This is a genomic window from Gillisella terrae, assembly GCF_004801395.1.
In the GTDB taxonomy this organism is placed as follows: Bacteria; Pseudomonadota; Alphaproteobacteria; order Rhizobiales; family Rhizobiaceae; genus Allorhizobium; species Allorhizobium terrae.
This window is the reverse complement of record NZ_SSOA01000004.1, coordinates 1-453,058: the sequence shown is the minus strand read 5'-3', so window position 1 is coordinate 453,058 and position 453,058 is coordinate 1. Positions and strand designations below refer to the sequence as shown.

Sequence of the window (453,058 nt, the reverse complement as noted above, 5' to 3'; positions counted from 1 at the left end):
AGTTCAATCTGGTGTTCTCATATCAAAACGTGACCGTCATTGTCTTCTATCAGCGAAAGCATCTCTGCTCCCACCAACGCAAAACCGCCGTCCACGTTTCTCTTTCTTCTCATCTTCAATTGTCAAAAAACAGACGGTAAAAAACCGTCAAAAAACCACCTCAACCAAACCGCAAAGCCCGGTCGTCTAACTCTAAAAGCTATCCAGATGATTTCAATTGAGCGAAATCAACACTTCCTCAGAAGCGCCGCCTCGTTCGGTGAGGCGGGTTCTAGGACCAACAAACCAATATGTCAAACGGATTTTTTCCCAAAATCCCACTTTCTCGCCAATTAATTGATCGTACACGATATTTGTTGATTTCGTTATCTTTAATCAGCACAAGCCCCGCGTCGAGCGCCGCGAAACGCATCTTTGGTGCGGCCCTCTCGCCGAACACATGTGAACTTGATAGGCTCCAACGCGCTATAGAGGGAGATTCTGATGCTCGTCCTGAATGAACACGAAACCGAGCGCGCGCTGGCGTGGCCCGCTCTTATACAAGCGCTCAAGGTGATGTTCTCATCCCCATGCGAAATGCCTGTGCGCCACCACCATAATATGAACGTGCCCGGACGGGCCGATGCCACCTTGCTGTTGATGCCAGCCTGGCTGCCGGGGCAATATTGCGGCGTGAAACTGGTTTCTGTTTATCCTGACAATCATCTCTCTGGCTTGCCCGCAGTTCAGGGTGGTTATCTGCTGACCTCTGGCAAAACCGGGGAAATGTTGGCCCTGGTGGATGGTGGGGTTTTAACAGCGCGGCGCACTGCTGCTGCGTCGGCCTTGGCATCCAGCTATCTGTCGCGGGATGATGCCAGCCACATGCTGATGGTGGGAACAGGACGCCTTTCTCTTCATCTTATAGAGGCGCATTCCACTGTTCGTCCGCTAAGACAGATATCCATATGGGGGCGGAACGCAGCCAATGCCGAAGCGACGGCTGCGCAAGCCCGTGCCAAGGGCTTCAATGCCGAGGCTATATCCTCTCTGGAAGACGCAGCGCGGCAGGCTGATATTATATCCTGTGCGACACTGGCAACTGACCCGCTCATTTCTGGCGATTGGCTGAAGCCCGGTGCCCATCTCGATCTTGTGGGTGGCTTCAAACCCTCCATGCGGGAGGCGGATGATGCGGCCATTCGACGTGCAAAGGTTTATGTTGATACCCGCGCCGGTGCGATGGCTGAGGCAGGTGATATTGTGCAGCCGTTGGCCAATGGCAGTTTAAGCGCGGAAAAGATTTGTGGTGAGCTGTCTGAACTGGTGCGCGGCGCGGCAAAAGGCCGTAACAGTGCGGATGACATTACCCTTTTCAAATCAGTGGGTGCGGCGCTGGAAGATCTGGCCGGAGCAATTCTGGCCTATGAAACGGTGCGCAACACTTAAGAGACCCGAACTGCCATTATGCCCATAACGCTTCCTGTCTATCCGGTTTCCGAAATCCTGCCGCCTTTAGCCGCCGCTTTGGCGGCTGGAAACCGGGCCGTTGTCTCTGCCCCGCCGGGAGCAGGTAAAACCACGCTGATCCCACTCTCTCTATTGGATCAGCCGTGGCGGGGCGATGGCCGAATTATTCTGCTGGAACCACGCCGTTTGGCCGCGCGCGCAGCGGCGAGCCGCATGGCGAGCCTTTTGGGCGAACAGGTGGGGCAAACTGTGGGTTATAGAATGCGGCTGGACAACCGCATTTCCGCCAGCACCCGGATTGAAGTGGTGACCGAAGGTGTCTTCGCCCGGATGATTTTGGAGGACCCGGAACTATCGGGCATTAGTGCCGTGCTGTTTGATGAATTTCATGAGCGCTCACTGGATGCGGATTTTGGTTTGGCGCTGGCACTCGATTGCCAATCGGCCTTGCGCGATGATTTGCGGCTGATTGTCATGTCGGCGACGCTGGATGTCGAGCGGGTGGCAGTTCTGATGGACAATCCGCCTGTTCTGGAAAGTGCGGGACGCGGCTTTCCCATTGATATTCGCCATCGTGATCGCCCCGGCACCGAGCGGATTGAAGACAGCATGGTGAGCGCCATTTTGGATGCCCACACCAATGAAACAGGCTCGATTCTGGCCTTTTTGCCGGGACAGGCCGAAATTCGGCGGGTGGCCGAACGGCTGGAGGGACGGCTCCCAGCCTCCACGCTGATTGCGCCACTCTATGGCAATTTGACCCAAGGCGAGCAGGATCAGGCAATCAAACCCGCACCCGCTGGCACACGCAAACTGGTGTTGGCCACATCGATTGCCGAAACCTCGATTACCATTGACGGGGTGCGGATTGTCATCGACAGCGGTTTGCAGCGCTTGCCGGTCTATGAAGCATCCACCGGCATGACCCGGCTGGAAACAGTCAAGGTATCGCGCGCCTCTGCTGATCAGCGGACGGGTCGCGCCGGGCGCACTGAGCCTGGCATTGCCATTCGGCTTTGGCATGTGGGACAAACGGCAGCACTGCCCGCCTTTACCCCGCCGGAAATTCTCTCCAGTGATCTTTCCAGCCTGGTGCTGGATATGGCCCATTGGGGCGTCACCGACCCCGCTGCCCTTTGCTTTATTGATCAACCGCCGAAAGCACCGCTGCAAGAGGCGCGCAATCTGCTCATCGCTCTTGGCGCGCTGGATGAGCAAGGGCGGTTGACGACAAAGGGTAAAACCATGCGCGGCCTTGGCCTGCCGCCACGACTGGCGGCCATGGTGATTGCCGCCGCCGAGGACGGTCATGGCAAGACAGCCAGCGAACTCTCGGTTTTGATCACCGAACAGGGATTGGGCGGCAATGATCTTGATCTGGACGAGCGGTTGCGGCGTTTTCAAAAGGATCGCGGTGAGCGGGCCAATGCGGCGCGAAAACTGGCGGAACGGCTTATAAAAGACTTTCCTCGTGGCCAAAATTCTCCCTCGCCTGCCTCTGCCGGGCAATTGCTGCTACACGCCTATCCAGACAGGATTGCGTTCAAGCGCGGCGGGCGTGGACGTTATGTGATGGCCAATGGCCGGGGGGCTGAAATTGCCGAGACCGAGCGACTGGCCGCCAGCGACATGTTGGTGATTGCCGACCTGACCGGACGGGCGGCGCAAGCCCGTATTTTGAGTGCTGCGGAAATCCGGCTTGCGGATGTGGAGGCCTATCTGCCGGAGGCGATAACCCAAGGCGATGAGAGCTTTTTTGATCTCAACGCCAAGGAAGTGCGAGCGCGGCGGGTCAAACGCATTGGCGCGATTATTCTCGAAGAAACGCCACTGGCAAAACCAACCGGCGAAGCGGCAACCAAAGCGTTGGCGGATGGGTTGCGCCAGATCGGGCTGGACCGTTTGGAATTTAGCAAATCCGCCGAGCAATTGCGCCAGCGGATCGGCTTTTTGCATCGCTCGATTGGCGCACCTTGGCCCGACATGAACGACGAGGCTCTGCTGGAACGGCTAGACGAGTGGTTCATTCCTTTCCAAACCGGGGTGCGCAGTTTCTCCGCCATTTCCGCCAGTGGGTTGATGGATGGGTTGAAATCACTTGTTCCTTATGAGGTGCAACGCGACCTGGAGCGGCTGGCACCGACCCATTTCACCGCCCCCACCGGCATGAACCACGCCATTCATTATGAAGGGGACGAGCCGAAACTGGTTATTCGGGTGCAGGAGCTTTATGGCTTGAAGCAACACCCGACCATTGGCGGTGGAAAATTGCCGCTGTTACTGGAACTCACCTCACCCGCGCATCGACCGATTCAGACCACCCGTGATCTGCCCGGTTTCTGGGCCGGATCGTGGAGTGATGTGCGCGCCGAGATGCGCGGGCGCTATCCGCGCCATCCATGGCCGGAAGATCCGGCCAATGCTGCCCCCACGACACGGGTAAAACCGCGTGGTACATAATACTTATATGTCAGCTTGGGAGGGCTGATCCGTGTGCCAACCGGGGGGAACGGCATGAACGCAAATGTGGATACGCAGATGAATTTTGGCACTTCCAGCCGTCGCCTCCGGCTTGAAACACTGGTTCGCCTTCGCTGGCTGGCCGTTGCAGGGCAAACAATGACCTTGATCATTGTTTCTCTGGTCTTGCAATTTCCCATGCCGGTTCTGGCCGTCGCTATTCTGATTGGCACGCTGGCAATAGTGAATTTCATTTTGCAGGTCGCCTTTCCTTCCACGCAACGGCTGGAGCCGATCTGGACCTTTGCCATTCTGGCGCTGGATCTTTTGCAAATGACTGGATTGCTGTTCATTACCGGCGGGCTGTCCAATCCATTTGCGCCTTTGATCTGTGTGCCGGTGATTATCACCTTTGCATCTCAGCCCTTGCGCCATGCCATGGCGCTAATGGTGCTGGCGTTGATTTGCATTTCCAGCCTCGCCTTCACCCCCTACCCCCTGCCCTGGTATGCCGATTATATTGATCGTGGCGGGCCGGTGATGCTGGTGGCCATCTGGTGTTCCATTGTCTCGATGAGCACCTTTGCCGCATTCTATGCTTATCGGGTTTCAAAGGAGGCCAATCTTTTGGCCGATGCGCTGACGGCAACAGAACTGGTGTTGCAAAAGGAAAAGCACCTGTCGCAGCTCGATGGTCTGGCCGCCGCCGCCGCCCATGAGCTGGGCACGCCTTTGGCCACCATCAGTGTTGTGGCAAAAGAGATGGAGCGGGAATTTGGTAAAGACCCACGCCTGAGCGAGGATTTGCAACTGTTGCGCAGCCAGAGTGAGCGGTGTCGCGATATTCTCAAACAGCTGACCACGATGTCATCTGAGGGGGATGAGCATATGCGCACCCTGCCTTTGTCATCCCTGATTGAAGAGGTGATTGCGCCGCATCGGGAATTTGGCATCAAGCTGACCGTGCTGGAGCCAGCCGGGCGCGACGGCGAGCCGGTGGGCAGCCGCAATCCCGGCATTCTTTACGGGCTTGGCAATCTGATTGAGAATGCCCTGGACTATGCCAAGGAGCAAGTGACCGTGACCGTTGAGCATGACAACCGGCACGTGACCATCACCATTGATGATGATGGCGAAGGGTTCACACCCGACATCCTGCTGCGGATTGGCGAACCCTATGTGACCAGCCGCAAGAGTGATGCCCGCGCTGGCGGACTTGGGCTTGGATTGTTTATTGCCAAAACCTTGCTGGAGCGCTCAGGCGCGCATCTGAAATTTGAAAACAGAGCTGGGCCAACGCCGGGCGCGCCTGTGCTGGGGGCCTCAGTTGTTGTGCGCTGGCCACGTAAGGCCATGGAAACCCCAATAAAGTGACTTTACCATTAGGGCTTCACGGGCGATAAACCTTTGGAATGAGAGTTTGTTCGGCAAAAATATTCGCTTCTTTTCCAAAAAGCAGGCTCAAACAAGAGAACCGAGAGTCAGTCTGGTTCGTATAAAGCTAGAGTGATTCTGAAGGACTGAAAATATGACCCAGGATAGTTTGCACCAAGAGCAGCAGGCAAAGGACGTCGCCTCCAGCGAAGACCTCAACGACACCATTGATCTCGGTGTGGACCCGACCCTTTTGATTGTTGATGACGATTTGCCTTTCTTGCGGCGCTTGGGACGAGCCATGGAATCGCGAGGTTTCAAGGTGGATATGGCAAGCTCGGTGGCCGAAGGCATTGCCAAATCCACTGAAGCCGCCCCCAAATATGCGGTGGTGGATCTGCGGCTTGGCGATGGCAATGGACTGGATGTGATTGCCGCAATCCGTGAACGCCGCGACGACACACGAATCATCGTTTTGACAGGCTACGGCAATATCGCCACCGCCGTGACCGCTGTGAAGCTGGGTGCTGTCGATTACCTGTCCAAGCCTGCCGATGCCGATGACGTTTTCAACGCCCTCACCCAGCGGGCTGGTGAAAAGGCAGATGTGCCGGAAAACCCGATGTCGGCAGACCGGGTGCGTTGGGAGCATATTCAGCGGGTTTATGAAGCCTGTGAGCGCAATGTTTCCGAGACGGCTCGGCGCCTCAACATGCATCGCCGCACCTTGCAGCGCATTTTGGCAAAGCGCGCGCCGAAATAATCAATCAACTTAAAGGGTTTTGGCCGGGGGGATGGCGTCCCACTCGGCTTTCATCAACCGGTGCGCAGCATTGGTTGCGAAATTTAAGGTCACGGCCTTGCGGGTGGCGGGTGCCAGCTTATGTTCCGGTGCCTCGCGCAGGATGTGGGCCGCATAGCCATCCGAGAGGATAAAGCCGCAGTCTTGCGGAAAAATCTCCTGCGGCACATCGGGTAAGGTGGCGAAAAACAATCGGTCGCAGTGCTTGCGATAATCGGGCCATTTGCGATCCACCCGAAAATCTTCAATCGACGATTTGATCTCGATAATCCAGATCTCTCCCTTGTCTGAGAGACTGATGAGATCGGCCCGTCGGCCACTGGCCAGGGCAAGCTCCGGCAAGCAGGCTTGACGCATCTGGCGAAGCAGAACCTGCACGCCGCGGCGAATCATTAACGCGCGCTCCGATTGTCGCCCATCGATTAAGGGGTCTTTAACGGAAACGTTAAGAATCGTCATTTTTCATCCCCCTTGCGTTATCGATATGTTGCAAAAAAGCCATCCTTCAGCAATTTGCGAGGCGCGAGCGCGCCAGACCAGCCAGAGCGCTTGCAAACTTTCCAGTAATAAAAAATATACCTCTATCAAAGCTGTAAACCCAGTTAAACGTCCTGCCCGAAAGTCGATGAGCCTCCCATGCGAATCCGCACTGCACTGACCGTGCTCGGTCTCCTGTCCACCATTGCCATCACCGGCTGCACCACAACCTCTCAGGCTGATACAAAAAAGACGGCTGCTGCAAAAACTGTTGCGGCACCTGAACCAGCCAAGGTTGAACCAGCCAAAGTTGAAACCGCCAAAATCTTTGACGACGCCTACGGTCCCGTCACTGATGCCGGTTATGCGCTGCCAGCCATTCCAATTCAGAAGGTCAACCCAAAGTTCCGCCGTCAGGTGGTTTCTTATCAGACCAATGAAAAGCCCGGCACGATCATCGTCAACACCAAGGAACGTTTCCTTTATTACGTTCTCGGCAATGGTCAGGCGATGCGCTACGGCATTGGCGTCGGCAAGGACGGTTTTGCATGGCAGGGCGAGGCCTATGTGGCCTGGAAGCAGGAATGGCCAACCTGGCATCCGCCAAAGGAAATGGCAGCCCGCAAGCCTGAAGTTGCCAAATATGTTGAAAACGGCATGGGCCCAAGCATCAGCAATCCGCTGGGTGCACGCGCCATGTATCTGTTCAACGACAAGGGTCAGGACACATTGTTCCGCATCCATGGTTCGCCTGAATGGGCCTCGATCGGCACCGCCGCATCGTCTGGCTGCATTCGTATGATCAATCAGGATGTGATTGACCTTTACAGCCATGTGCGTCCGGGCAAGGAAACCAAGGTTATCGTTCAGCAGAGTTGATCGTAAATCTCTTCCATTGAAAAAGCCGCCGAATGGATCATTCGGCGGCTTTTCTGTTTCACGTGAAATCATCAGCCGTGGCTTATGCGGCTTTCGCCTCCAGCCGACGGCGGTGCAGAACTGGCTCGGTGTAGCCATTGGGCTGTTCGCGGCCCTTCAACACCAGATCAAGGGCTGCCTGAAAGGCGATGGAGCCGTCAAAATCCTTGGCCATTGGCTGATAAGCCGCATCGCCGGCATTTTGCTGATCCACCACGGCGGCCATGCGCTTGAGCGTCTCAACCACCTGCTCCTTTGTCACAACGCCATGATGCAGCCAATTGGCCATGTGCTGGGCAGAAATGCGCAGCGTCGCGCGGTCTTCCATCAGGCCGACATTGTTGATGTCTGGTACCTTTGAGCAGCCAATGCCCTGATCCACCCAGCGCACCACATAGCCCAGAATGCCCTGCGCATTGTTATCAAGCTCCCGCTGGATTTCTTCCGCTGTCCAATTGGGGCGGGTTGCCACCGGTACCGAGAGAATGTCGGACAATTTCGCCCGCGCCCGGCTTTTCAGGCTGGCCTGCACACCGGCAACGTTGACCGTGTGGTAATGGGTGGCATGCAGGGTTGCTGCCGTGGGGGATGGCACCCAGGCGGTGTTGGCACCGGCCTTCGGATGGGCAATCTTTTGCTCCAGCATCGCCGCCATCAGATCGGGCATGGCCCACATGCCCTTGCCAATCTGGGCATGGCCGGAAAGGCCGCATTGCAGCCCAATATCGACATTCCAGTTTTCATAGGCCGCAATCCAGGCCGCCTGCTTCATATCACCCTTGCGGATCATTGGACCCGCTTCCATCGAGGTATGAATTTCATCGCCGGTGCGATCGAGGAAGCCGGTGTTGATAAACACCACCCGGTCTTTGGCGGCACGAATGCACTCCTTGAGGTTCACCGTGGTGCGGCGCTCCTCGTCCATAATGCCCATCTTGATGGTGTTGGGTGCCATGCCCAGCGCCTGCTCGACTTTTGAGAAGATTTCAACGGCGAAAGCCACCTCCTCCGGCCCATGCATCTTCGGCTTGACCACATACATCGAGCCAAGCTGCGAATTTTGACGGCGACCATTGGGGCCAATATCGTGCAAGGCAATCAGCGCGGTGATCATCGCATCCATAATGCCTTCTGGCACTTCATGACTGTTGCGATCCAGAATAGCTGGATTGGTCATCAAATGCCCGACATTGCGCACCAACATCAACGAGCGGCAATGAATGTCGAAAGCCTTGCCCTGCGGATCGATAAACTGGCGATCCGGGTTGAGCTTGCGGGTGAAGCTGGTGCCGCCCTTGGCAACCACTTCTTCTAGATCACCTTTCATCAGGCCGAGCCAGTTGGAATAGGCCAAAATCTTGTCTTCGGCGTCCACGGCGGCGACTGAGTCTTCACAATCCATGATCGTGGTGATGGCGGATTCCAACCGAACATCATTGATGCTGGCTGGATCGTTTGCTCCAATTGCACCCGTTGCATCAATGCAGATTTCGATATGCAAGCCGTTGCGCTGCAAGAGGTAAGAGGTGATCGCACCATCTTTGGCGTTTGATCCGGCAAACTGGCTGGGATCGGTCAGGCCCGTCTTGTCGCCATTGGCAAGTGTGACATCCAGATAACCGCCGCTGAGGCCAAGGGCTGCGACATCGGCCCAACTGCCGCCAGTGAGCGGCACCGACTGATCGAGAAAATTGCGCGCCCAGGCAATCACCTTGGTACCACGAACAGGATTATAGCCCCTGCCCTTTTCAGCGCCGTCATTCTCAGAAATCGCATCGGTGCCATAGAGCGCGTCATAAAGCGAGCCCCAGCGGGCGTTGGCAGCGTTCAAGGCGTAACGCGCATTCATCACCGGCACGACCAGCTGCGGCCCGGCAATGGTGGCAATCTCGGCATCGACATTTTGGGTGTTGACCGTAAAATCCGGGCCTTCTGGCAGGATATAGCCAATCTCGCGCAGGAAAGCTTCATAGGCAGCCAAATCGCTTGGCGCACCATTTTTGCGATACCAGTCATCAAGCTTTGCCTGAAAATCATCGCGAACGGCCAGAAGAGCACGGTTTTTCGGTCCAAGAGTGTGAACCAGATCGGCAAAAGCTTTGAAAAATGCCTCAGCATCCACTCCTGTGCCGGGCAGCGCCTTGTGCACGAGGAAATCATAAAGCCCCTGATCAATCGCCAGACCAGAGTGTTCAACACGCGCCATTTCAGCCTCCTGCTGTCATTTTATGCCATTCTACAGCCTGCGCCCGGATCATCAATGGATGGTCACGCCCGCGCAAGGCAGTTTGTGCATTCCAGCGCACACAGTGAGGCGAGGAGCAACCTTCTGTCAATCAGACACAAGTGCGAAAGATTTATGCCTTTTTAGAAACAATCGTAAGCGATAAAACAGGATCGGCGTTTACAGCAAGCCCTTGAGCTGCTTCAGCCGATCGTTGATCAGCCAGCCATAGTAATTTTCCTCAGGCCAGACTGTCGCGCCACCCGCATTGCGTCGCGCCAGCGCCTTGGCCCGCGCCGCCGAATCACCAAGGTTGTAGAGTGTTGCCGTCAAACCCGGATTATCGGAAATATCAAAGCCTGCTATATTTTTATAATCATCAATGGATTTGCGGATAATGGCGGCCATATAGGCCAGCGAAATATCAGGATCCATAATCGCTTTATAAACACCGGCAGCGTCATTTTCATCCAGCTTGGGATAGCCGGAAACACGATGCACCATGTCGGTCAGCATCAGGGCCGTCAGAGGGTTGATCTGGCCAAGACCAAAGGTTTGTCCAGCATAGAAGGGCTGGAAGAAAACAGCACTGAAGCGATTGTTGGGAAAACGTTTGCCATCAACCTTCTTGCCTTGAAACTTGTCTTGCCAAACATCGTTGCGGCAGGTCCACAGGCGATCGGAATCCTTGAATGCGCTGCACTGGGCAAATTCGGGACGGGATACGAATTGATCAACCGTCTCACCCTCATAGGCAAAACGGAAGGAATTGCCAGCATAGGAGGCTGCTTTCACATAATAGCTCTGCAACGTATCATAGGCGTCGACATTGTAGGTGTGTTCGCCAACCAATGCGCCAATCATATGAATGGGATCAATGCCGTAGGCCGCAGAGACTTTCTTGATTTTGGAAACCAGATCGCGGTCGCGCGTCAGCAGATCAATGATCTTGTCGTATTTCAGATCAAATGTGGTCTTGGTCTCTTTGGTGCGCTGCTTCGATGCGCCCGGAATGGGCGGTTGCTCTGCATTGCGGTTGCCTTCCGGCACCATCTTCGCTTCAGCGAAAGAGGCCGCAGATGAAAAACAAGCGAAAGAGAGGAGCAAAATAACAGCAAAGCGACGCAGCATGTCTTATCCCGTGCAGAGGGGTCGGTTTGGCGGCGTGCGCATAGGCCACCCCAAACATGGGTTAGTCGCAGCAACGGCCAGCCGCCTCATACAAGGTGCAGACCGCTGCTGTCGACTTAATAGATCATCTCAAGGCGAAATTAGGGCGCATGCCAGCCGATTTCAGCATGAGACGATGCATAAACATCACAGAATGTAGCGCGAAAGATCCGCATCCGCTGCGATTTCACCCACATGCTCGTTCACATAGGCCGAATCAATGCTCACCTTTGCACCACTGCGATCAGGCGCATTGAAGGAAATCTCATCCAGCACCCGCTCCATCACCGTTTGCAGACGACGCGCACCGATATTTTCAACAGACGTATTCAACGCAACGGTCACATCCGCCAAAGCATCAATGGCATCTTCCGTGAACTCCAGATCGAGACCTTCCGTGGCCATCAGCGCAATATACTGGCGAATGAGGCTGGCTTCTGTTTCGGTCAGGATGCGGCGAAAATCTTCCTTGGTCAAAGGTTTCAGTTCAACGCGGATTGGCAGACGGCCCTGCAACTCCGGCAGAAGGTCCGACGGCTTGGACACATGGAATGCGCCCGAAGCGATAAACAGAATATGATCGGTTTTCACCGGACCATATTTTGTGGCAACCGTTGTGCCCTCCACCAGCGGCAGCAAATCGCGCTGCACGCCTTCGCGCGAAACGCCTGCACCCATGGCCCCTTCGCGGTTGGCGATCTTGTCGATTTCATCCAAAAAGACAATGCCGTCATTTTCAACCGATTTCACCGCTTCACGCTGGATCAGCTCATTGTCGATCAGCTTCTCCGATTCATCGCGGATCAGATCGGCGTAAGAGGCCTTCACCGTGGTACGCAGCTTTTTGGTGCGGCCACCCATGGCTTTGCCAAACATATCCGACAGATTGATAATGCCGACATTGCCACCCGGCATGCCGGGAATGTCAAAGCCAGGCATGCCAGAGCCACCCGTCTCGGCGACTTCAATGTCGATCTCCTTGTCATCCAGCTCGCCAGCCCGCAGCTTTTTGCGGAAACTGTCACGGGTGGCAGGCGATGCGGTCGCTCCCACCAGGGCATCCAGCACCCGTTCTTCGGCACCGGCGTGGGCCTTGGCTTCGACCTCCTGCCGCTTCTTTTCCTTGATCAGGCCAATGCCAACCTCAACCAGATCACGAATGATCTGCTCCACATCACGGCCAACATAGCCCACTTCGGTAAACTTCGTCGCTTCAACCTTGATGAAGGGTGCACCGGCCAGCTTGGCCAGACGGCGCGAGATTTCGGTTTTACCCACGCCGGTTGGACCGATCATCAGAATGTTTTTCGGCATCACTTCATCGCGCAGGCTCTCATCCAGTTGCTGGCGGCGCCAGCGATTGCGCAGCGCAATGGCAACGGCGCGCTTGGCATCATTTTGGCCAATGATATAGCGGTCGAGTTCCGAGACGATTTCGCGGGGGGAGAAATTGGTCATATTCAAAGATCCGTAAAAAGAGAACGGGAAAGGCGGTTTAAGCGTCTGCATCCAGTGACAGCGTTTCAACCCGCACGTTTTCATTGGTGTAGACACAAATATCGGCGGCGATCTTCATGGCTTTGCGCGCCACGTCCTCAGCCGTCTTATCGCTATCCATCAAGGCAAGGGCCGCCGCCAGCGCATAATTGCCACCGGAGCCAATGGCTATTGTGCCGTGCTCGGGCTCCAGCACATCACCATTGCCGGTAATTGCCAGTGTGATGGTTTTATCAGCCACCAGCATCATGGCTTCGAGATTGCGCAGATATTTATCGGTGCGCCAATCCTTGGCAAGTTCAACGGAAGCCCGCATCAACTGGCCGGGATATTGCTCCAGCTTCTTTTCCAGCCGCTCAAGAAGCGTAAAAGCGTCGGCTGTGGCACCGGCGAAACCGGCAATCACCTCGCCACCCTTGCCAATGCGGCGCACTTTGCGCGCATTGCCCTTCATCACGGTCTGGCCAAGGCTGACCTGCCCATCGCCGGCCATTGCCACCATATTGCCTTTGCGCACCGAGATGATTGTGGTGCCGTGCATGGTTCCATAGGGGTTATGTTCGCTCATATCCAATCCATTTCAAACGAAAGGCCGTTCACATATCGGCCCATGATGTTGGATCCTATGTAAGCAGCCATGTCACAATTGCAAATAACTGTCACAAAGCATTGATTGTGTAGAGTGCGGCGCGTCAAAATCGCTGTCATCCTTCTGGATATTTCCCCCCTGCCCTGATAAACAACCTCATCTTTGCAGGGAGAAACCTATGAGTGAGAGCCGCAGCGCCGCTATTGTGCGCAAAACCAACGAGACTTCGGTATCCGTCTCCGTCAATATTGACGGCACCGGCACCTCGAAAATCTCCACGGGCGTCGGCTTTTTCGATCATATGCTCGACCAGCTCAGCCGCCATTCGCTGATCGATATGGAGATCGACGTGAAGGGTGACCTGCATATTGATGACCATCACACCGTTGAAGACACCGGCATTGCCATTGGCCAGGCCATCGCCAAAGCGCTGGGTGATCGTCGTGGAATTGTGCGCTATGCCTCGATTGATCTGGCCATGGACGAAACCATGACCAAGGCCGCCATTGATGTCTCAGGCCGCCCGTTTCTGGTGTGGAATGTGGCGTTTAGCGCGCCCAAGATTGGCACGTTTGATACCGAACTGGTGCGTGAATTCTTTCAGGCGCTGGCGCAAAATGCGGGCATTACCCTGCATATCCTCAATCATTATGGGGCCAACAACCATCATATCTCTGAAACCTGTTTCAAGGCCGTGGCCCGCGCTCTTCGCGCCGCCACAGAGATTGATCCACGCCAGGCGGGTCGCATTCCTTCCACCAAGGGAACACTGGCCTGACCCCCTCGGCAACGAGGCCTATTGAGGTATCGACATGCGTGTTGTGATTATTGACTATGGTTCGGGCAATTTGCGCTCCGCCACCAAGGCGTTTGAGCGGGCCGCCCGTGAAGCCGGGCTAAATGCCGAAATTGAACTGACCGACAAGGCCGAGCGCGTCGCGACCGCCGACCGCATCGTGCTGCCGGGCGTGGGTGCTTATGCCGATTGCAAGCGCGGCCTTGATGCCGTGCCGGGTATGCTTGAAGCGCTGGTGGATGCGGTGGAGCACAAGGCGCGTCCGTTTATGGGCATTTGCGTCGGCATGCAGCTGATGTCGTCACGCGGTTTGGAAAAGACCGTCACCAACGGCCTTGGATGGATCAAGGGCGATGTGGTGGAAATGACCCCATCCGACCCCGCTTTGAAAATCCCGCAAATCGGCTGGAACACCCTGACGCTCAACCGCCCTCACCCGCTGTTTGATGGCATTGCCACCGGCGAGCAAGGCTTGCACGCCTATTTCGTGCATTCCTATTATCTGGCGGCTGAAAAGCCCGAAGACGTGATTGCCACTACCAACTACGGCGGCGCAATGACCGCCTTCGTTGGCCGCGACAACATGGTCGGCGCACAATTCCATCCGGAAAAGAGCCAGACGCTGGGTCTGGCTCTCATTTCTAATTTTCTCAGGTGGAATGTATAGTTCAGCTTTGGAACATTTCGATCTGCCCACCTTCGAAAGTTCGCCTATGGATAACTTTTCGTTTTGGAACATGACAAACTGGGTTGGTATTTGCCGCCAGCAAGGGGTTCTCCCTTTTCAACTGCTCGTATGCCTCCAAGCGTGTTCCAACGTTCTTTTTTTCTTCCCAAACTTCATAAAACCTGAAGGGGTTTTCTCTATATTTCGCGACAAGATCTTGGACGGGAATACCATACCACCTTGCTTTCCATATCTCTATCGCGACTTTGTCTGTGAAATAACTCATGGATGATACTTTCGATATGAGAATCGGAGAGGTACCAACCATCAAAGGATTTGAATTGACCACACAATATCATTGTGCAATGTGCAGTTTGTTGGAGAAATCCTATCACCCGTAGCACCTCATTTGTTTCGGGTTCAAAAAGCCGGGCCGGAATCCCGGCTTTTTGTGTTAGCGAGTCGACTCATAAGCCTTTGCCAGCAGAGAGTCCTGAGGGATAGAGTCTAATCCACAACGAAAAATGTTCCGCGTTTGTTTCCATCAAGAGCTATACAAATGATTCTCTTTCCCGCGATTGACCTCAAAGACGGCCAGTGCGTACGCCTGAAACTGGGCGATATGGATCAGGCCACGGTTTATAATCCAGACCCTGCCGCGCAGGCCAAAGCCTTTGAAGATCAGGGGTTTGAATGGCTGCATGTGGTGGATCTCAACGGCGCTTTTGCGGGCGAGAGCGTCAATGGCGCAGCCGTGGATGCGATTTTGAAGGCCACGAAAAACCCGGTGCAGCTGGGCGGTGGTATTCGTACACTGGCCCATATTGAGAGCTGGCTGTCGCGCGGTCTTTCACGGGTTATTCTTGGCACTGTTGCCGTGCGCGATCCGGCGCTGGTGATTGAGGCCTGCAAGAATTTTCCCGGCAAGGTTGCGGTGGGCATTGATGCCAAGGGCGGCAAAGTGGCGGTGGAAGGCTGGGCGGAAGCCTCTGAGCTGGGCGTAATTGAGCTTGCCAAAAAGTTTGAAGGCGCTGGTGTGTCGGCAATTATCTACACCGATATTGACCGGGATGGCATCCTGACTGGCATTAATTGGCCCTCGACGCTGGAATTGGCGAATGCCATATCTATTCCGGTGATTGCCTCTGGCGGCTTGGCTTCTATGGATGATATTCGCCGCATGGTCGAGCCGGATGCGCAAAAACTCGAAGGTGCCATTTCTGGCCGTGCCCTATACGATGGGCGGATTGATCCGGCGGAAGCTTTGGCGCTGCTAAAAGTCACATGAAATGAATCGTTTAGCTTCACAAAACTAAATCATTGAATCTAAACGGAATATATATTGACGATGGTGCAAATTGCACCTATATTATAGCCAAGTGGATTGGGGGTTCCCGGTCGGCGTTTGGCCTCGGAGTATTCCGAGGCTTTTCGCTTTTATGACGTGGAACCTCCAGGGAAAACTCCACGATGAAATCTTCTTGTATTCTTACATCTATATATTTTTTCATTAATTACATCATATGAGCGATTGGATTGCGACGATCGAAAATACCGCAATCCTATTGGTCGCGCTGTAAGATCCGAAATCTGCATCCCAGTTGAATTTGATTTTTTGTCAGCAAAAACAATATTAAATCCCGCAAACAGTTCACGGTAAATATTTTCACCACTTACGATTCTTCTGAACTCAAGCTCCAAATCTTTATCTTCCTTTAGACCTCTTTTCTCAAATACAAAATAATATCTTCTATCATGTATTTTTCTAATTTTCAAAAATCTATATATTTCTTCGAGAGAATGCTTGAGTGCAATAGCATATGGATTATCTGGAAATAAATCATATTTCAATTTTTGCTTATCAATAACAACACTAAATATCTTAAATTTCGATGTTCTAATTACATCTGTCAAATCGAGAAGGAATTTTTCTCTAAAAACCATGTCTGTTAATTTTGAAAAGCTGCCCTCCTGCTTCCTAATTTCCCGCTCATGCAAAATGATCATGTCGTGCCCGAAATATCTAAATTTCAAACTTTGAAATTTGGGCACTATGCGTTTGCAGTAGTCGTTTATCTTGAAGCCACAGATCGATAAAACGAATACAGGGAAGTCGCGATCTACATTAACAAGAGAATGATCTCCACTCTCATCGCCATAAAAAATGTACTCGCCATCTAGCATGCTAATCTCTATGAAGGTTTCAAGTTTCGTGCGACATTACGAGGTTGTATATTGACACTCAAGGCCCGTGTTATCCCCTGTCTCGACGTGAAGGACGGCCGCGTTGTTAAAGGCGTCAACTTTGTCGATCTGATTGATGCCGGTGATCCGGTGGAAGCCGCCAAGGCCTATGATGCCGCTGGCGCTGATGAGCTTTGCTTTCTCGACATCACCGCTTCATCGGACAATCGCGAGACGATTTTTGATGTGGTGGCCCGCACGGCGGATCATTGCTTTATGCCTGTGACCGTCGGTGGCGGCGTGCGGGCGGTTGGCGATATTCGCAAACTGCTGTTGGCCGGCGCGGATAAGGTGTCGATCAATTCCGCTGCCGTCAACAACCCGGATTTTGTCGCGGAAGCGGCGGATAAATTTGGCAATCAATGCATTGTGGTGTCGATTGATGCCAAGAAAACCTCAAGTGCTGGTGAAGCGGATCGCTGGGAGATTTTCACCCATGGCGGGCGCAAGGCCACCGGCATTGATGCCGTAGACTTTGCCATCAAAATGGTGGAGCGCGGCGCTGGTGAATTGCTGATCACCTCCATGGACCGTGACGGCACCAAGATTGGCTATGATCTGGAACTGACCCGCACCATTGCCGATGCCGTGCGTGTGCCGGTGATTGCTTCGGGCGGCGTTGGCACGCTGGATGATCTGGTGGCAGGTGTCAAAGAAGGCCATGCCACCGCCGTGCTGGCAGCGTCCATCTTCCATTTTGGCACCTATTCCATCGCTGAAGCCAAAGCCTATATGGCCAAGGCCGGTATCGCCATGCGGCTTGATCAAGTGTGAGAGAATTTTAATGAGCACATTCACGCTAACCGATCTGGAAGCCATTGTCGCCAACCGCGCCAAAGCATCGCCGAATGAAAGCTGGACCGCGAAACTGGTCAGCGCCGGGCAGGACAAAGCCGCCAAGAAGCTGGGCGAAGAAGCCATCGAAGCCGTGATGGCGGCAGTCAAAGATGATCGCGCCAATCTGATTTATGAAAGTGCCGATCTGCTCTATCACCTTTTAGTGGTATTGAAAATCGCCGATATCCCGGTAGAAACGGTGATGGAAGAACTTCAACGACGCACCGCCCAATCCGGTTTGAGCGAGAAAGCCAGTCGGCAAAGCCCATGATAACAGCGGTCAAGGAGATGAAGGGTGGGGAGCCTGAGGTGGAGGAATCCCTTGATCACTTTCAAGTCGGCAGTTATTCGCCCTATCTGTTCTTCTCAACCGATGAATGGGCGCAATTTCGCGCCGACACACCCCTAACATTGACATTGGACGAAGTGCATCGCCTGCGATCAATTGACGATCCGATTGATCTGGCTGAGGTGCGCCGCATCTATCTGGCGCTGTCGCGGCTTTTGTCGTCCCATGTAGAATCGTCGCAATTGCTGTTTCAGCAGCGCAATCGCTTTCTCAGCACCAATGTCACCAAAACGCCGTTTATCATCGGTGTCGCCGGATCGGTCGCGGTGGGCAAATCCACCACAGCCCGTGTGTTGAAGGAGTTGTTGGCGCGCTGGCCGTCCAGCCCCAAGGTTGATCTGGTCACCACAGACGGTTTTCTCTATCCCAATGCCACGCTGGTGCGTGAAAACCGCCTCAACCGCAAGGGTTTTCCCGAGAGCTACGATACGGCAGCACTTTTGCGGTTTTTGTCCGCCATCAAGGCGGGCCAACAAAATGTGAAAGCACCGCGCTATTCCCATCTGACGTATGATGTGCTTCCCGATGAGCACACGATCATTGATCGACCCGACATTCTGATTTTCGAAGGGATCAATGTTTTGCAATCGCGTGATCTGCCGCGCGACGGCAAGATCGTGCCGATGGTGTCGGACTTCTTTGACTTCTCGATTTACATCGATGCCGATGAAAGCCTGATCCACCGCTGGTATGTGAAGCGCTTCATGAAATTGCGCCAGACCGCGTTTCGTGATCCCAACTCCTATTTTCACCGCTATGCGACGATTGGTGAAGAGGAGGCCTTGGCCATTGCCGAGAGCCTTTGGGCCAATATCAACCTGATCAACCTGCGCGAAAACATTCTTCCCACCCGACCGCGCGCTGATCTGATTTTGCGAAAAGGCGAAAACCATCTGGTAGAACAGGTTGCGCTCCGCAAGCTTTGATGACACCCTCCCAGATAGTAAGTAGTCAATACTTTACTGTCTCTGGGAGGAGAATCAGAATGTCAGACGTTTCATCAACCAACCCTATTGATCGGCAAAGACGATTGTTTTTTGGCGTCGCCACCACTGCCCTCGCCGCTGGCGTCGGCGCTCTTGAGGCGCAAGCAGCGGACACTGCTGCACCAGCGGGCGGTCCACTTTCCGATGTGCCCATCGTTTTGCCCAAAACAGAATTTGTCTATGAGGCGATTGTCACGCTTCAGGATACCATTGAAATGGGTCAGTCCCCACTTGGCGATCGGCGGATCATCAACATCACTGGTGGCGAATTTGCAGGCCCCCGCATCAAGGGCAAGGTCATGCCGGGCGGGGCAGACCGCCAATTGCTGCGCAAGGATGGTGTGCGGCTTCTGAATGCACTTTATGAAATGCAGACCGATGATGGCGCGATTATCACCGTCAACAACAGGGTTCTTATCGACACACCCAAAGACGGGCCGCGCTATGCGTTTTCACATATTGATATTACCGCACCTGAGGGTCCGCATGAGTGGCTGAACCGCCGCATGTTTGTCGGCACCCTGCATAGTCTGCGGCCAAAGCCAATGGTGCTGATTCGGGTTTTCAGCCTGATTTGAAATGATCAATGTTTCAAATGATCAATCCTGAGTGGGCTTGACGCGCATTTTCTTGATCTCGCCCCGCCCTGTCTTTGCTTTCAAACGGCGCTCAACCGAGCCTTTGGTGGGCTTGGTTTTGCGTCGTGGCGGCGGCGGCGGTTTGGCGGCTTCCAAAACCAATTCTTTCAAACGCTCGCGCGCATCTTCGCGGTTGCGATCCTGACTGCGAAACCGGCTGGCCTCGATCATCAGCACGCCTTCTTTCGAGAGCCTGCGGCCTGCCAGCTTGATGGCATTGGTTTTCACACGTTCCGGCAGGGACGGTGAGCCGACCAGATTGAAGAACAGTTGAACGGCGGTTGACACCTTGTTGACGTTCTGCCCACCCGGACCACCGGCCAGCACGAATTGCTCGGTCAGTTCCCAACCGGCAATCGTGATTCTGTCGTTGATATAGAGCGGATCGCTCGCCATGGGTTTTGTCCAGCCTTGCTATTCTTTGGCTGTAGCGGAAAAGTGACGCCTGATCAAACCCGGATTCCAATCTGCATAAAGCCGGATTCAAAATGCAAAAACCCGGCGATGCTATCGCCGGGTTTTAAAATAAGGTTCCACGTGAAACCTTTTATTCAGCTGCAACCGCCAAAACCGGAGCAGCTTCGCGCACATTGCTGTCCACATGCGCTTCGAATTTCTCGAAGTTGGTAATGAACATGCCCACCAGCTTCTTGGCCTGTGCGTCATAGTCTGCGCCATTGGCCCAGGTTGAGCGCGGATCAAGGATCTTGGTGTCCACGCCATCCACAGCCACAGGAACCGCAAAGCCGAAGTTCGCATCGGTGCGGAACTCGGACTTTTTCAACTCACCCGACAGGGCGGCGGTGAGAAGCGCGCGGGTCGCCTTGATCGGCATACGGCTGCCAACGCCATAAGCGCCACCGGTCCAGCCAGTGTTGACCAACCAGCAATCCACCTGATGGGTTGCAATCAATTCTTTCAGCAGATTGCCGTATTCAGCCGGATGACGCGGCATGAAAGGTGCACCGAAGCAGGTCGAGAAGGTTGCTTCCGGCTCGGTCACACCACGCTCCGTGCCAGCCACCTTGGCGGTGTAGCCGGACAGGAAGTGATACATGGCCTGCTCAGGCGTCAGCTTGGCAATCGGCGGCATCACGCCAAAGGCATCAGCGGTCAGCATGATGATGGTCTTGGGATGACCAGCGCGGCCAGTATCCGATGCATTCGGAATGAAATCCAGCGGATAGGCGCAACGGGTGTTTTCGGTCTTGGAACCATCATTGAAATCCGGCACGCGGTTTTCATCCAGCACCACATTTTCCAGCACTGTGCCGAAACGCTTGGTGGTGGCGAAAATTTCCGGCTCGGCTTCCGCCGACAAACGAATGGTCTTGGCGTAGCAGCCACCTTCAAAGTTGAAGATGCCGTCTTCACCCCAGCCGTGCTCGTCATCGCCAATCAGCGTGCGCGATGGATCGGCAGACAGGGTGGTTTTGCCGGTGCCCGACAGGCCGAAGAACACCGCCGAATCACCCGCCGGGCCAACATTGGCCGAGCAGTGCATGGGCATGACCTTTTTGGCGGGCAGCATGTAGTTGAGCGCGGTGAACACCGACTTCTTCATTTCACCGGCATAATAGGTGCCAGCAATCAGCACGATATTGTTGGTGAAATCGCAAGCGATCACCGTTTCAGTGCGGCAGCCATGGCGCTCAGGATCAGCCTTGAAGCTTGGCAGGTCAATGATGGTGAACTTGGCTTCGAACGTCTCCAGCGTTGCACGATCCGGGCGAATCAGCAGGTTACGGATAAACAGCGAATGCCACGCCAATTCCGTTACCACACGGGTTGGAAGCGCGTTGGCCGCATCGGCACCGCCAATCAGATCCTGCACAAACAGATCCTTGCCTGCCACATGAGCCAGCATATCCTTGTGCAGAATGTCGAAATGCTCTTTCGACATCGGCTTGTTGTTATCCCACCAGATCTTGCCATCGGTGTTTTCATCGCGAACGATGAATTTGTCCTTCGGAGAGCGGCCGGTGTGCTGGCCGGTTTCTGCCAACAATGCGCCGTCGGCGGTCAGGGTGGCTTCGCCATTGCGAATGGCGTGCTCATAGAGAGCAGCCGGAAGAAGGTTATAGTGGACGCGAGCGGCCTTGCCCAAACCCATCGTCTCAACACCTGTCTTGGTATTGTTCACTCCAAGCTCCTCCATGAGATATTTCCTTTTTTGGCAGGATTGGCGGTATGAATATGACTTAACGCTAGAGCTTAGATTTTAAATTTGCAAGGGTGAAATTTCAATAAAATCCAATAAAATCATATATTTAATCGGTTTAAACTGATATGCCAGTTTTTAAATCGGTTCAATTTCAAGCGGGCGATGTCTGACGATTTTTTCATCTCTCATGCTGATGGCGAGATCATCCGCATCTGCCCCTTTATCTTTGCCACAATTTGTTCCACCTTTACCCTCATGAAGCTTTTCAGCAGGGACCATTGATCACGAGATGGCTGGAAAGCCGGAGACGCATAAAGATGACGGAGATAAGCCGAATGCAAACAATCGCGCTGGTTGACGACGACCGGAATATCCTGACGTCCGTATCCATTGCTCTGGAGGCGGAAGGCTATAAGGTGGAAACCTATACCGATGGCGCATCAGCGCTCGATGGACTTTTGGCGCGCCCCCCGCACCTTGGAATTTTTGACATCAAGATGCCACGCATGGACGGCATGGAGCTTTTGCGCCGTCTGCGGCAGAAATCCGATATGCCGGTGATCTTCCTCACCTCCAAGGATGAAGAGATTGACGAGTTGTTTGGCCTGAAAATGGGTGCCGATGACTTTATCACCAAGCCTTTCTCCCAGCGCCTGCTGGTCGAGCGCGTCAAGGCGATTTTGCGCCGCGCCGCCAACCGCGAAAGTGCTGCCGCCGGTGGCAATGTGAAAACAGCCGCCGAACAGCAGGCCCGCAATCTGGAGCGGGGGCAATTGGTGATGGATCAGGAGCGTCACACCTGCACCTGGAAGGGTGAACCTGTCACCTTGACCGTCACAGAATTTCTGATTCTGCATTCGCTGGCCCAGCGCCCCGGCGTGGTCAAGAGCCGCGACGCCTTGATGGATGCCGCCTATGATGAGCAGGTCTATGTTGATGACCGCACCATTGACAGCCACATCAAGCGATTGCGAAAAAAGTTTAAAATGGCCGACAATGATTTCGACATGATTGAAACGCTCTATGGCGTAGGATACCGCTTCCGCGAAAGTGCGTAAGCGTTGCTCTACACCAGAGCTGACATGACGGTTGAAAGGCTACTCTCTTGATGAGACGAACTGCGGATAAGGATAATGAACTGGGCGAAGGTCGCCCAGCCTCACGGCGCTTGTCCTTTTCCCACCCTTTCACGCTGATCAGGCGGATTTTCGGCAATGCCGTTTTTTCCAGCCTGACCCGGCGCATCGTGTTTTTCAATCTTGCCGCACTCATCGTGCTGGTGGGCGGCATCATGTATCTCAACCAGTTCCGCGAGGGGCTGATTGATGCGCGGGTGGAAAGCCTGCTGACGCAGGGCGAAATCATTGCCGGGGCCATTGCGGCGTCTGCGTCTGTGGATACCAATTCCATCACCATTGATCCGCAAAAGCTGCTGGAATTGCAGGCTGGGCAAAGCATTACGCCTGTGCCCAATGATGAGGATCTGGAGTTTCCAATCAACCCGGAGCGGGTGGCACCAGTGTTGCGGCGCCTGATTTCGCCAACCCGCACTCGCGCCCGCCTGTTTGATGCCGATGCCAATCTGCTGCTGGATTCGCGCCATCTTTATTCACGCGGACAGGTTTTGCGCTATGATCTGCAACCCGTTGAAGGCGATACCGAAAGCTGGAGCGATTGGGTTGGCAAAATGTTTAACCGCATGCTCCAGCCCGGCAATGTTCCGCTCTATAAAGAAGCGCCCGGCGGTGATGGCTCGATCTATCCGGAAGTGATGAACGCCCTGACCGGCGTGCGCGGCGCAGTCGTTCGGGTGACCGAACAGGGCGAATTGATTGTGTCGGTGGCCGTTCCCGTGCAGCGTTTTCGTGCCGTTCTTGGTGTGCTGCTGCTGTCAACGCAGGCCGGTGATATTGACAAGATCGTTCATGCCGAGCGTCTTGCCATCCTGCGGGTGTTTGGTGTTGCCACACTGGTGAACATCGTTTTGTCGCTGTTGTTGTCGTCCACGATTGCCAATCCGCTGCGCCGTCTCTCGGCTGCGGCCATTCGGGTGCGGCGCGGAGCCAGAGAGCGCGAGGAAATTCCGGATTTCTCCATCCGCCAGGATGAAATCGGCAATCTGTCCGTCGCCATTCGCGAGATGACCACAGCGCTCTATGACCGGATTGATGCCATTGAGAGTTTTGCCGCCGACGTCAGCCACGAGCTGAAAAATCCCCTCACCTCGCTTCGAAGTGCGGTGGAAACCCTACCCGTGGCCAAGACCGATGCCTCGAAAGCACGGCTGCATGAAATTATCCAGCATGACGTTCGCCGCCTTGATCGCTTGATCAGCGATATTTCCGATGCATCGCGCCTGGATGCCGAGCTTGCCCGTTCCGATGCGTCACCTGTTGATATGGAGGTGGTGCTTGGCAATATGGTCGAGATCTCGCGCCAGATCCGCAGCAACAAGAAGCCGGTGAAAATCGAATATGTGCTGGAGCATAAACAGAATCAGAAAGCACGCTATATTGTTGAAGGTCATGACCTTCGTATCGGTCAGATTATCACCAATCTGATCGAGAATGCCCGCTCCTTCGTGCCGGAAAAAGAAGGCCTGATTTCGGTGCGGCTCTCGCGCACCCGCAGCCGCTGCATCGTCACGGTGGAGGATAATGGTCCGGGCATTCAGGCCGAGGACATCGACCGGATTTTTGAGCGCTTCTACACCGACCGGCCCGATGGCGAAAGCTTTGGCCAAAACTCTGGCCTCGGCCTGTCCATCAGCCGCCAGATTGCCGAAGCCCATGGCGGATCGCTGCGGGCAGAGAATATTATTGAAGAAAACACCGGCAAAGTTCTGGGTGCGCGCTTCATTCTGACCCTGCCTGCCGATCCAGGCACCCATGAAAAATAGCGGGATCAACATCCATGCCACGGGAATTGTGCTGGGACGGCAAGGGTTTTTGATTGTCGGACCAAGCGGGTCTGGAAAATCCCGCCTGGCAAGGACATTGTTGGCAAATGCCACTCAAACCGGGATTTTTGCAGCCTTGATCAGCGATGACCAGATCTGGATCGAGCCAAAAACTGGGACAGTGCTTGCCCATCGCGCCGAGACCATCCGGGATTTGATCGAGGTCCGCTTCAGCGGCATTGTTCAAATGCCCAGCATCCGTTCTGCGGTGATCGATGCCGTGCTGATGCCGGTCTCAGCAGGGAGTGATACGGAGCGTCTGCCAAACCTTTATGAAACCATGGAAATCCTGCCGCAGATGTCTCTTCCGGTTTTGCGACTGTGCGCCGACTTCAACCCCGATGTGGCCATGGTTAAAAACCTCATGCAAAGCCGTATGGGCGGTCAGCACGCCCCTTTTTGAAGGCAACATCAATCATGTTCGCCATTTCGGCGAGCGGCACAGGCTCCCTGTTTCCCCCCTCAGATTTGCCCCTCACATGTACCCACTTCGATGATCCCCGATTTTGACCGTTTTATCAAAACCTGCCCAATTTTTTTTGACAAATGCAAAACATGGGCAGCATGCAAATATTTTATGCTTGCACTTCACGTTTTCATCGCCAAGATAGCCATCCAGTTGAGAGGAATTCCAAATCATGAACGGTGTGTCTACGCTGTTGGATGCTGGAATGAAGTGGCTTTTGAGATTGTGGCGGGCAAGGCGATTGATCTTCGATCAACAGACGGGTAAACGGGCCTTTTGCAGTGCGATAACTGGCCGTCAGCAGTTGAGCAGGGAGCTATAAGCGAATGATCGGACTTGTGCTTGTCACCCATGGCAAGCTGGCTGAAGAGTTTCATTATGCCGTGGAACACGTTGTTGGTCCGCAGAAATTCATTGAAACAATCTGTATTGGTGCAGAAGATGATATGGATCAGCGCCGCCAGGATATTCTGGATGCTGTGCTGCGTGCCGATGATGGCCATGGCGTCATTATCCTCACCGACATGTTTGGTGGCACACCATCCAATATGGCCATTTCGGTGATGAATACCGGCCGGATTGAAGTGATTGCCGGTGTTAATCTGCCGATGCTGATCAAGCTGGCCGGTGTGCGTGGCGAAAATGATATGGAAAAGGCGCTGATTGATGCATCAGAGGCCGGGCGAAAATATATCAACGTGGCCAGCCGCGTTTTGAGCGGCAAATAGGAACCACTTCCAGCATGACGTCCTTTACACGAGACCTGCTCATCATCAACAAGCGCGGCCTCCATGCCCGCGCTTCGGCCAAATTTGTACAGACGGTACAAGCATTTGAGGCCACGGTTCACGTCTCCAAGGACGGAACCACGGTGGGCGGCACCTCCATCATGGGCCTGATGATGCTGGCGGCCAGCCCTGGCTGCACCATTACCGTGACAACATCGGGCGTAGATGCCGAAAAGGCGCTTGACACTTTGGATGCGCTGGTTGCCGACAAGTTTGGCGAGGAAATGTAAACCAAGAACAACATAAAGATATAAAGACCTCTTTATGTGATTATTGCCATCATCGGCTTTCCCTGATACACCGGTTGCAATGGCCTGCCTTGAATGGTGGGCGTCGCTTGCCTGCCTCCTGTTTGAAACCAGTTGGCAGGCCTGCGGTTCAATCCCGGTCTGGAGAACGCCATGAGCAATGCACAGGATTACATCGTCGCCGATATCACTCTTGCCGATTACGGTCGCAAGGAGCTTGATATTGCTGAAACGGAAATGCCGGGCCTGATGGCCTGCCGCCGCGAACTGGGCGAAACCAAGCCTTTGAAGGGCGCACGCATCAGCGGCTCCCTGCACATGACCATTCAGACAGCCGTGCTGATTGAAACCCTCACCGCGCTGGGTGCAGAGGTTCGCTGGGCATCATGCAACATCTTCTCGACGCAGGACCATGCTGCTGCTGCCATTGCAGCCTCTGGCGTTCCAGTGTTTGCCATCAAGGGTGAAAGCCTCACCGAATACTGGGAATACACCGACAAGATCTTCCAGTGGGCCGATGGTCAGCCTTCCAACATGATCCTCGACGATGGCGGCGATGCCACCATGTACATCCTGCTCGGTGCCCGCGCCGAGGCGGGCGAGAATGTTCTGGTGAACCCGTCTTCGGAAGAAGAAGAAATCCTGTTTGCTCAGATCAAGAAGCGCCTGGCTGCAACACCGGGCTTCTTCACCAAGCAGCGCGATGCCATCAAGGGCGTGACCGAAGAAACCACCACAGGTGTGAACCGTCTGTACCAGTTGAGCCAGAAGGGCCTGCTGCCTTTCCCGGCCATCAACGTCAATGACTCGGTCACCAAGTCCAAGTTCGACAACAAATACGGCTGCAAGGAATCGCTGGTCGACGGCATTCGCCGTGCAACCGACGTGATGATGGCTGGCAAGGTTGCCGTGGTCTGCGGCTATGGCGACGTTGGCAAGGGCTGCGCTGCATCCCTGATCGGCGCGGGTGCCCGCGTGAAGGTCACGGAAGTTGACCCGATCTGCGCGCTTCAGGCCGCCATGGATGGCTTTGAAGTGGTGACATTGGAAGATGTTGCCAAGACGGCTGACATTTTCATCACCACCACCGGCAACAAGGACGTGATCCGCATCGAGCACATGCGCGAGATGAAGGATATGGCGATTGTTGGCAACATCGGCCACTTCGACAATGAAATTCAGGTCACCGCTCTCAAGAACATGACCTGGACCAACATCAAGCCACAGGTGGACATGATCACCTTCCCGGCTGGCAACCGCATGATCCTGCTCTCCGAGGGCCGTTTGCTCAACCTTGGCAATGCCACAGGCCACCCATCGTTTGTGATGAGCGCTTCCTTCACCAATCAGGTTCTGGCCCAGATCGAGCTGTTCACCAAGCCAGATGCCTACGAGAATCGGGTTTACGTTTTGCCCAAGCACCTCGATGAAAAGGTAGCCCGCCTGCATCTCGAAAAGCTCGGCGTGAAGCTCTCGGTTCTTTCTGAAGAACAGGCTGCCTATATTGGCGTCACTCCGGCTGGCCCATTCAAGGCTGACCACTACAGATACTAATTATTAACCATATACCCACAAGATATAGAGGTCGCGGTCTTGACAAAGGCCGCGATTTCTTTTTTCGCCCTACCCCTTCCCGCCAAATCTTATCCACAGTATTGTTTTAACACTTGATTCGCGTGCCAACGTGAGTGCGCGGAGGTGGACAGACAATTGGTTTCTGTTCGGCTTCTTCCCCAAAAGGGATGCACTTGTGCGGTTCTAATTTTCAAACGCAGTTGATGCCTGCGTTTTTTAAAACTGGAGTTGCGCTAAATTGGCACATGAAATGGGGATGTCTTGTCAAAGATGCGGCAATAGGACGGAGACAGACCGGAAATGACGGTTCATACGAAATACCCGTTCCTGCGGGGAAGGACGGGTAACATTCTGCGTGCCGGAATGACGCCTGTGTTGAGGTTGACACATCACGGTGCGAATGGCGGGCGCGTGATCGGTCAAAAAGCCATGCGTTGGCTGCGGTGCGGCACAATGCTTCGCGGCAGTGCTTTAGGCATCACGGGTGGCGTGTTTGGCACGGAACCTGTGTTTGCGCACAGCTTGATCGGCACCGACACATTTTCATCCGCAGAAATGATCGGCTTCTCACTGGTCATTGGTGCGATTTCAGCAACGCTTTTGTCCACGCTCTGGCTGGTGCGTCAGCGCAACACCGTTTGGGCCGAAAGCCAGGAAGCGCGCACGGCCCTTTCTGAGGCCAACCAGCGCATTTCCCGCTATCAGGCGCTGATTGCCGATAAAAACCGCCGGATCGTGATCTGGGATGGCGAGGCTGAGAAACCCGAACAGCTCGGCCACCTGCCGGTTGAAACCGGCGCACCGCAGCAGGAAGCCGACTTTCTGGCCTTTGGCCGCTGGCTTAAACCGGCATCGGCCGCCGATCTCGATCAGGCCATTGAAAAATTGCGCTTCAACGCCCAAAGCTTTGATCTGATTGTTGAAACCCACCGAGATGAAGTGCTGGAAGTTCAAGGTCGCGTCTCCGGTGGCCGCGCCTTTGCCCGCTTTGTGGCACTCAACAATCTGCGTGCCGAACTGGCCGAGCTGAAAATTGAAAAGGCCCGCCTGACATCGACCATTGAATCCTTTGAGGGTCTTCTGGAATCGGTGGAGCAGCCGGTTTGGCAGCGCGACAACAATGGCAAGCTGATCTGGGTCAATCAGGCCTATAGCGATGCCGTGGAAACGCTCACGCCAGATCAGGCGGTGCTTGAGGGTCGCGAAATTCTCAACACCATCACCCGCGAGAAAATTCGCGCCACCATGACCCCGGTTTCGCCGTTTATCGATACGGTATCCACCGTCGTGCATGGCAACCGCACCTTCTTTGACGTGGTTGATACAAAAACGCCCAACGGCTCTTGCGGCATGGCGATCAATGTTTCGCGCGAAGAGGCTTTGCGCGAAGAGCTGAACCGCACCTTGAAAAGCCACGCCGAAACGCTGGATCATCTGGCCACGCCGGTGGCGATTTTCGATGGCGAACGGAAATTGCAGTTTTACAATCAGGCCTTCCAGCAGCTTTGGGATCTCGATCTCGCCTTTCTGGAATCGCGTCCTGACCATAGTGAATTGCTGGACCGACTGCGCAGCGCTGGCAAATTGCCGGAACAATTGAGCTGGAAAGCCTGGAAAGAGAACACCCTTTCGGTCTATCGCTCCATCGATACCCAAACCGTGCTGTGGCATCTGCCCAATGGCCAGACCTTGCGCGTCATTGCCTCTGCCCATCCGCAAGGCGGCGCAACCTGGGTGTTCGAAAACCTCACCGAGCAGGTCGATCTGGAAACCCGCTACAACACGCTGGTGCAGGTGCAGGGCGAAACCATTGATCACCTGTCCGAGGGTGTGGCGGTCTTTGGTCCCGATGGCCGGATCCGGCTGTCCAACCCTGCATTTCGGGCACTCTGGGGCATTACCGAGGCGGAAGCAGCGCCCGGCACCCATATTCGCGGCATTGAGACGGCCTGCCTTCCTTCCTATGACAAGCCGGATGGCTGGCGCGCCTTTGGCAAGATGATCACCAGCTTTGAAGATGAGCGCCCGTCCAGCCAGGGCACCATCGAGCTGCTGTCCGGCTTGGTGCTGGACTATGGTGTGACGCCTCTGCCCAATGCCCAGACCATGCTGACCTTTGTCAACATCACCGACAGTGTGCGGGCAGAACGCGCGTTGCTGGAAAAGAACGAAGCATTGCGCAAGGCCGATGAGCTGAAGAATGACTTCGTTCAGCATGTGTCTTATGAGCTGCGCTCACCGCTGACCAATATCATTGGCTTTACCGACCTTTTGAAAACCTCGGCGATTGGCCCGTTGAACGAGCGACAGGCGGAATATGTTGATCATATTTCCACCTCGTCTTCGGTGCTGCTCACCATCGTCAACGACATTCTCGATCTGGCAACGGTGGACGCCGGCATCATGCGGCTGAACTATTCCGAGATTGATCTGACCGATCTGCTGGATGATGTGTCGATGCAGATGACCGACCGCTTGCAGGAAGGTGGCGTGACACTGGAGATCATGGTACCGCCGCAGCTTGGCGAGATCGTTGCCGATCAGCAGCGCTTGAAGCAGATTTTGATCAAAATCGTCACCAATGCCGTGAATTTCTCGCGCGAAGGCGAAACCGTGGTGCTGAAATGCTGGCGCGAAGGTGCGGATTTCGTGTTTTCCGTCACCGACACCGGCTGCGGCATTCCTGAAGACATGCTGCCATCGGTGTTCAAACGCTTCTCCTCCAATGCCAAGAGCGGCAAGCGTTCAGGTGCTGGCCTTGGGCTGTCGATTGTTGAAAGCTTTGTGTCTCTGCACAATGGCTCCGTCTCCATCAACAGCGCCCCCAATCAGGGCACGACGGTTGTTTGCCGGATTCCATCCGGCACAATCTCTCATACGGTTGCCGCGGCAGAATGACGGCGGCACCGGCTCCTTTTCAGCTCACTCTTGCCGATGAAGCTGCGACACAGCAGCTTGGGCAGGATCTGGCGCTTGCGCTCAAACCCGGCGATTGCCTTGCCCTCATTGGCGATCTGGGGGCTGGAAAATCCACCCTCGCGCGGGCCTTGCTGCGGGCCCTTGCTGAAGACGATACACTGGAAGTGCCAAGCCCGACGTTTACGCTGGTGCAAAGCTATGAGCTGCGCATACCAGCCGCGCATTTCGATCTTTACCGCTTGGGCGATTCCTCTGAGCTGGACGAGCTTGGTTTTGATGAAGCGCTGGAAAGCGGCATTTGTCTGGTGGAATGGCCAGAGCGGGCGCAAGATCGTCTGCCCAAAGATACGATCTCCATGGCCTACAGCTTTACCGCTGATGGCGGACGGACTGTCACCATCACCGCGCCAGAGGTGAAACTGAGCCGGATTCAGCGCAGCCTGAGCATTCGGCAATTTCTCGATCAAAACGGTCTGAAAAACGCCGTCCGTCTGCATCTGACCGGCGATGCCTCGACCCGTGCTTATGAAGTGATCACGGCACCGGGCCGCCCGCAGATGATTTTGATGGATGCCGCCAAACGGCCCAACGGCCCACCGATTCGCGATGGCAAACCCTATTCGCAAATTGTGCATCTGGCCGAAGATGTCTATCCCTTTGTCGCCATTGGCGAGATGTTGAAGGCCAAGGGCCTTGCGGCACCGGCGATTTTCGAGCGCGATCTTGATCAGGGCATTTTGCTGATTGAAGATCTGGGCCGCGATGGCGTGCTGGATGACGACAAAAAGCCGATGGCAGAACGCTATATCGCAGCCGCGTCCTGCCTTGCCCATATCCACACGCTGGATATTCCGCGCGAGATCAAAGTCACGGAGCGCCACATTCACCGCATTCCTGATTTTGATCGGGTGGCGATGAAAATGGAAGCGGAATTGCTGATCGATTGGCATATTCCGTGGAAGCTGGGGCGCGAGGCAACAGCCTCCGAGCGGGCCGAATATTCGAGCCTGTGGGACGGCTTGATTGACCAGCTTGAAAGTGCAGAAAAATCACTGGTGCTGCGTGATTTTCATTCGCCCAATATTATCTGGCAGAGCGACAAAACCGGCACGGATCGGGTCGGGTTGATCGATTTTCAAGACGCGATGATCGGGCCTGCGGCCTATGATCTGGCTTCGATTGCCCAGGACGCCCGCGTCACCATCGAGCGTCCGCTGATGGTGGCTTTGATAGAGCGCTATTGTGCAGATCGCCACAGCCATGGTGCTTTTGACGAAGCCAGTTTCCGGCGCGATTTTGCCATCATGGCCGCCCAGCGCAATTGCAAGCTGGCAGGCCTGTGGTTTCGGCTGCTGAAACGCGATGGCAAACCGGGCTATATGCAGCATATGCCCCGCACGCTCGACTATCTTTCCAGTGCTTTCGAACATCCAGCCCTTGCACCGCTGAGGGATTGGTGTGCAAAACTCGGTCTGTTGAATTAGAGTATGTGAGGAAAAGCGGAATCCGGTTTTCCTGATCAGACAAACTCAAACAAAAGAACAGATTAGAGCTCCATGATGATCAAAAACGCCATGGTGCTGGCCGCAGGGCTTGGCACACGGATGCGTCCCATCACCAATACAATGCCAAAGCCGCTGGTGAAGGTGGCGGGTAAAACCCTGCTGGATTACGCGCTCGATCATTTGCAACAGGCGGGCATCGAGATGGCGGTGGTGAATGTGCATCACTTTGCTGATCAGATGCTGACGCATATTGCACAACGGCAAGAACCGCGCATTGTGATCTCAGACGAGCAGGAACGACTGCTCAACAATGGTGGTGGGTTGGTTCAAGGTCTTACACTTTTGCCGCCCGGCCCACTTCTGGTGATGAATGCCGATCTGTTCTGGATTGGTGAGGAGCCAGATCAGCTTACCAATTTGCAGCGTCTCAGCGCCTTTTTCGATCCCACCCTTATGGATATCGCCATGCTGTGTGTCCAGATGGAAAACACAACGGGGCATAACGGCAAGAATGATTTCAACCTCGCACCCGATGGCCGCTTGAAACGTTATCAAGAGGGTGATCCAAACCCGTTTGTCTATTGTGGGGCGCTGGCCATGCACTCTTCCCTGTTGGATGATGCGCCAGAAGAGCCTTTCAACATTAATATCTATTTTGACCGTGCTATTGCCAAAGGCCGTCTCTATGGCCTCGAGCTGCAAGGCCATTGGCTCACCGTGGGCACGCCTGAAGCGATTGGCGAGGCCGAAGCTGTCATCCACCAGCACGGCGGATAATCATGGCTGCACACACACCCCGGATTCTCACCATTCCCGCCGCCCAACCGTTTTTGCGGTTGATTGCCCAATCGCTGTGCGATGGACGCCTCGTGCCGGGCTTTGCCCATAATCCAGACGATCCGCTTTCGCTGGCCAATGTCACCATTCTGGTGCCCACCCAGCGCTCGGCCCGTGTGCTGCGGGCTGAATTTGTTGAGCTTCTGGGTGGAAAAGCGGCGATTTTGCCAATCATCAAGCCACTAGGTGAAGCCGAAGAGGATGCCAGCTATTTTGATGCTGACACCCCTGCCCTTTTGGCGCTGAACCCGCCGATCAGCAACACCGTGCGGCTTTTGGAATTGGCGCAGCTGATTTTGCTATGGCGCAACAAGCTGCCCGATATTGTCCTGAGCATTCATGCCGACACACCGCTGGTGGCCCCGGCCAGCCCCGCCGATGCCGTCTGGCTGGCGCGGGCGCTGGTGGAGCTGATTGATTCGGTGGAAACCGAAGAGCGAGACTGGGCGGATCTGGATAAGCTGGATGCCCGCGACTTTGCCTCTTGGTGGCAATTGACGCTGGAGTTTTTGCTGATTGCCAGTGCCTATTGGCCCGCACGGCTAGAGGAATTGCGGCGCTCATCGCCCGTTCTTCATCGCAACAGCCTGCTCAAAGCAGAGCGCGAACGGCTGGAACAAAACCCACCCCCCGGTCCGGTGATTGTGGCGGGCTCCACCGGCTCCATTCCGGCAGCCTCCGAGCTGGTGGCCACCGTCTCACGTCTGCCGCAAGGGATTATTGTTCTGCCGGGGCTGGACAAAACCATGCCGATTGAGCAATGGGCCGTGGTGGGTGGCGAACAGCCAGCCGGCATGCCGCCGGAACCAACCGCCCGTGCGCATCCGCAATATGGTCTGCATCGTTTGCTGGGTAAGCTTGGCATCACCCGCGATGATGTTGATGTGCTCGCGGAAGCCGAGCCTGATCTGGCAGACCGCTCTGAGATTCTCTCCCGCGCCCTCTCGCCCGCCAAGGCCACCGATGGCTGGACGGCGTGGCGCGAAAGCTTTGGCGATGCCCGCTTTAAAGCGGCTTTTGCCGATGTTTCCCTGATTGAAGCCGCCAATGAGCGCGAAGAGGCGATTGCCATTGCGGTTGCGCTGCGGCTGGCTTTGGAACAGCCGGGCCGTGACGGTGGTGAAAGCCGGGCCGCGCTGATCACCCCGGATCGAAACCTCGCCCGCCGGGTGGCGTCTGAGCTCGCCCGCTTTGGCATTATCGCTGACGATTCGGCTGGCACACCCTTTTCATCCACGCCGCAGGGCACCCTCACATCGCTGGTACTGGAGGCCATTTTGCGCCCCGGCGATCCGGTGGCCATTGTCTCGCTGCTCAAACACCCGCTAGCACGCTTTGGACAGGATGACGACGGCTTGCAAGAGGCTTTTGATGCGCTGGAAGTGATTGCCCTTCGCGGTGGCAGAGGTCCGGTGGATATCTCCGATCTTGCCACTCTGTTTGACCGGCAATTGGTGGAGCAATTTGACGATCGTCATCCGCCATCATGGCGGCAGACGGTACGCGAGGATGCCAAGGAGCGCGCCCGCACACTGGCTTTGGCCATTGCTGAGGCGGTTGAGCCGCTGGCCGGGCATGTTGTGTCCAAGCCGGATGGGCGCTCATTTACCACCCGCCTGTCGTTAAAAGAATGGGCAGAGCGCACCGGCCGAGTGTTGGAAGCGGTGGCGAAGCGCAAAAACGGCGACCTTGCACCCCTCTGGGGCGATGAGGCCGGGGCGGTGCTGGTACGGCTGCTGAGTGAAATCATGGAAACCGACGGCCAGTTGATGGCCGACGGCCCGCAATGGATTGATATTCTGGCCGCTTTGACGGCATCCGAATCAGTCAAGCCCAAGGCGCTGCGCCATCCGCGGGTGTTTATCTTCGGGGCCTTGGAAGCGCGCCTGCAAAGCGTGGACACCATGATTTTGGGCGGCCTGAACGAGGGATCATGGCCCGGCACCACCACCAACAATCCGTTTTTGTCGCGCACCATGAAAACCCAGATGGGGCTGGAGCCGCCAGAGCGGCAGATTGGCCAGCTGGCTCATGACTTTGAAATGGCCAATGGCACGCGCCACATGATCTATAGCCGCGCGCTGCGTCAGGGCTCGGCCCCCACAGTTGCCTCACGCTGGCTGCAACGTTTGACAGCTTTGGGCGGCAAGGATTTTGCCGCCGAGATGAAGGAACGCGGCGAGCGCTATCGCCATTTCTCCGATCTTTTGGATCAAGGCGGAGATCAGCCACCTGCCCAGCGCCCGGCTCCCAAACCGCCAGAGGATTTGCATCCGAAAACCTATTCGTTCAGCGAGGTCGGGCGGCTGCGGCGGGATCCTTACGCGATCTATGCGCGGCGGATTTTGAAGCTCGATCCGGTTGATCCGTTTAACAGCGATCCCGGCGCGTCTGAGCGCGGCACGCTTTATCACGCCATTGTCGAGCGCTTCATTGCAAATATGCCGGAAAAGCTGGGGCCGGATGCGGAACGCCTGATGCAGCGGATTACCGATGAGCTGTTTGATGCCGAAAATTTGCCGACCCATATTGATGTGGTCTGGCGCAAGCGCTTTGGCGATGTTGGCCGCGCCTTTATTGAGTGGCAGCGCCAGCGCGACCCGGCCAAGATGGTGACGGAAGCGAGAGCCGGTGTTGAGCTTGACGCCATCAATATCCGGCTAACCGGTGTGGCTGACCGCATCGATATTCGTGCAGGCCATGCCGATATTATTGATTATAAAACCGGCTCCAACCCCAGCACCTCGCAGGCGCGTGCGCTGCTGGATCCGCAATTGGCACTGGAAGCCGCCGCTTTGAAAATGGGGGCCTTCAAGGATGTTGGCAGGCTAACCCCGGAAAACCTCACCTATGTGCGGCTGCGTCCCGGCGGGCGCTTCAAGGCGGAAAATGTCAACAATGAGCTGACCGGCAGGGGCGACAAGGCCAAATCGGCGCTCGATCTGGCCTCCGAATCCATTGAGCAGCTCACCCGTTTTGTCACCCTGTTGCAATCGGGCGAGCGCGGCTATGTCTCGCGGCTCATGCCAGCGCAGATGAATGATTACAGCGGCGATTATGATCATTTAGCCAGAGTCGCCGAATGGTCGACCGCAGAAAACACCGAGGAGAGCGCTGGCGATGAATGATCTTGATGCGCTTCCGACATCGGATGATCCCAAGGTCTGGATTGACTGGACCACGGCCAAGCAGGCAACCGCCTCCGACCCCACCCGCTCGGCCTGGGTGTCGGCCAATGCGGGGTCTGGCAAAACCCATGTGCTGACCCAGCGGGTTATTCGCCTGCTGCTGGCGGGGGCACGGCCATCCAGCATTCTTTGCCTGACCTACACCAAAGCGGCAGCCTCGGAAATGTCCAACCGCGTGTTTGACCGGTTGGCGGAATGGGCCACCCTGCCCGACGCTGTCCTTTCCAAACGCATTGAAGATATTGAAAAGACCCCGCCGGATGCGCTGAAGATTGCCGAGGCCCGCCGTCTGTTTGCCCGCGCACTGGAAACGCCGGGTGGTTTGAAAATCCAGACCATTCACGCATTTTGCGAATCACTGCTGCATCAGTTTCCGCTGGAGGCCAATGTCGCCGGGCATTTCTCGGTGCTGGATGACCGTGCAGCCTCCGTGCTGCTCGCAGACGCGCGCCGCTCTCTGCTCACGGCGACCGCAACCGAAAATGATGCGGAACTAGCAGAAGCCTTTGCCGAAGTGCTGAGCCTTGGCGATGAATTTGGGCTCGAAAGCCTGCTGTCGGACATTGTTGCCAATCGCCATGCGGTGCGCGACTTTCTTGTCGAGGCGGGGCAAAAAGGCGGTGTCGAGCGCGTTTTGCGCACCAAGCTTGGCCTTGGGCTTGATGAAACCGAGCAATCCTTGGCAGAAGCCTATTGGCCGCTGGCTGATTTAAGCGGCGCAACGCTGTCCACCTATATTGATCTTGCCTTCAGCAAGGGCGGGGTGAAAGTGCAGGAGACCGCCTATCTTCTGGAGCGGGCCGTGCGCCAGAGCGATCCGTTTTTGCGCGCCAAGCTGCTGGATGATGCTTTCCACACCGCTGCCGACAAGCCAAAAGCCGATGTGTCGCTGATTGCGGCTGCGATGAAAAAGGCGGCCCCGGAACTGGCCGATATGGTTGCCAATGCGCGTGAGCATGTGGTGACCTGTCGCGAGCGGTTGCGGCTCTATCAATTGTTCAAAGCCACCAAGGCGGCGCTGGCTTTGGCCGAACGGTTGAGCCAGGACTATGAAGAGCTGAAAAAGCGCAGCAGCCAGCTGGATTTTGAAGACCTGATTGCCCGCACCGCCGAGCTTTTGACCCGCAGCGCCGTTGGCCCCTGGGTACACTATAAGCTGGATCAGGGCATTGATCATATTCTGGTGGATGAGGCGCAAGACACCAGCCCGGTGCAATGGTCGGTGATCCGCTCTCTTCGGGAAGACTTTTTCTCAGGCCACAGTGCGCGGCCAGTGCGCCGCACCTTTTTTGCCGTGGGCGATGAAAAGCAATCGATCTATTCGTTCCAAGGGGCCCGCCCGGAGCGCTTTTCGCAAGAAGCGCGCGAAACCGAGCGCGAAGTGGCCAGAGGCGGCGAAAAGTTTAGCACTGTGCGCCTGCCGCTGTCGTTTCGCTCCACCAATGCGGTGCTCTCGGCGGTGGATCAGGTGTTTGCCCAAGGCCCCAATGCCCGTGGCCTGTCTGCTGTGAACGAGCCCGTGGTGCATATGTCCAGCCGCACCGGCCATCCCGGCACCGTCGAGGTCTGGAATATGGTGGCCCCGGAAGGCATGGACAATGATGAGGATTGGACTGCGCCCTTTGACGCCACACCGGAAAGCGCACCTTCCGCCATTCTGGCCCGGCGCATAGCCCAGCGCATTGAGGCGATGATCGGCCGGGAAACCATTGTTGAAAAGGGCGTTGAGCGCGCCATCGAAGCGGGCGATATTCTGATTTTAGTGCGAAAGCGCGGCGCTTTTGTCAATGCGCTCACCCGCGCGCTGAAAAGGCGCAACAATATCCCGGTTGCGGGGGCGGACCGCTTGCGCCTCACCGGCCATATCGCCATTCAGGATTTGATGGCCCTTGGCCGCTTTTCGCTGCTGAGCGGAGACGATCTTTCACTGGCTGCCCTTTTGAAAAGCCCGTTGTTTAATCTCACGGAAGAACATGTGTTTGCGGTCTCGGCGCGGCGCGGCGGTAAGAGCGTCTTTGCCGAGATCCAGCGTCTGGCCAAGGACGGGGTTGAGACGTGGGTGGAGGTGGAAGCACGGCTGAAGACCTATCGGGCTTTGGCGCGCGACATGCCGCCGCATGATTTTTATGCCCGTGTGCTTGGCCCGCTGGGTGGACGACGCGCCTTTTTGGGGCGCTTGGGCAGCGAAGTCAGCGATATTCTCGACGAATTCCTCACCTTTGCCCTGGCCCATGAGCAATCCGGCCTGCCGGGTCTGCAATCCTTCATCACCATGCTGGAGCTGGAAGGCCCGGAGGTGAAGCGTGAGCAGGACAAGGAACGCAGCGAAGTGCGCGTCATGACCGTGCACGCCTCCAAGGGTCTGGAAGCGCCGATTGTGTTTCTGGTCGATGACGGCTCCAAGGCGTTTAACCACAGCCATCTGCCCAAATTCCGCATGATCCCATCGGAAGACGGCGCGACGGAATTTCCCATCTGGGCACCGGTGAAGGCGGTGGACAATGCCATCCTTGCCGCTGATGTGGCGCGTCGCAAACAGGCGACCGAAGAGGAATATCGCCGCTTGCTCTATGTGGGCATGACGCGGGCTGCCGACCGGCTGGTGGTCTGCGGCTATCGCGGCAAAATTCAGCAAAACGAGGTCTGGCATGAGATGATCATGTCGTCGCTGGCACTGGATGAGACCCATTGCCGTGAGGAGCGGTTCTCTGGCCCCGAAGGCGATTGGGATGGCTTGCTGTGGCAGCGTCCCGATGCCAAAGCCCGGTTTGACCGGGTGGACGCCCACAAGACCATCAAAACGCCCGAGCCTTTGCCCGACGCCCTTCTGCGGCCGGCTCCGCCATCGCCGCAGCTGCCAAGACCGCTCAGCCCATCGGGGGCAAGCCTTGCTGTGGATGAGGACGACGGCGGGTTGATGCTCTATTCCCCCTTGTTCGATAAGGGGCAGGATGCGGGCCTTGCGCTGCAACGCGGGCGCATTGCCCACCGCATGTTGCAAATGCTGCCGGGCTTGCCAGCATCGGAGCGGGCCGATGCGGCCCATCGCTATGCGGAAAGAGCTGCACGGTTTTGGCCCCATGCTGAGCGTGAACAGATGGTCAGCGCGGTTTTGGACATTCTGGCCCATCCCGCACTCAAAGACGTCTTTTCCGGCACCGGACAGGCCGAGCTTTCCATCATGGGCACAATTCGGCTTGGCCGCACGCTTCGCGCCGTATCTGGCCGGATCGACCGTCTGGTGGTGACAGATGAAAAAGTGATCCTGCTGGATTATAAAACCAACCGCCAACCGCCCAAACAGGCGGAGGATGTGCCCTTTTCCCACACCGCCCAGCTGGCTATCTATCGGGAATTGCTCACGCCTCTCTATCCGGGAAAGCCAGTGGAGTGCATTTTGGTCTACACCGAAGGACCAAACGTCATCACGTTGACAGAGGATGGAATGAGCCATGCGCTGGAAGCACTTCAGCCGTTACCGCAGGACCGCATTGAAATCTGAGTGATTATCATCATATATGTGACAACAGCATTTCTCCAAGGAGCAGAAAATGGCGACCGTAAAAGTTGACATGAACAATTTCGAAGCAGAAGTCCTGCAATCCGCAGAACCTGTTGTTGTGGACTTCTGGGCAGAATGGTGCGGCCCATGCAAAATGATCGCTCCAAGCCTGGACGAAATCTCGGTTGAGATGGCTGGCAAGGTGAAGATTGCCAAGCTCAACATTGATGAAAATCCGGAACTGGCAGCCAAATTTGGTGTACGCTCCATTCCAACGCTCGCCATGTTCAAGGGCGGCGAAGTGGCCGACATCAAGGTTGGCGCATCGCCAAAGACCGCTTTGGCCAGCTGGATTTCCAGCGCGGCCTAAGGCGTGAAAACAATAGAATGCAAAAAGCCCGGTCAATGCCGGGCTTTTTTGTGTGGTTTTTTTGGAAATATCTCACGCCGGTGGCGTGCCATTATCCGCCAGCACATTGCCCACCAGATAAAGTGATCCGCCAATCAGAATGCGCGGTGACTCACCCGCCTCTTCTGATATGGCAGAAATCGCTGTCAGCGCATCTGCCACAGACGACACCGGCGTCGCCGGGATGCCCGCATCATAAGCCGTTGCGGCCAAGGCGACAGGATCAAGGGCAGCATCCGTTCCGCGAATGGGCACGGTGAAGACATGCACCGCCAGACCCTCAAAGGCCTTGAAATAGCCGTGCGGCTCTTTGGTGTTGAGCATGCCGATGATCAGATAAAGCGGACGCGACTGGCGCTCTTCAAAGCCGGCCATCGCCTCGGCAATCACTTCGCCCGCACCGGGATTGTGACCGCCATCCACCCAGATTTCCGCAGCTTTGGGTGCATGGCTGACCAAGGCACCTTCTGTCAGCTTTTGCAGACGTCCCGCCCATTCGACGGTGCCCATCGCGGCATCAACTATTGCCTCAGTCACGTTGAAGCCAGCAGCGCGCACAGCGCGGATGGCTGCTGCGGCATTGGCATATTGGTGGCGGCCCGGCAATTTTGGCAGGGACAAATCCATCAGGCCATCCTCATCCTGATAGACAAGGCGCCCGTGCTCTTCAAAGGCCAGAAAATCCTGCCCGAACACCGATTGTGGGCACTGCAATCGATCCGCGGTCTCCACCAGCGTTTCTTTTGCGGCTTCAAACTCCTGATGGCCAATCACCACCGGACAGTGTTTTTTCATGATCCCGGCTTTTTCAGCGGCAATCAATTCCACCCGATCGCCAAGATAGGCCTGATGATCAAAGGAAATTGGCATGATCACCGAGACAGCGGGCCTGTCGATCACATTGGTGCAATCCAGCCGTCCGCCCATGCCCACTTCCATGATCACCACATCGGCGGGGATTTCGGAAAACAGCAAAAAGGCCGTAGCCGTGAGGATTTCAAACACGGTGATGGCTTGGCCATCATTGGCTTTGGCCACCCGGCGCAGCGCATCGGCCAGCACCAGATCATCCACAAGCGCGCCACGCCCGCCTTTGACACCAATGCGATAGCGCTCGTGCCAATTGACCAGATGTGGCGATGTGTGGACATGCACGGCAAGACCCGCCTGCTCCAAAAGCGCGCGGGTAAAGGCCGTGAATGAGCCTTTGCCATTGGTGCCCGCCACATGGATCACCGGCGGCAATTTGTCTTGCGGATTGCCCAAAACCTCAAGCAAACGCCGCATGCGCCCAAGGGTCATATCAAAACCCTTGGGATGCAGGCTCATCAATTCATCAATAACCTGTTCGGCTTGGCTGGCGGCGATATCGGTCATGTCTCTATCCAAGTCTTACAGGCTTACAAGGTGTCGGATCAGGCCGAAGCAGCACGTGCGGCATCAACCACCGCCACAGCGCCATGATCGGTATTCGCAGGCTTCTTTGTCATGATTTTCAGCACACGTGCCAAGGTTTCAGGAATATCGTGGCGCTTGACCACCATATCGACCATGCCATGCTCCAGCAGATATTCCGAAGTCTGGAAACCTTCCGGCAGCTTTTCGCGGATGGTCTGCTCAATCACCCGCTTGCCTGCAAAGCAGATTTCTGCGCCCGGCTCTGCCATATGCAGATCACCCAACATGGCATAGGACGCGGTCACACCGCCCGTTGTCGGATTGGTCAGCACCACAATATAAGGCAGGCCTGCTTCTTTCAGCATGTTCACCACAACCGTTGTGCGCGGCAACTGCATCAAGGACAAAATGCCTTCCTGCATGCGCGCCCCACCAGAAGCTGGGAACATCACCAAGGGGCATTTCTCGGCAATGGCGCGCTCAAAAGCCTTGATGATAGCTTCGCCAGCCGCAATGCCGAGCGATCCGCCCATGAAGTTGAATTCATGCACCACCGCCACCAGCTTGAGGCCCTGAACGGTGCCAACGCCAGCGACAATTGTGTCTTCCTGCTCAGTCTTGGTGCGGCTGTCTTTCAGGCGATCGGCATATTTTTTGGAATCGCGAAATTTCAGCGGGTCCTGCGCCACCTTTGGCTGCGGCAGGGCTTCATACTCACCCTCGTCAAACAGATCAGCCAGACGCGCCTTGGCTGGCATTTTCATATGATAGCCCGAGGCCGGGATCACCCACTTGTTTTGCTCGAGATCTTTATGAAAGACCATTTCCCCGGTTTCGGGGCATTTGATCCAGAGATTTTCGGGCACATCGCGGCGACCCAACATGGAATTGATGCGCGGACGAACGTAATTTGTGAGCCAATTCACTGAAAACACTCCTGGCTGGCGCAATTCCTTGAGAGAAGCTAGGTGGCTTTCCGACAGTGAATTGCTTTAAATCTACAATGTGGGGAGCGGTATCCTGCAATACCCTCCCCAACCGAGCCTCATGACGAGGGACTATTCTGCGGCCGCAAGGCGGGCCGTATGCACACCGCTGGCCAGACCACGCACCAGCGTGACGACCGATTGCACCGTATCGGCCGTTGCCTTGCCATCCTTGGTCAGGCTGAGCGCGACCTGATTGACGATCGCCGTGCCCACCACAACGCCATCGGCATTGGCCCCAATCAAGCGCGCATGTTCCGCCGTCTTCACGCCAAAGCCCACGCAGATCGGCAGATCGGTATGGGCCTTGATCCGCTGGACAGCGCCAGCCACCTTGGATGGGTCTGGCAAAGCTGAGCCGGTAATGCCGTTCATCGATACATAGTAGACGAAGCCGGAGGTGTTTTGCAGCACCTTTGGCAAGCGCTTTTCATCGGTGGTTGGCGTGGCCAGACGAATGAAGTTGATGTCGCGCGCGCGCGCAGGCAGGCAAAGCTCGTCATCCATTTCTGGCGGCAGATCAACAACGATCAAGCCATCAATGCCCGCTTCCAGCGCGTCATCGAGAAATTTTTCAACGCCGTAAATGTAGATGGGGTTATAATAGCCCATCAGCACAATCGGGGTTGCCTGATCATGCTCACGGAATTTTCGCGCCATATCCAAGGTCTTGATCAGCGTCTGACCGGCTTTCAGTGAGCGCTGGCCCGCCATTTGAATGGCCGGGCCATCGGCCATCGGATCAGAAAAGGGCATTCCCAGCTCAATCACATCAGAGCCTGCGGCAGGAAGCGCCTTCATGATCTCAAGCGATGTGTCGAAATCCGGGTCGCCGCCCATGAAATAGGTGACGAGAGCGGGACGGCCCTCAGCCTTCAGGTCGGCAAACCGTTTGTCCATACGCTCAGTCATATCACAACCCCATTCCCAGAATTTTGCCGACGGTGAAAATGTCCTTGTCACCGCGACCGCAGAGGTTCATCAGGATGATCTCATCCTTGCCCATCTTGGGCGCGCGCTTCACCACTTCGGCCAAGGCATGGCTTGGCTCAAGGGCTGGAATAATGCCCTCGGTGCGGGTCAAAAGCTGGAAGGCTTCCAAGGCTTCCGTATCCATGATCGGCACATATTCCACCCGGCCCATATCTTTCAGCCAGGAATGCTCAGGTCCAATGCCGGGATAATCCAGACCCGCCGAGATGGAGTGACCATCCTTGATCTGGCCGTCCGCATCTTGCAGCAGATAGGTGCGGTTGCCATGCAGAACACCCGGAGAGCCAGCGGTGAGCGACGCGCAATGCTCATTGCCCTCAAGCCCCTTGCCGCCCGCTTCAACACCGACGATGCGAACGCTCTTGTCATCAAGGAAGGGATGGAACAGACCAATGGCGTTGGAGCCACCGCCCACAGCCGCTATCAGCATATCAGGCAAACGGCCCTCGGCTTTCAGCATCTGTTCTTTCGCTTCTGCACCAATCACCGACTGGAAATCGCGCACCATTTCCGGATAGGGATGCGGACCGGCAGCGGTACCGATCATATAATAGGTGTCATCTACATTGGTGACCCAGTCGCGCAGAGCTTCGTTCATGGCATCTTTCAAAGTGCCATGACCGGACGATACAGGGCGCACTTCGGCACCCAGAAGCTTCATGCGGAACACATTGGGAGCCTGCCGCTCAACGTCTGTGGCACCCATATAAACAATGCAGGGCAGACCAAAGCGGGCCGCAACGGTGGCCGAGGCCACGCCATGCTGACCAGCACCGGTTTCCGCAATAATGCGGGTCTTGCCCATGCGCTTGGCCAAAAGAATCTGGCCAAGGCAATTGTTGATCTTGTGCGAGCCGGTGTGGTTCAGCTCATCACGCTTGAAATAAATCTTGGCCCCGCCCAGCTCGGCGGTGAGGCGTTCGGCAAAATACAGCGGACTTGGGCGCCCGGTATAATGGGTGTTGAGGTGATCCAGTTCCGCCTTGAAGGTTGGATCGGTCTTGGCCTTATCCCACTCTGCCTGAAGATCAAGGATCAGCGGCATCAAGGTTTCGGCCACGAAGCGGCCGCCAAAAATGCCGAAACGGCCATCTTCATCCGGGCCTTCCCGGAAAGAATTGGGAATTGGGTTCTGATTCACTTTGCACTCCCTGTCGTCTGCCCTGAAGCCAGCTGGACGCTTTTAAAGAATTCTTCCATACGGGCGAGATCTTTGACGCCCGGAGCGCTCTCGACGCCGGACGAAACATCCAGACCGCGCGCGCCGGTTTCCTTCAAAGCCTGCGCCACATTGTCTTTATGCAGCCCACCCGAAAGCATGTAATCCACGTCTGCGTCAAGATTTTGCAGCAGACGCCAATCAAATGTGACGCCATTGCCGCCCGGCAGTTCTGATCCTTGCGGGGCTTTGGCATCAAACAAAAATCGATCAACAATCCCTATATAGGGATCAATGCGCTCCAGATCACCCGGCTCGCGGATAGAAAACGCCTTGATCACAGGAAGACCATACAGCGCCTTCACAGTCAGCACCTGCTCTGGCGTCTCGTGACCGTGCAATTGCAACATATCGGGTTTGAGCAGATAGACGATGTCATCAAGGTCGTCGGTATCGGCATCCACGGTCACAGCGACAATCTTGGCGCGGCCACGGGCCTTTTCAGCAATGCGGCCTGCGACGTCTGGCTCGATATTGCGTGGGCTTTTTTCAAAGAAGATGAAGCCAATATGGGTGGCTCCAAGGCTGACAGCCTTTTCCACGGCCTCGCTGGTCTTCAATCCGCAAATTTTGACATCTGGTTTCATGCAGCCGAAGTGACACGAAATGCGGTCCGAGTCGAGCCAAATTGCAAATTGGAGCACATCAGCAGGCCGAAAAAATCAATCGAAATCGATGGCGTGCAATTCTGAGCCATGGCGCTTCAACCAGGACTTGGCCTCGTCCATGCCGGGACATAGGCTTTTGCACAGCGCCCAAAATTGCGGACCGTGGTTCATTTCTTTCAAATGGGCCACCTCATGGGCGGCCAGATAATCAATCACCTCCGGCGGCGCCATGACAATGCGCCAGGAGAAACTCAAATTCCCCTCCCACGAACACGAACCCCAGCGGCTGCGGGTGTCTTTCATGGTCAGGCTTTTGGCACGCTTGCCCAGACGTCCGGTGTGAATGGCCACCAGCCGATCCAGATCAAGACGCGCTTCTTTTTTCAAAAAGGTAGACAGCCTGCGGCCCAGATGCTCTTCATGCCCGCTGACCCGGATCACCGGCTCGCCATCCAGCATCACCGCTTCGGTAATGCCACGCAACTGGCCGGTGTGATGAATACGGTGCTCAACCCCGCGCAGCGCAAGCCTACCACCTGCCCTCACCTTGGCATCGCCCGAATATTTAGAGAGCTTCACTTCCAGCCAACCGCGATGGCGATCGAGAAAATCCGCCACATCGGCCTCACGCACCCCTTTGGGGATGGTCATTTTCAGCGCACGACCACCCGGCTCAATTCTGAGGGTAATGCGTGTGGCGCGCAGATTTTCGCGAATGGCAAGCGGCACCATACGCCCGGCCACCTGCAATTCGCGGCTTTCAGGCACTTTCGGCTTTCTCAAAGCCCGTGTCGGTTTTCGCAAAAACTGAGGAAACATGCGGGCCTTTTACCTGATTCGCGCCGATTTGCGTTTTAACAAAAGATTTGTGCTTTAACAAAAGAAGGCCGACATTGCTCATGTCGGCCTTACTGCATAATTCCTTAAATCGGAATCGATTTAAGGTGAAAATTATGCAGCAGATTAAAAGTATTACAGCGCCGTGCGCCATATTTGGCGCACGGCGCTGTAATACCAAACTTTATGCCATCAGGATCGGCGCTTTGCGCGAAGCCCTCTGGTCATTGAGACGCGGAGGTTTTTCGCTCCCGCATGAAGCGGTCAAACTCGTCCTGATCCTTTGCCCGACGCAACTCGCGAACGTAGTTTTCAAAATCACTGCGCATCTCATCAAGCCTGCGCCGTTCGGCTTCAAGCCGGTCCAGTTCTGCCCGGCGCCACTCATCAAAGGCGATATTGCCGCTGTCGCGCATGGGTGATGCAGTGAAACTTTTCCAGTCACGGCATTTCGAAACCACGTCATCAACAGAGGCGTTGGCGGCGTCCTTGAAACTATTGAAGCGGTCACCGAAGAGAATATAGGCAAGCATGGCCAGGCCAAGCGGCCAAAAAACCACAAAACCGAGCACCATCAACGCAACTGTCGCAGGCGTCCAAGCGGGCCGCAGCAATGCTGACTGATTCATGTTCATCATCCTCATATTCACCGGCAGCACCACGCTGCCGATACAATTGAGATGGGAATGATGTCCATCGCCTTCAAGCCGGTGGATATGTCAATCGGCTAACATACTCAAAAGAGGCGGTTAAATCGCCTCCCCGATCAGGCGGATTTCCCGCCCTTGATCACCCGCTTGACCGGGCTGGACTGCGGTTTTGCAGCAAGCCTGGAATGCTCTTTGGCAAAGGCCACAATGCGCGGCGCGATTTCCTTGCGGAAGCGCGAGCCGTTGAAAACGCCGTAATGGCCAACATCAGGCTGCATGTAATGCATGCGCTTATCATCTGGCAAATTGCTGCACAGGGTTTGCGCCGCCTTGGTCTGGCCAACGCCAGAAATGTCGTCATTTTCACCTTCTACCGTCAGCAGCGCCACATTGCGGATGGCCGAGCAATCCACCGGCTGGTCGCGATGCATCATCTCGCCCTTCGGCAGCGCATGCTGCATAAACACGGTTTCAACAGTTTGCAGGTAGAATTCTGCTGTCAGGTCCATGACGGCGAGATATTCATCATAGAATTCACGATGCTTCTCGGCTGGATCGCCATCGTTCTTGATGAGGTTCATGTAGAAATCTTTTTGGGCGGTCATGTGCCGATCCAGATTCATCGACATGAAGCCCGACAGTTGCAGGAAGCCGGGATAGACGGGACGCATAAAGCCCGGCTGCGGCCATGGTACGTCCATGATGACGTTTTCCTTGAACCACTCGATCGGTTTGTTCTTGGCCAGTTCATTCACGGCCGTCGGGTTGATACGGGTATCAATCGGGCCACCCATAAGGGTCATGGAAGACGGAGCCAGCGGGTCCTGGTCTGCCTCCATCCGCGCAACCGCGGCCAGCACCGGAACAGACGGCTGACAGACGGCAACCACATTGGTGCGCGGTCCGAGGTGATGCACCATCTCGATCACGTAATCGATGTAATCGTCAAGATCAAACAACCCTTCGGTCAGCGGCACCATGCGGGCATCCATCCAGTCGGTGATGTAAACCTCAGCATGGGGCAAAAGCGCTTCGACCGTGCCACGCAACAGCGTGGCATAGTGGCCGGACATTGGGGCTGTGATCAGAATTTTGGGATCATCGGGACGTGCCGAGGAAAGCGCTCTCTTGAAGTGAATGAGGTTGCAAAACGGCTTGGACCAGGTGATTTCCTCTGTCACCTTCACGGGAGAGCCATCAATCATCGTGGTCGCAAGGCCGAATTGCGGTTTACCGTAGCGGCGCGTGCTGCGCTCGAACACTTCGAAACTGGCCGCGACGGTGCGGCCGATGACGGTGTGAGACAAAGGATTGAGAGGGTTTCCGAATGCCAGCCGCATGGCGTCTGCCGTTGCCCGCAAAGGAGCCATGGCCGCATGATTCATTTCATAAAGCTGATAGAACATAGACTTGATTGCCTTTTTGGTTTGCTTCTATCCATCCCACCGATAACCAACAGTGGGCCCGTAACGTTCCACAAAGAGTTCATGCCAGACAATCAACACACATAAAGCCTGACGTTCAACCAGCCTTTCGGCTCTTGTTCATGGGCAGCATGGCATGAAAGCGTTTATTTTTTCTACAAAATATGCGGGAAAAGCCAAGCCGGATCACACGGCAAAACGCCTCCTGAAAAACTTTCAATCCTCGCGGTTATAAATTGTGCCTCGTAATGCAATCTTGCCCGATAATTCAAAATGCCTGACAATTCAAAAAAGATTGTCGCTCATTCGTTGACAAGATGTAGCGCGAGTAGTGACTTGTCTACATCCGACCTTCGTCCTATCTGGTGGAGAGAACAAATTTCCATTCACTCAACCATTTTGACGAAAGGCAGGTCGAAAAATGACAAGCAGCAATAATCGTACAGCCAGCAAGGATATCCATCCTATTTTTCTTGATCGCTGGTCTCCCCGCGCCTTTACCGGCGAAACCATGACCGAGGATGCACTCCATACCATTCTTGAGGCTGGTCACTGGGCACCATCTGCTTTCAATTATCAACCTTGGCGCTTTATTTATGCTCTCAAAGGCACCCCAAATTTCGATGCACTGCTGGGCACATTGATTGAGTTCAACCAAAGCTGGGCCAAAAACGCCTCGGCTCTGGTGTTTGTGGTATCAGACACGCTGAGCCGCCCTGCTGACGGTGGTGAAGCCAAGCCATCGCGCAGCCATAGCTTTGATGCTGGTGCTGCCTGGGGTTATATGGCGCTTCAGGCCATTCATCTCGGTTATCATGCCCATGGCATGACAGGCGTTGATTTCGACAAGGCCGCCAGCACTATCAACCTGCCAGAGGGTTTCCACATTGAAGCCGCTGTCGCCATTGGCAAGATGGGTGACAAGTCGATTCTGCCAGAAGGCTTGCAGGCGAAAGAAGAGCCGAACAGCCGCAAGCCGCTGAGTGAAGTCGCCTTTGAAGGACGCTTCGCTTAAGCACCTTGCTTGATAATGTTTCACGTGAATCATGTTAATCCAACAGTAACGATGTTTCACGTGAAAACATGGAGTTTGTCAGGTAAAAGTGGTCACCGGTTTTCCCGAAAAGACAAACTCAAAAAAGGAACGAAGAGTCAGCCAGGTGCCTTTGGTACCTGGCTGACTCTTCGGATAACAAAAAGGGCCGCATTCGGAGATCGAATGCGGCCCTTTTTTGTTACAGCGTCTTTTGTGCGCCAAATATGGCGCACAAAAGACGCTGTAACACTCTAAATTTGCTGCATAATTTTCACCTTAAATCCAATCCGATTTAAGGAATTATGCAGTAGAATGAAACCCGATCAAATATCGAGGTTGGCAACGCTCAATGCATTTTCCTGAATGAAGTCACGCCGTGGCTCAACCTCATCGCCCATCAGGCGCGAGAACAGACTGTCGGCATCGGTCGCATCAGGAACACGCACCTGCAACAGCGAACGCACATTCGGATCCAGCGTGGTTTCCCACAGCTGCTCGGCGTTCATCTCGCCCAAGCCTTTATAGCGCTGCATCGACAGGCCTTTCCGGCCAAAGGTGAAGACAGCATCCAAAAGGCTGCGCGGACCGGAAATCGACTGCTGACCATCCTTGCGGCTCAACACCGGCGGCTGACCATAAATATCCTTGAGACGGCTTGAGAGCTGATCGATGTGACGGGCATCTGCCGAGCCAATCAGCGCAACGTCCAAAGTTGCCACTTCCTTGACGCCGCGCACCATGCGCTCAAAGCGCAAGCCGCCCTCGTCGTTGACGTGGCCCGTCCAGCCCCGCTCAGTCTCATCGGCAATCAGATCCAACCGGCGGGCGACTTCGGCGGCCGTCTGTTCGGCCAATGCCCGGTTTGCGGTCAACTCATGGTTCAGAGCGCCAACAATAGCCGCCTGCTCAACAACGCTGCGGCTGTAGCGCGAATGCAGACCATCAATCAGGCTGCGCAAGCGGAGCGCATCCTGCACCACTTCGCGCAAATCCTGCCCGGTGCGCACTTCGCCGCTGCCAAGCTTAAGAGCGGCATCTTCAAGGCCCATGCCAATCAAATATTCTTCAAAGGCTTTTTCATCCTTCAAATATTGCACGGACTTGCCGCGCGTCACTTTATACAATGGTGGCTGGGCGATGTAGACATGGCCGCGCTCAATCAGCTCCGGCATCTGGCGGAAGAAGAATGTCAGCAGCAAGGTTCTGATATGCGCACCGTCCACGTCAGCATCGGTCATGATGATGATCTTGTGGTAGCGCAGCTTGTCGGCGTTAAACTCGTCCTTGCCGATCGACGTGCCAAGGGCGGTGATCAGCGTGCCGATTTCCTGACTGGAGAGCATTTTGTCAAAGCGGGCGCGTTCCACATTGAGGATCTTACCACGAAGCGGCAAAATTGCCTGTGTCTCACGCGAACGGCCCTGCTTTGCGGAACCACCAGCTGAGTCACCCTCGACGAGGAAGACTTCGGATTTGGCCGGATCACGTTCAGAGCAGTCTGCCAGCTTGCCCGGCAATGATGCAATATCAAGAGCGCCTTTGCGGCGGGTCAGTTCGCGGGCCTTGCGGGCCGCTTCACGCGCGGCGGCAGCTTCCACCACCTTGCCAACCAGAATCTTGGCTTCCGTCGGATGTTCTTCAAACCAGGTGCTCAACGCTTCATTGACGAGGCTTTCAACAACCGGGCGCACTTCCGACGATACCAGCTTGTCCTTGGTCTGCGACGAAAACTTTGGATCAGGCACTTTCACCGACAAAACAGCCGTCAGGCCTTCGCGGCAATCTTCGCCCTGAAGCGTCACCTTTTCCTTTTTGGTGATGCCGGAGCTTTCACCGTAGGAAATGATCTGCCGGGTCAAAGCGCCACGGAAACCAGCCATATGGGTGCCGCCATCGCGCTGGGGAATGTTGTTGGTAAAGCACAGCACATTTTCATGGTAGCTGTCGTTCCACCACATGGCCACTTCAACGGTGATGCCGTCTTTTTCACCCTTGATGGCCACCGGCTTGGTCACCAGCGGCTTCTTGGCGCGGTCCAGATACTGCACAAAGGCTTCCAGACCGCCATCGTAGACCATTTCTTCGACACGAATGTCAGACTTGCGCTTGTCGGTCAAAACAATGTGGACACCGGAATTGAGGAACGCGAGTTCGCGCAGGCGATGCTCCAGCGTTCCAAAATCAAACTCGGTTTTGGTGAAGGTCTCGGCGCTGGGCAGGAAGGTCAGCTCTGTGCCGGAGCGTCCTTCATAGGTGCCCGTCACCGTCAGCGGTCCATCGGACACGCCATGGGTGAAGGAGATTTCATGCACCTTGCCGCTGCGGCGAATTTTAAGTGACAGCTTCACAGAAAGGGCGTTCACAACAGAAACACCCACGCCATGCAGACCGCCAGATACCTTATAGGAGTTCTGGTCGAATTTGCCGCCCGCATGCAGCTGGGTCATGATCACTTCGGCTGCCGAAATGCCCTCGCCCGAGTGAATGTCGGTGGGAATGCCACGACCATTGTCTGTCACTGTCACCGAGCCATCGGCATTCAACGTAACGGTCACAATATCAGCATGACCGGCCAGCGCTTCGTCGATGGCGTTATCGACCACTTCGTAGACCATGTGATGGAGACCAGAGCCATCATCCGTGTCGCCAATATACATGCCCGGCCGCTTGCGAACAGCGTCAAGACCCTTCAAAACCTTGATGGAATCGGCGCCATAGGCATCACTTGCAGCATTTGCGGCAGTTTCGGCTTCGGTCAGTTCAGTCATTCAGCGATCTTTCCAGTGTCAAAAGGCAAATTGCATGATAAGCGCGAATCACGCACTTTCGCAGATTTGACTATAGGGATTTTGCGGCCAGTTCCAAACCGTAGCGGTCAATTACGGCAGGATTTCAGGGGATTTCATCGCCCCTTCTCCACTTTTTTCAAAACAGTGTTGAGTTCTTCTATCACATCTGGGGGCAGGTTGCGAATCATCCGTGCCAACCTGTTGGCAAATGCGGTGTAATTGGCCGGCAGGCCGGAGGTGTCCACCGTGACTTTGGGATGCGAAACCCCGGCAAGGTCAAACAGTGCATCCGCCTCATCCCAGATAATATTGAAATAGCCGGCAATCCGCTGCTGCATGTCAAATGTCGGTGCGCCCCGGTGGCCATGCTCCAGAGCGGAGAGATAGGCAGGTGTCACGCCCAAGGCCTTTGCCATATCCTTCTGGCTCACACCTTTGCGCTCACGCAGGCGCCGAATGGCATCACCGAAGGGCGTCATGTGCCCTCCCGGCCCCCTCTCGCCCATGACGCGACAGGCGGACATAAAGCGCACCCTCCCCGCCATGGTGTGGTGCAGCCACTTCATGCGATGAAATCAGGTAGCGAAATTCGGCCTTGGAAAACCACAAAGGCACGGCGCGTTTGAGCGCGCCTTCGCTGCCCATCGAACTGCCTTTGCCGGTAATGATCAACACATGGCGCAGGCCGCGCTCATGCGCACGAATGAGAAAGCTGAGCAACATGCCATGCGCCTCGCTCTGAATCATGCCGTGCAAATCAATCCGCGCTTCCAGCTTCAGCTTGCCGCGCGACAGCTTGCGCTTCACCGGACGCTCAAAGGGGTGGTGAAGGCCCGATGGCTTTTTGACCTCGGTTTTGGCCGTTGTGCTTTCAAGCCCCGCTTTGGTCGCTGATACACTCGGTGCCTGTTCAGCACCCTTTTCAAACTCGGCGAAGGCCTCTTCAAACGCCGTCAATTCCTCCATCCGCCCGGCCATTGGCCGGGTGGAGCGGGCAACCTTGCCCCAGAGAATGCGATCTTCCGCGCTGATCTTGCCATTGCTCACGACGGGACAAACCTCACTGCCGCCTGTTTTGGCACCAGTATATAGAAATCCGCATCATTGCGCACCGCCCCAGCAAGATCACCGGCAGCATCACCGGAGCCTGTGAAAATATCACCGCGCGCCGGGCCAACAATCGCAGAGCCGGTATCAAGTGCCAGCATCAGCCGGGCAAAGGGCCTTCCATGATCCAGCCTTGTCAGGCTGTTTGAATGAATGAAAAACGGAAATCCAAATGTGTGGATCGTCCGATCCACAGCCAGCGAACGACCGGCCAAAAGCGGCACTTTCGCTGCCGCAACCGGCCCACGGGAAAGATCTTCCACCGGCGCTTCCTTAAAGAAAATATAGGAGCGATTGTGCCACAGCACCTCATCGACCTGTTCGGGATGGTCAGCCAGCCAGGCGCGAATGGCTTGCATGGACATCGATTCCAGCGGAATCTCACCGCGATCCAGCAGCAATTTGCCAATGCCGGAAAAGGCATGACCCGCTTTGGCAGCGTAGGTAATGCGGCCCAACCGTCCATCCGCATAGCGCAAACGCGCGGCCCCCTGCACATGCACAAAAAACACATCAACCACGGATTTTGCCCAGGCGATCTCCAGACCCCGGCCGTCCAGCGCCCCTTGATCAATGGCTTTGCGATCCGGGTAAAGACCAATACCATGCTGATCTTTCAGACCAAAAGCATAGGATGGGTCCATATCCGCAGGCCGGTTGGCGTCATTCACATCCACCAGATCATCAGGCTTGCGATAAAACGGATATTTGAAAACCGCATCCCTCTGATCGGCAACCTCAATCTCCGGCTCGTAAAAGGCCGTCACAAAGCCCGGCTGACCATCCTTGCGGGTGATGCGAAACGGCTGGCACTCCTCCTCAAAAAAATGCCGCAAGGTCTGCGCATCCGCGCCCTCAAAACTTGCGGCCTTGGCCAGAAGGGGGCGCAAATCATCGGCTGTCAGCCCCAGGCCACCGGTACGGTAAGGCTTTCCAGCATCAAGATAAGCCAGACAATCGGCCATTGCCGGAAGCAGCGGGCACGGATCATCCGCCTGCCAGCCCGGCAGGTCGGTGAAATCAACAGGCTGAAGGGCGAATGGTTCGGACATCATTGCTCGGATTCGGTGGCAATCAGCTTCCAGTTCGGATCGCGTGAGCGCGTGTCGCGTGCAAATGTCCAAAGATCATTGACCTCAACCACGGCTTCGGCATCGCCATCAACCAGCGTACCCATCTTGTCATAGGTGGCTGAAATCAAATGGCTGAACAGGCGAACCGTGATCTGCTCTTCATTGCCTTTTACGCCCGCTGCGGTGATTTCGGCTTTTTCGATGCCGACAAAGGTGAATTTCGTGACCGCGCCACTGCGCTCGCGCTCGGAAATGGCGGCATCAAAGCCATCGTAAACCTCACTGGAAAGCAGGCCTTTAAGCGTTCCACGATCACCAGAGGCAAAGGCCGTCACGATCATCTCATAGGCGGCACGGGCACCGTTGAGAAATTCCTTGGGCGTAAAGGACGGATCCACTTGCGCCAGTTCGCGCAATTGCTGGTTCAACGGTGTGCCAGCTGGGCTGAAAGCATCAATGGCGGCAAAGCGGTCTTCTGCTTCTGAGCGCGCCAGCGTCACAACCCTGTCCTCATCATTGGGACCGGCATTGTCTTTGGCCCGTTCGCCAAAAATATCGGCAGGCGGCTTTTCATTGCCGGTGCGACGCCCCAAAACGCTGCGCAATTGCCAGAAGATCACCACCGCAGCGACCAGAAAAAAGAGAGTCACAAAATCATTGGAATTCATCGACTGTTGCACCGCTGTTTAAATTGAAGCTTTGATACACCATATAGTCTGATAGACCCCTCATTCAAATAGCTGATGATACTCTTTGGGCCTAAATGCCACATTCACAGGAGACCTTATGCGAATACCAGCCATAATCCTGCTTCTTTTACCCTTAGCGGAGATTGCAGGTTTCGTTTTGGTCGGACAGTGGCTGGGTGTTTTAACCACGCTGGCGCTGGTTCTTGCCTCATCCCTGGTGGGTCTGCTGGTGCTGAAAAGCAATGGTGTCAGCCTTGCCCAACGTTTGCGCCGCCCGCAGCGCGATACGCCCGAAGAAACGGTAAAGACCCTGGTGGATGGCACCGCTCAGGTGGTTGGCGGCCTTTTGCTGCTGCTGCCGGGCTTTATCACCGACATCATCGGTCTTCTGCTGCTGGTGCCGCTGGTGCGCACCACCCTTTGGAACTTTATCAAAACCCGCATTGTTACTGTGCGGACACCGGGTGGATTTCAATCCGGTCACTTTTCCAGTGGTTTTGGACAGAGTGCCGGACAAAACCGCCCCCGCTCAACCGACACTGTCGTGGATCTCGACGCTGATGAATATAGCCGCAAGGAACCAGGTACCCCGTCGCCGTGGAAGCAATTGCCGAAGGACGAGCAATGACGTCTGCCATAAGTCGGGGCCGAAAGCCTTGTAACCACAGCCTCAAAATGCTAGATGCCGACTGCAACCGAAAAGCCTTGAGGAACCCCAATGGCCAATGAAAACAGCACCGGGGCGAGCCCGTCCCTGAATATTCTTGCGCAATATATCAAAGATCTTTCCTTTGAAAATCCGGGCGCACCGCACTCGCTTCAGGCCAGAGACAAGGCCCCATCGATCAATATCAACGTCAATGTCAACGCCAATCCGCTGTCTGAAAATGACTTCGATGTTGTGCTGACCCTGAACGCCGAAGCCCGCGATGGCGATAAGGTGGTTTTCGCGACTGAGCTGGTTTACGGCGGCGTATTCCGCATCGAAGGCTTTCCGCAGGAACACATGCTGCCCGTGCTCTTCATCGAGTGCCCGCGCCTTCTGTTCCCATTTGCCCGCCAGATCATTGCTGATGCAACCCGCAATGGCGGCTTCCCACCTTTGATGATCGATCCAATCGATTTCGCACAGATGTTTACGCAGCGCTTTGCTGAAGAGCAGGCCCGCGAAGCAGCGAACACCAGCGTTAATTAAAATTTGTTGCGGAAAGCCGCTTCATAAAAAACCCGGATACTGCGAACAGCAGATCCGGGTTTTTTCGTGTCTGATGATAAGGGCTGGCTATTCGCCCGCCAAATACTGACCCCACAACGCTTTTGCGCCCAATCGTTTGACCAGCCCTTGATGGCGTTCGCGCTCTTCTTCTGTTATGCGGGGCGGCAACGGTGACGGGCGAAGGGCAATTTCAACCTTCACATCATCGCGTCTGGCGCTGCCCTGCCCTGTCGATCCCGATTGTTCGAGACCGAAGGTTGCCTGACGTCCACCGAGCATTTCGATGTAGACTTCCGCCAGAATTTCAGAGTCGAGCAAGGCTCCGTGCTTGGTGCGATGGGAATTGTCGATGCCGTAACGACGGCACAAAGCGTCCAGAGAGTTTGGCCCCATCGGGTTTTTGCGACGGGCCAGCGCCAGAGTATCCACCACCAGATCATTGGAAATCGGCGGCTTGCCCAAGCGCTCCAACTCGGCATTGATGAAACCCATGTCGAAGGTCGCATTATGGGCCACCCATTTTGCGCCTTCGAAAAAGCCCAGAAACTCATCGACAATCTCAGAGAATGGCGGCTTATCTTTCAAAAACGCATCGGTAATGCCGTGCACGGCCAAGGCGTCGGGATGCACCTGTTTGTCACCGGGATTAATATAGACGTGAAATGTTCGCCCGGTCGGAAAATGATTGAACAGCTCAACGCCACCAATTTCGATCACCCGGTCGGTCTTGCTTTCGAGACCGGTTGTTTCCGTATCAAAAATGATTTCCCGCATTATTCATCCTCCGGCCATGGCACATCCGCTTCTAAACGAAGCGCCTGCACAATGTCTTTCACTTGCGCCTGGGCTATCTCAAGTCCAAATCCCGTCTCGACCACAAAATCAGCGCGAGCACGCTTTTCTTCATCCGGCATTTGCCGGGCCAGCACCATAGCCAGCTTCTCTTCTGTCCAGCCGGGCCGTGCCAACACCCGCTCACGCTGGGTTTCGGCATCGCAACTGACCACGACAACCTTATCCAGCTGTTTTTGGCCACCCGTTTCAAACAAAAGCGGAATATCAAAAGCCACCAGATCAGCACCGGCCAGTTCCTGATCTTCCAGAAAAGCCTGCTGTTTGCGGCGCACCAGCGGATGCACAATGGCTTCCAGCGCCTTCATCTTACCCGGATTCTGAGCCAGAGTCTGACTAAGGATAGAGCGATCAACCACACCATCAACAATTGCTTCGGGAAAGACCGCGCCAATCGGCTCCACCGCTTCATGACGATAAAGCTCGTGAACGGCAGCATCCGCATCATAGACAGGAACGCCCTCCTGGCGAAAAAAATCCGCCGTGGTGGTTTTTCCCATGCCAATCGATCCCGTCAATCCTAGCCGGATCATGATGCCGCCTCCAGATCGGCAATGATCAACTGCCGTAATTCATCTGTCACCTCGGGCCGTACGCCAAACCATTTTTCAAAACCCGGTACGGCCTGATGCAGCAACATCCCAAGACCATCGACGGTGGCAAATCCGGCCTCGCGGGCTCGGCGTAAAAATTCGGTTTCCAAAGGCACGTAGACAATATCGGTCACAACAGCATTCTCTGCCAGTTTTTCCCAGGCAATGGTTGGAAAAGCCTCGCTGTCTGCGTTAGACGCTTTGGACATGCCAAGTGATGTGGTGTTGATCAGCAGACCCGCACCTTGCAACACGTCGTTCAAAGCATCGAATCCGTGCCCCTCTATTGTGGGGCCAAAGCGCCTTGCCAACTCATGCGCTTTTTCTTTTGTGCGATTGATCACGTGGATTTTAGCAATGCCGCGATTGCGGATCGCCTGAATAATGGCGCGGCTGGCCCCGCCTGCCCCCAACACCACGGCACAGCCTGTATTATCCCAACCCGGTTGTTGTTGATCAAGATTGGCAATGAAACCGTAGCCATCGGTGTTGGTGGCATAGAGTGCACCATTTTCCAGCCACAGCGTGTTTGCAGCACCTAATTCTTCGGCCAAAGCGTCAGGATAGTCCGCCAATTGATAGGCGGATTCCTTATGAGGAATTGTCACATTCCCCCCTTGATAGCCGGATTCACTTTCACGCAATTTTGCGAGAAATTCTGTAAAATCTGCGGGGTCAACAGCGCGCTTTTCATAAGCGCCCAAAATTCCATACTGCTTCAACCAGTAGCCATGGATCATCGGCGAACGCGAATGGCTAATCGGATAGCCCACAACAAAAGCCCGTTTTGCATTGGTTTCACGTGAATCATGCATGAAGAACATCCAATTCCCGAAGTTTCTCCATCAAAGGAAAAAGCGGCACGCCAATAATGGTGAAATAATCGCCGTTGACCTTCGAAAACAGCTGAACACCCATTCCTTCAATTTGGTAACCGCCAACGCTCTTCAGAATTTTATCGCCGACCTTATCCAGATAATCATCCAGAAACGTCTCACTGAACAGGCGAACTGTCATCTGTGCCTGACTGACATGAGACCAGACAATTTCAGCATCTTTGGCAAGCGCCAGCGAGCTATTGAGGACATGGGTGGCACCCCGTAAGCTGAGAAGCTGTTCTCGAGCGGCAGCCAAATCCTTGGGCTTGTGATAAACCGTCTCTCCCAGTGCCATGACCTGATCACCACCGAGCACCAAAGCGCCCGTCTGCTTTTTACTCACCGCCAGTGCTTTTTCGCAGCCCAACAGCTCGGCAAGCTGCGATGGTGACAAAGACTGATGCTCTGCCAGCGCCTCAATCTCGCGTTCGTCAATATCGGGTGCGGCTGTGGTAAATTCCAACCCTGCCTGTTGCAACAGGTGCTTACGAAAAGGACTGGTGGATGCCAGCACGAGGGGTAGAGCCATGACAGCCTCGAAACGTTAAAAACCTGAATTTGGCTTAGCGCAGCTTGCTGCGCAGAGCAACGATTGCGGCAGCCGTCTCTTCGATTGAGCGGCGCGTGACATCAATAATCGGCCAATTATGGCGCGCGCACAGCATTCTTGCATATTTCAACTCTTCGGCAATGGTGGCGCGATCCGTGTAATCGCTCATATCCAAGCCCGAAACCGAACCGAGTTCGCGATGCCCACGAACCTGTGAGATGCGGTCTGATGTGGCGATCAAGCCCACGATCAGAGGTTTCGTGGCACTCAGCAAGTTTTCAGGCAAGGGCACACCGGGCACAATGGGAATATTGGCCGTTTTGATGCCGCGATTGGCAAGGTAAATGCTGGTGGGCGTTTTGGACGTGCGGCTAATGCCGACCAAAACCACATCGGCCTGATCATAATCATCCGCCATCTGGCCATCATCATGATCCATGGTGTAGTTCAAGGCTTCAATGCGCGCGAAATAATCGGCGTTCATCACATGCTGTGCGCCAACCCGCCTGCGCGCCAGCGGGCCGAGATAGGTTTGAAACGTGCCGATAATCGGCTCCATCACATTCACACTCGGCACACCAATTTCGACACAGCGTTTATCAATAAAATCGGCCAGCTCGGGATCAACGATAGTGTAGAGAACAATGCCTGGTTCTTTATCGATGGCACTCACCACCGCATCAGCCTGTTTGCGATTTCGCACCAGCGGATAGACATGTTCAATCGGGCTGACATGCAGAAATTGCACCGCAGCGGCCCGCCCCGCCGAGATCAACGTTTCTCCCGTTGAGTCAGAAATCAGGTGAAGATGAAAGAAGTTTTTGCGGTTCTCCACGTTATCCTGCCTCCCTTGTTGATAAACTTGTACAAAAGCAGGTAGCGTCGGGAAGCGATTTTAGGCAAGTGGAAAACCCCCAGGTTGTCCACAGAAGTGACCCGTCGGGACGAAGTTTCGTGACGCCTGTGGATAGAGTCATCCAGCGCGGGTTTTAGAGCGACCATACCCAGCTTATCCACAGGCAAGGCTATCAATAAATCTAAAATCAATCCTTTGATTTTTATAGGCTTTTTTAAACGAATCCCATTGTTCTTCCAATGAGACAATATGCCATTCCACAGTGTGGATATAATCTCATAACATGGCACAGATTTGTGGATAGTCTTTAACCCGTGCTAATCACAGACTCTTAGAAATAGAAGAAAAAAAGATTCTCTCTTTTATAATTTGAAAGGTCCGGATGTGAGCGTTGAAAACCGAAAGATTCTGAAGGTGCTCAAAGGCGAAACCCTCTCTCCGCCACCCATTTGGCTGATGCGTCAGGCAGGACGCTATCTTCCTGAGTACAGAGAAACGCGCAAAACGGCCGGAAGTTTCCTCGATCTCTGTTATTCGCCAGAGCTTGCCACTGAAGTGACCTTGCAGCCCATCCGTCGCTATGGCTTTGATGCTGCCATTCTGTTCTCTGATATTCTGGTCATTCCAGATGCTTTGAAGCGCAATGTCACCTTCAGCGAAGGTGTTGGCCCTGAAATGACACCGATATCAGCTGATGAGATTCATGGGCTTTCGATAAACTCGGTCTTTCCGCACCTGAACCCGGTTCTGGACACCGTTGAGAAGCTCAGAGCCACCCTCCCCCATGAAACCACCCTGCTGGGCTTCTGTGGCGCTCCCTGGACGGTTGCGACCTATATGATTGCCGGTCATGGCACACCGGATCAGGCCCCGGCCCGCTTGTTTGCTTATCGCGAGCGGCAAGCGTTTTTGCGGCTTCTCGATATTCTAGCGGATTTGTCTGCAGAATATCTTCTGGGTCAATTAGAAGCGGGCGCGGACGCCGTTCAGATTTTCGATTCCTGGGCAGGCGTTCTCGGTGAAGACGAATTTACTGATTTTTGCGTCTCACCGGTCAAGCGTATTGTCGATACGGTGCGCGCGCGCCGTCCGGATGCCAAAATTATCGCCTTTGCCAAGGGTGCCGGCATTTTGCTGAAAGACTATGCGCGAAAGACGGGCGCTGATGCCATTGGTCTTGATTGGAGCGTGCCGCTGTCCTTTGCAGCGGACCTTCAAAAAGAAAGCCCTGTGCAGGGCAATCTCGATCCCATGTTGATGATTGCCGGTGGTCAGGCGATGAAGGATGGAGCCAGCCGGATTCTGGATCGTCTTGGCAATGGCCCACTGATTTTCAATCTCGGCCACGGCATTACGCCTCAGGCTCAACCGGAAACAGTAAGTGAACTTGTGCGCCACGTGCGTGGGGAGAACGCTTGAGATGAGCGAGAGCCAAAAGAGCGAAAAAGCCGGAAGAAAAGCGCAAACCCGCGCGGTGATTGCACTGCTGATATTTTGCGCAATCGGTCTTTGGTTGTTTTGGCTGGGGCCGGATGAAGCCTATCTTTGGATCAAGGCGCTTCACATCATCGCGGTGATGTCCTGGATGGCCGGGCTTTTGTATATGCCCCGGCTGTTTATTTATCACTCCGACGCGCCAAAAGGATCAGCTCAGGCCGAGACATTTGCCGTGATGGAAAGGCGGCTGATGAATGTCATCATGCGGCCGGCCATGGCCATTTCCTGGATTCTGGGCCTCTACATGGCTTCTGCTTTTTTCCATTTTCAAGGGGGCTGGCTACATGCAAAGATTGCAGCTGTTGTAGCATTGACCCTGGTGAACGAATATTTTGGCAGGAGTGCCAAAGCTTTCGCCCGTGGCGATTATGTAAAAACCCCTCGCTTTTGGCGGGCAATGAATGAAATACCCACAGTGCTAATGATCGTGATTGTGATTCTCGTGGTGGTTAAACCCTTCTAATTGAGGGGTAGAGATCGGAGATTTCGGTTATTTTGCGCTGAAATCGCCGTGTCCCCTTGCGGCGCAGTCTGGTTTTGGCTATTTTCGCCACACAATTCTTCGAGGCATGCATGTTACGTTCTTATCGGTCCATCCGAAAGGGCCGAATTTCCTCCGCACGCCCTTCCCCAAACCGATAGATTATGGTCCCCTTCATGGCTGAAATGAAGCTACAAGAACTTAAAAGCAAATCGCCAACCGATTTGCTGGCCTTCGCTGAATCGCTCGAGGTCGAAAACGCCTCCACAATGCGCAAACAGGAACTGATGTTTGCGATCTTGAAAATGTTGGCGGCTCAGGACGTCGAGATTATCGGTCAGGGCGTGGTTGAAGTTCTTCAGGATGGCTTTGGATTTTTGCGTTCGGCCAATGCCAACTATCTGCCGGGGCCAGATGATATTTACATCTCCCCTTCCCAGCTGCGCCGCTTCTCACTGAAGACGGGTGACACGGTTGAAGGTCCGATCCGTGGTCCGAAGGAAGGTGAGCGCTATTTCGCCCTTCTCAAGGTCAACACCATCAATTTTGAAGACCCGGAAAAAATCCGTCACAAAGTTCACTTTGATAATCTCACACCGCTCTATCCGAATGAGCGGTTCAAGATGGAACTGGAAAATCCAACCACCAAGGATCTTTCTGCCCGTGTGATTGACTTGATTGCACCGCTTGGCAAAGGCCAGCGCGGCCTGATTGTGGCACCGCCACGCACCGGTAAAACGGTTCTGTTGCAGAATATCGCCCATTCCATCACGGCCAATCATCCGGAATGCTATCTGATCGTGCTGCTGATTGACGAGCGGCCGGAAGAAGTCACGGACATGCAGCGTTCCGTGCGCGGCGAAGTGGTTTCCTCAACCTTTGACGAACCCGCTGTGCGCCACGTGCAAGTTGCTGAAATGGTGATTGAAAAGGCCAAGCGCCTGGTGGAGCACGGACGCGACGTTGTCATTCTGCTCGATTCCATCACCCGCCTTGGCCGCGCCTACAACACCGTTGTTCCATCGTCGGGTAAGGTTTTGACCGGTGGTGTGGATGCCAACGCGCTCCAGCGCCCCAAGCGCTTCTTCGGTGCGGCACGTAATATTGAAGAAGGTGGATCGCTGACCATCATCGCCACCGCACTGATCGATACAGGCAGCCGTATGGACGAAGTGATCTTTGAAGAGTTCAAGGGTACAGGCAATTCCGAAATCGTGCTTGATCGCAAGGTCGCCGATAAGCGTATCTTCCCGTCCATGGATATTCTTAAATCCGGCACCCGTAAGGAAGACCTGTTGGTACCGCGTCAGGATCTGCAGAAGATTTTTGTGCTTCGCCGCATTCTGGCTCCAATGGGCACCACCGATGCCATTGAATTCCTGATCGACAAGTTGAAGCAGACCAAGACCAATGGTGACTTCTTCGAGTCGATGAACACCTAAAGTGAGCCGGCTCTGAGGTGTCTTAGATTTTATAGCCTCGATCGAGGGCGTTTTCGAAGATCAACTTCTCAATAATGAGCCGGATTCTTTTTTGCTATAAATGACCTCTGGTTTGAAAAAACTGGAGGTCTTTTCGTTTATCTGGCTACTGCATAATTCTTGAAATCGGAATCGATTTGATCTGATACGGTTGGAAATGAGGATGCCTATGGCACGGGACACTATTTTTGCTTTGTCGACGGGCGCCCTTCCTTGCGGCGTTGCCGTCATACGGCTCTCCGGACCATCCGTGCAAGAGGTGTTGCGCTCGGTGTGTGGTGCCCTTCCTGCGCCGCGCGTCGCAGCATTAAGATCGATTCGGGACCGTGACGGTCAAACCATTGATCGCGGGTTGGTGTTGTTTTTCGAAGGCCCAGCCTCTTTTACTGGCGAAGATTGTGCCGAATTGCACGTTCACGGCAGTCGTGCCGTTGTGGCCTCTCTTCTGGCTCGCTTGGGTGATGAGGCCAATTGTCGTTTGGCGGAGGCCGGCGAATTTTCCAGGCGCGCCTTTGAAAATGGAAAGCTGGATCTCGTCGAGATTGAAGGCCTTGCTGATCTCCTTGCCGCTGAAACGGAGATGCAACGACGGCAGGCCATGCAGCAGGCTGATGGCAAAGCCACGGCCCTCTACAATCGATGGCGAGACCGTCTGATATACTGCCGAGCGATGATTGAGGCCGATCTGGATTTTTCTGATGAAGGGGATATTCCAGGCTCCGTGGCTCCTGTTGTCTGGGAGGAGCTATCGGCCTTGCGGCAATCCATCCATGAAGCCAGTCTGGACGAGCGCCGTGGCGAGATTATTCGTGATGGCTTTACTGTGGTGATTGCTGGACGGCCAAACGCAGGCAAGTCCAGTTTGCTGAATGCACTGGCTGGGCGTGACGTTGCCATTGTTACCCATTATGCGGGAACGACCCGTGATATCCTTCAATGCGACATTGACCTTGAAGGTTACGTCGTTCGCCTGTATGACACCGCCGGTATTCGCGAGACGGAAGAAGAAGTCGAGCAAGAGGGCATCCGCCGCGCTCTTCGCAAGATCGAAGAAGCAGACCTTGTGCTGCTGCTTCAAGATTTATCGGCAATGAGCGATAATGGCGCAGAGGAATTTGTTTCGGTTCCGTATCTATCTATCGGAACGAAAGCAGATTTGGTTGAGGCGACGCCAAAGCCTGAAGGTTTTGATTTGTTATTGTCCAGCCATAACGCAAATGACATTGAATCGCTCAGAAGCCTGCTCTTGAAAACGATTCGGAACCGTATCGGATCAGGAGAATCAATCATTCCAAGCCGCCATCGACATATTCAATGTCTGCGACAAGCGTTGGACTATATTGATCGTGCTCTGGATAGCCGCTTCGGACTGGAAATACGCGCAGACTATTTGCGTATGGCGTCAGACAGCTTGGGTCGGTTGATTGGTCGAGTCGATACCGAAACATTATTGGGCAAGATTTTCTCTGAATTTTGCGTTGGAAAATGACTCACGTGAAACATTGGTGATCAAGATGGCAGTGGCAAAGCAGAAATTTGATGTTGTGGTGATTGGTGGCGGTCATGCAGGCACCGAAGCCGCCAGCGCCGCTGCACGGATGGGTGCCTCGACAGCGCTCGTAACCCACAAGCGTGATACCATCGGAGTGATGTCTTGCAATCCCGCCATTGGCGGTTTGGGCAAAGGCCATCTTGTGCGTGAGATTGATGCGCTTGGCGGGGTCATGGGTCTCTGTGCAGACGCTGCCGGAATCCAGTTTCGTCTGTTGAACAGAAAGAAAGGCCCGGCTGTCCGGGGCCCTCGCACCCAGGCGGATCGGAAACTCTATCGCAATGCCGTGCAGGCCAGTCTGTTTGGGCAGGAAAACCTTTCCATTGTTGAAGGTGACGTATTTGACTTGACGATCATTGATGGGCAGGTTCGCGGCGTGGTGCTGGCGGATGGGCAAGAAATCGCGGCGGGGGCCGTTATCCTCACATCGGGCACTTTCTTGCGCGGGCTTATTCACATTGGCCAAAAGAAAATTCCGGCCGGTCGTGTCGGCGAAGCACCGTCGGTGGGATTGAGTGAGACCCTTGGCAAGCTGGGTCTGAAGCTTGGCCGTTTGAAGACCGGAACGCCCGCCCGTCTGGATGGCCGAACGATCCGTTGGGCTGAGTTGGAAATGCAGTCCGCTGATGCCGATCCTGTGCCATTCTCCTTCATGACCGATGCGATTACCAATCCGCAAATTGATTGTGGCATTACCCGCACAACAGCGGAAACCCACAAAATCATTCGAGACAATATCCACCTTTCCGCCATGTACTCCGGCCAGATCGAGGGCGTTGGCCCGCGCTATTGCCCGTCTATTGAAGACAAGATCACCCGCTTTGGCGACCGTGATGGTCATCAAGTGTTTCTTGAGCCGGAAGGTCTGGACGACTTCACAGTCTATCCGAACGGAATTTCAACCTCCCTGCCCGAAGACGTTCAACACGCCTTTATGCGCACCTTGCCCGGACTTGAGAATGTCACCATTTTGCAGGCCGCCTATGCGATTGAATATGACCACGTTGATCCGCGCGAGCTTTCCCCGAGCCTGGAGCTGAAGCGCTTAAAGGGTCTTTATCTCGCAGGCCAAATCAATGGCACGACGGGTTATGAAGAAGCGGGTGCGCAAGGTCTCGTGGCAGGCATCAACGCAGCGCGGGCTGTGGGCGGTTTGGAAGCGGTTCACTTTAGCCGGACACAATCCTATATCGGCGTGATGATTGACGATCTGACCAGCCGTGGTGTTGCTGAGCCCTATCGTATGTTTACCTCGCGCGCGGAATTCCGTCTTTCGTTGCGCGCTGACAATGCCGATGAACGATTGACGCCATTGGGCATCGAACTTGGCTGCATTGATAGCCGACGGGCCGATAAATTCCAGCGCTACAGCGCTGAGGTAAACCACACCATTGCAGAGCTGCAAAACAAGGTGGTGACTCCCAATGAAGCTCAAGCGCGTGGCATTGCGATCAATCAGGATGGACGTCGGCGTTCAGCGCTGGAGCTGCTGGCCTACCCCGATTTGGATCTCGCCAGTCTGACAAAAATCTGGCCGGAACTGTCGGAGCTTGAGCCTAAGATTGCTGAAGCCGTCGAAATTTATGCCACCTATGCTGTTTATATGGATCGGCAAAATGCCGACATTGCCGCCACCAAGCGCGACGAGGAGCGACGCATTCCCCCCGAATTTGACTTCGCGTCCTTGTCCGGATTGTCGAACGAATTGAAGCAGAAATTGGAGAAAGCGCGTCCTGTGAATCTCGCGCAGGCTGCGCAATTGGACGGAATGACGCCTGCGGCGATTTCGCTTCTTATTGCTTACTTAAACAAGGAAACAGTGCGTCATGCCAGCTGATACAATGTCCGCGAGTCTTCTGGCTGATCTTACCGGGCTACGTGTTTCACGTGAAACACATCAAAAGCTGGTCCATTTTGTGGACCTCTTTCAAAAGTGGTCCAAGACCATGAACCTCGTTGCCAATTCTACACGCGATCAGGTATGGCACCGTCACGTCGCTGATAGTGTGCAATTGTTCAAGCTCTCGCCGGAGCCAAAGCATTGGATCGATCTGGGCAGTGGCGGCGGATTTCCGGGCGTCATCACGGCAATTCTCCTTGGCGAATTTACTGACGGATGGGTTGATCTGGTTGAGAGCAATCATAAAAAAGCGGGCTTCTTGCGCACTGCGTTGATGGAGACAGGCGCGCGTGGAAAGGTGCATCCACTTCGAATCGATGATGCTTACAAGACCCTTCCCCGCTGCGACGCTATTTCTGCCCGTGCCTTGGCTGACCTCGATCTTCTCTTCAGCTATAGCGAACCCTGGGCGCTTGAGAACCCGACTATGAAGCTCTTTTTGCATAAAGGCCGGGATTATCTGGCTGAAGTGGAGAAAGCGCGTGGTCGTTGGGCTTTCGATCTGGTAATACATCCAAGCGTGATCGAGAGAGACTCCGTAATCCTCGAAGTTGGCGGTCTCGCGCGATCAGATTAAGATCAGTCGGGTGACCTCATGGCTTACGAGAAAAATCGCATCATCACCATTGCAAATCAAAAAGGCGGCGTTGGTAAAACCACCACGGCCATTAATCTTGCGACGGCCCTAGCAGCGATTGGCGAACGTGTGCTGATTGTTGACCTTGACCCGCAGGGCAATGCCAGCACAGGTCTTGGCATCGAGCGGAAAAACCGCAAGCTCTCATCCTATGACCTGTTGATTGGCACCCACACAGTCGATGAAACCGCGGTTGAAACGGCTGTTCCTAACCTTTCGATTATACCCTCGACGCTCGACTTGCTCGGGCTTGAGATGGAAATTTCGCAAAAGACCGATCGCGCATTTCGGTTAAAGAATGCGTTGGTCTCGCCCGAGGCTCTGAGCTATTCTTATGTGTTGGTGGATTGCCCCCCCTCCTTCAATTTGCTGACAATGAATGCGATGGCGGCTGCCCATTCCATTCTCGTTCCGCTACAATGTGAGTTTTTCGCATTGGAAGGTCTTAGCCAGTTGTTGGAAACAATCAGTCAGGTTCGACGCAGCCTTAATCCAAGCCTGGATATTCAGGGCATCGTGCTAACAATGTTTGATTCCCGAAACAATCTCGCTCAGCAGGTGGTGAGCGATGTGCGCACCCATCTCGGTGAAAAGGTTTATCATACGCTCATTCCAAGAAATGTACGCGTATCAGAGGCTCCGTCTTATGGTAAGCCGGCCATTCTGTATGACTTGAAATGTGCAGGCAGCCAAGCCTATCTCCAGCTTGCCTCTGAGGTTATACAGCGTGAGCGCCAGCGCAAAGCGGCCTGATTGAATTTCGACGAAAGAGGTTCGTTATGAATGACGATATTTCAAAGCGGCGTCTGGGCCGTGGTCTTGCTGCGTTGATCGGCGAGATGGATCAACCCATCCCTGTGGATGAGGCAAGAGCGCCTGTTTCGCCCGACCGGATGACACCCATCGAGTTCGTGTCGCGCAATCCGCGCAATCCCCGCCGCTATTTCGACGAGACTGTATTGCAGGAGCTTGCTGGCTCCATTCGGCAGCATGGAATTGTCCAGCCCGTTGTTGTTCGCACTGTGGGAGCTGGACGGTATGAAATCATTGCCGGTGAGCGGCGCTGGCGCGCAGCCCAGCTGGCGGGTTTGGTTGAAATCCCCGTTATTATCCGGGATGTGGATGACAGGACCGCTCTTGAGCTGGCGATCGTTGAAAACGTTCAACGTGCTGATCTTAATCCTCTGGAAGAAGCCATGGGCTATGATCAGTTGATTGAGGATCACGGCTACACCCAAAATGATCTCGGTGAGATCATTGGCAAAAGCCGAAGCCACGTCGCTAACAGCTTACGATTGTTGAAGCTGCCAGAACCAGTGCGGGATATGTTGGCGGATGGTTCACTTTCTGCCGGTCACGCAAGAGCGCTGGTTTCAACCTCAGACCCGACGGCCCTCGCCCGTCAGATTGTCGCAAAAGGTATGTCTGTGCGTGACGCAGAACGGCTCGCGCAAAATGATATACGCGGCGTGAGTCAAAACCGCCAAGCGGCCGCTGCTCAGAGCAAAGATTCAGATACAATTGCACTTGAGCGGAGCCTGACCGACCGCCTCGGTTTGGACGTGACAATCAGTCACAAAGGAAGCGGCGGCCAATTGCGGATCAATTATAAAACCCTTGAGCAATTGGAGGAAATTTGTCGCCTCCTGGAATCACGATAAAATCTGTCAGCGTCAGATTGAACATGACCCACTCGCCTGCATAATTTCTTGAATCGGAATCGATTTAAAGAAAGTCATGCAGCAGATTAAAAATGTTGCAGCGTCCTTTGTAAGCCCTATATTGCGCAAGACGCTGTAGCTCAACTTCGCTTTCATCTGTCTGTTTGGGAAAACCGGATTCCGCTTTTTCTGACACATTCTTAACTCTATCATATTGGAATTATGCAGCAGCGCAGATCGGAATTGCGAAACCGATGGTGCTTTTGCCACCAAGTTCTATGCGTGACGATTTGCTGTTTGACTGCGCGATGGCTATCGCCCAATGCCTTTAATCGGAATCGGTTTGAGCGAAAAATTATGCCGTGTAGAGAATGGGGTCTAGCGATCTTCTCGCACGAGACATGGCACATCACATGGTAGCCAGCTAATGATTATCTATCGATTGCGCCGCGCCGATTGCAAGGTGATTGCCAAAAGGCTGTGTAAAGCCATTGTGTCTTCCAGCGACTGCTGCCGTCTGCTTGCCAAAATGGTTGCCTGGAGACGTTGCATTTCTTGGGTAATGGCCGCCAGCGGCCAGTTCCGGAGAGCTTTCTCGAACAGCGGTTTACGCTTGAAATGGATGCCCCTGCCCAAGGTCTGCATAACCTGTGCGGGCTGTTGGCGCTTTTCTTCCATTTCACTGCGCATGACATCAAGAAGCTGGAATTGACGCAGGCAACCCTGAAGTACCAGAAACATCGGTGTCTTGGACGTCGAGATCTTTTGAATGGCGTGAATCAAAGCATCCGGGTTGCCCGCCAGCACGGCGTCTACGGCCTCGTCGGTGGAAATGGCGCTTGCATCTCCGATGATAGCTTCCACGTGGGTCTCGTCGATCAGATCATCGTGAAGGCAATAGAGCAGTAATTTCGAAATTTCATTGCGGGATGCACGTCTGTCCCCACCCAGAGATTCAGCCAGAAGCGTGCGGGCGGCGGGTGTGATTCGCTTGTTGGCAGCAGCGCATTCGGCGTCTATCAAGGCGTTGATCGCGCGAATGTCATCCTGATAGCAGGGAATGACTGCGATATTGCGGGCTGGTTCAGCGATTTTCCGTGTCGCCGCCGTCTTTTTCAAATCACCGGCTTCCAGGATCAGGCAGGCCGTTTCCGGTGGATCTTTTGAGAGCAGCTGAAGTGCATCCACCACGGCTTTTTCGTTGGCAACGCCCCTCACCCACACCAAACGTTGCCCGCCAAACAGACCAAGCGCGTTCATTTCATCGAGAAGACGGCCGGGATCACCTTGCAGATCACTGCTGTCGAGGCGAATAATCGAAAAGGGATCATCCAGCGCGATGCCTGTGGATTTCGCGAGAGCGGCAGCGCGCTCTGCAACGAGGCCGACATCAGGCCCGTAAATCAGGAAAAGCTTATAGTGTTGCGCCGATTTTTGTAAAAATCCATCGAACTCGTGCGACTTGATTTCAACCATGTTGCCTCGTGTCCGGACCAACCGCATTCGTGCATGACCGCAATCGGTCTAAGCAATTTTACAGCGGGTTTAAAGTGTTACGGCATGTTCGTATATTTATAACGCTTGGATGCGATAAATATCATGGGTCGATTGAACACGATGAAAGGAAATAGCAGCGTGTTCAATCAAAACTCTTTGTTACCCCTTTTAGCGGGTCAGAACGGCGGCCAGATCGGCTGCGATCAACTCGGCCAACTCGTTGGCGGCACGGTTTTCGCCATCGCGGATTGCGCGAAGCTTCGCATATTCCTGGCCGGGGAAATCCAGCAGCGCTACGGACTGCCGATGCGCAATGCGCAGGACCGTTCCCTCCTTGGCCTTTTTCAGCACATAATCGCCCCGCACAACAACGCGACCGGCGCTGAGTGTGTTGGTCGATTGGTCAGGAAGCACTTCGCTGACGCTCGAGCTGACGCTCAAATTGACAAGATATTCCGGATGAGCGGGTTCGCCCTGACCGCCAGCCGCCAGGAAAATCAGTCGATTGCGCACAACCTGTCCGACGCGGTCTGTCGCATCGGAGAAGGCGATGGAGGCCATTAGGCGACGTGTGCCTTTGGCTTCGCTATAGAGAGGGCGAACCTGACAACTTGCCAATCCACCTAGAAGACCGGCCGTGCCGATCAGCATGGCACGGCGGGTGATAGTGTTGCGTGAATCAGACGACAATGTTCACAATCCTCTGTGGAACCACAATGATTTTCTTCGGGCTTTGCCCTTGGAGAGCGGCTTTGACCAGCGGCAATTCAAGCGCTGCCTGACTGACGGCATTTTGATCCGCATCACGCGCGATTGTCAATTCAGCACGCTTCTTGCCATTGACCTGCACAGGCATGGTGACTTCATTTTCAGCCACAAGATCAGCACTGAATTCTGGCCATTTTGCCTGTGCCACCAGTCCCTGATTGCCCAGCACGCTCCAGCATTCTTCCGCCAGATGGGGTGTCATGGGGGCAACGATCTGAATCAGGATTTCAGTGGCATTGCGCACGGCAGCAACAAAGGCCGCGTCTGCCGTGCCAGCGGCAACCGTGGTCAACGGACCAGCAAGCGTATTGACCAACTCATAGATGCGCGCGACCGCCTTGTTGAAGGCCAGCTTGTCCAGATCGCCCTGAACGGCTTGCAGCGTCTTGTGAGCAGCCTGAGAAATGGCCTTGGCTTCACCGTCCAGAGCAGGTGCTGCTTTGACGGCAGCAAGCTGGCTTGATGCTTCAGACACCAAGCGCCAGACGCGCTGCACGAAGCGATGCGCACCTTCCACACCCGCCTCAGACCAGATCACGTCGCGGTCTGGTGGAGAGTCAGACAGCACGAAGAAGCGGGCAGTATCGGCACCATAGGAGGCGATAATATCATCGGGATCGACGACATTTTTCTTCGACTTCGACATTTTCTCAATCGAGCCAATGGTGACTTCTTCACCAGAGCTCAAAAGATAGGCTTTGCGGACACCCTCTTTTTCTTCAATGCGAATATCAGCCGGTGAAACCCACTGGCCGTTGGCACCCTCACCCAGCTTATAGGTTTCATGCACCACCATGCCCTGGGTAAACAGGCTCTTGAATGGCTCGCTGACCGCCACATGGCCGGTTTCGCGCATGGCACGGGTGAAGAAGCGCGAATAAAGCAGATGCAAGATCGCGTGTTCGATACCGCCAATATATTGATCGACCGGCAGCCAGTGGTTGGCAATTTTCGGATCGGTCGGGTTGGCTTCATTGGGCGCGGTAAAGCGGGTGTAGTACCAGCTGGAATCGACAAATGTGTCCATCGTGTCGGTTTCACGTCGGGCTGGCTTGCCGCAGCAGGGGCAGGCAACGTGCCGCCATGTGGGGTGACGATCCAGCGGGTTGCCGGGCACATCAAAGGTCACATCGTCAGGCAGCTTGACCGGCAGGTCAGCCTTTGGCACGGGCACCACGCCGCAGTCATCGCAATGAATGACCGGGATCGGGCAGCCCCAATAGCGCTGACGGGAAATGCCCCAATCGCGCAGACGGAAATTGACCTTGCGTTCGCCAACCGGCGCGCCATTGAGCTGTTCAGCAGAAAGCTTGCTGGCCACAGTTTCAAAGGCTTCATCAGTGGTCATGCCATTGAGGAAGCGCGAATTGATCATCACGCCATCATCCACATAGGCGGTGTCACCCACGGTGAAGCTTTCTGCGTCGCCATCTTTCGGCATGACAACAGGCACCACCGGCAAATCATATTTGCGGGCAAAATCCAGATCGCGCTGGTCGCCGGATGGGCAGCCGAAGATTGCCCCCGTGCCATATTCCATCAGCACGAAGTTGGCGACATAAACGGGCAGCTCCCAGCTTGGGTCCAGCGGATGCTTGACCGTGACGCCGGTGTTGATGCCCTTCTTCTCGGCAGTTTCGAGCGCTGCCAGCGAGGTGCCAGCGCGGCGGCAATCATCGCAGAAAGCGGCAACCGCTTCGTTGCTTTCCGATACCGCTTTCGCCAGGGGATGATCCGCAGCGATGGCAAGGAAGGACGCACCAAACAGCGTGTCGGGACGGGTGGTATAGACCTGAACCTCAGAAAAACCTGCGGGCGCATTGGCAGCCGCGATTTCCCAACGCACTGTCAGACCTTCAGAGCGGCCAATCCAGTTTTTCTGCATCAGACGCACTTTTTCGGGCCACTGGTCCAGCGTGTCCAAGGCATCCAGCAGGTCCTGGGCAAAATCGGTGATTTTGAAGAACCACTGCGTCAACTCGCGCTGCTCAACCAGAGCACCGGAACGCCAGCCGCGACCATCAATCACCTGCTCATTGGCGAGAACCGTGTTGTCGATCGGGTCCCAGTTGACCTTGGATTGCTTGCGATAGATCAGGCCCTTTTCCATCATGTCGATGAACAGGTGCTGCTGCTGTTGATAATAGTCCACGTCGCAGGTGGCAAATTCACGGGTCCAGTCCAGCGACAGACCCATGGACTTCAGCTGGCCGCGCATGGTGGCAATGTTTTGGTAGGTCCAGTCTTTCGGATGGACGTTGTTTTGCATGGCCGCATTTTCAGCAGGCATGCCAAAGGCATCCCAGCCCATGGGGTGCAGAACGTTGTAGCCACGGGCGCGCTTATAGCGGGCCACCACATCGCCGAGCGCATAATTGCGCACATGGCCAATGTGAATGCGGCCCGATGGGTAGGGAAACATCTCGAGGACGTAATATTTTTCGCGCGGGTCTTTGCTATCGGTTTCAAAGACCTTGGCCTCAGCCCATTTTTCCTGCCAGCGAGGCTCTGTATCGCGCGGATTGTAACGTTCTGTGCTCATTGATGTGCGTCCGGATTCAATTTGTATCTGCTTCGTATTTGGGTTGGACCTTCATCATGAAACGGCTCTAGCGTCAAGGTTTTGGGCACCAACAACGGGCTTTCCTGTCGATGCAAAGGTGTCTGGCTCTTGCCTTTGTTATCAACTATCGTGAAAACAGCAGGAAATTGAAAAACGCGAGTTTGCATGATGACGATTGAAGAACGACTGGCTGAAGTGAGAAGCAAGATCGCTGATGCGGCAAAAGAGGCCAACCGCAAGCCGGAGTCGGTGCAATTGGTCGCTGTGTCCAAAACCTTCGATGCTGATGCCATTCGACCCGTAATCGTGGAAGGCCAGCGCGTGTTTGGCGAAAACCGGGTGCAGGAGGCGCAAGGAAAGTGGCCAGAGTTGAAATCCGAGACAGCCGGTATTGAGCTTCACCTGATTGGCCCTTTGCAATCCAACAAGGCTGCCGATGCTGTTGCGCTGTTTGATGTGATTGAAACGGTGGACCGCGAAAAAATTGCCCGTACACTTGCTGATGAAATGACAAAGCAGGGAAAGACGCCCCGGCTTTATGTGCAGGTCAACACCGGGCTTGAGCCACAAAAGGCCGGTATTGATCCACGTGAAACCATTGCTTTTGTGCAATTTTGCCAAAATGATCTGGGACTTTCGATTGAGGGTTTGATGTGCATTCCCCCAGCTGATGAAAATCCCGGCCCGCATTTTGCGCTGTTGCAAAAACTGGCAAAAGAATGCGGCGTTGCGAAGCTCTCCATGGGCATGTCAGGCGATTATGAGACCGCCATAGGCTTTGGCGCAACAAGCGTTAGAGTTGGTTCTGCAATATTTGGCAACCGTTGATTTTATTTATAAGTTATGTTTAATATTGCGGTGCGACGGATTGAGCACCGACATGAAAAACCCCGGAAGCAATTGCTCCGGGGTTTTTTGATGTTCGAACCTACTGCATAATTGTTACAGCGCCCTTTGCGTACCAAGTTTGGTGAGAGGCGCTGTATGAATTGGAAACAATCAGTACTGATCGTCTTCCTCTTCGTCCTTGCGATCCGATGACAGCGACTTGAGCTTGGCAAACACGGCGTTGGCGTCGATTTCTTTCTCTTCTTCCTGAGCGTAGAAATCGAGGTGTTCGGTGGCCGACGCTGCCTGAAGGGTTGCGCCCAATTCGGCGGTTGTTGGCAAAGGACGGCCCTTGGAGGCCTTTTCAACTTCCATATCCAGATCGATCTGGCTGCACAGACCAAGGGTAACCGGATCCATTGGTGTCAGATTGGTCGAGTTCCAGTGGGTGCGTTCGCGGATTTGCTCAATCGTGCTCTTGGTGGTGCCAACCAGGCGCGAAATCTGCGTGTCTTTCAATTCAGGATGGTTGCGCACCAGCCACAGAATGGCATTCGGGCGGTCCTGACGCTTGGACACCGGCGTGTAGCGTGGGCCGCGACGCTTGGATTCAGGCACACGAACCTTTGGCTCCAAAACCTTGAGCTTGTAATTGATGTCTTTTTCGGCGCGGGCAATTTCATCGCGCGACAGCTGGCCTGTCGAAATAGGATCAAGCCCCTTGATGCCTGTCGCTGCTTCGCCGTCCGCAATTGCCTTGATTTCAAGCGGGTGCATTTTGCAGAACTGGGCAATCTGATCAAATGACAGCGCCGTATTGTCGACGAGCCATACAGCTGTTGCCTTGGGCATGAGCAGTGTTTGGGCCATGAACTTACAATCCTTCTGTAGGTCCGCGGCGGGTGTCGCGGGCCGTGGATCAAACCACAATTTCCGGGAATTCAACGGTCATATACTCTAATTGTCGCATAATTGCAATTCTCTGCTGCAGAAATGACCTTCGTCTAATTGATGCGCTGTGCCGAACTGTTATGAATCAATCATGGATGTACGAAAGTGTGACGTGATTTTGCCAAGGCAACATGCTCTAAACCTATCAGTGAGCATGACCATGGCGTGGCAGTCGCGCATGTGCATCAAGACTTGAATCGGAGAGAGTGGAGCTCTCCGTAACCTTCGGGTTACATCATATGAGGAGGATTGCGATGTCGGCCAAGATTTATCCCGTGTTGAAATCGGCCAAGGCCCAGGCGATGATCGACAATGACAAGTATCTGAAATGGTACGAGGAAAGTGTCGAAGATCCCGAAAAGTTCTGGTCCAAACACGGCAAGCGCATTGATTGGTACAAGCCCTATACCAAGGCAAAAAACACCAGTTTCAAGGGCAAGGTGTCGATCAAGTGGTTTGAAGATGGCTTGACCAACGTATCCTACAACTGCATTGACCGGCATTTGAAAACCCATGGTGAGCGCACTGCCATCATCTGGGAAGGGGATAACCCCTATATCGACAAGCGCATCACCTATAATCAGCTCTATGAGAACGTTTGCCGCCTGGCCAATGTGCTAAAAGCCAATGGCGTCAAAAAAGGTGATCGCGTCACCATCTACATGCCAATGGTGCCAGAAGCCACCTATGCCATGTTGGCTTGCGCGCGCATCGGCGCTGTGCATTCGGTGGTGTTTGGCGGGTTTTCGCCCGAAGCTTTGGCGGGGCGTATTGTCGATTGTGAATCAACCTTTGTCATCACCTGCGACGAAGGTGTGCGCGGTGGCAAGCCTGTGGCACTGAAGGAAAACACCGATATCGCCATTGATATTGCAGCCAAGCAATATGTCATCGTCAATAAGGTTTTGGTGGTGCGCCGCACCGGCGGCAAGGTGGGCTGGGCACCGGGGCGCGATCTCTGGTATCATCAGGAAGTGGCCAAGGTGAAGCCGGAATGCCCGCCGGTGAAAATGAAGGCGGAGGATCCGCTGTTCATTCTCTACACCTCCGGCTCCACCGGCAAACCAAAAGGTGTTTTGCACACGACGGGTGGCTATCTCGTCTATGCCTCGATGACCCATGAATATGTGTTTGATTACAAGGATGGCGAGGTCTTCTGGTGCTCGGCTGATGTGGGCTGGGTCACGGGCCATTCCTATATTGTCTATGGACCGCTGGCCAATTGCGCGACAACCGTGATGTTTGAAGGGGTGCCAAACTTCCCCGATCAGGGCCGGTTCTGGGAAATCGTTGACAAGCATAAGGTCAATATTTTTTACACGGCACCCACGGCCATTCGCTCTCTGATGGGAGCCGGAGATGAGTTTGTAAAGCGCTCATCGCGCTCCTCCTTGCGCCTGCTGGGCTCGGTTGGCGAACCGATCAACCCGGAAGCCTGGGAGTGGTATTATGACGTGGTGGGTGAGAAGCGCTGCCCGATTGTCGATACCTGGTGGCAGACGGAAACCGGCGGTATCTTGATCAGCCCCCTGCCCGGCGCAACCGATATGAAACCCGGATCGGCCACCCGACCCTTCTTTGGTGTCAAGCCGCAACTTGTTGATAATGAGGGCAACGTGCTGGAGGGTCCAGCCGATGGCAATCTGTGCATTATCGACAGCTGGCCGGGTCAGGCCCGCACAATCTATGGCGATCACAGCCGGTTCGTGCAGACTTATTTCTCCACCTACAAGGGGAAATATTTCACCGGTGACGGCTGCCGCCGTGATGAGGATGGCTATTACTGGATCACCGGTCGTGTGGATGACGTGCTGAATGTCTCCGGCCATCGTCTGGGCACGGCAGAAGTTGAATCGGCACTGGTGTCGCATCACCTTGTGTCTGAGGCGGCGGTGGTGGGCTATCCCCATGCCATCAAGGGGCAGGGCATCTATTGCTATGTCACGCTGATGTCAGGGCATGAGGGCAATGAGGAGTTGCGGCAAACGCTGATCAAGCATGTGCGCGCCGAGATTGGGCCGATTGCCGCACCGGATAAAATCCAGTTTGCGCCGGGCCTGCCCAAAACCCGATCGGGCAAAATCATGCGCCGAATCCTGCGCAAAATCGCCGAGGATGATTTTGGTGCCTTGGGTGATACATCCACCTTGGCCGATCCCGGCGTTGTGGATGATCTGATCGCCAACCGCCAGAACAAGGCCAGTGCCTGATCCGGTGAGACAGCTTTGAAAGAGAGAAAGGGATGGGCATATGCCCGTCCCTTTTTCAATGGGTTCCGTTCGCCTTTTCAGCCGTGTTTGGCCGTTATACTGAATTGAGACGGGGCAGAGTGGGAATGGTACTCGTAATATGGGTGCAAAGAGACTATATGGAAAGTTCTTAGGGTAGTTTTCGCACCTTAGCTTCGGCACGGTGCGGCAAACTATTGATTGTAAGCATGTCGTTTTTGCAGGCCTGTGCATGTGTGTGGGCGATATGCTGTAGCAGGAGTTTCCATGGCCCGGATCGATCAATCCGATGACTGGCGCGAAAAACATGCGCCGACCATCAGCACCTTCGAATCGCTTGCGATCGAGGCTTTTGGTACCTTGCCGAAGGAGTTTCGGGATCTCACAGGAAATCTGATCATCGAAGTTGCTGATTTTCCAACCGACGATGTGTTTGAAGACATGGCGCTGGAAACGCCTTTCGATTTGCTCGGCCTGTTTGAAGGACAGGGCTTGTCGGAGCGTTTCACCATGGACACGGCAGGCACGCTACCCAATAAGATCATCCTCTATCGCCGCCCAATTCTCGACTACTGGGCCGAGAATGACGAGACCTTGGGCGATATTGTCACCCACGTGCTGATCCACGAAATTGGTCATCACTTTGGCCTGTCTGACGATGATATGGAGCGAATTGAGGAAGCCGATGATTCACCGCTGCGTGACCGGTCCTGATACGATCGAGGTAATTTAAAAAGCGCCGCTGTCTTGAATGAGACAGCGGCGCTTTTTTGTTTTATCCTTCAATCACGATCAAAAGATCCTTGGCGTCGATCTGATCACCGTTCTTCACCAGCACTTCGGCCACCTTGCCTGCCTTTTCGGCATGAAGCGCGGTTTCCATCTTCATGGCTTCAATCGAGAGCAGCACATCGCCAGCCTTGATCTGTTGGCCGCTTGAGACAAACACCCGCGAGATGACGCCGGGCATGGGGGCACCGATATGGCTGGGGTTTTCTGCCTCGGCCTTGCGGCGAACAGCAGCCGTCGCAGTCTTGCTGCGATCCGGCACCTTGATGCGGCGCGGCTGGCCGTTGAGTTCAAAGAACACCGTGACCATGCCTTGTGCATCCGGCGCGCTGGCGGCCTGATTGACGATGACCAGCGTTTTGCCGCGCTCAATCTCTGCAAACAATTCCCCACCATCGGCGATGCCGTAGAAATAGGCGGGGGTTGGCAGAACTGAGACCGGACCATAAGTGTCTGACGCCAGCGCAAAATCGGTGAAGACCTTGGGATACATCAGATAAGAGGCAAATTCGAAATCATCGACAGGCCGTTCCAGCTTGTCCTCGATCACTTTGCGCTCAGCCTCCAGATCGGCATCCTTGAGCAGGGAGCCGGGGCGCACCGTGTAAGGCTTCTCACCCTTGAGGGCCTTCTTTTGCAGGGCTTGCGGCCAGCCACTCGGCGGTTGGCCCAGATCGCCCCTCAGCATGGCAACAACCGAATCCGGGAAGGCAATGTCCTTTTGTGGATCCTCCACATCAGCAACTGTCAAATCTTGCGCCACCATCATCAGGGCCATGTCCCCCACCACCTTGGAGGATGGTGTGACCTTGACGATATCGCCAAACATCTGGTTGGCATCAGCATAGGCCTGCGCCACCTGGTGCCAGCGAGTTTCCAGACCCAGCGAACGGGCCTGCTCCTTCAGGTTGGTAAACTGACCACCCGGCATTTCATGCAAATAGACTTCCGAGGCTGGCCCCTTCAGATCACTTTCAAAGGCGGCATACTGGCTGCGCACCGCTTCCCAATAGAAGGAAATGCGGCGAATCCATTCAGGATCAAGGCCGGATTCGCGCTCAGTGCCATTCAGCGCCTCGACAATCGAGCCAAGGCATGGCTGTGAGGTGTTGCCAGAGAATGCATCCATAGCCGCATCCACTGCATCCACGCCCGCATCAATGGCGGCCAGAACGGTGGCTGCCGAAATGCCAGAGGTGTCATGGGTGTGGAAGTGAATGGGCAGGCTGGTGGCTTCACGCAGCGCCTTGAACAGCACCTTTGCCGCCGCTGGCTTCAAAAGGCCTGCCATATCTTTCAGCGCGATAATATGGGCACCGGCTTTTTCCAGCTCAACGGCCAGATTTGTGTAATATTTCAGATCGTATTTGGGCCGCGCACTGTTGAGAAGGTCGCCCGTGTAGCAGATGGTGGCTTCGCAGAGCTTGTTTTCTTCCTGCACCGCGTCCATGGAGACGCGCATGTTATCGACCCAGTTCAGGCAGTCGAACACGCGGAACAGATCAATCCCGCCCTTGGCGGCCTGACGGACGAAATATTTAACAACGTTATCCGGGTAATTGGTATAGCCAACACCGTTGGCACCGCGCAGCAGCATTTGCAAAAGCAGGTTTGGCGCACCTTCGCGCACCAGCGCCAGGCGCTCCCATGGGTCTTCGGTCAAAAAGCGCATGGAGACATCAAAGGTCGCCCCACCCCAGCATTCGAGCGACAAAAGATTGGGCAGCGCGCGCGCATAAATCGGCGCAATCCGGGCAATGTCATGGGTGCGCATCCGGGTGGCCAGCAAGGATTGGTGACCATCGCGCATGGTGGTATCGGTGATCAGCACCCGCTTTTCATTGCGCATCCACTCGGAAAAGCCCTTGGGGCCGAGCGCATCAAGCTTTTGCTTGGTACCGTCAACAATCTCGCCCTCAATATAGGGCAGAACAGGCTTTGCCGCCTTTTCCGAGGGCTTGGGCCGGTTTTTGGTTTCTGGATGGCCGTTGACGGTCACGTCGGCCAGATAGGTCAACAGCTTGGTGGCGCGGTCCTGACGCTTGACGTGCGAGAACAGTTCCGGCGTCGAGTCGATAAACCGGGTTGTGTAGGTGTTATCGCGAAATTTCGGATGGGTGATGATGGCTTCAAGGAAGGTCAGATTGGTGGCAACGCCGCGAATACGGAACTCGCGCAGTGCGCGGTCCATGCGGCTGATGGCCTCTTGTGGCGTGCTGCCTGCGGCTGTGACCTTGACCAGAAGCGGATCATAATACCGGGTAATGATCGCGCCGGTATATGCGGTGCCGCCATCGAGCCGGATTCCGAAACCGGCGGCAGAGCGATAGGCAGTGATTCGGCCATAATCGGGAATGAAATTATGCTCGGGGTCTTCGGTGGTGACGCGGCATTGCAGCGCGTGGCCGTTCAGCCGAATGTCTTCCTGTTTTGGAACGCCGGATTCAGGCGTGCCAATGGCAGCCCCTTCCAGAATGTGAATCTGCGCCTTGACGATGTCGATACCGGTGACGACTTCAGTGACGGTATGCTCGACCTGAATGCGTGGATTGACCTCGATGAAATAGAATTTCCCCGTGTCGGCATCCATCAGATATTCAACGGTGCCAGCCCCGATATAGCCGGTGGCGCGGGCGATTTTCAAAGAATAATCGGCCAGTTCCTGCCGCTGGCTCTCGCTGAGGTAAGGGGCAGGCGCGCGCTCGACCACCTTTTGATTGCGGCGCTGCACCGAGCAGTCGCGTTCAAACAGATGCACGGCATTGCCATGGGTGTCACCAAGAATCTGGCTTTCCACATGGCGGGCGCGTTCCACCAGCTTTTCGAGGTACACTTCATCCTTGCCAAAAGCCGCCTGTGCTTCGCGCTTGGCCTCGGTCACTTCCTTTGCCAGATCCCCTTCACTGCGGATCACCCGCATGCCGCGACCGCCACCGCCCCAGGAGGCTTTCAGCATCAGCGGGTAGCCAATCTCGGCGGCCATTTTGGCAACTTCAGTCATATCGTCTGGCAATGGCTCGGTGGCTGGAACCACCGGAACGCCGATTTCAATGGCCAGATTGCGGGCAGCAACCTTATTGCCCAATCGCCGCATAGTCTCAGACTTTGGGCCGATGAAAATCAAACCTGCATCGTTGCAGGCGTCAACAAATTCAGGACTTTCCGACAAAAGCCCATAGCCGGGGTGGATGGCATCGGCACCCGAGAGCTTGGCAACGCGGATGATTTCATCAATGGAGAGATAGCTCTCAATCGGGCCAAGATCGCGTTTCAGGTGCGGGCCGCGACCAACCTGATAGCTTTCATCGGCTTTGAAACGATGCAAGGAGAGCTTGTCTTCTTCCGCCCAGATGGCAACGGTTTTAATGCCAAGTTCATTGGCGGCACGAAACACGCGAATGGCGATTTCGGAACGGTTGGCGACAAGAATTTTCGAAATAGACAAGAGACCCTCCTCGGCAGCAGGCGTAACCTTTCGCGTCTGCGAAAAGAATTGATAGCTATTTGTAAGGACATACGCAATTTCTGCGCAATGCAACATACAAATATTTGTCTTTTTATAGGAAGGTCCATTTGTCTATGGCGTTCTTTGTGCGCCATATTTTGTGCACGGTGCTGTAAAGCCTGTCGCTGTGAATCCCACTTATCGCGACGGGCTTTAGTGAATCAACCCGAGGCGAATGGCCAGCCCCACCATGTGCTGGCGGTTTTTGGCGCTTAGCTTGTCCTGCAATTCATTGACATACCAATCCACGGTGTGATTCGAAATTTCGAGAAGCTTGCTCATTTCGTTCGAGGTCATGCCTTCGCCGAGATAGTTGAGAATCTCCAGTTCACGGCGCGTGAGGCGCACGTCGACTTTCGGTGCGCTGTTCAAAGCGTCTGCTTCGCCGTTCAGCTCCATCAGCCGCCAGAAAGCGCATTTCGCCACCGTGTCAAACAGCATGATTTCAATTGCCGACAAGTCCACCGGCCGCCCACCGACGGTCATATTGCCCAGAATGCCGCCTCGCCCATGGATTGGGAAAATATACCCTTCCTCCAGGCCAAATTTATAGGCGTCTGCCATCATCTTCTGCATCCGCTTGAAATGCGGATCATCTTTGAAGGCCGGCAGAGATTCACTCCAGCGGAACGGGCGATGGGCCTGCGCCAGATAGCGCACGGAAGGGTCAATCAATACCAGCTTCTTGCTGACATAGATCTGCGGCCATTTATCCGGCCAACGCCCCGCCAGGATCAGACTTAAAGGGTTTTGATCCGGTTTTGGCGTGCGCACCACACCATAATATTCGAAGCCGTAGACGCTGAGGACCTTCTCCAGCTCCGCAATGAGCTCTTCACGATTCCTGCACCCCTGTGCGACAGCCATGAACTGTATAAGATGGTTGACCGTCACAAATACCCCCTTGATCTGACCTATGTCAGAAAATCATGTTGTTCTAATTAGCATCAAATTTTATCAGGTCAAAACCTACGTGTTCGACGTCTGTCATTTCAATCTTGAGTATTGATTAATTTTCCAGTTCCCAATTTGTCCATAGCGCCCAATTTGAAAAATTGAATCCACGAATTGAGATTTTGCACAATTGATAGGGAACTGTACAGGCGATGTTCATGTTTGTTTTCCTATAACAATCAGACCTATGGCAGACTTATGGCCCCAAGCGGGCAAATTGCCGGATAATATCGGTAAGGAATGGAGAATTCGACGGCATGTCCTTGTTGCAAATCTATTGGCGTGCTCTGCAATATCTGGGGGCTTATCGCTTAAAGGTTGGCGTCGTCGTTGCCGCTAACATCATCCTCGCTGTGATCACCATTGCCGAACCTGTGTTGTTTGGCTGGATCATTGATGCGATTTCCACAGGTAAGCCTGTCACGGATATTCTGATCATGTGGGGCGGGTTCGGCGTTTTCAATACAGTCGCTTTTGTGCTGGTGGCCCGCGAGGCCGACCGCCTCGCCCATGGCCGCCGCGCATCCTTGCTGACCGAGGCCTTTGGCCGCATTATTTCCATGCCACTTTCCTGGCATCACCAGCGCGGCACATCCAACGCATTGCATACATTGTTGCGCGCCAGCGAGACCCTGTTTGGTCTGTGGCTGGAATTCATGCGCACCCATTTGGCCACGCTTGTGGCGCTGGCACTGCTCATTCCCACAGCCCTGTCCATGGACATCCGCCTCACCGTGGTGCTGATTGTGCTCGGCCTGATCTACATCGTGATTGGCAAAGTGGTGATGGACAAGACCAAGGATGGTCAGGCTTCGGTTGAGGGGCACTATCACACGGTTTTTTCCCATGTCAGTGATTCGATCAGCAATGTTTCGGTGGTGCATAGCTACAACCGCATTCAGGCCGAAACCGCAGCGCTGAAAACCTTCACCACCAATCTGATCAATGCCCAATATCCGGTGCTGGACTGGTGGGCGATTGCCAGCGGCCTGAACCGCATTGCTTCCACAGCCTCCATGCTGATCATCCTCATTCTTGGCACTTTGCTGGTGCAAAAAGGCGAGTTGCGGGTTGGGGATGTCATTGCTTTCATTGGCTTTGCCAATCTGTTGATCGGGCGTCTGGATCAGATGCGCCAGTTCTCGACCCAGATTTTTGAAGCCCGCGCCAAGCTGGAGGATTTTTATCAGCTGGAAGATTCGGTGAAGGAGCGCGATGAGCCTGCGGGCACCATGGATCTGCCGCCGGTGCGTGGCGATGTTGAGTTCAAAGACGTGTCTTTTGACTTTGCCAACACCACGCAAGGCGTAAAGCACGTTTCCTTCCAGGCCAAGGCTGGCCAGACGATTGCCATTGTCGGGCCAACCGGTGCCGGTAAAACCACATTGATCAACCTGTTGCAGCGGGTGCATGAACCGCAAGAAGGGCAAATCCTGATTGACGGTGTGAATATTACCAGCGTCACACGCCATTCCCTGCGCCACAGCATTGCCACCGTGTTTCAGGATGCAGGCATTCTCAACCGCTCGATTGCCGACAACATTCGTATTGGTCGGGAAAATGCGACAGATGCCGACATTGTCAAAGCAGCAGAAGCTGCCGCTGCCACTGACTTTATCGAGAGCCGACTAAACGGTTTCGAGACCAGCGTGGGCGAACGCGGCAACCGGCTATCTGGTGGTGAGCGCCAGCGCATTGCCATTGCGCGTGCGATTTTGAAGGACGCACCGATTCTGGTGCTGGATGAAGCCACCAGTGCGCTGGATGTGGAAACCGAAGCGCGGGTGAAAGAAGCCATTGATCGTCTGCGCAAAAACCGCACGACCTTCATCATTGCCCACCGTCTCTCGACTATTCGTGAGGCCGATCAGGTGTTGTTCCTCGATCATGGCCGTATCGTTGAAATGGGCACGTATGATGAATTGAGCGCCAAGGGCGGACGGTTCGCCTCGCTGTTGCAAACCAGCGGCCTTTTGAAGGAAGACGATGAAGGCCCGCACATCTGATTGGGCCTGACCACGCAAAGATCAAGAAAGGCGCGACCTTCATGTCGCGCCTTTTCTATTTTAGAGTTTGTCAGGGAAAAGTGGACTCCGGTTTTCCCTGAAAAACTTTAGGCTTTCGCCAGCCATTTTTCTGCAAGCTCGACCCAGAAGGTGGTGCCGGTTGGGATAATGTCATCGTTGAAATTGTAGCGCGGGTGGTGAAGCTGCGGGTCATCGGCGGTTTTTTGCGTGCCGAGGAAGAAATAGGTTCCGGGCTTCTTTTCCAGCATATAGGCAAAGTCTTCACTGCCCATGATCGGGTTTTCCATGTCGAAAACCTTGTCATTGCCAGCAAAGCGCTTGGCCAGGTCGCGGACGTAATCGGTTTCTGCCTTGTGATTGATGGTGGCTGGATAGCCGCGCTGATAGTCGATTTCAACACGCATGCCGTAGCTTGCCGCCTGCCCTTCGGCAATCTGGCGAATGCGGGTTTCCAGCGCATCGCGCACACCAGCATCAAGGGCGCGGATGGTGATGGCCATCTCAGCGCGCTCGGGAATAACATTGCTGGCGATGCCACTGTTAAAGGCGCCCACGGTGATAACGGCCGATTTCAGTGGATGGATGTTGCGCGATACAACCGTTTGTAAAGCCATGATAATGCTGGCCCCCGCCACAATCGGATCGGCGGCATCCTGCGGCTCGGCGCCATGGCCGCCCTTGCCGATCACGGTGATCTTGCATTCATCGGCAGAGGCCATGATTGGCCCTTCACGGAACACAAAATGACCAAAAGGAATGCGTGGATCATTGTGCAGGCCAAACACGGCGTCGCAGGGAAAGCGCTCGAACAGACCATCCTCAATCATCAGCTTTGCACCGCCAAAATTCTCTTCGGCGGGTTGGAAAATCAGATGGATGGTGCCGTCGAAATTGCGGCGCTCGGATAAAATTTTGGCAGCACCCAGCAGCATGGCCGTGTGGCCATCGTGACCGCAGGCATGCATGACGCCGGGATGTTGGCTGACATAATCAACGCCGGTTTCTTCGGGGATGGGCAGGGCATCAAAATCGGCTCTGATGCCGATGCTGCGGGGGCTGTCACCATTTTTCAGGGTTGCAACAATGCCGGTTTTGGCCAGACCACGGGTGATCTCATAGCCCATTTCGGTCAGCTTTTCGGCGACGAAATCGGATGTTTTGAATTCGGATAGTCCGAGTTCCGGGATCTGGTGCAGATGGCGGCGGATGGCAACGACATCTTGCATTTCATTCGACAGGGGGAGGGACATATTGAACCTGAAATTGCAGTGGAACCATGGGTGCGGCACGGAGCGTGCCAAGACGTGTGTCTGCTCAGGATGACATTTGTTCAGCTTCCATTCAAGCAACGCAATGCAAAGTTTCAAGCTTGATTTGATGTGATGAAGGACGCTTCATCATCTTTATATTGGAGTGACCCCATGACTATGGCAGGATATTTTGACGTCCAATCCAAAGGGACCGTTATGTCGCAACAGGGGCTTGGGTCCGCCGCTACCGATTTTTGCCTGTTTCGGCCCAACCAGAGATCTGCCAGAGATTTGTTTGAGGCCAATTTGTTTGCTTGTGGCCTTTGATAGAAACCAAAAGCAAACGGATTAACGATATAGACTGCAACATAGCTTGGCGCATTTGCCATAAAATGCTGTAGGACTTTAAAATTTCTGCATGATTTTTTGAGGAACTGATTTGGTTTTTCAAGCGTTGTGCAGAACACCCCACTCTTGCTGGTAACAGAATTCGAGAACATGTCCCCATCTATGACGCCTTCTGCAGCGCCGCGCGACACTGAAACCCGAAACATTGACCACAATGATTCGATCAGAGGTGTCTATCTGACAATCGATGAATTGAAGGATAAGTCCAGGAGCCTCGCCACCGATGTTGTGGCCACGCTCCCGGCTTTTTTTGCCTTTGATTTTTTTGCGCGGCATAAAGAAAACGAGCGGGAAATCCTGCGTGTTTACCGCACAACGGCGGCTGATCTGGAAGCCGGTGCGACCATTACACCCGCTGCCGAATGGTTGCTGGATAACCATTACATCATCGAAGAAGCCATTCAGGAAGTTCGCCGCGATTTTCCGCGCCGCTTCTATCACCAGCTTCCCACGGTGAAGATCGGTGATCAGGTCATTCCGCGCGTAATGGCTTTGGCCTGGCTCTATGTCGCCCACACCCACAGCACCGTGACCCGCGAAGGCATGACGGCGCTGGCGGAAGGCTATCAGTCGGAACAGTCGCTGGAAATCGGTGAGCTGTGGGCATTGCCCTCCATGGTGCGCTTTGTGCTGGTGGAAAATCTGCGCCGCATCTCCACCCGCGTCGAGCGCTCACGCCAGATGCGCCGCAGGGCCAATGAGGCCGCCGATGAGGTGATTCGTCTGGGTGACGAAGCCGCCTGCCGTGAATACCTCAAGCAGCTTGAGGGCATGGCCGACGACAACACCTTTGCCACGCAATTCCTCTATCGTATCCGCAATGGCTCGCAAACCTCCACGCTCGCCGTCAACTGGCTTGAGCAGCGGATGGCCGCCAAGGGTCGCAGCACCGAAGAGGCCATGGCGGCAGAGCATAACCGTCTGTCGTCGGGCAATGTCACCATGGGCAGCATCATCAAGGGTCTGCGCACCATTGATGACACCGAATGGTCTGTCTGGGTGGAAGAAGTCAGCCACGTTGACAAAATCCTGCGCTCACACAGCGATTATGAAGCGCTGGATTTTGGCTCGCGCAACAGCTACCGCAACACTATTGAAAAGCTGGCCCGCCGTTCCGACAAGACCGAGTTGCAAATTGCTCAGGCCGCCATTGATCTGGCCCAGTCTGAAGCAACAGCCGCTGGTCAGTCTGATTCGATCTCCAATGTCGGCAGCGTGCTGGTGGGTGCCCGCAAGCAGGAACTGGAGCGCAAGATTGGCTATCGTGTGCCCGTGCACATCGCCATAACCCGAGGCTTCAAACGTCTGCACTGGCTGGCCATTGCCCTGCCTATTCTAGCCTTCACCGCTTTGGCTCTGGCCTTGGTGGCGTGGTATCTGTCTTATGTCGGGCTGTCTGTGTCGTTGATTGTGGTGCTGGTGGCCCTGTTTGCCCTGCCCGCATCGGAAGGTGCGACCGGTCTGTTCAACACGCTCTCGACCTTTATTCTCAAGCCTGCCCGTCTGGTGGGCTATGAGTTCAAGGAAGGTATTCCTGATGAGGCGCGCACGCTGGTAGCCGTGCCCTGCATGATTTCCAAGCGCGACCATGTGGATGAGCTGGTGCGCAATCTGGAGGTTCATTACCTCACCAATCCACGCGGTGAGGTTTATTTTGCGCTGCTCAGCGACTGGCCGGATGCGAAGGTGGAAGAAACTGCCGGCGATCTGGAAGTGTTTGAATATGCCAAGCGCGAAGTGGCCAACCTCAACGCCCGTTATAATGACGATGGCAAGACCCGCTTTTACTTCCTGCACCGCCGCCGCCTGTTTAACCCCCAGGAAGAATGCTGGATGGGTTGGGAGCGCAAGCGCGGCAAGCTGCATGAGCTGAACCTGCTGCTGCGCGGTGACAAGGATACGTCCTACATGACCGGTGCCAATATGGTGCCGGATGACGTGCAATATGTCATGACGCTGGATGCCGACACCCGTTTGATGCGCGATGCCGTGACCAAGCTGGTCGGCAAGATGTTTCACCCGATCAACCGCCCGGTGCATGATCCCAAGACCGGCCGTGTCATCAGCGGCTACGGCATTTTGCAGCCGCGCGTGACGCCATCGCTGACCACGGGCAAGGATGCTTCCGTGTTCCAGCGCGTGTTCTCAATCAATCGCGGCCTTGATCCTTACGTGTTCACCGTCTCCGACGTTTATCAGGACATTACCGGCGAAGGCAGCTTCACGGGTAAGGGCCTTTATCACGTTGATGCGTTTGAAACCGCCATCAAGGGCCGCATCGACGAAAACACCATTCTCAGCCACGACCTTCTGGAAGGTTCGTTTGCCCGCTGCGCATTGGTGACCGATGTTGAACTGGTCGAAGACTTCCCGACCCGCTATGAAGTTGAAATCTCGCGTCAGCACCGCTGGGCGCGTGGCGACTGGCAGCTGTTGCCTTACATTTTCGACCCCAATCGCGGCATTACCTCGCTTGGCCGTTGGAAAATGGTCGATAACCTGCGTCGCTCGCTGACCCCGATTGCGTGGTTTGGTGCCTCGGTGATTGGCTGGTACGCCATGAACCCGCTGGATACGCTGATCTGGCAGTTGATGCTGATCTTCTCACTGTTTGTCGCACCAACCATTTCGCTGATCAATGCGCTGGTGCCGCGCCAGACGGATATTGTGCCAAGCGCGCATTTCCAGTCGCTTTGGGCTGATGTGCGTGGGGCCAATGCGCAAGTGGCACTTCGCATCGTGTTCATTGCCGATATGGCCTGCATGATGGCAGATGCCATCATCCGCTCCATGTATCGTCTTCTGGTCAGCCGCAAGATGCTGCTGGAATGGCGCACCGCCGCCAGCATTCAGTCTGCGGCGCAGGGCAGCATTCTCACCTATTACAAGACCATGCGCTATGCGCCAATTCTGGCCATTGTCGCTTTTGCCCTGTCGTTCTGGGAAGCGGGTTTTGGTGCCTTTGTTGGTCTGCCGTTTACGCTGATGTGGGTACTGTCACCGCTTGTGGCCTGGTATGTCAGCCAATCGGCTGAAACCGAAGACCGCATGTTTGTGCCGGAAGACACCGTGATTGAGCTGCGCCGCATTGCCCGTCGCACCTGGCGCTATTATGAGACCTTCACCAATGCCGGTGAACACTTCCTGCCGCCAGACAATTTTCAGGAAACACCAGAGCCGGTTGTGGCACGCCGCACCTCGCCCACCAATATCGGTGTTTATCTGCTGTCAGTTGTCTCGGCCCGTCACTTTGGCTGGCTCAGCTTTGAGCAGACCATTGAAAAGCTGGAACAGACCATCGGCACGCTCGACAAGATGGATAAGTTCCGGGGCCATATTTACAACTGGTATCACACCGATACGCTGAAGCCTTTGGGCAACCGCTATATCTCGGCGGTGGACAGCGGCAACCTCGCCGGTCACCTGATTGCCATTTCCTCGGCCTGCCGGGAATGGGCAGAAGCGCCATCGGCGCATCTCCAAGCCAGCCTCGACGGCATCAGCGATGTCGGCGGTATCCTGATGGAAACCCTGAGTGAGCTGCCGGATGATCGCAAGAACCTGCGTCCTCTGCGTGGTCGCCTGTTTGAGCGCATTCAGGGCTTCAACAACGCCGTGGAAGCGGTCAAGCGCGAGCATGAATTCGCCTCCATTCAGGTGATGAACCTTGCCGTTCTGGCCCGCGACATTCAAAAGCTGGCCGCCAACCTTCATCATGAGCTGCGCTCGGACAAGAGCACGGACATCATGCGCTGGAGTGAATCGCTGGTGAGCGTGTGCGAATCGCACATTGCTGATAGCGCGTTCGATCTCTCCAACATCGAGCCGCTGCGGGTACGCTTGAGCCACCTGCGTGATCGTGCCCGCGATCTGGCGTTTTCGATGGACTTCTCCTTCCTGTTCCGCAAGGAACGCCGCCTGCTCTCCATCGGCTACCGTGTTGAAACCATGGAGCTGGATGAGTCCTGCTACGACCTTCTGGCCTCGGAAGCCCGCCTCACCTCGCTGTTTGCCATTGCCAAGGGCGATCTGCCCACCGAGCATTGGTATAAGCTGGGCCGTCAGGTGGTTCCGATTGGCTCACGCGCAGCACTGGTGTCGTGGTCCGGTTCGATGTTCGAATACCTGATGCCGCCGCTGGTGATGCAGGAGCGTCAGGGTGGTATTTTGAACCAGACGAACAATCTGATCGTCAAGGAACAGATGAACCACGGTCGCCGCCTGAATATCCCTTGGGGTATTTCGGAAGCTGCCTTCAACGCCCGCGACCACGCCTTGGCCTATCAGTACACCAACTTTGGTGTGCCAACCCTTGGCCTCAAGCGTGGCCTTGGCCAGAACGCGGTTATCGCGCCTTACGCTTCTATTCTGGCCAGCCAGTATGACCCGCAGGCTGCCGCAGAAAACCTGAAAAAGCTGCGCTCGCTGGGTGCCTTGGGTCAGTATGGCTTCCACGATGCCGTGGACTTCACGCCGACCCGCGTGCCAAAGGGCAAGACCTGTGCTGTGGTCTATAACTACTATGCCCACCACCATGGCATGTCGATTGCGGCCATTGCCAACGTGACCTTCAACGGCTTGCTGCGTGGTCTCTTCCATGCCGATCCGGTGATTGAAGCGGCTGAACTGCTGTTGCAGGAAAAGGCACCGCGCGAAATCCCCGTGATGAGCGCAAAATACGAGCCACAGACTCCCGGCAAGGGACAGGCAGACCTGCTGCGGGCCGAAATCCGCACCATCACCGATCCGCTTTCCAAGGATCGCGAATTGGTGCTGCTGTCCAACGGCCATTACTCGGTGATGTTGACGGCCACTGGCTCCGGCTTCTCGCGCTGGAACGGTCTCTCGGTGTCGCGCTGGAAGGCCGACCCGACCGAAGACCGCAATGGGACGTTCATCTTCCTGCGCGACATGACCTCTGGCGAATGGTGGTCCACCACCGCAGCCCCACGCCGCGCTGCGGAAGAAAAGACCCGCGTGGTCTTCTCCGACGACAAGGCCGAGTTTACCAAGACGGTTGGCGATATCACCTCAACGGTTGAATGCGTGGTGGCCACCGAGCATGATGCCGAAGGTCGTCGCGTCACCATTCTTAACACCGGCACCGAAGATCGCTTCATTGAAGTGACTTCCTATATGGAACCCGTGCTGTCGAGCGATGACAATGACAACGCCCATCCGGTGTTCTCACGCATGTTCATCAAGACCGAGCTGGGCCGCAAGGGCGACGTGATCCGCGTCGAGCGCAACAAGCGTTCGCCAAGCGATCCCGACATCTGCGTGGCGCATCTGGTGTCGGATACCTCTGGCCCCGGCCGCAACACCGAGTTCGAAACCGACCGTTACAAGTTCATCGGTCGTGGCAGAACGCTGGGTGAAGCCGCCGCCTTTGATCCGGGCGCAACACTGTCGGGCACCCAAGGCTTTACGCTGGACCCGATTGCCAGCTTCCGCCGCGTGCTGCGCGTGCCTGCGGGCAAAAAGGTCAGCGTGGTCTATTGGACCATTGCCGCCCCGAGCCGTCAGGAACTGGATGTGGCGATTGAGCAATACCGCCACGCGGACGCCTTCAACCACGAAATGCTGCACGCCTGGACCCGCACCCAGGTTGAGATGCGCCATATCGGCATTACCTCGCAGCAGGCGGCGGCCTTCCAGCAGCTCGGACGCTATCTGGTCTACCCGGATATGCATCTGCGCGCCGACCCGGAAACCGTTCGTGCAGGCCTTGCCTCGCAATCGGCGCTGTGGCCCAACTCGATCTCCGGCGACTATCCAATCTTTGCCGTGCGCATCAATGATGACATGGACACGGAAGTGGTACGCGAAGCCCTGAGCGCGCAGGATTACCTGATCCGTCATGGCGTGGTCAGCGATGTGGTCATCCTCAACGAGCGGGCCGCATCTTATGCTCAGGATATGCAGCACGCGCTGGAGCAATTGGCCGAAGGCATCCGCTCCAAGCAGGCTGACGGCGGCCAGCAGCATGTGTTTGCCGTGCGCCGTGATCTGATGGATGACACAGGCTGGAATGCCGTGCTGGCTGCCGCCCGCGTGGTGCTGCATGCTCGAAACGGCAAGATCACCGATCAGGTGACCCATGCTGTTGAGCTGTTCTCGGCACCGCGTGGCCATGACACAGTGGATGCCGATTGGTATCCGCCCGTGCCAACCATGGTAAAGCCAGAGGATCAGCCGGTCATCACCATTGATGGCAGTGACCTCGATTTCTGGAACGGCTACGGCGGCTTCAGCAAGGACGGCACGGAATATGTGGTGCGCCTTAGCGCAGGTCAGTCCACACCGCAGCCATGGATCAACGTGATCTCCAACGATAACTTCGGCTTCCACATTGCGGCTGAAGGCTCAGGCTTCACCTGGAGCCGCAACTCGCGCGACTATCAGCTGACCCCATGGTCAAATGATGCCGTCACCAACCGCACCGGCGAAGCCTTCTATGTGGCCGATCTGGACAGCGGTGATGTGATCAGCCCGATTTCGGCAGCCTCTAAGCGCATCGATGCCGTGTATGAAACCCGCCATGGCCTCGGCTATTCGGTGTTCAGCACTGAAGGCTCTGATCTGGAAGTCGAACTGACGGTAACGGTGGATCAGGTCGAGCCAGTGCGCTTTACCCAGCTTAAGGTGCGCAACACCGGCACCACGGCACGGCGCTTGAGAAGCTATGGCTATGCGGAATGGGTTCTGGGCAACAACCCGCAGAAGACCGCTGCCTTCGTGCTGACCTCAAAGGATGAGGAAACCGGCGCCCTTCTGGCCACCAACCCCTATAGCATCGACTATTCGGGCCGGTTTGCTTTCATGGCAGGTGTCGAGACGGCCTCGGGCTTTGCCTCCAGCCGCCGCGAGTTCATCGGTCGCCATGGCGATATCAAAATGCCACAGGCTGTTGCCAAGGCCTCGCCGCTGTCGGGTTCGATTGATCCCGAAGGCGATCCATGCGCAGCACTGGCGTTCGATATCGAACTTCAGCCGGGTGAAGAAAAGTCCGTCACCTTCCTGATGGGCGATGCTAGCTCGCTGGATGCAGCCCGCAGCGTGATTACCGCTGCCCGCAAGAAGGGCTTTGATGGCGCGCTCAAGGAGGCGAAAACCTTCTGGGGTGACTTCACCGGCCATCTCAAGGTCAAGACTGGCGATGCTGGCTTTGACAATATGGTCAACCATTGGCTGCCCTATCAGACGCTGGTTTGCCGTATCAAGGCCCGTGCTGGCTTCTATCAGGCCTCGGGTGCCTATGGCTTCCGCGACCAGTTGCAGGACAGCCTTGCCTTCCTGCTGTATAAGCCGGAACTGGCCCGCAACCAGATCCTCAATGCGGCATCGCGCCAGTTCAAGGAAGGCGATGTGCAGCATTGGTGGCTGCCACAGAATGGCGCGGGTATCCGCTCCAGCATTTCTGACGACGTGGTGTGGCTGGCCTATGCCATCGACAGTTACGTCACCGCCACCGGCGATGCGGCCATTCTGGATGAGCAGATCAGCTTCCTTGATGGCCCAACCTTGGCGCTGGGCCGTCACGATGCCTTCTTCACACCGGAGATCTCCAATGAGAAGGTGGCGCTGTATGAACACGCCGCCCGCGCACTTGATCTCGCCATCACCCGCACAGGCACCAATGGTCTGCCATTGATCCTCGGCGGTGACTGGAACGACGGCATGAACCGGGTTGGTGTGGCAGGCCGCGGTGAAAGCGTGTGGCTGGGCTGGTTCCTGGCCAATGCGCTCACAGTGTTCACGCCTTACGCAGAACAGCGCAAGGATGACGCCCGCGTCACCCGCTGGACCAAATACCTCGCAAGCCTGAAAGCTGCTCTTGAAAAGGCAGGCTGGGATGGCGACCACTATCGTCGCGGTTACTTCGACGATGGCGATCCGCTGGGCTCTGATCTGTCGGATGAGTGCAAGATCGATGCGATTGCCCAGTCATGGTCGGTTCTGTCAGGTGCAGGCAAGCCAGAGCGGCAGGAAATGGCGATGGATTCGGTGGTCAAGCGGTTGGTCGATGACGAGGTGGGTATTGTCCGCCTCTTCACCCCAGCGTTCGAAAAGACCCGTCTGGATCCCGGCTATATCAAGTCCTACCCACCGGGCGTGCGTGAAAATGGCGGTCAATATACCCATGCTGCCATCTGGACAGGTTTGGCGCTCTCCAAGCTCGGCCGTGCCGATCAGGCGTGGAAAGTGTTCTCGACCCTGAACCCGATCCACCACGCGGAAACCACCGAAGCCGCAGACCGTTACCGGGTGGAGCCTTACGTGGTGGCTGCCGATGTCTACGGCGGTCCCGGCTATGAGGGCCGTGGCGGCTGGACATGGTACACCGGCTCTGCTGGCTGGATGTATCGCTTCGCGATTGAGGGCTTCCTCGGCATCCACCGTGATGGCGAAAACTTGAGCCTGCGCCCTGCCCTGCCTTCACACCTCAACGCCTATGAGGCCGAGGTCAGCATCGGCGGCAAGGCGGTCAAGATCAAGGTGGCCCGTAAGGTGGATGGCTATGAGGTCAGCGCCAACGGCAAGGCGGTTGAAGAAAAAGACGGAGCCTTTGCAGTGGGCTTTTAAGCCTTATCAATAAACAGAAAAGCTGGCCTTTGCGCCGGCTTTTTTCGTTCCATGCTTTGGAAAAACGGTGCACGACGCGAAGATTTTCATCCGTGATAAAACCCCTCCCCAATCCTCCCCACAAGGGGGAGGGTTGGGGAGGGGCCTTTCTTTTGCGTCGTATCCTGAGGATAAAAACGCTTTTATGCCTTCTGATCCGCAGGATAGGGTGTTTTCAGTAGCAAAATCAGTCCACCACCGAGAAAAATCACCAGACAGGCCATGCCCGCCCGGGCTGAATGGGTGGCAGCCGTCACCAGCGAGAACGATAGGGTGGCCATGAAACTGGTGGCGCGGCCTGAAAGGGCATAAATGCCAAAATAGCGCCCGGCTTCATCAGGGGTAATGCTGCGCGCCAGATAGGAGCGCGAGGATGCCTGCACCGGGCCAAAGGCAAGGCCGATAAACACGCCGTAGAGAATATAGACTTTTTCAGCCGCGGTGCCGAACAGGCTGCCGCTGCTGACGGTGGAGAGCGGCACAAAGCCAAAGGCGGTAAAGTCCGGACCCGTTGAGATGATGCCGAAGACGGCAATCAGCAAAAATGTCAGGCTGATCACCACCATGGTTTTTGAGCCAAGGGCATGATCCAGACGGCTGGCAATCAGGCAGCCGAAAATCGCGACAATGTTCAAAATAATGCCGTAAATGCCGATTTCCATGGTGGACCAGCCAAACATGCCGGCGGCAAACACGCCACCAAGGATCAAGACGCCGTTGACGCCATCCTGATAGATCATCCGGGCGATCAAAAAACGCAGAATGCCGGAGCGCTTACGCACCTCTTGCAATGTTGCTTTCAGGTCGGACAGTCCGGAGCGCACAGCCTTTCCAAGTGCCTCGCCTTTCACCTGATCCGGGGTGAAGAAAAACATCGGCAAGATGAACACCAGATACCAGATTGCTGCAATTGGCCCGGTGATGCGGGCATCCTCACCGGTTGCTGCATCAAGGCCAAAAAGCGGTGTGATGCCTAAAATGGTCTTGCCGGATTGTGGATTGGCCGCCAGCAGTGTCACCACAGAAATCAGCACAATCATGCCGCCGAGATAGCCAAGCCCCCAGGCGGCGTTGGAAATGCGGCCTACGTCTTTGGCGCTGACCAATCGCGGCATCATCGAATCGTTGAAAACAATCGAAAATTCAGCGGCAATTGAGGCCAGACTGAACAGCACCAGTGGATAGATGATGGCGGAGCCGGGCGCGGCATACCACAACAGGCACAGGCAGGTGATTTTGATGGTGGCGAAAAAGGCAATCCATGGTTTGCGCGAGCCGCTGCGATCGGCAATCGAGCCCAGCACCGGCGATAAAAGCGCAATCACAATCGAGGCGGCAGTGGCCGCATTGCTCCAGGCGGCTTGCGCGCTCACCGGATCGTGGGTGAGGCGGGATACGAAATAGGGGCCGAAGATGAAGGTGGTCACAACCGTAAAAAACGGTTGCGCTGCCCAGTCAAAAAACATCCATCCCCAAATCCCGGCTTTGGTGGCTGGCGTGGTTTTTTGCTCTGCTGTCATGTCTGTACCGCCGTCCAACTATGCTGTGACGGCGACATTGGCATTATGGCATGACAGGTTCAACAATGATTGAGATGAAATATCGCAACTGCCGGGACGATCACATCCCGGCAGTCTCGTTTGTCGCGATCAGACGCGCGCTTGCGCAATATCGGTCAGCAGGCTTGCGGCCACCGTCAGGCGCGACAGGCTGGGTTCACCATCGGTCAGGGCAATCAGCTCGCTGCCCAGCCGGTTGATGCGCACCGCATCCTGTGACTGCCAGCTGGCAATCGCGTTTTTAGCCTCTCCATGGGTGGTCAGGGCCTGCACAACGATGTTGCGGCGGGCTGACAGAATCAGATCCAGACTGCGCAGCAGGGCCAGATTGTCGTAATGGTCGCTGGTCTGGATTTTTTCCAGCGATGCCAGCAGACGGCCAATGCGGAAGGTGTCGCTGACCCTGTAATAATTCTCGGTCGCGCGCTGCAAGCTGGCTTCAGCCCGCAGCGAGATTGCCATCACCTCCGGCACCACAATGAAGGCGGAGAGGTCTGCAATCGAGCGGGCCAGATCATCCGGCACACCGGCTTCGATCATCTGGGCGGCCTCGGTTTCAATGTGCTGTGAGAAATCGGCTGGCATCACCGATTTGCTAAAGCTCTTGAAGGATTTAACCGCAGCTTTCAGTTTGCGAACCGTGTCCGAGAGATCGCCCTCGGTCAGTTTGGTGTCAATCGCCAGTTTGGTGAAGGCGCGATAGACATATTCAATCCGGCCGTAGAGATCATTTTGCACCTCACCGGCAATCTCGCCGTCCAGGGCGTCAATCTGCTCCCAATAGCTGTGCAGATCCAGCCCGTCGCCGGCCAGAATGGCCCCCTTGACGATGTCGGCGGGCTGCGCGCCGGTGGCATCCATCATCCACACCATGAAACTGGGGCCGCCCCGGTTGATCACGTGGTTGGCCAGTGCCGTCGCAATGATTTCGCGTTTCAGCCGGTGGCCTTCAATATCGGCCTCATAGGTGCGGCGCATTTTTTTCGGGAAATACTCCTTCAAAAGGCTGTCGCAATAGGGGGCATCGGGCAGATCGCTCTCAACCAGATCATCAAACAGCGAAATCTTGGCGTAAGAGAGCAGCACGCCAATCTCGGCGCGGGTCAGCGCTTGACCGCCCACATAGCGTTCTGAAATCGCCGCATCATCCGGCAGCATTTCGACTTTCCGGTTCAGGCGGCCGGATGCTTCCAGCACCGTCATCAGGCGGGCCAGCTCATCGCGGTTGCTGGCGCGCTGACGCTCTGTCAGCGAAATTGCCAGCGATTGCAGGTAGTTGTTGCGCAGCACCAGCTCGCCAACCTCTTCGGTCATCGAGGCCAGTAGCTTGTTACGAGCGGGCAGATCAAGGCGGCCAGAGGTCAGGGCCGTGGAGAGGGCAATCTTGATGTTGACCTCAACGTCGGACGAGTTGACGCCAGCCGAATTATCAATGGCGTCCGAATTGCAGCGCCCACCCTTGAGGCCAAAGGCAATACGGCCCTTTTGCGTAACACCCAGATTGGCCCCTTCGCCAATCACCTTGGCGCGCACCTCATCGGCGGTCACACGGATCGGGTCATTGGCGCGGTCGCCCACATCTGCGTCTGATTCGGAGAGGGCTTTGACATAGGTGCCAATGCCGCCAAACCACAGAAGATCAACAGGCGCTTTCAAAATGGCACTGAGGATTTCCAGAGGTGTTGCCACCAGCTTGCCAAGATCAATGGCGTCGGCGGCTTCCTGGGTCAGCTTTACGGACTTTTCCGAGCGCGAGATGATCATGCCACCCTTGGAGAGCAGGGCTTTGTTGTAATCCTGCCAGCTGGAGCGGGGCAGGGCGAACATGCGCTTGCGCTCTTGGAAGGATTTTTCCATATCCGGGTTGGGATCAATGAAAATATCGCGGTGGTCAAAAGCGGCAATCAGCCGGATTTTGTGCGACAGCAACATGCCATTGCCGAACACGTCACCCGACATATCGCCCACACCCACCACCGAAAACGGTGTTGTCTGGATGTTGGTGTTCATTTCACGGAAATGGCGTTTGACGGCTTCCCAAGCACCGCGGGCGGTAATGCCCATCTTCTTGTGGTCATAGCCAGCAGAACCACCGGACGCAAAGGCGTCGTCCAGCCAGAAACCGGCTTCACGGGCAAGCCCGTTGGCGGTGTCGGAGAAGGTGGCTGTGCCCTTGTCAGCGGCCACCACGAAATAGGGATCATCGCCATCCAGCCGCACAGTGTCTGCCGGGGCCACAACCTCACCATCCTTGATATTGTCGGTGATGGAAAGCAGCGTGCGGATATAGGTCATATAGGCTTCACGCCCCAGCCGCAGATATTCCTCGCGGTTGGTAATGCCCGCCAATTGCTTGGGATAAAAGCCGCCCTTGGCCCCAACCGGCACAATCACCGCATTTTTCACCTGCTGGGCTTTGACGAGGCCGAGCACTTCGGTGCGGTAATCCTGTGCGCGGTCCGACCAGCGCAAGCCGCCACGGGCAACCTTGCCAAAGCGCAAGTGAACACCTTCCACCTCGGTGCCGTAGACGAACATTTCCCGGAAGGGTTTTGGCTGTGGCAGGCCATCCAACAAATGTGGGTCGAATTTGAAGGCCAGCATGGGTTTGATGCCATCCGCGCCCTTTTGGAAATAATTGGTGCGCAAGGTGGCATCAATGGCGTTTTGATAACGGCGCAGGATGCGGTCATCATCGAGGCTCGGAACGTCGGCCAGTGCGCTCTCAATCTGGGCGCGCAGATCGGCAAGCTTGCGATTGCGGGTTTTTTCCGAGGCCTTGATGTCGAAGGAATGGTGGAACAGGCTGAACAGATCGGCGGTGATCTGCGGATATTTGTTCAGCGTTTCAGCAATATAGGTCAGCGAATAGACCAGCCCGCCCTGACGCAGGTAAGCGGCATAGGCGCGCAACACAGCCACTTCGGCAACCGTGAGATTGGTGCTCAGCACCAGACGGTTAAAGGCGTCATTATCGACCAAGCCGCTAAACGCCGCCAAAAACGCTTCTTCCACCCGCTTGGCATGTTTGCCAAATTCAAAAGCCTGACCGTGGCGAACAGTCAGCTCCATATCGTGCAGCACAACATGCTGTGGCTGATCGGCGCTTTTGGCTTTTTGAACGCCAACGTCAAAGGTTCGCTCACTGATGACGCTAAAGCCGAGGTTTTCCAAAAGCGGCACGCGACGTGACAAGGGCAGGTGATCACCCGCATGAAACACTTTGAGATAAAGCGCGTCGCCGTCTTCGGTCTTGCGGCCATGGAAAGCGATGGCAATACCGGCCTGTGTCAGGCTGGTTTCGATCAGGCCCAGATCAGCAACCGCTTCTTCTGGCGTGAATGCGTCTTCAAAGGCGCGATTGACCAGAAGCTGTGGCGCATTGGCCGGGGCAAGGGCGGCAAAGCGGTCGTCCCAGCGCGACGTGATGGCCTTGACGGCCTCTTCCAGTTTTGCTTGCGGAATGCGTGGTGTTTTGCCTTCCGAGCGGCCAATGATGAAATGCACCCGTGCCACCCCACCTTCGGGGAAGGCTGGATAATAGGCGGAAACGCGCCCGTCATAGGCTTTGACAAAATAATCGCCAATGCGTTCGCGCACCAGGGAGTTATATTCCTCACGCGGCACATAGACGAGCAGGGAGACGAAGCGGTCGAAATGGTCGATACGCGGCAAAACCCGCACGCGGGGGCGCTCGCCCAGATCGGTGATCTGTTCGCAGAACCGCGCCAGAAGATCAGCATCAATCTGGAACAGATCGTCACGCGGATAGGATTCCAGCGTGTTTTGCAACATGCGGCCGGAGTGGCTTTGCGGATCAAAGCCAAAATGCGCCACGACCTTTTCAACCTTTGCCCGCAACATTGGGATATGGTTGACCGAATGGGTATAGGCGGTGGCGGTAAACAGTCCGACGATGCGCAATTCGCCAATGACTTTGCCATTGGCATCAAAGCGCTTGACGCCAATGTAATCCATATAGGCGCGGCGATGCACCACCGATTTCACATTGGCTTTAGTGACAATCAGATCATCCGGGCCTTGCAAGAAGGCCAGAATTTCAGGCGTTGTGGTCACCGCATTGCGGCCTTGGCGCAGCACCAGCACGTCGGGGTCAGACAACAGGCCAAGGCCGCGGCCCTTGCCGCGCTCCACGGTGGCATTGGCCCCTTCGCCGGAATAGATATATTCGCGCATGCCGAGGAAGGTGAAATTGTCGTCGCGCAGCCACTCCAGAAAAGCCAGCGATTCGGCGCGCTCGGACTTGCGGCGGCTGGTTGGCTGGGCGGTCAAATCCGTCACAGCACCTTCAAGCAAGGCAATCATCGGCTGCCAGTCGGAGGCAACCGTGCGCACCTGTTTGAGCACTTCTTCCAGCCGGGCAATCAGGCCATCGGCCTGCTCAGGGGTCAAGGCTGCCAGGTGGACCTGAATATAGCTTATGCGGCTGCCAGCATCTGCGTCCTTGTCGGCCAGCGCCCAGCCTTGCTCTGCTTTGGTGACGATGGGGTGAACGGCCAGATGAATATCGCGGAACTGGCTGGTGATTTCGCCCATGACAGAATCATAGAGAAAGGGCTTGTTGCTGTCGGCGATTGACAAAAGACTGATCGGAGCGCCGTCAATCACGATATCCGGTGCCGTTTTGATCGTGACTTTGGCTGTTGTGCCATCAAAGCTCTGGAGGTCATCAAAGGCGCGCTTTGCAGCCTCGGCCAGCATGGGCGGCTCATAGCTCTGGAGGTCGTCGTCGCTGGCGCGCCCAAACAAAACCTCCGGCTCGATGGCGCTGATGGCTTGTTCTTTGAGTACCGAGCGGGCACCATCAAAAAGCTGTTCCCGTTTCACCCGTTTACCTGCAACCACGATTATCCTCCCGTGATGGAATTTTGTGTTGTCTTCGCAGCAGTCCGCTTTAAGAAATTATGCAGTAGCAATGATATCTGAACTCTATACAAGACTCGTAATCATTGATCGAATTTGTCGAAACACCCACCATGTTTGGCATATTTTTCAAAAAATCACCGACTTTTTCCGAAGTTGGCGATAAAAATTGACAAGATAGCGACAAAAACATGGAAATGGCCCGAAACTTGGTCAGGAATGTCCTTCATGTCAGATTGTTCGGCAAGCGCCGTCATTGCCATTTCAAGTCACGTTGTTCGTGGCTCTGTTGGAAACCGTGCAGTGGTTTTTGCACTGGAGAGTCTGGGCTTTCCGGTTTGGGCCATGCCCACCGTGGTTTTGCCCTGGCATCCGGGGCATGGACCTTCAACCCGCATGACGTTTAATGACGACGTGTTTGAGAGCGCCATTGATGATCTGATTGCCGCGCCATGGCTGGGCGAGGTCAAGGCCGTCATCACCGGCTATTTTGGCAGTCCCCGGCAGCCTTTGGCTGTGGCGCGGCTGGTGTCGGCCCTGAAAGAGCGCAATCCCGATCTGGTCTATCTGTGCGATCCGGTGATTGGTGATCTTGGCGGGCTCTATGTGCCAGAGGCAATGGCAAAAGCCATCCGCGATCATCTGATTCCTCTGGCCGATATTGCTACGCCCAATCGCTATGAACTGGCATGGATGGCGGGGGCACCGCTGGAGACCAACAGCGCTATCATTGATGCGGCGCTTTCGCTTGGGCCTGCGCGCATGGCGGTGACATCGGCAGTGCCGATGATGGCGGGTAGCATCGGTAATTTGCTTTTGTCCAATCGCAATGCGCTTTTGGCGGAACATCGCTCCATGGATGGCGCTCCCAATGGCTTGGGCGATCTGTTTTCTGCCTTGCTGCTGGCCCGGTTGCTGGAAAAGCATGACGAGGAAAAAGCCCTGCAATTGGCAACAGCCAGTGTGTATGAGATCCTTGCCCGGTCGATGAAGCGGCAAAGCGATGAGCTGACGCTGGAGCAGGATCAATCCAGCCTGAAAACCCCCATGGCCCTGGTGCAGTTGCGGCGATTGTTGCACCCGGCCAGCAAGCCGGGTCGGTTGTAATCTCCAAAAATAGAAATTATAGATTTTATTGCCTTGTCAACCATGGTGCATTGCGGTAATCGACACACATGACACAGTTTCCTTCTTCGCTTTTGACCGGCTATCGCAATTTTATGAGTGGCCGTTACGTTGACGAGCGAGGGCGCTATCGCGCTCTGGCCGAGCAAGGGCAAAGTCCCCAGACCATGATTGTCGCCTGTTGCGACTCGCGCTCTGCGCCGGAAACCATTTTCGATTGCGGTCCCGGTGAATTGTTTGTGGTGCGCAATGTTGCCAATATGGTGCCGCCCTATGAGCCGGATGGCCAATATCACTCTACGTCAGCAGCGCTTGAATTTGCGGTGCAGTCGTTGAAGGTGAAAAATATCATCGTGATGGGCCATGGCCGCTGTGGCGGTATTCGGGCAGCACTGGATCCCAATGCAGAGCCGCTTTCGCCGGGCGATTTCATTGGAAAATGGATGAACCTCGTCAAGCCAGCGGCTGAACAGCTGCAAAACGCTTCGGTGATGACCGATGCTGAACGCCAGACGGCGATGGAGCGAATTTCAATCCGTAATTCCATCGAAAATCTGCGCACCTTCCCCTATGTGCGGGCGCTGGAAGAGGCGGGCGAGATTGCCATTCACGGGGCGTGGTTTGATATTTCCAATGGCGAATTGTGGGTGATGGATTCGGAGACCCGCGATTTCAAGCGGCTCGATCCTTGAGAAAGCCAATTATCGAAAAAGGCCGGCTTTGAAACCGGCCTTTTTTATGCTCGTTACTGCTGATCAATCTGCTTGCCGATATAGGCAATGGCCTGCTGATACACCACAGCGGCATTCCAGCCAGCGATGGCATTGAAATTTGGCTCACCTTGCTGATATCCAGCCCCTGCGCGCCAGCCATGGCCTTTGAGGAAATTGGCGGTCGAGGCCAGGGCATCGGCTCTCGAGCCGACCAGATCGATATGGCCATTGCCATCGCCATCAACCCCGTACAGCAACACGTTTTTCGGCAGGAACTGGGTTTGGCCCACTTCACCATGGGCAGCACCGCGCGATGAGCTGCTGAGTGTGCCATCGGCCACCAGTTTCAGCGCAGCATAAAGCTGGTCGGTAAAATATTCGGTGCGGCGGCAGTCAAAAGCAAGGGTTGCCACGGCCGACAGGGTGGGCTGGGTGCCCATATAGCTGCCAAAGCCGGTCTCCATGCCCCAGATGGCAATCAGCGGGCCAGCTGGCACACCGTAGCGGCGCTCGATGGAGGCAAAAAGTGCGGCATTGGCGCGCTTCATGGATTTGCCACGGCTGATGATGGCTGCACCGCCGCGCTTTTTCATAAACTCGTCAAACGACAGCTTGAAGCTTTTTTGGCCGCGGTCGGCACGAATGGTCGGGACATTGTATTGCACCCCGGTGAAGGCTCGGTCCAGAACAGAACGGCTGATGCCTTGGCCTTGTGCCTGCACTTTGAAATCAGCCACCCATTGCTCAAATCCGGCAGCGGTGCTGCTGCATTTAGGGGCTGCCGTGGCACTCTGGGCGGCGGCTGTGAGAGCTGTTGCGGCCACAAAAGCCAGTGCAAAAAACCGCGTAAGTCGCATCGATACCTCGTTTGGGGAAGGGGTGAGAGGGATGGGGAGTGAGCGCTGACAATGTCAGCCCCAAGCTTTTTTGTCATCTATCATGGAGCCGGTCTTTGCTTCCACACCAAGACGTGATCGCTCATCATGGAAAAGCGACCGAAGGTTTGCACCTTCGGTCGCGTCAAATCTCAAAAGCCTCAGGCTGCATTGGCCTTTGGTGCGATCAGACCGCGGTTGATCAGCAATTCAGCAATCTGAATGGCGTTCAGCGCCGCACCCTTGCGCAGGTTGTCGGAAACCACCCACATATTCAGGCCGTTTTCAACGGTCGCGTCTTCGCGGATACGCGAGATGTAGGTGGCATCTTCACCGGCGCATTCAACCGGGGTGATGTAGCCGCCGTCTTCACGCTTATCGATCACCAGGCAACCCGGTGCTTCGCGCAGGATATCGCGGGCCTGATCGGCAGAGATCTCGCTTTCAAACTCAATATTGACCGATTCCGAGTGGCCAATGAAAACAGGCACGCGCACGGCTGTGCAGGTCACCTTGATCTTCGGGTCGAGCATCTTCTTGGTTTCGGCCAAAACCTTCCATTCTTCCTTGGTGTAGCCGTCTTCCATGAAGCTATCGATGTGCGGAATCACGTTGAAAGCGATGCGCTTGGTGAACTTCTTGTTCTGAACCGGATCGGCAACAAACACCGCACGAGTCTGGGTAAACAGCTCGTCCATGCCTTCCTTGCCAGCGCCGGAAACCGACTGATAGGTGGAGACAACGAGACGCTTGATCTTGGCAAAATCATGCAACGGCTTCAAGGCCACAACCAGCTGGGCAGTCGAGCAATTGGGGTTGGCAATGATATTACGACGCTTGAAGGCTTCAATGGCGTCCGGGTTCACTTCCGGCACGATCAATGGCACATCCGCATCATAGCGCCAGGCGGAAGAATTATCGATGACCACGCAGCCTTGCGCGCCAATCTTGGGCGACCACTTTTGCGACACGGTGCCGCCAGCCGACATCAGGCAAATATCAGTATCGGAAAAATCGTAGTTTTCGAGGTTCTGAACCTTGAGAACCTTGTCGCCAAAAGACACTTCCGTGCCTTGCGAACGGGCCGAGGCCAAAGCCACGACTTCGCTGGCGGGAAAGCCGCGTTCAGCCAGAATATTCAGCATTTCCCGGCCTACATTGCCGGTGGCACCTGCTACTGCAACTTTGAAACCCATAATCTCGCTCTCTTTCTGTCTCTCCTCGGGGTGGTGGAGGGGGAGAACGCAGCTTTGCGCCCTTCCTTGTCCCCGGCCGTGCCGGGGAGAGAGCGGTGGCCAGAGACGTCAGACGGTTTTGGTCTTCGTTTTGGCCGTGGTTTTGGAAAGAAGAGAAAATGCCATGCATGGATCACTGCCGAGCACACCGGCATCATCTGCCAGTGCATTGGGGACAGCAATATCAAAGCTGAACGAAAGCATTCCACATTTCCTCTATCTCCCCTTGCCTTTAGCGTTTTTTCCGCATGTGTCAAGAAAAGTGCATCAATTTTGCCACCTGACGGCGCTTAAAATCGGCGCAGATGCACAAGAACATGCTAATGTATATTAGACGAAAGTCATGCGTCGAAAGCATATCTCTCCGTTTAAGTTAATTTCTGTCAGTTTAGAGAGAATTCGAGATCTTCGCATCAACCCTGGAGGAGAGGGGCGCGGTCTTCGGAGAGCTTGTTTTGGAGGAACAGCAATGGCAAATGTCTCAGTGTCTCGTGCCGCACCGCGCAGCATGACGCCGGAAGAGCGAAAGGTTATTTTTGCCTCGTCGCTCGGCACGGTTTTTGAGTGGTATGATTTCTATCTCTACGGTTCGCTTGCCATCTACATCGGGGCGACGTTTTTCTCGCAATATCCTGAAACCACGCGCAACATCTTTACGCTGCTGGCCTTTGCCGCTGGCTTTCTGGTGCGCCCGTTCGGGGCGCTGGTGTTTGGCCGTCTGGGCGATCTGGTTGGCCGCAAATATACGTTTCTGGTCACCATTTTGATCATGGGCGCATCGACCTTTCTGGTTGGTGTTCTGCCCGGTTCAGCCACCATCGGCATTGCCGCTCCCATCATTCTGATTGTGCTGCGCATGTTGCAAGGCCTGGCATTGGGCGGAGAGTATGGCGGGGCCGCAACCTATGTGGCCGAACACGCACCCCATGGCCGCCGTGGCTTTTACACCTCATGGATTCAAACCACTGCAACGCTGGGCCTGTTTTTGTCGCTGCTGATTATTCTCGGTATTCAGACCATCCTGGGCGCGGAGGCCTTTACCGCCTGGGGCTGGCGGGTTCCCTTCTTGCTGTCATCCATTCTGCTGGGCGTTTCGGTCTGGATTCGTATGCAGATGAACGAATCACCCGCCTTCAAGAAAATGAAGGAAGAGGGGACGCGCTCAAAAGCACCCCTGTCTGAAGCATTTGGCCAATGGAAAAATGCAAAATTTGCCCTTATCGCCCTGTTTGGTGCCGTTGCCGGTCAGGCTGTTGTCTGGTACGCCGGTCAGTTCTACGCGCTGTTTTTCTTGCAAAACGTGCTGAAGGTTGATGCGCAGGCTGCCAATATCATGGTGGCAATTGCTCTGGCGATTGGCACTATTTTCTTCGTGGTGTTTGGCTGGTTGTCCGACAAGATCGGCCGCAAACCTATCATCATGGCGGGTCTGCTGTTGGCCATGGTTACCTATTTCCCCTTGTTCAAGGCGATGACCTGGGCTGGCAATCCGGCTTTGGCGCAGGCACAAGACACCATCAAGGCCGTGGTAACGGCTGATCCAAAGGATTGTAATTTCCAGTTCAATCCGACAGGCACGGCTAAATTCACCACCTCTTGCGATATTGCTACAGCCCTTTTGACCAAGAATTCGGTGCCTTATGAAGTTGTGGCCGGGCCTGCTGGATCAACAGCAACCGTCAAGATCGGCGACAACCAGATCGAAAGCTATGATGCCGTTAAAGCGGCTGGCAATGCCAAGGCTCTCGACGCTGTGTTGCAAAAGAAAGTCAACATCGCCCTGCATGACAATGGCTATCCACTTGTGCGTGGCGCAGTGCGCGTACCAGACAGCAAGCTGGACGCTTTCATTGCCGCAAACCCTGAGCTGAAGCTGGATGCCGCCACTGTTCGGGCCGGTGCAAAAACCACGGTACCAACCGCAACGCTGGTGGGTGACAAGCTGCTCACGGCTGATGAAGCCGCCAAGGCCGCAATGCCGGATATGGCCGTCTACACCATTGCCAATGGCGGAGCCTTCAAAATGGTGGCTGATCCAGCACGGGTCAACTGGATCTCGCTGATTGCCATTCTGACAGTGCTGGTGATCTATGTGACCATGGTTTACGGGCCAATCGCCGCTATGCTGGTGGAAATGTTCCCAACCCGCATCCGCTATAGCGCCATGTCTTTGCCCTATCACATCGGCAACGGCTGGTTTGGTGGTCTGCTGCCAGCAACGGCCTTTGCCATGAGCGCCGCCAAGGGCGACATTTATTATGGTCTTTGGTATCCGATCGTCATCGCAGGCATCACCTTTGTCATCGGCATGATCTTCCTGAAGGAAACCAAGGACAATGATATTGATGGCTGAGTGAAGCTAGTCCCTGCACCGAAACCATGCCCGGAGCCAATTGCTCCGGGCATTTTCATGCCGGGTTGGCGCGCGGCGCTGTCGATGCTGCTGCGACTGGACTGTGCCATGATGTTGCTTCGCGGTTTTGCAACTTCTGCCTTAAAACCGGGCTTCCGTGTTCGTCTGTGCGGAAAACCAGACCGTAGCGGGCAAACAGACGGGCCATGATCCAGGCAAAGCCAGCGCCAAAGCATAGACCGGCGATGACATCACTGGGATAATGGGCACCAACCATAACCCGTGTCATGCCCAGCCACAGCGCCGTGATCGCAAACGGCAGGCGGTATTTTGGCGCAAGCAGTGCGGCAATCATGCAAAAGGCACCAATGGTTGTTGCATGGCCGGAAGGGAAGCTTTCAAAGCGCGCGCTGCCGGCAAATGGTGAGAAGTCCAATGGGCTTGAGTCCAGAAAGGCATGGGGCCTTGCCCGACCAATGGCTCTTTTGAGCAGATTTGCGCTCAAACCTGACAGCAGGATGGTGAGGAAGGCGTAGATGCCGATGCTGCTGATAAACAGTGCCTGGCAGCGGTGCCGGATCGTTGTGGCAAGATGGCAGGTTGCGCTGGCTTGAAGCACCAGAACAAGGCTGACCACCAGACACCAGTCGCATTCCCCAAACCGGGTGAACGTATTGGCAAGGGCCATCAGAATCGGGTCGCTGAGGTGGCCAGCAGCGCCGCTTGCGGCATCAAACACCAGGGCCACAAGCGGGATAAGGCTTGCAAGCGCAAGAATATGGCTGTCGATTTTTTGCTGGATGAGCAGGCGACAACGCCCAGGCTTTTGAAACCGCGCAAGAATCGCGTTCATTCATGTCCCCTTGCAAAATGACCCGATGCGGCAAGCGATTAGCAGGTCAATTTACAAGGCGTATGACGCCGCACCGCTCTTTTCACATTCTTTCAAGTTTGTCGTCCTGAGAGGGGTGAAGAGAGCGGTGCCGCAGAATTATGATTATTGCATCAAAGACTTGAATTCGGCGAGGATAGCATCGCCCATTTCAACGGTGCCAACCTGCTTGCAGCCTTCTGCCATAATGTCGCCAGTGCGAATGCCACGATCGAGCACGTTGGCAATGGCTTTTTCCAGCGCATCGGCCTGGGCAATTTCGCCAAAGGAATAGCGCAGACACATGGCAAAGGAAGCGATCATGGCGATTGGATTGGCAATGCCCTTGCCAGCAATGTCCGGTGCCGAGCCATGCACAGGCTCATACATGGCCTTGCGCTGGCCAGTCTTGCCATCTGGTGCGCCGAGCGAGGCGGATGGCAGCATGCCCAGCGAGCCGGTCAGCATGGAGGCAACGTCCGAAAGCATATCGCCAAACAGGTTGTCGGTGACAATCACGTCAAACTGCTTTGGCGCGCGCACCAGCTGCATGCCGCCAGCGTCCGCCAACATGTGTTCCAGCTTCACATCCGAGAACTTGGCCTTATGGAGTTCGGTCACCACCTGATTCCACAACACGCCCGATTTCATTACATTGCGCTTTTCCATCGAGCACACGGCGTTTTTACGGGTGCGAGCCAGCTCGAAAGCAACGGCGGAGATGCGCTCGATCTCATAGGTGTCGTACACCTGTGTATCGATGGCGCGCTTTTGGCCATTGCCAAGATCGGTGATGGTTTTTGGCTCGCCAAAATAAACGCCGCCCGTCAGCTCACGCACGATCAGAATGTCGAGACCTTCCACCAGCTCAGGCTTCAGGGATGAAGCCGAGGCAAGTGCCGGATAGCAAATCGCAGGGCGCAGGTTGGCAAACAGCTCAAGATCCTTGCGAAGGCGCAAGAGACCTGCTTCCGGGCGCACATCATAGGGCACGGCATCCCACTGCGGGCCACCAACGGCACCAAACAGCACGGCGTCTGCGGCCATGGCCTTGGCCATGTCGCCTTCAGAAATCGCCACGCCATGGGCGTCATAGGCGGAGCCGCCAACCAGACCTTCATCCGTCTCATAGCTGCCACCAAGCTCGGCATTCATGTAGGCGATGATCTTGCGAACTTCATTCATGGCTTCCGGCCCAATGCCGTCACCGGGAAGAAGGAAAAGCTTGCGGACTGTCATGAGCGTAAACCTCGTTAAAAAAGGGATTGGGGGCGTTTTATCGCTCGCCTCACGGCATTTCAAGGACAGAGCGGGCAGATGTGGTACGCATAAAGGCGGCAATTTCCATGAAAAAAGGCAGGTCGTGCGACCTGCCTTTGTTTTAATCTTTATTTTATCGGATCAGGCCCAAGGGCGGCTCTGTTCGTTGGTCTTCTCAAAGCTTGCGATGGATGAGGCTTTTTCGAGTGTGAGGCCAATGTCATCCAGACCGTTCAACATGCAATGACGGCGGAAAGCATCAATTTCGAAGCTGATGGTGCCGCCATCGGGGCCGGTGATTTCCTGGCTCTCCAGATCAACCGTCAACACGGCATTGGAGCCGCGCTGGGCATCATCCATCAGCTTTTCCAGCTCTTCCGGGCTGACCACGATGGGCAAAATGCCGTTCTTGAAACAGTTGTTGTAGAAAATATCGGCAAAGCTGGTGGAGATAACGCAGCGAATGCCGAAATCCAGCAAAGCCCAAGGCGCATGCTCACGCGAAGAGCCGCAGCCGAAATTATCGCCAGCAACCAGAATCTTGGCGTTCTGATAGGCAGGCTTGTTGAGCACGAAATCAGGGTTCACGGAACCATCGTCGAGATAGCGCGCTTCAGCAAACAGACCCTTGCCCAGACCTGTGCGCTTGATCGTCTTCAGGTAATCCTTCGGGATGATCATGTCGGTGTCGATATTGACGACCGGCAAGGGTGCTGCAACCCCGGTGAGTTTGGTGAATTTATCCATTGACGTGACCTTCGCTCGGCGTGACGGAACAATTTTCCTCCGCATAGCGGAAAATCCTCTGGATTTGAAGGAGAAACTTACAAACCCGCTTGCATAATTCTTTAAACCGGGTTCGGTTTAAAGAAAAAATTACGCAGCACTTATAAAGAGCTACAGCGAACCTTACTGCGCCATATTTGGCGCACGGCGCTGTAAGCAAGCACACCTTACATATCGATGATCGTGCCGCGCCCGTCGTTCCAAACGCGCATGGGCTTGGCCTCATCGCGGCGGCGAGCATGGACAGGTACCGGCTTTTGCCTGAGCGTCAACATGCGCCATGCCAGTGTCGCGCTCAAGATCGCACCTGCAATCAATGTTATGGACACGGTCAAAACCGCTGTTGCCATCAAAGCCACGACACCGAGACTAACCAATCCGAAAACACGAAGATTTTGCATGATGATAATCCTTTCATGATCACAAGGTGGGACTTCTCCTGAGGGGTTACAAGGGGTAATAAAGTCGCATGTCTTGTCGCAGCCTTTCAAAAATCATAGGTCATGTCGATGTTCCGTGCCGCTCCATCTGCGCGCTTGCGCCGCTCCATCCTCAGCGTTCCTGCTATCAATCAGCGCGCATTGGAGAAATCGCTGTCTTTGGAGTGCGATGGCATCATCTTTGATCTCGAAGATTCGGTGGCAACCGACAGGAAAGACGAGGCTAGAGATAATCTCCGCCAGCTGTTTGAACACGAGGATTTGAATGGCCGTGAGGCGATTATCCGCATCAATGGCAGCAACACGCCCTTCATTGCTGCTGATCTCGAATTGGTTCGGGCGTGCCAACCCGACGCTGTTTTGTTGCCCAAAACCGAGCAGCCGGAGGAGTTGGCGGCATTGCGCCAAACGGTGGACACGGGTGTGCGCCTCTGGGCGATGATTGAAACACCGAAGGCGATTTTGAATGCGCATCACATTGCAGCAATGACCTCTGATCTGGGTTTGGACTGTCTGGTGGTGGGGCTGAATGACTTGCGCAAGGAAACCCGCGTGCCTGCTGAGCCTTCACGGCAATTTCTCATTCCATGGTTGATGCAGGTAGTGTTGGCCGCCCGCGCCTATGGTCTGGATGTGATTGATAGCGTGTCCAATGATTTCAAAGACCTTGCGGCCTTCGGTGCCGAGTGCGGGCAGGGGGCGGCCATGGGCTTTGATGGCAAGATGCTGATCCATCCCGCGCAAATTGCGGCTGCCAATTCTCATTTCGGCCCGTCGGATGCTGAGATTGCCGATGCCCGCGCTCTTGTGGCTGCTTTTGCGGCACCCGAGGCGGCGCATCTCAATATCATCAACCAGAATGGCCGGATGATCGAACGTCTCCATGCAGAACAGGCAGAGCGCCTGCTTTCAAAAATGTCACTCCTGAACAGCAGACTTGACCATAGAAAGGTTTAACCCCATGAAAGTTTATCGTTTTTTGACCGGACCGGATGATGCATCCTTTTGCCATCGTGTGACGGATGCCCTGAACAAGGGTTGGGAACTGGCAGGATCACCGACTCTGTCCTTCAACCATGCCACAAACACGATGTATTGCGGCCAGCCGGTTGTGAAGACCGTGCATGGCAAAGACTATGATCCGTCGATGAAACTTGGCGAACAATAATATCGGATCTGAAATATCGGGTCTGGGGTCGCGGCGCAGGCGGCCCCTTTCGCACCTCATTTGACGTTTGCAAAGTGCTGGCATTTCTGAGTTGTTTTATTTTTTCCAATTCTCGTCTGCATTTACTTGTCATTCTTGAATTGGGGCTAATGTGTGCGCATATCGCTCCCGTGAGGTGTTTTCGTGCACGCAGTTTTAAAGACACATTCGACCCGAGGGTCTCGCTCTGATTTTGAGGTCAAACTCACAACAGCGCACTCCCGTCTTGAAAAGTCATTCCTTGAAGGCGGTGCTGTTCTGGTATCGGTTGTCGAAATCCTGAATGGCCTGGTCGAGAGCCTTGATCAGCTGACGGGTGTTCTGGATGGCAAGACGGCCTCGGAAACGGTGAAGGGTCTGCGGCGTACCGTGTCGGATCTCTCCCTTTTGCCAGAGCGGGCAATTGCGCGGCAAACATCGTTTGATCGCATTTTGAGCCTCTGCGCCTCCACGTCATCACATGTCGAAGAAATGCGCGAGACGATCCGTTATCTGCGCACATTTGCGATTACGGTGAAAATCACCGGCGCGGGGTTGGATGAATTTTCGGGTTTTGCTGATGAAATCCGTGAGCGTATTCAATCGGGTGCGGAAGAAATTGATCGTTTTGCTGATAAATTGGCCCATATGCGCGGCCAGCTGGACACGGCGCGGGCGTTTTCTGACAGCATTTTGACCGATTTTAGAAAAACAATTCCCACCATTGTCAGCTCGCTCAACACCAGCTCTGAACAATTGGCAGCCCAACATCAGGCGATGATTACCATTGCCAATGATGTAAAGTCGGTCACTCGCAATATTCAAGCCAAAGTTGGCACAGTTTTGTCTGCATTGCAGATTGGCGACATCACCCGACAGCGGATTGAGCATGTGCAAACCATGTTCCAATGCCTTGAAGAGTTTCTAGCCCAGGGCAACGTGCGGGATCCGGTTCTGGCCAATGGCATCCGGCAGGCAGTGGCCCATCTGGCCCATGCGCAGTTGCAGGAATCTCTCGACGATTTCCGCATGAAATGCAGTGCCATTTTTGCCAATCTGTCGAGCTTCACCAGTGATGCTGCTCATGTTCTGTCTCTGCGTGACGACCTTAATAAATCGGGCGGTAGTGCCGAGCATAGCGTTTTGCGCAAGATGGAGTCCGATATCACCCATGCGTGTTCTCTCTCCAATCGCGTTCAGGATCGCTCGCAAGAATCTGACTCATTTGTAAGTTCCGTCACCGAATCCGCTCAAGCGCTGCTGGCCGGGATTGAGACCATCCGCTCGATCAAGACCGACATTCATTATATGGCGCTCAATTCCAACCTGCGGTGTTCGCGCCTGGGTGATGCGGGCCGATCGGTCAATGTTGTCAGCGGCGAATTGCGCACCTTTGCGGCGAAGCTTGAAACGCCAGCCGATGCGATTGTCGAAGACATGCGCGATGTCGAGGAAGAAACGGCTGCTTTGTCGCGCGATGACAGTGATGATATCAGCCATATCCACGAACCGCTCAATGAAGCACTGGGCGCTATTCAAGGCGTGTCTGCCGATATGGATAAGGGACTTGAGGCTTTCGGCTCTGAAGGGCAGATTGTTTTCAATCGCATCAGTGCAGCGGTTACCACCCTTGATTTTGAGAGGGAACTCGGCGGCTTGCTGTCAGAGTGCCTGGAGATTGCCGATCGCTCACGCGGCGAGTTGCTGCCGGTTGATGCTATTTCGGCTATCGCCCAGCCGCTCAGTCAGCAGATCTATGCCATTTACACCATGTCGCAAGAGCGTGACATCCACTTGCGCTTTTTGCCGATCGGTGAGGGCTTTGTGGCTGGGGCAACAGCAACAAGCTCTGCTGCGGCCGATGACGATGATCTTTTTGCCGATGCTTTGTTCTAAAGCATGTCGCGTTTTATTGTCCTCAATAAAACGATAACGCACATGCGACACAACAAGAGATTAAAGCCCTTCGCAGTGATCCTATTCACTGCGAAGGGCTTTACAGCGCCTCTCACCATGTATGGCGCACAAAGAACGCTGTGACACTTTTAAGCTGCTGCATAATTTTCACCTTAAATCGATTCCGATTTAAGGAATTATGCAGTAGAGCATCGTGCAGAAAATTGGAATCCACAGTACACGACGCATAGGTTTTACCGTATAGCTCACCCCCCTCTGCCCTGCCGGGCATCTCCCCCACAAGGAGGGAGATCGACAAAAGCAGCCCTATTGCTCAACAGCATACGTCCCATGTGTCGGAAATCACGAGTTCATTGTGAGAAACGAGCGGGAGCGCCTATCCGATCTCCCTCCTTGTGGGGGAGATGGCTGGCAAGCCAGAAGGGGGTAAACGGCACATAAAGGCGTTTGTGTCGGGTAGTATGATTGGAATCAGCCCGATGCTCTATTGCATAATTCTTTAAACCCGAATCGGTTTAAAGATAAAATTATGCAACAGAAATAAAGAGCTACAGCGAACCTTTGTGCGCCATATATGGCGCACGGCGCTGTAAGCTTTTGTTTCCGCATCGGATTTATCTGAAGACCGGTTCCCACTTTTCAGCCGATGTTCTAGATCTGCTGCATAATTTTCACCCTAAATCGATTCCGATTTAAGAAATTATGCATCAGCATTGAGCAGCAGGCACAAAAAAACCCGGCATTGCCGGGTTTTTTGTTGCTCATGAATGTCAAGCTTATGCAGCTTCTTCCTGAGCGTCTTCTTCTTCCACGGTCTTGCCGCGCTTTGGGCCTTTGGCAAGATTAACTTCGACCATACGAACAGCCTCGGTCTCCGACATTTTATTGACGGCGGCGATTTCACGCGCCATGCGGTCGAGGGCTGCTTCATAAAGCTGACGCTCGGAGTAAGATTGCTCCGGCTGATGCTCTGCGCGGTAGAGGTCACGCACGACTTCTGCGATGGAAATCAGATCGCCGGAATTGATCTTTGCATCATATTCCTGCGCACGGCGCGACCACATGGTGCGCTTAACACGTGCTTTGCCCTGGACGACTTTCAATGCGCGCTCAACGAAATCCGTCTCGGAAAGCTTGCGCATACCAATGGTGACAGCCTTGGTGACTGGCACTTTCAAACGCATTTTATCCTTGTCAAAATCGATTACAAAAAGCTCTAGCTTCATGCCCGCGACTTCTTGCTCTTCGATTGCGGTGATCGTACCGACACCATGAGCCGGATAGACAATCGCCTCACCGGTCTTGAAGCCCTGACGCGTTGAAGATTTTTTCTGCTGGGTCGTCATTCGCTTTAAAAACTCCCTGTTACTGTATCGACATCAGCCGACACCGGGCCGGACGGTCCGGATAAGACGGGGGAACCGTCGGGTGACACCATGCTGGTCCAACCAAAACAAGACAAAAATCATTCAATCAGCGACCTAACCGGCGAGGTTGAATTGTCACAGATTAAACTTGAGCGGATTTTTTGGCTTTCGTGGTAGGTTTGGGCACAAAAATGCCCTAACGGTGGAACAGTTTTAGAGGTGTAGCATAAAAATGTGAGGAAATCAATGTTTTGCTACCCAATCGCGTCTTGACGGTTGAGTTCTTTGGTCGGTAGGCGATTCTTCACGCGCGTTTTTGCAAATCGTGTGATTCTTTTTGTCTCAAATTTTATAAATAACTGAATTTGCTATATTATTTTTATTTTTCTGATTCGATTACAGATCTGTATATAGTCATACGACTACATGTGCAAAATGTAAAATATTCTTTTGTTGTGAAAAAACGCATAGCAGCTGTCACAAAATCACAAGCTTGCCAAAGTTAGCAGCATGGCCATTTGCGAATTATTCGCAAAAATTTTGTAAGACACGCGCAAGAGAGCGCCGCCAACGCTTTGTCGACGAATATTGAAGGCATCGGAGCAAAAGCCGATGCCAATCTTCAAGGACTTCGGTTGCCGCACGTCGCTGGAAAGCGGCAATCTTTCCAACAAAGCGTTTTCTCAACGGCGCGCGAATGAACTCAATCGCCAGCGCCGGGCTTTTCCGAGAAGTAAAGCTCGAACTTGCCTTCAACGCCATCCATTTCCTTGGCTTCTGGCAAGGCATCACGCTTGGTGGTGATGTTAGGCCAGCTTTGGGCATAGTCAGCATTGATCTTTAGCCACTTGTCCAGACCTGGTTCGGTGTCTGGCTTGATGGCTTCGGCAGGACATTCAGGTTCGCAAACGCCGCAATCGATGCATTCATCCGGGTTGATCACCAGAAAATTTTCGCCTTCATAAAAGCAGTCAACCGGGCACACTTCCACGCAATCTGTATATTTGCAGCGTATGCAGTTGTCGGTCACGATATACGTCATGCGGTACTCCAGAGGTCTCTAGAATGGCCTTGTTTGGGCAAATCACTTTTCGAAAGAAATGCTTTGCGCCAAGGGCGGCGCACACATTTTCCACACGGCAGTGAGCTAATGCTTTCTGCGCGTGTTAGCAAGAATAAATCATCCCTAAGCCTGTCCCGGTGGGGTAGAATTTCCTAAAACCAATCTCTCATGCTGTGAAAGGGCGAAGCGTGCTCGCCTTGATCCGGTAAATGCACCGGGCTTTAATCATCGCTGTCCATCAAGCGATCCAGCAATCGGCGGTCGCGCTTGGTTGGGCGTCCGGCACCGGGCTCTCTTTGGGCGTTTGCACCACTCAAAAAGGGATCGCGCGGTTCAGGAGGGGGAGAAATGTCCTCATAGAGCAGCTTGGCCTCCTCATAGGGACCGCGCCGCTCACCGGGCTTTTGCACAATCAGAATCAGATCCCGGTGATGCAGTTTGATCTCAACCCGATCTCCGGGGCGAACCACAGCGCTGGGCTGGCGGATTTTCTGGCCATTGATGGTGACATGGCCAGAGGAGATTTCGCTTTGCGCAAGCGTACGCGATTTGGTTACGCGGGCAAAAAACAGCCACTTATCGATTCGCTGAGGCGCACCTGAAAGTGGCTGTTTGTCGTTCATGGCTTACTTCTTCATCTGCTCCTTGAGAGCGGCCAGCTTGGCGAAAGGCGAATCCGGGTCTACCGGCTTTTCCTTGCGAGGTGGCTTGGCTTCAAAGCGCTGCGGCTGGGCCGGCTTTGTATCGCGGTCCTTGCGTGGGCCACGGTCATTGCGATCACCGCGGGGTGCGGATTTGTCGCGCTGGCCGTCGCGATCACGTGGCTTGCCATTGTGGCCGCCGTCGCGGCGTCTGTCTTCACGCGGCGCGCCATCGCGTTGGCCCTCTGCACGACCTTCGGCCTTTTGCTCCGAGCGTGCCGCCTGATTGCCACCGTTGTTGCGGCGCTCACCTTGGCGAACAGGGCGCTGATTGTCGTTACGACCACCTGGACGCCACAACAGCACAGGCTTTGGCTCAACCGGTACCTCTGGTGTGGCCAAAAGCTCGGCGGCGGGCGCTGGCACAGGCGCTTCATCTGTGGCTGTAGCCTCCTGCTCAGTGGATGGCTCTTCCTTGGCTGTGTCTGCCTCGGTCGCTTCTTCGATAACAGCGGCGGCGTCAGCACCCTTTTCTGCGTTTTCAGCAGCGAGGAACGCAGCAGCTTCTTCCGGCTTCACGGCATCGGCGCGATAACCAAGGCCCTTCAGGATTTCTTCCATGTCATCAGGTGTGGCACCCAGAATGGACAGCATCGCCGTGGTTGTTGTGAAGCGGCGGCCGTCATAGGCCCCATCCGGGCGCGGACCTGCGCCGGGCTTCCATTGCAACAGCGGACGAATCAGATCGGCCAGACGCTCAAGAATGTCGATGCGCACAGCCCGCTTGCCAAGGAAGCGGAAACCCGCCAGCTTGTAGAAATTGCGCTCAAAGCTGGGGTCGGTGACAACCGATGTGCGGCCAGCGGCCAGAACCGGAATAAGTTCGCCAAAGCCCGGCTTGTCCAGACCGTCATTTTTCAAGGCCCACAGCAGCGTGATCAATTCGGCAGGGGCCGGCTTGAGCAGGGTTGGCATGAAAATGTGGTAAGCGCCAAAGCGCACACCGTAGCGACGCATGGAGGCGCGTGCATCCTGATCCAGCGACTTGACCTCTTCCGTCACATCGCGGCGGAAGAGAATGCCGAGGCTTTCAACCAGCTGAAAGGCCAAACCCTTGGACAGGCCCTGCAAATCTTCGGCGCGGGACAAATCATCCAGAGGCTTCAGAATGGTCGAGATATGGTGATTGACGAAGCGTTCAATGCGGGCAACCACGTGGTCGCGGGCATTGCCGGTCAATTGCTCATCGGCCAGCAGGATAACCCGCGGGCGCATGACATGATCCGAGCCAACCAGACGGGCAACCGGATCACCAAGCCAACGCACCAGGCCATCGGAGCCAAGGGCAATGTCATTATTGCCCGAGGCGTGCAATCTAGCCGCACGTGCCTCAAACTCCAGACCAAGGGCTTTTTGGGCAGCAGTTTGCACTGCCTTTGCATCAGGCCCTTCTGTTCCAGAAATCGGCGTAAACCGGAATCCGGAGAGTTGGCCCACGTGATGTCCCTCTACGAACACATCACCGTTTACACTGATTTCTGCTTCCAGCATCGCATTCTCTCTCAACCGCTTCATGAGCACAGATGTCCTGCGATCAACAAAGCGTTTCGTCAACCTCTCATGTAACGCATCAGACAATCGATCTTCGATTTCCCGCGTCTTTTCTTGCCAGTGTGTCGGATCGGCAAGCCAACCTGGCCTGTTTGACACATAAGTCCAAGTTCGTATCTGCGCAATCCGCGCAGAAAGCGTATCTATTTCCCCATCCGTCCGATCGGACCTTCGCACCTGTTCGGCCATGAAATCCGCGTTTACAGTACCGTGTCGCGCGAGATCCGAATAGAGGGTGAGGATAAGATCTGCATGTTGTGCCGGGGTTATTCGCCGATAATCGGGCAAGGCACAAGCATCCCACAGCAAAGATACCCGCTCTGGCGTGTTCGCAAGGTCTTGCACCTCGGGATAGCGCGCCAGAAATTCCAGTGCCTGCTGATCGATGGCGGGCAGGGCGCGCGCAAGGCCCGGCACCCTCGGTGGCGCATCCAGACTGCGCAGCAGATTGGTAATGGATGAAAAATCAAAATGCGGCGTGCGCCATTGCAGCACTTTCACCGCATCAAACTCATGGGCTTGGAGCCGTTCCACCAATTCCGGATCAAACGGATCGACCCGCCCCGTGACCCCAAACGTGCCGTCTTTCAGGTGTCGCCCGGCGCGTCCGGCAATCTGGCCCAGCTCGCCTGCATTGAGATTGCGAAATTGATAGCCGTCGAATTTGCGGTCTTGCGCAAAAGCGACATGATCGACATCAAGGTTCAGCCCCATGCCGATGGCATCCGTTGCCACCAGATATTCGACATCGCCGGATTGATAGAGGCCAACTTGCGCATTGCGGGTGCGCGGGCTGAGTGCGCCCAGCACCACGGCGGCCCCGCCGCGCTGGCGGCGGATCAGTTCGGCAATGGAATAGACCTCATCGGCAGAAAAAGCGACAATGGCGCTGCGCTGCGGCAGCCGGGTGATTTTTTTCTCACCCGCATAAAACAGTTGCGAGAGGCGCGGGCGCTCAATGACGGTGATGCCGGGCAACAATTGCTGCAAGATTGGCTTCATCGTGCCGGAGCCAAGCAGCAGGGTTTCTTCCCGGCCGCGCAGGTTCAGCAAGCGGTCGGTGAAAATATGTCCGCGTTCCAGATCACCTGCAAGTTGAATTTCATCAATGGCAACAAAGGCAACTTTGGTTTCGCGCGGCAGCGCCTCAACCGTGCAGACCGAATATTTGGCTTTGGGCGGGGTGATCTTTTCTTCACCGGTGATCAGCGAGACATTGTTTGCGCCAACGCGCTCAACCAATCGCGTGTAAACCTCACGCGCCAGCAATCGCAAGGGCAGGCCAATCATACCCGATCCATGGGCAATCATGCGCTCAATGGCGTAATGGGTTTTGCCCGTATTGGTCGGCCCCAGCACAGCAATCACGCTGCGACCGCTCAGGATCATGGGTTGCGAAGTCAAATACACGCTCCGGACTGCACTTTTCACAGATGCGGCCGTTACAACCACCATCCGCTGCAACACATGGCGATGCGGGGCGCGAAACGCAAGGAAAGAATTGAAGGGGGCGATGCTTTTTAACCAGATCGATGGTTTCAAAGCCGATTTCCGGCGGTTTCCAACCCTGTGCCAATCGGCAGGTGACAAGAACAGCCTGCGAACGAATCAGAGACGAATCGCTGACTCTGACAGATTCCATCTTTGTTCATGGTCGAGGCCCTGACCTGTGATGGGGTGTGGCGTCGCCATCTTGCTGCCGGTGCAAAGAGTGCAGGGCTTCTTCGCCTGTCAATGACGGCAGGTCTGATTTTACAATGTCTGCTTTCACAATAATGTCATCCAGGCCGGAACAAAAGGCGCGTTGGGTCGTTATGAAGGCGATAAAGCAAGTATCTTAAAGAAAAGGGGGCTCTTCGATGTTGGGCACTATTCTGATTATTATCCTTATACTCATGCTTCTTGGTGCGCTTCCAACTTGGGGTCACAGCCGGAACTGGGGATATGGTCCATCGGGTGGCTTGGGCCTCGTTGTCGTCATTCTCATCATTTTGTTGCTCATGGGTCGCATATAAGCCCCCTACAAGCCTAGTCGGGAGAAGGAAAATCCAATGAAAAAGTCAGTGATTGCTATGGCAATGATTTTGCCACTCATTGCATCTTGCACAGCAACGGAGCGCGGCGCTTCCATCGGTGCAGGCTCCGGCGCGATAATTGGCGGCATTGCCACCAATTCTTGGGGTGGTGCAGCGGTTGGTGCTGTTGGTGGCGGTGTTATTGGTGCCCTCATTGGCAAGTCGCAGGAACGTCGCGGCTATTGCATCTATCGCGGTCGCCACGGCCATCGTTACGAGGCACCTTGCCGCTAAACTGGCAGCCTGTTTCAATAAAAATGCCGCAGGAGACTGCGGCATTTTTTGTGTTCAGAGGAATCTCGGTGGATCAAGCCGATTCTCACGGCTCAAGACAATGGTTAGACGAAAAACTGTCCGCCATTGGCCGAAATTGTTGATCCGGTAATAAAGCCAGCGTCGTCGGAGGCCAAAAACACCACGATGCGAGCAATTTCTTCAGGCTCGCCAAGACGGCCAACCGGAATTTGCGGAAGAATCCGTTCGTTCAGCACTTTTTCCGGAATGGCGCGGACCATTTCCGTGCCAATATAGCCGGGGCAAATGGCGTTGACGGTGATGCCCTTGGCAGCGCCTTCCTGCGCCAGTGCCTTGGTGAAGCCGAGATCCCCGGCCTTGGCCGCCGAGTAATTGGCCTGTCCCATCTGGCCTTTCTGGCCGTTGATGGAGGAAATATTGATGACGCGGCCAAAATTGCGATCCCGCATTCCAGACCAGATGGGGTGGGTGACATTGAACAGACCTGTCAGGTTGGTGCCAATCACGTCATTCCATTGCTCTGGCGTCATTTTGTGGAACATGCCGTCGCGGGTAATGCCAGCGTTATTGACCAACACTTCAATCGGGCCGAGCGCGGCTTCGACCGCCGCAATTCCCTCGACGCTGGCTTCGTAACTGGAGACATCCCATTTGAAAACGGCAATGCCGGTTTCGGCCTCAAAAGCTTTGGCTTTTTCATCGTTGCCCGCGTAGTTGGCAGCAACTTTATACCCAGCCGCTTTCAGCGCCACCGAAATCGCGGCACCAATTCCGCGTGTGCCGCCTGTCACCAATGCCACTCTGCTCATGCTATGCTCTCCCTGTATCTTTGTCCGGACGAGAGCGTCGGATCGAAAATCGGACTCGACACGATGCTCTCAGTTTTTGTTTGCGCATCGGATTTATCCGAAAACCGGTTCCCCCTTTTTCCGGCCGATGCTCTGCTGCATAATTCCTGAAATCGGAATCGATTTAAGGTGAAAATTATGCAGCAGATTTAAAGCGTTACAGCGTCTTTTGTGCATTTTATAAAACGCACGGCGCTGTATTGCCGCGTTCTCATCTCGTCGTATTCATTTTTTAAAAAAAGCTTCGCCGACCGCGCTTTCGCGCGGTGGCATGAGTTCAAATTTCAGAGTGAATGGTCGCCGTGGGTTTACATGGCTTCCAGGCACATCGCGACGCCCATTCCGCCACCGATGCACAAGGTTGCCAAGCCTTTTTTCGCACCACGGCGCTTCATCTCAAACAAAAGCGTGTTCAGGATACGGGCACCAGACGCGCCAACCGGGTGGCCGATTGCGATGGCACCGCCGTTGACGTTGACAATCGAGGTGTCCCAGCCAAGGTCTTTGTTGACGGCGCAAGCCTGTGCCGCAAAAGCCTCGTTGGCTTCGACCAGATCCAGATCCGTCACACTCCAGCCCGCTTTTTCAAGCGCTTTGCGCGAGGCAGGGATGGGGCCTGTGCCCATGATCTTGGGGTCAACACCTGCGGTTGCCCAGGATGCGATGCGGGCCAAAGGCTGGATTCCGCGGCGAACAGCTTCCGCTTCGGTCATCAAAAGGGCCGCTGCCGCGCCATCGTTGAGGCCAGATGCATTGCCTGCTGTAACTGTACCTTCCTTGTCGAAGGCTGGGCGCAGCTTTGTCATGCTCTCCAGAGTTGCGCCGTGGCGGATGTATTCATCGGCATCAACGATAATGTCGCCCTTGCGCCCTGCAATGGTGAAGGGGACAATTTCATCCTTGAACCTGCCAGCCACTTGCGCCGCTTCCGCCTTGTTTTGCGAAGCGACGGCAAAGGCGTCCTGCTCTTCGCGGGTCAATTGCCACTGGTTGGCAATGTTTTCTGCCGTCACACCCATGTGGTAGCCGTAGAAAGCGTCGGTCAGACCATCCTTGATCATGGTGTCGATCATCTTCATGTCGCCCATCTTGGTGCCTGCGCGCAAATGGGCGCAATGGGGCGAAAGCGACATGGACTCCTGGCCACCAGCAACGATGATTGCGGCATCACCCAAGGCGATCTGCTGCATGCCAAGGGCCACTGCGCGCAAGCCGGAGCCGCACAGCTGGTTCATGCCCCATGCGGTTTTTTCCTGCGGAATACCGGCCTTCATGGCGGCTTGACGGGCCGGATTCTGGCCTTGTCCAGCCGTCAGAATCTGCCCGAGAATAACTTCATCAACCTCTGTGGCCTCAACGCCAGCGCGCTCCAGAACGCCTTTGATGGCGGCAGCGCCAAGATCATGGGCGGGCACAGAGGCGAAGGCACCATTGAAGGAGCCGACCGCGGTGCGCGCGGCACTGGCGATAACGATAGAAGGGGTGGTCATAGGGGTAATCTCCTCGGGTGTCCGTATCCTCAGGTCGGAGACTGGCAAAGCTGATCAGAGAAGTCAAACGCTAAGCGATTAATTTTTTCATGTCACGGTTGTGTGGTTTTGAAATACGAGCAGAAGACACAGGAGGGCGGTCTTGCGCCGCACAAAGAGATTGTCAGGTCGCGTGATTTGCGATTAGACTTCATTCTCGGGAAGAGCAAAAATAAATGATCAAGTGGGTTAGGAGACAAAGATGGCAAAAGTCGACGGCGAAATCGTCATTAAGAAATACGCCAATCGCCGCCTCTACAATACAGGGACGAGTACGTATGTGACGCTTGAAGATCTTGCCAAGATGGTCAAGAAGGGTGAGGATTTTACCGTTCAGGACGCAAAGACCGGCGATGACATTACCCATTCCGTGCTCACGCAGATTATTTTTGAGCAGGAAGCCAAGACCAACAATACGCTTTTGCCAATTTCTTTTCTGCGCCAATTGATCGGTTACTATGGTGATCAGATGCAGATGGTGGTGCCGAGCTTTCTGGAGCACTCCATGAAAGCCTTCACCGAGCAACAGGTGCAGATGCGTGAGCAGGTGACCCGCGCATTTGGCGAAACACCTCTGACCAAGAATCTTCAGGCTCCCATGCAGATGATGGAAGAGCAGGTCAAGCGTAATACCGAGATGTTCCATCAGGCCATGCAGATGTTTTCGCCCTTCATGACGCCAACAGCTGTGCCGGAAAAAAAGCCCACCGAAGCCAAGGATATCGATGAGTTAAAAGAGCAGTTGCGCAACCTGCAAAACAAGCTGGATAAGCTCTGACGTCCTTTACCTTTAGTGAAATCGGAATCCTTTGAGGACGCTTGCAGCGACGTGCGCCATATATGGCGCGCAACACTTTACGGTGGCGTGCGCCTTATATGGCGCACGAAGGACGCTGTAACACTTTAAATCTGCTGCATAATTTCCAATAAAAAAAGGCCCGCGAAACGGGCCTTTTTTATTCAGTATCAAAAAACGCTTATGCGCTTTCCTTTGGCGTCAGAACCTGACGGCCACGGTACATACCGGTCTTCAGATCGATATGGTGTGGGCGACGCAGTTCGCCAGAATTCTTGTCTTCCACATAGGTCGGAAGCTTGAGCGCGTCTGCAGAGCGGCGCATACCGCGCTTGGACGGGCTTGTTTTTCTTTTTGGTACAGCCATTTAAATTACTCCACGTGACGGGCGAAAGCAGAAACATCGACCTTTTTGAGGGCGAAAAAATCTCTCTCGAACTCGGAATTTGCCGGGCTTATACATGCCGGATAGGGCTTTGACCAGTCCCTGAATCGATTTTTTTGAATCGGATGATGTGCTTACACCTCATATCCCGGCACGATCCATGGCTCAGCCTGTGCGGCATCGCGCCATTCAATCCATGCCGGGTGCGCTTGAATGCGCTCCATATAGGCCAGACTATCTGCATTTTGTGTCAGTTGGTAGACCGAAAATCGGTTAACCACAGGTGCATACATCGCATCAGCGGCAGAAAACGCGCCAAACAGGAAAGGTCCGCCCGATCTGGCAATTTGCTCACGCCAGATGGTTTCAATGCGCTGCACATCAGCGATGACGCTCTCGTTGACGGCAAGGGCGCTGGGTGTCCGTCGAAAATTCATCGGGCAGGCGTTGCGAAGGGCGCGAAAGCCCGACGCCATCTCAAGGCTGATGGCGCGTGCAACGGCCCGCTCGGCGGCAGGCTTCGGCCAAAGATCGACCTCTGGGAAAAGCTCGGCAATATATTCAATGATCGCAAGAGCTTCCCAAACCTTCACATCGCCATGGACGAGAACGGGCACCTGACCGGTGGGGGAGATGGCCTTAATGCCGGGATTGCCCGCCGCAACATCAAACGGGATTTGCAGCGCATCAAAGGCAATGCCAGCGGCTTTCATGGCCATCCATGCCCGCAATGACCATGAGGAGTAATTCTTGTTGGTAATGTAAAGGGTAAGATCGGTCATGGCGCGGCTCCATCAAACGTTGGCGTCTTGATGATTTTCTACCAAGCTGTGCCAATGATGACCAACGCGAATTATTGACGTCATTGATCAAGACAGGTGATGTAAGGTCCGGCATTGCGGGCGCGGCGCTCTACCATGGCCGCCAACCGCCTCAGGCCGGGGCCTGGCTTGCCAGCATTGCGATCAATGGGGTTGGGCAGCGAGACTGCCAGCAGGGCCGCCTGCCGGGCTGTGAGCTTGGAGGCGGGCACTTTGAAATGATAAAGGGCTGCGGCCTGCGCGCCATAAATGCCCGGACCCCATTCGGCAATATTCAAATAAAGCTCCATGGTCCGCCGTTTCGACCAGATCACATTGGCTGTCAGCGCCATGGGAATTTCGAGACCCTTGCGAATAAAGGAGCGGCTGTTCCACAAAAACAGGTTTTTTACCGTTTGCATGGTGATGGTGCTGGCCCCTCGGGTTTCCTCGCCGTCCAGCGCATCATCGATGACGGATCGCATCTGCACCCAGTCAACGCCGTTATGGGCGCAGAACTGGCCATCTTCCGACATCATCACCGAGCGGATGAGATCGGGCGAAATTTTATCCAGCGGCACCCATTGGCGGTCGTAGCCTTGGAAGAGGGCCAGATCGGCCAGCATGAGTGTTGATGGTGGGTGAACGAAGGAGGGCCGATAGAGGAGCATCAACACCACGGGAATGCAGGCAAGGATGATAACGATTTTGAAGGCGCGATGAAGCAACAGCCGCCAATCCCCTTTTTCTCGCTCTTGGTCTGCCGGAATGGCACCGTCTGGCGCGTTTTCCTCAGGCGCGGTTTCTATTGTCAAATCGTGCCACTCGTCCTTGTTCCCACATGCTTATTAGCCGTGAATGCCCGCCAATACCAGACCAGCGGGCGATATGGGCCTTTGAGCACACAGATTCTGATTGCACCATGGGGGCGGGCATGGCAAACAGCGCCCGCAAGCATGAGGCCATGATATGTTTGACCACACACTCCGCGACACCGCCACCCGCGTTCAGGCGCTTTTGACTGATCTTTTGCAGCCAACGCCCGGTGATGATGAAATTGCCAGACCTGAGCTGCTTTTGGCCGCCATGCGCCATGCTGTGCTCAATGGCGGCAAGCGGCTTCGCCCCTTTCTGGTGGTGGAAAGTGCCCGGCTGTTTGGTGGCAATGATACGGCGGCCTTGCGCATTGGTGCTGCACTCGAATGTCTGCATTGTTATTCGCTGGTGCATGATGATCTGCCCGCCATGGATGATGATGATCTGCGGCGTGGCCAGCCGACGGTGCATATTGCTTTTGATGAAGCCACTGCCATTTTGGCCGGTGACAGCCTGCTGACCTTCGCCTTCGATATTATTGCGGCACCCGAAACCGACCTGAGCGATCGCGCCAAAACGGCGCTGGTGCTGGCGTTAGCGCGCGCGGCGGGCATGGGCGGCATGGCGGGTGGACAGGCGCTGGATCTGGCCGCCGAAAAGCAGGCCCCGGATGAGCAGGGTATTGTGACCTTGCAGGCTATGAAAACCGGCGCATTGCTGCGTTTTGCCTGTGAAGCTGGCCCGGTGATTGCGGATGCGTCGCTTGAAGACCGCCAGCGGCTTCGCACCTTTGGTGCCTTGATTGGCCGTGCCTTTCAGCTTGCTGATGATCTTCTGGATTTAACGGCAGATGCTGCGACCATGGGCAAAGCGACCGGCAAGGACGCCGGACGTGGAAAAGGCACGCTGGTGGGCCTCAAAGGGCAGGCGTGGGCGGAAGCAGAGCTGGACCGATTGGTCGCGGAAGCGGTGGCGCTTTTGGCTCCCTATGGCGCACGGGCCACCACCTTGATGGATGCTGCACGCTTTATTGCCAATCGCAAAAGCTGATATTGCCTCTGTGACACGTTTTTAGCTGCGGTGGGCGTGATGATCGCTTACTCATGCGCTTCACTCCTGTTGTGAAAGCCTGTTTGATGATCTCAGCCCATTTTGCGCAATTTCTGTCCGGTTATCTCGTCTATCTGGTGGCGGTGATCAGCCCTGGTCCCGCTAATTTGGCGATTATCTCGACAGCCATGTCGCAAGGACGGCGGGCCGGTCTGGTGATAGCGCTTGGCATTTTCGCAGGCTCCTTCACCTGGGCGATGGCCGCATCTTTTGGTCTCGCCGCTTTGCTGCACCGTTATGGTGAGGCGCTGGTGGTGCTCAAGATTATCGGCGGGCTTTATCTGTTTTACCTCGCCCTGAAGGCGGCAAAATCGGCGCTGCGCAAAGAGCAGGCGGTGGTTGAGGTGAAAGCCAGCGCAGGGTCTGGCCGCGCACATTCCATCTTTCTGCGCGGCTATCTGATCCACCTGACAAATCCGAAAGCGATTTTTGCCTGGGTTGCGATCATTTCGCTGGGCCTTCCGCCAAATGCGTCGCTCAGTGCGGTGGCGATTGTGGTGGGTGGCTGTTTGACAACCGGTTTCTCGGTGTTTTGCGGCTATGCGCTGCTCTTTTCAACATCGGGTGCTTTGCGCATCTACAAGGCCAGTCGCCGTTATATTGAAGGCGCGATGGCGCTGCTGTTTGGTGCGGCTGGTGTGAAAATGCTGACCACACATTTATAAGAAAAAAGCCACCGTCGGGTGGCTTTTTGCTTGCTGTTGTGGTGATCAATTGGCCTGAAGCGGCGAGATCGATACTTCGACGCGGCGGTTCTGGGCGCGGCCTTCTGGTGTGGCGTTGCTGGCAATCGGCTGGCTTGGGCCATAGCCCATGGCCGACATGCGGCGCGGATCAACACCTTGTGAACCGAGATAGTTGAGCACCGAATCAGCACGCAGCTGAGAGAGCTGCTGATTGTGTTGCAGGCCACCAGTGGAATCGGTGTGGCCATTGATGTCGATCAGGGTCTTGTTGAACTTCTTGAGCACGATAGCCACCGAGTTCAGCGTTGGGTAGAATGGCGGCAGAACCTGATATTGATCGGTTGGGAAGGTAATGTTGGATGGCATATTCAGAATGATACGGTCGCCCTGACGGGTGACGGAAACGCCGGTACCTTGCAATTGGGCGCGCAGCTCTGCTTCCTGATTGTCCATATAGTTGCCGATTGCGCCACCAGCCAGCGCGCCAATGCCCGCGCCAATCAGGGCTGCATTGCGCTTGCCATGGCCGCCACCACCCACAGCCAGGCCACCCAGCGCACCAAGGCCCGCGCCAATCAAAGCGCCACCGGCGGTGTTCGACATCTGTTGCTCGCCTGTATAGGGATTTGTGGTGGTGCAGGCACTGAGATAGGTTGCAGCCAGCGCTACAAGTGCAAATCGTTTCAGCATTGGAACAAGCTCCTTGGTGTTCGGATTATCCTGAACATAGCAATTGCGGCGATATCAAGAAAAGGGCGGAGTGGTCATTCCGCCGCTGTTTTTTGGCCGTAGCGCTTTTCAATATAATCAATCACCAGAGCTTCAAACTCCTCGGCGATTTTGGGACCGCGCAGGGTCATGGCTTTCTGCCCATCGATGAAAATCGGGGCTGCCGGATTTTCGCCGGTGCCGGGCAGGGAGATGCCAATGTCGGCGTGTTTGGATTCACCCGGTCCATTGACGATGCAGCCCATGACCGCAACATTCAGGCTCTCAACGCCCGGGTATTTTTCGCGCCATACCGGCATGTTTTTGCGCAGGTCATTTTCGATCTTTTGCGCCAGCTCCTGAAACACCGTAGACGTGGTGCGACCACAGCCCGGACAGGCGGCAACAACCGGTACAAACTGGCGAAAGCCCATGACTTGCAACAGTTCTTGCGCCACCTGCACCTCGCGGGTGCGGTCGCCATTTGGCTCCGGGGTGAGGGAAACGCGGATAGTGTCGCCAATGCCGTGTTGCAGCACATAGCCCATGGCAGCCGAGGAGGCGACAATGCCCTTGGAGCCCATGCCCGCTTCCGTGAGGCCCAGATGCAAAGCATGGTTGGAGCGTTCAGCCAGCATGGAATAGACCGCGATCAGATCCTGCACCTGACTGACCTTGGCCGACAGAATGATGCGATTGCGGGCAAGGCCGATGTCTTCGGCAAGCTCGGCCGACAGCAGCGCCGACTGGCAAATGGCTTCGCGCGTCACCTGCCGGGCAGACAGCGGAAAGCCCTTTTCCTGGTTCTCATCCATCAGTCTGGTCAACAAATCTTGATCGAGCGACCCCCAGTTGACGCCGATGCGCACCGGCTTGTCATAGCGAATGGCCATTTCAATAATATCGGCAAACTGCTTGTCTTTTTTATCCTTGAAGCCAACATTGCCGGGATTGATGCGGTACTTTGCAAGCGCTTCGGCGCAGGCCGGGTGATCGGCCAGAAGCTTGTGGCCGATATAGTGAAAATCGCCGACCAGCGGCACATCCAGCCCAAGGCGCTCCAGCCGCTCGCGAATTTTTGGCACTGCCGCCGCACTTTCATCGCGATCCACGGTGATGCGAACAATTTCCGAGCCCGCCTTATGCAGGGCTGCCACCTGCGCAACCGTTGCATCCACATCGGCGGTGTCGGTATTGGTCATGGATTGCACAACAACCGGAGCACCACCGCCAACAATCACGCCGCCAACATCAACGGCAACAGAAGCGCGGCGCGGTTTCGGGTCAAAGTCTTCAGCGGACGCCATGGCGATACCTATCATTGTGGTCAATTGATCGTCAGATGTGTTTGTCAGGTGGATCAATCATGTTCGGTTGTCAACATCGTGACAAGAGTTGGCTTTTTCAAGCCGTGATTTTTCGGGTTGCCTCTCAGGAATGAGATTGATCGGCGTGGCGCACAAGCTTCGATAGCAGCAAGACGACAACGATCAGCACCGGCAGGCCTTTGAACACCAGCGCCAGCGAGGTGTGCTGGGCAATAAAGCCAATCAGGGAAGGGGCCACCAGAATGCCGGAATAGCCCATGGTGCTGACCACCGAGATACCAACGCCGGGGGCCATGCCGGGCAGATTGCCTGCCGCCGAAAAGGCAATCGGCACCAGATTGGAAATGCCAATACCCATCAGCGCAAAGCCTAAAATAGCCACCGATGCATCCGTTGCATAGCCAGCAATCAAAAGGCCGATGATGGCAATGAGGGCGCAGATTTGCGTTGTCTTGACTGCGCCAAATCGGTTGCGCACGCCATCACCGGCAAACCGCATGATCGACATGGTGAGTGAGAAAGCGGCATAGGCATAGCCCGACAGGGCAATATTGGCACCCAATTCATTGCGCATGTAAAGGGCACCCCAATCCAGCACGCTGCCTTCTGGAATCATGCTGAACAGTGCCACAAGGCCCAAAAGCCATGGCAGAGCATGTCTTGGCAGGCTGGCTTTGGGGTGGTTTTCCTGCGCATGGGGCTTGTCATGCAGCAGGCGGGGCCATGCGTAGATCAAAAGGGCCGCCGCCAGCAGGGTGGCAATCAGGCTCTGGGCCGTGGGGCCAACGGCAACAATCAACGGACCGCCAAGACCTGCGCCAATCAAACCGCCAACACTCCAAAAAGCATGGCAGGATGAGGTGATGGCGCTTTTCATAAAGCGCTCGGTTTCAACCGCATTGGCATTCATGGCAATGTCCATGGCCCCCATGAGGCCGCCAAACAGGAAAATGGCAGGCACAGCCAGGGGAATGGTCGGGGCTGCGCTTAACAAAAACAAGGTCGGCAAAAACAGCGCCGCAGAAATAAGGCTGACACGGTTTGAGCCAAAGCGGGCAATTTGCGCCCCGGCGATGGGCATAAACACAACCGAGCCAATGCCAAACACCAGAATCATCAGCCCCAATTGGGCTTCACTTAACGCATGCTTTTCGGCAAAGCCCGGAATGCGCGGTGCCCATGAGCCAAGGATAAAGCCGTTTATCAGAAACAGCATTGAGACCGCCATGCGTTCTTTTGGAAATTTCATAACCAGCACTGTTGGCCTCCTCCATGGATAACTGTGGGGATGAATGGCGGGATTGTTCTTTTAAATCGATTTAATTTGCAAGTTCTTGATTCAGATATGGGGATCACGAATGGTTTGAGCCTGTTACAGAGGATCAGGCCTGATCATCCTCTTTCACCAACTGGGTTCGGCCTGCGGTCATATCGATCAGCATTTTGGCAACTGCCTCGCTCTCGGTTTCCGGGATGGCGCAAGCAAGGTCTGCCCCGGTTTCGGTGAAGTTTTCTGCGTTGATCAGGATATTTTCGACGCTCGACAGTCTGGCTTTCACCAGCGCCAGATCGGAAAAGCCGACCCGCAATGTCAGCGTGGTTCGGTGAATGACCTCAACCTTCTCGGCTTCGCGCAAACATGCGGCGGCGGTGCCGCCATAGGCGCGGATCAAGCCACCACTGCCCAGCAAAATCCCACCAAACCAGCGGGTGACAATGACCAACACGCCATCCATCTGCTGGCCATCAATGGCCTGCAAGATTGGCTTGCCCGCGGTGCCGGAAGGCTCGCCATCATCGTTGAAACGGTAATTTTGCCCAAGCCGCCATGCCCAGCAATTGTGGTTTGCATTGGCATCACTGTGCTCAGCCAAAAGCGCTTTGGCATCTTCTTCGGAAGCGATGGGACAGGCAAGGGCGCGAAACCGGCTCTTCTTGATCTCCTGATCATAGCTGTGTAGGCGGGGCAGGGTAAACATGGCCTGTTGTGACGTGATTTGGTCAAGATGCAAAGGTTGATCTTTGGTCTTTGACGTCTTTTGCAGCGGTTTATGTCTTGCGCGGCACCGTCGATCCAGTTCCGCGCAAGCGAGTGTTTATAGGCTTGTTTTTGTGAAGGCCAGCGCTGCGATTCGTCTGGTTTTACGGAGCAATTTTAAGATGTTACCGCGTCTTTTCGCGTCATGATGACGTTGGGCGCTGTGACTTGAAAAACCGGGATGAGCCCGGCGAAAAAGACAGGATCCGCTTATGTCAGACGATTTTGACCTCGACACAAACACCGACCACTCCAATTTGGCCGCTCTGGTTTTGAGTCAGGAAATTGATTCGTTGACCGACGTTCTCGTCAATTCGCTCCGCGAAGTTCTGGACATTCTCGACGACAATTATCAGCGCCCCGATACTGTTCACTAAATTCAGGCGGATGTTAACGCATTGTCCTGACGCAAAACCGCTACGCACTTTTGCTGGAAATGCTTTAACGACCATATTCCTTCACAGCCTGCATGACCACAAAGGTTGATGTGCTCGACACATGCGGCAGGCTGGAAATCTTCTCTCCCAAAACATGACGATAGCGGCGAATATCGCTGGTGCGCACTTTCAGCAGATAATCAAACGCACCGGCGATCATGTGGCATTCTTCCACCTCGCGAATTTTGCGCACCGCCGCATTGAATTCATTCAGCGCCGTCTCGCGCGTATCGCTTAATTTCACTTCGGCAAAAGCAATATGGTCGAGGCCAAATTTGCGCGCGTCCAGCACGGCGCGAAAGCCCAAAATATAGCCCTCATCGATCAATCGCTTCAATCGCACCTGACAGGGTGTTTTTGACAGGCCCACCCGTTGCGATAGCTCGGTGATGGAGATGCGGCCATCTTGCGATAAAGCCTCGACAATTTTCATGTCGAACATATCCAATTCACCGGGAATGTCGGATTTTTTCATTATTTTTCCTGAAAAATATCTAATATTTGGAGAAATGACCTAGATTTCGCTGAAATTCAAGTTCGATGACGTTGCGAATCCCATGATATGATTTTTACTAGGCAAAACTCGTATCAAAGGCGTCGCGATGCAACAGGCCAATTCCACCCAGAAGCTTGAGACGAAAGCGGCAGATGCTGCGGTGTTTGCAGATTTTGCGCCGCCCATTCGCGCCCAAAGCCCATTGCGGCAGGCGATTACGCAGGCTTATCGGCGTTCAGAGCCGGAGTGTATTCAAGCCCTTCTGGAACCTGCGACATTGCCAGAGGATTTGAAGCGGGCCACGGCGGCAACGGCGCGCCGGTTGATCACGGCGTTGCGGGCCAAGCACAAGGGCACCGGGGTGGAAGGTCTGGTGCATGAATATTCGCTCTCCAGCCAGGAGGGCGTGGCCCTGATGTGTCTGGCGGAAGCGCTGCTGCGGATTCCAGACGATGCCACCCGCGATGCGCTGATCCGAGACAAGATCGCGGAAGGCGACTGGAAAGCCCATTTGGGCGGCGGGCGCTCGCTGTTTGTCAATGCTGCCACCTGGGGGCTGGTGGTGACGGGCAAGCTGACATCAACCGTCAATGACCGCGGCCTGTCCAAAGCTTTGACGCGGTTGATTGCCCGCTGTGGTGAGCCGGTTATTCGGCGTGGCGTTGACATGGCCATGCGGATGATGGGCGAGCAATTTGTTACCGGCGAAACCATTGAAGAGGCTTTGAAGCGGGCGCAGAGGCTGGAAGCCAAGGGCTTTGGCTATTCCTACGACATGCTGGGCGAGGCTGCGACCACAGACGCCGACGCCACCCGCTATTACCGTGATTATGAAGCCGCCATCCATGCGATTGGCAAGGCATCAAACGGGCGTGGGATTTACAAAGGTCCGGGCATTTCCATCAAGCTGTCAGCGCTGCATCCGCGCTACACCCGCGCAAAGACAGCAAGGGTGATGGGTGAGTTGCTGCCCAAGGTGAAGCAATTGGCCGTCCTGGCCAAGCAGTATGACATTGGCCTCAATATTGATGCTGAGGAAGCCGACCGGCTGGAGCTGTCTTTGGATTTGCTGGAAGAGCTATGCCTTGATCCGGCTTTGAATGGCTGGAACGGCATGGGCTTTGTTGTGCAGGCCTATGGCAAGCGCTGCCCCTTTGTGCTGGATTTCATCATTGATCTGGCGCGTCGTGCAAACCGCCGCATCATGGTGCGTTTGGTCAAGGGGGCCTATTGGGATGCTGAAATCAAGCGCGCGCAAGTGGATGGGCTTGAGGATTTTCCTGTCTTTACCCGCAAGATTCATACAGACGTGTCTTATATCGCCTGCGCCAAAAAGCTGCTGGCGGCGCGCGATGTGATCTTTCCGCAATTTGCCACCCACAATGCCCAGACCTTGGCGACCATCTATCAGCTGGCCGGGCCGGATTTTAAAATCGGCTCTTACGAGTTCCAATGCCTGCATGGCATGGGCGAGCCGCTCTATGATGAAGTGGTGGGAGCCAGCAAGCTCGACCGCCCCTGCCGAATCTATGCGCCGGTCGGCACCCATGAAACGCTGCTGGCCTATCTGGTGCGTCGCCTGTTGGAAAATGGGGCCAACTCGTCTTTCGTCAACCGTATTTCCGATCCCAATGTCTCGATTGATGATTTGATTGCCGACCCAGTTGATGGTGTGCGGGCGATGCCGGTGCCGGGTGCGCAGCATGAGAAGATTGCCAAACCCACCGAGATTTATGGGGCGCGGAAAAACTCTGCCGGATTGGATCTTTCCAATGAAATGGTGTTGCAGTCGCTGAGCGAGACATTGAAATCGACCGCATCCACGGAGTGGGAGGCAAAGCCGCAGCTTTTGGCCGCCTCCGGTGAAGGCCAAAGCCGGTCAGTGCTCAACCCCGGCGACCACCGGGATGTGGTCGGTACTGTGTTTGATGCAACGGAAGGGGATGCCACACAGGCCGTTCTTCATGCCGGGGCACAGATGCAGGTCTGGGCAGAAACCACGCCCGACCACCGCGCATCGCTTTTGGAAAAAGCAGCCGATGTGATGCAGGCGCGTTTGCCCACGCTCTTGGGGCTAATCATGCGTGAGGCCGGAAAATCGGCCCCCAACGCCATTGCCGAAGTGCGCGAAGCGATTGATTTTCTGCGCTACTATGCGGCTCAGGCAAGAAGCACCTTTACCGAAGAGACAAAGCCGCTTGGCCCCGTGGTTTGCATCAGCCCATGGAATTTTCCATTGGCCATTTTCACCGGGCAGATTGCGGCCGCTCTGGTGGCAGGCAATCCGGTCTTGGCCAAGCCTGCTGAGGAAACGCCTTTGATTGCGGCAGAGGCCGTGCGCATCCTGCATGGGGTTGGCGTGCCGCTGGCAGCCCTTCAGCTGGTGTTGGGCGATGGCCGCATCGGCGCAGCTCTCACCTCTGCCCCCGGTGTTGCAGGTGTTATGTTCACAGGTTCTACCGAGGTTGCCAAGCTGATCCAGACAGAATTGGCGGGGCGTTTATTGCCCAATGGCAGGCCCATTCCGCTGATTGCTGAAACTGGCGGTCAAAACGCCATGATTGTCGATTCGTCGGCGCTGGCAGAGCAGGTGGTGGCCGATGTGATTGCGTCGGCTTTTGACAGCGCCGGTCAGCGTTGCTCGGCGCTTCGGGTTTTGTGCCTGCAAGATGCTGTGGCCGATCGCACTTTGAAAATGCTGAAGGGTGCCCTGCATGAATTGAGCCTTGGCCGCACGGATATGCTGGCAACCGATATTGGCCCGGTGATTTCAGCAGAGGCCAAAGACATCATCGAGCGCCATATTGAGGCCATGCGTGCCAAGGGCAAACAGGTTGAGCAAATCGGAGCGCTGGCCGGCACCGAGCACGGCACCTTCGTTGCACCCACCATTATCGAAATCAGCAATCTGGCAGAGTTGAGCCGCGAAGTGTTTGGCCCGGTTTTGCATGTGCTTCGCTATCGCCGCGCTGACATGGATCGGTTGATCGATCAGATCAACGCCACCGGCTATGGCCTGACCTTTGGCCTGCACACCCGGCTGGATGAAACCATTGCGCATGTCACGGCGCGGATCAAGGCCGGCAATCTCTACATCAATCGCAACGTCATTGGGGCCGTGGTGGGTGTGCAGCCCTTTGGCGGGCGCGGTCTGTCGGGCACGGGGCCAAAGGCGGGCGGTCCGCTTTACCTCGGCCGTTTGGTTGAAAAGACCCTGCCGTCGCAGCACAGAGGAGAAGCAATAGTCGATCCCGGCCTGATTGCTTTTGCTGATTGGCTGGACACCAAGGGCGAGGATGCTCAAGCCGCACGCCATCTGGCTACGCTATCTCGGCTTGGTCAGGTGCAGGAGATGCCCGGGCCGGTGGGCGAGCGCAATCTTTATATGTTGCATCCACGCGGACGTATTTTGCTGGTGCCAAAGACGGCGCAAGGGCTTTATACCCAATTGGCAAGCGTGCTCGCCACGGGCAATTCGGCCCTGCTTGAGGTCAAGGATGATCTGAAACCATTGTTGCGAAACCTGCCTGAGCCTGTGCTTGCCCACCTTCAGATCAGCGAGAAGCAGAATTGGACCAGTGTTGCGCTTGCAGGCGCTCTCTTGGAAGGTGAAGGGGAAGAGCTGATTGCTCTCAACAAAACCATTGCGGCTTTGCCCGGCCCGCTGCTACTGGTGCAGGCAGCGGCAAGCGCTGACATGGGCGATAGCAATCCCTATTGCCTTGACTGGCTGGTGGAAGAAGTGTCGATCTCCACCAATACGGCGGCAGCAGGCGGCAATGCCAGCTTGATGGCGATTGGATAGCGTAGGATATAGATGACTGAGAAGAGCATTGCCATCATCGGCGGCGGCCCGGCCGGGCTTATGGCGGCAGATGTTCTTTCCGGTCATGGTCATCGCGTGACCATTTATGAAGCCATGCCGACGCTTGGGCGAAAATTCCTGCTGGCCGGAAAATCCGGCCTCAACATCACCCATTCCGAGGACTACCAGCGGTTTTCCAGGCGTTTCGGGAGTGCAAACGAGCGGCTGAAAGCCGCACTCGATGCCTTTACCCCGCAAGATGTGCGCGATTGGGCGCAAAGCCTTGGCACCGAAACTTTTGTTGGCAGTTCCGGCCGGGTTTTTCCAACGGTGATGAAGGCGTCGCCCTTGTTGCGCGCCTTCATTCACTATTTGGAGGCGCGCGGGGTAGAGATTCGTCCCCGCCATCGCTGGACGGGGTTTGCACAAGACGGTTACCGTTTTGCAACTCCGGATGGTGAAATGATCATTCAGCCCGATGCCGCGCTGTTGGCGCTGGGCGGTGCAAGCTGGCCCAAGCTGGGCTCGGATGGGCAATGGATTCCGTGGCTGAGACAGCACGGCATTGCTGTTGACGATTTTCGCCCTGCCAATTGCGGTTTTGATGTCGACTGGTCCCCAATTTTCCAGAGTCGTTTTGCAGGTGAGCCGGTGAAATCGGTAACAATCACATCGGCCCTCGGCACAACGCAGGGTGAGTTTGTCATCTCAAGCCATGGGGTTGAGGGCAGCCTGATTTATGCCCATGCCAGTGCCCTTCGCGATGCCCTGGAACAGAGCGGTGAGGCCGTTCTGGTTTTGGACCTTGCACCCGCCAAATCGCTTGTGCGCCTTCAGCAGGATCTTGCCCGTCAACCGGAAAAAGCCAGTTTTTCGACACGGCTTCGCAAGGCTGCGCATCTGGATGGTGTAAAAGTGGCTCTGTTGCGCGAACGGGTGCCGCAGATTGCGACATTGGAGAGCAAGACGCAGGCCATATATATCAAGGCCTTGCCGGTGCCGCTTTTGCGCCCAAGACCGATTGCGGAAGCGATTTCCTCGGCAGGCGGGGTGGCTTGGAATGCTGTTGATGATGGCTATATGCTGCGCCAGCGCCCCGGCCTGTTCGTGGCAGGTGAAATGCTGGATTGGGAGGCCCCTACCGGCGGCTACCTTCTCACGGCCTGTTTTGCAACGGGCCGGGCGGCCGGTCGCTCTATGCTCAGATGGCTAAACAATACCGCCAATATGAAATCCAACTAAGCTCTATAGTTGTAAATCCATTCTGCATCGCCTGCGATATAGTTGGTGATAGTATTGAGTTGAATTGGCTTGCGCCAGAACCTGCTACCTTCGTCTAACCCAGAATATAATCATCATCAATTTCGGCGCATGCGTGATATTTCTGTGTCGTCTTCTGACGGATTTTGGTTGTGACGCTTTTTTTCGTTAGTGCTAACGCAATAAAGCAACGATAGAATAGGTATGTTAGCTCTATTTTAACCGGTAGGCGCGAATATACAACCAGAGTAAAAGATGGTTGCATTCAACTATCTCTCACTCGTCAGACTGCCCCTGCATGATGCGGAATGGTTTCTCAAAAATTTAATATGATGCCGATGCGTTGCAAACGTTGCGGGCGCTCTCGCATGGTCAATTGACTGCTTTGAGAGGGCTTGTGCCAGGATAGTGGAGCAAAACTTTGAAAGTTGTTCTGATTGACGACAGCCGCTCTGTGCTTTTGGCGCTGCGTCATGAGCTTGAGCAGCTTGATGGCATTCACGTCCATGCGTTTGAAGATCCGGAACAGGCTATAGCTGAATGCGCTCAGCAAAATTTTGATCTCGTTCTGGTCGATTACAACATGCCCAAGCTCACGGGCATTGATGTGATCAGGGCGCTGCGCGCCATGCCTGCCTATGATCTGGTGTCGATTGTCATGATTACCTCGGAGACCGAGCGGCTCCTGAAGGTGAGTGCAATCGAAGCCGGGGCAACGGATTTTCTGCACAAGCCTGTGGATATGGTTGAGCTGAAAGCGCGCGTTAAAAATTTGATGAATTTGCGCCGCGCGCATCTGGAGCTGGCGAGCCGTGCAGAAGGCCTTGTGGCCGTGGTTCATGCAAAATCGATAGAACTGGCGGCCAGCGAAGAAGAGATTATCTGGCGCCTGGCGCGCGCGATTGAATATCGTGACGGCGCAACGGGTGATCATGTCTCACGGGTGGCGCAAATTGCCCTGCTGATCGCGCAGGACCTTAATCTTGACCCAGACCTTTGCCGCAGGATTTATCTGGCAGCCCCTTTGCATGATATTGGCAAGATTGGCATTCCCGATGATATTTTGGCAAAGCCGGGCCATCTGACGCCTGCAGAGCGCGCCATTATGCGCCAGCATGTCGATATCGGCGTTAAAATCCTCGAAAATGGCACGTCGGATCTTTTGCTGGTGGCAGAGCGCATCGCCGGTGGCCACCATGAAAGATGGGATGGTCAGGGCTATCCGAAAGGACTGTGCGGAGAGGATATTCCGATTGAAGCCCGTATCGTTGCGCTGGCGGATGTGTTCGATGCCTTGTGCTCGCCCCGATCTTACAAAGCGGCCTGGACGCCGCATGACGCTCTGGTCCATATCTTCCGCGAAAAGGGCCACCATTTTGATCCGGCCTGTGTCGATGCTTTTGAGCGGCAATGGACCAAGATCTCCGCAATCATGGCAACACACGAAGATCTGTCCGTAAAATTGCGCATCGCTGCCACGCCACCCCTTTCAAAGGATCAACATTCCGAACCACACCCTCAGTATGCAGGGAGAGGACGTTCATGACATTGACCTCCAAGATTTCCGAAACGGTCGCACTTCCATCTGCGCTCACCATTCGGACCGCGCAAGTCATCAAGGATGCGGTCCTCGCAGGGTTTTCCGCAGCCGACAGTATCGTCCTTGATGTGCCACAGGACGCTGACTGTGACTTGAGCTTTATTCAAGTTGTTGAATCTGCGCGCCTGTTTGCACAATCAGAGGAAAAAGAGATCGCCTTGCTGCGGCCGGCAAGCGGCGGACTGCTGGCCGTTCTCGAGCGTGGCGGATTTCTGACGGACATAGATCCCTCTGATCGATTTTTCTGGTTGCATGAAAGGCAAATACAATGAGCGCCAATATCCTGACCGTTGACGATTCCGCCAGCATTCGCATGACGACGAAGATCGCCCTGACCAATGCTGGCTACAAGGTAACAGAGGCCGTTGACGGCCTCGATGGTTTGAACAAAGCAAAATCAGCGCAGTTTGATTTGATTGTCACCGATTTGAACATGCCGAACATGAATGGCTTGGCCATGATTGAGGCCTTGCGCAAATCGCCTGCACACACCGGCATTCCAATCATCTTTCTGACCACGGAGTCGGATGCGGCGATGAAGACGCGGGCGAAAGCCGCGGGTGCCACGGGCTGGATCACCAAGCCCTTTGACGCTGATCAGCTTGTCAAAATTGCGCGAAAGGTTCTGGGCAAATGACCAATCTGGATCCCATTCAGGTTTTTAGGACGGAAGCAGCCGAGCTGTTCGAGCAGATTGAGGGTGGTCTGCTTGATCTGTTGCATGACCTCTCCAATCAGGATCAGATCGACGCGGTGTTTCGCGGCCTTCACACCCTGAAGGGATCCGGGGCAATGTTTGGCTTTGAAGCGCTTGCCGCTTTTACCCATCATTGCGAAACGGCTTTTGACCGGGTGCGCAAGGGCGAAGTGCCCGCGACAGCCGAGCTTGTGGCAGCGGTTCTGGATGCGCAAGACCATATGAAATCTCTGGTCGCCACGCCCAACGGCGATCATGAAATGGCTGGCGATGTGTTGTTGGCCAAATTGCAGGCAGCCGTTGGCGCAGGTGGTGCGCATCCTCATGCGCCTGCTGCTGCGGTGCCGCAAGCGGCTGGTGCCGCTGAGGCGACATCTTCGGGTGCAACGGTCTGGACTTTGGTTTTCCGTCTGCCGATGAATTCCATGATCAACGGTACAAACCCGCTGGGCTTGCTGGATGAATTGCGTGAGTTGGGCGAGTGCAAGGTCGTTGCCGACAAGTCAAAGATTCCTGATCTCGACAGTTTGACGCCCTCAGAGCTTTATCTGGGGTGGACCGTGACATTGACCACGGACAAGCCAAAATCCGATATCGAAGATGTGTTTATCTTCGTCATGGATGATATGGAGATCGAGCTTAAGCAGGAGCAGGCACCAGAAGCAGCAGCACCAAAAGCGGCGGTGGCGGCACCTGCTGTTGCAGCCCCCGTTACTGCTGTCGAGCAAAAGTCAGCCCCGGCAGCCGCGCAGGCACCGGTTGATGCCAAGCATGGCAAGCCCGCTGCGGAAAATGTGCGTGTTCCGGCTGAACGTCTCGACGAATTGATGGATCGCGTTGGCGAGCTGGTGATTGCCCAGTCCCGCCTGTCGCAATTGGCAGGCTCAAGCGCTGATATCATGCTGCGGTCGGTCTCAGAGGATGTCGAGCGTCTGTCTGGTGAATTGCGCGACACAATGATGGTTCTGCGTATGGTGCCGGTTGGCAGTCTGTTTACCCGGTTCCGTCGTCTCGTCCATGATCTGGCCCGTGAAACCGGCAAAATCATTGAATTGCAGACCGAAGGTGAAACCACGGAAGTGGACAAGACCGTCATTGAGCGCCTTGCCGATCCGCTGGTGCATCTGGTGCGCAATTCCATCGACCACGGCCTTGAAATGCCGCAGGATCGTGTGGCTGCTGGCAAGCCGGAGACAGGTAAGGTCATTCTGTCGGCGCGCCAGTCGGGCGGCGAGGTGATTATCACCATCAAGGACGACGGCCGCGGCATTAATCGTGAGCGTGTGCGGGCCAAGGCGGAATCCTCGGGCATCATTCAGCCGGGCGCGCAGTTGATGGATCAGGAGCTGTTGCAGCTGATTTTCCAGCCTGGTTTTTCGACCGCCCAGCAGATCACCAATCTTTCCGGCCGTGGCGTTGGCATGGATGTGGTGAAAAAGACCGTCGAAGCCCTGCGCGGCGTTATCGATATCCGCAGTGAAGAAGGAAAAGGCTCGGAAATCTCACTGCGCATTCCGCTGACGCTGGCGATTATTGATGGCCTGTTGGTACGCGTTGGTGCCGGTTGCTACGTCATTCCGCTGTCTGCGGTTGAGGAATGCCTTGAGCTGTCGATTGAGGATGATCTGAGATCGCGTGGTCGCAGCTTTATCTCGCTGCGCGACAGTCTGGTGCCATTCCTTCGCCTGCGCGACCTGTTCCGCACCGGAACGCAGCCCGACCCCTATCAGAAGGTCGTTGTTATCTCGACCGGCAATGAGCGGGTTGGCCTGGTGGTGGATCAGATCATCGGCGATCATCAGACGGTCATCAAGGCCATGTCGAGGCTGCACCACGATGTGGTGACCTTCTCGGGTGCCACAATCTTGGGCGACGGCAGTGTGGCATTGATTCTGGATGTCACCAATCTGGTCAGTATTGGCCAACAGCAGGAGGCGCAATTGCGGATAGCAGGATGAGTGTTGTACCCACAATGAGCGATTTTCAAAACCTCTGGCGTGGCCGTGACGATCTGGCTGTGTTGACCTTCAATCTCAATGGCGAAACCTTTGCCATTGAAGCGGTGACGGTGCAGGAGATCATCGATCTTTTGCCGGAAACCAAAGTGCCGGGTGCCAAGCCATTTGTCTCCAGCGTCATTAACTTTCGCGGCAAGGTTATTCCGCTTGCCGATATTCGCCTGGCCTTCGGCATGGAGGCAACCGAGCCGACCATTGATAGCCGGATCATTGTGATCGAGCTGGAACTCGACGGCGAGCTGGCCCTGACAGGCATCCGCACCGACCGCGTTTTTGAGGTGACCACCTTAATGCGGTCTGCCAGTGAGCCTGCCCCGCGTGTGGGCATGCGCTGGCGCGCTGACTACATTGAATGTCTGGTCAAGCGTGATGGCGAATTCATTATCCTACCAAATCTGCAGGCCATTTTCGCCGGCACCGACCAACGCGTGGGAATGCCCACAACAACGCAGCAAAATTGAGGCTGAGTATGCGCTTTACTATTAAACTTAAATTGGCTTTAGCCTTCGGCTTTGTTGTGGTTTTGCTGATTTGCAGCTCATTTTTGGGCATTCGCAGCCTTGGTACTCTCAATGATGCGATGGGCGATGCTCTGGAAGGTCCTGTTGACCGTTTGCGCCTTGCTCAGGTGCTTCAGGTGGAGCAGCTGGAACAGATCCGCCAGCAAAAAAATCTGTTGCTCGCACCAACCGAGCAAGAGCGTGAAGCGACAATTGTCAAGACCAAAGATGCACGCACCAATTTCGACACAGCCTTCGCGGCAGTGACGGCCAAGGCAACGGCTGCTGGCCGGGTCGTCTGGGACAAGTTAAACGCCCTTGAAACGGAGTTCCGCAAGCAGGATGACGCTATTCAAAGCCTGGTTTTGGCAGGGGATACCACTGGTGCGCTGAAAATCTCCAATGGTGAAAACCGAAAACTGGTAAATGAGATTGATAAAGCCCTGTCCGAAATTGTTGCACTTGAGCAGAGCCGACTGACTGCTGCGGAAGAAGCTGGCGATGTGGAGTATGGAAAAGTCAGCACGATGCTGATCGGCCTGTCTGCTGCAGCTTCGATTGTTGCTGTTATCGCGGCAATCTGGATTGTGATGAGCGTGACCGGTGGTATCAATCGTGCAGTTGTGGCGGTTCGCAAAGTATCGGACGGCGACCTGACGGAATTTGCAGAGATCCGCTCGCGTGATGAAATCGGAACCTTGCTGGAATATGTCAATACCATGGTTGAGCGCCTGCGTGGTGTTGTTGGGGATGCGCTTGCAGCGTCTGACAACGTGTCTTCTGGCAGCCAGCAGCTTTCTTCCGGTTCTGAGCAATTGTCTCAAGGTGCCACCGAGCAGGCGTCCAGCACCGAAGAAGCCTCCGCTTCGATGGAGCAAATGGCTGCCAACATCCGCCAGAACGCCGACAATGCAGCCCAGACCGAAAAGATTGCCCGTCAGTCTTCCAAGGATGCCGAAGCCTCTGGTGAAGCGGTTGCCCGTGCTGTGGGTGCCATGCGTACCATTGCCGATAAGATCTCCATCGTGCAGGAAATTGCCCGTCAGACCGATCTGCTTGCTTTGAATGCGGCTGTTGAAGCGGCCCGCGCTGGCGAACATGGCAAGGGCTTTGCGGTTGTTGCGTCTGAAGTGCGCAAGCTGGCTGAGCGCTCTCAAGCGGCGGCTGCCGAAATCAGCACGCTGTCGGGCGAAACCGTGCAGGTGGCAACGCAAGCAGGCGATATGCTGAACCGCTTGGTGCCAGATATTCGCAAGACTGCCGAACTGATTTCGGAAATCTCGGCGGCATGCCGCGAACAGGACATTGGTGCCAACCAGATCAATGAAGCGATTCAACAGCTTGACAAGGTAACCCAGCAAAACGCCGGTGCTTCGGAAGAAATGTCGGCAACCTCGGAAGAATTGGCCGCCCAGGCCGAAGAGCTGCAAGCCTCTATCGCCTTCTTCAAGGTTGATGGTGCCCACGAGAAAAAAGCGCCTGTTCGCGTCGCTCAGTCAGCACGGTTTTCTACGCAATCTACGACAAATGCTGTCGCATCGAACCGTAGGCCAGTGGTTGCGCAAACAGTAACCGCCCAACAGGCTCGCGCCAAGGGGTTTGCGCTGAATCTGTCCATGGGCGGACCAGACGATGAAGACAATGATTTTCGCCAAAGCGCGTAATATTTGAAAACGGATCTGGCATCTTCGGCTGCCAGATCCCCTGCGGGTGAATGAGATCGCTGCGTAGAACACGTCGGAAATTGAACAAGGCGCATTGCTTAGACCTTGGTCTTTTCTTGAATGAAATAGCTCTCAATGCCGTGCGGATGGAAAATGAACAGGTGATTGTACCTGCTTTCAAACCGCTTTTGCCTTCTCGACGCGAAACAATGGCCCTTTTTGGTGCAGTTTCCAGCTGAAAGGTCAGCATCCCAGCTCATATCAGCTCACTCGTATTGAAGGACATCAACTCATGCGATTCACAATCAAACTCAAGTTAGCGCTGACATTTTCTCTTATCATCGCCATGATGGTGGGAAGCAGTCTTTATGGAATTTCCAGCCTCAATTCACTCAATAACGCGATCAGCGAGATGATCGCGGGGCCGGCGGAGCGCCTTCGGGCTGCTCAGGAAATTAGCCGGATTCAATTGCGAATTGCCCGTTCCGAGATGAATATGGCAACGGCAGCAACGCTTGCTCAAGCCGAAAAATCAATGACCAACAGTGATGGTCATCGCAAAAATTTCGCTGATACCCTGACAGTTCTGATGAACACCGCAAAGACGGAGAAGGGTAAGGCTGATTGGGCGGAAGTGTCGCGTCTGGCTGACCAGATGTACAAGATTGATGACGAGGTGCGCGCGCTGGTGCGGGCTGGCAATTCGGAGGGAGCGATCAATAAGGCCCGCACCGATGGTCGCCAGGTCATGGACAGGATCGGTGACATTGTTGATGGTCGCGTCGAAGCCAGCAGAGAGCAGATGAAACAGGCCGATGCTGATACCGATGACCTTTATGATAATACGAAGACAACTACGTTTATCATTGTCGGGGTTGCACTGGCAATTGCATCGATTGCGGCATTTTTGATTGCGCTTGGTATCAGTCGCGGCTTGCAGAAAATCCAGACCGTTGCAGCAGGTGTTGCCCGTGGCGATCTTGATCAGCAAATTGAGATCAAGACCAATGATGAAATCAAGGATCTGGTCGATACAATCAATGTGATGACGGAGAACCTGCGGAATACGGCAGCCACCGCCAATCTCATCGCAGAGGGTGATCTCTCCAGAGACATCCATCCTCTCTCGGACAAGGATGTTTTGGGCCATTCCATGCGCAATATGGTTCACAATTTGCGCGAAACATCTGCGGTTGCCGATCAGATTGCTTCGGGCGATCTCACTGTGTCACCCAAGCCGCGTTCAAATGTCGATACACTTGGCATCGCATTGCAAAACATGGTTGAGCGGTTGAAGGGCGTTGTTGCCGACGCGCTGTCGGCGTCCGAGAATGTATCTTCTGGCAGCCAGCAGCTCTCGTCCGGTTCCGAGCAATTGTCGCAAGGGGCAACCGAGCAGGCGTCCAGCGCCGAAGAAGCTTCGGCTTCGATGGAAGAAATGGCCGCCAACATCAAGCAGAATGCTGATAACGCAGCCCAGACCGAAAAGATTGCCCGTCAGTCTTCCAAGGATGCCGAAGCCTCTGGCGAAGCGGTTGCCCGTGCTGTGGGTGCCATGCGCACCATTGCCGATAAGATCTCGATCGTGCAGGAAATTGCTCGTCAGACCGATCTGCTCGCCTTGAATGCGGCTGTTGAAGCCGCCCGCGCTGGCGAACATGGCAAGGGCTTTGCGGTTGTTGCCTCTGAAGTGCGCAAGCTGGCTGAACGTTCTCAAGCGGCGGCTGCCGAAATCAGCACACTATCGGGTGAAACCGTGCAGGTGGCCACCCAAGCAGGCGATATGCTGAACCGCTTGGTGCCAGATATTCGCAAGACGGCCGAACTGATTTCGGAAATCTCGGCGGCCTGCCGCGAGCAGGACATTGGTGCCAACCAGATCAATGAAGCAATTCAACAGCTTGATAAGGTAACCCAGCAGAATGCCGGTGCATCGGAAGAAATGTCGGCGACATCTGAAGAATTGGCGGCCCAGGCTGAAGAGCTGCAAGCATCTATAGCCTTTTTTAAGGTTGATGGAGTATCTTCTAAAAAAGCAACTTCGAGCAATACGAGTGTTCGCAATCAGCCACAGTCGAAGGCTGCGCCTCGTAAAGTGTCCGGTGCCCAAACGGTCAGCGCCCAGCAAAAGCGCGTGTCAGGCTTTGCTCTGGATCTGTCCATGGGTGGGCCTGACGACGAAGACAATGATTTCCGCCAGAGCGCATGACAGGCTCTAGCGCAATGTGGTGGCGGGCTAATCGGCCCGGCACCATCCGACGTAAGCTTAAACAAGCGCCGGACAGTTATACCCTTTTCTGATGAATGATGTCGTTCAGTTCTGGGCTCACTTTTGAAGCTCTCTTTATAACGGAACAACGCTTATGCGCTTCACCATTAAAACCAAGCTGGCACTTGCTTTCACTCTTATCATCATGATGTCGTGTGCAATGGCCACTTTGGCCATTATCAACCTGTCTTCGCTCAATAGTGCAATTACTGACATTATCGCGGGTCCGGCAACCAACCTTCGCAACTCCAGCGATCTTTCCGATGCGGTTCTCTATTCGGTGCGTGATGAGAAAAATGCGATCATCAATACCGATCCAGGCAAGATTAGCGGATATGTTGAGGGCGTCATGCAGCGCCGCGCCACTATTGACGGGCTGGTAAAAGCCCTTGGTTTGGAAACGAATCCATCGATCAAGGCGAAGGTAGAGCAGTTTCAGTCTCAATTGCCAGGCTGGAGAGCAATGCAGGATACTGTTCTCAAGCTTGCAACTGAAAATACGGATGAGAGCAATAAGCGGGCTGGCGAGATTTCCATGGGAGATGGCGCAAAGATTACAGAGACCTTGCTGCAAACACTGGGGGCTTTGAACAGTGAAATCGCAACCGACCTGAAGCAGACGGATGAATCAACCAACGAGCAATATGCATTTTCTCGCGATAGTCTTTTCGCTGGAATTGCAATCTTGATTGTTCTCTCTGCAGCCATCGCTATCTGGATTGCCATGAGCATCAATTCCGGCCTGAAGAAGGTCAAGTCGGTGGCTGATGCTGTCGCGATTGGTGATTTGAATCAAGATGTTGACATCAAGACGAATGACGAAATTCGTGACGTTGTCGATAGTGTCAAGGTGATGACATCCAACCTGCGCAATACAGCAAATATTGCCGACCAAATCGCCAATGGCAATTTGACGGTCACGCCAACGCCGCTCTCCGACAAGGATACTTTGGGTCAGTCGCTTCAATTGATGGTGGAGCGCCTGCGTGGTGTTGTCGGTGACGCCATTGCTGCCGGTGAGAATGTATCGTCTGGCAGCCAGCAGCTGTCGTCCGCGTCCGAACAGGTCAGCCAGGGTGCGACCGAGCAGGCGTCCAGCGCCGAAGAAGCTTCAGCTTCAATGGAAGAAATGGCCGCCAATATCAAGCAGAACGCCGACAATGCAGCCCAGACCGAAAAGATTGCTCGTCAGTCTTCCAAGGATGCTGAAGCCTCTGGCGAGGCCGTTGCCCGCGCTGTTGGTGCCATGCGCACCATTGCCGAGAAAATCTCGATCGTGCAGGAAATTGCCCGTCAGACCGATCTTCTGGCACTGAATGCGGCTGTGGAAGCCGCCCGTGCCGGTGAACACGGCAAGGGCTTTGCGGTTGTTGCGTCTGAAGTGCGCAAGCTGGCTGAACGTTCTCAAGCTGCGGCTGCCGAAATCAGCACGCTGTCGGGCGAAACCGTGCAGGTGGCAACCCAGGCTGGCGATATGCTGAACCGCTTGGTGCCAGATATTCGCAAGACGGCCGAACTGATTTCGGAAATCTCGGCGGCCTGCCGCGAGCAGGATATTGGAGCCAGCCAGATCAATGAGGCGATCCAGCAGCTCGACAAGGTGACGCAGCAAAATGCCGGTGCCTCGGAAGAAATGTCGGCGACATCTGAAGAGCTGGCCGCCCAGGCCGAAGAGCTGCAAGCGTCGATCGCCTTCTTCAGGGTGGATCGCGCTTCGGACACGCGCGCAATGCCGACCAAAAAGGCAACGCCAAGCCGGGCAGCAGCAGCTCCTGCAAAAAAACCAGCCGTCAAGCAATCTGTCAGCACCCAGCAGGCACGCGCCCAGGGTTTTGCGCTCGACCTTTCCATGGGCGGGCCTGATGAAGAAGATCGTCTTTTCAAGGAAAGCGCATGATATGAGTGAAAATTCCTCCGAGCAGCAATTCGTAACCTTCAGCCTTGGTGAAGAGGTGTTTGCCGTGCCTGTCGCGGTGGTCCGGGAAATCCTGGACCATGAGGATGCTTTCAAGATTCCTCATGGACCCGATTATCTGCTCGGCTTGCGCGATGTGCGCGGGCAGGGTGTTCCTGTGATTGATCTGCGCCTTCGGCTTGGCATGACGGCCACGGTCAAAACACCCCATACCCGCATTCTCGTCATGGATATCCCACTGGCCAACCGCTCTTTGGCGGTTGGTGTGGTGGCCGATAAGGTGTTTGAGGTCATTCCTTTTCACCTCAAGGATATCGAGCAGGCACCGGATATCGGCGTTCAATGGCGCTCTGATTACATTCATGGCGTGGTGCGCCGCGAGCAGGGCTTTGTGGTGATTATCGATCTCGCCCGGTTGTTTTCGGGCGAGGAGGTTGCGCTGGCCGCAACCGGATCGAGAAAACTGGCCACAGCATAATCCCTTGGATCGAAGAACATTCAAGGAATTATGCGCCGGATTAAAAACGTTACAGCGACCTTTGCACCCCGTCTATGGTGTGAGGCGCTCAAGAGCATGATGACAGGAGAATGCCAGCGTGGGTGCTTTGGCCGAGACAACATTTGATGATCATCGGATCAGCTCTAGAAACTTCAAACGGTTGTCGAACTATATCTTTGAATACAGCGGTATTAAAATGCCGGAAGCAAAGATGACGATGCTGGAAGGACGGCTGCGCAGACGGTTGCGGGCCACGGGTATTTCTTCATTTGATGCCTATTGCACTTATATCTTTGATCAGGGCGGCCTTGAGGAAGAGGCCGTGCATCTGATTGATGCGGTGACAACCAACAAGACGGATTTTTTTCGCGAGCCGAACCATTTCGATTATCTCGCCAGCAAGGTGCTGCCGGCCTTTGATGCCAAAGGTGTGCGCAATCTTCGGGTGTGGAGTTCGGCCTGCTCGATTGGTGCCGAGCCCTACACGCTTGCCATGGTGATTGCGGATTATTTGGAACAGCGCAGTGGCATGGATTACCGCATTCTGGCCACGGATCTTTCCACCGATGTGTTGCAAAAGGCGCGGCGTGGGGTCTATCCGCAAGACATGCTGGAGCCGGTGCCGCGTGCCATGGCAGCGAAATATGTCATGCAATCGCTTGATAAATCGCGGAATGAGGTTCGCATTTCACCAAAATTGCGCTCGCACGTTGGCTTTGGTCGCCTGAATCTGATGGATAGCAGCTATCAGGTCGGAGAGCCGATGCATGTTATATTTTGTCGCAACGTTCTGATCTATTTTGATAAGAAGACTCAGCAACAGGTTTTGCAGCGGTTGTGTGAGTGTTTGGCTTCGGGAGGCTATCTTTTCATCGGCCATTCTGAGTCGATTGCGGGAATGAGTCTGCCTGTTCGGCAGCTGGCTAATACGGTGTTCAGGAAGGACTGATCGGGGATGAGGAAAAAAATCCGGGTTCTGGTTGTTGATGACTCAGCCAGTGTGCGCCAGATTCTGACTGAAGTGCTGCAATCGGATCCGGATATAGAGGTGATCGGGGTCGCTCCCGATCCGTTTGTGGCGGCAAGGCGAATTGCCGAAGAAATTCCGGATGTTATCACATTGGACGTGGAAATGCCGCGCATGGACGGCATTACATTTTTGCGCAAGCTGATGTCGCAGCGGCCTATTCCTGTGGTGATGTGCTCGTCGCTGACGGAAGCTGGCAGCGAAACCCTGATGCAGGCCATGGAGGCCGGTGCAGTCGACATTATTCTCAAGCCCAAGATTGCTGCCGCAGACCACCTGGCCGAGCAGGCCGAGCGCATCTGCCAGGTGGTGAAAAGTGCGGCTCAGGCACGCCTTGGCACCCGCAAGGCGATTGCCGCGGACAGACCCTCAGGCGTGCATGAGCCTGCTAAAAAACTGACCGCTGATGCCATGCTACCGCCGCCCACCGGCCGTGCCATGGCGAAAACCACCGAAATGGTGGTGTGCGTTGGCGCATCAACGGGCGGCACAGAGGCGCTTCGAGAGCTTTTGGAAAAAATGCCCGGCAACTCTCCCGGCATTGTCATTGTTCAGCATATGCCGGAAAAATTCACAGCCGCCTTTGCCAAGCGCTTGAATGGCTTGTGTGAAATGGAAATCAAGGAAGCGGAAAATGGTGATCCGGTGCTGCGCGGCCATGTGCTGATTGCGCCGGGCGATCGCCACATGCTGCTGGAGCGGCAAGGTGCGCGCTATTACGTATCGGTCAAGCCCGGTCCGCTGGTGTCGCGCCATCGCCCCTCTGTGGATGTGCTGTTTCGCTCGGCAGCCAGAGCCGCCGGAGCGAACGCCATGGGCGTTATCATGACAGGCATGGGCGATGACGGCGCGCGCGGCATGTTGGAAATGCATCAGGCCGGAGCCTTCACGGTTGCGCAGGACGAGGCAACCTGCATTGTGTTTGGCATGCCCAAGGAAGCCATTGCCCACGGCGGCGTCGATAAAACCGTGCCGCTTCACCAGATCGCGCCGGAAATTCTGGCAGCCGACCGCAGGCGCTGAAGCTTTGGTCTGAAAAGTGGGAACTGGTTTTCGGAAAAATCCGGTTCTCAAAATGAGGATAAAGCGCAGCTCTGTTGAACGACTGCATAATTCCTTGAATCGGAATCGGTTTAAGGAATTATGCAGTTGAGGTAATGCGCGGCGCTTTATCGTCTTATACCAAGGCTCGAAGATGCGAGAGCATCCTTGCCTTGAAGACATTGCAAATATCTCAAATGCATAAGACGCTTGATATATGCAAAAGGAATACCAAAAGTCATTTTCAATGACTTTTGGTAGTACACAATGATGATCGAGAAGCCGTCAAACAATCATGCCTGCTTTGTCTCATGGTGGACAATCGTGGCTTGGAGTTTTGTGGTGCTCCGGACTGGGGGTCGCTTCAGCCAGTCGGCAAAATATTGACCCCATTTCCAAGCGGGCGGATACCAGCGAACAGGTCGGCATGGTTTCAAGCGCTCAACCACCATAACAACAGATGAAAGCGCCATAAGGGGCAAGTGATGTGCGTGAACAGCAATTGGCAGCAACATCAGCGCCCAGCAGGTTCCAATGCACAAACATGCATCCCGCGCGCCATAGCGAAGACAATCACGATCAGCAGCCCAGCCAAAGGCGCTCAGCCTTGGCGTCCAGTGACACAGGTTTAAAAAATGCTGTTTCCAAGGGGTGGTTTGCCAAAACACCAGAACGGAAACCGCGAAAACCCAGGATGGAATGTTCAACAGCTCAGTGATAACCTGGATCAAAATTCCACTGAAAACCAGGAGTGGGGCAAAGAGCAACCAGATGCCGCAATAGCTGAATAAGAAACAGGCAATCGCGCGGGCACGCCGTTTCTTCATGCTCCGGTACCAGATGTGCCGAAACGGTGGCACCAGCACCAGAGACATCATGGCAATCAGCATCAAAATCCATGAGAGTGCGAGGTTCGCAGGATCCGCCAGCCAAAGAGCGGCTTGCAAGGCGCGCCAACTTTGATCCAGCAATGCGCCGGATGCCGTGACACACAGGTCTGTAACACTGTTGCTATGGCCCAAAAGGGCCATAGCAAACCAGGCAGCCAAGCTGATACTCAGCACGAGAGGCCATGGCGGCTCTGAGAGAAGAGAGCGGATGGCCTGAAATTTCAGGCTATAACGCTGCAACATTCAGGCAGACTGTTTGTAGAGGCTAATACGCTCAACCGTGACCTTGGCATCATCTGTGAGGGTGATGCGCGGTACCAGATTGACGCTGAATTCGCCCTTGTTCAAAGCGCCATTTTGCGCCAATCCCGCCACGACATTGGTGACATCCATGACCTCTGTCACCCCGGCACCGCCATGAGCGCCGTCTGGTTGCGATGCCTTGCGCACACCAAACAGGCCAATCGAGCCGCAGAACAGATCCATGCGGCCAGTATGGTCTGCCCCCTCAGGCAGCTCCATGTAGACATCAATGACAAACCCATCCTTTGCGGCCTTGATATTTTCCAGATTGAGGAAGTATCGGTCGCGGGCGGGTTGGGCCAATTTGGCCTGAAGGTTTTGGGTTGGGTTAACCGACAAAAGCGCGCTGGTCTGAGCATCGAGGGCGAGGTTTGACGAGGACATTTTCCCTGTCACATTCACGACAGACGCATTTGCGCCAACCAGTTCGGGTTCCTGAGCCAGTTCGGGTTCTTGAGATTGAGACAAAGTCTTCTCTCCAACATTGCTGGTCAAGACAGAGCTGACGGCCGTTGCAACCACAAATTCATCATAGGTATAATTAAGGTTTGGGCTCGTCGTATCAACCATGTCTTTAGGCGCATAGGAATATGGGCTGCCATCGACGTTTGGCACGACAAATTTTCGATCTTGCGGGCCGTTGAGCCATGCAGGGTCAGTCGGGTTGGTATGCGTCGCACTCGACTTGTTCCACACATCCCAGAGCCGATCGATGTTGGCATGGTGCAGCCAGAAAATTGGATCAAGCCCGGCAATATCCGGATCGGCCATCAAGCCCGGCCCGGCATCATTTTGGCCGCCAATGTCCACATGGACAATGTTATGCGGCTTGCTTTCCAGCTCTCCAGTCTGGATGCCGTTGTGCGAGAAGCCTGTTTTGCCGCCGCCCAGCCCGGCACTGGCACCCACTTTCAAGCCGACAAATTGGGTGGCAGACAAAGCACCCAAGGTGACATCACTCGCTGGCAAAACAATGGGTGTTGAGCCCAAACCATAGCGCTGCGCCACATAAAGCGGATTCGCGCTGCCGTCCGGCATGGTCGTGGCCGAGAAGGCAGGGGGCAGCAGCAGGGCCTGCGGATTTTTCTGGTCACTGTAATTCCAATAGGGCATGGCCCAGTCCTTGGGACCGCCCGCCTTGATAATTTCAGCGCGCACCAGACCTTCAATCGACCAGATGTAGCCGCGATGCCATGGCAGAAAATACCAGCTGCCGTGCTGGCACTGGTTCCAGTAAAGATCCTGATCGGCCTGAGACGGGAGCGGCTCGCCGGGCGTATAGTAACCGTATTGCTGCCAAAGGCTGCCGTCAGAACTTGTAATATCAATCCCGTGGATCGCCGCCATAAAACGCCAGCTGGTATTGTCGTTCAGTCCTCTTTTCTGCAAGGCAGAAACACCGATTGCATACCAATACAGCAACGGATCATCAAAACCGCCGCCATTTGCCCACACGCTTTTGCGAACATACACCATGTCATTTCCCCCGAAAGATTTGTTTCGCCAACGGATACCTGAAAGCCGAAGATGTTCAGGCAGTGACTACATGAGCTGCAATTAAAAGGAACTTATGTGTAAGATTGCTATCTTTGATTGATTTTACAATCAAGAGATATTTTAAGAATGTCAAAATAAACGTATAAAGAGAATATCTGCTTGAATGAAACCAGGCCTACTGCATAATTTCATTGTGCGTTTGATAAAGCGCACGGCGCTGCAATGGTCACAGCGGGTGCAAAAGACCATGAACAGTGGTGCGACAGATGGTCTGCCGTGCGCAAGCAAAGGGGGCTTGGGCCACGACGCTGTCGGTATCGCTTGATGTTTTAAATCCGCATCTCTTGAATGGGTCGCTTATAACCACTGATTAACCATGTTGGTGCACAATGATCTGGCCCGATGATCTTGGGCCTTGAGGAGCGATGCGTGGCTCTACAGCGCCTTGCGCCCAATATGGCGCACAACGGACGCTGTAACACTTTTAATCTGTTGCATAATTCCTTAAATCCACTGGGATTTCAGGAATTATGCAACAGGCTGGTTCTCTGAGGTTGCACCATGTCCATTATCACGTTTGCCAATACCAAGGGCGGTGCCGGCAAAACTACCGCAGTGCTGCTGCTGGCCACAGAGTTGATGCGGCGGGGGTACCGGGTATCGGTGATTGATACCGATCCGCAGCGCTGGATTTCGCGCTGGTTTGAAGGCGCAGAACCAGGCACGGATTTGCGGGTGGCGACCTATGTGTCGGTCAACTCCCTTCAGCGCACCATTGAGGCCTATCGCGACACATCGGATTACGTGATTGTTGATTTGCCGGGCGCGCAATCGCCGCTTTTGGCCACAGCCCTTGGCCTGTCAAACCACGTGCTCATTCCCATTCAGGGCAGTGCCATGGATGCGCAAGGCGGCGCTCAGGTGATTGAGCTTTTGCAATATCTCTACACCAAGGGCAATATTCGTATTCCCCATTCTGTGGTGCTGTCGCGCGTCAACTCGCTGGTGACAACGCGGGCCTTGAAGGCGGTGAAAGCTCTGCTGGCCGAGCGGCATGTGCGGGTGCTGGACACGCCCATCATCGAGCGCGCCGCCTATCGCGATATGTTCGAGTTTCGCACCTGCCTGCATCGGCTGGACCCGGAACGGGTGAGCAATCTCGACAAGGCCGTGGCCAATGCCGAGCGCTACGCCGATGAGGTGGAAATGCTGGTGCCGGTTTTTAAAATGCCGGTGGCGGATAACATCGACCACCGGGTTTTTACCAATCACCCGATCTTGCGGCGGGCCTGACCGCAAACCGAGCGTGGCTTATGCCACCAGATGTTTGAAGCTGGCCACCACTTGCTCATAAACCCCGCGCTTGAACGGCACGATCAGGCCGGGGAGATCTTGCATCGGCTTCCATTGCCACTCGTCAAATTCTGCATGTTCGGTTGTTGGTGGTGGATTGATCTGAATTTCGCTTTCATCGCCCTCAAAGCGAAAAGCAAACCAGCGCTGGGTCTGGCCACGGTATTTGCCTCGAAGACCAATGCCAATCAGCTGGGGTGGCAAGTCATAATTGATCCACTCCGGTGCTTCGGCCAGAAACGTGACGGTTTTCATGCCGGTTTCTTCGTATAGCTCGCGATAGGCTGCGGCTTTTGGGTCTTCGCCCGCATCAATACCGCCTTGCGGCATCTGCCACAGTTGCGGTGAGCCGTCATATTCCGAATTCAGCAAGGGAATGCGCCGTCCGGCCCACACCAGACCGGCATGATTGAGCACCATAATGCCAACGCAGGGGCGGTAGGGCAGGTCTTCTGCTTTGATCACAGCTTGGGTCACAGCGTCCTCATTGTTAATTGCTGATTTTCACTCTTGGTTTTCATTCCTGGTTTTCATTCTTGGTTTTCCAGGGCAAGGGCAGATACACCGACGATTTCGATACCACGGCTTTTTGCCTCGCGCACCCATTCGGCAATGGTGCTGACACTTTCATCAAAAGCAGAGGCAACGCCAATGGCACTGCCATTGCGCTTGGCAATGCGCTCCAACTCGTCAAGACGTTTTAAAATCGCATCCCGTTGCAACTGATCATCCAGCTGCAAATCGGCGAACGCGTAGGGCATGTTCATGGCTTTGGCGAATTTTCCGCTCAAGGACTGCGCCGATGAGCCGTCATCCAGAAACAACAGACCTCGATCCGCAATATCGCGTATCACCGGCTCCAGCGCATTGGCATCGGACAGAAAGCGTGCACCCATATAATTCATGATGCCGGTGTAATTGGTGATACTGGCCATGGCCTTGTGCAGGAGTGCCAGATTTTTGGCGCTGGATTGATCCGCCAAAAGCGTATCACGTCCCGGATTATTGGCCGGGTAACCAAGGGGCTCAAGCGGCATTTGCAGCAGAATCTCGTGGCCCGCGCGCCTTGCATCCTGCATCCAGCGTTGCAGGCTGTTGCCGCTGGCAGCAAAGCCCAAAGTGATTTCTTCCGGCAAGAGCCGGATGGCTTTTTGCGTGCCGGTCTGGCTTAGTCCCAGCCCGCTCACCACAATAGCAATGCGCGTGCCGTGCGCTCCCGACCACGGCCTCGCATATTGTTCGACAGGGCGCAGACCATCCGGCCCAATCACGGGAAGTTTGCCCTCAGGACTGTCTTGCAGCAGTTCAGGATTGGGTATGGCTGCCATGCGGGCGTCCTGACCAATGCGCGATGCGCTGATCAAGGCGGGGCCGGTGCCATCGCGTGATGCAGGCGAATACTGGGTCACAACCGAGCCATCCGGCATGGTGCTGCGCTCGACAATGGCACCCGACGTAGGCGATCGCGTTTCCAACGTTTGTGGCTTTGCCACAGCGACCGCTGTATCCGCAGGCTTGGTCGGCGCTTCCGCCACCTGTGGCAAGGGGGCAGTCAGAGGTAACGGTGTGAGGGCGGTGTAAAAGGACAGGCCCAGAATGGCCAAAACACTGACAAGACCAACACTCACAGGACCGAGACCGGAACCCCCAAGCTTGTTGCGCCCTTTGGCACGCGGCTTCTTGCGGTTCTGGCCCAAGGGGGCGTGCAGATCATTGCCCAAATCACTGCCTTTCAGCGAATCGATGGAGCGGAATACCTACTGCATAATTCCTTAAATCGGAATCGATTTGAGGAGAAAATTATGCAGCAGCTTAAAAGTGTTACAGCGTCCTTTGTGCGCCATATTTGGCGAGAGGCGCTGTAGCGATATACATGAGCGGTGCGCTTGCCGCCATCCCTTGTCAGCAACCGGACCATGACAACGGGACCATGACAACTGGCTGCAAAGAAAAATGCCGACCTTGAGGCCGGCATTTTTAAATTTTATCAATTCTTCTTGGCGTTTTCCAAAACAACCTTGTTCGGATCAGGCGGGAAAGACGGATCTTTCTTCACGCCGCGCAACAGGTCCAGCGCATAGTTGAGCTGCACGTCGTCCTTTGGATCTGGCGGCACGTAAGCAACCGAGCCGGAGCCTTCCTCGGTTTCGCTCTGGCCCTGAATGTGGCCCGGCAGCGCCGATTCGCCCTCTGGCTTCAGCTTGCCCTTCAGATCGGCAGGCAATGGCTCTTCCACGGTGATGTCGGGATGAATGCCCGTGCCCTGAATGGATTTGCCAGACGGCGTGTAATAGAGCGCCGTTGTCAGGCGCAGAGCGCCCTTGTCACCCATCGGAATGATGGTCTGCACAGAACCCTTGCCGAAGCTGCGGGTGCCAACCACGGTTGCCCGCTTCAGATCCTGCAATGCGCCGGCGACGATTTCAGAGGCCGAGGCCGAACCACCGTTGACCAGAACAATCAATGGCTTGCCATCGGTCAAATCGCCCGGTGTTGCGTTGAAGCGGCGGGTATCTTCCGGATCACGCGAACGGGTCGAAACAATCTCGCCCTTTTGCAGGAAGGCGTCAGACACGTAGATGGCCTGATCCAGCAAACCGCCCGGATTGAGGCGAAGGTCGAGCACATAGCCCTTCAGCTTGTCTTCCGGCACCTGTTTCTTGATCTTGGCGATGGCGGCCTGCAAATCGTCAAAGGTCTTCTCGGTAAACGAGATAACGCGCAGATAGCCCACATCGCCATCGACACGCGACTTCACGGCCCGGATTGGAATCACTTCGCGCTTGACGTTCAGCTCAATCGGCTTTTCCACGCCTTTGCGCAAAATGGTCAGCTTGATCGAGGTGCCGACCGCACCACGCATTTTGTCGACGGCAGCGCTCAGCTTCATGCCACGCACGGGCTGGCCGTTGATTTCGGAAATATAGTCGCCAGCCAGAATGCCAGCCTTGGCACCGGGCGTATCATCAATCGGGGTGATGACCTTGATCAGCTCATTTTCCATCGTCACTTCAATGCCGATGCCGCCAAACTCACCCTTGGTCTGGGTCTGCATGTCGGCAGCTTCCTGCGCATTCATGTAGCTGGAGTGTGGATCGAGCGACGACAACATGCCATTGATGGCAGCTTCAATCAGCTTCTTCTCATCGGGAGGTGTCACATACTGGGCGCGGACACGCTCAAACACGTCTCCAAAAATCGCCAGTTCTTTATAGGTGGATGTACCAGCCGCCTGGGCTGGAACGCCTGCCGAATAAACAACGCTCATGGCTGTTGCGCCCATCAGAGCGCCCACAAGCATTAGAGAAGCCCTACGTATCATTGCGTACCTTTCCGGCGTCCTTCGCCCACCATGGTCGGGAATCAACCGAGTTGCCGTCTTTTCTGAATTCTATGTAAAGCGTTGGGCGATTTGTTTCCAGCGAGAAAGCTGCCGCGCTGGCAACTCTCTTCTCTCCCATAGCACCAATTGGCTCACCGGACAGCACGAATTGGCCTGCGTGAACATTCACGGCATCCATTCCGGACAAAACTATGTGATAACCACTGCCTGGACTGAGAATAACCATTTTCCCGTAACTGCGAAACTGCCCCGCATAAACCACAGTGCCGTCAGCGGGCGCTGTGACCACTGCTGCTGGTGCCGTTGCAATAACAATGCCTTTGGCATCATGTCCGGTGCCATCAGGATCGCCAAATGTCCGCAAGACATCTCCAGCAGCTGGCAATTCCAGCTTCGCTTTCAGCTCATCAAATGCAAATGCAGGTGCAATGCGGTTTTTATCGGGCGGCGCATTCTGTGCCTCAGCGCGCTCCGCATCGGTCATCTGCGCCCGCTTCTGGTCTTCCAGCTTTGATTGCTCCATCGCCGTTCGCACTGACGCCACCTGGTTTTCCAGCGAGGAAATGAAGCCTTGCAGGGATGCCGACTTTTGCGCAAGCTCCTGCGAGCGCTGCAATTCGCTTTGAAGCTGTGCAGAATTTCGCTCACTCAGCTTGGCGTTTTCATCCAAAAGCAGCGCCATGCGGCTTTCTTCTTCCTGTCGGCTTTGCAGGCTGGCCATCATCTGTTCGCGCTCCGCCTGGCTGGCTTTGCGCAGATTGGCCAACTCCTGCAAGTCATTGGCCAGTTTCTCAGTTTCCTTGCGCATGCCGGGCACCACGGCCCCCAAAAGAATGGCGGTGCGCACAGCCCCCAGCGCATCCTCTGGCTTGACCAGCAAAGCGGGTGGCGGATTGCGCCCCATGCGCTCCAGCGCGCCCAAAACTTCCGCCAGAACGGCGCGTCTCGCGCGGAAGGATTTGCGGATCGCATCTTCACGCACCCCGAAATCGGCCAGCTTGCGTTCACTATCAGTGATCTTTTGCTCCAGATCCTTGCGGCGTGCGGCTGAATCAATCAGCGCCTGACGCAAGGAGGCGCTGCTTTTGTCAAGCGCATCAATGCTCTGGCGCAATTGTTCGGCCTTGTCCGTGGATAGCTTGATGGATTGCGAAAGATCCTGCAATTCTTTCGTCACTTCATCACGCTTGGCTTTCAAAGCCGCAGCCTTATCCTCGGCAGATTGCGGAGCGTCGTCTGAGGTTTGCGGGGCGGCATCAGTCGGTGCTTGTTGCGCGGCTGGCGGGCTTTGCTGTGCAAACACCGCTGCAATGCTAGAGAAACACAAAAGCGCTGCTGCGCTGAGCGGCATCGCCAATTGCGTCAGACGCTCGCCCACCTTTTTCCGTAACATCAAACTTCAGATCGCTTTTATGGTTTCAAGGCAATCTACTGCATAATTCCTTAAATCGGAATCGATTCAAGGAGAAAATTATGCAGCAGCTTAAAAGTGCTACAGCGTCCTTTGCGCGCCATATAGGGTGAGAGGCGCTGTAACTGATTTGCGATCAGGGGAAAACTGCTTCTCAACACGAAGAGACGCAGAGGAACGGTTATCGAGATTGTCAAAACACCCGCACCGTGTTGCGTCCACTTTGTTTGGCGCGATACATGGCCAGATCTGCCGCTTTGAACAGGTCTCCCGTTGTTTTTCCATGATCAGGGAAATAGGCAATGCCAATGCTGCAATGGGTTCGAAGCCCCGCGTTTTCGATGGCCGGTGTCACAGCAACAGCTCGGCGTATGCGTTCAAAAACTTCTTCAAAGCGCTCATTGCTCTCGCGCAGCACAACGATAAATTCGTCGCCGCCAATGCGCGCCACCATGCCGCTTTGCGCAACAATTTCTGAAATCCGCCCAGCGGTTGCCTTGAGAAGTTCATCCCCAGCCGCATGGCCCAGAGTGTCATTGATCTGCTTGAAATTGTCGATATCGATAAAACCGACCGCAAGCGTTTGAGCGGTCGAGGTGGCCGAGGCAAGCAGTTCCGACAATCGGGCTTCAATTGCGCTGCGGTTCATCACTCCGGTCAAATGGTCGTGGTCAATGAGGAAGCGAATCCGCTCCTCCGCCTGGCGTCGGTCAATGGCGATGCCCGCCATGTGGCTGGCACCCGCCAGAAATTCTATCAGGCTTTTGTTGAGGTTGTTTTGGGCTGATACGCCAACAAGACCCTGATTTTGGCCATCCGCCGACGAAATCTCGAAACAATAAAAATTATCCAGATGTGCTGCCAGATCAAACATGGTCTCGCAAATAAGGTCCGCAGATGCCGACGACAGCGCTTCAGACAGGCGTTTGGGCAGGCGGCAAAGGCTGGGAGCCTCCCAGAATGGTGGGTGATTATCGGCCGAAAAAATAACCGTGGCGCAACTGATGCCATCGGCAAGCCCTTCAATCAATATGGCCAGTTCTCTCATCAAGACAGTAATATCAATGGAATCGACAATCAGTTTCAGGATACGGTTTTGCGCCAACATAAGGCGCTCCGATGCTTTTCGCGCCGAAATATCGCGCGATGTGCCAACAACGCCAATGATGGCACCATTGCTGTCTCTGAGCGGTACGCGAGACATCATAAGCCACCGATCGCCCCCAATAAGCGCGCGCTCTTCAAAGCCAAGATCCGGTTCACCGGTTTCAATAACGCGTTGCTCAATTTCATCTATGCGCGCATTTTCCGCGGCTTCGCCATGCAGCTCAAAATCGGTCCGTCCAATGATGTCATCGATGCAGGAAAGGCCGTTGTTTTCAAGAATGGCTTGATTTGCATACAGAAAGCGCCCGGTGCGGTCCTTGGCGTAGATAAAATCGGGAATATGATTGACCATCGCTTCGAGCCACAAATAACGCTCTTTCAGCTCTGTGAACGAATAGGGCGTCTGAGGGTCAGTGCGCCACACGTCTCCATTTTTTGGTGAATTTTCATCTAATGGAGAAGTGTCAGTGGTTGTGTCGTTCATGGAAATTCTATTTTTCACAATGAATATACTCCAACGCAACCTCAAGACACTATTCTGAATACGTTATATTTCTGTGAACAGATTGGTTTCTAAGAAAATAAAGCGCGGGGGTTTTGCTGGCCTCTCGCCTTTTGAACGTGTCTGGAAAGCATTTAGGCTTAGTTTTATGAACAAATACGGTATAATACCAAGGCATCGAAGATGCGAGAGCATCCTCGCCTTGAAGACATTGCAAATATCTCAAATGCATCAGACGCTTGAGATGTTTGCAAAAGGAATACCAAAAGTCATTTTCAATGACTGTTGGTATGATATTCAAATTTGCTGCTGAACGCAAAGTTATGAATGGAAAGTGGCAGTCAGTATTTTTTGTGCGCCATTTATGGTGCACCGTGCCGTGAAGTCGGATTTGCCGCACGCGAGCGGAGGGCCAGGGCGCTTGAAAGGCAAGAATAAGCCGGGAGCGTCAAGGCAAAAGCAACCATAGAGAGATTTTTAGGGTCGAAATAACCCTAAACGGCAGGATTTATCGCTGATTGTGGCGTTTGGGCTAGACTCACCCCGCGCGTGAGCCTACTGCATAATTCCTTAAATCGGAATCGATTTAAGGAATTATGCAGCAGATATAAAGCGCTACAGCGAACCTTTGTGCGCCACGTATGGCGTAGGGCGCCGTAGTCAACCGGGATCTCTGATTGGGTTGAGGTGGCGCATAAGCGATGCGACATGCGATTCCGTCTGACAAACACACAATAATAAGGACAAGACATGATCGAACTCACGCCAACACAGATCCGCGGACTTAAGCTCGCCAAGGATGGCGATCTGTTTCCGCAGGCTGGAAAGAAGTGGACGCATCTCAACGCCGAAGTCACCTATTCCAAGACTGACCGTTTCAAAGAACGCCCGCAGAAAATCAAGTTTCTAACCACAACCACCATGAACGAGTTGACAGAGCTGGGCCTGATTGAGCGCAACAATGTCGAAGATGATGCCGATCAGGATCCGCGCAAGATCACCATGGCCGGAAAAATGTGGTTGTTGCAAAACAAGTAAATCACCGCAACACAATGCCCATTGGTTTGTCGCCACGGCCCAAAGCCTCAAGCTGGCGACAGACAAGGCCGGTTGATCAATGCTGCGCACGAAACAAGACGCCCCATGAAAATTGAGACAAATAGGCAATCTCGTGCCATAAGGGCGCGCGAAATCCATATGCACTCTCAAGACATGCTTTAAGCCCGGGCCGAATTTGACATGATCCGCATTGAAAACATCTCCAAGCAGAACAGCCATCGGCTTCTGTTTATCGAAGCCTCTGCGGCCCTGAACAAGGGCGAGAAAATCGGCCTCGTCGGTCCCAATGGGGCGGGTAAAACCACGTTGTTTCGGATGATCACCGGCGAGGAACTGCCCGACGAGGGGCAGGTCTCGACCGAGAAAAATGTCAGCATCGGCTATTTCAATCAGGATGTTGGTGAAATGGCCGGTCGCTCTGCGGTGGCCGAAGTGATGGAGGGCGCAGGCCCGGTCAGCACGGTCGCAAACGAGCTGCGCGAACTGGAAGCGGCCATGTCCGATCCCGACCGCATGGACGAGATGGATGCGATCATCGAGCGTTATGGCGAGGTGCAGGCCCGCTACGAAGAGCTGGATGGCTACGCGCTGGAAGGCCGCGCCCGCGAAGTGCTGGCGGGCTTGAGCTTTTCGCAAGAGATGATGGATGGCGATGTTGGCAAGCTCTCAGGTGGCTGGAAAATGCGCGTGGCTTTGGCCCGCATTCTCCTGATGCGGCCCGATGTGATGCTGCTCGATGAGCCGAGCAACCATCTGGATCTCGAAAGCCTGATCTGGCTGGAAGATTTCTTGAAAAACTATGATGGCGCATTGCTGATGACCTCGCACGACCGTGAGTTCATGAATCGCATTGTCACCAAAATCATTGAAATCGATAGTGGTTCGCTCAATAGCTATTCCGGCGATTATGCCTTCTATGAAGGCCAGCGCGCCCAGAATGAAAAGCACCAGCAGGCGCAGTTTGAACGCCAGCAGGCCATGCTGGCCAAGGAAATCAAATTCATTGAGCGGTTCAAGGCGAGAGCGTCCCACGCAGCCCAGGTGCAAAGCCGGGTCAAAAAGCTGGACAAGATCGACCGGGTGGAGCCGCCGCGTCGTCGTCAGACGGTGGCTTTTGACTTTCTTCCGGCTCCGCGCTCCGGCGATGATGTGATCAACATCAAGAATGTCCATAAATCCTACGGCAGCCGGGTGATCTATGATGGCCTTGATTTCATGGTCAAGCGCCGCGAGCGCTGGTGCATCATGGGCATCAATGGCGCTGGTAAATCCACACTTTTGAAGCTCGTCGCGGGTACCACCCAGCCAGACGAAGGCAGCGTTGCTATTGGAGCCAGCGTCAAGATGGGCTATTTCGCCCAGCACGCCATGGATGTTCTGGATGGCGACAGCACCGTGCTGCAATGGCTGGAAGAAAGCTTTCCCAAAGCCGGTCAATCGCCGCTTCGCGCTTTGGCAGGCTGCTTTGGTTTTTCCGGCGATGATGTGGAAAAGCGCTGCCGGGTGCTCTCAGGTGGCGAAAAAGCGCGGCTGGTGATGGCGGCCATGCTGTTTGATCCACCAAACCTCCTGGTGCTGGACGAGCCAACCAACCACCTTGATCTCGACACCAAGGAAATGCTGATCAAGGCGCTCTCGAACTATGAAGGCACCATGCTGTTTGTCAGCCACGATCGCCATTTTCTGGGCGCGCTTTCCAATCGGGTGTTGGAGTTGACACCGGAGGGAGTGCATCAATATGGCGGCGGCTATCTGGAATATGTGGCCCGCACCGGCCATGAAGCGCCGGGCCTGCATAGCTGAATTGAGCGATGGATATAAAAAAGGGCGCGGAGATGATGATCTTTGCGCCCTTTTTTCTATTCAGATTAAGGGCGGGAAAAGACCCCTCCCCGACCCTCCCCACAAGGGGGAGGGGGCACGTCGAATGCTGAGTTTTCTCTGTGCCCCTCATATCTTATGATAGGAAACCAATCGGTTATGCCGTGCGAAACAGAACTCCCTCCCCCCTGTGAGGAGGGTTGGGGAGGGGTTCTTAATACGTGAACCCCTCAATCCACAATCAATGGCGGAAGTGGCGCACACCCGTGAACACCATGGCGACGTTATGCTCGTCGGCAGCAGCAATCACGTCGGCATCGCGCATTGAGCCGCCGGGCTGAATCACGGCGGTGGCACCAGCGGCAATCGCAGCCAGCAGACCATCAGCAAACGGATAGAAGGCTTCAGAGGCAACCGCTGAACCGTGGGTCAGCGGCTCGGCCAAGCCCATGGCCTTGGCAGCGTCTTCGGCTTTCATGGCAGCGATGCGGGCCGAGTCAACGCGGCTCATCTGGCCTGCGCCAATGCCCACGGCCTGACCGTCCTTGGCATAGATCACGGCGTTGGATTTGACGTGCTTGGCAATTTTAAAGGCCAGCTTCATGTCTTCCAGCTCGGCCTCGGTGGGCGCGCGCTTGGTCACCACCTTCAGCTCCAGATCTTCCACCACCAGATTGTCGCGGCTCTGCACCAGCAGACCACCGGAGACTGTCTTGGCGGTGAGGCCCGGCGCGCGTGGATCGGCAAGGCCGCCGGTGACCAGCAGGCGCAGGTTTTTCTTGGCGGCAATGATGGCCTTGGCGTCTTCTGTCACGTCGGGCGCAATGATCACTTCGGTGAACAGCTTGACGATTTCTTCAGCGGTTTCGGCGTCCAAAGTCTGGTTGAGCGCAATGATACCACCAAAGGCCGACACGCTGTCGCAAGCGAGAGCGCGCTGGTAAGCATCTTTCAGCGTCTTGCCCACGGCCACACCGCAAGGGTTGGCGTGCTTGATGATGGCACAGGCTGGGCCGTTTTCGGGCAGGAATTCCGACACCAGCTCAAACGCGGCATCAGTGTCATTGATGTTGTTGTAGGAAAGCTGTTTGCCCTGCAACAATTGAGCGGTGGCCACGCCGGGGCGCTGGTCGCCATTGACGTAAAAACCTGCCGTCTGGTGCGGGTTTTCGCCGTAGCGCATTTCTTCGCGTAAAACACCGCCAATCACGCGGTTGCGCGGGGTTTCAATGTTGAGGGCCGTGGCAAACCAGTTGGAGATGGTGGCGTCGTATGCGGCGGTGCGGGCATAGGCGCGGGCGGCAAATTTCTGGCGCATTGGATAGAGCGTCTGGGCATCATCAGCCTTCAACACTTCAAGCAGCTCAGCATAATCGGCAGGATCGGTCACGACCGTGACATAGGCGTGGTTTTTGGCCGCAGCGCGGATCATGGCCGGGCCGCCGATGTCAATGTTTTCCACGGTGGTTGGGTAGTCGCCACCGGCTGCGATCACGCTTTCAAACGGATAGAGATTGATCACGGCCAGATCGATGGCTTCGATGCCATGCTCGCGCATGGCCTTGACGTGCTCGGCATCATCACGAATAGCCAAAAGACCGCCATGGACGTTCGGATGCAAGGTCTTGACGCGACCATCCATGATTTCGGGAAAGCCGGTGACCGCCGAAACGTCGGTGGCGGGCAGGCCCGCATCAACCAGCGCCTTGTAGGTACCACCGGTGGAGAGCAGGCGCACGCCCAACTGGTTCAATTCGCGGGCGAGATCAACGATGCCGCTCTTGTCAAACACGGACAACAGGGCCGTGCGCACCCGCACTTTTTCTGGAATGGGGGTATTTTTCGACACGACAGCCATGGCATTTACTCCGATAGAGTTTGTCAGGGAAAGTGGGACCTGGTTTCCCGAAAAGACAAACGACGACAACAGAAGTGCAATCTGGCGAGTATCAAGGAAAACTATCCACTACAGATTGCTTAACAGCGAAGAACCGGCGTAGCTTGCAACGCAAACCTTATACCGGCAATGAGCTCGCTGCCCGCCTACCATAGCTGCTCCTCCAAGGAAACAGTCGTCTTAAAGCTTTGAGAAAAACCAGCCGATTTCCGGTGTTTCCAGGGTGATCTCGATTTGCTCCGAGCGCTCGATGCCCGAGATGCCTGCAAAAAACACATCCTCTGCAATCACCGGATATCCATCAGGACAGGAAAAGACAAAACCTGCCCGACCCGCGGCTTCCAGCCGAATGGTGTGGGGATCTTCCTGCAAAAGCCGCACGGAAGGGTGGATGTGAAACCGCACAACCGCACCGCCTTTGGGCAGGGCGCTTAAAACATCACCCTTACCGGACAAAAGCCGATCGTGACCCGAAAGCATAGTCCCCGCTGCATTGAGACTTAAGCCCCGCTCGTGTAGCACACCGAAAGACTGACGATAGCCATCGTGACGGGCAATGACCTGATCGCTGTCATCATCGCCCATGCGGCGGGCCACATCCACTCTGGAAGCACCGCCAAGAATAACCGGTCCCAAAAAGCGTGAGGGCGAAATGCGGTTGGAGGACTGATCAGCAATGGTCAGGGTGGAATGAGCGGCTGTTGCCCGTGCCATCTGCCCAAATCGCGCACCGGCAAAGCGCGGCGCACCCGCATTGACCACAAAGCGCTGCGGCCCGCATGACAGCTCAAACGACAGGCAACCGGCGTGGCTGGTGCGGCTGACTTCGCCTTCTGGCGGCAGGCCGGTATCCATCAACACCACCATGTCATTGATTGCAAGCCGCTGATAATGGCTGTGGGGCAGCGCCTTGAAGGGTTGGCCACGGCTTTCATCAAAGCGCATGACCGAGGCGAGGTCATCGGCAGGGGTTGCTGTTGCGCCATTGAACAGCGCCAGATCGCCATTGCTGTGGCAGAAAAAGCGAAGCACTGGAAACATGCGGTCGATGGTGGAAATCAGTTTAACCGGTCCATCATGGCCGAGATTCACGTAAGTGTGGCGCAGCGGCAAAAGATCGAGCAAAATCTCAAGCGCTGCTTGCGGATTGCGTGAGCTATGGCCCCCATCGGGCAGGACTTGCAGTTCCAACTCGCTATCAAGCAGGCGGGCAGCATTGCTGATCTGGGAGGCCGATGCGGGCATGGCTATTGAGGCCATGGCCAGAGCGATGCGCAATTTGAGGCGGTCAATGCCCTCTGGCATATGGGCAACAGTCGAGCGCCCAAAGGCGACCTGTGCGGTAAGGCTGCGCAAAAAGCGCCGATAAAAGCCTTTTTCGCAATCCTGCAACACGATGGGCGAATGGGAGAGCCAGGCAATAATTCTCTGAGACAGCACACCGGCATCCCAGGCAATGCCTTCGCGCTTGGTAAAGAGCTTGATCCAGCTGTTGACAATGGAGCGGGCCTGCGCACAGGCCTCTGGCGTTTTATGGGCGCGAATATGCCTGAGCCACGAGAAGGAATGCAGCTCGGTGGCAAAAACCACCGAGGGCAATTCCATGGTAAAGGGCGACGCGCGCCCACACTCCAGCATGCGCCCGGCCAGCGGAAAGCGCCCCTCGGCAATATCGGCGGCAATATCGGGATCAATCGAGCGCAGATCGGTGGGTGCCACCAAAAGGCGTGTTGCATTGCGACCAAAACGGGGGGCGGCCGCCTTGACTGCCAAACGACCGCGCCGCCAGCTTTCACGCAGGTAAAGCGAGGGCAAACTTTGGCTTTGTCTCTGTGGCATCCAACATTCCGTTCCGAGCAGACCCGTCATGGGCAGCAACACCGCGCGTCCATAGGTGGTTTTCCGGCTGTCGCATGCTTCAAGCGCAATGAATCCGGCAACCGATGGACACGATTGTTATGACGCGCCTAATTTCGTAAAGATTTCTTTAAATCCTTCTTAAATGGCAGGCATAAAAGCCATCCAGACCGCTGGAAACGCTGTCTGCGACCTGCAACATCGCTGGAGTGGTGCGAAATTCACCAAGCGGAGAGATCGCGGCTTCCAATCCGGGCCATTGTTCTGCCTGCACCGGCACGCGCTGAAAATCGGGATGATCGGCCAGAACCTTGGCAACCACCTCTTCGCCTTCCATCGGGTCCAGCGAGCAATTGGAAAACACAATCGAGCCACCGGGTACCACCAGCGTCATGGCATGGCGCAGCAGCTTTTCCTGCACACTTGCCAGTTTGGTGATGTCCTGCATCCCTTTGGTGTAAAGCACATCCGGGTGGCGGCGGGTTGTGCCCGTGGAAGAGCAAGGTGCATCCAGCAGCACGGCATCAAACAGAGTGTCTGGCTGGAACGCGATCAGGTCGGAGTGCACCAGTTCGGCCTCAAAGCCCAGACGCTGCAAGTTCCCGTCCAGCCGCTTCAGGCGGTTGGCCGATTGCTCCACCGCCGTCACCTTGGCACCGGCGCACAACAATTGCGCCGTCTTGCCGCCGGGCGCTGCGCAAAGATCAACTGCGCGCTTGCCGGCAAGATCACCAAACATCTGTACTGGCAGGGCCGCTGCTGCATCCTGCACCCACCATTGGCCCTCTTCAAAGCCATCAAGAGCGGCAACGCCGCCTGCAAAGCTGGCCAATCTCACGCTGCCGGTTGGCAGCACAACGCCGTTCAACCGCTCCGCCCATTGGGCGGCATCCGATTTGGTGGTGAGATCAATGGCGGCTGGCGTCATCTGGGCATCGGCAATGCGGCGGGCTTCATCGGCACCATAGACGCTCACCAGCCGATCATAAAACCAGCCGGGCATGCACACCACATCAGCGGTTTCATCCAGCAAAGCCTGCTTTTCGCGGCCAAGACGGCGCAACACGGCATTGACCACCTTGGCAAAACGACGGTTGCGCGGGTCGCGATTGGCTTGCTCCACCGCCAGATCCACCGCCGAATGGTCTGGCACATCCAGATAAAGCATCTGGGCGGCCGCTATGATCAGCGAATGATGCAGGGCGCGCGCGCCATCGGGCAATGGCGTGTCGAGCAAAATGCCCAGCATGGCTTCAATGCGCGGCAAAAACCGCAAGGATGTATTGAGAATGGCCCGCACCAATCCACGATCCGCTTCAGAAAGCGCGGTATAGGCTGGATTGCCGTGGTCGCCATCCATCATGCCATCCAGCGAGGTCTTGCGATCAATCACCGCGGCCAGCAGGCGGCTGGCGGCAAGCCGTGCCTCAAGCCCGGGCTTGTTGTCATAAACCGGCCCGCGTGGACGATTGCTGGACGGGCTTCGATTGTTCTTATGGCTTTTGTTTTTGCCGCTGTTCTCGTTCAATTCCACGGTCCCTTCGGGGGTTCATCTGGCTTGCGCGCCCCGCCAATTGAAGGCACAGAGCGGGTTTTTGCGCTCCCCTTACCACCCCAGGGATCATTCGTCGACTGTGCAGCTTGCTGCCCCGCCCCGCCCCATGGACCCTGGGATAGGTTGGACGATGCTGGCCGCGTTTGCGAGGGGCCACGGGCTGATGTGAACACGCCCATGGCCTGCGCCTGAGCTTGCAGCTCGGCAATGCGGTTGTTGGTATCGGGGTGGGTGGAAAACAGATTGTCCATTTTCTGCCCCGACAGCGGATTAATAATGAACATATGGGCGGTGGCCGGGTTGCGCTCCGCCTCATAATTGGGCTGATGCGCACCGGCAATCTTGGCAAGGGCCGAGGCCAGCCACAGGGGATTGCCGCAGATTTCAGCACCGCGCCGATCGGCAGCATATTCGCGGGTGCGGCTGATGGCCATTTGCACCAGCATGGCGGCAAACGGGGCAACAATCATCGCCACCAGCGCCCCGATCATGCTGCCGCCATTGCCATTTTCATCGCGCCTTCCACCAAAGAAAAAGGCAAAATTGCCGAGCATGGAAATGGCACCGGCCAAGGTTGCGGTTATGGTCATGGTCAAGGTGTCACGATGTTCCACGTGGGCCAGCTCATGCGCCATCACGCCCGCCACTTCCTCGGGTGTCAAGGCGCGCAAAAGCCCGGTGGAGGCCGCAACGGCGGCGTTTTCCGGGTTGCGCCCCGTTGCAAAGGCATTGGGCTGCGGATTGTCAAACACATAGACCTTTGGCATGGGCAATCCGGCATTGCGGGTCAGATCGCGCACGATGGTGTAAAATTCCGGTGCCGTGCGCTCATCAACTTCTTGCGCATGATAGGCGGACAGCACCATGCGGTCAGAATTCCAGTAGGAAAAGAAATTCATGCCCGCTGCAATCAACAGCGCAATCATCATGCCGCCCTTGCCGCCAATCAAAAAGCCCACCCCCATGAAAAGGGCGGTCATGGCAGCCAAAAGCAAAGCCGTGCGCATGATGTTCATCTTCATCCTCCAGCGGTTTGACGACGGCGAAGGGTTTTCCCGCGCGCCTCGATGCACTAGGTTTTTGTTTACGCATCGGATTTATCCGAAAACCGGTTCCCACTTTTCGGCCGATGCTCTAAATGTAAAGATTAGAAACCGCGTTTCAATCTCTACAGGATAAATGCCGCTATGAATGAAGAGCCAAACAACCGGCCTGATATGGATAATCAGGGCATTGCGGCCACGCCACCCGCTGCTAAACCGCTCTCTGCCGCTGCAAAGCGTGCGCTGGCAGAAGCGGAGGCACGTCGCAAAGCCGAAAAGGTGGAAAAAGCCGCCCCCGAAATTGGCGGTCGCGGCGGTGCCGACCCGGCACGCTTTGGGGATTGGGAAATCAATGGCCGCGCCATCGATTTTTAGGCCTACAGCGCCGTGCGCTATATTATGCAGCAGATTAAATTGTTGTAATAAAAAACAAATACACCAGCGGATGCAACTTTTTGCCTTTATCTGCGTTCATAGCGGCATTGCCCAACCCATTTGGCCAACCCTTTTGGAAAGAACGCACATGAAGAAGATTTTCCTTGCCTCCGCCTTCGCACTCGCTGCTTTGACGGCCAACATAGCCTCTGCGCAGGCAGAAACTGTGATTGTTCGCAATGATCATCACATGGAGCACCGCCGCGATATGCACCGCATGCCGCATAAGCATTGCGTGACCAAAAAGACAGTGCGCTGGCACCATGGCAAAAAGATCGTAACCGAAAAGCGCATCTGCCGCTAAACTGGATAGCGCTGTAATGCGTTAAGTCTGCTGCATAATTTTCACCTTGAACCGATTCCGATTTAAGGAATTATGTATTAGACGAATGAGCGCGCGGTTACCAGAAATGATAATCGCGCGACCACCATCGCAAGAAACGACCATGCCGGTTTTAGGCTTCCACAGCCTCCCGGACATCATCCAGAAGAAAATGCACAATCACATAGCGTGTGGTGTAGTGCTGACCGCTGTCAGAAACACTCTCAACACTGCCCCCATCGGTTGGATGCCATTTCTGGTAATGCGGATTGTTGGTAATCAAAGTGATGGCTTTCCCCAAAAAACGCCCGCCAAGCCGATAGCGAGCCTCGGAGAGAGGCCAGATCTTTTCAAAGTCCTGCTGGCTGATACGCGCTTTCAAAGCTCTTCTGGTGATAGCTTTCTCAACAGAACCATCACTGTTTACAAGTGCTTGAAGCTGAAGATCAACGTCTTCCGCCTCATCCAGCATAAAGGCATAGTCATCTGGCCACATCCGTCTCACGTAACGCTCCTCCCAAAGCTTTCCGTTCCTTAGCACAAAGAGTGTAGCGCTTCTGCTGTGGGAGGCAAGGCTGATGTGAATATACCATGCAGAGGTTTCACGAAGCTCGCGGATCGTTGCCGTGCAGCCTCTAGTCAATAGTAGAGATTTTGCGTTGGACGGCCCCGAAGAATAATGGCGGAGAGGGTGGGACTCTCTACCATTTTCCGCATAACATATTGATATTTGGTCACAGAAATTTCCGTTCGGGTACACGAGTGGGTATTTTATACCCCAGCCATTGTCAACAATCAGCAGGATCTGCGGTTCAGCACATTGACTGCAATCTGAAACTGATGCTGGCTGCTCGCGGACTTCGGATCTGGTGTGAATGGGAAAGCAAATGACGGAGGATGAGAACGGAACTTCTGACTTCAAGGGAAAGACTACGCAGGTTGACTACTTGGAAAGACTGAGGCGGTTTGACGCCGCTGTTTGTGAAATGATTGCGGTCAGCCAAGCGACGGCAGGACGGCAAGAAAGCCCAGCAATCGGATATTCAACTCATGTTTTTGCGCGAATGTGTTCGCACGCCAGATCCCTGGTATCGTCGGCGCCTATGTCCCGATGGGTAAAGCGAGACTTTGAGACATGGGATGTCTCGACGGTGGCGTCGCATGCGCGCTCCCTCTTGGAGGGGTACGTCCTGTTCTACTATCTCAGCTCAGCCCCAGATGATGCCGAGGTGCAGCGCGCGTACGTGAATGTCATGCACCTTTACGACTGCTTAAAAAGAATAAAAATCCTCCCGTTTGTCCTATCTAATGAAGAAATTGAGTGGTTTAAAGGGCAAGCAGAGGAAATTAAGCAGCGCCTCGAAAGTATAAAATACTTTTCTGACCTCGATTCTAAAATTAAGTCTGACATCCTTGCAGGCAAATATATGATGATCACTCCGCAAAAGGATGTGATTAGGGCTGCAGGCATCGATCAGCAAGAATATGATTTCTATTGGAACTATCTTTCGCAGTATACACATATACTTTCGTTTACTTTCTATAGAATGGAACCGAACGGACGCGGAACTGGGGTTGAAAACGGCTTCGATCGCGATGCCCTGTGCATGGTACTAGAGTTCTTTTCTGGGATATTGACGGTAGCCACGGACAGGATGATCGAGTTATTTCCAGACGCCGGCTGGGCGCGGAAAGGTAAGGACTCCAAGTTCTCTCCTGGCCCAATGCATAACCTCCCCAAAGAGGCGAAGAAGGTCAGAAAATCGCAAAGACGCCGTTGACCGATGCCCGCCATCGATCGAGCATAGAAAAACCGCCATCAACGGGCTCGCAACCCTCCGGCGGTTTTCACAAGGTGTTCCAGAATGCTGAACGACATCGCTGAACATGTAAAGTCGCCGTTGACGGCGAGTTGAGCCGGGGGCTCGGATATGACCCCTGCGATGCCGAGCCGAACCTTACCTACCCAATCAAAAATGTTGACGAAGCCCCGCTAGGCTTAGGCAAACTCGTTGCCGCCGCCGTTGCTGCGCTTGAGACGACCGTCGCCAGACCGGCGCGCACGACGCACGACGACGTCCTGCGGTCGAACACCGGCTGGGCCATGGACCCGGTCTCGTGGGCGCAGCGTCAAGCGGCGTCGGCGGAGCTGGAACGACAGACGGCGCACATCGCCGACGCGCTGGGCGGAGCGGGGGTGAACGTCGTCCTCGACGGCGACGTGACGTTTATCGGGGCGGTCACGGGCGTGGTCGAACAGCAGCGCGTCTACCGTGCCTGCCGGTTCTTACCGACCGTCGCCGCGCGCGACAGACGGCCTACAGTGAACGGACTGAAACTCTTCATCAGCGGACACAAAGATTCGAAGTACTTCAGATACGCCGTCATGACTTGCTCGGAGCCGGTCCCGTTCAGCGCGGACCTTCAAGGCGACATGCGCGGTGCGATCCAGGAACTGAACCGGCGCATTTCAAGATGGGCGCACAACGCCCAGAAGAAGTACGGGGTGGAAGTCCTCTATCGGGGCATTGAGTTCACACGCGCCACGGCTGCGGAGCGTGATGCTGAGGCTCATGCTCGCGGCCAGGCGTCGAATCTGTCGGAGCGGTACGGTGCGGCCACGGTGCTCTATCACGTCCACGCCAACGTCTTATACTGGCCAACGCGGGTGCTGAAGGAGAAGGGCAAGACCTGGGAAGACTTCCTTCGTTTCACACATGAGGCGACCGGCGCATGGTGGAAGGACAGCGGCAAGATCGACTCCGTCGAGGAACTGGTGAAGTACTGCTCCAAGCCGAACGACACGCTACGGTCGTCCACCGATGAACTGGTGTGGCTGTACCAGGCCACCCAGCGGCTGAAGCTCTGCCAGCCACTGGGCGACTTCAAGGACTGGATGAAGACGCTCGACAAAGCCGGGGAAAAGGTCGTGCGCGTCCATATCGGTCGTGGCGACGGCCGGCTGATGCGCGTGAGGAAGAGGAAGAAGTCGGACAAGGATTCGGACGACGACAAGAAGAAGGACAGCGAAAAATCCGACGCCGCGACCGACGTCGAGAAGAAGGCGCCGCCGTCGAACATGTTGCTCGGCATGACGCTACCCCAGTGGCGGCACTCGCCGTGGGCGGAGCCGCTGATCATGGTGCAGCGATACGATCCGACGAAACCGTTCGGCGAGGCCGGCGGCGACATCGAAGCGTGGAAGCGTGCCGCACGCGAGATGTGGGATGACAACTGGGGGCCGGAGCCGGAGGAGGCGCTCCGGGTGGCCCAGATGGCTCGCGAGGCCGTCCTGTCGTCCGACGATATACGTGAGGCTGCGGAAGCAGCCCCGTATATGGTTCACACATGTGGGCCAACTGTCCGAGACTTCGACCTCGCGTCGCCGAGCGCCGACGAAGAAGTGCCGCCGGAAGAGCTTGACGAGGACGCGGCGGACCTCGCCGCGCTCTTCGAAGGAGGCACAGTCGTCCGTCTGACTCCCCGACCGCCCACCGAAGACGACGAAATTCCATTCGAGTCGCCCGCCATCGTGGCGCGATGGGCGAAGATGCGGGCGGACCTCGCCGCGAGCGAAGCCCGCTGGGCGGAATGGCGGGCGTCTGCCGCCCATGCTGCGGGCCGGTCCCCGGAGCATGCTTGCCGCGCGGCGGCGTGACGTCGGGCAACCGTCGTCACCATGGCATAACGTAAAATCACGATATGCCTCGTCGTCCTCCATGACGGCGACAAGGCCCCGGCCAGGCGCCGCGCGAGCGCCCTCGGAGAGCGGACGCTTTGAGCACCCCGAAGGGGAGCGGAAAAGCATTAGTCCGTCTCTACAGGTTTGTTTCCGGCTCCGCCGGCGGTCACGATTCTTCCACCGACACCGGAGGAACATCATGTTGAACGTCCAGAACATCATCACGTCTGTCATCGTCGCGGCGCTTCTCGCGAATGCGGCGTCCGCCAGCGAGCGGTCCGTCGTATGGAGGTCGGCGTCGTCGGGCGTGCTGACGACACCGACTCCAACCGCCGAACCTCCGGCAACGCCACCTGTCGAGGTGCCCGTCGTGACCTACAGCGGCAACAGATACGCGTGGGGCGTCGGCGAGTCCGTGCTGCTGCTCCCCGACGTCTCGGGCGGTTCTGGCCGGTACGAATACGCGCTGGCGACCGCGACGCCGCTTCCTGCCGGCCTCTCGTTCGACAGCGCGACGGGCATCTTCTCCGGGCGTCCCCGGACTGTCGGACAGTATCAGTGGTCGATCCTCATGCGCGACATGGCGACCGGGGCTAGGACAACCACCGTAGCCGTCGCCTTCTTCGTGGAGTGAGCATGGCCTACCAGTTTGTGCACATGGAGTGCTTCTCCCGGAAAGGTTCGAAGGGACGCTCCACGTCCTTCGTCCTCGGCGAAGCCCGTCGCGATCCCGCCGCCTCCCTCCATGTTGCGACGCCCGCGCCGCCGGTCATCGTGTACGGCGTGGGTGTAGACGAGGTGGAACGGATGCACGATGCCGCAGCCGATGCCGCCCGCACGACGCCGAAAGGCGGCAAGGAACGGCGCGTGCGGCAGGATCAGCACACACTGCTGACGGTTGTGGCTTCGCATCCCGCGACGATTGAGGCAGTTCGCGGCGATGCCGCGATGCGAGCGGAGGTCGAGCGCTGGGAGAGACTGACCGTTGCGTGGCTCCGGGAGCAGTACGGCGACCGTCTGTCCTCGGTCGTCCGTCACGAAGACGAAACCCGGTGGCATGTCCATGCCTACGTCCTGCCCGACGATCCCGCCATGCGTGCGACCGCACTGCATCCCGGCCAGTCAGCGAAGAGCGCCGTGATGCTCGCCGGTCCCGCCGAGGGCGAGGACTCGAAGACGTTGAACCGGCGCGGCGACCGTGAATACAAGCGGGCCATGCGCGAATGGCAGGACTCGTATCATGCCGCCGTCGCCCAGCCGTGCGGTCTCACCAGGCTCGGACCAGGCGGACGCCGCCTGTCGAGAACGGAGTGGCAGCGGGAGAAGGTCCAGGCTCGCGCCCTTCGGGCGTCTCTCGATCGCGCAGCCGCCGTGAAAGTGAAAGTCGAATCCTACGTGGCGGAGAAGAAGACCGAGACCGAATCCATGGTCTCGATGGCGACGTCGGAAGCCGCCGCGCTACGCGCCAAGGCCGACGCCGCGAAAGCCGATGCCGCCCGACGCCTGACAGAAGCGAAGACGGCCACGGAGTCCGCGAAGGCCGCGCACGACGCAGCCGTCCGGGAACAGCGGAAGGCGAAGTCCATGATGGGCCGCGTCCGGGAGGAAGCAGCGAAGGTCCGCGCGGCATCGGCCAGACTTCAGAGATTGCCGTCGATGCTGCGGACGGCTCTCGACGGTCTTCGCCAGAGCCGTGTCGCCGATCGAATCCGCGCTGCCGTGGCCGGGGAGATGGATCGGCTACGCGAGCAGGCAACGTCTTCTGAACGTCGAGCCGACGCCGCCGACAACCGGGCCAGAGCCGCCGAGTCTGATCGTCAGAAGGCGGAAGATCGGGCGCGGAACCTCGACGCCGCTCTCATGGAGACCGCCGCACAGCGCGACGCCGCGCGGCGCGAGGTGCAACGCCTTCGTCTCCCGGAGCCGGAACCATCCCTCGGTGCGAGGTTCGGGCCGCGACCGTCTCCGGGGCGTCGCTGAGCCACCTCGGCCTCCGGGACGCCCGGAGGCCGGAAACCTCCCGAAAACACCGATTTCAAAAAATGGGGACGCCGGAAGTGGCCTTCTAAGCTCGTCCGAACGATGCGGACGTATCCAAACCCATCCGATTCGGCGTCGAATCCTCCGCGCGGACGCCGCGACGCCCGCGCACGTTTGCGTCGAATCCTGCCGGCACGCATGCTGTTGGAAGATTGGAGGCGTCGGCATGAGCAAGGATTCGGCAGAGAAGAAGCGGCGGCGTCGAACGTGCGCCGACCACATGCGGCTCGAACTCGCTCGACGCCGGGAGCGCCGGAGCGATCCAGCGGGCAAGGTGATGCTTCAGATTCTCGCGCTGCTCTCCGTTGTGCTTGCTCTTGCGCCGCCGGTCCCGGCTCCGGCGTTCGACCTTCCCCGGCTCCGCCCTCGTCGGTCGCCGTGGGACCCACCGGCCGGCTATCCTAACGGACGCGAAGCGTGGGCTAGGGAACGTGGCCTCGAACCTGAACCCGGACGAACGCCGCTTCCGATCTCGACGCCGCACGTGCGGCCGACGCCTGCGCCTCGTCCGTGGAAGCGCCTCGTGCGCGATCTCGACAGTCGCTCGGAGCAACGCCGCGAGCAAGCGCGGGAACAGATGCTGCGGCGCGTCCCGGATGAGGCTCGACCGTGGCTCCGGGGACTGATCACATCTGAGGATCGGACGGCGTTGCGTATGCTGGGCCTCGGCGCGGATCGCACGACGCTGCGCGACCGGGCGCTCGTGGCCGCTCGGGTCGCGCCGACGTTCGAAGATGAGTCGACGCCCGCTGTCGAGATCGAGGCCGCGCCGGTCCCCGGAAGGAAGTAGGAGGAGAACGACATGGAAATGGAACTTCACGCCGACGCCGGGGCGCTGCTCGGCCATCTGACGGGAGAGCAGCGGCAACGCCTCGACGTGCTCGACGCCGCATTCATCGACCTGATGTCGAGCGGCATCCCGGCGAAGGCCGACGTCGAGGCTTTGGCCGACGCCGTCGTGGCGTTCTACGCGGAAATCGCAAAAGTGGGCGTTTGACACGAAAACGGGGTCATCTGACCCCGTTGCTCACATTCGGAGGCGTTTAAACGGCCCTTACAGCGCTTCTGGCGGGTCGTCCCGTATCTGTACTCACCCGGATTCGTTGCCACGCCGGGGTGTCATCCGGGCGAGTTCCGCCGCTACAAACGCCGCCGCGCTGGCTGCCGCCTCGTCAAGCCAGTCTTCCGCGCGTTGGATTCGACGTCCAGCGGCGCGCTCGGCAGCGTGCCACGCCGACGCCTCTGCGGCGCGCTTCGCATCCGCGAGCGTCGACGCCTCGCCCTGCGCCACCGTTTCGTCCGTGTCGCCGTCGAGGACTTCCCACGAATACGCGTAGCCATCGCCGCGCCGCACGATGAGCAATTCGAACCGGGCCTCCGTCTCGTCCTCGTCGGCGATCACACCGTTGCGGACGGCGACAAGCTCCGTCGTCATTCCGAGCGCCGACGTCTCGCTCCCGGCGAAGAGGTTCGCGTCCGGTTCCCATGGAAACCGGGTTTCGTAGATGTACTGCAACTGCATGTCCTCCTCCTTCACGCTGCCAGCTTGTCGAGCGCGCGGACACCCAGTCGCTGGACGTCGCGAGCGAGCGCCTTCCCGGCTCCGGGAATGCGGGACCGGCGCGCAACACGCTCGACGCCTGTCTTGCGGCTGCGGAGGGTGACGACGGCAAGGTAGAACAATACGCCGTGCGCGTCCTTGTGCGTCGTTTCGGTGAGGATCGCGTCGAACGCAAGCCCTCGGATTGTTGTCGTCGTCTTCTCCATGAAAACCTCCATAACGTCTTGTTTTACAAGGATTTTATAGCAGATTTGCAAGGTGGAGCCCAGGACGAAACCGGTCCTGTAGTGGAGAATGCAGGTAGATCTAACAGGGATCTAACGACGCGACGCCCGGCGTCTCGATGTGCGGCATCTCTCCCCGGCTCCGGGCGCGACGGCAGGCGGGGGTTGACGACGTAGGGGGCGGCATAGGCTCTTGTCCCGCCTTGGCCCAACGGGGCATGGCGGTGCCCGCAGGGCATCAAGAGCCGCCCCCTGCGTCGTCACCGAGTTCCAAGGTTCCGCGACTATTCGGGAGTACCGGTCCGCGTAGCGGATCGACCAGAGACACGCGGCTCTGGTCGAAGGTGCGGAGAATCGTCGTGGAAAGGGGCGAGGCTACCCGCGCCGGATCATGGGGCAGCGGCCCCCTGTTCCATGTACGGGGTGAGGTCAAGACCTTCGGGGAGTGGCAGGCTGCGCAGCACTTCAAGCTCCTGCTGTCCGAGATGCTTCAGGCCGTAGCGCTTCGAGACAGTGTCGAGTGCATGCCCCGTTTGAAGATCATGGGTTCGCTCACCTACGCGCGCCATCCGCATGATGTCCTTTGCGGTGTGGCGGGTGGAGTGGAACACTTGCACCTGCCTCTCATGAATACCGACGTCCTTGAGCATTCGGTTCATCCGCTTGCTGGCCGCGTCGGCAGGGTTGGAGACGCGCCGTTTTCCGTAGTAGAAAGCGGCAGGAAACAGCCATTCGTCGTCTTGACGGGACTGGGTATACCTGATGAAGCCCAGCGTCTCGAACGTCTCGTGGAGGGCGATTAGGCGCCGCGAGGGCTTGTTCTTGGTCTTGCGCTTCTGGGTTCCACCGCCCTCGGCGATGAGGTCCGTTCGAAGGTCGAGCACCCAGCACTCCAAGCCGTCGTCGCCTCGCATGCGATAGATGTCCTTCCCCTGAAGGAAGATGAGCTCCGCTATGCGGGCGCCTGTGATGGTGCCGAGCAGCGGCAGCCACTTCATGTCCGCTCGTTCCTCCTTGGCCGCATGCGCGAACCAGCGGTTCAGTTCCGGGACCGCGAACGGGAGACGTTCGACCGATGGTGTGGCGTCGGAGGAGATACGAATCTCGACGTCGGTGAGTGGCGAGCGAAAGCTGTGCTCCGCCGCGACGTCGCGGAAGAGGACCCGCAGGGGTGACAAATAGTTGTCCTCGATCGACTTCACGGAGAGCGTCGGCAATCGGTCCTCCGGGGGCAGCCGGTCATTATAGTCCGCCGCATCTTGTCGGGGCTTCCCCTTGAGATGCGGGATTTTCGAGTAGTTCCCCGGTACACGCACGAGGAGGTTCGCGAACCGCTGGACGTCGTAATATGTGTACTTGTTGGCGGGCTTGTCCCCGGCGAACGCGATGAAATCCAGAACGCGATTCCGGTCGGTGTCGATCTTCTTCGTAGCGATACCGAAGCCACTGCGGACTTCCGTCCAGTCTTCCAGCACTTCCGACAGGAGGGGGCGAACTGGGCCTCCGTCGAGCGACATCTGGACGGCCTGTGACAGCGACGTCATCTGATCTTGCAGGAGGGCCAGGGCATCCTCGACGCCGCCCTGCTGCGTGCGGGGGAGAGTGCGCACCTTCGCCTCCAACGCTTCCATGCCGTCCGCAAGGGCGCCCAGATGTTCGCCGATCGGCACGACGGTCGCCAGCACCTCGTTCTGACCCGTCAGGCGGGCGTTCTCGGTCTCGACAGCCAACAGCCGCTCCGAGTTCGTCCTGTATTCCTCGAACTGGTCGGCCATCTCGGCGAGCTGGCCCTGTAGCTCGGCTATGAGGGCGTCGCGAAGGTCCGGTTTCGACATGGCATTCATCTCCTGTGATCGTGCGCCGATGAATAGGCGCTCGGCGTGACCGGAGAGTAAACGGGCGATCCGCCTGGCGGACGTGGCCGAGATCATCCCCAGCGGGATCCGGATCGGGGTTCGCCCGAGTCGCGGGTGGAGATCAACAGGGACGGCGATCTGGAAGCGGACGCCGGATTTTCGATAGGTGATATACATGATTCGCCGGGTATTTCCGTGGGTAGGAACATCCCGAAAACGGCGAATTTCTCTTTAAAATCAAGCAGTTACCAGTGGCGGAGAGGGTGGGATTCGAACCCACGATACGGTTGCCCGTATGCCGCATTTCGAGTGCGGTGCTTTCGACCACTCAGCCACCTCTCCGCGTAACTGGTCGGCGCAAACTTGCGCGGGCTGTCTCATAGCGGTGAATAGAGAGGCTGGCAAGAGTGGATTTCGGATAATTTTGAAGTTTGAGCAATCTGTTGCCGAGGCGGGTGTGATGGAAAAATGACAGGGTGGGGTGAAATTTGCGCAAGCTATCGTAAATCCTTGCGAAACGCTCGCTATTTGCCTTGACAGTTTGGGTGGGGTGACGTAAGCGACCAGCGACTTAAGTGTGGATAGATGTGTCTATACTCAATTTGTGCTCAATCGAGCGCTTTCACCGGCAAATCTTTTAAGGGTTTGCCACTCCGACTGACAAAAAGACGGCCATCTGGTGAAAATCAGCGAGAGCCGGAAACGAACATGAAAGGATAAACAATGTTCGCAGTCATCAAAACTGGCGGTAAGCAGTACCGCGTGAACACCAACGACGTGCTGACCATCGAAAAGCTGGAAGCCGAAGCTGGTGCATCTGTAGAATTCACCGAGGTTCTCGTTGTTGGCGTTGGCGCTGACGCGACGATTGGTGCGCCTTTTGTTGCTGGTGCAACTGTTAAGGCTGAAGTGGTTGAGCATAACCGTGGCAAGAAGGTGATCGCGTTCAAGAAGCGTCGTCGTCAGAATTCCAAGCGGTCGCGCGGCCATCGCCAGCACCACACGGTCGTTCGCATCACCGACATCGTCGCTGCGTAATTGGTCTAACGAGAAACCAGGTTTTAAAGGAGAACTCCAATGGCACATAAAAAAGCTGGCGGTTCATCGCGTAACGGTCGCGATTCGAATTCCAAGCGCCTTGGCGTGAAGAAGTTCGGCGGCGAAGTCGTCATTCCAGGCAACATCATTGTTCGTCAGCGCGGCACGCAGTGGCATCCGGGCGCAAACGTCGGCATGGGCAAGGACCATACCCTCTTTGCACTCACCGCTGGCAATGTGAACTACCGTACGAAGTCTAACGGCCGCGTATTCGTGTCCATTATGCCGAAAACGGCGGAAGCCGCAGAATAAAAGCCGGAGCGTTTTTAACAACCGGCGTCTCATCGACCCGGTTGAACGTTTAAGGTTCAGTCAAGACAAAAGGGAAGATGAGGCGTCACCACCTCTCTTCCCTTTTTCTTTACCTCCAAAGGAGACTGAACCATGGAACGCTTACTTCTCAGGGATGACCCGTTACGGTCACCCGACGATCGGTTAAGGCCTGATCGGTTAAGGCAGAGTTGCCCCGTTCTCTTATCGCAGCGGCTGGTTTTGCGCGCTCCGCATGTCGAGGACATTGACGCCCTTACCCATCTCGCCAATAACGCCGCCGTTGCGACCATGGTGTCGCGCATGCCACATCCCTACACGGCATCTGATGCCGCCGATTTTGTGCGACGTTCCAATCTCGGCGAAATCGGTAAATGCGTGTATGCCATCACCAAAGCGGAAAATGGCGAATTTCTCGGTTGCTGCGCGCTAGAGCCGCATACCGACCTTGAAACGCTGGAAATCGGCTATTGGCTGGGCGAACCTTACTGGAACAATGGTTATGCCACGGAAGCCGCCCATGCGCTGATCGATATGGCGTTTCGTACCCGTGATATTGCCTTCATTGATGCCCGGTGCCGGGTGACCAATGTGGCTGCACGCCGGGTGATCCAGAAGTGCGGCTTCCAGTTTCAGGGTGGCGGCATGGTTGGTCATCTTGCAGCACGCGGCATGGTGCCGGTGGAATGGTACAGGCTGGATCGCAAGACCTGGATGTCTCTCAAGAGCTGGGGGGATATGCGGTGATTGCTGTTCAGGAAAGACGAGTACCTGCGCCATCGACACCCGGTTCTTGCCCGGTGATTGAGACGGAGCGCCTGCTGCTTCGTCCGCATCGCATGAGTGATGCGGATGCCATTGCGGTTTCGCTCAATGATTGGCAGGTGACGCGGATGTTGAGCCGGGTACCTATGCCTTATCATCGGCAAGATGCGGTGGATTGGCTGAACCGGATCAAGGCCGGTGTCACGCCGGATTGGTATCTGGCCATCACCTCGGGTGATGATGTGCACATCGGCATGATCACCGTGGAGCTGCGCCATGGGGTTTGGCACATGAGCTATTGGCTCAACCGCTTCTATTGGGGGCGGGGGCTGATGAGTGAGGCGGCGGATGCGGTGGCGGATCGGTTCTTCCGCCGTATGCCAGAGGCGGTGCTGCATTCCGGCGCGTTTGCCGATAATGCGGCGTCTTTGAAAATCCAGCAAAAACTGGGCTTTACCATCACGCGCTGCGGCGATCTCTATAGCCTTGGGCGCAATGCCATGGCTCCGCATCTTGAAACCCGGCTGACGCAGGATGGGTTTCAGGGCGTAAAATCTCTTTGAAAAGGACGAGGGCGGCCTTTGCCGGTCGCCCTCTGTTTTATGCCAATTCTACCCAGACCGGAAAATGGTCTGAACCAACCGCATGAATATCCACGTGTGCCGCCTTCAGGCGATGGGCGAGAGAGCCGCTGAGAAAGCCGTAATCCAGATGCAGACGTTTTTCCGGGGCACCTGTCTCTTCCCAGCTGTAGCAGCCCGGCGTGAGTTGGCCCAATCGTGCCAGCGCATCGATGGGCGCATCGTGGCGGGCGGTACGGCCATAGTAGGCGTCGATTGTGCCAACCATTTCAACATATTCCGGCGATTCCGGCTGCATGTTGAAATCGCCCAACAGAATGTAATCCTCAGGCAAAGGCGGTTGGGTCAGATTGTGAAGCTCATGGGCACCCGTCAGCGCTCCGCCTTCTGCGGCAAAATTGACAATGCGGTCCTTCAAAAAACGGATTTGGGCAATGCGCTCATCCGGGGAAACATGGTCCAGATGCACGGAGTAGACCCGCAAAGGCCCGCTCGGCGTTTCAATCACCGCTTCGGTCGCGCCGCGCTGGATGTTGAGTTTCTCAAAGGTGCGGGTGCGGGGCAACAGCAGCAGTCGGTTGGTCAGGATCGGCCAGCGCGACAGAATCATATTGCCAATCTGGTGGCGCTTATCCACCCGGCGGCCTTTGATCAGGGCAGACGATCCATGCAGATCGCAGGCGGGGCCAAAGACGTAATGGTATTCGGGAAAATGATTGGCAAAAATCTCGACAAGATCGGCTCCGCCATTGGCAGGCGAGCCGCGGGTGACTTCCTGAAGGGCGATGATGTCGGCTCCATCAAGGTTTCTGGCAATGCGCTCGGGGTTGAATTTTCCATCCAAACCGACGCCATATTGAATATTGTAACTGACGAGACGCACGATACTCTTTGACCTCCGGGTCAAGCGGCTATAACGATGGCCGCATGTAATGGGTGTTCAGCCGGGGTGAGAAGTGTCATCTTCAATCTGGCTGATCATTCGGTTTTTTCATTGATGGGCAGAAGCGCCCGATCACACGCGCCCTTCGGGTTGTTGCGTCGGATCAGGTCACGGCCCTGAGGTATCCTGACACAGGAAGTATGGCAAACACATGAAGTTTCTCGACGAAGCAAAGGTCTATATTTTTTCCGGAGCCGGGGGCGCAGGCGCTGTGTCCTTCCGCCGCGAGAAGTTTATCGAGTTTGGCGGACCGGATGGTGGCGATGGCGGTCGTGGTGGTGATGTCTGGGTGGAGGCCGTCAATGGTCTCAACACCCTGATTGACTTCCGCTTTCAGCAGCATTTCAAGGCATCCATTGGTATGCACGGCATGGGGCGTAACCGCACCGGCTCCAATGGCGAAAGCGTGACGCTGAAAGTGCCCGTGGGCACCCAGATTTTTGAAGAAGACAATGAAACGCTGATTGTGGACATGGTCACCGAGGGGCAGCGCTTTCGCCTCGCCACAGGCGGCAATGGCGGCTTTGGCAATACGCATTTCAAATCCTCCACCAATCAGGCTCCCAACTGGGCCAATCCCGGCCTGCCGGGCGAGGAAAAGACCATCTGGCTGCGGCTGAAGCTGATTGCCGATGCCGGTCTGGTGGGGCTTCCCAATGCGGGCAAGTCTACTTTCCTGGCATCCGTCACTCGTGCGCGGCCAAAAATTGCCAATTATCCTTTCACCACGCTGCACCCGAATCTGGGTGTTGCCACGGTGGATGAGCGCGAATTTATTCTGGCCGATATTCCGGGCCTGATTGAAGGCGCGCATGAAGGGATTGGCATTGGCGACCGTTTCCTCGGTCACGTCGAGCGCACCCGTGTGCTGCTACATCTGGTGTCAGCACAGGAAGAAGATGTGGCCAAGGCCTACAAGACCGTCAGCTATGAACTGGAAGCCTATGATGGCGGCTTGGAAGACAAGCCTGAGATTGTCGCGCTGTCGCAGATCGATGTGCTGGACGAGGATGAGCTGAAGAAGAAGGCCAAGGCCCTGCAAAAGGCGTGTGGCAAGAAGCCGATGCTGATTTCGGCCATCACCGGCAAGGGCATGACGGACGTGCTGCGTGCGCTGCGCGATGTGATTGTCGAAAACCGCAGTGATGCCGACAATGTCCTTTCGGATCGGCCCAAGAAAATGCGCCACAAGCTGGAAGACATCGCAGAGGAGATTGAGGAGGACGAGGAATGAGCGCACCGCTCGCGTCTCTCTCGGGCTATCGTCGTATTGTCATTAAAATCGGCTCGGCTCTGCTGGTTGACCACGGGGCGGGACTGAAAAAGCAATGGCTGGATGCGGTCTGTGATGACATTGCCGCCCTGCGCACTAATGGCGTTGAGGTGCTGGTGGTGTCGTCGGGTGCCATTGCGCTGGGGCGTACGGTGCTGTCTTTGGCTCCGGGTGCCTTGAAGCTGGAAGAAAGCCAGGCGGCGGCGGCCGTGGGGCAGATTGCGCTGGCACGGCATTGGTCCGAGAGTCTGTCGCGCTCTTCCATCGTTGCGGGTCAGATTTTGCTGACCTTGGGGGATACCGAAGAACGCCGCCGCTATCTCAATGCGCGGGCCACCATCAACCAGCTTTTGAAGCTGGGGGCAGTACCGATCATCAATGAGAACGACACGGTTGCCACCACCGAAATCCGCTATGGTGATAATGACCGCCTTGCTGCACGGGTGGCAACCATGACCGGGGCTGATCTGCTGATCCTGCTCTCGGATATTGACGGGCTGTATACGGCTCCGCCGCATCTGGACCCAGAGGCAAAACTGCTTCCAGTGATTGCCGAGATCACGCCGGAGATTGAGGCTATGGCGGGCGGTGCCGCCTCCATCTTCTCGCGTGGCGGGATGCGCACCAAGATTGATGCGGGCAAAATTGCCACCAGCGCTGGCTGCGCCATGATCATCACCTCTGGCAAGCCGCTCAACCCGTTGAAAGGCATTGATGAAGGGGCCGCGCATTCGTGGTTTGCGCCGTCGGCCACGCCCGTGACGGCGCGCAAAACATGGATTGCCGGGCAATTGCAGCCAGCCGGAACGCTGACAGTCGATGCGGGTGCTGAACGCGCTTTGCACGCCGGCAAAAGCCTGCTACCTGCGGGTGTGCGTGAGGTCAGCGGTCAGTTTCATCGCGGCGATACGATTTCCGTTGTGGGGCTTGAGGGCCGCGAAATTGCCCGAGGTCTTGCAGGCTATGATGCCGATGAGGCGCGGCGCATTGCGGGCCACAAGTCGATCGAAATTGAAGAATTGCTCGGCTATGCCGGACGCGCTGCAATGATTCACCGGGATGATCTGGTGATGACGGAAGCGACGGGCAAGAAAACAGAGAAGAAGGATGAAGTCCATGCTTGAGAAGGTCACTGACGCCAAGGGTATTGATGCGCTGATGCAGGACATCGGCGCAAAAGCCAAGGCAGCAGCGCGACCTCTGGCCATGGCCTCACCGGAACAGAAAAATACGGCGCTTCTGGCCATGGCCGATGCGCTGGACGCCTCCAAAGATGCAATTCTGGCCGCCAACGCCTTGGACATGCAGGCCGGGCAAGAGGCGGGCCTTGCGCCGTCTTTTCTGGATCGCTTGTTGTTGAATGATGATCGCATTGCTGCGATGGCTCACGGCCTGCGCGATGTGGCGGGCCTGAAAGATCCGGTTGGCGAAGTGATCACCGAGTGGGATCGTCCTAACGGCTTGCATATCGAGCGGGTGCGCACGCCTCTCGGTGTAATTGGTGTGATTTATGAAAGCCGCCCGAATGTGACGGCAGATGCAGGTGCTTTGTGCCTGAAAGCCGGAAATGCGGTGATTTTGCGCGGTGGCTCGGACTCGGTTCATTCCTCACGCGCCATCCATGCCAGCATGGTGGAAGGTTTGAAGGCGGCTGGCTTGCCAGAAACAGCCATTCAACTGGTGCCGGTGACAGATCGCGCCGCCGTTGGTGCTTTGCTCTCCGGTCTTGGCGGCACCGTGGATGTGATTGTGCCGCGCGGCGGCAAAAGCCTTGTGGCGCGGGTGCAGGCGGAAGCGCGGGTGCCGGTTTTCTCGCATCTCGAAGGCATTTGCCATGTGTATGTTGATGCCTCTGCCGATCTGGAGATGGCCAAGAAGATTGTGGTCAATGCCAAGATGCGTCGCACCGGCATCTGTGGTTCGGCAGAAACCCTGCTGGTGGACAGTGCCGCTCTGGGCACGCATTTGCAGCCCTTGCTGGAAGCTTTGACAGAGGCAGGCTGCGAAGTGCGCGCCTCGGCCACCGTGCTGAAAGTGCTGCCATTTTTCAAACCCGCGCAGGAGGAGGATTGGCGCACCGAATATCTCGACGCCATTATTTCCGTGGCGATTGTTGATGGCGTGGGCGGAGCGATCAGTCATATCGCCCACTATTCATCCAATCATACCGAGGCGGTGATTGCTGAAGATCCGGCGGTGGTAGAGCGTTTCTTCAACGAGGTGGATTCGGCCATTGTGCTGCACAATGCCTCAACCCAGTTTGCCGATGGTGGCGAATTTGGCATGGGCGGCGAGATCGGCATTGCCACCGGCAAAATGCACGCGCGCGGGCCGGTGGGTGTTGAGCAATTGACCTCGTTCAAATACCGGGTGCGTGGCACCGGGCAAATCCGGCCCTAACGTGCCAGACAACAGGATAGACGCTCACTATTTGCGGATGCCGCATACCGAGCGCGGCATGGCCATTGGCCTGTTCGGCGGATCGTTCAATCCGCCGCATCAGGGCCATGTGCTGGTGGCTGAAATTGCCCTGCGCAGACTGGGGCTGGATCAGCTCTGGTGGATGGTGACGCCGGGAAATCCGCTGAAAAGCCATAATGGTTTGGCTCCATTGGCGCAGCGTTTGGCCCTATGCGAGCAGATTGCCGAAGACCCGCGCATTAAAATCACGGCGTTTGAAAAGGAGCTGGGCAGCAGCTTCACGGCCAACACGCTGGAGCATGTAAAGCGTCTGAACCCGCATGTGCATTTCATCTGGGTGATGGGGGCGGATAATCTGAAATCCTTCCACCATTGGCAAAATTGGGAAAAGATCGCCACCACCTTTCCCATCGCGGTGATTGATCGGCCGGGGGCGACATTATCCTACCTGTCATCGAAAATGGCCCATAGCTTTGGCTATGCCCGCGTGGATGAATCGGACGCCGGTGTGCTTTGGAAAAAGAAGGCTCCGGCCTGGACTTTCATTCACGGTCCACGCTCAACATTGAGTTCTACAGCCTTGCGTGAGAAGCCTGTCTTGAAAGATTAACCATTCAGTGCCACTTTATAAGCAGGCGCAAAGCAATGGGTGCTTTGAGTCGTTTCTCGTGCTGTTACTTTCGGAAAGGTCGAACACTGACAACAGTACACTTCAAGGGGCGCGACACTGTCGCTACACCCCGCCGCCCGGAACGTGGTGAAAATGCCGCTGCCCGCGCGCTTGAGCTGGTCCTTGCAAGTCTTGAGGACTCAAAAGCAGAAGATATCGTTTCCATCGACATCGCTGGGAAATCAGCACTGGGCGACTACATGGTGGTCGTGTCCGGTCGCTCCTCTCGTCATGTTATGGCGATCTGCGAACATCTCGTCACCGATCTGAAGCAGGAAGGCTTTGGCGCACCGCGCGTTGAAGGCGCTGATGCCGGTGACTGGGTGTTGATCGACAGTGGAGATGTTATCATCCACGTCTTCCGTCCGGAAATTCGCGAGTTCTACAACATCGAAAAGATGTGGTCGGCTCCGGATATCGACGAAGGTCGTTTGCACTAAGGAAGCTTTGGTGCTGAAGAGCACCGCTGAGGGTCGACAGGGGATAGGCAGGCGACTATTGCTGGCCTACAAAACTTCTATGACCTGAAGAGGGCTTCTATGCGCATAGGCATTATTGCCGTTGGCCGGTTGAAAGCCGGGCCTGAGAAAGATCTTGTGTCTCGCTATCTGGACCGCTTTTCCAAGGCGGGACCGGCCTCAGGGCTTGATTTTTCAAGGGTCACCGAGCTTAACGAGAGCCGGGCCTCCAATGCTGCCACCCGCAAGCGGGAAGAAGCCGTGCAGATTGAAAAAGCGCTGCCAGACAATGCGCTGGTGGTGGCTCTGGATGAGCGTGGCAAAAGCTGGAACAGTGAAGAGTTCGCCGCCTTTGTTGGCGACCACAAAGACCGCGGCCGTCGAGATATGGTGCTGATCATTGGCGGAGCCGATGGTCTCGATCCTGAGCTTCGTGATCGTGCTGATCTCACCCTTAACCTCGGTAAAATGACCTGGCCGCATCAGGTGGTGCGTATTCTATTGGCCGAGCAGCTTTATCGGGCTGTGACCATTTTGTCTGGCCATCCTTATCATCGCTCGTGATCACAGCATTTCCAGAAAAAGTGTGCAGCGGTTTTTCGTTTGGAAATGCGAAGTTAGAAGGGTATTTCCAGGAAAAGTGTGCAGCGGTTTTCCGTTCGGAAATGCGCAAAACAAACAGGTATTTCTATCTTGACAAAAGCTATCCTGTTTTGTCATAAATCAGGATAGTAAATGTCATGTTTGATAGGCATGCCGACATGTTGGTTTGTAGCTGCAATTACATCACTGAGAAAGAAATCCGCGATACCATCACGGCGTTTCTCGATGAAGACTGTTGGCAGTTGATTGTGCCAATGAAGGTCTATCATGCCATGGAAAAGCGCGGCCGTTGCTGCGGCTGTTTCCCCAATGTGGTTGATATTATCGTTTCCACGACGCAGGCCTATCATGCTGCGCGCCAAACGGATGGCGAGAAGGTCGTGGACTTCATGGAGCGGCTGAAGCGCTTTCAGGAAGAGCAGAAATCCGAAATTATCGAGCGTCGTAACCGGGTAAATCGGACCGCTTGAGGTTTGTTTTGGATGATGAACAAGCCCCGGTTAGTGCCGGGGCTTTCTTTTTATCCGTTTTCCCCTTTTGTTTGGAATGATTCTAAATATGCGCTCGACTTTTCCGGGTAATCCTGCTTTTATGACCGAAGGCTATGGGATGCGCCGGTTCGGCTGCAACCGTTACAGCCATCTGAAATATAAGAGTTTTCCTCGATGCCGTGGTGGTTCGAGGAAGGGATGACATTAAAACACGTATAAGGGAGTCCTCCGATGAAGGGCGATGCAAAAGTTATTGAACGTTTGAACCAGGCACTGTTTCTGGAACTGGGTGCCGTCAACCAGTATTGGCTGCATTTCCGTCTGTTGGAAGACTGGGGCTTTACCAAGCTGGCCAAGAAGGAACGCGCCGAATCGATTGAAGAAATGCAGCACGCCGACAAGCTGGTTGAGCGCATCATCTTCCTCGAAGGCCATCCAAACCTCCAGACTCTTGCACCTCTGCGCATTGGTCAGACCGTGAAAGAAGTTCTGGAAGCTGATCTGGCTGGCGAATACGAAGCCCGCACCGCTTACAAGGAATCGCGCGATATCTGTTATCAGGCTGGCGACTACGTTTCCATGAAGCTGTTTGAACAGCTGATGATCGACGAAGAAGGTCATATCGACTTCCTCGAAACCCAACTGGAACTGCTCTCCAAGCTTGGCGAAGAAAAATACGGCCAGCTCAACGCTGATTCCGCTGACGCCAGCGAATAATTTTTCTGAATTGAAAAAAGGCCCGGTTTGCATCCGCAAACCGGGCCTTTTCATTTTTATCTCTTGAAAGCTTTTATGCCTTTAGAGCCTTTTCAAACAACCGTCCCATGCGCTCGGCAAAGGCGCGCGGATCGTTTGGCTTGTCGCCATCCAGAATGCGGGCCTGATCATAGAGCAGGTGAACAGCATCCTGCTGGAGGGCGGGATTGCTCTGGGCTGAGGCAATCGCCTTGATCAAGATATGATCAGGGTTGATTTCCAGCACCGGCTTGCTTGCTGCCTGCAACTGCCCGGCCCCTGCCAGGATTTTTTCCAGCTGGCGGTCATAGCCGCTTTCAGATGCCACAAGGCAGACGGCGCTTTCGGTCAGACGGTCCGAGGCCACAACGTCGGACACCTCTTCGCGCAATTGCTCTTTCGCCAAGGCGACGAAGCCTGAAATTTCGGCTTTTGCTTCTGGCGTCTTTTCAGCATCATCACTGTCTGGCTTGGCAAATTGGGCCAGATCGGCAGCCCCCTGGCTGACGGATTTGAAGCTCTTGCCCTCAAATTCCGGCGCGTTCATCACCCAGAAACTGTCAACCGGATCGGACAGCAACAGCACTTCAATGCCACGTGCCTTGAAGCCTTCCAGCTGCGGCGAGACGCGCAATTGTTCGACGCTGCTGCCCGTCAGGTAATAGATCGCATTTTGCTCGGGCTTGGCATCCTTGACGTAATCGGCCAGCGAGCGGTGGTTTTCGCCCGATGTGGTGGTGCGGAAGCGGGCAAGGCCCAGCAACTGGCTCTTGCGCTCATAATCGTCGTAGAGACCTTCTTTCAGCACAATGCCGAAATTGTTCCAGAAGGTCTGGTAGGCGTCCGCATCATCTTTTGCCTGCTTTTCAATGGCGGTGAGCACGCGGTTGGTCACGCCTTTGCGGATGGCCGCCAGAATCGGGCTTTCCTGAATCATCTCGCGCGAGACATTCAAGGGCAGGTCGGCGGTGTCCACCAGACCGCGCACGAAGCGCAAGTAGCGCGGCAGAAGCTCGGCATCGTCAGTGATGAAAATGCGTTTGACGTAGAGCTTCATCCGGCCTTTGCGGTCGGGATCAAACAGATCAAACGGCGGCGTGGTCGGCACAAAAGCCAGCGTGGTATATTCGTGGCGGCCCTCGGCGCGAAAATGCACGGTCAGGGACGGGTCATCATACTGGCCCGATACACCGTGGTAGAAATCGGTATACTCTTCCTTGGTGATGTCATTCTTGGATTTGGTCCAAAGGGCCGTGCCGTCGGTGATCTGGGCTGGCTTTTCATCGGGCTTGTCATACAGCATGATTGGCACCGGCACATGGCCAGACTGCTGCTTGACAATGGCTTCCACCTTGCCGCGACGGGTGTAATCCTTGGCATCCTCCATCAAATGCAGGGTGATGCGGGTGCCGCGTGTGGGGGCGTCGGCCAGATCAAGCGGGCGCACTTCATAGCTACCCTTGCCATCGGATGACCAAAGCCAGGCCTCATCCGCGCCGCCCTTGCGCGAAGCAACATCGACGCGCTCAGCCACCATGAAGGATGAGTAGAAGCCAACCCCGAACTGACCAATCAGCTGCGCGCCTTCAGAAGCCTTGCTGGCCTCAATGCGCTCCATAAAGGCGCGGGTGCCAGAACGGGCGATGGTGCCCAGTGCTTCAATCAGTTCTTCGCGGCTCATGCCAATGCCGTTGTCTTCAATCACCAGACGGTTGTTGTCGGCATCCAGCACCAGCATGATGCGGGCGTCAGGATCGCCAGCCAGAAGCGACGGCGTGGAAATCGCTTCATAGCGCAGCTTTTCGCAGGCATCGGCAGCATTGGAGACCAATTCGCGCAAGAACACATCTTTGTCGGAATAAACCGAATGGACCATCATATGCAGCAGGCGGGCAACATCGGCCTCGAAAACATGGGCTTCGGCTGGTTTCTCAGCGGTTGCAGTCGACATTTTTCTCTATCTCCCCAATCGGTCAGATGGTGAAGCGGATGGGCTAACCGCGGTGTGTTCCACAGCAGACGGCCCGTCTATCCGCTTCAACGGGTATAAATTTCATACAGCGCCGTGCGTTTTATAAAACGCACAAAGGACGCTGTAACACTCTAAATCTGCTGCATAATTTTCACCTTAAATCCACTAGGATTTAAGGAATTATGCAGTAGACCTTGGTGTCTCGGCGCAAAGGCAAGCGCTCAAGAACAAGGCAGGCGCGCCTCAGGTGGCGAAAACTCGGGTGAAATTCAAGATGTAGCAAGGCCGGATTGCAAAATTACTGGCACGAACCTTTGTATCGAAGGCTCAATCTGGAAATTTTGGGTCAATCCAGAATTTTTCGCGCTTCCGAATCCAGCATGATCGGAATGCCATCGCGAATCGGATAGGCGAGCTTTGCGCGCTCAGACACCAGTTCGTTGCGCTCACGGTCCAGCGTCAGCCTTCCGTTTGTCAGCGGGCAGACCAGCAACTCCAGCATTTTCGGATCAACGCCATTGACGCGACGCTCCATAGGGCACCTTTCGCTTATTGCAGGATGGTATCCGCATCACCGTAATCGCGCGCCAGATAAATCTCCGTGATCGCGATCAAGGTTTCGGCGCGGGTTTTCAAATCGGGCGCTTCCAGCAAGGCTTGTTTTTCTGCCGGTCCAAAAGGCGACATCATCGAGAGAGAATTGACCAATGTCAGATTGCTGGCGCGCTGCACACTTTCCCAATCGGCTTCGAGTCTGTTGGCGTCCAGATAGGCTCTGAACACCGCCAGCAGACGTTGACGGTCCACGGTGCTTTCCTCGTCTTTTGCTGTCAGATCGCTCATAAAGGGCGAGATATGGGCGCAACGGAACGGATGGGAGGATTTGACCTCTTCCATGACCCGAAAGCGGCATACACCGCTGAGCGATACGATATAGCGTCCGTCACCCGTCTCGGAAAACGAGGTGATGCGGCCAATGCAGCCAACGCGCGCCAAGGCCGGTACGCCGGGCGACACCTCATGGGGTTCGTTCAAGGAGACTTGCACCATGCCGATCAATCGGTTGGTGCGCAACGCATGATCAAACATTTCCAGATAGCGCGGCTCAAAAATATTCAACGGAAGCTGACCGCCGGGCAACAGCAGAGCGCCCGTCAGAGGAAAGACCGGTAGGGTTTCCGGCAGATCATCCGCTGTCAGATATCGTGCGTTGCCAACGTGCATTCTCGACCTCCTCAAAGGGTGATTAAGGACATCTCACCCTCATGATTGCCAGAATCTGTCGGGCAGATTGAACCAGACAGACAGGCTTCTTTGTTTTGGTTTGGCTTTTAGGGAAAACCGGATTCGACCATTCCCTGACACACTCTAATGTGGCGCAAGACTTCAGAATCTCAAGAGCGTGACAATTCAATGACACGCTCTGTTGGAGGTTGGCGTCTGGCGCACGTCACCACTTTATCGACCTGATGACACACTCTCCATGTCTGGCCTATGCGTGTTTCTCGATGCAAATCTGCAATCAGGAAAACAACACCGCAGACAGCTTGCGGCGCGCCTGAATGGTGGCAGGATCTTTCGGTCCCCACACATCAAACAATTCCACCAGCTGGCGGCGGGCACCATCGTCATCAAAGGTGCGATCTTTCTTCATGATCAGCAAAAGATGATCTGCGGCCTCATCGCGCTTGCCTTCAACGTTGCGAATCTTGGCCAGCTTGAAGCGCGCTTCATGGTCATCGGGGTTGAGCGAAAGCACATGCTCCAAAGCCACAGGATCACCCAGCTTTCTCGCCTCTTCAATCTGCTCGAGCTTTTTGACAATCGTGACAATTTCCGGTGCGGCACGCAATTCTTCCGGCAGGCCATCAACAATCTGGCGCACGCGCTCATGCTGGTTGAGGGCGAGCATGCAATCAGCAATGCCTGCCACCGCTTTTGGATTTTCAGCATCGGCCTGCATGACGGCGGCATAGAGCTGGGCGGCACCATCAAATTCGCCCTGATCGAACAGGCCCTTGGCTTCTTCCAGAACGGCTTCAATTTCGGCGGCCTGATCGCCACCCGCGTCTGGCCCGGCAAGCTTGTCGACAAAGGCCCGCACCTGACTTTCTGGCAAGGCACCCATGAAGCCATCGGCGGGGCGGCCATCAATAAAGGCAACAACGGCGGGAATGGATTGAATGCCAAGTTGGCCAGCAACGGCCGGGTGATCATCAATGTTCATCTTGACCAGCTTGACCTTGCCACCGGCTTCGTTGATCACTTTTTCAATCACGGGGGTGAGCTGGCGGCAGGGGCCACACCAGGGTGCCCAGAAATCCACCAGAACCGGCTGGTTGCGGGATTCTTCCAGCACGTCCTTGGCAAAGCCCTGCGTGGTGGTGTCTTTAATCAGACTGCCGGAAGCGGCCTTCGGGGCTGGAGCGGCACCACCAAACTGTGCCTGTGCCGTCATCTGGCTGCCATAAGGGTTGCCGTAAGGATTTCCTGTGTTGCTCATCGCCGTCTCCCGCCGTTTCAGTGTCGCCCCGTGCGGGCCGTCCGCTGTATAAATCGCTGTCTCTTTTATAAATCGTATGTCAGGCCGTCACTTTCAAGACAAGTGGCAAGACAAGCGGCTTATGTCCTGTTGCTTCCAGGAAGCGAAGAAGGTCATTGCGGCCAATCGAGGTGGTGGCATCATTGGAGAGAGGGTGACAGTTGATAATGTCTTCCTCCATCAAGGTTTCGTCCAGCACAAAGGTCACGTTATGGCCGACATCATTGATGGCCCCAAAAGCGGTGACAGACCCCGGCACCACGCCGAGATATTCCATCAGCTTTTCCGGCTTGCCAAACGAGACTTTGCTGGCGGCTCCAATGATGGTGTGCACGGTTTTGAGATCCACAGAGGCGTGTTCCTCCACGGTCAGCAAAAAGAACTGGTCTTTTTTATCCTTCACAAACAGGTTCTTGGTATGGCCGCCGGGAATTTCGTCGCGCAGTGAGGTCGATTCTGCCACCGTGAAAACCGGCGGATGGCTCTTGGTGGTGTGGGCAATGCCAAGGCTGTCGAGATACTGGAAAAGATCCTCAGGGGTTTTGGGCGTGATGTCAGTCATGGGAATCCTGCGTGAAGAAGAGCGAGTGCCGCTTTGTAAGCCATCATGGGGCAGGGTTCTACGCCTGATTGAGGCCCGTCGCAATTCAAAATGATCTTAAATTTCGTTTTAAAGACAATGGCTTCCAGAAATGTCAATGAAATTGGCATCAATTGCGCCATTTCCCTGTTGCATTCCAAAAAACTTTGAGCGATATAGCACCCGTCGCCGCAAGACAGTGACCCACGGTTCAGCGAACTACCCCGGACCGGTGGATATATGAGCGGGTGTAGCTCAGGGGTAGAGCACAACCTTGCCAAGGTTGGGGTCGAGCGTTCGAATCGCTTCACCCGCTCCATTTCTCTCAAATATCAAAAAATAATGCCCTTTGGGCGTATGAATTTGCGCATACAGGCGTCGATTTGCGCGCTGTCTTTTGCGCTAAAAAATCAAAACCAAATGCAAAGTTCTTGTCATTTTTCTATTGCATTTCAAAAAACTTTGCGCCATATAGCACTCGTCGCCGCCAAGCAGCGACCCACGGTTCAGCGAACTACCCCGGACCGGTGGATATATGAGCGGGTGTAGCTCAGGGGTAGAGCACAACCTTGCCAAGGTTGGGGTCGAGCGTTCGAATCGCTTCACCCGCTCCATTTTATCTCCAAGACTAAATAATAAAGACTTGAGCTGTCTGGCTTTTGTTCGGCCAAGTGACTGAGCATTGCTGTGATCTTAGCGCGGTAAAGGCGACTGCATAATTCCTCAAATCGGAATCGATTTAAGGCGAAAATTTTGCAGCAGATTAAAACTGTTACAGCGACCTTTGTGCGCCATATAGGGTGAGAGGCGCTGTCATGCTGAGCATGGAACCGAGAGTGGTTCTCCCTTTCGGTTCCACGCTTTTGAGGTTTTACTCTTTTGAAAACACGTAGTCTGTTTCCTGCCGCAGCACTTCGCCGGGGCGCAGCACGGCGGTTGGAAAGCCGGATTGGTTGATGGCGTCGGGCCACACTTGCGTTTCCAGGCAAAACCCTGCGAAGGGGCCGTAGCGACGGCCCTCAAGGCCTGCCACAGGGATGTTGAGATAAACGCCCGCATAAAACTGCACGCCAGGTTCCGTGGTGCGCACTTCCATTGTTACGCCAGAGTTGATGCTGCGCACCAGAGCCACGCTGCGCTTGGCAACGCGGGTGTCCGAGAGGCAGAAATTATGATCGAAGGGCACTTGTGCGCCATTGTCCTGACGGCGGATGCTGTGCATCTGCCGGAAATCGAATGGCGTCTCGGCCACAGATTTTTGCTCGCCCAGCGGGATCAGCTTGTCATCGACAGGCAGATAATGGTCGGCGGCGATCATCAACTCGTGGTCAAGGATATCGGGCGAATCATCGAGATTGAAATAAGAGTGCTGGCAGACATTGACCAGCGTTGGTGCGTCGGTGGTGCTTTCATACACAACCGATAACACGCCATTGTCCTGCAAATGATAGGTGGCGCGGGTGGTGACATTGCCGGGATAGCCAGCGCGGCCATCTGGATCACAAATTTCCAGCACAACGCGATCACTCTCAAGCTCAACGATCGACCAATTGCTCTTGCCCATGCCGTCGCTGCCGCCATGAATATGGGTCAGGCCGCGCTCGTTGCATTCCAGCTGATAGGCGTTGCCATCCAGTTCAAACCGACCATTGGCAATGCGGTTGGCGCAGCGGCCCGGCGTTGCACCAAAATAGGGGGAGCGGATGGCATAATCTTCGAAGTTTTCAAAACCCAGCACCAGAGGGGCCGCATGCCCCTCAAGCCGCAAGTCCTGGATAACGGCACCCCATGTCAAAATTCTGGCCGTCAAGCCGCCGCCGTGCAGCAGCACCAACTCTACGGTTTCGCCCTTGGCTGTGGTACCGAAATTAAAACGTTGCATGCAATTCCCCTCTATTGGGCGCGGGGTGGCGGCAGAATTCTCCAGACCCGCAACCCCAGTCCGTATCCAAGTCTGTCAAATGCGTGTTGTGAAGACATATGACCGGCTTTGGCAAAAGTCCAATCTTTGCGCAAAAGCCTGTCAGATCGTTTTTTGATAGACAATAAATGGCGTTTTGGTTGCCAGCCGGTCGTAGAGTTGGCGTGCGGTTGCGTTAAACTCCTGTGTCATCCAATAGACCTTGCCAGCCCCGGCAGCAGTTGCGGCCTGATGCACGGCTTCTATCAGCGCCCGGCCCACACCTTTGCCGCGGATTTCAGGGTCGGCGTAAAGATCCTGAAGATAGCAGACATCATTGATGTACCAGCAGGAGCGATGGAAAACGTAATGGGTGAGACCCACCGGCTTGCCATCGACAAGGGCCAGAAATCCGCGAAATTCACCTGCTGCATTGCCGGTGAGACGGGCAAAGGTGGTGGCATATATTTCTTCGGGCAATTCGGTTTCATAAAAGGTGAGATAGGCCTTCCACAGCCGCCGCCATTCTGCTTCATCGCTGCTGTGCAGCGGCCTGATCTCAACGGATGTCATTGTCTCCCCCTTTTGTCTCAGGCCTTTTGGCCGATCTCGTTCAAATCATAGGCAGTTGTCTGGTAAATCTCATTGATCCAATTGCCAAACAGCAGATGGGCATGGCTGCGCCAGCGGTTTTGCGGCGGCAGCGTATCATCATTGTGCGGGAAATAATCATGCGGAATCTTGATCGGGATACCCGCATTGACGTCGCGGAAATACTCATCGGCCAGCGAGGTCGAATCATATTCGACATGGTTGAACATGTAGAGCCGCTTGCCGTCTTCTTCCTCAACCAGACACACGCCCATTTCATCGGATTCCATCAGAATATTCAGTTGCGGAACCTTCTCGATGTCCTTGCGACGCACTTCCGTCCAGCGTGACACGGGGACCTGAAAATCGTCTGAAAACCCATTGAGATAGATGGATGACGGGGCCAGATTGCGATGGCGGAAAACGCCAAAGGCTTTTTCCTTCAACGCATGCTTGGGCACCTTATGGAAGTGATAGATGGCGGCCATCGCCCCCCAGCAGACATTCATGCTGGAGTGGACATTGGTTTTTGTCCATTCGAAAATTTCGCACAATTCATCCCAATAGGTGACCTCTTCGAAGGGCAGCATTTCAACCGGCGCTCCGGTGATGATGAAGCCATCGAATTTGCGATCCTTCACCTCTTCCCAGGTGTTGTAGAAGGAGAGAAGATGCTCTTGCGAGGTGTTTTTCGCCTTATGGCCACCAACCCGAACCAGCGTTAACTCGACTTGCAAAGGCGATGCCCCGATCAGCCGCGCAAATTGCACTTCGGTCTTGATCTTGTTGGGCATGAGGTTGAGCAGCCCAATCTGCAAGGGGCGAATATCCTGACGGATCGCCGCAGTTTCAGCCATGACCCGCACACCCTCATCCACGAGGGTTTGAAAGGCGGGCAATGTATCGGGTATCTTGATCGGCATGGGTTCCAACTTTCCTGTCACCACGGATTTTCACCGCTTCAACAAAAACACCGGCAGCTTTTGAGCATTGCCAATGGCCTCGGAAAGTTTGGAGAACTTGCCTCGGCCCTTTAGCAACTTATTTAACGTGGCTGCAAGCCGGCCGGCCAAATCACCACGATGAGTGCTTTTCATACGCCGACAAACCTTGCTAATCAATGAAAAAGCGCCATATCTATTGGCACCAAGGTTCGCAGAAAAGTTTATGGCGGGCAGGCGGCTACAAATAAAGCTTGTAAAATGCCATAAATCTGCGAGGCTAGAGGCGTGTCTTGTTCAGAGATCCGGATCGGGCTGCGTTTTGGCAGAAAAGCGTCGATACCCGGGATTATGCTGAACCGTATTGTGTCTGCCGTCTTCGGATATTGATCCATCATCTGGATTGTTCATCCGCCAACATTGTTGGCCGCATTGTTATCGCGGCGTTTCACTGACCTGTTGCAGCATCCTTTTTGCGAAATGGAACCCGCAAAAAGGATGCTGCAACCTTGGTTTTTTGCAATTTTATCGCTGGAGCCGTGTCTCAAACCTTGAGCAACACCGTTCAAGGAGAAAGACATGGCAGCGCATCTCTACCAAAGCGGCGATATGATTGTGCTGAAAGACGGGCCTTTGCGTGTGTCGCGCTCTAACGGTTCGTGCAAGGTGCTGGTCGCGCTTCCGGAATCGCAAGGTGCAAAGCGCTATCGGGTGCGCTTTGAGAGCGAAACCTTTGATCGCTCGGTATCTGAAGACGAAATCGATCTTACTCGTTCGCCTCAATCTAGCAAAGTGCTGGCTAGCAAAGTGCTGGCTGGCAAAAAGCCGGTTGAGAGCAAAGGAAAAAACCATGGCTAAAGGTCAGCAGCGTTCGAACAAGGAAGTCAGAAAGCCAAAGAAGGACAAAGACAAGGCAGCCCCTGCGGCGGCCTCTCCCTTCGCGGCCCAAATGAAGAATGCCGAAACACCGAAAAACGGCAAGAAACCATAAGCATTTATCGTTGCAACAACCAAAGGAGAAACTGTGCAGGTACTCGTTAGAGATAATAATGTTGATCAGGCGCTGCGTGTTCTAAAGAAAAAGATGCAGCGTGAAGGCTTGTTTCGTGAAATGAAGGCCCGTTCGGCCTATGAAAAGCCATCGGAAAAGAAGACCCGCGAAAAGGCAGAAGCCATTCGCCGCACGCGCAAACTGGCGCGTAAAAAGCTTCAGCGCGAGGGCCTCTTGCCTGCGCCGAAGAAGAAAGTTTTTGCAAGCGCATCAGCTCGATAATCAAACAGGCGTTCCATGTGGTTTCCACGCTTTGGAACGCCTTTTGCTTTTTGCCCAAGTAGGCTAAAGGCAACGCATGATCGAAACCACTTTCACCATCCTGCTTGGCGGAACGCTGCACCCAACAGACCGGCTCAAACGCGCCGTAATGCACAGCCGTGCCATTGCCGCTGATGGCGGTATGCGCCATGCTGCCCCGCTTGGCCTGACACCAGAGCTTTGGGTGGGCGATTTTGACAGCTCCGGCGATGTGGCCGTCGATGCTTTCCCCGATATCGAGCGAATGCCTTATCCGGCGCAAAAGAACCTGACCGATGGTGAAATTGCCATAGAGCAAGCCCGTGCGCGCGGCGCAACGCGGCTGGTTTTGGCAGGTGCCCTTGGCGGGGAGCGCTCCGATCATGCCTTGATGCATCTTTTGTTGTCGGTGGCGCTGGCGGGCGAGGGGCTGGATGTGCATCTGTCATCCGGCACGGAAGAGGCTTGGCCTCTTTTGCCGGGCAGGGTGCTGACCTTGGACCTGCCAAAAGGCTCATTATTTTCCATTCTCGGTTTTTCGGCCCTCAAGGGTCTTTCCATTCTCGGCGCACGCTATCCCCTCAAGGATTTTTCCCTTGCGTTTGGCTCGTCGCGTACTATCTCCAATGTGGCCGAAGGGCCGGTTACGCTGTCACTCGACAGCGGTGATGCCGTTGTCCTTGCCCGCCCTTATGACATGACCGGAGCGTGACCCTTGGCACCGCCTATTCTCAAACTCGACGATATTTTCCTCTCTTTTGGCGGCACGCCGCTTTTAAATGGGGCCAGCCTGCAAGTGGAGCCGGGTGATCGCATCTGTCTGGTGGGGCGCAACGGCTCTGGCAAATCGACATTGATGAAAATTGCCGCTGGCCTTGTCGAGGCGCAATCAGGCGAGGTGTTTCGCCATCCATCGGCCACCATCCGCTATCTGGAGCAGGCTCCCGATTTTGCCGGCTTTGAGACTGTGCAGGCCTATGCCGAGGAAGGCCTTGGGCCGGGGGATGATCCCTATCGGGTGGCCTATCTGCTGGAGCATCTGGGGCTAACCGGGCAGGAAGATCCCAAAAGCCTCTCAGGTGGGGAAGCCCGCCGCGCAGCACTTGCGCGGGTGCTGGCTCCTGAGCCGGATATTTTGATGCTCGACGAGCCGACCAACCATCTTGATCTTCCGACCATTGAATGGCTGGAAGACGAGCTGCGCAAGACCAAAAGCGCGCTTGTGCTGATTTCCCACGACCGTCGTTTTTTGGAAAAATGCTCCACCGCCACCGTCTGGCTGGATCGGGGCATGGCGCGCCGTCTTGGCAAGGGCTTTGCCTTCTTTGAGGAATGGCGCGACAAGGTTCTGGAAGAAGAAGAAATTGAACAGCACAAGCTGGGCAAGGCGATTGAGCGGGAAGAGCACTGGCTGCGCTATGGCGTGACCGCACGGCGCAAGCGCAACATGCGCCGCCTTGGCAATTTGCAGGCTTTGCGGGCTGATTATCGCGGCCATAAGGGACCGCAAGGCACCATTCAGGCCAGCGTGACGGAAGGCAAGGAAAGCGGCAAGCTGGTAATTGAGGCCACCAAGATCACCAAGAGTTACGGTGATCGCAGCATTGTTGCGCCCTTTTCCATCCGCGTGCATCGCGGCGATTGCATTGGTCTGGTTGGCCCCAATGGGGCTGGCAAAACCACGCTGCTGAAAATGCTCACCGGCCAACTGGCACCCGATGAGGGCACGATCAAGCTCGGCACCAATCTGGACATCGCCACGCTCGATCAAAAGCGCGAAGACCTGAACCTTGAGGATACGCTGGCCCATTACCTCACCGATGGCCGGGGCGAAAACCTGCTGGTCAATGGCGAGCAAAAGCATGTGACCGGCTATATGAAGGACTTTCTGTTTCAGCCGGAACAGGCCCGCACCCCGATCAAAAACCTCTCTGGTGGTGAGCGCGCCCGCCTGATGCTGGCGCGGATCATGGCCAAGCCGTCTAACCTTCTGATCCTCGATGAGCCGACCAACGATCTCGATATCGAGACGCTGGATCTGTTGCAGGAAATTGTCGCTGGTTATTCCGGCACAGTCATTCTGGTCAGCCACGACCGTGATTTTCTCGATCGTACCGTGACGTCAACCATTGCGCCTGCCAACCCGGACGCGCCTGATGGCCGCTGGATTGAATATGCCGGTGGCTATTCCGATATGCTGGCCCAGCGCAAAGGCGCTGAAGACGAGCGCAAACGGGCAGAAAAAGCTGAGAAAGCAGAGGCTGCCAAGGCGTCTGGCTCTTCAGCCAAGACCGGTGATGGGGCTGCCAAAAACAAGGGCAAGCTGTCGTTCAAGCAGAAATTTGCGCTCGAAAACCTGCCGAAAGAGATGGAAAAAGCCCAAAGCCAGATTGATGCCAACGAGGCGAAAATGGCCGATCCCAATCTCTTTGCCAAGGATGCTGCGACTTTCAACAAGCTGGCCGTGGAAACCGAAAAGCTGCGCGAAAACATCGCCCGCATGGAAGAAGAGTGGCTGGAGTTGGAAATGTTGCGCGAAGAGCTGGAGGGCTGAGGGGCGCAAAAACCCTCAATCCCTGTCTGGCACCGGCACATCCAGCCGTTCCAGATGCAATACCCGTGGTGCGAGCGCTTCAAGGTAGGCGGCGTTGCGGCCCAGATACACCAGTGTCGAGTCCTGCATATTGGCCATAATGCCGATAAGGACAGACACGGTGTCTGGCTCAAGTCCATCGAGCACATCGTTGAAAACCACCCAATGGGGTTTGCGCAACAAGATATGGGCAAAGGCGAGAGAGACCTGCTCTTCCTTGCTCAACACCCGGTCCCAGCGCTGACGTTCATCAAGGGCGCTGGCAAGGCGCGAGAGCTTGACAGCCTTGAGTGACGTCACAATCGCCTCGTCATCATAAATTTCGGCGGCTTCTGGATAGGCCAGCAGATCACGCAGCCGTCCCTCCGGCATGTAAGGCGTTTGCGGCACAAACAGGATGTGGTCTTCTTCAGGCAAGCGGATGGTGCCTTCGCCATAGGGCCAAAGACCGGCCATGGCATTGAAGAGTTGACGCCGGTTGATGCCGGGATCGCCGTTGATCATGATGCGCTCGCCAGCTTCAATGCTGGGGTTTTCTTCTTTGAGGTGATAGCCGCCCCAATTGGCCTCCGCTTCCTTGGGCGTGCGAATATAAAGCTCTTCAAAGCTCAAAACGCCCGGCTTGCCCACCTCAACCTGAATTTGCCCGGCAACCGGATCGATCAGCGTGGGCTCGGTCAGGGCGGCGCGCAGCACCATGACGCGCAACAGCGTTGCTTTCCAGTCGGCAATCGCGCCAAAATTGTCCACATACCAGCGCAGGGCTGTATAGACTTGAGTGAAGGCGGAGGCCGCCATCATCAGGCCGCCAAAGCTCATGGTGCCAGAGAAAAAGGCAGGCGATGCAATCAGCACGGGCACAATCAGAGCCAGCCAGCCAAAGGCGGCTGAAACCCAGGTGAGGTTGGTCAGCGCCAGTGCCAGTTTGCGGATTGCCACCAGCACGCGATCAATGGTGCCGTGAATGGTGGCGCGCTCAACATCTTCGCCACGAGCAAGGGCAATCTGCTCCAGGTGCTCATTGCTGCGCATCAAAGCGGCGCGCAATTCGGCCTCGCGGGCATAGCGGATAGCGTTGAGGCGGGTCAGCCGCGCGCCGACCAGATTGCTGGCAATGGCAGCGCCGCCAGCATAAATCAGGGCGGCCCAGACCATATAGCCGGGAATGGAAATTTGATGGCCAAAGATGGGCAGCACGAAATGGCCAGACAAAGCCCAGAGCACGCTGACAAAACTGATCAGAAGAATGGTGGATTGCACCAGACCGACGGTGAGGGATGTGGTGGCTTCGGCCAGCTTGCGGGCATCCTCGTGCAGACGCTGATCGGGATTGACCCCAAGCGGGCTGGACACGGACAGGCGATAGGCGCGACGGCCTTTCAGCCATTGGTCGACCATATCACGGGCAAGCCCTTCGCGCATGTAAAGCGCTGTCATCTGGCTAAGGTAGGTTTGGGCCACATTGGTGACCAGCAAAAAAGCGGCAATGTAGAAAAAGTTGCGCAATTCGTGCCAGAAGGCCGGAAGGTCGCGGTTTTCCAGCGCGTTGTAAAAGGGCTGGTTCCAGCGGTTGAGCAAGATTTGCCCATAGGTCAACAGCAACAACACGGCGAGCAGCGACAGCGACAGCAGGATGATGCGAGTGCGCACGCGGCTGGCCATGAAGGATTGCGCCGCCACCCGCAATTGATCCTTAAACGACATATCCAGTCCGGCGGATGAAATGCCATCATCAGAAGTAGGTGCTTTGGGTGCGGTCATTGGTTGTCATGGCCTTGAACGATTCGTTCTTATCCTTACCACGATATGGTTAACGCTCCTTGGAGGGCGTAGGATTTTTAAGGCCGCGTGCTGAAATTCGATGTGGTGCGTGCCTGACACTATCGCTCGAAAGCCTGCGCTTAGCTCATGGCTTGCTGCGCTTTTGTCTTGCTGGTTCTTGGAATGGCAATAATGTCCCGCGTCGAGATCATACGGAAATCCTTGGCCTTTTTATAGTCCGTAATTTCGAGTTCAGCAGGCTTTCCTGTCCCTGTGACGCTTCCGGCAAAACCCGTGGGTGGCATGGTAAATCGAACCTCGCGTTGAGGACTTTGCAGATTTTGGGCTGCAACATGCACACACTGCGTAAATCTATGGGCTTCAGGGTGCCATCTGTAAAGATTTCGTGTCCAGACCTTGACCTTCAAAACCTTGATCGTTCTTTGCACCGCCTCTTCAACAAACTCCCATTCGACGTTCAGTGCACCGGTTGCATATTGCCAGTCCTGGTTCTGAAAGTCAGTTTGGTGAATTGGGATGATGCCTGCCATGCCCTTCAAAGGGTGTTGTGCAGCCTCGTGTCTATCAGCTTCGGCGTTGATTTCACGAAAGATTTTAGAACGGACCCCGGTATCTTCATCCAGCAATGCTTTCATTGAGAACACTTCATCTGTACCACTCCCGTTGAGGTAATGGTTCAGGAAGGCTTCAGCCCTGCCGCCAGGCTTCATCGCAAATTTTTTTGCGAGATTCATGATTTGCAGATCGGACCAGGTCTCGTTGTGACCCGTGACAACACCCAATGCACGAACAAGCGAACACGCCGTAGAAACTGAATTGCTCATTTCCATTCCTCCAGTGCAATATTGCTTTCGTTTAAATGTGACCCTTATCTAAAATTCCACAACGAGGTAATCTTAACAGAAGTGGCGCGTAAATGCCAAATTTCCACGTCTGCCGTGCAATTTTTATTGTGCTGTTGAGGTCTTGTCAGTTTCATTTCCGCTCGCTAAACCATCCCATGATCTAACGGGGTGCAATGTTTGCAACACATTGCTGAGAGGCGTTTTGCCAACCCGCGGAACCTGATCCGGTTAACACCGGCGGAGGGATTAGATGTGTGGCCACCTTGCCGCCCTATCCCCTATCGTAACCTGTTGAAGAGGAGAGGCGAGTGGCCACTTTGATGTCGCGTATTCACCACACGTTGGGCGCTGCTTTTGCAGCATTGATGCTCACATCTGTTATTGCAAAAGCCGATGACAAGGTGTTGACGGTCTATACCTATGAGAGCTTCATCTCGGAGTGGGGGCCAGGCCCCAAGGTCAAGGCCGCTTTTGAGAAAACCTGCGGCTGCACCGTCAATTTCGTTGGCCTTGAAGATGGCGTGGCATTGCTGAACCGCCTCAAACTGGAAGGTGCTTCCAGCAAGGCCGATATTGCCTTGGGTCTTGATACCAACCTGATTGAAGAGGCCAAGCAGACCGGGCTTTTTGCACCTCATGGCATTGATACGTCAGCTGCGCATGTGCCCGGCGATTTCAAGGATGATGTGTTTGTGCCTTATGATTACGGCCATTTCGCTGTGGTCTATGACACGCAAACCATCAAAAATCCGCCCAAAAGCCTGAAAGAATTGGTGGAGGGGGATCCCAACCAGAAGATCGTGATTGAAGATCCGCGTACCTCCACGCCGGGCCTCGGTCTTCTGTTGTGGGTCAAATCGGTCTATGGCAAGGATGCGCCCGCCGCCTGGGCCAAGCTGAAAGATCGCGTGTTGACCGTTACCCCCGGCTGGTCGGAGGCCTATGGCCTGTTCACCAAAGGTGAAGTGCCGATGGTGCTGTCCTACACCACCTCGCCTGCCTATCACATGGTCGAGGAAAAATCGGATCGCTATCAGGCCGCTGAATTTTCCGAAGGCCATTACATTCAGATTGAAGTGGCCGGGATGTTGAAAAACAGCCAGCATAAATCTTTGGCGCAGGATTTTCTGAAGTTCATGCTCACCACCGGCTTTCAGGATCAAATCCCCACCAACAATTGGATGATGCCGGTTGCCAAAACCTCAACTCCCTTGCCAGAGGCGTTTTCCAAGCTGGTGCAGCCCAAGAAAACATTTTTGATGAGCCCGGAAGAGGTTGCCGCCAACCGCAAGGCATGGATTGCCGAGTGGCAGACCGCTATGGCGGCCAAATGAGCCGCTTTTAGTCTCGCAGTATGACCAGACGCCAAAGAATCATATCGATCGCGGGCGGGGCTTTTGGCCTCGTCAGCGTTTTGGCGTTTATCGGCTTGTCGGTGTTTGCTCTGCTAGCAACAACCGGCTTGCGCGGTGCCGTTGCGTTTGATGCTTACACGCTTGCCATTTTGCGCTTTACCCTCTGGCAGGCAGGGCTTTCCACTCTGTTATCGCTGCTGTTTGCGCTGCCGGTGGCGCGCGCTCTGGCGCGCCAGCGCCACTTTGTCGGACGTCGCTGGTTGATCCGGCTGATGGCACTACCCATGGGCCTGCCGGTGCTGATTGGCGCTTTGGGCTTGATTGGCATCTGGGGCCGCAATGGCATGATCAATGATCTGCTGGCATTGCTGGGCAAGCAGCAGCCTGTGAACATCTATGGCTTGAGCGGCATTTTGCTGGCCCATGTGTTTTTCAATATGCCGTTGGCGGTGCGCTTGCTGCTGGCCGGGCTGGAGCGGCAGCCGCCGGAATATTGGCGCATTGCCGCCAGCCTCGGCATGACACGAATGTCGATTTTTCGCCTGATCGAATGGCCAGCCTTGCGCGGTCTCTTGCCCGGAATTGCCGGTCTGATTTTCATGCTCTGCGCCACCAGCTTCACGCTGGTGCTGACGCTGGGGGGCGGGCCGGGGGCAACCACACTGGAAGTGGCAATTTATCAGGCCCTGCGATTTGATTTTGATCCGCCAAAAGCAGTGGCTCTGGCCAGCTTGCAGCTGGTGATCACGGCTTTGCTTTTGGCGGTGCTGACCTTGATGCCACCTCCAGAAGACGGGGCGATGACCGATGAGCGGCCTATCCGCCGCATGGATGGCGAGGGCACAACTGCACGCCTGTGTGATGGTGTCGTGCTGGCATTGTCAGCCGGTTTTCTCCTGGCTCCGCTGCTGGACATTCTGGTGGCGGGCCTGAAATCCGATCTGGTGAAACTGGTGCTGGAACCCGCGGTCGGGCGGGCATTGGCCACCAGTTTTGCCATCGCCATCCCGGCGGCTTTGGTCTGTCTTGTGCTGAGTTGGCTGTTCATCACCGCGCGCGCAACGCTTCAATCCTTGCGTCACAAAACCATGCTGAGCCGTCTGTTGTTTCGCTTGATCGGAGCCACATCCTCGCTTGTGCTGCTGGTGCCTGCCATTGTGCTGGCCACGGGCTGGTTTTTGGGTCTTCGTCAGTTTGGCGATACCGCGCCTTTTGCGGCTCCGATTGTGGTGGCCATCAACGCCATCATGGCGTTGCCATTTACCATGCGGGTTCTGGCACCGGCCATGGCTGTTCACCGCCATCGCACGCTGCGGCTTTGCGAAAGCCTTGGTATTTCGGGCTTTGCCAAATGGCGGTTGATCGATTGGCCCGGTCTTAAGCGGCCCTTTCTGATGGCGCTGTCTTTTGCCATGGCTCTCTCGTTGGGGGATCTTGGTGCGGTTGCCTTGTTTGGCTCCGACAAGCTCATCACTCTGCCGTGGCTGCTCTACAGCCGCATGGGCAGTTACCGCACCACGGATGCCGATGGCTTGGCATTGCTGCTGGGCCTTGTCTGTCTGCTATTGACCATTCTCGGCACAGCCGGTGGCCAGTCGGAGGAAAAATCATGACCCATGCCGCCATCTGCCTTGACCACGTGGCCTTGAGTTTGGGCACCGTGGATTTCGCCTTTGATGTCGAGATTGCGTCTCAGAAAATAACCGCCGTTACCGGCGCCTCCGGCTCTGGCAAATCCACATTTCTCAATCTGATTGCCGGTTTCGAGTTGCCTGCTAACGGCCGGGTGCTGCTCAATGGCGCGGATGCAACACAGCTTTCGCCGGGCGAGCGGCCTGTGTCGCTGGTGTTTCAGGACCATAACCTGTTTGCCCATCTGGATCTTGCCACCAATATCGGCCTCGGCATTGACCCTGCGCTGCGGCTGAAGGCGGCAGACAGGGCCGCCATCACCCATGCCTTGCAGCGGGTTGGCCTTGGCGGCTTTGAACACCGCAAACCGCAAAGCCTGTCGGGTGGCGAAAAGCAGCGGGCGGCCTTTGCCCGCGCTTTGGTGCGTGACAAGCCGGTGTTGTTGCTGGATGAGCCGTTTGCCGCGCTGGATCCCGGCCTTCGCGCCAGCATGGCAGATCTGTTGCTGACGCTGCACCGGGAAACCGGCAACACGGTGCTGATTGTCACCCATGACCCGCGCGATGTGGAGCGCTTGGCCGATGACGTGATTTTTATTGACCAAGGCAAGATTCATCTGCATGGCACGAAGGCTGCGTTTTTGCAGGACGAGAAAAGTGAAGCCCTTCAAAGCTTTCTAGGGCGGGCGCAAAATCAATGATCCGGCTTTGCCCGCCTTATTTCAGACCAAAGTGATCGCCATCTGTCTTTGCGTCGCAATGCACAAAACAATGCGAGCATTAATATTTTCTTATCCAAATTAACGATCTTGTGCAGTGTGCAGTTTTATCGAAATCGATAATGTGCTGTTAAGTATTGTGAATGAAATCGTAAGATTCCCGATTGGCCACAGTCGGGGCAGGTGAGAGCAAGTAGGGGACCCGCAAGTTTTTAGGATGCTTTGTAAGAGGACCGCGAGAACGTCGATTTGTTTGAACAGACCGTCTCGTCATGAAACCGCTGTGCGCAGGCTCAGTGCGGGCTTTTCCGTGCTTGCCGTTCTGTCGCTTGCCGGTTGCCAGTCTATTTTTGAGCAATCCTATCAGGCCAATGTCGCGCCGTCGTCGTCACCGCAAATTGTCAAGGAAGTTCAAAAGGATGATCCGCGGGCGCAGATGGGGGCACGGGAGCATCCACGCATTCTGGCAAGCTATGGCGGCGAATATCACGATGCCAAGACCGAGCGGCTGGTGGCAAAAATTGCTGGCGCACTGACGGCTGTGTCGGAAAATCCGCAGCAATCCTATCGAATCACCATTCTCAATTCGCCCAATATCAACGCCTTTGCTCTGCCGGGTGGCTATCTCTATGTGACACGCGGCCTGTTGGCGCTGGCCAATGATGCGTCGGAAGTGGCAGCGGTTCTGTCTCATGAAATGGCCCATGTCACCGCCAATCACGGCATAGAGCGCCAGCGCCGCGAAGAGGCCGAGGTGATTGCCAGCCGGGTGGTGGCAGAAGTGTTGTCGAGCGATCTGGCAGGCAAGCAGGCGCTGGCCAGAGGCAAGATGCGTCTTGCGGCCTTTTCGCGTCAGCAGGAATTGCAGGCGGATACCATTGGCGTGCGCTCCTTGGGCGAGGCGGGCTATGATCCCTATGCGGCCGCGCGTTTTCTGGATTCCATGGCGGCCTATCAGCATTATAATTCGTCTGATCCCAATGCGGATCAAAGCATGGACTTCCTGTCCAGCCATCCCAGCACGCCGCAGCGGGTTGAGCTTGCCCGTGATCACGCCCGCGCTTTTGGCCCCGAAGGCTCGACCGGGGATCGGGGCCGTGATTATTTTCTCGATGGCATTGATGGCTTGCTCTATGGCGATAGCCCGCAGGAAGGCTATGTGCGTGGCCATACCTTCTTGCATACCGGTCTTGGCATTCGCTTTGATGTGCCCGAGGGCTTCCAGATTGACAATAAGGTCGAAGCGGTCATGGCCACAGGCCCCGGCGATATTGCCGTGCGCTTTGATGGTGTGGCCGATACCACCAGCCGCAGCCTGACCAATTATATCTCCAGCGGCTGGGTTACGGGCCTGTTGCCTGACACTATTCGTGCCATCAAGATCGACGGCATGGACGCAGCAACGGCCCGCGCCTCCGCCGATCGGTGGGATTTTGATGTGACAGTGGTGCGGTTGGGGGATCAGATCTTCCGGTTTCTCACCGCCGTGCCAAAGGGCAGCGATCAGCTGGAGCCGACCGCAAATGTCCTGCGCAGCACCTTCCGCCGCATTACGCCGGAAGAGGCCAAAAGCCTCAAGCCTCTCCGGGTTCGCGTGGTCACCGTTGGCCCATCAGATACGCTGGCCACGCTATCAGCCCGCATGATGGGCACAGATCGCAAGCTGGAACTGTTCAAGGTGTTGAATGCGCTGCCAGCCGGGCAATCCCCTGCGGTGGGCAGCCGGGTTAAGATCATCTCGGAATAGGTCTGTGGTCTGCACATCAAAAAAGCCGCGCAGCGGATAGGCTACGCAGCTTTATTGTGAGAGCGAGGGAACTCCCAGGAAGGTCAGCTGGCAGGAGGCTCACGCCACCATTTGCGGATTGGTTTCCACCAGTGCCACTTTGAGCTTTTCCATGGCGCGGGTTTCAATCTGGCGCACCCGCTCCTTGGAAATACCCAGCTCCGAGCCCAGCTCTTCCAGCGTGGCCCCATTGTCCGAGAGGCGACGGGCGCGGATAATGCGGGTTTCGCGCTGGTTGAGGTTGCGCATCGCGCCTTTCAGCCAGTCCAGACGACGTTCCGTATCAATCATATCGGTGACCTGCTCATCCGGCGTGGGTGCATCGCTTACCAGCATATCCAGACGCTCGGCACCATCATCGCCAGCGGTTGAGATTGGAGCGTTCAACGATGTATCGTTGCCGGACAGGCGGGCATCCATGGATTGCACGTCAGAGATGCTCACGCCAACGGCTGCGGCAATTTCGGCGTGGATCGCCTGATCCGTCAGGCGTTGGTCGCCTTGGGCAAGCTTTGCGCGCAGGCGGCGCAGGTTGAAAAACAATGATTTTTGCGCAGAGCTTGTACCGCCGCGCACAATCGACCAGTTGCGCAGGATGTAATCCTGCATGGATGCGCGGATCCACCATCCGGCATAAGTTGAAAAACGAAATTCTCTTTCCGGTTCAAACCTTGCCGCCGCTTCCAACAGCCCTATATAGCCTTCTTGAATGAGGTCGCTGAGCGGCAGACCAAAGCCACGGAACTTGGAGGCCATGGCAATGACAAGCCGCATATGCGACATGGCAATCTGATTACGGGCGTTCTGATCGTTGCAGTCTTTCCAGCGAACGGCCAGATCACGTTCTTCGGCGCGCTCCAGATAGGGCGCAGCCATAGCGGTTTTGATGAACTTTTTGTCAGCTTGCACAGAATCCACGACAACCTCCATTCGGGCAGCAAAAGCGCCTTGATCGAAATCAGTTTAATGAGCATCCGTGGTGATCTACGCCCCTGAGTGCCGATTGGATCACCGAACCCTTATGGCAAGGTAAACACGCCGGGAGACAGAATGTTCCCCGACGCACGCAGATTTTTTGGCGAAGCCAATGGAAGGAGGGTTTATACCTAATATGGAGCAGCGCCCGAATTGGTCAAGCGGTGTCGAGAAAAATGCTAAATTGCCTGCCCTGTCAGCAGTTTAGGGTTGTTGGCGACATTGGTTCCCGCAGCCTCCGCGATGAAATAGTTTTTCAGCTTCGGCAGGCGGTCCACCAGACCGAGGCCAAAATCACGGGCGATGCGCAGCGGCATCACGTCGTTGGAGAACAGCCGGTTCAGCACATCAGTGGTCACGCCCATGCGGAAGGTGTCAAACCGCCGCCAGGTCTGGTAGCGCTCCAGCACATGAATGGTGCCGATGTCGAGGCCCAGACGATCCGCCTCGACGATGGTTTCCGCGAGGGCGGCCACATCCTTGAAGCCGAGGTTAAGCCCCTGGCCCGAGATCGGGTGAATGCCGTGGGCGGCATCGCCTGCCAGCGCCAGCCTCGGTGCCACAAAGGCGCGTGCTAAGGTGAGGCCGAGCGGAAAGGCGCGACGGTCGCTTGACGCGCGAATGGCACCCAGCTTGTGACCAAAGCGGCGCTCCAGCTCGGTGTCAAACACCAGATCATCCGAGGCCACCAGCCGATCCGCATCTTCTGTGCGCTCTGTCCATACCAGCGACGAGCGATTGCCGGTCAGTGGCAAAATGGCAAAAGGGCCTGCGGGCAGAAAATGTTCTTCTGCCACCCCTTCATGCGGGCGCTCATGCTCAACCGTGGTGACAATGCCCGACTGCCCATAGGCCCAGGTAACGGTTTTGATGCCCGCCATATCGCGAATGCGTGAGCGCACACCATCACAGGCCACAACCAGTCGCGCGCTCAATGTCGTGCCATTGGAAAGGGTGATGTCGGCCTGATGGCCGCTGTTGGAAAAACCGGTGGCCCGCACGTCATTGTGGATCGGAATGCCTGCTTTTTCCGCCGCCTTCAGCAAGGCACCGACCATGGCGACATTGGGTACCATATGGGCAAAGGGCTCGCCGTCCTCTACGGTGCCGTCAAAGGTCAGAAATACTGGCCGCACCGGGTCATTGGCTTTCGAATCGGTGATGATCATTTTGTTGATGGGTTGCGATTGCGGGGCAATCTCATCCCACACCCCAAACACCGACAGCATTTTTGTGGCGGCCGAAATGATGGCGGAGGCGCGGGGATCACGCTTCCACTGGTCTTGCGGGGCAGCCTCGATCACCTGAATATCAAGGTGCGGTGCTGCCAGCTTGACCGCGAGCGCTGCTGAGAGGCCAACATAGCCGCCGCCAACCACAATCATATCCGCCATCGCTCAATTCCTTGCACATTGTCTTGCTTCTGATCATCTATATAGATCACTTCAATGCATCTTCCTACCACCGGGGCTTTTCCAAAATGACGCAGTCAGAACTTTCCACCACGCCTATGGAGCAATTGCTTGAGACGCTTGATCTCGAAGTGCTGGAGGTCAATCTGTTTCGCGGCACAAGCCCGCAGGTGGGCTGGCAGCGGGTGTTTGGTGGGCAGGTCATTGCGCAGGCACTGGTGGCAGCGCAGCGCTGCGTGGAGGCCAATCGTCATATTCACTCCCTGCATGCTTATTTCATGCGGCCCGGCGATCCGGCGGTGCCGATTGTCTATGAGGTGGAGCGCATTCGCGATGGGGCAAGCTTTGCCACGCGCCGGGTTGTGGCCATCCAGCACGGCAAAGCCATTTTCTCCATGTCGGCATCTTTTCAATATGACGAGGAGGGGCTTGATCATCAGGTCGATATGCCCACCGTTGTGCCGCCGGAAAAGCTGATGGCGGAGGCCGATTTTCGGCAGATGTTTCTGGCGCAAGCGCCGGAATCGGTCAAAAAATACTGGGGACGGGAGCGCCCTGTGGAATTTCGCCCCACATCCTTCACGCATTATATGTCGAGCGAAAAACTCGAGCCCACCTCGGATATCTGGGTGCGGCTGACCGGCCCTGTGCCGAACGATCGTGGTTTGCAGGCCGCCGTGCTGGCCTATCTTTCCGATATGACGCTTCTGGATGTTTCGCTCTATGCTCATGGCATGTCGATTTTCGATCGGCGCATTCAGGCGGCGAGCCTTGATCACGCCATGTGGTTTCACCGCCCCTCACAGCTGGATGACTGGATGCTCTACAGCCAGGACAGTCCCAGCACCTCCGGCGGGCGCGGCATGAGCCGTGGCTCACTTTATACGCGATCTGGCCAGTTGATTGCCTCGGTTGCCCAGGAAGGTTTGATTCGCAAAAGAGCAGATGATTAATTTTTATGCATTTTTGTGCAATTGCACAAAAAATGCAGGAATATTGCCCAATCATTTGCCGCTTTCTTAATCTTCTCCGTGATCATCTTTACTTTTCAATAGGTTATTGTGCCATTTCAAACTGGCACGATGTTTGAATGTAAGATGACAGTCGCTGCTGGCAGACGCTGGCCAGCGGCAAGGAGATCGGTGTCAAGCCGAGGATAAACCAGAGGATGGGAAGCCAGATGAAGATTGTGATGGCCATTATCAAGCCGTTCAAGCTGGACGAAGTGCGTGAGGCACTGACAGCCGTCGGTATACAGGGCCTGACCGTAACCGAAGTGAAGGGCTACGGGCGTCAGAAGGGGCATACTGAGATCTATCGCGGGACAGAATATGCTGTCAGCTTTTTGCCAAAGCTGAAAATTGAAGTCGCTGTGTCATCCGACATTGCTGAAAAGGCTGTTGAGGCAATCGCATCGGCTGCCAAGACCGGCCAGATCGGCGATGGCAAGATTTTTGTCTACTCGATTGATCAGGCTGTGCGTATCCGTACCGGCGAAACAGACACCGAAGCCTTGTAAGATCGGCCGTCAAGGGGAGTTCATTTCTATGTCATTTTCCAAATTTACATCCCGGGCCGCCAGCCTTGGTGCTGCATCGGCAGCGCTGTTGGCACCGGTCGTAGCTTTTGCGCAGGATGCGGCACCTGCTGCTGCAACAGCCGCTGCTGCTGCCGCACCTGATAAGGGCGATACAGCGTTCATGTTCATCTCCACGCTGTTGGTGTTGTTCATGGTGGTTCCAGGTCTCGGCCTGTTCTACGGCGGTCTGGTGCGCGCCAAGAACATGCTGTCCGTGCTGATGCAGTGCACCGTCATTGCCTGCATGGTCATGATCATCTGGGTTATCTACGGCTATTCCTTTGCGTTTGGCGGCAGCGAAAGTCCTTTCTTCGGCGGCTTTGCCAAGATGTTCCTTTCGGGCGTTACGCCTGCATCCACGGCTGCGACCTTTACCAAGGGCGTCGTTATCCCTGAATACATCTTCATGCTGTTCCAGATGACCTTTGCGGCGATTACGCCAGCCCTGATCATTGGTGCCTTTGCCGAGCGCATCAAGTTCTCGGCCGTGATTCTGTTTACATTCCTCTGGGTCAGCGTCGTGTACTTCCCGATTGCGCACATGGTTTGGGACAGCAATGGCTATCTCTTCAAATTGGGCGCACTTGACTTTGCAGGCGGCACGGTTGTTCACATCAACGCCGGTGTTGCTGGCCTGGTCGGTGCCATTCTCGTTGGCAAGCGCACCGGCTACGGCAAGGACATGATGGCTCCGCACTCCATGACCATGACCTATATCGGCGCTGCCATGCTGTGGTTCGGCTGGTTCGGCTTCAATGCCGGCTCCAACCTCGAAGCCTCTGGCGGTGCGATGATTGCGACCGTCAACACCTTTGTGGCAACGGCTGCTGCAACCCTGTCGTGGTGCGTGGTTGAATCGTTTACCCGCGGCAAGGCATCCATGCTGGGTGCCGCATCGGGCATGGTTGCCGGTCTGGTGGCTGTCACGCCTGCGGCTGGTATCGTTGGCCCCATGGGCGCGATTGTTCTGGGCGTTATCGTGTCGCCGCTGTGCTACTTCTTCGTATCGGTTGTGAAGAACAAGTTCGGCTACGACGATACGGCTGACGTGTTTGGCGTACATGGCGTTGGCGGTATGTTTGGTGCGATTGCCACCGGTATTTTCGCAAGCGCATCGCTCGGTGGTGTCGGCTATGCGGAAGGTGTTACCATGGGCCATCAGGTCATGGTTCAGATTCAGGCTGTGGTCATCACCATCGCATGGACCGGCATCGTTTCCTTCATTCTCTACAAGATTGTGGACATGATTGTGGGTCTGCGCGTGCCTGTGGAAGCTGAGCGTGAAGGTCTCGACCTCGCTTCTCATGGCGAAGCTGCTTACCACAACTAAGAGATTTCAGGGCCGCGCCCGCGCGTCGCGACCCTTATGATCATCTTCAATCGTCTTGAAAGCCCGGTTTGCGCCGGGCTTTTTGTTGTTTTCGGGCGCTTTTGGCCACGAATTCTCCATGGTTAAAGGAGCATTAACTTCGCATCGGCTACGGTGTGCCGTTAGAAGACCGGATCGTATCTGACTGATTCGTCCGGTTTGCCCCTTTGTCTCAATTGTACTGGCAGGCGAACAGGTATGAGCAGAACCACGCTGGCAGCATTGGAAGAGAGAACGCCCCGATCCGTCGTGGTCGGTTTTCTCATCAGGCAGTTTATGGTGCTGATTGGGTTTGGCGTGTTTCTGGGTCTGGTCGCTGCCGTTGCGGCACTTTCCACCTGGAATATCGACGATCCCAGCTTTTCCTATGCCACAGATCGCGCACCCACCAATATTCTTGGCTATCCCGGTGCGGTGTTTGCCGATCTTTCCATGCAGTTTTTTGGCCTGGCCTCGGTCGCCGCCTTGCTGCCTGTGTTGGCTTGGGCGCTGTCGTTGATTTCCGGTCGCAAAATCACACGTCTGCCGCGCCGCCTTGCTGCCTGGGGTGCTGGTGCCGTTGTGGGGGCTGCGGTGTTTGGCTGTTTTCCGCCGCCTGCCACATGGCCAATTCCCAATGGTATCGGTGGTGTCATTGGCGATATGATTTTGCGCTTTCCTGCGCTGTTTGTCGGGGCCTATCCCACCGGCACATTTGCAATGGCGATTGGCTGTATACTGGCTGGCCCGATGCTGTGGTTCATGCTGTTTGCAGCGGGCATCGTTGGCAATTCGGAGGATGACGATGCCGAGGATGATATTCTCGCGGCGCGTGCCAAATCGGCGCGGACATCCGTGGCCAAGGCCCGCAAGGATGAGGATGAGATTGAGGAAGACGATGACCGCGTTGGACCTTTTGCCCTGATTGCTGGCAGTGTTGCCCACGCCTGGTATACCGGCAATGCCCGCATTCGCCGTTTGGCGGGTCTCAAGCCCAAAGGCCGTGAGACGGCGGATTTTGAACAGCCTTATGACTTTAACGACGACGAATTGGCAGGCCACGGCAATGAGCCGCTTATGGGTGGGCTTCGTGCCGAGCCTTCGTTTACGCCCGCCAATGTACGCCGCAAGATTGCAGCGCCACCTGTGAGCTTCGACGATGAGCAGGATCAGCCACCTTTTGACCTGAAGGGAAGAGGCCGCGCATCGGATGACATTCTGTTTGATGATGACGACGAGGATCTCGCCCCGCAACCTTCGGGGCGTCGCGGTCCGGCACGCTCCGAGCGGCCGCGTGTTGTGCCTGCGGCCCCGGTTGGTCCGCGCAACAATCGTGGCTTCCAGCTACCATCCGTGCAATTGTTGATCGAACCACCGCGTGGCGTCACCAAGGATGTCACTCTGTCTGCTGACCAATTGGAGCAAAATGCCCGTCTGCTGGAAGGTGTTTTGGAAGACTTTGGCGTCAAGGGCGAGATTATCGAAGTGCGTCCCGGCCCGGTCGTCACCCTCTATGAGCTGGAGCCAGCGCCGGGCATCAAATCCTCGCGCGTGATTGGTCTGGCCGATGATATTGCCCGCTCCATGAGCGCCATTGCCGCGCGTGTGGCTGTTGTGCCGGGCCGCAATGCCATTGGCATTGAGCTGCCAAATCGCACGCGCGAAACAGTCTATTTGCGCGAAATGATCAGCAGTCGCGATTTTGATGGCTCCAAGGCCAAGCTGCCGATGGCGCTGGGCAAAACCATTGGCGGTGAGCCGGTGATTGCCGATCTGGCCAAGATGCCGCATTTGCTGGTGGCGGGTACCACGGGTTCGGGCAAATCGGTGGCGATCAACACCATGATCCTGTCGCTGGTCTATCGTCTGCCGCCGGAAAAATGCCGTCTGATCATGATTGATCCGAAAATGCTGGAATTGTCGATCTATGATGGCATTCCGCATCTGCTCTCGCCTGTCGTGACCGATCCGAAAAAGGCGGTGGTTGCCTTGAAATGGACCGTGCGCGAGATGGAAGAGCGCTACAAGAAAATGTCCAAGATCGGCGTGCGCAATATTGACGGCTTTAACAGCCGCGTTGAACAGGCGATTGAAAAGGGTGAGGTGCTGACCCGCACCGTGCAGACTGGCTTTGATCGTCAAACCGGCGAAGCCATGTATGAGACCGAAAAATTCGATCTTCAGCCCATGCCTTACATCGTGGTGATTATCGACGAAATGGCCGACCTGATGATGGTGGCGGGCAAGGATATTGAAGGGGCCGTGCAGCGCTTGGCGCAAATGGCGCGTGCGGCGGGCATCCACGTGATCATGGCAACGCAGCGCCCATCGGTGGATGTGATCACCGGTACCATCAAGGCCAATTTCCCGACCCGTATCTCGTTTCAGGTCACGTCCAAGATCGACAGCCGCACCATTTTGGGTGAGCAGGGGGCAGAACAGCTTCTGGGCATGGGTGATATGCTTTACATGGCTGGTGGCGGGCGCATTCAGCGTGTGCACGGCCCATTTGTGTCGGATAACGAGGTGGAAGACATTGTCGCCTACCTCAAAACCCAGGGTGCGCCGGATTATCTCGATGCTGTCACCATTGACGATGAGGATGAAGAGGGCGGCGGCCCGGCTGGCACCGGCAATCTGGCCGCATCCGATGATCCTTACGATCAGGCGGTGGCTGTGGTGCTGCGCGATGGCAAGGCCTCGACCTCTTACGTTCAGCGCAGACTGGGCATTGGCTATAACCGCGCCGCTTCGTTGATTGAGCGCATGGAGCAAGAAGGCATCATCGGCCCGGCCAATCATGCCGGCAAGCGCGAAATTCTGGTGCCGACCGAAGCCGACATCATTGAAAGATAATAATCGGACCATAGATCGTGACATATACGCTGTTAAAGCCAAGCGATCACGATGGTGTGTGCGTCATTATGATGCCGTGTTGATACATCACTGTTGCGGTGATGAAGGAGAATAGAATGCGTGAAAAACAAGCCGCTGCGGCTGGCTCTTCCTGTTTCAACCGCCGTGGCTTTCTGGGCCTTTCGGCTGCTGTTGCCGCCACTTTGGCATCTGGTTCGCCTGTGTTTGCCCAAGCCAACAGCAGCACAGCGCAAAAGATTGCCGATCACTTTGCCTCGGTGAAAACCATGATGGGCGAATTTGTGCAATTTGGTCCGCGTGGCGATCAGACGGCTGGAAAATTCTATCTGGAGCGTCCCGGCAAACTGCGGTTCAATTACGAGCAGCCGTCTCCCATGCGGGTGATTTCCGATGGCCGCAATGTGGCAATCGGCAATATGAAAATGAAGACATGGGATGTTTATCCTCTGTCGAAGACGCCTCTAAGCCTGTTGCTGTCCGATCGCATTGATCTCGGCCATCAAATGGTGCGGCAGGTGAAGGAAGAGCAGGATCTGACCACCATCGTGCTGGGTGACAAGTCGATTTTTGGCGACCAGACAATCACGCTGATGTTTGACCCCAAAACCTTTGAGTTGCGTCAGTGGACGGTGACCGACGCGCAAGGAAAAGACACGTCGGTGATGATTTTCAACGTGCAGCAGGGCGTGAATTTCGACGATAAGGTGTTTCAGGTTCCCTATGACGAGATCAACAAGCGCGGCGGTTAAGCTGTTGATCACTGCTTGATGTGGAAAAGGCGCGGGCTTGGTAAGCTTTGCGCCTTTTTGCTGTTCAAGGCTGCCCCCATTGCCTAAACCGAACTATCAGCTTTGCAGTATGCGCGCGCAAAAGGATTGTTTTGGCCATGGCTTTTTCCCTCTCCACCTGGAACATCAACTCGGTGCGGCTGCGCATGCCGATTGTCGAGCAGTTCGTGACGGCTTACCAGCCGGATATTCTGTGCTTGCAGGAAATCAAATGCCAGAACCACGAATTCCCGATGGAAGCGGTGCAGGCGCTTGGCTATCCCTATGTGCTGGTGCACGGCCAAAAGGGCTATCACGGCGTCGCAATTGCTTCAAAACTGCCGCTGATTGAAGATTACCGGCAGGATTATTGCGGTGTGGGCGATAGTCGCCATATCTCGGCGCTGTTTGAAGTGGGTGGTCGGCGCATTCGCGTACATAATTTCTACGTGCCCGCCGGTGGTGATGAGCCAAACCGCGAAATCAACCCGAAATTCGGCCATAAGCTCGATTTTGTCGAGGAAATGAAATTGCTTTCGGCAACCGCCGAGCCTGAGACCTCCGCCATTCTGGTGGGCGATCTCAACATTGCCCCGCTTGAGCATGATGTGTGGTCGCATAAGGCGCTGTTGAAAATCGTTAGCCACACGCCGGTGGAAACCGAAGGCCTGCTGGAGGTGATCCAGAAAGGCGGCTGGGTGGACCTGATGCGCGAACTGGTCGATCCATCGCAAAAACTCTATACATGGTGGAGCTACCGCGCCAAGGATTGGGATGCGGCCGACAAGGGGCGGCGGCTCGACCATATCTGGTCATCACCAGACCTGCGGCCTGCGTTGAAGAGCATTGATGTTTTGCGCGAAGCCCGCGGCTGGGAAAAACCATCCGACCATGTGCCGGTGACCGTACATTTCGATTTTTAACGGAACCGCTCTTCCATGCCTTTTGCACCGCTGGCCAGAGCCATCAGGTTCTGGCGAATGCGGTCTTGCATGATGCCTGCCAGCCTTGGGTATTCTTCCAGCAGGCGGTGAAACAACTGGCGAGGAATGCGCATCACCTCGGTGTCATCAAGGGCAACAGCAGTATATTTGCGCTCCACCATGGTTGCCATGGCTAGCTCAGACAGCATGGTGCCGGGGCCAACCGTTGTGACAACTTTCGGCTGGCCATCACGGCCAACAACGGAGAGTTCAAACTGGCCTCGCACCACCACATAGGCGCATTCGGCCGGGGAGCGTTCTCGAAACAGGATCTGGCCCGGCCCCACGGTGCGATGCTCGGCTCCAAAGGCAATCAGCCGCAGCTCGTCTTGCTCCAGCCCGTGAAAGAGGGGCAAAACGGACAGCAATTGCATGTCATCGCTGAGCGCCATGGGAAATGCTCCGAGTTGGAGTTTGCCAGCAAAAGCCTGCTTTTCCTGACAAACAAAAACAAAACAATCGAGAGCATGGCCAGATGCTCTATGGGATGATTTTATAGCCGCCGTTTTCTGTTACCAGAATTTCAGCATTGGATGGGTCCCGTTCTATCTTCTGGCGCAGACGATAGACATGGGTTTCCAGCGTGTGAGTGGTCACACCGGAGTTGTATCCCCAGACTTCTTCAAGCAGCACATCGCGGGTGACCACTTTTTGGCCGGCGCGGTAGAGATAGCGAATAATGGCCGCTTCTTTTTCGGTCAGGCGGATTTTCTTGCCGTCCTCAGTGGTCAGCAGCTTCTGGCTGGGCTTGAACACGTAAGGCCCAACGGTGAACGTGGCGTCTTCGCTCTGCTCATGCTGGCGCAGCTGTGCACGAATACGGGCCAGGAGCACGGCGAATTTGAACGGCTTGGTGACATAGTCATTGGCACCGGCTTCCAGACCCAAAATGGTGTCGGAATCGGTGTCATGGCCGGTGAGCATGATCACTGGGGCCTTGAAGCCGCCCTTGCGCAGCAGTTTGACCGCCTCGCGACCATCCATGTCCGGCAGGCCGACATCCATGATCATCAGGTCCACCTGACCATTGCGGGCTGTTTGCACACCCTTGGTCGCGTTGGATTCCTGCTGAATGGAGAATTCCTCATAGAGAGAAAGCTGTTCTACCAGCGTTTCGCGCAGATCGTCGTCGTCATCGACCAGAAGGATCGTCCGGGCAGCCATTCCACTATTCTCCGTGCATCTTGCAAGACAGTCGCCTTGCAGCTTACTGCATAATTTCTTAAATCGGAATCGATTTAAGGCGAAAATTATGCAGCAGATTAAAAGTGTTACAGCGCCTTACCTAATCACTCCGCAGGACAATAAAAGTCCCACTTTAAGCAAAAACGCGTGAACACAATGATCAATGCACCCATCAAAGCCAAAAGAGGCATCACGCGCATCGTTGTTCGCCGCAAACCGGGGCATAAAACCCGCGCCATTGTGCAGGCTGGTCCCTTGCGTTTCCAGGCCGCGATTGGCCGCAGTGGCGTGACCAGCCTAAAACGCGAGGGTGATGGAGCCACACCCCGCGCCACCATGGGCCTGCTGAGCGGCTTTTTTCGGGCCGATAAGCTGGGCGCGCTGAAGACACGCCTGCCAATGGTGTCGATCCGCGAAAACATGCTGTGGTGCGATGCTCCAAAGCATCCCGCCTATAATCGGTTGGTCAAGGCCCCGTTTAAGCCCAGCCATGAGAGCATGACCCGCAAAGACCGGCTCTATGATGTCTGTCTGGTGATGGATTGGAACATCACATCAAGGCGGCGCGGTTGTGGCTCGGCGATTTTTTTCCACATTGCCAAGCCGGATTATAGCCCCACCGAAGGCTGTATTGCCATCAGTCCGGCGGATATGCGCCGCTTGTTGCCCTCTCTGTCGCGCGCCACCACGGTCACGGTGCTGTAATCACGTTCTGTGTCGTTTGGATTGGTAAACGCCGGATTGAGCCCTATCTATAGGGTTCGCATTGTTCTGATGCGGCGTGTTGCGCTTCGGTTGCGGACTTCTGCCCGCTTCTATGCCGCGCAACCGTTTGAGAGATTTTCAAACCGGAGATTTTAACGTGGCACATCAACCCCATATCACGTTTCACGACGGCAATCGCATTCCGCAGGTTGGCCTTGGCGTTTGGCAGACCCCCAACAATGAAGCCACAACGGCGGTGAAAGCGGCGCTGGATGCTGGCTATCGCCACGTCGATACGGCGGCGATCTATGACAATGAAGAGGGTGTCGGCAAGGGCCTGCAAGCGTCCGGTGTGGCTCGATCGGATATTTTCCTCACCACCAAGCTGTGGAACTCGGAACAGGGCTATGATTCAACTCTAAAAGCCTTCGATGCCAGCCTGAAGCGCCTTGGCACCGATTATGTCGACCTCTATCTCATTCATTGGCCAGCGCCGAAAAAGGGCTTGTTTGTTGATACATGGAAGGCCTTTATCAAGCTGAAGGAAGAGGGTCGTGTGCGCTCGATTGGCGTGTCAAACTTCTATCCTGCGCATATCGAACAGATTGTTGCCGAGACCGGCGTGACGCCCGTGATCAATCAGATCGAGCTGCACCCGGATTTTCAGCAAAAGGAAGCGCGCGCTTTCCACGACAAGCACAAGATCATCACCCAGTCGTGGAGCCCATTGGGGCAGGGTAAGCTGCTGGATCATGCCGTGATTGGCAAAATTGCCGCAAAGCATGGCCGCACGGCTGCACAGGTGATCATTCGCTGGCATATCGACAGTGGTTTGGTGGTGATCCCGAAATCCGTCACCCCATCGCGCATTGAAGAGAATTTCAAAGTGTTCGATTTCACGCTGGATCAGGACGATATGGCAGAAATTGCCAAGCTGGACAGCGCTGGTGCGCGCATCGGTCCCGATCCAATGACGGCTGATTTTTGATTTCACGTGAATCATTGGTTAAGAAATGAATAAGGCGGCCCGAGAGCCGCCTTTTCTATGCGTCTATGGAGGACAGCCTTACTTCCAGCTGCGGATGTCCACAAAGTGGCCAGCAACAGCAGCGGCAGCGGCCATGGCAGGCGATACCAGATGGGTACGGCCCTTGAAGCCCTGACGGCCTTCAAAGTTGCGGTTCGAGGTGGATGCGCAACGCTCTTCCGGCTTCAGGCGGTCGTCGTTCATGGCAAGGCACATGGAACAGCCGGGTTCGCGCCATTCGCAGCCAGCTTCGATGAAGATCTTGTCCAGACCCTCAGCTTCGGCCTGTTCCTTGACCAGACCGGAGCCGGGAACAACCATGGCCGACACGGTGGAAGCCACCTTCTTGTCTTTCAGCACGGCGGCGGCAGCGCGCAGGTCTTCAATGCGGCCATTGGTGCAGGAGCCGATGAACACGCGATCGATCTTGATGTCGGTGATCTTGGTGCCGGGCTTCAGGCCCATGTAGTCCAATGCGCGCCATTTGGAGGTGCGCTTGGTTTCATCAGCGATGTCATCAGGGTTTGGCACAACGCCTTCTACCGAGATCACGTCTTCTGGCGAAGAACCCCAAGACACGATGGGCGGCAGGTTGGCAGCATCCAGCACCACGGTGCGGTCGAAATGCGCGCCTTCGTCGGTGTGCAGGGTCTTCCAGTAAGCCATTGCTGCTTCCAGCTGCTCACCCTTTGGTGCGCGTGGCTTGCCCTTGATGTACTCAAAGGTCTTCTCATCAGGCGCAATCAGGCCTGCGCGCGCGCCGCCTTCAATCGTCATGTTGCACACCGTCATGCGGCCTTCCATGGACAGCGCCTGAATGGCTTCGCCAGCAAATTCAATCACGTGGCCGGTGCCGCCTGCTGTGCCGATTTCGCCGATGATGGCAAGGATGATGTCCTTGGCGGTAACACCTTCCGGCAGCTTGCCATCCACACGCACCAGCATGTTCTTGGCCTTCTTCTGGATCAGCGTTTGCGTTGCCAGAACGTGTTCCACTTCAGACGTGCCAATGCCGTGGGCGAGAGCGCCAAACGCACCATGGGTGGAGGTGTGGCTGTCGCCGCAGACAATGGTCATGCCGGGCAGGGTAAAGCCCTGCTCAGGACCAACGATATGGACGATGCCCTGACGCTTGTCTTTTTCCGAATAATATTCAACGCCGAAATCGGCAGCATTCTTGGCGAGAGCCTCAACCTGAATGCGGCTTTCTTCGTTCTTGATGCCTTCTGCGCGGTCCGGCGTGGTTGGGACGTTATGGTCCACCACGGCCAGCGTGCGAGCAGGCGAATGCACCTTGCGGCCCGCCATGCGCAGACCTTCAAAGGCTTGCGGGCTCGTCACCTCATGCACGAGGTGGCGATCGATGTAGAGAAGACAGGTGCCGTCTTCCTGACGATCGACCAGATGGTCATCAAAAATCTTGTCGTAGAGGGTGCGAGGTGCGCTCATGGGGTTTCATCCATCGATGGTTTTTAAAAAGGGATTTCTGTCATTGGATCACGAAAATGCGACCAGAAAACAACAGCCGTAGTGACGGCATTCGCGCTTAAGCTCGATGGCTGTTGAGCGCCCCGGAAATACGCGCAAAAAAGCGTGCCGGCAGACGCTTGTGGTCTTGCAGCACGAAAATGTGAGGCGCGAGACATCCGAATTTCGATCCCATGGCGGCACTTCTAGCAGCTTCTTTGGGCATCGGCAATTCAAACCTTTTGCCTGTGACCATGCTCATGTTGCGGATGAGAGCGTGCGGCGGAAGCGATAGAGTGCCATGCCAAAGAAGGCGGCCCCGATCAGCACCAGCGCGGCCATGGACGGCCAGACCAGCGAAAAACCCGCGCCACGATAGAGAATACCTTGTGACAGAGCGACAAAATGCGTCGAGGGTGAAATCTGCATGGCGTATTGCAGCCAACTCGGCATGCTCTCCATCGGCGTTGTGCTGCCCGACAGCAGGTTCATGGCAATCAGCACCGGAATGGCAATCAGGCCAAATTGCGCCATGGAGGTTGAGGCTGTGGCAATCAAAATGCCCAGCGAGGTCACCGAAAATTGATAGAGCAGGGCCGCCAGAATGAACAATCCCAGCGATCCCGCTACCGGCACGCCCAGTACCCGCTCGACCATAACCAGCAGCGAAACAATGGATGCCACCACAATGACCAGCCCGTTTGACCAGATTTTGGCAAACATGATCTCGCCGGGCGTGACGGGCATGACCAGAAGATGCTCAATCGTGCCACGTTCGCGCTCACGGATCAGGGCAGCGCCGGTCAGGATCACCGAGAGCATGGTGACATTGTTGATCACCTGCATCACCGCCGTAAACCACATGGACATCAGGTTGGGGTTGAAGCGGGCGCTGACCACGAGATTGATCGGCAAGGCGGTTGCCATGTGCGGCAGGGCGGTTCTCACCTCCTGCAGAATGATGCTCTGGATATAAGAGGCACCGTTGCCAGCCTGCGACATGGCTGTCGCATCAATATCAAGCTGCACGGTGGGTTTCAGATTTTTGAGGGTGTCTTGCTCGAATTTTGGCGGGATCTCCAGCACAAAAACATATTTGCCGCTGTTCATCGCCGCATCCACGTCTTTTGCCTCAATCAGGGCCGGTTCCTTGAAAAACGGCTTGATCAGGCCATCGCGCAGCCGGGCGGAGAGCATGGAGCGATCCTCATCCACCACAGCTACAGAGGCATTGCTGACCTCCATATTGGCCCCGGTCGCCACAGTATAAACGGCCACGGTGAACGCGTAGACAATCAGGATCAGCATGACTGAATCGGCCTTGAGGCTGTAAAGCTCCTTGATGCCGAGGCGTAAGATGCGCATAAGGCTTTGTTTCATCTCATGCACTCCGCTTGCGCAAAGCCGACAAGGCAATGACGATAAACCCGATACCAAACAGCAAGAGCATGGCGAGGTTGCTCCACAGATCTGCAAACCCCAGCCCCTTGGTCATCACCCCGACGGTGATGGGCTGATACCAGGCTGCGGGAAACATCAGCCCCATCAAGCGGCCACCACCCGATAGCGATGACACCGGCACCAGCAGGCCGGAAAAATTCACCGCAGGGACTATGGCAATAATCGCCGTTGCAAAAATCGCCGCCACCTGGCTGCGCACAAAGCTCGACACCACCAGGCCAAATCCTGTGGCGGCAAACACATAGAGCAGCGAGGCCGACACCAGCGTGAGCATCGATCCCTTGATCGGCACATGAAAGACAAGGCGGGTGATCAGCAACAGCAGCAGAAAACTGGCAAAAGCGATGGCCACATAAGGCAGTTGCTTGCCCAGCAGAAACTCGATCCGGGTCACAGGCGTTGCCTGAAAATTGGCAATCGAGCCGGTTTCCTTTTCCTTGACGATTCCAAGTGCTGTCATGATGGCGGGAATGAGAATGAGCACCAGAACAATGACGCTCGGCACAATGGCATTGGCACTGACAAAGGCCTGATTATAGCGGAAGCGACTATCAATCAGCACCGGCGAGGATGATATGGTTTTGCCGGTGCGGCGTCCTTGTGCATCCGCCAGATAGCTGTTGACCAACCCGATCATGTAGCCACGGGCGGTTTCGGCCCGAAACGGCATGGCCGCATCCAGCCAGATGGAGACCTCCGGCGTGTTGCCCCGCTCAAGGTCGCGGCCGAAATTGGGTGGTATCTCCACACCGACGCTCAGCTCGCCGCTTTGCATCCGCTCTTGTAGCTCTTTCGACGAGGCAATGGCCCGGCGCTCGGTAAAATAGCGAGAGCCTTGCAGACTTTCCACCAATTGGCGGCTTTGCGCCGATTGATCCTGATCGTAAACGGCAAAGGGCAGGTGTTCCACATCAAAGGAAACACCGTAACCAAAGGTCAGCAACAGAAGGGCGGGACCGGCCAGCGCAAACACCAGACGGGCGCGGTCACGCAGAATTTCCAGCATTTCGCGCCGGGCATAGGCCCAGAGCCTGCCCGGATCAAACCGCCGCATCCGTTTCTCCTCATGGGAATCGGTGGGCGCCTCGGCCATCTCTTCCGTGGCATCCGCGCCCATGCCCGCCTCTGTGAGCACATCTATGAAGGTCTCTTCAAGAGTTGCTTTGTGGCGCTGTTCGCACAATTCCTGCGGCTGGCCAACGGCCAGAACGCGCCCTTGATGCATGAGGGAAATACGATCACAGCGGGCCGCTTCATTCATGAAATGGGTGGAGAGAAAAATGGTGACGCCATGGTCGCGCGACAGGGACATCAGCGAGCGCCAGAACGTATCACGCGCCACGGGATCAACGCCGGAGGTCGGCTCATCCAGAATGAGCACTTCCGGCTGGTGAATCACGGCTGCCGCCAGCTGTAGCCGCTGGCGAATACCCAGTGGCAGATCATCGGGGCGCTTGTCTGCCACATCGGCCAGATCATAATCGCTCAGCATGGCTTTGACGCGGGGGTCGATCTGATCTTTAGGCAGTTCATAAAGCTGGGCATGCAGCAGCAGATTTTGCCGCACACTCAGCTCACCATAGAGCGAAAAAGCCTGCGACATATAGCCAACCCGCTTGCGGGTTTCGATGTCGCCTGCCAGCAAGGGTTGGCCAAACAGTTTGGCAACGCCATCGCTTGCGGGCAAAAGCCCGGTCAGCATTTTCATGGTCGTGCTTTTGCCGCTGCCGTTTGAGCCGAGAAAGCCAAAGATTTCGCCTTTGGGAATGCGAAAACTGACATGATCAACCGCAACAAAATCGCCAAAGCGGCAGGTCAGACCTTCCGCCTCAATGGCGGGCGGGCCGTCGGTAAACACCCGTGGCGGAAGAGAGATAAGTGTGTCCACAGGCTTTTGCGAAGCGTTTTGCGAAACGGGCATCAGACTGGCGAAGGCCTCATCCAGTGTTGATTTGCCGGCTAATTTTCTAATCTCATCCGGGCTGCCGGTGGCCAGCACATGGCCATCATGCAGGGCCGCCAGCCAGTGAAAGCCCTCTGCTTCCTCCATATAGGCGGTGGCGACAATCACGCTCATGCTGGGGCGTCGGGCGCGGATGCGGTCGATCAATTGCCAGAACTGCCGCCGGGATAGCGGATCAATGCCGGTGGTTGGTTCATCCAGAATGAGAAGGTCGGGATCATGCAAAAGCGAGGCGCAAATGCCGAGCTTTTGCTTCATGCCGCCAGACAGCTTGCCTGCCGGGCGATCGCGATAGGGCGCAAGGCCGGTGACCAATAGCAGTTCATCCATGCGGGTCTGACGCTGCTGGGCGTTCTGGCCGAACAGCCTGCCAAAAAAATCCAGATTTTCGGCAACGCTCAAGGTCGGGTAGAGATTGCGCCCCAAGCCTTGCGGCATATAGGCAAGGCGGGTGCAAACCGTGCTGCGGTGGCCGGAAAGCGCCATATCGCCGCCCAGCACCTCAACATGGCCCTGCTGAATGCGGGTGACACCGGCGATCAGGCCCAGAAGTGTGGATTTTCCAACCCCATCGGGGCCAATTAGACCGACCATGCAGCCTGCCGGAATGTTCAGATGGATCCCGTCAAGGGCCGCCACATCACCATAGCGATGGGTGACGGACTGAAACCGTGCGACAAAATCCGTCATTGTGGCAGCTTTGTTTGCAGTTCGCTCGGCCAGGCTGTTGCCGGATTGCTGCGCACATAGCCAATGCCGCGAATGCCGGTTTTGACCTGATTTTCATGGCTTTTGAGCAGTTCGGGGGCGATCTTCAGCTTGACGCGAAACATCAGCTTCTCACGCTCGTCCGAAGTCTCCACTGTTTTGGGAGTGAATTGCGCTTCTGACGAGACAAAAGAGACCGTGGCCGGAATGACATATTGCGGAATTGGGTCCAGAATAATGCGGGCCTCATCACCAAGGGACACCTTGCCTGCCGCCTTGGCCGGGACAAAAATGGTCATACTGACATCGGAGAGATCAAGCAGGGTGGCAATGGGTGCACCCGCAGCCACCACTTCGCCCTTTTGCACCAGTTTATACTCGATCCGTCCGCGCGTCGGCGCTTTGAGCGTCGAATCATCGATTTGTGACTGGATGCGCGCCACCTCGGCCTGTGCCGCCTCGGCAGCCGCACTGGCCTCCGTGCGGCTGGCAGTGGCGGCTTGCAGGGCGGCTTCTGCCACGCGTAACTGGCTTTCGCGGGCATCGCGCTGTTGCACGGTGCCGCTGCCTTTCTCGCTCATGGTTTTGGCGCGTTCATATTCCTGTTTGGCAAGTGCCAGCTCACTTTGCCTCTGGGTGATCATTGCGTCGGCGGCAACTTCGCTGGTCAGGCTCTGGCGCACCTTTGCCTTGCTGCCCACCAGTTCAGCATCAAGGGCTGCGGTATCCATGCGCGCCAGCACGGTGCCAGCATCGACGATTTGGCCTTCAGCGGCAAATATCTCCGCCACGCGGCCCGCAAGCTTGGAGGAGATGAGGATTTGCTGTGCCTCAATGCGGCCGTTGGAAGTGGCAATATCGGGCGGCAGTTTCTGGCCTGCCAATTTGCTCCACAGGGCCTCAAACCGGTTTTTCAAGGCTTGGTCGTTCTCTGCCGCGAAACCGGGTGGGGCAAGTGAAAGGGCAAGCAGGGCCATGGCCAAAAAGCGTTTGGACAGCAATATCACAACATATCTCCGACGGAATGAAACCATGGAATAGAAAGAACGATGCCCAAGCATGGCGCAGTTGCGGGGCATCCGCTTTGATATGTGTCAAAGTGATGATTACGTTTGAATGACAATTTCTATGGTCGTTACACCAGAAAGCAGCGTTTTATGCGAGAGTCTGTCAGGTTCAAATTGAACCAGACAGACTCTCGATTTCCTTGTTTTCGTTTATCTATTCGGGAAAACCGGATTCCACTTTTCCCTGACAAACTCTAACGGCTGGCGTAATCCTTGGCGCGCATGCGCTTTTCGATCCGCCTCAGCGCAAGTGAGAGGCCGATGGTCAGGATCAGATAAATATAGGCAACGATGGAATAGGTCTCAAAAAAGCGAAAGCTGCCCGAGGCATAGATTTTGCCAGCCTGACTGATATCGGCGACGCCGAGCACCGAGACCAGCGAGCTATCCTTGACCATAGCGACAAAATCGTTGGACAGCGGCGGGAAAATCACCCTGATGGCCTGCGGCAGCACCACAAGACGAAAGCGCTGGCTGCGGGTGAGGCCCAGCGATTTGGCCGCTTCGATCTGGCCCTTGTCGATCGATTCAATACCGGCGCGGAAAATTTCGGCAATGAAGGCAGAATAGCCGATGGTCAGCGCAATAATGGCCCGCCACATCAGCGAGACATCGCGCACCTGCAAAGGTTCCATCCATTCAGCTTTTATCAGCGGAGCGGTCAGCGTATTGAAAAGGCTGACAAAGCCGGGGGCACCGACAAAGGCAATGTAAAACAGCAGCACCAGCACAGGAATGCCGCGAATAACCTCGATGTAAAACCGCGATATCTGCCGCAGCACAATGCTGTCTGCCATGCCCGCCAGCGCAATCAGCAGGCCAAGAAGCGAGGCCAGCGCAAAGCCCGTGACTGTGACAAAAATCGTGACACCAATGCCCCGTGATACTGTTTCAAACACCTGCGCATAGATGTTGTTGACGGCAATGGTGATCGCAAGCCCCAGCGCCAACGCGCCAAGGGCCACCAACCAATAGGGATAATCTTGCTTGCTGCCACTTGGCAGGGTTTGCAGGCCCATGGATGTGGTCCAATCCGGGGCTTTACTGACCCATCTTATAGGTGACAAACCATTTCTGGTTCAGCGCGTCCAATGTCCCATCGGCTTTCATCTCGGCAATAGCGGCATTGACGGGTTTCACCAGAGCCGAACCCTTGGGGAAGATAAAGCCAAAATCCTCTGCACCGAGCGGCTCACCAATGATTTTCAAAGCGCCGTTTGAGGCGTCCACATAGCCTTTTCCGGCAACGCTATCGCTCAACACCAGATCCACATCACCGGCCTTGAGAGCCTGCACGGTTGCACCAAAGGTTTCCATCAGCTTGATGCGCGGGTTTTGCTCATTGCCGTCCAGCACCTCATTGACGGCGGTATAAAACGGGCTGGTGCCCGGTTGCGCACCAATCAGACCCTTTTTGAATTCGCGAAAGCTTTTGGCATCGGTGAAGCGTGTCTCGTCACCGCGCACCAGCATCACCTGTTGTGAGCGCATATAGGGGTCGGAAAAATCAACCTTCGCCTTGCGCTCTTCCTTGATGGTAATGCCGGTCATACCGATGTTGTATTGTCCATCGGACACAGCCTGAATCATCGCATCCCAAGAGGTGTTTTGATATTCGACCTTGAAATTCAGCCGTTTGGCAATTTCATTCATGGCGTCATATTCCCAGCCCACGGCCTGCCCGGTGTTGGGATCAACGAACTGCAAGGGCGGATAGGCATTTTCTGTCGCCACCACCACTTTCATGCCGTTCAAATCGGGCAAATTGGCCGCCATGGCACCCAAGGGTGCAAGCAAAAGAGCGGAAAGACCGGCGAGAACGGCGCGGCGCAGTAGCATATGATTTCTCCTGAGATGTGGCGAAGGCACTTTGTCACAAGTTGTTGTGGCATTTCAAGGAATGAAAAGCCATTTTCCGCGTTTAGCGCGGCTCCATCACACCAAATACGGCCACAAGTGCAATTGCGATAATGGCAAGCCCAATCTCCAGAACCGTGCCGAGCCGCAAAAGCCGCAGGGCGCGGTTGCGATCATCGCTCATCAGTGGCACAAAGCCATAACGATTGATGCAGGCAATGATGACCATAATCAAAGCCACGACAATCTTCAGCTGCAAAAGACGCTGATAGGGCACCGTTACATCCAGCCAGACCCGGCCCAGAATCATCCAGCTGTTCAGGACGCCGGTGACAAGCGTCAGTGCCACCGCGCCGTGGCCGAATGTGGAAAATCGCATGAGGGCTGCGATTGATGCCTCCCAGTCCTCACCTTTGACGGGGCGCTTCAAAAGCAGAAAAACCGGAAAGAGTGCGCCAATCCATGCGCCAACCGCCAGCACATGCAATCCATCATTCAAAGGATGCAGCAGGCCAAGCAGGCCTGAATGCATGGCTGCATGACCGCTCATGGTCAGGCTTGCCAAAAATAAACCCGCCCCCACGGTTAAACAGACAAGACGAAAGCCGGGCAGGCTCAAGTAGGTGATGGTCAACACAAGCGCCAACAGCATCTGCACGGCAAGCGCCCACCCGCTCTCTGTGTCCATGACCAGATCGTGGATCAGGGAGAGATTGGCTGCATCGCTCCAGCCATCACCCAACATGGCAGCCGTTAATGGAATTTTGCAGGCGGCGGACACAAGCAGCAAGCTGACAGCCGAGGCGGTGAGGGAATTGAGCTGGCGTTGCAGCTTTGCGGCCAGCGCTGGCGCAACACCTGCCCACAGATAGGCATGCGCGCCCCAAAGCAGGAGCGCGCAGCCATCGACCACAAAACGGCAAATGATGAGAGCTTGATCAGGGGTCACGGCTTGATGGTGAAACTGGTGCTGCCCTTGGATTTATGACCATCCACGGAAAGGGCATGCCAATCAACGGTGTAAGTGCCGGGTTTCAGGGTTGCATTGAGCGGAACGGTCAGCGCCTTCTTGTCCTCGCTCAATGTCGGGGTGCCAATCTGGACCTTTTCCTTCTCGGGACCCGTCACCTCAACGCCGGAAAACTTCAATTCGAGGCCTTCGGTGAAGCTCAGGTCAATCTCTTTCGGGGCGGTGGCAACGGTTGCCTTGTCAGCCGGTGTGGCACTTGCCAGATGGGCATGGGCAAAGGCCTGACCAGACAGAGAAAGTCCGGCGAAAACGGTCAGTGCTGCAAGTGTTTTCAAAGATTTGGTCATGGTTTTCTCCAATTGTCGCCCGATCAGGGCATGGCGTATCGTTCAACTTTGTTTCAAGAGCGCGTCGCGAATGGTGGCAAGTGCCTGGTCTTTTTCAGTCTGGTAAGGGATCATGTCTTTCAGGCGGCCATCGGGACCGATCAGCAGTAAAGAGATTGTGTGGCTCATGTGATAATTGCCGTCCTCACTGGGAAGTTTTGCGGCATAGATCATCCAGCCATCGATAACCTTTTTCATCTCTGCTGGATCACCGGTGATGCCGGTGATGCGGTCGCTGATGGCGCTGACATATTGGTGCATGATGTCTGGTGTATCGCGCTCGGGATCAATGCTGAAGAAATAGGCCTTCAGCGCTTTGCCGTCCGGCCCCAGCGTTTTCATCCAGTCGGCCATTTCAAACAGCGTTGTGGGGCAGACTTCCGGGCAATGGGTATAGCCAAAATAGACCAGTGCCGGGCTGCCCTTGAAGATCGATTGATCCACCGCCTCGCCTCGATCATTGACCAGCTGAAAGCGGGCATTGAACGGGCCGGGACGCGCGCTGTCGGCGGCCACCCAGATCATGATGCCAATCAGGCTGGCAACAAACAGGCCTGCGACAGTGAGAGCGGCGATGAGTTTGGGGCTTCTACTCATTTTGTCTGGTCCATGGGCATGGTGTGTGGCATTTCGTGATGATCATGCGCGGGGGCGCTTTTATCATCACCATTCGGGGCGACCACTGTGAATTCCACCTCAACCGGCCCGGCCTTTTCGAAATTCAGCACCGCCTTGATTTTTTCGCCTTGCTGGAAAGGTTTTTCCACGTTCATGAACATCAGGTGGTAGCTGCCGGGCTTCAGTTCGGTCTTGGTTTTTGCTGGCACGGCAAGGCCCTGCTTCAGCTCGTTCATGGACATTACTCCATCAGCGATTTTCATTTCATGCACCTGGATGCTGCGGGCACGTGGGCTGGACCCGCCAACCAGCCGATCATCGGTTGCACCTTCATTGTCAATGGTCAGATAGCCACCGCCCACCTGTGCACCGGGCAGCATGGCGCGGGCAATGGGGTGGATGATGTGCAATTCGCCCACCTTGACGTCTTGGGAAAAGGCAGGCTGTGCCAAAAGGAGGGCACTGACTGCGGCGATGGTGATCAGGAGACGTTTCATGATGATCTTCCTTACGCGGCAATTGAAGGGGTGGGTGAGGAAAGAGGGTGGAGCGCAACAATCACGGGTGCGCCGGCAATGTCAGGCAGCAGAAGGGCTTTCATGCCGTAGACGCGCTCCAGCCGTTCTTCGGTCATGGCCGTGGCAAAAGGGCCTTTTGCCTCCAGCCTTCCGGCATGCATCAACAAAACCTCGTCACTATAGCGGGCGGCGAGGTTGAGGTCGTGAATGGCCATAATGGCCAGCGCGTCGTTTTTGCGGACATAATCGCGAATAAGCTGCATGACTCGCATCTGGTGGGCCATGTCGAGGGCGCTGGTGGCTTCATCCAGCAGCAGCAGTTTGGGGTTTCGGATCAGCCTCTGTCCCAGCAGCACCAGCTGTTGCTGGCCGCCTGACAGGCTGGTCATGGGCCGGTTGGCCAGCGCCATGATGTCGAGGCTTTGCAACATCTCGCCCGCGGCATCCATCTGGCTGGTCTTGATGCGCAATCCCAGCGCTTCATGCTGGCCCAGCAGCAGTACTTGCAGCGCGGTGAGATCGGCATCGACCCGGCATTGCTGCGGCATATGGCCAATCATGGGCGGGGTGAGGGGTGTGCCATTCCAGGTGATCTTGCCTGTTGCGGAAAAGCTGCCGGCCAGCGCGCCCAGCAATGTCGATTTGCCCGCCCCATTGGGGCCAATGCAGCTGACCAGATGGCCCGGCTGCAAATGCAGCGTTACATCATGCACAATCGGTGTTTTACCACGGCTGACATTCAACTGCCGTATCATCAAGCCACGGGTCATCGCTTTTGGCCTCCGCTGCGGTTGATAATCAGGGCAAACAGCACGGGCACGCCCGCGATGGCGGTGACAATGCCCACCGGCAAAGCACCGGCGGGCGAAATCACTTTGCCAATCACCGACGCTGCCACCACCAGAACAGCACCGGACAAAGCCGAGAGTGGCAATGTCAGGCGGTGATCTTCGCCGACAAGAGCGCGGGCCATATGCGGGGCAATCAGCCCGATAAAGCCAATGGTGCCGACAAAAGATACAGCGGCGGCAGTGAGAAGCGCGATCAGCACAAAACTGCGGCGGCGCACACTTTCAACCGAGAGGCCAAGGCTGGAAGCATTGGCATCGCCCAATCTGAGCACAGTCAGCTTCCAGCTATCGACCATGGCAATGGGAAAGCACACCAAAAATATAGTCCCAGCCACCGCAACACCGGACCAACTGGCTTTGAGCAGGCTGCCAAACAGCCAGAACACGATCTGTTGCAGCACTTCCGGACTGGCCAGAAACTGCAACAGCGCTTGCAGCGATTGAAAAAAGAACATCACGGCAATGCCGGCCAGCACCAAAAGACCGGCACTGGCACCGCGCAACATGGCCACGACATAGACCATGCCGCAGGCAGCAAGCGTCATGACAAAAGCGATCAAAGGCGTGGCGATGGAAAGGGGGATCATCAGCACCCCCCCAAACATGATGGCAATTGCTGCGCCAAAACCAGCGGCTGCCGAAAAACCCAGCGTAAACGGGCTTGCCAGCGGATTGTCGAGAATGGTCTGCATTTTCAGCCCCGCAAGGCCTAAGCAGGCACCGACAACAATGCCCATGATGGTTTGCGGCATGCGCAATTGCCATAGAATGATGGCGTTCATTCTATCCGCACCCCAAGGCCCGGCCAGCAGCGTTTTCCAGATATCGGCAAGGCTCATGCCGGAGGGGCCTGACACCAGATCGGCAAGGACCAGTGCCAGCAAAACACTGCCAATGATCAGAAACGCCAGCCGGTGCCGCTGGCTCGCTTGCCGATAACCAAGGCGCATACTGTCTGTTTGTGCAGAGATGGGCAGTGTCATTGGGCGGACGCTTTATAAGACAGCATGAACACGCCATCGGCTTTGATCGGCAACCACTTTGCATAATAGTCGCGCAGATTCTGGGCTGGATCGATATCGGCAAAGGCGGCCGGATAGAGCTGCTTTGCGATATATTGCGTAAAGGCGTAGTCATACAATGTCCGCGCGCCACCATGATAGATGGCAAAGACATCGCCGTTCTTCACCGCAGGCAGCTCTGACCAGCCGGGGCGGGCAACATAGGCTGCCATGCGCTCGCGCGTGATTTTGGGGTCGGCACCAAAGCCCACCTGCACCGATTGCGGCTTGTTCAACCATTCAGACCCTGCGAGAAAAATCAGGTCCGGCTTTTGCGCCAACACATATTCCGGGCTAAGAGGCCCCCAATTGGCAATCTGCCCCTTGGCAATGTTGTGGCCACCGAGACTGGTGATCAAGGATCCCCACATGGTATCGCCATAGGAATTGCCAATCGAATCGGCTCCCTTCTGCGCCAGTTCGACATAGACTTTCTTGGTGGTGGGGCCTGCGGCCTTGATGCGGGCATCAATATCGGCCATGGCGTTTTTATAGTTGTTTGCCAGCTTTTCGGCGCGGTCTTCAGTGCCCATCACCTTGCCCAGAACCTCGGTGGACAGCACATGTTTGGCAACGGTCTGACTGTTGAAATCCAGCGTCACCACCGGAATCCCGGCTTCTTCAAAACGATGAACCCCATCGCCCAGCGAATCGTAAGACCACGATGCGAGAATCACCAGATCGGGCTTTGCTGCAATGGCTTTTTCGATGGAGAAATTACTATCTTCCGTGGAGCCGACATCGGGAATGGAGCTCAATTTGGGCAGGACTTTTTCGTAAGCGGCAAATTGGCTGGGCCGCCAATCTTTCCAAGGACCGAGAGAAAGGGCAACCACCTTATCGATGGCACCGGGACCAGCGACGGCGAGGTAGTCTTCATAGTAGAAGCCTAATAGCACCCGTTTCGCAGGCTGTGGCAGGGTCACGGTGCGGCCTTTGACGTCGGTTACGGTGATCTCGGCTGCGGCCTGTCCTGCCACCAATCCGGCGCACAGCAGGGTGATGCCCATGAGGGCGGACGAGAAAAATGTTTTGGTCATACGCGTTGCTCTTTGGTGTCGCGTCAATGCCTTGCTCCTTTGGCAGAGCGTCGAGGCATGTCAGTGATGGCTGTAATAATGTGAATTTTTATCGCAAAGATTGTGTTTCGTGCCAGATAACGCAGTTATCACCAATCAGGGTGGTGTTAGATGCGTCACTGCCGAGCCCTGTTGAGGGTGGCCTTATCAGGCTCATCCTGTCGATTGGGCAGCACTTGCTTTGCGCTGAAATCAGGCGCGTGGCGGCGCTCGTGGTGATGTATTGGGGGAGAAAATACGCGCAAAAATTGGCGAGTCTATACGCTGGAACGTCAGTTTGCGTTCAAGCTTAACAAGCAGACCCCCGGTATCAGCGGGAGCAGGCAGCAAGATCGAGGCGGAAATCCGGCAGGCTTCGCAACCACCATCGGCCTTATGCTTGTGATCATGGTCTGCTGTTGCGTAATCTGCGATGCACAGAACAGGCAAGGTGCCGTCAGGAAGCGTATAGGCGGCAATTTCCGCTGGTGTTAGCGGGGATGCTGATGCATTCGGGATTTTATGGGCAAAGCCGACAGCAATCAGCGCCAACATGCAAAATGCATGTATCGCCATTCGCCATGTCATGTGCTGTGCGCGCATGGTTATCCCCTGTTCCACATCGGATTGGTAACAGCGGCCTTGATAATCTTCAAGCGTGATTGGTGCGCATGGCCTGCGGCGCGTGGCCGCACAGATGGGGGTTCAGCTAAAATAGAAAAGGCGACCCGAAGGCCGCCTCTCTGAAAACCCGAAGGGCAGAATGCTTATTCAGAAGCCTCGGCAGCGGCTGCGGCAGCAGCTGCTTCTGCTGCGGCCTTTTCAGCGGCCAGAGCCTGTGCTGCGGCGACCTTTTCAGCTTCCAGACGTGCCTTTTCTTCGGCAGCGGCGGCGCGTTCAGCGTCGTTCAGCTTGCGAGCGCGGGTACCGGTGTTTTCAACGATACGAGCAGACTTACCGCGACGGTCGCGCAGGTAGTACAGCTTGGCGCGACGCACCTTACCACGACGAACGATTTCAACGCCTTCAACCATTGGCGAGTAAACAGGGAATACGCGCTCAACGCCTTCGCCGTAAGAAATCTTGCGAACGGTGAAGCTCTCGTTGAGGCCGCCACCCGAACGGGCAATGCAAACGCCTTCGTAGGCCTGTACGCGGGTACGCGAACCTTCTGTCACGCGCACGTTAACGCGAACGGTATCGCCAGGAGAAAACTCAGGCAGGGTGCGCTTGGCTTCGATCTTGGCGGCCTGTTCGGCTTCCAACTGTTGAATGATGTTCATTGGTCTAACCTTTTCAAGTTCTTCTAAAACAGCCAGAGCGCTCAACAGTTTGCTTTTGGTCACTGCCTCAAGCTTACGCCTTGCGGCGGGAGCGGTGTCACGTTCTTTGTTTGCTGGTAGACGGGACAAGGCCCATTTCCGACGCTGCCCATATACCAATCACGGGGGTTTGTCACCCTTATATGGCGTTATTTTTCGCCTTTTTGCGAATTGGGCAATAAATCCGGCCGCCGCTCGCGCGTCAGCTTCAAGGCTTGCTCATTGCGCCATTTTTCAATGGCTCCGTGATTGCCTGATGTCAGCACGGCTGGAATCTCGCGACCTTCAAACACTTGCGGGCGGGTGTAATGGGGATGTTCCAAAAGCCCACCTTCAAAGCTCTCATGCAGGCCAGACAGATCATTGCCCATCACACCGGGGATGATTCGCACCACGGCATCCAGCAGCGTCAGCGCCGCAGGCTCTCCGCCCGAGAGAATATAATCGCCAATCGAGACTTCTTCGAGGTTTCGTGCCTCAATCACCCGCTGGTCAACGCCTTCAAACCGGCCACAGACAATCACCACACCGTCACCACTGGCGATCTCGCGCACCCGCTTTTGGGTGAGTGGTTTGCCGCGCGGGCTCATCAGCAGTCTGGGACGGTTATCGTCGGCAATGCTGTCGATGGCATTGGCCAGCACATCGGGCTTCAGCACCATGCCAGCACCGCCGCCCGCCGGGGTATCGTCAACGCTTCTATGCTTGTCACTGGCAAAATCGCGTATTTGCACGGCGTCAATCGCCCATTGGCCGCGCTCAAGGGCGCGTCCGGCCAAAGACACACCCAGATGTCCCGGAAACATTTCGGGGTAGAGCGTCAAAACAGTGGCTTTAAACGTCATGGTCAGCGCTTGCCCTTGCCAGGGGATTTGCCCGCGGGCTTGCCATCGGGGCTAAAGGGCGGCTCGCTGCCATCTTCAATCAGGCCTGCGGCTTCGGGGTCAATCAGCAGCTTGCCGTCTTCTAGGTCAATTTCGAGAACTGCGGCTTCGGAAAAAGGAATAAGAACCGGACGCTTCCCCGGACCTTTGACTTCCAAAAGATCGCCCGCGCCAAAATCAAAAACAGCGCTCACAGAGCCATAGCTTTTGCCATCCGTATCGACCACTTCCAAACCTTCCAGATCGGCATAGAAGAATTCGTCGTCATCCAGATCATCATCGGAAAGCGCGCTGCGGTCGACAAACAGTTCCAACCCGTTCAGGGCTTCTGCGGCATTGCGGTCGTTGATGCCGCGAAAGCGCACGATCACCACGGTTTTGTTATCGCGCACATCCAGCACTTCAAATTCGCGGCCGTCCTTGGCGTGCAGCTTGCCGTAATCGCCAATCGCCATGGGATCGGCGGTGAAGGATTTGACACGCACTTCGCCCCGCAGCCCTTGCGCTGCACCAATCACGGCCATCAGCACCGGATTTTCAAGCTTGGTCATGGCGGCGGCTTTTCCTTCTTTGGTCGAGGTTTTGCTCATTACTATGGAAGTCGCAGGCAAAAATAAATGCAAAAACGGGCGTCATGTCGCCATGCCGCCCGCTTTTTCAAATTGTGCTCAAAATTATTCAGCGGCAGCAGCAGCGGCTGCATCTTCAGCCTTCTGCTTCTTTTCAGCCAGACGCTCAAGAGCGCGCTTGCCTGGCTTTGCCTTTTCTGGGTTGTTGCGAGCAGCGCGCTCGGCCAGACCAGCTTCAGCCAGGAATTTTAGTACGCGGTCGGTTGGCTGTGCGCCCTTGGCAAGCCATTCCTTGATGCGGTCGGCATTCAGTTCAACGCGCTTTTCGTTATCCTTGCCGAGCATTGGGTTCCAGGAACCAACCTTTTCAAGGAAACGGCCGTCGCGAGGCGAGCGAGCGTCAGCAATAACGATCTGGTAGTATGGACGCTTCTTGGAACCGCCGCGAGCGAGACGAATTTTCAGGGACATGAGGTACTCCTAGGTTTTTATACGACCATCTTTGATGGCCGGTGTTTGTTGAGGCCGCCGTCAGGCGGTCTGTTGGGTATTGCCGCTGTGTTCAGCAGCGATGGCTTCATGATGCCGGATAACTTCCTTGATGATGAAGTTCAAAAACTTCTCAGCAAAATCCGGGTCCAGTTGCGCGTCCTTGGCCAAGCGCCGCAAACGTTCAATCTGGTATTCCTCGCGTGCCGGATCGGCAGGCGGTAAATCGTATTTGGCTTTCAAAACACCGACAGCCTGCGTGCAGCGAAAGCGCTCGGCCAGCATATGAACCAGTGCCGCATCAATATTGTCGATCGACTGGCGGTAGCCGGATAATTCCTGTTTGATGGCGGGATCAATCATCAGTGTCTATCCTCACTTTTTCTTTGGGAGGCCGGGAAGCCCCGGAAACCCTCCACCAAGACCGGGTAATTTTCCACCACCCAGACCGGGAAGACCACCGCCCATGCCACCAAGGCCAGCCCCACCCAGACCCGGAGGAGGCTTGATACCTGCCGCTTCAGCCTGCTTTGCCAGCGCTTCAAGCTGCTTGGGGTCCATGTTGGACAGATCAGGCATGCCGCCCATTCCACCGCCAAGACCCATCTTGCCCGCAAGACCGCCCATCAGCTGCTTCATCATGCCGCCGCCTTTTTTGCCGCCCATCATTTTCATCATGTCGGCCATCTGGCGATGCATTTTCAAAAGCTTGTTGATTTCCGAGGCATCCGTACCGGAGCCTGCCGCAATACGCTTCTTGCGCGAATGCTTGAGAATGTCGGGGTTCGAGCGCTCTGCCTTGGTCATCGACGAGATGATGGCGATCTGGCGGCCAAACATCTTGTCATCCAGACCGGCAGCAGCAACCTTGTCCTTCATGCCTGCCATGCCGGGCATCAGACCCATAATGCCGCCCATGCCGCCCATTTTCTGCATCTGGCGCAGCTGGTCGGCAAGGTCGTTGAGGTCAAATTTGCCCTTGGCCATTTTCTCGGCCATGGCCTTGGCTTTTTCGGCATCAATGTTTTCGGCGGCTTTTTCCACCAGCGAAACAATGTCGCCCATGCCCAAGATACGGTCGGCAATACGGCGTGGATGAAACTCATCCAGCTCGTTCATGCGCTCGCCAATACCGATCAGCTTGATCGGCTTGCCGGTCACGGCACGCATGGAAAGGGCTGCACCGCCACGGCCATCACCATCCATACGGGTCAGCACAAGGCCAGTAATGCCGACGCGCTCATCAAAATTACGCGCCAGATTGACGGCGTCCTGACCGGTCAACGCATCGGCGACCAGCAGAATTTCGTGCGGCTTGGCATTCTTCTTGATGTCGGCCATTTCGACCATCAAGGGCTCATCAATATGGGTGCGGCCTGCGGTGTCGAGAATCACGACATCATGGCCACCCAGCTTTGCGGCCTGCACGGCGCGGCTGGCAATATCGGTGGGCGATTGGCCTGCGATGATCGGCAGGGTATCAATGCCGGTCTGTACGCCCAATTGGCGCAGCTGTTCCTGCGCCGCTGGACGGCGAGTGTCCAGCGATGCCATCAGCACCTTTTTGCGATCACGATCGGTGAGGCGCTTGGCAATCTTGCCGGTGGTTGTGGTTTTACCCGAACCTTGCAGACCCACCATCATGATCACAACGGGTGCGGCGGCGTGCAGATCAATGCCCACGCCTTCCGAGCCAAGCATTTCGACCAGCTCGTCATGAACGATCTTGACGACCATCTGCCCGGGCTTGATGGACTTGAGCACAGCCGCGCCCACAGCCTTTTCGCGCACCTTGTCGGTAAAGCTGCGCACCACTTCGAGGGCAACGTCAGCTTCCAGCAGGGCACGGCGAACCTCCCGCAGCGCCGCCGAGACATCAGCCTCAGAGAGCGAGCCACGGCCGGTCAGTCCATTCAAAATGGAGCCAAGGCGGTCCTGCAGGTTATCAAACATCGCATCTTCCTCATTGTTTCAAAAGCGTTGGGGTGCCTTTAAAACTTTGTGTGTTTCGTTGAAAAAAACAAGACGCAAAGCCAAACGACACCCGAGGGCGCATCGCGCTGTCGGATGTTGACCTCCGGGATCTCTTTATACCTTTTCGGGTCCCGGTCGGCGGCTCGGAGTCTTCTCTCTTCGCAGATTTGGCTGGGGTAAACAGGATTTTGACCGCAGAGTCAAGGAAAATGCCGATTTTTAGCAGCAAAGCTTTTCCTGGGCGCGATTGATCTTATTTGATTATGTATGCGTAAAGAAGGCCAAAGCAAAAAATCAGCAAAGCCCCTCCCCAACCCTCCCCAACCCTCCCCACAAGGGGGAGGGGGTCTGTTGGTGTATTTGGTAAGCGTCTGTTTTTCATCTTGAAATAATAGAAACGCGACCTTGGCAAAGGAATGCAACGCGCTCCCTCCCCCCCCTGTGGGGAGGGTTGGGGAGGGGTTCTTTCGGCACACACCAAGAGTAATCAGGATTCATGATAAAAAACCCTTACTTTTCCGGCCCCATCTCGGATCATTTCGACGGAACGCGCTTTTATAATCCCGGCGGCATTTTACCGCTGGGCTTCGCGGACGTGTTGCGCTGGAAATTGAATGGGCAGAAATCCCGCTGGCCCAAGCGAGTGGATTTGCCATCGGGTGTGGCTGTTCCGGCAAAAACCGTTGACGGTAATGGCTTGCGGGTGACGATGATTGGTCACGCCTCCATACTCATTCAGGTGTGCGGGCTTAATATTCTGGTTGATCCGGTCTGGTCGGAGCGGGTGAGCCCGGTGTCTTTTGCCGGGCCAAAGCGGGTGGTGGAGCCGGGGGTGCGGTTTGCGGAGCTGCCGCCGATTGATCTCGTGCTGGTCACGCACAATCACTATGACCATCTCGACATCAAAACGCTGGACCGGCTGCATCACGCCTTTCACCCGCTGTTTATCACGCCCTTGGGCAATGACCGGATTATTCATAAGGGGGTGCCGCTGGCCAATATCAAGGCGGTGGATTGGGGTGATCACGTAGATATTGCCGAGGGGGTACGGATCACCGCCGAGCCGAGCCATCACTGGTCGGCGCGTGGCATGAATGATCGCTGCATGGCACTGTGGGCGGCGTTTGTTATCTCGACGCCTGTGGGCCGGATTTATCATATCGGCGATACCGGCTTTCATGATGGCATCAATTACCGCGCTGCCGCTGAAAAATACGGTGATTTTCGCCTCGCGATTTTGCCGATTGGGGCCTATGAACCGCGCTGGTTCATGCGAGGCCAGCACCAGAATCCTGAAGAAGCGGTTGAGGGCTTTCAACTGTGCAAGGCGGCCTTTGCCGTGGGCCACCATTTCGCAACTTTTCAGCTCACCGATGAGCCCATGATGGAGCCGGTGGAGCATCTGGCAGAGGCGCTCTCGAAAGCTGGCATAGCAAAGGAGCGCTTTCGACCTTTGCGGGCTGGCGAGGTTTTCGACGTGCCGTTTATAAGGTAGAGTGGCAAAGACTGGTAATTGCGGTTGAATTCCGCCATATAGCGCTGAAATGCGTTGAAGAAGGTGCGCCTATGGGCAAGTTGGTCGAATTTGCAAAGATGAACGGACTTGGAAACAAGATTCTGGTTGTTGACATGCGCGGCCAAACCAAACCCGTGACGCCTGAGGCTGCCATTGCGCTTGCCCAAGACCCTGCCACCAATTTCGATCAGATCATGGCAATCCATGATCCGAAGCTGGATGGCACCTTTGCCTATATCGACATTATCAATTGCGATGGCACGCGGGCGCAGGCCTGCGGCAATGGCACGCGCTGCGTGGTGCAGGCCTTATCGGCAGAGACAGGCCTGAAGGCTTTCATCTTCCAGACGCTGGCGGGCATTCTTAATGCTGTTGAGCATGAGGATGGGTCGATCTCGGTGGATATGGGCACACCGGTGTTTGAGTGGGCCAAAATTCCGCTCTCGGAAGAATTTCACGACACCAGCCGGATTGAATTGCAGATCGGGCCAATTGATGCGCCGATTTTGCATTCGCCCTCAGTCATGTCCATGGGCAATCCCCACGCGATCTTCTGGGTGGATCGTGATCCGATGAGCTATGATCTGGAGCGTTTTGGGCCACTTCTGGAAAATCATCCGCTGTTTCCTGAAAAGGCCAATATCACGCTTGCGCAGGTGACATCGCAATCCACCATGACCACCCGCACCTGGGAGCGTGGGGCAGGGTTGACGCTTGCCTGTGGCTCGGCTGCCTGTTCTGCCGGTGTTTCAGGTGCCCGCACCGGCCACACCGAGCGCAAGGTGGTGATCACGGTGGCCTCAAGCCCCAATCAGCAGGCGCTGACCATCGAGTGGCGCGAGCGCGACAACCACGTGATCATGACCGGCGCTGCCGAATGGGAGTGGTCTGGTCAACTGGACCCGGAAACCGGCGCATGGCAGCGAAATCAGGATCAAGCGAGCGAGGCAACTGGCTCGTGAGCAGCATTGATGTCATCACCTTCGGCTGTCGGCTGAACACCTATGAATCGGAAGTGATGAAGGCCGAGGCTGCGAAAGCCGGGCTGAACCACGCCATTTTGGTCAACACCTGCGCTGTCACGGGCGAGGCGGTGCGGCAAGCGCGGCAAGCCATTCGCCGTGCCCGGCGTGAAAATCCAGAGGCACGGATCATTGTCACCGGCTGTGCCGCCCAGACGGATGCTGCCGGTTTTGCCGCCATGACTGAGGTGGATATGGTGCTGGGCAATGAGGAAAAGCTGAAAGCCGAACACTATCGCGCGCTACCGGATTTTGGTGTGGAAGCGGAAGAAAAACTGCGCGTCAACGACATCATGAGTGTGACGGAAACCGCACCGCAGATGGTGGCCCATATTGATGGCCATGTGCGTGGTTTCTTGCAGGTGCAAAATGGTTGTGATCATCGTTGCACCTTTTGCATCATTCCCTTTGGCCGTGGCAATTCCCGCTCCGTGCCCATGGGGGCGGTGGTGGAGCAGGCCCGCAAGCTGGTGGAAAGCGGCTATATTGAAGTGGTGCTGACCGGGGTAGATGCCACCAGCTATGGTGCGGACCTTCCGGGAAACCCGACCCTTGGGCTTTTGGCCAAGACGCTGTTAAAGCAAGTGCCGGAAATTAGCCGGCTCAGGTTATCCTCGATCGACAGTATTGAGGTGGATCAGCACCTGTTGGATTTGATTGCCGATGAACCGCGCTTCATGCCGCATCTGCATCTGTCCTTGCAGCATGGCGATGATATGATCCTCAAGCGGATGAAGCGGCGGCATTCGAGCGCGGATGCGCTGCAATTTGCCAGACAGGTGCGCTCGTTACGCCCGCATTTCAGTTTCGGTGCCGATATGATCGCCGGTTTTCCCACCGAGACCGAAGAGATGGCGCAAAATTCGGCCCGTCTGGCCGAAGAGATTGGCATTGCCCATCTGCATGTGTTTCCCTATAGCCCGCGTCCTGGCACACCAGCGGCGAGGATGCCGCAGCTTGATCGGGCTGTGGTCAAGCAGCGGGCAGCAGACTTGCGGGCCGTGGCGGAAACGCTGCACAGCAACCACTTGCAGCGTTTGGTAGGGACACGCCAAAAGCTGCTGGTGGAGCGCAATGAAATGGCTCATAGCGAAGACTTCACCCTCGTATCTGTGCCGGGTCATCAGCCGGGCACGCTTATCGAGGCTAACATTTCCGGTCATAATGGCCGTCACCTGATATTTGATGCCGCCAACCCTGTTGCGGCCTGACCAAAGAAAAGCAAGACCCTATGGCTATCGGTTTTTTCAAAAAAGTCTTCACCTTCAGCTCCGAAAAATCCACCGACGCGATTGTGGTTGAGGAGTTGACGGCGGAAGAGCGCGAAGCCGTTGCCGCCGCCAGCCTGCCGAAGCCACGCACGCCTGATCTGCCGGTGGTGGCTGATCCGGTGTTGCCGGAAGAGATGGACACCGCAGGTGGTCCGGCCAGCGATGATGCTAAGGTGCGTGACGACGAAAAGGCAAGCGATGAGGTCGAGCAGGCTGTTGAGCCGGATTCGAATGAATTGGACCTTGTGCCGCTCTCTTTGCTGGAGGCAGAAGAAACAGCCTCTGCTGAGGTGCCTGCGGCAGAGATTGCCCTGCCAAAGGGTTTTTCCACCTCAAAAATTGTCGAGCCGGAGCCGGAAGCGCCGCAGGAGAAACTCAGCTGGTTTCAGCGCCTGAAAGCGGGCCTGTTCCGCACATCCTCCCAACTCACCGGGCAGATTGCCGCCCTGTTCACCAAGCGCAAGCTGGATGATGACACGCTGGAAGAGCTGGAAGATCTGCTCATTCAGGCCGATCTTGGCGTGGAAACCGCGATGCGGGTCACGGGTGCGCTTTCCAGTGAGCGCTACGGCAAGGATGTGACGGGCGAAGACGTGACCCGCATCATGGCATCGGAAATCGTCAAGGTGTTGACGCCGGTGGCCAAGCCCTTGGCACTGGATTTGAACCACAAGCCCCATGTTATTCTGGTGGTCGGCGTCAATGGCACCGGCAAAACCACCACCATTGGCAAGCTGGCCGCCAAGCTTTCCGGCTCTGGCCTGAAAGTGATGCTGGCGGCGGGCGATACGTTCCGCGCCGCTGCCATCGAGCAGCTGAAAATCTGGGCGGATCGCACCGGCTCCGGCTTTATCGGCACCAAATTGGGAGCGGATGCGGCGGGATTGGCCTATGATGCGTTCGAGAAGGCCAAGGCGGAAAAATCTGATGTGCTGATCATCGACACCGCTGGCCGCTTGCAAAACAAGACCGAGCTGATGGCCGAGCTGGAAAAGATTGTCCGCGTGCTGGGCAAGCTCGATCCCGATGCGCCGCACACCGTGTTGCAGACGCTGGATGCCACGACGGGCCAGAACGCCATGAACCAGGTGGAAATTTTCCGCAATGTTGCTGGCGTCAATGGTTTGGTGATGACCAAGCTGGATGGCACGGCCCGCGGCGGTATTTTGGTGGCCATTGCTGCCAAGCATAAGTTGCCGGTCTATTTCATTGGCGTGGGTGAAGGCGTCGATGATCTGGAGCCGTTTGAGGCTGACGATTTTGCCCGCGCCATTGCCGGTGTGAATCCGTAAAATCCAGCCCGTAAATCGACGCAATTTTCAAGCAGACAATTTAAAGCCGACAACTCAAAGAGTGTGATGATCGTGATTGAACAAAGCCCGCAACCGAATGAAGCAGAAAAGCACAATCCCATGCTGAAAATGGTGTTGGAGCTTGGGCCATTGCTGGTGTTTTTCTTTGGTAATTTGCGTGGCGAGTGGCTGGCCAAGCAATTTCCGGCCTTGACCGCCATTGGCGGGCCGCTGTTCATTGCAACGGCATTGTTTATGGCGGCCACGGTTTTATCGCTGATCGTCTCGAAGATCGTGTTCAAACATTTGCCGATCATGCCATTTGTGTCGGGCATTGTGGTTTTGATTTTCGGCTCACTCTCCATCTGGCTTCAAGATGAAACCTTTATCAAGATGAAGCCTACCATTGTGAACGCGCTGTTTGGCGTTGTGCTGTTGGGTGGTCTGCTGTTTGGCCGGTCCTTGCTCGGCTATGTTTTCAATGCCGCATTTCAGCTCGATGAAGAAGGCTGGAAAAAGCTCACCTTGCGCTGGGGTATTTTCTTTCTGTTTCTCGCTATCTTGAACGAAGCCGTCTGGCGCAATTTCTCCGATGCTGTCTGGGTCAATTTCAAGGTCTGGGGCACCATGCCCATCACCATCATCTTCACGCTGGCGCAGATGCCTTTGATCATGAAGCACTCGCTGGAAAACAAGACCGACGAGAGCGCGCAGTGAACCCAACAAAGACCCATCACGCTGCCTCTTTCTGGCTGGTTATTCCGCTGATCATTCTGGCCGTGCAAGCGGTGGCTGAACATTTCATGGGTCGGATCTGGATTTGCTCCTGCGGCTACGTCAAGCTGTTTGAGCCGGGTGTCAATACGCCGGGTAATTCCCAGCATCTGGCCGATTGGTATACGCCGTCGCACATCATTCATGGCTTTTTGTTCTATGGTCTCGGCTGGTTGGTGTTGCGCAAGGGTTCCCTTGCTCAGCGCCTGAGTCTTGCAACCCTGATCGAAGCGGCATGGGAATTGCTGGAAAACTCGCCGATCATCATCAATCGCTACCGCGATAGCACCATGGCGGTTGGGTATGCAGGGGACAGCATTCTCAACTCGGCCATGGATACGGTGTTTATGGCGCTTGGTTTCTTGTTTGCCTCGCGCGCACCGATCTGGCTGACCATTGCAATCGCCGTCTTCTTTGAGCTGTTAACCGGTTATTTGATCCGCGATAATCTCACCCTCAACGTGCTGATGCTGGTGTGGCCGGTGGATGCGATCAAGGCCTGGCAGGCGGCGCTTTAAGGAAGCGCTACTTTTTCGCCAGCACTTTCTCGATTGCCGGAAACAACCCCTGTTCAATCGACTGGGCATCAAACGGCCCAACCCGCTTGTAAACAATCGTGCCATCCGGGGCCACGAGATAGCTTTCCGGGATGCCGTAGACACCCCAATCAATCGCAGCCTTGCCGTTGGGGTCAATGCCGATGGCTTTGTAAGGATTGCCCAATTCACCAAGAAAACGCAGGGCGTTGTCGCTTTTGTCTTTGTAATTGATGGCAACGATCTGCAAGCGTGGGTCTTTGCTCAATTCTTTCAAAAACGGATGCTCATCGCGGCAGGGCACGCACCATGAGGCAAAGACATTGACCAGCGTGAGCTTGCCGGAAATGGCGGATGTGGTCAGGGCAGGCAGGTTGGCACCCGCAAGCGGTGGCAGATCCAGCGACGGGGCCTTGGTGCCAATCAGGGCCGAGGGGATTTCGCTGATATTCTTGCCGTTGACATCCTGATCATAGAGCATTTTACCGGCAATGCCGACAATGGCGGCAAATACCAAAAGTGGAATGGCGGCAATGCCATAGCGCGAAATTGCGCTTTTGCGCGGCTCAGAAAGGCTGTCTTCACTCATGGCTTGGCCTTATCCGTGGCTGAACGGCGACGAATGCCCGATGCTTCCAGCGCTTTCAGCTCTTTTTGCCGAGCCCGGCCATCCAGAAAGACCCAGGCGATCAGACAGAGCACAATCAGGCCAGCGGCCGCGTAGGACGTGTTGATGTAAAATGCATAGTGGTTCATGTGTCATCCTGCCCGGCTTTGCGCGCGGCCATACGGCGCTGGGCGGCAATGCGACGCCGCCAGATTTCATTGCGCATGGCCGTGATGTGAAGGGTGAAGAACAACAGCGTTGAAGCCAAAGCCATCACCAGAAGCGGCTTGAGAAAGGCCGGATCAATGGCCGATCCGCCCATGCGCAAGATACTGGCGGGTTGATGCAGCGTGTTCCACCATTCCACCGAGAATTTGATAATCGGAATATTGACGAAGCCGACAAGAATGAGAACCGCACTCACGCGGGCCGCCTTGGAAGGATCATCCATAGCGCGGTTGAGCGCAATCAGACCGAGATACATGAGAAACAGCACGAAAACCGAGGTCAGCCGCGCATCCCATACCCACCATGTGCCCCACATCGGCCTGCCCCAGAGAGAGCCGGTGATCAGCGCAATCAGCGTGAAGGCAGCGCCTATGGGGGCTGCGGCCTTGTGCGAGACATCGGCCAGCGGATGCCGCCAGACCAGTGTGCCAATGGCCGAAAGCGCCATGACGCTGTAGCACATCATGGACAGCCAGGCAGCAGGCACGTGGATATACATGATCCGCACCGTGGCCCCCTGCTGGTAGTCGCCCTCCGAGGTGAAGCTCAGGTAAAGCCCGATGGCAAACAGGACGGCAGTGATGCCCGCCATCCACGGTAGCACGATGCGCACCAGCGCCAGAAACCGGGTCGGGTTGGCGAGGTCAGAAAACTTGGTGATGGCGAGGCTCGTTTCGGTCATGTTGCCTTGTATCGTGAGATCTTCGTTGCGGCAATTGAAATTTGCAATCTTGAGTAGTTGTGTCGCATCAGACTTCGGTGTTGGTCTTACACTCTTTTCATGACCGCCTCTTGGCACAGATCAATCGGCGGTATTTCGCAATGCCAATGCGGCGGCAAGCGGGCCAATGACTGCAAAAAACAAGGTCAGCGCCAGCAAAAACAAAAAGGGTGGCAAAAAGGGTGCTGGCTCCTCCACCGCCGCATAGGATGCGCTGACGCCAAAAATCAGCACGGGAATGGAAAGCGGTAAAACCAAGATTGATACCAGCAAGCCACCCCGCGGTAGTGCTACGGCCACCGCCGCCCCTGCGGCTCCAATGAAGGTGATGGCAGGAGAGCCAACCAGAAGCGTCAGCATCACCGCACCAATCGACACTTCGTTCATGTTCATAAACAGGCCCATCAGCGGCGAGGCAATCACCAGCGGCAGGCTGGTGGCGGTCCAATGGGCAAGGCATTTGATGAAGACGACCAGCACCAGCGGCGTCTCTTGCATCAGCAAAAGATCGAGCGAGCCATCGTCCCGATCGGCCTGAAACAGCCGGTCCAACCCTAAAAGTGCTGCCAGCAGCGCGCCAATCCAGACAATCGCCGGACCGATACGTGACAGCAGGTTCATATCGGGCCCAACGCCAAAGGGAATGACGGCAACCACGGTGAGGAAGAACAAAACGCCAATCAATGCCCCGCCACCGGCGCGCATGGACAGTTTGAGGTCGCGCAGGAAGAGGGCGATCATGTGGCTTGCCGTGAATGCTGGAGTGAAGACCCCTCCCAAGACCCTGTAAAGAACCCCTCCCCAACCCCTCCCCACAGGGGGGAGGGGCTAGGATGCCGTGCCGTTTGAATCCGCTTTTTGGGGTGGCGCTGAGGAGAAGCCTTTTTTGGTAAAAACAGAGGGGGCAACGGGTTAAGCCCCTCCCCCTTGTGGGGAGGGGTTGGGGAGGGGTCTCTCAACGCTCTTGGGAAAAACGAACCACCAACCATCACGCCATTTCCTCAAGTTCATCAAATTCAAACCCGCGCATTTCCAGATGCTGCACATTGTCCAGCCCAAGCGGCTGATGGGTTGCGGCCAAGGCCATGCCGCCGGCTTTCAGATGGGCGCGCACCAGATCGGAAAACATCGCCTCGGCTTTGGCATCAAGCGCGGCCGTTGGCTCGTCGAGAATCCAGACCGGACGATAGGCCACCAGCAGGCGAGCCATGGCAAACCGGCGCTGCTGACCCGCAGAGAGATAGCCGTAAGGCAGGTGGGTGATGCTGGACAGGCCAATAACGTCGGCGGCCTCTTCAATGCTCAAGCCTTTTCCCCCTTCAAAGTCGCCAAGGAAGTCTTTCCAGAAATGCAGGTTTTCATAGACACTCAGCTCGGCCTTCATGCCGTTTCGGTGACCGAGATAGTGGCAAGCTTCGCGTGCCGGGCGTGATTCGCCATCCTGCGCTTGAAACGTCACCCGTCCACTTTCCGGGCGGATAAATCCGGCAACAACGCGCAGCAAAGTCGACTTGCCAGAGCCATTTCGACCCGTCAGCACCAGCGCTTCACCTTTGTTTAAACAAAAATTGATGTGGCGAAACAAAAGGTCTTCGCCCCGCTTTGCCGACAAATTCTCGGCTTTCAAACGCAATGTTTCCGTCTTGTTTAGCAAAGCGCTATTGCCTTCAAAAAATTGTGCCATTTGGCTGTTCTACACTCTGGAACAGTTCTTAGAAATTATCTATAAGACCTGCAACCACGCCAGCGACCGGCGTGTTCATCATCCTAGAGCCGAACTTGAAGTTTGCGTAAAGCGATTTTCACGGGCGGACAGCGGAAATGGTCGTACCCGCATCCTGATGTGCATGAAGTGCATGGGCGTCCGCACGTTTGTGTTGGCTATCAGTATTCAGCGGGGTTCTACCTTGTCCAAGTCACTTGACAGCTTTAATTGCCGGTCGACGCTTACCGTCGACGGTAAGGACTATGTCTATTTCAGCATCCCGAAGGCCGAAGCAAACGGTCTGGCTGGCGTTTCCAAACTGCCTTATTCCATGAAGGTGCTGCTGGAAAACCTGCTGCGCAACGAAGACGGTCGCTCCGTCACCAAGGCCGACATTGAAAATGTTGCGGCCTGGCTGGTTGACAAGGGCACCGCTGGCAATGAAATCGCCTACCGTCCGGCCCGCGTGCTGATGCAGGACTTTACCGGCGTTCCTGCCGTGGTTGACCTTGCTGCCATGCGCGACGCTATGGTGAACCTTGGTGGTGATCCTGAAAAGATCAACCCGCTGGTTCCTGTTGATCTGGTTATCGACCACTCGGTTATTGTTGACGAATTTGGCACGCCAACCGCTTTTGCCCGCAACGTTGAGCTGGAATATCAGCGCAACGGCGAGCGTTATCGCTTCCTCAAGTGGGGCCAGCAGGCGTTCAAAAACTTCCGCGTTGTGCCTCCTGGCACCGGCATCTGTCATCAGGTGAACTTTGAATATCTGGGTCAGACCGTCTGGACCAAGGAAGAAGACGGCGAAACCGTCGCTTATCCTGATACCTGCGTTGGCACAGACAGCCACACCACCATGATCAACGGTCTCGGCGTTCTTGGCTGGGGCGTGGGTGGTATCGAGGCAGAAGCAGCCATGCTTGGCCAGCCGGTTTCCATGCTGTTGCCAGAAGTCATCGGCTTCAAGCTGACCGGCACCCTCAAGGAAGGCGTCACCGCCACCGATCTGGTTCTGACCGTGGTGCAGATGCTGCGCAAGAAGGGCGTGGTGTCGAAATTCGTTGAATTCTTCGGCCCCGGCCTCGACAAGCTGCCGGTTGCAGACCGCGCAACCATCGGCAACATGGGTCCGGAATACGGCGCAACCTGCGGCTTTTTCCCTGTGGATAACGCAACGGTTGGTTATCTCAACATGTCTGGCCGCGCCAAGGATCGTATTGCTCTGGTTGAAGCCTATTCCAAGGCGCAGGGCATGTGGCGTGACAATGACGGCTCGCAGCTCGTCTTCACCGACACGTTGGAACTCGACCTCGGTGACGTTGTGCCGTCGATGGCCGGTCCAAAGCGTCCAGAAGGCCGCTTGCCGCTTGAAACCATTGCGCCGAACTTCGCCACCGCGCTGGAAGCCGATTATAAGAAGCCCGGCCAGCTGACAAACCGTTATGCGGTTGAAGGCACCGACTTTGACCTCGGCCATGGCGATGTTGCCATCGCTGCCATCACCTCTTGCACCAACACCTCCAACCCGAGCGTGTTGATTGCCGCTGGCCTTTTGGCCCGCAATGCCGTTGCCAAGGGTCTGAAGTCCAAGCCATGGGTCAAGACTTCGCTGGCACCGGGATCGCAGGTTGTTGGTGAATACCTGTCCAAGTCTGGTCTGCAAGAGTCTCTGGATGCGCTCGGCTTCAACCTCGTTGGTTTCGGCTGCACCACCTGCATCGGTAACTCTGGCCCACTGCCAGCACCGATCTCCAAGACCATCAACGACAAGGGCCTGATCACTGCTGGCGTGTTGTCGGGCAACCGTAACTTTGAAGGCCGTATCTCGCCTGACGTTCAGGCCAACTATCTGGCATCTCCGCCACTGGTTGTCGCTTACGCGCTGGCGGGTTCCGTTCAGAAGGATCTGACCACCGAGCCGCTCGGCGAAGACCAGAACGGCAACCCGGTTTACCTCAAGGACGTCTGGCCAACCTCCGCCGAAGTGCAGGAATTCATCCAGAAATACGTTACCCGCGAATTGTTCGAATCCAAATATGCGGACGTGTTCAAGGGCGACGAAAACTGGCAGGCGGTTCAGGTGCCGGAAGGCCAGACCTATGCCTGGGACGATAACTCCACTTACGTTCAGAACCCACCTTACTTCGTGGGCATGGGCAAGACCGGCTCGGGTCTCACCAACATCGAGGGTGCGCGCGTTCTCGGCTTGTTCGGCGACAAGATCACCACCGACCATATCTCGCCAGCTGGCTCCATCAAGGCGGCTTCGCCTGCGGGCGCTTACCTGATGGAACATGGCGTTGGCGTTGCCGATTTCAACCAGTACGGTACCCGTCGTGGTAACCACGAAGTGATGATGCGCGGCACGTTCGCCAACATCCGTATTCGCAATCACATGCTTGGACCAAACGGCAAGGAAGGTGGCTACACCATCGCCTATCCATCCAAGGAAGAAATGTCGATTTACGATGCGGCCATGAAGTACAAGGAAGCTGGCGTTCCGCTGGTGATCTTCGCAGGCGTGGAATACGGCAACGGCTCTTCGCGTGACTGGGCTGCCAAGGGCACCAACCTGCTCGGCGTTCGCGCCGTGATTGCTCAGTCGTTTGAGCGTATTCACCGCTCCAACCTGGTGGGCATGGGTGTTGTTCCATTCGTGTTCCAGGAAGGCACCAGCTGGGCCAGCCTCAACCTGAAGGGCGACGAAACGGTCACGATCGAAGGCCTTGATGGCGAGATCAAGCCACGCGAAACCAAGATCGCCAAGATCACCTATGCCGATGGCTCGGTGAAGGAGGTTCCTCTGATTTGCCGCATCGATACCCTCGATGAAGTGATCTACATGAACAACGGTGGCATCTTGCAGACTGTTCTGCGCGATCTGGCATCCTAAGCCATATCGACATTCTTGAAAAACAACGGCCGCCGGTGTTACAACCGGCGGCTTTTTCGTGAGTTATGATAGGAACTTGCAGGTTTCACCCCAACGTGACTTGGTATTGATCCATGCTATGCGTATCTTTGCGAGATCGAAAAAAGACGGCGCTGTGCACTTCGTGCGGCGGTATGATGGGTTTGATTTGATGGTTTTGACACAGATTGCGAAACTTGCGGCACGGCTGCTCATGACGATGGTCATGGGCTTGGTCTGCTTTTCGGTCGCAATGGCGCAGGATGGCAAGCCGCTGAAAGGTGTTGTTGAACTTTTCACCTCGCAAGGCTGCGTTTCCTGCCCTCCGGCGGACCGTGCTTTTGAGAAACTTGTCAACCAGCCGGATGTCGTGGCGCTGGCCTATCACGTGGACTATTGGAATTACCGGGGTTGGGTCGATACGCTGGGATCTGCCGACAATACGGCGCGGCAATATGCCTATGCCCGAAGCTTTGGCCGCAGCGGTGTCTATACACCACAGGCGGTGCTCAACGGGCGTGTGCAAATGAAGGGCACAGATTCGCAAGCCCTGTCTGGCAAAATCGACACTTTGAAATCCAGTGGTGACGGGCTGACCGTCAAGGTCAATGCCGATATTCGCGGTGATGAGCTTGCGGTCAATATTGGCAGTGGCCAAGGACAGGCCGATGTTGTCGTGGTTTATTTCAAACGGCGCAAAGATGTCGATGTTCTCAAAGGCGAAAACAAAGGCCAGCGCATTACCTATCTGAACAGTGTCACGGATATTCAATCCGTGGGCATGTGGCGTGGTGATGCGATCAATATCTCTCTGCCTGCCAAAGTGCTGCGCACCGATGGATGCGATGGATTTGCGGTTTTGCTGCAATCATCGACACCTGCGGGTGATCCAGGAAAAATTCTGGGTGCCGCCATGGTGCTGGCACCAACACCGACCGTTAATCCGGCTGATTACAAACCTTGATAACACACCATTGCTGTCACAAAGCGATTTGTTAAGCGCGGCAATGGATGTGATTTGGGGGTGTGAAAAGAAAGAGCGGGTCCGGCCAATGCATTGGGGCTGGGGGTAAGGGGTCAATGCATCAGACCGGACCCTGACGCGTCTGCGCCAGAAGCAGACATGGCTCTAAAAATGGGGCGCTGTTTTGACCAAATTGGGGCATACCCAAAAAATCTTTCCAAAAATGGTAAGGTTGACCTGCCGCTCGTTCCGAAACCGGATAGGATGTGCCGCCAGACCGAGTGGTCTGACCGAATTTCGAGCGGCTAGAGTTTGTCAGGGAAAAGTGGAATCCGGTTTTCCCGATAAGACAAACGAAAACAAAGAATGTTAGAGTCTGTCTGGTTCAGTCTGAACCTGACAGACTCTAGCGCATAATTTCTTAAGTCGGAATCGGTTTAAGGAGAAAATTATGCAGCAGCTTGAAAGTTCTAGAGCGTCTTTTGTGCGCCATATGTGGTGAGAGGCGCTGTCGTCCTGTCAAAATGACCGCAGCACTTGCAATTTGTTGTTGGTCAGGCAAACTGTCATTGGTTTGTCATCATAGAGCATCGTGCAGAAAACTGGAATCAGCCCGATGCTCCAAGTTTTGTTTGCGCATCGGATTTATCTGAAAACCGGTTCCCACTTTTCAGCCGATGCTCCAGGTATGAAGGAGCCAGCATGACTGATCAGCCGGATTTTCCCCACGAGGGGCGCGAGCGGCAGGCAAGCAGCCCAGCGCCTGTGATTGATCTCAGAGAATACCGCAAAGCCGATGATCCCTTGCCTGTGACGTTCCATCGTACAGAACTGGATGCGATCCTCTGGGTCTATGGGCGTATGGTGGGGGAGGGCGAATGGCGCGATTACGCTTTGGACCATCTCAAAGACAAGGCGGTGTTTTCGGTTTTCAAGCGCTCTGGTGAACTGCCGCTTTACCGAATCGAGAAAAATCCGAAGCTTGCCGCCAAGCAGGGTGCTTTCTCCGTTATCAATACCAATGGCATGATTCTCAAGCGCGGCCATGATTTGCGGCAGGTGTTGAAAGTGTTCGATAAGGTTTTGAAGCTGGTTGAATAGCTCTACAGCGCCTCTCACGATATATGGCGCACGGCGCTGTAACACTTTAAACCTGCTGCATAATTTTCACCTTAAATCGATTCCGATTTAAGGAATTATGCAGTAGCCTCGACAGGGTGTGAAACTACGCCTTGAACAGACTGCCTGGATAGGCTTTCTCATCGGGCAACGTGTCTTTGCCCTCGCCAAGACTGATCTGCATGAACACCGTGTCCAGCCACTGACCCATTTTAAAGCCTGACCCGGCTATACCACCTGCATGGGTAAAGCCAAGACTTGTGTGTACACCAATGGAGGCCGGACTTGCGCCACCGATGACGGCAATCATTTGCCGAAAGCCCAATGTGGTGCATTGCTCGATCAGGGCTTTCAGCAGAGCTTTACCAACCCCTTTGCCTTGCGCATCTTCGGCCAGATAAATCGAATCTTCCACCAGCCAGCGATAGGCCGGACGGGTGCGAAAGGCGCTGGCATAGGCATAGCCCAGCAAAGCACCATCATGCGCTTGCGCGACAATATAGGGATAGGACTGGCTGAGAATTGCTGCCATGCGTTGCGCCATTTCCGCCTCGTTCGGCGGGGCAATCTCATAGCTGGCCGTGCCGTTCAGCACGGAGTGCCGATAAATCGCGGTAATGGCAGGGATATCGGCAGCGGTTGCAGGGCGAAGGGAAAAGGTCATGGCACAGCAGCTTATGTTGGTTGTCTTGCTTCTTTTTCATAAGCGCTGTTGTCTCGCAAGATAGAAACGAGTGGACCCGTATGCTGAACATAAAAAGGGCGGCTAAATAGCCGCCCGATTCTGTTGGTATTGGTGTCAAACCTGTTAGCGACGGTCGCCCATGAAGCGGAGCAGGAACAGGAACAGGTTGATGAAGTCGAGGTAGAGCGTCAGTGCACCCATGATGGCCTTGCGGCCAGCGGTGTCGGCTCCATCGCGCTCAAAATACATTTCCTTGATCTTCTGGGTGTCGTAAGCGGTGAGGCCAGCGAAGATCACCACGCCAAGAGCCGAGATAACGAAGGCCATGGCCGAAGATTGCAGGAAGATGTTGACCAGTGATGCGATGATCAGGCCAAACAGACCCATGATCATGAACGACCCCAAGGCCGACAGGCTGCGCTTGGTGGTGTAGCCATAGAGCGACAGGGCACCAAAAGAAGCGGCTGTGACAAAGAAGGTCTGCACAACGCTCTGGCCGGTGTAAATCAGCAGGATGGACGACAGCGACAGACCAACAAGACCGGCATAGACCAGAAATGTGGTGCGGGCTGCGGAAACGCTCATCGACTGGATTTTAAAGCTCAGGAAAAACACCAGAGCAACAGGGGCCAGCATGACAACCCATTTCAGCGCGCTACCGTAGAGCGCGACACCCAGGCTTGTCAGCATTACGCCATTGCCAAACTGGCCGACGGCCTGCGCCGGATCTGTCGTGGTGGCCAGCATTGCAACCAGATAAGCGGCAACACCGGTGATCGCCAGTCCCAGACCCATCAGGTTGTAAACCTTGAGCATGTAGGTGCGAAGGCCTTGATCGATCAGATCAGTGGAACGAGCGCCCGTCTGAGCCTGATAATTGCGAAAATCAGACATTTTTTCCTCTCATATAAGCTCCGGGTTGGTCACGGTGCGGGCGTAAAATCCCAAGCGCCGCTGCGGAGCTCCAGCATGCGTAACATCAATATGTGGCTATTGCGCCTATGATACAAGAGCATTTGCCTTAAACTCTGGTAATGAAAGCGTCATCGGGCCGCAAATTTCGCGTTTTATAGCTCCCTCAACACCGGCGCGGCTTTTTGGCCCAGAACCCGCCACGTGCCAATCAGGCCAATGCCGATGGTGGTGATCAGCGCCAGCACCACTGTCGCCACTGCCACACTGGGCAGGAAACTGGCGGGCAATTTCATAATTTGCGACACCACATACCATCCGGCGACGCTGCCAGCCAAAAGGGCAAAGATGGCGGTTGCCAGCCCCAGCAGCAGATATTCGTAAGTAAAGGCCCTGATCAACATGGAGCGGGTGGCCCCAAGCGTTTTTAAAATCACCGCATCATGGGTGCGGCCCCGATTGCCTGCGGCCAGTGCGCCAGACAGGACCAGCACGGATGAAATCAGCGCAATCGCCGCTGCCGCCCGAATCGCAGTGGCCAATTGGCCAACCAGATCATTGACCACATCCAGCGCATCCTTCACCCGCACACTGGTGATGGTGGGGAAGGCCTTGGTGACGGAGCGCAAAATGTCAGCCTCCTGCGCCGCTGTGGCATTGGGTTCGGTCAGAGTGGCAATCCATGCATGGGGTGCCCCGGCAAAGGTGTTGGGAGAGAACACCATGACGAAATTGATCGACAGCGATTGCCAATCTACTTTGCGGAAATTGGCAATTTTGGCGGTGATGCTGCGGCCAAGCACGTTGACGGTGACGGTATCGCCGAGTTTGAGGCCGAGTTCCTTTGCCTCTTGCGCTGAAAACGACACCAGTGGCTCGCCCTTGTAATCGGGTGCCCACCACGAGCCTTCCACGAGGGTTGAGTTTTTCGGCAATTCGGTTTCATAAGTAATGCCGCGATCGCCACGCAGCACCCAGCGACCTTCCGGCGGCACGTTCATTTTGGCCACATCCTGACCATTGAAGGCAAGGATGCGACCGCGCAGCATCGGCACCTCGGTGACTTTGCCTTGCGGTGCCTCAGCTTTCAGAATTTTGCGAAAATCATCCAATTGGCTGCGCTGGATATCGACAAAGAAGAAATTCGGGGCTTTTTCCGACAAAGTGCCGGTCAGATTGCGTCGCAAATTGCCATCAATCATCGCAAGCGTTACCAAAAGCGCCAGCCCCAGACCCAAGGATAGAATAACGGAGGGCGTGAGTGCGCCTGGCCGATGGATGTTGCCGACAGCGAGGCGAAGCGCAGGCGACGGAAGCCGAGGAGACCTGCGCGCAAGAGCCGCCACGCCAAAGGCCACCAGCCGCAGCACCACAAAACTGGCCGCCATGGCAATCAGGAAAAACAGTGCCAAGCGGCGATCATAGGCCGTGATAATTGCCAAACCGCCAAGCGCCAGAATGGCCAGCGCTGCCACCAGCACATAGGGCCACGATGGCAGGCGGCGGGTCTCGAACCCCTGTTCGCGAAACAGGGCGGTGGCGGGGACTTCGCGGGCATGGCCCAAAGGCATGACCGCAAAAGCCAGCGTAGTGAGAATGCCAAACACCAGCGCTAGCACCAGCGCGCGAGGATAAATGATCATATCTGCCTGAATTGGCAGAAACTGCGCCAGATAGGAGCTGGCAATCCACGGCGAGACAATGCCGATGATCAGGCCAAGGGCGATGCCGACGCTGGCAATCATGATGATTTGAAACAGATAGACCATCACCACCACAGAGGCGGGCGCACCTAAGCATTTCAGCGTGGCAATCACGCTGCGTTTGCTATCGAGAAAAGCGCGCACGGCATTGGCGACGCCCACACCGCCGACAATCAGCGCAGTTAAACCGACGAGGGTCAGAAACTGCGAAAAGCGATTGATGTTTTCTGTCAGGTTGGGGGCGGCACGGTCACTGGTGCGTACCGACCATCCGGCATCGGGAAAACTGGTCTTGGCCTGATCCTGAATGGTTTTCAACGGTGGCGCTTCAGGCTTCAGCTTGATCTTATAGACATGTTCCACAAGGCTGCCGGTTTGAATAAGACCGGAGGCGTTCAGGGCCGCATTGCTGGTGATCAGCCGTGGGGCAAAGCCAAAGCCTTCCGATACTGCATCCGGCTCGCTATCAATGGTGCCGGTGATTGTCAGCTTTGCTGAGCCAATCAGCAGCGTATCACCAATTTTCAGGCGGAGCCGATCCAGCAAAAGCGGTGCGACCACCGCCCCAAAGGAATCACCGGTTTTCGCCAGCAATTCGGGCAGAGGCTTGTTCGGATTGGCCTTGAACGTGCCGTAGAGCGGATAGGCGGTATCAACTGCTTTTACCTCGACCAGCGACTGGTCTGAGCCATCGGGCAGGCGGGCCATGGAGCGCAGGCCCGTGGAGGTGGATACCACGCCCAGAGCGCGCAAAAAATCAGCCTCTTGCTGATTGGCTTCGCGATTGTTGAGCTCAAAACGGATGTCAGCGCCGAGCAGGGATTGGCCTTGCGTTGCAATCGAGCGGGTGATGGCGGTTGAAATCGAATTGACGGCGGCAATTGCGCCGGTGCCAAGGGCAATGCAGGCGAGGAAAATATAAAAACCTTTCAAGCCGCCGCGCATTTCGCGCAAAGCCAATCGAAAGGCGGTTCTGAGGCGTTGTGAAAACCCGCTCATGCCCGGGTAGCCCCGGCAGAGTGTGCCTCAGCGGATGTATCATCCGGCTCAATCCGGCCAGAGCGCACCTTGATCTGGCGCGAGCAACGGCTGGCTAGGGCGATATCGTGGGTTACCAGCACCAGTGTCATCTGCCGCTCGGCCTGTTTGGCAAACAGCAGATCGGCAATCTGCCGCCCGGTGGCACCGTCGAGATTGCCGGTGGGTTCATCAGCAATCAGCACATCGGGTGACGGTGCTAAAGCACGGGCAATGGCCACGCGCTGTTGCTCTCCGCCCGAAAGCTGGCCGGGATAATGGTTGAGGCGATCGCCAAGCCCAACGGCTTGCAATTCTTTGGCGGCAATGTCGAACGGGTTTTTGATATTGGCCAGTTCCAGCGGCACGGCAACATTTTCGAGCGCCGTCATATTGGCAATCAGATGGAAGGATTGAAAGACGATGCCGATGTTTTGGCCGCGAAACGTGGCCAGCGCGTCTTCTCGCAAATTGTGAAGGGCGGTGTCATTGATGATGATCTCACCGCTATCCAGACGCTCCAGACCCGCCAGCACCATCAGCAAGGTGGATTTTCCAGAGCCGGAGGGACCAACAATGCCAATGGATTCGCCCATTGTGATCGAAAGATCAATGCCTTTGAGGACGTGAACGGTGGCAGCAGCATTGCCAAGCGTCAGATCGGCTTTTTTCAGCTCAATGATGGTTTTTTTCACGCGCATTCCGTCCTATATGAAATCTGACAGGCAAAGCTGCCGGTTGGACACGCTTGGTTGGCAATCATGTCCCTGTGCGAATTTAGGAAAGCCATCATGGGTTTTAAAGCGGTTGGCCTTCGATTAGGTGCACTAATGCTGAGTTTCATCGCAACAACGGGTGCGATGGTTGCGCCTGCGTGGGCGCAGCAGGCAGCGCCAATGCCGCCGGTGCAGCAGGAAGGCCCGATGGAGGAGGTCGTTCCCGATGCGCCGGTGACGGACAAGCAGGTGCAGATCATCGGTCTCGGCGACAGTTTGATGGCGGGCTACCAGCTTCAAGGCGATGAATCGCTGACCAGCCAGCTTGAAAAAGCCCTGCACGACAAGGGCTTGAATGTCAGCATTGGCAATGCTGGCGTCTCTGGCGACACAAGCGAAGGCGGACTGGCGCGGGTGGACTGGTCGGTGCCGGATGGCACGGATGGGGTGATTTTGGAGCTGGGTGCCAATGACGCGCTGCGCGGCATAGCACCCGAGGCAACTGAAAAAAATCTGGCCACGATTATCGAAAAATTGCAGGCCCGCAAAATCAAGGTGTTGCTGGTGGGCATGATTGCGCCGCCAAACATGGGGGGCGACTATGCCAAGCGCTTCAATGGCATCTATAAGCGTTTGGCCGATCAGTATAAAGTGCCGCTTTATCCCTTCATTCTGGATGGCGTTGTCACTGACCCCAGCCTCAAGCTGAGCGATGGCATGCACCCCAATGCCAAAGGGGTTGCGGTGATGGTGCAACATATGTTGCCAATCATGCAGAGCTTCACAAAAGCTTTGGAGGATAAGGTGAATTAAGATCTTGCTAACTATTTGCAAGCATGATTCTTTGTTAGCATCTGCAAAAGATTCGAGGAGCTCTCTATGCCAAGATTGTTCACTGCCCTCGAAATTCCGCGCAACGTTGCATTGAGCCTTTCATTGCTGCGCGGTGGGCTACCAGGAGCTCGATGGATAGATGTGGAAAATTACCACATCACACTCCGCTTCATTGGCGATGTCGATAACCGCACAGCCGATGAGATTGTCGATCGGCTGGATCGGATTGATCGGCCAGAATTTCAGATCAGCTTGAACGGTATTGGCTCTTTCGGATCCAAAAAGCCGCATTCGATCTGGGCTGGTGTAACGGCGAACCCGGACATGACCGCCCTGCAAGGCGAAATAGAGCGCATCTGCCAGCGCATTGGCCTGCCGCCGGACCCTCGAAAATTCACGCCCCATGTGACGCTGGCGCGGTTGAAGTCAGCGCGGCTGGACGATGTTATTCACTACCTTTCAGGGCGCGGCAATTTCCAGACCGCGCCCTTTTTTGTGCCACGCTTTGTGTTGATGTCGTCCAAGGATTCGGTTGGCGGCGGACCTTATGTTCGCGAGGAGTATTTCCCGCTGTATGAAAATGACATGCGCTCAACGGCTGGTTCCACCCTCAGCGCCGAGTACCCGCTCTAGCATTCTGCCGGGCGGTTTCTTTCGGTTGGCCATGATGGCCAGCCAAGACCAAGGAAATGATGATGCGATATGAAAAGCTGAGCAATGAGGCGGTGGCACTGGCATTGTCGGAAGTTGATCATTGGATGCTGTCCGAGGATCAGGCCGCAATCACCAAGGAGTTCGCCTTTGGTGATTTTACCCAAGCGTTTGGCTTTATGACAGAATGTGCGCTGGTGGCCGAGAAAATGGACCATCATCCCGAATGGTTCAATGTGTATCGCCGTGTCGATGTTCGGCTGACCTCCCACAGTGTCAACGGTTTGACGGCGCATGATTTCAAATTGGCGGCCACCATGGACAAGATTGCGGCGCGACGGGTTTGACCTGATGGACAGGCATCACCATATCCTTGGGATAAGAGACAAGGATGGTTGCGATGGATGACGTGAAAATTGGCGAAATCCTGCTACCCGGCGATGAGGCCAAGCAGGAGCGTCAGGAAAAAACGGTGTTGAAGAAATTCTGGCCGACCATGAAGAAGGCGATCCGCCATGTTCCGTTCAGCCGGGATGTGGTGGCGGCATTTTATTGTGCCACGGACCGCAATACACCGCTCAGAGTGCGTGGCATCTTGCTGGCAGCGCTGGGCTATTTTGTCATGCCGATTGACGCCATTCCCGACATGCTGGCCTTTGTGGGTTTTACCGATGACATCGCTGTTTTGACTACAGCGCTTGCGCTGATCAACGGTCATATCAAAGACGAGCATTATGAGGCCGCCGATTTGGCGCTGGCGGATAAGGTGGAGGCCGACTACTGAATAATTCTTTAAATCGGAATAGATTTAAGGTGAAAATTATGCAGCAGATTAAAAGTGTTACAGCGTCCTTTGTGCGCAATATATGGTGAGAGGCGCTTTAAGTGGGCGTGCGCATCCATGCTGTTTTGACGCGCTGCTCTCTCATTTGTGAAGAGGCAAAGGATTTATGTGGTTTTCAGTCTAAATCCTGCCCGATTTTCTGTGTTGTTCCATCTGGTGCGTGATTGTTTTGGGTGGCCTTTGCGTCCCTCAAAATTGGCATTCTGTGCCAATTTCGTCGTCATTGGCTCATTCATGCGTGAATATCTCCGGTTTCGAGGAGTCAATTTCGCAAGTGTTGACGATTTGGTAACCAAAATTAAGTCAAATTGAATGCGATTTCGAGGCTCGATTGGCTGGCGCGACGGCTGTTTTGGTTGGTGCGACAGATTGGCTGGATTTCAACTTCGACGAATAGAAGCGGCGGTAAGAAAATGTTTGTAAAAAGAATCGCAACGGCATTGGCTCTTGTACTCGGCTTTACTGGCGTGGCGATGGCACAAGCGCCAAGCCCAACGCGGATCGAACAATTCAAGGCTTGGGGAGCTTACTCCTACAAGTCGGGAAAAAACACAGTTTGCTATGTTTTGTCGGTGCCCACCACCAAGGAGCCAGCCTCCGTCAATCATGGTGACATTTTCTTCATCGTCTCGCAGCGCCCGGGCCAGAATATTTCCTATGAGCCACAGGCGATGATGGGCTATCCGCTCAAGGTTGGCTCCAAGGTTACGGTGAAAATCGACAATAAGAGCTTCACCATGTTCACCAAGGACAGCGCCGCCTGGGTTGAAAATGCTGCGGAAGAGCCAGCACTTGCGGCGGCGATGAAATCGGGCAAGACCATGTCGGTCAGCGCATTTTCCGCCCGTGGCACGCCAACCAGCTACACCTATTCCCTGCAGGGCATTTCTGATGCCTTCAAGCGCATTGAAAAGTGCAAGTAAGTTGAGACATTCATTGTTGGTTTGACAAGGGCCGGTTTTCCGGCCCTTTTTGATTTTGGATGACGTGGCGGTTTTTTAATGATAAGTGCGCGTCAACTATGGCCTTGATGGCCATTTCGCCCTCGTTTGCGGATGGTGTGGCGAGCGCATATTTCTTGAAACACAAGATGTGAAATCAAAGACGGCGATAGCCCGCATGCGTGTGCGATGGCGGTTGCCTCTGGTTTTGATGAGGTGAAGCAATGGCTGCCACGGACATGATGATTGAGCGGGAAAAGCCCCTCCGAACCGCAACGTTGGCCGACAACGCCAAACCAAGCCTGATCGGCGTGACCCGCGAAGAGATGGGCGACATGCTGCGCGAGAAAGGCGTGGCTGAAAAACAGATCAAGATGCGGGTATCGCAGATCTGGAACTGGATCTATGTGCGCGGTGTCTCTGATTTTGATCAGATGACCAATGTTTCCAAGGACATGCGCGAAGTGCTGAAAACGCATTTCACCATTGGTCGCCCGGAAATTGTCGAAGAGCAGGTTTCCAACGACGGCACCCGAAAATGGCTGTTGCGCTATCCACCGCGCGGTGCGGGTCGCCCTGTCGAGGTTGAATGCGTTTACATTCCCGAAGAAGGCCGTGGTACGCTGTGCGTCTCCAGTCAGGTGGGCTGCACGCTAACCTGCACCTTCTGCCACACCGGCACGCAAAAACTGGTGCGTAATCTCACCGCTGAAGAAGTGTTAAGCCAATTGTTGCTTGCCCGTGACCGGCTGGGTGACTTCCCGGATCGCGATGCGCCTGTTGGCACCATGGTGCCGAACGAAGGCCGCAAGATCACCAATATGGTGATGATGGGCATGGGCGAGCCGCTCTATAATTTTGAAAACGTGAAAAAGGCGCTGCTGATCGCCTCAGACGGCGATGGTCTGTCGCTGTCCAAGCGTCGCATCACGCTCTCCACCTCTGGCGTTGTGCCGGAAATTTACCGCACCGGCGACGAGATTGGCGTGATGCTGGCGATTTCGCTCCATGCTGTCACCGACGAGCTGCGCGATCTGCTGGTGCCGATCAACAAGAAATATCCGCTGAAGGATTTGATTGAAGCCTGTCGGCAATATCCAGGCCTGTCCAACGCCCGGCGTATTACCTTTGAATATGTGATGCTGAAAGACGTGAATGACAGCCTGGAAGATGCCAAGGGCCTGATCAAACTGCTCAAGGGCATTCCCGCCAAGATCAATCTCATTCCGTTCAACCCTTGGCCCGGTACCAATTATCAGTGCTCGGACTGGGATCAGATCATGAAATTTGCCGATTTCATCAATGCAGCTGGCTATGCCTCACCGATTCGCACGCCCCGTGGCCGCGATATTCTGGCGGCTTGCGGTCAGTTGAAGTCGGAATCGGAGCGGATGCGCAAGACTGAGCGTCTGGCGTTTGAGGCGATGATGATTGTGGGCCACGGCGAGGACGATTGATCCTCGCCTGTTTGTGGTGCGTCAAAGGTAAAATTGCGCATCAAGCGGCTTGTATCGTCATAACCTCAGACATCAGTTCCGGGTGTTTATCGAGAATCATCAGAAGCTTGATAAGTGAGACGGGCGGTTTTGCCCGTCCACGTTCATAGCGTGAAAAAGCGTTGTCACCACCGCCAAAAATGCGGCCTGCCTCTCTCTGATCCAGATCAAGCTTTTTACGCACCTTGGCAATAAATGCAGGATCAACGCCGATGTCTTCATTGACCTGTCGTTTGAATGCCCGAATTTCCGCACCAAAACGATCACCATTGAGACGATCCAGAATGACCTCATCGCATGCTGCGCAGAAGTCACCTTCTACGGCTTTGATTGTTGTGGTTCTGCCTTTGTAGGTATAGGAAATGTCTCGCGTTTCATGGGTCATACCTGTGCTCCCGCAGACAGGGCATTTCATCGCTATTTCTCCTTAAACGATACGATCAACAGTCCATTGGTGATGGTCAGTTTGATGTATGCTTGCGTTTGTTCATCAATGAATGGGCGATAGACATCTTGCCATATGGTGCGATCATTGTGTGTGGTCATCGACTTGTAAAAGTCTTTGATGGTTAGCTTTTTTATCACCGCGCACATTGCATCAAGTGTTTCGATACCGAGATCATCGGCTCCATCGTAAGCTGAGTTTGTAGCCCTTACATTGTCGGCTTCGATGCATGCGAAAACGTTGTCTAGGTGGTAGTGCGCAATCTTCTTTTCAGTCATCAAAAAAATAAACCAATTGGGTTACCAAGTAATATAAACCTATTAGGTTAATTTGGCAATTAGGTTTATTTCCGTGTAAGGCAGGGTGAACCATTCTCCTGAGCGGGTTTTGCATTCACCGCTGAATATGCTGACCTTTACCGCGCCTGCGTCATCAAAATTTTAGCGGCAAACACCGAAAACACGCCTGCAAAGGTATAATCCATGCCGCGCAAAATTTTTGGGTTTGCCTGTAGCCAATTGGCCAGCTCGTGGGCGGCCAGCACGATGGCGATGGTGACGGGCAGGGACACCAGCATGAACCAGCCGCCGAGAAACAGCAGCTTTCCGGTCACGTTCGGATCGTGGGCGGTGACAAACTGCGGCAGGAAGGTCATGAAAAAGATGATGACCTTGGGATTGAGCAGATTGACCCAGATGCCGTTGAAAAACGCGCTTTTGACCGAGCCTTTAGCTCCGGTTTCGGCCTTGGCGACAAATTTTGAGCCTTTGCGCACCGCTTGAAAGGCCAGCCACGCCAGATAAGCAGCGCCGCCGCTTTTCAAAATCAAAAAGGCGGTGGGGGAGGCAACAATCAGAGCCGAGACACCAAACGCCACCAGCATGGTATGAACCATAATGCCGAGATTGGTGCCCAGCAGCACCGCCAACCCCGCCGCCTTGCCATCGCGCAGCGCGCGGCTGATGGAGAGCGTCATATCTGGTCCCGGTGTTGCCGCAAGCAAAAGGCAGGCTGCGGTGAAGGCCAAGAGGGTGGGCAGGCTGGGTATGAAATTCATGGCAATGCTCGCAAAAAAGCCCGATAAGGCTTCATTCCTATCGGGCTTCACTGATTTTGCCAATACGCTACTCTTTTACAGCGCCGTGCGTTCTAAAAAACGCACGGCGCTGTAACACTTCGAATCTACTGCATAATTTTCACCTTAAATCGATTCCGATTTAAGGAATTATGCAGTAGGCCCTTATTTCGAAAGATGGGCCTGAAAGGCCTCGGTATAATCGGGATGCCAACGCGACAGCGGTGGGCGATTTTCGATGATGTCGCCAGCCGCCCAGGCAATGCGCTTTTCATCCAGACTGCGCGGCACATCATTGTCCGGGCACAGAATGTAGAAATCGCCGTTTCGCAGGCTTTCCATCATGAAATCTGCCGTTTGTTCCGGTGTCCACGCGGCAGGGGGCTTTTCGGTGCGGCCATTGGCGGTGAGGCCGGTAAACACGAAGCCCGGAATGAGCAGATGGGCCGAGACATTGCAGTTTTCGGTGTTGCGCAATTCATGTTGCAGCGCTTCGGTAAAGGCTTTGACGCCTGCCTTGGCCACATTATAGGCCGGATCGCCGGGCGGCGTGGTGATGCCCTGTTTGGAACCGGTGTTGATGATGATGGCAGGCTCGCTATGGGCAATCATGCCGGGAGCAAAGACGCGGGTGCCATGGATGACACCCATGAGATTGACGTCCAGAACCCTATCCCAATTTGCCTGCGGACCAAAAAGGCTGCTGCCGGGCTGAATACCGGCATTATTCATCAGCAGATGCACATAGCCAAAGCGCTGGATGACGGCGCGTTCCAGCGCTTCCAGCTCGTCGCGCTTGCTCACATCTGTTTCAATGGCAACAATATCGCTTTCGGGATTTTCAGAGAGAGCGGCCACATCGATACGGGCTTGCGCCAGAGCATCGCCGCCCAGATCAACCAGCACAACACACATGCCTTTTTCGGCCAATATTTTGCATACGGCCAGCCCGATCCCTGAGGCTGCACCCGTTACCACTGCGACTTTGCCTTTGGCAATGACGGATTGAATGTCTGTCATGTCTTGCTCCTTCTGTCGCTGTTGCGATTAACCTCGAGGATATGGGGCAGTTTATCGCCAAGTCAATTCAGGCACGGCTATTGCACTGTTGTGCGGCTTCACCCTTGCATGATCCGGCAATCCGGCTAAAAGTGCCTCAAACCCAAGGAGGCCCGGTTGAGTGGTCTCGCCCAAAGCACACGGACTTTGAACATCATGGCACTTCCCAAAGACGTAAAGAAGGTTGTTCTCGCCTATTCCGGCGGTCTTGACACCTCGATTATCCTGAAATGGCTGCAAACAGAGCTTGGCGCAGAAGTCGTCACCTTCACCGCTGACCTTGGTCAGGGCGAAGAGCTGGAGCCTGCCCGCAAGAAGGCGGAAATGCTCGGCATCAAGGAAATCTTCATCGAGGACGTGCGCGAAGAATTTGTCCGTGATTTCGTGTTCCCGATGTTCCGCGCCAATGCGGTGTATGAAGGCGTTTATCTGCTGGGCACCTCTATTGCTCGCCCGCTGATTTCCAAGCACCTCATCGAAATCGCCAAGAAAACCGGCGCAGACGCCATTGCCCATGGCGCAACCGGCAAGGGCAATGACCAGGTTCGTTTCGAGCTGTCGGCCTATGCCCTGAACCCCGATATCAAGATCATTGCTCCTTGGCGCGATTGGGCGTTCAAGAGCCGCACCGATCTTTTGGCCTTTGCTGAACAGAACCAGATTCCGGTAGCCAAGGACAAGAAGGGCGAGGCACCTTTCTCGGTGGATGCCAACCTGCTGCACTCCTCGTCTGAGGGCAAGGTTCTGGAAGATCCAGCGCAGGAAGCCCCGGAATATGTGCATATGCGCACCATTTCGCCGGAAGCTGCTCCCGATAAGGCCACGATCATCAAGGTTGGCTTCCGCAAGGGCGATGCCTGCTCGATCAATGGCGTTGAAATGTCGCCTGCGACATTGCTGGCCGAGTTGAACAACTATGGCCGCGACAACGGCATTGGCCGCCTCGATCTGGTGGAAAACCGTTTCGTCGGCATGAAGAGCCGTGGCGTGTATGAAACCCCCGGCGGCACCATTCTGCTGGCAGCCCACCGCGCCATTGAAAGCATCACGCTGGACCGTGGTGCTGCTCACCTGAAAGATGAGCTGATGCCGCGTTACGCCGAGCTGATCTATTACGGCTTCTGGTTCTCGCCAGAGCGCGAAATGTTGCAAGCGCTGATCGACAAGAGCCAGGAACATGTCGAAGGCGAAGTGACGCTGAAGCTCTATAAGGGCAATGTTATGGTGATTGGCCGCGAAAGCGATAAGTCGCTCTATTCCGATCAGCTCGTGACCTTTGAAGACGATCAGGGCGCGTATGATCAGAAGGATGCTGCTGGCTTTATCAAGCTCAATGCGTTGCGTCTGCGCACTTTGGGCAAGCGTAATCTGTCCAAGTAATTGCTGGTCCACGAGGTCTGCTTTGTCCTCAACGTCATGCTTGGCCTTGTGCCGAGCATCTGACCACGTTGCTTTCATAAGCGAAGTCAACTGCTTATTCAGCCACGGCAGATCCTCGGGACAAGCCCGAGGATGACGAAGCGTTGAGCTAGAGGGTGATCAACAAACTGGACCGCCGCCCGTAAACGGGTGGCGGTTTTTTTTATGCCGCCCGTTTCCAAGCGTGTCGAAAGCCGAGATAGGCGAAAATCGCCAAAAGCTCCATGGCGGGAATAATTGTGCCAAAGGCGGTGAGCGGATCACCAAGCCATGCCGCACCCACACCGCCCAGAAAACCGCAGCCCATTTGCACAAAGCCAAGCAGGGCCGAGGCCGAGCCTGCCAGTTTCGGGTGGGGCGTGAGGCCGGCCGTGGTGATATCGGGAATCACAAAGGCCATGCCGAAAGAGCAGATCGCCACCGGCCCCATGATCGAGAGAAAGGTGGGGGTGATCAGATGGGTGGAGAGGAAAATCAACGCGCCACCAAACCCTGCCAAGGTCAGGCCAAAGATCAGTGCGCCACCGGCTGGCAGTCGTTTGGCCACCATTCGCAGGGCAATGGAGCCGAAAAAGTAAGAGCCGGTTTGCATCAACATGCCGATGCCGAATTGGGAGGGTGTCAGCCCGACCCGCTTGATCAGCACAAAGGGCAGCATGGTGGATTGCGCATAGAGCGCACCGACGCAGCCCCCCAGAACCAGCGCTGCAAACAACACCCGCAGATCGGCAATTAAGGTGCTATAGGCGGATATCAGCCTTGTGGGCCGGATCAGGTTGCGATCGGGCGTGATGGTCTCTTTCATCAACAAAGCCACGACCCCAAAACTGGTTATGCCAAAGCCGACCATCAGAAAAAACACCGATTGCCAGCCAAACGCTGCCAGCGCCAGTCCGCCGACCGTTGGCCCCATGGCGGGACCAACCGCCAGCATAATGCCGATCATATTGAGAATGCGGGCGGCTTCGGTGCCTGCAAACTGGTCGCGGACAATGGCACGCGATACGGTGACACCCACAGACGCGCCAATGCCCTGAATGATTCGCCCCGCCAGCAGCATATCCACGGAAGGAGCGAATGCTGCCAAAAAACTACCAATCACATAGATTCCCAGAAAAGCCAGTGTGGCATGACGCCGACCAAAAGCATCGGAACAGGGGCCAGACAGCAGCTGTGCACAGGCAAAACCGGCAAAATACAGCGACAGACTCAGCTTGATGGCGGCATCGGTGGTGCCAAAGGCCAACACCAATCGCGGCATGGCGGGCGTGTAGATCGACATCGACAGTGGGCCAATCATGGTCAGCAGCGCACCCAACATCGAGGTGCGGTTTTCGCTCATACGGGCCGGGGATTTTTCGGGAGGCGTCATCGTTCGATCATGGTTGGGGAGAAAATCGGCGTGTGTTGTTTCTTGCTAACGCAATCACACTCGAATTGAAATTGCTCATCGTGCTGCGAGGCGTGACAATTGGAAAATGGCTGCCTATATCTTTGCAAGAGTTTTGATGAAGGAATCGCGCCATGAGCCAGAGTGAAAAATCCTATTCCACCGTCACCGAATGGAGCGGCCCGCACGGGTTGCCGCGGTTTGAAAACATCAAGGATGAGGATTTTGCACCGGCGTTTGACGTGGCTCTGAATGAGCATAACACTGAGATTGATGCGATTGCAGGTGATCAGTCTGAGCCGACATTTGAAAACACCATTGTGGCGCTGGAAATTGCTGGCGATGGATTGTCCCGCGTTTCGGCCCTGTTTTGGAACAAGGCCGGTGCCGATACCAACAAGGTGATTCAGGCGCTGGAGCGCGAGATTGCGCCGAAAATGTCACGTCATTATTCGAAAATCAGCATGAATGCGGCGCTGTTTGCCCGCGTTGATGCACTTTGGGAAAAACGCGACAGCCTTGGCCTGACGCTGGAGCAGGTCCGCGTGCTGGAACGCCACTGGAAAGGCTTTGTGAAATCTGGCGCAAAACTCGCCAAGGATCAGCAGGAGCGTTTGGCCGCGATCAATGAACGGCTGGCAAGCCTTGGTGCCAATTTTGGCCAGAACGTGCTGGGCGATGAAACCGATTGGGCTTTGCCGCTCAACAGCGATGAAGAGCTGGTTGGCCTTCCCGATTTCCTCAAAGACGCCATGGCCTCTGCCGCAACGGCGCGCGGCAAGGGCGAGGCCTATGTGGTCACGCTGTCGCGCTCGATAATTGTGCCCTTCCTCGAATTTTCCGAGCGGCGCGATTTGCGTGAACAGGCGTTCAAGGCCTGGGCGGCGCGCGGTGAAAATGGTGGCGAGCGTGATAACCGTGCCATTGTGACGGAAATTCTGGCGCTGCGCGATGAAAAGGCCAAGCTGCTCGGCTACAAGAATTTTGCCGCCTTCAAGCTGGACAACACCATGGCGAAAACGCCCGAAGCCGTGAACGGCCTGCTCATGCAGGTCTGGGAAAAGGCCGTGAAACAGGCGGGTGTGGAAGAGCAGGAATTGGCAGCACTGATTGCCAAGGATGGTAAGAACCACGAGGTTGCGCCGTGGGATTGGCGCTTCTATGCCGAAAAGCTGCGCACGGAGCGGTTCAATTTCTCGGAAAGCGAGCTAAAACCCTATCTTCAGCTCGAAAAAATCATTGAAGCCTGCTTTGCCGTGGCCAAAAAGCTGTTTGGCATCACCGCGGTGCCGCTGAAAGACGTGGTGGGCTATCACCCCGATGTGCGGGTGTTTGAAATTCGTGAAGCCGATGGCACGCTGAAAGCGCTGTTCCTTGGCGATTATTTTGCCCGTTCCTCCAAGCGCTCCGGCGCATGGATGAGCTCTTTCCAGTCCCAGCACAAGCTGCCTTTGAAGAACGGCGCAAAGGGCGAGTTGCCGATCATCTATAATGTCTGCAATTTCGCAAAGCCCGCCGAAGGCAAGCCTGCGCTTTTGTCTTTGGATGATGCCCGCACGCTGTTTCATGAATTTGGCCACGCCTTGCATGGTATGTTGTCGGATGTCACCTATCCATCGGTGTCCGGCACGGGTGTTTCTCGCGATTTTGTCGAGCTGCCCTCGCAGCTTTATGAGCATTGGTTGACGGTGCCGGACATCTTGAAAACCTATGCCGTCCATTACCAGACGGGCGAGGCCATGCCGCAGGCGCTGCTGGATAAGGTGTTGGCCGCACAAACCTTCAATGTCGGTTTCAACACGGTGGAGTTCACCTCGTCGGCGCTGGTGGATATGGCTTTCCACACCATGGACAAGCCGGTGGAAGATCCGATGGCGGTGCAGGCCGAGGTATTGCAAAAAATCGGCATGCCAGCCTCCATCGTCATGCGCCATGCCACACCGCATTTCCAGCATGTGTTTTCCGGTGATGGCTATTCGGCCGGCTATTACTCCTACATGTGGTCGGAAGTGCTGGACGCCGATGCATTTGAGGCCTTTGAAGAAACCGGCGATGCCTTTAACGCCGATATGGCAAAACGGCTGAAGGATAATATCTATTCCATCGGCGGTGCCGTGGACCCGGAAGAAACCTACAAAGCCTTCCGTGGCCGTCTGCCAAGCCCTGACGCCATGCTGAAAAAGCGCGGTCTTGCGGCATAAGGATTTCGTCACATATTCTGTGACGATTTGATGAAATTTGCTCGCCTGGCGCGCAAAGATTGGCGTTTGAAAGGGTGGTGGAGCGAATCGAATCGCCTGCCCCCCTTTCGCATTTGCAAAAAACAAGGTATGAGCGCCTCAAAGTAACAGGCGTGCCATTGGGCATTGACGCCAAAGCCTCAGAGATCCTTACTATGAAAATTCGCAATATTGCGATCATTGCGCACGTTGACCATGGGAAAACCACCCTCGTTGACGAACTCCTGAAGCAGTCCGGCTCGTTCCGTGAAAACCAGCGCGTTGCAGAGCGCGTGATGGATAGTAACGATCTGGAAAAAGAGCGCGGTATTACCATTCTCGCCAAGGCAACCTCGGTTGAGTGGAAGGGCGTTCGTGTTAACATCGTTGACACCCCCGGCCACGCCGACTTCGGTGGCGAAGTTGAGCGTATTCTGTCGATGGTGGATGGCGCAATCGTTCTGGTGGACAGCTCTGAAGGCCCAATGCCACAGACCAAGTTTGTGGTTGGCAAGGCGCTGAAGGTTGGTCTTCGCCCAATCGTTGCGATCAACAAGATCGACCGTCCCGATGGTCGTCATGAAGAAGTTATCAACGAAGTCTTCGACCTGTTCGCAAGCTTGGACGCTACCGACGAGCAGCTCGACTTCCCAATCCTTTACGGTTCTGGCCGCGACGGCTGGATGAACGTATCGCCAGAAGGTCCAAAGGATCAGGGTCTTGCTCCTCTGCTCGATCTGGTTCTGGAACATGTTCCTGAGCCAAGCGTTGGCGACGAAGACGGTGCGTTCCGCATGATCGGCACCCTTCTGGAAGCCAACCCCTTCCTCGGTCGCGTTATCACCGGTCGTATCCATTCCGGCTCGATCAAGCCAAACCAGTCCGTCAAGGTTCTCAGCCAGGACGGCAAGGTTGTTGAAACCGGCCGTATTTCCAAGATTCTCGCGTTCCGTGGCATTGAGCGCACTGCAATTGATGAAGCCCATGCGGGCGATATCGTGGCGATTGCTGGTCTGTCCAAGGGCACGGTTGCTGATACCTTCTGCGATCCTTCGGTCACAGAAGCTCTAGCTGCCCAGCCAATCGATCCGCCAACTGTTACCATGTCCTTCCTCGTCAACGACAGCCCGCTGGCTGGCACCGAAGGCGACAAGGTCACCAGCCGCGTGATTCGTGACCGTCTGTTCAAGGAAGCCGAAGGCAATGTTGCCCTGAAGATTGAAGAATCGGAAGGCAAGGACTCGTTCTTCGTATCTGGCCGTGGCGAATTGCAGCTGGCCGTTTTGATCGAAACCATGCGTCGCGAAGGCTTTGAGCTGGCTGTCTCGCGTCCGCGCGTTGTGATGCACAAGGACGAGAACGGCACCCTGATGGAGCCGATCGAAGAAGTTGTGATCGACGTGGATGAAGAGCATTCCGGCGTGGTCGTTCAGAAGATGTCTGAGCGCAAGGCTGAAATGACCGAGCTGCGTCCTTCTGGCGGCAATCGTGTGCGTCTGGTGTTCTACGCACCGACCCGTGGTCTGATCGGTTACCAGTCTGAACTGCTGACCGACACCCGTGGCACCGCGATCATGAACCGTCTGTTTCACGATTATCAGCCGTACAAGGGTGAAATCGGCGGTCGCTCCAACGGCGTTCTGCTGTCGAACCAGTCCGGTGAAGCCGTGGCTTACGCCATGTTCAACCTCGAAGACCGCGGCCCGATGATCATCGAGCCAGGCGACAAGGTTTACATGGGTATGATCGTCGGCATTCACTCGCGCGACAACGATCTGGAAGTGAACGTGTTGAAGGGCAAGCAGCTCACCAACATTCGCTCCGCTGGTAAGGATGAAGCTGTGAAGCTGACCCCGCCAATCCGCATGACGCTTGACCGCGCCCTGTCGTGGATTCAGGACGATGAGCTGATGGAAGTGACACCAAAGTCGATCCGTCTGCGCAAGTTCTATCTCGACGCCAACGACCGCAAGCGTTTTGGCAAGGCACGTGCTGCGCAAGGCTGATTAGCCGCTCCTTCGCTAATTTGAAATTGAATGCCCCGTCCGATTTGGACGGGGCATTTTTTTGTGCGTATCACTCCTGAGCACTCTTGTGGCAATGATTAATGACCTGTTAATTTCGACGAACGGGGTTAATGAAAGTCTGTGGGTAAGAGCGTCTCAAGCTGGCTGCGATGATTCTTTTTGGCCGAATCGCTTTAATGGAATTCATGCAGAAAATTTGAAATCGGGGATGGCGTGTCCGTCTCCCTGTTACGGCGGCCTTATTGCACCGGCTCAACCAGAGTGGCGTTATGAAAACGTTGTCCATTGACGTGCGTCCGGCGGCTCCGGGCGATGCAGTCGCACTTTCCGATGTGCATCGGCAGGCGTGGCAATATTGCTACTCCGGTGTGATACCGCATAAGCCGCTGTCTCGAATGATGGAGCGGCGGGATGCGAATTGGTGGCGCAAAGCCACCAATGGACCCGCAACTGTTCTCGTTGTTGATATTGGCGATACCATTGCAGGCTACGCCACGCTGGGCCTCAATCGAGCCCAGGCATTGCCCTATGACGGCGAGATCTACGAGATCTATATGCGGCCTGAATATCAGGGGGTTGGCCTTGGTTATGCGCTGTTTAACGAAAGCCGCCGCGCGCTAAAATCCTTTGGTTATCAGGGATTGGTGGCCTGGTGTCTGGAAGACAGCGATTCTGCGGTCAGCTTTTTTCGCTCCAATGGCGGTGTCGATCTGGTGGAAGGGACCGAGGATTTCGACCACGTCAGCTTGAAGAAGCTTGGTTTTGTCTGGCAACGCTGACGTCAGCATCCAGCTCTCGGTTGCCTCGGTGCATGCTTTCTTGGCTATGCTTCTCACGGCCAGTTGATTTGCCACCAGAAACCCTTTACGACACCGGGGATTTTAACAATCCCATGGGGTTAGATATGCGTATTGATGCAATCTCTATCGGCAAGAACCCACCTGATGACATCAATGTTATCGTTGAGGTGCCAGTTGGTGGCCAGCCGATCAAGTATGAGATGGATAAGGAAGCCGGCACGCTGATCGTTGACCGCTTTCTCTACACTCCAATGCATTATCCGGGCAATTATGGCTTTGTGCCGCACACATTGTGCGAAGACGGTGACCCGATTGACGTGTTGATCTGCAACACGCGCCCGCTGGTTCCTGGCTGCGTCATCAATGTGCGCCCGATCGGCGTTATGCTGATGGAAGACGATGGCGGCAAGGACGAAAAGATCATTGCTGTGCCTGTGCAGAAGCTCACCCGTCGTTATGACAAGGTCCACAACTACACCGACCTGCCAGAGATCACGCTGAAGCAGATTCAGCACTTCTTTGAGCATTACAAGGATCTGGAACCCGGCAAGTGGGTCAAGATTGGTGACTGGATGGACGTGGACGTGGCCAAGCAGCTGATCGTTGATTCCATCGAGCGCGCCAAGAAATAATATCAGGCCGTCAGCTTTTCGAGCCTGACTTTCAAATCCTCCGGGTCGCCATCGATCCGGAGGATTTTTTGTCTGGCGGTATCGCCAGAGACAAGCGTGATGGTGGATTTGGCAATGCCGATCCGCTTGGCCAGAAAGGCAATCAACGCCTTGTTGGCTTTACCCTTTTCCGGCACATCGCTGACGCGCACTTTCAAATGCGCCTCCCCATTGCCGTTCAGTTCCACGCCATCCACATCGTCGCGCCCGCCATTGGGCGTGAGCCGAATGGCGAGGCGAATGTGATCGTCGAAAGTGCGGTAAGGCAGGGTCACATCAACAGCATGGGGGCGAGCGTGCTCCACATCAGCTGACGGACAAAATAGATGATCAGCAGCAGAATGATTGGCGAAATATCAATGCCGCCAAGATCAGGCATGATGCGGCGGATAGGACGCAGAGCTGGTTCGGTTACATTGTAGAGGAACAGGCCTATCTGATTGACAAACCGGTTGCTGGAATTGATGACGTTAAAAGCGTAGAGCCAGGAATAGATCGCGCTGGCAATCAGAATCCAGGTGTAAAGGTCAAGGGCCAGGTCAATCGTTTTCAGCAGGGCCAGCATGGCAGTCTCCATTTGCGTGTTATCCGCAGATGTAGCTATTGAGACCGGATCGGGCAAGTGTTGCCTTGCCAGCTGCGTTGATTCATGTTTAACGCAAGTATGATGACGCGCCAGATCCCCATGACAGCAAATCTTTGTGCGCCATGTATGGCGCACAAAGATTTGCTGTAGCACTTTATATCTACGGCATAATTCTTTAGACCGAGTCCGGTTTAAAGAATTATGCCGTGGCCGGAGAAATTGACTGCTATGTCCGTATTGCAACAGGCTGACCGTTTCGCAGCATTCAGGCATGCTGCCTATGCGAAGTTTTTCATGGCGCGGTTTTTGGCGGCTTTCGCCATTCAAATTGTCAGCGTTTCTGTTGGCTGGCAGATGTATGAAGTGACCGGCAACGCGCTCTATCTTGGCTTGATTGGTCTGGTGCAATTTTTGCCCGCCCTTTTGCTGGTGCTGGTCACAGGCACGGTTGCGGATCATTTCAATCGCCGGGTCATTGTCGCGATATGCCTGGGTGTTAGCGCTGTCTGCGTCGGCGCACTGCTGGTTTTGACCATCAACAATGCGTTTGCGCCGATTCCGGTGCTGTTGATCATGACAATTTTTGGCATTGAGCGGGCCTTCATGGGGCCTGCGGTGTCATCTCTGGCCCCCAATCTGGTGCCGGAGAAAGATCTGGCCAATTCCTTTGCCTGGAATGCATCGTCCTGGCAGACAGCCTCCATTCTGGGCCCGGTTGCCGGTGGCTTGCTCTACGGTGTTGGTGCCAATGTTGCGTATGGTGTCGCGCTGGTGTTTATGGCGGCTGGCACTGTGTTTATTCTGCTGGTGCCCAAGCCAGCCCAAAGAACCAATAATGAGCCCAAGACCCTGACCTATCTGCTGGCGGGGTTCAAGTTCATCCGCCACGAAAAAGTGGTACTGGGTGCGATCTCGCTTGATCTGTTCGCGGTGCTGCTGGGCGGTGCTGTGGCGTTGATGCCGGTCTATGCCTCGGATATTTTAACCATGGGGCCGTTTGGGCTTGGCATCTTGCGCTCGGCTCCCGGCGTCGGTGCCATTTTGATGGCAACCTTGCTGGCAACCTTTCCAATCCGTCACCGCGCCGGCCTGCTGATGTTCTTGGGGGTTGCCATTTTCGGTATTGCCACGGTGGTTTTTGGCGTCTCGAAAGTCTGGTGGATTTCGGCGATTGCGCTGGCCGTGATGGGCGCTGGTGATATGATTTCGGTTTATGTCCGCGAAACCCTGCTGGCGCTGTGGACTCCGGACGCGGTGCGTGGCCGGGTCAATGCCGTGAATTCGGTGTTTGTCGGAGCGTCCAATGAGCTGGGCGAGTTTCGCGCTGGCACCATGGCCCATTTGATCGGGCCAGTTGCCGCCGTTGTGGTGGGCGGTGTTGGCACTTTGGCGGTATCCGTGATTTGGGCGCTGGCATTTCCAAAATTGCGCACCATTGACACGCTGGAAAATCCCGACCTCAAATAGAGATTCTTGTTTATGCATCGGATTTATCCGAAAACCGGTTCCCACTTTTCGGTCCGATGCTGTAACACCTCATCCTTGAAAACAAGATCAAGGAAGTCGGAGAGCCATGCTTTCAGGGGCGCGTCAAACATCATCCGCCCCTCCAGATGGTCCCGGCCTTTTTGGGCATTGGGCATGGTAAAGCGCGATGCCCCATGCACCACCCAGCGCTGCATCATGGCGCGGGTCAATTCGGCGTGAAACTGCACCCCGAATGCCTTTTCGCCATAGCGAATGGCCTGATTGGGATAGGTGTCGGACGTGGCCAGCAAGGTTGCGCCATGGGGTAAATCAAAACCCTCGCGGTGAAAATGGTAAACCATCTTCGGCCACTTCATCAAAAGCCTGCCGTGCTGCGTCGGCTCGATCGGATACCAGCCAATCTCCACCAGTTCTTTCGCATGGGCCTGCACTCTGCCACCCAAATGGCGCACCAGCATTTGCGCGCCAAGGCAGATGCCGAGATAGGGACGGTTTTCCTTGAGCGGCACGGAAATCCAGTCGATCTCATGCTTGACGAAATGTTCGGGATCATTGGCGCTCATTGGTCCGCCAAACACCACAACGCCGCTGTGGTTATCCAGGGTTTCGGGCAGGCGATCGCCAAGCGCCGGGCGGCGAATATCGAGCGGAAACCCTTTTTCCAGCAGCATTTGCCCCACGCGGCCCGCACTGGAACGCTCCTGATGCAGAACGATCAGAACAGGCCGCCGCCCTGACAGCCGCCCAACGGGATCAGGGGGCATCACTATCTCCGGCCATATCGCCAGATTGCCCGGCCCGTGCTGCCGCATTTTGCCGCGAGATGATGCGGTCGCGATCGGACACCGCCAGTAGATCGGCAATGCGCCACAGGATGTGGTCTTCCATCTCATTGCGCACGCCATCGGCATAAACAATGTCCCACAGCACACCCACCAGTTCCAGCCGCTGGTCACTATCCAGTCGGCGTTTCAGCTCGGATGTGAAGTGGTAAAAATCAACCGCTTCATTTTCCGCCCGCTTTCCGGCCGCCAGAAGCGCCTCCAGCTTGCTGTTATCCAGCGGGTAATGGTCTTTCACACTTTTGCGCAAAACCTTGCGTTCGGCCTCGCTGATGGTGCCATCGGCTTCCATCACCTGAAAGCAAAGCGCCACAATCAGCACCCTGGTGTCATCCATGGCAAACTCACCGCTTTGCGATGTGTTCACAAGGGTTTGAATAAAGGCGTTCAGCCTTTCCAGCATGGTATGTCCTTCACAAGATATTCATTCGGGCTTTTTCGTCGGCAGTGTTGCCGGGCTTGCGCACGCCGGGGTCATCTGGCGGGCGACCAAAGAACGGCTCGGGAGGCACATCTTTGGCCCCATTTGCATTTTTAGTCGCAGGCGTGGTGGGCAGAGGTTTTGGCGTGACAACCTTCACGCTTTCCTGCTTCTCCGTGGTTTGTCCGGCAGCCGGCGGCGATTTTACCTGATCTGGCTTCATCTGATCTGCTTTGGCTAACGCCGGAAGTTCGGCAAGTGCTGCGGCTCCACTCACCACGGTGCCGTCCTCAATCGATCCTGACACTTGTGCGTAGGGCACTTTCCACTCAAACGCATCAAGCTTGCCGGTGATCGGCGAATAGGGCAGCCATTTTTCCGACACCTGACCCTCTGCCACCCAGGCTGGATCGCGCGGTGCTTTCAGGGCTTGCGCCATCCAGTAGCGAATGCGGGCCTGATCGCCGGTTTCAGCATCTTCAATGTCCGCCAGCAGCAAAAACACCCGCTCGCTTGAGCGCATGCGGGCGCTAGCTTCGGCTTTGGCGCGCGCCTTGGTGAAATCATGCGCTTCCAGCGCCATTTCTGCGACAATCATCAGGGATTCGACATTGTTGGGCTTGAGATGTTCAAGCCGTTCGGCCCGTTTCAGCCGGTCCATGGCCCCGTCGCCGCTGCGGGCGCGCACGTAGACCCGTGCAATGTCGGGGTGCGGTTCAAGCTTCCATGCGCTTTCCAGCACGGAACCGGCTTTGCGCAAATTGTCTTCGCGCAGCAGGGCGCGGGCGGCGGTGGTTGCTGCTGGCACCAGATCCTTGGCAAGCTTCAAGGCGTTCATGGCATTTTCGCGGGCAAGAGCCGGGTCACCATCCAAAAGATCCATGGCTTTGGCAGTAAGCAGCACGGCCTTCATGCGGTCAGCCTCGCTGCGGCTGCTCACACCGGCCACGCGCTGGCGGTCGAGCAGCAAAATGGCCTCATCCCAATTGCTGGTCTGACAGCGGTGTTCCAGCGTTGCTGTGGCTGCCCAGGGCAGATAGGGGGCTTCTTCTGCGGCTCTTTCGGCATATTGCCGCGCCGCCTCATGGGCTCCAAGCCGGGTTGCCTCGAGATAGAGACCACGAAGGCCAAGCTCGCGGGTTTCCGGATCAGCAACCATTTGCTCATAGATGCGCCGGGCATGGTCGTGCTTGCCTTCGATGATTGCTGTTTGCGCTTCCAGCATCATGATCAAAGGCTCCTGATCGGCCCGAATCAGCCCGCGCGCGCGCGAACTCATCCGATGGGCCAATTGCGCATTGCCAGCACCGGCGGCAATGAGGCCGGTTGAAAGGGCCTGATAGCCACGATCGCGCTTGCGGGCCCGAAAATAGCGGCGAACAGAATGGGGAGAGGTCCAGATGGTGCGGATCAGCCACCATGCGATCATCACCACGGCAACAAGCGCCACGATGATGGTGGCGGCCGCCGTCAGGCTCATTTCGATCAACTGGCCCTGCCAGACGATCTGCAATTCACCGGGCCGGTCAGCCAGCCACGAAAAACCAAAACCAAGGGCGAGGATCAGAAGAACATAAACAATAATACGGATCATGCTGTTTCTCCTCAGCCTTGCCGCCCGGCAACCGAGCGCGCCAGCGCATCGGACACCTGAGCTTCTACAGCAATGCGGGCATCAAGGGCCTTTTTGAAGGAGGCGGAAACGTTTCGGCCCACCTCCGGCAGGGTTTCCCACTCGGCGGCCGCGCCCTTGAGATCGCCATTGCGAATCTTGTCTTCAATGCGGGCGACAATAGCCGATGGGCTATCACCCGCAACATTGCCCACCGGGCGCACCTTGATGATCGACATGGCGCTGGCCATCAATCGCTCACCAATATTGGCGCTTTCAGCCGGTTGGTTGATGGCAGACAAAATGCTATCGGCCACCGGGCCAAAACGCTGCAACAGCTCGGCCCGTGATGCCGTGCCGGTGGCAGCATACGGCTCAAGGGCTTTGACGGCCGGATCTTCCGGCGCAATGCTGCCCAGCGTGCGCAATTCGGCCAAGAAGGGTCCACCGCGATCCGCTGCCGTTTTGAGCGCCGATGCGGCAATGGCGCGGGCAACCTCTATATCGTCGCGCGGCTTGTCGAGCTTGGTCTGAATGGCGGTGAGCTTGTCAGAGAGATCGGTCTGGCCGCTGGTCAGGCTCTGAATGCGGCCTGTGACATCTGATTTCAGCTGGTCAATGGTTTGCTCGGTGCTGGCCAGCTTGGTTTGAAGTTCAGCTATCGCGGCCGGATCAACGGTCTCGGCAGGATTTTGCTGAGCACTTTCCAACTGGGCGAGACGTGCTTCCAAAGCCGATGTATCAGCGGCAGGCTGGCCTTTGGCCACTGTCTGTTTCAGGCTCTCCACCTCTGCGCTCAGGGCCGCGACCTTGTCACTGTTGCCCGATCCCATTGCAGGCAGAAGGCCAGCATATTGAATGCTGCCAGCGGCAATGAGGGCAATCAAGCCCCCGGCAATGCCTGCGGCCAGCAGGCTGGATGTGTTGGTGGTGGCGGCAGGGGCGGCTGGTGTCGCTTGCTCTTCCTCTGGCTTTGGCGCATGGGCGGAAAAGGCGGAGGTGCTGTTGCTGCGCTCCGTGCTTTCCTCGGTCACCGTCTCAGAGCTTTTTGTCTCGGCAGCGGGGTGTGCCTCATTGTCTGAAACGGACTTGGCTTCGTCCTCCGTGGCGCGTTTTTCGGCCGATGGTTCTGGCTCTGAAGTGGGCGGTTCTGGCGTGGCCGCTGGTTCCGCCTCCATCTTTTGTGGCTCGGATGGCGGCACAGGTGGTTCTGTTGCGGGTTCCTTGGTGGTTTCTGCGGAGGTCCCCAGCTCTTCAGGCACCTCTTCAGGCGGCTTTTCATCCGGCTTGCCTGGCGCAACCTCCGTTGCCTTCAGGTCGATGATAACCGGCTCTTCGGTCGTTTTCGAACGGCGTGGGGGCTTTCCCGAAACCATGGCAACCTCGCTTTCAATCTCTATTGGGTTGAAGTTAGTCAGGGATGAGCCGGAAGGGAAGGGGGAGGCGCGATTTTGCCGATATACCTTTGGCTCAAATCAAAGAGAGCAAGCTTTCCTCGTCTGGATGAAGGGCAGCAAAAAGCCGGGTGTTGAAAGGAGGTGTCATGTGATCCGCAACGTTCTGGCTCAGACATAAAAAGCGCGCGGAAGCAAAAAGTTCCAGTGTGCTGGCATTGAAAGGCAGGGCACAAAACCGCTTTGCGGTCTCGGCAGAGTAAAGCAGCACCGCATCAACCGGTTTATCGTCCAGATGTCTCGCAATATCATGCACTTGGTAGGCAATCGTTCCCATGCGATAGATCTCGCAGATGCGATAGGCCATGCCGAGTGCGTCCAGCGCGCGCTCCAGCGTTTTGGCGCGCGGATAACCGGCCAGATAGAGGAGAGGTGCGTTATCCGTCTGATGCTGCGTATGAAGCAGGCTTGCTAGCGCCGCACCATCACCATTGGCTGCGCGCACATTTTCAAAGCCCAACACGCCAGCCGCCTTTGCCGTCGCTGATCCCACCGCAAATACGGGGGTGGAAAAGTGAGGGTGTAATTTGTCTTTGATCGCCGCCAGCGCTGCGATGGCTTCAGTGCTGGTGACAATCAGCGCCGAATGGGGTTGGCTCAGCGCTTTGAGCGCATTTTCCGGGGCATGAACAGGTTTGGCAAGCGGCAGCATTGCTGCCTCAAAACCCAAGCCAAGAAGGCGTTTGGCCGTTTTTTGCCCCGCCCTCTCTGCTCGCGTCACCAAAACCCGCATGTTTTACGTCCATCCCTCAAAAAAGCCCGGTCCGGCCTTGGCGCGAACCTTTTCGCCAGCCTCCCAGCCCAACTTTAAGCCGTCTTCGCAGCGGCCTTCTGCTTCCACCGAATGGGAAACCTGCCCATCCGGCGTCAAGATGGTGCCGGTGAAGCGAATGTTTTCGCCATCGGACAGGGCATAACCGGCAATCGGTGTACGACAGGAGCCATCCAGTGCAGACAGAAAGGCACGTTCGCATGAAACCGCGTCAAAAGTCGGGCGATGATTGAGCGGCTCCAGCAGATCCTGCACGCGGCCATCACCAATGCGGGCTTCAATACAGATGGCCCCTTGGGCAGGTGCCGGTGGAAAGCGCTCGATATCGAGATATTCGGTGATCACATTTTCTTTATCCAGCCGCTTCAAGCCAGCAACGGCCAACAGCGTGGCATCGACCTGACCTTCCGCCAGCTTGCGAAGCCTGCTTTCAACCGCGCCACGATAGGTGATGACCGAAATATCGGGGCGAAGGCGGCGGATCAGCGCCTGACGCCTGAGCGAGGCAGAGCCGATGACAGCCCCATCAGGCATCTCCATCAATGTGGGGGCTGTGCGGCCAATAAAGGCGTCGCGCATGTCTTCGCGCGGCAGATAGGCGGCAATTTCCAGCCCATCGGGCAAGGCCGTTGGCATGTCCTTGGAGGAATGCACGGCAAAGTCCAGCTCGCCACTGCTGAGCTGTTGCTCCAGCTCCAGCGTGAAAAGACCCTTGCCGCCAATCTCAGCCAAGGCCCGATCCGTAATACGGTCGCCGGTGGTGGAGAGCACGACAATTTCGAACATTTCCGGGTCAAGGCCATGGGCAGCCACCAGCCGGTCGCGGGTTTCATGGGCTTGCGCCAAGGCCAAAGGGCTGCCGCGTGTGCCGATACGGAAAGGTTTCGTTTGCATCCAAGGTCATCCATTGTTACCGGAGGGTCTCGTACCCATCTTTCGGTTCTATCGCAATCAACCAAATCGACGCAACTTACAGTCCATGGCAGATTCTCTCAAAATTCTTGGTATTGAAACCAGTTGCGATGAAACCGCAGCCTCCGTTGTTGTGCGCCATGCCGATGGCCGTGGCGAAATCATCTCCGATGTGGTTTTGAGCCAGCTGGACGAGCACAGCGCCTATGGCGGCGTGGTGCCCGAAATTGCTGCCCGCGCCCATGTCGAGGCGCTGGATGTGTTGATTGAAGAAGCGCTGCTGAAAGCGGGGATCACTCTGAATGATGTCGATGCCATTGCCGCCACCTCCGGCCCCGGCCTGATTGGCGGCTTGCTGGTGGGCTTGATGACCGCAAAAGCGCTTGCCAAAGCGGCCCAAAAGCCGCTCTACGCCATCAACCATCTGGAAGGCCATGCGCTGACAGCAAGGCTCACCGACGGCATTCAATTTCCCTACCTGATGCTTTTGGTGTCGGGTGGCCATACCCAATTGGTTCTGGTGCGCGGTGTTAATGACTATGAACGCTGGGGCACGACCATTGATGATGCGCTGGGCGAGGCTTTTGATAAAACGGCAAAGCTGCTTGGCCTGCCTTATCCCGGTGGTCCGGCGGTGGAAAAAGCGGCAGCTCAGGGCAATGAAAAGCGCTTTAATTTCCCGCGTCCGCTGGTGGGTGAGGCACGGCTGGATTTTTCCTTCTCTGGTCTGAAAACGGCGGTGCGCCAAGCGGCAGAGGCGGCAGCGCCGGTGAGTGAGCAGGACATTGCCGATATTTGCGCCTCCTTTCAGCGCGCCATTGCCCGCACCATGGATGATCGCATTGGCCGCGGGCTGGAGCGATTTAATGCTGAATTCCCGAACCCTGTCGAACAACCCGCTTTGATCGTCGCCGGTGGTGTTGCGGCCAACCGGGCTTTGCGGGGGGCTTTGCAGGCCCTGTGCGACAAGCATGGTTTTCGCTTTGTCGCACCGCCCCATCACTTGTGCACCGATAATGCCGCCATGATTGCCTGGGCTGGCCTTGAGCGCATGGCGCTGGGCCTGCCGGCTGATGATCTCACGGTTGCGCCGCGCTCGCGCTGGCCGCTGGACAGCAATGCCCAAGCCATGCTTGGTTCTGGCAAACGCGGCGTGAAGGCGTAAGGTGGCACGATGAACGAGCAACAGCATATTGCGGTGATTGGTGCGGGCGCTTTTGGCACGGCTTTAGCGACTGTGATGGCATTGGACGGGCGCGCAAAGGTCACGCTGATTGGTCGTGATCCCGCCTTGATGGCTGACTTGAAGGCAGATCACCTGCATGATGCCGCCCTGCCGGGGATTTATCTGCCCGATGGGTTGGCATTTTCCGCCGAGCCGGATGCGGTGAGTGACGCTGATATTGTGCTGTTTGCCATGCCATCCCAGGCGCAGGCCGATGCGGCAGCAACCTATGGCCCCTATCTTTCGGCTGATGCGGTTGTGGTAACCTGCGCCAAGGGCATTGATCGGCAAACGGCGCGCCTGTTGAGCGATATTCTGGAAGAGAAATTGCCGCACCATCCGGTGGCCGTACTGTCAGGGCCGGGCTTTGCCATGGATATCGCCCGTGGTCTGCCCACCGCCATGGCGCTCGCCGCCCCCCATGTGGAACTCGCTGAAGTGCTGGCACGGACACTGTCGACACCGACCTTCCGGCTCTATGCCTCTGACGATCGCATTGGCGTGCAACTGGGTGGCGCGCTGAAAAATGTGCTGGCCATTGCCTGCGGCATTGTTGAAGGGCGCGGCCTTGGCGAATCGGCCCGCGCGGCTTTGATTTCGCGTGGCTTGGCTGAAATGTCGCGTCTGGTCACAGCCATGGGCGGCAAGGCCGATACGGTGCGCGGTCTTTCTGGTCTTGGCGATCTGGTGTTGACCGCCACCAGCCACCAATCGCGCAATCTTCGCTATGGTATCGCTCTGGCCAATGGCGAATCCGCTGGAGGCTATCTGGTGGAAGGTGCTTTTGCCGCCGCCGTTTCTGCCCGCCTTGCCGAGGGCCATCAATTGTCCATGCCGATTACTGAGGCCGTGGCCGCGATTATTGAAGGTTCGCTTGATATTGACCGTGCGGTGGACGCACTTATGACCCGCCCGATCACCACTGAATAATCTCTAAAGGAGACCTGCCATGTTGTTTGCCGTAATTTGCGCCGATAAACCAAACCATCTTGATCTTCGCATGGAAACCCGTCCACCGCATGTGGAATGGCTGAACGGCCTGAATGCAGCAGGTGTTTTGAAAATCGGCGGCCCGTTTCTGGATGTTGCTGGCAAGCCTTGCGGCTCGATGCTGCTGATCAAGGCTGATGATCTGGACTCCGCCAAAGCCATTGCTGCTGAAGACCCTTATGCCAAGGCCGGACTGTTCGAATCTGTCGAGATCAAGCCCTACAATTGGGTGTTCAACAATCCCGAGGCGTGAGACGAGCATGGCATTCTGGCTGTTTAAATCCGAACCCTTCAAATTCTCGTGGGAGATGCTCAAGGCCAAAGGGGCCGAGGGTGAGCAATGGGATGGGGTGCGCAATTATCAGGCCCGCAACAATATGCGGGCGATGAAAATCGGCGATAAGGGCTTTTTCTACCACTCCAACGAGGGCTTGGAAGTGGTGGGCGTTGCCGAGGTCTGCGCCCTTGCCCACCCCGACACCACCAGTGATGATCCGCGCTGGGAATGCGTGGATATTCGCGCCGTCTGCGACATGCCCAAGCCGGTGACGCTAAAAGATGTGAAGGCCCATCCCGGCTTGCAGCAGATGTCGCTGGTGACCTCCATGCGGCTATCGGTACAGCCGGTGACGGAAGAGGAATATCTCGAAGTCTGCCGTATGGGTGGGCTTGAAAACCCGCCGCGCTGAGAACGCTCGTGAAGATTGATCCAGAGCGTTTCATTCTCGACAATACCGAGATCATGGCCCCGCCGCACGTGCCGGAAATTCGCCTGCATCTGGCCAGCGAAGTGCATGATCTATGGCTGAAAACCGAGGAAGATCTGGCCGAGATCGGCTTGCCGCCGCCGTTCTGGGCTTTTGCCTGGGCGGGCGGGCAAGGGCTTGCCCGGCATATTCTGGACTATCCCGATCTGGTGGCAGGCAAGCGGGTGGTGGATTTTGCCACCGGCTCGGGATTGGTGGCGATTGCAGCGGCAAAAGCTGGCGCGGCCCATGTGCTGGCGGCGGATATTGATCCTTTTGTCGAGACGGCCTTGCGCTTGAATGCCGCTGAAAACGACGTGACTATCGCCTTTTCTGCCGACAACATTGTCGGACCCGCGCTGGAAGCAGATGTCCTGCTGGCCGGTGACGTGTTCTATGACAAGGGTTTTGCTGACCAGCTTGTACCGTGGTTTTCCGAACTGACGGCAAATGGCGTGCAGGTGATTGTTGGTGATCCGGGCCGCGCCTATTGCCCAAAAGACCGGCTGCAATCTTTGGGCGTCTATCAGGTGCCGGTGACGCGGGTGCTGGAAGACAGCGAGGTGAAAAAAACCACCGTCTGGCAGTTTTTATAGCGCGTCGCGATGAAGACGCAGGATGCACACGCCATTTTGATAGGTGCAGGCCGGATGTTTCACTGTCGTCTGGACATCAATGATTTTGGCTTTGGGGGCCAGTTCTTTGACGGCACTTTGTCTTGATCCGCTGTACCAGGCTGAAGCGCCGATGACATAGTTTCCCGCCGTGGTCCTGATGCTGATCAGCGAGGTGCTTACAGTCTGCTGGATAGGGTACACGCGCTCATTCAAGCCTTCTGCCTGCACCGAGCTTGATAAAATCAGCCCCAAACATCCCAAGATTGCGCAAAATGGGTGTTTTAAGCGGATCAAAGCGCGCAGATGTGGCAAGGGATGTACTCCGACCCAAAACAAAATATGCTTAACAAAGCGTTACTTTGTTTTTTCGCAGAATCAAGAGGACGCGGTCGTGCGAAGCCGTTTCTTAAGGAATTCCCTTTACTTTGCAGCGCATCAGTGGTTCGTCAGAGTGTGGCTTAGTCAATCGATTAAATTGAAAGACGTGTTCAAAAGCGCCTTGTCCTTGATCAATCGGAGGATTAAAGGTCCAATTTGACGCACTGCACTCCATGAAGGAGCGCCCTATATCCCTTCATTCCAAGGATGGAATGCAATTGAACGCCGTGAGGACGAGATGGCGAACGTGACAAAACAACGGCCTTTGTCGCCGCATCTGCAAATTTACAAGCCAATTCCAACCATGATGATGTCGATTGTGCATCGTATCACGGGTGGCGCGCTGTATTTTGGCACCGCGCTGGTTGCCTGGTGGCTGATTGCCGCTTCAGTCGGTGCTGATTATTATGATTGGGTCTCCTGGTTCATGGGAACCTTCATTGGCAAAATCGTGCTGTTCGGCTTCAGCTGGGCGCTGATTCACCACATGCTCGGCGGCCTTCGCCACTTCATGTGGGATCTTGGTTTTGGCTATGAAAAGCATTTCAACACCAAGCTGGCCAAGGCCACGCTCGTCGCCTCCGTTGTCCTGACCGTTCTGGTCTGGATCATCGCTTTGATCATTCGCTGAGGGGTTTTATCATGGATATGCGTACGCCACTCGGCAGGGTTCGCGGTCTCGGTTCGGCCAAGGATGGCACGGAACATTTCTGGCGCCAAAGAATCACGGCGGTTGCCAATGTGCCGCTTCTTCTGTTCTTCATCGGCTTCATGCTCACACACGCTGGCGCGCCTTATGCCGATGTCGTGTCTGCCCTCTCCAATCCTGTGGTCGCGGTGATCATGGGTCTGGTTGTTCTGTCGGGCCTTATTCATATGAAGCTTGGCATGCAGGTCATCATCGAGGATTACATCCACACCGAATGGGTGAAGATTGTACTCCTGATGCTCAATACATTTTTCGTGATCACCACGGGTGCGCTCTGTCTTTTCGCCATCCTCAAGATCGCGTTTGTAGGATAATTCATCATGGCATCGACAAATTCCTCCAAAGACACAGGGCCAACCATCAACGGTCGGTCTTATACCTATGTGGACCACGCCTATGACGTGGTTGTGGTCGGCGCTGGCGGCGCTGGCCTGCGCGCAACGCTTGGCATGGCCGAGCAGGGTTTCAAAACCGCCTGCATCACCAAAGTGTTCCCAACCCGTTCGCACACGGTTGCAGCTCAGGGCGGTATTGCGGCGTCCCTGACCAATATGACGCCGGATTGCTGGCAGTGGCACCTGTATGACACCGTCAAGGGTTCTGACTGGCTCGGCGACGTGGACGCCATGCAATATCTGGCCATGGAAGCGCCCAAGGCGGTTTACGAGCTGGAACATTACGGCGTTCCATTTTCGCGTAACGAAGAAGGCAAGATCTATCAGCGCCCCTTCGGCGGCCACATGCAGAACTATGGCGAAGGCCCGCCAGTGCAGCGCACCTGTGCGGCTGCTGACCGCACCGGCCACGCCATTTTGCACACGCTTTATGGCCAGTCACTCAAGCACAACGCTGAATTCTTCATCGAATATTTCGCGCTTGATCTGATCATGGCGGAAGACGGTCGTTGCACCGGCGTTGTCGCCTGGAATCTTGATGACGGCACTATCCATCGCTTCTCTGCGAAAATGGTGGTACTGGCTACCGGCGGTTATGGCCGTGCCTATTTCTCGGCAACCTCGGCCCACACCTGCACCGGCGACGGCGGCGGCATGATTGCCCGCGCTGGCCTGCCGCTTCAGGACATGGAGTTTGTGCAGTTCCACCCAACCGGCATCTACGGCGCTGGCTGTCTGATTACCGAGGGTGCGCGCGGTGAAGGCGGCTATCTGGTCAATTCCGAGGGTGAGCGCTTCATGGAGCGGTATGCACCATCGGCCAAGGATCTTGCCTCGCGTGACGTTGTGTCTCGCTGCATGACCATGGAAATCCGCGAAGGCCGTGGCGTTGGTAAAAACAAAGACCACATCTTCCTGCATCTTGACCATCTTGATCCGGCCGTTCTGCATGAGCGTCTTCCCGGTATCTCGGAAAGCGCCAAGATTTTCGCAGGCGTTGATGTGACCCGCGAGCCGATTCCGGTTCTGCCAACGGTTCACTACAATATGGGCGGTATTCCGACCAACTATTGGGGTGAAGTGCTGAATGCCGATGCCAACAACCCAGAGCGTATCGCACCCGGCCTGATGGCTGTGGGCGAGGCGGGTTGCGCATCCGTGCATGGTGCAAACCGCCTTGGCTCCAACTCGTTGATCGACTTGGTGGTGTTTGGCCGTGCAGCCGCTATTCGCGCTGCCGAAGTCATTGATCGTGCGTCGCCAATCCCGGCGCTCAACATTGATGCCTGCAACAAGATCATGGAGCGCTTTGACAACATCCGCTTCTCCAATGGCTCGACGCCAACGGCTGTGCTGCGTGACAAGATGCAGCGCGCCATGCAGGAAGACGCTGCCGTGTTCCGCACCCAGGAAGCGCTGGAAAGTGGCTGCCGCCGTATCTCCGCAATCTGGAAAGAGATGCCGGATATCAAGGTAACCGACCGTTCGCTGGTGTGGAATTCCGATCTGGTGGAAACACTTGAGCTGCACAACCTGATGGCCAATGCGATCACCACGGTTTATGGCGCGGAAGCCCGCAAGGAAAGCCGCGGTGCCCACGCCCGTGAAGATTACAAGGACGGTCCATTTGCGGGTCGTGATGACGAAAACTGGCGCAAGCACACGCTGGCATGGGTCAACGAAGCTGGCGATGTGAAGCTGGATTATCGTCCGGTTCACACCGAGCTTCTGGCGGACGGGATCGATCCCAAGAAGATCGAGCCCAAGGCCCGCGTATATTGATGTGAGGATATCGACATGGTTGAACTAACTCTCCCTAAGAATTCTCAGGTCAAGCCCGGCAAGACCTGGCCAAAGCCCGCCGGTGCCCAGAATGTGCGTGAATATCGCATCTATCGCTGGAGCCCGGACGATGCCGAAAATCCCCATATCGACACCTATTATGTCGATATGGATGATTGCGGCCCGATGGTGCTCGACGGTCTGCTGTATATCAAGAACAAGATCGACCCGACCCTGACCTTCCGTCGCTCCTGTCGCGAAGGCATTTGCGGCTCTTGCGCCATGAACATTGATGGTACCAACACGCTGGCCTGCACCAAGGGCATGGATGAGGTGAATGGCACGGTGAAGATCTATCCGCTGCCGCATATGCCGGTGGTCAAGGATCTGGTGCCGGACCTGAGCCATTTCTATGCGCAGCATCGCTCGATTGAGCCTTGGTTGAAGACGGTGTCTCCGACCCCTGCCAAGGAATGGAAGCAAAGCCACGAAGATCGCTTGAAGCTCGACGGTCTGTACGAGTGCATTTTGTGCGCTTGCTGCTCAACCTCCTGCCCAAGCTACTGGTGGAATGGCGACCGTTACCTTGGTCCAGCCGTATTGTTGCAGGCCTATCGCTGGCTGATCGACAGCCGCGACGAAGCCAAGGGCGAGCGCCTGGATAATCTGGAAGATCCTTTCCGTCTTTATCGCTGCCACACAATCATGAACTGTGCGCAGGCCTGTCCGAAGGGCTTGAACCCTGCCAAGGCCATTGGCGAAATCAAGAAAATGATGGTTGAGCGCCGTCTGTAATGTATGGGTGCCGCCGGATCATCCCGGCGGCATTTTTTTGAAAACGGAAGCGGTTGTCGCCGGGCGTCGTCATTGGCTTGATAACGTGGTATCGGGATTGTGCCTTGATTTATGATTGGCCTTGACGCTATTTTGCTCAAATCTAATGGCAATTGCTCAATACAGAAAACCACCGGGAGTATGAGGATGAATCTGAAATTTGCGGCGACAGGTTTTGCGGTCGTGCTTGCATTGGCCGGATGTCAGCGCACATCGAGTGATTATGGTTCTTCCTCCTTGCCGCCCTTGCAGGCGCAGCCGGTATCGCCGGTCACATCGGGTCAATTGCCACCTCCGGGTGCGGCAGGATCGCAATTTCCGGCTCCTCCAGCCAACCAAACGGCTGCCTTGACGCCAAACGCTCCACCTCCAGGCAATGCCATGGATTTCACCAAGGAACAGATGGTTGGCAATTGGCGCGTTTCCAACGCGGGAGCGAGCTGCGATATGTTCCTGACCTTGACCAATCTCGGTGGCGGTTCGCGCGGCGGCACGCGCCGTTGCGTCGGTCCATTGACCACCATGGGTGCCTGGGATGTTGCCAACAAGCAGTTGTTGCTCAAGGACCGCGACGGCAACGTGATTGGCACGCTGTATAAGACGGCTGACAACCAGTTCAGCGGCTCCACCAGCAGCGGTCAGCCGGTTAGCCTGAGCCGCTAACAGGCATTTCCATCGACATTTCTTTTTTTGCCTGCCCAATTCATCGGGCAGGCATACGCTTTTGCGGAGTTCTCCATGCAGCCGATGCCCGATTACACCCTCAGCGTCAGCGAGGCGCTGAAAGCGCGGACAAAATCGGGTGAACTTCTGGCCGATGCCGCACAGATGGAGGTGGCTGGCAAGCTGGATCGCATTCTTGGCGATTTGAAAGAGCGCAAGCCCGCCAGCAAATCCTCGGCACTGGGCTGGATTTTTGCCAAACGCAAGAAGACAAAAGACCCGATCAAGGGGCTGTATGTTTACGGCAGTGTTGGCCGTGGCAAGACCATGCTGATGGACCTGTTCTTCTCCATGGCTCCGATTGAAAAGAAGCGTCGGGCTCATTTTCATGAATTCATGGCCGATGTGCACAATCGCATTTACGCCCATCGTCAGAAATTGAAAAACGGCGAAACCAAGCAGGCGGACCCGGTGCCGCCGGTGGCAGAGCAGCTGGCAGCACAGGCCGAACTGCTGTGCTTTGATGAATTTACCGTGACCGACATTGCTGATGCGATGATTTTGTCGCGCTTGTTTACCGAGCTGTTTGCGCGCGGCTGCATTCTGGTGGCAACCTCCAATGTCGAGCCGAACAATCTCTACCCCGACGGCTTGAACAGAAGCCTCTTCCTGCCCTTTGTCGGGCTGTTGCAGCAATATGTTGAGGTAAGCTCGCTGGATTCACCCACCGATTACCGGATGGAAAAGATTGATCATCTGCCGGTCTATCTTACCCCGGCAGACAGTGCCGCGGATCGGGAGATGGACCGCGCCTGGCGCACTGTTACCCATGGGCGGCCGGAGCAGCACATTGAGATTCCGATGAAGGGTCGCGTGGTGCCTGTGCCGCGCGCAGTGGAGCGGGCGGCGCGCTTCACCTTTGCCCAATTGTGCGAGCAGCCCTTGGGTGCCACTGACTATCTTGCCATTGCGGATCGGTTCGATACGATTTTCATCGATCACATCCCCTTTCTTGGTCCGCAAAAGCGCAATGAAATCAAGCGTTTTATTATTCTGATCGATGCACTCTATGACCACAAAGTGCGCTTGCATGCGTCCGCCGCAGCCCAGCCCGAAGCCCTTTTGACCGAGAAGAAAGGCACAGAAGGTTTCGAGTTTGATCGCACGGCGTCGCGCCTGTTTGAGATGCAGAGCAGTGACTATCTTAACGAAGGTAAATCAGATCTTTCTGAAATGTGAAGATTTCGTGACTATAATACTTACCTTTACGTAAGAATTTTATAGTCTAAACGATTGAAAAATAACATCACATAAATATCGTTTGCGTTTTTTGCTGTGTCGGGCTATGCGATGATCCGCAATGGCTGGCCCTGACCTCTTGGTGCTCGCCTTGGTTTTGGATCTAAAAGGAAGCATTTCAATGGCGCGCAACAAAATCGCACTTATTGGTTCTGGAATGATCGGCGGCACGCTGGCTCATCTGGCTGGCCTCAAGGAACTGGGCGACATCGTCCTGTTCGATATTGCTGACGGTGTACCGCAGGGCAAGGGTCTGGACATCGCGCAGTCCTCTCCTGTTGAAGGTTTTAATGCCAAGCTGACCGGTGCCAGCGACTATTCCGCCATCGAAGGTGCGGACGTTTGCATCGTCACCGCTGGCGTTCCTCGCAAGCCCGGCATGAGCCGCGATGACCTTTTGGGCATCAACCTCAAGGTTATGGAGCAGGTCGGCGCAGGCATCAAGAAATATGCCCCGAACGCTTTTGTCATCTGCATCACCAACCCGCTGGATGCGATGGTCTGGGCTTTGCAGAAGTTCTCCGGTCTGCCAGCCAACAAGGTTGTCGGCATGGCTGGCGTTCTCGACTCGTCTCGCTTCCGCCTGTTTTTGGCTGAAGAATTCAACGTGTCGGTTCAGGATGTCACCGCATTCGTTCTCGGCGGTCACGGCGACACCATGGTGCCTTTGGCCCGTTACTCCACCGTTGCCGGTATTCCATTGACTGATCTGGTCAAGATGGGCTGGTGCACGGCCGAGCGTCTGGAACAGATCATTCAGCGCACCCGCGATGGCGGTGCTGAAATCGTTGGTCTGCTCAAGACTGGTTCTGCCTTCTACGCACCTGCTGCATCGGCAATCGAAATGGCCGAATCCTACCTCAAGGACAAGAAGCGCGTTCTGCCATGCGCTGCTCACCTCACCGGTCAGTATGGCGTCAAGGACATGTATGTTGGTGTTCCGACCGTGATCGGCGCTGGTGGCGTTGAGCGCGTCATCGAAATTCAGCTGGATAAGGACGAAGAAACCGCCTTCCAGAAGTCTGTTGGTGCTGTTGCTGGCCTGTGCGAGGCGTGCATCGCAATCGCTCCGGCTCTCAAGTAATCGCCCCGGCTCAAAAATTAGGACCAGACGATGAATATTCATGAATATCAGGCCAAAGCTCTGCTCAAGGGCTATGGTGCACCGGTTGCGCAGGGCGTGGCCATTCTCTCCGCCGATGAAGCTGAAGCTGCTGCAAAGCAGCTTCCTGGCCCGCTCTATGTGGTCAAGAGCCAGATTCATGCGGGTGGCCGCGGCAAGGGCAAGTTCAAGGAACTCGGCCCCGATGCCAAGGGCGGTGTTCGCCTTGCCAAGTCCATTGAAGAAGTTGTGGCCCATGCCAAAGACATGCTGGGCAACACGCTGGTGACGGCGCAGACTGGCGACGCTGGCAAGCAGGTCAACCGCCTCTACATCGAAGACGGTGCAGATATTGCCCGCGAACTCTATTGCTCGCTGCTGGTTGACCGTTCGGTTGGCCGCGTGGCCTTCGTTGTGTCCACCGAAGGCGGCATGGACATTGAAGCCGTTGCTCACGATACGCCTGAAAAGATTCACACCATTGCCATCGACCCGGAAACCGGCGTGACGGCAGAGGATGTGGCCAAGATTTCGGCTGCTCTGGCGCTGGAAGGTGTGGCCATTGAAGACGCGAAGTCGTTGTTCCCGGCGCTTTACAAGGCCTTCAACGAGAAGGACATGGCGCTTTTGGAAATCAACCCGCTGATCGTGATGGTTGATGGTCACTTGCGCGTTCTCGACGCCAAGGTTTCTTTCGACGGCAATGCGCTGTTCCGTCACGACGACGTGCGGGCGCTGCGCGACGAAACTGAAGAAGACTCCAAGGAAATTGAAGCCTCCAAGTGGGATCTGGCTTACGTGGCTCTTGATGGCAACATCGGCTGCATGGTCAATGGTGCCGGTCTCGCCATGGCGACGATGGACATCATCAAGCTGTACGGCAAAGAGCCTGCAAACTTCTGCGACGTTGGCGGTGGCGCTGGCAAGGAAAAGGTTGCTGCGGCCTTCAAGATCATCACCGCTGACCCGAAGGTTGAGGGCATCCTCGTCAACATCTTCGGCGGTATCATGAAGTGCGACGTGATTGCGGAAGGCGTGATCGCCGCTGTGAAGGAAGTCGGCCTCAAGGTTCCTTTGGTTGTGCGTCTGGAAGGCACCAATGTCGATCTCGGCAAGAAGCTTTTGAACGAATCCGGCCTTGCCATTACGGCGGCTGATGATTTGGACGACGCTGCCAAGAAGATCGTCGCTGCCATCAAGGGTGCGTGAGTCGATGGCTGCTCCATCCAAAACCGTGAAGCGTCAGGCGTTTGGCCCGAATGAGACGGATTTGAACCTGTGCTATTTCGTCTGCTGGGATATCGATTATAGCCCGGAAGACGGCGTTGCTGATCGTTGGGCGCATTTCACCGACCAGGAAGATGCTGCCGCTTACTTCACCGAGAAGTGCAAGGATAGCAGTCTCTTTGTCTGGAAGGGCGAGTTGGGGGTGGCCAAGTCTGATGGTCACTTCGATTGGTTCCGCACACAGTGGTCCAAGAGCCTTGATGCGCATCTGGCAAACAAGCCAGCGAGTGGCATGGGCTATCGTTTTTCCAATGACGCTTTTGAAGCATTTGAACCCCTCGAGTTCGAGGAAGAGGAAGCCGAGTAATGTCGATTCTGATCAATAAGAATACCAAGGTCCTCGTGCAGGGCCTGACCGGTAAGACCGGTACGTTCCACACCGAACAGGCGCTGGCTTACTACGGCACGCAGATGGTCGGCGGTATCCACCCCAAGAAGGGCGGCGAAAACTGGACCGGCTCCAAGGGCGAAACCCTGCCGATCTTCGCAACGGTTGCAGAAGCCAAGGAAAAGACCGGCGCGGATGCAAGCGTGATCTATGTTCCGCCAGCCGGTGCTGCGGATGCGATCATTGAGGCGATTGACGCGGAAATTCCGTTCATCACCTGCATCACCGAAGGCATTCCGGTGATGGACATGGTACGTGTCAAGGCGAAGCTGGAAAAGTCCAAGTCCCGCCTGCTGGGTCCAAACTGCCCCGGCATCCTGACACCGGAAGAGTGCAAGATCGGCATTATGCCGGGCTCGATCTTCCGCAAGGGTTCTGTTGGTATCGTGTCGCGCTCCGGCACCCTGACCTATGAAGCCGTGTTCCAGACCTCGAACGAAGGCCTTGGTCAGACGACTGCTGTCGGCATCGGCGGCGACCCGGTTAAGGGTACTGAATTCATCGACGTGCTGGAAATGTTCCTGGCCGACGAAGCCACGACATCGATCATCATGATCGGCGAAATCGGTGGTTCGGCTGAAGAAGATGCAGCCCAGTTCCTGATCGACGAAGCCAAGAAGGGCCGTAAAAAGCCAATGGCTGGCTTCATCGCAGGCCGTACCGCGCCGAAGGGCCGCACCATGGGCCATGCCGGTGCTGTGGTGTCTGGCGGCAAGGGCGACGCAGAATCCAAGATCGCCGCCATGGAAGCGGCTGGCATCAAGGTTTCGCCGTCTCCAGCGCGTCTTGGTACAACGCTGGTTGAAGTTCTCAAGGGCTGAACCACATAAGGGTAAGGGTAGGCGCGCAACGTTGCGCCTGCCCACTCTGTCTTTAAAGTCCAGTTGAACGTCGTTTCTGACTGGCATACATTCGACAAGCCAAATATTCGGCCGAATATTCGGTTATGACCTCAAGTCGGGAGGCGGGCGCGGGGCCCGCAAGAAACCATGGCAAGGCAAGAAGCCAACGAGCAATTTCAGATCACGTCTTTTCTCGACGGATCGAATGCGATCTACATCGAACAGCTTTATGCGCGTTACGAAGAAGATCCCAATTCGGTATCGTCGGAGTGGCAAGCTTTTTTCAAGGCGCTGGGTGATAATCCAAGCGACGTGAAAAAGGCCGCCAAGGGTGCCTCCTGGCAGCGGAGCAATTGGCCTTTGACACCACGCACCGATCTGGTTTCGGCGTTGGATGGCAATTGGGGTCTGATTGAAAAGGCCATTGAAACCAAGGTCAAGGGTAAGGCGGAAGCAGCGGCAAGCGCTGGCAAGCCGGTTTCTGAAACGGAAGTGTTGCAGGCGACCCGTGATAGCGTTCGCGCCATCATGATGATTCGCGCCTACCGTATGCGCGGCCATTTGCATGCAAAGCTTGACCCGCTCGGCATTGCCGCGCCCGTTGAAGATTACAACGAATTGTCGCCGTCGTCCTATGGTTTCACTGAGGCCGATCTTGATCGCAAGATCTTCATCGATAACGTGCTGGGGCTGGAATACGCCACCGTCCGCGAGATGATCGAGATTCTGGAGCGCACCTATTGCTCGACGCTGGGTGTCGAGTTCATGCATATCTCCAATCCAGAAGAGAAAGCCTGGATTCAGGAACGCATCGAAGGCCCGGATAAAGGCGTTGATTTCACGCTGGAAGGCAAGAAGGCCATTTTGCAAAAGCTGATCGAAGCCGAAGGCTTTGAGCAGTTTATCGACGTAAAATACAAGGGCACCAAGCGTTTTGGTCTCGACGGCGGTGAATCGCTGATCCCGGCGCTGGAGCAGATCATTAAGCGTGGTGGTCAGGAAGGCCTCGAAGAGGTTGTGCTTGGGATGCCGCACCGCGGTCGTCTCAACGTTCTGACCAATGTGATGGGCAAGCCCCATCGCGCTGTGTTCCACGAGTTCAAGGGCGGCTCGTTCAAGCCTGACGAAGTCGAAGGCTCCGGCGACGTGAAGTACCATCTGGGTGCATCGTCTGACCGCGAATTTGATGGCAACAAGGTTCACCTGTCGCTGACCGCCAATCCATCGCACCTGGAAATCGTCAATCCGGTGGTCATGGGTAAAGCCCGTGCCAAGCAGGATCAGCTGGCCAAGGTCTGGGACGGCGACGTGATCCCGCTGAAGGAACGCGCGAAGGTGCTGCCGCTGCTGCTGCATGGTGATGCGGCTTTTGCCGGTCAGGGCGTTGTTGCTGAAATTCTCGGCCTGTCCGGTCTTCGCGGTCACCGCGTCGCCGGCACCATGCATGTGATTGTCAACAACCAGATCGGCTTTACCACCAATCCGGGCTATTCGCGCTCGTCGCCTTATCCATCGGATGTGGCCAAGATGATCGAAGCGCCGATTTTCCACGTCAATGGTGATGATCCTGAAGCGGTTGTGTATGCCGCCAAGGTTGCCACCGAATATCGCATGAAGTTCCACAAGCCTGTGGTTGTAGACATGTTCTGCTACCGCCGCTTTGGCCATAACGAAGGCGATGAGCCTTCCTTCACCCAGCCAAAGATGTACAAGGAAATTCGTTCTCACAAGACGGTTGTTCAGCTCTATGGCGAACGCCTGATCAACGAAGGTTTGATCACTGAGGGCGAACTTGAGAAGATGAAGGCCGATTGGCGCGCCAATCTGGAGCAGGAATTTGATGCCGGTCAGTCCTACAAGCCCAACAAGGCTGACTGGCTGGACGGTGCCTGGTCTGGTATGCGCACCGCTGACAACGCCGATGAGCAGCGCCGCGGCAAGACCGCCGTGCCCATGAAGACCCTCAAGGACATTGGCCGCAAGCTGTCGTCAATTCCAGAAGGCTTCAACGCCCACCGCACCATTCAGCGCTTTATGGACAACCGCGCTCAGATGATTGAGACGGGTGAAGGGATTGACTGGGCCATGGCCGAAGCTTTGGCTTTTGGTTCGACCGTGCTGGATGGCCACAAGATCCGCCTCTCCGGTCAGGATTGCGAGCGCGGCACCTTCTCGCAGCGTCATTCGGTTCTCTACGATCAGGAAACTGAAGAGCGTTACATCCCGCTGGCCAATCTGGCTCCCAATCAGGCACGCTACGAAGTGATCAACTCGATGCTGTCTGAAGAAGCCGTGCTTGGTTTTGAATATGGCTATTCGCTGGCCCGTCCGAACGCCCTGACACTGTGGGAAGCCCAGTTTGGTGACTTCGCCAATGGCGCGCAGGTGGTGTTTGACCAGTTCATCTCGTCTGGTGAGCGCAAGTGGCTGCGTATGTCGGGTCTGGTTTGCCTTCTGCCGCATGGCTATGAAGGTCAGGGTCCAGAGCACTCGTCTGCCCGCCTCGAGCGTTGGTTGCAGATGTGCGCCGAAGACAATATGCAGGTTGCCAACGTGACCACGCCAAGCAACTACTTCCACATCCTGCGCCGTCAGGTAAAGCGCGACTTCCGCAAGCCGCTGATCCTGATGACACCAAAATCCTTGCTGCGTCACAAGCGCGCCACCTCGACATTGGCGGAGATGGCGGGTGAAAGCTCCTTCCACCGTCTGCTGTGGGATGATGCCGAGATGATCAAGGACGGTCCGATCAAGCTGCAGAAGGATGCCAAGATCCGTCGCGTGGTGATGTGCACCGGTAAGGTCTACTATGATCTGCTGGAAGAGCGCGAAAAGCGTGGCATCGACGACATCTACCTGCTGCGTATCGAACAGCTTTATCCGTTCCCGGCCAAGGCGCTGATCAATGAGCTGAGCCGCTTCCGCAATGCGGAGATGGTCTGGTGCCAGGAAGAGCCCAAGAACATGGGTGCCTGGTCGTTTATCGATCCTTATCTGGAATGGGTGCTGGCGCATATTGATGCCAAGTACCAGCGGGTTCGCTACACCGGTCGTCCGGCCGCAGCATCGCCTGCAACGGGCCTGATGTCCAAGCATATTGCCCAGCTTGAAGCCTTCCTTGAGGACGCTCTGGGCGGCTGATGCCGCCCGAGACACCTTGTTTGAAACGCACATAGATCAACGGAATTGTTTTATCATGGCCACTGAAATCCGCGTCCCCACTCTGGGTGAATCCGTCAGCGAAGCCACCATCGGCACCTGGTTCAAAAAGGTCGGCGATGTCGTCAAGGTTGACGAACCGCTTGTCGAGCTTGAAACTGACAAGGTGACGGTTGAAGTTCCTTCGCCCGTCTCCGGCGTCCTGTCCGAAATCGTCGCCCAGAACGGCGACACTGTTGGTCTCGGCGCGCTGCTGGGCAACATTACCGAGGGTGCCTCTGCGGGTGCCAGCGCCCCTGCTGCTTCTGCACCAGCGGCTGCCCCTGCACCTGCTGCGGCACCTGCCGCCGCTGCTCCTGCCGCCGCTGCTCCTGCCGCAACCGGTTCCATGCCAGCCGCTCCTGCTGCTGCCAAGCTTGCTGCTGACAACAACATCAACACCGCTGATGTTGACGGCTCTGGCAAGCGCGGTCAGGTGCTGAAGGGCGATGTGCTTGCAGCCATTGCCAAGGGTCCGGTTGCTGCTGCACCGGCTGCTCCTGCGGCACCCCGTCCGGTTTCCAGCGCTGACGATGCATCGCGCGAAGAGCGCGTCAAGATGACCCGCCTGCGCCAGACCATTGCCAAGCGTTTGAAGGATGCCCAGAACACCGCTGCCATGCTGACCACTTACAATGAAGTGGACATGTCGGCTGTGATGAGCCTGCGCAACAAGTACAAGGACATTTTTGAGAAGAAGCACGGCGTCAAGCTGGGCTTCATGGGCTTCTTCACCAAGGCCGTGACCCACGCCCTGAAGGAACTGCCTGCTGTCAACGCCGAAATCGACGGCACAGACATCATCTACAAGAACTATTGTCACGTCGGCATGGCTGTTGGCACCGACAAGGGCCTCGTGGTTCCTGTGATCCGCGATGCTGATCAGCTGTCGATCTCGGGCGTTGAAAAGGAACTGGGTCGTTTGGCCAAGGCAGCCCGCGATGGTTCGCTCTCCATGGCTGACATGCAGGGCGGCACGTTTACCATCACCAATGGTGGTGTCTATGGTTCGCTGATGTCCTCGCCGATCCTGAACGCGCCGCAGTCCGGTATTCTGGGCATGCACAAGATTCAGGATCGTCCGGTTGTTGTTGGCGGTCAGATCGTCATCCGTCCGATGATGTATCTGGCGCTGTCCTACGACCACCGTATTGTTGACGGTAAGGAAGCCGTGACCTTCCTCGTGCGCGTCAAGGAAAGCCTGGAAGATCCAGAGCGTCTGGTTCTCGACCTCTAAGATCATGACGTTTTCTCCCGTCGTCTTCGGGTGACGGGAGACGATGGGTGCCGCGGCGTTTCAGCTGGAATTGTTTCATCCCAAAAAGTGGAGCCTGATCATGCAGCCGACTTTTCTTGCCGCGTCGCCTTTTTTGCCCATCATTGGGCTGAGTGTTGTTCTTTTGATTGTCCATATCATGCTGCAAGGCATGACAGCGACAAAGGAATTGGGAACGGACTGGAACGCCGGCCCCCGTGATGGTGATAGAAAGCCGAGCGGTAAAATCGCCGGTCGTGCCGAACGCGCATCGGCCAATTATCGCGAAACCTATCCTGCCTTTATCGCTCTTGCCTTCAGCCTTACCCTTGCCGGGGATCCCCATGGCTTTGGCCTGATCGGGGCATGGGTGTGGTTGGCATGTCGGATTATCTATATCCCGCTTTATCTGGCAGGCATCCCCTACATCCGCTCGCTGGTGTGGCTGGGCTCTTTGGCTGGCTTGGTTGCAATGCTGTTGGTGTTGCTGTTTTAATCCGCGCAGGTTGAGCTGAACGAGGACCGTCGATGCATCCCTATCTGTTTGAACTCGCATCCCTGATGGCAATTTTTGTTTTTGCCATTGTGTCGCCAGGCGCGGATCTCGCTATGGTGATGCGCCAATCGCTGATCCATGGCCGACGCGAGGCAATCATCACCAGTTTTGGCATCGGCACAGCGCTGATGTTTCATGTCACCTACACCATTCTGGGTCTTGGTCTGATTATATCTCAATCGATCTATCTGTTTAACATCGTCAAATGGTGTGGCGTTGCTTACCTGCTCTATATAGGCGTGAAAGCGCTGCGGGCCGGGAAATCCGACCTGACTGCGCAGCCGACCGCTGATGTTCGCGATCGCAAGCAGCAATCCGTGTCGAAAGCCTTTTTTCTTGGCTTTGCTGCCAATGCGCTGAACCCGAAGGCGGTGTTTTTCTTCCTGTCGATCTTCTCCACGGTGGTCAGCATTCACACGCCGATTTCCGTTAAGTTTGGCTATGGTCTGGTGATGGCAAGCTGCCTGATCCTGTGGTTTGTTGGCGTCAGCCTGTTCATGACGACGCCAAAGATGCGTGCGGCTTTCTCAAGGGCCAGCCAATGGATCGACCGCGTCAGTGGCGCTGTCTTCATCGTGCTGGGTCTGAAACTTGCGACCGAGAAGGCCAGTTAATCCGGGGCGCTTTGCGCCCCTCGTTTTGTGCTTTGCCTGAAACCCACCGCGATGGGTGGCATAACGTTTGATATAAAGGAATGAAAAATGGCGTATGATCTTGTTGTCATTGGTAGCGGCCCCGGCGGTTATGTCTGTGCAATCAAGGCCGCTCAGCTTGGCATGAAGGTGGCTGTGGTTGAAAAGCGCGCCACTTACGGCGGCACTTGCCTCAACGTCGGCTGCATCCCCTCCAAGGCGCTGCTGCATGCCTCCGAAATGTTCCATCAGGCCGCCCATGGCATGGCTGATCTGGGTGTGGATGTTGGCGCGCCAACGCTGAACCTGCCCAAGATGATGGCCCATAAGGATGCCACCGTGAAGGCCAATGTTGAAGGCGTGTCCTTCCTGTTCAAGAAGAACAAGATTGATGGTGTGATTGGCACCGGCAAGATCGTGGCTGCTGGCAAGGTCTCTGTCACCAATGACAAGGGCGAAGAGCAGGTTCTGGAAACCAAGAACATCGTGATCGCTACTGGCTCGGATGTGGCTGGCATTCCCGGCGTTGCTGTTGATATTGATGAGAAGATCATTGTGTCGTCCACCGGCGGTATCGCGCTGGACAAGGTGCCGGGCAAGATGATCGTGGTTGGCGGCGGCGTGATCGGCCTTGAGCTTGGCTCGGTCTGGGCGCGTCTGGGTGCCAAGGTCACAGTGGTTGAATATCTTGATACGATTTTGGGCGGCATGGACGGCGAAGTGTCCAAGCAGTTCCAGCGCATGCTGGTCAAGCAGGGCATGGAATTCAACCTCGGTGCCAAGGTTACCGCCGTTGAGAAGTCTGGCACTGGGGCCAAGGTGACATTCGAGCCTGCCAAGGGCGGCGAAGCCACCACTCTGGAAGCCGATGTTGTGCTGGTGGCCACAGGCCGCAAGCCATACACCACAGGCCTTGGCCTTGAAGCTGTTGGCGTTGCCCTCGACAACCGTGGCCGCGTGGAAATCGACAACCACTTCCAGACCAATGTGGCTGGCATTTATGCCATCGGCGATGTGGTCAAGGGTCCAATGCTGGCCCATAAGGCTGAAGATGAAGGCGTGGCTCTGGCCGAAATTCTCTCCGGTCAGCACGGCCATGTGAATTACGATGTCATTCCGGGTGTGGTTTACACCCAGCCGGAAGTGGCCTCTGTTGGCAAGACCGAGGAAGAACTGAAGGCCGCGGGCGTTGCCTATAAGGCTGGCAAGTTCCCCTTCACCGCCAATGGCCGCGCCCGCGCCATGCAGGCCACCGACGGTTTCGTCAAGGTTCTGGCTGACAAGGAAACAGACCGCGTTCTCGGCGTTCACATCATCGGCTTCGGTGCTGGCGAAATGATCCACGAAGCAGCCGTTCTGATGGAATTTGGCGGCTCTTCCGAAGATCTGGGCCGTACCTGCCACGCCCATCCGACCATGTCGGAAGCCGTGAAGGAAGCGGCACTGGCAACTTTCGCAAAGCCAATACACATGTGATCTTTTCTCTTCTGCAAAGAAGAGAGAAATCGACAAGTATTATATTTTCGTAACATTGAAAGCCGTGGCTTGTACTTCAAGCCACGGCTTTTATCATGAGGCCAGTGTTTCTGTATGCTTTTGATAAAAGGTAAGAATTATGGCTTCAAATTCGGTAACCAGCTATTCCATCCTGCAACGAGCCTTGCATTGGCTGATGGCAGCGTTGATTTTCTTCAATCTGATCTTTTCGGATGGCATGGAGCATTGGAACCGGCTGATGCGCCGCGGCGAAACGATTACGCCCGATGACGTCAGCTCCGCCAATATCCACGCCTATGTCGGCATTGCCATTTTGCTGCTCTGTCTGGTCAGGCTGGTCGTCAGGCTGGTGCAGGGCGCACCCGAGGCACCGTCGGAAGAACCAGCTCTTATGAAGCTGGGCGCAAAAATTGCGCACTGGACATTGTATGCTCTTTTTATTCTGATGCCGGTGACCGGCATTGCCAAATATTACTTTGGCAATGACACGCTTGGTGAACTGCACGGCGGACCTTTGAAAGTCCTGCTCTGGGCCTTGATTGTCGCGCATATTCTTGGCGCGCTGGTGCACCAGTTTTATTGGAAAACCAATGTTTTGGCGCGTATGACGCGCGGGGTGTAAACCTATCTTGCTTTATATTCGGCGAGAGGGTTTGCCCCGCCGTTTACGGCATTGCGGTGACGGTGAAGCCTTGCTGGCGCAAGAGCGCGACAAGGCCAGCTTTTCCCGGCAGGTGAAGGGCACCTACGGCCATAAACACGTTGCCTTGATTGAGGGTTGGCGCGGCGCGCGCTGCCATGATCTTGTTGCGGTCGAGAACGATCCGTTGCTCAAACGCTGCGTAGTCCGGGTCTTTGGTGGAGGACGGTTCAGGAGAGACAGCCTCAAGCATGGGCACAATCGCACCAATATCTCCCTTAAGGTAAAGATCGATCATGGTCTCATTGACGTCGTTCATCCTGTCGCCAAGCTGCAATGTTTCGATCAATGACTTGAGGTGAAAAGCCATGGGCAGGTCATTGAGGGCGGCAAGCTGCTCGGCATAGGTTTCCAGCCCCATCACGCGCTTGCCCGCCTTTGCGGCGTCTTGGGCAATCCGTTTATCGAGAAAAGAAACCCCTTCGGCCTTTCGCGCCAGCTCGCAGGCTGGCAGGGCCACAAAACTGGCAATGATCCACGGCTTCATGCGGTTCACGGCCGCTAAGGCCAGTCCCCGTTTTTTCAGCCCCGCTTCCAAGGTCTTCACCTGTTCAGGCGTCAGATGGCTTGTGATGGTTGAGCCATCGGTAAACATCGAAAGCTCAGGCTTGGCCATCAGCGCAATTGCCGCCTTTTTATCGTCCAGCACCTCATCCGATTCGACGATGATTGTCGCCGCCGCATTCGCAGCCGTTTGCGCACCATCGGGCATGGTCAGCACGCGCGGATCGGTTACATGCATGGTGCCAAGCAGATAGGACGGCTTGAGACCGGGCTTTTCAATTTTCCAGAAAATCGCCTGACCATTGGGCGTCTTGGCAGCTTCTGCTGCAACCTTCGCATAGGCCTGTGGATCGCGCTGTTGCAGCTCTGGCAGCAGGTTTTTGCCAGTGCAAGCGTGATCGGAAGGCGTCTGGGCCTGGGTCGTGGCAGACGAGAAAAGCAACGCCAGTCCCAACGCAAGGATCATGCTCAAGGTATTGCGCATGGCTGCGATCCATTGACCTTTGCGTGTTGTGGGGTAGGCGCGTTTAAAGGGCTTCATCATGCACAGTTTCCAGATCGGCAAACAGACCAGTTATGCCCGGGGATGGGCACGATCATAGATATCCATCAGGCGGACCGAATCAATGCCGGTGTACACTTGCGTGGTTGAGAGGCTGGCGTGACCCAGCAATTCCTGAATGGTGCGCAAGTCGCCGCCGCCGCTGAGGAGGTGGGTGGCAAAGGAGTGGCGAAGCGCATGCGGGGTGGCGGTTTCCGGCAGGCCGAGGGCGGAGCGCAAGCGTTGCATCTCGCGCTGAATAATCCCCTGTTGCAATTTTCCACCGCGCGCACCGCGAAACAGCGGCTCTGAGGGATCAAGGTGATAGGGGCAGAGCTTTTGATAGGCCTCAACGGCTTCGCGCACAGCCGGCAAAAGCGGCACCAGCCGGGTTTTATTGCCTTTACCGGTGATACGCAGCGTGGTGGTGTCACTGCCAAAGTCGCCGGGCAGCAGATTCAGCGCTTCAGAAATGCGCAACCCGCAGCCATAAAGCAGCGAGAGCACGGCGGCATCGCGGGCGGCGATCCACGGTTCTTCATTCATTTGTGTATCGGCATGGACCACTTCCAGCGCCTGCTTGGCGCTGAGCGGCTTGGGCAGTGATTTGGGCTGCTTCGGCGAGCGAATGGCACCAGCCCCCGCAGCGTTGACCAGCCCTTTGCGCTCCAGAAACCGCAGCAGTGAGCGAATGCCAGCCAGATGGCGGCCAAGCGAACGTGCACCGGAGCCGTCTTTGCGGCGCGATGCCAGAAAGGCGCGCAGATCAGAGGGCTTTAACGCCTCAATATCCTTTATAGACGGCGGGCCACCAAAATAGCCGGTGAGAAAACTCAAGAACTGCCGGGTGTCGCGTTCATAAGCGGTCAGGGTGTTTTCTGAAAAACGCTTTTCCTGAGCGAGGTTGGCAAGCCAGCTTTGTCGCTCACTCATCAGGTCAGGTGCGGCAATCACCAAGAACTCGTTCACGGAAGCAACCCTTTGCTTGGTCAGTCATCCTGTCAAATTGCCTGATAGCTGTTAGGGAATGCTTAACATTTGCTGCCAAATGCTGAAGGAGTGCAAAAGATGCAGGCGTGGCTTCTCTCACGCGCGATGGCCATGTCCTTTCCCTGTTATGTCCTTGCCCTGTCCGGCATTTGTCAATTTCCTGTTTCATTTTTTGGCCTTTGGGGGCATTGTCCGCCGCGATGAGCTCTGAATTGTCTGACCTGTTTGGGCCGCTTTCCAAAGCGGAGCCCGCGACCCGCACCGTGCCTGTGCTGGTGCCTATGCCCGCGCCCGGGCCGTATAGCTATGGCGTGCCAGCGGGCATGGCTGTGGTGCCCGGCTCGATCGTGCAGGTGCCGTTGGGGCCGCGCAAAGTCATTGGTGTTGTTTGGGATGGCGAAGATGGTGGCAAGGTTGAGGCCTCCAAACTGCGCCCGATTGAAAAGCTGTTCGATTGCCCGCCGCTGGATGAGGCCATGCGCCGCTTTATTGATTGGGTGGCGGCCTATACCTTGTCGCCGCCGGGGCTGGTGGCCCGCATGGCGTTGCGCACGCCTGCCGCCTTTGATCCCGAGCCGATGATTGAAGGCCTGCGCGTGAGTGGTCATGAGCCGGATAAATTAACGCCCGCCCGCCAAAAAGTGCTGGCACTGGCGGGCGATGGACTATCGTGGACCAAAAGCGGCCTAGCCCATGCGGCGGGCGTGTCCAGCTCGGTTATCGATGGTCTGGTCAAGCAAGGCGTGTTTGAGACGGTGTTTTTGCCGCCGCCGCCTTTGGTGGCCAAGCCGGACCCCGACTATGCCGCACACCGGCTGGCGGGGCCGCAGGAAGATGCCGCCGAGGTCATCGTTGATGATATCAAAGCCGGAGGCTTTTCTGTATCCTTGATTGATGGCGTCACCGGCTCTGGCAAAACCGAAGTCTATTTTGAAGCCATTGCCGAGACGCTCAAACAGGGGCGTCAGGTGCTGATTCTCTTGCCGGAAATTGCCCTGACCACCGCCTTTCTGGAGCGTTTTCAGGATCGCTTTGGCGCAAAACCCGGCGAGTGGCACTCGGATCTCGCCACCAGAACCCGCGAAAAAGTCTGGCGACAGACAGCCACTGGCGACATTCGGGTGGTGGCGGGAGCGCGCTCAGCGCTGTTTTTGCCCTTTGAAGATTTGGGGCTGATCATTGTTGATGAAGAGCATGATCCGGCCTTCAAGCAGGAAGACCGGGTGTTTTACAATGCCCGCGACATGGCCGTGGTGCGGGCCCATATCGCCAAAATTCCGGTGGTGCTGGTCTCGGCCACGCCCTCGGTGGAAAGTCAGGTCAACAGCTATTCGGGCCGCTACAAGCGCATCCATCTGCCCACCCGCTTTGCCGATGCGGCCATGCCCGATCTGCACCTGATTGATATGCGCAGGCATCCGCCGGAAAAGGGCGGCTTTCTCTCGCCATTGATGCTCAGGGCCATGGCGAAGACTCTTGAAAAGAAAGAGCAATCCTTGCTGTTTCTCAATCGGCGCGGTTATGCGCCGTTGACCCTTTGCCGGGTTTGTGGCCATCGCTTTCAATGTCCGCAATGTTCAAGTTGGTTGGTTGAACACCGCTTTCGTGGTCAGATTCAGTGCCATCAATGCGGCTATAATGAGCCGACGCCGCAGGCCTGCCCGGAATGCGGCACGCTTGATCATCTTGTGGCTTGCGGGCCGGGCGTGGAGCGCATTGCAGAAGAGGTGGAAAAGCATTTTCCCGAGGCCCGCACGCTGGTGCTCTCCTCCGATATGGGGGGCGTGAAGCGGCTACGGCTGGAGCTCGAGGCCATTGCCAAGGGCGAGGCCGATATCATCATTGGCACCCAATTGGTGGCCAAGGGCCATAATTTTCCGCTGATGACGCTGGTGGGCATTGTCGATGCCGATATTGGCCTGGCCAATGGCGATCCGCGCGCTGCCGAGCGGACTTTTCAATTGCTCAGTCAGGTGACGGGCCGGGCCGGGCGCACCGGTTTGAAAAGCCATGGCCTGTTGCAGACCTATCAGCCGCAACATCCAGTGATGATGGCCATTGTCTCTGGCGATGCCAGCGCCTTTTACGAGCGGGAAATCACCGAGCGTGAACGGGCGGTGCTGCCGCCCTATGGGCGGTTGGTGTCGATGATTGTCTCGGCAGACAACCGCATTGATGCCGAAACCCATGCCCGGCAATTGCGCATGGCGGCTCCCTCTGTCACCGGCATTGCCATTTTAGGCCCAGCCGAAGCGCCCTTGGCGCTGATTCGTGGTCGGCATCGTTTTCGGCTGCTGATTCATGGCCGAAAGACCAGCGATATGCAGGCTTTTGTGCGCACCATGCTGGAGCGGGGGCCAAAGCCCGTGCGGTCTATTCAGGTCCAGGTGGATGTTGATCCGCAGAGTTTTCTGTAAAACCATTCAGCGCGGCGGCAATCCGCCAAAGTAAAGCATGGTTTTCGATGACATTTTATCCAGCATGGCTTGTTGCTCTGGTGCCGGAAAACGGTGCTGGTAGGGTATCAGCCAGCCCACTGTGCCACCCGCAAGGGTGATGGGTTCCTGCGCGACGCCAGCCGCCTTCACAAACGGACTTGGGTCGGTGATGCCATTGAGCGCAAATCTGGCAAGGCGCTTCAAAGCGCCATCATTGTCCTGATAGAGATCAATGCCATTGGCCTTTGCCAGCTCGGCGGTGATTACCAGAGGAGTGACTGCAAAAAGATGATAGTGCAGGGCTTTGGCCCGCCGGCCCATTTCCAGCGGCAGGCTGCCATCCGGGGTAACCTGACGAAGGCCGATGCGTGCACTGTCCACACCCCAATCAAACAGATCGCGGCGATTGGCCGCAATGCCTGCCGCAGACATGGCAAGGCCCGCCCAATAGCGATGATTGTTGCGCGCATCCTCGGCCTTTGGACGTTGATCATAATAGCGTCGGTTCTGCATTGCCATTGTGGCGAGCCAGTGGGTGATGGTGCTGCGGTTTCGCGGTTCAATTTGCGAATCGCTCCTGATTTTCAGCCATGCGATGGAAAAGGCACCCAGCACCCAGCCCTGAACGTAACTGGCCTGATTGCCCTGCATGGTGCCGGTCAGGCTGTTGGCTTTGGCCAAAGTGGCAAGGTCTGCGGCAGCGCAAGCGGCAGCGCCAAGATCTCCCTCTTGCTGATAGCGATCTGCCAGCCGGGTGATGATTGTGGCTGTATCATAGATTGACTGTGTTGCTGCTTTATAGCGGTGGAGACGCTCCTGATCGATGATCGAATGGTTTTTATCGGTATAATAGCCTGACGCCGTCACGCCTTGCGAAAGGGCAGGCAAGGCGGCACATGGGCGGTTGGAAACCGTGGTCTGCGCTATGGAGCCATCCCACGGACTTGCCAGTGCTTTGGCCTGTTCCGCAGCGCTGGCCTGACAAGACAACAGCAGGCTGATGCCCCATAACGCGGGAAATACGGACTTCATGGCTCTTTCCCTTTCACCGATGAACTGCGGTACAGCTTATTTTATCCATCACGACTTCATGCCATAACACGCCGAATCATTTCCGCTGATCCGAGGTCGATATGCAGTTCTATTTTCCTGCCGAGTTTGGCGAGCAATTGGCTTTCGCCGGGGCCAGCCTGGCTGCCCTTCTGGGCTTTGTCATCATGTTTGCGCCGGGGCTTACCATGCGCTTTTTCGGCCTTGTCCAGCGCGAGGATCGCTTTGAAGGCATGGGCCTGCTGCGCTTCCTGGGCGGTATGATGCTGGGCCTTGGGCTCAGCGCCATTCTTCTGGCTCAGGTCTGGGTCTATATTGCGATTGGGGCAACATTTGGCATCGGCTTTTTCGGCTTGGCCCTGTCCATGCTTCAAGACCATGGTGCAACATTTCGCAACATACTCTTCATGGTTGTTGTTCTTGCCCTTGTCGCCATGCCTCTTACGTATGTCTTTGGTCTGTTTTGATGCAATTGGCGTCAGCGTTCAGAGGCGGATGCTGATATTTTCGCATTTCAGATCACAAAAACGTCAAAAGCGGGTTGCCCTTGGCGCGTATTCCGTTAATACCCGTGTTGCGAGTCTGGGTATCCTATGCTAGACGAACCGCGAATTTTGGATAACGCGGGCCGCAAGGTCTGTGTTTCCGGGGGAAAACTTAAACGATTTCAACTTGGTCATGCCCGCAATTGTGCGCTTGATCGGGTGGGATCCTAATCAGGGAAATTTGTGCCCGTGGCAGACACATCCCAGCGGATTTCTGGAGTTGCCGAGCGCTACGCCTCGTCTCTTTTTGACCTGGCGCTTGAGGCTGGTTCGGTTGATGCCGTCGCTGCCGATCTCGACCGGTTCAAGGCGATGATCGCAGAGAGCGATGATCTGAAGCGGCTCGTTTCGAGCCCGATTTTTACGTCAGACGAGCAGACGTCGGCTGTTGAAGCCCTCTGCGCGCAGGCGAAAATCGGAACGCTTGCTGGCAATTTTCTCAAGGTTGTTGCTTCAAATCGCCGGTTGTTTGCAGTGCCGGGCATGATCGCCGCTTTTGGTGAAATTGCTGCACGCCACCGTGGCGAATTGACTGCCGAGGTTGTAACTGCTCATGCGCTGTCCTCAGCGCAGGAAACTGAACTGAAGGAGGCGCTGAAGGGCGTCACCGGAAAGACTGTCACACTCAATGTGACGGTTGATTCTTCTCTCTTGGGTGGTTTGATCGTGAAGGTCGGCTCCCGCCAGATTGATACGTCCCTTCGCACCAAACTTTCCACCCTTAAGCTTGCACTGAAAGAGGTTGGCTGATGGACATCCGCGCCGCGGAAATTTCCGCAATTCTGAAAAATCAAATCAAAAACTTTGGTCAAGACGCTGAAGTTTCCGAAGTCGGTCAGGTGCTTTCCGTCGGTGACGGTATTGCTCGCGTTTACGGTCTGGACAATGTTCAGGCTGGTGAAATGGTCGAGTTCCCCGGTGGCATCCGGGGCATGGCGCTGAACCTCGAATCCGACAACGTCGGTGTGGTTATCTTCGGCTCCGACCGCGACATCAAGGAAGGCGACACCGTCAAGCGGACCGGCGCTATCGTTGAAGTTCCTGTTGGTCCTGAATTGCTCGGTCGCGTTGTTGACGCCCTTGGCAATCCAATCGACGGCAAGGGCCCAATCAATGCTGCGCAGCGTTCGCGCGTTGACGTTAAGGCTCCTGGCATTATTCCACGTAAGGGCGTTCATGAGCCTATGTCGACCGGCCTCAAGGCCATCGATGCTCTGATCCCGGTTGGCCGCGGCCAGCGCGAATTGGTCATCGGTGACCGCCAGACCGGCAAGACCGCGATCATTCTCGACACCTTCCTCAATCAGAAGCCTGCTCATGATGCTGGCGCTGATAACGACAAGCTGTTCTGCGTTTACGTGGCGATTGGCCAGAAGCGCTCGACAGTTGCCCAGTTCGTGAAGGTTCTGGAAGAGCGTGGCGCTCTGAAGTACTCGATCGTTATCGCCGCAACGGCTTCTGATCCTGCTCCAATGCAGTATCTCGCACCGTTCGCCGGTTGCGCGATGGGCGAATATTTCCGCGACAAGGGCCAGCACGCCCTGATCGCTTACGACGACTTGTCCAAGCAGGCTGTTGCTTACCGTCAGATGTCGCTGTTGCTGCGTCGTCCTCCGGGCCGCGAAGCCTATCCTGGCGACGTTTTCTATCTGCATTCGCGTCTTCTCGAGCGCGCTGCCAAGCTCTCTGACGAGCGTGGCGCTGGTTCGTTGACCGCTCTGCCAGTTATTGAAACGCAAGGTAACGACGTTTCGGCCTTTATTCCGACCAACGTGATCTCGATCACCGACGGCCAGATCTTCCTCGAAACCGACCTGTTCTATCAGGGCATTCGTCCGGCTGTGAACGTTGGTCTGTCGGTTTCGCGCGTTGGTTCTGCCGCTCAGATCAAGGCCATGAAGCAGGTTGCTGGTTCGATCAAGGGTGAGCTTGCCCAGTATCGTGAAATGGCAGCGTTTGCCCAGTTCGGTTCTGACCTCGATGCCGCCACCCAGCGTTTGCTGAACCGTGGTGCACGCTTGACGGAACTTCTGAAGCAGCCACAGTTTTCGCCTTTGAAGACCGAAGAGCAGGTTGCTGTGATCTTCGCAGGTGTGAATGGCTATCTCGACAAGCTGGCTGTCAGCGATGTGGGTAAATTCGAGCAGGGTCTGTTGTCCAATCTGCGGGCAGAAGGCACCATTCTCGAAGCGATCCGCAAAGAAAAGGCGATCAGCGACGACATCAAGGGCAAGTTGAAAGCTGCACTGGATAGCTTCGCCAAGTCTTTTGCCTAATCGGACTCGAGCCAAGGACGGATTAACGGATGCCTTCACTTAAGGATCTGAAAAACCGGATCGCCTCCGTTAAGGCGACGCAGAAAATCACCAAAGCGATGAAAATGGTCGCCGCGGCGAAGCTGCGTCGTGCCCAGGAGGCGGCAGAGGCCGCACGGCCTTATTCGGAGCGGATGGGGGTTGTTCTCGCCAATATCGCGCAAGCGGTTGGCAGCGATGGCGACGCACCGAAGCTGATGACGGGCACTGGCAAGGACGACGTGCATCTGCTCGTCGTCTGCACAGCTGAGCGCGGTCTTTGCGGTGGTTTCAACTCGCAGATCGCCCGTTTTGCCCGTGACCACGCACGCAGCCTGCTTGCCAAAGGCAAGACGGTTAAAATCTACTGCGTTGGCAAAAAGGGTTTCGACAGCCTGCGCCGTGAATTCGGATCGCTGATTGTCGAGCGCACCGAACTGCGCGACGTCAAGCGTGTTGGCTTTGAAAATGCCGATACAATTGGTCGCAAGATCATTGCCATGTTCGACAAGGGTGAGTTCGACGTTTGCACGTTGTTCTACTCTGAATTCAAGTCGGTCATCAGCCAGGTTCCAACAGCACAGCAGCTTATCCCGGCATCGGCTGGCGATAATTCTGCCAATGTTGAAGGCTCTGCGGTGTATGAATACGAGCCTGATGCCGGTGCGATCCTGACGGATCTCATTCCGCGCAACATTTCGGTCCAGATTTTCCGCGCTCTCCTTGAGAATGTTGCGGGCGAAATGGGTGCCAAGATGAGCGCGATGGATAATGCGACGCGCAACGCCGGTGACATGATCAACAAATTGACGCTGAGCTATAACCGCCAGCGTCAGGCGAAGATCACCACCGAACTCATCGAAATCATTGCGGGCGCAGAAGCGCTCTGAGCTTGAAGAAAAAGAGGGTATGAATATGGCTAGGGCAGCGACCCAGACATCTCCCGCAGCTGGCAAGGTGACGCAGGTCATCGGCGCTGTCGTCGACGTGAAGTTCGATGGCGTTTTGCCTCCGATCCTGAATGCGCTGGAAACAGACAACGGCGGCAACCGCCTGGTGCTTGAAGTTGCTCAGCACCTCGGCGAAAATGTCGTGCGCACGATTGCTATGGACTCGACCGAAGGTCTGGTTCGTGGTCAGTCGGTGTCCGATACCGGCGCTCCGATTTCCGTGCCCGTTGGCGACGAAACGCTCGGCCGTATCCTGAACGTCATCGGTGAGCCGGTTGACGAGCTTGGCCCAGTCGGCACAGAAGCCCGTCGCGCTATCCACCAGCCCGCTCCGGACTATGTTGAGCAGTCAACAGAATCCGAAATTCTGGTTACTGGCATCAAGGTTGTTGACCTTTTGGCTCCTTACGCCAAGGGCGGTAAGATCGGCCTGTTCGGCGGCGCTGGCGTTGGCAAGACCGTTTTGATCATGGAATTGATCAACAACGTGGCCAAGGCTCACGGTGGTTATTCGGTGTTTGCCGGTGTGGGTGAGCGTACCCGCGAAGGTAACGACCTTTACCACGAAATGATCGAATCCAAGGTGAACGTAGACCCGCATGAAAACGGCGGTTCTGCTGCCGGTTCCAAGTGCGCGCTTGTTTACGGCCAGATGAATGAGCCTCCAGGTGCGCGTGCCCGCGTGGCCTTGACCGGTCTGACCATTGCGGAAGACTTCCGCGACAAGGGCCAGGACGTTCTGTTCTTCGTGGACAACATCTTCCGCTTCACGCAGGCTGGTTCCGAAGTGTCGGCTCTCTTGGGTCGTATTCCTTCGGCTGTTGGTTATCAGCCAACGCTTGCAACCGACATGGGTGCTCTTCAGGAACGCATCACCACCACGAACAAGGGTTCGATTACCTCTGTTCAGGCCATTTACGTTCCCGCCGACGACTTGACCGACCCGGCTCCTGCAACCTCGTTTGCCCACTTGGATGCAACGACCGTTCTGTCGCGCTCGATCGCTGAAAAGGGTATCTACCCTGCTGTTGACCCGCTCGATTCCACATCGCGTATGCTTGACCCAATGATTGTTGGTGAAGAGCATTACGAAGTGGCTCGTAAGGTTCAGTCGACCTTGCAGCGCTACAAGTCCCTTCAGGACATCATCGCCATCCTCGGCATGGACGAACTGTCGGAAGAAGACAAGGTTACCGTTGCGCGCGCTCGTAAGGTTGAGCGCTTCCTGTCGCAGCCTTTCCACGTTGCTGAAATCTTCACCGGTTCGCCGGGGAAGCTGGTTTCGCTGGAAGACACGATCAAGGGCTTCAAGGGCTTGGTAAACGGCGAGTACGACCACTTGCCAGAAGCTGCCTTCTACATGGTTGGTTCGATGGACGAAGCCATCGAAAAGGCCAAGAAACTGGCTGCCGCCTGATCCATGGATCAAAGGGAACACGGCGTTCGTCGTGTTCCCGTTCTCCGTTCTAGACTGTGTCAGGTTCAGTTGGCCTGAGAAACGCTAGATTGTTTTGTTTGAGTTTGTCTTTCCGGGAAAACCGGCGTCCACTTTTCCCTGACAAACTCTGAAAAAAAGTGAAGTGTCATGGCCGACAATTTCAATTTTGAACTCGTTTCGCCCGAGCGCTTGCTGATCTCGGAATTGGTGAGCGAGGTTGTCATTCCGGCGACCGAAGGCGAAATGACCGTTATGGCGCGTCATGCACCGACCATGACGACAATTAAGCCGGGCGTTGTCAGTGTGAAGCGCGCAGCGGGCGACGTGGTAAAATATGTCGTTTTCGGCGGTTTTGCCGATATTACGCCGGATGGCTGCACATTGCTGGCTGAAAGCGCTGTGCAACTGTCTGAGTTGAACCGCGAAACACTCGCCAAGCGCATTGAAGCTGCAAAAGCCGAACTTGACGACGCAGAGCATCACGAGCACAGAACGAAGCTCGAGCAGTTTTTGTCTGAGTTGACCCACCTCGGTGGTGTGTTGATTCCTGCTTGATCCTTGTTTGACTCTCTTGATTGAAAGCGGCCCTGTGAGGCCGCTTTTTTTGTTTTAACGCCATTGAGTGGCATCTGGATAAGGCTCTGCTGCATAGTCCCCGAAATTGGAAGGGACTTAAACCATGATCAAAGAGCGTGGAGCCCCAAGCCGCTTCTGGCATCATACTTTGGGCTCGCCGAGGCATTAAGTCCAAGCGACAATTCGCCACCAAAATTGGTGAAAAGGGGTGGATTGACAGCGGTGCATTGTGTGGTCAATCTCCAGCCATAATGTGGTTGTTAAAGCAGGGAGTTCCCCATCTGGCTGTAATGGCCGGGGTTCTATTTATTTTGGTTTGCGCATGGAGAATGCGCCGAGCTGGGCCGCAACGCCCTGATATTAAACATTGCGCGTGTCCTACAGCATAATTGCACAAATCCGTTCCGATTGAGGGAGCGGCGCCGGAAGGTGGGATTTTGGGGGAGTTATTTTGAAAATCGGTATCGTTGGCGTGGGAATGGTTGGCAGCTCCGCAGCCTATGCGATCGCATTGCAGGGCATTGCACGGGAGCTTGTTCTTGTTGATTACAATAACGAACTTGCCGTTGCACAGGCCGAAGATATTTCCCACGCTGTCCCCTTTGTGTCGACGACTGTGGTGCGTGCCGGTGATTACGAGGCGCTTTCTGGGGCTGGGGTGGTGATTATTGCCGCTGGCGTAAGCCAAAAACCCGGAGAAAGCCGACTGGATTTGCTTTCGCGCAATGCAGAGGTGTTTAGGAGTGTGGTATCCCAGATCCTCGCTGTGGCACCGGATGTCATTTTATTGATCGCCTCAAACCCGGTCGATATCATGACAGATATCGCAACACGGATTTCTGGCCTGCCGCCATCAAAGGTGATTGGATCGGGCACCATTTTGGATACGGCTCGCTTTCGTAGTCTTCTTGCGCGCCATCTGGCAATTTCGCCGCAGTCGGTACACGGCTATGTGTTGGGTGAGCATGGGGATAGTGAGGTTTTGGCATGGTCCTGCGCCTGCGTCGGTTCGGTTCCGCTGATGTCGTTTGCTGCACAGATCGGCAAGCCCTTGACGGATTCGGTGCGGACGGAGATTGACGACGGTGTGCGCCGGGCGGCTGCACGCATCATCGGCGGCAAGGGCTCGACCTATTACGGCATTGGGGCCGGACTGGCGAGGATTACCAAGGCCATTGCCCGCGACCAGCGCGATATTCTCTCTGTCTCCAGCGTTACAGAGGATATTGCTGGGGTCAGCAAGGTTGCGGCCTCCGTGCCTCGGGTTATTGGGGCGGAGGGCATTCTAACGGATCTGATTCCTGAGTTAAACGACGAAGAAAGTGCCGCACTTCATCACAGTGCGGCCATGCTAAAGGCACTCGCGTCGTCGGTTCCAATATAAGGACTGTTTATGCCAATCCTCATTTCAAAGATATTTTCTCTCAATGGCAATCGTTGTTAAATTGAACAGTTGGAACAGATGATTTCTTCTTTGCCTGACCCTGAAAGAGCGCCACTGCCCTTGGCAGATTTCATGCAGCAGGCAACCGATGCCGTTGCTTTGCTCAAAGCCCTTTCGCATGAAAACAGGCTGCTGATTTTGTGCATCCTGTGCAAAGGAGAAAAAACCGTTGGGGAGTTGGAGGAGATGCTGCATCTCCAACAAGCGATTGTGTCGCAGCAACTGGCCCGATTAAGGGCGGATGGGCTGGTTTCGAGCCGGCGCGAGGGGCGTCAGATTTATTATTCTATCGCCAATCCTTTGGTTCAAGATGTCGTTGCTCTGCTCTATCGCATGTATTGCGCCCCCAAAGTGGCACAAATAACGCCGTGATGGGGCGCGCGAAGCTGCCAGGCAGATAAGATCCCTTCCTTTTTACCGTTATGCCGCGCGCAAAAAGGGGAAGGCGGTTGTCTCGTTGATGCTATAAGCAAGGCTTATTGAACGGGACCGGTGAGGACCATGATTGACAAGCTGGAATTTTTTATAGCCCTGGCCCAGGCCGAGCATTTTGGCCGGGCGGCTGAGGAATGCGGCATTTCCCAACCCACCTTGTCAGCGGCCATTCGCCAGCTCGAAGATCAATTGGGTGTTGTGCTGGTGCAGCGCGCCTCACGCTATCAAGGCCTGACACCGGAAGGGCAGCGGGTGCTGGAGTGGGCGCGGCGCATTGTGGGCGATACGCGCACGATGCGCGATGAAATGCGCGCAGCGCGCAAAGGTCTGGCCGGGCATATCAGAATTGCGGTTATTCCCACCGCCCTTGCCATGGTGCAGAAGATTACAGAGCCTTTTCAGGCGCGCCATCCGGCGGTGACCTTTCAGATTTTATCGCGCAACTCGTTGCAGGTTCTCAGCCTGCTGGAAAATCTCGAAATCGATGCAGGCATTACCTATCTGGATAATGAACCCCTGGGCCGTGTCACCTCTGTGCCTCTTTATGAAGAGCAATATCATCTGATTGCTGCGTCAGGAACGCCGCTGGCCGATCGCGAGTCGGTGACATGGCGGGAGGTGTCAGACCTGCGTCTGTGTCTTTTGACACCCGACATGCAAAACCGGCGCATCATCAATCAGCATCTGTTGGAAGCAGGGGTGGAAACCAAACCGACGCTCGAATCCAACTCGATGATTGTGCTTTTCTCCCATATCCGCACCGGCAAATGGGCCTCGATCATGCCGCGCAATGTGGCATTGTCTTTTGGTTTTCCTGAAGAAATTCAGATGGTTCCGATTACAGAGCCGCAAACGCAGCATCTGGTCGGTCTCGTGGCCACCCATCGCGAGCCCTACACACCTTTGGTCTCTGCGCTCTTGCACGAGGCCGCCACTCTCGCGAATGCGAATATCTTTTGATAGTTTTTTTCTATCGCGTAACGAAAACGCCTTATTGACCCAATCGCGGACCACCATGCATGGTAGAATCTATCTAGATAAATTGCGTTTTCAGCGTTCTGGCGTCGTTCTGAAGGAGGTTAACAGATGGTTTCCTTTTTGATTTTAGCGACGATAGAATAGTCTGATCGGGAGGGTCCGAGATGAATATTCATGTGGTTGCCGAGCAGGAGGCAGCGAGAATTTCGCATATCATTGCGGCGCATAGCAGTGATGAAGGTCCACTTTTGCCGATCCTTCATGATATTCAGGCCGCGTTTGGCTATGTGCCCGAGAGCGCCAAGCAGATTATTGCCAAGGCGCTGAATCTGTCACGGGCCGAGGTGCATGGCGTTGTGACCTTCTATCATGATTTTCGCGATCATCCCTCCGGGCGACATGTTTTAAAGCTCTGTCGGGCCGAGGCTTGCCAATCCATGGGTTGCGAGCCTCTTGCGGACAAAATCAAAGCCAAACTGGGCATTGACTGGCATGAAACGACGCCGGACGGCGCGGTGACCCTGGAGCCAGTTTTCTGTCTTGGTCTTTGTGCATCGGCGCCTGCCGCCATGCTGGATGGTGCGCTTTATGGGCGGTTGGATGAAGACTGTCTGAGCGACATTGTTGCGGAGGCAAGCCGATGAGCGTGACTGTTTTTGTGCCGCGTGATGCGGCAGCCCTTGCCGTGGGTGCTGATAGAGTGGCGGCCAGCATTGAGCGTGAAGCCAAGGCGCGCAACCTCGATGTTCATATCGTTCGAAACGGCTCCCGTGGCTTGTTGTGGCTGGAGGTGCTGGTTGAGGTGCGTACCGAGCATGGTCGTATCGCTTACGGACCCGTTAAACCCTCTGATGTTGCCGGTCTGTTTGATGCTGGCTTTCTGAGTGGCGCAGATCATCCGCTCTGTCATGGGCTGACCAAGGAAATTCCCTATCTGAAGAACCAGACCCGCCTGACATTTTCGCGGTGCGGCATTACCGATCCGCTATCGCTGGACGACTATAGGCGCTACCAAGGTTTGACCGGGCTTACCAAAGCCATCGCCATGACGTCTTCCGATATTGTCAAGCAGGTGACAGACAGCGGCTTGCGCGGTCGCGGCGGGGCTGGTTTTCCAACCGGTATCAAATGGAAGACTGTGGCGGACGCCAAGGCCGACCAAAAATATATCGTCTGCAACGCCGATGAAGGCGATAGCGGCACCTTTGCCGACCGGATGATCATGGAAGGCGACCCCTTTGTCTTGATCGAGGGCATGGCCATTGCGGCCATCGCGGTGGGGGCCACCAAAGGCTATATCTATACCCGCTCAGAATATCCGCACGCCATTGCCGTGATGCAGGAGGCCATTGAGATTGCCCGGCGTGAAGGCATTCTGGGTGCTTCTGTGTTGGGATCGGCTTACGCATTCGATATGGAAGTGCGGGCTGGCGCTGGCGCTTATGTCTGCGGCGAAGAAACCTCGCTGCTCAACAGCTTAGAAGGCAAGCGCGGCGTGGTGCGCGCCAAGCCGCCGCTTCCAGCCCTCGAAGGCCTGTTTGGTAAGCCAACCGTGGTCAACAATGTGATGTCGCTGGCGTCCATTCCGGTGATCATGGATCGGGGTGCGCATTTCTATCGCGATTTCGGTGTTGGTCGCTCACACGGCACCATTCCGATCCAGTTGGCAGGAAATCTCAAGCACGGCGGGCTGTATGAAACGGCTTTCGGCCTTACCTTGGGCGAGCTGGTGAATGATATTGGCGGCGGTACCATCTCGGGCCGTCCGGTGAAGGCGGTGCAGGTGGGCGGGCCTTTGGGGGCCTATTTCCCGCAATCGCTGTTTGACACGGTGTTTGATTACGAGGCCTTTACCGCCGCTGGTGGTCTGATTGGCCATGCCGGGATTGTCGTGTTTGATGATAGCGTCGATATGCTCAATCAGGCCCGCTTTGCCATGGAATTCTGCGCCGTCGAAAGCTGTGGCAAATGCACGCCTTGCCGCATTGGCTCCACCCGTGGGGTGGAGACGGTGGATCGGATTGCCAAGGGGATTGAGCCAGAGAAAAACAAGGCTCTGTTGGAAGACCTGTGCAACACCATGAAATTTGGCTCGCTGTGCGCGCTGGGCGGCTTTACGCCCTATCCGGTGATGAGTGCGATGACGCATTTCCCCGAAGATTTTGCGCCCACACCTGTTGTTGAAGCTGCGGAGTAAGACCATGTCTTTGATCCATGAAATTGACTACGGCACACCGGCCTCGACATCGACCGAAATGGTGACGTTGACCATTGATGGCCGGGAAGTGACAGTGCCAGCCGGCACCTCGATCATGCGGGCCTCGATGGAGGCGGGCATTCAGGTGCCCAAACTGTGTGCCACCGATATGGTCGATGCTTTCGGCTCCTGTCGGCTCTGTCTGGTGGAGGTCGAGGGTCGCAACGGCACCCCCGCCTCCTGCACCACGCCTTGCGCGCCCGGTCTTGTGGTTCACACCCAGACGGAACGGCTGAAACAGATCCGCAAAGGGGTGATGGAGCTTTATATCTCCGACCATCCGCTGGACTGTCTGACCTGTGCTGCCAATGGCGATTGTGAATTGCAGGATATGGCAGGGGCCGTCGGCCTTCGCGATGTGCGGTATGGCTATGAGGGTGATAACCACGTCAAGGCGCGCAGCGGCGGCGATATGAACGCCCGCTACATGCCAAAAGACGAGAGCAATCCTTACTTCACCTATGATCCGTCGAAATGCATTGTCTGCTCACGCTGTGTGCGGGCCTGTGAAGAAGTGCAGGGCACATTTGCGCTGACCATTGAAGGCCGCGGATTTGATAGCCGGGTTTCGCCGGGTGCGCATGAAGCATTTTTGGAGTCGGAATGCGTGTCTTGCGGCGCTTGCGTACAGGCCTGTCCGACCGCGACCTTGACCGAAAAATCGGTGATTGAGATTGGCCAGCCAGAGCATTCGGCTGTGACAACTTGCGCTTATTGTGGCGTTGGTTGTTCGTTCAAGGCAGAAATGCGCGGCGAAGAGCTGGTGCGCATGGTACCGTGGAAAGACGGCAAGGCCAATCGCGGCCATTCCTGCGTTAAGGGTCGGTTCGCCTATGGTTACGCAAGCCACAAGGATCGCATTCTCAACCCGATGATCCGCGAAAAGATCAGCGATCCATGGCGCGAAGTCAGCTGGGAAGAGGCCTTTGCCCATGTGGCCTCCGAGTTCAAGCGGCTGCAATATCAATACGGTCGTGATTCGATTGGTGGCATCACCTCATCCCGCTGCACCAATGAAGAGACATTTCTGGTGCAAAAGCTGATCCGCGCTGGCTTTGGCAATAACAATGTCGATACCTGCGCCCGCGTTTGCCATTCGCCGACCGGCTATGGTCTGGGCCAAGCCTTTGGTACGTCGGCAGGCACACAGGACTTTGACAGTGTTGAGCATTCTGACGTTGTTCTGGTGATTGGTGCCAATCCGACCGATGGCCATCCCGTGTTTGGCTCACGTCTCAAGAAGCGGTTGCGTAAGGGGGCCAAGCTGATCGTGATTGATCCGCGCCGGATTGATCTGGTGAAGACGCCGCATGTGGAAGCCTCGTTCCACCTGCCGCTGAAGCCAGGCACCAATGTGGCCGTGCTGACCGCCATTGCCCATGTGATTGTCACTGAAGGGCTGGCCAATGAAGCCTTCATTCGTGAGCGTTGCGACTGGTCGGAGTTTGAGGATTGGGCATCTTTCGTGGCCGATCCGCAGCACAGCCCGGAAGAGACAGAAAAATTCACCGGCGTTCCAGCTGAAGATCTGCGTGGCGCGGCACGGCTCTACGCCACCGGCGGCAATGGTGCGATCTATTACGGTCTGGGTGTTACCGAGCACAGCCAGGGCTCTACGACGGTGATGGCGATTGCCAATCTGGCCATGGTCACCGGCAATATTGGCCGGCCGGGCGTGGGTGTGAACCCGCTGCGTGGGCAAAACAATGTGCAGGGCTCGTGCGATATGGGCTCGTTCCCGCACGAACTGCCGGGCTACCGCCATATTTCTGATGATGCCACCCGCGACACCTTTGAAAAGCTCTGGGGCGTGACGCTCAACAAAGAGCCGGGCTTGCGCATTCCCAACATGCTGGATGCCGCCGTTGAAGGCACGTTCAAGGGGCTTTACGTTCAGGGTGAAGATATTCTTCAGTCTGACCCCGATACCAAGCATGTTTCTGCTGGTTTGGCCGCTATGGAATGTGTGGTTGTGCACGACCTCTTCCTCAATGAGACGGCCAATTACGCCCATGTGTTTCTGCCCGGCTCCACCTTTCTGGAGAAGGACGGCACGTTTACCAATGCCGAGCGCCGCATCAACCGCGTGCGCAAGGTGATGACGCCGAAGAACGGTTATGCCGATTGGGAAGTGACTCAGAAAATGGCGCAAGCCATGGGGCTTGACTGGAACTACACCCATCCATCGCAGATCATGGATGAAATTGCTGCGACCACGCCGAGCTTTGCCGGTGTCTCCTATGACTATCTGGAAAAGAACGGTTCGGTGCAATGGCCTTGCAATGAAAAGCATCCGCATGGATCGCCGATCATGCACACCGATGGCTTTGTGCGCGGCAAGGGTAAGTTTATCCGCACCGAATATGTGGCAACAGATGAGCGCACCGGTCCGCGCTTTCCGCTGTTGCTCACCACGGGCCGTATCCTGTCGCAATATAATGTTGGCGCTCAGACACGGCGCACGGACAATGTTGTCTGGCATGGTGAAGACCGGCTGGAAATCCATCCACATGATGCCGAGCAGCGCGGTATCAAGGAAGGTGACTGGATCAAGCTGGCCAGCCGCTCTGGCGACACCACCTTGCGGGCCTTGATCACCGATCGGGTAGCACCGGGCGTGGTTTACACCACCTTCCACCACCCTGATACGCAGGCCAATGTGATCACCACCGACTTTTCCGACTGGGCCACCAATTGCCCGGAATATAAGGTCACGGCAGTGCAGGTGTCGCCTTCCAACGGTCCAACCGAATGGCAGAGGGATTACGAAGAGCTGTCGCTGAAGTCGCGCCGGATTGCGGGCAAAATGGAAGCGGCAGAGTGATGCATGGCCAAGAGGCGGGGGGTGCAATGATCAAGATTGAGACCACCCGCACAGTCCCGCAATTGCAATATCGCCAAGGGATTGCCGTTGATGCCAGCCGGGTTGTGCCGGAGGAAGTGCCGATTGCGTTTTCCTATCGCGGCTCAACCCATGCCGTGATGATGGCGACACCGGCCGATCTGGAGGATTTTGCCATTGGCTTTTCATTGGCCGAGGGCATTATCACCCATCGTGACGATGTTCTTGCGATTGAGCCCGAGGAGGCGGGTGATGGCATTGATGTGCAGGTGACGCTGAAAGATGCCAGCGCCGAAGCCCTGACAGCCAGACGCCGCCGCATGGCTGGCCCGGTTGGCTGCGGCCTGTGCGGCATTGAATCAATCGAGCAGGCAACGCGCGACGTGCCGGATGTTGGTGCGTCGTCGCTTTCCTTCACCGCCGCTGACGTTCACGATGCCATGGAGGCGCTTGGCCGCGCGCAGGTTTTAAACCGCAGCACTCATGCGGTGCATGGGGCGGGCTTTTACATTCCCGGCGAGGGGCTGCTGGCGATCCGTGAGGATGTTGGCCGCCATAACGCTTTGGACAAGCTGGTTGGCGCTGTGATGCAGGCCGGGCGGCGTGGCAATGAGGGGATGGTGGTGGTCACCAGCCGCCTTTCTGTTGAAATGGTGCAAAAGGCAGCAGCACTGGGCTGCCCGGTTCTGGTTGCCATTTCCGCACCCACCGCCTTGGCCATTCGGGTTGCCGAGACGGCTGGCATGACCTTGATTGGCATTGCCCGTGGTCAGGATTTTGAAATTTTTACCAGAACAGACCAATTGAACACGGATACTTTGAACGGGGGATCATCAAGCCATGTCGCATGATCATATCACTGAGAAACTCATTCGTATGGCCAATCAGATTGCAACGTTTTTCAAGTCGCAGCCTGAGGGTGAGCGTCTGGCTGGAATTGCCATGCACATCAACAAATTCTGGGAACCGCGCATGCGGCGGCAGTTTTTCGAGTTGATTGATGCTGGCGCAGAGGGTTTTGATCCACTGGTCATTGAGGCGGCAGCATTGATCCGAAGGCCTGAAGCATCGGACCAGTCTGTTGGCTTGACAGGTTGAACCTATCATCAAACAACGGCTCGAATGTGTGCCGTTGTCATTGGATTATGAATTTTCAACGATAGACGTAAAATGATCTTTGTCAGATGGATGAGCAGGGGAACACTGGCGCCATCTGGGGGTAGCCGCTTTGATTGAAGCAGCATGTGCAGGTGTCGGGCAATATTTGCTCCAAGGAGGGTTCAAGGCTTATGTTTGATCGACTAAAAAAACAACATATCATTGCGGATGAGGGGTTTAACCGATGGAAGGTGCCACCGGCATCCATCGCCATTCACCTGTGCATCGGTTCTGTTTATGCCTGGAGTATTTTTAACCCAGCGCTTACCAAAGAATATGGTGTGGTGGCAGCCTCGTCCATGGACTGGGCCTTGCCATCCGTTGTCTGGATTTTTTCGGTCGCCATCGTTTTTCTGGGGCTTGCTGCTGCATTTGGCGGCAAATGGCTGGAAGAGGTTGGCCCACGCATGGTGGGTGTTACCGCCGCCTTCCTGTGGGGCGGTGGCTTTTTGATTGGTGGTGTTGGTATTTTAACCCACCAACTCTGGCTTTTGTATTTTGGCTACGGCGTGTTGGGCGGCTGTGGTCTTGGCCTTGGCTATGTCTCGCCGGTTTCGACCCTGATCCGCTGGTTCCCGGACCGTCGCGGCATGGCAACCGGCCTTGCCATTATGGGCTTTGGCGGTGGTGCCATGGTGGCCACGCCGATCAAGGAATGGCTGCTGGGCCTCTATTATCACGCACCGCAATATCTGGGTGCTGAATCGGCCGTCAAACTGGTTACCGAAGGCGGCCGCCGTATGGCTGAAGTCAACGGCCAGATGGTTGAAGTTGTTGTGGCGTCTGCCAAGCAGCTTGCATCTGCTCCTGTGGCACTGGAGCCCGGCGTCTATGTGGTTGGCACCGGCAATACGGGTGCTGCCATGACCTTCTTCACCTTGGGCATCGCCTATTTCATCGTGATGATCATTGCATCTTTCTCTTACCGTGTTCCGCGCGAGGGCTGGTTGCCAGCCGGTTGGACACCACCAACCGCCGATACCGCATCCAAGCGGATGATTACCCAGCGTCACGTGGATATTGATCAGGCCCTCAAGACACCGCAATTCTACCTGCTGTGGATTGTTTTGTGCTTTAATGTTACCGCTGGCATTGGTGTTCTTGGCGTTGCCAAAACCATGATGACCGAAATTTTCGGCACGACCTTGCCAATGGTGGTCAATTCCACCTTTGCGGCGACCTATGTGTTCATGATTTCCGTGTTCAACATGGTTGGTCGTTTCTTCTGGGCGTCGATTTCCGATTATATCGGGCGAAAAAACACCTATTTCGTCTTCTTCATTCTCGGTATAGCGCTCTATCTGTCTGTGCCTTACTCGGCAACGCAGGTTGGTGTTCATCCGGCAGTGCTGTGGCTGGTGATGTTCTATGGCGCAACCATGATCATCTTCACCATGTACGGCGGTGGTTTTGCGGCCATTCCGGCCTATCTGGCCGATATTTTCGGCACCAAATATGTCGGTGGTATTCACGGACGCTTGCTGACCGCATGGAGCACGGCCGGTGTGCTGGGCCCTCTGGCGATTACCCAACTGCGTGATCTTTCCATCAGCAAATCCATTCATGCTCTTGCTGCCAAGGTTGACCCTGCCGCCTTCCAGCAAAAATTTGGTGCAACCATTGATCAGCTCGATCAGCTGGTTGCTGCCAAGTCGGTCACCATTGGCCGGTTGATGGAAATTGCACCGGCTGGCACGGTGGATCCGACGCCGAGTGTCTATAACACCACCATGTATGCCATGGCGGGTCTGCTGGTGATTGGTCTGATTGCCAATGCGCTGGTGCGGCCTGTGTCGGACAAGCATTATATGGATAGCAAGTAAAATTTTGAGCGCCGCGCACCTTGGTGGCGCGGCGCTCAATCGATTGGTTTTGACATGCGGCCATTACTCAATGACGAAATTGACCAATGACGAAATTTTGAAGCGCTTTTGTTCTTGATAAGCAAAGTGACAGCATCACATTCCCAAAGGTCGTGAAAGGATAATCGAACCTTTCACCATAAAGCCAGCCTCAAAGGGAGTGACCGACAATGCGCTACAACCAGCTTGGAAATACCGGCCTGTTCGTCTCTGAACTGTGCCTTGGCACCATGACCTTCGGCGCTGCCGGCTCCAGCATGTGGGGTGCGATCGCCGATGTTGATCAGGCCGCCGCTGACACCATTGTCGAGCGCTCACTGGCGGCAGGGATCAATTTCATCGATACGGCCAATGTTTATTCTGGTGGCGTGTCGGAGCAGATTTTGGGCCAGTCGCTTCGAAATCTGAATGTGCCGCGCAAGGACGTGGTGATTGCTACCAAGTTCTACGGCGCTATGGGCGACAAGCCCAATGATCGCGGTGCCTCGCGCGGGCATATCCTCGATCAGGTCGAAGCAAGCCTTGAGCGGATGCAGCTTGATTATATTGATCTCTACCAGATCCATGCTACGGATACGGTAACACCCATCGATGAAACATTGCGGGCACTGGATGATCTCGTGTCGCGTGATCTGGTGCGCTACATTGGCCTGTCAAACTGGGCGGCCTGGCGCATTGCCAAGGCGTTGGGTATTTCGGAGCGCAAGGGCTATGCCCGGTTTGAGACGGTTCAGGCTTATTATTCCATTGCTGGACGTGATCTGGAGCGGGAAATTGTTCCGCTTTTGCAGGAGGAGAAAATGGGCTTGATGGTCTGGTCACCGCTGGCGGGTGGCTTGCTGTCTGGCAAATATGGGCCGGGCGCTCCGGGCAATGGTGAAGGTCGTCGTGCCAGCTTTGATTTCCCCCCGGTCAATACGGATCGCGCCTGGGATTGCGTGGCGGTGATGCGCGAGATTGCGGCACGTCATGATGCAAGTGTTGCCGAAGTGGCGCTGGCCTATATTTTGGCCAAGCCCTTTGTGACCAGTGTGATTATTGGTGCCAAGCGCCTTGCGCAGCTGGAGGAAAATCTCAAGGCTGTCGATTTGCATTTGACGGTTGAGGATATGGCGCGGCTGGATGAGGTCAGTGCCTTGCCTGCGGAATATCCCGGCTGGATGCTGGAGCGTCAGGGCGCTGGCCGCGCGCCAAAGCCGTTCAAGCCATAAGGACGACGTGGATTAAGCAAAACGGAGACGTGAAAAAGCCGCCGGAATTCTAAACCGGCGGCTTAAATGGGAGGGTGTTTTCTGCGGTTAAGCGGCCAGCTCTTCCAGATCGCTGCCCTTGAACATCTTGGCGAGGTTCAGGAAGCAGATCATGCCATGTTCGTTGGCGATAATGCCTTCAGAGAAGGATTTGTCGAACGAGGCAGACACTTCCGGCACAGGCTGAACCTGAATGGCTGGAATGGTCAGAATATCAGATACACGATCCACCAGCATGCCGATGACCATATTGTGTACTTCTGCCACAACAATCGCAGAGCGCTCATTGGCAACCGTGCTGCGCATGCCCAGCTTGTAGGCCAGATCAATGATTGGAATAACCGAACCACGCAGGTTCATCACGCCAATCACATCGGCCGGAGCGTGTGGAATCGGTGTTGATGGTGCCCAGCCGCGAATTTCGCGAATTGTGGTGGTTTTCACGCAGAATTCCTGATCGTGCAGGCGAAACGCAATGATTTCAAGGTTTTCACCGCCGAAATTGGTGGGGTTTATAGGTGTGGCCATGTCTTTGTCCCGCCTGTCCGTGCCCGAATGAGGATCTGCAACCTCTGTTCTTCGGGCGGTTTTCGCCATTTATCTGCTCTTTGCGTAGCCAGCATTGCCGGACGCAAAAATCACGTATTTTATTTGGAATCCGGCATGTTCATATTGAACCTGCCGGATTCAATCCATTGTTTGTCTTTCTGGGAAAACCGGTGACCACTTTTCCCTGACAAACGCTAGGACGCTTGGAAAAATTTCCGCGCTCCATAGCTGTTGAGGCTGACTATAGCGGAAGAATGTTTCTCAAATCTAAATTGCTTGCACTATTTAAGCGGGATTTTTATCAATTGTGCTCTGCACCTGCGTGTTCACTGCACGGCTTTTCTCGTTTGCCTGCTTCGAAGGGCCGATGTTCCCATGCCCCGGAAAGCCCGCAATCCATCCGTGATCAATATTCCTTCTCGTAGAAAATCCCGCCGCCGCTGGAGCCGCCCGATCCGGCCTCGCCCTTCAGCTTGAAGCCGCGGCCAACATCAAGATTGATAATCGCCTTGCTGCCCTCGGTGCTCTGCTGGAATTCCAGATAGGTCTTGTCATTGAGATATTTGCCCGCACCCACCTGTGCATTGCCTTTTGCATCGGTGCTGATGTCGAGATCGTCAACGCCCACGGCACCGCGCAGGCTGTTGAACAGCGATGTTGAGCGCCCGCCCGCCAATTGGCTGACCGCATCTGCCAATTGGGCAATTTGCAGCGGTGAAAGCTTGGAGAGGGATTGCCCAAAGATCAGCTGCGCCAAAATCTCATCCTGCGGCAAGGAGGGGCTGGAGGAAAAATCAATGTCCGGGTCTGTGGCCACCCCGGAAATGGTGGAGTTCAGCGTGGTGCTGCCTGAGGTCGTGGTGGCCACGAAATTGATCACCGGCACCAGCCCACCGCCAAAGGTGATTTGCCCTGAGCTGAAATCAAGGCGCTTGGTGAGAATGAGAATACGGCCCCGCCGCATGGTGAAGCCGCCCGACACTATGGGGTTTGCCGCCGTTCCCTTGATGGTCACATCACCGCTCAGCTCGGCGTCAATACCGCGTCCGCGCACAAAAATCTGCGATGGTGCGGAGATGACCAGATCCAGCGCGATGGTCGAGTCCTTGTTTGAGGAGCCATCGTCGGTTTGCAAAATTGCCAACTGGCGTTTCACATCGGCAGGCGCATGAATGTGCTTGATATTGAGCTGGGTGATCGAACTGGGCAATTTCGAGGGGATGGTGATGGAGGTCTTATCAAGTGTCAGACGACCAGAAAGGGTTGGGCTGGCCAGCAACGGCCCTTTCAGACCCAGTGTGCCATTCACCGTAGATGTCACCAGCGATCCATCGACATAGACCGCACGATCAAGCTTGACGCTGAGATCGGTTGGCAAGTCGGCGGATTTGAGATCAACGGTTCCTGTGACAGCTAACGTGCCGCCTGCCGAAATCTTGCCCGAAAGCGTGTTGATGCGGGCCTGATCACCTGTGAGGGCAATATCGACCGTCACACCTTCGAGGGCAATGTTGCGCTTGATGTCAATCAGCCGAACACCCTTGGACGTAATATTGCCAGTGATGGATGGGGCTGAGACCGTGCCGCCAACACGAACATTGGCAAGCACGGTTCCCTCTGTGACCAGCCCCTGTTTTGTTGCCAGCCCCTGCACGGCGGTGAGCGGCAGACTGCCGTTGAACTGCATGTCCAGCGGTCGGGAGCCGCTGAGGTCCAGCGTGCCACCACCTTTGACATCCAGCCCACCGCCAGTAACGGTGCTTTGCAATGAAAGGCGGTTGGCGGCGTAAGTACCGGATGCAGTGGCGGTTAACAGCGGCAGACCGGCGGCCTGTAACGGGGCGGCAGTGCCTTCGCTCCAGCGCAGATCATAGGTGACTTTGGGATCCGAGCTTTTGCCCGAGGCGCTGACGGTGCCGGAAAGTGTGCCGCGCGCATCCAGATCGGCTTTGAAACTGTTGGCGAGAGAGGCTGGCAAGGCTTTAATCTCGCCGGCCAGATCGAGTGTGTCGCCTGCGCGACCCTTGAGCGAGAGCGTGCCGCTGCCGGCTTTTATTGTCAGCGTATCGATGGTGACATTGCCGTTTTGAACAAGGATCGCCGCAGGCTTTGCGAGTGTAACGGCGATGCCCCTTGGTGCTGCTGCAAAGCTTTGCAGGCTGATGGCAATACGTCCACCGTCTTGCGTAATCGTGGTTTTGCCCGTGAGCGGGGCATTATCATATCGTCCACTGAGGTCGATGTCGGTGCGGTTTCCGTTTCTGCTTAGTTGCAGGGCAGGGCTTTCCAAAAGTGCGCTGCCCGCATCAATGCGCTCGGCCTTGATTGTGCCTTCAACCGCCAAGGATTGCAGATCCTCGCTCTTGAGTGCAACAACTGGGGCATTGATTGTCACCGTACCTGTGCGAAGCGCGCTGCCTTTGGCCGCGATATTTGCACTGATCTTGCCGCCCCGCTCTGCAAGTGTGACGGTTCCGTTCAGATCACCAGAAGCGGTTTGTCCGCCAAGGGCTGCGAGAAGGCCCAGATCAGGAAAGGTGAAATCCAGCTTGCCCGTCGGCAAAAAGGCCTTTGAAAAGGTGAGGGCACCCTGCAAATGGTTGGCACCCACCGTCAGCACCATCTCCGGTATCGCAGTCGTGCCGTCCTTTGAGGTCAGCTTCAGGTTGGCATCGACAGGCTTTCCATCCAGCGTGCCCTTGGCCGATAGAGTGGCCGCAGGCGAATTTTTTGCCAATGTTGCATCGGCTTGCATTGAAAAGTCAGCAAGGTTGCGGCCAGCCAGCTTGGCGGAGGCAATTTTTATGTTCGCATCGGCTTGCAAATCATCCAACGGGCCTTTGGCATTGACGCTAAAATCTGCTGTGCCAGAGGTGTTGGCCTGCAAGGCGGCCAGATCGTTGAGCGTGCCGGAAATCTGAGTTGTCAGCACCTGCCGGGCAAGGCTGACGCTGCCCTTTGCCGCCAACAGGTTGGACTCGATCGAAAAACTCGAAATATCGACGCCATTGGTTGGTGAATAGCTGGCTTCACCCGTCAGCCTGACCATGTCTTTCAACTTGCTGGCAAATTGCGCGGGCAGGGCACCTGGTGCCGCAAACAATGTGAAGCGGGCATCGGCCTGCTGCTGTGCCAGTTGATAGCTGGCATCAATGGTGCCGCCAATGCTGGGGCTCTCAATGGTCAGCGGTGCGGCTGAAATCTGCTGTCGGGTGATGGCAATGGGGGCTTTGATGGTCAGGGGTGCCTGTAGCGCGCGCGCCAGATTTTCATCGCTCAACTGTGCTTGTCCGATGCGCAACACGCTCGCCAGCGTGCCGGTGCCATTGGTGAGGTTGAAGGCATTGGAGGTGGCATCAAGCGTCACATTGCCAAACGTGCCTTGCGGCAGGGACAGGCTTTTCACCTCGGCTTTGGTGATGATCTTGGCAGCCTCAGCCGCCCCGGTCAGGCTGAGGGCCACGGTGGTAATCTGTGCGGTCAGGCGGCCTTGCTCCAGTGGCCAGTTGAAGGGAATTGAGCCATTTTTTGCGGTGAGGGTGGCGCTTAGTGTGTTGTTGCCCTTGGCATCATAGGTGCCATGGGCATTGAAAAACAGACTGTTGGTGTCGATCTTGCCGCGCTCCACCGTGATCGCGCCATCTTGGGCGCGGTGGGCGGCAATGTCGATTTGGGTTTTGCCAGCAAAAAGTCCACGGAAATTCGGCGGCAACAGGCTATCAAACGCACCAGAGCCAATCACGGTCACACGTTGGCCAGCCGCGTCCGTACGATGGGTTGCGTCCACCTCAAGCCGTGGCGTGCCATCAAGGGCGGCCTGAAGGGTTCCCTTCCAGTCATTGAGCGGCCCACCGCCGATCAGGGTAATATCCAATGCCGGGCTGTCTTCGAGCTGGAGAAGTTTCACCAGCATGCCGCCCTTTGGTTCACGCAGCAAGGCGTTGATATCCAGCCGGTTTTCTCCCGGCGCATAGGCCAGCCTTGCCCGGAGTGTTGCATCTGGTTGGTCAGGGCGGTTGAGATTGATGTTGCCGTCAATGGTCTGGTCATTGGCGTTGATATTGCCGTTCAATGCCAGCACCTGTTCATGGCCGAGCAATGCGCTTCCCAGACGGATTTCTGGCAGAGACACCTGGTCAATCTTGATGGCCAGCGGCAGCGAAAAGCCATTCTGCGATTCTGTGCTGGTTTGTGCCTCTTCCGTTGTTGGCAGCGGTTCGCGGGTGACGGAAACGGATCTTGCCTCGATGTCTGACGCCGCAAAACGCTTGGACAGCAGCGCAAGAGGCGACCAGTCGATCGCCAGATCATTCACCTGCGCGTAGGTGCCGTTGGCATCTGAGATCGTGATGCGGCCAGCCCGCAAATGGCCGTCCAGCAAACCACTGACATTGTCGATTGCCACGATTCTGTTGGGTTTTGAAACAAGCGAGGCGACAAGATCACTCACAAAGCGTGTGCCAAATTGCGTGGTGCCAACCAGTGTCAACGCGATGGCAAAAAGGCCCGCGATGATGCAAAGGCCATAGACGCAATATCGGCCGAGGCTTGAGAGGAAGATCTTGAGCTGGCTCATATCTGCACGTCGCTTTCTCTTGTCCGGAAGATCGGATTTTCCGCACAAGCTTTAGAAACTTTGCCCAATGCCGACATAAATGCCGTATTTGTCGCCTTTGGGGTAGGGATTGAGCGGCAAAGCCACATCCAGTCGAATAGGGCCGAAGGGTGTGGCATAACGAAGGCCGAGGCCCGCTCCCGCCTTGATATTGGAAAAATCGGGCACCTGGCTGTCTGAGACAGTGCCGACATCCAGAAATGGCACGAGGCCGATGCTGTCGGTGATGTGTACACGCGCTTCAACAGATGCCGTGACATAGGATAGGCCGCCGGTTGCCTTGTCAGCGCTGTTTCTGGGCGAAATGCCCTGATAGGCGTAGCCGCGCACGGAGCCGCCACCGCCAGAGAAAAAGCGCCGGTTGGCGGGAATATCCACCAGATCGCCGTTGCTGAACAAGGTGCCCGCCGCCAGCTTGCCAGCCAGAACCACGTGATCTTCCATGCCCAGACCATAATAGCCCGAGATGGAGCCTTCGGCGTTTGAAAAAATCGTTCCGTTTCGGAATTCGTAGCTGGGTGCGGCACTCAGCGTGGCGTGATAACCTTCTGTAGGGTTCAATTTATCATCGCGCGTGTCGCGGGCATAATCGAGCGGAACAGAAAAGGTCAGGTAATTGTTGCGGCCAAAGGCATCGTTGACCCTCGCAAATTGCAAGGACGTGCCGACCGATACGGTATCAACATCGGTCAGCTCATAGGAATAGCCAAGCCGACCGGTGATGGTGTCGGTATTATAGGAATCTGTGCTCAGGGTCGCTGCTTTGATGCTGGCATCCAATGTGCCAGAGGGCAGCAAAAAGCCGGGCTTGGCAAAGCTGATGCCCGCCGCATAATCCAGATCCGATCCGCCTGCACTTTTGCCAAATCCGCTGACAGAGCCATCCACCCGCAGCGATTCGGCGCGGCCAAACAGGTTACGATGGCCCCAATAGCCCTGAATCCCGGCTCCATCGATGGTGGAATAGGTGGCACCCGCGCCGAAATAGCGGAACTTGGCTTCCGACACTCGAATATCGAGCGGAATTGCGCCATTGGCATCGAGCTTATCGGCTTGATTGACCGTGATTGACGAGAAAACACCAAGTTTGCGCAGCCGATCCGTGGCTTTGCGCAGGTCTTCGGGCTTATAGGGCTGGCCTGCGTTGAGGCGTGAATATTTTTGAATAAATCCGGCATTCACCGCTTTGTTGCCCGACACCGTGACCGGGCCAAGCGGGGCAACAGGACCAGATTTGATGGCAATCGTGACATCAATCGTATTGTTGGCATGATCTGCCACCACATCGCGCTTGGCAATCTGGGCAAGTGGCTGGCTGTTGGCCTTGATGTCATCGAGCATCTTGTTGGCAGCCTTGATGATCGCTAACGAACCCGCCGGTTTTCCGACAACAAGATCATATGTCGCAGGGTTCAGATTTTGCGCATCATCGGTCAAGCGCACGTCTCGAAGTGTAAACAGCGGCCCCGGCTCGACAGTGACATCAACGGCCACCGGCGTGTTGCGGGAAAATGTGGGATTGGGCGGCAAACTGTCCAGCGGGGTGCCGTTTATGGTGATGGTGATCACACCGCCATAGTAGGAATTCTCATAAAGGGTTGCCAGCAGGCGCTCACGATCTTCGTTGGCCTTTATGACGACGCCCAAATCGCCCGAAACCGGTTTTGATTTGTCCTGAAGCAACATGGAGCTGTTCTCCAGTGCATTCTTCAAATCTTTGGATGCCTGCGGTGTATGGAAGGTGACGTCGTAACGCACTGGGTCAATGACATCAGTTACAGCTTTGTTTTCACCCCATAGAGTAAGGCCGAAAATGGTGAAGGCATGGGCCTGCATCGGATGCAGACATGCGGCCGCCCCTATGGCACATACCAACAGACGCGCTGATCTCCGAAACCCAATACGCAAATCCGGCAATATCGACTCACCTGCTGTAAACAGAGCTTGAATTCCTCACATTGTGTTGCCAATCCCACAGCCCCGGCAAACCCAAACCGGCACATGCTGTAGGAGCATCCTCCTCCACACTATAGATAGGAAATTTACAGATGTGTAACGTTTTGGCGCAAATCGCGTCTTAAAATTTCAAACCCGACGCGATGCGCCGGGTTTGAAACATGTCGTGTGATTAATAGTTGCTTGGGCAAGCATCCACATAGCGACGACCGTAACGGTCACGATAGTAGCACTGGCCTGGCTGTTCGCTCACCTTGCCAATAACCGCGCCAGCCACACCACCAATGGCCGCACCGACCGCTGCACCGCGCACGTTGCCGGTTGCCAGGCCGCCGATGATGGCACCGGATGCTGCACCAATGCCTGCACCCTTTTCAGTTTGCGAGCAACCCGCAACCGAAAGCCCCGCAAGTAACAGTATAATTGCCTTCTTCATGATCATCTCCACATTTGATCGGTCCGGTCGCCCGGAAATGCTCGCCCCTGCATGACAGCATTTTGCCACACTCTAACCTAGATCGGGTTGGATTTAAGGTAAAGTGATGGGGTTGTTATAAATTTTTCAGAGTGTCACCATAATGCACTGATGAACGATACCGTCATGCTTCATACTCAGGTCCTGCTGTTGGATCGAGCGCAATATATAGAAATCCATCTGTTGCGCTTTCAGTAAAAAGATATGGCGGCTTTGCGCGAAGTCCACGCCGACAGACGGTATTTTTTCTATGGGCTTTGATTTTTTTTGGGTGGTTTTAACCTGCAACGCCTCTCACCAGATATGGTGCAAAATGGACGCTGTAACGCTTTAAATCTGTTGGGTAATTTTCGCCTTAAATCCACTCCGGTTTAGGGAATGATGCAATAGGGCAATACGCGCTGGGATGAATGATGTTTAAGGCTTGGCTGAAATTCTTCGCTTTTCCTGCCGAGGTAGCGGCATTTTAACATGCGGCGTTTAATATGTTTGCGTCAGACGGTGCCGAATTTGACGTAGATCAAGTCAGAAGATGTGCTGATCCGGTAGTCGTTTGAGCGTTGGGGGCTTAATCCTGTTTGGTTGTGATCAAGGATGGTACTATCTTTGGGTGCTTTATTTGCGTACGCACTTAATGGTTGATCTCCGGCGCGATTTGTCGCAGTTTAGAATCACTTTACAAAAGGGGTTGACCGCCGCCCCGAAGGCTCTCAAAAGAGAGATGGATAGATTGGAGCGTGCGCAATGGATTTCGAAGCGTTTTTCAAGAGCGAACTGGGTGGCCTGCATGAAGAGGGCCGTTACCGTGTTTTCGCCGATCTTGAGCGCCAGCGTGGCAGCTTTCCCCGCGCGACCCGATATACGGAAAATGGCTCCCATGACGTGACAGTCTGGTGTTCGAACGATTATCTCGGCATGGGCCAAAACGAGCTTGTTGTCGATGCGATGAAGAACGCCATTGATCACTGTGGCGCGGGTGCTGGCGGCACCCGGAATATTTCAGGCACCAATCACTACCACGTGCGGCTGGAGCAAGAGCTTGCTGACTTGCATGGCAAGGAATCGGCGCTGATCTTCACCTCCGGCTATATTTCCAACTGGGCAACGCTTGGCACACTCGGCCAGAAAATTCCCGGCCTGATCATTTTTTCTGATGCCTTGAACCATGCTTCGATGATCGAAGGTATTCGCTATGCCAAATGCGAGCGGGTTATCTGGAAGCATAATGATCTGAAAGATCTTGAAGCAAAGCTCAAGGCTGCCGATCCCAAGGCCCCCAAACTGATTGCGTTCGAATCCGTCTATTCCATGGACGGCGATATTGCGCCGATCAAGGAGATCTGTGATCTGGCGGATGAATATGGTGCCATGACCTATCTGGATGAAGTTCATGCCGTGGGCATGTATGGTCCCCGTGGCGGCGGTGTGGCCGAGCGTGAAGGGCTCATGGATCGCCTGACTATCATCGAAGGCACGCTCGGCAAGGCCTTTGGCGTGATGGGTGGTTACATTGCCGCGTCCCATGCTCTGTGCGATTTTATTCGCTCTTTTGCCTCCGGCTTCATCTTCACCACCGCTCTGCCGCCATCTCTGGCTGCGGGGGCGGTTGCTTCCATTCAGCATTTGAAATCCAGCCAGATCGAGCGTTTTGCCCATCAGGAGCGGGTGCGCCGTCTGCGGTCCATGCTGGATGCCCGTGGTATTCCGCATTTGCCAAACCCAAGCCATATTGTGCCGGTGATTGTGGGTGATGCGGCCAAGTGCAAATGGATTTCGGATATCCTGCTGGATAATTTCAATATTTACGTTCAGCCAATCAACTATCCAACGGTGCCGAAGAAAACCGAGCGTTTGCGCATTACGCCGACTCCGCTGCATTCGGATGAAGATCTTGATCATCTGGTCGGAGCACTTCACCAATTGTGGTCGCGCTGTGCGCTGGCAAGGGCCGTTGCCTAAAGTTTTGGAAAGAAAACTGGAATCCGGCTTTTCAGATCAGACAAGCGAAATGGAAGCATTGGAAAGTTTGTCTGATTCAATCTGGACCTGGCTGACTCGACTGCATAATTCCTTAAATCGGAGTGGATTTAAGTCGAAAATTATTCAGTAGACTGAAACTGTGACAGCGTCCTTTGTGCACCATATTGGGTGACAGACGCTGTAACGCCAGTCATTTTCCGCACCGTCCTGCTGATGTGTACATATTTGCGTGATTTTTTGACGCGGCGCTTGCCATTGTGCCTGTTCTCCTCCTAGATTTCGAGGTTTAGGAGGAGGAAAATATGAGTAATATCGCAAATATAGCACGTTTTATCGATGATACGGTCGCCCGTGAAGAGATTGTCGGCACTGTTGTGCTTGTACACAAAAATGGGCAGCCAGTGGTGCAGCATGCCGCCGGTCTGGCGGATCGAGAGGCGAAAAAGCCTGTTACCCTGGACAGCATTTTTCGCTATGCATCCTGCACCAAGCCGTTTGTGGCAACCACCTGCCTTGCCATGGTGGAGCGTGGCGTGCTCGCCCTTGATGATCTCGCAAGGACTTATATTCCGTGGTTTCATCCGAAAACCCCGGATGGTCAGGACGCTGCGATCACCATTCGCCATCTGCTGACTCACACCTCTGGTCTGTCTTATGATCCAGAGCTTGAGCGCTTACCGCCGGATCGGGCCGTCAATCTTGGCCTTGGCAATACGGATCTCAGTTTTGAGGAAAATTTCAGTCGCCTCAATGCTATTCCGCTTGCCTTTGTGCCGGGTACGCAATGGCTTTATTCCTGCGGCACGGATGTGTTGGGCGCGGTGATTGCAGCGGCCCATGGAGGCAGTCTGCAAAGCGCCATTGATCACTATGTCAATTCAAAGCTGGGTATTGTTGATGCCCGATTCAGCGTCACTGACGAGAGCCGCCTTGCCGTGCCCTATGCCGATGACACGCCGCGGCCGCGGCGGATGACGGACCCTTGTCCGGTTGGCAGCGAGTCTTTCGGCCAGACAATCTTTTCGCCTTCGCGAATCCACAATCCAAAAGCCTATCAATCTGGTGGTGCAGGCATGGCCGGCACGGCGGGTGACATGTTGAAATTGCTCGAAGCTTTGGCCAATGATGGTGGGCCAATCCTGTCAAAGGCAACGGTTGAAGCCGGATTTTCCAACCAGATTGGTGATCTTGAGATGGCGGTGCAGCACAAGGGCATGCGATTTGGCTTTTTTGGTGCCATTGTTGCCAACCCGGATGAGGCCAATACGGTTATGTCGGTGGGCGCGCTGCAATGGGGCGGGATTTATGGCCACACCTGGTTCATCGACCGCACGCATGGTCTCACAGGCGTAAGCTTTACCAATACCGCAATGAATGCCTGCATTGGTGAATATCCGGAACAGTTGCGCCGTGTGATTTACCAAGACCTCTGCTGAGTGGCGATACCCTTTTCCTTCTCCACTGCATAAGTCCTTAAATCGGAGTGGATTTAAGAAGAAAATTATCCAGCAGCTTAAAAGTGCTACAACGTCGTGCGCCATATTGGGCGCACGACGTTGTAAGAAAAGGTTTGCCATACCTTGCATCCTGTCAAATGCAAAAGGTCAGGCTGCGCGTGTCTTCGTCTTGATCAATGTATGGGCAAGGTTGCGCGCCTCGGCATCTGCGGCAAAGACATCGGCAATGGATTTTGCCGGTGCCAGCCCGGAGAGCGCGTCCATCACCTCTTCAACAATTTCTGCCATGGTGAGAAAGCGGATTTTCTCATCGACAAAGGCTTCAAAGGCCGCCTCGTCGGCAGCATTCAGCACGGCACCTTGCAGGCCGCCGCGTTCCAATGCCGTGCGTGCCAAGCGGATGGCAGGAAAGCGGGTTTCATCGGGTGCCTCAAAATCCAGCCGTGCCAGCTTGGCAAAATCAAGGCGATCCACATTCAATGGTCCACGCTTGGGATAGGTCAGGGCATAGCCTATGGCAGTGCGCATATCCGGCACGCCGAGCTGTGCAATCACGGACCCGTCGGTGTAGCCAACCATGGAATGGATGATGGATTGCGGATGGACAATCACTTCAATCTGATCGGGGCGGACATCAAACAGATACTTGGCCTCAATCATCTCCAGCGCCTTGTTGAACATCGAAGCGCTGCCGATCGAAACCTTAAGGCCCATGGACCAATTGGGGTGGGCACGTGCCGTCTGGACGCTGACATCGGCCATTTGGGCTCGACTGAAGGTGCGAAATGGCCCACCTGAGGCGGTCAGCACAATGCGCTCCAGCGTGTCGCGGTGGTTTTCATCCAGACATTGGAAAATAGCAGAGTGTTCGCTATCAACAGGAATCAGTCTGCCGCCACCCTGTTTGACGGTATCCAGAAACAGATCGCCTGCAGAAACAAGACATTCCTTATTGGCGAGAGCGATATCCGCCCCCCGCGCCGCCGCCGTCAATGTGGGCTGTAGTCCAGCTGTGCCCGCAATCGCGGCCATGACCCAGTCGGCTTCAAGGCTTGCTGCTTCCTGAAGGCCGCTGGCACCGGCGGCCACGTCAATGCCATGGCCTGAGAGGGCATCTTTCAGGGCAATATATTGGCTTTCATCAGCAGTGACCGCCAGCTTGGCGCGCGCGGCAATGGCTTGGCTTGCCAGAAGCTCGATGTTGCCATTGCCGGTCAGGGCCATGATGTCAAAATTGGCCGGTCCACCCAATTGCTCAACCACGTCCAGCGTGTTTGTGCCAATGGAACCCGTGGATCCCAAAATTGTGATTCTGCGTGGTGAGGTGGTGACGGTGCTCATCAATTTATCCGGCGCGTGACTGCTTCATGTCTGATGCGTCAATCTTTTCACGGCTGTATGGCGTGGCGCGTTTGACAAAATGCACGACGCTGTGTGCTGCTGCGCATCAGATTATTTGGTCCCTAGCGTCTACAGCGGAATTCGGCGGGCAGCAAGCAACTTACACCACCGCTTTGCCGGATGCACGGTGCGCCTTCGCCAGCTTATTCAGACCATGTGTGGCTTTATAATAAAATTACACAACATAAAGAGTGCGTTATGCAGCAATCTGCTGCATCATGTCTTTGGGATGCTGTGCACAACGAAAGCGACGTACAACAAACGCCACGTGCCTAAATGGATACCACCGCATTTCGATGCGGATCATGGTCGTGCGCAGAAACGGGCCGCGCAACAACGGCTGTTCAAGCCGAAGGTTAAAATATCGGTCTGGACAGTTTTACGGGTTTGCGCAATTCGCTCACCGAAACCGTCAAAATTGTAAACGCCGCCAACACTGCGGCAACCACTCCAAGAACAATCATTGCTCCACCTTTCGACATGCATGCCGTCTATGAGCACTATAGCACAACTTAATCTTGCGCCAAGCTGGAGTGCCCCTCCGGTGAGCGGCAAATATGACGTGTTTGCGATGCTGGGTAGATTGCCCCTGACGGCAAATCGCGGTAATAAATGATAATAAACCGTAAAAATTATTAACCTTCAATCAATAAATTAACCATAAGATTAGCAAGATACGTTGGAAATGGGCGCTTGACGTCCCCATGGGCATGATGCCAGTCCCGCGTGCCGGTTTCGATCCGGTATCTCCAATGCAGAGTTTCTTTGAGCAAAGCACGGCTTACGCTGTGCGCGAAAGAATCTGAGCGCAGCAATATGATCTGCCCTTTGAAAGGGGTGATCTGAAGGGGATTGGCAATTGGTTCAGCAGGGTGAGGCAGAGCGTTCGGGGGGATCGCAGGCGGGAAGCTTGCGTGACAGGCTGAACTTTGCCGGGCTGGATGCTGAAACACGCGATTTGCTGCGTCGCTATCGCCCAGGATTGGAAGCCGATGTCGAGGCCGGGATCAGAGATCTCTTTCATCGCTTTCAAACAGCGCCGGATGCGGCCAGACAGTTTTCGTCCGAGCGGCAAATCGATCGATTGCACGACCTTTACATCTCCCATTGGGAGGTGATGACCGATGCGCGTTTTGATCCGCTGTATGCCGAGCGGGTGAAGGTGCTGGCCGATACCCAGAGCCGCATGGGGCTGGACCCCCGCTGGCAGATTGCCGGTCACGGTGTGGTTCTTGAGCATCTTGTGGTGTCGGTGTTTCAGGATCTGGCCAGCCGTGGCCTTCTTCCATCGTCGCGCAAGCGCACAGCAGAGCTACAGGAACTCGTTCGCGCGCTGATACGCCTTGTGATGGTCGACGTTGAAATTTCCGTTTCTCTTCGCTTCAATGAGCTGCGCCTCAAGCATCATCGCGAGTTGAGCGAACTGCGTCGCAGTGAGCGCGCAAGCGTTCAAGAGCTGTTTCAAGAAACATTTAACGCCTTGTCGGAAGGCGATCTGACCTGTCGGCTAAAAACCGACGTGCCGGAAGAATACCGGGAACTTGCCACGACATTCAACAACGCCCTCGACAGCATCTGTTCGGCAATCTCGGCGATGAATGGCCACCGGGAAAAGGCGGATGCCGCAACCGAAAGCCTCGCACGTCAGGGTGAAGAGCTACGCGCGCGTGCTGAAGAGGCGGCGGCCAATCTCGATCAGGCCAATGCTGACCTCCGCGTGGTGACAGATAATGTGCGCCGCAGTGCCGCCCAGTCGAAAACAACCGAAGAGGCAGTTGGGCGCACCGTTATGGCGGCTGAGCAAAGTGGCGAAGTGGTGGGCAAGGCCATTTCGGCCATGGCCGATATCGAGGCATCTGCTGAGCAGATCGGTCATATAATTGGCTCCATTGATGAAATAGCCTTCCAGACCAATCTTCTTGCGCTCAATGCCGGTATCGAGGCTGCGCGGGCTGGAGATTCCGGTCGTGGCTTTGCCGTGGTGGCGCAAGAGGTTCGTGCACTTGCACAGCGTTCGGCTGAATCGGCGCGCGAAATCAAGGCGCTTGTGGCGACCACAAAGAGCCAGGTCGATGCCGGAGTGCAAATGGTCAACAAAACGCAGGATGCGATTTCCAGCATTGTTGGCCAGGTGGTGGATATCAATCAGTCGGTGGCCACTTTGGCTGGCGATACCGCTGAGCAGGCGCGATCCTTGGACGTGATGGCCGGCGTACTGGATGCCTGCGGTGCGGCATCGCGAATGAGTGCAGAAATGTCACACCAGTCTGCATTAAACAGCAGCGATCTCCACACGGTCATTCTCGAATTGGGGCAAACTGTGCGTCAATTTACAATCGAACGCCGGGGCAAACAGCGCTCGGAACCCACTGTTACGCCTCCAGTCCGCCCACTCCACACGGATATCGACGAGGGGCAATTGTCGGTTTTTGCGGATGTTTCAACAAAAAATGACTTTCTGCTGCCAATTCGGTCTGCCGGAGCGTCGATGTGAGAAGTTTGTTTACTAAGTCCTTATACAACGGATACGGGTCCAGGGGGAAAGCAATTTTCCGTGCCGGAGAAGATAAGTTTTTAACCCCTGTGTCCTTATAGGAATGCAGACAGAAACAGTAGGGAAACAGCCTATGGCGAGCAAAACAGGCGCATCGAAGCAATTGAAGCTGGCATCGGTTCTAGACTTGAATGAAGCATCTCAGCTTAAGGACAAGCTTCTGTCCTTGCGAGGCTCTTCCGTTGAGATTGATGCGTCCAGCGTAGAGCGCATGGGCACGTTGTGCGTACAGGTACTCTTCTCAGGTGTGAAAACCTGGGAGGCTGACAAACAGTCCTTTTCTATCACGAAGGCATCTGATGCCTTCACCAAAACCCTGCAACTCTTAGGTTTGAACAGTGACCAACTGGTCGCGACGGAGATCCGGCAATGAAGAAAAAAGTCCTAACTGTGGATGATTCCAGAACCATCCGCAACATGCTTCTCGTGACCCTCAACAATGCGGGTTTTGAGACCATTCAGGCAGAAGACGGTGTCGAGGGCCTTGAGGTTCTTGAGGAATGTAATCCTGATGTCATCGTGACCGACATCAATATGCCGCGTCTTGACGGTTTCGGTTTTATCGAGGGTGTGCGCCGGAATGAAAAATACCGCGCAGTGCCGATCCTTGTTCTGACCACCGAAAGTGATGCGGAAAAGAAGAATCGTGCTCGTCAGGCAGGTGCGACCGGGTGGATTGTCAAGCCATTCGATCCGACCAAGCTGATTGATGCGATTGAACGTGTAACCGCTTAAACAGGGTTTCCCGCGATGGATATGAACGAAATCAAAGAGATCTTTTTCCAGGAATGCGAGGAGCAGCTCGCGGAATTGGAATCGGGCCTTCTGAAAATGAATGATGGGGACCGGGACCCCGAAACGGTGAACGCCGTTTTCCGAGCCGTTCACTCCATCAAAGGGGGCGCTGGTGCGTTTGGTCTCGACGATCTCGTTGCCTTCGCGCATGTGTTTGAAACCACGCTTGATGGTGTTCGGTCCAATCGGCTCGAACCACATCAGGAACTGATGAAAGTGATGCTCCGATCGGCCGACGTGCTGGCGGATTTGACCAATGCGGCCAGAGACGGCGGTAGCGTGGACGAGGCTCGCTCCAGTGGTCTGGTCAAGGAGCTTGAAGCGCTTGCCAATGGCGAAACGCCCGCTCCGTCAGCTGCTCCAGCCCCTGCTCCCAAGGCGGCTGCAAAGCCGGCAGCCGCTCCAGCCGCTGCGCCCGCACCTGCACCAAGCGATGACAGTGGCTTCCAGCCAATTCCTTTCACGTTTGAAGGTTTCGGCGAAGAAGCGCCGGTTGATACGTCGATGTCGTTTGAAGTGCTGTTCAAGCCGCGCGCCGATCTCTACTCCAAGGGCAATGACGCAACTCTGCTTCTGCGCGATCTGTCTCGCGTTGGTGAAGTCAGCCTGTATTGCAATATCGACACTATTCCGACGCTGGACATGCTGGACCCGGAATCCGCCTATTTTTCTTGGCGGGTTGTGGTCAAGACTGACAAGGGCGAAGAAAGTGTTCGCACGGTTTTTGAATTTGCCGAATGGGATTGCGAACTTGAGGTAAAGCTTCTGGAAGAGTTGCCTGAGGGTGAAGCGGAAGACGAGCGTCCGATGGTGCCTGTTCCGTTTGACCTGTCGATTCTGGATGATGGGGAAGCCTCTGAGGAAAGCGAAGCGCAGAGCCTGGCCGAACAGGCTGTTGAAGCGGCGGAAACCGCGACCAGTGTTGCCAATGCTGTTGCCGCTGCTGCCAAGCCGAAAAAGGAATCGCCTGCTGCTGCTGCCGCTGCGGCCGCCGCTGCGGCCCAAAATCAGGCTGCTGCGTCTGCGGCCGGTCAGACCATCCGCGTTGATCTCGACCGTGTTGACCGTCTGATCAATCTGGTTGGCGAATTGGTTATCAATCAGGCCATGCTGTCGCAGAGCGTGATCGAGAATGACACCAATGGCACATCATCGATCAACATGGGGCTGGAAGAGCTTCAGCAACTGACTCGCGAGATTCAGGACTCGGTTATGGCCATCCGCGCCCAGCCGGTGAAGCCTGTCTTCCAGCGCATGTCACGTATTGTTCGCGAAGTGGCTGATATGGTTGGAAAAACCATTCGATTGGTCACAGAAGGTGAAAACACCGAAGTTGATAAAACGGTTATCGACAAGCTCGCTGAACCTCTGACGCATATGATTAGAAATGCTGTGGACCACGGCATTGAGACGCCTGAAAAGCGTGTTGCTGCCGGGAAAAATCCCGAAGGCACAGTCAAGCTGACGGCGAAACATCGTTCTGGCCGTATTGTGATTGAGCTTGTCGATGATGGAGCGGGCATCAATCGTGAGCGCGTGCGTCAAAAAGCAATCGACAATGATCTGATTGCCGCTGATTCCAATTTGTCGGATGAAGAAATCGACAATCTGATCTTCATGCCGGGCTTTTCAACCGCCGACAAGATTTCGGATATTTCGGGTCGCGGCGTGGGCATGGACGTGGTCAAGCGCTCCATTCAAGCTCTTGGCGGCCGTATTTCCATCAGCTCTCGTCCGGGCCATGGCTCAACCTTCACCATGAGCTTGCCGCTCACACTTGCTGTTCTTGATGGCATGGTGGTGACCGTTGCTGGTCAGACGCTGGTTGTACCGTTGACGGCGATCGTTGAGACCTTGCAGCCAGAAGCTGCCAATATTCACTCGTTTGGTGCAAATCAGCGGTTGATTTCGATCCGCAACAGCTTCTGCCCATTGGTTGATGTCGGCCGTATTCTGAATTTCCGCTCCAGTCAGGCCAATCCGGTGGATGGCGTTGCTCTTCTGGTCGAATCTGAAGGCGGCGGTCAGCGCGCGCTGATGGTTGATGCCATTCAAGGCCAGCGTCAGGTCGTTATCAAGTCTCTTGAAGCGAACTATACACATGTGCCTGGCATTGCTGCGGCAACCATTCTGGGTGATGGCCGTGTGGCTCTTATTCTGGATGTGGATGCTGTTGTGTCCGCGTCTCGGGGCCAATCCCTCAGGCAGGAAATGTCTCTGGCAGTTGCGGGATAATATCATGGTGTTTGTGCGCAAGAATTCTGGTGCTAAGGCAATAAAGCGCAGCGCTCTTTGCAGAAGCGACCGGGATTCCTGCGTGAATAGTCTGTCGGTAAGCGGGAAGGCGGGCGCAAAGCCTGCTCACACCTGCACCCAAGCTGATGGGGACATCATGGGAATTATGAATTTGTGTCATGTGGTTTTTGAGATCCTCCACCTGGTTTCAAGGCTTCTGGTGCTGCGGTTACTCAAGGCTCCATCCTCTCCTGGACGTCAATATGGTCGAGATGTTCTGACTATCGATAAATGGATTTTCTGTTTCATCGTCTGGACAGGCGTTCTACCACAATCTGAAAGCGAAGCGGCATGACACCGACATTTTCTTCGAATAGCCGCCAGTCGGATGATGAGGTCATGGCAAGTGGTGAATATCCGCTGACACGCCGTGACCTGAACGAAATTGCGGCGATGATTTATGCCGATGCCGGGATTGCATTGAACGACTCGAAGGCGTCTTTGGTGTATTCGCGGCTGTCCAAGCACATTCGCAATTTGGGTCTGCGTGGCTTCCGCGAATATTGCGCCCTTGTGGCGTCTCCGGAAGGGGCGGCTGAGCGGCGTGAAATGTTGTCGCATTTGACCACCAATTTCACGCGGTTTTTCCGTGAAAACCATCATTTCGATCACCTGCGAACCGAGGTTCTGCCGGGCTTGATTGCCCGTGCCAAGGCCGGTGGGCGCGTTCGGATCTGGTCGGCAGCGTGTTCGGATGGTCAGGAGCCTTACTCAATCGCCCTGACGGTTCTGTCGATGTTGCAGAACGTGATGGACTATGATTTCCGCATTCTTGCCACAGATATCGACCCGAAGATCCTTGCGCTGGCGCGGGCCGGTGCTTATGACGAAACCGCATTGGAGACGGTCAATCCGGCCATGCGCAAGCAGTGGTTCAAGGAAGTTGACATTGGTGGTCGTCGCAAATTTCAGATTGATGATCGGGTTAAGCGCCTGATCACCTTCAATGAGTTGAATTTGATGGCGCAATGGCCATTCAAAGGTCCTTTTGATGTTATTTTTTGCCGTAACGTGGTGATTTATTTTGACGAGCCAACACAAGTGAAGATCTGGTCGCGATTTGCCGGGCTTTTGCCCGAGGGTGGTCATCTTTATATCGGTCATTCCGAGCGGGTTTCGGGCGATCCGAAGAACCTTTTCGACAACACAGGCATTACGACCTACAAATATATTGGCAAGTCTGGAGGGCGCAAAACATGATGTCACGTGCGCGCGTTCTGGTGGTCGATGACAGCGCAACAATGCGTGGATTGATCACTGCCGTTCTCAATTCAGATCCAGATGTCAGTGTCATCGGTCAGGCTGGCGACGCCATGGAAGCGCGCGCTGCCATCAAGAAGTTGAATCCGGATGTTGTGACGCTGGATATCGAGATGCCAAATATGAATGGCCTCGAATTTCTGGAAAAGATCATGCGGTTGCGGCCGATGCCGGTGATCATGGTTTCGACCATGACCCACCGCGGTGCTGAAGCCACGCTGGCCGCTTTGGAAATTGGCGCGTTCGATTGTGTTGGCAAGCCCATGCCGGGCGATGCTCGCCCCTTTGGCGATCTGGCAGAAAAAGTAAAAGCGGCGGCGCGCTCGCAGCGACGTGTTGCCGGTCCTGCGGCCATTGCGGCAAAGCCAGCAACAGATTTTCGGGTTGGGCGCAAGATTGTTGCGATCGGTTCATCGACGGGTGGGGTGGAAGCCTTGATTTCTGTGCTTCAGAAATTTCCACAAAATTGCCCGCCGACGGTGATTACGCAACATATGCCGCCGACCTTTACCAAGAGCTTCGCGGAACGGCTCAATCGTCTCTGCGCCCCTATCGTGCAGGAAGCAACGGATGGTGCCCGCCTGGAAATTGGCAGGATTTATCTTGCTCCCGGTGGGGATCGGCATCTGCAGGTGGTTAACCCCTCCGCCCCAAGTTGCCGACTGATCGAATCCGCACCGGTCAACGGACATCGCCCTTCAGTTGATGTTTTGTTTGACTCGGTTGCAGAACTGGCTGGACGGAATGCCGTTGGTGTCATACTCACGGGTATGGGGCGAGACGGGGCGTCAGGATTACTTAAAATGCGAAGTGCAGGTGCCCGAACAATCGGGCAAAACGAGAAGACCTGTGTGGTCTATGGTATGCCGCGCGTCGCCCATGAACTGGGCGCTGTAGAGCATCAATTGCCGCTTGGCTCAATCGGCGAAGAAATTCTAAAACTTACGGCCGCACGGAAAGAAGGTTCGGAATAATGTCAATAGCAGAGAAAATCAAAGTCCTCATTGTGGACGACCAGGTGACCAGCCGCTTGCTCTTGAGTGATGCGCTGACGCAGCTTGGTTTCAAACAGATCACTGCCGCCGGTGACGGCGAACAGGGCATGAAGATCATGGCGCAGCAGCCTCATCATCTCGTGATTTCTGACTTCAACATGCCGAAGATGGATGGTCTTGGGCTCCTTCAGGCGGTGCGAAGCAATCCCACCACCAAAAAGGCGGCGTTTATCATTCTGACGGCTCAGGGCGACAGAGCGCTGGTGCAGAAAGCCGCGCAACTGGGTGCCAATAACGTTCTGGCAAAGCCGTTTACCATCGAAAAGATGAAGGCGGCCATTGAAGCTGTTTTCGGAGCATTAAAATGACGAACGAAGCTGCGGCGCGCAGGGTTCATATTATTCAAGGAGAATATAAGGTTATCAGTGACCCGAATGTGGTCCTGTCAACCATCCTGGGGTCTTGTGTCGCTGCATGCTTGCGTGATCCAGTCGCTGGCGTCGGAGGTATGAACCATTTCCTTTTGCCGGGGTCTGCAAACCCCGGCATGGGCGGTGGCGATGCAACCCGCTATGGCGTTCATTTGATGGAGTTGTTGATCAACGGTCTCCTGAAAAAGGGCGCAAAGCGCGAACGCATTGAAGCGAAAGTTTTTGGCGGAGCCAAAACGATTGCAACATTCTCGAATGTCGGCGAGCAGAACGCGGCATTTGCGATGCAGTTTTTGAGAGATGAAGGCATCAAAGTTGTTGGTTCCTCAACCGGCGGCGAACATGGCAGAAAGCTGGAGTTTTGGCCTGTAAGCGGCCGTGCTCGTCAGTATCCTCTCACAGGTGCAGAAACGCAAAAGACGGTCGCTCAGGAGCAGCAGCGTCCAGCGCCAGTTCAGAAGCCGGTCGAAAGTTCAATCGAATTCTTTTAAGGGCATCGCCTTGCGCGGTCTTGCGCTTGGGGTGGTTTGGGGGTGAGCCGACGCCGAAAAATGATTTCAGGCGCGCTCAAGGAGTGAGAAGGCAAGGCAAAGGATTCGTTTTCCTGTGTCTGGGCCGCGCCAGGATTGGGACCCATGATTTTGCCGGGTCGCGTTTTGGTGAAGGAGATGTGTCGAAAGGGAGATTGATCCCGTTGTCGACGAAAATTGTACGCGGATCTGTTTTGGGTTGAAGGAAACAGTCCGAGAATATGTCATTCGGAAGTATTTGGCTCTGGAGGTTACGGGCATGCAAGAATCACTGCCAGAAATTCTGATGCGTGTCGTGACGGAATTGCACGACGTGGCCTATCTGATTGAGCGAATCGAGCCTCAGCTACTTGATATTGCTGGCCCCGCAGCCATGGAAAATCCAGACACTCTTAAAGTCTTGCAGGGCATTGACCTCGCTGTGCAGAAATCGAGAGGGCTTGCCGAATTTATTGACACAATTACCGCTGACGTTTCCAATGAATGGACAGTGGATATGACCACAGCCTTGAGCCTGGTGAAATTGAGCGAAATGAAACGCGCGCTCGGCGACGGCTTGCGCCATGGCCATTCCCAGCCACTCACCAAGGTTGCTGGAGACTTCGATTTCTTCTAATTCTGATCACGACTGCATAATTCCTTAAATCGGAATCGATGTAAGGAATTATGCAGTAGATTTAGAGTGTCACAGCGTCCTTTGTGCGCCATGTACGGCGCACGGCGCTTTAAACACCAGCCTCCTCATCATCTCTGATGCTTATCACGGTGGCACCTTCATCTGAAAAAAGCGATCTCGTCATGGGTTGTATCTTTATGGCCGCTCCTGCGGGCAGCATGCAAATGACCGACGAGATCTATTTTCAGTTTCTGCTTAAGCGAAACGTTCGCGCAAGTTTCAAATTCTAATGTCTCGAATAAGGCAAATGCCGTAACCTCATTCATTGACGGTGCGAGACAGAATGAATCTGTTAAATCAATTACTACAAGTCTTCAAAAACCTATCATCCCTGGGTCCGACGAAGCTATGGACGCTTGGTGGTGTCGGTGTCGTCTCTGTGGCGTTGATCATAGGTGCCGCTTTTTTCGTCAACAAACCGGCGTATGAAACGCTGTATGTTGGCTTGGAAAAGAACGATATCAACCAGATCAGCATGGCTTTGGCCGAGTCCGGTATCAATTTTGCGACCGGGACGGATGGCAAAAGCATTCAGGTTGAAGCTGGCATGACCGGGAAAGCCCGGTTGATGTTGGCCGAGCGTGGCCTGCCCAACAGTACCAATGCTGGCTATGAGCTGTTCGATAATGTTGGCTCTCTGGGCCTGACATCCTTCATGCAGGAAGTGACCCGCGTGCGGGCTCTTGAAGGCGAAATCGGACGCACGATTCAGCAGATCAACGGTGTCGCTGCCGCTCGTGTGCATATCGTTATGCCAGATGTTGGCGATTTCAGGCGCGGCACGCAGAAGCCGACGGCTTCGGTTATGATCCGCGCCAGCACATCCACGGGCCGCAAAGTTGCCGCTTCGATCCGCCATCTGGTGGCTTCGGCTGTGCCCGGCCTTGAAGTTGACGACGTGACCATCCTGGATTCGACAGGTCAATTGTTGGCATCTGGCGATGAAACGGGCGGTGCTGCCAACCGCAATTTGGGTGTTACCCAATCTGTTCAGCAGGAAATCGAATCGAACATCGATAAAGCGCTTGCGCCATTCCTGGGCATGGACAACTTCCGCTCCAGCGTTACTGCGCAGCTGAATACGGATCAGCAACAAATCCAGCAGACGGTTTATGACCCTGATTCGAAGGTTGAGCGCTCGGTTCGCACCACCAAAGAAGCGCAGAAGTCGCAGCAGAAGCAATCTGATACCGCGGCAACCGTTGAGCAGAACATTCCGCAGGCCGCACCGCAGGCCGGTGGCGGCGGACCTGAATCATCTGATCAGCAGGACAAAAAAGAAGAGCAAACCAACTACGAAATCAATTCGACCACCACTGCGACGGTAAGAACAGGCTATAAGCTTGAGAAATTGTCGGTGGCGGTTGTGGTGAACAGGCAGCGTATCGCCGCTATGGTTGGCGAACCTGCCGATCAGGCCAAAGTCGATGCCTACCTGGCCGAGATGCAGAAAATTGTCGCATCGGCAGCCGGTCTCGATACCAAGCGTGGCGACGTTGTCACCGTGACACCGATGGACTTCCTGGAAAACCAGCTGTTGGATGAAGCACCGACTGGCCCAACCGTGATGGAAATCTTGAGCCGCAACCTTGCAGGGATCATCAACTCGCTTGCTTTCCTTGCCGTTGCTTTCCTGGTCGTCTGGATGGGCATTCGTCCAATGGTCCGCTCGATGGGTGGTGGTAGTGGTCTGGCGCTTGAGGGTGGTGCTGATGCCGCGGCAGGCCTGGAGCTTCCCGACTTCTCGCCAGGTCTTGATCTCGATGCCGGTGGTGCTGGCCTTATGGATGGGTTTGGTTCTGACTTCGGCTTTGATAGTGCCGATGATGTTCTCGCCCTTGATAATGATCCAAACGGTGGCTTCAATCGTCGGGTTAGAGAAGGGCCCGAACGCAGACTGGCACGCATGGTTGAGATTTCTGAAGAGCGTGCTGCCAAGATACTTCGGAAATGGTCTGTGGAACAGGCCGCCTAAACGCCCCCCATATCCTGTCTCAATTTTGCTGCGCGGACCTTCGTTCGCGCAGCTTCCTTTTGGATGATGCTCATAAGCCACACCTTCTGCGTTTCCCCTAGTGGTGTTTAACGAAGTTTTACCTAGAATAGGTTCAGGTGATTCGCGCATTTCGCGGGTCGCAGCATTGCCCCTGAATCCTTCGGTTTGAGGGGGTTATGAAACAAATTTCAAGTGTTACAGCATGTTTTGTGCATTTTTTGAAATGTGCCGTGTTGTGATGAGCGTCACTGCGGAAATGGCGGCTTCCGCGGTAAAGCATAACGAGAGGTGCCGTATCATCCCTTGAAAGGGGAGCGTTATGAATGTGGAACTCCTGGCGCCGGTGGGTGATCTAGGGATCCGGAATCCTGTCATGGCGGACAGGAGCAACGGTCAAAGGTTGCGAGATCACATGATCAAGCAGCTTTCAGCCGCGGCGTCCTTGGGAAATCTTCCCGTTGCCATGCGAATTCTGGCAGATTATGCCGGTGCTTCACATTATTTGCTTGCGCGTTATGATCTCATTCAGGAGCAGGGCCTGGACTTTGTTGTGACGGCGGATTGGCCATTTGATCTGGCCCGCAGTCTCGCCAGTGAACTCGCCGGTTCGTGTTCCCGTGCAACAGAACTTGAAAAGTGCATGGGCCTTCTCCAGGCCAAATTTGTCCTTTTGCCGACCAATATCGATGTGCCAGCCGGCGCCAGCCGTCAATATTGCTCCGTGATGTTCAATGTTGGTCGCACACGCCTCGCGTTGGTTCTGCTTTTGCCCGATGGCTTCGTGATTTCCCCGGATCGATTGCGCGATGTCGGTTTGCTGGCCGCGTATTGTGTAAGCCTTTCCGCAGGCCGTTCTCAAAAAGCAGATCGGGATTTTGAGCTGACAGAACGTGAGCTTGAATGCCTGTTCTGGATTGCCGAAGGCAAGACCAGCGATGAAATCGCCACGATTTTGGGCATCTCGCGCAATACAATTAACAATTATATTACCAGTGTGATGCGGAAGACGGCGACGAAAACCCGATCCGAAGCAATCGCTTACGCTGTTCGGAACAACCTGGTTTAAGAGGCGATTTATGGCGTTCAATGGAGAAATGTCGAGCGGCAGAAGTGGCATGGGAGCCGAGCTGAAAAGCAGGATCATGTCCAGCCGAGGTGATATTTTCCCCAAGTTGATTGCTATGCAAAAGCTTATTCAAGCACGAAGCTTTGCCGTATTTCGTGTCACCGGATCTGGATTGCCGCGCAAACGGGTACTGTCTTGTGAGTGCGAGAGCTGGGCTGCGGGTGGCGCGGGTGGTAGTTACAGTGATGCCTTTGTGGCCTGCTATGGTGATTTGCTGCTCAGTCATATCGATGATTTGCTTTTGCCATTGATGTGGAATGCAAAGAACGATGCCATAAGCTGCACCAGTAGTGATTTTGGTGCCTTTGTGTCACGCCTCCCAACAGCCAATCTCCCCTTCGCTGGCTTGGCTTTCCCGGTTCGGCTGGGGGCTGTGGGTAACGGTTTTGTTGTGTTTGGGATGAGCAGCTCTGACGATTTGAGCAGCGAAGTGATTATTGATCTCCACAATCGCAGCTGCAAGCTGATGATGGACATCCTCTCGATGAGCGAACGCAAGATGACGCAATCGGAGGCGCTCAGCGATAGAGAAATTGCATGTCTGCAATTGGCAGGGGATGGTCGAATTAGCGAAGAAATTGCCGACAATCTCGGCCTGTCGGTTCATACCGTGAATGCATATCTGGGATCTGCAACCATCAAGCTGGATTCGGTGAACCGAATTCAGGCCATCGCCAAGGCTATTCGTCTGGGTTATATCAACTAAAGCGTTACAGAGTGCTTTGTGCGTTTTATAAAACGCACGGCGCTGTAACGACTTGTTCCAAACCGCTGACGCTCTCTACTTGATTTCGGAGGCTTCTTGGCGCGCCTCAAGCAGCCATTCGCGCCAGATTGCCACAAGAATAGCCATCAGAACCGGTCCCACAAACAGGCCAAGCAATCCCATTGTCTTGACGCCGCCGACCAGGCCAAAGAAGGTCGGCAGGAAAGGAAGCTTGATCGGGCCCCCGACCAGGCGCGGCCTGAGGGTTTTATCGACGATGAAAAGCTCCACGCATCCCCAAACCAGCAGAGCGACGCCGGCAACGACGGTACCGCGAGCCGCGAGATAGATGGATACCAATGTAAAGGATAGCGGTGCTCCGCCCGGAATCAGGGCCATAAAGCCGGTTATAATGCCAAGCGTAACGGGTGAGGGGACGCCTGCAATCCAATAGGCGATGCCCAGCACAATGCCTTCACCAATGGCAATAACGGTCATGCCTGTAACAGTTGAGCTGATGGTGAGCGGCACCAGGCGCGAAACGCGCTCCCAACGACCGGGCAGAATACGTTCACCAACAATATCCACTTGTTCCACGATCCGCTCGCCATCGCGATAGATAAAGAACAGCGAGATCAGCATGAAAAGCAGGGTTAACACGCCGTGGAAGGCCGAAGCCCCAATGACCAGAATGCCGCGATAGATGGTACCAATATTGGCACCGCTTATCAGTTGCACCAATTCGCCAAGTGCACCCGGATGGCCGACATATTGATCCCAATGGGCAGCAAGCCATGCACCAGCAAAGGGAACCTGTTGAATCCACAGCGGCACAGGTGCGCCAAGTTCGTTGGCTTTGAGCGCCCAGGCTCCCCAGGTCTTGATTTCAGCCACAGCGTAGATGCCTGCCAGTGAAAGGGGCACAACGATGAATGAAACAACCAGAATAATAGCGATGGTGGCAGCGATGGTTCTGTTGTAGCCGACGGCGCTCAGCAGGCGTCGATACAAGGGCCAACTGGCGAAGCCAATCACCATTGCGGCCAGCAGCGGCACCAGAAAGCCATAGAAGAAATAGGCGCTGGCCAGCAAAACGGCCACCAGCAACCAGCGGGCTGCGGAGGTTGGAGCGACAAGCGCATGACGGTCCGACGCCGCTCTGCGTACCACGGGAGAAGAGGCAGGTTTTGCGACAGCCTCGGTCTTTGCACTTCTCACAGTCACCTGCATACTCCGAATTCTCAATGCTGGCGATAAAGCCCGTATTGCCACGGCCCCTTACAGCGCCTCTCATCATATATGGCGCATAAAGGACGCTGTAACACTTTAAATCTGCTGCATAATTCCTTAAATCCACTCCGATTTAAGGAATTATGCAATAGCATCGCGCAGACAATCAGAACCGGCACGATGCTATATATTTGTTTGCGCATCGAACGTTTCCGAACGTGCGTTTTCACGTCCTCGCCGATGCATTAGTTTAGGGGGTGAGCTACCCCCTTTCAACGACTGTAGCTGCTAATTCCAAAAAGCGAGTGAAAATATCTCAACAAAACCCTTAATCGCCAAAAAATATTTGGCTAGCTTACTCCCCCGCATCTGTCCAATCGTTGAATTATAGCTTCTTTGTGTCGGCATGATGAGAAAACACCGAATTTCGCACGTGTTTTGCCATGGGCTGGGCATCGATGCTGCTGCCAATTCTTTCCTGTTTAAGGGAGCAGCAATGGGGTTCCATAGGAGATAGCGCTCTGGAAGAAAATGGTGATCCCGACGCGATTCGAACGCGTGACCCTCAGATTAGGAATCTGATGCTCTATCCTGCTGAGCTACGGAACCACTCATCCGTTACATACAAAACCCTTGGGCGTTCGCCAAGGGTTTTGTTACTCCATAATTCCTTAAATCCGAGTGGATTTAGGGGCAAAATTATGCAGCAGATTTAAAGAACTACAGCGCGTGCGCCATATTTGGCGCGCGCGCTGTAGTGTGATGATCAATCGGCGAGGCGTTGCTCGGCCAGCTTTACCCAATAGGAAATACCATAGCCAATGGCTTCGTCGTTAAAGTCATAGGCTGGATTATGCAGACCTGCCGTATCGCCGTTGCCAATCATGATATAGGCGCCGGGGCGGGCTTTAAGCATGAAGGCAAAATCCTCGCCTGCCATGGAGGGGTCCACATTGGTGTTGACATTGTTTTCACCAACAATGGCCATGGCTGCACGCGCTGCATTGTCGGTTTCCTGCGGATGATTGCTGGTGACCGGGCAGGGGCGCTCATAGATCACCTCGGCCTTTGCGCCATGGGCAGATGCAATGCCCTCGACGATTTCGCGGATGCGGCGCTCGGCCAGATCCTGGGTCTCATCGTCGTGGGTGCGCACGGTGCCGGTCAGTTCTGCCGTCTCGGGGATGATGTTATGGGTGGTGCCAGCCTGAAAGCGGGTGACGGAGACCACAACCGAGCGCACCGGATTGGCGGACCGCGCGGTGATCAGCTGCAAATTGCTGACAATCTGCGCCCCAATGGCAATCGGATCAATGGCGCGGTGTGGTTCTGCGGCATGGCCGCCGCGGCCGGTAATCGTGATGAAAAACTTGTCGGGGGCCGCCATGATGCCGCCCTTGCGGATAGCGAATGTGCCCACCGGCATGCCCGGCATATTGTGCATGCCATAGACTTCCGCGATGTTGAAGCGATCCATCAAACCGTCTTCAACCATCGCCAGGGCCCCCGCGCCACCTTCTTCAGCGGGCTGGAAGATCACGGCAACAGTGCCGTTGAAATTGCGGGTTTCGGCGAGATATTTTGACGCACCCAGCAACATGGCGGTGTGGCCATCATGACCACAAGCATGCATGCGGCCATCGGTTTTGGACGCCCATGGTTTGCCGGTCAGTTCTTTTAGCGGAAGTGCGTCCATGTCGGCGCGAAGGCCAATCACGTTGTTGCCGTTGCCGCGGCCTTTGATCAGGCCGACAACGCCCGTGCGCCCAAGGCCCGTGACAATCTCGTCCACGCCAAATTCCTTGAGCTTTTCTGCTACGAAGGCCGCTGTCTCGTGGACCTCATAAAGAATTTCCGGGTTTTCATGCAGATGATGTCGCCATTCGGTGACATCGGCTTGCAATTCGGCGGCGCGGTTCAAGATAGGCATTGAAGTTCCTGATCACATGCGTTTGAACCGGGTGCTTCCCGGCTCTTTTATCACTCGGTTGCGATTGACGTGGCTTGTATGCTTTGCCATTGCTGCAACATATAGGACATAAAGTCGCTCGTTACGAGATGAATTCGATGCGGCCCGTTACAGATTTACGTTAAGGAGATGTCATTGTCCGGCCAGCCTAGCGCCTTCAGGCGCGTCTTGATCACGCTCACCACGCTTATTGCCCTGCTGCCTGTAGCGGCATTTGCCAATCCTGTTCTGGTGGTCGATGTAGGATCCATGACGGTGCTGGAGCATCGTGACAGTTTCAAAAAGTGGTATCCGGCATCGCTGACCAAGCTGATGACGGCCTACACCACTTTTCGAGCCTTGAAGGCCGGCGAAGTGAAGCTGGACAGCGTTGTGACGCTCAGTGCGCTTGCGGCATCGCAATCGCCCAGCAAGATGTATTTCAAGCCCGGCTCAAAGATGACGCTGGATAGCGCCTTGCGGATGATGCTGGTGAAATCGGCCAATGATATTGCCATGGCGGTTGCCGAAAATGTCGGTGGCAGTGAAGAGGCTTTCGTCAACCGTATGAATGCCGAGGCAGCCCGGCTTGGCTTGACGTCAACCCATTTTGTCAATCCCAATGGTCTGCCAGCGCCAGGGCAATATTCCACCGCACGTGATCTTGCGGTTCTTGCCGTGACCATTCGCCGTGAGTTTCCAGAGTATTCCAACTATTTCAAGATCGAAGCGATCAACACCGGCAAGAAGATTTACCCCAACGTCAATATGCTGATTGGCCGGTTTGACGGCGCAGATGGCATGAAAACGGGCTATATCTGCGCTTCTGGCTTTAATCAGATCACGTCGGCCACCCGCAATGGCCGCACTTTGCTCTCGGTGGTTCTTGGGGCTGACAGCCTGGCGGAGCGGGCGGATATGTCCGCCGATTTGCTGCAAAAATATTTCAATATGCCACGCGCCACGGGCGAGCCGCTTTCGGCGCTTCGGCCCGATAGTGTCGAAGGTCTTGATGCTGTGAACGATGTCTCGGCTCAGATGTGCTCGACAGAGGCGCGTAAACGGCGCTCTGAAACCCGTGACGAGGCGGGGCGGATGAAGCTGCAATCGCCTTATATCCATGAAATGGCGGCTCCGCCGGTTGCCGTATTCGCCGGTCTTATCCCCGGCACAGAACCACCAGAGCCAGCGCCCGGTGTGATCAGCGGCAATATTCCTATTCCAACACCAAGGCCACAGCTTTAGGTTTGGTCTGAACCTGGCAGAATGTGGCCTTGATTTGTAGCTGCGTTATAGTATTACATCGCGCAATGGGAGGCGTTGCACGGACAGATGTGTTTTCGCATTTGATGTGTGCGAAACAGGTTCCCTGTCGGTGCTCCTGAGCTTGAGAAGGTTGGCGAAATGGCTGTTGTTGCGGATCGTATTCCCGTTTCGATTTTGACGGGCTTTCTGGGCGCTGGGAAGTCGACCTTGTTGAACCGGCTGTTGAAAGATCCGGCCATGCGCGATGCCGCCGTGATTATCAACGAGTTTGGCGAGGTCAGCATCGACCACCTGCTGGTGGAATCATCGAGCGATTCGATTGTGCAGCTTTCCGATGGTTGTCTGTGCTGCACCGTGCGCGGCGAATTGATCGATACGCTGGCCGAATTGTTGGATGCTCTCCAGACAGGCCGGGTGAAAACCCTGTCGCGGGTGGTGATTGAAACCACCGGCCTTGCCGATCCTGCGCCGGTCTTGCAATCTGTGCTCGGTCATCCCGTGCTATCGCAGTCTTTCCAGCTCGAAGGCGTGGTGACAGTGGTGGATGCCGTCAATGGATTGACGACACTCGACACCTATCCGGAAGCAGTTCGGCAGGTGGCGGTGGCGGATCGGCTTATTTTGAGCAAGGCAAGCCTTGCCGACAGTGCGACCCTGAACAAGATCAGGAAGCGGCTCTCAACGCTTAATCCCCGCGCGACCATCACCAATGGTGACAGTGATGAGGCAGGGAGCGTGGCGATGTTGGAAAACGGGCTTTATGACCCCGCCAGCAAAACCCCGGATGTTGCGCGCTGGCTGCATGATGAAGAGCATGCAGATGCGCACGATCACCATGATCACCACCATCACGATGAAGATCACGGACACCACCACCATCATCATGATGTGAACCGCCATGGCGATACCATTCGCTCTTTCTCCATCCTCCATGATGAGCTGATCGATCCGCGCGCCTTTGATATGTTTATCGATTTGATGCGTTCGGCGCATGGCGAGAAAATGCTGCGCATGAAGGCCATTGTTGGCCTGAAGGATCAGCCGGAGCGGCCTGTGGTGGTGCATGGGGTCCAGGCGATTTTTCATCCGCCCCATCGTCTTGCGGCCTGGCCTGATCCGTCAGACCGCCGCAGCCGTCTGGTGATGATCACCGACGGGCTGGATGAGCGTTATGTTCGCGATCTGTTTGATGCTTTCACAGGCAAGGTGGCGGTGGATCGCCCAGACAGGCAGGCGCTGGAAGATAATCCCTTGGCCGTGCCGGGCATGAAGTTCTGAACCAGTCTATGCCTTGATGATCTCAAATCGATGGCCGTCGGGCGTTTTCTCGCTCAAGCGCAGCGTGTGGCCATCTTCCTGACATAGGTGCGCAATGTCGATCACGGCCAGTGGATCGGTGGTTTCCACCACCAGCACAGCCCCACTGTGCATGGTGGCCAGACGCTTACGGGTTTTTAGCACCGGCAAAGGGCATTTCAGCCCTTTGAGGTCATAAGCTTGCTCAAGCGCATCCCTCACTTTGATGCCCAGAATTTCCAGAATGGCTTGGCCGCTGGCTCTGCTGGCGCATCCATGGCCACAGCGGTTGGCTGCGGCAGCGCTGGCAAGATCGGGTTGGCCGTGGGAACCGGCCCGACGGCAGGCAAGGGTACAGTCGCCGTGGACGACGCATCGACGGCATTGGCCGATTGAACGGTCGGGCCAGCATCTTGCGGCAGTCTTGACGTCTTGCTGGAGTTATCAAGCGAGGCAAAAAGGGCTGGTGTCTTGGCCTTGTTCGGATCAATAACCGGGTTGGCAGGGTCGTCTACCTGCGAAAGTTCCAGCAATTTTCCGGCCTTCAAGGCTGATCCGGTTGGCGCAAATGCCAGATCATGCCCCACTTTCAGCTTGGCAACCAGCGCCTTGCGCTCGGCCTCGGTGGGATCATACCAGACCTTGTCGGCGTATTTCTTCAACGCCTTGGCGTAATCACGATCATAAGCAGCATTGTAGGACGCGACAGCCGCAACCAATTGCGGTGGTGTGCTCATGGCTGGGCAGGCCCCGGCCGGGTTCAGGCCTTTTCCGCCGTCAACCTGCTTGTTGAACACGTATTTCTTGTCGCAAACCGCAACCTGCGGCGGCTGTTTGGTAATCTCAAACTGATCGTATCCCGCCTTCAGCATTTGCCAGAAGCCATAATGCGGGCTGAAGCGGTGACGCGCCATATTGTCGGCCGTCATGCGGAAGGGAAAGGCTTCCAGCTGCACCGTTTGCTGACCACCGCGGAAGGCGTCGCGCGCAAAGGCGTAAATTTCCAGAATTTGCGCATCCGTCATCGAATAGCAACCGGATGACGAGCAGGCCCCATGAATCATCAGATTGCTGCCGGTGCGGTTGTTGACCGCATCATAGCGATTGGGAAAGCCGGTGTTGATGGCGAGGTAATATTTCGAATAGGGGTTCAGATTGGCAGGGGTGAGATTATAAAATCCTTCCGGCGCTTGCCGATCGCCTTCTTTTTCTTTTGGTCCAAGCCTGCCAGACCAGGCGCAAATCTCGTAGCTGGCGATTTTTTCATAGCGGCCATCGGTCTTGGCCTTCCAGATCTCCAACACGCCTTCTTCTTTGAAAATGCGAATGGCAATCGGCGAGTTGCGCTCCATGCCCTTGGCTTTCATCTCGGCCAGAATGGACGAGGGCAGTGGTTGCTCGACCTTGTTGGAAATGTTGCTCGGCAGCTTTTTATCGCCCACGCTGTCAAGCGTGTCGTTACAGCCTGCCAGAAGGGCAGTGGTGGCAATCAGCAAAGTGGCGGTGTGCAGACGCATCATTGAGCTCAATCAGGTCTCATTACGAAATTCGGCAAGCTACAGTTCTGACCCATGCAAGAGCCGCATTCTGCCAGCCAATACTGCTAGAACATAGTTTCCAAATGGTAAACATTTTCAGGGCTAATGCGCAAGCGCTGCAACCTACGCCATAGCGCACAAATTTTGAACAGCCCCGCTGCACATTTTTGCAAAACGGGGCCGCTCATTGATCACGTTTTTACAGATTCCGTCCGATGTCGAGGAATTTTTGGCGGCGCGCATTGCGAAGCGCCTCGCCACTTTGGCCAGCCATGTCGGCAAGGGCGGCTGCAATTGTTTCGCCGGTGCGATCAATCACGGTTTCCGGGTTGCGATGGGCACCGCCCACCGGCTCCGGGATAATGTCATCAATGATGCCAAAGCCCTTCAGATCGGTGGCGGTGATCTTCATATTGGTGGCCGCTTCCTTGGCGCGGGTGGAATCGCGCCACAGAATAGAAGCAGCACCTTCGGGAGAGATCACCGAATAAATGGCGTGTTCGAGCATATAGACCCGGTTGCCGGTGGCAATGGCAATGGCACCACCAGAGCCACCTTCGCCGATCACCACGGAAACCAGCGGTGTCTTGAGGTTGAGGCACATCTCGGTTGAGCGAGCAATGGCTTCGGCCTGGCCGCGTTCTTCGGCACCAACGCCCGGATAGGCACCAGCCGTATCCACCAGCGAAATCACCGGCAGACCAAAACGATCAGCCAGTTCCATGACGCGAATGGCCTTACGGTAGCCTTCAGGGCGAGGACTGCCGAAATTGTGCTTGAGGCGAGACTTGGTGTCATTGCCCTTTTCCTGCCCGATGATCGCAACGGGCTGCCCGCGAAAACGGCCAAGTCCGGCCTGAATGGCGGCATCCTCGGAGAATTTCCGATCGCCCGCCAGGGGCGTGAAATCGGTGAACAGGCGCGCTGCATAATTGACAAAATGCGGGCGCTGGGGATGGCGCGCCACTTGCGTTTTCTGCCAGGGGTTCAGCTTGGAATAAATATCTTCCATAGCCTCGCGGACACGGACTTCCAAACGGCTGATTTCTTCAGACGTGTCGATGCTTTCATCTTCACCCTTCAGCTTTTTCAGCTCGTGAATTTTGCCTTCGAGGTCCGAAATGGGTTTTTCGAAGTCGAGATAATTGATCATGATATCCGTTCCGATCCGTTACTCTGCCTGTCATTCAGATGCGATGCACCGCAGCTGTGGTGCAAAAGGGATTGAAGAAATTCATTTTTTCGCAAAAAATGTGTCATGCATCCGGTCTGTTTTGGACAATCCGCTCAACACGTTGTCTCGATAATCTTCTGGCGCGATTGCTCGTTCCATGACTGCAAGGATGAACCATCCTCTTTGCCGGGGCTTCTAATCGGGGTTTTTGCCCCGTTTTGCAAGGGGGTGATGCGTTTGTACCAGCATCTGGAGCCTTTCTTCGAGGACATGGGTATAAATTTGTGTCGTCGAAATGTCGCTATGTCCCAGTAATTCCTGCACAACGCGCAGATCAGCACCGTTTTCCAGCAGGTGACTTGCAAAAGCGTGTCTGAGCACATGTGGGGAGACCGCATCCGCATTCAAGCCAGCGCGAATGGCAAGGTCTTTCAATTCGCGGGCAAAAACCTGCCGAGGCAAATACCCTTCTTTGCTGATGGAGGGAAAAAGAAAGCCGCTTTCCTTGCCCTTTGCCTCCTGATGTTGCCGTCTTGCCTCGCCGTAGCGTTTCAACGCCTCAATGGCCGAGCGCGACAGAGGCACAAGTCGCTCCTTGTTGCCCTTGCCGCGGATCACCAAAAAGCGCTCCTGCTTGCCCAGCACATTGGCAGGCAGCGATACCAGCTCGCTGACCCGCATGCCGGTGGCATAGAGAAGTTCCAAAAGGGCCAGCATGCGCAACCGGTTCAACCGGTCCGGTCCTTCAAGCTCCGCTTCTTCGGCGGCCAGCAGCAAGAGTTTATCGACCTGCGCGATGGAGAGGATTTTCGGCAGAGACTGTCCTTTTTTCGGCGCATCAATGATCGATGTCGGATCATCACCGCGCAGTCCCTCAGCGTAGAGAAATTTATAAAACTGCCGCATGGTGGAAAGCCTGCGCGCCTGAGAAGACGCCTCAAACCCACGCCGGGCAAGATCGCCCAGATAGGCCGAAAGATCGGCGCTGACAGCCTCCATAAGGCTCACCTGACGCTCTTTGAGGAAGCCGTGAAGATCATTCAGATCATGCTCATAGGATATCAGCGTGTTGCCCGCAGCCCCTCGCTCGGCGCTCATCATCTCCAGAAAAGCTTCAATGCGGGCTTTGCTCAGATCAATCATAGGGTGTCTTTTGTCCTGAAGCCGTACGGTTTTTAAGGGGTTTGCGGTGCTGTCTGAATGGGGAAAACCGTTGTGCTGATTTCACGCGGGCGCGGCTCCACCATAATCACCAATGTCCACAAGACAGCATAGGCCATTGCCGCCAATGTGGCGATGGTAAACAAAAAGCGGAATAATGTTGGCATGGAGCGATCCTTTTGCCTCGTGTTTTTTATTGTATTTTTTATTGTGTTTTTCATTTTTTATCATGCGCGTCGATTGCCTGTCTGTAAAACCCTGCTTTCTTGCGCGCATTTGCCAGTAGCGCTTGACGTCGCGGCAGCATTTGTCAATACGGTGGTAAAACGGTAACAAAAGGCTGATGACCCACTCGATTTCACTTGTTGCTTCCCCGCTGGCTGAGCGGACCCGTGCAGTGCTCAAGCGCCGCAACCTGATTTTCGTCGGATTGATGGGAGCGGGCAAGTCGGCGATTGGCAGGCTTGTGGCCAATCAACTGGGCTTGCCTTTTGTCGATACCGACAATGAGATCGAGCGTGTATCGCGCATGACGATTAGCGAGTTGTTTGCCACTTATGGCGAATCGGAATTTCGGGCGTTGGAAGGCCGGGTCATCCGGCGTCTGTTGCGCTCAGGGCCCAAAGTGGTGTCCACCGGCGGCGGTGCCTTTATAAACGACAAAACCCGAAAGCATATTGAGCGCGGCGGTATTTCGGTCTGGTTGAAGGCCGATCTGGATGTGTTGTGGGAGAGGGTCAACAAGCGCGATCATCGCCCCTTGTTGAAAACCGAAAATCCCAAGCAGACCCTCGAAAATTTGATGAATGAGCGTTATCCGATCTACCAGCGCGCCAATGTGACCGTGATATCGCGGGATGTGCGCAAAGACGTCATTGCCGCAGAGGTCATGGAAGCGGTGATTGCCCATCTGACTCAAGGCAGGAAAAATCATGAGTGAATCTTCATCCTCCAACACGTCATCGGCTGAGCGTCTTGTGCATGTGCCTTTGGGCGAGCGCGCCTATGATATTTTGATTGGTGATGGATTGCTGGCGCGGGCTGGCGGCGAGATTTCGTCGCGCATCAAGGGTCGCAAAGCTGCCATCATCACCGATGAGCATGTGGGGCCGCTTTATCTCGAAGCCTTGATGGATAGCCTTGAGGTTGATGGCATCGAGGCTGTGTCGCTCACGCTTCCTGCTGGCGAAAAGACCAAGAGCTTTGATCACCTCACCAAGGTCTGTGATGTGCTTTTGGAAGCGCGTATTGAGCGCAATGACACCGTGATTGCGCTGGGCGGCGGGGTGATTGGCGATCTGACCGGCTTTGCCGCGGGCATTGTGCGCCGGGGTGTGCGGTTTGTGCAGATACCCACCTCGCTTCTGTCGCAGGTGGATTCGTCTGTGGGCGGCAAGACTGGCATCAATGCGCGGCAGGGCAAAAATCTGGTCGGCATTTTTAATCAGCCTGATCTGGTGCTGGCCGATACCAGCGTGCTCAATACGTTGAGCGAACGTGAATTTCGCGCAGGCTATGCCGAAGTTGCCAAATACGGGTTGATCGACAAGCCGGAGTTTTTCGAATGGCTGGAGCGCAATTGGCGCGCGGTGTTTGCCGGTGGGGCGGCCCGCACGGAGGCCATTGCGCTCTCGTGTCAGGCCAAGGCCGATGTGGTGGTGGTGGATGAGCGTGAAAACGGCCGCCGCGCCCTGCTCAATCTCGGCCACACCTTTGGCCACGCGCTGGAAGCGGCAACACAGTATGACAGCAGCCGGTTGGTGCATGGTGAAGGTGTGGCGATTGGCATGGTGCTGGCCCATGAATTTTCAGCCCGGCTCAATCTGGCAAGCCCGGACGATGCCAAGCGGGTGGAAAAACACCTGAAAGAGGTGGGCCTTCCCACCAGCATGAGCGAAATTCCCGGCGAGTTGCCGCCCGCTGATGTGCTGATGCAGGCGATTGCGCAAGACAAGAAGGTGAAAAGCGGTCAACTGACCTTCATTCTCACCCATGGCATTGGCCAGTCCTTTGTGGCCGATGATGTGCCGTCATCGGAGGTGCTGAGCTTCTTGCGCGAGAAGCTCACACAATAAAGTTACCAGCGCGTCGCCTCTCCGGGGGCGGCGGGCTCAATGGCCAGCGCATGCAGGCCTGCGTCCAGCTCGGGCTTTAACAGGTCGTTGACGGCGCGGTGACGGGCAAGGCGGCTCATGCCGGAAAAGCTTGCAGAAACGATGCGAACTCGCATATGTGTCTCGCCGGTGCCGGTGATGTCGGGCTGGTGGCCTGCATGCAGGCTGCTTTCGTCCATCACAATAAGCCGTTCCGGTTGAAACGCCTCAGTCAGCTTTTGCTCGATGGTTTGGCGGATCGACATGGTTTGGCATCCTGTGCTGGTGGCTTTTTTAGGGTCTTTTGCAAAAGCCTCTAAAAGGGCAAGAACATTCTGATTTGTCAATTCTTGTTGTGAGATGGGTATCGGCCCATAATCCCCGGATGAAACTCGACTCAAAATATTTCGACAAAATCCGCACGCGCCGTAAAAAAGGCCCGGAGCCGGAGCCTGCCGCCACAACCTGTCAATGGGATGGCTGTGAGCGCCCTGGTGTGCATCGCGCACCCGTGGGTCGCAACGCCGAGGGCAAGTTTTTCCTGTTCTGCTTCGAGCATGTGCAGGAATACAACAAGGGCTATAATTACTTCTCTGGCCTGTCGGACAGCGAGATTGCCCGTTACCAGAAAGAGGCCATTACCGGTCATCGCCCCACGTGGTCGGTTGGGGTCAATACGTCTGCGTCCAAGGCCTCGCCTATTCATTCCACGGCCCGTTCTGGCTCTGCTGCATCGCAGGCGCGCCTGAAAGATCCGTTTGGCTTTGTCAATCAAGGGCGCGGCAATGGGTCGCGGGCAACGCCCCAGGCGCGCAAATTGAAGACGCTTGAGGCAAAAGCCTTCGATACCTTGGGTTTGGCGGGTGGTGCCAGCGCGCAAGACATCAAAACCCGCTATAAAGAGCTTGTCAAAAAACATCATCCAGATGCAAATGGCGGAGATAGAGGGTCTGAAGAGCGTTTTCGTGCTGTTATTCAGGCCTACCAATTGTTAAAGCAGGCAGGTTTCTGTTAATCAAAGACTATACCTGATTGCATGAGAGATGCGCCGGTCGATGCCACCGGGCGTGGAGAGACGATGAGCAAAATTGATCTTGATATAACCAACCTGCCCGATACCACTGTGTCTGTTCGGGAGGTCTTTGGTATCGACAGCGACATTCGCGTACCGGCCTATTCCAATAGTGACCCTTACGTTCCGGATCTCGATCCTGATTACCTGTTTGACCGCGAAACCACGCTGGCCATTCTGGCAGGCTTTGCTCACAATCGTCGCGTCATGGTTTCCGGCTTCCACGGTACCGGTAAATCCACCCACATCGAGCAGGTTGCAGCCCGCCTGAACTGGCCTTGCGTGCGTGTAAACCTCGACAGCCACGTCAGCCGTATCGATCTGGTCGGCAAGGACGCCATCGTTTTGAAAGACGGCAAGCAGATCACCGAATTCAAGGACGGTATTCTGCCCTGGGCCTATCAGCACAATGTGGCGCTGGTGTTCGATGAATATGATGCTGGCCGTCCAGACGTGATGTTTGTTATTCAGCGCGTTTTGGAATCCTCTGGCCGTCTGACCCTGCTCGATCAGAGCCGTGTTATCCGTCCTCACCCCGCATTCCGTCTGTTTGCAACGGCCAATACGGTCGGTCTGGGTGACACCACCGGCCTTTACCATGGCACCCAGCAGATCAATCAGGCGCAGATGGACCGTTGGTCGATCGTGACCACCTTGAACTATCTGCCGCACGAGAAGGAGGTCGATATCGTTCTGGCCAAGGTCAAGGGCTTTGCCGAGACGGAAAATGGTCGCGACAACGTCAACAAGATGGTGCGTCTGGCCGATATGACCCGCTCGGCCTTTATCAATGGCGATCTTTCGACCGTCATGAGCCCGCGTACCGTGATCACCTGGGCAGAAAATGCCGAGATTTTTGGTGATGTCGGCTTTGCCTTCCGGGTGACCTTCCTCAACAAATGTGATGAGCTGGAACGCACCTTGGTGGCTGAGCAATATCAGCGCTCCTTTGGCGTGGAACTCAAGGAAAGCGCCGCGAACATCGTACTCGGTGCCTGAGAAAGGCAATCATCATGGCAGGTCCCGGCGACAATTCACGAGCAAAATCCGGCGTGGGTCCAGATATGGAGCCCTTGCGTCGGGCCATAACCGGCTGCGTGCGCTCCATTGCAGGCAATGCCAATGTCGAGGTGGCCTTTGCCAATGAACGGCCGGGGCTGGCCGGTGAGCGGGTGCGCTTGCCGGAACTGTCCAAGCGCCCGACCGCCCATGAGCTGGCGGTGACGCGCGGTCTTGGCGATTCCATGGCGCTGCGCCTTGCCTGCCATGATCAGAAAATCCACGCGACGCTGGCCCCGGAAGGGCAGGATGCGCGCGCGGTGTTTGATGCGGTGGAGCAGGCGCGGGTGGAATCCATCGGTGCCCTGCGCATGAAGGGTGTGGCCAGCAATCTGCACTCGATGAACACCGAAAAATACGCCAAAGCCAATTTTGCCGGTATTACCAGCCGGGAAGATGCGCCGCTGTCCGAAGCGGTTGCCATGATGGTGCGCGAATCGGTAACCGGCCAAAAGCCGCCGGAGAGCGCTGGCAAGGTGCTGGATCTGTGGCGCTCGTTCATTGAAGAAAAGGCCGGTGGCGATTTTGCCAATCTGGCAAGCGTTGTTGAAGACCAGCAGGCCTTTGCCCGCGTGGTGCGCCATATGTTGTCAGCCATGGAAATGGCCGATGATGTCGGTGATGATCAGGAAGAATCCTCCAACGAGGAGGAAAATTCCGAGGAAGATCAGCAGCGCAGCGGCGAGGAAGAACAGGAAAATTCCGAGCAGGAAGCAGGCTCTGAGAGTGCGCCTGCCGATGAGAGTGAATCTGCGGAAGAGCAGATGGAAGACGGCGAGATGGACGGCGCGGAAATTTCCGACGACGACATGTCGGACGAGGGCGACGAGGATAGCGAGACCCCCGGCGAAATGCGCCGCCCCGCCAGCCCGTTTGATGATTTCAATGAAAAGGTGGATTACAAGGTCTTTACCGAGGCCTTTGACGAGGAAATCACCGCCGAAGAGCTTTGCGATGAAGCCGAGCTCGACCGTTTGCGCGCCTTCCTCGACAAACAGCTTGCGCATTTGCAAGGGGCTGTCGGCCGCCTGGCCAACCGTTTGCAGCGCCGCCTGATGGCCCAGCAGAACCGTTCTTGGGATTTTGATCTCGAAGAGGGCTATCTCGATCCTGCGCGTCTGACCCGTTTGATCATTGATCCAATGCAGCCGCTCTCGTTCAAGCGCGAGAAGGACACGCAGTTCCGCGACACCGTGGTGACATTGGTGATCGACAATTCTGGCTCGATGCGCGGACGGCCGATTACGGTTGCGGCAACCTGCGCCGATATTCTGGCCCGCACATTGGAGCGTTGCGGCGTGAAGGTCGAGATTTTGGGCTTTACCACCAAGGCGTGGAAGGGTGGCCAGAGCCGTGAGCAATGGCTGGCCAGTGGCAAGCCGCCAGCACCCGGTCGTCTCAATGATTTGCGCCATATCGTCTATAAATCTGCCGATGCGCCATGGCGTCGCTCACGCCGCAATCTTGGCTTGATGATGCGTGAAGGGTTGCTCAAGGAAAACATCGACGGTGAAGCCTTGATGTGGGCGCATAACCGCCTGATGGTTCGGCGTGAGCAGCGCAAGATCATGATGATGATTTCCGACGGTGCGCCGGTGGATGATTCAACATTGTCGGTCAATCCGGGCAATTATCTGGAGCGGCATTTGCGCGCCGTTATTGACCAGATCGAAACCCGCTCACCTGTCGAGCTTCTTGCCATCGGTATCGGCCATGATGTCACCCGCTATTATCGCCGCGCGGTGACCATTGTGGACGCCGACGAACTGGCAGGTGCTATGACCGAGCAATTGGCGAGCCTGTTTGAGGATAAGCCATCCAAGAGCGCACGTGGCGGCTCGTTGCGCCGGGCTGGTTGAAGCTATTGCGGAGACGTTTTTGGCTCTCGGCACTTTGCGTGTCCGCAGCGCTTGCCTGCGGCAGGCCTGCTGTCAGTGAGCCAAGCGCTGTAACGAGCCACCAAATCACTCATTTCAGACCGGGGTCTGACCAAACCACATTCGGCAAGCTGGAGTTTGTCGGTGGTTTGGTGATGTCGTCGTCCAACCCGTTGTTTGGGGCTTGGTCGTCGGTGCGCTTTTTGCCCGATGGGCGGCATTTTATTGGGGTGCTGGATACGGGAGACTGGATCTCGGGCGAGATCAAGCGCGATGATCAGGGCAGGCTTTCCGGCATTGACTCTGTCTCCCTTGCGCCGATGATCAATGCGCAGGGCCGCAACAACAGTGCCAAGATCAGGATGGATGCGGAGAGTCTGGCCATTCGTGATGGCAAAATCTATGTCGGCTTTGAGCAGCGTCACAGGATTGATCAATATCCGCTGAAAGATTTCTCACTCTCAAAACCTGAACGCAGCCTGCCCCTGCCGTTTCCGAAAAATGTCTTGCGCGGCAACAAAAGCCTTGAGACGGTGATTGCCGCACCAGAGCACGGGCCGCTGGCTGGCGGTCTGGTGACCATCACTGAGGAAAGTCTTGATCAGGACGGCAATCTTTACGCCGGCATTGTCGATGGCCCCATGCGCGGTGCTTTCAAAGTGGTGCGCCGCGATGATTTTGATGTCACCGATGGGGCGTTCTTGCCCGATGGTGATCTTGTGTTGCTGGAGCGACGCTTTACGCTGTTGGGCGGCGTTGCCATGCGCCTTGTGCGGATCAAGGGCGATCGTGTGAAGCCGGGCGCGCTTTTGGATGGCGTCACCCTGCTTGAAGCCAATTACAGCGCCCAGATCGACAATATGGAAGGTCTGGACGTGGTTGATCTCGGCAATGGCGATGTGCGGCTGATTTTGGTGTCCGACGACAACCATTCCTTCCTGCAACGCAATATCATGCTGGAATTTCGCCTGATGCCGTAAGGCGTGGCAAAAGGCAGTCTTCTACGTGCGAGCAGCCGGGTAAGGCTTGAGCACTGTCATCATCGCCCCATAGGGCAGCAGCATGACTATGCCAACCAGCATCTTAACGGTGAAATCGCCCATCGCCCAGGAGATCCAGCGTGGAATATCGGGCGAAAATGCACCGAGCATGGGGGCCCAGCCAATCGCAAAATCATCATTCGGGCCGATAAAGCCAAAGAAGGGTGCGAACGACAGCGAGAAGAAAATCACAGTATCCAGCACAGAGCCGAACAGCGAGCCTGCCAGCGGTGCCTTCCACCAGCTTTGCTGGCGCAGGCGGTTGAAAACGGTGATGTCCAGCAGTTGACCAACCAGATAGGCAGAGCCAGAGGCCACGGCGATGCGCGGCTGCGAGGTGATCAGCGAGATCGTGACCCCGACCAGAAAGCCGACAAACACCACTTTGCGCGCCGTCGATGGCCCAAACTGGCGATTGGTCAGGTCGGTGACCAGAAAAGCGACCGGATAGGTGAAGGCCCCATAGGTCAGAAGATCGCCAAGCTGAATGCCCGCCAATTGCCCGCTTAAGGGAAATTGCACGAGAATATTGGAGGCGACCACGACAGTGGTCATGAGAATGCTGTAGATGAAGATGTGTCGTGTCAGACGCATTTTTTTACCCTGGGTGATGCCACCAGCTTGAGGATTGGAAGGCCTCTTCAAATAGCCTGAGGTCGCGCAGGTCAAGTGTTTTTGTGGGCAAAGCCCCTCCATTGCCTCATAAAGACAAGAAAGGGCTGAGCGCTTTTTCGACTTGCTCTACGCAACCCACCGCAATGTTGCATTGTTTTCAACAATGGGCAGGCGTGCGACGATCGCATCAAGGCCGAAATAATGACCGGCCCTGCGGTTGAACAACAGTGCAAGCAAAGCTGCATAAATCAGGTGCTCATCGATCAGGAAGTTATTGATGCTCTGGACATAGGGAAAATCCAGATGGGCGGTCCAATAGGTCAGCATGATCAGGATCGCGAAGGGGGAGCTGACGCGCACCAGAAGGCCCGAGATCAGAGACATGCCAATCAGCATGTGCCCATATTCCACTAAAAAGGCGATGACAGGCATCAGGGCCGATTGGGAGAGGGGGCCGTAAATGAAGTGGAAGGTCTTGGTGGAGGAGAGGAAGCCCGCAACATAGCCGGTACTTCCGTAATGATGGATAGACGCCCAGAGGAAGACCCAGCCGATGCCAATACGCAAAGTGGCCAGAAGAATACGTTCCGCGTGGTTGGTTTGATCACTATAAGTCATGCTTTTTGCCTCACAATATAACTAGGTTTATGGGGCAAGCTTAAGGTCTGGCGGCCTGTCTCAGATATGATCTGTGTCAAGTTGTGGCGCGCTCTGGTCTGGTGCACTTTCACAAGGGCGTGATTGCACAGGAGCCTCGCAGAGAAGGCAAAAGCGGACATAGAAAAAAGGCCCTTATGTTGCCATAGGGACCTTTAAACCATAATAGACCAGTTTTGTGATGCTTATGCAGCTTCAGCGGTCTTCTTAACGATCTGGCGACGCAGCAAACGAGCGCGCATGCTCAGATCGGTTTCGCTTGCCTTCAAAAGGAAAGCGTCGAGGCCACCGCGGTGCTCTACGGAACGAAGAGCAGCTGCGGAAACGCGAAGACGGTAACGCTGGCCGAGGGCATCGGAAATCAGCGTAACATCGCACAGGTTCGGCAGGAACTTGCGACGTGTCTTGTTGTTTGCGTGGCTTACATTGTTACCCGACTGGACGCCCTTGCCGGTCAATTCGCAACTGCGGGACATGATGCACCTATTCTTATTGGCAATTGGATCTACGGTCCGAGCATAAAAACCCGGGCGCAATCCAACGCGGTCTGATTGGAAAGTTGCGGTTCTATAGTCAGCTGAGGCGCCCGCGTCAAGACAAACCTTGGCAAAACCGCGGATTTCTCGACTCTGCCGTCATTTAAAGGGCTCCAGCACGCTTTCATGCGCAATATCGGATGCAGGGCGCTGTTGCGCTATCGTCTTGCCACAGTGAGGGTGATAAATGCAGATCGTGTCTCTTTTTCAATGGTGGTTCGATGACTGCACGTGTGTTGTTTGCCGCTCTTACGGGTCTGTTTGCCAGTGTCATTTCAGGGCATGCGGCAGAGAGCTATCGCACAGACTATCGCGTAACCTTGATTGGTTTGCCGGTGGCGCGGGCCACCTTTACCACCCGGATTACCGATCCCGCCTATTCGATCACCGGCGATATTTCCTCGGCGGGCATTGTCAATATTTTCACCAGCCTGAATGCCAAAAGCACTGTGACGGGTACCATGACGCGGGGTGAGCGCATGGTGGCGAAATCCTATCAACTGGTCTACAAGCGCGGAGAAAGAACCCGGACCTATGATGTGCGCTACGCATCCGGCAATGTGGTGGATACTTCGATCACGCCGCAGCCAAACCGCGACAGCAACCGCTGGATTCCCGTCAAAAGCATTGATTTCAAATCGGTTCTTGATCCCATTGGTGCTTTCATCATTCCCGATGATGGCAAAATCTGCTCCAGAACCCTGCCGGTCTATGATGGTGAAAGCCGCATGGATCTGGTGCTGGCCCCCAAAGGCAAGGCGAAGTTTGATGCGGGCAATGTCTCGGGAGAGGCTATCGTCTGCTCGGTGCGCTATGTGCCAAAATCGGGTTTCAACAAGGACCAGTCCGATATCGATTACCTGCGCAATGCAAAAGGCATGGAAATCTGGTTTGCCAAAACCCGCACAGGCTCTTTATATGCTCCGGTTTACGCGCGCGTGCCAACCCGGTTGGGGGCGCTGTCCATCACGGCCACGGCATTTGGAAAATAGCAGTTTTCCGGTGGCCTTTTGCACCTTGGGGGCCTCATGAAGCTGCGTGCCACGTTGATCGGTTTTTCGGCCATTCTCATGTGGTCTTTTCTGGCCTTGTTGACGGCGGCCTCGGGCTCCATGCCGCCCTTTCAGCTCTCGGCCATTTGTTTTGCCATTGGCAGCCTGCCGGGCGTGATCACGTTTTTGCTGCGGCCAGCGCGGCTTAAACTTCTCAGACAGTCACCCAAAGTCTGGATTGTCGGCATTGCCGGCCTGTTCGGCTATCATTTTTTGTATTTCACCGCCCTGCGTAACGCGCCTGCGGTGGAGGCAGGGCTGATTGCCTATCTGTGGCCGCTGCTGATTGTGTTTGGCTCGGCGCTTTTGCCGGGCGAGCGGCTGCGCTGGTACCACGTCGTGGGGGCTTTGGCCGGGCTGTGCGGCACGGTGCTGATTATTGGCAAAAATGGCCTGTCCTTTGATCCTGCCTACAGTTTGGGTTATAGTGCGGCGGGCCTGTGTGCGCTGACGTGGTCCACCTATTCGCTGGCAACGCGCCGGTTTGAGGCGGTCTCCACCGATGTGGTCACGGGGTTTTGCCTGGCCACGGCGCTTTTGTCGCTGCTGTGCCATCTGGTGCTTGAGCAGACATTGTGGCCGGAGATGGCAAGCCAGTGGCTGGCGGTGGTCGGGCTTGGCCTGCTGCCGGTGGGGCTGGCTTTTTATGCCTGGGATTTCGGTGTCAAAAACGGCGATATTCAAATTCTCGGTGCTGCCAGCTATGCGGCACCGCTTCTCTCAACGCTTATTCTCATTGCCTTTGGATTTGCCGAGCCTAGCCTTCGCATTCTTGCGGCTTGCGTGCTGATCACCGGCGGTGCGGTGCTGGCGGCGAGCGGCATGCTGCTCCGGCCAGCAAAAGTTTGATTTTAAGGTTTTTGCCCCGGTGACCAGCCAAGGGCTGCCATTTCAAATTGCTCGAAGGTGAAGCCTGGCGCAACCGTGCAGCCCACAAGCGTGAAAGCACCCAGGCTTATCGCCGATTGCCAGCAGTTGGCCGGGATAACCGCTTGAGGGCGTTGGCCATTGGCCAGATCAATGCCCAAAACCGTCGTTTCGACGGTTTCACCACCGTCCGAGCAGCTCAGCGCCAGTGGTGCACCTGCGTAATAGTGCCATGTCTCGGCGGCATCCTTGACCCGGTGCCAGTGGGAGCGTTGGTCGGCCTCCAACAGGTAGTAAATCGCCGTGGAATTGCCGCGCGCACCACCCAGCGTGTCACGGAAAGTTTCCGTATACCAGCCACCTTCCGGGTGGGGGCGCATATTGAGAGCTTTGATGATGGATTTTGCGTCCTGCATCAGAAATTATCCTTGCGCTTGCGAATTTCAGCAAACACCTCTTCGTTGCTTTTGCTCTCCATCAAAAGATTGCGACGAATGGCCGGGTCCGACACGCGCAGGAACGGATTGGTCTCTTTTTCCAGATACATGGTGGTGGGAATGGTGAAGCCGCCATTGGCGCGCAGGGCTTCGATGTCCTTGGCGCGCTGCACCAGCCGTGGATTGTTCGGATCGATTGTCAGGGCAAAGCGGGCGTTGGACAGGGTATATTCATGGCCAAAATAAATCGCGGTTTCATCGGGCAGCACCGAGAGCTTTTGCAAGGAATGCCACATGTCGGCGGCGGTGCGCTCAAACAACCGTCCGCAGCCCAGCGCAAACAGCGTGTCTGCAGCAAACAGCAGCTTGTCATCGGGAAAGCTATAGCAGATGTGGCCCGCAGTGTGGCCGGGGGTCTCAATCACCCGGACACGGTGCTCGCCGAACAGAAATTCGTCGCCATCGCCCACAGCGCGATCCAGACCCGGAATGGCCAGCGCCTCATTGATTGGTCCGATGATCTCGCAGCCATATTCTTTCTTGAGCGCCAGATTGGCCTCAACGTGATCGGTGTGATGATGGGTGGTGAGGATATGGGTGATGGTCCAGCCGCGTTTTTCAGCCATGGTGACAATTGGCGCATATTCGGGCGCGTCTATCGTGGCGGTCAGGCCGCTTTCCGGGCAATGAATCAGCACGCCAAAATTATCCGTGCGGCAAAGGAATGTTTCAATTTCCAGGCTTTTCATGGCTGACCTCTTTATCATGGGTGCGATCTTATTCCTGAATCTAGTCTCAAGGGCCTTGATGTCCAACAGCGGGATGTTAACAATCGTGCCATGCATGTGGATATTGTTGATCTTCGCCAGTTCTATCATTCCCAGCTTGGCCATGTCGCCGAGCAGTCGATCACGATGGCGCTATCGTCTCTCTGGCAACGCCTGCCGGAAGAGCGTCTGGTGGGGCTTGGCTATTCCGTTCCCTATCTGGATCGCTTTCGTGCCGACACCGAGCGCACCTTTGCCTTTATGCCAGCGGGGCAGGGCGCGGTGAACTGGCCGCCCGGCGAGCCTTCGGCCACCGCTTTGGTGTTTGATGAGGAATTGCCCCTGCCAGACAGCTCGGTGGATCGGGTGCTGATGGTGCATTCGCTGGAATTTGCCGAAAATCCGCGTGAAACCTTGACGGAGATCTGGCGGGTTCTGGCACCGGGCGGGCGGCTGGTGATTGTTGTGCCCAACCGGCGCGGTGTGTGGGCACGGATGGATCACACGCCGTTTGGCGCAGGCCGTCCTTATTCGCGCGGACAATTGACGGCGCTGTTTCGCGAGGCCAATTTCACGCCCGGAGCCAGTGCCGAGGCGCTGTTTTTTCCACCCTCGCGGTTGAAGACGATTTTGCGCATGCGCGGCATGTTTGAGCGGTTTGGCCGGATTTTGTCGCCCGCTTTTGCAGGCGTGATTGTGGTGGAGGCGCAAAAGCGGCTCTATCAAGGCCTGCCGGTGGCGGCCAAGGCATCGAGACGGGTGTTTGCGCCGGTTCTTTCGCCCCATGGCGTGCCAACAACGCGGGTGAAGCTCAACCCTCCCTCGACAAAATAAGTCTGCCGCGCTATGGCCGTGGGATTGTTTTTGTGCTGGCTCAGGCTGGCAATTTCGTGATCAGGAAACAGTTTGATGAGCAGCGACATGAACCAGCCCGTTCCACGTCCCGGAATTCTTGATATTGCCGCCTATGTGCCGGGCAAGGAACATGCGCCGGGTGTTGCCAAGGTCTTCAAGCTGTCCTCCAACGAAACACCGCTTGGCCCAAGCCCCAAGGCAATTGAAGCGTTCAAGGCAGCAGCCGATAATCTGGAAATCTATCCCGATGGTCAGGCGCTGAAGCTGCGCGAGGCCATTGCCAGCGCCCATGGCCTCAACCCGGCTAATATCATCTGCGGCAATGGCTCTGATGAGCTGCTGGGCCTGCTGTGCCACGTTTATCTGGGTGCAGGCGATGAAGCCATCATCACCGAGCATGGCTTTCTGGTGTATAAAATTCAGATCATGGGGGCAGGAGCAACGCCTGTGACCGTGAAGGAAAAGGATTGTCAGGTGGATGTTGATGCCATTCTGGCCGCCGTGACCGACAAGACCAAAATGGTGTTCATTGCCAATCCCGGCAACCCAACCGGCACCTATGTGCCGGGCGCTGATATTCGCCGTCTGGTGGCGGGTCTGCCCAAGCATGTGATGCTGGTGCTGGACGCAGCCTATGCGGAATATGTGCGCCGCAATGATTTTGAAGCCGGTATCGAGATTGTCTCCGAGAACCGCAATGTGGTGATGACCCGCACCTTTTCCAAAATCCACGGTCTGGCTGCACTCCGCGTTGGCTGGATGTATGGACCCTCTGCCGTGCTGGATGCACTGAACCGCATTCGTGGACCGTTCAATATGAATGCTCCGGCTATTGCCGCAGGTGAGGCAGCCATTCTGGACCGCGCCTTTGCCGATAAGGCCGTGCAGTTCAATCTTGAGTGGCTGGAAAAGCTGACGGTTGCTTTTGAAGGGCTTGGTTTGAAGGTGACACCATCGGTGACCAACTTCCTGCTCATTCATTTTCCCGATCAGGATGGCAAGCGCGCGCCGGAAGCCGATGAATTCCTGACCAGCCGTGGCTTCATTCTGCGGGCCGTGAAGGGCTATGGCTTTGCCAATGCGCTGCGCATGTCCGTTGGGACGCCTGAGGCCAATGAGGGCGTGATTGCCGCTCTGACAGAGTTTATGGGCAAAGCGTGATGGGTACTGCACAATTTGATCGTATCGCGCTGATTGGTATCGGCCTGATTGGCTCGTCTATTGCCCGTGGGGTGCGCGAGAAGGGGCTGGCGCGGGAGATTGTCATTTCCACCCGCTCGCTCGACACGCTGAAACGGGCAGAAGAACTACAGCTCGGCGATCACTACACGCCTTCGACGGCCGAGGCGGTCAAAGATGCCGATCTGGTGATTGTCTCGGTGCCGGTGGGCGCATCGGAAAGCGTTGCCATGCAGATTGCCGCGCATTTGAAGCCGGGCGCGATTGTCACCGATGTTGGTTCCACCAAGGCGTCGGTGATTGCGCAGATGGCTCCGCATTTGCCAAGCCATGTGCATTTTATTCCGGGCCATCCTTTGGCGGGTACGGAAAACTCCGGCCCGGACGCTGGCTTTGCCGATCTGTTCAAAGGCCGCTGGTGCATTTTCACGCCTTTGCCTGATACCGACCCGAACGCCTTGGCTCGTCTTGTGGCGTTTTGGGAGGCGCTGGGCTCTAAAACCGACCAGATGGAACCCGAGCATCACGACAAGGTGCTGGCGATTGTGTCGCATCTTCCGCATATCATTGCTTACAATATTGTCGGCACGGCGGATGATCTGGCCGCTGTCACCGAATCGGAAGTGATCAAATATTCGGCCTCCGGTTTTCGTGACTTCACCCGCCTTGCTGCGTCCGATCCGACCATGTGGCGGGATATTTGCCTGCACAACAAGGATGCGATTTTGGAAATGCTGGCGCGCTTTTCCGAAGATCTGGCATCGCTGCAACGCTCCATTCGCTGGGGCGAGGGTGACAAGCTGTTTGAACTGTTCAGCCGCACCCGCACCGTGCGTCGTTCGATTATCGATGCAGGTCAGGATGTGAATGTACCGGACTTTGGCCGTCACAGTCTGGACAAAAAAGCCTGAGACTATCTCGATCTACTGCATAATTCCTGAAATCCTGATCGATTTAAGAAGAAATTATGCAGTAGATTGAACGTGTTACAGCGTCCTTTGTGCACCATATCACAGTACACGACGATAGGTTTTACCGTATAGCTCACCCCCCTCTGCCCTGCCGGGCATCTCCCCCACAAGGAGGGAGATCGACAAAAGCAGCCCTCTTGCTCAACAGCATACGTCCTATGTGTCGGAAATCACGAGTTCATTGTGAGAAACGAGCGGGAAGGCCTATCCGATCTCCCTCCTTGTGGGGGAGATGGCTGGCAAGCCAGAGGGGGGTAAACGGCACATAAGGGCGTTTGTGTCGTGTACTATGGCACCATATATGGTGAGAAGAGCTGTCGTCAGATCGGTGGAATATTGCCGAGCGGAATAAAGCCCAGAACAACGGTGCCATGGGTGATCTGAAGGGTCACCTGCCCATGGTTTTGGCCAAAGAATGCCATTTTCAGGCCTTTGGCTGCGAGCTTGGCAATGTCTGTGGTTTCGGGATAGGCGGAGATCACCATGTCCCGCCACCCTTCAACCTTGTTGATTTGCAATTTCAGCGTGCCTGAGAGATAGCCATCCTGATCGATTGCCAAAGGGCCGCTGGCGGTGATGGTGCGGCCTTCACCAACATCCAGCTGAAGGGCGCGCAACTCGCCATTCAAGCCTTTCAAATCAATGGGCTTGGGGTTTTCAATGTTCAGCGCATCGGCCTGACCAATCAGTTTCAGATCAAGATCGGCGGTCATTGGTGGTACTTTGGACGTACCATCATTTTGTTGAAAATTCACGTCGGTAAAGCGCGAGCTGGTGAGAAGATCATCGCTATCGCGCTGAATGTTCAACTGCCCTTCTGAGGCATTGATGGTCAGTGTGGTACCCGTAACGGCATTGGAAATATTGGTGCGAAGCGCCTTTATCACGGTTGCCTGATTCTCAAGGCCCACAATGCCCACTGACATGCTTGTATCAAGCCTGTCCCATTGCACGGATGTGGCAATGCCTGTGGAGGTTTGCATAATGGCAGGACCATTCAGCTGCCAGTTGATCGTGCCGGGTTTGAATATTTTTGCAGCCGAGCGGAAGGCTCCGACAGAGCCGGTAATGCCGTTTTTACGATCATTGACGGTGATCTTTGAGCATTTGAGGCTGATCCGCAATGGAAACCCACCCACATGCATGTTGGCACAGGTCAGCACCGACGCCAGCGGGCTTGAGCCGTCAAAGGCGCGCTCCAGCTTGGTGGTGGCATAATTGGCTGCCGCAAACCAACCAGCGGTGTAGACGGCCAGAAGGATGATCACGGAAAGAACCGCAGGAAAAACGATGGATCTTTTGCGTCGTGTCACCATGCTGCTTGACGTCGCCATTTGCTTCTCCAATTGTGTCGCCGGTTCGGGAGCAATTAGGTTTGATGTGCGATATGGACGATTTTTGGGTGTTTGGCTATGGTTCTTTGATGTGGAATCCGGGTTTCCCCTTTGAGAAACAAATAAATGCCCGCATTCATGGCTTTCGACGTGCTCTTTGCGTCCGCTCATGGGTTCATCGCGGCACACAGCAGCAGCCGGGGCTGGTGATGGGGTTGGACCGTGGCGGCTCTTGTCAGGGTGTTGCTTTCAAGGTTGCGCCAGAGCATTGGCCGCAAACATTGCATTATCTGCGTGAGCGCGAACTGGTGACGCATGTGTATCTGGAAAAGTATCTGCGGTTGCATCTGGCCGACGGGCAGACAGTAACGGGGCTTACCTATGTCATCGACCGTCAGCACGAACAATATGCCGGTGCCGTCACCGTGGAAGAGGCGGTCAGCGTGGTGCGTAGCGCTGTTGGTCAATCCGGCGCCAATGCAGCCTATGTTCAAGGCACTGTTGAACATTTGCGCAGCATGGGCATTCGAGATCTTTGGCTTGAGAAGGTTGTCAAAGGCATTGAACGGGAAACTTTGGGTGGAGCAGATCGTCCGTCAGGCGCAAGGTGAACACAGAGCCATGAGTGGTTGTTTTGCCTCGCCCATACATTCCAATGTTGACCGGTGCCGATAAGGGCACCGGTCGCGTGATGTCATGGAGAGAGTTCTTCCAGCACTTTGTCCTTTGTCTCGACGGCAAACAGGATGGTGATCAAGGCACCAACAACCAGAATGGTGGCGAAGGTCGCAAAGACATATTGAATACCCAGATTGGACATGAGAAAGCCGACCAGCAGCGGACCAGCCGATGAGCCGAGACGAAGCCAGGCGCTGCCTGCACCAGTCCCGATTGCCCGCAGACGGGTAGGGTAGATTTCTGCCGAATAGAGGTAGAGTGAGAAGGTGACTGTCTGAACGATGGCATAGGCAAGTCCCCCGAGAACAAGCACCTGAAGGGGAGAGGTTGCGCCGAGCCAGGCAAGGAGAGCCAGCGGCACGGGCGCAAGCAGCAATGCTCCGGCGTACCAACGCTTTCGACCAACCTTGTCAATCAGAAGTGCGCAGATGATTGCGGCAATCACACCCGCGACTGATGTCAGAAAACCATAGAGAATGCTGGTTTGCAGGGGCAGATTGAAGGTTTGGCGATAGAGTGTCGGCAACCAGGTAATTGTGCCATTGGCAACGACATAAGCGGTAAACCACATCGCCCAGATGGAAAGGGTGCGCTTCAGATAAATGCCCTGAAACAGCTCCTTCCAATCGGATGTGCGCTTCACGGATGTGGTGATATTTTTTGGCTCAGGCAGGACATGACCAGCGGCGATGGCGCTTCGTTCAAGGTTGGTAACAATCGCATTGGCTTCGGCATAGCGGCCATTGGCGGCCAGCCACCGGGGTGACTCTTTCAGAAACCAGCGCAATGGTATCATCAAAAGCGCGGGAACCAGTCCGACAATGAACATGGCTTTCCAACCGAAAGCGGGGACCATGAAATAACCGATCAGACCCGCGCCAACCAGCCCCAGCAAAAACATGACTTCGTACAGCAGAAAGAACTTTCCGCGTCCTTTTGATCCGATCATCTCGTTCACATAAGCGCTGGCAACAGGCACTTCACCACCCGTTCCAATGCCTTGTACAAAGCGAAATGCCATCATTATTCCGGCTCCCGCAGCAAACAGGCAGGCAACATCCATGCTCACAAACACGAGAATGGTGAACAAAAGAACCTTGAGGCGGCCGACTTTTTCTGCAAGCCAGCCAAAAAGAATCGCGCCGATCAACTGGCCGAGATAGCCCATCGACAGGATCATGCCTGTCTGCGATGGGTTGAGACCCCATTCCTTCACCAAAACGGGCATGGCATAAGCAATGGCGATGACGGTGTAGCCGTCGAAAAAGGTTGCGGCACCGATAATATTTCGAGCCCAGAAAACCTCACGGGTAATGGGCAGGCGCTCCAGGCGGGCACCGATATCGCCTTGTGGATCAGCAATGGTTGCTGACCCAGCCGGTATGGGTTGCATGATATTCATTGGTTCCTCCATCGCGCCCCGCGACCCGTGCTCTCTCCCGGTCGGTCGTGCGCTCCCTTTGTCTTGCTTGTTTTATGTCGTTCCGTTGTGCGTCTCGGTAACGTCCTCGCGCTGAGGGCGGATGTCTCGATGGTTCTCGGACTTCGAGAGGAATGGCTTGCGTCCCCTACAGCACCTCTCACCACATATGGCGCACGGTGCTGTAACAGTTTTCATCTGCTGCATAATTTTCTCCTTAAATCCACTCCGCTTTAAGGAATTATCCAGCAAAGAAAGCCGCTCCGGCGCGATGAACCGGAGCGGCTGACGCTTATTCGGCAGCAAGAAGCTGCTGTTCAACGCGGCCGATGCCAGCGGCGTCAAAAGCGGCAAAGATTTCCTTCTCGGCTTTTTCGCCCAGATTTTTCAAGGGTTCGCGGATGGTTGCGTGGTCCAACACGCCGCGATGGACGAGGCCAAGCTTGAGGGCAACCGTGCCTTCCATATGAGAGCCGCGATGATAAACAGCGCGGGTTACCGGCAACAGGCGCTCAAACACCTGACGGGCTTCGGTGTAATTTTGCGCCTTGCCAGCCTCAATCAGGTCGACAAGCAGTTCCGGTGCAATATTGCCGTAGCCAACCAGCAGACCATCGACATCAAACATGGTCGGAAGCAGCCATTCATCATGGCAGCTGAGAATCTGGAGATTGGGATTGGCCTTTTTCAGCTCAGGAATCTCCACGTACCAGCGCTTCATATTGCGCACACCGTTCTTGGTGGCAACAACGCCGGGCTGGGTGGCAATATCAAGCTGGGTGTCGAGGTCGTAGCTGGCTTTGGTTGCATCCGGGTATTGGAACAGGATGCATTGAAGGCCCGATTCTTCCCAGATGGCTTTATAGCGGCTCTGTGGAGCGCCCTTCTGATAGCCAAAACGCAGCCAGCCATGGTTTGGATAGACAAGCGCCCCGGTGGCACCGGCGGCCTTGCACTTTTTGGCCTCGGCTGCGGCAACGCGCGTACCCTCGCCGGTGATGCCAGCAATGATTGGAACGGCACCATCAACGGCTTCCACATAGGTTCGGATCAGGGCGAGGCGCTCATCCTCGGTGAGGAAGGTGCCTTCACCGGCATGGCCGAGGATAACCAGGCTTTTCACGCCCTTGATCGACACCAGCCATTTGGCAATGCGCGCATTGGCCTCGAAGTCCACTTCGCCGTCGCGGGTAAAGGCAGTGACGGGGGCTGGGCTGAGGCCACGTAGGTCCATGGGGTTCATCTGAAATCTCCTCCTGGGTAGGCAGTTCACATCATTCGTTTTGATGTGGGAACGTTATTGGGAACGTTCCCAGTATTAATTTGATCGCTGTGGCTGTCAAGTGGTACAAGACAGAAAAATACGGCTTGAATGGTAGAAAGCGATTCGATGAAAAGTGACAGGCCCCGGCAAAGTCCACCTTCCAAGGTAACGATTCTTGATGTCGCCAAGGCGGCTGGCGTTTCGAAATCGAGCGTCTCGCGCTTTCTCGATGAACGCATGCCAAAATCGGATAGTGAAACGGCCCGGCGCGTCCGCGAGATTGCCGATCAGCTCGGTTATGTGCGGGATGTGTCGGCCTCATCTTTGCGGCGCGGCAAGACCAGCATGATAGGGGTGATTGTCCCACGATTGACCGATACGGTCATGGCAATGCTGTATGAAGAATTGGCCCATGCAGCGGCAAGGGCAGGGCAGTTTACCATTGTTGCGACCACCGAGGATGAGCCAGGCGCAGACAGAGAAGCTGCCGAGGCGCTGCTGCGCCGGGGTGTCAACGGGCTTATTCTGTCAACCTTCCGTGATGGCGAAACCCTGACCGATGATCTTTATGGGCGCGGTGTGCCCTTTGTTCTGGCACTGCGAACCGACGGAAATTGTCGTTCTTCGGTCGGAGATGACTGTCTTGGCGGGTATCTGGCAACCCGTCACCTGCTTGATCTTGGGCATCGGCGCATTGGGTTGATTGCCGGGCCAGGCTATGCATCCAGCGCGCGCGGTCGGGTAAAGGGCTATTACAAAGCCATGGCAGAGGCAGGCGTCGAGGTTGATCAAAGGTGGGTGCGTGAATCGACCTTTGGCATTGAAACGGGCTTTGTTGCGGCAAGAGAGCTAATGGCATTGGATGCTCGGCCAACCGCGATTTTTGCAGTCAATGATAATACGGCCATTGGTGCCCTTTCCGCTCTCACGCAACTGGGGTTGTCCGTTCCCAAAGATGTTTCGCTGGTCGGATATAATGATATTCCGGTTGTCAGCCATCTGCCGACACCGCTCACCTCCGTCAAAGTGCCCTTTGATCAGATCGCCAATGCCGCGCTCGAACTGCTGAGAGCGGATACAGTTCCGGCCAAAAACCGAATCCGCATTGCCAGCCCGACGTTAATTCCCAGGCGCTCGTCAGGGCCGATCTGATCGCGGTTTTTCACTTACAGCGCCTCTCACCAAATATGGCGCACAAAGGACGCTGTAGCACTTTTAAGCTGCTGCATAATTTTCGCCTTAAATCCACTCCGATTTAAGGAATTATGCAGCAGGTGCTTTGCCTCTTATCACATCAAGACGCGCGACAGCCGTGGGCGGCAAGGGCAGTTTCGGATTGGTGGTTGCCGCGTCCAGCAGCAGTTTGTCGCTCTCTGCCTCCAGATCCTCAATCAGTTTTTCAAAAAACACATTTGGTTTCAGGCCCGGCTCTACGGCCGGCAGAATGCGGATTTTATAATGGCCCGGATAGCGCATCAGGCTGCGGCGCGGCCAAAACAGCCCTGCATGCACCGCCACCGGCACAACGGGCACCTTTAAATCACGATAAAGCCGGGCAATACCGAATTTATAGACGGGTTCCGCGCCCGGCGGGCGGCGTGTGCCTTCGGGAAAGATAATCAGCTGGCGACCATTTTCCATCTCTTCGGCGGCGCGTTGCATCACCAGCATCATTTCCTTGCCCTTGCCGCCGCGATTGACCGGAATCATCTTCAGTTTGGCGGCATACCAGCCAAACACCGGAATCATCATCAATTCGCGCTTGAGAATATAGACCGGATCATCCAGCCAGGGCAGCAAAGCATAGGTATCCCAAAAGGATTGATGCTTGGGGGCAAGGATATATCCAGACTTTGGGATATTCTCGAGCCCTTCAATCTCAAAGGTGGTGCCGACAATGGTTTTCATCAGCCAATGACAGGATAATGCCCAGGCTTTTGGAATGCGATAGGCGGTTTTCCGCGGCAAGAAGAAGTAAATGGGCAGACAAACAACCATCCAGAGGATCAGGTTGGCGTAAAAGATGACGTTAAAAAGATGAGAGCGCAGAGCAAGCATGTATCGATTCCGAAATGTGTCATGCCTTGACTATATGAATTCAACGTCAAGCGGAAGCTCTCTCATAAATGCAGCGTAATCCTCTCAACTGACTGGCTTGTTGATGGCGCGCAACCCGCTCCAGGTGCCCCAGCCGATCGTATCACGGGCGGAGGCGAGTAGAATCTTGACATATTCGGACAAAAGCGTGCGGAGCGCGTTAGGATCGGCATACCATGCTTTGGTGCGCAGATCCGAGATGACGACCGGATAGGGGATGAATTGGGTGTTGGGCGCTGTGCGGCGCAATTCCATCAAGCTGCGCTGCATGTGATAATTGCTGGTGACGACCAGCACAGAGGAATAGCCCTTGTCGTGAACCCATTGGGCCGTTTCATTGGCATTGCCAATGGTATCAATGGCCTGATAGCCCATATCGACGCAGCAGGCGAAGAGATCGTAAGAACTTTGCGTCATGGTGCGGATCTGTTTTGATGTGGTGGTGGGATGCACGCCTGAAATGAGCAGCCGCTGTCCAGAACCCTTTCGCAGCAGATCAACCGCCTGATCAATGCGTTGATAGCCGCCGGTCAGCACCACGATCGCGTCGGCCTTTGGATGTTCAGGGGCTCGCATCAGGGTAACGGTATCGGCGAAATACAGGAAGCCGCCAATCAGGCAAGCAGTCATCAGAATCGTGGCATAGCCCCCAAAGCGCAACACACGACGCAGCCAGCCGCTCCGCCGAAACAGCCGGCTCAATTGCTCGCTCCTGCGAGGGCGTTGATCCGTGGAAGGATCATTGGGTGGCATCGTCATTGCTCGTCCATATTGCAATCATTTCATGGCAAAGCCAAACCGTCATGCCATCTCTATCGGATAATGACTGCCACAGGAATCCGTTTCCGACATTATCCAGCATTGCCATCTCGCAAACACATGGTGCGTGGTCGTGCACAAGGGGGCTTCTGCGCTGCCACGCTTTGCATGATCATGCGTCGGGATTGTGTCGGCGATTTGATGGTCACGCCGCCTCAATCAAGCGGCAGGCCGCTGCTGCGGCTGGGATCCGAGCGGATTTGATCAATGTCGTAGATTGCGCGGATCACGGTCAATCTTGCCGTGAGGGTTGTGAGCAGTGCAATGACAATCATCGTGGCAAATATGCCCAAATAGCCGGAAAAGCCGATTTCAAACCGGCCAAACAGGGCTGTTGCCTGATCGGTTTGCGGGGTTGCCAGCGTGTTGTCTTGCAAAAAACTGGCAAAGGCAAAGAAGGCCGCGGCCATAAAGCCACCGGCTCCAGCCCCTTTGAGGCTGATTTTTAGAAAGTGTTTTTGAAACTCTCGCGCCACAAACTGGCTTTCGGCCCCCACAAAATGCAGAACCTCGATAATGTGCCGATTGCCCGACAAGGCACCACGGGTGGCAAAAATCACCGTCAGAATCATGGCGGTAAACACCAGAATCAAGACGCCAAAGCCGATCAGCACCGTGGTGCGGGCCATGGAGACCAGCTTGTCCACCCAGTTGCGGTGGTCATCCAGCGTGGCCTGGGGAATTTGCGTCGATAAAAGATCGCGCATGGCGGCAAAATCGGGCGGGTGGCTTTCATCAATGGTGATGATCACCAGCCTTGGAACCGGTAAATCCTTGATGTCCAGCCCGGTGCCAAGCCATGGCTCCAGCAAGCGGGCCGTTGCCGCTTCATCGACAATCTGGCCGCTCTTGGTGCCAACAAAACTGAGAGCCAGATCTTTGGCGCGGGTGAGCGCCTGATCCATGTTCACGTTGTCGTCTGGCTTTATCTGAATGGTTACCTCGCGCGAAATCTGGCTTTGCCAGCTGGCAGCGGTGGCCCGGATCATCGATACGGCTCCGAGGGTCAGGCAGGCCAGAAAAGCCATGATGGCAATCACCACCATCAGCGCATTGCCCTGAATATTGGAGGGCGGCAAAATCGGCCCGGTTGGCCGCACCTGCATGGAAACCCGTCTGGCCTGCTGTTTGGCGGGCTGGTTCTGGCTGCTCATGCCCGAAGGTGGCGCGGGTTTGCGATCATTCATAGATATCGAGCCGCCCTTCGCTGAGAATCATTCGGCGCGCATCGACCTGCTCCATCAAAGCCAGATCATGGGTGGCAATCACCACGGCAGTGCCGAGCCGGTTCAACTCCAGAAACAGGCTGAGCAGGCGGCGAGCCATCGGCGGATCGACATTGCCGGTCGGCTCATCGGCCAGCAGAATCTCCGGGCGATCAATCAAGGCGCGGGCAATGGCGGCGCGCTGCTTTTCACCGCCCGATAGAATAGCGGGCAAAACATTGATCCGCTCACCAAGACCCACCCACTTCAACAGTTCCAGCACATCCTGCTTGTAGCTGGCCTCTTCCTTGCCACGCACCCGCAAGGGCAGGGCAACATTTTCATAGGTGGTCAAATGGTCGAGAAGCTGAAAATCCTGGAACACAATGCCAACGCGCCGCCGCAGCAGAGGCAATTCCTGACGGGGGATCTGGGTAATGTCGCGACCAAAGCTTCTGATCAGCCCCCGCGTCGGTTTGAGCGACATGAACAGCAGGCGCAAAAGGGTGGTCTTGCCAGCGCCCGAGGGGCCGGTGAGAAATTGAAAAGAGCGCTTCGGGATGTCGAAGGTCAGGTCGCGGAGGATCTCAGGCCCCATCCCGTAACGCAGACCAACATTTTCGAAGTGAATCAATTGAGAAACCCGGTCTTGAGCCAGTGGATGAAAGCCTACTTCTTAACGTCTGCGGTTACCATTTGGTAAAGATCGCGATCATGCAATGAGAATCCGGTAATTTTGCAAATCATTAACCATTCGAATTTACGACTTGTAGAGATTGGTTTCAATGGCTCATTCCATTTGCGTGCGTGATCGCAATTGCGCGTGGAGATGTGGCCTTGCGAGGGATTGATGAACGCATTCCGTTTCCGGCAAAAACAGGTCGAGCCAGATGTTGACGTCCTGTTGCCCGAGTATCGGCCGCGCCCAGTGCCGCGCAATGGTTTTCCGCTGGCCGATGATGTGGCGGATGCGGATTTCATCACGGTGCACGATCCGGTTGGCGCGATGCGAAGCCGCTTGCAGGCGGAGTTGAATGCAGCACCAAAGCGGCAGCCGCATCCTCTGGTGATGCTTGTGAGGCAGCATCTCTCTCCCGTGTTGATCAAGACAGACCTTTTGCTCAACAGGTTGTCGGAGCGCTCTTTCACCACGCTGGTGTCAGTGCTGGTGCTGGTGGTGTTTGTTCTGGCGGGTGGCTTCACGCTGCTGGGCAGCCGTGGCCCATCGCCGTTTACCGGGCCTGCTCTTGATTTCACCCATGTGACGCTGACGCCGCAGGATGCCGATGGCATGCATGTGCTGGTGGTGAATGCGATTATTGAAAACCGCGCCAATACAAAACAGACTTTATCGCCGGTGCGGGCCGATCTTTACTCTGGTGGTCGCTTGATTGCCTCCACATTGATTGCACCGCCTGCCAGCGAGATTGATGTGGGCCACAGCCGCGGCATTTCGGCAAAATTGCGCCATCCCGGTGGAAAAACGCCGCAGTTGAAGCTTTCTTTCGATACAAATGCTGTCTCTCACCCGTGACTGTGGTATCGCGGTGGCGAGATTGTCGGGCGCTATGCGCCAAATTCTGGAGAGATTATGCCCATCGTTCGCGGAAAAGTGATTGAGCCTTATTTTACCGCTGAGCAGATCGCGACGCGGAATATTGAAATTGCCAAAGCCATTTCGGAAGGTCCGTCCGATAATCTGCTGGTGATTTCCATTCTCAAAGGCTCGTTTATTTTCGCAGCCGATCTCATTCGTGCCATGCATCACGTGGGTCTGGCCCCGGAGATGGAATTCATCACCTTGTCCAGTTACGGCAAAGGTACGGTTTCGCGCGGTGTAACCGTTATCAAAGACATTGATAGCGACGTCACCGGCCGCAATGTCCTGTTGATTGATGATATCCTCGAATCAGGTCGCACGCTGCAATTTGCCCGCGATCTGATGTATGAGCGCGGTGCAGCCAACGTCAGCATTGCCGTGCTTTTGGATAAAAAGGTCAAGCGCAGTGAAGAGCTTGAGGCCGATTATGTTGGCTTTGAATGCCCCGACTATTTCGTGGTCGGCTATGGCATGGATGCGGCCTATGCCTTCCGGGAGCTGCCTTTTGTCGGTGTTGTCACCGGCGATGCGGACTGATCTTTGCAGCACACTTCCTTCGAATTTTAGGTGACTTGTTAACCATACGCAACGTGACCTTTGCGATGTTTACCTATCGCAAAGGAAAAGCTGGTCATTTGCATGCGTCGGCATGATCTCTTCCATCGAGCCCGGGGAAGAAAATCATGTGACGGCGGAACATGCAACGGCATCATGAGTTCGTTTTATCAAACGTGCGATGCTGTAAGGGCTCATGCTTTAAATGGGATTGCGAACATGGCCAAGATTTTGATTACCGAAGACGAGGATGGTTTGCGCTCTTTTGTCGCCCGTGCATTGCGGATGGATGGGCATGAGACCCATGAAGCCGCAGACGGTGCCGAAGGGCTGGAAAAGCTGAGCATGGCCAGCTTTGATTTATTGCTGTCCGATATCCGCATGCCGGTGATGGACGGCATTGAGCTTGCGCATCGCGCCCATGGCGATTTTCCTGGTTTGAAAATTTTGCTGATGACCGGCTACGCCGATCAGCGTGAGCGCGCCGATGACCTGATGGAAAAGGTGATTGACGTGGTGCCAAAGCCCTTTGCCTTGCCCGACATTCGCAAGGCTGTGGCGCAGGCGCTGAACATGGCGGCATAAAGCCGCGATTCACCTCAAAGAGTTAGGCGTCGCGCCTATTGCATATCCAGCAGCCGCTCAAGGTAGCGGCGCTCAATCTCCGGGCTGGCGTTGTCACCCAGTTTTTCACGAATGGCATCGAGAATTTCGCGGGCGCGCTGCACGTCAATTTCGTCTGGAATGCGCACACTGTCATCCGTATCCGGCCCGCTTGATGGTCGCGAGCGACCAAGAGGATCGCGGCCATTCTGTCCGCCTTGCGCCATGCCGGGGTTCTGTCCCTGTCCTTGACCCTGCTGGTTTCGCATGGCCTGCATCATCTGGTTCATCATGTCGCGCGCCCCCTGACGCAGCGCTTCGAGCGCACGGCCTTGCCCTTCGACAGCCGTGTCGCCCTGACCTTTGCCAAGCTCCTGACCGGCACCTTTCATCTCCTGACCGGCCTGACCAAATTCCTTGCCCGGCTTGATGCCCATTTTGCCGAGGCCTTCTTGCAATTGTTTCAATTGTTTGCCCAAATTATCCTGACGTTCACGCAAGGCCTTCAAAGCATCGCGCAGTTGCTGCTCGGTCATTTGATCGGTTGGCGGCGGATTTTGGCCGGGGGCGGGTTTCGGCCTTTCCTGGGTCAACTCATCCTCGCTTTTAGGCTGGCCGTCCTGGGGTTGGTCCATGTCAGGATCGGTGGGGTCGCCGAGTGCCATGCGATCTTGCAAAGCCTGATCCAGCTTGAAGGTTTCATCCATCAATTTTTGCTGGTCCTGCATGATTTCGCCCAGCTTATCGATCTGCTTGCGGGCCTCACTTTTTTCCTGCTGTTGTTGCTGGTTCGGGCGTTGCATGCGCCCGGTCTGAAGATTGTTCATCAAGCGTTGCAGCTCAGACAACATTTGGCGCGCCGCATCCTTGTTGCCGGAGCGGGCCAGATTTTCGATCTGGTTCATCATGTTTTCCAGATCACGCTGGGTCAGCGTCTTGGCGGCATTTTGCTGCGGCTGGCTATTTTGCGGCTGCTGGCGCTGCGCCAAGGCTTTCATATAGTCCTGCATCGCTTGGCGTAACTCGTCCGTGAGTTTTTTGATCTCCTCATCAGGCGCGTTGCGCTCCAGCGCATCGGACAGCTTTTGCTGGGCCTCGGAGAGTTTGCGCTCCGCCAGCGAGAGATCACCATCATCAATGCCAAGTGCTATTTCCCACAGATAGGCTGCTGTGTCCTTCATTTTCTCGGCATTATCGGCAAGAGCCATACGCGCCCGTGCAGATTTGATCAGCAGATAGTGGGAGAGGTTGGGAATTGTCTCGTCGGCCCGCAGCGTCAAAGCATCATTGAGGGCAATGGCGCGCGGCATCTGGCGGGCATCAAGCGCAAACACCTGCCGCTCTTCCGCAACGGCTGCGGCTAAAGGTTCATTGAAGGGACGGCGGGGCAGCACCATCTCATAGGGCGCGCTTTTGCCTTCCTGTCCCGCACCATCCTTGACGATCAGGGTGATGCGAACTTTTTTGCCTGCCAGAGGATGTTCCGTCAGGTTATGGCTGGCAATGCCTTTTGCTTCCTTGGCATTGCGGCGCGGCAAATCCAGTTTGTACTCGGGCAAGGGATAGAGCGGCTGGGCGGCGGGATCATTGTTCACTGGCACAATATCGGCATGGGCTTCCTGCACACCATAATCATCCTTGGCGATAAAGCCAATTTCCAACGCCCCATTGACCGCGCGCTTTGGCACACCTTCAAAAGCAATTGTCGGCGGCTTGTCGGCGATCACGGTCAATGGCCATTGCTGTTGACCGACATCCAATGTGCCGCTTTGGCTAAGCGTCAGTGTCATGGTCCGCGCATTGGCATCCGTCGCCGCACTGGCTGCGCTCTCCTTGGGGGCTTCTGCATCTTGCAAGGCAATGGAGTCAGCACCAACACTCGGTTTGCCAACACTCGGTTTGAATGTCGCTTTGGCATTGTCAACGCCGCCGGTGAAACGCACTGTGACCACCGACTTGGCGGGCACTGAAATATCTCGGGGAGGCTCACCATTACGGCTTGTCAGAAACACTGGCGCTTGGCCGGTATAGCCGGGCGGGGTGATCCATGCGTCAACGCGAACGCCCGGCTGGTTGTCTTGTGTGCCTGTCATGCGGAAGGCATCGCTGATCCGGCCAGCATTGTTGGCACCAGAATAGGCAAAGGCCACCACCAGCAGCAAGGCCGGAATGGCGCGTAAGCCATGGCGATCAAACCGGGCAATGTCCGGCCTTGGCAAGCCGGGATCAAGGCTTGCGATTTTCGCCGCCATCCGCCTTTGGTGTTCCTGCCAAAGCGCACGGGCAAAGGGGGTGTCAAATGCCGGTTCGTCTTCCTGCACCTGCACCGGCTGATGGGGCAGGTTGTTGCGCTCCTCCAGCAGCCGGTCGGCGTCATGGGTTTTTGGCCAGCGCAACTGCGCCAATGGCAAAAGGGCGGCGAGAAAGCCAAATGTCAGCACAAACACCAGCGGCCAGCGCAAAAGCGACGGCATGTCGCGAAACAGGCCGAACCAGCTGAGGGATAGAAAAATCGCAGCGATCGATGCAGGAAGGAGCAGCAGCGGGGCAACACGCTCACAAAACAGCACCAGCTGCGCAAGGCCGCGGTTGATCGCAACGCGCTTTGCCAATGCTGGGCCGCCTTGATAGGTGTTTTTGGCCTTCTGCCCGTCCGATGCTGCCATACATGGATCTCCGTTTGTCTTTTCGCGAAAAGCGGGATCACGCTCCCTGACATATTTGGTGCAGGATAGCATTGTTTGTGGCGAAGACGAGGGGATGTCCCCTCATCGCATCAGTTTTTGGTGCTGTTGCAACAATTATGAACGGTTTTCAGGCAAGCCATGCTGGAACACTGTCCAGACCGATCAGCTCTTCATAGCTTGGGCGTTTGCGAATCACGTGGAATTCGCCACCCTTCACCAGCACTTCCGGCACCAGCCGGCGGGTGTTGTAGGTGCCAGCCTGCACAGCGCCATAGGCCCCGGCAGAGCCAACCGCGATCAAATCGCCAGGCTTGGGCATGGCCATTTCCCGATCGAGCGCCAGGTAATCGCCGGTTTCGCACACGGGGCCAACCACATCGGCACGAATGCGCGGGGCATTGGCGGCTGAGATGGTCACGGGGCGAATTTCGTGATGGGCCTCATAGAGTGTTGGCCGGATCAGGTCATTCATGGCAGCGTCAACAATCACAAAGGTCTTGTCGCCGCCATCTTTGACGTAAATCACTTCGGTCACCAGAATACCGGCATTGCCAACAATCAGGCGGCCCGGCTCGGTGACGATCTTGCAATTCAACTCGGCCAATTGCTCTTTGACGATCTTGGCGTAAGCCGATGGTTCTGGTGGCGGGTTGTTGTCGTCCTTGTAGGGAATGCCAAGGCCGCCGCCGACATCAACATGGTCAATGCTATGGCCGTCAGCGCGCAAGGTGGTGACCAGCTCGCGCAACAGCTTGAATGCATCGGAAAAGGGTTGCAGCTCGGTGATCTGGCTGCCGATATGCATATCAATGCCGGTAACCTGAATGCCGTCCAGCGATGCGGCGCGGGCATAGACCGCACGAGCGCGCTCATAGGAAATGCCGAATTTGTTTTCTTTCTTGCCGGTCGAAATCTTGGCATGGGTGCCTGCATCGACATCCGGGTTGATGCGGAAAGACACATGCGCCTTCTTGCCAGCCTTGATGGCCCGTTGATTGAGCACTTCCAGTTCCGGCTCGGACTCGACGTTGAAGCAGTAAATGCCCGCTTCCAGCCCCAGATCCATCTCGGATGGGGTCTTGCCAACGCCTGAGAACATAATGCGGTTGGCGGGAATGCCGGCTGCCAATGCGCGGCGCAATTCGCCTTCCGACACCACATCAACGCCTGCGCCAAGGCTGCCCAGCGTTTTCAAAACCGCCTGATTGGAATTGGCCTTCATGGCGTAGCACACCATGGCATCCACGCCCGCGAATGCCTCGGAAAACACCTTGTAATGACGCTCCAGCGTGGCGGTGGAGTAGCAATAGAAGGGTGTGCCGACTGCATTGGCAATTTCGGTCACAGCAACGTCTTCGGCATAGAGCACGCCGTCACGATATTGAAAATGGTTCACAGGCTTGACCTAATTTAGAGCAGTGGATCGAGGAAAAACTTCTTTTCAGGCGTTTTGGCGGCTGGTACGCCCATCTTGTTCTGGTCCACCACGGCAACACTGGGCTTGTCCAGATCGCCTTTGCGTCCGCAAGCGGCAAGCATGGTGCTGGTCGCGCCCAAAATGAGGGCTGAAATGATCAATTTTTGATATGAAACGACCATAGTGTCCTGTTCCAACGAGGTGATGCGCCAACGATCTGATGCGCAAGACGACTTTTCTAAGCTTCCATAGCGAAAAACCGGGGGCTTGTGCACCCCGATTTTTGTGATCTGGTTATTTCAACGTGTGATCCATCGAGGATCAATTGCGCGCGCGCCACCATTTGATCTGCTTGCGCACTTCATCCGGTGCCGTGCCGCCATAGCTTTTGCGGCTGGCAACCGAGGCTTCGACCGTCAAGACATTGTAGATGTCGGCGGTGATGGCGGCATGAATGGACTGCAAATCCTCAAGTGAAAGATCGGCCAGATCACATGATTTTTCTTCCGCCATGGCAACGGCGCGGCCCGTAACATGGTGGGCATCGCGGAAGGGAAGACCTGCTTCGCGCACCAGCCAATCGGCAAGGTCCGTGGCGGTGGAATAGCCGGAACCAGCCGCAGCCTTCATTTTGTCAGCCCGCACCTCAAGGTCGCCAATCATGCCGGTCATGGCGGCAAGCGACAGCTCCAGACTTTCGGCGGCGTCAAACACCTGTTCCTTGTCTTCCTGCATGTCCTTGGAATAGGCCAGGGGCAGGCCCTTCATGATGGTCAAAAGCGCAATCAGCGAGCCATTGATACGGCCGGTTTTGGCGCGCACCAGTTCTGCGGCATCGGGGTTTTTCTTCTGTGGCATGATCGACGAGCCGGTGGAGAACGCATCTGACAGCCGGATAAAGCTGAATTGCGACGTGGACCAGATGACGATTTCTTCGGCCAGGCGCGACAGATGGGTGGCGCAAATAGCAGCAATCGAGAGAAACTCCAGTGCGAAATCGCGATCCGAGACCGTATCAATCGAGTTGCGGGTTGGCTCACGAAAACCAAGCGCCTTGGCGGTCATGTGGCGATCGATGTTATAGCCGGTGCCAGCCAGAGCGGCAGAGCCAATCGGGCTTTCATCCATATGCTCAATGGCGTGGCGCACACGCTGACGGTCGCGGCCAAACATTTCCACATAGGCCATGCAATGATGGCCAAAGGTGACCGGCTGGGCGGTTTGCAAATGGGTAAAGCCGGGCATAACGGTATCGGCATGCTCTTCGGCACGCTTCAAAAATACGGTGATCAGGTTGGTCAGCAGCGTCTCAGTTTTTTGCAGCTCTTCCTTGACCCAAAGGCGAAAATCCAGCGCCACCTGATCATTGCGTGAGCGGGCCGTGTGCAAGCGGCCAGCGGCGGGGCCAATCAGGGTGGCCAGCCGCGCTTCGATATTCATATGAATATCTTCCAGCTTGCGGGAAAATTCGAACTGGCCGGATTCGATCTCTGACAAGATCGTGTTCAGGCCTTCGATAATTTTATCTTTGTCTTCGTTCGAAATAATGCCTTGATGGGCCAGCATGGTTGCATGGGCGATGGACCCGCGAATATCTTGCGCATAGAGTTTCTTGTCGAAACCGATTGATGCGTTTATCTCCTCCATGATGGCAGCGGGGCCTGAAGCAAAGCGGCCACCCCACATCTGGTTGGAGGATTTCGTGTCCTTGGTTTCCTCAGCCATGCTCAATAGATCCTGGAGACGTCGATGACGAAAAAAAGACCATTGGGACTTCCTTCCGCCAAGCTGGTTGCAATTGCGGCGATTGCCGGTCTTTTTGCCGGCGCGGTTGCGGTATACGTGAAGGAAGCGGGGTATGGCAATGGCACAGAAGTGGCGCAAGCCAAAGGATGCGAGGCAACACCGGCAAGTTTGAAGGCGTTGGAGCCATTTATCAAGGGGCAGGTCGCAGCCATCGTGGCGGCCAATCCGCCGCGTATGTTGCAAACCCTGACCTTCAAGGATGCCACCGGGGCCGATAAAACCCTGAGTGATTTCAAGGGAAAAGCGCTGCTGGTCAATCTCTGGGCCACCTGGTGCGTGCCATGTCGCGAGGAGATGCCAGCTCTCAATGGTTTGCAGGCCGCCAAGGGCAGCGACAAGTTTGATGTTGTGGCGGTGAATATCGACAGTGGCAGTGATGAAAAACCCAAGGCGTTTTTGAGCGAAAACGGCATTGACCACCTTGGTTTTTACCGTGACAGCTCCATGGGTGTGTTTAACGCCGTGAAGAAAGAGGGGCTTGCCTTTGGCTTGCCCGCCACATTGGTGATTGACAAAAATGGCTGCCTGCTTGGCTCGATGAACGGTCCGGCCGTCTGGGACAGCAATGACGCCAAGGCTTTGATTGATAAACTTGTTTCTCTTTAAAAGGTAGGTCTTATGTTGAAAATCTGGGGTCGGGCCAACTCGACCAATGTTAAAAAAGTGCTGTGGATGGTTGAGGAGCTCGACCTTGTGCATCAGCGGATTGATGCGGGCGGCGCTTTCGGCATTGTTAATGATCCAGGCTATCGCGCCATGAACCCCAACGGGCTTGTGCCCGTTCTTGAAGATGGCGATGTGGTCTTGTGGGAATCCAACACCATCGTTCGTTATCTTGCATCGCGCTACGGCGATGAAGGTGCTGAACAGGTGGGGGCTGTTGCCCAGGCGCAAGCCGAAAAATGGATGGATTGGGCAACGTCATCGCTTGCCCTGCCGTTCCGTGATCTGTTCTGGGGCATGGTGCGCACACCGGAAGACCAGCGCGATATGGCCAAGATCAATGCGGCGCGAGACGTGGTGGGCAAGCTGCTTGCCATGCCCGATGCAGCGCTTGCCAAACAGCCTTATCTGTCTGGTGATTATCTTGGCGTTGGCGATATTCCGCTTGGCTGCTTTATCTATGCCTGGTTTGAAATGCCGATCGAGCGGCCAGACCTGCCCAATCTGGAGGCGTGGTATGGACGGCTCAAAGGTCGTCGCGCCTATCAGCATGCTGTGATGACGCCTCTGACCTGAGGCGTCTTCGGTTTGATTAGCGTGTCGGAACGGGCACTTCGCCACGGTAATCATAAAAACCGCGGCCGGATTTGCGACCAAGCCATCCGGCTTCGACATATTTCACCAAAAGCGGGCAGGGGCGATATTTGCTATCGGCCAGCCCATCATGCAGCACCTGCATGATCGACAGGCAGGTGTCGAGGCCAATGAAATCGGCCAGTTGCAGCGGCCCCATCGGGTGGTTTGCGCCCAGTTTCATCGCCGTATCAATGGCTTCGACCGAGCCAACACCTTCATAAAGCGTATAGATCGCTTCATTGATCATCGGCAGCAGAATGCGGTTGACGATGAAGGCCGGGAAATCCTCTGCAACGGTGATGGTTTTATCCAGCGAGCGCACGAAATCCTTGGCGGTTTCAAAGGTTTTTTCGCCGGTGGCAATGCCGCGCACCAGCTCCACCAGCTTCATCACCGGCACGGGATTCATGAAATGAATGCCCATGAATTGCTCAGGGCGGTCCGTTGCGGCAGCAAGGCGGGTGATGGACAGAGAAGAAGTGTTGGTTGCCAAAAGGGCTTCCGGTTTCAAAACCGGACAAATCTGGCCAAAAATCTTGCGCTTGACGTTTTCATCTTCGGTTGCGGCCTCGATGACGAGATCCATTGAGGCCAGATCCTGAACATCGGTGGAGCCGGTGATGTAGGAAAGGGCCGTCTTGCGCTCGTCATCCCCCATTTTGCCATTGGTGACTTGACGGGCCATATTGCCGTTAATCGTGGCAAGGCTGGCTTCAATGCGTTCTTTTGACAGGTCGTAAAGCGTGACTTTATACCCGGCGAGAGAGCAAACATGGGCAATGCCGCATCCCATTTGCCCGGCACCCACAATTCCAACATTCTTGATCATCACGCTCATTCCATGTTGCGGCGCAGTTGTTTGCGCCTGTTACGCTGCTGCTGATCGGCCCGAAGAAGCGGATATGTGAGCCTCTCCCGGTGTGCCCTTTGATCAATTGATAAAGCGATGTTCCTTAATTTTCCAGTCCCTCCTTCCTCACGATCCCGGTTTCGCCGACTATGACGGCGCTAACTTTAGTCATATTTTAATGCGCTGCCGCTACCATCCCTCTGATTGAGGGAAATTTAGGACTGGCTTGCTTTCGAAAAGCGCTGACGTTCTGATGGGGAGACGACATGCGTATTGCACGAAAATTACCGTTGTTTGTTTGTGTTATCACACTTTTGTCTATCGGCGCTGCAAGCTGGGCAGCGCTGTTGCAAAGCTCGGCGCTGGTGCGTCAGGAAGTGATGCAAAAACTGGAAGCGACGGCAGATGGTCGCCGCAATGAAGCGCAGCTCTATTTCGAAAATCTCATTACCAATCTGCGCGCTTTCTCGACCGCTCCAAGCACAGGCGAGGCGCTTTATAAATTCAAGCGCGACTGGCGCTATTTGGGCAAGACTCCCAAAGAGACGCTGGTGGAGCGCTATATCACCAACAATCCCAATCCGGCCGGACAGCGTCTGGAGATGGAAACCGCCCGTATTGATACCTATGACAGCAACCATGCTCTTTATCATCCCCTCCTGAAAAAGGGCCTGCTGCAATATGGCTATGCTGACGTCTTCCTGATCGATCCAAAAGGAAATATTGTCTACACGGTTCAGAAAAATAATGAATATGGTGCCAATATTGCCGATCCGGAGTTGAAGGATGGGCCTTTGGCAAAGGCGTTCAACGCTGTAGAGGCCAGCGACGATCCGAAGTTCTATGCCTTTTCTGACTTCGTCAAATATGGTCCATCGGGCAAGAGCACGGCCTTTTTGTCCTCGCCGCTGTTCATGGGCGAATTGAAAATGGGTGTGCTGGTTGTGACCATTCCAGCCAATCGACTGGATGCGATTTTCAGCAATCGCACCGGCCTTGGCCAGACGGGTGAGACGATTCTCATCAATGATCAGCATATCATGGTCAATGACTCGGTGCTGGCCAAAGACAAAGAATCGCTGTCTCAAAAAATCGAATCTCCGATTGTTGATGATGCCCTGAAAGGCAATAAGGCCACCGGCAAAATCGACGGTTATCGCGATATGGACAGCTACGCGGCGGCTGTTACCTTGCCTTTTGCTGGCCACACATGGGCTGTTGCGGCATTGATGGGCGAAAATGAAGCGATGGCCAGCATTGGGTATCTGCGCAACACTGTGCTGCTGATCGCAGCCGGACTTCTGGTTCTGGCCATGACCGGTGCCATCCTGTTCTCCCGCAGTCTGACGGGGCCGATCAATCGTTTGGTCGACAGCATGAAGCGCCTTGCCGATGGTGATACGACAATTACCCTGTCGGGTGATAAGCGAGCTGATGAAATTGGCGATATGGTGCGCTCTGTGGCGGTGTTCCGCGATGCCGCCATTGAAAAGACCCGGATTGAAGCGGCGGCACTTGCTGATCGCACCATGTCCGAGACGGAAAGGCAGGCCCGTGAGCAGGCCAGCCGCGAGGAGACCGCACGGCTTCAGCAGGCTGTTGAAGTTTTGGGTGCCGGTTTGCAGCGTCTGGCGGCTGGCGATTTGACCACGACAATTGACACACCCTTCATGGAAGGTCTCGACCGGCTCAGAACCGACTTTAATGAATCGATCTTCCGGCTTGCCAACACCATTCGTGAGCTTTCCAGCAATACGGCATCGATTAATGGCACGGCCACCGGCATGGTGTCGGCCACCCATGATCTGTCGCGTCGCTCCGAGCAGCAGGCGGCGGCTATTGAAGAGACATCGGCTGTCATCAGCCAGATCATGGAGGCCATTCGCACCTCAACCGAGCGGGCTGAAAATGCACGCCGGATGGCGGCAGATGCCAAAACCTCAACCGAGCGCTCCGGTGCCATTGTTGGTTCGGCCATTGATGCCATGGGACGGATTGAGGAAGCATCGGCTGCGATCTCGCAGATCATCAATGTGATTGATGAAATTGCCTTCCAGACCAATCTTCTGGCCCTGAATGCGGGTGTTGAAGCGGCCCGCGCTGGCGAAGCCGGCAAGGGTTTTGCGGTGGTTGCGCAGGAAGTGCGCGAACTGGCCCAGCGCTCGGCCGGGGCTGCCAAGGAAATCAAGGAACTGATCAGCAAGTCGGGCGATGCGGTCAAAAGCGGCGTTGGTCTGGTGCGCAACACGGGTGATGCGCTGGGCGAAATCGCCGATCAGGTCGCCCATATCAACGATGAGATTTCGGTGATTGCCGAGGCGGTTGGTGAGCAATCCGAAAGCGTGCGCGAAATTTCCACCGCCATCCGCAGCATGGAAGATGTCACGCAGCAGAACTCGCAAATGGCAGAGCGTACCAATTCGGATATGGCCAAGCTCACAGAAGATGCCTCGGCCTTGTCCAATCTGGTCTCTCAGTTCCATCTGAAGGAAGGGCAGGCGGCACCACAGCCATCCAGCAGCTTTGCGCCAGCACCGCGCCAGACACCGTCAGCACCAGTGCGGCCTGCACCCATGCGCGCGCCCGTCCGGGCCGCTGACGTGGCAAAGAACCGCCCGGCAGCATCGCCCGCGCGTGCGCTGATGGGCAAGCTGGCCGCTGGCTTTTCGAATAACACCAGTTCAACGCCTGCACCGACATCCTCCAAGGCGGATTGGGAAGAATTCTGAGCTTTAGAGTTGTCAAGGAAAAGTGGAACCCAGTTTTCTGACCATACAAACGAAATTAAATGAATCTATAAAGAGCAACAGCGCCGTCCGCCATATATGGCGCACAGCGCTGTAGGGAGCATCCTATGGAATCAGTAGGATGCTCTCTCTTTTTTACGCATCGGATTTACCCGAATTCGCTTTTGGCGGTTTTTGCGTTTATTTTGCCATGCTACAATATTGGGCGAGATCATGTCGTTTGTAGTCAATGTAGTCTCAGATACTCACGTTGCTGCTTACGAGCCTCCCAGATCGAAAATCGTGTAGCATAATTGCTGGTGGGTCGGTGACTGGAGGAGTGCGAACATCGTCCAGAAGGAGTGGATTTGCAGCGCAAACAGAACCGCAGATATAACTTGGCACATTCGCAATCGTGCTAAACATAGCTCGATGAACGTGGCCGCTGCAAATTGCGATTGGCTTATTTAATCGGGCGGAAATAAATTGCTCGAATTGAACAGCGCCGAGGCACATGATTTTGTCTATCGGATCGATACCGGTTGGAAACAGATGGTGGTGCGTGAATAGTATTGTGGTTTCGTCTGAGGACTTCACGATATCGAGCGTCTCACCCAGCCAATCTAAATGACATATGATGTCTCCGTATGTTTTGCCATCAACTCGGGTGTCAACTCCGACAACCCGGATGCTGCCGAGTGTTCGTATAGTGTGGAGCGCGGAGGGATGATGCCAACAATCAAGCTGTCCTAGAACCTGTCGCATAATATGCGGACTATCAGAATTTCCTGGTATGATAGAAAGAGGGCATTGATGTTGGGCGAGGAGAGCCTCGATTTCGCTATATCCATCTATCCAATCATCATCGATCAGGTCCCCTGTCACAATAATGGCGTCAGGCCGGATGGATAGAAGCCATTCAACAACAGCGCGAAGCCGATGAAGATTGTCGTTTTTATCGCTGGCATGAATGTCGCTAATTTGAGCTAATAGCATGCTAGGCCTCGGATATAGAGATCTCTTATATCAAGATTAGAAACTGCTGACGCATCCTCGTCTTGAAGACATTGAAAATATCTCAAATGCTATCCAAGCGCTTGAGATATTTGCAAAAAGAATACCAAGTGAAATTTCAATCTCTCTTAGTGTAACTACGCTTCTTTCACAACAAAAGTCGATTGCTTAGTTGGTCACGACAGATTTGCGGGTCAGGCCCGATGATGACGAAACGTCGGGCGAGAGGTTTATCAGCAAGCTGCTGCCGCGCCATATATCCGGCGCGGCCTCTTCTATGTACGTCGTTAAAACGCTCAAAGAGCCTTTTCAAGCTCCGGCAGGGCATCAAACAAATCAGCCACCAGTCCGTAATCGGCCACCTGGAAAATCGGGGCTTCCTCATCCTTGTTGATGGCAACGATGACTTTCGAGTCCTTCATGCCAGCCAAATGCTGGATGGCACCGGAAATGCCGCAAGCGATGTAGAGCTGGGGCGCAACCACCTTGCCGGTCTGGCCAACCTGCCAGTCATTGGGGGCGTAGCCTGCATCAACCGCTGCGCGCGAGGCACCAACGGCAGCACCAAGCTTGTCGGCAACGGGCAGAATGACCTCTTTGAACTTCTCAGACGAGCCAAGGGCGCGACCACCGGAAATGATGATCTTGGCCGAGGTCAGTTCTGGACGCTCAGAGGTGGAAAGGGCATCTGACACGAAGCTGGACAGGCCGGGATTGGCAACGGCTGCAACCGCCTCAACAGATGCTGAGCCGCCTTCACCCGCAGCCGCAAAGGATGCGGTGCGCACGGTGATGACCTTTTTGGCATCGGTTGATTGCACGGTCTGGATGGCATTGCCAGCGTAGATCGGGCGTTTGAAGGTGTCCGCTGAAACCACATCGGTGATTTCCGAAATCTGCATGATATCCAGAAGGGCAGCCACGCGCGGCAGCACGTTTTTGCCAACCGAAGTGGCTGGTGAAATGATCACGTCATAGCTTGGTGCCAGGGACACGATCAATGCCGCCAAAGGCTCGGCCAGATTGTTGGCAAGATCCGCGCTGTCGGCCAGCAGAACCTTGGATACACCCGAGAGCTTGGCGGTGGCATCGGCGGCCGCTTGCGCGCCAGAGCCTGCCACCAGCACATGCACATCGCCACCGATCTGGGTGGCGGCGGTCAGGGTCTTTGCGGTCTGCTCAGACACGCTTGTGTTGTCATGTTCTGCCAGAAGAAGAATGGCCATAATTTTATCTCCCGATTCTGTCTTAAAGCACGCCAGCTTCGTTCTTGAGCTTGTCAACCAGCTCAGCAACGGAGGCGACCTTGATCCCGGCCTTGCGGCCACTTGGCTCTTCGGTTTTCAAAACCGTCAGGCGTGGTGCGGTATCAACGCCAAAATCGGCAGGCGTCTTCTTGTCCAATGGCTTTTTCTTGGCCTTCATGATGTTGGGCAGCGAGGCATAGCGCGGCTCATTGAGGCGAAGATCGGTGGTGACAATGGCTGGGAGCTTAACCGAAATGGTCTGCAAACCGCCATCCACTTCGCGGGTGACATTGGCCGAACCATCGCCGATTTCCAGCTTGGAGGCAAAGGTTGCCTGGCTCCAGCCGAGCAGGGCAGAGAGCATCTGACCCGTCTGGTTGCTATCATCATCAATGGCCTGTTTGCCAACAATCACCAGACCCGGTGCTTCTGCTTCGACCACGCCTTTGAGGATTTTGGCAACAGCAAGCGGCTCGACAGTCGCATCCGTTTCGACCAGAATGGCGCGGTCCGCACCCATGGCCAGCGCCGTGCGCAGCGTTTCCTCAGCCTTGGCCGGACCGATGGACACCACCACCACTTCCGATGCCTTGCCTGCTTCCTTGAGGCGCAGGGCTTCTTCCACGGAGATTTCGTCGAACGGGTTCATCGACATTTTCACATTGGCAAGCTCGACGCCAGAACCATCGGGCTTCACGCGAATTTTGACGTTGTAGTCAACAACGCGCTTTACGGGCACAAGAATCTTCATGGGGTCCTTCCTTGCTTCGGTCGGCTGTAATTAGCGCCATTTTGCGCATCTTCGATTGTCGGTTGGCGACATCGATACGCATTTTTTCCGCAATTACAACGGTGCGTTACAATCCTTCAGGTCTTCGTTCCGGCCTTCGGATGTTTCATCCACTCAGGCATCCGGCTACTCCTCCCGGTATCGGGAGAGATTTATCTAACTTTTACGTTCACGTCAATTATTTGCATGCCGCTCGATGAATTTTGTCTATCGGTGTTTGCCGGGCACCCATAAAATATCGGCCTTGCCAATGTCATTGGCGTAGCGCGCGGCCACAAACAGAAAATCAGACAGGCGATTGACGTATTTCAAAGCAGGTGCTGCCAGAACTTCACCGGGGATCTGCATCAGATCAACCATGATACGCTCGGCTCGCCGAGTAATGGTGCGCGCCAGATGCAGATTGGCGGCAGCAGGTGTTCCGCCCGGCAGCACGAAGGATTTCAGCGGTTCAAGATCGGCGTTCAGCGCATCAATTTCGCTTTCCAGCCGGTCGACCTGCGACTGCACGATGCGCAAAGGTTCCCATTCCAGCGTCTCGCCGGTGTCGGGCGTGGCAAGGTCTGAGCCAAGGTCAAACAGATCATTTTGAATGCGCAGCAACATGGCATCAAGCACCGGCTGATCCTGGGTGTAAAGCCGCGCCATGCCGATAGCGCTGTTGGCCTCGTCAATTGTGCCATAGGCTTCGACGCGCAGATCGTGCTTGAGGCGGCGAGGGCCGCACACCAGCGCGGTTGTGCCATCGTCGCCTGTGCGGGTGTAGATTTTATTGAGCTTTACCATTGAACCATGCAGTTAATTGGAGATTGAATGTCAGAGTGCGCTTTTAGAGTTTGTCAGGGAAAAGTGGAATCCGGCTTTCCCGAGAAGACAAACGAAAATAAAGAAGGCTAGAGTCTGTCTGGTTCAATTTGAACCTGACAGACTCTAGCGCCCGCCGCCGGTGATCCATAGGGTCAACATAATCAGCACCACGGCAATGGCTTGCAACACCACGCGCAATTGCATCAGCTTGTTGGAGCGGTTGCCATCGCCACCCTTGAGCATGTTGAAAAGGCCGCGCATCAAAACAAGGGCGACAAGGCCCATGACGATCACGGCGAGAATGGTGGTGAATGTTGACATGGATGTCCCCCCGACGTCCGGTGAATTCTGTGTGGTTTTTTTAATCCAGCGATCGCATGAGCCGATAGAAAAGATCTGATGGCATCAGCCGTTTCAAAATCGCGCCCTGCTTGGCTGGTTTGGTCACAAGATAATGTGGTCGCGGACGCTTGGCGGTCAAGGCGTGTTGCAGCACTTTATAGACCGCATCCGGTCCGAGCTTGTTGCGGTTGACCGCGCCGGTTTCTGTCAGCCTTGCCAGTTGCCGTTGGTAATCTTTGGCATGCACCGAGTTTTCAACATCGATATTGCGCTGAACGGCGGCGAGCGAATTGGCCAGAAAACGGCTGGTGATTGGCCCCGGCTCAATCAGGCTAACAAAAATACCGCTGCCATCCAGCTCCATCCGCAGGGTAAGCGATAATCCTTCAAGCGCGTATTTTGAGGCCGTATAAGCCCCCCGCCAGCGATAGGGCAACAGCCCGAGAATGGATGAGCATTGCACGATCCGGCCATGGCCTTGCGCGCGCATCACCGGCACAATGCGCCGGGTCAGATCATGCCAGCCAATCACATTGGTTTCAAATTGTTCGCGCAAAGCCGCCGTTGGCAGGTCCTCCACCGCACCCGCCTGCCCATAAGCGCCATTGTTGAACAGCGCATCCAGCGTGCCGCCGGTGCGCGCCAGCACCTCTTTCACCAAGGCTTCGATGCTGGCCTCATCGCGATAATCCATGATCAGCGCTTCCAGCCCGTCATTTTCAAGCGCTTTTTGATCATCAGGATTGCGCACCGTTGCAAAAACCCGCCAGCCGTCGTTTTTCAAGGCACGCGCGGCATAAGCGCCAATTCCTGAGGAGCAGCCGGTGACGATAATGGTTCTTTGCTGTGTCATAAGGCGGTCTTCCTCTTCAAAACGCGCTACCATGTCCCATATTCAGAAGTCGCAGGCAATGTTTACACACAATGACAGCATAAACGGGAGACGGAATGGGGATTTCTCTGGGGAGACTTTATCGCGTGCTGGCGGATACGGTCTGGCATTTTTCCGAGGATGATGGCTGGGCCATGGCCAGCCATGTGGCCCTTTCCATTCTTCTCGCTGTTTTTCCGTTTTTGATTTTTGGCACGGCTTTGGCTGGCTTGCTCGGTGCCGACACCTTTGCACCCACTGCCATTCATTTCATTTTTGACACCTGGCCTGAGGAAATTGCCAAGCCGATTTCCGAGCAGATTGTGCAGGTGCTGACCATGCCGCGCGGCGGGCTTTTGACCATATCGGTACTGGCGGCGGCCTATTTTGCGTCCAATGGCGTAGAAGCGCTGCGCACAGCGCTCAACCGCGCTTACCGGGTGAGCGAGACACGGCCGTGGTATCTGACCCGTCTGCTCAGCCTTGGCTTTGTGATGATGGGCGTGATGGCCTTTGCGGTGATCAGTGTGGTGCTGATTGCGGTGCCGATTGCCCTGCGCTTTGCCGAACAGAAATTTCCCTTGCTGAAAGATGTGCTGGCAATGATTTCAAGCTGGAGCGTGCTTGGCACGTTGATTTTGCTGGCCATTGGCCTGACGATTTCGCATCTGTGGCTGCCCGCGGGCAAACGCAGGCTGCGGGAAGTGTTGCCGGGCATTTGCCTCACGCTGGTGCTCTGGCTTGCTGGCGCTTTTGCCTTTGCCACCTATCTCGCCACCTTTGCCAATTATGCCGCCACTTACGCCGGTCTTGCCTCGATCATGGTGGTGCTGATTTTTCTCTATATGCTGGGGGCGTTGTTTTTGATCGGTGCAGAGTTCAATGCATCGCTGATGAAATTTAACGGGCCGCGCTTTTTGCGAAAACATCATTTGGAGGCCAAGCAACAGGTGGAGGCCAATCCGCACTCAGAGGTTAAGCAACCCGCGAATGTCGAGGGGTGATAGGCCTTGCGCCCGCAGATGCCCCAGCCCGGATGCGCCTTCGCTCTTGGAGAGTTTTCGCCCATCCTTATCCAGAATCAGACGATGATGGGTATAATGGGGGGCTGGAAGATCGAGAAGGTTTTGTAGCAGCCGATGCACCGAGGTGGCGTGAAAGAGATCGCGCCCCCGCACCACATGAGTGATGCCCTGCAAGGCATCATCCACCACGACCGACAGGTGATAGCTGGAGGGCGCATCCCAGCGCCATAAAATCACATCCCCCCAGGCGGCAGGATCAGCGGCGATGGTGGTGTTGTCCGTGCCTTCCGTCCAGCTCAGCGGGGCTTTCAGCAAAGACAATGCCTTGGTCATATTGAGCCGCAGGCTGTGGCGTTCACCCTTCGCAATGCGCTGTTGTGCGGTTGCCGGGTCCAGATCGCGCTCGAATTCGGGATAATGGGGCGCGCCATCCGGGTCGCGCGGCCATGAGTGGCCGCGGTCAGCGGCGCGCTTTGCATGTGCCTTGATCTCGCCACGGCTAAGAAAGGCGGGATAAATCAAGCCCAGGGATGTCAGTTTATCAAGGGCTTCGCGATAGGCATCGATATGCTCCGATTGGCGGCGCACCGGCTCTTCCCAAGTCAGCCCAAGCCAGCTCAGATCATCCCTGATACTTTGCTCAAAGGCTGGCGTGCAGCGGCCAATGTCAATATCTTCCATTCGCAACAACAGGCGACCGCCCGTTGCTTTTGCGCGTTCGGCATTCAACAATGCCGACAGCGCATGCCCCAGATGCAAAACCCCGTTGGGGCTGGGCGCAAAGCGAAAAACGGGTGTGTGATGATCAGGATCGGGCATGGCTTCTTCTGCCATGATTTGCGGCAGGAGTAAAAGATGAAGCCTCACAGTCGCATTCAATCGGATGCGGATATTGCCGATGGATTGACGCATCTCTTGATACAAGACCCAAGGCTTGTGCCGATTGCCCAAATCGCCGGTCCCCTGCCGCTTCGCCTGTCTGAACCGGGTTTTGCCGGGCTTGCCTCCATTATCGTGTCACAAATGGTGTCGCGGGCCAGCGCCCAGGCCATTTGGGGACGCTTGACGGCGGCAATGGTCGAGCCTTCGCCGCAAGCCTATCTGGCGCTGAGCGATCGCGCTTTGGCCTTGGGCTTGTCACGGGCCAAGCATGCCTGTTTGACGGCTTTGTCGCACGCGGTGCTGGCCAGGGAGATTGATCTTCTCACGGTGCTGGATCAGCCGGTCGAGGTGGCGATTGCCGAGCTTTCTCGGCTTCGCGGCATTGGGCTTTGGACCTCTGAGGTTTATTTGATGTTTTGCGGCGGTCACGCAGATGTGTTTCCGGCCGGCGATGTGGCGCTGCGCACGGCGGTGGGGCAGGGGCTTGGCCTCAAAGATCGGCCCGATATTGCCACAACCCAAATGATTTCACGGGATTGGCAGCCCTACCGCTCTATTGCTGCGCGGTTGTTTTGGGCCTTTTATGCCGCAAATTTTTCACGTGAGGCCTTGCCTTTGTAATCATTGTGGAGAATCATCTGCTTACTTCTATGTTGGGTTTCATAATCCTGTAACAGGCTGCCGAATATAGATGGAAGAAGATGCCTAATCGATCAGGAGAACGCCTTGACGATTGCAGTTTCACCACAGTCCTTGCCAGCGTTGGTTTTAAACGCTGATTATAGGCCACTGAGTTATTATCCCTTATCGCTCTGGTCCTGGCAGGACGCGATCAAGGCGGTCTTTCTTGACCGTGTGAACATCATTGCCGAATATGATCATTCGGTCTGCTCACCCAGCTTTTCCATGCGGCTGCCCAGTGTGGTCAGCCTGAAAACCTATGTGCAGCCAACGCGCAACCCGGCCTTCACCCGCTTTAACGTGTTTCTGCGTGACAAGTTTCAATGCCAATATTGCGGATCTCACGACGATCTGACCTTTGATCACGTCATTCCACGCGCCCATGGCGGTGAAACCACCTGGATGAACGTGGTCGCGGCCTGCTCACCCTGCAATTTGCGCAAAGGCTCCAAACTGCCAAAACAGGCCGGGATGTTTCCGGCGCAAAAACCCTATCAGCCAAGCGTGCAGGATTTGCACAACAATGGCAGGCTTTTCCCACCCAACTATCTGCATGAAAGCTGGGTGGATTATCTTTATTGGGATTCTGAACTTCAGCCCTGACAGGCGGTCTAAAATTCACGCCAATGGGCTGCAAATGGCGTTTTCTGCGCTTCCAGTGCTCACGTACTTTTACAGCGCCGTGCGTTTTATAAAACGCACAAAGGACGCTGTAACGTTTTTAATCTGCTGCATAATTTTCACCTTAAATCGATTCCGATTTAAGGAATTATGCAGTAAGTACGCTCCGCGCTGGTTCTCGAAACCACCATTTTCGCCTCATCGGCGCGAATTTTATCTCGGCCTGTTGCGTTGTGCGTTTGGTTAAGCCTTGATCCGCTTTGCGCCCAAAAAGGCGATGCTTGCCAGAATAAGACTGGTGACCACATTCCAACCGGCCAGCGAGATGCCAAAAATCCGCAGCGCTGCTTCGGTGCAGGATGGGCCTTTGAAGCTGTTGAGCTGGCCGAGAATGTCGCCCGTGCCGGTAAAGCCAGCGCCAGCGGTGGCAGAGCAGGCGCTTGGCCCTTCCCAGAAATGCCATTCAACGCCTGCGTGGTAGACGCCAAGGCCAGCGCTGACAAGCATGATTACACCCAGCAGAAGAATAAGGCTTTTGGTGATCCGTGCTGGCAGATGCATGGCCGCACAGACAAGCGTGATGATACCAATCACCAGGCCGATGTAATAGGGTTTGCGTTGCAGCAGGCAAAGCTCACAGGGAATATAGCCGCCGATATATTCAAAGGCGAGGGCGGAGCCAATCACGGCGGCCATGCCAAGCACAAGAAGGGATGCGGTGGTGCGGCCCGTTTGAGGGGAAAGTGTCGTCGTCATCAATATCTCCTGTCCTCAAGCTGCAAGGACGTGAAAAGCGGCATACAGCACAATAAGCACAACTGCACCACCGGCTGCAATCAAACCGAGCCTCTTCTCGATAAAGTGACGAATTGGCGCCCCGTAGCGTTGCAACAGCCACGCCAGAAAGAAGAACCTTGCGCCGCGGGCAACAATGGCTGAGACGATAAACAGCCAGATGTTGACATGCACAACGCCAGAGAGAATCGTGACAATCTTGATGGGAGGCAGATGGGCGAGGCCGGATGTAACCAGCAGCAAGACAATCGTCTCATAGCTCACGGACTGACGCAGTTGATCAAAGGCCTCTGCCTTGCCGTAAAACTCCAATATCGGTCGTGCTATGCTCTCATAAGCATAATAGCCCAAAAACCAACCGGCAATGCCGCCCAGAACCGATGTGACGGTGGCAATAATGGCATAGCGCCAGACTTTTTCAGGTTTTGCCAAAGCCATGGGCAAAAACAGAACGTCAGCCGGAACCAGAAACACCGAGCTTTCGACAAAAGAGATCACGGCAAGCCAGACTTCTGCCGATTTGCGCGAAGCCAGCGACATGGTCCAGTCATAGAGGCGTCGCAGCATTTTAATTCCTCATGGTTTTCAGCAAAAACACACCCAGCATACAGACACAAAATCCTCTATCCGGCTGCCGATGCTGTGTCTTTATGGGCAAAGCCATGTCGGGTGTAAATGTGGCTGAATTAGCATTGCTGTGAATGGGAGAGGTTTTTCTGCAAAATTGAAAAAAAAGCAAAATTTGGGTTGACCGATACCCCGTTCTGCATGTATTCGCTCCTCATCCTTTAGGCCCCTTTGGCGGAATTGGTAGACGCGCCTGACTCAAAATCAGGTTCCGAGAGGAGTGCTGGTTCGATTCCGGCAAGGGGTACCACAGGCTTTCAAGCGCAATAAAATTTGCGCTCTTCCCAAACAGTTTTATGCCATTTCACCCAATGTTTTGTGGGTGTTTTTGTTTTGTGGGTGTTTTTCGCCTATGATCAAAAATCATGCGACCCCTCGTGTTAAAACGGGTCTTTCTGCTCCATATAAGATGCGAAAGAGGCTCAATTGGCAGGATGGAGATTGCAGTGAAAAATTTTGAGAAATTTTATATCAATGGCGCGTGGGTTGATCCCCTCAGCACCGCCCGTCTGTCGGTCATCAATCCTGCCACGGAAATGCCGTTTGCCACGATTGCCATGGGCTCCAAGGCCGATGCCGAGCGGGCGATTGAGGCGGCAAGAGCTGCCTTTACCAGTTTCAGTGAGACCTCTTTTGATGAGCGACTGGCCTTGATGGAGCGAATCTTAAGCATTCTCAAGCGCCGAAATGACGAGATTGGCGATATGATTTCCCGTGAAATGGGCGCTCCGATCGCGATGGCGCGTGCAGAGCAGGCGGGGATCGGCATTGCCCATTTCAGCGCCACCATTGAGGCCATGAAGAGCTTCGCGTTTGAGTATATGCAAGGCACCACCCGGATTGTTCATGAGCCGATCGGGGTTGTGGGCATGATCACGCCGTGGAACTGGCCGATGAACCAGATTGCCTGCAAGGTTGCGCCAGCGCTGGCCACCGGCTGCACCATGGTGCTGAAACCATCGGAGATTGCCCCGCTCAATGCCATTCTGTTTGCCGAAGTGCTGGATGAGGCGGGCGTTCCCAAGGGCGTTTTCAATCTGGTCAATGGCGATGGGCCAACGGTTGGCGCTGTGCTGGCAAGTCATCCTGACATCGATATGGTGTCATTCACCGGCTCTACCCGCGCTGGCATTTCGGTGGCACAAGCGGCAGCACCCACGGTGAAACGTGTGCATCAGGAACTGGGCGGCAAATCGCCCAATATCGTGTTGCGCAGTGCGGATCTGGAAAAGGCTGTTGCGGCAGGCGTGCGCAGGTGCTGCGACAATTCCGGCCAATCATGCAATGCACCCACCCGTATGCTGGTACCGATGGAAAGCATGGACGCCGCCATTGATATTGCCATTCGAACCGCCAACAGCATCACGGTTGGCGCGCCCGACAATGAAGCAACCGTGATTGGTCCGGTTGTCAGTGAGGCGCAGTTTGACAAGATTCAAGGCTTGATAAAGGCAGGTATTGATGAGGGCGCGCAATTGATTGTCGGCGGTCCGGGACGGCCTGCCCACCTCAACTCCGGCTATTACGTGCGTCCGACCGTGTTTGCCCGCGTGACCAATGACATGACCATTGCGCGCGAAGAAATCTTCGGCCCCGTGTTGTCGATTTTGGGCTATGACACGCTGGAAGAGGCGGTGGCGATTGCCAACGACACGCCTTATGGTCTGGCCGCCTATATTCAGGGCGATCTGGCCGAAGCGCAGGCTTTGTCGCGCAAGCTGCGTGCAGGCACCGTGCGCGTCAATGCATCAAGCTGGGATGGCTTCGCACCCTTTGGTGGTTATAAGCAATCCGGCAATGGCCGTGAATATGGCAAGTTCGGCCTGCACGAATTTACCGAGATCAAAGGCGTTGTCGGCTATCTTGATGCCTGAGATGACACGTATTGGTGCCGCCGTATCCCGTTAGGGTGCGGCGGCGCAGCATTGTCACAGATGTATTGTGCGGTTGCGAAGGCGGTGCTAGTCTTATCCATCAATATGGATAGGCCCGATGTTTTTGCCCGCTGGCTCCTCCTATGAGGCGCTCCTTCAAGATTTCTGCTGGAACATACCCGATAACTTCAACATGGGGCGGGTCGTGTCGGATGCTTGGGCGGCGCAACAGCCCGATCGCATCTGCCTTGAGCATTTTTCCAGCGATGGTCATCACCAGTCGATGACCTATGGTGTCCTGGCGGCGCAGTCTTCGGCTTTTGCCGATGCTTTGTCCAGGCTTGGCATTGGTGCTGGCGATCGGGTCGCGCTGCTGTTGCCGCAGGGCTTCGCCACGGTTATCGCCCATGTGGCGATCTACAAATTGGGGGCGATTGCCTTGCCATTGGCGCTGCTGTTCGGCGCTGACGCCTTGCAGCATCGGCTGAAAACCTCCGGTGCCGTGGCAGTTGTGACCAATGATTTTGGTCTGCTTCGCTTGGCGGATCTGCGCAGCACCTTGCCTCAGTTGCAGCATGTGATTTCAACCGAGACAGCAGAGAATGGGGTTTTGTCCTTCGGCGGTCTTTGCCAACAGGGATCACCGGATTTTTACGGGGCAGAAACCGGTCCCGATCATCCGGCGCTGATGATTTTCACCTCCGGCACCACCGGTGCTGCCAAGGGGGCCTTGCATGGTCATCGCGTTTTGGCAGGCCACATTCCCGGCTTTCAAATGGCCCATGAAGGCCTGCCGCTGGCAGGTGACAAAATCTGGACACCATCTGACTGGGCCTGGGCCGGTGGGCTTTTGAATGTGTTGATGCCAGCCCTGATGCTGGGTGTGCCGGTTGTGTCGTCGCCTGCGCAAAAGTTTGATCCGCATATGGCGTTTCGCATCATGGCGGAGATGAAGGTGCGCAATGCCTTTATTCCTCCAACCGCCTTACGCTTGCTGAAAACGGTCGAGAACCCGCGCGCGCAGTATGATCTGGTGTTGCGCAGCATCGGCTCTGCGGGCGAATCCTTGGGGCGTGAGACCTATGAATGGGTAAAATCAGCCCTTGGTATCACGCCCAACGAGTTCTACGGCCAGACCGAGTGCAATTTCGTCCTGTCGTCGGCCGCCAATCTCGGGGTCAGCAAGGCGGGCGCGATTGGCAAGCCGGTGCCCGGGCATCGGGTGGCGATTGTGGATGCGCAAGGCCATGAGGTGCCGGTGGGGCAGCTTGGGCAGGTGGCTGTGGCAAGGCCCGATCCGGTGATGTTTTTGCACTATTGGCAGGATCCAGATGCGACCGCGCAAAAATTTGTCGGAGACTGGATGTTGACCGGCGATCTCGGGCGGCAGGATGCGGAAGGCTATATTGCGTTTTTCGGCCGCGATGATGATGTCATCACCTCGTCGGGCTATCGCATCGGGCCTGCCGAGATTGAGGATTGTCTGGTGGCGCACCCTGCGGTGCGGCTCGCTGCTGCGGTTGGCAAGCCGGATGCGCTGCGCACAGAAATCGTCAAGGCCTATGTTGTTTTGGCCGATGGCTTTAGCCCAAGCGATGCTCTGGCCGCAGAGATTGCCGATTGGGTCAAGCAGCGCTTGTCCATGCATGAATATCCGCGCGAAGTGACCTTTATCGATGATATGCCGCTCACCACCAGCGGCAAGGTCATTCGCAGGCTGCTGCGAGAGCGTGATATGCCGCAGCAGGCTGCTTTCAAGCCTCAACGGCGTGCGGTTTAGAGTTTGTCAGGGAAAAGTGGAATCCGGTTTTACTGATCAGACAAACGAAAACAAAAGACTCTAAGCGTCTTTCTTGCGCTTGCCCAATACCTTGTCGCGCAGAATGCGCGCAAGATTGCGGGTGTTGCGATAAAGGTGCAATTGCGTTGCTGCCTGACGCACATCTTTGTCGCTGTTGCGTTTCAGGCCAATGACCAGCGTGCCCATGGTCTCGCGCTCTCGCCACAGCCTGCTCATGATCGGGTGATCGGCAACCGCGCAAGAGTCGGTGCGCATGATGTTGGCATCATCCAGGTGCCATTCTGTCAACTCGCTGGTCAGCAGCTTGCCGGGCGAAAAGCGCGCATAGCGCTCATCATAGGCGGTCTTCCACGTGTAAGCCTCGCCGTTCATGATGAAAACAATCATTGAGGCAATGGCCCTGTCATCGAGATCCAGCGTGTGAATCCGCACGGCATCAATGGCGGCAAGATTGGTAACGGCTTCGCGCGCAAAGGCGGCATGAAGCCGGTCCATGACCATGGCCGTGCGTTTGCGGCCTTTCCAGCCGCTGGCTTCCAGCGCCAGAAACTCTTCCATGCGCGCGCCAATCTCATGCGGTTGACGGGCAATGCAATAAGCCAGATGTCCTTGCTTTTCCAGCAGACGCATTTGCCTGCGCATGTCGCGCAAGTGAGATTTGCCGACAGATTGTGCCAGATAGGTCGGGCCATCCTCAAGGCTTTCCAGCATGGGCCGTTGGACCGTATTGGCCACCGTCAACGGCAAGTCGCGGTTGATGGCGACAGCACGGAGCAATTGGGCCACCGGACCATCCATCCGCAGATCGGGAAAGACAATCACATTTGGCAATTTCGCGACGGGATTACCCAAGGCCTCCAAAAGATTATCAATGGTCTCGGTTGCGTCCTCCGCATCGACCAGGGGGGTACCCAGCGGACCAAACGGATTGGACCAGACCCGCAAAATTGTTGGCCCCATGGAAAAACCGGGCTTTTCGATGGAAAACGGCATCAACAGGCGGATACGGCTGCGGCCACTCCGATCATCGCGGATCAGTGCCGTCCGCACCTGCCGCTCATCAAGGCGCGGAATGGCGGGGGCCAGAAACCGCGCTGAGAAAAACACATTGGGCTCCAGGGCGCGATTGGTGAGAAAATCCATTTCCTCTTCGAGGTCATAACTGGCCTGACGAGGATAGAGCCACAATTTGCGCCCCACTCTGCCAACAGCAATCTGCCCATCCGCGGGGGGAGCGAGTGTCGCCTTGCTCACGGTTTGCGGACCTTGCGGTACGGTAACCGGATCAAGTCTGTCGTCGTTTCCATCCACGGACAATTTTATCTCAGCCACGATCATGTCCTTTGAGCCGTGAGAGCGGATCGGCGAATGCAAACAAAACGATACCCAAGGCGCGCCTGACTGTAATGTGCAACAGCAGTGCTTCCATGAGTGTCGCAAGCGCAGTGGCCATGGCGGCACCAATTAACCCATAGAGCGGGATCAGAGTTACATTCAGCCCTATATTTGTTATAAGTGCAATGAGATACAGCACGACACACAAATTTTGTCGCCCAGCCATGGTCAGAAGCACTTCGCCGGGGCCAATCAGTGCCTTGGTCAGGATGCCTGCAAACAGGATGGCCATGAGCGGATAGCCCGCCGTGAAATTGTGCCCGAACAGGCCCAGCAGCAGCTTGCCTGCTGCCAGCACAATCAAACCAATGCACAGCGATGGCCAAAAGCACCAACGCGCCATCTTGCCAGAAAACGCTGCCAATGGACGCATGTCGTCGGCATTCATCAAGGCGGAAAAGCGTGGCCCGGCGGCGGCTTTGACGGCAAAATAGACAAATTGCACCATGGCCATGGTTTTGGCAGCCGCAAAATAGATGCCCACCTGGTCGGGCGGCAAATACAGTCCGACCACAACCACATCGGAATTGGTCAATAGAAACAGAAACCCTTCGATAAAGAAAATCGGCACAGCGACGCGAAACCACACCCAGAAATCGATTTTTCTGGGCGATTTGGGAAATTTGCTTCGCATCCGCCAGCTGACCGTGAGGAACTGCCCAAGGGTGGTGATATAGGTGGCGACCAAGGCCGCCTGCATGGCTGTGGTTGCCACGCGCGGCTGGCCCAAGGCGATAAAGCCCAGCATCAGGCCCAAAATCAACAAGGGCCGGATGATATAAGTGGGGCTAAGCGCCACCACAGCCCAGCTATTGGCGCGGGCCGTGCCATCCAGCACGTCGCCAAGGGCAATCATCGGCAGGGCAAACAGGCCCAGAAACAGCGGCATGATATAATAGGCGGCGATGCGCTCTCCGCCAAAATGCAGCACGGTCAGCCCAACTATGGCCAGCAGACTGGCAATGCCCATCGCAACCAGCCGTGCGGTGAGGGTAAGGCCCAGAATCGGTTCTATTTCGCCGCGCACCTGATATTGCGGCAAAAAGCGAATGATGGTGGAGTGAAAACCGAGGCAGGAGAGATTGCCAAACAGCACCACCAGCACCCAGACAAAAACGAAAATGCCATATTCAAAATCGCCCATCAGGCGGGCCTGAATGATCTGTGAAAAAAAGGCAATTGCCGCACTGACAATGCGGATGGCAAACGCCACAAGCGCCATGCGCTGGGCGCGCGCTACGTCATCATCTTCAATCAGGGCATGAAACAGTTTGCGAGCAGGCCCCGCCAGCCGAGCCGGCAGACGTCTCTCCACCATCTGGACAAGGGCCATGATCAAAACGCAATACTCACAGAATGATACAAAAAAACCTATATCACGTCTTGTCAGCTCAGGGTTAATAAAATCCTGTCGCGCATACAGAAACGGGACACATCTTGCGATGTGTCCCGACCAATTTTGGGTCTATGCCGATTAAGCGATCAGCGCGCCGTGGCAATGCTTGTATTTTTTGCCAGAGCCGCATGGGCAAGCCTCGTTGCGGCTGACGCGACCCCATGTTGATGGGTCGTTGGGGTTACGGTTTTCCGGTGCCACATAGGCATCATTGGCCGCAAACTCATCCTGCCCCGTAAACGGATCGATATGGTGTGCCTCCATGGCAGGCAAAGTTGGCTCGCCTTCGGCTTCACGCACAATTTCAACCCGCATCATTTGCGCCGTCACGCCTTCGCGCATATTGGCGAGCAGGGCCTGAAACAGCTCAAAGGCTTCAGCCTTGTATTCCTGCAAAGGATCGCGCTGGGCGTAGCCACGGAAGCCGACAACAGAGCGCAGGTGGTCGAGATTGACGATATGTTCGCGCCACAGATTATCAATGGTCTGAAGCAGCACGGAACGCTCAATATAGGCCATGATTTCAGGGCCAAACCGCTCGGTCTTTTCAGCAATCAGATCATCGGTGATCTTCTTGAGGCGCTCAACGATGTCGTCTTCGGCGATACCTTCTTCCTGCGCCCATTCTGCAATCGGCACATCGAGATTGAGAGTGGTTGTTACGGCCTTCGCCAAGCCTTCAACATCCCATTGTTCGGCATAGGCGCGCTCTGGAATATGGGTGCGCACGATGGTTTCAATCAACTCGTGGCGCATGTCGGTGATGGTTTCCGACAGGTCTTCCGATTCCATCATTTCAACGCGCTGCTCAAAGATCACCTTGCGCTGATCGTTAAGCACGTCATCATATTTCAACACGTTTTTACGCATGTCGAAGTTGCGGGCTTCGACCTTTTTCTGGGCGCGCTCCAGGGCCTTGTTGATCCACGGATGCACAATGGCTTCGCCTTCTTTCAGGCCCAGCTTTTGCAACATGCTGTCCATGCGGTCAGAGCCGAAGATGCGCATCAGATCGTCCTGAAGCGACAGGTAGAATTTGGAACGGCCCGGGTCGCCCTGACGGCCGGAACGGCCGCGCAACTGGTTGTCGATACGGCGGCTCTCATGGCGCTCCGTGGCGATGACGTAAAGGCCGCCTGCGGCAAGGGCCTTTTCCTTGAGCTGTTTGACCTCGGCGCGAATGGCCGCTTCCTTGGCGTCGCGCTCAGGACCGGGCTCCATGCCCTCCAGATCGCGCTCAAGGCGCATGTCGATATTGCCGCCGAGCTGAATATCGGTACCGCGACCGGCCATGTTGGTGGCGATGGTGACGCCGCCGGGCACGCCAGCCTGCGAGACGATATAGGCTTCCTGCTCGTGGTAGCGGGCGTTCAAGACGTTGAAATCGGTAAAGCCGGTCTGGCGCAGCATGGTGGCCAAAAGCTCCGATTTTTCAATCGAGGTGGTGCCCACCAGAACCGGCTGGTTGCGGGCGTGGGCGGCGCGAATATCCTCGATGATCGCTTTGAATTTTTCCTCAAAGGTCCGGTAAACTTCGTCATCCTCGTCGATACGCTGGATGGGCAGGTTGGTGGGAACCTCAATCACGCTCAGGCCATAGATGTCCTGAAATTCTTCTGCTTCTGTCGATGCTGTGCCGGTCATGCCAGCCAGCTTGTCGTACATGCGGAAATAGTTCTGGAAGGTAATCGAGGCCAGCGTTTGGTTTTCCGGCTGGATCGTTACCTTTTCCTTGGCTTCGAGGGCCTGATGCTGGCCCTCGGAATAGCGACGGCCCGGCATCATACGGCCGGTGAATTCGTCGATGATCACAATCTCGTCATTGCGGACGATATAGTCCTTGTCGCGCTGGAAAAGCTTGTGTGCCTTCAGCGCATTGTTGATGTGATGCACGATCGCGACGTTTTCAACGTCGTAGAGCGAAACACCCTTCAAAAGGCCTGCGTCTTTCAGCAGGTTTTCCAGCTTTTCGGTGCCGACTTCCGAGAAATTGGCCGAACGCTGCTTTTCATCGATTTCATAATCATCCGATGTGAGCAAAGGAATGAAAGCGTCGATGGTCGAATAGAGATCGGATCGGTCGTCCAGCGGTCCCGAAATGATCAGCGGTGTGCGGGCTTCATCGATCAGGATCGAGTCCACTTCGTCGACGATCGCAAAATTGTGACCGCGCTGCACCATCTGGCTGCGCTCAAACTTCATGTTGTCACGAAGATAATCGAAGCCAAGCTCGTTGTTGGTGGCGTAAGTAATGTCACAGGCATAGGCTTCGCGGCGCTGGTCATCATCCAGACCATGCACGATCACGCCGGTGGTCAGGCCCAAAAAGCTGTAGAGCTTGGACATGATCCCGGCGTCGCGCGATGCCAGATAATCGTTGACGGTCACCACATGTACGCCCTTGCCGGACAAGGCGTTGAGATAAACGGCAAGCGTTGCCACCAGCGTTTTACCTTCACCGGTTTTCATCTCGGCAATGGCGTTTTCATTGAGGATCATCGCGCCAATCAGCTGCACATCAAAGGGCCGCATGCCAAGGGCGCGCAGCGATGCCTCGCGCGCAACCGCAAAAGCGGGCACCAGAATGTCATCCAGCGTTTTGCCATTTTTGAGCTGCTCGCGAAACTCAAGCGTTTTGGCGGCAAGCTCAGTGTCGCTGAGCGCCTTGATGCTGTCTTCCATCGCGTTGATCGCAGCGACGCGAGGTTTGTGTCCCCGGATGCGGCGTTCATTCGAGGAGCCGAAAATTTTGCGGGCTATTCCACCAAGACTGACCATGTCTGTGGTCCTTTCTGAATTCCGTCACGAGGTTCTCGCGTCACTTGTCGCTGCCTTGCGAAAAGAATGACGTGCCACGCCCGGAAAACTGCTCTGGACGTGGAGTTGCGTGACAGATAAGAGGGGGGTCGAATTATGTCAACGGCACAGCATGCACCACAAGCGCCACAATCTGGTGCTTTAGGTAGTTTTGAGCTGATTGACTGACTCATTCGGCCTCTTTTTTACCTGAAGGGTTATTTCATGCTGCGTTCTCATAAACTCGTTTTGGCTGCTTGTGCTGCTTTGGTGGCGGTGTCCACCCAGGCTTTTGCCGATGACGCTGTCGTCGCCAAGGTGGGTAAGCTGGAAATTCACCAGTCCGAGCTGGATCTGGCCATGGCCAATCTGGACCCGCAATTTGCGCAGATGCCAGAAGAACAGAAAAAGGTTGCGGCCCTGTCCGGTGCCATTGATGTCAAGCTTCTGGCTGGCAATGCCATCAAGGATGGCATGGAAAATGATCCGGCCTACAAGCAGCGCATGGCATTCATTGCTGACCGCGAGCTTCACAATGCCTATTTCAAGAAATACGTGGTGGATGCCACCACGGAAGCTGAGGTGAAGGCGCGCTACGAGAAAGAAATTGCCGCTCTGCCAAAGCAGCAGGAAGTCCACGCGCGTCACATTTTGGTGAAGACCGAGGCAGAAGCCAAGGACATCATCAAGCAGCTCGATGCTGGCAAGGATTTTGCCGAACTGGCCAAGGAGCATTCGACCGATCCGAACAAGTCGGAAGGTGGCGATCTGGGCTATTTCACCAAGGGCCGCATGGTGCCTGAGTTTGAAGAAGCCGCTTTTGCTTTGAAGCCCGGCACCTACACCAAGACACCGGTGAAGACCCAGTTCGGTTATCACGTCATCAAGGTTGAAGACATCCGCGATGCGGCTCCGCCGAAGTTCGAAGATGTTGAGCAGCAGGTTCGCCAGCTGGTGATGCGCGACAAGTATCTGGCGCTTTTGGAAAAAGCCAAGGCTTCGGAAAAAGTTGATATTCTCGATGCGGACCTGAAGAAGGGCTATGAGGAAATCTCAAAGGCGCAGGCCGGTGATGCAACAGCGCCAGCCGATGCAGCACCTGCTGATGCAAAGCCTGCTGAAGCAGCACCAAAGAAGTAAGTCACTCGTTTTTAATGCAGGGTCCGCCGTTTACCGGCGGGCCCATTTCCATTTTATTTTCCGGGGGCTTTGCATTCATGTCTGCGACCGTTTCTCCTCTTGCGCCCAAAAGCTTTGCTGAAATGCCTGCTGTTCGGGGCGTGTCCATGGCCACTGCCGCCGCCGGCATCAAATATAAAAACCGCACCGATGTTCTGTTGATGGTCTTTGATCGTCCAGCCAGTGTTGCCGGTGTCTTCACCCGTTCCAAATGCCCTTCCGCGCCGGTGGATTTTTGTCGGCAGAATCTCAGCCATGGCGTTGCCCGTGGCGTGGTGGTCAATTCCGGCAATGCCAATGCGTTTACCGGCGTCAAGGGCAAGGCTGCGACCGAATTGACCGCGAAATCAGCGGCGGCAGCGCTGGGCTGTGGTGAAAATGAAATTTATCTGGCCTCGACCGGCGTGATTGGCGAGCCGCTGGATGCGACGAAATTCTCAGGCGTGCTGGATCAGATGGCAAAAGACGCCAAGGGCGATTTCTGGCTGGAAGCCGCAAAAGCCATCATGACCACCGACACCTATCCCAAAGTTGCCACTCGCACCGCCGACATCGGTGGCGTGCGCGTGACCATCAATGGCATTGCCAAGGGTGCTGGCATGATTGCGCCGGACATGGCCACCATGCTGTCCTTTGTGGTGACGGATGCCGATATTGCCCCCCATGCCTTGCAGTCTTTGTTGTCGGCAGGCGTTGGCCCAAGCTTCAATTCGGTGACTGTCGATAGCGACACATCGACCTCTGACACCTTGATGCTGTTTGCCACCGGTGCTGCGGCTGATGATGGTCAGGCGCGGGTGGAAAACGCCGATGACGTGCGCCTTGAAAGCTTCCGTGCGGCGCTGAACGATCTTCTCAAGGATCTGGCCTTGCAGGTTGTTCGCGATGGTGAAGGTGCGCGCAAGATGGTGGAAATCACCGTCAAGGGTGCGCAAACCAATGCGGCTGCCAAGGTGATTGCCTTGTCGATTGCCAATTCGCCTTTGGTGAAAACGGCGGTGGCCGGTGAAGATGCCAATTGGGGCCGTATTGTCATGGCGGTTGGCAAGTCCGGTGAAGTGGCCGACCGCGACCGTCTGGCGATCTGGTTTGGTGATGTGCGCGTTGCGGTCAATGGCGAGCGCGACCCGGATTATTCCGAGGCCGCGGCAACCGCCGTCATGAAAAAAGAGGACATTCCGGTGACGGTGGATATTGGTCTCGGCTCCGGCACAGCCACGGTCTACACCTGTGATCTGACCAAGGAATATGTCGCCATCAATGGAGATTACCGGAGCTGATGGGGGTGGCTGATCAATCCATTCCGCAGCCCAGCCTGCCGCAGGTGCGCAGGCTGGAGGCGGTGAGCTTTCGGGCGTGGCCTGCCGCATCGGTGCACTACGACGGCAGTTGGCAGGTTCGGCTCACCGGCGGACATCCATCAAAACGGGTCAATTGCGTTGTGGCGCTGGATCGTTCTGACACGCGCGACATTCGCTTGCGCCTGGAGAAAGCCCAGCGCAAATTTCTCTCCTATGGTCGCGAGATGGTGTTTCGCGAAACGCCGCTGGCTCCGCCGCAGGTGGTAGATGTATTGCGCGAAGACGCATGGTATCGGTTTGACGAAAGCATTGTTATGGTGCTGGATCTGGCCAAGCTGGGCGAGCATGACGTGATGGATCATCTGCCCAGTCAGGACATTGGCCGCTTTGTGGATGCCAGCCTGACGCTGCAAAATGAAGATCCGGCGTTAAAGCCAGCGCTGGCGGAACTGATCACCAATATCAAGCCGCCCTCCGGCCTGTTTCTGGTCGAAGTTCCTGGCAATGGGCCTGTTGCTGGCGTTATCTGTGTGCACGACAATGATTTGACCGGCCTGTTGCAGCTCGCTGTCAGCGAGAGCCATAGAGGCCAGGGCGTCGGGTTTGAGCTGTCCTACGCCGCTTTGCGCTGGGCCAGATTGCGCGGCGCGAAAATGGCGTGGTTGCAGGTGCAGGCCGATAATGGGGCGGCTCTGTCGCTCTATCGCAAGCTTGGTTTTCAAGAGGCCTATCGCTATTGCTATTGGCGTCCGGAGGAGCAGCCATGACCCAGCAGGATCGACCCATTCTTCTGGTGGCGGCCTGCGCCTTGCTCGATAGTGATGGCCGCATCTTGCTGGCCCAGCGGCCAGAGGGAAAATCGCTGGCGGGCCTGTGGGAATTTCCCGGCGGCAAGGTTGAAAAAGGCGAAACACCAGAAGAAACAGTGGTGCGTGAGCTGCAAGAAGAAATTGGCATTGTGACCAAAGTCGCGTGTCTTGCGCCTTTGACCTTTGCCAGCCACACCTATGATAATTTTCATCTGTTGATGCCGCTCTATGTCTGCCGCCGCTATGAAGGCATTGCCCGTGGATGTGAAGGACAGGCGATCAAATGGGTGAAACCTATGGATTTGCGCAGCTATCCTATGCCACCCGCCGACGAGCCCTTGATCCCGTTTTTGCAAGACCTTTTGTGAAATTGTGGATGAACAGTTAAAACCCGTGTTAATTTGGGGCTATTTTGTGTCTTGTGATCGAAGTTTAACAGAGTGTTAAGCTTCACGGCGGCATTCTAGCGATATAGGCTTGGTCAGCTTCGGCTATCGAACTGATTCGCCGCTGCATGATTTTTGAAATCGACGTGGTTTTCAAAAATCATGCAGCGCATGGAAGCCTATGTAGCGTCGTTTGTGGGTTTGATAAAACCAACGGTGCTGTCACGTGTTGAAATTTGAAACTGTTATCTCGTGGTGTTCGACGGTTCGGAGCCGGGTCATTCGCAAGAGGGCATGTTGGGGTTTGCTATGACAAATAAGGATTTTGGAAAGGACGTTCGGCAGTCGCGACGTGCGGCTTCCAGATCTGGTCGGATCGGGGTGGTCAATGTCGCCCTGCTTTTTGCCGTGGCAGCGGTTGCTGTGACACTGGTGGTAACTCCTATGGTGTCCGATCCCAGCGGCTCAGCACAGATGGCCTCCACATCGTCTTCTGTGGATAGCATGAGCACAGGCTCCATCACCTCATCCGGTGAGCCTGGCAAGCGCTACACAATCCGCCGCAGCGTTTTGCAAGATACGCCCGGTGCCGTGTGCATTGTTGGTGCCAGCGCGGCCGATGGTGGCTGCTAAATTTATCGTGAACAGATAAAAAAGCACGATTGCATTCTTTTTATGGCATAAACGTCCCTGTAACTCTCTGTGGGTTACAGTTTCTCTCACGTTGCGCGGAGCAGCTGTTTGCCGGGGGAATTATGCTGTTCAAATGCCAATTCGGACGTTGCCATGTTGCAATGCTGCTGCGCGGTTTCATTCAGAGCCAAAGCGGCGCAACGGCCGTGGAATATAGCCTGCTGGCCGCCATTATTGCGGTGTCGCTCTATCTGGCGCTGGGCGAGTATTATAAAGGCATGAACAATTTGTTTGACTTTATTGTCACCACGGTCAGCAACGCGCTGGCCTGAACTGGGGCCGAAAATCGGCCCCACGCCTCAGTTCGAAGCCTTAATTTTTATCCTCAAGCGAATCCATGGTCTCTTTGAGCGCGTCGGCAAGGCTGATGCGGGCCGAGCCACGTTTGAGCGGCTTGGGCTGGTTTTCATGCGGTGCCCAGCCAGACATGTAGATGATTGAGAAGGTGGCACGAATGCGGCCATCAGGATCGCTATGGCGTTCTGCATAAAGCTCGGCGGCCCGCATGAAAAACGCTCTGTTGAGCGGTTTGCGGCTGCGGGCCTGAAGCGGATTGGCCATGCCCATGGCTTTCAAATCGCGCATCAAGGGAAAAATCGAATCGTAGCGGACGGTGTATTCTTCCATGTCCACCACTGGCAGGGCAAAGCCTGCGCGTTGCATGAGGCTACCCATATCGCGCACATCGGCAAAGGGCATGACACGCGGGCTGGCACCGCCGCTCATCTCCACCTCGGTTGCCAGCAACACATCGCGCAATTCTGCCAGCGTGCCAGCCCCCGGCAGAGCGGCCAGCAGCAGGCCATCGGGCTTGAGCGCGCGTCGCATCTGAATCAAAAGACCCGGCATGTCATTGGCCAGATGCAAAACCAGCGGCGAGAGCAACAGATTGGTGGATTGCTCTTCAAGCGGCAGGTGCTCAATCGGCGCATGGATAATCTTTTCATCGGGCTTGGCAAAAACATCGCCGGTTTCCACCCGGCTCAGGCTTTTGATACGGCCAGTTTTGAGACAGGCCGTGGCTGTGCGGCCATCGGCACCATGCAACTCGACCGCCTGATCAAACTGCCGCTCAACGACAGCAACACGCTCTGCCAATTCGGTGGCGACAATATCCAGCAGGAATCCGGTATCCGCCGTTGCACGCTGCGCGGCCCGCGCGCGGTTCTTGCTGATCAGTGCGGGATCAAAAATTTGCTCCATGGCCATGTCCTTGTCCGGTTTTCAGCAATGCTCGCCCCTGCTGCATAATTCCTTAAATCGGAAGCGATCTAAGGAATTATGCAGCAAGCGAGGCTATAGGCCACTCGCTCAAAGAAAGAAAGTTGGTTGCGCAAAATCCATGGTCTTGCTCTATAGAGCCATGATGATTGAATGGCGAAATCCAGCGCAATGGAGGGGCCTTTTCCAAGGCGGATGGCACCATGCGCGAAAATTCGCCCATGGGGTGAGGGATATTGTCTATCCGCCGGGCTGCGCCACCTGCGGATTGCCGATTGGGCAAGGAGGAGCGCTCTGTTCCGGCTGCTGGCGCAGTGTGCGTTTTATCGAACGTCCTTTTTGCGAAGTTCTGGGCCTGCCGTTCAACTATGATCCGGGGGCTGGCATGATCAGCGCCCAGGCGATTGCTGATCCGCCGCCCTTTGATCGGCTGCGGGCCGTGGCCGCCCATGATGGCGCGGTGCGCGATCTGGTCCATCGGCTGAAATATGGTGATCGCACCGATCTGGCCCCGATGATGGCCGGCTGGATGCTACGCGCCGGCCGTGAAGCGCTGGCTGAGGCCGATGCGATTGTGCCGGTGCCGCTGCATCGCTGGCGGCTGTTTTCGCGCCAGTATAATCAATCGGCAGAGTTAGCGCGCGCGCTGGCCCGCCTTTCCGGCAAGCCGATGGTGTCTGGCGCGTTGGTGCGGGTCAAGCGCACGCAAAAGCAGGTGGGGCTGAGCGCGAAAGGGCGGGCGGACAATGTGCGCGGTGCTTTCAGGGTGCTGGAGCGAAGGCGCGCCGAGGTTATGGGCCGCCGTCTGGTGCTGATTGATGATGTTTACACCACGGGGGCCACCGTCAAGGCTGCCACCCGCGCGCTGAAGCGGGCGGGAGCAACCGAGGTGACTGTTTTGACCTTTGCAATGGCGATTGCTGGTACTATATCAACATGACAAACCGATGTTCTTACACACATGAGCCGGAGACGACATGGCGTCCGTGACTATTTATACGCGACAGGGATGTGGCTATTGCAGCCGCGCCAAATCGCTTTTGACATCCAAGGGTGTAGACTTCACCGAAATTGATGCCACGGGCAATGCTGAATTGCGCCAGGAAATGATGGACAAGTCCGGCGGCACAACCTTTCCGCAGATTTTCATCAACGGCCAGCATATTGGCGGCTGTGATGATCTGCATGCGCTGGATCGGGCAAATAAGCTTGATCCGATGTTGGCAAATTAAGGATTGATCATGACCATCAAAGTTGCAGCGCTGCAAATGTGCTCCGGCATGGACCCGGAGAAAAATGCCGCAACCATGGTAAAGCTTGCAAGGCAGGCCGCAGCAGACGGTGCTGTTTACGTGCAGACACCGGAAATGACCGGCGCTTTGATGCGTGATCGCGATGCCTTGCGCGCCATTCTGCGCGACGAAGACGCAGACCTCATCGCCAAAACCGCGTCGGAACTGGCGCGTGAGCTGAACATTCACGTCCATGTTGGCTCTACGGCCATTGCCCGCCCGGACGGCAAAATTGCCAATCGCGGCTTTGTGTTTGGCCCCAATGGTCAGCGGATTTGCACCTATGACAAGATCCACATGTTTGATGTGGACCTCGACAATGGCGAAAGCTGGCGTGAAAGTGCGGCCTATGAGCCAGGCAAGGATGCTCGCATTGTGGATCTGCCCTTTGGCAAGCTGGGCTTTGCCATTTGCTATGATGTGCGCTTTCCCTCGCTGTTTCGCACCGAGGCCATGGCGGGCGCTGAAATTCTGACTGTGCCTGCCGCCTTTACCCGCCAGACCGGCGAAGCCCATTGGCATGTTCTGCTTCGGGCGCGCGCCATTGAAAATGGTGCCTTCGTCATTGCAGCCGCGCAAGCTGGCCTGCATGAGGACGGTCGCGAAACCTATGGTCATTCGCTGATCATTGACCCCTGGGGCAGGGTTCTGGCGGAAGGCCCAGCTGTGGGCGAGGCTGTGGTGATGGCCGAGATTGATCTGGCTGTGGTGAAGGCCTCGCGGGCGAAAATTCCAAATCTGAAAAATGGCCGTGATTTCAACCTCGATATTCTGCCCGCACTGGCCAAAGGGGGGATGACGGTTTGATCCGCTATTCGCTGATTTGTGATCATGGTCATGAATTTGAAGGCTGGTTTTCTGAAAGTGCCGATTTTGACCGGCAAAAGGAAAGTGGCTTTCTGACATGCCCCGTTTGCGCGTCAGGTGCGATTTCCAAAACCCTGATGGCTCCCTCTGTGGCAACGGCCCGCAAGAAGGAGGAAAGCCAGAAACTGGTGTTCGATCAGGTGCAGAAAGAAGCGTTTATCAAGCTGAAAGAGGCTGTTGCGGCCGTGAAGGCCAATAGCGAAGACGTTGGTGATCGCTTTCCCGAGGAAGCCCGCAAAATTCATTATGGTGAGACCGAAGCCCGCGGCATTATCGGCAATGCCAGCCCTGATGACGTGCATGCATTGATTGACGAAGGCATTGAGGTGGCACCGCTGCCGATTTTGCCGGATGATGTGAATTGATTGATGAAAGCCGATCACCATCTCGCACTCTATAATTTTGGTTTGCACGTGGCCCCCTACGGTGACCCGGCGATTGATGGATTTGTTCGGCGGGAATCTTTGAATTTTGAAGCGGCAGTTCGAGCGGAAGGCTATATCGCTCGTTCTGGCTATGATGGTGAGCCTGGACCCGCCAGTTGGGGTGTGCAAGTTTTTCCGCGTTTTATAGAGAGCAGCGGGTTTACCTCTGGTCCATCATCCCTTTCGCTTTGGGCGGACCCGGAAAGCCTGATGGCTTTTTCCTACGCAGGTGTGCACGCCGAGGCGTTGAAAAACGCCCGCCATTGGAATGTTAAACAGCAATGGCCGCCGCTGGTTCTGTTTTGGGTCAAGGCTGGGGATTTGCCGCAATGGCACGATGGGGTGGAGCGGCTGGAACATCTGGCTGATAACGGGCCGAGTGCCTTTGCTTTCACTTTCAAGCAGGCCTTCGATCCTTGTGGTGCCCCCTACACGCTTGATCGGGCACGGGTGAAAGCGTTGACGACACAAAATCTTCAAAACCAGCAGGATTTATTGCGAGCTTTGGCGTCTATCAGCCTTTGAAACCATCTTCATCCAGATAGGCCTGTTCTTCCGGGGTGGTGATGCGGCCAAGGGCTCGGTTGCGATGGGGAAAACGGCCAAACCGTTTGATCAGATCGCGGTGCAGAACGGCAAAATCGAGCGTTTCCTGCTGGCCAGTTTCCTCAAAAAGGGACTGAAAGAGACGCAAGGATGTGTCCTGATCGGCAAGATCTTCTGAATGCTCAAAGGGCAGGTAGAAAAACAGCCGCAGGCTTTGTTCGGTTGCGCGATCAAAACCTGCTGAGAGTGCATCCTGTGCGATGCGGCGTGCCAGTCCGTCGGTGGCGTGGGAATGGGCGCTGTTGCGAAAGATGTTGCGCGGTGCCTGATCCAGCAAAATCAACAGCGCCAGTGTGCCTTGTGCTGTGTCTTGCCAATTCTTCAAATCGCCTTTTGCTGCGGCAAAATGCAGATCACCCAGCAAGCGCGCAACCTCCTCATCAAAAGCGTCATCCTTGTTGAACCATTTTTCTGGGCCAGCCTCTTGCCAGAAGGCGACAACATCTCTTGGGGTCATGGTTTAACCTTCCGTGGTGTTTGGACGGCGGGTGAGCATCATGTAATTGACATCGGTGTCTGACGACAGGTTCCACTGGTTCAGGAAGGGGTTAAAAAACACGCCGATTTTTTCCGAAACTTCCATGCCAGCGCCGAGAATGGGCGTTTCCAGCTCTTCCGGCCGCACCAGCTTTTCATATTGATGGGTGCCGCGGGGCAGCCAACGCAGAATATACTCGCAGGCACCAATGGCAAGCGCACGGGCTTTCAAGGTGCGGTTGATGGTGGAGATCAACATCACGCCGCCGGGCCGCACCATGGAGGCGCAGGTGGAGATGAAATAGTTGACGTCGGCCACATGCTCCACCACTTCCATGTTGAGCACCACATCAAAGGTTTCGCCATCTGCTGCCAATTGTTCGGCCGTCACAGCGCGATAATCGACCGCTACGCCGGTTTGGGCTGCGTGGGTGCTGGCAATGCCAATATTTTTGGGCGATGCATCGGCACCCAGCACATCGGCTCCCATACGGGCAATCGGCTCGGACAAAAGTCCGCCGCCGCAGCCGATGTCCAGCACGCGAAGCCCCGCCAAAGGCTGGTGGGCGCGAGGATCGCGTCCGAAATTTTCCGAGACCTTATCGCGGATATAAGCGAGGCGCACCGGATTGATCTTGTGCAAAGGTTTGAACTTGCCGGTCGGGTCCCACCATTCGGCGGCCATGGCGGAAAAACGGTCAACCTCTGCCTGATCAATTGTGGTTTTTGCGGCGTCACTCATCGCGGGTCTCCTGACTGTCTACAGCGCCGTGTGCCATCCATGGCCCACACCGGGTCTCTGTAGCTCTATTGGTCTTGAATACGCCAATAAGCCGGTTTTGGTTTATTGACCTATGCAATAGACCGTGAGGTCGGACGAAGTGGGCATAAAGTCAAGGGTTGGAGAGGATGATCGTGCAATTTCCGCGCATCTGCTTCGATCTGTCCCATGCCTGTTCTGTCTGCCAAATAAATGCAGAGGGCCTTACGGATTCCGCTCTCGATTGATCCTGGCCTCAAAAAAGCCCGCGAGTGTTATTTAAATCTTCCTTATAGCGTATAAGCGTGCCGTTTCGGGAACAAGCGCCCCACCTGCACGTTATTGCGTGGCTGTGAGACATATAGACAAAAATCGAAGTCAGGGACGGCCAGGGAGTAAATGGAATGAAACGAGTTTATCTATCTGCATTGGCAGGACTGATGGCTGTTGCTGCACCCGCAATCGCCGAGGCCGCTCAGGCAATTGCCACCGCCAATGTTAATCTGCGTGCGGGACCAAGCACGCAATATCCGCCGGTTCTGGTGGTGCCAGCCGGTAATCGCGTCAATATTTTCGGCTGCCTGTCGTCTGCCAATTGGTGCGATGTTGGTTATTCTGGCTATCGCGGCTGGATTTCCGGCAGCTATTTGCAGACGCAATATTCCAGCCGTCGGATTTATGTCGATCCCGATTACTACGGTCGTCTGGGCATTCCCACGGTGACGTTCCGCATCGACCAATATTGGGATCGCAATTACCGTGGCCGTGATTTTTACCGTGACCGGGATCGCTGGCGCCGTGCACCACCGCCGCCGCCAGTCTGGCATCGTGATGGGCCACCACCACGCTTCTCGGATGATCGCGGCCCGGATATGAACCGGCCAGGGCCTCATTTTGATCGCCATCGCGAGCGAGATGATTTCAGGGCGAGGCGTGATCAGGATCGTCGCGACGATCCGCGAGAGGATTTTAATCGCCGTCCGGATCGCCAGTTTGACGGCCGCCCGGAAGGACGCCCGCGCGGCGGCGGACCAATCCCGGTGTGTGGCCCCGGAGATGTATCGTGCATTGAACGTTAGAGTCTGTAAAGCTGGGGTCTACTTTCCACAGACAAACGCTCAGGAAAATGAAAAAGGGCCGCATGATCGCGGCCCTTTTTTGATTATCTCATTGGATCAATCGAGTTTCTTTGTCTTCAGACGATCAATCAAAATCTTTGACAATGCATCATAATCGCCGTCGAAGTGATGGCCGCCGTCCAGCTTGACGATATCCACCTTGGTTGGATCAAGATTGTGGCAGCCGTCATCGTCAATGTCTTCGATACCATAGACGCATTGCACCAGACCGGCAGGCATTTTCGACACCTGCTTGGTGGGGTCGCCCTCTTTGCCCGCACCCTTTGCACCTAGCCAGCCGGTGACCGAGATTTCAAAATCCGAAGCATGGGACATGGACAGCAGCGAAACCAGGCTGATCTTGGATTTCACATTCGCCGGCAGCAAATTGTAGACCGGCGGGGTGATGTCCGCGCCGAAAGAAAAGCCGACCAGCATCACGTGCTTCACCTTCCAGCGCTTGGTGAAGGTGTTGATGACGCGCACCAGATCGTCAGCGGTTTCCTGGGGTTTGCGCTCCGACCAGAAATAGCGCAACGAGTCGATGCCCACCACCGGCAGGCCTTCCTCCTGAAAATTGGAGCCGATTTCGCTGTCAATATCGCGCCAGCCACCATCGCCGGAATAAATGATGGCCAACGTGTCGAATTTCGGCTTGTCGACGGGCAAAAGCGTCAGTGGCAGGCCCAGGGGCTCTGCCTCTTTGGTGGTTGCGGCGATCATGTCGTCAATGCCGTTTGAGAGGCTTGTGTAAGCATCTTTCTGGGTATCGCCAACATCAATATCCGGATGGTCCTTCAACAGTTCTGCAACGTGGGCACGCCCGGCTGGATCGGCTGTGGTGGAAAAGCGCACCGATGCCGGATCGGGCAGATCGCCATCGGTCAGGCCATAGACGATGCCACCATCTTTGACCACTTTGTTGGCGGGTGTGCAAAACTGCTCTGGCAAGGGAATGACATCGCCGGGATCAACGGCCAGCGTTTCACCAATGGTGGCGTTGGGCGTTTGCGCCAAAATGGCCAATGCCAGCGTGCCGCCTTCGCCAATGCCCGCAACAAGCGGCAGGACATAGTCGTTTGCGCCGGACTGGCGCTGAATCTGGTGCGACAGGTCTTCAATATCCGAGACGGTGTAGATGCAATTGTCCTCGTCGGTCGAGGCTTTGTAATCAGCTTCCAGCGATTTCAGATATTTGGGCGTATCGATGCCGACAACGATGGAGCCATTGCCGCGCAACCGCTCTTCTTCTGCCTTCATCTTGTCGCTCCAGCCGTCCTTGTCTGACAGCAGAAACACGATGGATTTGGGCTTGCCATCCGGCAAGGAAATCACCGGATCGGGGATTGTGCCGGTTTCATATTTTGCCTCTTGTGCCTGCGCTGTTTGCAGCAAGGACACGGTTGCGAGACCGAAGGTGAGAAGTGCTGTTGTTATTCTCATTTTTTTACCACGCCTTTCAATCCGCCACCAATCAGAAGAGTTGCATCCAGAAGAGCAATCACCGGGCTTAACCCGCCGGATACGGCGAGATAGCGTGGTTGCCACTCCGGGTGAAACTTGGACTTGAACGCACGAAGACCCTTGAAGTTATAGAAGCGCTCTCCATGCTCGTAAAATGTGTTGGCAATACGATCCCAAACCGGGGCCACGTCGCGGCGCGAAAGGCCGGAAAGCGGTGCCATGCCGAGATTGAAGTGTCTGTAGCCTTCTCCGCGCAGATGGGTGAGCAGGCTGACAAACAGATAGTCCATTGCCCCTTTGGGAGCCTCGGGCGAAAATCGCATCAGGTCAATCGAGGCGTCGGCCTTGGTATCTGTCACCATGATATTGGCGAAGGCGACGATTTTTCCCTCAAACCGCAAGACAATGACGGGCTGGCTGAGGATATAATCATCGGTAAAGGCACCCAGTGAGAAGCCTTTTTCCTTGGCGCGATGCTGGGCAAGCCAGCTGTTTGATACCTCGCGCAGATCTTCCAGAATGGCAGGCACGCCCTCGGTCGAAATGATTTCAAAGCTCAAACCATCACGCTCGGCCTTGGTGGCCGATTGCCGCAGATTGGCCCATTTGCCACCCTTGAGGTCAAAGCGCGACAGGTCCACCTCGGCCAGTTCGCCCAGCTTGAAGGCTTGCAGGCCCGCATCGGCAATGGCGGGCAAAAGCGCAGGCGAGGCTTGATAGAATACCGCCCGGCAGCCTGCGGTTCGCGCTTCTTCCACGAACTGCCAGACCAGTTCATCGCGGGCTTTCTTGGGGCCAACCGGATCGAGAAAGGCGATCCATGAGCGACCCTGCTTGCCATACATCAAAAACGCCTTGCCATCGGGCGAAAACATGATGGCTTTATCGCCAGTGCGCACCAGATTGCTATCGGCCACGTCGTGGCTGTTGACGATCACGGCGGCCTTGTCAATTTCCTCGCGGCTGGACGGGGTCACCGCCGGGGCCGCAGGCCGCAACATGCTGAAAACGGCGAGCGCTGAGGAGAAAATTGTCAGGCCCAGCATGGCGCGCAAGGAGCGCGGTGCTTCTTCCGAGAACTCGAATTCCCACCACAGCGAGCGGCTGTAATCCACATCACGGTAGACGAAAAACAGGATGAAAAAGGCGCAGATGCAGATCAGCGCAATGGCCATCAGCCAGGGCGAGGTCAGCACCTGCCGAAACAGCGAGGCCGGGCGCACAAACAGGCGTTTGCTGCCAAACAGGCCAATCAGCAGCACGGCCAGTGCGGAAGCCTCGAAAACGGCAAATGCCTTGAGAAGAGACAGGATCAGGCCAATGGATGCACCCACCACCGCTGCCCACCATGCGCCATCAAGCCGTTGCACCAGACCGCGCGCCGCAATCACCAGAAACAGGCCGATAATGCTTGACAGGAAATGCGCACTCTCCATGATGGAAAGAGGCACGATGCCCTCCAGCATTTCCAGATTGCTCTCAGGTGTTGGGGTCACACTGGAAAAAATCAGCATGGCCCCGAGAATGAAGGTGAGTGCACCCAAAAGCGCTGGCGAAATACGGGTGGCGGTCCGTCCCACACCAGCCAGCGCGGGTGTTTTGGAAAAATGCCTCAACTCGGTGATGGTGACCAGAATGATGGCAAGGATCAGCGGCAGCACATAATAAATCAGGCGATAGACCACCAGAGATGCCAGCACGGCGTCGATATTGGTGGTTGGGCCAAGCGCTGCGATGATAATGGTTTCAAACACGCCGATGCCGCCGGGCACATGGCTGGCCACGCCAATGCCGATTGCAATCGAGTAGATCGCAAAAAACGCGGGCCAAGAAATGGCCGCCTGCGTGGGCAAAAGCGCGTAAACAACCGAGCAGGAAAAGGCGAGATCGGCAACCGTGATGATGAACTGACGCGACAGTGTTGGTGTGTCAGCAAGGCTCAGCGTCACGCCGGCAAAGGTGAGGCTGCGGCGCTGACCGATGATGATGAGGACGGCAAAGCCCACCAGAATGGCAATGGCAATGGTGCGCAGCCAGAACGGGGTGATATCCAGAAGCGGCGCAATTTCCGATGACATCGGAATAAGCGACAACGCTGTGATGACGGCAAGGCCGAGCATGAAGGACAAGGACACAAAGGCGACAATGCGGCCGATTTCGTCAGGCGCAAGCCCCGCACGCGAGTAGGCGCGGTAACGAATGGCACCACCAGACAACATGCCAAAGCCTGCCGCATTGCCAACCGCATAGGCGCTGAAGGCGGTGAGGGCCACTTCGGCGGCAGGCCGTTTGCGACCAATGAACTCCAGAGCGTTCCAGTCATAGATACAGAGTGTGCCAAAACTCAACGCCGTAAACAGAATCGCCAGCGCGATCTGATCGTAGCCGGTATGAGCCATCGCCGCCACGACGTCATCATAGCTGACTTCTTCTGTCAGTCGATAGATGGCATAGGCCACCGCCGCAAAGACGATCAATGTGAAGATGGCTGCCAAGGGTCGAGCCAGATTCGACAATGCAGCGCGCCACCCCGAACTGGACGGCGCTTCTGCGCTCTCCTCGATCTCGGTGTTTGTCTTGGCTGCCATGCAACTCTCCCACTCTTCGGCCTGTTTATTCCATTTGCTTTCGAGAAGCGCTTTTTTATGCGCTCGTCAAGGCAAAGTATTATGTCGCATGCCATCTTACTAAATTGTGGCTGTAGGCCTTATCGTAAAAAGATGACAAAAGCGTTTGTGTCGTCCTGTCTGTCCGGCTTTGTGAACTTGTCGTTGCGCAGCAACGCCGAATTGGATAAAAGCCCGCCAGCCGTCTTATAAAAACGGCAGAAAAATGATTTAGCCGAAATTTGCGGCGTATTGATGAGGTCGAGACGGTCAAGGCCATGGCACGCATTGTGATGAAATTCGGCGGAACATCCGTCGCCAATCTGGAACGCATTCACAACGTGGCGCGACATGTGAAACGTGAAGTTGATGCAGGTCATGAAGTTGCTGTTGTGGTTTCGGCCATGTCCGGCAAAACCAATGAGCTGGTGGATTGGGTGCAGAACATGCCGAAAGTGGCAGGTGCTGATTCGCCCTTCTACGACGCACGTGAATATGACGCCATTGTTGCTTCCGGTGAGCAGGTTACCTCTGGTTTGCTGGCCATTGCGCTGCAATCGCTCGGCGTCAATGCCCGCTCGTGGCAGGGATGGCAGATCGCCATCAAGACCGACAATGCCCATGGCGCTGCCCGCATTCAGGAAATTGATGGCTCTGACATCGTGCGCCGCATGGGCGAAGGTCAGGTGGCTGTTATTGCCGGTTTTCAGGGCATTGGGCCTGATAACCGCATTGCCACGCTGGGTCGCGGCGGCTCTGACACGTCAGCCGTTGCCATTGCCGCAGCCGTAAAAGCCGATCGTTGCGATATTTATACCGATGTGGATGGTGTTTACACCACGGACCCGCGCATTGAGCCAAAGGCACGCCGCCTGAAAAAAGTGGCTTTTGAAGAAATGCTGGAAATGGCATCGCTGGGTGCCAAGGTGTTGCAGGTGCGCTCGGTTGAGCTGGCGATGGTGCATAAGGTGCGCACATTTGTGCGCTCAAGCTTTGAAGATCCCGATGCGCCGGGCATGGGCGATCTGTTGAACCCGCCCGGAACGTTGATTTGCGATGAGGATGAGATCGTGGAACAGGAAGTTGTAACCGGCATTGCCTATGCCAAGGATGAAGCCCAGATTTCGCTGCGTCGTCTCGCCGACCGTCCGGGTGTTTCGGCCGCCATTTTTGGCCCTCTGGCCGAATCGCATATCAATGTCGACATGATCGTTCAGAATATTTCTGAAGACGGTTCCAAGACCGATATGACCTTTACCGTGCCATCAGGCGATATCGACAAGGCACTTTCGGTGCTGGGCGATAACAAGGAAAAGATCGGCTTTGACGTTATTCAGAGCGAAAAGGGTCTGGTGAAAGTGTCGGTGATCGGCATCGGCATGCGCAGCCATGCGGGTGTTGCGGCAACAGCCTTCCGGGCGCTTGCTGAAAAAGGCATCAACATCAAGGCGATCACCACGTCTGAAATCAAGATTTCAATCCTGATTGATGGTCCTTATGCCGAATTGGCGGTTCGCACTTTGCATTCCTGCTACGGTCTCGATAAGAGTTGATCATCGGCGAAGAATTTGCCACCTATAATGATCATGGCCGCCGGCACTGCGTCGGCGGATTGTTTATATCGGGAGCACCCACGCGATGAGAGACCTTTCTGCGGGTCCACGCGTCCTACTCAAACGGCTTCGCGAAATTATGGCGGAGCCTCTTGAGCCTCAGGAACGTCTTGACCGTATCGTTCGCCAGATTGCGAGCAACATGGTCGCCGAGGTGTGTTCCGTGTATGTGTTGCGATCGGATGGCGTGCTGGAATTGTACGCCACCGAAGGCCTTAACCCCGACGCTGTGCACTTGGCCCAGTTGAAAATGGGGCAGGGTCTGGTCGGCACCATTGCAGCTTCCGCCCAACCGCTTAATCTTTCTGATGCGCAGGCTCATCCTGCTTTTCGTTATCTGCCGGAAACTGGGGAAGAAGTTTATAATTCTTTTCTGGGCGTACCTATTTTGCGCGCTGGCCGCAGTCTTGGCGTTCTTGTTGTGCAGAACAAAGCACAGAGGAACTATCGGGAAGACGAGCTTGAAGCGCTGGAAACAACAGCCATGGTGTTGGCTGAAATGATTGCCACGGGCGATTTGAAAAAAATTACACGGCCCGGTTTGGAGCTGGACCTGACGCGATCTGTCACCATTGATGGGGACAGCTACAGCGAAGGCATTGGCCTTGGCCATGTTGTGCTGCATGAGCCGCGCATTGTGGTGACCAATCTGCTCAATGAAGACACGGATACCGAAATTCAGCGCATGGCCGAAGCGCTGGGATCTTTGCGCATTTCCATTGATGACATGCTGTCGCGCCGGGAAATTGCCATGGAAGGTGAGCACCGCGAGGTGCTGGAAACCTATCGCATGTTTGCCCATGATCAGGGCTGGGTGCGGCGCATGGAAGAAGCGATTCGCAACGGTTTGACGGCAGAGGCCGCCGTTGAAAAAGTGCAAAGCGACACCAAGGCGCGCATGATGCGCCTGACCGATCCTTACATCCGCGAACGGATGCATGATTTTGATGATCTGGCCAATCGCCTGTTGCGCCAACTGACAGGCTTTTCCGGCAGCGGCTCCGAATCATTCCCGAACGATGCCATTATTTTTGCCCGCGCCATGGGGGCCGCTGAACTGCTTGATTATCCACGTCAGAACATTCGCGGTCTGGTGCTGGAAGAAGGAGCCGTCACCAGCCATGTGGTGATTGTCGCGCGCGCGATGGGCATTGCGGTTGTGGGGCAGGCGGCTGGCGTGGTTGCTCTGGCCGAAAATGGCGATGCCGTGATCATTGATGGTGATGACGGACAGGTGCATTTGCGCCCCATGGCTGATCTGGTGTCGGCCTATGAAGAAAAGGTCAAGCTGCGGGCGCGCAGGCAAGAACAGTTCCGCGCACTGCGCGATGTTGAACCGCTCAGTAAGGACGGTCAGCGCATCAAGCTGCAAATGAATGCGGGCTTGATGGTGGACCTGCCGCAACTGGTGGAATCCGGGGCTGAAGGCATTGGCCTGTTTCGCACCGAATTGCAGTTTATGATTGCCTCGACCATGCCCAAGGCCGAAGAGCAGGAAGGCCTGTATCGCAATGTTTTGAAACAGGCCAAGGGCGCGCCTGTGACATTTCGGACGCTTGATATAGGCGGTGATAAGGTGTTGCCCTATTTCCGCAATCATGAAGAGGAAAACCCGGCGCTTGGCTGGCGGGCCATTCGTTTGTCGCTGGATCGCCCCGGCCTGCTGCGCACCCAGATGCGCGCCCTTTTGAAGGCGGCATCCGGCGGCGAATTGAAAATGATGCTGCCGATGATCACCGAAGTGGCAGAAATCAGACTGGCGCGAGAGCTGTTGCAAAAGGAAGTGCAGCATCTTTCCAAGTTCGGTCATGGTCTTCCGCGCCGTCTGCAATTCGGGGTGATGCTGGAAGTGCCAGCCCTGATGTGGCAGTTGGATGAGTTGATGCAGCAGGTGGATTTTGTGTCTGTCGGCTCCAACGATTTGTTCCAGTTTTCCATGGCGGTGGATCGCGGCAATGCGCGGGTGTCTGACCGGTTTGATATTCTCGGTCGGCCATTTTTGCGCATCCTGCGTGATATTGTCCGCGCCGCTGACCGTCACGACACGCCAGTAACCTTGTGCGGAGAAATGGCAGGCAAGCCGCTGTCCTCCATGGCGCTGTTTGGCCTTGGCTATCGCTCGGTTTCCATGTCGCCCACAGCGATTGGTCCAGTGAAGGCCATGATGTTGCAGCTGGATATTGGCGCACTGTCGAGCCAGTTGAACGCTTTGCTGGATGAGGTTAATCCGAGCGAGCCGATTCGCGACTTCTTGAAGCGGTTTGCCGAAGAGAACGGCGTGCCGCTCTAAAATGCGAACGTCCCGAGCTGCATCTGGCGGTCTTGGGCCAATCTTGTGTTTTCAGATGGTGCTTATGCAGCCCGCAAAACGGATGGGCTGCGCATCGTGCTTTAGAATTGGGGTAAAGGGTGGCGAAGCTTCCTGTCGATAAAATGCGTGAACTTGAGCGCCGGTTTGGTGAGATCGAGGCCCGCATGTCTGCGGGGCCTGCGGCGGATGTTTACGTGAAGCTGGCCTCGGAATATTCCGAGTTGCAGCCGGTGGTCAAAGCCATTCGTGAATACGCTTTGGCTGAGCGCGAAGTGGACGATCTCAAAGCGCTTCTCAATGACAAGACGACCGACCGCGAGATGCGCGATCTGGCCGAAATGGAGCTTCCCGAGGTGGAAGAACGGCTGGAGGCTTTGGAAAAAGAAATCCAGATTCAGCTTCTGCCCAAGGATGCCGCCGACGAAAAGAGCGCCATTCTGGAAATTCGAGCAGGCACTGGCGGCTCGGAAGCCGCCCTTTTTGCCGGTGATCTGTTTCGCATGTACGAGCGTTTTGCCAATGGCAAAGGCTGGAAAGTCGAGGTTCTGTCGGCCAGTGAGGGCGATGCGGGCGGTTTCAAGGAAATCATTGCCACGGTTTCTGGCCGCGGTGTGTTTTCCAAGCTGAAATTCGAATCCGGTGTCCATCGTGTTCAGCGCGTTCCCGATACTGAAACGCAAGGGCGCATCCACACCTCGGCAGCAACGGTTGCGGTTTTGCCGGAGGCGGAAGATATTGATATTGAAATTCGGCCCGAGGATATCCGCATCGATACCATGCGCTCTTCCGGTGCCGGTGGTCAGCACGTCAACACCACCGATTCGGCGGTGCGCATTACCCATCTGCCCACCGGTCTGGTGGTGACCAGCTCTGAAAAATCGCAGCACCAAAACCGCGCCAAGGCCATGCAGGTGCTGCGTTCAAGGCTGTTCGATATTGAGCGGCAACGTGCCGAGAGCGAGCGTTCTGCTGATCGTAAAAGCCAGGTCGGCTCCGGTGATCGGTCTGAGCGCATTCGCACCTATAATTTTCCGCAAGGGCGTGTCACCGATCATCGGATCAATCTGACACTTTATAAGCTTGACCGGATGATGATGGGTGAGATTGATGAAGTGGTTGATGCGCTGATCAATGATTATCAGGCAGGGCAACTTGCCCAGCTTGGTGAAAATGTCGGATGAGCGCGCCGTTGACGTTGCACGAGGCGCTTGTCTCCGTCAGAAGGCGTTTTTCTGAGGCTGGTATCGACACTGCGGCAACGGACGCACGGGTGCTGATTGCCGGATTGCTCGGCCTGTCGATGACCGATCTTGTGGTCGATGATCAGCGAAGTGTTACCGAGGAAGAGGGCGATCTGATTGAGGCGGTGGTGCAAAGGCGTCTGAATCGTGAGCCGGTTCATCGCATTTTGGGCAAGCGTGAATTTTACGGGCTGGATCTTGCCCTGTCGCCTGCCACACTGGAGCCGCGCCCGGATACGGAAATTCTGGTTGAGGGGCTTTTGCCCTATCTTCAGGCGATGGTGGCTGCCAAAGGCACGGCGCGTTTTATGGATATGGGCACCGGCACGGGGGCGATTGCGCTTGCACTCTTGCGCGAATGTCCGGGCACGGCTGCCCTCGCCACGGATATATCCGAGCAAGCGCTTGAAACGGCGGAGAGGAACGCTGCTTTGCACGGATTGGATGGGCGGTTTCACACGCTCCACAGCAATTGGTTTGAGGCCGTGCAGGCAAGATTTGACATGATCGTGTCAAATCCACCCTATATTACCAGTAGGGTGGTTGGGGAACTGGAGCCGGAAGTGCGCTTGTTTGATCCCATGGCCGCCCTTGATGGCGGGGCCGATGGTTTGGATGCTTATCGCGCCATTGCCGAAGGTGCCAGTGCTCATCTGGAGGCCGATGGCATTGTTGGGCTGGAGATTGGCTTTGATCAAAAAGACAGTGTGAGCGCGTTGTTTTTAAGCCACGGGTTTATGCTGCTGGAGGCAAAATGTGACCATGGCGGCCAGGATCGGGTGTTGATATTCCGCCCGAAGTCCTAGTTTCAAACGGAAAGAAACAGGCATATTGCCCTTTGAAAAGAGGGAGTTATACTCAGTTTTTGCGTTGCAACGGGCAGAGCTTCAAGGAAGTTTATTTTCAACAAAGAAAAGGCTTGGTTTTCGCAAAGAAGCGAGATAGGTTGCGGGCACACACTGGGCAGCAGGAAACGAACTAAGATTCGTTTGGGTCTGGGTCGACTTCAAACATTATTCTCCTTGGAGACGTTTGCAGCGCGAAGTGATCTCGGTGCGTGGATCAGATAATTTAATGTTCACCAGCGGCAGAATGGTGCGATGGCGCAATAGGCACCGTGGCACGTGCAGCCTGAGCTCGAATTTTACACGAGCAGGCCGTGTCGCCCTCATATCAGCAAGACAGAAATCAGGTGAGTAATCGATGAGGCCAGGACAGCAAAACAAGCGCAGTCGGGGGCGTAGCAGTGGCGGCGGTGGCAGCAACGGCAACAATAATAATTTTAATCGTAAAGGCGGAAACCCGCTGACACGCAGCTATGACAGCTCTGGTCCGGACGTTAAAATCCGTGGTACCGCGCAGCATATTGCGGAGAAATACATGACCCTCGCCCGTGATGCGCAAAGCTCCGGTGACCGGGTTATGGCTGAAAACTATTTGCAGCACGCAGAACATTATAATCGCATTATCGCATCGGCGCAGGCCCAGATGCAGGAGCGCGTTCAGCGCGATGATCGCGATTATCATGAGCGCGAAAACGCTGATAACGACATCGACAATGACAACGAGAATGACGGCGATGATCAGGACATGATCATGGAGCGCAGCGCACACAACGCGCCAGAGCAGCAGGTTCGCCAGCAACGTCCTCAGCATCAGCCACGCCCGCAGCATCCTTCACGGCAAAGACATCAGCCGTCTGCGCAGGCCCAAGGCGAAGCGCAGCCTCCGTTGGAGCGCCAGCCTCAGCCGGAACGTCAATCCCAGCCGGAACGTCAACCACGGCCCCAGCGTCAGCCTGATGTTGAAATTGCCGGTAGCGGTCCACAGCCGATTATTGAAAATACCCCCGTTGAAGCAACTGTTGCTGCCGAAGAAGTAGCGCAGCAGGCGGAAGCTGGCAAGAAGGAGCGCGCCGCACCGCGTCGTCGCGCTGCCGCCGCGCGCCCACGTCGTCCGCGCCGCACCGATGGTGATGCCTCAGGTGAGGCTGGCGATGCCGGTTCGGATGCCGGTGAAGCACCAGCATTGGCAACAGTGACCTCTGAATAAGCCTGCTTTTGCGCAGGCATGATAGTGTTGAGCGGCGCGGCCTGTCTTTTGATGGGCCGCGCCGTTGCTTTTGGTGGTCCTGATTTTTGGGCCGATTGTGTTGGATTTGCGCTTACAGCGCCGTGCGCCAAATATGGCGCACAAAGGACGCTGTAGCATTTTTAAATCTGCTGCATAATTTTCACCTTAAATCGATTCCGATTTAAGGAATTATGCAGTAGTCAATCGGCCGCGTATTTTTTACGCTAGACTGCTCTTTAAAGGGGAAAATTCCCTCCCCATATCAAGGCCAACGGATTGAAGAAACGCCATTCTCTTGGTTTCAGTCCAGGGTTTCGACCAAAGGGCCTGCCTTGATAAGGGGGTCTATCCTCAACAACCGGACTGTGCCGCTTTGGGCAGTCTGGAAAACGGAGAGCGACGATGAACATCGAAAAATATTCCGAGCGCGTGCGCGGCTTTTTGCAGTCCGCCCAAACCCATGCCCTGTCTGAAGGGCATCAGCAATTTACGCCTGAACATGTGCTGAAAGTGCTGCTGGATGACGAGCAGGGCATGGCCTCTTCTCTGATCACGCGCGCAGGCGGTGATCCGAAAGAAGTGCGTCTGGCCAATGATGTAGCGCTGGCCAAGCTGCCAAAAGTGTCTGGTGGCAATGGACAGGTCTATCTGTCTCAGCCGCTCGCCAAAGTGTTCACCACGGCGGAAGATGCGGCCAAAAAGGCGGGCGACAGCTTTGTCACGGTCGAGCGCTTGTTGTTGGCTCTGGCCATTGAGACATCTGCATCCACCTCTGCCAGCCTGAAAAAGGGTGGTGTGACCGCGAATGCGCTCAATCAGGTTATCAATGACGTTCGCAAAGGCCGCACGGCTGATAGTGCCAATGCGGAACAGGGCTTTGACGCGCTGAAAAAATATGCGCGCGACCTGACAGAGGAAGCCCGTGAAGGTCGACTGGACCCCGTGATTGGCCGTGACGATGAAATTCGTCGCACCATCCAGGTGCTGTCGCGCCGCACCAAGAACAACCCTGTGTTGATTGGTGAGCCTGGCGTGGGTAAAACCGCGATTGCCGAAGGTCTGGCGCTGCGTATCGTCAATGGTGACGTGCCGGAAAGCCTGAAAGACAAGAAGCTGATGGCGCTGGATATGGGTGCGCTGATTGCCGGTGCCAAATATCGCGGCGAATTTGAAGAGCGCCTGAAGGCGGTTTTGAACGAAGTTCAGTCCGAGAACGGCGATATCATTCTTTTTATCGATGAAATGCACACGCTTGTGGGGGCGGGCAAAGCCGATGGCGCAATGGATGCGTCGAATTTGCTCAAGCCAGCCCTTGCCCGTGGTGAGCTGCATTGCGTTGGTGCCACAACATTGGATGAATATCGCAAGCATGTGGAAAAAGATCCGGCCCTTGCCCGGCGGTTCCAACCAGTGATGGTAGACGAGCCAACGGTCGAAGACACGATCTCGATCCTGCGCGGTTTGAAAGAAAAATACGAGCAGCACCATAAGGTCCGGATCTCCGATTCGGCTCTGGTGGCGGCTGCAACCCTTTCCAACCGCTATATCACCGACCGCTTCTTGCCCGATAAGGCAATTGACCTGATGGACGAGGCCGCATCGCGCCTGAGAATGCAGGTGGATTCCAAGCCGGAAGAGTTGGATGAGCTGGATCGCCGCATCATGCAGCTGAAAATCGAGCGCGAAGCCCTGAAACGGGAAACAGACGCGTCGTCGATCGATCGTCTGGCCAAGCTGGAGGCCGAACTCACCTCTATCGAAGAGGAAGCGGATGCTCTGACGGCGCGTTGGCAATCGGAAAAGCAAAAGCTTGGTCTGGCCGCTGACCTGAAACGCCAATTGGATGAAGCCCGCAATGAGCTGGCGATTGCCCAGCGTCAAGGCGAGTTTCAGCGCGCTGGTGAATTGGCCTATGGTGTCATTCCTGATCTGGAAAAGAAGATTGTGGAAGCTGAAGCGAACGATAGTTCCGGCCATGCCAGCATGGTGCAGGAAGTGGTGTCGCCGGACAATATCGCCCATATCGTCTCCCGCTGGACCGGTATTCCGGTGGATCGGATGCTGGAAGGTGAGCGCGACAAGCTGTTGCGGATGGAAGACGAGTTGGCCAAATCGGTGGTCGGGCAGGGTGATGCGGTGCAGGCGGTATCGCGTGCCGTGCGCCGTTCGCGGGCGGGCCTGCAAGATCCAAACCGACCGATTGGCTCGTTTATTTTCTTGGGCCCAACCGGTGTGGGTAAGACCGAGCTGACCAAATCGCTGGCCCGCTTCTTGTTTGACGACGAGAGCGCCATGGTTCGGCTGGACATGTCGGAATATATGGAAAAGCACTCCGTGGCACGGCTGATCGGGGCACCTCCCGGCTATGTCGGCTATGAAGAAGGGGGCGCGTTGACGGAATCTGTGCGGCGCAAGCCTTATCAGGTCATCCTGTTCGATGAGATCGAAAAGGCCCATCCCGATGTGTTCAATGTGCTCTTGCAGGTATTGGATGATGGCCGCCTGACCGATGGCCAAGGCCGCACGGTGGACTTCAAGAACACGATCATCATCATGACCTCCAATCTGGGTGCGGATTACCTGACCAGCGTGGGTGAAAATGACGACATTGAGAGTGTTCGCGAACAGGTGATGGATGTTGTGAAAGCCTCGTTCCGGCCTGAATTCCTCAACCGTGTGGATGAGATCATCCTGTTCCATCGTCTGCGCCGCAGCGAAATGGGCACGATTGTCGACATTCAGATGCGCAGGCTCGTCACACTTCTGTCTGAGCGCAAGATCACCATTGATCTGGCACCCGATGCCCGCAACTGGCTGGCCGATAAAGGGTATGATCCGGTTTACGGTGCACGGCCATTGAAGCGCGTGATCCAGAAATATCTGCAAGACCCGCTGGCCGAGCAGATTTTGGCAGGTCATGTGCTGGATGGAGCAGCCGTGAAAATCACAGCAGGTTCTGACCGGCTGTTGATTTCAGCGGCGAAACCCTTGGAGCAGGCCGCCTAAGCCTGCGCTTATTCGAAGCATGAAAACGGCGGCCCAGAGCCGCCGTCAGCTTATTGACAAACCTCTCGCTCGACGTTTCGTCACCCTCGGGCCTGTCCCGAGGGTCTGCCGTGGCTGGATAAGCAATTGACTTTGCTTGTGAAATTAGCGTGGTTAGATGCTCGGCACAGGGCCGAGCATGACGTCGAGGATAAATTTAGGGTTTGTCAGCAGTCTGACGGCGGCCCAGAGCCGCCGTTTTTGTTACAGTACCACGCGCCGCCGTGCTCAATTGTTCGCAGCAAGCTGGCGATTTTTCTCATCGCTGGACAGCAAATCATCAATGCGCTTGCGCTCGGCCTCAAAGCTGGCGAGCAATTTGCCATCAAGAGACTTTCCATCTGGCAGACGCACTTTCATGGGGTCCACCTTGGTGCCATTGACGATAATTTCATAATGAAGATGGGGTCCGGTCGACTCGCCGGTGCTGCCGACCCAGCCGATGACCTGGCCTTGTTTGATTTTTGCACCCGCAACAACGCCCTTGGCAATCGCGCTTTGATGATTGTAGGAGCTCTCGTAGCCATTGGGATGGCGGATAATGGTTTGATTGCCATAGCCACCGGAATCCCAGCCAGCTTTTTCAACCACACCACTCCCAGCCGCAACAATCGGCGATCCTGACGGCGCGCCCCAATCGACACCGGTGTGCATGCGCGCAAAACCAAGAATGGGGTGACGGCGCATACCAAAACCAGAGCGGAATACGCCATTGGGCACCGGATTGCGCAGCAGGAACTGGCGATTGGTTTTGCCGTTTTTGTCGTAATAGTCCACCGAGCCGTCGGTGGGATCCTGAAACCGGTACAGCGCCGTTGTCGTTTCACCAAACCGGGCGCGCAGGAACAGCAATTCGGAATCCGGCCCCGCCTTGCCGCTTTCATCTGCGGCAGAATAAAACGCCTCAATACCGTCACTGGGCTTGAGCGGAGACTGCAAATCAAACCCGCTGGCAAGCAGCCGCACCACTTGGGCTGTCAAACTCTTGCCCATGCCATAAGACAGCGCTGCGCGGTAAATACCATCGTAAATGCTTGGCGTATCGCGGCCACTGGTTATCGCCGGGCTGTTTTCATCAAATGCGGTTGTCACCGCATCCAGCATCGGCGGTGCATCGCCCTCCACAAGCTGCCCCTTGTCGTCGACCGCCATGGTCACAAGATGCTTACCATCGCGATAAGCACTGAAGCGGACAACACGGGCCTGTTCACCGCGCTGAATAATGCCAATGCGCAAAACATCGCCTGCTTTAAGATTAGGGGAGTCGAGCTTTTCGCTCAGGCTGTCCGCAATCGCTTGTGCTTTGGCCGAAGGATAGCCGGAGCTTGTCAATGCCGCGTTGATTGATTGCTCACGGCGGATCGGAATAATGTCGTCGGCATATTGTTCTGTTTCAGGTGTCACGGGGTCCGGGGCGGCAACCGAGAGGTTTTGCTCGACAACGCGCGCCTCCAATCCCGGATTCATATCGAGATCGCCTTCGGTATCGGCAAAACGCTGAGGATCAACATAATAAAGCGCCGAAACCTGGGATGTTCCTTCTGTCAGCAAAGAGCCATTGGAGCGGACGTTTTCTTCCACTTCATCCGAGCTCATGCCCGGTGCCAGCTTGAATCCCAACTGCGATGTTGGAAAGGGAACCGTTTTGAGACTGACCTCAGAATCCACGTTGGACCCATAGATCGTTCCGGTCCGCGGGCTAACGGTCGCATCATCACTGCCGAAAATCGTCAGCGGATCGAACGGAGGATAGCTTTCCTGGGTGGGCAGGCCTGAGGATATCAGCATACGCAGATGCGTAAAGGGCTGGCGCTTGATGACGTCCTTGTCACCCACCCGGCTCATTGTGGAAACATTCAACACTGAACGGCTGGCGGCCTTCGACGATATGACGTTATTAATAAGCCTGCCGCCGCGCTGAACGCCTTGCGAACTATCGGTATCGCGCAATTTCATATCGCCCAGCGCGTAAGCCTCGGCGGGAATGGCCAATTGCTGACGACCATCAAGAGCCGCAAAAAGCGCAACCCCCATCAGCACAGAAGAGGTAATCCCGGTCAGGAATGTTCCGGTCAGCCAGCGAAGGGAAATTTCACGGCGATCAGGCACGCGCCAACCATCTGCCAAAAGAGGCGGCTCGGTTCCGAGAAGGCGAGTAGGGTTGTTGTCAGACGTCATATCAGCCGCACCAACTCCGTCTGTGCCCTTCGCAATACTGCTGTTGCGGCTCTATTCCAATCTCAGAGGTCATTTTTACCATATATAAACATCTGCCCGCTTGCGCGCCATCTGTCAAACCCGCATTGAATTGGAAACGGGATTATCCGGCAAATCCCAACTCTCATACCCTTACTGTGAGCTTTCTCAGATCATGCGAATATGAACATTCGGTGGCAGGCGACCTTAAATCCTCTTAATTAGGCAGTGAGCTCAACATTTTTTCAGCAGATTGCCCCTAATTTATGCAGTTTGTCGCGCCCGTACTCGACCAAGGTGGCGGCGCTGCATTCACTTTTAGCAAAAAGTGTCCTTATTTTATCCTATAAAACCATTAGTTTATATGAAATATGATATTTTTATAACGATGTGTGTTGACTTGGTGGGGCGTTGGTCCTAGAAACCGCTTCACAGCAGACGGGGCGGCGGCGCGAGAGCGACGAGTTGTTTTGTTGACTGTGTTTCACTAAAAAGAATGGCCTCAACGGTCTGTCTTTTCGGAAATTTCGGTTTTCGGGTGAAGAGATTTTTGACGGTTTTTTATCGTCGGTTCTTTGACAATTGAAGATGAGAAGAAAGAGAAACGTGGACGGCGGTTTTGCGTTGGTGGGAGCAGAGATGCTTTCGCTGATAGAAGACAATGACGGTCACGTTTTGATATGAGAACACCAGATTGAACT

Annotated in this window: 405 protein-coding genes, 5 tRNA genes, 1 pseudogene and 2 riboswitches; of the genes and pseudogenes, 227 read left to right on the top strand and 184 right to left on the bottom strand. The window is 55.6% G+C overall.

Going from position 1 to position 453,058, the window contains the following annotated elements; translation table 11 throughout:
• The 5 genes from E6C51_RS20075 to E6C51_RS11540 all read left to right on the top strand — a co-directional run.
• Nucleotides 1-190, top strand: a 190-nt coding sequence (locus E6C51_RS20075) for a hypothetical protein (RefSeq protein WP_210234996.1), incomplete at its 5' end; no start/stop codon positions are given.
• 293 nt (nucleotides 191-483) lie between these two features.
• Nucleotides 484-1,428: a bifunctional Delta(1)-pyrroline-2-carboxylate/Delta(1)-piperideine-2-carboxylate reductase gene (lhpI, locus tag E6C51_RS11555; RefSeq protein WP_190236017.1), complete on the top strand. Its 945-nt coding sequence runs from the start codon at nucleotides 484-486 to the stop codon at nucleotides 1,426-1,428.
• 18 nt (nucleotides 1,429-1,446) lie between these two features.
• Nucleotides 1,447-3,909, top strand: coding sequence for an ATP-dependent helicase HrpB (gene hrpB, locus E6C51_RS11550; RefSeq protein WP_190236016.1), 2,463 nt, complete (start codon nucleotides 1,447-1,449; stop codon nucleotides 3,907-3,909).
• Nucleotides 3,910-3,963: 54 nt separating this feature from the next.
• Nucleotides 3,964-5,283, top strand: a complete 1,320-nt coding sequence (locus E6C51_RS11545; RefSeq protein WP_190236015.1) for an ActS/PrrB/RegB family redox-sensitive histidine kinase — start codon at nucleotides 3,964-3,966, stop codon at nucleotides 5,281-5,283.
• Between the two features lie 154 nt (nucleotides 5,284-5,437).
• Nucleotides 5,438-6,046 carry an ActR/PrrA/RegA family redox response regulator transcription factor gene (locus E6C51_RS11540; protein ID WP_146933899.1) on the top strand — a complete coding sequence of 203 codons (609 nt, stop codon included), beginning with the start codon at nucleotides 5,438-5,440 and terminating at the stop codon, nucleotides 6,044-6,046.
• A gap of 9 nt (nucleotides 6,047-6,055) precedes the next feature.
• Here E6C51_RS11540 and E6C51_RS11535 read toward each other — a convergent pair whose 3' ends face one another.
• Complete coding sequence (locus tag E6C51_RS11535) at nucleotides 6,056-6,544, bottom strand: MmcB family DNA repair protein (RefSeq protein ID WP_190236014.1); 489 nt, start codon at nucleotides 6,542-6,544, stop codon at nucleotides 6,056-6,058.
• A 177-nt stretch (nucleotides 6,545-6,721) separates the two neighbouring features.
• On the opposite strand from E6C51_RS11535, the gene E6C51_RS11530 reads away from it, so the two are divergent.
• Nucleotides 6,722-7,441, top strand: a complete 720-nt coding sequence (locus tag E6C51_RS11530) for a L,D-transpeptidase (RefSeq protein ID WP_146933903.1) — start codon at nucleotides 6,722-6,724, stop codon at nucleotides 7,439-7,441.
• A gap of 82 nt (nucleotides 7,442-7,523) precedes the next feature.
• Here the strand turns inward: E6C51_RS11530 and E6C51_RS11525 are convergent, their stop codons facing one another.
• From E6C51_RS11525 to hslV, 4 genes are all read right to left on the bottom strand, one after another.
• Complete coding sequence (locus E6C51_RS11525; RefSeq protein WP_190236013.1) at nucleotides 7,524-9,686, bottom strand: malate synthase G; 2,163 nt, start codon at nucleotides 9,684-9,686, stop codon at nucleotides 7,524-7,526.
• 198 nt (nucleotides 9,687-9,884) lie between these two features.
• A complete protein-coding gene (locus E6C51_RS11520) occupies nucleotides 9,885-10,832 on the bottom strand; it encodes a DUF1402 family protein (RefSeq protein ID WP_407920801.1) in 948 nt (315 codons plus the stop codon).
• Between the two features lie 189 nt (nucleotides 10,833-11,021).
• Nucleotides 11,022-12,332, bottom strand: a complete 1,311-nt coding sequence (hslU, locus tag E6C51_RS11515; protein ID WP_146933909.1) for an ATP-dependent protease ATPase subunit HslU — start codon at nucleotides 12,330-12,332, stop codon at nucleotides 11,022-11,024.
• Nucleotides 12,333-12,369: 37 nt separating this feature from the next.
• On the bottom strand, nucleotides 12,370-12,939 hold the full coding sequence (hslV, locus tag E6C51_RS11510; RefSeq protein ID WP_190236012.1) for an ATP-dependent protease subunit HslV: 570 nt from the start codon (nucleotides 12,937-12,939) through the stop codon (nucleotides 12,370-12,372).
• Nucleotides 12,940-13,138: 199 nt separating this feature from the next.
• Here hslV and hisB point away from each other — a divergent pair, with 199 nt between their 5' ends.
• Both hisB and hisH read left to right on the top strand, forming a co-directional pair.
• Nucleotides 13,139-13,738, top strand: a complete 600-nt coding sequence (gene hisB, locus E6C51_RS11505; RefSeq protein ID WP_146933913.1) for an imidazoleglycerol-phosphate dehydratase HisB — start codon at nucleotides 13,139-13,141, stop codon at nucleotides 13,736-13,738.
• A gap of 34 nt (nucleotides 13,739-13,772) precedes the next feature.
• Nucleotides 13,773-14,423, top strand: coding sequence for an imidazole glycerol phosphate synthase subunit HisH (gene hisH / locus E6C51_RS11500; protein ID WP_190236011.1), 651 nt, complete (start codon nucleotides 13,773-13,775; stop codon nucleotides 14,421-14,423).
• A 1-nt stretch (nucleotide 14,424) separates the two neighbouring features.
• Here hisH and E6C51_RS11495 read toward each other — a convergent pair whose 3' ends face one another.
• Nucleotides 14,425-14,709, bottom strand: coding sequence for a hypothetical protein (locus E6C51_RS11495; protein ID WP_190236010.1), 285 nt, complete (start codon nucleotides 14,707-14,709; stop codon nucleotides 14,425-14,427).
• Between the two features lie 273 nt (nucleotides 14,710-14,982).
• On the opposite strand from E6C51_RS11495, the gene hisA reads away from it, so the two are divergent.
• A complete protein-coding gene (gene hisA / locus E6C51_RS11490) occupies nucleotides 14,983-15,711 on the top strand; it encodes a 1-(5-phosphoribosyl)-5-[(5-phosphoribosylamino)methylideneamino]imidazole-4-carboxamide isomerase (protein ID WP_190236009.1) in 729 nt (242 codons plus the stop codon).
• 149 nt (nucleotides 15,712-15,860) lie between these two features.
• Here the strand turns inward: hisA and E6C51_RS11485 are convergent, their stop codons facing one another.
• The gene (locus tag E6C51_RS11485; RefSeq protein WP_146933919.1) at nucleotides 15,861-16,607 is read right to left on the bottom strand and encodes a DUF3800 domain-containing protein; all 747 of its coding nucleotides are present in this window, start codon (nucleotides 16,605-16,607) and stop codon (nucleotides 15,861-15,863) included.
• Nucleotides 16,608-16,658: 51 nt separating this feature from the next.
• Here E6C51_RS11485 and hisF point away from each other — a divergent pair, with 51 nt between their 5' ends.
• The 4 genes from hisF to E6C51_RS11465 are packed head-to-tail and all read left to right on the top strand — an operon-like array spanning nucleotide 16,659 to nucleotide 19,417.
• On the top strand, nucleotides 16,659-17,441 hold the full coding sequence (gene hisF, locus E6C51_RS11480; RefSeq protein WP_190236008.1) for an imidazole glycerol phosphate synthase subunit HisF: 783 nt from the start codon (nucleotides 16,659-16,661) through the stop codon (nucleotides 17,439-17,441).
• Between the two features lie 10 nt (nucleotides 17,442-17,451).
• Nucleotides 17,452-17,775, top strand: a complete 324-nt coding sequence (locus E6C51_RS11475) for a phosphoribosyl-ATP diphosphatase (protein ID WP_146933925.1) — start codon at nucleotides 17,452-17,454, stop codon at nucleotides 17,773-17,775.
• A 17-nt stretch (nucleotides 17,776-17,792) separates the two neighbouring features.
• Nucleotides 17,793-18,779, top strand: a complete 987-nt coding sequence (gene coaA / locus E6C51_RS11470; RefSeq protein ID WP_190236048.1) for a type I pantothenate kinase — start codon at nucleotides 17,793-17,795, stop codon at nucleotides 18,777-18,779.
• 59 nt (nucleotides 18,780-18,838) lie between these two features.
• Entirely contained in the window at nucleotides 18,839-19,417 is a 579-nt protein-coding gene (locus E6C51_RS11465) for a DUF3237 domain-containing protein (protein ID WP_190236007.1), read from the top strand.
• Between the two features lie 21 nt (nucleotides 19,418-19,438).
• Here E6C51_RS11465 and arfB read toward each other — a convergent pair whose 3' ends face one another.
• Together arfB and E6C51_RS11455 are read right to left on the bottom strand one after the other, a co-directional pair.
• Nucleotides 19,439-19,873 carry an alternative ribosome rescue aminoacyl-tRNA hydrolase ArfB gene (gene arfB / locus E6C51_RS11460; RefSeq protein ID WP_146933928.1) on the bottom strand — a complete coding sequence of 145 codons (435 nt, stop codon included), beginning with the start codon at nucleotides 19,871-19,873 and terminating at the stop codon, nucleotides 19,439-19,441.
• Nucleotides 19,874-20,024: 151 nt separating this feature from the next.
• A complete protein-coding gene (locus E6C51_RS11455) occupies nucleotides 20,025-21,635 on the bottom strand; it encodes a phosphoenolpyruvate carboxykinase (protein ID WP_190236006.1) in 1,611 nt (536 codons plus the stop codon).
• Nucleotides 21,636-21,976: 341 nt separating this feature from the next.
• Here E6C51_RS11455 and E6C51_RS11450 point away from each other — a divergent pair, with 341 nt between their 5' ends.
• From E6C51_RS11450 to trxA (E6C51_RS11395), 12 genes are all read left to right on the top strand, one after another.
• Nucleotides 21,977-22,699 carry a response regulator transcription factor gene (locus E6C51_RS11450; RefSeq protein ID WP_146933933.1) on the top strand — a complete coding sequence of 241 codons (723 nt, stop codon included), beginning with the start codon at nucleotides 21,977-21,979 and terminating at the stop codon, nucleotides 22,697-22,699.
• Nucleotides 22,700-22,749: 50 nt separating this feature from the next.
• Nucleotides 22,750-24,540 (top strand): sensor histidine kinase, encoded by a 1,791-nt coding sequence (locus tag E6C51_RS11445; protein ID WP_146933935.1) that lies wholly within the window; start codon nucleotides 22,750-22,752, stop codon nucleotides 24,538-24,540.
• Entirely contained in the window at nucleotides 24,530-25,003 is a 474-nt protein-coding gene (locus E6C51_RS11440) for an HPr kinase/phosphorylase (protein WP_190236004.1), read from the top strand. Before E6C51_RS11445 ends, E6C51_RS11440 begins: the two co-directional genes overlap by 11 nt.
• 389 nt (nucleotides 25,004-25,392) lie before the next feature.
• Entirely contained in the window at nucleotides 25,393-25,794 is a 402-nt protein-coding gene (locus E6C51_RS11435) for a PTS sugar transporter subunit IIA (protein WP_146933939.1), read from the top strand.
• Nucleotides 25,795-25,808: 14 nt separating this feature from the next.
• A complete protein-coding gene (locus E6C51_RS11430) occupies nucleotides 25,809-26,084 on the top strand; it encodes an HPr family phosphocarrier protein (RefSeq protein ID WP_146933941.1) in 276 nt (91 codons plus the stop codon).
• A 171-nt stretch (nucleotides 26,085-26,255) separates the two neighbouring features.
• A complete protein-coding gene (ahcY, locus tag E6C51_RS11425) occupies nucleotides 26,256-27,656 on the top strand; it encodes an adenosylhomocysteinase (RefSeq protein WP_190236003.1) in 1,401 nt (466 codons plus the stop codon).
• A gap of 450 nt (nucleotides 27,657-28,106) precedes the next feature.
• On the top strand, nucleotides 28,107-30,575 hold the full coding sequence (locus E6C51_RS11420) for a sensor histidine kinase (protein ID WP_190236047.1): 2,469 nt from the start codon (nucleotides 28,107-28,109) through the stop codon (nucleotides 30,573-30,575).
• Nucleotides 30,572-32,080 carry a tRNA (adenosine(37)-N6)-threonylcarbamoyltransferase complex ATPase subunit type 1 TsaE gene (gene tsaE, locus E6C51_RS11415; protein WP_190236002.1) on the top strand — a complete coding sequence of 503 codons (1,509 nt, stop codon included), beginning with the start codon at nucleotides 30,572-30,574 and terminating at the stop codon, nucleotides 32,078-32,080. The genes E6C51_RS11420 and tsaE overlap by 4 nt, the downstream gene beginning before the upstream one ends.
• A 72-nt stretch (nucleotides 32,081-32,152) precedes the next feature.
• Nucleotides 32,153-32,878, top strand: coding sequence for a nucleotidyltransferase family protein (locus E6C51_RS11410; protein WP_190236001.1), 726 nt, complete (start codon nucleotides 32,153-32,155; stop codon nucleotides 32,876-32,878).
• Nucleotides 32,878-36,066: a double-strand break repair protein AddB gene (gene addB / locus E6C51_RS11405; RefSeq protein ID WP_190236046.1), complete on the top strand. Its 3,189-nt coding sequence runs from the start codon at nucleotides 32,878-32,880 to the stop codon at nucleotides 36,064-36,066. The genes E6C51_RS11410 and addB overlap by 1 nt, the downstream gene beginning before the upstream one ends.
• Nucleotides 36,059-39,628 (top strand): double-strand break repair helicase AddA, encoded by a 3,570-nt coding sequence (gene addA / locus E6C51_RS11400; RefSeq protein ID WP_190236000.1) that lies wholly within the window; start codon nucleotides 36,059-36,061, stop codon nucleotides 39,626-39,628. The genes addB and addA overlap by 8 nt, the downstream gene beginning before the upstream one ends.
• A 49-nt stretch (nucleotides 39,629-39,677) precedes the next feature.
• Nucleotides 39,678-39,998: a thioredoxin gene (gene trxA, locus E6C51_RS11395; RefSeq protein WP_146933953.1), complete on the top strand. Its 321-nt coding sequence runs from the start codon at nucleotides 39,678-39,680 to the stop codon at nucleotides 39,996-39,998.
• A 72-nt stretch (nucleotides 39,999-40,070) separates the two neighbouring features.
• Here the strand turns inward: trxA (E6C51_RS11395) and E6C51_RS11390 are convergent, their stop codons facing one another.
• The 8 genes from E6C51_RS11390 to E6C51_RS11355 form a co-directional block, all read right to left on the bottom strand.
• Complete coding sequence (locus E6C51_RS11390; protein ID WP_190235999.1) at nucleotides 40,071-41,414, bottom strand: bifunctional folylpolyglutamate synthase/dihydrofolate synthase; 1,344 nt, start codon at nucleotides 41,412-41,414, stop codon at nucleotides 40,071-40,073.
• 38 nt (nucleotides 41,415-41,452) lie between these two features.
• A complete protein-coding gene (gene accD, locus E6C51_RS11385; RefSeq protein ID WP_190235998.1) occupies nucleotides 41,453-42,361 on the bottom strand; it encodes an acetyl-CoA carboxylase, carboxyltransferase subunit beta in 909 nt (302 codons plus the stop codon).
• Between the two features lie 132 nt (nucleotides 42,362-42,493).
• Nucleotides 42,494-43,333 (bottom strand): tryptophan synthase subunit alpha, encoded by an 840-nt coding sequence (trpA, locus tag E6C51_RS11380; RefSeq protein ID WP_146933959.1) that lies wholly within the window; start codon nucleotides 43,331-43,333, stop codon nucleotides 42,494-42,496.
• Between the two features lies 1 nt (nucleotide 43,334).
• On the bottom strand, nucleotides 43,335-44,555 hold the full coding sequence (gene trpB, locus E6C51_RS11375) for a tryptophan synthase subunit beta (RefSeq protein ID WP_146933961.1): 1,221 nt from the start codon (nucleotides 44,553-44,555) through the stop codon (nucleotides 43,335-43,337).
• Nucleotides 44,552-45,220: a phosphoribosylanthranilate isomerase gene (locus E6C51_RS11370; protein ID WP_146933963.1), complete on the bottom strand. Its 669-nt coding sequence runs from the start codon at nucleotides 45,218-45,220 to the stop codon at nucleotides 44,552-44,554. Before E6C51_RS11370 ends, trpB begins: the two co-directional genes overlap by 4 nt.
• 75 nt (nucleotides 45,221-45,295) lie before the next feature.
• The gene (locus E6C51_RS11365) at nucleotides 45,296-46,060 is read right to left on the bottom strand and encodes a M48 family metallopeptidase (protein ID WP_190235997.1); all 765 of its coding nucleotides are present in this window, start codon (nucleotides 46,058-46,060) and stop codon (nucleotides 45,296-45,298) included.
• Nucleotides 46,061-46,302: 242 nt separating this feature from the next.
• On the bottom strand, nucleotides 46,303-46,707 hold the full coding sequence (locus tag E6C51_RS11360) for a DUF2852 domain-containing protein (protein ID WP_190235996.1): 405 nt from the start codon (nucleotides 46,705-46,707) through the stop codon (nucleotides 46,303-46,305).
• Between the two features lie 137 nt (nucleotides 46,708-46,844).
• Complete coding sequence (locus E6C51_RS11355; RefSeq protein ID WP_190235995.1) at nucleotides 46,845-48,134, bottom strand: polyhydroxyalkanoate depolymerase; 1,290 nt, start codon at nucleotides 48,132-48,134, stop codon at nucleotides 46,845-46,847.
• Between the two features lie 439 nt (nucleotides 48,135-48,573).
• Here E6C51_RS11355 and E6C51_RS11350 point away from each other — a divergent pair, with 439 nt between their 5' ends.
• Nucleotides 48,574-49,167, top strand: coding sequence for a nitroreductase family protein (locus tag E6C51_RS11350; protein ID WP_190235994.1), 594 nt, complete (start codon nucleotides 48,574-48,576; stop codon nucleotides 49,165-49,167).
• A 344-nt stretch (nucleotides 49,168-49,511) separates the two neighbouring features.
• On the opposite strand, the gene gyrB is transcribed toward E6C51_RS11350, so the two are convergent.
• From gyrB to E6C51_RS11325, 5 genes are all read right to left on the bottom strand, one after another.
• Nucleotides 49,512-51,956 (bottom strand): DNA topoisomerase (ATP-hydrolyzing) subunit B, encoded by a 2,445-nt coding sequence (gene gyrB / locus E6C51_RS11345; RefSeq protein WP_190235993.1) that lies wholly within the window; start codon nucleotides 51,954-51,956, stop codon nucleotides 49,512-49,514.
• A gap of 134 nt (nucleotides 51,957-52,090) precedes the next feature.
• Nucleotides 52,091-52,456: a helix-turn-helix domain-containing protein gene (locus E6C51_RS11340; protein ID WP_146933975.1), complete on the bottom strand. Its 366-nt coding sequence runs from the start codon at nucleotides 52,454-52,456 to the stop codon at nucleotides 52,091-52,093.
• On the bottom strand, nucleotides 52,440-52,955 hold the full coding sequence (locus E6C51_RS11335; RefSeq protein ID WP_190236045.1) for a Smr/MutS family protein: 516 nt from the start codon (nucleotides 52,953-52,955) through the stop codon (nucleotides 52,440-52,442). The genes E6C51_RS11340 and E6C51_RS11335 overlap by 17 nt, the downstream gene beginning before the upstream one ends.
• Before the next feature lie 65 nt (nucleotides 52,956-53,020).
• Nucleotides 53,021-54,139, bottom strand: coding sequence for a murein transglycosylase A (mltA, locus tag E6C51_RS11330; protein WP_407920797.1), 1,119 nt, complete (start codon nucleotides 54,137-54,139; stop codon nucleotides 53,021-53,023).
• Nucleotides 54,136-54,825, bottom strand: coding sequence for a Tim44/TimA family putative adaptor protein (locus E6C51_RS11325; RefSeq protein ID WP_190235992.1), 690 nt, complete (start codon nucleotides 54,823-54,825; stop codon nucleotides 54,136-54,138). The genes mltA and E6C51_RS11325 overlap by 4 nt, the downstream gene beginning before the upstream one ends.
• 118 nt (nucleotides 54,826-54,943) lie before the next feature.
• Here E6C51_RS11325 and E6C51_RS11320 point away from each other — a divergent pair, with 118 nt between their 5' ends.
• Complete coding sequence (locus E6C51_RS11320) at nucleotides 54,944-55,474, top strand: FxsA family protein (protein ID WP_190235991.1); 531 nt, start codon at nucleotides 54,944-54,946, stop codon at nucleotides 55,472-55,474.
• A gap of 90 nt (nucleotides 55,475-55,564) precedes the next feature.
• Complete coding sequence (gene secB / locus E6C51_RS11315) at nucleotides 55,565-56,041, top strand: protein-export chaperone SecB (RefSeq protein ID WP_075641302.1); 477 nt, start codon at nucleotides 55,565-55,567, stop codon at nucleotides 56,039-56,041.
• A gap of 87 nt (nucleotides 56,042-56,128) precedes the next feature.
• Here the strand turns inward: secB and dnaQ are convergent, their stop codons facing one another.
• From dnaQ to E6C51_RS11290, 5 genes are read right to left on the bottom strand one after another with little or no spacing between them, the layout of a single operon-like run.
• Entirely contained in the window at nucleotides 56,129-56,836 is a 708-nt protein-coding gene (gene dnaQ, locus E6C51_RS11310; RefSeq protein WP_190235990.1) for a DNA polymerase III subunit epsilon, read from the bottom strand.
• Nucleotides 56,836-57,447 carry a dephospho-CoA kinase gene (gene coaE / locus E6C51_RS11305; RefSeq protein ID WP_190235989.1) on the bottom strand — a complete coding sequence of 204 codons (612 nt, stop codon included), beginning with the start codon at nucleotides 57,445-57,447 and terminating at the stop codon, nucleotides 56,836-56,838. The genes dnaQ and coaE overlap by 1 nt, the downstream gene beginning before the upstream one ends.
• Entirely contained in the window at nucleotides 57,444-58,322 is an 879-nt protein-coding gene (locus tag E6C51_RS11300) for a shikimate dehydrogenase (RefSeq protein ID WP_190235988.1), read from the bottom strand. The genes coaE and E6C51_RS11300 overlap by 4 nt, the downstream gene beginning before the upstream one ends.
• Entirely contained in the window at nucleotides 58,315-58,914 is a 600-nt protein-coding gene (locus tag E6C51_RS11295) for a Maf family nucleotide pyrophosphatase (protein WP_190235987.1), read from the bottom strand. Before E6C51_RS11295 ends, E6C51_RS11300 begins: the two co-directional genes overlap by 8 nt.
• A gap of 34 nt (nucleotides 58,915-58,948) precedes the next feature.
• Nucleotides 58,949-59,770, bottom strand: coding sequence for a pyruvate, water dikinase regulatory protein (locus tag E6C51_RS11290; RefSeq protein ID WP_146933991.1), 822 nt, complete (start codon nucleotides 59,768-59,770; stop codon nucleotides 58,949-58,951).
• A 405-nt stretch (nucleotides 59,771-60,175) separates the two neighbouring features.
• Here E6C51_RS11290 and hemE point away from each other — a divergent pair, with 405 nt between their 5' ends.
• The 8 genes from hemE (at nucleotide 60,176) to E6C51_RS11250 (ending at nucleotide 69,000) form a co-directional block, all read left to right on the top strand.
• A complete protein-coding gene (gene hemE / locus E6C51_RS11285; protein WP_146933993.1) occupies nucleotides 60,176-61,210 on the top strand; it encodes a uroporphyrinogen decarboxylase in 1,035 nt (344 codons plus the stop codon).
• Between the two features lies 1 nt (nucleotide 61,211).
• Entirely contained in the window at nucleotides 61,212-61,751 is a 540-nt protein-coding gene (hemJ, locus tag E6C51_RS11280; protein ID WP_146933995.1) for a protoporphyrinogen oxidase HemJ, read from the top strand.
• Nucleotides 61,752-61,945: 194 nt separating this feature from the next.
• The gene (gene rho, locus E6C51_RS11275) at nucleotides 61,946-63,211 is read left to right on the top strand and encodes a transcription termination factor Rho (protein WP_146933997.1); all 1,266 of its coding nucleotides are present in this window, start codon (nucleotides 61,946-61,948) and stop codon (nucleotides 63,209-63,211) included.
• A 202-nt stretch (nucleotides 63,212-63,413) separates the two neighbouring features.
• Entirely contained in the window at nucleotides 63,414-64,739 is a 1,326-nt protein-coding gene (gene mnmE / locus E6C51_RS11270; RefSeq protein ID WP_190235986.1) for a tRNA uridine-5-carboxymethylaminomethyl(34) synthesis GTPase MnmE, read from the top strand.
• A 25-nt stretch (nucleotides 64,740-64,764) separates the two neighbouring features.
• Nucleotides 64,765-66,639, top strand: a complete 1,875-nt coding sequence (gene mnmG / locus E6C51_RS11265) for a tRNA uridine-5-carboxymethylaminomethyl(34) synthesis enzyme MnmG (RefSeq protein WP_190235985.1) — start codon at nucleotides 64,765-64,767, stop codon at nucleotides 66,637-66,639.
• Nucleotides 66,640-66,643: 4 nt separating this feature from the next.
• The gene (rsmG, locus tag E6C51_RS11260; protein WP_190236043.1) at nucleotides 66,644-67,279 is read left to right on the top strand and encodes a 16S rRNA (guanine(527)-N(7))-methyltransferase RsmG; all 636 of its coding nucleotides are present in this window, start codon (nucleotides 66,644-66,646) and stop codon (nucleotides 67,277-67,279) included.
• Nucleotides 67,280-67,297: 18 nt separating this feature from the next.
• The gene (locus tag E6C51_RS11255) at nucleotides 67,298-68,092 is read left to right on the top strand and encodes a ParA family protein (RefSeq protein ID WP_190235984.1); all 795 of its coding nucleotides are present in this window, start codon (nucleotides 67,298-67,300) and stop codon (nucleotides 68,090-68,092) included.
• Nucleotides 68,093-68,118: 26 nt separating this feature from the next.
• Nucleotides 68,119-69,000, top strand: a complete 882-nt coding sequence (locus E6C51_RS11250) for a ParB/RepB/Spo0J family partition protein (protein WP_146934005.1) — start codon at nucleotides 68,119-68,121, stop codon at nucleotides 68,998-69,000.
• A 435-nt stretch (nucleotides 69,001-69,435) separates the two neighbouring features.
• On the opposite strand, the gene holA is transcribed toward E6C51_RS11250, so the two are convergent.
• The 3 genes from holA to leuS all read right to left on the bottom strand — a co-directional run bounded on the left by holA (nucleotide 69,436) and on the right by leuS (nucleotide 73,807).
• On the bottom strand, nucleotides 69,436-70,476 hold the full coding sequence (gene holA, locus E6C51_RS11245; protein ID WP_146934007.1) for a DNA polymerase III subunit delta: 1,041 nt from the start codon (nucleotides 70,474-70,476) through the stop codon (nucleotides 69,436-69,438).
• A 189-nt stretch (nucleotides 70,477-70,665) separates the two neighbouring features.
• The gene (locus E6C51_RS11240; protein ID WP_146934008.1) at nucleotides 70,666-71,187 is read right to left on the bottom strand and encodes a hypothetical protein; all 522 of its coding nucleotides are present in this window, start codon (nucleotides 71,185-71,187) and stop codon (nucleotides 70,666-70,668) included.
• Complete coding sequence (leuS, locus tag E6C51_RS11235) at nucleotides 71,177-73,807, bottom strand: leucine--tRNA ligase (protein ID WP_190235983.1); 2,631 nt, start codon at nucleotides 73,805-73,807, stop codon at nucleotides 71,177-71,179. The genes E6C51_RS11240 and leuS overlap by 11 nt, the downstream gene beginning before the upstream one ends.
• Before the next feature lie 189 nt (nucleotides 73,808-73,996).
• On the opposite strand from leuS, the gene E6C51_RS11230 reads away from it, so the two are divergent.
• Nucleotides 73,997-74,656, top strand: coding sequence for a YggS family pyridoxal phosphate-dependent enzyme (locus tag E6C51_RS11230; protein ID WP_190236042.1), 660 nt, complete (start codon nucleotides 73,997-73,999; stop codon nucleotides 74,654-74,656).
• 171 nt (nucleotides 74,657-74,827) lie between these two features.
• On the opposite strand, the gene E6C51_RS11225 is transcribed toward E6C51_RS11230, so the two are convergent.
• The gene (locus E6C51_RS11225; protein ID WP_146934010.1) at nucleotides 74,828-75,526 is read right to left on the bottom strand and encodes a DUF1013 domain-containing protein; all 699 of its coding nucleotides are present in this window, start codon (nucleotides 75,524-75,526) and stop codon (nucleotides 74,828-74,830) included.
• 335 nt (nucleotides 75,527-75,861) lie between these two features.
• Here E6C51_RS11225 and acs point away from each other — a divergent pair, with 335 nt between their 5' ends.
• Both acs and E6C51_RS11215 read left to right on the top strand, forming a co-directional pair.
• Nucleotides 75,862-77,817 carry an acetate--CoA ligase gene (gene acs, locus E6C51_RS11220; RefSeq protein ID WP_146934011.1) on the top strand — a complete coding sequence of 652 codons (1,956 nt, stop codon included), beginning with the start codon at nucleotides 75,862-75,864 and terminating at the stop codon, nucleotides 77,815-77,817.
• Between the two features lie 285 nt (nucleotides 77,818-78,102).
• Complete coding sequence (locus E6C51_RS11215) at nucleotides 78,103-78,549, top strand: metallopeptidase family protein (RefSeq protein ID WP_190235982.1); 447 nt, start codon at nucleotides 78,103-78,105, stop codon at nucleotides 78,547-78,549.
• A 61-nt stretch (nucleotides 78,550-78,610) separates the two neighbouring features.
• Here E6C51_RS11215 and pyc read toward each other — a convergent pair whose 3' ends face one another.
• Together pyc and E6C51_RS11205 are read right to left on the bottom strand one after the other, a co-directional pair.
• Nucleotides 78,611-82,069 (bottom strand): pyruvate carboxylase, encoded by a 3,459-nt coding sequence (gene pyc, locus E6C51_RS11210; RefSeq protein ID WP_190235981.1) that lies wholly within the window; start codon nucleotides 82,067-82,069, stop codon nucleotides 78,611-78,613.
• 213 nt (nucleotides 82,070-82,282) lie between these two features.
• Nucleotides 82,283-83,023: a LuxR family transcriptional regulator gene (locus E6C51_RS11205; protein WP_146934015.1), complete on the bottom strand. Its 741-nt coding sequence runs from the start codon at nucleotides 83,021-83,023 to the stop codon at nucleotides 82,283-82,285.
• Nucleotides 83,024-83,340: 317 nt separating this feature from the next.
• On the opposite strand from E6C51_RS11205, the gene E6C51_RS11200 reads away from it, so the two are divergent.
• Nucleotides 83,341-85,089 (top strand): glucan ABC transporter ATP-binding protein/ permease, encoded by a 1,749-nt coding sequence (locus E6C51_RS11200; protein ID WP_146934017.1) that lies wholly within the window; start codon nucleotides 83,341-83,343, stop codon nucleotides 85,087-85,089.
• A gap of 107 nt (nucleotides 85,090-85,196) precedes the next feature.
• Here the strand turns inward: E6C51_RS11200 and E6C51_RS11195 are convergent, their stop codons facing one another.
• Nucleotides 85,197-86,336 carry a M20 aminoacylase family protein gene (locus E6C51_RS11195; RefSeq protein WP_190236041.1) on the bottom strand — a complete coding sequence of 380 codons (1,140 nt, stop codon included), beginning with the start codon at nucleotides 86,334-86,336 and terminating at the stop codon, nucleotides 85,197-85,199.
• 522 nt (nucleotides 86,337-86,858) lie between these two features.
• On the opposite strand from E6C51_RS11195, the gene E6C51_RS11190 reads away from it, so the two are divergent.
• Nucleotides 86,859-95,354, top strand: a complete 8,496-nt coding sequence (locus E6C51_RS11190; protein ID WP_190235980.1) for a GH36-type glycosyl hydrolase domain-containing protein — start codon at nucleotides 86,859-86,861, stop codon at nucleotides 95,352-95,354.
• Nucleotides 95,355-95,536: 182 nt separating this feature from the next.
• Here E6C51_RS11190 and E6C51_RS11185 read toward each other — a convergent pair whose 3' ends face one another.
• Complete coding sequence (locus tag E6C51_RS11185) at nucleotides 95,537-96,913, bottom strand: MFS transporter (RefSeq protein ID WP_190235979.1); 1,377 nt, start codon at nucleotides 96,911-96,913, stop codon at nucleotides 95,537-95,539.
• A 129-nt stretch (nucleotides 96,914-97,042) separates the two neighbouring features.
• A complete protein-coding gene (locus E6C51_RS11180) occupies nucleotides 97,043-101,818 on the bottom strand; it encodes an NAD-glutamate dehydrogenase (protein ID WP_190235978.1) in 4,776 nt (1,591 codons plus the stop codon).
• 246 nt (nucleotides 101,819-102,064) lie between these two features.
• On the opposite strand from E6C51_RS11180, the gene pdxY reads away from it, so the two are divergent.
• Nucleotides 102,065-102,943: a pyridoxal kinase PdxY gene (gene pdxY / locus E6C51_RS11175; protein WP_190235977.1), complete on the top strand. Its 879-nt coding sequence runs from the start codon at nucleotides 102,065-102,067 to the stop codon at nucleotides 102,941-102,943.
• Between the two features lie 68 nt (nucleotides 102,944-103,011).
• Nucleotides 103,012-103,653, top strand: coding sequence for a carbonic anhydrase (locus E6C51_RS11170; RefSeq protein WP_190235976.1), 642 nt, complete (start codon nucleotides 103,012-103,014; stop codon nucleotides 103,651-103,653).
• Between the two features lie 53 nt (nucleotides 103,654-103,706).
• On the opposite strand, the gene E6C51_RS11165 is transcribed toward E6C51_RS11170, so the two are convergent.
• The 3 genes from E6C51_RS11165 to E6C51_RS20225 all read right to left on the bottom strand — a co-directional run bounded on the left by E6C51_RS11165 (nucleotide 103,707) and on the right by E6C51_RS20225 (nucleotide 105,988).
• On the bottom strand, nucleotides 103,707-104,531 hold the full coding sequence (locus tag E6C51_RS11165; protein ID WP_190235975.1) for a lytic murein transglycosylase: 825 nt from the start codon (nucleotides 104,529-104,531) through the stop codon (nucleotides 103,707-103,709).
• Nucleotides 104,532-104,710: 179 nt separating this feature from the next.
• On the bottom strand, nucleotides 104,711-105,745 hold the full coding sequence (locus tag E6C51_RS11160) for an aspartate-semialdehyde dehydrogenase (RefSeq protein ID WP_190235974.1): 1,035 nt from the start codon (nucleotides 105,743-105,745) through the stop codon (nucleotides 104,711-104,713).
• Between the two features lie 108 nt (nucleotides 105,746-105,853).
• Nucleotides 105,854-105,988: a hypothetical protein gene (locus tag E6C51_RS20225; protein ID WP_269141825.1), complete on the bottom strand. Its 135-nt coding sequence runs from the start codon at nucleotides 105,986-105,988 to the stop codon at nucleotides 105,854-105,856.
• 265 nt (nucleotides 105,989-106,253) lie between these two features.
• On the opposite strand from E6C51_RS20225, the gene E6C51_RS11155 reads away from it, so the two are divergent.
• Nucleotides 106,254-108,137, top strand: a complete 1,884-nt coding sequence (locus tag E6C51_RS11155; RefSeq protein WP_190235973.1) for an MFS transporter — start codon at nucleotides 106,254-106,256, stop codon at nucleotides 108,135-108,137.
• A 55-nt stretch (nucleotides 108,138-108,192) separates the two neighbouring features.
• Here E6C51_RS11155 and E6C51_RS11150 read toward each other — a convergent pair whose 3' ends face one another.
• The 4 genes from E6C51_RS11150 to E6C51_RS11135 all read right to left on the bottom strand — a co-directional run bounded on the left by E6C51_RS11150 (nucleotide 108,193) and on the right by E6C51_RS11135 (nucleotide 111,455).
• The gene (locus E6C51_RS11150; RefSeq protein WP_190235972.1) at nucleotides 108,193-108,990 is read right to left on the bottom strand and encodes a phosphatase PAP2 family protein; all 798 of its coding nucleotides are present in this window, start codon (nucleotides 108,988-108,990) and stop codon (nucleotides 108,193-108,195) included.
• A 144-nt stretch (nucleotides 108,991-109,134) separates the two neighbouring features.
• The gene (gene leuB / locus E6C51_RS11145) at nucleotides 109,135-110,247 is read right to left on the bottom strand and encodes a 3-isopropylmalate dehydrogenase (protein WP_146934038.1); all 1,113 of its coding nucleotides are present in this window, start codon (nucleotides 110,245-110,247) and stop codon (nucleotides 109,135-109,137) included.
• 162 nt (nucleotides 110,248-110,409) lie between these two features.
• Nucleotides 110,410-111,015 carry a 3-isopropylmalate dehydratase small subunit gene (gene leuD / locus E6C51_RS11140; protein WP_146934041.1) on the bottom strand — a complete coding sequence of 202 codons (606 nt, stop codon included), beginning with the start codon at nucleotides 111,013-111,015 and terminating at the stop codon, nucleotides 110,410-110,412.
• Between the two features lie 206 nt (nucleotides 111,016-111,221).
• Nucleotides 111,222-111,455, bottom strand: a complete 234-nt coding sequence (locus tag E6C51_RS11135) for a hypothetical protein (RefSeq protein ID WP_230987201.1) — start codon at nucleotides 111,453-111,455, stop codon at nucleotides 111,222-111,224.
• A gap of 108 nt (nucleotides 111,456-111,563) precedes the next feature.
• On the opposite strand from E6C51_RS11135, the gene E6C51_RS11130 reads away from it, so the two are divergent.
• The 3 genes from E6C51_RS11130 (at nucleotide 111,564) to E6C51_RS11120 (ending at nucleotide 114,576) form a co-directional block, all read left to right on the top strand.
• Nucleotides 111,564-112,451, top strand: coding sequence for an HpcH/HpaI aldolase/citrate lyase family protein (locus E6C51_RS11130; RefSeq protein ID WP_230987198.1), 888 nt, complete (start codon nucleotides 111,564-111,566; stop codon nucleotides 112,449-112,451).
• Nucleotides 112,452-112,455: 4 nt separating this feature from the next.
• A complete protein-coding gene (locus E6C51_RS11125; protein WP_146934047.1) occupies nucleotides 112,456-112,662 on the top strand; it encodes a DUF1737 domain-containing protein in 207 nt (68 codons plus the stop codon).
• Between the two features lie 183 nt (nucleotides 112,663-112,845).
• A complete protein-coding gene (locus E6C51_RS11120) occupies nucleotides 112,846-114,576 on the top strand; it encodes a chemotaxis protein (RefSeq protein ID WP_190235970.1) in 1,731 nt (576 codons plus the stop codon).
• A 797-nt stretch (nucleotides 114,577-115,373) separates the two neighbouring features.
• Here the strand turns inward: E6C51_RS11120 and E6C51_RS11115 are convergent.
• The 4 genes from E6C51_RS11115 to E6C51_RS11100 all read right to left on the bottom strand — a co-directional run bounded on the left by E6C51_RS11115 (nucleotide 115,374) and on the right by E6C51_RS11100 (nucleotide 120,689).
• A complete protein-coding gene (locus tag E6C51_RS11115) occupies nucleotides 115,374-115,943 on the bottom strand; it encodes a CarD family transcriptional regulator (RefSeq protein ID WP_075641335.1) in 570 nt (189 codons plus the stop codon).
• Between the two features lie 724 nt (nucleotides 115,944-116,667).
• The gene (gene fdxA, locus E6C51_RS11110; protein ID WP_146934053.1) at nucleotides 116,668-117,006 is read right to left on the bottom strand and encodes a ferredoxin FdxA; all 339 of its coding nucleotides are present in this window, start codon (nucleotides 117,004-117,006) and stop codon (nucleotides 116,668-116,670) included.
• A gap of 242 nt (nucleotides 117,007-117,248) precedes the next feature.
• Nucleotides 117,249-117,650, bottom strand: a complete 402-nt coding sequence (locus tag E6C51_RS11105; protein WP_190235969.1) for an RNA-binding S4 domain-containing protein — start codon at nucleotides 117,648-117,650, stop codon at nucleotides 117,249-117,251.
• Nucleotides 117,651-117,653: 3 nt separating this feature from the next.
• The gene (locus E6C51_RS11100) at nucleotides 117,654-120,689 is read right to left on the bottom strand and encodes a helicase-related protein (protein WP_190235968.1); all 3,036 of its coding nucleotides are present in this window, start codon (nucleotides 120,687-120,689) and stop codon (nucleotides 117,654-117,656) included.
• Nucleotides 120,690-121,138: 449 nt separating this feature from the next.
• On the opposite strand from E6C51_RS11100, the gene E6C51_RS11095 reads away from it, so the two are divergent.
• Entirely contained in the window at nucleotides 121,139-121,294 is a 156-nt protein-coding gene (locus E6C51_RS11095; RefSeq protein WP_146934059.1) for a DUF3309 family protein, read from the top strand.
• A 36-nt stretch (nucleotides 121,295-121,330) separates the two neighbouring features.
• Nucleotides 121,331-121,588 (top strand): YMGG-like glycine zipper-containing protein, encoded by a 258-nt coding sequence (locus E6C51_RS11090; protein ID WP_146934062.1) that lies wholly within the window; start codon nucleotides 121,331-121,333, stop codon nucleotides 121,586-121,588.
• Nucleotides 121,589-121,692: 104 nt separating this feature from the next.
• Here E6C51_RS11090 and phbB read toward each other — a convergent pair whose 3' ends face one another.
• Both phbB and E6C51_RS11080 read right to left on the bottom strand, forming a co-directional pair.
• Complete coding sequence (gene phbB / locus E6C51_RS11085) at nucleotides 121,693-122,418, bottom strand: beta-ketoacyl-ACP reductase (protein ID WP_146934065.1); 726 nt, start codon at nucleotides 122,416-122,418, stop codon at nucleotides 121,693-121,695.
• Nucleotides 122,419-122,765: 347 nt separating this feature from the next.
• Nucleotides 122,766-123,947 (bottom strand): acetyl-CoA C-acetyltransferase, encoded by a 1,182-nt coding sequence (locus E6C51_RS11080; RefSeq protein ID WP_146934068.1) that lies wholly within the window; start codon nucleotides 123,945-123,947, stop codon nucleotides 122,766-122,768.
• Between the two features lie 241 nt (nucleotides 123,948-124,188).
• Between E6C51_RS11080 and phaR the strand changes: the two genes are divergently transcribed.
• Nucleotides 124,189-124,764 (top strand): polyhydroxyalkanoate synthesis repressor PhaR, encoded by a 576-nt coding sequence (gene phaR, locus E6C51_RS11075; RefSeq protein ID WP_146934072.1) that lies wholly within the window; start codon nucleotides 124,189-124,191, stop codon nucleotides 124,762-124,764.
• Between the two features lie 199 nt (nucleotides 124,765-124,963).
• On the opposite strand, the gene rpmF is transcribed toward phaR, so the two are convergent.
• The 3 genes from rpmF to mtgA all read right to left on the bottom strand — a co-directional run bounded on the left by rpmF (nucleotide 124,964) and on the right by mtgA (nucleotide 126,638).
• Nucleotides 124,964-125,149: a 50S ribosomal protein L32 gene (gene rpmF, locus E6C51_RS11070; protein WP_075641343.1), complete on the bottom strand. Its 186-nt coding sequence runs from the start codon at nucleotides 125,147-125,149 to the stop codon at nucleotides 124,964-124,966.
• Between the two features lie 152 nt (nucleotides 125,150-125,301).
• Nucleotides 125,302-125,949, bottom strand: coding sequence for a glutathione S-transferase family protein (locus tag E6C51_RS11065; protein WP_190235967.1), 648 nt, complete (start codon nucleotides 125,947-125,949; stop codon nucleotides 125,302-125,304).
• Nucleotides 125,950-126,029: 80 nt separating this feature from the next.
• Nucleotides 126,030-126,638, bottom strand: a complete 609-nt coding sequence (mtgA, locus tag E6C51_RS11060) for a monofunctional biosynthetic peptidoglycan transglycosylase (RefSeq protein ID WP_407920800.1) — start codon at nucleotides 126,636-126,638, stop codon at nucleotides 126,030-126,032.
• 298 nt (nucleotides 126,639-126,936) lie between these two features.
• On the opposite strand from mtgA, the gene E6C51_RS11055 reads away from it, so the two are divergent.
• A complete protein-coding gene (locus E6C51_RS11055) occupies nucleotides 126,937-127,833 on the top strand; it encodes a polyprenyl synthetase family protein (protein WP_190235966.1) in 897 nt (298 codons plus the stop codon).
• Nucleotides 127,834-127,919: 86 nt separating this feature from the next.
• Nucleotides 127,920-128,558 carry a LysE family translocator gene (locus E6C51_RS11050; protein WP_146934886.1) on the top strand — a complete coding sequence of 213 codons (639 nt, stop codon included), beginning with the start codon at nucleotides 127,920-127,922 and terminating at the stop codon, nucleotides 128,556-128,558.
• A 45-nt stretch (nucleotides 128,559-128,603) separates the two neighbouring features.
• Here E6C51_RS11050 and E6C51_RS11045 read toward each other — a convergent pair whose 3' ends face one another.
• From E6C51_RS11045 to E6C51_RS11030, 4 genes are all read right to left on the bottom strand, one after another.
• Nucleotides 128,604-129,269 (bottom strand): OmpA family protein, encoded by a 666-nt coding sequence (locus E6C51_RS11045; RefSeq protein ID WP_146934082.1) that lies wholly within the window; start codon nucleotides 129,267-129,269, stop codon nucleotides 128,604-128,606.
• A gap of 74 nt (nucleotides 129,270-129,343) precedes the next feature.
• Nucleotides 129,344-130,594 (bottom strand): flavodoxin-dependent (E)-4-hydroxy-3-methylbut-2-enyl-diphosphate synthase, encoded by a 1,251-nt coding sequence (ispG, locus tag E6C51_RS11040; RefSeq protein WP_146934086.1) that lies wholly within the window; start codon nucleotides 130,592-130,594, stop codon nucleotides 129,344-129,346.
• A 124-nt stretch (nucleotides 130,595-130,718) separates the two neighbouring features.
• Nucleotides 130,719-131,864 carry an MFS transporter gene (locus tag E6C51_RS11035; protein ID WP_190236038.1) on the bottom strand — a complete coding sequence of 382 codons (1,146 nt, stop codon included), beginning with the start codon at nucleotides 131,862-131,864 and terminating at the stop codon, nucleotides 130,719-130,721.
• A 133-nt stretch (nucleotides 131,865-131,997) separates the two neighbouring features.
• The gene (locus E6C51_RS11030) at nucleotides 131,998-132,594 is read right to left on the bottom strand and encodes an IMPACT family protein (RefSeq protein ID WP_190236037.1); all 597 of its coding nucleotides are present in this window, start codon (nucleotides 132,592-132,594) and stop codon (nucleotides 131,998-132,000) included.
• Between the two features lie 271 nt (nucleotides 132,595-132,865).
• Here E6C51_RS11030 and E6C51_RS11025 point away from each other — a divergent pair, with 271 nt between their 5' ends.
• Nucleotides 132,866-133,030: a hypothetical protein gene (locus E6C51_RS11025; protein WP_186827742.1), complete on the top strand. Its 165-nt coding sequence runs from the start codon at nucleotides 132,866-132,868 to the stop codon at nucleotides 133,028-133,030.
• 64 nt (nucleotides 133,031-133,094) lie between these two features.
• Here E6C51_RS11025 and E6C51_RS11020 read toward each other — a convergent pair whose 3' ends face one another.
• Nucleotides 133,095-133,565 carry an Lrp/AsnC family transcriptional regulator gene (locus E6C51_RS11020; protein WP_190235965.1) on the bottom strand — a complete coding sequence of 157 codons (471 nt, stop codon included), beginning with the start codon at nucleotides 133,563-133,565 and terminating at the stop codon, nucleotides 133,095-133,097.
• A gap of 127 nt (nucleotides 133,566-133,692) precedes the next feature.
• Between E6C51_RS11020 and putA the strand changes: the two genes are divergently transcribed.
• The 13 genes from putA (at nucleotide 133,693) to E6C51_RS10955 (ending at nucleotide 151,863) form a co-directional block, all read left to right on the top strand.
• Complete coding sequence (gene putA, locus E6C51_RS11015; protein ID WP_190235964.1) at nucleotides 133,693-137,391, top strand: trifunctional transcriptional regulator/proline dehydrogenase/L-glutamate gamma-semialdehyde dehydrogenase; 3,699 nt, start codon at nucleotides 133,693-133,695, stop codon at nucleotides 137,389-137,391.
• Between the two features lie 12 nt (nucleotides 137,392-137,403).
• Nucleotides 137,404-138,633 carry a TIGR03862 family flavoprotein gene (locus E6C51_RS11010; protein WP_190235963.1) on the top strand — a complete coding sequence of 410 codons (1,230 nt, stop codon included), beginning with the start codon at nucleotides 137,404-137,406 and terminating at the stop codon, nucleotides 138,631-138,633.
• Between the two features lie 439 nt (nucleotides 138,634-139,072).
• Nucleotides 139,073-140,197 (top strand): HD domain-containing phosphohydrolase, encoded by a 1,125-nt coding sequence (locus E6C51_RS11005; protein WP_146934101.1) that lies wholly within the window; start codon nucleotides 139,073-139,075, stop codon nucleotides 140,195-140,197.
• Complete coding sequence (locus E6C51_RS11000; protein ID WP_146934104.1) at nucleotides 140,194-140,523, top strand: STAS domain-containing protein; 330 nt, start codon at nucleotides 140,194-140,196, stop codon at nucleotides 140,521-140,523. Before E6C51_RS11005 ends, E6C51_RS11000 begins: the two co-directional genes overlap by 4 nt.
• Nucleotides 140,520-140,888, top strand: coding sequence for a response regulator (locus E6C51_RS10995; protein WP_146934107.1), 369 nt, complete (start codon nucleotides 140,520-140,522; stop codon nucleotides 140,886-140,888). Before E6C51_RS11000 ends, E6C51_RS10995 begins: the two co-directional genes overlap by 4 nt.
• Complete coding sequence (locus tag E6C51_RS10990; protein WP_146934110.1) at nucleotides 140,885-142,906, top strand: chemotaxis protein CheA; 2,022 nt, start codon at nucleotides 140,885-140,887, stop codon at nucleotides 142,904-142,906. The genes E6C51_RS10995 and E6C51_RS10990 overlap by 4 nt, the downstream gene beginning before the upstream one ends.
• Nucleotides 142,903-143,427, top strand: a complete 525-nt coding sequence (locus tag E6C51_RS10985) for a chemotaxis protein CheW (RefSeq protein ID WP_146934113.1) — start codon at nucleotides 142,903-142,905, stop codon at nucleotides 143,425-143,427. Before E6C51_RS10990 ends, E6C51_RS10985 begins: the two co-directional genes overlap by 4 nt.
• 8 nt (nucleotides 143,428-143,435) lie before the next feature.
• Nucleotides 143,436-145,130: a methyl-accepting chemotaxis protein gene (locus E6C51_RS10980; protein WP_190235962.1), complete on the top strand. Its 1,695-nt coding sequence runs from the start codon at nucleotides 143,436-143,438 to the stop codon at nucleotides 145,128-145,130.
• Between the two features lie 292 nt (nucleotides 145,131-145,422).
• A complete protein-coding gene (locus E6C51_RS10975; protein ID WP_190235961.1) occupies nucleotides 145,423-147,339 on the top strand; it encodes a methyl-accepting chemotaxis protein in 1,917 nt (638 codons plus the stop codon).
• A 154-nt stretch (nucleotides 147,340-147,493) separates the two neighbouring features.
• Complete coding sequence (locus E6C51_RS10970) at nucleotides 147,494-149,296, top strand: HAMP domain-containing methyl-accepting chemotaxis protein (protein ID WP_190235960.1); 1,803 nt, start codon at nucleotides 147,494-147,496, stop codon at nucleotides 149,294-149,296.
• A gap of 1 nt (nucleotide 149,297) precedes the next feature.
• Nucleotides 149,298-149,792 (top strand): chemotaxis protein CheW, encoded by a 495-nt coding sequence (locus E6C51_RS10965; protein ID WP_146934125.1) that lies wholly within the window; start codon nucleotides 149,298-149,300, stop codon nucleotides 149,790-149,792.
• A gap of 118 nt (nucleotides 149,793-149,910) precedes the next feature.
• On the top strand, nucleotides 149,911-150,762 hold the full coding sequence (locus E6C51_RS10960) for a CheR family methyltransferase (RefSeq protein ID WP_190235959.1): 852 nt from the start codon (nucleotides 149,911-149,913) through the stop codon (nucleotides 150,760-150,762).
• A gap of 6 nt (nucleotides 150,763-150,768) precedes the next feature.
• Complete coding sequence (locus E6C51_RS10955) at nucleotides 150,769-151,863, top strand: protein-glutamate methylesterase/protein-glutamine glutaminase (RefSeq protein ID WP_146934130.1); 1,095 nt, start codon at nucleotides 150,769-150,771, stop codon at nucleotides 151,861-151,863.
• Nucleotides 151,864-152,174: 311 nt separating this feature from the next.
• Here the strand turns inward: E6C51_RS10955 and E6C51_RS10950 are convergent, their stop codons facing one another.
• Nucleotides 152,175-153,014, bottom strand: coding sequence for a copper chaperone (locus E6C51_RS10950; RefSeq protein WP_146934133.1), 840 nt, complete (start codon nucleotides 153,012-153,014; stop codon nucleotides 152,175-152,177).
• Nucleotides 153,015-154,550, bottom strand: coding sequence for a tyrosinase family protein (locus E6C51_RS10945; protein ID WP_190235958.1), 1,536 nt, complete (start codon nucleotides 154,548-154,550; stop codon nucleotides 153,015-153,017).
• Nucleotides 154,551-155,132: 582 nt separating this feature from the next.
• Between E6C51_RS10945 and E6C51_RS10940 the strand changes: the two genes are divergently transcribed.
• Nucleotides 155,133-155,864, top strand: coding sequence for a ParA family protein (locus tag E6C51_RS10940; RefSeq protein WP_146934139.1), 732 nt, complete (start codon nucleotides 155,133-155,135; stop codon nucleotides 155,862-155,864).
• Nucleotides 155,865-155,882: 18 nt separating this feature from the next.
• On the opposite strand, the gene E6C51_RS10935 is transcribed toward E6C51_RS10940, so the two are convergent.
• From E6C51_RS10935 to E6C51_RS10915, 5 genes are all read right to left on the bottom strand, one after another.
• On the bottom strand, nucleotides 155,883-156,401 hold the full coding sequence (locus tag E6C51_RS10935; protein ID WP_146934142.1) for an RNA pyrophosphohydrolase: 519 nt from the start codon (nucleotides 156,399-156,401) through the stop codon (nucleotides 155,883-155,885).
• Nucleotides 156,402-156,454: 53 nt separating this feature from the next.
• Nucleotides 156,455-157,645 (bottom strand): divergent polysaccharide deacetylase family protein, encoded by a 1,191-nt coding sequence (locus E6C51_RS10930; protein WP_190235957.1) that lies wholly within the window; start codon nucleotides 157,643-157,645, stop codon nucleotides 156,455-156,457.
• Between the two features lie 266 nt (nucleotides 157,646-157,911).
• Nucleotides 157,912-159,246: a S41 family peptidase gene (locus E6C51_RS10925; RefSeq protein WP_146934149.1), complete on the bottom strand. Its 1,335-nt coding sequence runs from the start codon at nucleotides 159,244-159,246 to the stop codon at nucleotides 157,912-157,914.
• Nucleotides 159,236-160,618: a murein hydrolase activator EnvC family protein gene (locus E6C51_RS10920; RefSeq protein ID WP_190236036.1), complete on the bottom strand. Its 1,383-nt coding sequence runs from the start codon at nucleotides 160,616-160,618 to the stop codon at nucleotides 159,236-159,238. The genes E6C51_RS10925 and E6C51_RS10920 overlap by 11 nt, the downstream gene beginning before the upstream one ends.
• A 253-nt stretch (nucleotides 160,619-160,871) precedes the next feature.
• Nucleotides 160,872-162,209 (bottom strand): diguanylate cyclase domain-containing protein, encoded by a 1,338-nt coding sequence (locus E6C51_RS10915; protein ID WP_230987195.1) that lies wholly within the window; start codon nucleotides 162,207-162,209, stop codon nucleotides 160,872-160,874.
• An 828-nt stretch (nucleotides 162,210-163,037) separates the two neighbouring features.
• On the opposite strand from E6C51_RS10915, the gene E6C51_RS10910 reads away from it, so the two are divergent.
• Together E6C51_RS10910 and E6C51_RS10905 are read left to right on the top strand one after the other, a co-directional pair.
• Nucleotides 163,038-163,325 carry a hypothetical protein gene (locus E6C51_RS10910; RefSeq protein ID WP_146934156.1) on the top strand — a complete coding sequence of 96 codons (288 nt, stop codon included), beginning with the start codon at nucleotides 163,038-163,040 and terminating at the stop codon, nucleotides 163,323-163,325.
• Nucleotides 163,326-163,526: 201 nt separating this feature from the next.
• Nucleotides 163,527-165,149, top strand: coding sequence for an ABC-F family ATP-binding cassette domain-containing protein (locus E6C51_RS10905; RefSeq protein ID WP_190235955.1), 1,623 nt, complete (start codon nucleotides 163,527-163,529; stop codon nucleotides 165,147-165,149).
• 259 nt (nucleotides 165,150-165,408) lie between these two features.
• On the opposite strand, the gene purH is transcribed toward E6C51_RS10905, so the two are convergent.
• The 4 genes from purH to htpX form a co-directional block, all read right to left on the bottom strand.
• Nucleotides 165,409-167,025: a bifunctional phosphoribosylaminoimidazolecarboxamide formyltransferase/IMP cyclohydrolase gene (purH, locus tag E6C51_RS10900; protein ID WP_190235954.1), complete on the bottom strand. Its 1,617-nt coding sequence runs from the start codon at nucleotides 167,023-167,025 to the stop codon at nucleotides 165,409-165,411.
• A 219-nt stretch (nucleotides 167,026-167,244) separates the two neighbouring features.
• Complete coding sequence (locus E6C51_RS10895; RefSeq protein WP_190235953.1) at nucleotides 167,245-168,903, bottom strand: heparinase II/III family protein; 1,659 nt, start codon at nucleotides 168,901-168,903, stop codon at nucleotides 167,245-167,247.
• Nucleotides 168,904-169,051: 148 nt separating this feature from the next.
• Nucleotides 169,052-170,455 carry an RsmB/NOP family class I SAM-dependent RNA methyltransferase gene (locus E6C51_RS10890; RefSeq protein WP_190235952.1) on the bottom strand — a complete coding sequence of 468 codons (1,404 nt, stop codon included), beginning with the start codon at nucleotides 170,453-170,455 and terminating at the stop codon, nucleotides 169,052-169,054.
• On the bottom strand, nucleotides 170,446-171,492 hold the full coding sequence (gene htpX, locus E6C51_RS10885) for a zinc metalloprotease HtpX (RefSeq protein ID WP_190235951.1): 1,047 nt from the start codon (nucleotides 171,490-171,492) through the stop codon (nucleotides 170,446-170,448). Before htpX ends, E6C51_RS10890 begins: the two co-directional genes overlap by 10 nt.
• A gap of 201 nt (nucleotides 171,493-171,693) precedes the next feature.
• On the opposite strand from htpX, the gene E6C51_RS10880 reads away from it, so the two are divergent.
• Both E6C51_RS10880 and E6C51_RS10875 read left to right on the top strand, forming a co-directional pair.
• On the top strand, nucleotides 171,694-171,894 hold the full coding sequence (locus E6C51_RS10880) for a DUF1674 domain-containing protein (protein ID WP_146934895.1): 201 nt from the start codon (nucleotides 171,694-171,696) through the stop codon (nucleotides 171,892-171,894).
• Nucleotides 171,895-172,042: 148 nt separating this feature from the next.
• The gene (locus tag E6C51_RS10875; protein ID WP_146934173.1) at nucleotides 172,043-172,258 is read left to right on the top strand and encodes a hypothetical protein; all 216 of its coding nucleotides are present in this window, start codon (nucleotides 172,043-172,045) and stop codon (nucleotides 172,256-172,258) included.
• A 151-nt stretch (nucleotides 172,259-172,409) separates the two neighbouring features.
• On the opposite strand, the gene E6C51_RS10870 is transcribed toward E6C51_RS10875, so the two are convergent.
• Entirely contained in the window at nucleotides 172,410-172,772 is a 363-nt protein-coding gene (locus E6C51_RS10870) for a hypothetical protein (protein ID WP_190236035.1), read from the bottom strand.
• Between the two features lie 391 nt (nucleotides 172,773-173,163).
• On the opposite strand from E6C51_RS10870, the gene E6C51_RS10865 reads away from it, so the two are divergent.
• From E6C51_RS10865 to E6C51_RS10840, 6 genes are all read left to right on the top strand, one after another.
• On the top strand, nucleotides 173,164-174,057 hold the full coding sequence (locus tag E6C51_RS10865; protein WP_190235950.1) for a DUF5677 domain-containing protein: 894 nt from the start codon (nucleotides 173,164-173,166) through the stop codon (nucleotides 174,055-174,057).
• Nucleotides 174,058-174,188: 131 nt separating this feature from the next.
• Entirely contained in the window at nucleotides 174,189-175,934 is a 1,746-nt protein-coding gene (locus E6C51_RS10860) for a hypothetical protein (protein ID WP_230987193.1), read from the top strand.
• Between the two features lie 223 nt (nucleotides 175,935-176,157).
• Nucleotides 176,158-176,592 (top strand): Ig domain-containing protein, encoded by a 435-nt coding sequence (locus E6C51_RS10855; RefSeq protein WP_190235949.1) that lies wholly within the window; start codon nucleotides 176,158-176,160, stop codon nucleotides 176,590-176,592.
• 2 nt (nucleotides 176,593-176,594) lie between these two features.
• A complete protein-coding gene (locus E6C51_RS10850) occupies nucleotides 176,595-177,938 on the top strand; it encodes a hypothetical protein (RefSeq protein WP_190235948.1) in 1,344 nt (447 codons plus the stop codon).
• A 226-nt stretch (nucleotides 177,939-178,164) separates the two neighbouring features.
• Nucleotides 178,165-178,788, top strand: a complete 624-nt coding sequence (locus E6C51_RS10845; protein WP_190235947.1) for a hypothetical protein — start codon at nucleotides 178,165-178,167, stop codon at nucleotides 178,786-178,788.
• A 12-nt stretch (nucleotides 178,789-178,800) separates the two neighbouring features.
• Nucleotides 178,801-178,995: a hypothetical protein gene (locus E6C51_RS10840; protein ID WP_190235946.1), complete on the top strand. Its 195-nt coding sequence runs from the start codon at nucleotides 178,801-178,803 to the stop codon at nucleotides 178,993-178,995.
• 93 nt (nucleotides 178,996-179,088) lie between these two features.
• Here E6C51_RS10840 and E6C51_RS10835 read toward each other — a convergent pair whose 3' ends face one another.
• From E6C51_RS10835 to E6C51_RS10820, 4 genes are all read right to left on the bottom strand, one after another.
• Nucleotides 179,089-179,520: a hypothetical protein gene (locus E6C51_RS10835; RefSeq protein ID WP_190235945.1), complete on the bottom strand. Its 432-nt coding sequence runs from the start codon at nucleotides 179,518-179,520 to the stop codon at nucleotides 179,089-179,091.
• Nucleotides 179,521-179,531: 11 nt separating this feature from the next.
• Nucleotides 179,532-179,765 carry a helix-hairpin-helix domain-containing protein gene (locus E6C51_RS10830; protein WP_190235944.1) on the bottom strand — a complete coding sequence of 78 codons (234 nt, stop codon included), beginning with the start codon at nucleotides 179,763-179,765 and terminating at the stop codon, nucleotides 179,532-179,534.
• A gap of 407 nt (nucleotides 179,766-180,172) precedes the next feature.
• Nucleotides 180,173-181,816, bottom strand: a complete 1,644-nt coding sequence (locus tag E6C51_RS10825) for a site-specific integrase (RefSeq protein ID WP_190235943.1) — start codon at nucleotides 181,814-181,816, stop codon at nucleotides 180,173-180,175.
• Between the two features lie 75 nt (nucleotides 181,817-181,891).
• Nucleotides 181,892-181,981: transfer RNA gene (locus E6C51_RS10820), tRNA-Ser, on the bottom strand.
• A gap of 381 nt (nucleotides 181,982-182,362) precedes the next feature.
• Here E6C51_RS10820 and rplU point away from each other — a divergent pair.
• The 4 genes from rplU to E6C51_RS10800 all read left to right on the top strand — a co-directional run bounded on the left by rplU (nucleotide 182,363) and on the right by E6C51_RS10800 (nucleotide 184,335).
• Nucleotides 182,363-182,677 (top strand): 50S ribosomal protein L21, encoded by a 315-nt coding sequence (gene rplU, locus E6C51_RS10815; RefSeq protein ID WP_146934175.1) that lies wholly within the window; start codon nucleotides 182,363-182,365, stop codon nucleotides 182,675-182,677.
• A 39-nt stretch (nucleotides 182,678-182,716) separates the two neighbouring features.
• Nucleotides 182,717-182,989 (top strand): 50S ribosomal protein L27, encoded by a 273-nt coding sequence (rpmA, locus tag E6C51_RS10810; protein WP_146934178.1) that lies wholly within the window; start codon nucleotides 182,717-182,719, stop codon nucleotides 182,987-182,989.
• Between the two features lie 132 nt (nucleotides 182,990-183,121).
• Nucleotides 183,122-183,754 (top strand): GNAT family N-acetyltransferase, encoded by a 633-nt coding sequence (locus E6C51_RS10805; RefSeq protein ID WP_190235942.1) that lies wholly within the window; start codon nucleotides 183,122-183,124, stop codon nucleotides 183,752-183,754.
• Complete coding sequence (locus E6C51_RS10800; RefSeq protein WP_190235941.1) at nucleotides 183,694-184,335, top strand: GNAT family N-acetyltransferase; 642 nt, start codon at nucleotides 183,694-183,696, stop codon at nucleotides 184,333-184,335. The genes E6C51_RS10805 and E6C51_RS10800 overlap by 61 nt, the downstream gene beginning before the upstream one ends.
• A gap of 37 nt (nucleotides 184,336-184,372) precedes the next feature.
• Here E6C51_RS10800 and E6C51_RS10795 read toward each other — a convergent pair whose 3' ends face one another.
• Complete coding sequence (locus E6C51_RS10795) at nucleotides 184,373-185,236, bottom strand: endonuclease/exonuclease/phosphatase family protein (RefSeq protein ID WP_190235940.1); 864 nt, start codon at nucleotides 185,234-185,236, stop codon at nucleotides 184,373-184,375.
• A gap of 211 nt (nucleotides 185,237-185,447) precedes the next feature.
• Here E6C51_RS10795 and obgE point away from each other — a divergent pair, with 211 nt between their 5' ends.
• From obgE to bfr, 8 genes are all read left to right on the top strand, one after another.
• Nucleotides 185,448-186,530 (top strand): GTPase ObgE, encoded by a 1,083-nt coding sequence (gene obgE, locus E6C51_RS10790; protein ID WP_190235939.1) that lies wholly within the window; start codon nucleotides 185,448-185,450, stop codon nucleotides 186,528-186,530.
• Complete coding sequence (gene proB / locus E6C51_RS10785; RefSeq protein ID WP_190235938.1) at nucleotides 186,527-187,693, top strand: glutamate 5-kinase; 1,167 nt, start codon at nucleotides 186,527-186,529, stop codon at nucleotides 187,691-187,693. Before obgE ends, proB begins: the two co-directional genes overlap by 4 nt.
• On the top strand, nucleotides 187,686-188,969 hold the full coding sequence (locus tag E6C51_RS10780; protein ID WP_190235937.1) for a glutamate-5-semialdehyde dehydrogenase: 1,284 nt from the start codon (nucleotides 187,686-187,688) through the stop codon (nucleotides 188,967-188,969). Before proB ends, E6C51_RS10780 begins: the two co-directional genes overlap by 8 nt.
• Before the next feature lie 37 nt (nucleotides 188,970-189,006).
• Entirely contained in the window at nucleotides 189,007-189,600 is a 594-nt protein-coding gene (locus tag E6C51_RS10775) for a nicotinate-nucleotide adenylyltransferase (RefSeq protein WP_190236033.1), read from the top strand.
• Nucleotides 189,601-189,635: 35 nt separating this feature from the next.
• Entirely contained in the window at nucleotides 189,636-190,100 is a 465-nt protein-coding gene (rsfS, locus tag E6C51_RS10770) for a ribosome silencing factor (RefSeq protein ID WP_190235936.1), read from the top strand.
• Between the two features lie 99 nt (nucleotides 190,101-190,199).
• Nucleotides 190,200-190,682 (top strand): 23S rRNA (pseudouridine(1915)-N(3))-methyltransferase RlmH, encoded by a 483-nt coding sequence (gene rlmH / locus E6C51_RS10765; RefSeq protein ID WP_190235935.1) that lies wholly within the window; start codon nucleotides 190,200-190,202, stop codon nucleotides 190,680-190,682.
• Between the two features lie 176 nt (nucleotides 190,683-190,858).
• Entirely contained in the window at nucleotides 190,859-191,191 is a 333-nt protein-coding gene (locus tag E6C51_RS10760; protein WP_146934202.1) for a (2Fe-2S)-binding protein, read from the top strand.
• Between the two features lie 252 nt (nucleotides 191,192-191,443).
• A complete protein-coding gene (gene bfr, locus E6C51_RS10755) occupies nucleotides 191,444-191,929 on the top strand; it encodes a bacterioferritin (RefSeq protein ID WP_146934205.1) in 486 nt (161 codons plus the stop codon).
• Nucleotides 191,930-192,002: 73 nt separating this feature from the next.
• Here the strand turns inward: bfr and htpG are convergent, their stop codons facing one another.
• The 5 genes from htpG to E6C51_RS10730 form a co-directional block, all read right to left on the bottom strand.
• Entirely contained in the window at nucleotides 192,003-193,898 is a 1,896-nt protein-coding gene (htpG, locus tag E6C51_RS10750) for a molecular chaperone HtpG (RefSeq protein ID WP_146934209.1), read from the bottom strand.
• Between the two features lie 367 nt (nucleotides 193,899-194,265).
• A complete protein-coding gene (locus E6C51_RS10745) occupies nucleotides 194,266-194,454 on the bottom strand; it encodes a Trm112 family protein (protein WP_075641395.1) in 189 nt (62 codons plus the stop codon).
• A gap of 14 nt (nucleotides 194,455-194,468) precedes the next feature.
• Nucleotides 194,469-195,143, bottom strand: a complete 675-nt coding sequence (locus E6C51_RS10740; protein WP_146934212.1) for an LON peptidase substrate-binding domain-containing protein — start codon at nucleotides 195,141-195,143, stop codon at nucleotides 194,469-194,471.
• 298 nt (nucleotides 195,144-195,441) lie between these two features.
• Nucleotides 195,442-196,422: a thioredoxin gene (gene trxA, locus E6C51_RS10735; RefSeq protein WP_190235934.1), complete on the bottom strand. Its 981-nt coding sequence runs from the start codon at nucleotides 196,420-196,422 to the stop codon at nucleotides 195,442-195,444.
• Between the two features lie 79 nt (nucleotides 196,423-196,501).
• The gene (locus tag E6C51_RS10730; protein WP_190235933.1) at nucleotides 196,502-197,023 is read right to left on the bottom strand and encodes a prolyl-tRNA synthetase associated domain-containing protein; all 522 of its coding nucleotides are present in this window, start codon (nucleotides 197,021-197,023) and stop codon (nucleotides 196,502-196,504) included.
• A 262-nt stretch (nucleotides 197,024-197,285) separates the two neighbouring features.
• Between E6C51_RS10730 and E6C51_RS10725 the strand changes: the two genes are divergently transcribed.
• Nucleotides 197,286-197,360 (top strand) — tRNA-Gly (locus E6C51_RS10725).
• Nucleotides 197,361-197,580: 220 nt separating this feature from the next.
• Nucleotides 197,581-197,655: transfer RNA gene (locus tag E6C51_RS10720), tRNA-Gly, on the top strand.
• 257 nt (nucleotides 197,656-197,912) lie between these two features.
• Here E6C51_RS10720 and E6C51_RS10715 read toward each other — a convergent pair.
• The 3 genes from E6C51_RS10715 to metA form a co-directional block, all read right to left on the bottom strand.
• Nucleotides 197,913-198,923, bottom strand: a complete 1,011-nt coding sequence (locus E6C51_RS10715) for an aldose epimerase family protein (RefSeq protein WP_190235932.1) — start codon at nucleotides 198,921-198,923, stop codon at nucleotides 197,913-197,915.
• 141 nt (nucleotides 198,924-199,064) lie between these two features.
• Complete coding sequence (locus E6C51_RS10710) at nucleotides 199,065-199,514, bottom strand: GNAT family N-acetyltransferase (protein WP_190235931.1); 450 nt, start codon at nucleotides 199,512-199,514, stop codon at nucleotides 199,065-199,067.
• Nucleotides 199,515-199,531: 17 nt separating this feature from the next.
• Nucleotides 199,532-200,455, bottom strand: a complete 924-nt coding sequence (metA, locus tag E6C51_RS10705) for a homoserine O-acetyltransferase MetA (RefSeq protein ID WP_190235930.1) — start codon at nucleotides 200,453-200,455, stop codon at nucleotides 199,532-199,534.
• A 90-nt stretch (nucleotides 200,456-200,545) separates the two neighbouring features.
• Nucleotides 200,546-200,623, bottom strand: a riboswitch (SAM riboswitch).
• A gap of 429 nt (nucleotides 200,624-201,052) precedes the next feature.
• Here metA and E6C51_RS10700 point away from each other — a divergent pair.
• The 5 genes from E6C51_RS10700 (at nucleotide 201,053) to E6C51_RS10680 (ending at nucleotide 204,318) form a co-directional block, all read left to right on the top strand.
• The gene (locus tag E6C51_RS10700; RefSeq protein ID WP_190235929.1) at nucleotides 201,053-201,331 is read left to right on the top strand and encodes a cold-shock protein; all 279 of its coding nucleotides are present in this window, start codon (nucleotides 201,053-201,055) and stop codon (nucleotides 201,329-201,331) included.
• Nucleotides 201,324-201,464, top strand: a complete 141-nt coding sequence (locus tag E6C51_RS10695; RefSeq protein ID WP_186827745.1) for a hypothetical protein — start codon at nucleotides 201,324-201,326, stop codon at nucleotides 201,462-201,464. The genes E6C51_RS10700 and E6C51_RS10695 overlap by 8 nt, the downstream gene beginning before the upstream one ends.
• A gap of 33 nt (nucleotides 201,465-201,497) precedes the next feature.
• The gene (gene rpsU, locus E6C51_RS10690) at nucleotides 201,498-201,746 is read left to right on the top strand and encodes a 30S ribosomal protein S21 (RefSeq protein ID WP_146934232.1); all 249 of its coding nucleotides are present in this window, start codon (nucleotides 201,498-201,500) and stop codon (nucleotides 201,744-201,746) included.
• 76 nt (nucleotides 201,747-201,822) lie between these two features.
• Nucleotides 201,823-202,476: a thiamine diphosphokinase gene (locus tag E6C51_RS10685; RefSeq protein WP_190235928.1), complete on the top strand. Its 654-nt coding sequence runs from the start codon at nucleotides 201,823-201,825 to the stop codon at nucleotides 202,474-202,476.
• Nucleotides 202,477-202,479: 3 nt separating this feature from the next.
• Nucleotides 202,480-204,318, top strand: coding sequence for an ABC-F family ATP-binding cassette domain-containing protein (locus tag E6C51_RS10680; RefSeq protein WP_190235927.1), 1,839 nt, complete (start codon nucleotides 202,480-202,482; stop codon nucleotides 204,316-204,318).
• Nucleotides 204,319-204,333: 15 nt separating this feature from the next.
• On the opposite strand, the gene E6C51_RS10675 is transcribed toward E6C51_RS10680, so the two are convergent.
• Together E6C51_RS10675 and E6C51_RS10670 are read right to left on the bottom strand one after the other, a co-directional pair.
• Complete coding sequence (locus E6C51_RS10675) at nucleotides 204,334-206,118, bottom strand: ABC transporter ATP-binding protein/permease (protein WP_190235926.1); 1,785 nt, start codon at nucleotides 206,116-206,118, stop codon at nucleotides 204,334-204,336.
• A gap of 140 nt (nucleotides 206,119-206,258) precedes the next feature.
• Nucleotides 206,259-206,963, bottom strand: a complete 705-nt coding sequence (locus E6C51_RS10670; RefSeq protein ID WP_190235925.1) for a hypothetical protein — start codon at nucleotides 206,961-206,963, stop codon at nucleotides 206,259-206,261.
• A gap of 175 nt (nucleotides 206,964-207,138) precedes the next feature.
• Nucleotides 207,139-207,247, top strand: a riboswitch (TPP riboswitch).
• Nucleotides 207,248-207,349: 102 nt separating this feature from the next.
• Between E6C51_RS10670 and thiB the strand changes: the two genes are divergently transcribed.
• The 4 genes from thiB (at nucleotide 207,350) to E6C51_RS10650 (ending at nucleotide 212,436) form a co-directional block, all read left to right on the top strand.
• Nucleotides 207,350-208,318: a thiamine ABC transporter substrate binding subunit gene (gene thiB, locus E6C51_RS10665; protein ID WP_230987216.1), complete on the top strand. Its 969-nt coding sequence runs from the start codon at nucleotides 207,350-207,352 to the stop codon at nucleotides 208,316-208,318.
• Nucleotides 208,319-208,338: 20 nt separating this feature from the next.
• Complete coding sequence (thiP, locus tag E6C51_RS10660; protein ID WP_190235924.1) at nucleotides 208,339-209,952, top strand: thiamine/thiamine pyrophosphate ABC transporter permease ThiP; 1,614 nt, start codon at nucleotides 208,339-208,341, stop codon at nucleotides 209,950-209,952.
• Nucleotides 209,949-210,671 (top strand): thiamine ABC transporter ATP-binding protein, encoded by a 723-nt coding sequence (locus E6C51_RS10655; RefSeq protein ID WP_190235923.1) that lies wholly within the window; start codon nucleotides 209,949-209,951, stop codon nucleotides 210,669-210,671. The genes thiP and E6C51_RS10655 overlap by 4 nt, the downstream gene beginning before the upstream one ends.
• A gap of 235 nt (nucleotides 210,672-210,906) precedes the next feature.
• On the top strand, nucleotides 210,907-212,436 hold the full coding sequence (locus E6C51_RS10650; protein ID WP_407920796.1) for a M48 family metalloprotease: 1,530 nt from the start codon (nucleotides 210,907-210,909) through the stop codon (nucleotides 212,434-212,436).
• 99 nt (nucleotides 212,437-212,535) lie between these two features.
• On the opposite strand, the gene E6C51_RS10645 is transcribed toward E6C51_RS10650, so the two are convergent.
• Complete coding sequence (locus E6C51_RS10645) at nucleotides 212,536-213,393, bottom strand: RNA polymerase factor sigma-32 (RefSeq protein WP_146934254.1); 858 nt, start codon at nucleotides 213,391-213,393, stop codon at nucleotides 212,536-212,538.
• 236 nt (nucleotides 213,394-213,629) lie between these two features.
• Nucleotides 213,630-214,844, bottom strand: coding sequence for a ubiquinone biosynthesis hydroxylase (locus E6C51_RS10640; RefSeq protein ID WP_190235922.1), 1,215 nt, complete (start codon nucleotides 214,842-214,844; stop codon nucleotides 213,630-213,632).
• Between the two features lie 86 nt (nucleotides 214,845-214,930).
• Between E6C51_RS10640 and tesB the strand changes: the two genes are divergently transcribed.
• The 6 genes from tesB (at nucleotide 214,931) to E6C51_RS10610 (ending at nucleotide 222,356) form a co-directional block, all read left to right on the top strand.
• Nucleotides 214,931-215,815: an acyl-CoA thioesterase II gene (tesB, locus tag E6C51_RS10635; RefSeq protein WP_190235921.1), complete on the top strand. Its 885-nt coding sequence runs from the start codon at nucleotides 214,931-214,933 to the stop codon at nucleotides 215,813-215,815.
• Between the two features lie 215 nt (nucleotides 215,816-216,030).
• Nucleotides 216,031-216,381, top strand: coding sequence for a P-II family nitrogen regulator (locus E6C51_RS10630; RefSeq protein WP_186827746.1), 351 nt, complete (start codon nucleotides 216,031-216,033; stop codon nucleotides 216,379-216,381).
• 28 nt (nucleotides 216,382-216,409) lie between these two features.
• On the top strand, nucleotides 216,410-217,771 hold the full coding sequence (locus E6C51_RS10625; protein WP_146934268.1) for an ammonium transporter: 1,362 nt from the start codon (nucleotides 216,410-216,412) through the stop codon (nucleotides 217,769-217,771).
• A gap of 237 nt (nucleotides 217,772-218,008) precedes the next feature.
• On the top strand, nucleotides 218,009-220,645 hold the full coding sequence (locus E6C51_RS10620; protein WP_190235920.1) for an FtsK/SpoIIIE family DNA translocase: 2,637 nt from the start codon (nucleotides 218,009-218,011) through the stop codon (nucleotides 220,643-220,645).
• A 101-nt stretch (nucleotides 220,646-220,746) separates the two neighbouring features.
• Nucleotides 220,747-221,415 (top strand): outer membrane lipoprotein carrier protein LolA, encoded by a 669-nt coding sequence (locus E6C51_RS10615; protein ID WP_146934274.1) that lies wholly within the window; start codon nucleotides 220,747-220,749, stop codon nucleotides 221,413-221,415.
• Between the two features lie 137 nt (nucleotides 221,416-221,552).
• Nucleotides 221,553-222,356, top strand: a complete 804-nt coding sequence (locus E6C51_RS10610) for an exodeoxyribonuclease III (protein ID WP_190235919.1) — start codon at nucleotides 221,553-221,555, stop codon at nucleotides 222,354-222,356.
• Here the strand turns inward: E6C51_RS10610 and E6C51_RS10605 are convergent.
• Together E6C51_RS10605 and E6C51_RS10600 are read right to left on the bottom strand one after the other, a co-directional pair.
• Nucleotides 222,353-222,808, bottom strand: a complete 456-nt coding sequence (locus tag E6C51_RS10605) for a cyclic nucleotide-binding domain-containing protein (RefSeq protein ID WP_190235918.1) — start codon at nucleotides 222,806-222,808, stop codon at nucleotides 222,353-222,355. The two genes, E6C51_RS10610 and E6C51_RS10605, sit on opposite strands and share 4 nt — an antisense overlap.
• A gap of 88 nt (nucleotides 222,809-222,896) precedes the next feature.
• The gene (locus E6C51_RS10600) at nucleotides 222,897-223,580 is read right to left on the bottom strand and encodes a response regulator transcription factor (protein ID WP_146934284.1); all 684 of its coding nucleotides are present in this window, start codon (nucleotides 223,578-223,580) and stop codon (nucleotides 222,897-222,899) included.
• Between the two features lie 177 nt (nucleotides 223,581-223,757).
• Here E6C51_RS10600 and E6C51_RS10595 point away from each other — a divergent pair, with 177 nt between their 5' ends.
• Nucleotides 223,758-224,306 carry a L,D-transpeptidase family protein gene (locus E6C51_RS10595; RefSeq protein WP_190236031.1) on the top strand — a complete coding sequence of 183 codons (549 nt, stop codon included), beginning with the start codon at nucleotides 223,758-223,760 and terminating at the stop codon, nucleotides 224,304-224,306.
• A gap of 157 nt (nucleotides 224,307-224,463) precedes the next feature.
• The gene (locus E6C51_RS10590; protein ID WP_190235917.1) at nucleotides 224,464-225,294 is read left to right on the top strand and encodes an aldo/keto reductase; all 831 of its coding nucleotides are present in this window, start codon (nucleotides 224,464-224,466) and stop codon (nucleotides 225,292-225,294) included.
• A 78-nt stretch (nucleotides 225,295-225,372) separates the two neighbouring features.
• Here E6C51_RS10590 and leuC read toward each other — a convergent pair whose 3' ends face one another.
• The 20 genes from leuC to ffh all read right to left on the bottom strand — a co-directional run bounded on the left by leuC (nucleotide 225,373) and on the right by ffh (nucleotide 244,535).
• Nucleotides 225,373-226,782, bottom strand: a complete 1,410-nt coding sequence (gene leuC / locus E6C51_RS10585) for a 3-isopropylmalate dehydratase large subunit (protein ID WP_190235916.1) — start codon at nucleotides 226,780-226,782, stop codon at nucleotides 225,373-225,375.
• Between the two features lie 276 nt (nucleotides 226,783-227,058).
• Entirely contained in the window at nucleotides 227,059-228,180 is a 1,122-nt protein-coding gene (locus tag E6C51_RS10580) for an ABC-2 transporter permease (RefSeq protein ID WP_190235915.1), read from the bottom strand.
• Between the two features lies 1 nt (nucleotide 228,181).
• The gene (gene rbbA, locus E6C51_RS10575) at nucleotides 228,182-230,914 is read right to left on the bottom strand and encodes a ribosome-associated ATPase/putative transporter RbbA (protein WP_190235914.1); all 2,733 of its coding nucleotides are present in this window, start codon (nucleotides 230,912-230,914) and stop codon (nucleotides 228,182-228,184) included.
• The gene (locus E6C51_RS10570; RefSeq protein WP_456236717.1) at nucleotides 230,911-231,933 is read right to left on the bottom strand and encodes an HlyD family secretion protein; all 1,023 of its coding nucleotides are present in this window, start codon (nucleotides 231,931-231,933) and stop codon (nucleotides 230,911-230,913) included. Before E6C51_RS10570 ends, rbbA begins: the two co-directional genes overlap by 4 nt.
• A gap of 260 nt (nucleotides 231,934-232,193) precedes the next feature.
• Nucleotides 232,194-233,018 carry an amino acid ABC transporter permease gene (locus tag E6C51_RS10565; RefSeq protein ID WP_190235913.1) on the bottom strand — a complete coding sequence of 275 codons (825 nt, stop codon included), beginning with the start codon at nucleotides 233,016-233,018 and terminating at the stop codon, nucleotides 232,194-232,196.
• Nucleotides 233,019-233,040: 22 nt separating this feature from the next.
• The gene (locus E6C51_RS10560; RefSeq protein ID WP_190235912.1) at nucleotides 233,041-233,838 is read right to left on the bottom strand and encodes a basic amino acid ABC transporter substrate-binding protein; all 798 of its coding nucleotides are present in this window, start codon (nucleotides 233,836-233,838) and stop codon (nucleotides 233,041-233,043) included.
• Between the two features lie 82 nt (nucleotides 233,839-233,920).
• Nucleotides 233,921-234,805 carry a copper homeostasis membrane protein CopD gene (copD, locus tag E6C51_RS10555; protein WP_190235911.1) on the bottom strand — a complete coding sequence of 295 codons (885 nt, stop codon included), beginning with the start codon at nucleotides 234,803-234,805 and terminating at the stop codon, nucleotides 233,921-233,923.
• Entirely contained in the window at nucleotides 234,802-235,173 is a 372-nt protein-coding gene (copC, locus tag E6C51_RS10550) for a copper homeostasis periplasmic binding protein CopC (RefSeq protein WP_190235910.1), read from the bottom strand. Before copC ends, copD begins: the two co-directional genes overlap by 4 nt.
• Nucleotides 235,174-235,215: 42 nt before the next feature.
• Nucleotides 235,216-235,809, bottom strand: coding sequence for an SCO family protein (locus tag E6C51_RS10545; protein ID WP_146934309.1), 594 nt, complete (start codon nucleotides 235,807-235,809; stop codon nucleotides 235,216-235,218).
• Nucleotides 235,806-236,327, bottom strand: a complete 522-nt coding sequence (locus tag E6C51_RS10540; protein WP_190235909.1) for a copper chaperone PCu(A)C — start codon at nucleotides 236,325-236,327, stop codon at nucleotides 235,806-235,808. The genes E6C51_RS10545 and E6C51_RS10540 overlap by 4 nt, the downstream gene beginning before the upstream one ends.
• A gap of 11 nt (nucleotides 236,328-236,338) precedes the next feature.
• Entirely contained in the window at nucleotides 236,339-237,118 is a 780-nt protein-coding gene (locus E6C51_RS10535; RefSeq protein WP_190235908.1) for an ABC transporter ATP-binding protein, read from the bottom strand.
• The gene (locus tag E6C51_RS10530; protein WP_190235907.1) at nucleotides 237,115-238,182 is read right to left on the bottom strand and encodes a FecCD family ABC transporter permease; all 1,068 of its coding nucleotides are present in this window, start codon (nucleotides 238,180-238,182) and stop codon (nucleotides 237,115-237,117) included. The genes E6C51_RS10535 and E6C51_RS10530 overlap by 4 nt, the downstream gene beginning before the upstream one ends.
• Entirely contained in the window at nucleotides 238,179-239,300 is a 1,122-nt protein-coding gene (locus tag E6C51_RS10525; RefSeq protein ID WP_210234995.1) for an ABC transporter substrate-binding protein, read from the bottom strand. The genes E6C51_RS10530 and E6C51_RS10525 overlap by 4 nt, the downstream gene beginning before the upstream one ends.
• Nucleotides 239,301-239,531: 231 nt before the next feature.
• Nucleotides 239,532-239,921, bottom strand: a complete 390-nt coding sequence (locus tag E6C51_RS10520) for a hypothetical protein (RefSeq protein WP_190235906.1) — start codon at nucleotides 239,919-239,921, stop codon at nucleotides 239,532-239,534.
• 164 nt (nucleotides 239,922-240,085) lie between these two features.
• A complete protein-coding gene (gene rplS / locus E6C51_RS10515) occupies nucleotides 240,086-240,601 on the bottom strand; it encodes a 50S ribosomal protein L19 (protein WP_146934328.1) in 516 nt (171 codons plus the stop codon).
• A 188-nt stretch (nucleotides 240,602-240,789) separates the two neighbouring features.
• Nucleotides 240,790-241,485, bottom strand: a complete 696-nt coding sequence (trmD, locus tag E6C51_RS10510; protein ID WP_190235905.1) for a tRNA (guanosine(37)-N1)-methyltransferase TrmD — start codon at nucleotides 241,483-241,485, stop codon at nucleotides 240,790-240,792.
• Between the two features lie 2 nt (nucleotides 241,486-241,487).
• The gene (gene rimM, locus E6C51_RS10505) at nucleotides 241,488-242,075 is read right to left on the bottom strand and encodes a ribosome maturation factor RimM (RefSeq protein ID WP_190235904.1); all 588 of its coding nucleotides are present in this window, start codon (nucleotides 242,073-242,075) and stop codon (nucleotides 241,488-241,490) included.
• A 123-nt stretch (nucleotides 242,076-242,198) separates the two neighbouring features.
• On the bottom strand, nucleotides 242,199-242,564 hold the full coding sequence (gene rpsP, locus E6C51_RS10500; protein WP_146934337.1) for a 30S ribosomal protein S16: 366 nt from the start codon (nucleotides 242,562-242,564) through the stop codon (nucleotides 242,199-242,201).
• Between the two features lie 60 nt (nucleotides 242,565-242,624).
• Nucleotides 242,625-242,945, bottom strand: coding sequence for a chorismate mutase (locus E6C51_RS10495; protein ID WP_146934340.1), 321 nt, complete (start codon nucleotides 242,943-242,945; stop codon nucleotides 242,625-242,627).
• 12 nt (nucleotides 242,946-242,957) lie between these two features.
• Nucleotides 242,958-244,535, bottom strand: coding sequence for a signal recognition particle protein (gene ffh, locus E6C51_RS10490; RefSeq protein ID WP_190235903.1), 1,578 nt, complete (start codon nucleotides 244,533-244,535; stop codon nucleotides 242,958-242,960).
• Nucleotides 244,536-245,052: 517 nt separating this feature from the next.
• Between ffh and E6C51_RS10485 the strand changes: the two genes are divergently transcribed.
• The 6 genes from E6C51_RS10485 to E6C51_RS10460 all read left to right on the top strand — a co-directional run bounded on the left by E6C51_RS10485 (nucleotide 245,053) and on the right by E6C51_RS10460 (nucleotide 250,949).
• The gene (locus E6C51_RS10485; RefSeq protein ID WP_190235902.1) at nucleotides 245,053-246,051 is read left to right on the top strand and encodes an MBL fold metallo-hydrolase; all 999 of its coding nucleotides are present in this window, start codon (nucleotides 245,053-245,055) and stop codon (nucleotides 246,049-246,051) included.
• A 71-nt stretch (nucleotides 246,052-246,122) separates the two neighbouring features.
• Nucleotides 246,123-247,034: a diaminopimelate epimerase gene (dapF, locus tag E6C51_RS10480; RefSeq protein WP_190235901.1), complete on the top strand. Its 912-nt coding sequence runs from the start codon at nucleotides 246,123-246,125 to the stop codon at nucleotides 247,032-247,034.
• Nucleotides 247,031-248,305: a tRNA (N(6)-L-threonylcarbamoyladenosine(37)-C(2))-methylthiotransferase MtaB gene (mtaB, locus tag E6C51_RS10475; RefSeq protein ID WP_190235900.1), complete on the top strand. Its 1,275-nt coding sequence runs from the start codon at nucleotides 247,031-247,033 to the stop codon at nucleotides 248,303-248,305. The genes dapF and mtaB overlap by 4 nt, the downstream gene beginning before the upstream one ends.
• Before the next feature lie 20 nt (nucleotides 248,306-248,325).
• On the top strand, nucleotides 248,326-249,657 hold the full coding sequence (ftsY, locus tag E6C51_RS10470; RefSeq protein ID WP_190235899.1) for a signal recognition particle-docking protein FtsY: 1,332 nt from the start codon (nucleotides 248,326-248,328) through the stop codon (nucleotides 249,655-249,657).
• Between the two features lie 66 nt (nucleotides 249,658-249,723).
• Entirely contained in the window at nucleotides 249,724-250,374 is a 651-nt protein-coding gene (locus tag E6C51_RS10465) for a septation protein A (RefSeq protein ID WP_190235898.1), read from the top strand.
• Nucleotides 250,371-250,949 (top strand): DUF2585 domain-containing protein, encoded by a 579-nt coding sequence (locus E6C51_RS10460; RefSeq protein ID WP_146934367.1) that lies wholly within the window; start codon nucleotides 250,371-250,373, stop codon nucleotides 250,947-250,949. Before E6C51_RS10465 ends, E6C51_RS10460 begins: the two co-directional genes overlap by 4 nt.
• A gap of 7 nt (nucleotides 250,950-250,956) precedes the next feature.
• Here the strand turns inward: E6C51_RS10460 and E6C51_RS10455 are convergent, their stop codons facing one another.
• The 5 genes from E6C51_RS10455 to ccmA form a co-directional block, all read right to left on the bottom strand.
• Nucleotides 250,957-251,556: a DsbE family thiol:disulfide interchange protein gene (locus tag E6C51_RS10455; protein WP_146934370.1), complete on the bottom strand. Its 600-nt coding sequence runs from the start codon at nucleotides 251,554-251,556 to the stop codon at nucleotides 250,957-250,959.
• Nucleotides 251,553-251,723, bottom strand: a complete 171-nt coding sequence (ccmD, locus tag E6C51_RS10450; protein WP_190235897.1) for a heme exporter protein CcmD — start codon at nucleotides 251,721-251,723, stop codon at nucleotides 251,553-251,555. Before ccmD ends, E6C51_RS10455 begins: the two co-directional genes overlap by 4 nt.
• A complete protein-coding gene (locus E6C51_RS10445; RefSeq protein WP_190235896.1) occupies nucleotides 251,720-252,484 on the bottom strand; it encodes a heme ABC transporter permease in 765 nt (254 codons plus the stop codon). Before E6C51_RS10445 ends, ccmD begins: the two co-directional genes overlap by 4 nt.
• A 120-nt stretch (nucleotides 252,485-252,604) precedes the next feature.
• Entirely contained in the window at nucleotides 252,605-253,264 is a 660-nt protein-coding gene (gene ccmB, locus E6C51_RS10440; RefSeq protein WP_146934379.1) for a heme exporter protein CcmB, read from the bottom strand.
• Between the two features lie 247 nt (nucleotides 253,265-253,511).
• Nucleotides 253,512-254,156 (bottom strand): heme ABC exporter ATP-binding protein CcmA, encoded by a 645-nt coding sequence (gene ccmA, locus E6C51_RS10435; RefSeq protein ID WP_190236028.1) that lies wholly within the window; start codon nucleotides 254,154-254,156, stop codon nucleotides 253,512-253,514.
• A 274-nt stretch (nucleotides 254,157-254,430) separates the two neighbouring features.
• On the opposite strand from ccmA, the gene acnA reads away from it, so the two are divergent.
• From acnA to E6C51_RS10420, 3 genes are all read left to right on the top strand, one after another.
• Complete coding sequence (gene acnA, locus E6C51_RS10430; protein WP_190235895.1) at nucleotides 254,431-257,124, top strand: aconitate hydratase AcnA; 2,694 nt, start codon at nucleotides 254,431-254,433, stop codon at nucleotides 257,122-257,124.
• A 190-nt stretch (nucleotides 257,125-257,314) separates the two neighbouring features.
• On the top strand, nucleotides 257,315-258,106 hold the full coding sequence (locus E6C51_RS10425; protein ID WP_146934384.1) for a DUF1223 domain-containing protein: 792 nt from the start codon (nucleotides 257,315-257,317) through the stop codon (nucleotides 258,104-258,106).
• A 702-nt stretch (nucleotides 258,107-258,808) separates the two neighbouring features.
• Nucleotides 258,809-259,207, top strand: coding sequence for a DUF2794 domain-containing protein (locus tag E6C51_RS10420; protein ID WP_146934387.1), 399 nt, complete (start codon nucleotides 258,809-258,811; stop codon nucleotides 259,205-259,207).
• Between the two features lie 124 nt (nucleotides 259,208-259,331).
• Here the strand turns inward: E6C51_RS10420 and E6C51_RS10415 are convergent, their stop codons facing one another.
• The 4 genes from E6C51_RS10415 to E6C51_RS10400 all read right to left on the bottom strand — a co-directional run bounded on the left by E6C51_RS10415 (nucleotide 259,332) and on the right by E6C51_RS10400 (nucleotide 264,237).
• Nucleotides 259,332-259,889: a GNAT family N-acetyltransferase gene (locus tag E6C51_RS10415; RefSeq protein ID WP_190235894.1), complete on the bottom strand. Its 558-nt coding sequence runs from the start codon at nucleotides 259,887-259,889 to the stop codon at nucleotides 259,332-259,334.
• 144 nt (nucleotides 259,890-260,033) lie between these two features.
• Nucleotides 260,034-260,804, bottom strand: coding sequence for a Bax inhibitor-1/YccA family protein (locus tag E6C51_RS10410; RefSeq protein ID WP_146934393.1), 771 nt, complete (start codon nucleotides 260,802-260,804; stop codon nucleotides 260,034-260,036).
• 173 nt (nucleotides 260,805-260,977) lie between these two features.
• Complete coding sequence (locus E6C51_RS10405) at nucleotides 260,978-263,524, bottom strand: ABC transporter permease (RefSeq protein WP_190235893.1); 2,547 nt, start codon at nucleotides 263,522-263,524, stop codon at nucleotides 260,978-260,980.
• Nucleotides 263,521-264,237, bottom strand: coding sequence for an ABC transporter ATP-binding protein (locus E6C51_RS10400; protein ID WP_190235892.1), 717 nt, complete (start codon nucleotides 264,235-264,237; stop codon nucleotides 263,521-263,523). The genes E6C51_RS10405 and E6C51_RS10400 overlap by 4 nt, the downstream gene beginning before the upstream one ends.
• A gap of 135 nt (nucleotides 264,238-264,372) precedes the next feature.
• Here E6C51_RS10400 and E6C51_RS10395 point away from each other — a divergent pair, with 135 nt between their 5' ends.
• From E6C51_RS10395 to rlmN, 6 genes are all read left to right on the top strand, one after another.
• Nucleotides 264,373-265,071, top strand: a complete 699-nt coding sequence (locus E6C51_RS10395; protein WP_407920795.1) for an arylesterase — start codon at nucleotides 264,373-264,375, stop codon at nucleotides 265,069-265,071.
• Nucleotides 265,072-265,137: 66 nt separating this feature from the next.
• Nucleotides 265,138-265,725, top strand: coding sequence for an RNA 2',3'-cyclic phosphodiesterase (thpR, locus tag E6C51_RS10390; RefSeq protein WP_190235891.1), 588 nt, complete (start codon nucleotides 265,138-265,140; stop codon nucleotides 265,723-265,725).
• Nucleotides 265,726-265,787: 62 nt separating this feature from the next.
• Nucleotides 265,788-266,090, top strand: a complete 303-nt coding sequence (locus tag E6C51_RS10385) for a 4a-hydroxytetrahydrobiopterin dehydratase (RefSeq protein ID WP_190235890.1) — start codon at nucleotides 265,788-265,790, stop codon at nucleotides 266,088-266,090.
• Between the two features lie 53 nt (nucleotides 266,091-266,143).
• Nucleotides 266,144-266,527 (top strand): YkvA family protein, encoded by a 384-nt coding sequence (locus tag E6C51_RS10380; RefSeq protein ID WP_146934411.1) that lies wholly within the window; start codon nucleotides 266,144-266,146, stop codon nucleotides 266,525-266,527.
• 473 nt (nucleotides 266,528-267,000) lie between these two features.
• Entirely contained in the window at nucleotides 267,001-267,510 is a 510-nt protein-coding gene (locus tag E6C51_RS10375; protein ID WP_146934414.1) for an invasion associated locus B family protein, read from the top strand.
• A 257-nt stretch (nucleotides 267,511-267,767) separates the two neighbouring features.
• Entirely contained in the window at nucleotides 267,768-268,985 is a 1,218-nt protein-coding gene (gene rlmN / locus E6C51_RS10370; RefSeq protein WP_407920799.1) for a 23S rRNA (adenine(2503)-C(2))-methyltransferase RlmN, read from the top strand.
• A 40-nt stretch (nucleotides 268,986-269,025) separates the two neighbouring features.
• Here the strand turns inward: rlmN and E6C51_RS10365 are convergent, their stop codons facing one another.
• The 4 genes from E6C51_RS10365 to E6C51_RS10350 all read right to left on the bottom strand — a co-directional run bounded on the left by E6C51_RS10365 (nucleotide 269,026) and on the right by E6C51_RS10350 (nucleotide 271,564).
• On the bottom strand, nucleotides 269,026-269,439 hold the full coding sequence (locus tag E6C51_RS10365; protein ID WP_146934420.1) for a type II TA system antitoxin MqsA family protein: 414 nt from the start codon (nucleotides 269,437-269,439) through the stop codon (nucleotides 269,026-269,028).
• A gap of 2 nt (nucleotides 269,440-269,441) precedes the next feature.
• On the bottom strand, nucleotides 269,442-269,747 hold the full coding sequence (locus tag E6C51_RS10360) for a type II toxin-antitoxin system MqsR family toxin (protein WP_190235889.1): 306 nt from the start codon (nucleotides 269,745-269,747) through the stop codon (nucleotides 269,442-269,444).
• A 137-nt stretch (nucleotides 269,748-269,884) separates the two neighbouring features.
• Nucleotides 269,885-270,526: a LysE family translocator gene (locus E6C51_RS10355; protein ID WP_190235888.1), complete on the bottom strand. Its 642-nt coding sequence runs from the start codon at nucleotides 270,524-270,526 to the stop codon at nucleotides 269,885-269,887.
• 183 nt (nucleotides 270,527-270,709) lie between these two features.
• Nucleotides 270,710-271,564: an SDR family NAD(P)-dependent oxidoreductase gene (locus tag E6C51_RS10350; protein ID WP_190235887.1), complete on the bottom strand. Its 855-nt coding sequence runs from the start codon at nucleotides 271,562-271,564 to the stop codon at nucleotides 270,710-270,712.
• Between the two features lie 195 nt (nucleotides 271,565-271,759).
• Here E6C51_RS10350 and E6C51_RS10345 point away from each other — a divergent pair, with 195 nt between their 5' ends.
• Nucleotides 271,760-272,983, top strand: coding sequence for an argininosuccinate synthase (locus E6C51_RS10345; protein ID WP_190236027.1), 1,224 nt, complete (start codon nucleotides 271,760-271,762; stop codon nucleotides 272,981-272,983).
• Between the two features lie 202 nt (nucleotides 272,984-273,185).
• Here the strand turns inward: E6C51_RS10345 and E6C51_RS10340 are convergent, their stop codons facing one another.
• The gene (locus E6C51_RS10340; protein ID WP_190236026.1) at nucleotides 273,186-274,364 is read right to left on the bottom strand and encodes a multidrug effflux MFS transporter; all 1,179 of its coding nucleotides are present in this window, start codon (nucleotides 274,362-274,364) and stop codon (nucleotides 273,186-273,188) included.
• 182 nt (nucleotides 274,365-274,546) lie between these two features.
• Between E6C51_RS10340 and E6C51_RS10335 the strand changes: the two genes are divergently transcribed.
• The 4 genes from E6C51_RS10335 to ppa all read left to right on the top strand — a co-directional run bounded on the left by E6C51_RS10335 (nucleotide 274,547) and on the right by ppa (nucleotide 280,090).
• On the top strand, nucleotides 274,547-276,613 hold the full coding sequence (locus tag E6C51_RS10335) for a M3 family metallopeptidase (protein WP_190235886.1): 2,067 nt from the start codon (nucleotides 274,547-274,549) through the stop codon (nucleotides 276,611-276,613).
• A gap of 194 nt (nucleotides 276,614-276,807) precedes the next feature.
• Entirely contained in the window at nucleotides 276,808-278,637 is a 1,830-nt protein-coding gene (typA, locus tag E6C51_RS10330; RefSeq protein WP_190235885.1) for a translational GTPase TypA, read from the top strand.
• A gap of 290 nt (nucleotides 278,638-278,927) precedes the next feature.
• A complete protein-coding gene (locus tag E6C51_RS10325) occupies nucleotides 278,928-279,437 on the top strand; it encodes a GNAT family N-acetyltransferase (RefSeq protein ID WP_146934440.1) in 510 nt (169 codons plus the stop codon).
• A gap of 125 nt (nucleotides 279,438-279,562) precedes the next feature.
• The gene (gene ppa / locus E6C51_RS10320) at nucleotides 279,563-280,090 is read left to right on the top strand and encodes an inorganic diphosphatase (RefSeq protein ID WP_146934443.1); all 528 of its coding nucleotides are present in this window, start codon (nucleotides 279,563-279,565) and stop codon (nucleotides 280,088-280,090) included.
• A 2-nt stretch (nucleotides 280,091-280,092) separates the two neighbouring features.
• On the opposite strand, the gene E6C51_RS10315 is transcribed toward ppa, so the two are convergent.
• Together E6C51_RS10315 and E6C51_RS10310 are read right to left on the bottom strand one after the other, a co-directional pair.
• Entirely contained in the window at nucleotides 280,093-280,404 is a 312-nt protein-coding gene (locus E6C51_RS10315; protein ID WP_190235884.1) for a DUF167 domain-containing protein, read from the bottom strand.
• Nucleotides 280,401-280,694 (bottom strand): YggT family protein, encoded by a 294-nt coding sequence (locus E6C51_RS10310; RefSeq protein WP_146934925.1) that lies wholly within the window; start codon nucleotides 280,692-280,694, stop codon nucleotides 280,401-280,403. The genes E6C51_RS10315 and E6C51_RS10310 overlap by 4 nt, the downstream gene beginning before the upstream one ends.
• A 249-nt stretch (nucleotides 280,695-280,943) precedes the next feature.
• Between E6C51_RS10310 and E6C51_RS10305 the strand changes: the two genes are divergently transcribed.
• Entirely contained in the window at nucleotides 280,944-282,182 is a 1,239-nt protein-coding gene (locus E6C51_RS10305) for an MFS transporter (RefSeq protein WP_146934449.1), read from the top strand.
• Nucleotides 282,183-282,205: 23 nt separating this feature from the next.
• Here the strand turns inward: E6C51_RS10305 and E6C51_RS10300 are convergent, their stop codons facing one another.
• The 6 genes from E6C51_RS10300 to hemC all read right to left on the bottom strand — a co-directional run bounded on the left by E6C51_RS10300 (nucleotide 282,206) and on the right by hemC (nucleotide 288,198).
• Entirely contained in the window at nucleotides 282,206-282,967 is a 762-nt protein-coding gene (locus E6C51_RS10300; RefSeq protein WP_190235883.1) for a glutamine amidotransferase, read from the bottom strand.
• Complete coding sequence (locus E6C51_RS10295) at nucleotides 282,957-283,448, bottom strand: tellurite resistance TerB family protein (RefSeq protein WP_146934455.1); 492 nt, start codon at nucleotides 283,446-283,448, stop codon at nucleotides 282,957-282,959. The genes E6C51_RS10300 and E6C51_RS10295 overlap by 11 nt, the downstream gene beginning before the upstream one ends.
• Before the next feature lie 10 nt (nucleotides 283,449-283,458).
• Nucleotides 283,459-285,060, bottom strand: a complete 1,602-nt coding sequence (locus tag E6C51_RS10290; protein ID WP_190235882.1) for a heme biosynthesis protein HemY — start codon at nucleotides 285,058-285,060, stop codon at nucleotides 283,459-283,461.
• A gap of 11 nt (nucleotides 285,061-285,071) precedes the next feature.
• Nucleotides 285,072-286,454: a COG4223 family protein gene (locus tag E6C51_RS10285; protein WP_190235881.1), complete on the bottom strand. Its 1,383-nt coding sequence runs from the start codon at nucleotides 286,452-286,454 to the stop codon at nucleotides 285,072-285,074.
• Nucleotides 286,455-286,548: 94 nt separating this feature from the next.
• Entirely contained in the window at nucleotides 286,549-287,265 is a 717-nt protein-coding gene (locus E6C51_RS10280) for a uroporphyrinogen-III synthase (RefSeq protein ID WP_190235880.1), read from the bottom strand.
• 3 nt (nucleotides 287,266-287,268) lie between these two features.
• Nucleotides 287,269-288,198: a hydroxymethylbilane synthase gene (gene hemC, locus E6C51_RS10275; protein ID WP_190235879.1), complete on the bottom strand. Its 930-nt coding sequence runs from the start codon at nucleotides 288,196-288,198 to the stop codon at nucleotides 287,269-287,271.
• Between the two features lie 85 nt (nucleotides 288,199-288,283).
• On the opposite strand from hemC, the gene tsaD reads away from it, so the two are divergent.
• The 5 genes from tsaD to E6C51_RS10250 are packed head-to-tail and all read left to right on the top strand — an operon-like array spanning nucleotide 288,284 to nucleotide 291,773.
• Complete coding sequence (tsaD, locus tag E6C51_RS10270; protein WP_190235878.1) at nucleotides 288,284-289,381, top strand: tRNA (adenosine(37)-N6)-threonylcarbamoyltransferase complex transferase subunit TsaD; 1,098 nt, start codon at nucleotides 288,284-288,286, stop codon at nucleotides 289,379-289,381.
• Between the two features lie 9 nt (nucleotides 289,382-289,390).
• The gene (locus E6C51_RS10265) at nucleotides 289,391-290,371 is read left to right on the top strand and encodes an NAD(P)H-dependent glycerol-3-phosphate dehydrogenase (protein WP_190235877.1); all 981 of its coding nucleotides are present in this window, start codon (nucleotides 289,391-289,393) and stop codon (nucleotides 290,369-290,371) included.
• Nucleotides 290,372-290,390: 19 nt separating this feature from the next.
• Nucleotides 290,391-290,684, top strand: coding sequence for a YciI-like protein (locus E6C51_RS10260; RefSeq protein WP_146934475.1), 294 nt, complete (start codon nucleotides 290,391-290,393; stop codon nucleotides 290,682-290,684).
• Nucleotides 290,685-290,691: 7 nt separating this feature from the next.
• Nucleotides 290,692-291,120: an EVE domain-containing protein gene (locus tag E6C51_RS10255; RefSeq protein ID WP_190235876.1), complete on the top strand. Its 429-nt coding sequence runs from the start codon at nucleotides 290,692-290,694 to the stop codon at nucleotides 291,118-291,120.
• A gap of 8 nt (nucleotides 291,121-291,128) precedes the next feature.
• Complete coding sequence (locus E6C51_RS10250) at nucleotides 291,129-291,773, top strand: class I SAM-dependent methyltransferase (protein ID WP_190235875.1); 645 nt, start codon at nucleotides 291,129-291,131, stop codon at nucleotides 291,771-291,773.
• Here E6C51_RS10250 and E6C51_RS10245 read toward each other — a convergent pair.
• On the bottom strand, nucleotides 291,768-292,046 hold the full coding sequence (locus E6C51_RS10245) for a hypothetical protein (protein WP_190235874.1): 279 nt from the start codon (nucleotides 292,044-292,046) through the stop codon (nucleotides 291,768-291,770). The genes E6C51_RS10250 and E6C51_RS10245 overlap by 6 nt on opposite strands.
• A 364-nt stretch (nucleotides 292,047-292,410) precedes the next feature.
• Between E6C51_RS10245 and sdhC the strand changes: the two genes are divergently transcribed.
• From sdhC to E6C51_RS10165, 16 genes are all read left to right on the top strand, one after another.
• Nucleotides 292,411-292,803 (top strand): succinate dehydrogenase, cytochrome b556 subunit, encoded by a 393-nt coding sequence (gene sdhC / locus E6C51_RS10240; RefSeq protein ID WP_190235873.1) that lies wholly within the window; start codon nucleotides 292,411-292,413, stop codon nucleotides 292,801-292,803.
• A gap of 11 nt (nucleotides 292,804-292,814) precedes the next feature.
• Nucleotides 292,815-293,195, top strand: coding sequence for a succinate dehydrogenase, hydrophobic membrane anchor protein (sdhD, locus tag E6C51_RS10235; protein WP_146934489.1), 381 nt, complete (start codon nucleotides 292,815-292,817; stop codon nucleotides 293,193-293,195).
• 6 nt (nucleotides 293,196-293,201) lie between these two features.
• Entirely contained in the window at nucleotides 293,202-295,058 is a 1,857-nt protein-coding gene (gene sdhA / locus E6C51_RS10230) for a succinate dehydrogenase flavoprotein subunit (RefSeq protein WP_190235872.1), read from the top strand.
• Between the two features lie 15 nt (nucleotides 295,059-295,073).
• Nucleotides 295,074-295,853, top strand: a complete 780-nt coding sequence (locus E6C51_RS10225) for a succinate dehydrogenase iron-sulfur subunit (protein ID WP_190235871.1) — start codon at nucleotides 295,074-295,076, stop codon at nucleotides 295,851-295,853.
• Nucleotides 295,854-296,039: 186 nt separating this feature from the next.
• Entirely contained in the window at nucleotides 296,040-296,555 is a 516-nt protein-coding gene (locus tag E6C51_RS10220; protein WP_146934498.1) for a protease inhibitor Inh/omp19 family protein, read from the top strand.
• A 75-nt stretch (nucleotides 296,556-296,630) separates the two neighbouring features.
• Nucleotides 296,631-297,794, top strand: a complete 1,164-nt coding sequence (gene zapE, locus E6C51_RS10215; RefSeq protein WP_190235870.1) for a cell division protein ZapE — start codon at nucleotides 296,631-296,633, stop codon at nucleotides 297,792-297,794.
• 181 nt (nucleotides 297,795-297,975) lie between these two features.
• Complete coding sequence (gene mdh, locus E6C51_RS10210; protein WP_190235869.1) at nucleotides 297,976-298,938, top strand: malate dehydrogenase; 963 nt, start codon at nucleotides 297,976-297,978, stop codon at nucleotides 298,936-298,938.
• 30 nt (nucleotides 298,939-298,968) lie between these two features.
• A complete protein-coding gene (gene sucC / locus E6C51_RS10205; RefSeq protein ID WP_190235868.1) occupies nucleotides 298,969-300,165 on the top strand; it encodes an ADP-forming succinate--CoA ligase subunit beta in 1,197 nt (398 codons plus the stop codon).
• Nucleotides 300,166-300,169: 4 nt separating this feature from the next.
• A complete protein-coding gene (locus tag E6C51_RS10200) occupies nucleotides 300,170-300,550 on the top strand; it encodes a hypothetical protein (RefSeq protein ID WP_190235867.1) in 381 nt (126 codons plus the stop codon).
• Nucleotides 300,550-301,452, top strand: a complete 903-nt coding sequence (gene sucD, locus E6C51_RS10195) for a succinate--CoA ligase subunit alpha (RefSeq protein ID WP_190235866.1) — start codon at nucleotides 300,550-300,552, stop codon at nucleotides 301,450-301,452. The genes E6C51_RS10200 and sucD overlap by 1 nt, the downstream gene beginning before the upstream one ends.
• Nucleotides 301,453-301,620: 168 nt before the next feature.
• Complete coding sequence (locus tag E6C51_RS10190; RefSeq protein ID WP_190235865.1) at nucleotides 301,621-304,614, top strand: 2-oxoglutarate dehydrogenase E1 component; 2,994 nt, start codon at nucleotides 301,621-301,623, stop codon at nucleotides 304,612-304,614.
• 55 nt (nucleotides 304,615-304,669) lie between these two features.
• On the top strand, nucleotides 304,670-305,908 hold the full coding sequence (gene odhB / locus E6C51_RS10185; protein WP_190235864.1) for a 2-oxoglutarate dehydrogenase complex dihydrolipoyllysine-residue succinyltransferase: 1,239 nt from the start codon (nucleotides 304,670-304,672) through the stop codon (nucleotides 305,906-305,908).
• Nucleotides 305,909-306,008: 100 nt separating this feature from the next.
• Nucleotides 306,009-306,422 (top strand): MAPEG family protein, encoded by a 414-nt coding sequence (locus E6C51_RS10180; RefSeq protein WP_190235863.1) that lies wholly within the window; start codon nucleotides 306,009-306,011, stop codon nucleotides 306,420-306,422.
• 32 nt (nucleotides 306,423-306,454) lie between these two features.
• A complete protein-coding gene (locus E6C51_RS10175; RefSeq protein WP_190235862.1) occupies nucleotides 306,455-307,096 on the top strand; it encodes a LysE family transporter in 642 nt (213 codons plus the stop codon).
• 87 nt (nucleotides 307,097-307,183) lie between these two features.
• Nucleotides 307,184-308,590, top strand: coding sequence for a dihydrolipoyl dehydrogenase (gene lpdA, locus E6C51_RS10170; protein ID WP_146934527.1), 1,407 nt, complete (start codon nucleotides 307,184-307,186; stop codon nucleotides 308,588-308,590).
• Between the two features lie 139 nt (nucleotides 308,591-308,729).
• Entirely contained in the window at nucleotides 308,730-309,233 is a 504-nt protein-coding gene (locus E6C51_RS10165; RefSeq protein ID WP_190235861.1) for a cytochrome b, read from the top strand.
• 43 nt (nucleotides 309,234-309,276) lie between these two features.
• Here the strand turns inward: E6C51_RS10165 and E6C51_RS10160 are convergent, their stop codons facing one another.
• Nucleotides 309,277-310,359 carry a TraB/GumN family protein gene (locus E6C51_RS10160; protein WP_230987186.1) on the bottom strand — a complete coding sequence of 361 codons (1,083 nt, stop codon included), beginning with the start codon at nucleotides 310,357-310,359 and terminating at the stop codon, nucleotides 309,277-309,279.
• Between the two features lie 30 nt (nucleotides 310,360-310,389).
• A complete protein-coding gene (locus E6C51_RS10155; RefSeq protein ID WP_146934532.1) occupies nucleotides 310,390-311,325 on the bottom strand; it encodes a tyrosine recombinase XerC in 936 nt (311 codons plus the stop codon).
• Between the two features lie 221 nt (nucleotides 311,326-311,546).
• Between E6C51_RS10155 and E6C51_RS10150 the strand changes: the two genes are divergently transcribed.
• Nucleotides 311,547-313,763, top strand: coding sequence for a primosomal protein N' (locus E6C51_RS10150; protein WP_190235860.1), 2,217 nt, complete (start codon nucleotides 311,547-311,549; stop codon nucleotides 313,761-313,763).
• Between the two features lie 6 nt (nucleotides 313,764-313,769).
• Here E6C51_RS10150 and E6C51_RS10145 read toward each other — a convergent pair whose 3' ends face one another.
• Nucleotides 313,770-314,816, bottom strand: a complete 1,047-nt coding sequence (locus E6C51_RS10145) for an alginate lyase family protein (RefSeq protein ID WP_190235859.1) — start codon at nucleotides 314,814-314,816, stop codon at nucleotides 313,770-313,772.
• 101 nt (nucleotides 314,817-314,917) lie between these two features.
• Here E6C51_RS10145 and E6C51_RS10140 point away from each other — a divergent pair, with 101 nt between their 5' ends.
• The 16 genes and pseudogenes from E6C51_RS10140 to E6C51_RS10065 all read left to right on the top strand — a co-directional run bounded on the left by E6C51_RS10140 (nucleotide 314,918) and on the right by E6C51_RS10065 (nucleotide 332,824).
• Nucleotides 314,918-315,301 (top strand): AGROH133_08824 family phage infection protein, encoded by a 384-nt coding sequence (locus E6C51_RS10140; protein ID WP_190235858.1) that lies wholly within the window; start codon nucleotides 314,918-314,920, stop codon nucleotides 315,299-315,301.
• Between the two features lie 261 nt (nucleotides 315,302-315,562).
• Nucleotides 315,563-316,129: a F0F1 ATP synthase subunit delta gene (locus tag E6C51_RS10135; RefSeq protein WP_146934543.1), complete on the top strand. Its 567-nt coding sequence runs from the start codon at nucleotides 315,563-315,565 to the stop codon at nucleotides 316,127-316,129.
• Entirely contained in the window at nucleotides 316,129-317,655 is a 1,527-nt protein-coding gene (gene atpA / locus E6C51_RS10130) for a F0F1 ATP synthase subunit alpha (protein WP_146934546.1), read from the top strand. The genes E6C51_RS10135 and atpA overlap by 1 nt, the downstream gene beginning before the upstream one ends.
• A 29-nt stretch (nucleotides 317,656-317,684) precedes the next feature.
• Nucleotides 317,685-318,563 (top strand): F0F1 ATP synthase subunit gamma, encoded by an 879-nt coding sequence (locus E6C51_RS10125; RefSeq protein WP_146934549.1) that lies wholly within the window; start codon nucleotides 317,685-317,687, stop codon nucleotides 318,561-318,563.
• A gap of 25 nt (nucleotides 318,564-318,588) precedes the next feature.
• The gene (atpD, locus tag E6C51_RS10120; RefSeq protein ID WP_146934552.1) at nucleotides 318,589-320,040 is read left to right on the top strand and encodes a F0F1 ATP synthase subunit beta; all 1,452 of its coding nucleotides are present in this window, start codon (nucleotides 318,589-318,591) and stop codon (nucleotides 320,038-320,040) included.
• Between the two features lie 168 nt (nucleotides 320,041-320,208).
• Nucleotides 320,209-320,616 (top strand): F0F1 ATP synthase subunit epsilon, encoded by a 408-nt coding sequence (locus E6C51_RS10115; RefSeq protein WP_146934555.1) that lies wholly within the window; start codon nucleotides 320,209-320,211, stop codon nucleotides 320,614-320,616.
• A gap of 472 nt (nucleotides 320,617-321,088) precedes the next feature.
• Entirely contained in the window at nucleotides 321,089-322,021 is a 933-nt protein-coding gene (locus E6C51_RS10110; protein ID WP_190235857.1) for an L-lactate dehydrogenase, read from the top strand.
• A gap of 78 nt (nucleotides 322,022-322,099) precedes the next feature.
• Nucleotides 322,100-322,453: an ArsR/SmtB family transcription factor gene (locus E6C51_RS10105; protein WP_190236024.1), complete on the top strand. Its 354-nt coding sequence runs from the start codon at nucleotides 322,100-322,102 to the stop codon at nucleotides 322,451-322,453.
• 129 nt (nucleotides 322,454-322,582) lie between these two features.
• Nucleotides 322,583-323,504: pseudogene (locus tag E6C51_RS10100) on the top strand (LysR family transcriptional regulator); the annotation flags it as partial.
• A gap of 154 nt (nucleotides 323,505-323,658) precedes the next feature.
• On the top strand, nucleotides 323,659-324,138 hold the full coding sequence (locus E6C51_RS10095) for a formate dehydrogenase subunit gamma (RefSeq protein WP_190235856.1): 480 nt from the start codon (nucleotides 323,659-323,661) through the stop codon (nucleotides 324,136-324,138).
• Entirely contained in the window at nucleotides 324,135-325,691 is a 1,557-nt protein-coding gene (locus E6C51_RS10090; protein ID WP_190235855.1) for a formate dehydrogenase beta subunit, read from the top strand. The genes E6C51_RS10095 and E6C51_RS10090 overlap by 4 nt, the downstream gene beginning before the upstream one ends.
• 4 nt (nucleotides 325,692-325,695) lie before the next feature.
• On the top strand, nucleotides 325,696-328,575 hold the full coding sequence (gene fdhF / locus E6C51_RS10085; protein WP_190235854.1) for a formate dehydrogenase subunit alpha: 2,880 nt from the start codon (nucleotides 325,696-325,698) through the stop codon (nucleotides 328,573-328,575).
• Between the two features lie 29 nt (nucleotides 328,576-328,604).
• Nucleotides 328,605-329,444, top strand: coding sequence for a formate dehydrogenase accessory sulfurtransferase FdhD (gene fdhD / locus E6C51_RS10080; RefSeq protein ID WP_407920798.1), 840 nt, complete (start codon nucleotides 328,605-328,607; stop codon nucleotides 329,442-329,444).
• Entirely contained in the window at nucleotides 329,434-329,691 is a 258-nt protein-coding gene (locus E6C51_RS10075) for a formate dehydrogenase subunit delta (protein ID WP_190235852.1), read from the top strand. The genes fdhD and E6C51_RS10075 overlap by 11 nt, the downstream gene beginning before the upstream one ends.
• A 191-nt stretch (nucleotides 329,692-329,882) precedes the next feature.
• Nucleotides 329,883-331,574: an OFA family MFS transporter gene (locus E6C51_RS20155; protein ID WP_190235851.1), complete on the top strand. Its 1,692-nt coding sequence runs from the start codon at nucleotides 329,883-329,885 to the stop codon at nucleotides 331,572-331,574.
• Nucleotides 331,575-331,783: 209 nt separating this feature from the next.
• On the top strand, nucleotides 331,784-332,824 hold the full coding sequence (locus tag E6C51_RS10065) for an aldo/keto reductase (protein ID WP_190235850.1): 1,041 nt from the start codon (nucleotides 331,784-331,786) through the stop codon (nucleotides 332,822-332,824).
• Between the two features lie 87 nt (nucleotides 332,825-332,911).
• Here E6C51_RS10065 and E6C51_RS10060 read toward each other — a convergent pair whose 3' ends face one another.
• From E6C51_RS10060 to E6C51_RS10045, 4 genes are all read right to left on the bottom strand, one after another.
• Entirely contained in the window at nucleotides 332,912-333,391 is a 480-nt protein-coding gene (locus E6C51_RS10060) for a chemotaxis protein CheW (RefSeq protein WP_075641638.1), read from the bottom strand.
• Between the two features lie 427 nt (nucleotides 333,392-333,818).
• Nucleotides 333,819-337,988: a translocation/assembly module TamB domain-containing protein gene (locus E6C51_RS10055; RefSeq protein WP_190235849.1), complete on the bottom strand. Its 4,170-nt coding sequence runs from the start codon at nucleotides 337,986-337,988 to the stop codon at nucleotides 333,819-333,821.
• Nucleotides 337,989-338,039: 51 nt separating this feature from the next.
• Nucleotides 338,040-339,863 (bottom strand): autotransporter assembly complex protein TamA, encoded by a 1,824-nt coding sequence (locus E6C51_RS10050; RefSeq protein WP_190236023.1) that lies wholly within the window; start codon nucleotides 339,861-339,863, stop codon nucleotides 338,040-338,042.
• Between the two features lie 292 nt (nucleotides 339,864-340,155).
• Nucleotides 340,156-340,419, bottom strand: coding sequence for a glycine zipper domain-containing protein (locus E6C51_RS10045; protein ID WP_075641640.1), 264 nt, complete (start codon nucleotides 340,417-340,419; stop codon nucleotides 340,156-340,158).
• A 783-nt stretch (nucleotides 340,420-341,202) separates the two neighbouring features.
• Here E6C51_RS10045 and hemA point away from each other — a divergent pair.
• Nucleotides 341,203-342,417: a 5-aminolevulinate synthase gene (gene hemA / locus E6C51_RS10040; protein ID WP_190235848.1), complete on the top strand. Its 1,215-nt coding sequence runs from the start codon at nucleotides 341,203-341,205 to the stop codon at nucleotides 342,415-342,417.
• A 323-nt stretch (nucleotides 342,418-342,740) separates the two neighbouring features.
• On the top strand, nucleotides 342,741-343,874 hold the full coding sequence (locus E6C51_RS10035; RefSeq protein ID WP_190235847.1) for a serine hydrolase domain-containing protein: 1,134 nt from the start codon (nucleotides 342,741-342,743) through the stop codon (nucleotides 343,872-343,874).
• A gap of 168 nt (nucleotides 343,875-344,042) precedes the next feature.
• Here E6C51_RS10035 and dxr read toward each other — a convergent pair whose 3' ends face one another.
• Nucleotides 344,043-345,236, bottom strand: coding sequence for a 1-deoxy-D-xylulose-5-phosphate reductoisomerase (gene dxr, locus E6C51_RS10030; RefSeq protein ID WP_190235846.1), 1,194 nt, complete (start codon nucleotides 345,234-345,236; stop codon nucleotides 344,043-344,045).
• A gap of 919 nt (nucleotides 345,237-346,155) precedes the next feature.
• Here dxr and E6C51_RS10025 point away from each other — a divergent pair.
• The 13 genes from E6C51_RS10025 (at nucleotide 346,156) to visR (ending at nucleotide 358,660) form a co-directional block, all read left to right on the top strand.
• On the top strand, nucleotides 346,156-347,790 hold the full coding sequence (locus tag E6C51_RS10025; RefSeq protein ID WP_190235845.1) for a methyl-accepting chemotaxis protein: 1,635 nt from the start codon (nucleotides 346,156-346,158) through the stop codon (nucleotides 347,788-347,790).
• A 133-nt stretch (nucleotides 347,791-347,923) separates the two neighbouring features.
• Complete coding sequence (locus E6C51_RS10020; protein ID WP_146934602.1) at nucleotides 347,924-348,223, top strand: STAS domain-containing protein; 300 nt, start codon at nucleotides 347,924-347,926, stop codon at nucleotides 348,221-348,223.
• Nucleotides 348,220-348,585 (top strand): chemotaxis response regulator CheY1, encoded by a 366-nt coding sequence (cheY1, locus tag E6C51_RS10015; RefSeq protein ID WP_006726298.1) that lies wholly within the window; start codon nucleotides 348,220-348,222, stop codon nucleotides 348,583-348,585. Before E6C51_RS10020 ends, cheY1 begins: the two co-directional genes overlap by 4 nt.
• Nucleotides 348,586-348,600: 15 nt before the next feature.
• The gene (locus E6C51_RS10010; protein ID WP_146934606.1) at nucleotides 348,601-350,880 is read left to right on the top strand and encodes a chemotaxis protein CheA; all 2,280 of its coding nucleotides are present in this window, start codon (nucleotides 348,601-348,603) and stop codon (nucleotides 350,878-350,880) included.
• A gap of 4 nt (nucleotides 350,881-350,884) precedes the next feature.
• Complete coding sequence (locus tag E6C51_RS10005; RefSeq protein WP_146934609.1) at nucleotides 350,885-351,235, top strand: hypothetical protein; 351 nt, start codon at nucleotides 350,885-350,887, stop codon at nucleotides 351,233-351,235.
• Nucleotides 351,232-352,140, top strand: coding sequence for a protein-glutamate O-methyltransferase CheR (gene cheR, locus E6C51_RS10000; protein ID WP_146934612.1), 909 nt, complete (start codon nucleotides 351,232-351,234; stop codon nucleotides 352,138-352,140). The genes E6C51_RS10005 and cheR overlap by 4 nt, the downstream gene beginning before the upstream one ends.
• A complete protein-coding gene (gene cheB, locus E6C51_RS09995; protein ID WP_146934615.1) occupies nucleotides 352,137-353,174 on the top strand; it encodes a protein-glutamate O-methylesterase CheB in 1,038 nt (345 codons plus the stop codon). The genes cheR and cheB overlap by 4 nt, the downstream gene beginning before the upstream one ends.
• Nucleotides 353,174-353,563: a response regulator gene (locus E6C51_RS09990; RefSeq protein ID WP_075641526.1), complete on the top strand. Its 390-nt coding sequence runs from the start codon at nucleotides 353,174-353,176 to the stop codon at nucleotides 353,561-353,563. The genes cheB and E6C51_RS09990 overlap by 1 nt, the downstream gene beginning before the upstream one ends.
• Nucleotides 353,560-354,117 (top strand): chemoreceptor glutamine deamidase CheD, encoded by a 558-nt coding sequence (cheD, locus tag E6C51_RS09985; RefSeq protein ID WP_146934617.1) that lies wholly within the window; start codon nucleotides 353,560-353,562, stop codon nucleotides 354,115-354,117. Before E6C51_RS09990 ends, cheD begins: the two co-directional genes overlap by 4 nt.
• Before the next feature lie 298 nt (nucleotides 354,118-354,415).
• Entirely contained in the window at nucleotides 354,416-354,772 is a 357-nt protein-coding gene (gene cheT / locus E6C51_RS09980; RefSeq protein ID WP_146934620.1) for a chemotaxis protein CheT, read from the top strand.
• 343 nt (nucleotides 354,773-355,115) lie between these two features.
• Entirely contained in the window at nucleotides 355,116-356,807 is a 1,692-nt protein-coding gene (fliF, locus tag E6C51_RS09975) for a flagellar basal-body MS-ring/collar protein FliF (RefSeq protein WP_146934623.1), read from the top strand.
• A gap of 394 nt (nucleotides 356,808-357,201) precedes the next feature.
• A complete protein-coding gene (gene visN, locus E6C51_RS09970; RefSeq protein ID WP_230987213.1) occupies nucleotides 357,202-357,894 on the top strand; it encodes a transcriptional regulator VisN in 693 nt (230 codons plus the stop codon).
• A 28-nt stretch (nucleotides 357,895-357,922) separates the two neighbouring features.
• A complete protein-coding gene (visR, locus tag E6C51_RS09965) occupies nucleotides 357,923-358,660 on the top strand; it encodes a transcriptional regulator VisR (RefSeq protein WP_146934934.1) in 738 nt (245 codons plus the stop codon).
• A 75-nt stretch (nucleotides 358,661-358,735) separates the two neighbouring features.
• On the opposite strand, the gene E6C51_RS09960 is transcribed toward visR, so the two are convergent.
• From E6C51_RS09960 to E6C51_RS09950, 3 genes are all read right to left on the bottom strand, one after another.
• Nucleotides 358,736-359,890 (bottom strand): AI-2E family transporter, encoded by a 1,155-nt coding sequence (locus E6C51_RS09960; protein ID WP_146934628.1) that lies wholly within the window; start codon nucleotides 359,888-359,890, stop codon nucleotides 358,736-358,738.
• A gap of 532 nt (nucleotides 359,891-360,422) precedes the next feature.
• A tRNA-Arg gene (locus tag E6C51_RS09955) sits at nucleotides 360,423-360,499 on the bottom strand.
• Between the two features lie 157 nt (nucleotides 360,500-360,656).
• Nucleotides 360,657-361,820 (bottom strand): M20 aminoacylase family protein, encoded by a 1,164-nt coding sequence (locus E6C51_RS09950; RefSeq protein ID WP_146934631.1) that lies wholly within the window; start codon nucleotides 361,818-361,820, stop codon nucleotides 360,657-360,659.
• 168 nt (nucleotides 361,821-361,988) lie between these two features.
• Between E6C51_RS09950 and E6C51_RS09945 the strand changes: the two genes are divergently transcribed.
• Together E6C51_RS09945 and E6C51_RS09940 are read left to right on the top strand one after the other, a co-directional pair.
• The gene (locus E6C51_RS09945; protein ID WP_146934634.1) at nucleotides 361,989-363,083 is read left to right on the top strand and encodes a D-alanyl-D-alanine carboxypeptidase family protein; all 1,095 of its coding nucleotides are present in this window, start codon (nucleotides 361,989-361,991) and stop codon (nucleotides 363,081-363,083) included.
• A 159-nt stretch (nucleotides 363,084-363,242) separates the two neighbouring features.
• Nucleotides 363,243-364,382, top strand: coding sequence for a CobW family GTP-binding protein (locus E6C51_RS09940; RefSeq protein WP_190235844.1), 1,140 nt, complete (start codon nucleotides 363,243-363,245; stop codon nucleotides 364,380-364,382).
• 6 nt (nucleotides 364,383-364,388) lie between these two features.
• Here E6C51_RS09940 and E6C51_RS09935 read toward each other — a convergent pair whose 3' ends face one another.
• The 5 genes from E6C51_RS09935 to E6C51_RS09915 all read right to left on the bottom strand — a co-directional run bounded on the left by E6C51_RS09935 (nucleotide 364,389) and on the right by E6C51_RS09915 (nucleotide 368,440).
• Nucleotides 364,389-364,622 carry a sulfurtransferase TusA family protein gene (locus E6C51_RS09935; protein WP_146934639.1) on the bottom strand — a complete coding sequence of 78 codons (234 nt, stop codon included), beginning with the start codon at nucleotides 364,620-364,622 and terminating at the stop codon, nucleotides 364,389-364,391.
• Entirely contained in the window at nucleotides 364,619-365,917 is a 1,299-nt protein-coding gene (locus E6C51_RS09930; protein ID WP_190236022.1) for a L,D-transpeptidase family protein, read from the bottom strand. The genes E6C51_RS09935 and E6C51_RS09930 overlap by 4 nt, the downstream gene beginning before the upstream one ends.
• A 220-nt stretch (nucleotides 365,918-366,137) precedes the next feature.
• Nucleotides 366,138-367,091, bottom strand: coding sequence for an acetyl-CoA carboxylase carboxyltransferase subunit alpha (locus E6C51_RS09925; RefSeq protein ID WP_146934641.1), 954 nt, complete (start codon nucleotides 367,089-367,091; stop codon nucleotides 366,138-366,140).
• A gap of 216 nt (nucleotides 367,092-367,307) precedes the next feature.
• Nucleotides 367,308-368,255 (bottom strand): site-specific tyrosine recombinase XerD, encoded by a 948-nt coding sequence (gene xerD, locus E6C51_RS09920; RefSeq protein WP_190235843.1) that lies wholly within the window; start codon nucleotides 368,253-368,255, stop codon nucleotides 367,308-367,310.
• A 32-nt stretch (nucleotides 368,256-368,287) separates the two neighbouring features.
• On the bottom strand, nucleotides 368,288-368,440 hold the full coding sequence (locus tag E6C51_RS09915; RefSeq protein ID WP_186827751.1) for a hypothetical protein: 153 nt from the start codon (nucleotides 368,438-368,440) through the stop codon (nucleotides 368,288-368,290).
• Nucleotides 368,441-368,616: 176 nt separating this feature from the next.
• Here E6C51_RS09915 and E6C51_RS09910 point away from each other — a divergent pair, with 176 nt between their 5' ends.
• A complete protein-coding gene (locus tag E6C51_RS09910; protein ID WP_146934647.1) occupies nucleotides 368,617-369,213 on the top strand; it encodes a shikimate kinase in 597 nt (198 codons plus the stop codon).
• Complete coding sequence (aroB, locus tag E6C51_RS09905) at nucleotides 369,206-370,348, top strand: 3-dehydroquinate synthase (protein WP_190235842.1); 1,143 nt, start codon at nucleotides 369,206-369,208, stop codon at nucleotides 370,346-370,348. Before E6C51_RS09910 ends, aroB begins: the two co-directional genes overlap by 8 nt.
• A gap of 2 nt (nucleotides 370,349-370,350) precedes the next feature.
• Here the strand turns inward: aroB and E6C51_RS09900 are convergent, their stop codons facing one another.
• Nucleotides 370,351-370,632 (bottom strand): BolA family protein, encoded by a 282-nt coding sequence (locus E6C51_RS09900; RefSeq protein WP_146934653.1) that lies wholly within the window; start codon nucleotides 370,630-370,632, stop codon nucleotides 370,351-370,353.
• A gap of 119 nt (nucleotides 370,633-370,751) precedes the next feature.
• Between E6C51_RS09900 and E6C51_RS09895 the strand changes: the two genes are divergently transcribed.
• The 4 genes from E6C51_RS09895 to E6C51_RS09880 all read left to right on the top strand — a co-directional run bounded on the left by E6C51_RS09895 (nucleotide 370,752) and on the right by E6C51_RS09880 (nucleotide 375,354).
• Nucleotides 370,752-371,381 carry a J domain-containing protein gene (locus E6C51_RS09895; RefSeq protein ID WP_190235841.1) on the top strand — a complete coding sequence of 210 codons (630 nt, stop codon included), beginning with the start codon at nucleotides 370,752-370,754 and terminating at the stop codon, nucleotides 371,379-371,381.
• Between the two features lie 63 nt (nucleotides 371,382-371,444).
• Nucleotides 371,445-372,437, top strand: a complete 993-nt coding sequence (gene cobS, locus E6C51_RS09890) for a cobaltochelatase subunit CobS (protein ID WP_146934658.1) — start codon at nucleotides 371,445-371,447, stop codon at nucleotides 372,435-372,437.
• Nucleotides 372,438-372,451: 14 nt separating this feature from the next.
• Entirely contained in the window at nucleotides 372,452-374,356 is a 1,905-nt protein-coding gene (gene cobT, locus E6C51_RS09885; RefSeq protein WP_190235840.1) for a cobaltochelatase subunit CobT, read from the top strand.
• A gap of 38 nt (nucleotides 374,357-374,394) precedes the next feature.
• Nucleotides 374,395-375,354 carry an esterase-like activity of phytase family protein gene (locus tag E6C51_RS09880; protein WP_230987184.1) on the top strand — a complete coding sequence of 320 codons (960 nt, stop codon included), beginning with the start codon at nucleotides 374,395-374,397 and terminating at the stop codon, nucleotides 375,352-375,354.
• A 21-nt stretch (nucleotides 375,355-375,375) separates the two neighbouring features.
• Here the strand turns inward: E6C51_RS09880 and E6C51_RS09875 are convergent, their stop codons facing one another.
• The 3 genes from E6C51_RS09875 to rpmB form a co-directional block, all read right to left on the bottom strand.
• The gene (locus E6C51_RS09875) at nucleotides 375,376-376,008 is read right to left on the bottom strand and encodes a queuosine precursor transporter (protein WP_190235838.1); all 633 of its coding nucleotides are present in this window, start codon (nucleotides 376,006-376,008) and stop codon (nucleotides 375,376-375,378) included.
• A 147-nt stretch (nucleotides 376,009-376,155) separates the two neighbouring features.
• Nucleotides 376,156-376,647: a DoxX family protein gene (locus E6C51_RS09870; protein ID WP_190235837.1), complete on the bottom strand. Its 492-nt coding sequence runs from the start codon at nucleotides 376,645-376,647 to the stop codon at nucleotides 376,156-376,158.
• 224 nt (nucleotides 376,648-376,871) lie between these two features.
• Nucleotides 376,872-377,162 carry a 50S ribosomal protein L28 gene (gene rpmB / locus E6C51_RS09865; RefSeq protein WP_075641545.1) on the bottom strand — a complete coding sequence of 97 codons (291 nt, stop codon included), beginning with the start codon at nucleotides 377,160-377,162 and terminating at the stop codon, nucleotides 376,872-376,874.
• A 281-nt stretch (nucleotides 377,163-377,443) separates the two neighbouring features.
• On the opposite strand from rpmB, the gene E6C51_RS09860 reads away from it, so the two are divergent.
• Both E6C51_RS09860 and yddG read left to right on the top strand, forming a co-directional pair.
• A complete protein-coding gene (locus E6C51_RS09860; RefSeq protein ID WP_146934673.1) occupies nucleotides 377,444-378,214 on the top strand; it encodes a DUF3108 domain-containing protein in 771 nt (256 codons plus the stop codon).
• Between the two features lie 36 nt (nucleotides 378,215-378,250).
• Complete coding sequence (gene yddG / locus E6C51_RS09855) at nucleotides 378,251-379,123, top strand: aromatic amino acid exporter YddG (protein ID WP_190235836.1); 873 nt, start codon at nucleotides 378,251-378,253, stop codon at nucleotides 379,121-379,123.
• 2 nt (nucleotides 379,124-379,125) lie between these two features.
• On the opposite strand, the gene E6C51_RS09850 is transcribed toward yddG, so the two are convergent.
• Together E6C51_RS09850 and gloB are read right to left on the bottom strand one after the other, a co-directional pair.
• The gene (locus E6C51_RS09850; RefSeq protein WP_190235835.1) at nucleotides 379,126-379,557 is read right to left on the bottom strand and encodes a cupin domain-containing protein; all 432 of its coding nucleotides are present in this window, start codon (nucleotides 379,555-379,557) and stop codon (nucleotides 379,126-379,128) included.
• Complete coding sequence (gloB, locus tag E6C51_RS09845; RefSeq protein WP_190235834.1) at nucleotides 379,557-380,327, bottom strand: hydroxyacylglutathione hydrolase; 771 nt, start codon at nucleotides 380,325-380,327, stop codon at nucleotides 379,557-379,559. Before gloB ends, E6C51_RS09850 begins: the two co-directional genes overlap by 1 nt.
• 90 nt (nucleotides 380,328-380,417) lie before the next feature.
• Here gloB and E6C51_RS09840 point away from each other — a divergent pair, with 90 nt between their 5' ends.
• The 3 genes from E6C51_RS09840 to E6C51_RS09830 all read left to right on the top strand — a co-directional run bounded on the left by E6C51_RS09840 (nucleotide 380,418) and on the right by E6C51_RS09830 (nucleotide 383,290).
• Nucleotides 380,418-381,179 carry a class I SAM-dependent methyltransferase gene (locus E6C51_RS09840; protein ID WP_146934685.1) on the top strand — a complete coding sequence of 254 codons (762 nt, stop codon included), beginning with the start codon at nucleotides 380,418-380,420 and terminating at the stop codon, nucleotides 381,177-381,179.
• Nucleotides 381,180-381,254: 75 nt separating this feature from the next.
• Nucleotides 381,255-382,361 carry a histidinol-phosphate transaminase gene (hisC, locus tag E6C51_RS09835; RefSeq protein WP_190235833.1) on the top strand — a complete coding sequence of 369 codons (1,107 nt, stop codon included), beginning with the start codon at nucleotides 381,255-381,257 and terminating at the stop codon, nucleotides 382,359-382,361.
• Nucleotides 382,361-383,290 carry a prephenate/arogenate dehydrogenase family protein gene (locus E6C51_RS09830; RefSeq protein ID WP_190235832.1) on the top strand — a complete coding sequence of 310 codons (930 nt, stop codon included), beginning with the start codon at nucleotides 382,361-382,363 and terminating at the stop codon, nucleotides 383,288-383,290. Before hisC ends, E6C51_RS09830 begins: the two co-directional genes overlap by 1 nt.
• 380 nt (nucleotides 383,291-383,670) lie before the next feature.
• On the opposite strand, the gene E6C51_RS09825 is transcribed toward E6C51_RS09830, so the two are convergent.
• Nucleotides 383,671-384,684, bottom strand: coding sequence for a DUF2125 domain-containing protein (locus tag E6C51_RS09825; RefSeq protein WP_146934694.1), 1,014 nt, complete (start codon nucleotides 384,682-384,684; stop codon nucleotides 383,671-383,673).
• A gap of 53 nt (nucleotides 384,685-384,737) precedes the next feature.
• Here E6C51_RS09825 and E6C51_RS09820 point away from each other — a divergent pair, with 53 nt between their 5' ends.
• Nucleotides 384,738-385,295, top strand: coding sequence for a gamma-glutamylcyclotransferase (locus E6C51_RS09820; protein ID WP_190235831.1), 558 nt, complete (start codon nucleotides 384,738-384,740; stop codon nucleotides 385,293-385,295).
• 83 nt (nucleotides 385,296-385,378) lie between these two features.
• On the opposite strand, the gene E6C51_RS09815 is transcribed toward E6C51_RS09820, so the two are convergent.
• The gene (locus E6C51_RS09815) at nucleotides 385,379-386,764 is read right to left on the bottom strand and encodes an MFS transporter (protein WP_190235830.1); all 1,386 of its coding nucleotides are present in this window, start codon (nucleotides 386,762-386,764) and stop codon (nucleotides 385,379-385,381) included.
• Nucleotides 386,765-387,074: 310 nt separating this feature from the next.
• Nucleotides 387,075-388,025 carry a dihydrodipicolinate synthase family protein gene (locus tag E6C51_RS09810; RefSeq protein ID WP_186827752.1) on the bottom strand — a complete coding sequence of 317 codons (951 nt, stop codon included), beginning with the start codon at nucleotides 388,023-388,025 and terminating at the stop codon, nucleotides 387,075-387,077.
• A 147-nt stretch (nucleotides 388,026-388,172) separates the two neighbouring features.
• On the opposite strand from E6C51_RS09810, the gene E6C51_RS09805 reads away from it, so the two are divergent.
• On the top strand, nucleotides 388,173-389,198 hold the full coding sequence (locus E6C51_RS09805; protein WP_190235829.1) for a LacI family DNA-binding transcriptional regulator: 1,026 nt from the start codon (nucleotides 388,173-388,175) through the stop codon (nucleotides 389,196-389,198).
• A 111-nt stretch (nucleotides 389,199-389,309) separates the two neighbouring features.
• Here the strand turns inward: E6C51_RS09805 and E6C51_RS09800 are convergent, their stop codons facing one another.
• The 4 genes from E6C51_RS09800 to ftsE form a co-directional block, all read right to left on the bottom strand.
• On the bottom strand, nucleotides 389,310-390,104 hold the full coding sequence (locus E6C51_RS09800) for a lysophospholipid acyltransferase family protein (protein ID WP_146934704.1): 795 nt from the start codon (nucleotides 390,102-390,104) through the stop codon (nucleotides 389,310-389,312).
• Nucleotides 390,105-390,188: 84 nt separating this feature from the next.
• Nucleotides 390,189-390,902 carry a YdcF family protein gene (locus E6C51_RS09795; RefSeq protein WP_407920794.1) on the bottom strand — a complete coding sequence of 238 codons (714 nt, stop codon included), beginning with the start codon at nucleotides 390,900-390,902 and terminating at the stop codon, nucleotides 390,189-390,191.
• A 215-nt stretch (nucleotides 390,903-391,117) separates the two neighbouring features.
• The gene (locus E6C51_RS09790; RefSeq protein ID WP_186827759.1) at nucleotides 391,118-392,116 is read right to left on the bottom strand and encodes a cell division protein FtsX; all 999 of its coding nucleotides are present in this window, start codon (nucleotides 392,114-392,116) and stop codon (nucleotides 391,118-391,120) included.
• Nucleotides 392,117-392,141: 25 nt separating this feature from the next.
• Nucleotides 392,142-392,801, bottom strand: coding sequence for a cell division ATP-binding protein FtsE (ftsE, locus tag E6C51_RS09785; RefSeq protein ID WP_075641557.1), 660 nt, complete (start codon nucleotides 392,799-392,801; stop codon nucleotides 392,142-392,144).
• Nucleotides 392,802-393,017: 216 nt separating this feature from the next.
• Here ftsE and E6C51_RS09780 point away from each other — a divergent pair, with 216 nt between their 5' ends.
• From E6C51_RS09780 to E6C51_RS09770, 3 genes are all read left to right on the top strand, one after another.
• Nucleotides 393,018-393,701 carry a hypothetical protein gene (locus E6C51_RS09780; RefSeq protein ID WP_190235828.1) on the top strand — a complete coding sequence of 228 codons (684 nt, stop codon included), beginning with the start codon at nucleotides 393,018-393,020 and terminating at the stop codon, nucleotides 393,699-393,701.
• 57 nt (nucleotides 393,702-393,758) lie between these two features.
• Complete coding sequence (gene hpt, locus E6C51_RS09775) at nucleotides 393,759-394,304, top strand: hypoxanthine phosphoribosyltransferase (protein WP_146934710.1); 546 nt, start codon at nucleotides 393,759-393,761, stop codon at nucleotides 394,302-394,304.
• Between the two features lie 237 nt (nucleotides 394,305-394,541).
• A complete protein-coding gene (locus E6C51_RS09770) occupies nucleotides 394,542-394,907 on the top strand; it encodes a response regulator (protein ID WP_146934712.1) in 366 nt (121 codons plus the stop codon).
• A 35-nt stretch (nucleotides 394,908-394,942) separates the two neighbouring features.
• Here the strand turns inward: E6C51_RS09770 and E6C51_RS09765 are convergent, their stop codons facing one another.
• From E6C51_RS09765 to argH, 4 genes are all read right to left on the bottom strand, one after another.
• Entirely contained in the window at nucleotides 394,943-397,591 is a 2,649-nt protein-coding gene (locus tag E6C51_RS09765) for a TIGR02302 family protein (RefSeq protein WP_190235827.1), read from the bottom strand.
• 148 nt (nucleotides 397,592-397,739) lie between these two features.
• The gene (gene lysA / locus E6C51_RS09760; RefSeq protein WP_190235826.1) at nucleotides 397,740-399,008 is read right to left on the bottom strand and encodes a diaminopimelate decarboxylase; all 1,269 of its coding nucleotides are present in this window, start codon (nucleotides 399,006-399,008) and stop codon (nucleotides 397,740-397,742) included.
• A 14-nt stretch (nucleotides 399,009-399,022) separates the two neighbouring features.
• Nucleotides 399,023-399,211 carry an LPS translocon maturation chaperone LptM gene (gene lptM / locus E6C51_RS09755; RefSeq protein WP_146934721.1) on the bottom strand — a complete coding sequence of 63 codons (189 nt, stop codon included), beginning with the start codon at nucleotides 399,209-399,211 and terminating at the stop codon, nucleotides 399,023-399,025.
• Nucleotides 399,212-399,350: 139 nt separating this feature from the next.
• Nucleotides 399,351-400,754, bottom strand: a complete 1,404-nt coding sequence (gene argH, locus E6C51_RS09750; protein WP_190235825.1) for an argininosuccinate lyase — start codon at nucleotides 400,752-400,754, stop codon at nucleotides 399,351-399,353.
• Between the two features lie 24 nt (nucleotides 400,755-400,778).
• On the opposite strand from argH, the gene tlpA reads away from it, so the two are divergent.
• Nucleotides 400,779-401,441 carry a thiol:disulfide interchange protein TlpA gene (tlpA, locus tag E6C51_RS09745; protein WP_146934729.1) on the top strand — a complete coding sequence of 221 codons (663 nt, stop codon included), beginning with the start codon at nucleotides 400,779-400,781 and terminating at the stop codon, nucleotides 401,439-401,441.
• A gap of 12 nt (nucleotides 401,442-401,453) precedes the next feature.
• A complete protein-coding gene (locus tag E6C51_RS09740; protein WP_146934731.1) occupies nucleotides 401,454-402,074 on the top strand; it encodes a glutathione S-transferase in 621 nt (206 codons plus the stop codon).
• Between the two features lie 16 nt (nucleotides 402,075-402,090).
• On the opposite strand, the gene E6C51_RS09735 is transcribed toward E6C51_RS09740, so the two are convergent.
• Nucleotides 402,091-402,972, bottom strand: a complete 882-nt coding sequence (locus E6C51_RS09735) for a 3-hydroxybutyryl-CoA dehydrogenase (RefSeq protein WP_146934734.1) — start codon at nucleotides 402,970-402,972, stop codon at nucleotides 402,091-402,093.
• 278 nt (nucleotides 402,973-403,250) lie between these two features.
• On the opposite strand from E6C51_RS09735, the gene E6C51_RS09730 reads away from it, so the two are divergent.
• Nucleotides 403,251-405,713, top strand: coding sequence for a methyl-accepting chemotaxis protein (locus tag E6C51_RS09730; RefSeq protein ID WP_190235824.1), 2,463 nt, complete (start codon nucleotides 403,251-403,253; stop codon nucleotides 405,711-405,713).
• 255 nt (nucleotides 405,714-405,968) lie between these two features.
• Here E6C51_RS09730 and E6C51_RS09725 read toward each other — a convergent pair whose 3' ends face one another.
• The 6 genes from E6C51_RS09725 to E6C51_RS09700 form a co-directional block, all read right to left on the bottom strand.
• Nucleotides 405,969-406,706, bottom strand: coding sequence for a metallophosphoesterase (locus E6C51_RS09725; protein WP_190235823.1), 738 nt, complete (start codon nucleotides 406,704-406,706; stop codon nucleotides 405,969-405,971).
• A gap of 314 nt (nucleotides 406,707-407,020) precedes the next feature.
• Nucleotides 407,021-407,950, bottom strand: coding sequence for an electron transfer flavoprotein subunit alpha/FixB family protein (locus E6C51_RS09720; protein WP_190235822.1), 930 nt, complete (start codon nucleotides 407,948-407,950; stop codon nucleotides 407,021-407,023).
• Nucleotides 407,951-407,972: 22 nt separating this feature from the next.
• Entirely contained in the window at nucleotides 407,973-408,722 is a 750-nt protein-coding gene (locus tag E6C51_RS09715) for an electron transfer flavoprotein subunit beta/FixA family protein (RefSeq protein WP_190235821.1), read from the bottom strand.
• Nucleotides 408,723-408,968: 246 nt separating this feature from the next.
• A complete protein-coding gene (locus tag E6C51_RS09710) occupies nucleotides 408,969-409,547 on the bottom strand; it encodes a cob(I)yrinic acid a,c-diamide adenosyltransferase (RefSeq protein WP_146934746.1) in 579 nt (192 codons plus the stop codon).
• 144 nt (nucleotides 409,548-409,691) lie between these two features.
• Nucleotides 409,692-409,889, bottom strand: a complete 198-nt coding sequence (locus tag E6C51_RS09705) for a twin transmembrane helix small protein (protein ID WP_190235820.1) — start codon at nucleotides 409,887-409,889, stop codon at nucleotides 409,692-409,694.
• 40 nt (nucleotides 409,890-409,929) lie between these two features.
• Complete coding sequence (locus E6C51_RS09700; RefSeq protein WP_190235819.1) at nucleotides 409,930-410,763, bottom strand: SDR family oxidoreductase; 834 nt, start codon at nucleotides 410,761-410,763, stop codon at nucleotides 409,930-409,932.
• A gap of 95 nt (nucleotides 410,764-410,858) precedes the next feature.
• Between E6C51_RS09700 and E6C51_RS09695 the strand changes: the two genes are divergently transcribed.
• A complete protein-coding gene (locus E6C51_RS09695; protein ID WP_190235818.1) occupies nucleotides 410,859-411,785 on the top strand; it encodes a YihY/virulence factor BrkB family protein in 927 nt (308 codons plus the stop codon).
• Here E6C51_RS09695 and gluQRS read toward each other — a convergent pair.
• Nucleotides 411,750-412,640 (bottom strand): tRNA glutamyl-Q(34) synthetase GluQRS, encoded by an 891-nt coding sequence (gluQRS, locus tag E6C51_RS09690; protein ID WP_190236020.1) that lies wholly within the window; start codon nucleotides 412,638-412,640, stop codon nucleotides 411,750-411,752. The genes E6C51_RS09695 and gluQRS overlap by 36 nt on opposite strands.
• A 21-nt stretch (nucleotides 412,641-412,661) precedes the next feature.
• On the opposite strand from gluQRS, the gene E6C51_RS09685 reads away from it, so the two are divergent.
• Both E6C51_RS09685 and E6C51_RS09680 read left to right on the top strand, forming a co-directional pair.
• Nucleotides 412,662-413,309 carry a DNA-3-methyladenine glycosylase family protein gene (locus tag E6C51_RS09685; protein ID WP_190235817.1) on the top strand — a complete coding sequence of 216 codons (648 nt, stop codon included), beginning with the start codon at nucleotides 412,662-412,664 and terminating at the stop codon, nucleotides 413,307-413,309.
• A 105-nt stretch (nucleotides 413,310-413,414) separates the two neighbouring features.
• Complete coding sequence (locus E6C51_RS09680; RefSeq protein ID WP_146934760.1) at nucleotides 413,415-413,972, top strand: HNH endonuclease; 558 nt, start codon at nucleotides 413,415-413,417, stop codon at nucleotides 413,970-413,972.
• A gap of 261 nt (nucleotides 413,973-414,233) precedes the next feature.
• On the opposite strand, the gene E6C51_RS09675 is transcribed toward E6C51_RS09680, so the two are convergent.
• Both E6C51_RS09675 and E6C51_RS09670 read right to left on the bottom strand, forming a co-directional pair.
• Nucleotides 414,234-414,746 (bottom strand): disulfide bond formation protein B, encoded by a 513-nt coding sequence (locus E6C51_RS09675; RefSeq protein WP_190235816.1) that lies wholly within the window; start codon nucleotides 414,744-414,746, stop codon nucleotides 414,234-414,236.
• Between the two features lie 15 nt (nucleotides 414,747-414,761).
• Nucleotides 414,762-415,352 carry a YqaA family protein gene (locus E6C51_RS09670; protein ID WP_146934765.1) on the bottom strand — a complete coding sequence of 197 codons (591 nt, stop codon included), beginning with the start codon at nucleotides 415,350-415,352 and terminating at the stop codon, nucleotides 414,762-414,764.
• Nucleotides 415,353-415,577: 225 nt separating this feature from the next.
• Between E6C51_RS09670 and E6C51_RS09665 the strand changes: the two genes are divergently transcribed.
• The 3 genes from E6C51_RS09665 (at nucleotide 415,578) to E6C51_RS09655 (ending at nucleotide 419,066) form a co-directional block, all read left to right on the top strand.
• Nucleotides 415,578-415,662: transfer RNA gene (locus E6C51_RS09665), tRNA-Leu, on the top strand.
• 196 nt (nucleotides 415,663-415,858) lie between these two features.
• The gene (locus tag E6C51_RS09660) at nucleotides 415,859-417,286 is read left to right on the top strand and encodes an aldehyde dehydrogenase family protein (RefSeq protein WP_190235815.1); all 1,428 of its coding nucleotides are present in this window, start codon (nucleotides 415,859-415,861) and stop codon (nucleotides 417,284-417,286) included.
• Nucleotides 417,287-417,404: 118 nt separating this feature from the next.
• Nucleotides 417,405-419,066 (top strand): AMP-binding protein, encoded by a 1,662-nt coding sequence (locus E6C51_RS09655; protein ID WP_190235814.1) that lies wholly within the window; start codon nucleotides 417,405-417,407, stop codon nucleotides 419,064-419,066.
• A 60-nt stretch (nucleotides 419,067-419,126) separates the two neighbouring features.
• On the opposite strand, the gene E6C51_RS09650 is transcribed toward E6C51_RS09655, so the two are convergent.
• The 3 genes from E6C51_RS09650 to secA form a co-directional block, all read right to left on the bottom strand.
• Complete coding sequence (locus tag E6C51_RS09650; protein WP_190235813.1) at nucleotides 419,127-420,425, bottom strand: GNAT family N-acetyltransferase; 1,299 nt, start codon at nucleotides 420,423-420,425, stop codon at nucleotides 419,127-419,129.
• Nucleotides 420,412-421,815, bottom strand: a complete 1,404-nt coding sequence (locus E6C51_RS09645) for an oligosaccharide flippase family protein (RefSeq protein WP_190235812.1) — start codon at nucleotides 421,813-421,815, stop codon at nucleotides 420,412-420,414. Before E6C51_RS09645 ends, E6C51_RS09650 begins: the two co-directional genes overlap by 14 nt.
• 141 nt (nucleotides 421,816-421,956) lie before the next feature.
• Nucleotides 421,957-424,656 (bottom strand): preprotein translocase subunit SecA, encoded by a 2,700-nt coding sequence (gene secA / locus E6C51_RS09640; protein WP_146934781.1) that lies wholly within the window; start codon nucleotides 424,654-424,656, stop codon nucleotides 421,957-421,959.
• A gap of 243 nt (nucleotides 424,657-424,899) precedes the next feature.
• Here secA and E6C51_RS09635 point away from each other — a divergent pair, with 243 nt between their 5' ends.
• The 6 genes from E6C51_RS09635 (at nucleotide 424,900) to E6C51_RS09610 (ending at nucleotide 429,314) form a co-directional block, all read left to right on the top strand.
• Nucleotides 424,900-425,814: a peptidylprolyl isomerase gene (locus tag E6C51_RS09635; protein WP_146934784.1), complete on the top strand. Its 915-nt coding sequence runs from the start codon at nucleotides 424,900-424,902 to the stop codon at nucleotides 425,812-425,814.
• 77 nt (nucleotides 425,815-425,891) lie between these two features.
• A complete protein-coding gene (gene argJ / locus E6C51_RS09630; RefSeq protein WP_190235811.1) occupies nucleotides 425,892-427,133 on the top strand; it encodes a bifunctional glutamate N-acetyltransferase/amino-acid acetyltransferase ArgJ in 1,242 nt (413 codons plus the stop codon).
• The gene (locus E6C51_RS09625) at nucleotides 427,133-427,921 is read left to right on the top strand and encodes a GNAT family N-acetyltransferase (protein WP_146934790.1); all 789 of its coding nucleotides are present in this window, start codon (nucleotides 427,133-427,135) and stop codon (nucleotides 427,919-427,921) included. The genes argJ and E6C51_RS09625 overlap by 1 nt, the downstream gene beginning before the upstream one ends.
• Nucleotides 427,918-428,331 carry an 8-oxo-dGTP diphosphatase MutT gene (gene mutT, locus E6C51_RS09620; protein ID WP_190235810.1) on the top strand — a complete coding sequence of 138 codons (414 nt, stop codon included), beginning with the start codon at nucleotides 427,918-427,920 and terminating at the stop codon, nucleotides 428,329-428,331. Before E6C51_RS09625 ends, mutT begins: the two co-directional genes overlap by 4 nt.
• 327 nt (nucleotides 428,332-428,658) lie before the next feature.
• Nucleotides 428,659-428,982, top strand: a complete 324-nt coding sequence (locus tag E6C51_RS09615; RefSeq protein ID WP_146934796.1) for a hypothetical protein — start codon at nucleotides 428,659-428,661, stop codon at nucleotides 428,980-428,982.
• A 122-nt stretch (nucleotides 428,983-429,104) separates the two neighbouring features.
• Nucleotides 429,105-429,314 carry a Flp family type IVb pilin gene (locus tag E6C51_RS09610; protein ID WP_146934799.1) on the top strand — a complete coding sequence of 70 codons (210 nt, stop codon included), beginning with the start codon at nucleotides 429,105-429,107 and terminating at the stop codon, nucleotides 429,312-429,314.
• A gap of 40 nt (nucleotides 429,315-429,354) precedes the next feature.
• On the opposite strand, the gene E6C51_RS09605 is transcribed toward E6C51_RS09610, so the two are convergent.
• Nucleotides 429,355-430,245 carry a methyltransferase domain-containing protein gene (locus E6C51_RS09605; RefSeq protein WP_190235809.1) on the bottom strand — a complete coding sequence of 297 codons (891 nt, stop codon included), beginning with the start codon at nucleotides 430,243-430,245 and terminating at the stop codon, nucleotides 429,355-429,357.
• Nucleotides 430,246-430,384: 139 nt separating this feature from the next.
• Between E6C51_RS09605 and E6C51_RS09600 the strand changes: the two genes are divergently transcribed.
• The 5 genes from E6C51_RS09600 to E6C51_RS09580 are packed head-to-tail and all read left to right on the top strand — an operon-like array spanning nucleotide 430,385 to nucleotide 433,372.
• Nucleotides 430,385-431,203 carry a ComF family protein gene (locus E6C51_RS09600; RefSeq protein WP_230987181.1) on the top strand — a complete coding sequence of 273 codons (819 nt, stop codon included), beginning with the start codon at nucleotides 430,385-430,387 and terminating at the stop codon, nucleotides 431,201-431,203.
• Between the two features lie 37 nt (nucleotides 431,204-431,240).
• Nucleotides 431,241-431,495: a glutaredoxin 3 gene (gene grxC / locus E6C51_RS09595; RefSeq protein WP_190235808.1), complete on the top strand. Its 255-nt coding sequence runs from the start codon at nucleotides 431,241-431,243 to the stop codon at nucleotides 431,493-431,495.
• 9 nt (nucleotides 431,496-431,504) lie between these two features.
• Complete coding sequence (locus E6C51_RS09590; protein WP_190235807.1) at nucleotides 431,505-432,362, top strand: carbon-nitrogen hydrolase family protein; 858 nt, start codon at nucleotides 431,505-431,507, stop codon at nucleotides 432,360-432,362.
• Nucleotides 432,359-432,787 (top strand): DUF1178 family protein, encoded by a 429-nt coding sequence (locus E6C51_RS09585; RefSeq protein ID WP_190235806.1) that lies wholly within the window; start codon nucleotides 432,359-432,361, stop codon nucleotides 432,785-432,787. Before E6C51_RS09590 ends, E6C51_RS09585 begins: the two co-directional genes overlap by 4 nt.
• A gap of 3 nt (nucleotides 432,788-432,790) precedes the next feature.
• The gene (locus tag E6C51_RS09580; protein WP_190235805.1) at nucleotides 432,791-433,372 is read left to right on the top strand and encodes a DUF3291 domain-containing protein; all 582 of its coding nucleotides are present in this window, start codon (nucleotides 432,791-432,793) and stop codon (nucleotides 433,370-433,372) included.
• Here the strand turns inward: E6C51_RS09580 and E6C51_RS09575 are convergent.
• A complete protein-coding gene (locus E6C51_RS09575; protein ID WP_190235804.1) occupies nucleotides 433,362-433,910 on the bottom strand; it encodes a DUF924 family protein in 549 nt (182 codons plus the stop codon). The two genes, E6C51_RS09580 and E6C51_RS09575, sit on opposite strands and share 11 nt — an antisense overlap.
• Nucleotides 433,911-433,913: 3 nt before the next feature.
• Nucleotides 433,914-434,672: a bifunctional 2-polyprenyl-6-hydroxyphenol methylase/3-demethylubiquinol 3-O-methyltransferase UbiG gene (ubiG, locus tag E6C51_RS09570; protein WP_190235803.1), complete on the bottom strand. Its 759-nt coding sequence runs from the start codon at nucleotides 434,670-434,672 to the stop codon at nucleotides 433,914-433,916.
• 422 nt (nucleotides 434,673-435,094) lie between these two features.
• Between ubiG and E6C51_RS09565 the strand changes: the two genes are divergently transcribed.
• Entirely contained in the window at nucleotides 435,095-435,769 is a 675-nt protein-coding gene (locus E6C51_RS09565) for an SH3 domain-containing protein (RefSeq protein ID WP_190235802.1), read from the top strand.
• Between the two features lie 96 nt (nucleotides 435,770-435,865).
• Here E6C51_RS09565 and E6C51_RS09560 read toward each other — a convergent pair whose 3' ends face one another.
• Together E6C51_RS09560 and mprF are read right to left on the bottom strand one after the other, a co-directional pair.
• A complete protein-coding gene (locus tag E6C51_RS09560) occupies nucleotides 435,866-437,251 on the bottom strand; it encodes a virulence factor family protein (RefSeq protein ID WP_190235801.1) in 1,386 nt (461 codons plus the stop codon).
• On the bottom strand, nucleotides 437,248-439,860 hold the full coding sequence (gene mprF, locus E6C51_RS09555; RefSeq protein ID WP_146934836.1) for a bifunctional lysylphosphatidylglycerol flippase/synthetase MprF: 2,613 nt from the start codon (nucleotides 439,858-439,860) through the stop codon (nucleotides 437,248-437,250). Before mprF ends, E6C51_RS09560 begins: the two co-directional genes overlap by 4 nt.
• 296 nt (nucleotides 439,861-440,156) lie before the next feature.
• Here mprF and E6C51_RS09550 point away from each other — a divergent pair, with 296 nt between their 5' ends.
• The 6 genes from E6C51_RS09550 (at nucleotide 440,157) to clpB (ending at nucleotide 450,122) form a co-directional block, all read left to right on the top strand.
• Nucleotides 440,157-441,431, top strand: coding sequence for an aspartate kinase (locus E6C51_RS09550; RefSeq protein WP_190236018.1), 1,275 nt, complete (start codon nucleotides 440,157-440,159; stop codon nucleotides 441,429-441,431).
• 85 nt (nucleotides 441,432-441,516) lie between these two features.
• Nucleotides 441,517-443,781 (top strand): phosphoenolpyruvate--protein phosphotransferase, encoded by a 2,265-nt coding sequence (gene ptsP / locus E6C51_RS09545; RefSeq protein WP_146934839.1) that lies wholly within the window; start codon nucleotides 441,517-441,519, stop codon nucleotides 443,779-443,781.
• Between the two features lie 119 nt (nucleotides 443,782-443,900).
• Nucleotides 443,901-444,983 (top strand): peptide chain release factor 1, encoded by a 1,083-nt coding sequence (gene prfA, locus E6C51_RS09540; protein ID WP_190235800.1) that lies wholly within the window; start codon nucleotides 443,901-443,903, stop codon nucleotides 444,981-444,983.
• Nucleotides 444,980-445,849 (top strand): peptide chain release factor N(5)-glutamine methyltransferase, encoded by an 870-nt coding sequence (gene prmC, locus E6C51_RS09535; protein ID WP_190235799.1) that lies wholly within the window; start codon nucleotides 444,980-444,982, stop codon nucleotides 445,847-445,849. Before prfA ends, prmC begins: the two co-directional genes overlap by 4 nt.
• A 397-nt stretch (nucleotides 445,850-446,246) precedes the next feature.
• Entirely contained in the window at nucleotides 446,247-447,095 is an 849-nt protein-coding gene (locus E6C51_RS09530; RefSeq protein ID WP_146934848.1) for a DUF4167 domain-containing protein, read from the top strand.
• 423 nt (nucleotides 447,096-447,518) lie between these two features.
• The gene (gene clpB, locus E6C51_RS09525; RefSeq protein ID WP_190235798.1) at nucleotides 447,519-450,122 is read left to right on the top strand and encodes an ATP-dependent chaperone ClpB; all 2,604 of its coding nucleotides are present in this window, start codon (nucleotides 447,519-447,521) and stop codon (nucleotides 450,120-450,122) included.
• 267 nt (nucleotides 450,123-450,389) lie between these two features.
• Here the strand turns inward: clpB and E6C51_RS09520 are convergent, their stop codons facing one another.
• Both E6C51_RS09520 and E6C51_RS20065 read right to left on the bottom strand, forming a co-directional pair.
• Nucleotides 450,390-452,339 (bottom strand): M23 family metallopeptidase, encoded by a 1,950-nt coding sequence (locus E6C51_RS09520; RefSeq protein WP_146934854.1) that lies wholly within the window; start codon nucleotides 452,337-452,339, stop codon nucleotides 450,390-450,392.
• Between the two features lie 520 nt (nucleotides 452,340-452,859).
• The coding region (locus tag E6C51_RS20065) for a hypothetical protein (RefSeq protein ID WP_210234994.1) at nucleotides 452,860-453,058 on the bottom strand (199 nt) is incomplete at its 5' end.

Excerpts from the sequence above, each read along its gene's own strand:
- E6C51_RS11295 (WP_190235987.1), bottom strand. The coding sequence starts at position 58,914 with ATGGCTCTACCCCTCGTGCTGGCATCCACCAGTCCTTTTCGTAAGCAC.
- thiB (WP_230987216.1), top strand. The coding sequence starts at position 207,350 with ATGCTCACATCTGTTATTGCAAAAGCCGATGACAAGGTGTTGACGGTC.
- E6C51_RS09950 (WP_146934631.1), bottom strand. The coding sequence starts at position 361,820 with ATGCCTATCTTGAACCGCGCCGCCGAATTGCAAGCCGATGTCACCGAA.
- E6C51_RS11420 (WP_190236047.1), top strand. The coding sequence starts at position 28,107 with ATGCGTTGGCTGCGGTGCGGCACAATGCTTCGCGGCAGTGCTTTAGGC.
- E6C51_RS11230 (WP_190236042.1), top strand. The coding sequence starts at position 73,997 with ATGACGATTGAAGAACGACTGGCTGAAGTGAGAAGCAAGATCGCTGAT.
- trxA (WP_146933953.1), top strand. The coding sequence starts at position 39,678 with ATGGCGACCGTAAAAGTTGACATGAACAATTTCGAAGCAGAAGTCCTG.
- lptM (WP_146934721.1), bottom strand. The coding sequence starts at position 399,211 with ATGGTCGTTTCATATCAAAAATTGATCATTTCAGCCCTCATTTTGGGC.
- E6C51_RS09895 (WP_190235841.1), top strand. The coding sequence starts at position 370,752 with ATGAAACTCGACTCAAAATATTTCGACAAAATCCGCACGCGCCGTAAA.
- tsaE (WP_190236002.1), top strand. The coding sequence starts at position 30,572 with ATGACGGCGGCACCGGCTCCTTTTCAGCTCACTCTTGCCGATGAAGCT.
- E6C51_RS09720 (WP_190235822.1), bottom strand. The coding sequence starts at position 407,950 with ATGGCCATTCTTCTTCTGGCAGAACATGACAACACAAGCGTGTCTGAG.
- trpA (WP_146933959.1), bottom strand. The coding sequence starts at position 43,333 with ATGACTGAGCGTATGGACAAACGGTTTGCCGACCTGAAGGCTGAGGGC.
- E6C51_RS11495 (WP_190236010.1), bottom strand. The coding sequence starts at position 14,709 with ATGAGTTATTTCACAGACAAAGTCGCGATAGAGATATGGAAAGCAAGG.
- E6C51_RS11445 (WP_146933935.1), top strand. The coding sequence starts at position 22,750 with ATGAGACGAACTGCGGATAAGGATAATGAACTGGGCGAAGGTCGCCCA.
- E6C51_RS10745 (WP_075641395.1), bottom strand. The coding sequence starts at position 194,454 with ATGGAGCGTCGCGTCAATGGCGTTGATCCGAAAATGCTGGAGTTGCTG.
- hslU (WP_146933909.1), bottom strand. The coding sequence starts at position 12,332 with ATGACCAATTTCTCCCCCCGCGAAATCGTCTCGGAACTCGACCGCTAT.
- E6C51_RS11020 (WP_190235965.1), bottom strand. The coding sequence starts at position 133,565 with ATGAAAAAATCCGACATTCCCGGTGAATTGGATATGTTCGACATGAAA.
- E6C51_RS09740 (WP_146934731.1), top strand. The coding sequence starts at position 401,454 with ATGTTGAAAATCTGGGGTCGGGCCAACTCGACCAATGTTAAAAAAGTG.
- E6C51_RS11025 (WP_186827742.1), top strand. The coding sequence starts at position 132,866 with ATGTCAGACGATTTTGACCTCGACACAAACACCGACCACTCCAATTTG.
- E6C51_RS11135 (WP_230987201.1), bottom strand. The coding sequence starts at position 111,455 with ATGCAAAATCTTCGTGTTTTCGGATTGGTTAGTCTCGGTGTCGTGGCT.
- E6C51_RS10545 (WP_146934309.1), bottom strand. The coding sequence starts at position 235,809 with ATGAGTAGAAGCCCCAAACTCATCGCCGCTCTCACTGTCGCAGGCCTG.
- E6C51_RS11155 (WP_190235973.1), top strand. The coding sequence starts at position 106,254 with ATGGCAAATGTCTCAGTGTCTCGTGCCGCACCGCGCAGCATGACGCCG.
- E6C51_RS10905 (WP_190235955.1), top strand. The coding sequence starts at position 163,527 with ATGATCCGCATTGAAAACATCTCCAAGCAGAACAGCCATCGGCTTCTG.
- odhB (WP_190235864.1), top strand. The coding sequence starts at position 304,670 with ATGGCCACTGAAATCCGCGTCCCCACTCTGGGTGAATCCGTCAGCGAA.
- E6C51_RS10970 (WP_190235960.1), top strand. The coding sequence starts at position 147,494 with ATGCGCTTCACCATTAAAACCAAGCTGGCACTTGCTTTCACTCTTATC.
- metA (WP_190235930.1), bottom strand. The coding sequence starts at position 200,455 with ATGCCGATCAAGATACCCGATACATTGCCCGCCTTTCAAACCCTCGTG.
- E6C51_RS09550 (WP_190236018.1), top strand. The coding sequence starts at position 440,157 with ATGGCACGCATTGTGATGAAATTCGGCGGAACATCCGTCGCCAATCTG.
- E6C51_RS10495 (WP_146934340.1), bottom strand. The coding sequence starts at position 242,945 with ATGATTGATCCCGCCATCAAACAGGAATTATCCGGCTACCGCCAGTCG.
- phbB (WP_146934065.1), bottom strand. The coding sequence starts at position 122,418 with ATGAGCAGAGTGGCATTGGTGACAGGCGGCACACGCGGAATTGGTGCC.
- E6C51_RS11455 (WP_190236006.1), bottom strand. The coding sequence starts at position 21,635 with ATGGAGGAGCTTGGAGTGAACAATACCAAGACAGGTGTTGAGACGATG.
- E6C51_RS09870 (WP_190235837.1), bottom strand. The coding sequence starts at position 376,647 with ATGACTTATAGTGATCAAACCAACCACGCGGAACGTATTCTTCTGGCC.
- E6C51_RS09580 (WP_190235805.1), top strand. The coding sequence starts at position 432,791 with ATGAAAGCCGATCACCATCTCGCACTCTATAATTTTGGTTTGCACGTG.
- E6C51_RS10425 (WP_146934384.1), top strand. The coding sequence starts at position 257,315 with ATGGTTTTGACACAGATTGCGAAACTTGCGGCACGGCTGCTCATGACG.
- E6C51_RS11465 (WP_190236007.1), top strand. The coding sequence starts at position 18,839 with ATGTCAGACGTTTCATCAACCAACCCTATTGATCGGCAAAGACGATTG.
- E6C51_RS11530 (WP_146933903.1), top strand. The coding sequence starts at position 6,722 with ATGCGAATCCGCACTGCACTGACCGTGCTCGGTCTCCTGTCCACCATT.
- E6C51_RS10650 (WP_407920796.1), top strand. The coding sequence starts at position 210,907 with ATGCTTTGTAAGAGGACCGCGAGAACGTCGATTTGTTTGAACAGACCG.
- E6C51_RS11255 (WP_190235984.1), top strand. The coding sequence starts at position 67,298 with ATGGCTTACGAGAAAAATCGCATCATCACCATTGCAAATCAAAAAGGC.
- E6C51_RS11030 (WP_190236037.1), bottom strand. The coding sequence starts at position 132,594 with ATGTTTACCCTGCCCCGCCTACACAGCTATGATCAGGAGATCAAGAAG.
- hemA (WP_190235848.1), top strand. The coding sequence starts at position 341,203 with ATGGATTTCGAAGCGTTTTTCAAGAGCGAACTGGGTGGCCTGCATGAA.
- E6C51_RS09685 (WP_190235817.1), top strand. The coding sequence starts at position 412,662 with ATGAAGCCTCACAGTCGCATTCAATCGGATGCGGATATTGCCGATGGA.
- E6C51_RS11365 (WP_190235997.1), bottom strand. The coding sequence starts at position 46,060 with ATGTTTCCTCAGTTTTTGCGAAAACCGACACGGGCTTTGAGAAAGCCG.
- E6C51_RS10615 (WP_146934274.1), top strand. The coding sequence starts at position 220,747 with ATGAAGGAGAATAGAATGCGTGAAAAACAAGCCGCTGCGGCTGGCTCT.
- leuB (WP_146934038.1), bottom strand. The coding sequence starts at position 110,247 with ATGACAGTCCGCAAGCTTTTCCTTCTTCCCGGTGACGGCATTGGGCCG.
- copC (WP_190235910.1), bottom strand. The coding sequence starts at position 235,173 with ATGACCAAATCTTTGAAAACACTTGCAGCACTGACCGTTTTCGCCGGA.
- E6C51_RS10560 (WP_190235912.1), bottom strand. The coding sequence starts at position 233,838 with ATGCTACTGCGCCGCGCCGTTCTCGCCGGTCTTTCCGCTCTTTTGCTT.
- ccmD (WP_190235897.1), bottom strand. The coding sequence starts at position 251,723 with ATGAACCACTATGCATTTTACATCAACACGTCCTACGCGGCCGCTGGC.
- E6C51_RS11410 (WP_190236001.1), top strand. The coding sequence starts at position 32,153 with ATGATGATCAAAAACGCCATGGTGCTGGCCGCAGGGCTTGGCACACGG.
- E6C51_RS09900 (WP_146934653.1), bottom strand. The coding sequence starts at position 370,632 with ATGTCGATCCGCCAAACCATCGAGCAAAAGCTGACTGAGGCGTTTCAA.
- E6C51_RS10855 (WP_190235949.1), top strand. The coding sequence starts at position 176,158 with ATGTTGAACGTCCAGAACATCATCACGTCTGTCATCGTCGCGGCGCTT.
- argH (WP_190235825.1), bottom strand. The coding sequence starts at position 400,754 with ATGGCTGAGGAAACCAAGGACACGAAATCCTCCAACCAGATGTGGGGT.
- E6C51_RS09790 (WP_186827759.1), bottom strand. The coding sequence starts at position 392,116 with ATGAGCAGCCAGAACCAGCCCGCCAAACAGCAGGCCAGACGGGTTTCC.
- E6C51_RS09735 (WP_146934734.1), bottom strand. The coding sequence starts at position 402,972 with ATGAGCGTGATGATCAAGAATGTTGGAATTGTGGGTGCCGGGCAAATG.
- E6C51_RS09875 (WP_190235838.1), bottom strand. The coding sequence starts at position 376,008 with ATGCGTCTGACACGACACATCTTCATCTACAGCATTCTCATGACCACT.
- E6C51_RS09800 (WP_146934704.1), bottom strand. The coding sequence starts at position 390,104 with ATGCTTGCTCTGCGCTCTCATCTTTTTAACGTCATCTTTTACGCCAAC.
- E6C51_RS10280 (WP_190235880.1), bottom strand. The coding sequence starts at position 287,265 with ATGCGGGTTTTGGTGACGCGAGCAGAGAGGGCGGGGCAAAAAACGGCC.
- E6C51_RS09815 (WP_190235830.1), bottom strand. The coding sequence starts at position 386,764 with ATGAATATCATGCAACCCATACCGGCTGGGTCAGCAACCATTGCTGAT.
- dxr (WP_190235846.1), bottom strand. The coding sequence starts at position 345,236 with ATGAGCACCGTCACCACCTCACCACGCAGAATCACAATTTTGGGATCC.
- E6C51_RS11540 (WP_146933899.1), top strand. The coding sequence starts at position 5,438 with ATGACCCAGGATAGTTTGCACCAAGAGCAGCAGGCAAAGGACGTCGCC.
- E6C51_RS10420 (WP_146934387.1), top strand. The coding sequence starts at position 258,809 with ATGACTGATCAGCCGGATTTTCCCCACGAGGGGCGCGAGCGGCAGGCA.
- E6C51_RS09695 (WP_190235818.1), top strand. The coding sequence starts at position 410,859 with ATGGGGATTTCTCTGGGGAGACTTTATCGCGTGCTGGCGGATACGGTC.
- E6C51_RS10835 (WP_190235945.1), bottom strand. The coding sequence starts at position 179,520 with ATGCAGTTGCAGTACATCTACGAAACCCGGTTTCCATGGGAACCGGAC.
- E6C51_RS10395 (WP_407920795.1), top strand. The coding sequence starts at position 264,373 with ATGCTGAGTTTCATCGCAACAACGGGTGCGATGGTTGCGCCTGCGTGG.
- E6C51_RS10115 (WP_146934555.1), top strand. The coding sequence starts at position 320,209 with ATGGCCGACAATTTCAATTTTGAACTCGTTTCGCCCGAGCGCTTGCTG.
- E6C51_RS11225 (WP_146934010.1), bottom strand. The coding sequence starts at position 75,526 with ATGGCCCAAACACTGCTCATGCCCAAGGCAACAGCTGTATGGCTCGTC.
- E6C51_RS10825 (WP_190235943.1), bottom strand. The coding sequence starts at position 181,816 with ATGTATATCACCTATCGAAAATCCGGCGTCCGCTTCCAGATCGCCGTC.
- E6C51_RS10880 (WP_146934895.1), top strand. The coding sequence starts at position 171,694 with ATGGATAATCAGGGCATTGCGGCCACGCCACCCGCTGCTAAACCGCTC.
- tlpA (WP_146934729.1), top strand. The coding sequence starts at position 400,779 with ATGACGAAAAAAAGACCATTGGGACTTCCTTCCGCCAAGCTGGTTGCA.
- E6C51_RS10075 (WP_190235852.1), top strand. The coding sequence starts at position 329,434 with ATGTCGCATGATCATATCACTGAGAAACTCATTCGTATGGCCAATCAG.
- fliF (WP_146934623.1), top strand. The coding sequence starts at position 355,116 with ATGAATCTGTTAAATCAATTACTACAAGTCTTCAAAAACCTATCATCC.
- E6C51_RS10145 (WP_190235859.1), bottom strand. The coding sequence starts at position 314,816 with ATGAAGTCCGTATTTCCCGCGTTATGGGGCATCAGCCTGCTGTTGTCT.
- E6C51_RS10610 (WP_190235919.1), top strand. The coding sequence starts at position 221,553 with ATGGCTTTTTCCCTCTCCACCTGGAACATCAACTCGGTGCGGCTGCGC.
- E6C51_RS10045 (WP_075641640.1), bottom strand. The coding sequence starts at position 340,419 with ATGAAGAAGGCAATTATACTGTTACTTGCGGGGCTTTCGGTTGCGGGT.
- proB (WP_190235938.1), top strand. The coding sequence starts at position 186,527 with ATGAGCGCACCGCTCGCGTCTCTCTCGGGCTATCGTCGTATTGTCATT.
- E6C51_RS10980 (WP_190235962.1), top strand. The coding sequence starts at position 143,436 with ATGCGCTTTACTATTAAACTTAAATTGGCTTTAGCCTTCGGCTTTGTT.
- E6C51_RS10525 (WP_210234995.1), bottom strand. The coding sequence starts at position 239,300 with ATGACCAAAACATTTTTCTCGTCCGCCCTCATGGGCATCACCCTGCTG.
- trmD (WP_190235905.1), bottom strand. The coding sequence starts at position 241,485 with ATGACGTTTAAAGCCACTGTTTTGACGCTCTACCCCGAAATGTTTCCG.
- leuD (WP_146934041.1), bottom strand. The coding sequence starts at position 111,015 with ATGGATAAATTCACCAAACTCACCGGGGTTGCAGCACCCTTGCCGGTC.
- E6C51_RS09565 (WP_190235802.1), top strand. The coding sequence starts at position 435,095 with ATGAAACGAGTTTATCTATCTGCATTGGCAGGACTGATGGCTGTTGCT.
- E6C51_RS10710 (WP_190235931.1), bottom strand. The coding sequence starts at position 199,514 with ATGACATCCGTTGAGATCAGGCCGCTGCACAGCAGCGATGAAGCAGAA.
- E6C51_RS09675 (WP_190235816.1), bottom strand. The coding sequence starts at position 414,746 with ATGACGACGACACTTTCCCCTCAAACGGGCCGCACCACCGCATCCCTT.
- yddG (WP_190235836.1), top strand. The coding sequence starts at position 378,251 with ATGAAGCTGCGTGCCACGTTGATCGGTTTTTCGGCCATTCTCATGTGG.
- E6C51_RS10875 (WP_146934173.1), top strand. The coding sequence starts at position 172,043 with ATGAAGAAGATTTTCCTTGCCTCCGCCTTCGCACTCGCTGCTTTGACG.
- ahcY (WP_190236003.1), top strand. The coding sequence starts at position 26,256 with ATGAGCAATGCACAGGATTACATCGTCGCCGATATCACTCTTGCCGAT.
- tsaD (WP_190235878.1), top strand. The coding sequence starts at position 288,284 with ATGGCAGATTCTCTCAAAATTCTTGGTATTGAAACCAGTTGCGATGAA.
- trxA (WP_190235934.1), bottom strand. The coding sequence starts at position 196,422 with ATGAGCAACACAGGAAATCCTTACGGCAACCCTTATGGCAGCCAGATG.
- acs (WP_146934011.1), top strand. The coding sequence starts at position 75,862 with ATGTCGGCCAAGATTTATCCCGTGTTGAAATCGGCCAAGGCCCAGGCG.
- E6C51_RS09645 (WP_190235812.1), bottom strand. The coding sequence starts at position 421,815 with ATGGCCCTTGTCCAGATGGTGGAGAGACGTCTGCCGGCTCGGCTGGCG.
- E6C51_RS09770 (WP_146934712.1), top strand. The coding sequence starts at position 394,542 with ATGGCCAAGATTTTGATTACCGAAGACGAGGATGGTTTGCGCTCTTTT.
- addA (WP_190236000.1), top strand. The coding sequence starts at position 36,059 with ATGAATGATCTTGATGCGCTTCCGACATCGGATGATCCCAAGGTCTGG.
- E6C51_RS10530 (WP_190235907.1), bottom strand. The coding sequence starts at position 238,182 with ATGACACTGCCCATCTCTGCACAAACAGACAGTATGCGCCTTGGTTAT.
- arfB (WP_146933928.1), bottom strand. The coding sequence starts at position 19,873 with ATGGCGAGCGATCCGCTCTATATCAACGACAGAATCACGATTGCCGGT.
- atpD (WP_146934552.1), top strand. The coding sequence starts at position 318,589 with ATGGCTAGGGCAGCGACCCAGACATCTCCCGCAGCTGGCAAGGTGACG.
- E6C51_RS09805 (WP_190235829.1), top strand. The coding sequence starts at position 388,173 with ATGAAAAGTGACAGGCCCCGGCAAAGTCCACCTTCCAAGGTAACGATT.
- hisB (WP_146933913.1), top strand. The coding sequence starts at position 13,139 with ATGAGTGAGAGCCGCAGCGCCGCTATTGTGCGCAAAACCAACGAGACT.
- E6C51_RS09610 (WP_146934799.1), top strand. The coding sequence starts at position 429,105 with ATGCTGTTCAAATGCCAATTCGGACGTTGCCATGTTGCAATGCTGCTG.
- E6C51_RS11130 (WP_230987198.1), top strand. The coding sequence starts at position 111,564 with ATGTTCCGTGCCGCTCCATCTGCGCGCTTGCGCCGCTCCATCCTCAGC.
- E6C51_RS10020 (WP_146934602.1), top strand. The coding sequence starts at position 347,924 with ATGGCGAGCAAAACAGGCGCATCGAAGCAATTGAAGCTGGCATCGGTT.
- E6C51_RS10385 (WP_190235890.1), top strand. The coding sequence starts at position 265,788 with ATGCGATATGAAAAGCTGAGCAATGAGGCGGTGGCACTGGCATTGTCG.
- E6C51_RS10630 (WP_186827746.1), top strand. The coding sequence starts at position 216,031 with ATGGGAAGCCAGATGAAGATTGTGATGGCCATTATCAAGCCGTTCAAG.
- E6C51_RS09960 (WP_146934628.1), bottom strand. The coding sequence starts at position 359,890 with ATGCAGGTGACTGTGAGAAGTGCAAAGACCGAGGCTGTCGCAAAACCT.
- E6C51_RS10700 (WP_190235929.1), top strand. The coding sequence starts at position 201,053 with ATGGCAGCGCATCTCTACCAAAGCGGCGATATGATTGTGCTGAAAGAC.
- zapE (WP_190235870.1), top strand. The coding sequence starts at position 296,631 with ATGCAGCCGATGCCCGATTACACCCTCAGCGTCAGCGAGGCGCTGAAA.
- E6C51_RS10520 (WP_190235906.1), bottom strand. The coding sequence starts at position 239,921 with ATGCGCGCACAGCACATGACATGGCGAATGGCGATACATGCATTTTGC.
- E6C51_RS10220 (WP_146934498.1), top strand. The coding sequence starts at position 296,040 with ATGAATCTGAAATTTGCGGCGACAGGTTTTGCGGTCGTGCTTGCATTG.
- E6C51_RS09605 (WP_190235809.1), bottom strand. The coding sequence starts at position 430,245 with ATGGAGCAAATTTTTGATCCCGCACTGATCAGCAAGAACCGCGCGCGG.
- E6C51_RS10975 (WP_190235961.1), top strand. The coding sequence starts at position 145,423 with ATGCGATTCACAATCAAACTCAAGTTAGCGCTGACATTTTCTCTTATC.
- aroB (WP_190235842.1), top strand. The coding sequence starts at position 369,206 with ATGAGTGAATCTTCATCCTCCAACACGTCATCGGCTGAGCGTCTTGTG.
- E6C51_RS11430 (WP_146933941.1), top strand. The coding sequence starts at position 25,809 with ATGACGTCCTTTACACGAGACCTGCTCATCATCAACAAGCGCGGCCTC.
- E6C51_RS10310 (WP_146934925.1), bottom strand. The coding sequence starts at position 280,694 with ATGCTGGCCCTGCTGAAAACGATTGACCTGGCCCTTGACCTTTACACC.
- ppa (WP_146934443.1), top strand. The coding sequence starts at position 279,563 with ATGCGTATTGATGCAATCTCTATCGGCAAGAACCCACCTGATGACATC.
- E6C51_RS11320 (WP_190235991.1), top strand. The coding sequence starts at position 54,944 with ATGCGAATACCAGCCATAATCCTGCTTCTTTTACCCTTAGCGGAGATT.
- E6C51_RS11350 (WP_190235994.1), top strand. The coding sequence starts at position 48,574 with ATGACAAGCAGCAATAATCGTACAGCCAGCAAGGATATCCATCCTATT.
- rpmA (WP_146934178.1), top strand. The coding sequence starts at position 182,717 with ATGGCACATAAAAAAGCTGGCGGTTCATCGCGTAACGGTCGCGATTCG.
- thpR (WP_190235891.1), top strand. The coding sequence starts at position 265,138 with ATGCCAAGATTGTTCACTGCCCTCGAAATTCCGCGCAACGTTGCATTG.
- E6C51_RS10895 (WP_190235953.1), bottom strand. The coding sequence starts at position 168,903 with ATGCCACAGAGACAAAGCCAAAGTTTGCCCTCGCTTTACCTGCGTGAA.
- E6C51_RS10760 (WP_146934202.1), top strand. The coding sequence starts at position 190,859 with ATGTTTGATAGGCATGCCGACATGTTGGTTTGTAGCTGCAATTACATC.
- secA (WP_146934781.1), bottom strand. The coding sequence starts at position 424,656 with ATGGTCAGTCTTGGTGGAATAGCCCGCAAAATTTTCGGCTCCTCGAAT.
- E6C51_RS10365 (WP_146934420.1), bottom strand. The coding sequence starts at position 269,439 with ATGAAATGCCCTGTCTGCGGGAGCACAGGTATGACCCATGAAACGCGA.
- mtgA (WP_407920800.1), bottom strand. The coding sequence starts at position 126,638 with ATGCTCCTCTATCGGCCCTCCTTCGTTCACCCACCATCAACACTCATG.
- E6C51_RS10805 (WP_190235942.1), top strand. The coding sequence starts at position 183,122 with ATGGAACGCTTACTTCTCAGGGATGACCCGTTACGGTCACCCGACGAT.
- ccmB (WP_146934379.1), bottom strand. The coding sequence starts at position 253,264 with ATGATCGCCCTCTTCCTGCGCGACCTCAAACTGTCCATGCGCGCCGGT.
- hisC (WP_190235833.1), top strand. The coding sequence starts at position 381,255 with ATGAGCAGCGACATGAACCAGCCCGTTCCACGTCCCGGAATTCTTGAT.
- E6C51_RS09520 (WP_146934854.1), bottom strand. The coding sequence starts at position 452,339 with ATGACGTCTGACAACAACCCTACTCGCCTTCTCGGAACCGAGCCGCCT.
- E6C51_RS11010 (WP_190235963.1), top strand. The coding sequence starts at position 137,404 with ATGACTGAGAAGAGCATTGCCATCATCGGCGGCGGCCCGGCCGGGCTT.
- mnmE (WP_190235986.1), top strand. The coding sequence starts at position 63,414 with ATGCCTATGGCACGGGACACTATTTTTGCTTTGTCGACGGGCGCCCTT.
- E6C51_RS11435 (WP_146933939.1), top strand. The coding sequence starts at position 25,393 with ATGATCGGACTTGTGCTTGTCACCCATGGCAAGCTGGCTGAAGAGTTT.
- E6C51_RS10175 (WP_190235862.1), top strand. The coding sequence starts at position 306,455 with ATGCATCCCTATCTGTTTGAACTCGCATCCCTGATGGCAATTTTTGTT.
- pdxY (WP_190235977.1), top strand. The coding sequence starts at position 102,065 with ATGTCAGATTGTTCGGCAAGCGCCGTCATTGCCATTTCAAGTCACGTT.
- E6C51_RS11115 (WP_075641335.1), bottom strand. The coding sequence starts at position 115,943 with ATGACGACCCAGCAGAAAAAATCTTCAACGCGTCAGGGCTTCAAGACC.
- rlmN (WP_407920799.1), top strand. The coding sequence starts at position 267,768 with ATGATGATTGAGCGGGAAAAGCCCCTCCGAACCGCAACGTTGGCCGAC.
- E6C51_RS11200 (WP_146934017.1), top strand. The coding sequence starts at position 83,341 with ATGTCCTTGTTGCAAATCTATTGGCGTGCTCTGCAATATCTGGGGGCT.
- E6C51_RS11250 (WP_146934005.1), top strand. The coding sequence starts at position 68,119 with ATGAATGACGATATTTCAAAGCGGCGTCTGGGCCGTGGTCTTGCTGCG.
- E6C51_RS09600 (WP_230987181.1), top strand. The coding sequence starts at position 430,385 with ATGGTCTTGCTCTATAGAGCCATGATGATTGAATGGCGAAATCCAGCG.
- E6C51_RS11545 (WP_190236015.1), top strand. The coding sequence starts at position 3,964 with ATGAACGCAAATGTGGATACGCAGATGAATTTTGGCACTTCCAGCCGT.
- hrpB (WP_190236016.1), top strand. The coding sequence starts at position 1,447 with ATGCCCATAACGCTTCCTGTCTATCCGGTTTCCGAAATCCTGCCGCCT.
- E6C51_RS10465 (WP_190235898.1), top strand. The coding sequence starts at position 249,724 with ATGATCGTGATTGAACAAAGCCCGCAACCGAATGAAGCAGAAAAGCAC.
- E6C51_RS11370 (WP_146933963.1), bottom strand. The coding sequence starts at position 45,220 with ATGAAACCAGATGTCAAAATTTGCGGATTGAAGACCAGCGAGGCCGTG.
- htpG (WP_146934209.1), bottom strand. The coding sequence starts at position 193,898 with ATGTCGACTGCAACCGCTGAGAAACCAGCCGAAGCCCATGTTTTCGAG.
- bfr (WP_146934205.1), top strand. The coding sequence starts at position 191,444 with ATGAAGGGCGATGCAAAAGTTATTGAACGTTTGAACCAGGCACTGTTT.
- E6C51_RS11195 (WP_190236041.1), bottom strand. The coding sequence starts at position 86,336 with ATGCAAGATGTCGTTGCCATCCGCCGCCATCTGCACCAGATCCCGGAA.
- E6C51_RS10225 (WP_190235871.1), top strand. The coding sequence starts at position 295,074 with ATGGTTGAACTAACTCTCCCTAAGAATTCTCAGGTCAAGCCCGGCAAG.
- E6C51_RS11055 (WP_190235966.1), top strand. The coding sequence starts at position 126,937 with ATGTTTGACCACACACTCCGCGACACCGCCACCCGCGTTCAGGCGCTT.
- E6C51_RS09725 (WP_190235823.1), bottom strand. The coding sequence starts at position 406,706 with ATGCTATTAGCTCAAATTAGCGACATTCATGCCAGCGATAAAAACGAC.
- sdhC (WP_190235873.1), top strand. The coding sequence starts at position 292,411 with ATGGCGAACGTGACAAAACAACGGCCTTTGTCGCCGCATCTGCAAATT.
- E6C51_RS09825 (WP_146934694.1), bottom strand. The coding sequence starts at position 384,684 with ATGGCGACGTCAAGCAGCATGGTGACACGACGCAAAAGATCCATCGTT.
- E6C51_RS10095 (WP_190235856.1), top strand. The coding sequence starts at position 323,659 with ATGAATATTCATGTGGTTGCCGAGCAGGAGGCAGCGAGAATTTCGCAT.
- E6C51_RS11485 (WP_146933919.1), bottom strand. The coding sequence starts at position 16,607 with ATGCTAGATGGCGAGTACATTTTTTATGGCGATGAGAGTGGAGATCAT.
- E6C51_RS10350 (WP_190235887.1), bottom strand. The coding sequence starts at position 271,564 with ATGACAGACATTCAATCCGTCATTGCCAAAGGCAAAGTCGCAGTGGTA.
- cheY1 (WP_006726298.1), top strand. The coding sequence starts at position 348,220 with ATGAAGAAAAAAGTCCTAACTGTGGATGATTCCAGAACCATCCGCAAC.
- sdhA (WP_190235872.1), top strand. The coding sequence starts at position 293,202 with ATGGCATCGACAAATTCCTCCAAAGACACAGGGCCAACCATCAACGGT.
- cheB (WP_146934615.1), top strand. The coding sequence starts at position 352,137 with ATGATGTCACGTGCGCGCGTTCTGGTGGTCGATGACAGCGCAACAATG.
- E6C51_RS10340 (WP_190236026.1), bottom strand. The coding sequence starts at position 274,364 with ATGAGCGAAAACCGCACCTCGATGTTGGGTGCGCTGCTGACCATGATT.
- fdhF (WP_190235854.1), top strand. The coding sequence starts at position 325,696 with ATGTCTTTGATCCATGAAATTGACTACGGCACACCGGCCTCGACATCG.
- E6C51_RS10695 (WP_186827745.1), top strand. The coding sequence starts at position 201,324 with ATGGCTAAAGGTCAGCAGCGTTCGAACAAGGAAGTCAGAAAGCCAAAG.
- ubiG (WP_190235803.1), bottom strand. The coding sequence starts at position 434,672 with ATGAGTGACGCCGCAAAAACCACAATTGATCAGGCAGAGGTTGACCGT.
- E6C51_RS11080 (WP_146934068.1), bottom strand. The coding sequence starts at position 123,947 with ATGACCACCCCTTCTATCGTTATCGCCAGTGCCGCGCGCACCGCGGTC.
- mutT (WP_190235810.1), top strand. The coding sequence starts at position 427,918 with ATGACCCAGCAGGATCGACCCATTCTTCTGGTGGCGGCCTGCGCCTTG.
- E6C51_RS10840 (WP_190235946.1), top strand. The coding sequence starts at position 178,801 with ATGGAAATGGAACTTCACGCCGACGCCGGGGCGCTGCTCGGCCATCTG.
- E6C51_RS09860 (WP_146934673.1), top strand. The coding sequence starts at position 377,444 with ATGACTGCACGTGTGTTGTTTGCCGCTCTTACGGGTCTGTTTGCCAGT.
- E6C51_RS10305 (WP_146934449.1), top strand. The coding sequence starts at position 280,944 with ATGTCCGTATTGCAACAGGCTGACCGTTTCGCAGCATTCAGGCATGCT.
- rpmF (WP_075641343.1), bottom strand. The coding sequence starts at position 125,149 with ATGGCTGTACCAAAAAGAAAAACAAGCCCGTCCAAGCGCGGTATGCGC.
- E6C51_RS10035 (WP_190235847.1), top strand. The coding sequence starts at position 342,741 with ATGAGTAATATCGCAAATATAGCACGTTTTATCGATGATACGGTCGCC.
- E6C51_RS11475 (WP_146933925.1), top strand. The coding sequence starts at position 17,452 with ATGAGCACATTCACGCTAACCGATCTGGAAGCCATTGTCGCCAACCGC.
- rsmG (WP_190236043.1), top strand. The coding sequence starts at position 66,644 with ATGTCCGCGAGTCTTCTGGCTGATCTTACCGGGCTACGTGTTTCACGT.
- E6C51_RS09945 (WP_146934634.1), top strand. The coding sequence starts at position 361,989 with ATGTCATTGTCCGGCCAGCCTAGCGCCTTCAGGCGCGTCTTGATCACG.
- E6C51_RS10595 (WP_190236031.1), top strand. The coding sequence starts at position 223,758 with ATGATCAATGCACCCATCAAAGCCAAAAGAGGCATCACGCGCATCGTT.
- E6C51_RS10945 (WP_190235958.1), bottom strand. The coding sequence starts at position 154,550 with ATGGTGTATGTTCGCAAAAGCGTGTGGGCAAATGGCGGCGGTTTTGAT.
- E6C51_RS10800 (WP_190235941.1), top strand. The coding sequence starts at position 183,694 with ATGGTACAGGCTGGATCGCAAGACCTGGATGTCTCTCAAGAGCTGGGG.
- putA (WP_190235964.1), top strand. The coding sequence starts at position 133,693 with ATGCAACAGGCCAATTCCACCCAGAAGCTTGAGACGAAAGCGGCAGAT.
- E6C51_RS10910 (WP_146934156.1), top strand. The coding sequence starts at position 163,038 with ATGATCGAACTCACGCCAACACAGATCCGCGGACTTAAGCTCGCCAAG.
- E6C51_RS09615 (WP_146934796.1), top strand. The coding sequence starts at position 428,659 with ATGACAAATAAGGATTTTGGAAAGGACGTTCGGCAGTCGCGACGTGCG.
- obgE (WP_190235939.1), top strand. The coding sequence starts at position 185,448 with ATGAAGTTTCTCGACGAAGCAAAGGTCTATATTTTTTCCGGAGCCGGG.
- rbbA (WP_190235914.1), bottom strand. The coding sequence starts at position 230,914 with ATGACGGATTTTGTCGCACGGTTTCAGTCCGTCACCCATCGCTATGGT.
- E6C51_RS11360 (WP_190235996.1), bottom strand. The coding sequence starts at position 46,707 with ATGAATCAGTCAGCATTGCTGCGGCCCGCTTGGACGCCTGCGACAGTT.
- E6C51_RS10445 (WP_190235896.1), bottom strand. The coding sequence starts at position 252,484 with ATGACCGAAACGAGCCTCGCCATCACCAAGTTTTCTGACCTCGCCAAC.
- E6C51_RS10290 (WP_190235882.1), bottom strand. The coding sequence starts at position 285,060 with ATGATCCGTATTATTGTTTATGTTCTTCTGATCCTCGCCCTTGGTTTT.
- E6C51_RS10830 (WP_190235944.1), bottom strand. The coding sequence starts at position 179,765 with ATGGAGAAGACGACGACAACAATCCGAGGGCTTGCGTTCGACGCGATC.
- E6C51_RS11160 (WP_190235974.1), bottom strand. The coding sequence starts at position 105,745 with ATGGGTTTCAAAGTTGCAGTAGCAGGTGCCACCGGCAATGTAGGCCGG.
- E6C51_RS10190 (WP_190235865.1), top strand. The coding sequence starts at position 301,621 with ATGGCAAGGCAAGAAGCCAACGAGCAATTTCAGATCACGTCTTTTCTC.
- E6C51_RS10540 (WP_190235909.1), bottom strand. The coding sequence starts at position 236,327 with ATGAAACGTCTCCTGATCACCATCGCCGCAGTCAGTGCCCTCCTTTTG.
- E6C51_RS11150 (WP_190235972.1), bottom strand. The coding sequence starts at position 108,990 with ATGAACGCGATTCTTGCGCGGTTTCAAAAGCCTGGGCGTTGTCGCCTG.
- E6C51_RS11440 (WP_190236004.1), top strand. The coding sequence starts at position 24,530 with ATGAAAAATAGCGGGATCAACATCCATGCCACGGGAATTGTGCTGGGA.
- E6C51_RS11335 (WP_190236045.1), bottom strand. The coding sequence starts at position 52,955 with ATGGCCGGGCGGATGGAGGAATTGACGGCGTTTGAAGAGGCCTTCGCC.
- rsfS (WP_190235936.1), top strand. The coding sequence starts at position 189,636 with ATGGGTGCTTTGAGTCGTTTCTCGTGCTGTTACTTTCGGAAAGGTCGA.
- rpsP (WP_146934337.1), bottom strand. The coding sequence starts at position 242,564 with ATGTCCCTGAAAATTCGTCTCGCTCGCGGCGGTTCCAAGAAGCGTCCA.
- E6C51_RS11050 (WP_146934886.1), top strand. The coding sequence starts at position 127,920 with ATGATCTCAGCCCATTTTGCGCAATTTCTGTCCGGTTATCTCGTCTAT.
- E6C51_RS10455 (WP_146934370.1), bottom strand. The coding sequence starts at position 251,556 with ATGAGTGAAGACAGCCTTTCTGAGCCGCGCAAAAGCGCAATTTCGCGC.
- E6C51_RS09650 (WP_190235813.1), bottom strand. The coding sequence starts at position 420,425 with ATGATCGTGGCTGAGATAAAATTGTCCGTGGATGGAAACGACGACAGA.
- E6C51_RS10105 (WP_190236024.1), top strand. The coding sequence starts at position 322,100 with ATGATTTCTTCTTTGCCTGACCCTGAAAGAGCGCCACTGCCCTTGGCA.
- E6C51_RS09715 (WP_190235821.1), bottom strand. The coding sequence starts at position 408,722 with ATGAAGATTCTTGTGCCCGTAAAGCGCGTTGTTGACTACAACGTCAAA.
- E6C51_RS11035 (WP_190236038.1), bottom strand. The coding sequence starts at position 131,864 with ATGAAATTTCCAAAAGAACGCATGGCGGTCTCAATGCTGTTTCTGATA.
- E6C51_RS10380 (WP_146934411.1), top strand. The coding sequence starts at position 266,144 with ATGGATGACGTGAAAATTGGCGAAATCCTGCTACCCGGCGATGAGGCC.
- coaA (WP_190236048.1), top strand. The coding sequence starts at position 17,793 with ATGAAGGGTGGGGAGCCTGAGGTGGAGGAATCCCTTGATCACTTTCAA.
- E6C51_RS10410 (WP_146934393.1), bottom strand. The coding sequence starts at position 260,804 with ATGTCTGATTTTCGCAATTATCAGGCTCAGACGGGCGCTCGTTCCACT.
- E6C51_RS10150 (WP_190235860.1), top strand. The coding sequence starts at position 311,547 with ATGAGCTCTGAATTGTCTGACCTGTTTGGGCCGCTTTCCAAAGCGGAG.
- lhpI (WP_190236017.1), top strand. The coding sequence starts at position 484 with ATGCTCGTCCTGAATGAACACGAAACCGAGCGCGCGCTGGCGTGGCCC.
- E6C51_RS10360 (WP_190235889.1), bottom strand. The coding sequence starts at position 269,747 with ATGACTGAAAAGAAGATTGCGCACTACCACCTAGACAACGTTTTCGCA.
- E6C51_RS10535 (WP_190235908.1), bottom strand. The coding sequence starts at position 237,118 with ATGACCCGTGGCTTGATGATACGGCAGTTGAATGTCAGCCGTGGTAAA.
- E6C51_RS09910 (WP_146934647.1), top strand. The coding sequence starts at position 368,617 with ATGACCCACTCGATTTCACTTGTTGCTTCCCCGCTGGCTGAGCGGACC.
- E6C51_RS09940 (WP_190235844.1), top strand. The coding sequence starts at position 363,243 with ATGGCTGTTGTTGCGGATCGTATTCCCGTTTCGATTTTGACGGGCTTT.
- E6C51_RS10065 (WP_190235850.1), top strand. The coding sequence starts at position 331,784 with ATGCGCTACAACCAGCTTGGAAATACCGGCCTGTTCGTCTCTGAACTG.
- E6C51_RS10050 (WP_190236023.1), bottom strand. The coding sequence starts at position 339,863 with ATGCAGGCCCATGCCTTCACCATTTTCGGCCTTACTCTATGGGGTGAA.
- dnaQ (WP_190235990.1), bottom strand. The coding sequence starts at position 56,836 with ATGCGGGAAATCATTTTTGATACGGAAACAACCGGTCTCGAAAGCAAG.
- argJ (WP_190235811.1), top strand. The coding sequence starts at position 425,892 with ATGTCTGCGACCGTTTCTCCTCTTGCGCCCAAAAGCTTTGCTGAAATG.
- E6C51_RS11215 (WP_190235982.1), top strand. The coding sequence starts at position 78,103 with ATGGCCCGGATCGATCAATCCGATGACTGGCGCGAAAAACATGCGCCG.
- E6C51_RS09560 (WP_190235801.1), bottom strand. The coding sequence starts at position 437,251 with ATGAGAATAACAACAGCACTTCTCACCTTCGGTCTCGCAACCGTGTCC.
- E6C51_RS11165 (WP_190235975.1), bottom strand. The coding sequence starts at position 104,531 with ATGCGACTTACGCGGTTTTTTGCACTGGCTTTTGTGGCCGCAACAGCT.
- E6C51_RS11300 (WP_190235988.1), bottom strand. The coding sequence starts at position 58,322 with ATGCATGATTCACGTGAAACCAATGCAAAACGGGCTTTTGTTGTGGGC.
- purH (WP_190235954.1), bottom strand. The coding sequence starts at position 167,025 with ATGGCTGTCGTGTCGAAAAATACCCCCATTCCAGAAAAAGTGCGGGTG.
- E6C51_RS11355 (WP_190235995.1), bottom strand. The coding sequence starts at position 48,134 with ATGTTCTATCAGCTTTATGAAATGAATCATGCGGCCATGGCTCCTTTG.
- E6C51_RS11535 (WP_190236014.1), bottom strand. The coding sequence starts at position 6,544 with ATGACGATTCTTAACGTTTCCGTTAAAGACCCCTTAATCGATGGGCGA.
- E6C51_RS11095 (WP_146934059.1), top strand. The coding sequence starts at position 121,139 with ATGTTGGGCACTATTCTGATTATTATCCTTATACTCATGCTTCTTGGT.
- E6C51_RS10600 (WP_146934284.1), bottom strand. The coding sequence starts at position 223,580 with ATGGCTGCCCGGACGATCCTTCTGGTCGATGACGACGACGATCTGCGC.
- E6C51_RS09810 (WP_186827752.1), bottom strand. The coding sequence starts at position 388,025 with ATGAACCCCATGGACCTACGTGGCCTCAGCCCAGCCCCCGTCACTGCC.
- E6C51_RS10640 (WP_190235922.1), bottom strand. The coding sequence starts at position 214,844 with ATGGCGGATATGATTGTGGTTGGCGGCGGCTATGTTGGCCTCTCAGCA.
- xerD (WP_190235843.1), bottom strand. The coding sequence starts at position 368,255 with ATGATTGATCTGAGCAAAGCCCGCATTGAAGCTTTTCTGGAGATGATG.
- E6C51_RS10685 (WP_190235928.1), top strand. The coding sequence starts at position 201,823 with ATGATCGAAACCACTTTCACCATCCTGCTTGGCGGAACGCTGCACCCA.
- E6C51_RS11000 (WP_146934104.1), top strand. The coding sequence starts at position 140,194 with ATGACATTGACCTCCAAGATTTCCGAAACGGTCGCACTTCCATCTGCG.
- E6C51_RS10730 (WP_190235933.1), bottom strand. The coding sequence starts at position 197,023 with ATGACTGACATCACGCCCAAAACCCCTGAGGATCTTTTCCAGTATCTC.
- hpt (WP_146934710.1), top strand. The coding sequence starts at position 393,759 with ATGCCCATCGTTCGCGGAAAAGTGATTGAGCCTTATTTTACCGCTGAG.
- holA (WP_146934007.1), bottom strand. The coding sequence starts at position 70,476 with ATGGTTGAAATCAAGTCGCACGAGTTCGATGGATTTTTACAAAAATCG.
- E6C51_RS10255 (WP_190235876.1), top strand. The coding sequence starts at position 290,692 with ATGGCATTCTGGCTGTTTAAATCCGAACCCTTCAAATTCTCGTGGGAG.
- fdxA (WP_146934053.1), bottom strand. The coding sequence starts at position 117,006 with ATGACGTATATCGTGACCGACAACTGCATACGCTGCAAATATACAGAT.
- gluQRS (WP_190236020.1), bottom strand. The coding sequence starts at position 412,640 with ATGGCAGAAGAAGCCATGCCCGATCCTGATCATCACACACCCGTTTTT.
- E6C51_RS10845 (WP_190235947.1), top strand. The coding sequence starts at position 178,165 with ATGAGCAAGGATTCGGCAGAGAAGAAGCGGCGGCGTCGAACGTGCGCC.
- E6C51_RS09795 (WP_407920794.1), bottom strand. The coding sequence starts at position 390,902 with ATGACGATGCCACCCAATGATCCTTCCACGGATCAACGCCCTCGCAGG.
- mnmG (WP_190235985.1), top strand. The coding sequence starts at position 64,765 with ATGGCAGTGGCAAAGCAGAAATTTGATGTTGTGGTGATTGGTGGCGGT.
- mdh (WP_190235869.1), top strand. The coding sequence starts at position 297,976 with ATGGCGCGCAACAAAATCGCACTTATTGGTTCTGGAATGATCGGCGGC.
- tesB (WP_190235921.1), top strand. The coding sequence starts at position 214,931 with ATGACGCAGTCAGAACTTTCCACCACGCCTATGGAGCAATTGCTTGAG.
- rplS (WP_146934328.1), bottom strand. The coding sequence starts at position 240,601 with ATGAACATCATTCAACAGTTGGAAGCCGAACAGGCCGCCAAGATCGAA.
- thiP (WP_190235924.1), top strand. The coding sequence starts at position 208,339 with ATGACCAGACGCCAAAGAATCATATCGATCGCGGGCGGGGCTTTTGGC.
- E6C51_RS09990 (WP_075641526.1), top strand. The coding sequence starts at position 353,174 with ATGTCAATAGCAGAGAAAATCAAAGTCCTCATTGTGGACGACCAGGTG.
- htpX (WP_190235951.1), bottom strand. The coding sequence starts at position 171,492 with ATGAACATCATGCGCACGGCTTTGCTTTTGGCTGCCATGACCGCCCTT.
- cheT (WP_146934620.1), top strand. The coding sequence starts at position 354,416 with ATGCAAGAATCACTGCCAGAAATTCTGATGCGTGTCGTGACGGAATTG.
- E6C51_RS10345 (WP_190236027.1), top strand. The coding sequence starts at position 271,760 with ATGGCACTTCCCAAAGACGTAAAGAAGGTTGTTCTCGCCTATTCCGGC.
- E6C51_RS10325 (WP_146934440.1), top strand. The coding sequence starts at position 278,928 with ATGAAAACGTTGTCCATTGACGTGCGTCCGGCGGCTCCGGGCGATGCA.
- mltA (WP_407920797.1), bottom strand. The coding sequence starts at position 54,139 with ATGATGTCCGAACCATTCGCCCTTCAGCCTGTTGATTTCACCGACCTG.
- hisH (WP_190236011.1), top strand. The coding sequence starts at position 13,773 with ATGCGTGTTGTGATTATTGACTATGGTTCGGGCAATTTGCGCTCCGCC.
- E6C51_RS09590 (WP_190235807.1), top strand. The coding sequence starts at position 431,505 with ATGACCATCAAAGTTGCAGCGCTGCAAATGTGCTCCGGCATGGACCCG.
- E6C51_RS11045 (WP_146934082.1), bottom strand. The coding sequence starts at position 129,269 with ATGCTGAAACGATTTGCACTTGTAGCGCTGGCTGCAACCTATCTCAGT.
- visR (WP_146934934.1), top strand. The coding sequence starts at position 357,923 with ATGTCGAGCGGCAGAAGTGGCATGGGAGCCGAGCTGAAAAGCAGGATC.
- mprF (WP_146934836.1), bottom strand. The coding sequence starts at position 439,860 with ATGGCAGCCAAGACAAACACCGAGATCGAGGAGAGCGCAGAAGCGCCG.
- E6C51_RS10415 (WP_190235894.1), bottom strand. The coding sequence starts at position 259,889 with ATGACCTTTTCCCTTCGCCCTGCAACCGCTGCCGATATCCCTGCCATT.
- E6C51_RS11325 (WP_190235992.1), bottom strand. The coding sequence starts at position 54,825 with ATGAATTCCAATGATTTTGTGACTCTCTTTTTTCTGGTCGCTGCGGTG.
- cheD (WP_146934617.1), top strand. The coding sequence starts at position 353,560 with ATGACGAACGAAGCTGCGGCGCGCAGGGTTCATATTATTCAAGGAGAA.
- E6C51_RS10055 (WP_190235849.1), bottom strand. The coding sequence starts at position 337,988 with ATGAGCCAGCTCAAGATCTTCCTCTCAAGCCTCGGCCGATATTGCGTC.
- E6C51_RS10090 (WP_190235855.1), top strand. The coding sequence starts at position 324,135 with ATGAGCGTGACTGTTTTTGTGCCGCGTGATGCGGCAGCCCTTGCCGTG.
- sucD (WP_190235866.1), top strand. The coding sequence starts at position 300,550 with ATGTCGATTCTGATCAATAAGAATACCAAGGTCCTCGTGCAGGGCCTG.
- E6C51_RS10605 (WP_190235918.1), bottom strand. The coding sequence starts at position 222,808 with ATGGCGCTCAGCGATGACATGCAATTGCTGTCCGTTTTGCCCCTCTTT.
- E6C51_RS09915 (WP_186827751.1), bottom strand. The coding sequence starts at position 368,440 with ATGCCAACATTATTCCGCTTTTTGTTTACCATCGCCACATTGGCGGCA.
- E6C51_RS10180 (WP_190235863.1), top strand. The coding sequence starts at position 306,009 with ATGCAGCCGACTTTTCTTGCCGCGTCGCCTTTTTTGCCCATCATTGGG.
- E6C51_RS11090 (WP_146934062.1), top strand. The coding sequence starts at position 121,331 with ATGAAAAAGTCAGTGATTGCTATGGCAATGATTTTGCCACTCATTGCA.
- gloB (WP_190235834.1), bottom strand. The coding sequence starts at position 380,327 with ATGAAAAGCCTGGAAATTGAAACATTCCTTTGCCGCACGGATAATTTT.
- E6C51_RS11170 (WP_190235976.1), top strand. The coding sequence starts at position 103,012 with ATGACACAGTTTCCTTCTTCGCTTTTGACCGGCTATCGCAATTTTATG.
- E6C51_RS09930 (WP_190236022.1), bottom strand. The coding sequence starts at position 365,917 with ATGCGTCTGCACACCGCCACTTTGCTGATTGCCACCACTGCCCTTCTG.
- E6C51_RS09705 (WP_190235820.1), bottom strand. The coding sequence starts at position 409,889 with ATGTCAACATTCACCACCATTCTCGCCGTGATCGTCATGGGCCTTGTC.
- coaE (WP_190235989.1), bottom strand. The coding sequence starts at position 57,447 with ATGATCCGGCTAGGATTGACGGGATCGATTGGCATGGGAAAAACCACC.
- E6C51_RS09575 (WP_190235804.1), bottom strand. The coding sequence starts at position 433,910 with ATGACCCCAAGAGATGTTGTCGCCTTCTGGCAAGAGGCTGGCCCAGAA.
- clpB (WP_190235798.1), top strand. The coding sequence starts at position 447,519 with ATGAACATCGAAAAATATTCCGAGCGCGTGCGCGGCTTTTTGCAGTCC.
- E6C51_RS11065 (WP_190235967.1), bottom strand. The coding sequence starts at position 125,949 with ATGACCGATCTTACCCTTTACATTACCAACAAGAATTACTCCTCATGG.
- E6C51_RS10870 (WP_190236035.1), bottom strand. The coding sequence starts at position 172,772 with ATGTGGCCAGATGACTATGCCTTTATGCTGGATGAGGCGGAAGACGTT.
- grxC (WP_190235808.1), top strand. The coding sequence starts at position 431,241 with ATGGCGTCCGTGACTATTTATACGCGACAGGGATGTGGCTATTGCAGC.
- ffh (WP_190235903.1), bottom strand. The coding sequence starts at position 244,535 with ATGTTTGATAACCTGCAGGACCGCCTTGGCTCCATTTTGAATGGACTG.
- E6C51_RS10265 (WP_190235877.1), top strand. The coding sequence starts at position 289,391 with ATGAACGAGCAACAGCATATTGCGGTGATTGGTGCGGGCGCTTTTGGC.
- E6C51_RS10655 (WP_190235923.1), top strand. The coding sequence starts at position 209,949 with ATGACCCATGCCGCCATCTGCCTTGACCACGTGGCCTTGAGTTTGGGC.
- E6C51_RS10125 (WP_146934549.1), top strand. The coding sequence starts at position 317,685 with ATGCCTTCACTTAAGGATCTGAAAAACCGGATCGCCTCCGTTAAGGCG.
- sdhD (WP_146934489.1), top strand. The coding sequence starts at position 292,815 with ATGGATATGCGTACGCCACTCGGCAGGGTTCGCGGTCTCGGTTCGGCC.
- E6C51_RS10165 (WP_190235861.1), top strand. The coding sequence starts at position 308,730 with ATGGCTTCAAATTCGGTAACCAGCTATTCCATCCTGCAACGAGCCTTG.
- E6C51_RS09820 (WP_190235831.1), top strand. The coding sequence starts at position 384,738 with ATGGACGATTTTTGGGTGTTTGGCTATGGTTCTTTGATGTGGAATCCG.
- E6C51_RS10920 (WP_190236036.1), bottom strand. The coding sequence starts at position 160,618 with ATGCCGCTCAGCGCAGCAGCGCTTTTGTGTTTCTCTAGCATTGCAGCG.
- E6C51_RS11450 (WP_146933933.1), top strand. The coding sequence starts at position 21,977 with ATGCAAACAATCGCGCTGGTTGACGACGACCGGAATATCCTGACGTCC.
- typA (WP_190235885.1), top strand. The coding sequence starts at position 276,808 with ATGAAAATTCGCAATATTGCGATCATTGCGCACGTTGACCATGGGAAA.
- E6C51_RS10715 (WP_190235932.1), bottom strand. The coding sequence starts at position 198,923 with ATGCAACGTTTTAATTTCGGTACCACAGCCAAGGGCGAAACCGTAGAG.
- E6C51_RS11340 (WP_146933975.1), bottom strand. The coding sequence starts at position 52,456 with ATGACGCCCTTCGGTGATGCCATTCGGCGCCTGCGTGAGCGCAAAGGT.
- hslV (WP_190236012.1), bottom strand. The coding sequence starts at position 12,939 with ATGAGCGAACATAACCCCTATGGAACCATGCACGGCACCACAATCATC.
- E6C51_RS11390 (WP_190235999.1), bottom strand. The coding sequence starts at position 41,414 with ATGACCGATATCGCCGCCAGCCAAGCCGAACAGGTTATTGATGAATTG.
- visN (WP_230987213.1), top strand. The coding sequence starts at position 357,202 with ATGGCGGACAGGAGCAACGGTCAAAGGTTGCGAGATCACATGATCAAG.
- E6C51_RS11525 (WP_190236013.1), bottom strand. The coding sequence starts at position 9,686 with ATGGCGCGTGTTGAACACTCTGGTCTGGCGATTGATCAGGGGCTTTAT.
- E6C51_RS09850 (WP_190235835.1), bottom strand. The coding sequence starts at position 379,557 with ATGCAGGACGCAAAATCCATCATCAAAGCTCTCAATATGCGCCCCCAC.
- E6C51_RS10620 (WP_190235920.1), top strand. The coding sequence starts at position 218,009 with ATGAGCAGAACCACGCTGGCAGCATTGGAAGAGAGAACGCCCCGATCC.
- E6C51_RS10775 (WP_190236033.1), top strand. The coding sequence starts at position 189,007 with ATGCCGCATACCGAGCGCGGCATGGCCATTGGCCTGTTCGGCGGATCG.
- E6C51_RS09730 (WP_190235824.1), top strand. The coding sequence starts at position 403,251 with ATGCGTATTGCACGAAAATTACCGTTGTTTGTTTGTGTTATCACACTT.
- E6C51_RS10140 (WP_190235858.1), top strand. The coding sequence starts at position 314,918 with ATGCAGTTCTATTTTCCTGCCGAGTTTGGCGAGCAATTGGCTTTCGCC.
- cobS (WP_146934658.1), top strand. The coding sequence starts at position 371,445 with ATGAGCAAAATTGATCTTGATATAACCAACCTGCCCGATACCACTGTG.
- E6C51_RS10355 (WP_190235888.1), bottom strand. The coding sequence starts at position 270,526 with ATGAATTTCATACCCAGCCTGCCCACCCTCTTGGCCTTCACCGCAGCC.
- E6C51_RS10295 (WP_146934455.1), bottom strand. The coding sequence starts at position 283,448 with ATGCTGGAAAGGCTGAACGCCTTTATTCAAACCCTTGTGAACACATCG.
- E6C51_RS10865 (WP_190235950.1), top strand. The coding sequence starts at position 173,164 with ATGACGGAGGATGAGAACGGAACTTCTGACTTCAAGGGAAAGACTACG.
- leuS (WP_190235983.1), bottom strand. The coding sequence starts at position 73,807 with ATGAGCACAGAACGTTACAATCCGCGCGATACAGAGCCTCGCTGGCAG.
- E6C51_RS09840 (WP_146934685.1), top strand. The coding sequence starts at position 380,418 with ATGCATGTGGATATTGTTGATCTTCGCCAGTTCTATCATTCCCAGCTT.
- E6C51_RS10780 (WP_190235937.1), top strand. The coding sequence starts at position 187,686 with ATGCTTGAGAAGGTCACTGACGCCAAGGGTATTGATGCGCTGATGCAG.
- rpmB (WP_075641545.1), bottom strand. The coding sequence starts at position 377,162 with ATGTCCCGCAGTTGCGAATTGACCGGCAAGGGCGTCCAGTCGGGTAAC.
- ispG (WP_146934086.1), bottom strand. The coding sequence starts at position 130,594 with ATGGCGTCCGCTGAAGACTTTGACCCGAAACCGCGCCGCGCTTCTGTT.
- leuC (WP_190235916.1), bottom strand. The coding sequence starts at position 226,782 with ATGAGCGCACCTCGCACCCTCTACGACAAGATTTTTGATGACCATCTG.
- E6C51_RS11185 (WP_190235979.1), bottom strand. The coding sequence starts at position 96,913 with ATGACAGCAGAGCAAAAAACCACGCCAGCCACCAAAGCCGGGATTTGG.
- E6C51_RS10300 (WP_190235883.1), bottom strand. The coding sequence starts at position 282,967 with ATGCCCCCTGATCCCGTTGGGCGGCTGTCAGGGCGGCGGCCTGTTCTG.
- E6C51_RS10405 (WP_190235893.1), bottom strand. The coding sequence starts at position 263,524 with ATGAGCGGGTTTTCACAACGCCTCAGAACCGCCTTTCGATTGGCTTTG.
- E6C51_RS10060 (WP_075641638.1), bottom strand. The coding sequence starts at position 333,391 with ATGGCCACACCTATAAACCCCACCAATTTCGGCGGTGAAAACCTTGAA.
- E6C51_RS10950 (WP_146934133.1), bottom strand. The coding sequence starts at position 153,014 with ATGTTGCAGCGTTATAGCCTGAAATTTCAGGCCATCCGCTCTCTTCTC.
- E6C51_RS10675 (WP_190235926.1), bottom strand. The coding sequence starts at position 206,118 with ATGACCGCACCCAAAGCACCTACTTCTGATGATGGCATTTCATCCGCC.
- E6C51_RS09710 (WP_146934746.1), bottom strand. The coding sequence starts at position 409,547 with ATGGTAAAGCTCAATAAAATCTACACCCGCACAGGCGACGATGGCACA.
- E6C51_RS10005 (WP_146934609.1), top strand. The coding sequence starts at position 350,885 with ATGGTGTTTGTGCGCAAGAATTCTGGTGCTAAGGCAATAAAGCGCAGC.
- E6C51_RS10670 (WP_190235925.1), bottom strand. The coding sequence starts at position 206,963 with ATGAGCAATTCAGTTTCTACGGCGTGTTCGCTTGTTCGTGCATTGGGT.
- atpA (WP_146934546.1), top strand. The coding sequence starts at position 316,129 with ATGGACATCCGCGCCGCGGAAATTTCCGCAATTCTGAAAAATCAAATC.
- E6C51_RS10740 (WP_146934212.1), bottom strand. The coding sequence starts at position 195,143 with ATGCACGTTGGCAACGCACGATATCTGACAGCGGATGATCTGCCGGAA.
- E6C51_RS09765 (WP_190235827.1), bottom strand. The coding sequence starts at position 397,591 with ATGGCAGCATCGGACGGGCAGAAGGCCAAAAACACCTATCAAGGCGGC.
- E6C51_RS10010 (WP_146934606.1), top strand. The coding sequence starts at position 348,601 with ATGGATATGAACGAAATCAAAGAGATCTTTTTCCAGGAATGCGAGGAG.
- E6C51_RS10995 (WP_146934107.1), top strand. The coding sequence starts at position 140,520 with ATGAGCGCCAATATCCTGACCGTTGACGATTCCGCCAGCATTCGCATG.
- E6C51_RS10565 (WP_190235913.1), bottom strand. The coding sequence starts at position 233,018 with ATGGGCCTGCAAACCCTGCCAAGTGGCAGCAAGCAAGATTATCCCTAT.
- E6C51_RS09655 (WP_190235814.1), top strand. The coding sequence starts at position 417,405 with ATGTTTTTGCCCGCTGGCTCCTCCTATGAGGCGCTCCTTCAAGATTTC.
- secB (WP_075641302.1), top strand. The coding sequence starts at position 55,565 with ATGGCCAATGAAAACAGCACCGGGGCGAGCCCGTCCCTGAATATTCTT.
- E6C51_RS10335 (WP_190235886.1), top strand. The coding sequence starts at position 274,547 with ATGAGCCAGAGTGAAAAATCCTATTCCACCGTCACCGAATGGAGCGGC.
- rplU (WP_146934175.1), top strand. The coding sequence starts at position 182,363 with ATGTTCGCAGTCATCAAAACTGGCGGTAAGCAGTACCGCGTGAACACC.
- E6C51_RS10925 (WP_146934149.1), bottom strand. The coding sequence starts at position 159,246 with ATGATACGTAGGGCTTCTCTAATGCTTGTGGGCGCTCTGATGGGCGCA.
- E6C51_RS09530 (WP_146934848.1), top strand. The coding sequence starts at position 446,247 with ATGAGGCCAGGACAGCAAAACAAGCGCAGTCGGGGGCGTAGCAGTGGC.
- E6C51_RS10260 (WP_146934475.1), top strand. The coding sequence starts at position 290,391 with ATGTTGTTTGCCGTAATTTGCGCCGATAAACCAAACCATCTTGATCTT.
- cobT (WP_190235840.1), top strand. The coding sequence starts at position 372,452 with ATGGCAGGTCCCGGCGACAATTCACGAGCAAAATCCGGCGTGGGTCCA.
- E6C51_RS20155 (WP_190235851.1), top strand. The coding sequence starts at position 329,883 with ATGTTTGATCGACTAAAAAAACAACATATCATTGCGGATGAGGGGTTT.
- E6C51_RS09635 (WP_146934784.1), top strand. The coding sequence starts at position 424,900 with ATGCTGCGTTCTCATAAACTCGTTTTGGCTGCTTGTGCTGCTTTGGTG.
- phaR (WP_146934072.1), top strand. The coding sequence starts at position 124,189 with ATGGCAAAAGTCGACGGCGAAATCGTCATTAAGAAATACGCCAATCGC.
- dapF (WP_190235901.1), top strand. The coding sequence starts at position 246,123 with ATGGGCAAGTTGGTCGAATTTGCAAAGATGAACGGACTTGGAAACAAG.
- ftsY (WP_190235899.1), top strand. The coding sequence starts at position 248,326 with ATGGCTATCGGTTTTTTCAAAAAAGTCTTCACCTTCAGCTCCGAAAAA.
- E6C51_RS10285 (WP_190235881.1), bottom strand. The coding sequence starts at position 286,454 with ATGGTTTCGGGAAAGCCCCCACGCCGTTCGAAAACGACCGAAGAGCCG.
- E6C51_RS09700 (WP_190235819.1), bottom strand. The coding sequence starts at position 410,763 with ATGACACAGCAAAGAACCATTATCGTCACCGGCTGCTCCTCAGGAATT.
- E6C51_RS09780 (WP_190235828.1), top strand. The coding sequence starts at position 393,018 with ATGAACGCATTCCGTTTCCGGCAAAAACAGGTCGAGCCAGATGTTGAC.
- E6C51_RS10985 (WP_146934113.1), top strand. The coding sequence starts at position 142,903 with ATGAGTGTTGTACCCACAATGAGCGATTTTCAAAACCTCTGGCGTGGC.
- E6C51_RS20225 (WP_269141825.1), bottom strand. The coding sequence starts at position 105,988 with ATGCTTTCGTTCAGCTTTGATATTGCTGTCCCCAATGCACTGGCAGAT.
- rlmH (WP_190235935.1), top strand. The coding sequence starts at position 190,200 with ATGCGCATAGGCATTATTGCCGTTGGCCGGTTGAAAGCCGGGCCTGAG.
- prmC (WP_190235799.1), top strand. The coding sequence starts at position 444,980 with ATGAGCGCGCCGTTGACGTTGCACGAGGCGCTTGTCTCCGTCAGAAGG.
- E6C51_RS09670 (WP_146934765.1), bottom strand. The coding sequence starts at position 415,352 with ATGCTGCGACGCCTCTATGACTGGACCATGTCGCTGGCTTCGCGCAAA.
- E6C51_RS11125 (WP_146934047.1), top strand. The coding sequence starts at position 112,456 with ATGAAAGTTTATCGTTTTTTGACCGGACCGGATGATGCATCCTTTTGC.
- hemC (WP_190235879.1), bottom strand. The coding sequence starts at position 288,198 with ATGCAAACGAAACCTTTCCGTATCGGCACACGCGGCAGCCCTTTGGCC.
- E6C51_RS10955 (WP_146934130.1), top strand. The coding sequence starts at position 150,769 with ATGAGGAAAAAAATCCGGGTTCTGGTTGTTGATGACTCAGCCAGTGTG.
- E6C51_RS11105 (WP_190235969.1), bottom strand. The coding sequence starts at position 117,650 with ATGAACGACAAACAGCCACTTTCAGGTGCGCCTCAGCGAATCGATAAG.
- E6C51_RS10940 (WP_146934139.1), top strand. The coding sequence starts at position 155,133 with ATGTCCATTATCACGTTTGCCAATACCAAGGGCGGTGCCGGCAAAACT.
- gyrB (WP_190235993.1), bottom strand. The coding sequence starts at position 51,956 with ATGACTGAACTGACCGAAGCCGAAACTGCCGCAAATGCTGCAAGTGAT.
- E6C51_RS10965 (WP_146934125.1), top strand. The coding sequence starts at position 149,298 with ATGAGTGAAAATTCCTCCGAGCAGCAATTCGTAACCTTCAGCCTTGGT.
- lpdA (WP_146934527.1), top strand. The coding sequence starts at position 307,184 with ATGGCGTATGATCTTGTTGTCATTGGTAGCGGCCCCGGCGGTTATGTC.
- E6C51_RS10485 (WP_190235902.1), top strand. The coding sequence starts at position 245,053 with ATGATAAAAAACCCTTACTTTTCCGGCCCCATCTCGGATCATTTCGAC.
- E6C51_RS10160 (WP_230987186.1), bottom strand. The coding sequence starts at position 310,359 with ATGATGAAGCCCTTTAAACGCGCCTACCCCACAACACGCAAAGGTCAA.
- E6C51_RS11190 (WP_190235980.1), top strand. The coding sequence starts at position 86,859 with ATGTCCCCATCTATGACGCCTTCTGCAGCGCCGCGCGACACTGAAACC.
- E6C51_RS10200 (WP_190235867.1), top strand. The coding sequence starts at position 300,170 with ATGGCTGCTCCATCCAAAACCGTGAAGCGTCAGGCGTTTGGCCCGAAT.
- hemJ (WP_146933995.1), top strand. The coding sequence starts at position 61,212 with ATGAGCGAGAGCCAAAAGAGCGAAAAAGCCGGAAGAAAAGCGCAAACC.
- sucC (WP_190235868.1), top strand. The coding sequence starts at position 298,969 with ATGAATATTCATGAATATCAGGCCAAAGCTCTGCTCAAGGGCTATGGT.
- cheR (WP_146934612.1), top strand. The coding sequence starts at position 351,232 with ATGACACCGACATTTTCTTCGAATAGCCGCCAGTCGGATGATGAGGTC.
- rho (WP_146933997.1), top strand. The coding sequence starts at position 61,946 with ATGGCTGAAATGAAGCTACAAGAACTTAAAAGCAAATCGCCAACCGAT.
- E6C51_RS10375 (WP_146934414.1), top strand. The coding sequence starts at position 267,001 with ATGTTTGTAAAAAGAATCGCAACGGCATTGGCTCTTGTACTCGGCTTT.
- E6C51_RS09830 (WP_190235832.1), top strand. The coding sequence starts at position 382,361 with ATGGGTACTGCACAATTTGATCGTATCGCGCTGATTGGTATCGGCCTG.
- E6C51_RS10850 (WP_190235948.1), top strand. The coding sequence starts at position 176,595 with ATGGCCTACCAGTTTGTGCACATGGAGTGCTTCTCCCGGAAAGGTTCG.
- E6C51_RS09625 (WP_146934790.1), top strand. The coding sequence starts at position 427,133 with ATGGGGGTGGCTGATCAATCCATTCCGCAGCCCAGCCTGCCGCAGGTG.
- E6C51_RS09925 (WP_146934641.1), bottom strand. The coding sequence starts at position 367,091 with ATGATCAATTATCTCGACTTCGAAAAACCCATTTCGGACCTCGAAGGC.
- E6C51_RS10580 (WP_190235915.1), bottom strand. The coding sequence starts at position 228,180 with ATGAAACAAAGCCTTATGCGCATCTTACGCCTCGGCATCAAGGAGCTT.
- E6C51_RS10990 (WP_146934110.1), top strand. The coding sequence starts at position 140,885 with ATGACCAATCTGGATCCCATTCAGGTTTTTAGGACGGAAGCAGCCGAG.
- ptsP (WP_146934839.1), top strand. The coding sequence starts at position 441,517 with ATGAGAGACCTTTCTGCGGGTCCACGCGTCCTACTCAAACGGCTTCGC.
- hisA (WP_190236009.1), top strand. The coding sequence starts at position 14,983 with ATGATTCTCTTTCCCGCGATTGACCTCAAAGACGGCCAGTGCGTACGC.
- rimM (WP_190235904.1), bottom strand. The coding sequence starts at position 242,075 with ATGACCAAGCTTGAAAATCCGGTGCTGATGGCCGTGATTGGTGCAGCG.
- E6C51_RS10625 (WP_146934268.1), top strand. The coding sequence starts at position 216,410 with ATGTCATTTTCCAAATTTACATCCCGGGCCGCCAGCCTTGGTGCTGCA.